The sequence below is a fragment of the Streptomyces albireticuli genome (genome assembly GCF_021228125.1).
In the GTDB taxonomy this organism is placed as follows: Bacteria; Actinomycetota; Actinomycetes; order Streptomycetales; family Streptomycetaceae; genus Streptomyces; species Streptomyces albireticuli.
On sequence record NZ_JAJQQS010000006.1, the window covers coordinates 110951 to 460521 of the forward strand.

The 349571-nt window shown below is 73.1% G+C and carries 299 protein-coding genes, 2 tRNA genes, 5 pseudogenes and 1 riboswitch (1 of these 307 cut by a window edge); of the genes and pseudogenes, 167 read left to right on the forward strand and 139 right to left on the reverse strand.

Annotated elements, in window-relative coordinates; translation table 11 throughout:
• Positions 1 to 549: the 5' portion of an ABC transporter ATP-binding protein gene (locus LUZ64_RS13470; RefSeq protein WP_095582329.1), read on the reverse strand. 588 nt of this gene lie to the left of the window's left edge; 549 of the gene's 1137 nt are visible here — the first part of the coding sequence; its start codon is at positions 547 to 549; its stop codon lies beyond the left edge, outside the window.
• A gap of 200 nt (positions 550 to 749) precedes the next feature.
• On the opposite strand from LUZ64_RS13470, the gene LUZ64_RS13475 reads away from it, so the two are divergent.
• Positions 750 to 822 (forward strand) — tRNA-Thr (locus LUZ64_RS13475).
• 60 nt (positions 823 to 882) lie between these two features.
• Here LUZ64_RS13475 and LUZ64_RS13480 read toward each other — a convergent pair.
• Complete coding sequence (locus LUZ64_RS13480) at positions 883 to 3051, reverse strand: MMPL family transporter (RefSeq protein WP_107426642.1); 2169 nt, start codon at positions 3049 to 3051, stop codon at positions 883 to 885.
• A 223-nt stretch (positions 3052 to 3274) separates the two neighbouring features.
• On the opposite strand from LUZ64_RS13480, the gene LUZ64_RS13485 reads away from it, so the two are divergent.
• Complete coding sequence (locus LUZ64_RS13485; protein WP_095582328.1) at positions 3275 to 4429, forward strand: aminopeptidase P family protein; 1155 nt, start codon at positions 3275 to 3277, stop codon at positions 4427 to 4429.
• Between the two features lie 216 nt (positions 4430 to 4645).
• Here LUZ64_RS13485 and LUZ64_RS13490 read toward each other — a convergent pair whose 3' ends face one another.
• A complete protein-coding gene (locus LUZ64_RS13490; protein WP_095581276.1) occupies positions 4646 to 5653 on the reverse strand; it encodes a zinc-binding dehydrogenase in 1008 nt (335 codons plus the stop codon).
• A gap of 113 nt (positions 5654 to 5766) precedes the next feature.
• Between LUZ64_RS13490 and LUZ64_RS13495 the strand changes: the two genes are divergently transcribed.
• Complete coding sequence (locus tag LUZ64_RS13495) at positions 5767 to 6540, forward strand: pentapeptide repeat-containing protein (protein WP_232390472.1); 774 nt, start codon at positions 5767 to 5769, stop codon at positions 6538 to 6540.
• A 155-nt stretch (positions 6541 to 6695) separates the two neighbouring features.
• Here the strand turns inward: LUZ64_RS13495 and LUZ64_RS13500 are convergent, their stop codons facing one another.
• The 4 genes from LUZ64_RS13500 to LUZ64_RS13515 form a co-directional block, all read right to left on the reverse strand.
• Positions 6696 to 7193, reverse strand: a complete 498-nt coding sequence (locus LUZ64_RS13500; protein WP_232390471.1) for a hypothetical protein — start codon at positions 7191 to 7193, stop codon at positions 6696 to 6698.
• A 293-nt stretch (positions 7194 to 7486) separates the two neighbouring features.
• Positions 7487 to 9034 carry a M4 family metallopeptidase gene (locus LUZ64_RS13505; protein ID WP_372472064.1) on the reverse strand — a complete coding sequence of 516 codons (1548 nt, stop codon included), beginning with the start codon at positions 9032 to 9034 and terminating at the stop codon, positions 7487 to 7489.
• Positions 9035 to 9598: 564 nt separating this feature from the next.
• Entirely contained in the window at positions 9599 to 10297 is a 699-nt protein-coding gene (locus LUZ64_RS13510) for a response regulator (protein ID WP_170116761.1), read from the reverse strand.
• Positions 10294 to 11499 (reverse strand): sensor histidine kinase, encoded by a 1206-nt coding sequence (locus LUZ64_RS13515; RefSeq protein WP_372472059.1) that lies wholly within the window; start codon positions 11497 to 11499, stop codon positions 10294 to 10296. The genes LUZ64_RS13510 and LUZ64_RS13515 overlap by 4 nt, the downstream gene beginning before the upstream one ends.
• 350 nt (positions 11500 to 11849) lie before the next feature.
• Here LUZ64_RS13515 and LUZ64_RS13520 point away from each other — a divergent pair, with 350 nt between their 5' ends.
• Both LUZ64_RS13520 and LUZ64_RS13525 read left to right on the forward strand, forming a co-directional pair.
• Positions 11850 to 12449 carry a GlcG/HbpS family heme-binding protein gene (locus tag LUZ64_RS13520; protein WP_095581717.1) on the forward strand — a complete coding sequence of 200 codons (600 nt, stop codon included), beginning with the start codon at positions 11850 to 11852 and terminating at the stop codon, positions 12447 to 12449.
• A 59-nt stretch (positions 12450 to 12508) separates the two neighbouring features.
• A complete protein-coding gene (locus tag LUZ64_RS13525) occupies positions 12509 to 13066 on the forward strand; it encodes a GNAT family N-acetyltransferase (protein ID WP_095581716.1) in 558 nt (185 codons plus the stop codon).
• Between the two features lie 105 nt (positions 13067 to 13171).
• Here the strand turns inward: LUZ64_RS13525 and LUZ64_RS13530 are convergent, their stop codons facing one another.
• From LUZ64_RS13530 to LUZ64_RS13540, 3 genes are all read right to left on the reverse strand, one after another.
• Positions 13172 to 13375, reverse strand: coding sequence for an antitoxin (locus tag LUZ64_RS13530; protein WP_095581715.1), 204 nt, complete (start codon positions 13373 to 13375; stop codon positions 13172 to 13174).
• A 245-nt stretch (positions 13376 to 13620) separates the two neighbouring features.
• On the reverse strand, positions 13621 to 13824 hold the full coding sequence (locus tag LUZ64_RS13535; RefSeq protein ID WP_095581714.1) for a hypothetical protein: 204 nt from the start codon (positions 13822 to 13824) through the stop codon (positions 13621 to 13623).
• 137 nt (positions 13825 to 13961) lie between these two features.
• Positions 13962 to 14168: a hypothetical protein gene (locus tag LUZ64_RS13540; RefSeq protein WP_095581713.1), complete on the reverse strand. Its 207-nt coding sequence runs from the start codon at positions 14166 to 14168 to the stop codon at positions 13962 to 13964.
• A 115-nt stretch (positions 14169 to 14283) separates the two neighbouring features.
• Between LUZ64_RS13540 and LUZ64_RS13545 the strand changes: the two genes are divergently transcribed.
• Positions 14284 to 15177: a helix-turn-helix domain-containing protein gene (locus LUZ64_RS13545; RefSeq protein WP_095581712.1), complete on the forward strand. Its 894-nt coding sequence runs from the start codon at positions 14284 to 14286 to the stop codon at positions 15175 to 15177.
• Positions 15178 to 15539: 362 nt separating this feature from the next.
• Complete coding sequence (locus LUZ64_RS13550) at positions 15540 to 16931, forward strand: hypothetical protein (RefSeq protein ID WP_232390470.1); 1392 nt, start codon at positions 15540 to 15542, stop codon at positions 16929 to 16931.
• Positions 16932 to 17471: 540 nt separating this feature from the next.
• On the opposite strand, the gene LUZ64_RS37495 is transcribed toward LUZ64_RS13550, so the two are convergent.
• Entirely contained in the window at positions 17472 to 18377 is a 906-nt protein-coding gene (locus tag LUZ64_RS37495; RefSeq protein ID WP_170116889.1) for a CAP domain-containing protein, read from the reverse strand.
• A gap of 1175 nt (positions 18378 to 19552) precedes the next feature.
• A complete protein-coding gene (locus tag LUZ64_RS13560) occupies positions 19553 to 20362 on the reverse strand; it encodes a TetR/AcrR family transcriptional regulator (RefSeq protein ID WP_095583729.1) in 810 nt (269 codons plus the stop codon).
• Between the two features lie 108 nt (positions 20363 to 20470).
• Between LUZ64_RS13560 and LUZ64_RS13565 the strand changes: the two genes are divergently transcribed.
• Entirely contained in the window at positions 20471 to 21592 is a 1122-nt protein-coding gene (locus tag LUZ64_RS13565) for a Gfo/Idh/MocA family protein (RefSeq protein WP_232390469.1), read from the forward strand.
• Positions 21593 to 21922: 330 nt separating this feature from the next.
• Here the strand turns inward: LUZ64_RS13565 and LUZ64_RS13570 are convergent, their stop codons facing one another.
• A complete protein-coding gene (locus LUZ64_RS13570; protein ID WP_095583514.1) occupies positions 21923 to 22663 on the reverse strand; it encodes a transcriptional regulator in 741 nt (246 codons plus the stop codon).
• Between the two features lie 438 nt (positions 22664 to 23101).
• On the opposite strand from LUZ64_RS13570, the gene LUZ64_RS13575 reads away from it, so the two are divergent.
• Positions 23102 to 23551, forward strand: coding sequence for a glycine-rich domain-containing protein (locus tag LUZ64_RS13575; protein ID WP_095583512.1), 450 nt, complete (start codon positions 23102 to 23104; stop codon positions 23549 to 23551).
• Positions 23552 to 23617: 66 nt separating this feature from the next.
• Positions 23618 to 24262, forward strand: coding sequence for a class I SAM-dependent methyltransferase (locus LUZ64_RS13580; protein ID WP_095583511.1), 645 nt, complete (start codon positions 23618 to 23620; stop codon positions 24260 to 24262).
• 74 nt (positions 24263 to 24336) lie between these two features.
• Here LUZ64_RS13580 and LUZ64_RS13585 read toward each other — a convergent pair whose 3' ends face one another.
• Together LUZ64_RS13585 and LUZ64_RS13590 are read right to left on the reverse strand one after the other, a co-directional pair.
• A complete protein-coding gene (locus tag LUZ64_RS13585) occupies positions 24337 to 25149 on the reverse strand; it encodes a hypothetical protein (protein ID WP_232390468.1) in 813 nt (270 codons plus the stop codon).
• A gap of 289 nt (positions 25150 to 25438) precedes the next feature.
• Positions 25439 to 26014, reverse strand: coding sequence for a TerD family protein (locus LUZ64_RS13590; RefSeq protein ID WP_087926791.1), 576 nt, complete (start codon positions 26012 to 26014; stop codon positions 25439 to 25441).
• Positions 26015 to 26188: 174 nt separating this feature from the next.
• Here LUZ64_RS13590 and arfB point away from each other — a divergent pair, with 174 nt between their 5' ends.
• Positions 26189 to 26626 (forward strand): alternative ribosome rescue aminoacyl-tRNA hydrolase ArfB, encoded by a 438-nt coding sequence (gene arfB / locus LUZ64_RS13595; protein ID WP_095583510.1) that lies wholly within the window; start codon positions 26189 to 26191, stop codon positions 26624 to 26626.
• 181 nt (positions 26627 to 26807) lie between these two features.
• Here the strand turns inward: arfB and LUZ64_RS13600 are convergent, their stop codons facing one another.
• Positions 26808 to 27359 (reverse strand): flavin reductase family protein, encoded by a 552-nt coding sequence (locus LUZ64_RS13600; RefSeq protein WP_095583513.1) that lies wholly within the window; start codon positions 27357 to 27359, stop codon positions 26808 to 26810.
• Between the two features lie 501 nt (positions 27360 to 27860).
• On the opposite strand from LUZ64_RS13600, the gene cdgB reads away from it, so the two are divergent.
• Positions 27861 to 29618, forward strand: coding sequence for a diguanylate cyclase CdgB (gene cdgB / locus LUZ64_RS13605; protein ID WP_095583509.1), 1758 nt, complete (start codon positions 27861 to 27863; stop codon positions 29616 to 29618).
• 198 nt (positions 29619 to 29816) lie between these two features.
• Positions 29817 to 30755, forward strand: a complete 939-nt coding sequence (locus tag LUZ64_RS13610; protein ID WP_095583508.1) for a CBM35 domain-containing protein — start codon at positions 29817 to 29819, stop codon at positions 30753 to 30755.
• A gap of 3 nt (positions 30756 to 30758) precedes the next feature.
• Here LUZ64_RS13610 and LUZ64_RS13615 read toward each other — a convergent pair whose 3' ends face one another.
• The 5 genes from LUZ64_RS13615 to LUZ64_RS13635 form a co-directional block, all read right to left on the reverse strand.
• A complete protein-coding gene (locus LUZ64_RS13615) occupies positions 30759 to 31610 on the reverse strand; it encodes a class II fructose-bisphosphate aldolase (RefSeq protein WP_232390467.1) in 852 nt (283 codons plus the stop codon).
• 234 nt (positions 31611 to 31844) lie between these two features.
• Entirely contained in the window at positions 31845 to 32807 is a 963-nt protein-coding gene (locus LUZ64_RS13620; RefSeq protein WP_095581445.1) for a 1-phosphofructokinase family hexose kinase, read from the reverse strand.
• Positions 32808 to 33034: 227 nt separating this feature from the next.
• Positions 33035 to 34246 carry an N-acetylglucosamine-6-phosphate deacetylase gene (gene nagA / locus LUZ64_RS13625; protein WP_095581446.1) on the reverse strand — a complete coding sequence of 404 codons (1212 nt, stop codon included), beginning with the start codon at positions 34244 to 34246 and terminating at the stop codon, positions 33035 to 33037.
• Positions 34246 to 35199 carry an ROK family protein gene (locus LUZ64_RS13630; protein ID WP_095581447.1) on the reverse strand — a complete coding sequence of 318 codons (954 nt, stop codon included), beginning with the start codon at positions 35197 to 35199 and terminating at the stop codon, positions 34246 to 34248. Before LUZ64_RS13630 ends, nagA begins: the two co-directional genes overlap by 1 nt.
• 33 nt (positions 35200 to 35232) lie before the next feature.
• On the reverse strand, positions 35233 to 36303 hold the full coding sequence (locus LUZ64_RS13635; RefSeq protein ID WP_232390466.1) for an SIS domain-containing protein: 1071 nt from the start codon (positions 36301 to 36303) through the stop codon (positions 35233 to 35235).
• 174 nt (positions 36304 to 36477) lie between these two features.
• On the opposite strand from LUZ64_RS13635, the gene LUZ64_RS13640 reads away from it, so the two are divergent.
• From LUZ64_RS13640 to otsB, 3 genes are all read left to right on the forward strand, one after another.
• Complete coding sequence (locus LUZ64_RS13640; protein WP_095581448.1) at positions 36478 to 37755, forward strand: ABC transporter substrate-binding protein; 1278 nt, start codon at positions 36478 to 36480, stop codon at positions 37753 to 37755.
• Between the two features lie 10 nt (positions 37756 to 37765).
• Positions 37766 to 38008 carry a DUF3263 domain-containing protein gene (locus LUZ64_RS13645; protein WP_232390465.1) on the forward strand — a complete coding sequence of 81 codons (243 nt, stop codon included), beginning with the start codon at positions 37766 to 37768 and terminating at the stop codon, positions 38006 to 38008.
• 202 nt (positions 38009 to 38210) lie between these two features.
• On the forward strand, positions 38211 to 39062 hold the full coding sequence (otsB, locus tag LUZ64_RS13650; protein WP_095583367.1) for a trehalose-phosphatase: 852 nt from the start codon (positions 38211 to 38213) through the stop codon (positions 39060 to 39062).
• Positions 39063 to 39258: 196 nt separating this feature from the next.
• On the opposite strand, the gene LUZ64_RS13655 is transcribed toward otsB, so the two are convergent.
• From LUZ64_RS13655 to LUZ64_RS13665, 3 genes are all read right to left on the reverse strand, one after another.
• The gene (locus LUZ64_RS13655; protein ID WP_143593378.1) at positions 39259 to 39558 is read right to left on the reverse strand and encodes a hypothetical protein; all 300 of its coding nucleotides are present in this window, start codon (positions 39556 to 39558) and stop codon (positions 39259 to 39261) included.
• 22 nt (positions 39559 to 39580) lie between these two features.
• Entirely contained in the window at positions 39581 to 41044 is a 1464-nt protein-coding gene (locus LUZ64_RS13660) for an alpha,alpha-trehalose-phosphate synthase (UDP-forming) (protein WP_095583369.1), read from the reverse strand.
• 221 nt (positions 41045 to 41265) lie between these two features.
• Positions 41266 to 42213 carry a glucosyl-3-phosphoglycerate synthase gene (locus tag LUZ64_RS13665; RefSeq protein ID WP_095583370.1) on the reverse strand — a complete coding sequence of 316 codons (948 nt, stop codon included), beginning with the start codon at positions 42211 to 42213 and terminating at the stop codon, positions 41266 to 41268.
• A 171-nt stretch (positions 42214 to 42384) separates the two neighbouring features.
• Positions 42385 to 42573: riboswitch (SAM riboswitch) on the forward strand.
• Positions 42574 to 42590: 17 nt separating this feature from the next.
• On the opposite strand from LUZ64_RS13665, the gene thrC reads away from it, so the two are divergent.
• The 4 genes from thrC to groL all read left to right on the forward strand — a co-directional run bounded on the left by thrC (position 42591) and on the right by groL (position 46952).
• On the forward strand, positions 42591 to 43865 hold the full coding sequence (gene thrC, locus LUZ64_RS13670) for a threonine synthase (protein WP_211305113.1): 1275 nt from the start codon (positions 42591 to 42593) through the stop codon (positions 43863 to 43865).
• A 170-nt stretch (positions 43866 to 44035) separates the two neighbouring features.
• Positions 44036 to 44311 carry a MoaD/ThiS family protein gene (locus LUZ64_RS13675; RefSeq protein WP_095583682.1) on the forward strand — a complete coding sequence of 92 codons (276 nt, stop codon included), beginning with the start codon at positions 44036 to 44038 and terminating at the stop codon, positions 44309 to 44311.
• A gap of 449 nt (positions 44312 to 44760) precedes the next feature.
• The gene (locus LUZ64_RS13680; RefSeq protein WP_003967346.1) at positions 44761 to 44967 is read left to right on the forward strand and encodes a cold-shock protein; all 207 of its coding nucleotides are present in this window, start codon (positions 44761 to 44763) and stop codon (positions 44965 to 44967) included.
• A gap of 362 nt (positions 44968 to 45329) precedes the next feature.
• On the forward strand, positions 45330 to 46952 hold the full coding sequence (groL, locus tag LUZ64_RS13685) for a chaperonin GroEL (protein ID WP_087926773.1): 1623 nt from the start codon (positions 45330 to 45332) through the stop codon (positions 46950 to 46952).
• A gap of 10 nt (positions 46953 to 46962) precedes the next feature.
• Here the strand turns inward: groL and LUZ64_RS13690 are convergent, their stop codons facing one another.
• The 3 genes from LUZ64_RS13690 to LUZ64_RS13700 all read right to left on the reverse strand — a co-directional run bounded on the left by LUZ64_RS13690 (position 46963) and on the right by LUZ64_RS13700 (position 50446).
• Positions 46963 to 48474 carry a PTS transporter subunit EIIC gene (locus LUZ64_RS13690; RefSeq protein ID WP_095583681.1) on the reverse strand — a complete coding sequence of 504 codons (1512 nt, stop codon included), beginning with the start codon at positions 48472 to 48474 and terminating at the stop codon, positions 46963 to 46965.
• A gap of 28 nt (positions 48475 to 48502) precedes the next feature.
• Positions 48503 to 49447, reverse strand: a complete 945-nt coding sequence (gene murQ / locus LUZ64_RS13695) for an N-acetylmuramic acid 6-phosphate etherase (RefSeq protein WP_095583680.1) — start codon at positions 49445 to 49447, stop codon at positions 48503 to 48505.
• Positions 49448 to 49516: 69 nt separating this feature from the next.
• A complete protein-coding gene (locus tag LUZ64_RS13700; RefSeq protein WP_095583679.1) occupies positions 49517 to 50446 on the reverse strand; it encodes a MurR/RpiR family transcriptional regulator in 930 nt (309 codons plus the stop codon).
• Positions 50447 to 50500: 54 nt separating this feature from the next.
• Between LUZ64_RS13700 and LUZ64_RS13705 the strand changes: the two genes are divergently transcribed.
• Together LUZ64_RS13705 and LUZ64_RS13710 are read left to right on the forward strand one after the other, a co-directional pair.
• Complete coding sequence (locus LUZ64_RS13705) at positions 50501 to 50869, forward strand: DUF8819 family protein (RefSeq protein WP_095583678.1); 369 nt, start codon at positions 50501 to 50503, stop codon at positions 50867 to 50869.
• 13 nt (positions 50870 to 50882) lie between these two features.
• Positions 50883 to 51149 (forward strand): DUF4031 domain-containing protein, encoded by a 267-nt coding sequence (locus tag LUZ64_RS13710; protein ID WP_087926768.1) that lies wholly within the window; start codon positions 50883 to 50885, stop codon positions 51147 to 51149.
• 43 nt (positions 51150 to 51192) lie between these two features.
• Here LUZ64_RS13710 and LUZ64_RS13715 read toward each other — a convergent pair whose 3' ends face one another.
• Positions 51193 to 51858 carry an HD domain-containing protein gene (locus LUZ64_RS13715; RefSeq protein WP_095583677.1) on the reverse strand — a complete coding sequence of 222 codons (666 nt, stop codon included), beginning with the start codon at positions 51856 to 51858 and terminating at the stop codon, positions 51193 to 51195.
• A gap of 65 nt (positions 51859 to 51923) precedes the next feature.
• Entirely contained in the window at positions 51924 to 53615 is a 1692-nt protein-coding gene (locus LUZ64_RS13720) for an alkaline phosphatase D family protein (protein ID WP_095583676.1), read from the reverse strand.
• Positions 53616 to 53812: 197 nt separating this feature from the next.
• Between LUZ64_RS13720 and LUZ64_RS13725 the strand changes: the two genes are divergently transcribed.
• Positions 53813 to 54514, forward strand: a complete 702-nt coding sequence (locus tag LUZ64_RS13725) for a copper homeostasis protein CutC (RefSeq protein WP_232390463.1) — start codon at positions 53813 to 53815, stop codon at positions 54512 to 54514.
• 586 nt (positions 54515 to 55100) lie between these two features.
• Here the strand turns inward: LUZ64_RS13725 and LUZ64_RS13730 are convergent.
• The 4 genes from LUZ64_RS13730 to LUZ64_RS13745 form a co-directional block, all read right to left on the reverse strand.
• Entirely contained in the window at positions 55101 to 57179 is a 2079-nt protein-coding gene (locus LUZ64_RS13730; RefSeq protein ID WP_095579694.1) for a HelD family protein, read from the reverse strand.
• Positions 57180 to 57361: 182 nt separating this feature from the next.
• Positions 57362 to 57643, reverse strand: a complete 282-nt coding sequence (locus LUZ64_RS13735) for a type II toxin-antitoxin system RelE family toxin (protein ID WP_095579695.1) — start codon at positions 57641 to 57643, stop codon at positions 57362 to 57364.
• Between the two features lie 93 nt (positions 57644 to 57736).
• Positions 57737 to 59389, reverse strand: coding sequence for a DNA repair helicase XPB (locus LUZ64_RS13740; protein ID WP_095579696.1), 1653 nt, complete (start codon positions 59387 to 59389; stop codon positions 57737 to 57739).
• A gap of 166 nt (positions 59390 to 59555) precedes the next feature.
• Positions 59556 to 62192, reverse strand: coding sequence for a helicase-associated domain-containing protein (locus LUZ64_RS13745; RefSeq protein WP_232390033.1), 2637 nt, complete (start codon positions 62190 to 62192; stop codon positions 59556 to 59558).
• 307 nt (positions 62193 to 62499) lie between these two features.
• Between LUZ64_RS13745 and LUZ64_RS13750 the strand changes: the two genes are divergently transcribed.
• Positions 62500 to 63399 carry a hypothetical protein gene (locus LUZ64_RS13750; protein ID WP_095580459.1) on the forward strand — a complete coding sequence of 300 codons (900 nt, stop codon included), beginning with the start codon at positions 62500 to 62502 and terminating at the stop codon, positions 63397 to 63399.
• Positions 63400 to 64077: 678 nt separating this feature from the next.
• Here LUZ64_RS13750 and LUZ64_RS13755 read toward each other — a convergent pair.
• From LUZ64_RS13755 to LUZ64_RS13765, 3 genes are read right to left on the reverse strand one after another with little or no spacing between them, the layout of a single operon-like run.
• Positions 64078 to 64944, reverse strand: coding sequence for an ABC transporter ATP-binding protein (locus tag LUZ64_RS13755; RefSeq protein WP_095580461.1), 867 nt, complete (start codon positions 64942 to 64944; stop codon positions 64078 to 64080).
• Complete coding sequence (locus LUZ64_RS13760) at positions 64941 to 66005, reverse strand: FecCD family ABC transporter permease (RefSeq protein ID WP_095580463.1); 1065 nt, start codon at positions 66003 to 66005, stop codon at positions 64941 to 64943. Before LUZ64_RS13760 ends, LUZ64_RS13755 begins: the two co-directional genes overlap by 4 nt.
• Positions 66002 to 67036 carry a FecCD family ABC transporter permease gene (locus tag LUZ64_RS13765; protein ID WP_095580465.1) on the reverse strand — a complete coding sequence of 345 codons (1035 nt, stop codon included), beginning with the start codon at positions 67034 to 67036 and terminating at the stop codon, positions 66002 to 66004. The genes LUZ64_RS13760 and LUZ64_RS13765 overlap by 4 nt, the downstream gene beginning before the upstream one ends.
• Positions 67037 to 67128: 92 nt before the next feature.
• Here LUZ64_RS13765 and LUZ64_RS13770 point away from each other — a divergent pair, with 92 nt between their 5' ends.
• Positions 67129 to 67788: an HAD family hydrolase gene (locus LUZ64_RS13770; RefSeq protein ID WP_095580467.1), complete on the forward strand. Its 660-nt coding sequence runs from the start codon at positions 67129 to 67131 to the stop codon at positions 67786 to 67788.
• Here LUZ64_RS13770 and LUZ64_RS13775 read toward each other — a convergent pair.
• Positions 67743 to 68003 (reverse strand): hypothetical protein, encoded by a 261-nt coding sequence (locus LUZ64_RS13775; protein ID WP_211304972.1) that lies wholly within the window; start codon positions 68001 to 68003, stop codon positions 67743 to 67745. The genes LUZ64_RS13770 and LUZ64_RS13775 overlap by 46 nt on opposite strands.
• Before the next feature lie 198 nt (positions 68004 to 68201).
• Between LUZ64_RS13775 and LUZ64_RS37500 the strand changes: the two genes are divergently transcribed.
• Entirely contained in the window at positions 68202 to 68585 is a 384-nt protein-coding gene (locus tag LUZ64_RS37500; protein ID WP_087926757.1) for a cold-shock protein, read from the forward strand.
• Positions 68586 to 68621: 36 nt separating this feature from the next.
• Here the strand turns inward: LUZ64_RS37500 and LUZ64_RS13785 are convergent, their stop codons facing one another.
• The 4 genes from LUZ64_RS13785 to LUZ64_RS13800 are packed head-to-tail and all read right to left on the reverse strand — an operon-like array spanning position 68622 to position 72274.
• Entirely contained in the window at positions 68622 to 69473 is an 852-nt protein-coding gene (locus LUZ64_RS13785; protein WP_095580471.1) for a 1,4-dihydroxy-6-naphtoate synthase, read from the reverse strand.
• The gene (locus tag LUZ64_RS13790; protein ID WP_095580473.1) at positions 69470 to 70255 is read right to left on the reverse strand and encodes a futalosine hydrolase; all 786 of its coding nucleotides are present in this window, start codon (positions 70253 to 70255) and stop codon (positions 69470 to 69472) included. Before LUZ64_RS13790 ends, LUZ64_RS13785 begins: the two co-directional genes overlap by 4 nt.
• A 31-nt stretch (positions 70256 to 70286) precedes the next feature.
• On the reverse strand, positions 70287 to 70766 hold the full coding sequence (locus tag LUZ64_RS13795; protein ID WP_143593068.1) for a DUF2771 domain-containing protein: 480 nt from the start codon (positions 70764 to 70766) through the stop codon (positions 70287 to 70289).
• 26 nt (positions 70767 to 70792) lie between these two features.
• Entirely contained in the window at positions 70793 to 72274 is a 1482-nt protein-coding gene (locus LUZ64_RS13800) for an MFS transporter (RefSeq protein ID WP_095580479.1), read from the reverse strand.
• Between the two features lie 351 nt (positions 72275 to 72625).
• On the opposite strand from LUZ64_RS13800, the gene LUZ64_RS13805 reads away from it, so the two are divergent.
• The 3 genes from LUZ64_RS13805 (at position 72626) to LUZ64_RS13815 (ending at position 78043) form a co-directional block, all read left to right on the forward strand.
• Entirely contained in the window at positions 72626 to 73534 is a 909-nt protein-coding gene (locus LUZ64_RS13805) for a DUF3027 domain-containing protein (RefSeq protein WP_095580477.1), read from the forward strand.
• A 322-nt stretch (positions 73535 to 73856) separates the two neighbouring features.
• Complete coding sequence (locus LUZ64_RS13810; RefSeq protein WP_232390034.1) at positions 73857 to 77501, forward strand: sacsin N-terminal ATP-binding-like domain-containing protein; 3645 nt, start codon at positions 73857 to 73859, stop codon at positions 77499 to 77501.
• Between the two features lie 350 nt (positions 77502 to 77851).
• Positions 77852 to 78043: a DUF1059 domain-containing protein gene (locus LUZ64_RS13815; protein ID WP_232390035.1), complete on the forward strand. Its 192-nt coding sequence runs from the start codon at positions 77852 to 77854 to the stop codon at positions 78041 to 78043.
• A 56-nt stretch (positions 78044 to 78099) separates the two neighbouring features.
• Here LUZ64_RS13815 and LUZ64_RS13820 read toward each other — a convergent pair whose 3' ends face one another.
• Both LUZ64_RS13820 and LUZ64_RS13825 read right to left on the reverse strand, forming a co-directional pair.
• On the reverse strand, positions 78100 to 80493 hold the full coding sequence (locus LUZ64_RS13820; protein WP_232390036.1) for an HAD-IC family P-type ATPase: 2394 nt from the start codon (positions 80491 to 80493) through the stop codon (positions 78100 to 78102).
• Between the two features lie 129 nt (positions 80494 to 80622).
• Positions 80623 to 80901 (reverse strand): DUF2530 domain-containing protein, encoded by a 279-nt coding sequence (locus tag LUZ64_RS13825; RefSeq protein WP_095580690.1) that lies wholly within the window; start codon positions 80899 to 80901, stop codon positions 80623 to 80625.
• Positions 80902 to 81127: 226 nt separating this feature from the next.
• Between LUZ64_RS13825 and LUZ64_RS13830 the strand changes: the two genes are divergently transcribed.
• The 4 genes from LUZ64_RS13830 to thpR all read left to right on the forward strand — a co-directional run bounded on the left by LUZ64_RS13830 (position 81128) and on the right by thpR (position 85436).
• Positions 81128 to 82597 (forward strand): NCS2 family permease, encoded by a 1470-nt coding sequence (locus tag LUZ64_RS13830; protein ID WP_095580688.1) that lies wholly within the window; start codon positions 81128 to 81130, stop codon positions 82595 to 82597.
• A 175-nt stretch (positions 82598 to 82772) separates the two neighbouring features.
• Entirely contained in the window at positions 82773 to 83210 is a 438-nt protein-coding gene (locus LUZ64_RS13835) for a MarR family winged helix-turn-helix transcriptional regulator (RefSeq protein ID WP_095580694.1), read from the forward strand.
• 29 nt (positions 83211 to 83239) lie between these two features.
• Positions 83240 to 84643: an MFS transporter gene (locus LUZ64_RS13840; protein WP_095580686.1), complete on the forward strand. Its 1404-nt coding sequence runs from the start codon at positions 83240 to 83242 to the stop codon at positions 84641 to 84643.
• A gap of 229 nt (positions 84644 to 84872) precedes the next feature.
• On the forward strand, positions 84873 to 85436 hold the full coding sequence (thpR, locus tag LUZ64_RS13845) for an RNA 2',3'-cyclic phosphodiesterase (RefSeq protein ID WP_095579183.1): 564 nt from the start codon (positions 84873 to 84875) through the stop codon (positions 85434 to 85436).
• Between the two features lie 602 nt (positions 85437 to 86038).
• Here thpR and LUZ64_RS13850 read toward each other — a convergent pair.
• The 3 genes from LUZ64_RS13850 to LUZ64_RS13860 form a co-directional block, all read right to left on the reverse strand.
• Entirely contained in the window at positions 86039 to 87025 is a 987-nt protein-coding gene (locus tag LUZ64_RS13850) for an aldo/keto reductase (RefSeq protein ID WP_095579182.1), read from the reverse strand.
• A gap of 138 nt (positions 87026 to 87163) precedes the next feature.
• Positions 87164 to 87856, reverse strand: coding sequence for a GDSL-type esterase/lipase family protein (locus LUZ64_RS13855; RefSeq protein ID WP_095579181.1), 693 nt, complete (start codon positions 87854 to 87856; stop codon positions 87164 to 87166).
• An 18-nt stretch (positions 87857 to 87874) separates the two neighbouring features.
• Complete coding sequence (locus LUZ64_RS13860; protein ID WP_095579180.1) at positions 87875 to 88264, reverse strand: VOC family protein; 390 nt, start codon at positions 88262 to 88264, stop codon at positions 87875 to 87877.
• Between the two features lie 305 nt (positions 88265 to 88569).
• Here LUZ64_RS13860 and LUZ64_RS13865 point away from each other — a divergent pair, with 305 nt between their 5' ends.
• Positions 88570 to 89205, forward strand: coding sequence for a hypothetical protein (locus LUZ64_RS13865; RefSeq protein ID WP_095579179.1), 636 nt, complete (start codon positions 88570 to 88572; stop codon positions 89203 to 89205).
• A gap of 276 nt (positions 89206 to 89481) precedes the next feature.
• On the opposite strand, the gene LUZ64_RS13870 is transcribed toward LUZ64_RS13865, so the two are convergent.
• From LUZ64_RS13870 to LUZ64_RS13885, 4 genes are all read right to left on the reverse strand, one after another.
• Positions 89482 to 89925, reverse strand: a complete 444-nt coding sequence (locus LUZ64_RS13870; RefSeq protein WP_095579178.1) for a lasso peptide biosynthesis B2 protein — start codon at positions 89923 to 89925, stop codon at positions 89482 to 89484.
• Positions 89922 to 90188 (reverse strand): lasso peptide biosynthesis PqqD family chaperone, encoded by a 267-nt coding sequence (locus LUZ64_RS13875; RefSeq protein ID WP_095579177.1) that lies wholly within the window; start codon positions 90186 to 90188, stop codon positions 89922 to 89924. The genes LUZ64_RS13870 and LUZ64_RS13875 overlap by 4 nt, the downstream gene beginning before the upstream one ends.
• Before the next feature lie 10 nt (positions 90189 to 90198).
• On the reverse strand, positions 90199 to 90303 hold the full coding sequence (locus LUZ64_RS13880; protein ID WP_107426567.1) for a lasso RiPP family leader peptide-containing protein: 105 nt from the start codon (positions 90301 to 90303) through the stop codon (positions 90199 to 90201).
• Between the two features lie 490 nt (positions 90304 to 90793).
• Positions 90794 to 91936 carry a serine hydrolase domain-containing protein gene (locus tag LUZ64_RS13885; RefSeq protein ID WP_232390037.1) on the reverse strand — a complete coding sequence of 381 codons (1143 nt, stop codon included), beginning with the start codon at positions 91934 to 91936 and terminating at the stop codon, positions 90794 to 90796.
• 143 nt (positions 91937 to 92079) lie between these two features.
• Between LUZ64_RS13885 and LUZ64_RS13890 the strand changes: the two genes are divergently transcribed.
• The 5 genes from LUZ64_RS13890 (at position 92080) to LUZ64_RS13910 (ending at position 97256) form a co-directional block, all read left to right on the forward strand.
• Positions 92080 to 93231 (forward strand): hypothetical protein, encoded by a 1152-nt coding sequence (locus LUZ64_RS13890; protein ID WP_232390038.1) that lies wholly within the window; start codon positions 92080 to 92082, stop codon positions 93229 to 93231.
• A gap of 111 nt (positions 93232 to 93342) precedes the next feature.
• A complete protein-coding gene (locus LUZ64_RS13895) occupies positions 93343 to 93903 on the forward strand; it encodes an RNA polymerase sigma factor (protein ID WP_095580269.1) in 561 nt (186 codons plus the stop codon).
• Positions 93900 to 94979: a hypothetical protein gene (locus tag LUZ64_RS13900; RefSeq protein ID WP_095580267.1), complete on the forward strand. Its 1080-nt coding sequence runs from the start codon at positions 93900 to 93902 to the stop codon at positions 94977 to 94979. Before LUZ64_RS13895 ends, LUZ64_RS13900 begins: the two co-directional genes overlap by 4 nt.
• 368 nt (positions 94980 to 95347) lie before the next feature.
• A complete protein-coding gene (locus LUZ64_RS13905) occupies positions 95348 to 96571 on the forward strand; it encodes a beta-ketoacyl-[acyl-carrier-protein] synthase family protein (protein ID WP_095580265.1) in 1224 nt (407 codons plus the stop codon).
• A 253-nt stretch (positions 96572 to 96824) separates the two neighbouring features.
• Positions 96825 to 97256, forward strand: a complete 432-nt coding sequence (locus tag LUZ64_RS13910; RefSeq protein ID WP_095580262.1) for a hypothetical protein — start codon at positions 96825 to 96827, stop codon at positions 97254 to 97256.
• Between the two features lie 21 nt (positions 97257 to 97277).
• Here LUZ64_RS13910 and LUZ64_RS13915 read toward each other — a convergent pair whose 3' ends face one another.
• Positions 97278 to 97532, reverse strand: coding sequence for a GntR family transcriptional regulator (locus LUZ64_RS13915; RefSeq protein WP_095580260.1), 255 nt, complete (start codon positions 97530 to 97532; stop codon positions 97278 to 97280).
• A gap of 246 nt (positions 97533 to 97778) precedes the next feature.
• On the opposite strand from LUZ64_RS13915, the gene LUZ64_RS13920 reads away from it, so the two are divergent.
• From LUZ64_RS13920 to LUZ64_RS13940, 5 genes are all read left to right on the forward strand, one after another.
• Positions 97779 to 98117: a hypothetical protein gene (locus tag LUZ64_RS13920; RefSeq protein ID WP_232390039.1), complete on the forward strand. Its 339-nt coding sequence runs from the start codon at positions 97779 to 97781 to the stop codon at positions 98115 to 98117.
• Positions 98118 to 98466: 349 nt separating this feature from the next.
• Positions 98467 to 99495 (forward strand): FkbO/Hyg5 family chorismatase, encoded by a 1029-nt coding sequence (locus LUZ64_RS13925; protein WP_095583454.1) that lies wholly within the window; start codon positions 98467 to 98469, stop codon positions 99493 to 99495.
• A complete protein-coding gene (locus tag LUZ64_RS13930) occupies positions 99492 to 100679 on the forward strand; it encodes a 3-deoxy-7-phosphoheptulonate synthase (RefSeq protein WP_095583455.1) in 1188 nt (395 codons plus the stop codon). Before LUZ64_RS13925 ends, LUZ64_RS13930 begins: the two co-directional genes overlap by 4 nt.
• Positions 100680 to 100747: 68 nt before the next feature.
• Positions 100748 to 101734: an LLM class flavin-dependent oxidoreductase gene (locus LUZ64_RS13935; RefSeq protein ID WP_170116866.1), complete on the forward strand. Its 987-nt coding sequence runs from the start codon at positions 100748 to 100750 to the stop codon at positions 101732 to 101734.
• Complete coding sequence (locus LUZ64_RS13940) at positions 101731 to 102939, forward strand: MFS transporter (protein ID WP_232390040.1); 1209 nt, start codon at positions 101731 to 101733, stop codon at positions 102937 to 102939. The genes LUZ64_RS13935 and LUZ64_RS13940 overlap by 4 nt, the downstream gene beginning before the upstream one ends.
• A gap of 204 nt (positions 102940 to 103143) precedes the next feature.
• Here the strand turns inward: LUZ64_RS13940 and serC are convergent, their stop codons facing one another.
• Positions 103144 to 104262: a phosphoserine transaminase gene (gene serC / locus LUZ64_RS13945; protein ID WP_095584954.1), complete on the reverse strand. Its 1119-nt coding sequence runs from the start codon at positions 104260 to 104262 to the stop codon at positions 103144 to 103146.
• A gap of 169 nt (positions 104263 to 104431) precedes the next feature.
• On the opposite strand from serC, the gene LUZ64_RS13950 reads away from it, so the two are divergent.
• From LUZ64_RS13950 to LUZ64_RS13995, 10 genes and pseudogenes are all read left to right on the forward strand, one after another.
• Positions 104432 to 106618 carry a serine/threonine-protein kinase gene (locus tag LUZ64_RS13950; RefSeq protein ID WP_170116959.1) on the forward strand — a complete coding sequence of 729 codons (2187 nt, stop codon included), beginning with the start codon at positions 104432 to 104434 and terminating at the stop codon, positions 106616 to 106618.
• 129 nt (positions 106619 to 106747) lie between these two features.
• Complete coding sequence (locus LUZ64_RS13955; protein ID WP_232390041.1) at positions 106748 to 109849, forward strand: FAD-binding and (Fe-S)-binding domain-containing protein; 3102 nt, start codon at positions 106748 to 106750, stop codon at positions 109847 to 109849.
• Positions 109850 to 109986: 137 nt separating this feature from the next.
• Positions 109987 to 110865: pseudogene (locus LUZ64_RS13960) on the forward strand (TIGR03084 family metal-binding protein); the annotation flags it as partial.
• A 287-nt stretch (positions 110866 to 111152) separates the two neighbouring features.
• A complete protein-coding gene (locus tag LUZ64_RS13965) occupies positions 111153 to 112898 on the forward strand; it encodes an acyclic terpene utilization AtuA family protein (protein WP_232390042.1) in 1746 nt (581 codons plus the stop codon).
• The gene (locus LUZ64_RS13970; protein WP_095581249.1) at positions 112895 to 114496 is read left to right on the forward strand and encodes an acyl-CoA carboxylase subunit beta; all 1602 of its coding nucleotides are present in this window, start codon (positions 112895 to 112897) and stop codon (positions 114494 to 114496) included. The genes LUZ64_RS13965 and LUZ64_RS13970 overlap by 4 nt, the downstream gene beginning before the upstream one ends.
• A gap of 26 nt (positions 114497 to 114522) precedes the next feature.
• A complete protein-coding gene (locus tag LUZ64_RS13975) occupies positions 114523 to 116604 on the forward strand; it encodes an ATP-binding protein (protein WP_232390043.1) in 2082 nt (693 codons plus the stop codon).
• A complete protein-coding gene (locus LUZ64_RS13980; protein WP_095583126.1) occupies positions 116601 to 117764 on the forward strand; it encodes an acyl-CoA dehydrogenase family protein in 1164 nt (387 codons plus the stop codon). The genes LUZ64_RS13975 and LUZ64_RS13980 overlap by 4 nt, the downstream gene beginning before the upstream one ends.
• A gap of 15 nt (positions 117765 to 117779) precedes the next feature.
• On the forward strand, positions 117780 to 118520 hold the full coding sequence (locus LUZ64_RS13985) for an enoyl-CoA hydratase family protein (protein ID WP_095583127.1): 741 nt from the start codon (positions 117780 to 117782) through the stop codon (positions 118518 to 118520).
• The gene (locus LUZ64_RS13990) at positions 118508 to 119116 is read left to right on the forward strand and encodes a TetR/AcrR family transcriptional regulator (RefSeq protein ID WP_095583128.1); all 609 of its coding nucleotides are present in this window, start codon (positions 118508 to 118510) and stop codon (positions 119114 to 119116) included. The genes LUZ64_RS13985 and LUZ64_RS13990 overlap by 13 nt, the downstream gene beginning before the upstream one ends.
• A 117-nt stretch (positions 119117 to 119233) precedes the next feature.
• Positions 119234 to 121048, forward strand: coding sequence for a phosphocholine-specific phospholipase C (locus tag LUZ64_RS13995; RefSeq protein WP_095583129.1), 1815 nt, complete (start codon positions 119234 to 119236; stop codon positions 121046 to 121048).
• 55 nt (positions 121049 to 121103) lie between these two features.
• Here the strand turns inward: LUZ64_RS13995 and LUZ64_RS14000 are convergent, their stop codons facing one another.
• Positions 121104 to 122207 (reverse strand): citrate synthase 2, encoded by a 1104-nt coding sequence (locus tag LUZ64_RS14000; RefSeq protein ID WP_095583130.1) that lies wholly within the window; start codon positions 122205 to 122207, stop codon positions 121104 to 121106.
• 480 nt (positions 122208 to 122687) lie between these two features.
• On the opposite strand from LUZ64_RS14000, the gene pdxH reads away from it, so the two are divergent.
• The gene (pdxH, locus tag LUZ64_RS14005; RefSeq protein ID WP_095583132.1) at positions 122688 to 123311 is read left to right on the forward strand and encodes a pyridoxamine 5'-phosphate oxidase; all 624 of its coding nucleotides are present in this window, start codon (positions 122688 to 122690) and stop codon (positions 123309 to 123311) included.
• A gap of 531 nt (positions 123312 to 123842) precedes the next feature.
• Positions 123843 to 125243 (forward strand): PAS domain-containing protein, encoded by a 1401-nt coding sequence (locus LUZ64_RS14010; protein ID WP_095583131.1) that lies wholly within the window; start codon positions 123843 to 123845, stop codon positions 125241 to 125243.
• A gap of 97 nt (positions 125244 to 125340) precedes the next feature.
• Here LUZ64_RS14010 and LUZ64_RS14015 read toward each other — a convergent pair whose 3' ends face one another.
• Positions 125341 to 126096: an SIS domain-containing protein gene (locus LUZ64_RS14015; protein WP_232390044.1), complete on the reverse strand. Its 756-nt coding sequence runs from the start codon at positions 126094 to 126096 to the stop codon at positions 125341 to 125343.
• Between the two features lie 197 nt (positions 126097 to 126293).
• Here LUZ64_RS14015 and LUZ64_RS14020 point away from each other — a divergent pair, with 197 nt between their 5' ends.
• From LUZ64_RS14020 to LUZ64_RS14030, 3 genes are all read left to right on the forward strand, one after another.
• Positions 126294 to 126986, forward strand: a complete 693-nt coding sequence (locus LUZ64_RS14020; protein WP_087926717.1) for an iron-dependent transcriptional repressor DtxR — start codon at positions 126294 to 126296, stop codon at positions 126984 to 126986.
• Positions 126987 to 127690: 704 nt separating this feature from the next.
• Complete coding sequence (locus LUZ64_RS14025; RefSeq protein WP_095578600.1) at positions 127691 to 128596, forward strand: alpha/beta fold hydrolase; 906 nt, start codon at positions 127691 to 127693, stop codon at positions 128594 to 128596.
• Positions 128597 to 129135: 539 nt separating this feature from the next.
• Entirely contained in the window at positions 129136 to 130569 is a 1434-nt protein-coding gene (locus tag LUZ64_RS14030; RefSeq protein ID WP_095581084.1) for an FAD-dependent monooxygenase, read from the forward strand.
• 223 nt (positions 130570 to 130792) lie between these two features.
• Here the strand turns inward: LUZ64_RS14030 and LUZ64_RS14035 are convergent, their stop codons facing one another.
• The gene (locus LUZ64_RS14035; RefSeq protein ID WP_095581627.1) at positions 130793 to 131470 is read right to left on the reverse strand and encodes a bifunctional DNA primase/polymerase; all 678 of its coding nucleotides are present in this window, start codon (positions 131468 to 131470) and stop codon (positions 130793 to 130795) included.
• A 320-nt stretch (positions 131471 to 131790) separates the two neighbouring features.
• On the opposite strand from LUZ64_RS14035, the gene LUZ64_RS14040 reads away from it, so the two are divergent.
• From LUZ64_RS14040 to purU, 6 genes are all read left to right on the forward strand, one after another.
• Positions 131791 to 133179 carry an NsdA family TPR-like regulatory protein gene (locus LUZ64_RS14040; RefSeq protein WP_095581628.1) on the forward strand — a complete coding sequence of 463 codons (1389 nt, stop codon included), beginning with the start codon at positions 131791 to 131793 and terminating at the stop codon, positions 133177 to 133179.
• Between the two features lie 764 nt (positions 133180 to 133943).
• Positions 133944 to 134900: a GlxA family transcriptional regulator gene (locus LUZ64_RS14045; protein ID WP_095581248.1), complete on the forward strand. Its 957-nt coding sequence runs from the start codon at positions 133944 to 133946 to the stop codon at positions 134898 to 134900.
• A gap of 109 nt (positions 134901 to 135009) precedes the next feature.
• Complete coding sequence (gene gap, locus LUZ64_RS14050) at positions 135010 to 136008, forward strand: type I glyceraldehyde-3-phosphate dehydrogenase (RefSeq protein WP_095581247.1); 999 nt, start codon at positions 135010 to 135012, stop codon at positions 136006 to 136008.
• Positions 136009 to 136236: 228 nt separating this feature from the next.
• On the forward strand, positions 136237 to 138132 hold the full coding sequence (locus tag LUZ64_RS14055; protein WP_232390045.1) for a hypothetical protein: 1896 nt from the start codon (positions 136237 to 136239) through the stop codon (positions 138130 to 138132).
• A gap of 125 nt (positions 138133 to 138257) precedes the next feature.
• Positions 138258 to 138704 (forward strand): SCO4402 family protein, encoded by a 447-nt coding sequence (locus tag LUZ64_RS14060; protein WP_232390089.1) that lies wholly within the window; start codon positions 138258 to 138260, stop codon positions 138702 to 138704.
• A gap of 57 nt (positions 138705 to 138761) precedes the next feature.
• A complete protein-coding gene (gene purU, locus LUZ64_RS14065) occupies positions 138762 to 139634 on the forward strand; it encodes a formyltetrahydrofolate deformylase (protein ID WP_095581622.1) in 873 nt (290 codons plus the stop codon).
• 96 nt (positions 139635 to 139730) lie between these two features.
• Here the strand turns inward: purU and LUZ64_RS14070 are convergent, their stop codons facing one another.
• Positions 139731 to 140978 (reverse strand): maleylpyruvate isomerase N-terminal domain-containing protein, encoded by a 1248-nt coding sequence (locus LUZ64_RS14070; RefSeq protein ID WP_232390046.1) that lies wholly within the window; start codon positions 140976 to 140978, stop codon positions 139731 to 139733.
• On the reverse strand, positions 140975 to 141538 hold the full coding sequence (locus LUZ64_RS14075; protein ID WP_095583827.1) for a sigma-70 family RNA polymerase sigma factor: 564 nt from the start codon (positions 141536 to 141538) through the stop codon (positions 140975 to 140977). Before LUZ64_RS14075 ends, LUZ64_RS14070 begins: the two co-directional genes overlap by 4 nt.
• Before the next feature lie 427 nt (positions 141539 to 141965).
• Between LUZ64_RS14075 and LUZ64_RS14080 the strand changes: the two genes are divergently transcribed.
• Entirely contained in the window at positions 141966 to 142349 is a 384-nt protein-coding gene (locus tag LUZ64_RS14080) for an STAS domain-containing protein (protein ID WP_095583826.1), read from the forward strand.
• Between the two features lie 48 nt (positions 142350 to 142397).
• On the opposite strand, the gene LUZ64_RS14085 is transcribed toward LUZ64_RS14080, so the two are convergent.
• A complete protein-coding gene (locus LUZ64_RS14085) occupies positions 142398 to 143549 on the reverse strand; it encodes a sensor histidine kinase (protein ID WP_232390047.1) in 1152 nt (383 codons plus the stop codon).
• Positions 143546 to 144211: a response regulator gene (locus LUZ64_RS14090; protein ID WP_095582393.1), complete on the reverse strand. Its 666-nt coding sequence runs from the start codon at positions 144209 to 144211 to the stop codon at positions 143546 to 143548. Before LUZ64_RS14090 ends, LUZ64_RS14085 begins: the two co-directional genes overlap by 4 nt.
• A 215-nt stretch (positions 144212 to 144426) precedes the next feature.
• Here LUZ64_RS14090 and LUZ64_RS14095 point away from each other — a divergent pair, with 215 nt between their 5' ends.
• On the forward strand, positions 144427 to 145278 hold the full coding sequence (locus tag LUZ64_RS14095) for a DUF4344 domain-containing metallopeptidase (RefSeq protein ID WP_232390048.1): 852 nt from the start codon (positions 144427 to 144429) through the stop codon (positions 145276 to 145278).
• A 201-nt stretch (positions 145279 to 145479) separates the two neighbouring features.
• Here the strand turns inward: LUZ64_RS14095 and LUZ64_RS14100 are convergent, their stop codons facing one another.
• Positions 145480 to 146673 (reverse strand): tetratricopeptide repeat protein, encoded by a 1194-nt coding sequence (locus tag LUZ64_RS14100; protein WP_232390049.1) that lies wholly within the window; start codon positions 146671 to 146673, stop codon positions 145480 to 145482.
• 89 nt (positions 146674 to 146762) lie between these two features.
• Between LUZ64_RS14100 and LUZ64_RS14105 the strand changes: the two genes are divergently transcribed.
• Together LUZ64_RS14105 and LUZ64_RS14110 are read left to right on the forward strand one after the other, a co-directional pair.
• Complete coding sequence (locus tag LUZ64_RS14105; RefSeq protein ID WP_232390050.1) at positions 146763 to 148103, forward strand: alpha/beta fold hydrolase; 1341 nt, start codon at positions 146763 to 146765, stop codon at positions 148101 to 148103.
• Between the two features lie 397 nt (positions 148104 to 148500).
• Positions 148501 to 149796 carry a M64 family metallopeptidase gene (locus LUZ64_RS14110; RefSeq protein ID WP_232390051.1) on the forward strand — a complete coding sequence of 432 codons (1296 nt, stop codon included), beginning with the start codon at positions 148501 to 148503 and terminating at the stop codon, positions 149794 to 149796.
• A 244-nt stretch (positions 149797 to 150040) separates the two neighbouring features.
• On the opposite strand, the gene LUZ64_RS14115 is transcribed toward LUZ64_RS14110, so the two are convergent.
• Positions 150041 to 150754 carry a TetR/AcrR family transcriptional regulator gene (locus LUZ64_RS14115; RefSeq protein WP_232390052.1) on the reverse strand — a complete coding sequence of 238 codons (714 nt, stop codon included), beginning with the start codon at positions 150752 to 150754 and terminating at the stop codon, positions 150041 to 150043.
• Between the two features lie 218 nt (positions 150755 to 150972).
• On the opposite strand from LUZ64_RS14115, the gene LUZ64_RS14120 reads away from it, so the two are divergent.
• Both LUZ64_RS14120 and LUZ64_RS14125 read left to right on the forward strand, forming a co-directional pair.
• Entirely contained in the window at positions 150973 to 152487 is a 1515-nt protein-coding gene (locus LUZ64_RS14120; protein WP_095580543.1) for an MFS transporter, read from the forward strand.
• A gap of 89 nt (positions 152488 to 152576) precedes the next feature.
• The gene (locus LUZ64_RS14125) at positions 152577 to 153041 is read left to right on the forward strand and encodes a VOC family protein (RefSeq protein ID WP_232390053.1); all 465 of its coding nucleotides are present in this window, start codon (positions 152577 to 152579) and stop codon (positions 153039 to 153041) included.
• 238 nt (positions 153042 to 153279) lie between these two features.
• Here the strand turns inward: LUZ64_RS14125 and LUZ64_RS14130 are convergent, their stop codons facing one another.
• Positions 153280 to 154455, reverse strand: coding sequence for a winged helix DNA-binding domain-containing protein (locus LUZ64_RS14130; protein WP_232390054.1), 1176 nt, complete (start codon positions 154453 to 154455; stop codon positions 153280 to 153282).
• Between the two features lie 155 nt (positions 154456 to 154610).
• Here LUZ64_RS14130 and LUZ64_RS14135 point away from each other — a divergent pair, with 155 nt between their 5' ends.
• Complete coding sequence (locus LUZ64_RS14135; protein ID WP_232390055.1) at positions 154611 to 155213, forward strand: GNAT family N-acetyltransferase; 603 nt, start codon at positions 154611 to 154613, stop codon at positions 155211 to 155213.
• 51 nt (positions 155214 to 155264) lie between these two features.
• On the opposite strand, the gene LUZ64_RS14140 is transcribed toward LUZ64_RS14135, so the two are convergent.
• From LUZ64_RS14140 to LUZ64_RS14150, 3 genes are all read right to left on the reverse strand, one after another.
• Positions 155265 to 155337: transfer RNA gene (locus tag LUZ64_RS14140), tRNA-Arg, on the reverse strand.
• Positions 155338 to 155431: 94 nt separating this feature from the next.
• Entirely contained in the window at positions 155432 to 156196 is a 765-nt protein-coding gene (locus LUZ64_RS14145; protein ID WP_095583581.1) for a hypothetical protein, read from the reverse strand.
• Between the two features lie 436 nt (positions 156197 to 156632).
• Positions 156633 to 157031: a thiol-disulfide oxidoreductase DCC family protein gene (locus LUZ64_RS14150; protein WP_095583580.1), complete on the reverse strand. Its 399-nt coding sequence runs from the start codon at positions 157029 to 157031 to the stop codon at positions 156633 to 156635.
• Positions 157032 to 157301: 270 nt separating this feature from the next.
• Between LUZ64_RS14150 and LUZ64_RS14155 the strand changes: the two genes are divergently transcribed.
• Complete coding sequence (locus LUZ64_RS14155; protein WP_095583579.1) at positions 157302 to 157634, forward strand: hypothetical protein; 333 nt, start codon at positions 157302 to 157304, stop codon at positions 157632 to 157634.
• A 158-nt stretch (positions 157635 to 157792) separates the two neighbouring features.
• Here LUZ64_RS14155 and LUZ64_RS14160 read toward each other — a convergent pair whose 3' ends face one another.
• Positions 157793 to 158347 (reverse strand): GntR family transcriptional regulator, encoded by a 555-nt coding sequence (locus tag LUZ64_RS14160; RefSeq protein WP_232390056.1) that lies wholly within the window; start codon positions 158345 to 158347, stop codon positions 157793 to 157795.
• Positions 158348 to 158512: 165 nt separating this feature from the next.
• On the opposite strand from LUZ64_RS14160, the gene LUZ64_RS14165 reads away from it, so the two are divergent.
• Positions 158513 to 159208, forward strand: a complete 696-nt coding sequence (locus tag LUZ64_RS14165) for a lipoprotein (RefSeq protein WP_095583578.1) — start codon at positions 158513 to 158515, stop codon at positions 159206 to 159208.
• Positions 159209 to 159702: 494 nt separating this feature from the next.
• The gene (locus LUZ64_RS14170; protein ID WP_095583577.1) at positions 159703 to 160131 is read left to right on the forward strand and encodes a hypothetical protein; all 429 of its coding nucleotides are present in this window, start codon (positions 159703 to 159705) and stop codon (positions 160129 to 160131) included.
• A 135-nt stretch (positions 160132 to 160266) separates the two neighbouring features.
• Here LUZ64_RS14170 and thrS read toward each other — a convergent pair whose 3' ends face one another.
• Positions 160267 to 161544, reverse strand: coding sequence for a threonine--tRNA ligase (gene thrS, locus LUZ64_RS14175; RefSeq protein WP_308251420.1), 1278 nt, complete (start codon positions 161542 to 161544; stop codon positions 160267 to 160269).
• 414 nt (positions 161545 to 161958) lie between these two features.
• On the opposite strand from thrS, the gene LUZ64_RS14180 reads away from it, so the two are divergent.
• Positions 161959 to 162336 carry a hypothetical protein gene (locus LUZ64_RS14180; protein WP_095583575.1) on the forward strand — a complete coding sequence of 126 codons (378 nt, stop codon included), beginning with the start codon at positions 161959 to 161961 and terminating at the stop codon, positions 162334 to 162336.
• A gap of 165 nt (positions 162337 to 162501) precedes the next feature.
• On the opposite strand, the gene LUZ64_RS14185 is transcribed toward LUZ64_RS14180, so the two are convergent.
• Positions 162502 to 163437, reverse strand: a complete 936-nt coding sequence (locus LUZ64_RS14185; RefSeq protein WP_095583574.1) for a UTRA domain-containing protein — start codon at positions 163435 to 163437, stop codon at positions 162502 to 162504.
• Positions 163434 to 164282, reverse strand: coding sequence for a helix-turn-helix domain-containing protein (locus LUZ64_RS14190; RefSeq protein WP_095583573.1), 849 nt, complete (start codon positions 164280 to 164282; stop codon positions 163434 to 163436). Before LUZ64_RS14190 ends, LUZ64_RS14185 begins: the two co-directional genes overlap by 4 nt.
• A 158-nt stretch (positions 164283 to 164440) precedes the next feature.
• On the opposite strand from LUZ64_RS14190, the gene LUZ64_RS14195 reads away from it, so the two are divergent.
• Positions 164441 to 164788 (forward strand): NUDIX hydrolase, encoded by a 348-nt coding sequence (locus LUZ64_RS14195; protein ID WP_095583572.1) that lies wholly within the window; start codon positions 164441 to 164443, stop codon positions 164786 to 164788.
• Positions 164785 to 165090 carry a DUF6255 family natural product biosynthesis protein gene (locus tag LUZ64_RS37735; protein WP_372471988.1) on the forward strand — a complete coding sequence of 102 codons (306 nt, stop codon included), beginning with the start codon at positions 164785 to 164787 and terminating at the stop codon, positions 165088 to 165090. The genes LUZ64_RS14195 and LUZ64_RS37735 overlap by 4 nt, the downstream gene beginning before the upstream one ends.
• Here LUZ64_RS37735 and LUZ64_RS14200 read toward each other — a convergent pair.
• Positions 165087 to 165749, reverse strand: coding sequence for a DUF4097 family beta strand repeat-containing protein (locus LUZ64_RS14200; protein ID WP_095583571.1), 663 nt, complete (start codon positions 165747 to 165749; stop codon positions 165087 to 165089). The genes LUZ64_RS37735 and LUZ64_RS14200 overlap by 4 nt on opposite strands.
• 223 nt (positions 165750 to 165972) lie before the next feature.
• On the opposite strand from LUZ64_RS14200, the gene LUZ64_RS14205 reads away from it, so the two are divergent.
• The gene (locus tag LUZ64_RS14205) at positions 165973 to 166728 is read left to right on the forward strand and encodes a GbsR/MarR family transcriptional regulator (protein WP_095583570.1); all 756 of its coding nucleotides are present in this window, start codon (positions 165973 to 165975) and stop codon (positions 166726 to 166728) included.
• Positions 166729 to 166897: 169 nt separating this feature from the next.
• Here the strand turns inward: LUZ64_RS14205 and LUZ64_RS14210 are convergent, their stop codons facing one another.
• Entirely contained in the window at positions 166898 to 167287 is a 390-nt protein-coding gene (locus LUZ64_RS14210; protein ID WP_095583569.1) for a cupin domain-containing protein, read from the reverse strand.
• 82 nt (positions 167288 to 167369) lie between these two features.
• Here LUZ64_RS14210 and LUZ64_RS14215 point away from each other — a divergent pair, with 82 nt between their 5' ends.
• Both LUZ64_RS14215 and LUZ64_RS14220 read left to right on the forward strand, forming a co-directional pair.
• Entirely contained in the window at positions 167370 to 168368 is a 999-nt protein-coding gene (locus tag LUZ64_RS14215) for a helix-turn-helix domain-containing protein (RefSeq protein WP_232390058.1), read from the forward strand.
• Positions 168369 to 168493: 125 nt separating this feature from the next.
• Positions 168494 to 169012 carry a DinB family protein gene (locus LUZ64_RS14220; protein WP_095583567.1) on the forward strand — a complete coding sequence of 173 codons (519 nt, stop codon included), beginning with the start codon at positions 168494 to 168496 and terminating at the stop codon, positions 169010 to 169012.
• 77 nt (positions 169013 to 169089) lie between these two features.
• On the opposite strand, the gene LUZ64_RS14225 is transcribed toward LUZ64_RS14220, so the two are convergent.
• The gene (locus tag LUZ64_RS14225) at positions 169090 to 169494 is read right to left on the reverse strand and encodes a VOC family protein (RefSeq protein ID WP_095583566.1); all 405 of its coding nucleotides are present in this window, start codon (positions 169492 to 169494) and stop codon (positions 169090 to 169092) included.
• A 270-nt stretch (positions 169495 to 169764) separates the two neighbouring features.
• Between LUZ64_RS14225 and LUZ64_RS14230 the strand changes: the two genes are divergently transcribed.
• The 4 genes from LUZ64_RS14230 to LUZ64_RS14245 all read left to right on the forward strand — a co-directional run bounded on the left by LUZ64_RS14230 (position 169765) and on the right by LUZ64_RS14245 (position 176899).
• Positions 169765 to 171321: a serine/threonine-protein kinase gene (locus tag LUZ64_RS14230; protein ID WP_095583565.1), complete on the forward strand. Its 1557-nt coding sequence runs from the start codon at positions 169765 to 169767 to the stop codon at positions 171319 to 171321.
• Between the two features lie 75 nt (positions 171322 to 171396).
• On the forward strand, positions 171397 to 173328 hold the full coding sequence (locus LUZ64_RS14235) for a serine/threonine-protein kinase (protein ID WP_095583564.1): 1932 nt from the start codon (positions 171397 to 171399) through the stop codon (positions 173326 to 173328).
• Positions 173329 to 173403: 75 nt separating this feature from the next.
• Entirely contained in the window at positions 173404 to 175032 is a 1629-nt protein-coding gene (locus LUZ64_RS14240; RefSeq protein WP_095583563.1) for a succinic semialdehyde dehydrogenase, read from the forward strand.
• A gap of 73 nt (positions 175033 to 175105) precedes the next feature.
• Positions 175106 to 176899 (forward strand): GMC oxidoreductase, encoded by a 1794-nt coding sequence (locus LUZ64_RS14245; protein WP_095583562.1) that lies wholly within the window; start codon positions 175106 to 175108, stop codon positions 176897 to 176899.
• A gap of 68 nt (positions 176900 to 176967) precedes the next feature.
• Here the strand turns inward: LUZ64_RS14245 and LUZ64_RS14250 are convergent, their stop codons facing one another.
• Together LUZ64_RS14250 and LUZ64_RS14255 are read right to left on the reverse strand one after the other, a co-directional pair.
• A complete protein-coding gene (locus LUZ64_RS14250; RefSeq protein ID WP_232390059.1) occupies positions 176968 to 177894 on the reverse strand; it encodes an LAETG motif-containing sortase-dependent surface protein in 927 nt (308 codons plus the stop codon).
• A 1051-nt stretch (positions 177895 to 178945) separates the two neighbouring features.
• Complete coding sequence (locus tag LUZ64_RS14255; protein ID WP_095583560.1) at positions 178946 to 179242, reverse strand: chorismate mutase; 297 nt, start codon at positions 179240 to 179242, stop codon at positions 178946 to 178948.
• A 328-nt stretch (positions 179243 to 179570) separates the two neighbouring features.
• Between LUZ64_RS14255 and guaA the strand changes: the two genes are divergently transcribed.
• From guaA to LUZ64_RS14275, 4 genes are all read left to right on the forward strand, one after another.
• Positions 179571 to 181166: a glutamine-hydrolyzing GMP synthase gene (guaA, locus tag LUZ64_RS14260; protein WP_095583559.1), complete on the forward strand. Its 1596-nt coding sequence runs from the start codon at positions 179571 to 179573 to the stop codon at positions 181164 to 181166.
• 147 nt (positions 181167 to 181313) lie between these two features.
• Positions 181314 to 182258 (forward strand): alpha/beta fold hydrolase, encoded by a 945-nt coding sequence (locus tag LUZ64_RS14265; RefSeq protein WP_095583558.1) that lies wholly within the window; start codon positions 181314 to 181316, stop codon positions 182256 to 182258.
• 199 nt (positions 182259 to 182457) lie between these two features.
• Positions 182458 to 183246 carry a class II aldolase/adducin family protein gene (locus LUZ64_RS14270; protein ID WP_095583557.1) on the forward strand — a complete coding sequence of 263 codons (789 nt, stop codon included), beginning with the start codon at positions 182458 to 182460 and terminating at the stop codon, positions 183244 to 183246.
• A gap of 328 nt (positions 183247 to 183574) precedes the next feature.
• Positions 183575 to 184606, forward strand: a complete 1032-nt coding sequence (locus tag LUZ64_RS14275; protein WP_170116880.1) for a L,D-transpeptidase — start codon at positions 183575 to 183577, stop codon at positions 184604 to 184606.
• A 65-nt stretch (positions 184607 to 184671) separates the two neighbouring features.
• On the opposite strand, the gene LUZ64_RS14280 is transcribed toward LUZ64_RS14275, so the two are convergent.
• Together LUZ64_RS14280 and LUZ64_RS14285 are read right to left on the reverse strand one after the other, a co-directional pair.
• Entirely contained in the window at positions 184672 to 184914 is a 243-nt protein-coding gene (locus tag LUZ64_RS14280; RefSeq protein WP_095583555.1) for a hypothetical protein, read from the reverse strand.
• A complete protein-coding gene (locus tag LUZ64_RS14285) occupies positions 184901 to 186217 on the reverse strand; it encodes a PspC domain-containing protein (protein WP_095583554.1) in 1317 nt (438 codons plus the stop codon). Before LUZ64_RS14285 ends, LUZ64_RS14280 begins: the two co-directional genes overlap by 14 nt.
• Positions 186218 to 186350: 133 nt before the next feature.
• Here LUZ64_RS14285 and LUZ64_RS14290 point away from each other — a divergent pair, with 133 nt between their 5' ends.
• From LUZ64_RS14290 to LUZ64_RS14305, 4 genes are all read left to right on the forward strand, one after another.
• Positions 186351 to 188120 carry a serine/threonine-protein kinase gene (locus LUZ64_RS14290; RefSeq protein ID WP_267897203.1) on the forward strand — a complete coding sequence of 590 codons (1770 nt, stop codon included), beginning with the start codon at positions 186351 to 186353 and terminating at the stop codon, positions 188118 to 188120.
• A 493-nt stretch (positions 188121 to 188613) separates the two neighbouring features.
• On the forward strand, positions 188614 to 189891 hold the full coding sequence (locus LUZ64_RS14295) for an ATP-binding protein (RefSeq protein WP_211305057.1): 1278 nt from the start codon (positions 188614 to 188616) through the stop codon (positions 189889 to 189891).
• The gene (locus tag LUZ64_RS14300) at positions 189888 to 190571 is read left to right on the forward strand and encodes a LuxR C-terminal-related transcriptional regulator (protein WP_095582108.1); all 684 of its coding nucleotides are present in this window, start codon (positions 189888 to 189890) and stop codon (positions 190569 to 190571) included. Before LUZ64_RS14295 ends, LUZ64_RS14300 begins: the two co-directional genes overlap by 4 nt.
• A gap of 132 nt (positions 190572 to 190703) precedes the next feature.
• Entirely contained in the window at positions 190704 to 191819 is a 1116-nt protein-coding gene (locus tag LUZ64_RS14305) for an alpha/beta hydrolase (RefSeq protein ID WP_095582107.1), read from the forward strand.
• Between the two features lie 200 nt (positions 191820 to 192019).
• On the opposite strand, the gene LUZ64_RS14310 is transcribed toward LUZ64_RS14305, so the two are convergent.
• Entirely contained in the window at positions 192020 to 193114 is a 1095-nt protein-coding gene (locus LUZ64_RS14310) for a C40 family peptidase (protein WP_232390060.1), read from the reverse strand.
• Positions 193115 to 193454: 340 nt separating this feature from the next.
• Here LUZ64_RS14310 and LUZ64_RS14315 point away from each other — a divergent pair, with 340 nt between their 5' ends.
• Together LUZ64_RS14315 and pcrA are read left to right on the forward strand one after the other, a co-directional pair.
• Entirely contained in the window at positions 193455 to 193808 is a 354-nt protein-coding gene (locus LUZ64_RS14315; RefSeq protein ID WP_095582105.1) for a hypothetical protein, read from the forward strand.
• Between the two features lie 259 nt (positions 193809 to 194067).
• Entirely contained in the window at positions 194068 to 196563 is a 2496-nt protein-coding gene (gene pcrA / locus LUZ64_RS14320; protein ID WP_095582104.1) for a DNA helicase PcrA, read from the forward strand.
• Between the two features lie 114 nt (positions 196564 to 196677).
• Here the strand turns inward: pcrA and LUZ64_RS14325 are convergent, their stop codons facing one another.
• The gene (locus tag LUZ64_RS14325) at positions 196678 to 198213 is read right to left on the reverse strand and encodes a M23 family metallopeptidase (RefSeq protein ID WP_095582112.1); all 1536 of its coding nucleotides are present in this window, start codon (positions 198211 to 198213) and stop codon (positions 196678 to 196680) included.
• Positions 198214 to 198515: 302 nt separating this feature from the next.
• The gene (locus LUZ64_RS14330) at positions 198516 to 199385 is read right to left on the reverse strand and encodes an esterase/lipase family protein (RefSeq protein WP_107426636.1); all 870 of its coding nucleotides are present in this window, start codon (positions 199383 to 199385) and stop codon (positions 198516 to 198518) included.
• A 388-nt stretch (positions 199386 to 199773) separates the two neighbouring features.
• Here LUZ64_RS14330 and icmB point away from each other — a divergent pair, with 388 nt between their 5' ends.
• The gene (gene icmB / locus LUZ64_RS14335) at positions 199774 to 200187 is read left to right on the forward strand and encodes a coenzyme B12-dependent isobutyryl CoA mutase small subunit (protein ID WP_095582103.1); all 414 of its coding nucleotides are present in this window, start codon (positions 199774 to 199776) and stop codon (positions 200185 to 200187) included.
• Between the two features lie 188 nt (positions 200188 to 200375).
• Here the strand turns inward: icmB and LUZ64_RS14340 are convergent, their stop codons facing one another.
• Both LUZ64_RS14340 and LUZ64_RS14345 read right to left on the reverse strand, forming a co-directional pair.
• A complete protein-coding gene (locus LUZ64_RS14340; RefSeq protein ID WP_232390061.1) occupies positions 200376 to 202082 on the reverse strand; it encodes a DUF5691 domain-containing protein in 1707 nt (568 codons plus the stop codon).
• 754 nt (positions 202083 to 202836) lie between these two features.
• Entirely contained in the window at positions 202837 to 203955 is a 1119-nt protein-coding gene (locus LUZ64_RS14345; protein WP_232390062.1) for an SWIM zinc finger family protein, read from the reverse strand.
• A 126-nt stretch (positions 203956 to 204081) separates the two neighbouring features.
• Between LUZ64_RS14345 and LUZ64_RS14350 the strand changes: the two genes are divergently transcribed.
• The 8 genes and pseudogenes from LUZ64_RS14350 to LUZ64_RS37745 all read left to right on the forward strand — a co-directional run bounded on the left by LUZ64_RS14350 (position 204082) and on the right by LUZ64_RS37745 (position 217051).
• Entirely contained in the window at positions 204082 to 205182 is a 1101-nt protein-coding gene (locus tag LUZ64_RS14350; RefSeq protein ID WP_095583431.1) for an ATP-binding protein, read from the forward strand.
• Positions 205183 to 205226: 44 nt separating this feature from the next.
• A pseudogene (locus tag LUZ64_RS14355) lies at positions 205227 to 207845 on the forward strand (DUF5682 family protein); the annotation flags it as partial.
• A 663-nt stretch (positions 207846 to 208508) separates the two neighbouring features.
• Positions 208509 to 209285 (forward strand): vWA domain-containing protein, encoded by a 777-nt coding sequence (locus tag LUZ64_RS14360; protein ID WP_232390090.1) that lies wholly within the window; start codon positions 208509 to 208511, stop codon positions 209283 to 209285.
• A 271-nt stretch (positions 209286 to 209556) separates the two neighbouring features.
• On the forward strand, positions 209557 to 210735 hold the full coding sequence (sucC, locus tag LUZ64_RS14365; RefSeq protein WP_095581738.1) for an ADP-forming succinate--CoA ligase subunit beta: 1179 nt from the start codon (positions 209557 to 209559) through the stop codon (positions 210733 to 210735).
• Positions 210736 to 210755: 20 nt separating this feature from the next.
• Positions 210756 to 211640, forward strand: a complete 885-nt coding sequence (gene sucD / locus LUZ64_RS14370) for a succinate--CoA ligase subunit alpha (protein ID WP_095581737.1) — start codon at positions 210756 to 210758, stop codon at positions 211638 to 211640.
• Between the two features lie 279 nt (positions 211641 to 211919).
• Positions 211920 to 212219: pseudogene (locus LUZ64_RS37740) on the forward strand (cell division protein PerM); the annotation flags it as partial.
• Between the two features lie 48 nt (positions 212220 to 212267).
• On the forward strand, positions 212268 to 216539 hold the full coding sequence (locus LUZ64_RS14375) for a cell division protein PerM (protein ID WP_372471990.1): 4272 nt from the start codon (positions 212268 to 212270) through the stop codon (positions 216537 to 216539).
• Positions 216455 to 217051: a hypothetical protein gene (locus LUZ64_RS37745; RefSeq protein ID WP_372471989.1), complete on the forward strand. Its 597-nt coding sequence runs from the start codon at positions 216455 to 216457 to the stop codon at positions 217049 to 217051. The genes LUZ64_RS14375 and LUZ64_RS37745 overlap by 85 nt, the downstream gene beginning before the upstream one ends.
• 42 nt (positions 217052 to 217093) lie before the next feature.
• Here LUZ64_RS37745 and LUZ64_RS14380 read toward each other — a convergent pair whose 3' ends face one another.
• Positions 217094 to 217927 (reverse strand): hypothetical protein, encoded by an 834-nt coding sequence (locus tag LUZ64_RS14380; RefSeq protein WP_232390063.1) that lies wholly within the window; start codon positions 217925 to 217927, stop codon positions 217094 to 217096.
• A gap of 36 nt (positions 217928 to 217963) precedes the next feature.
• On the opposite strand from LUZ64_RS14380, the gene LUZ64_RS14385 reads away from it, so the two are divergent.
• The 3 genes from LUZ64_RS14385 (at position 217964) to purH (ending at position 220721) form a co-directional block, all read left to right on the forward strand.
• Complete coding sequence (locus tag LUZ64_RS14385; protein ID WP_170116741.1) at positions 217964 to 218104, forward strand: hypothetical protein; 141 nt, start codon at positions 217964 to 217966, stop codon at positions 218102 to 218104.
• A 365-nt stretch (positions 218105 to 218469) separates the two neighbouring features.
• Positions 218470 to 219117, forward strand: a complete 648-nt coding sequence (gene purN, locus LUZ64_RS14390; RefSeq protein WP_095581250.1) for a phosphoribosylglycinamide formyltransferase — start codon at positions 218470 to 218472, stop codon at positions 219115 to 219117.
• 41 nt (positions 219118 to 219158) lie between these two features.
• The gene (gene purH / locus LUZ64_RS14395; protein WP_095581261.1) at positions 219159 to 220721 is read left to right on the forward strand and encodes a bifunctional phosphoribosylaminoimidazolecarboxamide formyltransferase/IMP cyclohydrolase; all 1563 of its coding nucleotides are present in this window, start codon (positions 219159 to 219161) and stop codon (positions 220719 to 220721) included.
• 113 nt (positions 220722 to 220834) lie between these two features.
• Here purH and LUZ64_RS14400 read toward each other — a convergent pair whose 3' ends face one another.
• Entirely contained in the window at positions 220835 to 221485 is a 651-nt protein-coding gene (locus LUZ64_RS14400) for an RDD family protein (protein WP_095581251.1), read from the reverse strand.
• Positions 221486 to 221688: 203 nt separating this feature from the next.
• Here LUZ64_RS14400 and LUZ64_RS14405 point away from each other — a divergent pair, with 203 nt between their 5' ends.
• The 13 genes from LUZ64_RS14405 to LUZ64_RS14465 all read left to right on the forward strand — a co-directional run bounded on the left by LUZ64_RS14405 (position 221689) and on the right by LUZ64_RS14465 (position 238360).
• A complete protein-coding gene (locus LUZ64_RS14405) occupies positions 221689 to 222558 on the forward strand; it encodes a bifunctional methylenetetrahydrofolate dehydrogenase/methenyltetrahydrofolate cyclohydrolase (protein ID WP_095581252.1) in 870 nt (289 codons plus the stop codon).
• Positions 222548 to 222964 carry a DUF3017 domain-containing protein gene (locus LUZ64_RS14410; RefSeq protein ID WP_095581253.1) on the forward strand — a complete coding sequence of 139 codons (417 nt, stop codon included), beginning with the start codon at positions 222548 to 222550 and terminating at the stop codon, positions 222962 to 222964. The genes LUZ64_RS14405 and LUZ64_RS14410 overlap by 11 nt, the downstream gene beginning before the upstream one ends.
• A gap of 157 nt (positions 222965 to 223121) precedes the next feature.
• Positions 223122 to 224339, forward strand: a complete 1218-nt coding sequence (locus LUZ64_RS14415; RefSeq protein WP_095581254.1) for an NADP-dependent isocitrate dehydrogenase — start codon at positions 223122 to 223124, stop codon at positions 224337 to 224339.
• A 518-nt stretch (positions 224340 to 224857) separates the two neighbouring features.
• A complete protein-coding gene (locus tag LUZ64_RS14420) occupies positions 224858 to 226024 on the forward strand; it encodes a helix-turn-helix domain-containing protein (protein WP_095581255.1) in 1167 nt (388 codons plus the stop codon).
• A 284-nt stretch (positions 226025 to 226308) separates the two neighbouring features.
• Positions 226309 to 227298: a malate dehydrogenase gene (locus LUZ64_RS14425; RefSeq protein WP_095581256.1), complete on the forward strand. Its 990-nt coding sequence runs from the start codon at positions 226309 to 226311 to the stop codon at positions 227296 to 227298.
• A gap of 333 nt (positions 227299 to 227631) precedes the next feature.
• Positions 227632 to 229224 (forward strand): AbeC-like domain-containing protein, encoded by a 1593-nt coding sequence (locus LUZ64_RS14430; RefSeq protein ID WP_095581257.1) that lies wholly within the window; start codon positions 227632 to 227634, stop codon positions 229222 to 229224.
• On the forward strand, positions 229224 to 229772 hold the full coding sequence (locus LUZ64_RS14435) for a hypothetical protein (RefSeq protein ID WP_095581258.1): 549 nt from the start codon (positions 229224 to 229226) through the stop codon (positions 229770 to 229772). The genes LUZ64_RS14430 and LUZ64_RS14435 overlap by 1 nt, the downstream gene beginning before the upstream one ends.
• 13 nt (positions 229773 to 229785) lie before the next feature.
• Positions 229786 to 230796, forward strand: a complete 1011-nt coding sequence (locus tag LUZ64_RS14440) for a serine/threonine kinase C-terminal domain-containing protein (RefSeq protein WP_095581259.1) — start codon at positions 229786 to 229788, stop codon at positions 230794 to 230796.
• Positions 230797 to 231046: 250 nt separating this feature from the next.
• Positions 231047 to 232549 (forward strand): aldehyde dehydrogenase family protein, encoded by a 1503-nt coding sequence (locus LUZ64_RS14445; RefSeq protein ID WP_095581260.1) that lies wholly within the window; start codon positions 231047 to 231049, stop codon positions 232547 to 232549.
• A gap of 106 nt (positions 232550 to 232655) precedes the next feature.
• On the forward strand, positions 232656 to 234227 hold the full coding sequence (locus tag LUZ64_RS14450) for a GMC family oxidoreductase (RefSeq protein WP_095583524.1): 1572 nt from the start codon (positions 232656 to 232658) through the stop codon (positions 234225 to 234227).
• The gene (locus tag LUZ64_RS14455) at positions 234224 to 235294 is read left to right on the forward strand and encodes a quaternary amine ABC transporter ATP-binding protein (protein ID WP_095583523.1); all 1071 of its coding nucleotides are present in this window, start codon (positions 234224 to 234226) and stop codon (positions 235292 to 235294) included. The genes LUZ64_RS14450 and LUZ64_RS14455 overlap by 4 nt, the downstream gene beginning before the upstream one ends.
• A 154-nt stretch (positions 235295 to 235448) precedes the next feature.
• Positions 235449 to 237395, forward strand: coding sequence for an ABC transporter permease (locus tag LUZ64_RS14460; RefSeq protein ID WP_095584952.1), 1947 nt, complete (start codon positions 235449 to 235451; stop codon positions 237393 to 237395).
• Positions 237392 to 238360 carry an ABC transporter substrate-binding protein gene (locus tag LUZ64_RS14465; RefSeq protein ID WP_232390064.1) on the forward strand — a complete coding sequence of 323 codons (969 nt, stop codon included), beginning with the start codon at positions 237392 to 237394 and terminating at the stop codon, positions 238358 to 238360. Before LUZ64_RS14460 ends, LUZ64_RS14465 begins: the two co-directional genes overlap by 4 nt.
• Before the next feature lie 373 nt (positions 238361 to 238733).
• Here LUZ64_RS14465 and LUZ64_RS14470 read toward each other — a convergent pair whose 3' ends face one another.
• Both LUZ64_RS14470 and LUZ64_RS14475 read right to left on the reverse strand, forming a co-directional pair.
• The gene (locus tag LUZ64_RS14470) at positions 238734 to 239477 is read right to left on the reverse strand and encodes an isocitrate lyase/PEP mutase family protein (protein ID WP_095584950.1); all 744 of its coding nucleotides are present in this window, start codon (positions 239475 to 239477) and stop codon (positions 238734 to 238736) included.
• A complete protein-coding gene (locus LUZ64_RS14475) occupies positions 239474 to 239965 on the reverse strand; it encodes a carboxymuconolactone decarboxylase family protein (protein WP_095584949.1) in 492 nt (163 codons plus the stop codon). Before LUZ64_RS14475 ends, LUZ64_RS14470 begins: the two co-directional genes overlap by 4 nt.
• Positions 239966 to 240012: 47 nt before the next feature.
• Between LUZ64_RS14475 and pdxR the strand changes: the two genes are divergently transcribed.
• The 3 genes from pdxR to LUZ64_RS14490 all read left to right on the forward strand — a co-directional run bounded on the left by pdxR (position 240013) and on the right by LUZ64_RS14490 (position 243295).
• The gene (gene pdxR, locus LUZ64_RS14480) at positions 240013 to 241473 is read left to right on the forward strand and encodes a MocR-like pyridoxine biosynthesis transcription factor PdxR (RefSeq protein WP_095584948.1); all 1461 of its coding nucleotides are present in this window, start codon (positions 240013 to 240015) and stop codon (positions 241471 to 241473) included.
• A 294-nt stretch (positions 241474 to 241767) separates the two neighbouring features.
• Positions 241768 to 242106 (forward strand): hypothetical protein, encoded by a 339-nt coding sequence (locus LUZ64_RS14485; RefSeq protein WP_095583133.1) that lies wholly within the window; start codon positions 241768 to 241770, stop codon positions 242104 to 242106.
• Between the two features lie 4 nt (positions 242107 to 242110).
• Entirely contained in the window at positions 242111 to 243295 is a 1185-nt protein-coding gene (locus LUZ64_RS14490; protein ID WP_095583134.1) for a glutathionylspermidine synthase family protein, read from the forward strand.
• 89 nt (positions 243296 to 243384) lie between these two features.
• Here LUZ64_RS14490 and LUZ64_RS14495 read toward each other — a convergent pair whose 3' ends face one another.
• Positions 243385 to 243735, reverse strand: a complete 351-nt coding sequence (locus LUZ64_RS14495) for a MerR family transcriptional regulator (RefSeq protein ID WP_095583135.1) — start codon at positions 243733 to 243735, stop codon at positions 243385 to 243387.
• Positions 243736 to 243795: 60 nt separating this feature from the next.
• On the opposite strand from LUZ64_RS14495, the gene LUZ64_RS14500 reads away from it, so the two are divergent.
• Positions 243796 to 244581 carry an alpha/beta fold hydrolase gene (locus LUZ64_RS14500; protein ID WP_095583147.1) on the forward strand — a complete coding sequence of 262 codons (786 nt, stop codon included), beginning with the start codon at positions 243796 to 243798 and terminating at the stop codon, positions 244579 to 244581.
• A gap of 12 nt (positions 244582 to 244593) precedes the next feature.
• Here LUZ64_RS14500 and LUZ64_RS14505 read toward each other — a convergent pair whose 3' ends face one another.
• Both LUZ64_RS14505 and LUZ64_RS14510 read right to left on the reverse strand, forming a co-directional pair.
• Entirely contained in the window at positions 244594 to 246147 is a 1554-nt protein-coding gene (locus tag LUZ64_RS14505; protein WP_095583136.1) for an ABC transporter substrate-binding protein, read from the reverse strand.
• A gap of 182 nt (positions 246148 to 246329) precedes the next feature.
• On the reverse strand, positions 246330 to 246626 hold the full coding sequence (locus LUZ64_RS14510; protein WP_143593360.1) for an SCO4848 family membrane protein: 297 nt from the start codon (positions 246624 to 246626) through the stop codon (positions 246330 to 246332).
• 205 nt (positions 246627 to 246831) lie between these two features.
• Here LUZ64_RS14510 and LUZ64_RS14515 point away from each other — a divergent pair, with 205 nt between their 5' ends.
• Positions 246832 to 247995 carry a D-alanyl-D-alanine carboxypeptidase family protein gene (locus LUZ64_RS14515; RefSeq protein WP_338120260.1) on the forward strand — a complete coding sequence of 388 codons (1164 nt, stop codon included), beginning with the start codon at positions 246832 to 246834 and terminating at the stop codon, positions 247993 to 247995.
• Between the two features lie 34 nt (positions 247996 to 248029).
• On the opposite strand, the gene LUZ64_RS14520 is transcribed toward LUZ64_RS14515, so the two are convergent.
• The 3 genes from LUZ64_RS14520 to trpS form a co-directional block, all read right to left on the reverse strand.
• Entirely contained in the window at positions 248030 to 248920 is an 891-nt protein-coding gene (locus tag LUZ64_RS14520; RefSeq protein ID WP_095583137.1) for a YihY/virulence factor BrkB family protein, read from the reverse strand.
• 92 nt (positions 248921 to 249012) lie between these two features.
• Entirely contained in the window at positions 249013 to 249609 is a 597-nt protein-coding gene (locus LUZ64_RS14525; RefSeq protein WP_095583138.1) for a 2'-5' RNA ligase family protein, read from the reverse strand.
• A gap of 130 nt (positions 249610 to 249739) precedes the next feature.
• Positions 249740 to 250753, reverse strand: coding sequence for a tryptophan--tRNA ligase (trpS, locus tag LUZ64_RS14530; RefSeq protein ID WP_095583139.1), 1014 nt, complete (start codon positions 250751 to 250753; stop codon positions 249740 to 249742).
• A gap of 75 nt (positions 250754 to 250828) precedes the next feature.
• On the opposite strand from trpS, the gene rocD reads away from it, so the two are divergent.
• Positions 250829 to 252058, forward strand: coding sequence for an ornithine--oxo-acid transaminase (gene rocD / locus LUZ64_RS14535; protein ID WP_211305104.1), 1230 nt, complete (start codon positions 250829 to 250831; stop codon positions 252056 to 252058).
• Positions 252059 to 252363: 305 nt separating this feature from the next.
• Here the strand turns inward: rocD and LUZ64_RS14540 are convergent, their stop codons facing one another.
• The 5 genes from LUZ64_RS14540 to LUZ64_RS14560 form a co-directional block, all read right to left on the reverse strand.
• Complete coding sequence (locus LUZ64_RS14540) at positions 252364 to 253131, reverse strand: succinate dehydrogenase iron-sulfur subunit (protein WP_087926630.1); 768 nt, start codon at positions 253129 to 253131, stop codon at positions 252364 to 252366.
• Complete coding sequence (gene sdhA / locus LUZ64_RS14545; protein WP_095583141.1) at positions 253131 to 254885, reverse strand: succinate dehydrogenase flavoprotein subunit; 1755 nt, start codon at positions 254883 to 254885, stop codon at positions 253131 to 253133. Before sdhA ends, LUZ64_RS14540 begins: the two co-directional genes overlap by 1 nt.
• Positions 254886 to 254905: 20 nt before the next feature.
• Complete coding sequence (locus tag LUZ64_RS14550; protein ID WP_095583142.1) at positions 254906 to 255376, reverse strand: succinate dehydrogenase hydrophobic membrane anchor subunit; 471 nt, start codon at positions 255374 to 255376, stop codon at positions 254906 to 254908.
• Positions 255377 to 255382: 6 nt separating this feature from the next.
• Positions 255383 to 255763, reverse strand: coding sequence for a succinate dehydrogenase, cytochrome b556 subunit (gene sdhC / locus LUZ64_RS14555; RefSeq protein WP_087926627.1), 381 nt, complete (start codon positions 255761 to 255763; stop codon positions 255383 to 255385).
• A 241-nt stretch (positions 255764 to 256004) separates the two neighbouring features.
• On the reverse strand, positions 256005 to 256571 hold the full coding sequence (locus LUZ64_RS14560) for a 2-oxo-4-hydroxy-4-carboxy-5-ureidoimidazoline decarboxylase (protein WP_095583150.1): 567 nt from the start codon (positions 256569 to 256571) through the stop codon (positions 256005 to 256007).
• 401 nt (positions 256572 to 256972) lie between these two features.
• Here LUZ64_RS14560 and LUZ64_RS14565 point away from each other — a divergent pair, with 401 nt between their 5' ends.
• The 8 genes from LUZ64_RS14565 (at position 256973) to LUZ64_RS14600 (ending at position 269138) form a co-directional block, all read left to right on the forward strand.
• The gene (locus LUZ64_RS14565; protein ID WP_095583143.1) at positions 256973 to 258667 is read left to right on the forward strand and encodes a beta-N-acetylhexosaminidase; all 1695 of its coding nucleotides are present in this window, start codon (positions 256973 to 256975) and stop codon (positions 258665 to 258667) included.
• A 149-nt stretch (positions 258668 to 258816) separates the two neighbouring features.
• Positions 258817 to 260910 (forward strand): glycosyltransferase, encoded by a 2094-nt coding sequence (locus LUZ64_RS14570; RefSeq protein ID WP_095583144.1) that lies wholly within the window; start codon positions 258817 to 258819, stop codon positions 260908 to 260910.
• Positions 260911 to 261588: 678 nt separating this feature from the next.
• On the forward strand, positions 261589 to 262251 hold the full coding sequence (locus LUZ64_RS14575) for an RNA polymerase sigma factor (protein ID WP_095583145.1): 663 nt from the start codon (positions 261589 to 261591) through the stop codon (positions 262249 to 262251).
• A 998-nt stretch (positions 262252 to 263249) separates the two neighbouring features.
• Positions 263250 to 264263 (forward strand): hypothetical protein, encoded by a 1014-nt coding sequence (locus LUZ64_RS14580; protein WP_095583146.1) that lies wholly within the window; start codon positions 263250 to 263252, stop codon positions 264261 to 264263.
• 676 nt (positions 264264 to 264939) lie between these two features.
• Positions 264940 to 266637, forward strand: coding sequence for an acyl-CoA mutase large subunit family protein (locus LUZ64_RS14585; protein ID WP_232390065.1), 1698 nt, complete (start codon positions 264940 to 264942; stop codon positions 266635 to 266637).
• Between the two features lie 282 nt (positions 266638 to 266919).
• Complete coding sequence (locus LUZ64_RS14590) at positions 266920 to 267138, forward strand: hypothetical protein (protein WP_095579093.1); 219 nt, start codon at positions 266920 to 266922, stop codon at positions 267136 to 267138.
• A 99-nt stretch (positions 267139 to 267237) separates the two neighbouring features.
• Complete coding sequence (locus LUZ64_RS14595; protein ID WP_232390066.1) at positions 267238 to 268530, forward strand: sensor histidine kinase; 1293 nt, start codon at positions 267238 to 267240, stop codon at positions 268528 to 268530.
• Complete coding sequence (locus LUZ64_RS14600) at positions 268494 to 269138, forward strand: LuxR C-terminal-related transcriptional regulator (RefSeq protein ID WP_095579095.1); 645 nt, start codon at positions 268494 to 268496, stop codon at positions 269136 to 269138. The genes LUZ64_RS14595 and LUZ64_RS14600 overlap by 37 nt, the downstream gene beginning before the upstream one ends.
• A gap of 22 nt (positions 269139 to 269160) precedes the next feature.
• Here LUZ64_RS14600 and LUZ64_RS14605 read toward each other — a convergent pair whose 3' ends face one another.
• Genes LUZ64_RS14605 through LUZ64_RS14615 form a run of 3 tightly spaced genes read right to left on the reverse strand, consistent with a single transcriptional unit; the run spans position 269161 to position 270420 of the window.
• Positions 269161 to 269352: a hypothetical protein gene (locus tag LUZ64_RS14605; protein ID WP_095579096.1), complete on the reverse strand. Its 192-nt coding sequence runs from the start codon at positions 269350 to 269352 to the stop codon at positions 269161 to 269163.
• Complete coding sequence (locus tag LUZ64_RS14610; protein ID WP_308251422.1) at positions 269327 to 269569, reverse strand: DUF397 domain-containing protein; 243 nt, start codon at positions 269567 to 269569, stop codon at positions 269327 to 269329. The genes LUZ64_RS14605 and LUZ64_RS14610 overlap by 26 nt, the downstream gene beginning before the upstream one ends.
• Positions 269566 to 270420: a helix-turn-helix domain-containing protein gene (locus LUZ64_RS14615; protein ID WP_095579097.1), complete on the reverse strand. Its 855-nt coding sequence runs from the start codon at positions 270418 to 270420 to the stop codon at positions 269566 to 269568. Before LUZ64_RS14615 ends, LUZ64_RS14610 begins: the two co-directional genes overlap by 4 nt.
• 288 nt (positions 270421 to 270708) lie before the next feature.
• On the opposite strand from LUZ64_RS14615, the gene LUZ64_RS14620 reads away from it, so the two are divergent.
• A complete protein-coding gene (locus tag LUZ64_RS14620) occupies positions 270709 to 271254 on the forward strand; it encodes an ATP-binding protein (protein ID WP_232390069.1) in 546 nt (181 codons plus the stop codon).
• 90 nt (positions 271255 to 271344) lie between these two features.
• Here LUZ64_RS14620 and LUZ64_RS14625 read toward each other — a convergent pair whose 3' ends face one another.
• The 9 genes from LUZ64_RS14625 to LUZ64_RS14665 form a co-directional block, all read right to left on the reverse strand.
• Positions 271345 to 272148 (reverse strand): thioesterase family protein, encoded by an 804-nt coding sequence (locus tag LUZ64_RS14625; protein WP_095578414.1) that lies wholly within the window; start codon positions 272146 to 272148, stop codon positions 271345 to 271347.
• Between the two features lie 55 nt (positions 272149 to 272203).
• Positions 272204 to 273118: a VOC family protein gene (locus LUZ64_RS14630; protein WP_232390070.1), complete on the reverse strand. Its 915-nt coding sequence runs from the start codon at positions 273116 to 273118 to the stop codon at positions 272204 to 272206.
• Between the two features lie 85 nt (positions 273119 to 273203).
• A complete protein-coding gene (locus LUZ64_RS14635) occupies positions 273204 to 274523 on the reverse strand; it encodes a hypothetical protein (RefSeq protein WP_095578415.1) in 1320 nt (439 codons plus the stop codon).
• On the reverse strand, positions 274520 to 275788 hold the full coding sequence (locus LUZ64_RS14640; protein WP_232390071.1) for an NAD(P)/FAD-dependent oxidoreductase: 1269 nt from the start codon (positions 275786 to 275788) through the stop codon (positions 274520 to 274522). The genes LUZ64_RS14635 and LUZ64_RS14640 overlap by 4 nt, the downstream gene beginning before the upstream one ends.
• Positions 275785 to 277152, reverse strand: coding sequence for a SidA/IucD/PvdA family monooxygenase (locus LUZ64_RS14645; protein ID WP_095578416.1), 1368 nt, complete (start codon positions 277150 to 277152; stop codon positions 275785 to 275787). The genes LUZ64_RS14640 and LUZ64_RS14645 overlap by 4 nt, the downstream gene beginning before the upstream one ends.
• Before the next feature lie 98 nt (positions 277153 to 277250).
• Positions 277251 to 277616 (reverse strand): aspartate 1-decarboxylase, encoded by a 366-nt coding sequence (gene panD, locus LUZ64_RS14650; RefSeq protein WP_095578417.1) that lies wholly within the window; start codon positions 277614 to 277616, stop codon positions 277251 to 277253.
• Between the two features lie 98 nt (positions 277617 to 277714).
• Complete coding sequence (locus tag LUZ64_RS14655; protein ID WP_095578418.1) at positions 277715 to 279277, reverse strand: class I tRNA ligase family protein; 1563 nt, start codon at positions 279275 to 279277, stop codon at positions 277715 to 277717.
• Complete coding sequence (locus LUZ64_RS14660) at positions 279270 to 279629, reverse strand: cupin domain-containing protein (RefSeq protein ID WP_095578419.1); 360 nt, start codon at positions 279627 to 279629, stop codon at positions 279270 to 279272. The genes LUZ64_RS14655 and LUZ64_RS14660 overlap by 8 nt, the downstream gene beginning before the upstream one ends.
• 1123 nt (positions 279630 to 280752) lie before the next feature.
• A complete protein-coding gene (locus tag LUZ64_RS14665) occupies positions 280753 to 282123 on the reverse strand; it encodes an MFS transporter (RefSeq protein WP_095583687.1) in 1371 nt (456 codons plus the stop codon).
• 71 nt (positions 282124 to 282194) lie between these two features.
• On the opposite strand from LUZ64_RS14665, the gene LUZ64_RS14670 reads away from it, so the two are divergent.
• Positions 282195 to 283166 carry a helix-turn-helix domain-containing protein gene (locus LUZ64_RS14670; protein WP_095583684.1) on the forward strand — a complete coding sequence of 324 codons (972 nt, stop codon included), beginning with the start codon at positions 282195 to 282197 and terminating at the stop codon, positions 283164 to 283166.
• 3 nt (positions 283167 to 283169) lie between these two features.
• Here the strand turns inward: LUZ64_RS14670 and LUZ64_RS14675 are convergent, their stop codons facing one another.
• The 3 genes from LUZ64_RS14675 to LUZ64_RS14685 all read right to left on the reverse strand — a co-directional run bounded on the left by LUZ64_RS14675 (position 283170) and on the right by LUZ64_RS14685 (position 285797).
• Positions 283170 to 283610: a GNAT family N-acetyltransferase gene (locus LUZ64_RS14675; protein ID WP_095583685.1), complete on the reverse strand. Its 441-nt coding sequence runs from the start codon at positions 283608 to 283610 to the stop codon at positions 283170 to 283172.
• A gap of 219 nt (positions 283611 to 283829) precedes the next feature.
• Positions 283830 to 285392: an alpha/beta hydrolase gene (locus LUZ64_RS14680; RefSeq protein WP_095583686.1), complete on the reverse strand. Its 1563-nt coding sequence runs from the start codon at positions 285390 to 285392 to the stop codon at positions 283830 to 283832.
• 261 nt (positions 285393 to 285653) lie between these two features.
• Complete coding sequence (locus tag LUZ64_RS14685) at positions 285654 to 285797, reverse strand: SCO1431 family membrane protein (RefSeq protein ID WP_107426684.1); 144 nt, start codon at positions 285795 to 285797, stop codon at positions 285654 to 285656.
• Between the two features lie 268 nt (positions 285798 to 286065).
• Here LUZ64_RS14685 and LUZ64_RS14690 point away from each other — a divergent pair, with 268 nt between their 5' ends.
• Positions 286066 to 287613, forward strand: coding sequence for an amidase (locus LUZ64_RS14690; RefSeq protein ID WP_232390072.1), 1548 nt, complete (start codon positions 286066 to 286068; stop codon positions 287611 to 287613).
• 147 nt (positions 287614 to 287760) lie between these two features.
• Here LUZ64_RS14690 and LUZ64_RS14695 read toward each other — a convergent pair whose 3' ends face one another.
• Together LUZ64_RS14695 and LUZ64_RS14700 are read right to left on the reverse strand one after the other, a co-directional pair.
• On the reverse strand, positions 287761 to 287925 hold the full coding sequence (locus LUZ64_RS14695) for a hypothetical protein (protein ID WP_170116689.1): 165 nt from the start codon (positions 287923 to 287925) through the stop codon (positions 287761 to 287763).
• 176 nt (positions 287926 to 288101) lie between these two features.
• Entirely contained in the window at positions 288102 to 288803 is a 702-nt protein-coding gene (locus tag LUZ64_RS14700) for a FadR/GntR family transcriptional regulator (protein WP_095579687.1), read from the reverse strand.
• Positions 288804 to 288941: 138 nt separating this feature from the next.
• Between LUZ64_RS14700 and LUZ64_RS14705 the strand changes: the two genes are divergently transcribed.
• Together LUZ64_RS14705 and LUZ64_RS14710 are read left to right on the forward strand one after the other, a co-directional pair.
• A complete protein-coding gene (locus LUZ64_RS14705; RefSeq protein ID WP_232390093.1) occupies positions 288942 to 289484 on the forward strand; it encodes a gluconokinase in 543 nt (180 codons plus the stop codon).
• Positions 289485 to 289519: 35 nt separating this feature from the next.
• A complete protein-coding gene (locus LUZ64_RS14710; RefSeq protein WP_095580625.1) occupies positions 289520 to 290917 on the forward strand; it encodes a GntT/GntP/DsdX family permease in 1398 nt (465 codons plus the stop codon).
• A 685-nt stretch (positions 290918 to 291602) separates the two neighbouring features.
• Here the strand turns inward: LUZ64_RS14710 and LUZ64_RS14715 are convergent.
• Positions 291603 to 293183 (reverse strand): FAD-dependent monooxygenase, encoded by a 1581-nt coding sequence (locus LUZ64_RS14715; RefSeq protein WP_232390073.1) that lies wholly within the window; start codon positions 293181 to 293183, stop codon positions 291603 to 291605.
• A 71-nt stretch (positions 293184 to 293254) separates the two neighbouring features.
• On the opposite strand from LUZ64_RS14715, the gene LUZ64_RS14720 reads away from it, so the two are divergent.
• Entirely contained in the window at positions 293255 to 294040 is a 786-nt protein-coding gene (locus LUZ64_RS14720; protein ID WP_095583113.1) for a TetR/AcrR family transcriptional regulator C-terminal domain-containing protein, read from the forward strand.
• Between the two features lie 88 nt (positions 294041 to 294128).
• Here the strand turns inward: LUZ64_RS14720 and LUZ64_RS14725 are convergent, their stop codons facing one another.
• From LUZ64_RS14725 to LUZ64_RS14735, 3 genes are read right to left on the reverse strand one after another with little or no spacing between them, the layout of a single operon-like run.
• Positions 294129 to 295385: an acyltransferase family protein gene (locus tag LUZ64_RS14725; RefSeq protein ID WP_232390074.1), complete on the reverse strand. Its 1257-nt coding sequence runs from the start codon at positions 295383 to 295385 to the stop codon at positions 294129 to 294131.
• Positions 295382 to 296992 (reverse strand): polysialyltransferase family glycosyltransferase, encoded by a 1611-nt coding sequence (locus LUZ64_RS14730; protein WP_232390075.1) that lies wholly within the window; start codon positions 296990 to 296992, stop codon positions 295382 to 295384. Before LUZ64_RS14730 ends, LUZ64_RS14725 begins: the two co-directional genes overlap by 4 nt.
• Positions 296993 to 297030: 38 nt before the next feature.
• Positions 297031 to 298137, reverse strand: coding sequence for a glycosyltransferase family 2 protein (locus LUZ64_RS14735; protein WP_095583695.1), 1107 nt, complete (start codon positions 298135 to 298137; stop codon positions 297031 to 297033).
• A 229-nt stretch (positions 298138 to 298366) separates the two neighbouring features.
• On the opposite strand from LUZ64_RS14735, the gene LUZ64_RS14740 reads away from it, so the two are divergent.
• The 12 genes and pseudogenes from LUZ64_RS14740 (at position 298367) to LUZ64_RS14790 (ending at position 312856) form a co-directional block, all read left to right on the forward strand.
• Entirely contained in the window at positions 298367 to 299791 is a 1425-nt protein-coding gene (locus LUZ64_RS14740) for a DUF6716 putative glycosyltransferase (RefSeq protein WP_338120262.1), read from the forward strand.
• A 233-nt stretch (positions 299792 to 300024) separates the two neighbouring features.
• Positions 300025 to 300460 (forward strand): annotated as a pseudogene (locus LUZ64_RS37750) (acylneuraminate cytidylyltransferase family protein); the annotation flags it as partial.
• A 497-nt stretch (positions 300461 to 300957) separates the two neighbouring features.
• Positions 300958 to 301683 (forward strand): annotated as a pseudogene (locus LUZ64_RS37755) (KdsC family phosphatase); the annotation flags it as partial.
• Positions 301684 to 301913: 230 nt separating this feature from the next.
• On the forward strand, positions 301914 to 302840 hold the full coding sequence (locus tag LUZ64_RS14750) for an N-acetylneuraminate synthase family protein (protein WP_095581277.1): 927 nt from the start codon (positions 301914 to 301916) through the stop codon (positions 302838 to 302840).
• 194 nt (positions 302841 to 303034) lie between these two features.
• Complete coding sequence (locus LUZ64_RS14755; RefSeq protein ID WP_232390095.1) at positions 303035 to 304327, forward strand: hypothetical protein; 1293 nt, start codon at positions 303035 to 303037, stop codon at positions 304325 to 304327.
• Between the two features lie 65 nt (positions 304328 to 304392).
• Positions 304393 to 305652, forward strand: a complete 1260-nt coding sequence (locus LUZ64_RS14760; protein ID WP_095584450.1) for an amidohydrolase — start codon at positions 304393 to 304395, stop codon at positions 305650 to 305652.
• Positions 305653 to 305818: 166 nt separating this feature from the next.
• Complete coding sequence (locus LUZ64_RS14765; protein WP_095584449.1) at positions 305819 to 306841, forward strand: BMP family lipoprotein; 1023 nt, start codon at positions 305819 to 305821, stop codon at positions 306839 to 306841.
• Between the two features lie 249 nt (positions 306842 to 307090).
• Complete coding sequence (locus tag LUZ64_RS14770; RefSeq protein ID WP_095584448.1) at positions 307091 to 308689, forward strand: ABC transporter ATP-binding protein; 1599 nt, start codon at positions 307091 to 307093, stop codon at positions 308687 to 308689.
• A 5-nt stretch (positions 308690 to 308694) separates the two neighbouring features.
• A complete protein-coding gene (locus tag LUZ64_RS14775) occupies positions 308695 to 309801 on the forward strand; it encodes an ABC transporter permease (RefSeq protein ID WP_095584452.1) in 1107 nt (368 codons plus the stop codon).
• Positions 309798 to 311084, forward strand: coding sequence for an ABC transporter permease (locus LUZ64_RS14780; protein WP_232390077.1), 1287 nt, complete (start codon positions 309798 to 309800; stop codon positions 311082 to 311084). The genes LUZ64_RS14775 and LUZ64_RS14780 overlap by 4 nt, the downstream gene beginning before the upstream one ends.
• Entirely contained in the window at positions 311081 to 311476 is a 396-nt protein-coding gene (locus LUZ64_RS14785; protein WP_095584447.1) for a cytidine deaminase, read from the forward strand. The genes LUZ64_RS14780 and LUZ64_RS14785 overlap by 4 nt, the downstream gene beginning before the upstream one ends.
• A 96-nt stretch (positions 311477 to 311572) precedes the next feature.
• Positions 311573 to 312856 carry a thymidine phosphorylase gene (locus tag LUZ64_RS14790; protein WP_095584446.1) on the forward strand — a complete coding sequence of 428 codons (1284 nt, stop codon included), beginning with the start codon at positions 311573 to 311575 and terminating at the stop codon, positions 312854 to 312856.
• Between the two features lie 66 nt (positions 312857 to 312922).
• On the opposite strand, the gene LUZ64_RS14795 is transcribed toward LUZ64_RS14790, so the two are convergent.
• The 3 genes from LUZ64_RS14795 to LUZ64_RS14805 form a co-directional block, all read right to left on the reverse strand.
• A complete protein-coding gene (locus LUZ64_RS14795) occupies positions 312923 to 313456 on the reverse strand; it encodes a GNAT family N-acetyltransferase (RefSeq protein ID WP_095584445.1) in 534 nt (177 codons plus the stop codon).
• A gap of 57 nt (positions 313457 to 313513) precedes the next feature.
• The gene (locus LUZ64_RS14800; RefSeq protein WP_095584444.1) at positions 313514 to 314707 is read right to left on the reverse strand and encodes a serine hydrolase domain-containing protein; all 1194 of its coding nucleotides are present in this window, start codon (positions 314705 to 314707) and stop codon (positions 313514 to 313516) included.
• Between the two features lie 415 nt (positions 314708 to 315122).
• Entirely contained in the window at positions 315123 to 316454 is a 1332-nt protein-coding gene (locus LUZ64_RS14805) for a helix-turn-helix domain-containing protein (RefSeq protein ID WP_095584443.1), read from the reverse strand.
• A 159-nt stretch (positions 316455 to 316613) separates the two neighbouring features.
• Between LUZ64_RS14805 and LUZ64_RS14810 the strand changes: the two genes are divergently transcribed.
• Positions 316614 to 317999 (forward strand): class I SAM-dependent methyltransferase, encoded by a 1386-nt coding sequence (locus LUZ64_RS14810; RefSeq protein ID WP_095584442.1) that lies wholly within the window; start codon positions 316614 to 316616, stop codon positions 317997 to 317999.
• Positions 318000 to 318005: 6 nt separating this feature from the next.
• Complete coding sequence (gene cyaB / locus LUZ64_RS14815; RefSeq protein ID WP_095584441.1) at positions 318006 to 318593, forward strand: class IV adenylate cyclase; 588 nt, start codon at positions 318006 to 318008, stop codon at positions 318591 to 318593.
• Here cyaB and LUZ64_RS37760 read toward each other — a convergent pair.
• Both LUZ64_RS37760 and LUZ64_RS14820 read right to left on the reverse strand, forming a co-directional pair.
• Positions 318518 to 318829, reverse strand: a complete 312-nt coding sequence (locus LUZ64_RS37760; protein WP_372471992.1) for a DUF6255 family natural product biosynthesis protein — start codon at positions 318827 to 318829, stop codon at positions 318518 to 318520. The genes cyaB and LUZ64_RS37760 overlap by 76 nt on opposite strands.
• A 23-nt stretch (positions 318830 to 318852) precedes the next feature.
• Entirely contained in the window at positions 318853 to 319419 is a 567-nt protein-coding gene (locus tag LUZ64_RS14820; protein ID WP_107426700.1) for an ATP-binding protein, read from the reverse strand.
• Positions 319420 to 319663: 244 nt separating this feature from the next.
• Here LUZ64_RS14820 and LUZ64_RS14825 point away from each other — a divergent pair, with 244 nt between their 5' ends.
• A complete protein-coding gene (locus LUZ64_RS14825; protein ID WP_095584451.1) occupies positions 319664 to 320542 on the forward strand; it encodes a helix-turn-helix domain-containing protein in 879 nt (292 codons plus the stop codon).
• Positions 320543 to 320550: 8 nt separating this feature from the next.
• Positions 320551 to 320760, forward strand: coding sequence for a DUF397 domain-containing protein (locus LUZ64_RS14830; protein ID WP_095584440.1), 210 nt, complete (start codon positions 320551 to 320553; stop codon positions 320758 to 320760).
• Here LUZ64_RS14830 and LUZ64_RS14835 read toward each other — a convergent pair.
• The gene (locus tag LUZ64_RS14835; RefSeq protein ID WP_095584439.1) at positions 320732 to 321706 is read right to left on the reverse strand and encodes a GNAT family N-acetyltransferase; all 975 of its coding nucleotides are present in this window, start codon (positions 321704 to 321706) and stop codon (positions 320732 to 320734) included. The two genes, LUZ64_RS14830 and LUZ64_RS14835, sit on opposite strands and share 29 nt — an antisense overlap.
• Before the next feature lie 193 nt (positions 321707 to 321899).
• Here LUZ64_RS14835 and LUZ64_RS14840 point away from each other — a divergent pair, with 193 nt between their 5' ends.
• The 3 genes from LUZ64_RS14840 to LUZ64_RS14850 all read left to right on the forward strand — a co-directional run bounded on the left by LUZ64_RS14840 (position 321900) and on the right by LUZ64_RS14850 (position 325091).
• Positions 321900 to 323372: an MFS transporter gene (locus tag LUZ64_RS14840; protein WP_211305159.1), complete on the forward strand. Its 1473-nt coding sequence runs from the start codon at positions 321900 to 321902 to the stop codon at positions 323370 to 323372.
• 237 nt (positions 323373 to 323609) lie between these two features.
• Positions 323610 to 324131 carry a redox-sensitive transcriptional activator SoxR gene (gene soxR / locus LUZ64_RS14845; protein WP_232390079.1) on the forward strand — a complete coding sequence of 174 codons (522 nt, stop codon included), beginning with the start codon at positions 323610 to 323612 and terminating at the stop codon, positions 324129 to 324131.
• A gap of 204 nt (positions 324132 to 324335) precedes the next feature.
• Positions 324336 to 325091 (forward strand): dienelactone hydrolase family protein, encoded by a 756-nt coding sequence (locus tag LUZ64_RS14850; protein ID WP_095582194.1) that lies wholly within the window; start codon positions 324336 to 324338, stop codon positions 325089 to 325091.
• 71 nt (positions 325092 to 325162) lie between these two features.
• Here the strand turns inward: LUZ64_RS14850 and LUZ64_RS14855 are convergent, their stop codons facing one another.
• Positions 325163 to 326467 (reverse strand): MFS transporter, encoded by a 1305-nt coding sequence (locus LUZ64_RS14855; protein WP_095582193.1) that lies wholly within the window; start codon positions 326465 to 326467, stop codon positions 325163 to 325165.
• A 62-nt stretch (positions 326468 to 326529) separates the two neighbouring features.
• Here LUZ64_RS14855 and LUZ64_RS14860 point away from each other — a divergent pair, with 62 nt between their 5' ends.
• A complete protein-coding gene (locus tag LUZ64_RS14860) occupies positions 326530 to 327540 on the forward strand; it encodes a LysR family transcriptional regulator (protein ID WP_095582195.1) in 1011 nt (336 codons plus the stop codon).
• A gap of 230 nt (positions 327541 to 327770) precedes the next feature.
• On the opposite strand, the gene LUZ64_RS14865 is transcribed toward LUZ64_RS14860, so the two are convergent.
• A complete protein-coding gene (locus LUZ64_RS14865; protein WP_232390097.1) occupies positions 327771 to 328451 on the reverse strand; it encodes an alpha/beta hydrolase in 681 nt (226 codons plus the stop codon).
• 541 nt (positions 328452 to 328992) lie between these two features.
• Here LUZ64_RS14865 and LUZ64_RS14870 point away from each other — a divergent pair.
• Both LUZ64_RS14870 and LUZ64_RS14875 read left to right on the forward strand, forming a co-directional pair.
• The gene (locus tag LUZ64_RS14870; RefSeq protein WP_095583047.1) at positions 328993 to 330129 is read left to right on the forward strand and encodes an adenosine deaminase; all 1137 of its coding nucleotides are present in this window, start codon (positions 328993 to 328995) and stop codon (positions 330127 to 330129) included.
• 164 nt (positions 330130 to 330293) lie between these two features.
• Positions 330294 to 330662, forward strand: a complete 369-nt coding sequence (locus tag LUZ64_RS14875) for an ATP-binding protein (RefSeq protein ID WP_087926575.1) — start codon at positions 330294 to 330296, stop codon at positions 330660 to 330662.
• A gap of 103 nt (positions 330663 to 330765) precedes the next feature.
• Here the strand turns inward: LUZ64_RS14875 and LUZ64_RS14880 are convergent, their stop codons facing one another.
• The 5 genes from LUZ64_RS14880 to afsQ1 all read right to left on the reverse strand — a co-directional run bounded on the left by LUZ64_RS14880 (position 330766) and on the right by afsQ1 (position 334950).
• The gene (locus LUZ64_RS14880) at positions 330766 to 330978 is read right to left on the reverse strand and encodes a PspC domain-containing protein (RefSeq protein ID WP_095583048.1); all 213 of its coding nucleotides are present in this window, start codon (positions 330976 to 330978) and stop codon (positions 330766 to 330768) included.
• 107 nt (positions 330979 to 331085) lie between these two features.
• The gene (locus LUZ64_RS14885) at positions 331086 to 331640 is read right to left on the reverse strand and encodes a VanZ family protein (protein ID WP_095583049.1); all 555 of its coding nucleotides are present in this window, start codon (positions 331638 to 331640) and stop codon (positions 331086 to 331088) included.
• Positions 331641 to 331974: 334 nt separating this feature from the next.
• Positions 331975 to 332655, reverse strand: a complete 681-nt coding sequence (locus LUZ64_RS14890; protein ID WP_232390080.1) for a hypothetical protein — start codon at positions 332653 to 332655, stop codon at positions 331975 to 331977.
• Positions 332652 to 334136 (reverse strand): ATP-binding protein, encoded by a 1485-nt coding sequence (locus LUZ64_RS14895; RefSeq protein ID WP_232390098.1) that lies wholly within the window; start codon positions 334134 to 334136, stop codon positions 332652 to 332654. The genes LUZ64_RS14890 and LUZ64_RS14895 overlap by 4 nt, the downstream gene beginning before the upstream one ends.
• A 136-nt stretch (positions 334137 to 334272) precedes the next feature.
• Entirely contained in the window at positions 334273 to 334950 is a 678-nt protein-coding gene (gene afsQ1, locus LUZ64_RS14900) for a two-component system response regulator AfsQ1 (RefSeq protein WP_199843863.1), read from the reverse strand.
• A gap of 196 nt (positions 334951 to 335146) precedes the next feature.
• Between afsQ1 and LUZ64_RS14905 the strand changes: the two genes are divergently transcribed.
• A complete protein-coding gene (locus LUZ64_RS14905; RefSeq protein WP_211305100.1) occupies positions 335147 to 335947 on the forward strand; it encodes a SigE family RNA polymerase sigma factor in 801 nt (266 codons plus the stop codon).
• A 343-nt stretch (positions 335948 to 336290) separates the two neighbouring features.
• On the opposite strand, the gene LUZ64_RS14910 is transcribed toward LUZ64_RS14905, so the two are convergent.
• Complete coding sequence (locus LUZ64_RS14910; RefSeq protein WP_095581322.1) at positions 336291 to 336947, reverse strand: uridine kinase family protein; 657 nt, start codon at positions 336945 to 336947, stop codon at positions 336291 to 336293.
• A 96-nt stretch (positions 336948 to 337043) separates the two neighbouring features.
• Between LUZ64_RS14910 and LUZ64_RS14915 the strand changes: the two genes are divergently transcribed.
• A complete protein-coding gene (locus LUZ64_RS14915; RefSeq protein ID WP_211305015.1) occupies positions 337044 to 337730 on the forward strand; it encodes a hypothetical protein in 687 nt (228 codons plus the stop codon).
• A gap of 562 nt (positions 337731 to 338292) precedes the next feature.
• On the opposite strand, the gene LUZ64_RS14920 is transcribed toward LUZ64_RS14915, so the two are convergent.
• From LUZ64_RS14920 to deoC, 3 genes are read right to left on the reverse strand one after another with little or no spacing between them, the layout of a single operon-like run.
• Positions 338293 to 339177 (reverse strand): aldehyde dehydrogenase family protein, encoded by an 885-nt coding sequence (locus LUZ64_RS14920; protein ID WP_095578532.1) that lies wholly within the window; start codon positions 339175 to 339177, stop codon positions 338293 to 338295.
• Positions 339170 to 340600, reverse strand: a complete 1431-nt coding sequence (locus LUZ64_RS14925) for an aldehyde dehydrogenase family protein (protein ID WP_095578533.1) — start codon at positions 340598 to 340600, stop codon at positions 339170 to 339172. Before LUZ64_RS14925 ends, LUZ64_RS14920 begins: the two co-directional genes overlap by 8 nt.
• 2 nt (positions 340601 to 340602) lie before the next feature.
• Positions 340603 to 341586: a deoxyribose-phosphate aldolase gene (gene deoC, locus LUZ64_RS14930; RefSeq protein ID WP_095578534.1), complete on the reverse strand. Its 984-nt coding sequence runs from the start codon at positions 341584 to 341586 to the stop codon at positions 340603 to 340605.
• 500 nt (positions 341587 to 342086) lie between these two features.
• On the opposite strand from deoC, the gene LUZ64_RS14935 reads away from it, so the two are divergent.
• Positions 342087 to 342734, forward strand: a complete 648-nt coding sequence (locus LUZ64_RS14935; RefSeq protein ID WP_095585303.1) for a PH domain-containing protein — start codon at positions 342087 to 342089, stop codon at positions 342732 to 342734.
• 112 nt (positions 342735 to 342846) lie between these two features.
• On the opposite strand, the gene LUZ64_RS14940 is transcribed toward LUZ64_RS14935, so the two are convergent.
• From LUZ64_RS14940 to LUZ64_RS14950, 3 genes are all read right to left on the reverse strand, one after another.
• Positions 342847 to 344514, reverse strand: coding sequence for a phospho-sugar mutase (locus tag LUZ64_RS14940; protein ID WP_095585302.1), 1668 nt, complete (start codon positions 344512 to 344514; stop codon positions 342847 to 342849).
• Positions 344515 to 344597: 83 nt separating this feature from the next.
• Positions 344598 to 345413: a purine-nucleoside phosphorylase gene (locus LUZ64_RS14945; RefSeq protein WP_095583114.1), complete on the reverse strand. Its 816-nt coding sequence runs from the start codon at positions 345411 to 345413 to the stop codon at positions 344598 to 344600.
• Between the two features lie 101 nt (positions 345414 to 345514).
• Positions 345515 to 345952 carry a gamma-glutamylcyclotransferase family protein gene (locus LUZ64_RS14950; RefSeq protein ID WP_058045957.1) on the reverse strand — a complete coding sequence of 146 codons (438 nt, stop codon included), beginning with the start codon at positions 345950 to 345952 and terminating at the stop codon, positions 345515 to 345517.
• Positions 345953 to 346118: 166 nt separating this feature from the next.
• Here LUZ64_RS14950 and LUZ64_RS14955 point away from each other — a divergent pair, with 166 nt between their 5' ends.
• Complete coding sequence (locus tag LUZ64_RS14955; protein WP_095583115.1) at positions 346119 to 347576, forward strand: NAD(P)H-quinone dehydrogenase; 1458 nt, start codon at positions 346119 to 346121, stop codon at positions 347574 to 347576.
• An 80-nt stretch (positions 347577 to 347656) separates the two neighbouring features.
• Positions 347657 to 348697 carry a DeoR/GlpR family DNA-binding transcription regulator gene (locus LUZ64_RS14960; protein ID WP_095583116.1) on the forward strand — a complete coding sequence of 347 codons (1041 nt, stop codon included), beginning with the start codon at positions 347657 to 347659 and terminating at the stop codon, positions 348695 to 348697.
• Positions 348698 to 348714: 17 nt separating this feature from the next.
• On the opposite strand, the gene LUZ64_RS14965 is transcribed toward LUZ64_RS14960, so the two are convergent.
• The gene (locus tag LUZ64_RS14965; RefSeq protein ID WP_170116851.1) at positions 348715 to 349311 is read right to left on the reverse strand and encodes a TetR/AcrR family transcriptional regulator; all 597 of its coding nucleotides are present in this window, start codon (positions 349309 to 349311) and stop codon (positions 348715 to 348717) included.
• Positions 349312 to 349445: 134 nt separating this feature from the next.
• Positions 349446 to 349571, reverse strand: a 126-nt coding sequence (locus LUZ64_RS37140; RefSeq protein WP_146166984.1) for a biotin/lipoyl-containing protein, incomplete at its 5' end; no start/stop codon positions are given.

Here is a 349571-nt window from a genome sequence, read left to right on the forward strand (position 1 = left end):
GCGCTGGAGCCCCGCGATCTGGGTGCGGGTCTGCACGCGCAGCTTGGCGTCGAGGTTCGACAGCGGCTCGTCCATCAGGAAGACCTGGGGCTCCCGGACGATGGCCCGGCCCATCGCGACACGCTGCCGCTGGCCGCCGGAGAGCGCCTTGGGCTTGCGGCCCAGGTACTCCGTGAGGTCCAGGATCCGCGCGGCGTCCTCGACCTTCTGCCGGATCTCCGTCTTGTTGACGCCCGCGATCTTCAGGGCGAAACCCATGTTCTCGGCGACGGTCATGTGCGGGTAGAGCGCGTAGTTCTGGAACACCATCGCGATGTCCCGGTCCTTCGGGGGCAGGTGCGTCACATCGCGGTCGCCGATGCGGATGGCGCCGCCGTTGACGTCCTCCAGCCCGGCGAGCATCCGCAGGGAGGTGGACTTGCCGCATCCGGAGGGCCCGACGAGGACCAGGAACTCGCCGTCCTCGATGGCGATGTCGAGCTGGTCGACTGCGGGCTTGTCGGCGCCCGGGTAGAGGCGGGTCGCCTTGTCGTACGTGACCGTGGCCATGGTGGTGTGTCCCTTCACCGGCAGGAACGTGCCGGACGATCCGAGTAGAGGGAGTGGTCCAGTCCATTTGGACGGGGTTGCGGGTGACGGTACCCGGGGCGGGGGCGGTTGTCAGCAGTGGACGGCCAGGGACGGCCATGGACGGGCGAAAAATTCATGGCTGGGCCACGGGCCGAGTCTGGGTAGACTGCATCGCACACGCCGACTTAGCTCAGCTGGTAGAGCACCGCTCTTGTAAAGCGAAGGTCGTCGGTTCGAACCCGACAGTCGGCTCACGCACAGAACCGCAGGTCCCGGACGGGACCTGCGGTTCTCGCGTTTCCGGGGGCCGCTCTAGCGGCGGGCCTCCTCGGCTTCGGCCCAGGTCGGGCTGCCCGGCCGGGCCGGCGGCGTCACCCGCGGCGCGTCCTGGTGGCCCGGCCACCATGCCTTGTGGCCCAGCAGGGACGTGATCGTCGGCACGAGCAGCATGGCCATGACGAAGGCCGTGAGCAGGATGCCGAAGGCGACCGCGAAGCCCATCTGCTGGAGCATGGAGTTGTCGGCCAGCATCAGGACGCCGAACGTGCCGGCGAGGATGACCGCCGCCGAGGCGATCGTCGGCGTCGAGCGGGCGACGGCCGTGCGGATGGCCTCGCGGGCCGGGACGCCGCGGCGGACCTCCTCGCGGAGCCGGGCGACCATGAGGATGTTGTAGTCGGTGCCGATGGCGACGACGAAGAGATAGACGATGACCGGCAGCATGAACAGCAGGCCGTTCTTGTGCTGGAGGTCCTGGAAGAGCCAGACCGTCGCGCCGAGGGTCGCCGTGAAGCCCAGGGCGACGGAGATCATCAGGTAGACGGGCGCGACGAGGCTGCGAAGCAGCAGGCCCAGGATGATCATGATGGCGAGGCCGGCGACGGGGAACACCAGCTTGTAGTCGTGGTTGACGGCCTTCTCCACGTCGGCGAGGACGGCCGAGGTGCCGCCGACCAGCGCCTTGGACCCCTCGGGGGCCGCCGCGTGCGCGGCGTCCCGCAGCGGGCCGCCGGCCAGCTCGATGGCCTTGTCTTCGGTGGGGCGGTACTTGAGGACGACGCTGTACTGCGCGACGGTGCCCTCGGGGTTCGTCGTGGTCAAGGTGGCGGAGCCGACGCCCTCGATGCCCTCCAGCTTGGTCTTGTACGTGTCCAGGGCGCCCTTGTCGAGCGGCGTGCCGGCCTTGGACTGGACGTACACCATCGCCGGGTCGGACTGTCCGGCGGAGAACCCGCGCTGGAGGTCCTTCATGGCCTGGACGGACTCCAGCTTCGAGGAGAGCGAGCTGTCGGTGTCGAACTCGGCCTTGAAGCTGAAGGTGCCCACGGCCAGGACGGCGAGGACGGCCGCGGACAGGGCGGCGATGACGCCGGGCCGGCGGGCGACCATGGAGCCGAGGCCGTCGGCGACACGGGTGCGGGGCCGCTTCTTCCACGCCTTGGAGGGCCAGAACGCCTTGGTGCCGAGGAGCGAGAAGACGGCGGGCACGAGCGTCAGCGCGGCGACCAGGGTCACGGCGACCGAGATGGCGAGCGAGGGGCCCATCGCCCGCATCATGCCCATGGTGGACAGCAGCAGGGCGAGGAAGGCGACGATGACGGCGCCGGCGGCGGAGGCGATGGTCTCGCCCACCCGGGCGACGGAGTTGACCAGCGCCTCCTTGGGCTGGGCCCCGGCGCGCAGCTCCTCGCGGTAGCGGAAGAGGAGGAAGAGGATGTAGTCCGTCCCGACGCCGAAGAGGACGACGATCAGGATCGCGGAGATGGAGCTGTCGGCCTTGAGGCCGCCGAGGTCGGCCGCGGTGCCGATCAGGCCGAGGGCGACCATGAAGACGACGCCGATGATGAGCACCGGCATCAGGGCGATGAGCGGGCTGCGGAAGATGACGAGCAGCAGGACGACGATGAGGACCAGCGTCGCCATCATGATCATGGCGTCGGTGTCGCCGGACGACTCCCTGGAGTCGAGCGCGGTCGCCGCCTGACCCGTGATGCCCATCTTCAACTGGGTGTCCTTGAGGAGCGGTTTGGCGTCCTCGCGGAGGTCCTTGACGGCGTTGGGCACGGTCTCGTCGGCGGGGTTCTTGCCCTTGTCGCTGTCGGCGACGATGTTGGCCAGGGCGATCTCACCGTTGGGGGACACGGCCTGGGGGCTGGTCGCCACCTTGGCTATGCCCTTGCGGTGCTTGTCCTGGAGGCCGGCCGCGATCTTGGCGACGTCGGTCTTGTCGGCGGGGGTGAGCTTGCCCCCGTCCGCGCGCTGGAAGACGGCGATGGCCGAGGGCTGTTCGGTCTTGGGGAAGGCGTTTTCCTGAAGTTTTCCTGCCTGTACGGACTCGTAATGCGAAGGGAGGAATTCCGTTTCATCCGTGGTCGACTTCAGGCCCGGGGCGAGCATGGCCAGGGCCACGGCGGCGATGAGCCACCCCGCAATGGTCAGCCAAGGTCGGTGGACGGCGAACCGACCGATCGCTCGGAACATGGTGCTCCTTCAACGTGTGATTCAGCGCCCGGCGGAAGAACGACTGGATAAGAGTTCGGTACGGGCGACAACACGCTAGGGCCGGAAGTTCCGTGGTCACAACGGAATCAGGGGGAAATCGGTCCTGGGTCGGGGGGCGTCTCATCCGGCCGGATGAGGGGCTCTCCACCGTGGGGTAGAGAAATGCTCCGCCGACCGCCTCCCTCCGGATTACTCTGCCTCCATGAGTGAGACAACTGCCGCCTCCGGCAAGCCGTCCGGCGGGTCCGCGGACCCCGCCGGCCCCGCTGTCTACGCCGCCCGGATGGAGCGCGCCGCCGTGTCGGCCGCCGACGCGGGCCTGGCCGGTGTGATCGTCACTCCGGGTCCCGACCTCGCCTGGATGACGGGCTACCGGCCGCACACCTCCGAGCGGTTGACGGCGCTTCTGCTCACCCGGGGCAAGCGGCCGCAGCTGATCGTGCCGGCGCTGGAGCGGCCCGACGCGGAACGCGCGCCGGGCGCCGGGGCGTTGACGGTCACCGGCTGGACGGACGGCCAGGATCCGTACGCCGCGCTGGCCCCGCTGCTCGACGAGCGCGGGCGCTACGGCGTCTCGGACAACGCCTGGGCGCTGCACCTGCTGGCGTTGCAGCGGAAGCGTCCGGAGGTGGTGTACGGCGCGTTCACCGAGGTGCTGCCGATGCTGCGGGCGGTCAAGGACGCGTACGAGGTGGACCGGCTGGCGGCGGCGGGCGCCGCGGCGGACGCCACGTACGAGGAGATCGTGAAGCTCCGGTTCGCCGGGCGGCGGGAGCGAGAGGTGGCCGCCGACCTCGCGCGGCTGCTGCGCGAGAACGGCCACGGCCAGGTCGACTTCACGGTGGTGGGCTCCGGCCCCAACGGCGCCAACCCGCACCATGACGCGGGCGACCGGGTCATCGAGACCGGCGACATGGTCGTGATGGACTTCGGCGGCCTGCTGGACGGCTACGGCTCGGACACCACGCGCACGGTCCATGTGGGTGAGCCGTCCGCCGAGGAGCGCAAGGTCCACGACGTGGTGCGCGAGGCGCAGCAGGCGGCGTTCGAAGCCGTGCGCCCCGGCGTGGCCTGCCAGGACATCGACCGGGTGGCACGGCGGGTGATCCGCTCGGCCGGTTACGGCGAATACTTCATCCACCGCACCGGGCACGGCATCGGGGTGACGACGCACGAGCCGCCGTATCTGGTGGAGGGCGAGCATTTGCCGCTCGTTCCCGGGATGTGTTTCTCGATCGAGCCGGGGATTTACCTGCCGGGGCGATTCGGTGTACGGATCGAGGACATTGTCACGTGCACGGATTCGGCGGGGCGGCGGCTCAACAATACGGATCGGGGGATGCGGGTCGTGGCTTGAGGCGGGGTGGGGATTACGGCCGGGTGCGGGTGGGCGCCTGCGGCGGGCCTTTCCCCAGCCCCGCCCCTTCCCGTAACCGGGGCTCCGCCCCGGACCCCGGTCCTCAAGCGCCGGACGGGCTGATTTTCAGCCCGTCCGGCGCTTGAGGACATTCGGGAAGGGGCGGGGTGGGGAAAGAGCCCCGCGCAGCGGCCCCCGCCCCCGCCCCATCCACCGTCACGGAATAAGCACAACCTTCCCCACCGTCCCGCGCGATTCCAACGCGCGATGCGCCTCCGCCGCCTCCGCCAAAGGAAAGCGCGTGATCAGCGGAGTGAACGAACCCGCCGCCGCCCGCCGCAACGCCTCCGCCCGGAGCCGCCGCATCCCCTCCGGGCCGCCGACCCGCTTCATCATCGGGTCGCCGAGGACGTCGTGCGAGGTGAGGGAGCGGGCCGCGAGTTCGGCCGGGGTGAGGACCGGATCGGGGGTCTCGCCGGTGGTGACGGCCGAGGCCCAGCCGTAGGCGACGTGCGTGCCGCCCGTGCCGAGGAGGCCGACGGCGGCGCGCGCGGCCGGGCCGCCCACGCCGTCGAAGACGACGGTGGCGCCGGCGTCGCCGAGGGCGGAGCGGGCCGCGTCGGCCCAGTCCGGCCGGGTGTAGTCGAGAGCCACGTCCGCGCCCAGGCCGCGCACCCGCTCCACCTTGGCGGGGCCGCCCGCGAGGCCCAGGACGCGGGCGCCCGCGCCCTTGGCGAGCTGGACGAGGAGGGCGCCGACGCCCCCGGCTGCGGCCAGCACCACGACGACGTCGTCGGCGGCCGGCTCCCGGAAGGAGAGGATGTCGAGGGCCATCCGGCCGGTGCCGACCATGGCGATGGCGTGGTCCTCGCGCAGCCCCTCGGGGATCTCGTGCAGGTTGCCGGCGTCGGTCACGGCCAGCTCGGCGTAGCCGCCGGGGACCATGCCGAGGTGGGCGACGACGCGGCGGCCCAGCCACGAGGGGTCGGTGCCCTCGCCGAGCGCGTCCACCGTGCCGGCCACCTCGCGGCCGGGGACGGTGGGCAGCTCGGGCGGCCCGTACGGCCCCTTCGTGGTGCCCTTGCGGAGCGCGGTGTCGATCAGGTGTACGCCCGCCGCCGTCACCGCCACCCGGACCTGTCCGGGGCCCGGCTCGGGGTCGGCGGTCCGCTCGTAGGTGAGGTTCTCGGCGGGGCCGAAGGCGTGGAGTCGGACGGCGTGCATGCGGTGCTCCCTCGGGGTGGGCCGGTGCGTACCTGAGGCACGCACACGAGTCTTCGACCTCGATCGCGCTTGAGGTCAAGGCCGTTGTCAGTGCCCTGTGCCACGGTGGATCCATGGCGATCGACGGCGAGGCGGGCACGGCGGGCGGGACACACGGCACGGCACGAGGCGCGGGGCGAGGCGGGGCGCGGGGCGCCGCCCCACACCGGAAGACGGCGCGCAAGGCGGCCCCGACGGCCAGGCTGCCAGATGTGAGGCTGCCTCCGCTACGCCCGTACGGGGGATCCGACCTGGAGCCCGAGGGGGATTACGACGGCCTGGAGTTCACCGAGGCGGATTTCGTGGGCCAGCGGGCCCGGGGCGCCCGTTTCATGGACTGCCGGATCCAGCGCTGCGCCCTGGACGAGGCGCGCCTCTCCCGGGTCCGCTTCGTGGACTGCGTCCTGGACGGCATCCGCGGGGTGGGCACGGACCTGGCGGAGGCGACCCTGCGGGACGTGGAGCTGACGGACGCCCGGCTCGGCGGGGTCCAGCTGCACGGCGGTGTCCTTGAGCGGGTCGTCGTGCGCGGCGGCAAGATCGACTATTTGAATCTGCGCAAGGCGAGCCTGAGGGACGTGACGTTCGAGGGCTGTGTGCTCTCGGAGGCGGATTTCGGAGGGGCGAGCCTGGAGCGGGTGGTCTTCCGCGACTGCGCGCTGCGCCGCGTGGACTTCACGGCCGCCCGGATGAAGGACGTCGATCTGCGGGAGGCCGCCGAGCTGGACGTCGAGCGGGGGATCGAACGGCTGTCGGGGGCGGTCATCAGCCCCGCGCAGCTGCTGGACCTGGCACCCGCGTTCGCCGCGCAGCTGGGGGTGCGGGTGGAGGCGGTGGCCGTGGGCTGAGGGGGCGGTGGGTCAGGGCTGGGGCCGGTCATAGGCGCCGGGGTGCCCGGGGGGGGGCTTTCCCCTGCCCGCCCCTTCCCGCCGCATCCGATGTGCGGCTCCGCCGCGTTGCGGGGGCGAGCCCCCGGACCCCCGTCCCGCGCTGCCGCGCGGTGTCACACCCGCGGGAAGCGGCTCTGGAGGTCCCAGACGACGGGGTTGTCGGCGAGGCCCTCGTGCATATCCGAGAGGTCGGCGATCAGGTCGTGCAGGAAGTCGCGGGCCTCGCGGCGCAGCGCCTTGTGGTTGAAGGTGAGCGCGGGCTCGTCCGCCGGCATCCAGTCGGCGGAGACCTCCACCCAGCCGAAGCGCCGTTCGAAGAGCATGCAGTCGGTGGACTCGGTGAAGTCCAGCTCGGCGAACTGCGGGGTGGACGCCCGGTTGCCCCGGGGATCGCGGTCGACCTGCTCGATCACGTCGCACAGCGCCCACGCGAAGTCCAGCACGGGCACCCATCCCCAGGCTGTGGACAGCTCGCGGTCGGTCTTCACGTCGGCGATGTAGACGTCGCCGCAGAAGAGGTCGTGGCGCAGCGTCCGTACGTCCGCGGTGCGGTAATCCGTCTGCGGGGGGTCGGGGAAGCGGCGCGAGAGCGAGTAGCCGAGGTCGATCACGACTCGATGGTGTCACGCCCGCCGGGTCCGCGCGTAAACGTGTACGAACGGGTCCGCGCCCCCCACCTGTGGAGGCGGTGGGGGGCGCGGGGTGCGGTGATCATGGGAGGGGGGTGTCACCGCACGGTGACCGGGTCGGGCGGGCGGGGTGTCACCGGGTGCCGACCACCCGGTGCCGGCCGTCCGGCGTCGGTCGTCCGGCACCGGTCACCCGGTGTCGAGCCGTCGCCGGCGGTGGGACGGGCCGTCCGGCGCCGGTCGCCCGGCGTCGGGGCCGTCCTTCGGTCAGGCGGTCACTTGACGTTGATCGCGGTCCAGGCCGCAGCGACCGTCTTGTACTCCGTGCTGGTGGCGCCGTAGAGGTCCGCGGTGGCCTTCAGGGTGCCGGCGCGGGCCGCCTTGTAGTTGGTGGTGGAGGTGAAGTACGTGGTCAGGGCCTTGTACCAGATCTTGGTGGCCTTGTCCCGACCGATGCCGGTGATCTTGGAGTTGTTGTAGGTGGGGCTGTTGTAGCTCACACCGTTGATCGTCTTCGCGCCGCTGCCCTCGGCCAGCAGGTAGAAGAAGTGGTTGGCCGGGCCCGACGAGTAGTGGACGTCGGTGTTGCCGAGGCCGGAGGACCAGTAGTCCTTCGACGCGCCGTCCTTGCTCGGCTTGTCCATGTAGCGCAGCGGGGTGCCGTCGCCGTTGATGTTGATCTCTTCGCCGATGAGGTAGTCACCGGTGTCGGAGGAGTTGTTGGCGAAGAACTCGGTGGCGGTGCCGAAGATGTCGGAGGTGGCCTCGTTCAGGCCGCCCGACTCGCCGCTGTAGTTCAGGTTGGCGGTCGCCGAGGTGACGCCGTGCGTCATCTCGTGGGCCGCGACGTCGAGGGCGGTCAGCGGGTTGGCGTTGTTCTCACCGTCGCCGTACGTCATGCAGAAGCACTCGTCGTCCCAGAAGGCGTTGACGTAGCCGTTGCCGTAGTGGACGCGCGAGTAGGCACCCTTGCCGTCGTTCTTGATGCCGCTGCGGCCGAGGACGTTCTTGTAGAAGTCCCAGGTCGTGGCCGCGCCGTAGTGGGCGTCCACGCCGGCGGTCTGACGGCCGCCGCCCCAGACGTCGTCGGCGTCGGTGAAGATCGTGCCGGTGCCGGACGAGCCCTGGTTGAGGTCGTACGTCTTGTGGCCGCCGCGGGCGCTGTCGTTGAGCTGGAAGGTCGTCCCGCTCTTCGTCGTGGTCAGGTTGACCTTGCCGCTGTAGGTGCTGGTGCCCGTGCCGGTGTGGACGCCCTCGCGCTGGAAGAGCTTCTTGCCGGTGGCCGCGTCGGTGATGACGTGCAGCTTGCTCGGGGTGCCGTCCTTCTGGACGCCGGTGACGACGGTCTCGTAGGCGAGGACGGGCTTGCCGCTCGCGGCCCAGACGACCTTGCGCGGGGACTGGGTGTCGGCCTTGGCCGTCTTCTCCTCGGCGGCGGCGCTCAGGGCGCTCTTCTTCGCCGCGGCGGGGGCGAGGGACGGCGTCGTGGTGGGCACGGCTATGTCGGCCTCGGTCGCCTTGTCGACGCTGCGCTTGCCGCTCTTGGCCTCGTGGACGACGAGGTCGCCGCCGAGGACGGGCAGGCCGTCGAAGGTGCGCTCGTAGCGCGTGTGCACGGTGCCGTCGGCGTCCTTGATGACGTCACGGACGACGAGCTTCTCCTTGCCGCTGAGACCGATCTTGGCGGCGGTGGAGGCCGCGTCGGTCTGCGCACCCTTGATCGCGGCGACCCGCTGGTCGGCCGAGAGCGTCAGCTGCTGGGCGCCGGTGGCGCGGTCGGCGGAGGCGCTCGCCGCGCCGCTCTGCACGCCGACGACGACCATCGCGGCGGAGGCGACCAGGGCGGCGGCACGCAGGGTGTTCTTGCGGGAGGTGGAGGTGATGCTTCTCAACTCTGACTCCTAAACAGGCGGGCCATGAATCCATGGCCCTGTATGGGGGGTTGGGGCAGCCGAGGTCATCGGCCGCCCGATGAAGCAAAGGTGAAGCCTGGGTGGTGCAGGAGTGGTGCAGGAGCGAATTGAGGAGAGAGTGCCACCGATTGGAAGACATTGACAGGGGCGCAACAAGGATTTGACCTGCCCTTCTCCGTTGAGCGGTGGATTGATTCCGCTATGCGGTGAACTGCACCCCGTTGGTCCGGACTTGGATTGTCACGTATGGGCGTTCCGCGATCAGGATTGGATGCGATTGCATACGGAGCAGCGAAATTGCATGCAAGCCGAAAGCGGGGAGCGAAGGGGCGTACCGGAACGAAGGGGGCGTCAGGAACCGCGCTGCCGAAGCTGTCAAGGGTGCGGCGCCGGTGTCGGGTCGGCGCAGTGCCGGTGTCGAGCCGGTGCCGAGCCGGTGTCGAGTCGGCGCGGCGCCGGTGGTGTCGTACCGGCTCAGGGCAGCAGGCGCTGCTCCTTCGCCACGGCGACCGCGCCCGAGCGGGTGTCGACCCCCAACTTGTCGTAGATACGGCCCAAATGGGTTTTCACAGTGGCCTCGCTGATGAACAACGCACGGGCGATCTCACGGTTCCCGAGGCCACGGGCGAGCTGCCCGAGGATGTCACGCTCGCGCTCCGTCAGGGAGGGCCGAACGGCCCCCCGCATCCGGGCCATCACCCTCCCCGCCACCGGCGGCGACAACGCCGTCCGCCCCTCGGCGGCGGCCTGGATGGCGGAGAAGAGCTCCTCGGGCCGCTCCGCCTTCAGCAGATAGCCCGTCGCGCCCGCCTCGATCGCGCGCGTGATGTCGGCGTCCGTGTCGTACGTCGTCAGCACCAGGACGTAAGGGCCCGCGGAACCGCCGCGTCCGGCCGCGTCGGCGACGATCCGCCGGGTCGCCTCGATACCGTCCATCCCGGCCCCGAGCTGGAGGTCCATCAGCACGACGGCGGGCCGCAGCCGCGCCGCCAGCGTCACGGCCTCCGCGCCGTCGCCCGCCTCCCCGACCACCTCGACACCGGGGGCGCTGGCCAGCAGCGCGCGCAGTCCGGCCCGTACGACGGCGTGGTCGTCGCAGAGCAGGACGCGTACCGGAGCGGAGGGTCCGGGCGCGGGGGGTTCCGGCACGGTGGATTCCGGCGGCGTGTTCATGACGTCTCCAAGGGCGAGGCGATCGGCACGGCCGCGGACAGGACGGTGCCCTCACCGGGCGCGGACTCCACCGTGAGCGTCCCGCCGAGCTGGCGCACCCGGGCCCGCATCGCGGGCAGCCCGTGCCCGCGCTCCCCGGCGGCCGGCGCGGGCGCGGCGGGATCGAACCCCCGCCCGTCGTCGGCGATGTCCAGGACCACCTGATCACCCAGATAGCTGAGGGTGACCGCCGCCGTGGTCGCGCCGGCGTGCTCCCGTACGTTCGCCAACGCGCCCTGCGCGATCCGCAGCAGCGCCGACCGCACCCGCTCCGGCAGCGGTACGGGCGTGCCGTCGACATGGAACCGCACCTCGGGGGCGGCACCGGTCTCCTCGCCACGCTCGCCGGCGAGCTCCCGGAGCGCGTCCTCCAGGCCCAGCCCGCCGTCGAACTGCGGCGGCGCCAGGTCGTGCACGAACCGCCGGGCCTCGGCCAGCCCGCGCGCCGCGACCTCCGCCGCCGTACGGACGTGGCGGCGCGCCGCGCCGGGGTCGGAGTCCCAGGTCCGCTCCGCCGCCTGCAACAGCATCCGCTGACTGGACAGCCCCTGCGCGAGCGTGTCGTGGATCTCCATCGACAGCCGCTGCCGCTCGGCGAGCGCGCCCTCGCGCCGCTCGGTCGCGGCCAGTTCGCGGCGGGTCCGCAGCAGGTCCTCGATCAGCGACCGCTGCCGCGCCGACTGCCGCTGGGTGCGGACGAGGACGGCCGTGGCGATCGCCGCGACGGCGGGCGGCGCGAGCACCAGATTGGGGTCGAAGCCGTCGGCGAGCCGCAGCTGGGCCACGACGACGAGCGTGGTGAGGAAGACGACCAGGGCCAGGGCGGCCCGGGTGGGCAGGGTGCGCAGGCCCGTGAAGAACAGCGGCACCGCGCACCAGGCGAAGCTCGGCGCGAGCACCACCAGCACCGCCCACACCGCGACGACCGCCCCCAGCCACAGCCGCTGCCGTGCCCGGCCGAGGGGACGCACGGCGCCCATGAGGTGCAGGAGAGCCAGTGTGACGCTGAGGGCGACGATCCAGGGGGTGCGGGGCTCGCCGGGGTGACGGATGAGGAAGCGGGCGAACGAGGCGCCCAGGAGGAGGAAGAAGGCGGCGTGCATCACCGCGCCGAAGCGACGTCCGTCGGGGTCGGCGGCGACGTCTGGATCGGGGTGGCGCACGGTGCTCCTCGCCGGAGGGATGGGGTCCAGACCGTTCTAACCCGCGCGGGCCGCGCCCGCATCATCCGATCGGTCGACCCCCGGGTCCGACGAGGGGCCACGCGGGAGCAGCCGGGACGCCGATGCCCGGGGGGCGGGCCGCGCCAAGGATGGAAGGGCGGGCCGGAGCCGCCCCGGGACGACCCGGGGCGGCCCGGCACGATCCGGTGGCCACGGCCACGGCCACGGCCACGGCACGTCGCTACGGCGACCGCCGGACCGCAGCCTCAGCGACAGCCCCGGAGCCGGCCACGGCCGGAACCACAGCCACAGCCATAGCCGGCGACAGCCGCAGTGACAGGGAGTCCGCCATGACGAACACGCCCACCGCCCACGACGTGACCACCGCCCAGCCCGCGAAGAAGCGGAAGCTGTCCACCCGCGCCCGGCTGATCACCGGCGGTGCCGCCGTGGCCGTGGCCGCCGCCGGTACGTTCGGGGCGGTGGCCGTCGCCGCCCCGGCCGCCCCGGCCGTAGCCAAGGCCGGCGCCCCCGCGCAGGGCAAGCACCTCACGCAGTCGACCCACCTGACGCTGGACGCGGCCACGAAGGCGGCACAGGGCGCCCTGGCCGCCGCGAAGAAGGAGGGCCAGAAGGTCTCCGTCGCCGTGGTGGACCGCAACGGCAACACCCTGGTGACCCTGCGCGGCGACGGCGCGGGCCCGCAGTCGTACGAGTCGGCCGTCCGGAAGGGCTTCACGGCCGTCTCCTGGAACGCCCCCACCTCCGAGCTGGTCAAGCGCCTCCAGAACGCCCCGAACCTCAAGGACATCCCGGGCACCCTGTTCCTCCCGGGTGGCGCGCCGGTGCAGGCGCAGGGCGGTCCCGTCGCGGGCATCGGCGTCGCGGGCGCGCCCAGCGGCGACCTGGACGAGAAGTTCGCCCAGGCGGGTGTCGCGGCGCTCGGTTAGTCTGCGCGGGACGCGGCGGGGGCCGAGCCCCCGTCCGGGCGCGGGCGCAAAGGGGAACAGTGCAGATCTTGACCTTCGCCGAGGAGGACGTACCGACGGAGCTGCGCGCCCGCGCCGACGCCCTGCGTGAGCAGGCGTGGCCGGGCGGTGGGCCGCACGACCCCGCGCTGCGGCCCGTCACCATGCTGCTGGTCTCCCCGGAGGGTGACGTACCGGCCGCGCTGGACATCCTCTCCAAGCGGATCACCCATGGCGGTCGGCCGTACCGCGCCGCCGGTCTGAGCGCCGTCGTCACGGACGTGGCGCACCAGGGCAAGGGGTACGGCCGGCGGCTCGTGGCCGCCGCTCGTGAGGCGATCGGGGAGAGCGGCGCGGACCTGGGCCTCTTCACCTGCGACCGCCCGCTGCGGCGCTTCTACGAGCGGGCCGGCTGGGACGTCCTGGAGGGCGCCGTCCTCGTCGGCGGCACCCCGGGCGATCCGTTCCCCAGCGACGGGCCCGGCTTCGACAAGGTCACGCTGGCCGGGTTCTTCACGGAGCGGGCGAAGCGCGACGCGGGTGCCTTCCGGCACAGCCGCGTCGAGCTGTATCCGGGCGAGACCGACCGGCTCTGGTGAAGCCGCCTCGCGCCGGGGCGCGCGGGCCCGGGTTGTTGCCGCGCGGGGGGCAGGGCTGCCGCGTGGGGCCAGGGCTACCACGCGGGGCCACGGCTGCCCTGCGGGCTAGGGCTGCGGAGGGCGCTGCTCGCCTCCGGGCTTCTCCTGCGTACCGAGCTGTTCGTTGATCTTCTGCTGGGCCGTGTCGACCTGGCTCTGGTACTTGTTCTGCGTCTTGGCGTCGAAGGCGTCACCGGCCTTCTCGACGCCTTGGCGGGCCTGATCCTCGTGTCCCTTGAGCAGACCCTTGAGCTTGTCGAGCATGGACATAACAGTCCTCCTCACGGAACGCTGACGCACCCAGCATCTCCGCATTCCGGCGGGACCGCACCTCCGGCGAACGGCGCGCGGGAGCCCCCGGACGGCGCGCGGGGCCCGGAGGGCGTGAGGGGTGTGTCAGCCGGTGCTCGTGTATCCGCAGTTCCAGCACTTGTACACACCGTTGCCCATCGACTGCATCATGTTCTGGCAGTTCGGGCAGGCCATCGCGAGCGGCGGTATCGCGAGCGGGCGTATCAGCCGCCCGTGCTCAGCCCTCTGGGGCAGTTCGGGCAGACTCCGCGGACGACCACCGGCGAGGTGGCGTCCCCGGGGCTCTCCGCCGCGACGACGACATGGAGCGCATGACCGCACTCCGGGCATCGCTCGTGCTCGTGGTCCCTGTCGCCGATCGCCGCGGCGAGGATCCGTTCGAGCGAGTCGCCGTTGCCGTCGTCCATGGTGCGCGTGTCCTGTCTCCACGGGTTCCCCTCCTTGGGTAACTGTGTACCCGCCCCGTCCCTGCCCAACTCCGCTGCTGAGCCCGTGGTTACGCGCCCGTACGGTCCCCCGTGCCGGGCGCGCGCCGCCTTTCTTGTCACGCGCGGTGGACGCTGCGCCAGTGGCTTCGGAGGAGGACGGTGTAGTCCGTGGCCTTGGTGTGCTCTCCCGCGAGCCAGGCGGTGTGCCGGGACACGCGGAGGTGGGTGCAGTCGGGGCAGGGGAGGTTGATGGGGCGGCGGTCTTCTTCCGTTGCGGCGGTGTTTGTGCCTGTCTCCGTGCCCGGGTTGGCCTGATCGATCACTTGTGGTTCCCCTCGCGGATTCCTTGCTGACTGTGTCCGTAGCGTTGCGGCGTGGGGATAGCCTCGGAAGGGGTGGTCTCATTACAACGGGCCTGCAAGGCAGGGGAGTTAGGCTGTGGCCAATGGTCGCGGAGCGGGCAAGTTCGGCCAAGGTAGGGCCGGGTGGCGCTTTTTCGGATCCGAGCTGAAGCGCTGGCGCGAGGCCGCTGGGTTGACTCAGCAGGAGCTGGCCTTACGGGTGTTCTGTTCAGGCTCATACATCGGGCAGTTCGAGACGGGCATTCGCAGACCTCAGCCCGAGGTGGCGCAGCGGATTGACGAGGAGCTCAAGTCCGACGGCTTTTTCGGGCGAATGTGCGATGAGTTGATCAACGGCTCGCTGAATGTCCACTACTTCACGGAATCGGCGTACAAGAAGGGCTTGTCCGAGTACTTTGCGGAAGCGGCATACCTGGAAGGCTTGGCCCACGCGATCCGAGAGTACGCGCCAGTGTTCGTGCCGGGGCTGCTCCAGACGGAGGCGTATGCGAGGGCTGTGTTCCTCGCGGGGTACCCGGGCCTGTCGGATGCGGAGATTGAGTCCCGGGTAGCCGCGCGGCTCGAGAGGCAAGGCATCCTGGAGGACCCAACAAAGCCTTTGTTGTGGGCGGTCATCGATGAGAACACCATCAGGCGCAAGGTAGGCGGAGCCTCCGTGATGAGTGAACAGCTCATGCATGTGGCTCGTCTGGCGCGCGCCCGACGGATCACCCTGCAGGTGCTGCCCTTCGAGGTGGCAGTCCCGGCATTGTCCGGATCGCTCAAACTCATGGCCTTCGCGGATGCCCCGGTGGTCGCATATTCCGAGGCTGCCCACTCCGGGGGACTGATGGATGATCCTGCCCGCGTGGCAGCCCTTGAACGGGCTTACGACCTGACCATGGCCACCGCGCTGCCGCCGGCGGCCTCCTTGGAGCTTGTCCAATCGGTAGCCGCGGGGTACGCGAGTGAGTGTGGGTGGACTTCCTGACGGCCCTGAAGCGCGTCTGAGTTCTTACGGCCCCGGCGGTTCCGGACATTGTGGCCCCACCCGACGCGGGCGGCAGGAGCCACGCGCGATGCCGTGAAGCCCTCCGGAGAGGTCCTGGGGCGCGCGGGCGGCGCACGTGGGGCGGCCGTGGTCGCTGAGGAAAACCCGGCGGGCGCCCCGCGTGGCAGAGAACAGCTTTAGGTGCATACGCCCTCTTTTATGGGAACCCGACCCCAGGCATTCTCCCTGGGGTGCCGCCACCGGCATGTGTGCCGGGCGCCCCGGCCCTGCCTCGCGTGGCGGTGCGCGGACGTTCGTCCGATCCGCGATCCGTGATCCGAGGAAAGGTCAGGAGGGTCCCCGTGCCCCAGCAGCCCGATCCCGTTCTCGATGCCGTCCCCGAACCCGCGCCCGCCCCGGAGGCCCCCGCGCCGGAGGCGCCCACGCTGCGCGTGCTGGCGAACGTCGCGGCGGCCCCGGTGGCGAGCACGCCCATCCCTCCGTACACCGACTGCTTACGGTTGAACGCCACGGGCGCGGTCCAGAGCTTCGTCGTTCCCGATGGCGTCACCGTGATCAACGCCCGTGTGTGGGGTGCGGGCGGCCAGAGCTGGCCCGACTACCGCCACTACGGCGGCGGTGGGGGGTTCGCGTCGGGTGACATCAGTGTGGTCCCGGGAGAGACGCTGAACGTGGTGGTCGGTCAGCCGGGAGGCTTCGGAGGGGGCGGCACCGGCCTGGGCGCCGGTGGCGGGCTGAGCGGGCTGTACAGCCCCCGGTCGCAGCGGCCGCTGCTCGTCGCGGGCGGTGGTGGTGGTTCCACCTCCTTCACGGACGGGAGCGGCGGGAACGGAGGGGCCGGTGGCGGCCACAGCGGAGCCGCGGGTGCGGGGTTCGTCCCCGGCAAGGGCGCTGTAGGGGCGACGGGCGGGGCCGGCGGTGCCGACAACCACGGCAACCGCGGGGGACGGGGAGGCGACCTCGGTTCTCCGGGCGGTGCCAACGCCCGCGGGGTGCCCGGCGGTGTCGTACCCATCACCGGCCTGGGCGGCGGCGGTGGCGCCGGCATCCAGGTCCCGAACGGTCAGTGGCGCGGCTCGGGAGGCGGGGCCGGCTACGCGGGGGGCGGCGGTGCCGCCTGTGACGCGGGCGCGGCTTCCGTGGGCGGCGGCGGGGGCGGAGGCAGCGGCTTCGCGGCCGGTCCGGGTGTGTCGGGCGGGGTGACGATCGCGGGTTCCGGCCGCTACGCGGCCAATAAGTCGGACCCGCTCTACCAAGCGGGGATCGGCGACGACTACCAGCCCGGTCAAGTGGTGCTGCAATGGCGGGTCCCGGCGATCACGGTGGTGCCGGGCGGGCCGCCGGACGTGACGCTGAGGCCCGGGGGCGAGACCGGGTATCCGGGCGTGAGGGTGCGCGCGGAGGAGGAAGCCACGGGTCTCCGCCGCACGGTTCGTGTGACCCTGCCCCCGGGGGAGGGACTTCAGTTCGTCGAGGAAGGCGCCCCGGGGTACACACTCACCGTGTGGGATGCCTCCGGCGGCCTGTCCTACTCGCTCGGGACCCTGTCCGCGGACGGGCAGACCCTCACCTTCACGGATGTCCTCCTGGGGCTGGCGGGCGCGGGTTCGATCTCCACCATGTGGGTGGCCGTGAAGTCCACCGGCAGCCCCCGCCACGCGGATACGCAGCTGGCCTTCCAGGTGGGGGACCGGTCCTCGAACTCCACGCCCATCCACATCGTGGACCGGTAGCCGACCGGCCCCGGCGCGGCGTGGACACGGTCCGCCCTGCGGCGGTGACGGGTGTCAGGAGGGCGCTCCGAAGTTCGGGGGCAGGTTCTCGCCATCGGAAGGGGGCGGGATCGGCAGAGTCGCCTGTGGTGATACCGCGTCACCTGATTCAGCGATTTCCCCGCATACGCCCTGAGTTGGAGTACGACGGCGTGCGGGAGCGGATCGCTGCGGTGATCCGGGAACTGTGGAGGTGGATGCGACGGCGCTGACCGGAGGCTACGCAAATTAGCCTCCGGCCCAAGCATCCTCCGAGGCCCTCGTTGCGGACAGGCGGGTCCGTGGCGGGGGCCACCCTTGTGCGGGCTACCGGTAACAACTGGCCGGGCCGGGAGCCCGTACACCCGGCCGACTGCGTGGCTAGGCGGACATGAGTTTAGCGCCCGTACCGTGCGGACGCACTGCTTTGGCGGCCGCAGTACGCCCGAACGAGTCGGGGCCCCGGTAGCCGCGGTGGGCGGGGAGGGGCACCTTGCCCGCTCCCCGGGCCTGCGCCTCGCGTCAGGAGGACGCGCCGAAGTTCTGCGTCCACCAAGGGCCGTTCGCGCTGAAGTTGATGCCTACGCCGATCTCCTTGAACGAGCAGTTGAGGATGTTGTCGCGGTGGCCCTGGCTCTTCATCCAGCCGTCCATCGCCGTGCGGGCGTCCTTGGGGCTCTTGAAGATGTTCTCGCCGTACGTGCTCCAGCGGTATCCGGCGGCCGTGATGCGGTCGCCGGGGCCCTTGCCCTCGGGGCTGGTGTGGGAGTAGTAGTCGCGGGCGGCCATGTCGTCGGAGTGGCCCTGCGCGGCCGCCGTGAGCTTCGCGTTGACGGTCACGGCCGAGCAGCCGTGCTTGGCGCGCTCGGCGTTGACCATGTCCACCACCTGCTGGACGTGCGAGCCGTTCTTGCCGCCGCCGGCGGCGGGAGCGGCCGCGGCCGGGGCCTTACGGGCGGGCTTGGCGCCGGTGGGGGTGTCGGCCTTGGAGGCCGAGCCGGTCGTGGTGGTCTCGGAGCTGGTGCCGGGCTGGGACTTCGAGTCGGTGCCCGCGTCGCTCCCGGCCTTGTTGTCGGACTTTCCGTCCGGCTTTCCCGGCTTGTCGGACGCCTTGTCGCCGGGCTTCTTGTCCGCTGCCTTGCTCGCGCTGGGAGCCGCGCTGCTCGGGGCGGCCGACGCGGGGGCCGACCCGTCGGGCGTCGGTATTCCGGGCTGTCCCGGGGCCCGGTCCGCGGCCTGGACGGAGGTGGACTCGGTGGCCCGGTCGGACTTGCCGCCTCCGCCGCCCAGCGACTGGGCCACGCCGTAGCCGCCGCCCGCGACGGCTATGAGGGCGACCGCTCCGGTCACCACGACCGCCCGGCGGGGCCGCTTGCCGCGGCGGCGGCGCGAGCGGTCGGGCGTCGAGGTCGTGGGCTCATGGTTCACGAGGATCACTTCCGGTTCCGGTTCGAATCTGCCGAGCATTGGGCCTGTCACTCAGGAGACGCGGGGGCCGGACGTGGATAACAGAAATCCCGGAAAGATTTTCGGGTGCCGGATGTACGGGGCTACGGGTGCGCTCGCCCTTGGGCTGCAACTTCGCACATAGATACGGGGATTGGTGTGCGTCCGGGACGCGTCCGCCCGCGATACGGTGGCCTGGATTCGCCGTCGGTTTCGTTGCGGAACGACGGCGGCCCCCGACGGTGTGCAACCACCGGCCGGGGGCCTTCACCGCGAGGGCCCAAGGAGTCCCCCGAGATGCTTCGGCATGTTATCGCCCCCGAGCGATTCTTTTCCCAAGTTCCGAACGACATCATTCGCCACCCACGCCTCTCGGCCGCCGCCGTCCGTCTGCTCACCTGGCAGTTGTCCCTTCCGGGTGACGCCGACACCCCCCTGTCGGAAACCGCGGCCCAGGCAGGCATCAAGAAGACCGCGTTCATCCGCGCCAAGCGGGAGCTGATGGCGGAGGGCTACGTCCACGAGTGGCGCCGTCAGAGCGCGCGCGGCCGGTGGACGACGACGCAGTTGGTGTCGAACGTTCCGCTGTCCGCCGAGGAGGCGCTGTCCTTACGGGACGGGTTCCGTCCGACCGGCGCCGTACCGGCCGTCGGTGAGCCGACACCCCCGTCCGTCGGCCGTCACCCACACAACACCGGGGAGAACACGGACAACCCTCCCTCCCAGCCCTCCCCGGAACCGGCTGCGGCGGACGGCGTTCCGCAACCTCTGGTCGAACGCGGGGGACTGGTGATCGCCTCCGTGTCCCACCGGGACCGCAGGCTGCGTCTCACCGGTAGTGACGTGCGGCAACTCGCCGCCCTCGCCGGGGAATGGCTCCTGCGCGGCGCCACGGTCAAGGACCTGCGTGAGGCCCTGACGGACGGGCTTCCCGATCGTGTGCACTCACCCGTGGCCCTGATCAGGAACCGTCTGATCCGCAAGATGCCGGACGCCCCGCCCCTCGGCGCCCGGCCCCTCGCCCCGCTGCCGCTACGGGACTGCGCCGGCGGCTGCGCGCGGGTGTTCCGGCCGGTGGCGGACGAGACCCGGTGCCGGGACTGCCGTCGGGAGGCGGCCGAGGAGCGGCAGGGCGCGGGCTCTCGTCCAGCGCTGCTTCAGCCTTGGGGCGCGGTCCCCGCGGTCTCCGTGGGCCCGTCCACCTCCGGCGCCTTCCCCGGCAACGGATCCGGCGCCTTCCCCGGCAACGGATCCGGCGCCTTCCCCGGCAACGGACTCCGCGACGAAACCGGCAACTGCCCTGTCACCGGCTCCGTCTGACGGGCCCGCAGCCCGTTCAGGACCACGCTGAGGTTCCGCTCCCACTGGCCGTCGCTCGCGCGGATGTCCAGCGTGCGGGCGCTCGTCGACGCCGCCGCGAGGAGGAACGGGACGTCCTGCCACGGCACGTCCGCCCGTACGGCCCCGGCCTCCTGCGCGCGTTCGACCAGGCGCCGGACGAGGTCCCGCAGGCCGGCCAGGCGCGGGGCTAGGGCGTCGCCGCACGCACCCCCCATGGCTTCGCTGATGCCGCAGCTCTCCGTCCGCAGGCCCACGTACGCGGTGGCGAACGTGGACAGGCCGTTCCACGGATCCGGGTCCTCCAGGGCCCGTTCGCCCACGGTCAGGATCTCGTCGAGCACCTCGTCCAGCACCGTGCGGAGCAGCGCCTCCAGGGATGGAACCCGCCGGTAGAACGTGCCGACCCCGACCCCCGCGCGGCGGGCGATCTCATGCGCCGTGACGCTCACGCCGACCTCCGCGACGGCCACCCGGGCCGCCGAGACGAGCCGTTCGGCGTTGCGGCGGGCGTCGGCGCGGGGGACGCGCCCGGAGGCGTCGACCAGCAGGGGCTCGGGCAGTCGGCCGGGCGTCCGCTCGGGCAAGGGGTCGAGCAAGTGGTCGGCGGTGTCGCCGGGTCGGGTCATGGAACGACCCTACCCAACATCTGGACCGATCTTGTCCGCTTAGCTAGGGTGACCCGGTACCCAAACGGACAAGACCTGTCCGCTTGTTGGGGGAGGGGGAAGAGGGGCATGGAAGCCAAGAAGATACGCGTGGGCATCATCGGTGCCAACGCGGAACGGGGCTGGGCGCTACGAGCGCACCTGCCCGCCCTGCGGTCGTTAGCGGACTTCGAGATCAGCGCCGTCGGCACCAGGAGCGCGGAGAGCGCCCGCGCGGCCGCCCACGTGTTCGGCGCCGCCCACGCGTTCGGGGACGCGCGGCAGCTCGCCGAACACCCCGACGTGGACGTGGTCGTCCTCACCGTCAAGGTGCCCGCCCACGCCGAACTGGTCCGGACGGCGCTCGCCGCCGGCAAGCACGTCTACTGCGAGTGGCCACTGGCCCGTACGACCGAGGAGGCCGAGGAGCTCGCGGAGGCGGCTCGCGGGGCGGGCGTCCACCACACGATCGGGCTCCAGGCGCGGTACGCCCCCGCGATCGGCCGTGCGCGTGAACTGATCGCCGACGGCTATGTGGGGCGGGTGACCTCCGCGACCGTCTACTCCGCCCTCGGCATGGGCGCGGCGGGACAGGTCCCGGCCTGGGCGGCCTACATCCTCGACCGGCGCAACGGCGCCGGGATCCTGGAGGTCGCGGGCGGGCACACCCTCGACGCCCTCCAGTACGTACTCGGCGACTTCGCCGAGCTGTCCGCCGGCCTGTCGGTGCGGACACCCGTCCGTACCGTCGCCGAGACCGGCGCCGCGGTGGAGGTGACCAGCCCCGACCACCTGCTCCTCAACGGGACGCTCGCCGACGGCGCGGTCGTGTCGGCCCATATCCACGGGGCGAAGGTCTCGGAGGCCCGCACCCGGGTGGAGATCTCCGGCACGCGCGGGGACCTGGCCCTCGTCTCCGCCGGGCCGAACGGCGCGGCGGGCATCCAGATAGGGGAACTGAGGCTGCTCGGCAGCCATGTCGTCGACAGCGCGCAGCGGGAGATGCCCGTACCTCGGCGGCACCGGTGGGCGGCGGGGATGCCGCTCGGGGCCGAGGGGTTCAACGTGGCGCAGATGTACGGCCGGATCGCGTCCGATCTACGGACGGGGGCGCGGACGACTCCGGGGTTCGAGGAGGGGGTGCGGGTGCATCGTCTGCTCGACGCGATCCGGGTGTCGGCGGGGACGGGGGTGCGGCGGGGGGTGGGGTGACGGTGCGGTGCGGGTGGGTGCCGCTGCGCGGGGCTTTTCCCCAGCCCCGCCCCTTCCCGAAACCGGGGGCTCCGCCCCCGGACCCCCGGTCCTCAAACTCCCCCAGCTACCGCTGGGAGGTGCCCCCAGACGGGCTGACAATCAGCCCGTCCGGCACGCTTCAGCCGCGAACTCAGACGTTGACGCCGAAGTCCGGAGCCTATCTGACCAGGGCGCATAGCACCGCTGGCGCGGTAGGGCCAAATGCCCTGGTCAGAGGGTGGCACCGTGCTGACTTCGTGCTGACCTGTAGGACTCCTCAATGTCCCACTCCGGTTGGCCGGCAGCGGGTCATCCTGCCGGAGATCGGTTGTACTCCGCCATGGTGGCCTTCGAAGTGGAGGCATCCTTGAACGTGAGCTCCCACGGGCCCGTGTTCACGTCGAAGTCCTTGCCGAAGCCGACCCACTTCCCGGTCATCTTCCGGCCGGTGGGTTCGACCAGCAGCTGAATCGCTCCGTGGTAGATCGCTCCGGCGTAGTAGCCGTCCTGGGCAGTCTCCTCTCGCCACGTCCCCGTGACGACGTTCCCTTCGACTGTCAGGTCGAGGGTGAGCGGTGAGTCAGGGTTGGAGGAGCCTTCCGGCAGGGATCGCGCGGTGAGTTTGTTGCCGTGCTGGATGATCACCACGTAGTGCTCGCCGCTGAAGTCGGATGCTCGGCCTGATGAGTGGAATTCGTACCGGGACAGCCAGATCCCCGACAGGGTGCCGTGATCGCTGTGCTTGGTCATAGGAAAAGCACCTCCCGGGGCTGCGATGGCTCCCACCTTTACCGCCTCTCCTTGCACCGGCCGTCCGTGCCCGTTGGTCGTGCCCGTGTCCGTCGCCCGAGCGTTCGGGACCGGTATGGCGAACCCTAGGGCCTCGATCGGCAGCCCTGTGACCCGCTCTAAGGACCGGACGTAGACCGGCCTGGGCATGCCGACCTTCCCGGCCTCCCATCGCTGCACGTTGCGCTTGGCGCAGTCGTTCGGCTCACCGCGTTCCTTCCCGTCTTCACGTATGGCGAGAGCCAGATCGTCTTGGGACATACGCAGGCTGATTCTGACGGCGCGAAGGATCGTGTTGGGTTCGGCCACGTCTTCGACAGTAGGACGCCGGGCGACAGTTGGTCACGGGTTTTGACCGATCAATGACGCCGGAATGACACCTTGACGGTCGCCGCGCGGACGTGAGCCGCGCCGGTACACCTATGGCACTGACGGGGGCAGCGGCCGAAGGGACGAGCTGATGAGCACACGACAAGCACCACCGCAACGTGCACAGTCTCGCCGTCCTTCGGCGCATGCGATGAGCCGGTTTGAGGGCTGGAAGGTCACCCACGACGAGGGTCATGGAGAAGGGAGGACTGCGTGGCGTACGCACGGGGCGGAGGGCAGGCCCCCAAGCTCCCGGTGCCTGGGAGACCCCAGTCGGCCGGGCCGGCAAGTGCAGTGCACCACCACTCCAACAGGAGAAGGAGACGCACGATGACAACAGCAGTCGAAACCCGGGACCCCCGGTCCCGGGTGGCTCCCGACGTCTGGGAGCGCGAAGTACGGCTGATCATGCGCGACCACGGGACGGATCGAGGACTCGCCGAGCGCACCTTCGGTCAGACGATCGCGTACCTCGTGACCTCCGTCGAGCGCCCCGACGTCCGCATGGGCCCGGCTCCGAGCGTCGATCTCGGCCTTCACTCGTTCGTGCTGGACACGATCAATTACACGGCCTTCTGCAACGCGGTCGCCGGACACTACATCCACCACGTCCCGCACCTCCCCCAGGAGAACGTGAGCCAGGCACCTTCGCTGAGGGAAACCGTCGAGACGATCAAGGCAGCCGGGTTCACCATCGACCACGAGCTCTGGAACGCCAGTGAAACTGACTGCTCGCAGTGCCACGCCGGGTGCACTGACAGCCCGGTCGGCGGGAAGTAACAGCGAGGTTTGTTAGACGGATGGCTCCCCCGGCTTGGGGGAGCCATCACGCGTGAAAGGAACGGCATGGAAGCAGTCACCACAGCGTGGGAACGCTACGCGGCCGGCCGAACGCCACGCAGGACCCACAACGCCGCTGGAGCCACCACGTGGTTGAACTGGACTCAGTACGCCGACCACGGCCCCGACGAGTCGGTGATAGGCAAGGTCCAGGGGCGTCGCGTACTGGAACTCGGGTGCGGTACCGGCTGCAACCTTGCTCACCTCTCGACGCTCGGCGCCGTGTGCGTCGGCATCGACATTGCTCCCACTCAATGCGAAAAGGCGGAAGCCCGGTGGGGCCACCTTCCCGGGCTCTCCTTCTGGACGGCAGAAGCAACGGAGTTCCTGGCCGCCCATCCCGACAGTTTCGACGTCGTTCTGTCCATCTTCGGGCCTGTCTGGTTCACCAACCCGATGACGCTCCTTCCGCTGGTGCGGCAGAGCCTCACCGCTGGCGGAGCGTTCGTGTTCTCGCACAAGCCACCGCAGCCTGACCCGCAGCCGGGGGAACCTCTCCGAGAAGCACGTGCAGTGTCGCGTTGGGACTATTCCCCCGGCGAGTGGACGGCCTTGTTGGCATCGGCCCGCTTCAAGAAGATCACGGCAGAGACCATCGATCCGCCGGATGGCAAGCACGAAGGGACGTTGGTCGTGCGGGCCGAGGCATAAGAGGAACGGGCCCACCCACCCGTCCGAGCAAACGAAGCAGCCCCGGCCTGACTGGCCGGGGCTGCTTCGATGGGTTAGAGCAAAGCGAGGAACGGATTTTCCTCCAGCCGTGCCGACCGCTTCACCGGCCTGGGCTCCAGGGCCTGTTGGGGAGTGGGGCGGTAGGCGTCCAAACGGACCACGGTCGCCGACTGCTGACTGTCGCTCTGGGTGGTGGCCGGCTGTCGGTCCGGGTGACGGGAATCGTCACCGCGGAGCGTGAAAACGGTGGCCGGTCGGCCGGTCTTCCCCGACCGATCGGCGGTGACGACGATTCCCGGCAGCGCCTTCACCTCGGCTGCCGTCGCCCCTACGAAGGGGAGGATCTGAGAGGACGTTGCCCGGCCGCCGTGCATCTCGATCCGGGCCCGGACCTTGTCGGCAAGGCTGAGCGGCTGACGCTTGCGACTGAGGGACACCATGTCCCTCACTCCCGTGATCCGGACCGCGTCCTGCACCGAGCGGCGGACGAGGGTGAACGCGGCGAACAGCATGCCGTCCGTGATGGTCTCGGAGCACTCGGAGGCTGCCAGGCAGGCCGCGACCCTGAGGGTCTGCTCTGCGGTCCGCTCGATGAACACAGCCTGTTCCCCGGGCAGGGTCTCGCCCAGGATCCGGGCGTACCGGCGGACGATCCGCCACAGCGGCCGGGCGTCCTCGGCGAGGGTGATCACCCGGGGGCGGGCCGTGGCCCAGGCGTAGGCGTTGGAGAGTTCCCCGCCGTCGATCTTCGGCAGGGTGATCCGGTCGTCGTCGAGCATGGGCACCGAGCCGAGGAGGAAGGGCAGGATGAACCATGCTGGCTGCTCACTGCTGGAGGTGAGCCGCTGGCTCGGACACAAGTCCATCCGCATTACCGCCGACACGTACGGGCACCTCGTACCGGAGTCCTGGGAACGCGCCCGGAAGGCCATGGAAGCCGCCATGCGGCCTCAGCTCACGGCCATCAAGGGCGGAAGCCCCGAGCGGGCCAGAAGAGATGGCACAGGCCGCCTGACGAGCCACTGACCCGCACATGAAGAAGACCCCCCAAGGGTTAGTTGGGGGGTCTTCGTGCTGACCAGGGTCATACGGTGCTGGTTCCGTGCTGACTCAGCACCGGTCAGCGCCGTGTTTCCGCAGGTCAGGTCACCAGTCTTAGACGTTGACGCCGAAGTCCTGCGCGATGCCGACCAGGCCCGAGGCGTAGCCCTGGCCCACGGCGCGGAACTTCCAGTCCGCGCCGTTGCGGTACAGCTCGCCGAAGACCATGGCGGTCTCGGTGGCGGCGTCCTCGCTGAGGTCGTAGCGGGCGATCTCGGCGCCGCCGGCCTGGTTGAGGATGCGGATGTAGGCGTTGCGGACCTGGCCGAAGTTCTGGCTGCGGGTCACGGCGTCGTAGATGGAGACCGGGAAGACGATCTTCTCGACGTCGGCCGGGAGAGCCGCCAGGTTGACGTTGATCTGCTCGTCGTCGCCCTCGCCGGCGCCCGTGACGTTGTCACCGGTGTGGACGATGGACTGGTCCGGCGTCGACTTGTTGTTGAAGAAGACGAAGTGGGCGTCGGAGTAGACCTTGCCCGTGGGGTTCACGGCGATCGCGCTCGCGTCGAGGTCGAAGTCCGTGCCCGTGGTGGTGCGGACGTCCCAGCCGAGGCCGACCGTGACGGCCGTCAGGCCCGGGGCCTCCTTGGTGAGGGAGACGTTGCCGCCCTTGGACAGGCTTACAGCCATGGGGATGGTCCCTTTCTGAGTGCGTCGCGGCCATGAGGCCACCGTCACCCTGACTAACGCCACAAGGGGGACCCAGGGTTCCACACTGCTTTACTTTCTTTGCCAATCCCTGATGTGCCGCGCCCGCGCACGGGGCGCAAAACGAGGTGACGCACCGCGTTCCGACGCGGGATCATGGGGACCATGTCCGGTCCCTACGTCATCCGCGGCTCGGTCTCCCTGCCGGAGGCCGAGCTCCAGTGGCGTTTCTCGCGCTCCTCCGGCCCCGGCGGCCAGCACGTCAACACCAGCGACAGCCAGGTCGAGCTCCGCTTCGACCTCGCGGCTACGAACGCCCTTCCCGACGTGTGGAAGGAGCGCGCGCTGGAGCGGCTCGCGAACCGGCTCGTCGGCGGGGTCGTGACCGTACGCGCGTCGGAGCACCGGTCCCAGTGGCGCAACCGCGAGACCGCGGCCGTCCGGCTGGCCTCGCTGCTCGCGGAGGCCACGGCGCCGCCGCCGCGGCCCCGCCGGGCGACGAAGATCCCCCGCGGGATCAACGAACGCCGGCTGCGGGAGAAGAAGCAGCGGGCCGATACGAAGCGGGGCAGGTCGGGGCGGGACTGGGGGTAGGGCGCGGGGTCCGCAGGGTTCGCGGGGTCTGCGGGTCCTGACTTCCGTCGGCTCCGTCTCGCGTCGGCTCCGTCTCGCGCCGGCTCCGTCTCGCGTCGGGCGCAGGCCGTTTCGAGCCGTTCCCGGACCCGTGCGGGCCCCTGCGGGCCCGAAGCCGACCCGGCTCGTCCGCGCCGAACCGTCAGCCCAGGCGGCGGTACTTCCCCCTGAAATACGTCAGCGGCCCGCCCTCCGTGCTCGGCGCCGTCGCCGTCAGCACCCGGCCGATCACCAGCGTGTGGTCCCCGGCGAGCACCCGCTGCTCCGTGCGGCACTCCAGCACCGCCAGCGCGCCCCGCACCAGCGGCGCGCCGACCGCCGCGCCCCGCTCGTACGGGATGTCCTCGAACAGCAGCCGGTCGCTGATGCGGCCCTTCATGGCGAAACGTCCGGCGATGTGCCGCTGGCTCTCGGAGAGCACCGAGACCGCCCACAGGGGCTGCCGTTCCAGGAGGTCGTCCATCCGGGAGTCGTTGCGAACGCTCACCATCACGAGCGGCGGCTCCAGCGACACGGACAGGAACGCGGTGGCCGTCATGCCGACGTCCTCGCCGCGGGGGCCGTGCTCCGGGTCGTGGGCGGTCACCAGCACCACACCCGCTGCGAGGCGGCCCAGGGCGGCACGGAAGTCATCGGCGCTCACCCCCTCAGCATGGGGTATGGCGGTCTCGTGGGGCGAAGTCGTCTGCAACACGCTGTGCACGCTAGCCGTCCGGCCAGGTCTGTCGCATCGGGCTTCAGGACCAGGCCGGTCCTAGGTCAAAGGGTGTCTAAAGGGTGCCGTAAGGGTGCTCGAAGAGTGACCGAAGCATGTCGTACGGCGTCCGAATCCGATCCGTCTCCCCGCTCGTTCGGCGCCCGTCGTGTGACCGCGCGCCCCCCGATGGCTCCGGAACGTCACGGGAGTCGTGGTCGGCAGGCATCCGAAAGGGCCCCGGACGGCGTCTGTACGGATGGTCGTTCAGGGAGGTTCTCGCGGATGGTCGCTCCGCTGACGGATTTGCGTTCACGAAGCATAAGAGCGCGCTCGAACGCCAGTAGTAGTACTTCATCACGCACTGTGACATGAGTCACAGAGGGCGGTAATTGTTGACCCTGTGTACCGAGTGGTCAGCTCGCTGTGATTCAGTGGCCGTGGTAAACGGACGACAAGAAGCTTTTGGAGTTGCTGTCGAGGTCTCGGGGGAGAGCGAAGATGGAGACCGAGTCGGAGCCGTATGTCCGCCTGGCCACCTTGCGGGGCCTGCATCAAGTGGTCGCCGATCTGAACACGGCGCGCAGCCTCGCGGACACCTTGCAGACCGTCGCGGACGGCATCATCACCGGGCTCGGCTACGAGCTCTCGGCCGTCAACCTCGTACGCCCGGACGGTGATCTGGTCGTGGCCGCCGTCGCCGGGAGCGCGGGCGCGGAGGCCCTGATGGCGGGCCGGGTCGGCTCGCGGGTGTCGTGGGAGCGGCGCCTGGCCATGGCCGACCAGTGGGGTTCGCTGCGCTTCATCCCGTACACCGAGGGCTGGGTCCTCGACAACGACGACGTGCCCCAGTGGCACACCGCCGGGCCCGCGCCGCGGTTCCCCGACGAATGGCACCCCATGGACCGCCTCTTCGCCCCGATGTACACGGCGGGCGCGGCCGGCGGCGAGCTCCTGGGCGTCATCTCGGTCGACCAGCCGCGCAACGGACGCCGCCCCGGCGCCTGGGGCCGGGAGGCGCTCCAGATGTACGCCTTCCAAGCGGCGATTGCGATCAGTAACGCTCGACTTCGCGCAAACATGCAGCGGGCACTGGTCCGTCTGGAGCGTGAGCAGCAGGCGCTGCGCGCAAGTGAGGAAAGCTTCCGCCAGGCCTTCGAGTACGCGCCGAGCGGCATGGCCATCGCCGAGATGGGCGGTGACCAGCACGGCAGGCTGCACCGCACCAACGACGCGCTGTGCCGGCTGCTGGGCCGGCCCGCGTCCCAGATGCGCCGCTACTCCTTCTCCGACCTCGTCCACCCGGAGGACGTCGGCACCCTGCTGCGCACCTCGGCCGAGGGCGGCCGGGCCGAGCTGCGGCTCGCGCGCCGGGACGGCACGTACGTCTGGGTGTCGCTGCGCAACTCGGTGGTCGCCGACGCCGCCGACGGGCCGCGCTACCTCCTGACCCACGTCGAGGACATCGAGGAGCGCAAGCGGCACGAGCTCCAGCTCGCCCACCGGGCCAGCCACGACTCGCTGACCGGCCTGCCCAACAGCGCGGAGCTGCGGGCCCGGCTCAGCAGCCGGCTGTGCGGCACGCCGCCCGGCGGCGAGCCCCCGGTGGCGGCGGTCGCGCCCTACGGCGGCCTGGACGGCCTCACCGAGGCCGAGGGCGGGCCCTTCGGGCAGTACGGGCAGCACGGCTTCGGCTCCGAGCCGGGGGCGGACTACCCGCCGGAGTACGCCAACGACTGCGCGCCGGACTGCGCGACCGGCGAGTTCGGCGCGGAGCACAGCGGGACGGCCTGCGGCGTGGGCACCTATCCCGGCCACGTCCACGCCGTCGCGCCGGACGAGGACGGCGAGGACGACGGGACGAAGGGGCTCGCGGTCCTCTTCTGCGACCTGGACGGCTTCAAGTCGATCAACGACCGGTTCGGGCACCACACGGGGGACGCGGTCCTCATCGAGGTCGCCCGGCGGCTCAGCAACGGCGTGCGCGACGGCGACACGGTCGCCCGGCTCGGCGGCGACGAGTTCGTGGTGCTGGCGGACGGCCTGGGCCAGGCCGACGCGGAGGACCTCGCGGTGCGGCTGCGCAACGCGATCGTCCCGCCGATAAGGGTCGACGGGCGGGCCGTGCGGGTCGGCGCGAGTTTCGGGATCGGCTGGGCAGGCTGTGGAATGTCCGCGGACGAGGTGCTGCACTCCGCCGACCAGCGGATGTACGTCGAAAAGCGGTCACGGGCCAAGGCGGGGCGGCGGGCGGGCTGAGGTCCGTACCAGGGCGTGGTATCGCCGTATCGGGGTAGGCTGCGCCGATGCGGCACCGCCGCCTACCGTGAATCGATCGTGAATTTTTGGCCATCCGGACCGTTTGAGCCTCCCGGGCCGCCCCGGCTCGGCAGCAGTGGTCCGTGACGCGTACGCACGTGGGCGTCGATGGGCATACCAGGTTGGGAGTGACAGGGGATGACGGCCGGTAATAACGGCGCGGGAACGCCGGAGAACGACGACCCGTTCGCGCACCTGTACCGCTCGGAAGGCGGCGACGGGAACAACGCCGACAGCGGCCCGGAAGAGCGCCGCCCCGGCGTCCCCCGCACCTCGTACCACCAGGTCCGCCCGGTCGGCTCCCGCCAGTACGGCCCGCAGCCCCCGCGCCAGCAGTCCCCGTCGCCGCACTACGCGGCCCCGGAGACGCTCCCGGGCGGCGCCCCCCGCCAGCCGATGCCCCCGGCCGCCCCGGGCGGCCACGTCGCGCGCCCGAAGCGGCGCGGGCTGCTGATCGCGGCGATCGCCGTCGTGGCGGTGGTCGCGGGCGGGATCGGCGTCGCGATGATGACCAACGGCAACAACGACAAGGGCAGCACGCAGGCGGGGGCCACGGGCGGCGGGGACGACAAGCCGGGCGAGGACGACGGCAAGAAGAACGACAAGCCGAAGGAGCCGGAGAAGAAGCAGACTCCGAGCAATCCTTCGGCGGTGGGCCTCCAGAAGCGGGACGCGGCCAGCCTGCGGCTGCTCGGCGGCGCCACCACCGCCACGGAGGTGGCGGGTGCCAAGTCCGAGGGCGGCGCCTACATCAAGGGCCTGGAAGCGTCCGGGGCGGGCGTCGAGTGGGAGGTCGCGGTCAAGAGCACCGGGGCGTACCGCCTGAACGTCACCTACGGCGTCCCCGGCAAGGACGGGGAGCTCTCGGTCGCCGTCAACGGCGAGACCAACAAGCTGCCCATACGCCTGGGCAACCACGGCGGGTCGAAGCCCGGCGAGTGGTCCACCAACTGGATGGGCAGCTGGACCCAGGTGGACCTCAAGGAAGGCAAGAACACCATCAAGGTCTTCTGCCAGACCGGCAACAAGTGCGAGGTGCACCTCGACCAGGTGTCGCTGACCCCCGGCGGAGCCTGACGGTCACCCGCCCGCCACCCGCAGGAACCCCTCCACCGCCCCCACCATCGCCTCCCGCGCAGGGACCAGATACCTGCGCGGGTCCGTCGTCGACGGGTGGGCCTCCAGGAAGGCGCGGACCGTGCCCGTGAAGGCCGTGTTCAGGGCCGTGCCTACGTTGATCTTGGTCATGCCCGCCGTCACCGCGCGGCGGAGCTCCTCGTCCGGGACGCCCGACGAGCCGTGCAGGACCAGGGGGACCGGGACGGCCTCGCGGAGGGCCGTGATCAGGGTGTGGTCGAGGGCGGCCGTGCGGGTGGTCATGGCGTGGGCGCTGCCGACCGCGACGGCCAGGGCGTCGACGCCCGTGTCGGCCACGTAGGCCGCCGCCTCCGCCGGGTCCGTGCGGACGCCCGGCGCGTGGGCGTCCAGCGGGGGCTCGCCCGCCTTGCCGCCGACGCGGCCCAGCTCCGCCTCCACCCAGATGCCGCGCGCGTGGCCCCAACGGACCGCCTCGGCCGTGGCCTTGACGTTCTCCCCGTAGCCGCGCTTCGACGCGTCGAACATGACCGAGCCGAAGCCGTGCGCGTGCGCCGCCCGCAGCAGGTCCGCCGACTCGACGTGGTCGAGGTGGAGCGCCAGCCGGGCCCGGGACGCGGCGGCCACGGCCGCCGTCGCGGCCGCGACGGGGCCCACGTCCCCGCCGTGGAACTTCACGGCGTTCTCCGAGATCTGAAGGATCGCCGGCGCGCCCGCGCGCTCCGCGCCGGCCGCGATCGCCTCCGCGTGCTCCAGGGTGATGACGTTGAAGGCGACGACCGCGCGCCCGGCCTCGCGGGCGGCGGTGACGAGCTCGGCGGTGCGTACCAGGGGCATGAGCGGCCTTCCGTGACGGGGACGGACCAAGGGCGGTTCATGGCTGCGGGCTGCGGGCTGCGGGCTGCGGGCTGCGGGCTGCGGGCTGCGGGCTGCGGGCTGCGGGCTGCGGGCTGCGGGCTGCGGGCTGCGGGCTGCGGGCTGCGGGCTGCGGTCGCGGGTCGCGTACCGCGTGACACCTCGTGCCGTCCCGGGACGTCTCGCCGCGTGTCCGGGGCGCGGCACGCCGTCACCTCACGCCGGGGCTACCTTCACCTGCGGCAGCAGCGCCTCGTACGCCGCCGCGTCGAACTCGCCGGCCGCCGGCGTACGTACCGTCGCCGCCGACAGGGCCACCGCGCGCGCGATCCGGTCCGGCCAGGGGAGGTTCTCCACCCAGCCCGACAGGAGGGCCGCGGAGGCGGAGTCGCCCGCGCCCGTCGGGTTGCCGGATATCCGGCGGGGCGGCGCCGCGCGCCACGCCCCGTCGGGGGTCACGGCCAGCATGCCCGCCGGGCCCAGCGTCGCCGCGACCGCGTGGGCGCCGCGCCGCCGGGTGTCCAGGGCCGCCCGCAGCGGCTCCGTGGAGCCCGTGAGCGCGGCCAGTTCCTCGGTGTTCGGCTTGACGACGTCCGGGCGCGCGGCCACCGCGCGGCGCAGCGGCTCGCCGCTCGTGTCCAGGAGCACGGGCACGCCCAGCGCCCGCGCCTTCCGCACCAGCAGGGCGTACGCGCCGACCGGCACCCCCGGCGGCAGGCTGCCGCACAGCGCCACGGCGCGGGCCTCCGGAAGAAGGCGGGCGTAGGTGTCGGCGAAGCCCGCCCACTCCTTGGGGGTGACGTCCGGGCCCGGCTCGTTCAGCTGGGTCGTGTCGCCCGTGGAGGCGTCCACGACGCCGACCGTACGGCGCGTACGCCCGCCGATAGGGACGAGCGCGTCGGTCAGCCGCCCCGCCGTACCCGCGACCCCGCCGATCGCCAGGCCCTCGCGCGGGGCGCTCTCGGCCAGCAGGCGGCGCACGGTGGTCCCCGTCGCGCCCCCGACGAACCCGGTGACGACCGTGTCGTGCCCCAGCGCCGCCAGCACCCGCGCCACGTTGAGCCCCTTGCCGCCCGCCCGCTCGGTGACCTCGGTGACGCGGTGCGAGCCGTGCGGCTCCAGACGTGGGACGTGATACGTCAGGTCGAGCGCGGTGTTGAGCGTGACCGTAAGGATCATCGGCGGCTCTCCCATGACCAGGCCGGCGTGACGGCGGTGTCGACGGCGGTGTTTCTCGGTGCCCTTGCGGGTGTGTCCGTGCGGGTGTGTCCGTACGGTGTCTGCGGTGTGCCGACTGCGTGTCGCCGTACGACGACCGCGCGAGCGATCATGCCAAAACAGCGGCGGCAGGCCCAGACCGTGGGCACCGCCGCCGCTGTTCGATGCCCCGTCAGAAGCGGGAGAAACTACCGCGCTTCGGGAGAGACCACCCATTCGCCCTTGCGCATCACACCCACCAGGTCGTACGACGCGTCGAGCACGACGAGGTCCGCGTCCTTGCCCGCTTCCAGCGAGCCGACCCGGTCGCCGACGCCCAGCAGCCGCGCCGGGGTCGCCGACAGGGCCCGTACCGCGTCCTCGACCGGCAGCCGGTCGACCGTCACCGCGCGCTTGAACGCCGTGTCGAGCGTCAGCGTCGAACCCGCGATCGAACCCGCCGTCGGGCCGTCGGCGATCCGCGCCACCCCGTCCTTGACCTCCACGCTCATGGGGCCGAGCGGATACATCCCGTCGCTCATCCCGGCCGCGCCCATCGCGTCCGTGATGAAGGCGACCCGGTCCGCGCCCGCGCGGGCGAACGCCAGCTCCAGGACCGCCGGGTGCAGATGCGTACCGTCGTTGATCAGCTCGACCGTCACCCGGTCGTCCTCCAGCAGCGCCGCGATCGGGCCCGGCGCGCGGTGCATCAGGGACGGCATCGCGTTGAAGAGGTGCGTCGCGACGGTCGCGCCCGCCTCGACCGCGTCGAGCGTGGCCTCGTACGTCGAGTCCGTGTGGCCGACGGCCGCGACGACGCCGAGGTCGGCGAGGAGGCGGACCGAGTCCAGGCCGCCGGGGAGCTCCGGCGCCAGCGTCATCATCCGGGCCGCGCCGCGTGCCGCCTCGACGAGCTTGCGCACGTCCGCCGGGTCCGGGTCCCGCAGGAGCTCCGGCTGGTGCGCGCCGCAGCGGTGCGGGGAGATGAACGGGCCCTCGAAGTGGATGCCCGCCAGGTCGCCCTGCTCGGTCAGCTCCGAGAGGACCGCCGCCTGCCGCGCCAGGTCGTCCAGGTCGCCGGTGACCGTCGACGCGACCATGGTCGTGGTGCCGTGCGCGCGGTGCGTGCGGATCGCGGTCAGGGCCTCCTCGGGGTCGCCCGCCGAGAAGGACGCGCCGCCGCCGCCGTGGACGTGCATGTCGACGAAGCCGGGGACGATCCAGTGGCCGGCGAGGTCGAGCGTGCGCTGTCCGTCGCGTGCGCCTTCCTGGGCCCCGCGCGCGCTTTCCCGCACCCCGCGTGCGCCTTCCTGGACCCCGCACCCGGCGACGCGGCCGCCCTCCACCGTGACGTGGCCCCCTTCCACGACACCGGTCGGCAGCACCACGCGGGCACCGGCGAGAACCGTTCGTTCGACCATCAGGCGGATACCTCCGTGGGAGTGGTGGGGTGGTGCGCGGCCAGCAGGTCCCAGGCGAGCAGACCCGCGCCCAGGCAGCCGGCGGTGTCCCCCAGCGCGGCGGGGACGATCAGGGGGAGTTTCTGGAATGTGACCCGCCGCTCGACGGCGGCGCGCAGGGGAGCGAACAACGTTTCCCCCGCTTCGGCCAGCCCACCACCGATGATCAGGGTCCTCGGATCGAGCAGGGTCAGCGCGGTGACCAGGCCGTCGGCGAGCGCGTCGACCGCCTCCTGCCAGACGGCCCGCGCCTTCGGGTCGCCCGACTCCACGGCCTTGGCGCAGTCCGCCGCGTCCGCCTCCGGGTCGCCGCTCGCCTCCGCCCAGGCGCGGGAGACCGCCGACGCGGACGCCAGCGTCTCCAGGCAGCCCCGGCCGCCGCAGCCGCACTCCGGGCCGCCCGGGCGTACGGAGATGTGGCCGATCTCGCCGGCGTACCCGTGGGCGCCCTTCTCGATGCGGCCGTCGATGCCTATCGCCCCGGCGATGCCCGTGCCCAGCGGTACGAACAGGAAGCGGTCGGCGCCCCGGCCCGCGCCCACCCGGCCCTCGGCGAGGCCGCCGGTGCGGACGTCGTGGCCGAGGGCGACGGGCGTCCCGTCGAGCCGCGCGCTCAGCAGGTCGCGCAGGGGGACGTCACGCCAGCCGAGGTTCGCCGCGTAGACCGCCGTGCCCGCCACGTCGTCGACGATGCCCGGCACGGCCACGCCGGCCGCCTCGGCGGGCCGGCCGTACCGCTCCCGGCCCAGCTCCCGCAGCTCGGCGGCGAAGTCCAGGATGCCGCCGACGACCGCCTCCGGGCCTCGCTCGCGGCGGGTGGGGCGGCGGGCTTCGTGGAGGATGCGGTGGTCGGGAGCGATGAGGGCGGCCTTGATGGCGGTGCCGCCTACGTCGAGGGCGAGGACGTGGTTCACGGGGACAGTGTCGCGTGCGGCGCCATGAAAGGTCTAGTCCACCTGGTGCTGTGCGTTGTCGGTGCCGCCGCGCGGGGCCTTGTCCCCTACCCGCCCCTTCCCGTAACCGGGGGCTCCGCCCCCGGGCCCCCTTTCCGCGCTCCGCGCGGTGGCCTCAAACGCCGGCCGGGCTGAATTCAAGATCACGCTCCGCGTCAGGTTCCTCGGCCGGTCCGGGTCCAGACCCCGCCCCTCCGCCACCGCGACAGCGAGCCGCTGCGCCCGGATCAGGTCCGCCATCGGATCCCGGCCCTCCGATGTGATCAGCGTGCCGCCCGTCGCCGTCACCTCCTCCGCCAGGCCCGCCGGGACCTCGCCGAAGATCCAGGTCACCCTGCCGGGGCCCGTGACCGACACCGGGCCGTGCCGGTACTCCATCGCCGGGTACGCCTCCGTCCAGGCGCCCGCCGCCTCGCGCATCTTCAGGGCCGCCTCCTGGGCCAGGCCGTACGTCCAGCCCGTGCCCAGGAACGTCCACTGCTCGGCCGCCAGGGCGGCGGGCGGGAGGGGGGAGACGGTCGTCGACTCGGCGTCCTTCGCCGCCTCCGCCACCGGCCGGGTGGCGGTCCAGCGGCCGTGGCGCTCCAGGCCCGCCCGCAGGAACGCCAGGGCGCTCGTCGCGAAGCGCGTCTGCACCACGGACTCCTCGTCCGCGAAGTCGAGGACCACGGCCTCGTCCGCGGCCGGTACGACCGGCGCCCCGGGAGTGGCGGTCACGGCGAGGACCTCCCACCGCTCGCGCACCTCGCCGATCAGGTCGAGCACCTCGGTCGTCGTCCCGGACCGGGTGATCGCCACGACCCTGTCGTACGTCCGCGACACCGGGAACTCCGACGCCGCGAACGCGTCCGTCTCGCCCTGACCCGCCGCCTCGCGCAGCGCCGCGTACGCCTGCGCCATGAACCACGACGTGCCGCACCCGGTCACGGCCACCCGCTCCCCGGGCCGTGGCAGACCCGGCGCGGCGGCGGCCGCCGCCGCGGCCCGGAGCCAGTGGGAGGGCTGGGTGAGGATCTCGGCCGAGGTGCGGCCGGAGGACGTGGCGGAAGCGGGAATGTCGGACATGTGCCGGTGCTCCTTACCAGGTGCGGAACGCGTCAGACCGTGGATAGCAGCCCGCCGCCACAGGGGGGAAGAGCGATACCGAAGCGAAACCGGAGTCGGCTAGACCGTAAGGTGGCGCGCGGGAGAGACTCACGCTCTCCAGCGACGGACGAACCACGAAGGCGGGAAGCGGTAGTGCAGCGGCGGCGGTTCTTGGGTCTGACGGCGGCGGGCGCCGCCACGGCGGCGTTGGCGCCCGCTCTGACGGCGTGCGGCAGCGAAGCGTCGGGCGCCACGACGCTGAAGCTGGTCGCGGCCGACTACGGCGACAAGCCGGGCAACAGCTCGAAGAAGTACTGGGACGCCCTCGCGCGCGAGTTCCACGAGAAGAACAGCAAGATCAAGGTCGACGTCGAGGTCTACAGCTGGAACGAGGTCGACAAGAAGGTCGCCGAGATGGTCGCGGCCGGCAAGGCCCCCGACCTCGCGCAGATCGGCGCCTACGCCGACTTCGCCGCCGCCGGCAAGCTCTACTCCGCCGAGCAGCTCCTCACCGTACCCACCCAGGCCGACCTCATCGCCTCGATCGCCAAGGCCGGCGAGGTGAACCGGGTGCAGTACGGTCTGCCCTTCGTCGGCTCCACCCGTCTGCTCTTCTGCAACAAGACCCTCTTCGCCCAGGCCGGCATAGCCAAGCCGCCGGAGAGCTGGGACGAGCTCAAGGCGGCGGCCACGAAGCTCCAGAGCGTCAAGGGCGTCAAGATGCCCTTCGGTCTGCCGCTCGGCCCCGAGGAGGCGCCCGCCGAGACGATGCTGTGGATGCTCAGCGGTGGCGGCGGTTACACCGACCACAACGGTTCGTACACCATCGATTCATCGGATAACGTCCGCACCTTCGAATGGCTGCGCGACGAGTTCGTCGGCAAGGGCCTCACCGGCTCCGGCGACCCCGCCCGCACCAACCGCCAGGACGTCTTCGACGCGTTCTGCCGGGGCGAGGTCGGCATGCTCCACGGCCACCCCACGCTGATGCAGCAGGCCACCGCCAAGGGCGTCAAGTACATGACGGCGCCGCTGCCGGGCGTCAAGGGCAAGGCGAAGTCCACCATGGGCGTCGCCGACTGGATGATGGCCTTCAAGCAGAACGGCAACCGCGAACAGATCGGCCTGTTCCTCGACTTCGTCTACAGCACCAAGAACGTCCTGGACTTCACCGGCCAGTACGATCTGCTGCCCGTGACGTCGAGCGCCTCCGCCCAGATGCTCGGCGACGCCAAGCACAAGGACCTGCGCCAGTTCCTGGAGCAGCTGGAGAACGCCACGTTCTACCCCGCGGACAAGACCTCCTGGGCCAAGGTCAGCAAGGACCTCAAGGAGAAGATCGGTTCCGTGGTCAAGAAGGGCGGCGACCCGGCCAGCGTGCTCAGCGAGATCAAGCGCGACGCCGACTCCCAGGAGATCGCGGCCCGCTAGGCTGACGAACGTGAGCGCGTACGAAGAGTCCGGCCTCTCCGAGCGGGACCGCGCCGTCCTCGCCCTGGAGCGCCGGACATGGCCCGGACCCGGGGCGAAGGAACGGGCCGTCCGCGAGCGGCTCGGCATCACCCCGACCCGCTACTACCAGCTTCTCAACGCTCTGCTCGACGACCCACGCGCCCTCGCTCACGATCCTGTCACCGTCAACCGGCTGCGGCGGGTGCGCGACGCCCGCCGCGAGCGAAGGTGAATTTCAGCCTGTCCGGCGTTTGAGGACACCGCGCGGCAGCTCGGAAAGGGGGCCCGGGGACCTCCCCGGTCGCGTGGAAGGGCGGGGCGGGGAAGGCTCCGCGCAGCGGCACCCACCGCATCCCCGTCCCCGCCGACACCCGGGCCCGGGGATCCGGGCGTCCGCCCCCGCCCCCGCGCCCCCGCCCGGTACTGTCACCCCCATGGGCAGTCACCCGCTCCCCACCCCCGTCACCCCCGCAGGCCGTGACGGGCTCGCCGCCCTGCTGGCGTGCCCGGACCGCGCGGTCGTCGCCCTCGACTTCGACGGCACCCTCGCCGAGATCGTGCCCGACCCCGAGCGGGCCCGCGCCCACCCCGGTGCCGTGCCCGCGCTCGCCCGGCTCGCGCCACGCCTCCGCTCCGTCGCCGTGATCACCGGCCGGCCCGCCGGGGTCGCCGTGCGGTACGGCGGCCTCGCCGGAGTGCCGGAGCTCGCGCACCTCGTCGTCCTCGGGCACTACGGCGCCGAGCGCTGGGACGCCGCGACCGGCACCGTCAGCGCGCCCGCCCCGCACCCCGGCGTCGCGGCCGTCCAGGCGGAGCTCCCCGGTGTCCTGGACGCTTCCGGGGCCTGGCGGGGCACCTGGGTCGAGGACAAGGGCCGCGCCATCGCCGTCCACACCCGCCGCGCCGCCGACCCGCAGGCCGCCTTCGACGCCCTGCGCGGCCCCCTTTCCGAGCTCGCCGCCCGGCACGGCCTGATCGTCGAGCCCGGGCGGCTCGTCCTGGAGCTGCGCCCGCCCGGTGTCGACAAGGGCGCCGCACTCGCCTCCTACGTCCGCGAGACCGGCGCCGCCGCCGTCCTCTACGCCGGGGACGACCTCGGCGACCTCGCCGCCTTCGCCGCCGTCGAGAAGCTGCGCTCCGAGGGGCTGCCCGGCGTGCTGGTGTGCAGTGGCAGCGCGGAGGTCGCCGAGCTGGCCGAGCGCGCCGATCTCGTCGTCGACGGGCCGGGCGGGGTGGTGGCGCTGCTGGACGCCCTCGCGGAGCGGGCCGGCGGCCCGCCGGGCTGAGGACCGGCCGATCAGCCGGACCAGGCGGATCAGCCGGATCAGGCGGATCAGGCGGATCAGGCGGATCAGGCGGATCAGGCGGATCAGGCGGATCAGGCGGATCAGCCGGATCAGGCGGACCAGGCGGACCAGGCGGACCAGGCGGACCAGGCGGAGAGGGTCAGTCGGATCAGGTCCCGGGGGTCCTCGGCGGCGATCAGTCGGAGTCGTCCTCCGGGGCGTCCCCCCGGTCGGCCTCCGCGCCGGCCCGGGGCTCCCGCTCCGGCCGCCTCCGCCAGTGCTCCAGCGTCGGGTCCAGCTCGGAGTCGTAGACCCCGCTGCCCCGGCAGTGTCTGCACTGGCCCGCCCGCACCGCCGACTCCCCGCCCCCGCCGAACGGATCGGGACCGGGGACGTGGAGCAGCGAACGCTGCACGAAGCCGGAGCCCGTGCACCACTGGCACGTCATGCACAGTTCGTCGGTGGGCTCGGGACCGGGATTGTCCTTGGGCTGCACCCGCCCAGCCTAGCCCCGGGGCCTAGCCGCCGAGGGCCCGTAGCTGATCGACGAACCAGCGCGCCGGCGGCAGCGCCGTCGCCGCCGCGGCCAGCCGCTTCGTGCGCTCCGCGCGCTCGGCCGGATCCATGAGCAGCGCCTCGTGCAGCGCGCGGGCGGTGGCCTCCACGTCGTACGGGTTGACCACGAGGGCGTCCTCGGCCAGCTCCGCCGCCGCGCCCGCCTCCCGGGAGAGGACCAGCGCGCAGCCGTGGTCGGAGACCACCGGGACCTCCTTGGCGACGAGGTTCATCCCGTCGCGGACGGGGTTCACCAGTGCCACGTCGGCCAGCCGGTACGCCGCCAGGGAGCGCGCGAAGTCGTCCTTCACATGCAGGACCACCGGCTCCCACCCCTCCGTGCCGAACGCGGAGTTGATCTCCCGGGCGACGCGCTCCACCGTGGCCGTGTAGTCGCGGTAGACCGCCAGGTCCTGCCGCGAGGGGTACGCGAAGGCGACGTGCACCACCTTGCCGCGCCACCGCGGGCGGTCCTCCAGCAGGCGGCGGTAGGCGAGCAGACCGCGCACGATGTTCTTGGACAGCTCGGTGCGGTCCACCCGCACGATCGCTCTGCGGCCCGGCCCGATCTGGGCCCGCAGCGCCGCCATCCGCTCCGCGACGTCCGGCTCGTGCGCGCGACGCCGCAGGAAGTCCGCGTCCGCGCCGAGCCCGTGCACCCCCAGCAGGGTCGTGCGCTCCTCGAAGCGGACCGCCGTGGCCCGCCCGTCCCCGTCGCGGAGCACCTCGGCGCCCAGCTCCTCCGCGCAGCACGCGGCGAACGCCTCGGCCCAGCGGTGGGTGAGGAAGGCCGCGCGGTCACCGCCCAGGATGCCGCGCAGCACCTGCCCGGCCACGTCGTCCGGCAGCATCCGGAAGTAGTCCGGCGGGGCCCACGGGGTGTGCGAGAAATGGCCGATGCGCAGGTCGGGGCGGCGCTCGCGGAGCAGGCCCGGCACCAGGGTCAGGTGGTAGTCCTGGACGAGCACGGCCGCGCCGGGCGCCGCCTCCTCGGCCAGGGCGTCGGCGAACGCCGTGTTGTACGCCTCGTACGCCGCCCACTGCGTGCGGAAGTCCGCGTCGAAAGTGGGCTCCAGGGGTGTCTGGTAGAGCAGGTGGTGCACGAACCACAGCACGGAGTTGGCGATGCCGTTGTAGGCGGCGGCGAAGGTGTCGGCCGGGATGTCCAGCATCCGCACCCGGTGGCCGCCGGTGTCCGCCGGGTCGAGCCGCCGGCCGGCCGCCCGGGCCGCCTCGCGGTCGCCCTCGCCCAGGGCCGCGCACACCCAGACCGCGCCCGCGTCCGTCCCTATGGCGCCGAGCCCGGAGACCAGGCCGCCGCCGCCGCGTCCGGCGACCAGGGTGCCGTCGTCCTGGCGGCGGTACGAGACCGGGCCGCGGTTGGAGGCGACGACGATCGGTGCGGGATGCACGGGCTGAGCGACCATGACGCGAGCTTTGCCGCGATGCGGAGCGTTCAAACGTTTGTCCCCGGCCACCGGGGCGGTAGCCGGGGCTCCGTCCCGGGCCGCGGGTGGCGTGTGCCGCTGCGCGGGGCCTTGTCCCCTACCCGCCCCTTCCCGTATCCGGGGGCTTCGCCCCCGGGCCCCCTTTTCCGCGCTTCGCGCGGTGTCCTCAAACGCCGGACGGGCTGAAATTCAGCCCCCGCCTACGCCACCCGCCGCCTCCGATACTCCGGTATCGACTCCATCGGCGGTCGCTCCTCCGTGTCCACCGCGTACGTCCGCGGCACGAACCCCTCCGCCGTCCGTTCGAACTGCGTCAGCGACGGCCGCACCAGATGGCCCCGCGCCAGCCGCAGCTGTGCCGTGCGGTAGATCGCCGCCGCCATCCGGCCCAGCGCCCGGCCGTCCTGGTGGCGGTGCTTGCGCACGCCCACGTCGACCTGGGCCAGGGCGTCCAGACCCACCGTGTGCAGCGCGTCCACCAGCAGCCCCAGCTCCACGCCGTAACCCACCGGGAACGGCAGCCGCTCCAGCAGGGAGCGGCGGGCCGCGTACTCGCCGCCCAGCGGCTGGACGAAGCCCGCCAGCTGCGGCCAGTGCAGGTTCAGCAGCGGGCGGGCCACCAGCTCGGTGACCCGGCCGCCCTGGCCCACGGCCTCGCCGAGCGGGCGGTCGTACATCGCCTTGACGAACTGCACCCCGGGGTCGGTCAGCAGCGGGCCGACGATGCCCGAGACGAAGTCCGCCGAGAAGTCCCGCAGGTCCGCGTCGACGAAGCAGACCACGTCACCGGTCGTCGCCAGCAGCGACCGCCACAGCACCTCGCCCTTGCCGGGCAGCGCGGGCAGGCCCGGCAGCACCGCGTCCCGGTGCACCACCCGGGCACCCGCCGCCGCGGCGACCTCGGCCGTCCGGTCCGTGGACCCCGAGTCCATCACCACCAGCTCGTCCACCAGCGGCATCGCGTCCGACATCAGCTCGGCGCGGATCGTGGTCACGATGGTGCCCACCGTGGCCTCTTCGTTCAGCGCCGGCAGCACCACGCTCACCGTGGTGCCCGCGCCGCGTTTCGCCGCGAGGAGCTGGTCGAGCGGGCGGTCGTCGGCGGACCAGGACCGCCGGGCCAGCCAGCGCTCCACCTCATCCAGCACGTGTTCGACTCCTCTTGTGTGACGCGGCGTTCGAGCTGCGTGTGATCCATCTCGCGGTACGGACGACTGTCTCAGGCGCCCATGCCTTCGGTTACAGTCTGAACAACGCGGAACGCCGTCGTATGTCGGGGTCGCCGCTCATAAACGCCTGGGCCTTGCCCGGTGCCATACCGCTCATCCAGAGGGGCAGAGGGATACGGCCCGTTGAAGCCCCGGCAACCCTCCAGCCGTTCTCGCCACCCGTCGCCCGACCACCACGCCTAGTGGTGCCCTTCGGGCGCAGGTTTTCACGCGAGGCTCCCGGCTCGGGAAGGTGCCAATTCCGTCTCGTGGCGACGTCCGCCGCGGGGAAGATGAGGAGAAAGGGCCTCGCCTCCATGGCTGTGCAGTCTGTTGAAAGCTCGACCACACCCGTAGCTCTCGGTCCCGCCGCCGCCCTCTCGTGCCGTGAGTGCGGAGAGCGCTTCGGCCTCGGTCCCATTTTCGCCTGTGCCGTCTGCTTCGGCCCGCTCGAGGTGGCCTACGAGCTGCCCGCCGGTGACCCCGAGGCGCTGCGCCGCCGCATCGAGGCCGGGCCGCGGAACATCTGGCGCTACGCCCCCCTGCTGCCCGTCCCCGCCGACGTCGCGGACAAGCCCGGCCTGAACCCCGGCTTCACCCAGCTGGTCAAGGCCGACAACCTCGCCCGCGAGCTCGGTTTCACCGGCGGTCTGTACGTCAAGGACGACTCCGGCAACCCCACGCACTCCTTCAAGGACCGTGTCGTCGCCATCGCCGTCGAGGCCGCCCGCGCCTTCGGCTTCACCACGCTCTCGTGCTCGTCGACCGGCAACCTCGCCGGAGCGGTCGGCGCCGCGGCCGCCCGCGCCGGCTTCAGGTCCTGCGTCTTCATCCCGCACGACCTGGAGGCCGGCAAGGTCGTCATGGCGGCGGTCTACGGCGGCGACCTCGTCGGCATCGAGGGCACGTACGACGACGTCAACCGCTTCTGCAGCGAGCTCATCGGCGACCCGCTGGGCGAGGGCTGGGGCTTCGTCAACGTCAACCTCCGGCCGTACTACGGCGAGGGGTCGAAGACGCTCGCCTACGAGATCTGCGAGCAGCTCGGCTGGCGGCTGCCGGACCAGATCGTCGTACCGGTCGCGTCGGGCTCCCAGCTGACGAAGATCGACAAGGGGCTCAAGGAGCTCGTCGCGCTCGGGCTGGTCGAGGACCGCCCGTACAAGATCTTCGGTGCGCAGGCGGAGGGCTGCTCGCCGGTTTCCAGGGCCTTCAAGGACGGGCAGGACGTGGTCCGGCCCGTGAAGCCGGACACGATCGCGAAGTCCCTCGCGATCGGCAACCCCGCCGACGGGCCGTACGTCCTGGACATCGCCCGGCGGACGGGCGGCGCCGTCGAGGACGTCACGGACCCGGAGATCGTGGACGCGATCCGGCTGCTGGCCCGTACGGAGGGGATCTTCGCGGAGACCGCGGGCGGGGTGACGGTGGGCGTCACGCGCAAGCTCGTGGAGCGCGGGCTGCTGGATCCGTCGCTGACGACGGTGGTGCTGAACACGGGGGACGGGCTGAAGACGCTCGACGCGGTGGCGGCGGGGCCCATGGTGACGATCCGGCCTTCGCTGGACGCGTTCCGGGACGCCGGGCTGTAGGGCCTTTCCCTCACCCCGCCCGTTCCCCCACCCCGCCCCTTCCCGCCGCGTCCGACCCTTCCCACCGCATCCGATGTGCGGCTCCGCCCGCGTGGCGGGGGCTTCGCCCCGGGCTCCCTTCCGGGCCGACAGGGGCTTCCCCGAACCTCTTCCCGTCGAAAGGCCGACCCATGAGCGTCAGCGTCCGTATCCCCACCATCCTGCGCACCTACACCGGTGGCCTCAGCGAGGTCTCCGCCGAGGGTGCCGTCCTCTCCGAGGTGATCGCCGACCTGGAGCGGAACCACGCCGGCATCGCGGCCCGTGTGCTCGACGACAGCGGCAAGCTGCGCCGCTTCGTGAACGTCTACGTCAACGACGACGACGTCCGCTTCGAGCAGGGCCTGGCGACGCCCACGCCCGACGGCGCCGGCGTCTCGATCATTCCGGCCGTCGCCGGCGGCTGACCCCGTCCGCGGGTCCGCCCGCTTTTTCGAAGGCTTCCTTCCGAATCGCCCCGTACCGCCAAGCGGACGGGGCGATTCCGCGTGTTGACCGCGATACAGTTGGGGCGTTCCCCCTCCGGCGTCAGTGCCGAACGCATATGAGAACCCGTCAAGTTGTGCGCGAACTGTGTGCACGAAATGCCGGGTTGCTTGTGCTATGCCCGGCCCGACTTGCCCTGGATTTCCCCTAGTTCGCCGCTTATCGACTCTCAGCCGCGCCGGGAATTCTCGTCCGAGTGACCTGTTGCAGAGGGCATCCGTGCAGATACATTCGGCCGCGGTCGACGCGTTCCGGCGCACACCAACTGGGTTCACCCTGCCGCTGGTGGGGGAGAGATCCGGAGGGTGAGGTCTGACCCGGGTCCGCGAAGTGCGGTCCTGCGCAAGGGCCAGTAATAGGGGAGTTAGGCATGGCTCAGGGCACCGTCAAGTGGTTCAACGCGGAGAAGGGGTACGGCTTCATCGCGGTCGACGGTGGTGCGGATGTTTTCGTCCACTACAGCGCGATCCAGATGGACGGATACCGCACCCTCGAGGAGGGTCAGCGAGTCGAGTTCGAGATCTCGCAGGGCCAGAAGGGGCCGCAGGCGGACATGGTCAAGCTCGCCGTCGGCTGATCTCGGCGCATCGACCACACCAGGCTCACGAAGCTCGCGCGTGGGGCCCGCACCCGTCACCGGGTGCGGGCCCCTCGTGTGTTCCATTGCTGGTGTGACCCCTCGGTCCCTTGGGTATCTCTCGCGAGTCCGCCCGGCGCGAGCCCCTCGTGTGTGTGGTCATCGACTACACACGCTTGCACTCGCAGGGGTCGAGTGCTAATCATTGGCGTTAGCACTCTCCGCGTGAGAGTGACAGATTTGGACCGTCGGTGAGGTCCGCAGGCCAGGTGGGGCAAGGAACCACCCGGCATGCAGGCCGTCCGTCGCGGGCGCCAGCGCGGTCCGGAGCAATCCACCCCGTCCTGGGAGGACCACTTCACATGGCCAAGATCATCGCGTTCGACGAGGAGGCACGGCGCGGTCTCGAGCGCGGGATGAACCAGCTCGCCGACGCCGTCAAGGTCACCCTCGGCCCCAAGGGCCGTAACGTCGTCCTCGAGAAGAAGTGGGGCGCCCCCACGATCACCAACGATGGTGTGTCCATCGCCAAGGAGATCGAGCTCGAGGACCCGTACGAGAAGATCGGCGCCGAGCTGGTCAAGGAGGTCGCGAAGAAGACGGACGACGTCGCCGGTGACGGCACGACGACCGCGACCGTCCTCGCCCAGGCGCTGGTCCGCGAGGGTCTGCGCAACGTGGCCGCCGGTGCCAACCCGATGGCCCTGAAGCGTGGCATCGAGAAGGCCGTCGAGGCCGTCTCCGCCGCCCTGCTCGAGCAGGCCAAGGACGTGGAGACCAAGGAGCAGATCGCCTCCACCGCCTCCATCTCCGCCGCCGACACCCAGATCGGCGAGCTCATCGCCGAGGCGATGGACAAGGTCGGCAAGGAAGGCGTCATCACCGTCGAGGAGTCCCAGACCTTCGGTCTGGAGCTGGAGCTCACCGAGGGTATGCGCTTCGACAAGGGCTACATCTCGGCGTACTTCGCCACCGACATGGAGCGTATGGAGGCGTCGCTCGACGACCCGTACATCCTGATCGTCAACTCGAAGATCGGCTCGGTCAAGGACCTGCTGCCGCTCCTCGAGAAGGTCATGCAGTCCGGCAAGCCGCTGCTGATCATCGCCGAGGACGTCGAGGGCGAGGCCCTGTCGACCCTGGTCGTCAACAAGATCCGTGGCACCTTCAAGTCCGTCGCCGTCAAGGCCCCGGGCTTCGGTGACCGCCGCAAGGCCATGCTCGGCGACATCGCCATCCTCACCGGTGGCACCGTCATCTCCGAGGAGGTCGGCCTCAAGCTGGAGAACGCCGGTCTCGACCTGCTCGGCCGCGCCCGCAAGGTCGTCATCACCAAGGACGAGACGACCATCGTCGACGGTGCCGGTGACAGCGACCAGGTCCAGGGCCGCGTCAACCAGATCCGCGCCGAGATCGAGAACAGCGACTCGGACTACGACCGCGAGAAGCTCCAGGAGCGCCTCGCGAAGCTGGCCGGCGGCGTGGCCGTCATCAAGGCCGGTGCCGCGACCGAGGTCGAGCTCAAGGAGCGCAAGCACCGCATCGAGGACGCCGTTCGCAACGCGAAGGCGGCCGTCGAGGAGGGCATCGTCGCCGGTGGTGGCGTGGCCCTGCTCCAGGCCTCCGCGGTCTTCGAGAAGCTCGAGCTCGAGGGTGACGAGGCGACCGGCGCCAAGGCCGTGAAGCTGGCCCTGGAGGCCCCGCTCAAGCAGATCGCCGTCAACGGTGGTCTCGAGGGTGGCGTCATCGTCGAGAAGGTGCGCAACCTCCCCGTCGGCCACGGCCTGAACGCCGCGACCGGTGAGTACGTCGACATGATCGCCGAGGGCATCATCGACCCGGCGAAGGTCACGCGCTCCGCGCTGCAGAACGCCGCGTCGATCGCCGCGCTGTTCCTCACCACCGAGGCCGTCATCGCCGACAAGCCGGAGAAGGCCGCCGCGGCCGCTCCGGGCGGCATGCCGGGCGGTGACATGGACTTCTGATCCGCGAGGATCAGTTTTCCTGAACGCTGTACGCCGAAGGCGGCACTCCCTGCGAAGGGGGTGCCGCCTTCGGCGCGTTCAGCTCCGCGACCCGCCCCTTCCCGAAGCCGAAGAAGTACGTCACCGCGAAGCCCGCCGCGTAGCCGACCAGCAGCCCCGTCCCGTAGACCGCCGCCGCCGGGCCCAGGCCGTGGCTGCCCTTGAGCAGCGGGAAGAGGGCCCAGCCGGAGGGGCCGATGGCGGTCGAGCCGACCACGTGGCCCCACTGGTTGAGCAGGCCCACGAAGCCCCCGCCGAACGCGCCGCCCACGCAGGCGGTGACGAACGGGCGGCCCAGCGGCAGCGAGACACCGTAGATCAACGGCTCCCCGATGCCCAGCAGGCCGGCCGGCAGCGCGGAGCGGATCGTCCCGCGCACCGAGCCGTTGCGCGGCAGCCGGGCGTAGACCGCGAGGGCCGCGCCGACCTGGCCCGCGCCCGCCATCGCCAGGATCGGCAGCAGGACGGTGTGGCTCTGCTGCTGGATCAGGGTCGTGTGGATGGGGATCAGCGCCTGGTGCAGGCCCAGCATCACCAGCGGCAGGAACAGCCCGCCCAGCACGAAGCCCGCCGCCGCGCCGCCCTCGCCCAGCAGCCGGTCGGCGAGGTGGCCGATGGCAGTGGAGACCTCTCCCGCGACGAACATCAGCCCGTAGAGGGTGACGAAGCCGGCCAGCAGCACCGTCAGCGTCGGGGTGACGAGGACGTCCAGGGCCTCCGGCACCCGGCTCCGGCACCACCGCTCGACGTACGCGGCGAGCACGGCCGCCGCCAGCGCGCCCAGCACCCCGCCCTGGCCGGGCGAGAGCCGCTCGCCGAGGACGTGCACCCGGTCGACGCCCGGGTAGACGACGATCGCCGCGACCGCGCCGCCCAGCACCGGGGTGCCGCCGAACTCCTTCGCCGCGTTGTAGCCGACGAACACCGCGATCAGCGACATGAAGCCGGACGCTACCGCGGCCAGGCCCGGGGCGAGGGCGGGCAGCCACCCGAGGTTGGCCAGCAGCCCGGCCAGGCCCGCGACGATGCCGCAGCCGATCAGGGCCGGGATCAGCGGGACGAAGACCGCGGCGATCCGGCGCAGCAGGAGCTTCACCGGGGTGGCGTTGCGGGCCTTGCGCGCGGTCCGGAGCGCGGCCCCCCGCTCGGCGAGCGCCGCGGCGGTGACGGGAGCGGTGGTGCCGGGCGTGGGCTCCTCGCCGGGGCCGGGCACGGTCGCGGCCAGCCGCGCGAGCTCGGGGGCCACCCGGGCGACCGTGCCCGGACCCAGGACGACCTGGTACGAGGAGCCGTCCTCGACCACGCCCAGCACCCCGGGCAGCGCCCGCAGCTCCGCGTCCCGGACCAGGGCGCGGTCCCGCAGCTCCAGACGCAGCCGGGTCATGCAGTTCGTGACGGACAGGACGTTCCCGGCGCCGCCGAGGAGTGGGAGCAGGGCTGCGGCGGTGGCGCGGTGCCGGTCCGCCGGTTCGTCTGGTGCCATGGTGCCTTGCCTGCGTGGGGCGCGGGGCTCAGCCCCGCGCGAGGTGGAGCGCCGCCCGCAGATGCCCGCCCGCCTCCTCCAGGAGCCGGGCGGCGGTGCGGCCGTCGACGCCGCCGAGGACGACGAGGACGGCGTTCTTCACCTCTCCTCCCGTCTCCTCCAGGGCGGCTTCGGTCTCGGCGTCGGAGGCGCCGGTCGCGAGCGCGACGATGCGCCGGGAGCGGGCGCGCAGCTTCTCGTTGGAGGCGCGGACGTCGACCATCAGATTTCCGTACGTCTTGCCGAGGCGGATCATCGTGATGGTCGAGAGCATGTTGAGGACGAGCTTCTGTGCGGTGCCCGCCTTCAGCCGGGTCGAGCCGGTGATCAGCTCGGGGCCGACCACGACCTCGACGGCGTGGTCGGCCGCCGCGCCCAGCGCGGAGCCCGCGTTGCAGGACAGCCCGATCGTCAGCGCGCCGGCCGCGCGGGCGTACTCGACGGCTCCGACGGCGTAGGGCGTGCGGCCGGACGCGGAGACGCCGACGACCGTGTCGGCCGGTCCGACGCCGAGCGCGGCCAGGTCGCCGGCGGCCAGCTCCCTGCTGTCCTCGGCGCCCTCCACGGCCGTGACCAGGGCGGGCGCGCCGCCCGCGATCAGCCCGACGACCTGGGCCGGATCGGTGTTGAACGTCGGCGGGCACTCGCTGGCGTCGAGGACGCCGAGCCGGCCGGCCGTGCCCGCGCCCGCGTAGACCAGGCGGCCGCCGCGGGCCATCCGGGCGGCGGTCGCGTCGATGGCGGCGGCTATCTCGGGGAGCCGGGCGGCGACGGCGGCGGAGACGGCCGCGTCCTCGGCGTTCATGAGCCGCGCGAGGTCCAGGGTCGGCAGCCGGTCGATGTCCGCGAGGTCCGGCCGGAACGCCTCGGTGGTGAGCGTGGCGAGCTCGGCGCGGAGGGCGGCGTGGGCCGCGGACGAAGCAGAGGGGGCCATGGGCGTTCGGCGCCTTTCCGTTGTTCGTCGGAGGGGGGTGTCCGTCGAATGCGTGTCCGCAGGTGGGGGTCAGGGGGCGTGCCGGTGGGCCAGCGCCTCGTAGGAGTCGGACAGGGCGGGCGCGGCGGTCTCGTACGTCCGCTGGGCGACCCCGATGAAAAGGCAGTCCACCACGAGGAGCTGGCTGGTGCGGCTCGACATGGCCGCCGGGCGCAGTTCGCTCTCCCGTGCGGAGGAGGTGGTGAGGACGTGGTCCGCGTACTGGGCGATCTCGCCCTGGGGGCGGCCGGTGATCGCGACGGTGGTCGCGCCGTGCTCGAAGGCGACCCGCAGCGGCTCGATGACGTCGGTGGTGCGGCCCGAGTGGGTGATGGCCACGGCCACGTCGCCGGCCCGCAGCTGGACGGCGTTGGTCACGGCCAGGTGGGGGTCGGCGGGGGCGTGCGCGAGCAGCCCGATGCGCAGGAGCTTCTGCACGAGGTCCTGGCCGACGAGGTTGGAGGCGCCGATGCCGTAGACGTCGACGCGGCGGGCGGTGGCGAGCGCGCCGACCGCGGCCTCCAGCTGGGCGGTGTCGAGCCCGGCGGCGGTGTCCGCCAGGCACTGGGCCTCCTCCTGGGCGAGCTTGGCGACGACCTCGGCGAGCGGGTCGTCCACGGCGATGTCGGCGGTGACGGCCGGGGCACGGCCCGCCGCCTGCTCGGCCGCGAGGGCGGCGAGGGCGAGGCGGAGGTCGCGGTAGCCGGGATAGCCGAGGATCCGGGCGGTGCGGACGACGGTGGCCTCACTCGTTCCGGTGCGTTCGGCCAGGCCGGTGACGGTGAGCGCGGCGGAGCCGGCCGGGTCGCCGGCGACGGCCTCGGCGACGCGCTGCATCGAGCGCGTCATGGAGGGGGCGAGCGTACGGACCTTTGCGGCGAGGGCGCCGGGCGGGGGCGGGGCGGAGGGCTGCGGCCCCGGGGGGACGGCTCCGAAAGTTTCTTTCAATTTGCTGCTCACCTTTTGAAAGGTATTTTCGGCCTGGTGAGCCGTCAACCCTCGCCGTCTTGGACAATGGACCGTATGGAGCTCGAACAGGCACTGCACACGGCGCGCGCCCTCGTCCTTGCCGATCTCGTCGCGGGTGAGGTGGCGGAGGCCGATGTGGTCTCCCTCGTGGAGGACGCGATCACCCACCGCCGGTGGTGGGTCGAGCAGTGGCCGGAGGGTGCCGCTTTCCTGGTGGGCCTCGTCGCCCAGGACGTGCAGGACGCCCTCCTGGAGCGGCACGGCCGCTGGCCGCTCTGCCCGGTCTGCACGGACTCCGGCGACCCGCATGCCCTGGAGGTCGAGCCCGAGCTGGGCGCCGACCCGCACTGGGCCTGCGCCAAGCAGGTCGTCCTGGTGGCGCCGGTGGGTTCGCTGGGCAAGGCGCTGCGGTGAGGCGGGCGCGCCGGTGACGCTGTACATCGACCCGCCCACCTGGCCCGGTCACGGCCGGATGTGGTCCCACCTGATCAGCGATGTGTCGTACGCGGAGCTGCATGCCTTCGCGGCGCGGCTGGGCGCGCCGCCGCGCGCCTTCGACCGCGATCACTACGACGTGCCGTCGACGTCCTACGGGCAGGCCGTGCGGATGGGCGCGCGGGAGGTGGGCAGCAAGGAGCTGGTGCGGCTGCTGGTGTCGGCGGGGCTGCGACGGCCGAAGTACGAGCGTCCCTGAGGGGGCGCCTCAGAGGTCCCTGGCCCTTTTCGTTTCCCGCGTCTCAGCCCTCGCCGAGCAACTCCAGCTCCGTGCTGAGGTTCCGGCGCGCGACCGGCTCCCACCTCGACCGCCCCAGCGGGGTGCGGAAGAGCGCCGGCAGGCCCAGGAGCTGCCGCAGCACGGCGGCCCGGCCCTCGCGGAAGGCCGCGTCGGGCACGAAGCCGTACTCCTCGCGGACGGCCGCCGCGTAGGCCGCGTACTCCTGCGGGGAGCCCGCCAGGACGGCGAGGTCCGCGTCGCAGAGCACCTCGCCGTCGCGGTCGCCCGGCGCCGGGTCGTGGCCGACGGTGAGCCGCACGAGCCGGGCGACCTCGGCGGTGCGCCGCGCGTCCAGGCCGAGCTCGGGCAGGGCGCGCTCGGCGAGGTGGGCGCTGCGCTCCTCGTTCTCGGAGCGGTCCGGGCGGTAGACGGCGTCGTGGAACCAGGCCGCGAAGCGGACGGTGTCGGCGTCGTCGGCGTGCGCCGAGAGCTCGTCGACGCGGTCCAGGACGGCCGTGAGGTGATCCACCGTGTGGTACCGGCGCTGCGGCTCGGACCAGCGGCGCAGCAGGTCCTCGGCGTACGGGTCCGGGTCGGGTCCGCCGGTCCCCGGCCGGGTCCGCGCGACGGTCTCCCGCCAACGGGCGCGCAGGGCCGGTGCGGACGGGTGCTCGTACACAGATCCCATGGGCCAATTGTGGGGTACGGGGCGGCGGCCGGGGCCGGGGTGTCCGGTCCCGGCCGCACGGGGTGTCAGGGACGTTCGAAGCCCGGCCGCCCGGCCGGTGAGACCAGGCTCGCGGCGGTGGAGACGGGGGCGCCGGGGCGGGTGACGTAGGGCAGGATCCGGAAGTCGGCCCGGGCCTGGGTGGGTGTGAGGGTGACCACGACATAGCCGCGGCGCTTGGCGTAGTACGCCATGTGGGGGTTGAGGGCGAGGAGTTCGGCCCAGTCGTCGGGCCGTTCGACCCCGTCGGCCCCGCTGGAGACGGACGTGCCGAGGATCTCGACGCCGCGCGTGGGCGAGGAGGGGTCGTCGAAGTCGTCCTTGATGTCCATGGCGAGATGGATGTGGGAGTCGCCGGAGAGGACCACGAGGTTGGTGAGGCCGGCGCCGCGGGCGGCGTCGAGGAGCCGCCGGCGGGTCGCCGGGTAGCCGTCCCAGGCGTCCATGGACAGGGGGGAGTTCTGGGCGCGCAGCCGTCGCCGGGAGAAGGCGACCTGCTGGGGGATGACGTTCCAGGTGGCCGTCGAGCCGCGGAAGCCGCTGTGCAGCCACTGTTCCTGCGCGGCGCCCAGGAGCGTGCGGGAGGGGTCCTCGGACGCGGGGCCGGGCAGCTTCCAGCCGTCGCCGTACGCCTGGTCCGAGCGGTACTGGCGGGTGTCCAGGATGTCGAACTGGGCGAGCCGCCCGTAGTGGAGCCGCCGGTAGAGCCGCATGTCCGGCCCGGCGGGGCGCTGGGCGAGGCGCAGGGGCATGTGTTCCCAGTACGCGCGGTAGGCCGCGGCGCGGCGCTGGAGGAACCCGGCCGCCGGGTCGTTGTCCTGGGAGACGTCCGCCGCGTAGTTGTTCTCGACCTCGTGGTCGTCCCAGGTGACGCACCAGGGGTGGGCGGCGTGGGCGGCCTGGAGGTCGGGGTCGGTCTTGCCCAGGGCGTAGCGCAGGCGGTAGTCCGACAGGGTGACGGTCTCGTGGGCGAAGACGGCCGGGAGCAGGGCGCCGTCGGGGAGCCGCCGGTCGCCCGCGCGGGCGTCGATGGCGTTCTCGTAGATGTAGTCGCCGAGGAAGAAGACGGCGTCGAGGTCCTCGCGGGCCAGGTGGCCGAGGGCGGTGTAGTAGCCCTCGTCGTACTGCTGGCACGAGGCCACGCCCAGGCGCAGCCGCTCGGGGGAGCTCCCGGCGGCGGGCGCGGTGCGGGTCCGGCCGACGGGGCTCAGGCGGGCGCCGGCGCGGAAGCGGTACCAGTACGTCCGGCCGGGGGCGAGCCCGCGGACGTCGGCGTGGACGCTGTACGCGTATCCGGCCTCGGCGACGGCCTGGCCCCGGCGGACGCCGGCGGAGAACCGCTCGTCCTCCGCGATCTCCCACGTCACCGGGACGGCCCCGGCGGGCGGCAGCCCGCCGCCCGGCTCCCAGGGGCGGGGCGCCAGCCGGGTCCACAGGACGACGCCGTCCGGCAGGGGGTCGCCCGAGGCGACGCCGAGGGTGAAGGGGCTGTCGCCGAGGTCCTTGTCGCGGATTCCGGCGGCGTGGGCGGGCCGGGCGGAGAAGGCCAGCACGGCGGCCGCGGCCGACATGGAGAGGAACCGGCGTCTGAGGTGCGGTGGCGGCGTGGCCGCCGCGGGTGGTACGGCGGCTACGGGTGATGCGGCGGGTGCGGGTGGTACGGCGGGTCCGTCCTCCGGACCGCCCTTGCCGCCTGATCTCTTCGTTCCGTCCGTCATGGCGTGCACTTCCCCCCAGGGATCGTCTGCCACATGCGGGTGAAGAGATACCCAGGAAACGCCCCTTCCCCTCCAGCAACCGGCGTATCGGCCGGTGTATGACTCATCGACGGTGCGGCCGTGATGCCACGGGGGCCTCCCAGGTCTTACGCTGTGCTATTGGACTAGACCTGTTGTCCTCGGAGGAAGGGTGTCACGTGAGGAACCGCGCAATCCTGGAGGTGATCGCGCTCGACGCCGAGGACGCGAGGGCGGCGGAGGCCGGTGGGGCCGACCGGCTCGAACTGGTCACCGACATGGCCGCGGACGGGCTTACGCCCTCCGTCGCGACCTTCGCGGCGGTGCGTGCCGCCGTCGACATCCCCGTACGGGTGATGCTGCGCGACACGGACGGCTTCTCGGCGGGGGGCGCGGCCGCGCTGGAACGGCTCTGCGGGTCCGCGCGGGCGCTGGCGGCGGAGGGCGCTGACGAGTTCGTCCTCGGCTTCCTCACGGACGACGGCCGCGCCGACCTCACGGCGGTGACCGCCCTCGCCGAGGCGATCGGGCCGCGGGCGCGCTGGACGTTCCACCGCGCGATCGACCGCGCGGCGGACCGCGACGCCCTGCGCAAGCAGCTCGCGGACCTGCCGGGCCTGGACACGTACCTGACGGCGGGCGCGCCGACGGGCGTCGAGGACGGCCTCCCCACGCTCCTCGCGGAGGCCGCCCGCGGCGACGAACCGGGCTACGAACCCCGCATCCTGGTCGGCGGCGGCCTCCAGCTGCGGCATGTGCCGGCGCTGCGTGACGCCGGGATCTCGGCGTTCCACGTCGGGGGTGCGGTGCGGCCGGACGGGTGGGGGTTCGGGGTGTCGGCGGCGGCGGTGGGGGTTTGGCGGGCGGCGCTGGGGCAGTAACGGGTGTTTCCCGCTGCGGGGCCCGTGCCGGGCGGTTCTTCTTGCCGGGTGCGGCGCCGTTTCCCCTGCCGGGGGGCTGTTCGTTGCCGGGTGCGGCGTCGTTGCCGCTGCGGGGCCCGGTACCGGGCGGTTCTTCTTCGCCGGGTGCAGCGTCGTTGCCGCTGCGCGGGGCGGGTCCGCTGCGCGGGGCTTTCAGGTCGGTGCCGGGCCGGAGGGGTGGTTGCCGGGCTGCTTCGCTTTACGCCCGGCAACCACCCCTCCGGCCCGTCCCCTCCTGCGGGTGGGTGGGGGAAAGACGCGGGGGCTGAGCCGCACTTGTCGGCTGACGGTGACCACGGCTGTTTTTCACCACCCACTCACGGGAGGTGGGGGGCCGCAGCGGGTCCTTTCGGGACGTAAAGCGAAGCAGTCCCGAAAGGACCCGCGGAGGCCCACCGCCGCACCGGTGAACGCCCCGCGCAGCGGGAACGCCCGCGCAGCGGGAAACGGCGCCGCACCCGGCAAGGGGCCCGGCAGGGGAACCGCGCCGCACCCGGCAACGGGCGCCGCAGCGGGAACGAACAGCCCCGCCGCGTAAGCGGAACCGCTACCCCAACTGCCCCGGCAACCCCTCCGCATGGATCACCGTCAGCCCCGACACCGCCCGCGTCAGCGCCACGTACAGACGGCGCAAGCCCGTGCGTTCGTCGGGTTCGCCCGCGACGACCTCCGACGGTTCGTCCAGGACCACGTAGTCGTACTCCAGGCCCTTGGCCAGGGTCGCCGGGACCAGGGTCAGACGGGCGTCCGCCGAGGTCTCCTCGCCGGGGGCGAGGAACGGCAGGCCGGCGGTGCGCAGGGCCTCCGCGAGCGGCGCGACGCGGGCGTCCGCGGCGATCAGGCCGGTCGAGCCCTCGCGCGTCAGCGCCTCGCGGCAGGCGGCGACGACCGCTTCGTCCCGCGCCGGAGCGGCCACCTCCCGCACCGAGAAGTCGCCGGCGGCCTCACGCACGGACGTGGCCTCCGTGAGGCCGGGCGCGATGGCCGGGAGCAGCCGGGACGCGTAGGCGATCACTTCGCGGGGCACGCGGAAGCCCTGGGTCAGCTCCTCGACGGAGGCGTCCGGCTTGCCCAAGTGGGTGAGGGCCTCGGCCCAGGTCGGCGTCGCCCACGGCGTCGTGCCCTGCGCGAGGTCGCCGAGGATCGTCGCGGAGCCCGTCGTGCAGCGGCGGCCGACCGCGCGGTACTGCATGGGGGAGAGGTCCTGGGCCTCGTCCAGGACGACGTGGCCGAGGGACGGCGTCCGGGCGACGAGGTCGGACGCCTCGTCGATCAGCACCGCGTCCGCCGCCGACCACTTGGCGGACCGCACGCCGCGGGCGGGCTTCGCCCAGAGGATCTCCGCCTGCTCGCCGGCCGTCAGGACGCCGTCGGCGTGCTCCGCGAGGAACTCCGCGTCGGACAGGAGGCGCAGCACCAGCTTCGCCGGATCGACCGCGGGCCAGAGGGACTTGACGGCCGCCTTCACGGCCGCGTTCCGCGCGACCGCGTCCTGCACCCGGTCGTCGGGCGCCTCGCCGGCCTCCTCCATCCGTACGAGCACGGCGTGCGCGATCCGCTGCGGCAGGGCCTCGCGGGCGGCGCCGTAACGGAAGTCGCGCCCGTCGCGGTAGCGACTAGTGTTACTGAGTAGCTCCCGGACCATCTCCTCGATCTCGTACGCGGGCACCCGCCAGCGCCGCGAGCCGCGGACGACGACGACCGCCTCGTCGGGCATCGTCACCCCGGAGCGCACGGCGCGCCGCAGCACCTCCGCCATGCGGGCGTCGCCCTTGAGACGGGCGGCGGCGGGGGCGTCCTCGCCGCGCACCTCCACATGGGCGACGAGGTCGTCGACCGTGGCCTGTGCCACGTTCAACTCTCCCAGCGCGGGGAGGACTTGCTCGATGTAGTGGAGGAAGGAGCGGTTCGGGCCGATGACGAGCGTGCCCGTGCGGGCGAGGCGCTCCCGGTGCGCGTAGAGCAGGTAGGCCACGCGGTGCAGGCCGACGGCGGTCTTCCCGGTGCCCGGGGCGCCCTGGACGCACACCGTGCCGCCGATGCCGGCGCGGACGATCTCGTCCTGTTCCGGCTGGATCGTCGCGACGATGTCCCGCATCGGGCCGACGCGCGGCCGCTCGATCTCCGTCTGCAGCAGCTTGCTGGCCTGCTCCTCGCCGGCCGCGTCGGTGAGGTCCTCGTCCTCGTAGGCGGTCAACTCGCCGCCGGTGTAGCCGAAACGGCGGCGCGTCCGTACGTCCATGGGCTCCTTCTTGGACGCCCGGTAGAACGGCTGCGAGACGGGCGCGCGCCAGTCGATGACCATGGGGTCGCCGTCCGCGTCGTGGACGTGGCGGCGGCCGATGTAAAAGCGCTCGCCCTCACCCCCCTCCGCCCGATCCGCCCCCGGCGCGTGCAGGTAGTCCAAGCGGCCGAAGAACAACGGGGTGTGCGCGAGATCAGCGAGCGCGGTGATGCGGTCCTCGATCTGCCGCTCCAGGACGGCGGCGTTCACCCAGTTCGCGGTGACGTCCTTGATGTCCAGGGCCTCGACGTCGGCGCGCATGGCGCGCAGCGCGGAACGGGAGGAGGAGAGGTGGGCGCGCTCACGCGCGAGGGGGTCGTTCGGGACTTGCTGGGCGGGCACGGCGGGGCCTCCGGGCGAACGGGCGGTTGCGGAAGGTGGTGCGGACCGCCGGTTTCCGTCCGGCCGGTGCCGTCCCGGCGCGAGGACGCGCAGGGGCGGCGGGAAGGGGGGAGTCTAGTCAGCCGCCAAGGGGCGTGCGAATGATTTTCCGCACGCCCCTCGGGATCCGCCCGCGCCCCGGGTCAGTCCTCGGCCAGGAGGATGTCCGCGTCGTCGAAGATCCTCAGGAGCACGAGGAGCAGGCGTCCTCGCGACACCATGTACTCGGCCACGATCTGCGAGGTGAGACGGATCTCCCTGTCCTGCTCGCCCACCCCCACGGTCCGTGAGAGTTCGGTGTACGGGTCGCGTGCGAGGATCTCGATCGCCTTGTCGAACGACGCCCTGCGCGCGGGGTCCAGCCGGTCGCGGTCACGTGCGGCCGGCTCGGTGTACAACACCTCGTAGATGTCCTGATGAGGCATGCTGCTCTCTCCTTGCCATGGCGCGACTCTCCGCCCAGCGTACCGACCGGGAATCGCGGGCGGGGGCCGGATCACCCCGCCCGGCCCGGTGGTTCAGGCCGCGTCCTCGCCGGTCAGCAGCGAGTCCGCGTCCACGATCCGGTACGCGTACCCCTGCTCCGCCAGGAAGCGCTGGCGGTGCGCCGCGAAGTCCTGGTCGACCGTGTCGCGGGCGACCACCGAGTAGAAGCGGGCCTCGTGGCCGTCCGCCTTCGGGCGGAGCACCCGGCCGAGCCGCTGCGCCTCCTCCTGGCGGGAGCCGAACGTGCCGGACACCTGGATGGCGACCGTCGCCTCCGGCAGGTCGATCGAGAAGTTCGCGACCTTCGAGACGACGAGGACCGAGATCTCTCCCTGCCGGAAGGCGTCGAAGAGCTTCTCCCGCTGCGCGTTGGTCGTCTCGCCCTTGATGACGGGCGCGCCGAGGTGCTCGCCGAGCTCGTCCAGCTGGTCGATGTACTGGCCGATGACGAGCGTCTGCTCGCCCCGGTGCTTGCGCACCAGCGCCTCCGTGACCTTCCGCTTGGTGGCGGTCGTCGCGCAGTAGCGGTACTTCTCCTCGGTCTCCGCCGTCGCGTAGGCGAGCCGCTCGTGGTCCGTGAGGTTGACGCGGACCTCGACGCAGTCGGCGGGCGCGATGTAGCCCTGCGCCTCGATCTCCTTCCACGGGGCGTCGAACCGCTTCGGGCCGATGAGCGAGAAGACGTCCGACTCACGGCCGTCCTCGCGCACCAGGGTGGCCGTCAGGCCGAGGCGGCGGCGCGCCTGGAGGTCGGCCGTGAACTTGAAGACCGGCGCCGGCAGCAGGTGCACCTCGTCGTAGACGACCAGGCCCCAGTCGCGGGAGTCGAACAGCTCCAGGTGCGGGTAGATGCCCTTCCGCTTGGTCGTGAGGACCTGGTACGTGGCGATGGTGACCGGGCGGATCTCCTTCTTCGTCCCGGAGTACTCGCCGATCTCGTCCTCGGTCAGGGACGTCCGCTTCACCAGCTCGTGCTTCCACTGCCGCGCCGAGACGGTGTTGGTGACGAGGATCAGCGTGGTCGCCTTGGCCTGCGCCATCGCGCCCGCGCCGACCAGCGTCTTGCCGGCGCCGCAGGGCAGCACGACGACGCCCGAGCCGCCGTGCCAGAAGCCCTCCACGGCCTGCCGCTGGTACGGGCGCAGCGTCCAGCCGTCCTCCTCCAGCTCGATCGGGTGCGCCTCGCCGTCGACGTAGCCCGCGAGGTCCTCGGCGGGCCAGCCGAGCTTGAGCAGCGTCTGCTTGATCTGCCCGCGCTCGGAGGGGTGCACGGCGACGGTGTCGGGGTCGATCCGGGCGCCGACCAGCGGCTGGATCTTCTTCGACCGGAGGATCTCCTCCAGCACCGGCCGGTCCGTGCTCTCCAGGACCAGCCCGTGCACGGGGTGCTTCAGCAGCTTGAGACGGCCGTAGCGGTCCATCGTCTCGGCGATGTCGACCAGCAGCGCGTGCGGCACGGGGTAACGGGAGTGGGTGACCAGCGCGTCGATGACCTGCTCGGCGTCGTGCCCGGCGGCGCGGGCGTTCCACAGGCCGAGCGGGGTCAGGCGGTACGTGTGGATGTGCTCCGGCGCCCGCTCCAGCTCCGCGAAGGGGGCGATGGCGCGGCGGCACGCGTCCGCCTGCTCGTGGTCCACCTCCAGAAGCAGCGTCTTGTCGCTCTGGACGATGAGAGGTCCGTTCACGCGCTGGGCCCTTTCCGCTAGCGGTCGGCCGGTACGGACGCCGGGGCGGCGCCGTAAGGCCAAACGTCCAGTGTGCCGCATGCGGGGGAAAGGCGGAGCGGGGGACGGCGGGGGCCCGCCGCGACGGCCGGTCCGGCCGGTCGCCGGGCGGGCCGGCCACGACGGGTCAGACCGTGTCGTCCACCAGCTCCGCCACGCCCGTGATCCGGTGCAGCGGGTACGTGCGGATCTCGTCCGCCGTGTGGTCGTACGCCGTGACGAAGCCGCCCTCCACCCGCACCGGGGCGATCACCCGCTGGCTCGCCGCGCCCTCCGCGTTCACGTAGCCGATCCAGACGGCCGCGCCCGTCAGTACCGCGGCCTGGACCGTCGCCAGGGTGTCGGCGGACGTGGTGCGGGGCAGGCCGCCGGAGGCGGGGGCCGGGGCGGTGGTGGGCTTGCGTTCGGCGGTCGAGGCCATGTCGCCCGCGCGGATCGCGCGGACCGCCGCGCCGAGCAGCGTCGTATCCGGGACGGGCGGGCCCTCCGGTACGGGGGCGGGCGCCGTGCGCGGCGGGGTGCGGTGGGCGTCCGCGCGGGTGACCACGACGTCGCCCTCCGCGGACTCCGCCGCCGGGGCGTAGCCCATGGCCCGCAGGCCGTCGAGGAGGGCGTCGGGCGTGACCTGCGCCGCCAGCACCGTCGGCGCCAGGCGGCGCGGCCGCAGCGGGGCGGAGCGCCGGTCGGCGAGGATCTCCGCCAGTACGGCCTCGTCGTCGCAGCGCACGTAGGAGGAGGCCGCGCCCACCCGGAGGTGGCCGTGGCGGCGGGCCACGTCGTCGATGAGGTACGAGAGAGGCTGCGGCACGGGCGTGCGCGAGTGCTCCGTGAGGAACGTCTTCAGGTCCGTCGCCGTCCGCCCCGCGTCCAGCGCGCGCCGTACGGAGCCGGGCGTGAAGCGGTAGACCGTCGCCCCGCCCTTGGACTCGACGTCGGCCAGCACCCCCAGCACCTGCGCGAGGGGGCGCCGCAGCGGGCCCGGGGCCACCGCCGTGAGGTCCGCCTGGAGCAGCACGTGGTCGAGCGGCTCGGGGAGCAGCGGCGCGAGGCGCGCGGCGGCCCGTACGGCCGCGGCCCCGAGCTCGGCCTCGCCGGCCGGGCGCCACGGCGCGGGCGCGGTCTCCGCCCCGCCGCCGGCCTCGGCCCCCAGCAGGGCCCGGCCGTGGTCCGTCAGCGCGCCGCGGTTGGTGACGCCCAGCATCTCGGCCTCGGTCAGGGTCCAGAGGGCCAGACGCGAGCGGAGGTCGTCGTGGGGCGCGTGCGGCGGTGTGCCGGGAGCGGCCGCGGTGGGCGGCCGGGTGGCCGGCGCGGCGGCCTGCGCGGCGCCCGCCTGACCGCCCGCGACCGTGCCGCGCGGCGGGCGCTCCCAGTGCAGCCGCCTCAGCAGCGTCTCCGGCGTGACCGACCCGCCCGGCGGCAGCGTCGCCAGCAGCGCCAGCACCCGGTGGCGCACCTCCGGTGCCGGGGCGCGGTCCAGGTCCGGGCCCAGCGCCGCGAGCGTACGGGCCTTGGCGTCCCGGCCGCCGACCGGGCCCGCCGTACGGGTCGCCGCCAGCCACGCCGTCGCCAGCCGCGTCCAGCGCTGCTCCGCCGGCAGCTGCAGCCAGTCGTCGTAGGCCGGTGTCGGGGCGTACCGCTCGTCGACGTCGCCGTCGGACGCCAGGAGCCCCGCCGCGTACGCCAGCTCGGCCCAGAACGCGGCCGCCTGCTCCGTCGTGTCCAGCGCGGCCGCCGTCCGCTTCAGGTCGCGCACGCTCAGCCCGCCCGCCCGCAGCACCAGGGGGCCGCCCGTCTCCCAGCCCTTCAGCAGGTCCTCGACGGTCGTCAGCGCCGTGAACGCCTGCCCGGCCGCCGTCGCGTCCACCACCCGCGGCGAGTGCTCGGTGACCGGCGCCAGCTCCGGGGCCACCGGCTCCGGGGACCGGTGCGCCCGTCCGGCGCGCAGGTGCAGCGCCACCTCACGGGGCAGCAGCACGCTCCCCGGCCCGGCCGGCAGCAGCAGCCCCCGGTCCAGCAGCCAGCGCAGGTGCGCCGCCGGCTCGGCCGTCACCGTGCCGTACGGCGGGCCCCACACCAGGCGGCCCAGCACCGCCGTCGCGTCCGCCGGCGCGGTGTCCAGCAGCGCCGACATCCGCGCGCGGTCCTCGAACAGCTCCGTCAGCGCCGCGACCGCCGTCACCGGGTCGTGCGTCGCGGGCAGCCCCGCCGCCGCGATGATCTGCTGCACCCGGCCCGGCGACATGCCCGCCGTGGCCTCGGCCGCGGACGGGCCCAGGCCCGTCGGGGACGGGTGCGCCGGGCTCGGCGCCAGCAGCTCCCGCACCGTGCGCACCAGGCGCAGCCGGTCCTCGCCGCCCCACACCAGCGCCTGCCCGCGCAGGACCGCCACGGCGCGGGGCAGCTCGGCCGCGATCGCCGGGTCCCCGGGCGCGTCACCGCCCATCAGGGCGTCCAGCGTGGCGTACGGGCACGGGTCTGGCGCGACGGCCAGCGCCTCCGCGACCTGGAGCGTGAACCGGTCCAGGCGGTCCAGCGCCCGGACGACGGAGGCGCGGGTGCCGGCCCGGGTCGCGAGCTGGGTGAGGTCGCCCGGGACGGGGTTGAGCAGGTCGGGGCGGGCGCGCAGGAGGGTGGCGAGGGAGTCGTCGGGGCGGCCGCGGAGCTCTTCGGCGAGTGTCCGGGCGGGGGCGGCGGAAGGGGCGTGGGCGGGTGCTCTTTCCGTGCGGGGTCCGCTCGTGTGCTTCTCCGGCCGCGACGTGGTCATTCTGCTTACGGTACCGGGTCGCTGCGCTGTGCTGGGCTGTTGTCCGTGCGGGTCCGCTGCGCGGGGCCTTCCCCTACCCGCCCCTTCCCGCAACCGGGGGCTTCGCCCCCGGCCCCCTTCCGCGCTGACGCGCGGTGTCCTCAAGCTCCCCCAGCTACCGCTGGGAGGTGCCCCCAGACGGGCTGAAAATCAGCCCGTCCGGCGGGATGCCCGCCTCGCGGTGAAGGTCTCCTGAATCCCTCCTTGGGGCCCGTGATGAGGCGGTACCTTCGGGGCAGGAACGCGGCTGGTGGTCTGAGGGGTTTCGGTGGGGATCGAGAGCGATCAGCTTGTTTACGACTATCTGAGCCGGGTCGGCGACATCGCCCAGCGGCAGTCGCTCACCTCCGGCGACCGGATGCGGCTCGTCTCGCGGCTGCGTACGGAGATCGAGCGGAGACGTTCCTCCGAGGGCGCCGACACGCCGAACGCCGTGCAGCGCATTCTCGCCGACCTCGGCAGCCCCGACGAGGCCGTGGCCGGGGCCGGGGCCGCCGGGAGCGACAGCGGCAAGGTGCCCGCGCCGCGCCGGGAGGGCGAGGCCGCCCGCGCCGCGGCCCCCGCGCCGCAATACTTTCCCGCGGCGGACGGGACGGGGCCGGCCGCCGAGGCGCCGGACTGGTGGCGGGTCGAGCCCGGACCCTTCCCGGGCGGCGCGTCCGCACCGATGCACGGGTTCACCGGCGGCATCGAGGTCCCCGAGATACTGAAGCCGCCACCGCACGCCGCCCCGCCGGGCGACCCGGGCGGGCGGGGTGAGGAGGACGAGGTGGCCGAGGAAGCCGAGGAGGACGGGCCACGCCGGCTCAGTCTGCTGCGCCGCCCCGACGGAGCGCCCGTCCCGCCGCTGCTCCTGATCGTCGCCCTGCTGCTGCTCGTCGGCGCCGCGCTGGGCAACTGGATCGTGCTCGCCGTCGGCTGGGGCCTGGCCTACCTCACCCGCAAGCTCTCCCACACCGAGTCGCAGTGGGCGGTCGTGGTCCTGCCGGGGCTCACCGTCGCGGCCGGTGTCGTCTGGCTGTGGGGGCGCACGGAAGGCCGCTGGGGCGAGCCCGTCCCGTCGGGCGGGCTCGGCCCGGCCCTGGCCGACACCTGGCCCTGGGTCATCCGCGTCGCCGCCGTGGCCTCCGCGCTCTATGTGACGTGGCGGGCCCGGCGCCCTGGTTGAACGGGCGATCCGGGTGGCCCGGTGTCCCTGCCGATCGGGTTTCCCCGGTGGCCGGTGGTCCGGTGTCCTCGTTGCTCGGGTGCTCCCGGTGATCGGTGGCCTGGTGTCCTCGTTGCTCGGGTGCTCCCGGTGATCGGTGGCCTGGTGTCTTCGTTGCTCGGGTGCTCCCGGTGGCCGGTGGCCTGGTGTCTTCGTTGCTCGGGTGCTCCCGGTGGCCGGTGGTCTGGTGTCTTCGTTGCTCGGGTGCTCCCGGTGGCCGGTGGCCTGGTGTCTTCGTTGCTCGGGTGCTCCCGGTGGCCGGTGGCCTGGTGTCTTCGTTGCTCGGGTGCTCCCGGTGGCCGGTGGCCTGGTGTCTTCGTTGCTCGGGTGCTCCCGGTGATCGGTGGCCTGGTGTCCTCGTTGCTCGGGTGCTCCCGGTGGCCGGTGACCCGGTGTCCCCGCCGCTCGGGCGTCCCCGGTGATCGGCGACCCGGCACCCCCGCCGATCCGGCATACCCGCCGATCGGGCGCCCCACGTGACCGGCCATCTCGGCCCGGCCGGACACGGCGCGTGACCCGGCGGGTCGGTATCCCGGACGCTCGCGGTCCGCACGGGACGTGGCGAGCGCCGCCCGCCCGCCCGTCCGTCCGGCCGGCCCGTCGTCGTGCGACCCGGCGCGCGGCGGTTCCGTGGCGGTCTCAGCCCGTGGCGCTCTCCGACTCCACCCGCTCCGCTCCCGCTTCCCGCTCCGCTCCCGCTTCCCGCCCCGCCCACGGCATCCCCGGCACCACCAGCGGCCCACCCGTTACCGGGTCCGGTACGACCACCGACTCCAGGCCGAAGACCTCCCGCACCAGCTCCGCCGTCACCACCTCCGACGGGGCGCCCTGGGCCACGATGCGGCCGGCCTTCATCGCCACCAGGTGGTCGGCGTAGCGCGCCGCCTGGTTGAGGTCGTGCAGGACGGCCACGACCGTGCGGTTCCGCTCGTGGTTGAGGCGGCGGCACAGGTCCAGGACCTCCACCTGGTGGGAGATGTCCAGGTACGTCGTCGGCTCGTCCAGGAGCAGCAGGTCCGTCTCCTGCGCCAGCGCCATCGCGATCCACACGCGCTGCCGCTGGCCGCCCGAGAGCTCGTCCACGGCGCGCTCGGCGAGCGCCGCCGTGTCCGTGCGCTCCATCGCGTCCGTGACGGCGCGCTCGTCCTCGTCCGACCACTGCTGCCACCAGCGCTGGTGCGGCTGGCGGCCGCGGGCGACCAGGTCCGCGACGGTGATGGCCTCGGGCGCTACGGGCGTCTGCGGCAGCAGCCCCAGCGAACGGGCGATGTCGCGGGTGGGGATGCGGGCCAGCTCGGTGCCGTCCAGGAGCACGGCGCCGCGCTGCGGCTTCAGCAGCCGGCCGAGGGCCCGCAGCAGCGTCGACTTGCCGCACGCGTTGGGGCCGACGACGACGGTGACCTCGCCGTCGGGGATGTCCACGTCGAGGCCGTCCACGACCACGCGCTCCTCGTAGGCGAGCGTCAGGTCGCGGGCGGTGAGCCGGGGGGTCGTCCGCTCGGTCACGCTCTTCCTCCGGTACGGCCCCTGATGATGAGCCAGATGAGATACGGGGCGCCGACGGCGGCGGTGAGCACGCCGACGGGGAGTTCGGTGGGTTCGAACAGCTTGCGGCCCAGCAGGTCCGCGAGGACGACGACGAGCGCGCCCGTCAGGGCCGAGCACAGCAGCGGGATCTGCGCGGTGCGCGTCACCCGGCGGGCCAGCTGGGGCGCGAGGAGCGCCACGAAGTCGACCGGGCCGGCCGCGCCCGTGGCGACGGAGGCCAGCAGCACGCCGAGGAAGGCGAGCCCCAGCCGGGTCCGGTTCAGCCTTACGCCGAGGGCCGTCGCGGTGTCGTCGTCCATCGACACCGTGCGCTGCGCCCGTGCCGCCCAGCCGACGAAGGGCACCAGCGCGAGCAGCGTCCAGGCCAGCGGGGCCGCCTCGGCCCAGCCGCGGCCGTTGAGCGAGCCGGTCATCCACACCTGTGCCTGCTGGGCGACCAGGTAGTCGCCCTTGGTCATGAACAGGTGGGACACGGAGCGCAGCGCGACCGCGAAGCCGATGCCGATGAGGACGAAACGGGTCGCGTGCAGACCGCCGCGCCAGGCGAAGGCGTAGACGAGGACGGCCGCGAGGAGCCCGCCGAGGACGGACACGTAGGGGAGGACGGCGTACGAGGTGACGCCGTAGGTCAGCGCGCCGACCGTCAGGGCGCTCGCGCCCTGGCTCACACCGATGACGTCGGGGCTGGCCAGCGGGTTGCGGGCGACGGTCTGGATCAGCGCGCCGGCCACCCCGAACGCGGCGCCCACCAGCAGTCCCACCGTCATCCGCGGCAGCCGCAGGGTGCCGACGACCAGCTCGGCGTCGGAGGGCAGCCCGAACACGGCCTTCAGGGCCTCGCCGGGCGCGACGAACGACTTGCCGACGCACAGGTACGCCAGGCAGGCGGCCGCGAGCAGGACGGTCAGCACGAGCGCGGTGGCGGTCGCCCGCCGGTGCACGAGGAAGGAGCCGCGCCCGGCGCGGACGAGGGCGTAGCCGGCGGGGCGGACGCCCGGCCGGGAGGTCAGGGCGCTCACGCGGCCACCGCCTTGCGGCGGCGGACCAGGGCGATGAGGAAGGGGACGCCGATCAGGGCCGTCATCACACCGGACGGCACCTCGCTCGGCGGGAAGATCACCCGGCCCGCGGTGTCGGCGAGCAGCAGGACGACCGGGCCGAGGAGCGCCGTCATCGGCAGCAGCCAGCGGTGGTCGCCGCCGATCAGGGCGCGGGCGATGTGCGGCACGGCGAGGCCGATGAAGGCGATCGGGCCCGCGGCGGCGACGCCGATGCCGGTGAGGACGGTGGCGCCGAGGCCGCCCACGATCCGTACGGCCGCGACGTTCTGCCCGAGGCCCTTGGCGACGTCCTCGCCGAGCGCCAGCGCGTCCAGACCACGCGCCACGGAGATCACCATCACGGCGCCGACCAGCAGGAACGGCCAGATCTGGGCGGCCAGGACGTGCTCGCCGCCGGCCAGCGAGCCGACCTGCCAGAAGCGGAACCGGTCCAGGACCGCGGCGTGGGTGGCGAGGACGGCGTGCACGACGGCGACGATCAGCGCGTTGATCGCGGCGCCCGCCAGGGCCAGCTTCACCGGCGAGGCGCCGCCCCGGCCGCGCGAGGCGACCGCGTAGACGGCGACGGACGCCAGCGCGGCGCCCGCGAACGCCCACCACACGAAGCCCGTCAGGGTCTCCACCCCGGCCAGGGTGATCGCCGTGACGACGCCCAGCGAGGCGCCCTGGCTGATGCCGAGGACGCCCGGGTCGCCGATGGGGTTGCGGGTAAGGCCCTGAAGAACCGTTCCTGCCAGGCCGAGCGCCGCGCCGACCATCAGGCCGATGAGGGTGCGCGGCAGCCGCATCTCGCGGACGACCAGGGCGTCCCGGCCCTGTCCGTCGTGCAGGAGGGCGTCGAGGACCTGGCCCGGGGCGACCGGCCGGGCGCCGATCGCGAGGCTGAGGACCACCGCGACCAGCAGGGCGACGGCCGCGGCCACCGTCCAGCCGATGCGGCGCCGGACCAGGGGCGATCCGGGTGTGCTGATCGGGACGGCGGCTGACATCGCTTCCACTTCGGGCTGTGCTGGTGTGCGGTGATAGGGCTGGGTTAGGTGAGGCTCAGTGTACGGGCGGGGCCTGACGGCAGAATGTGGGCATGACCTCGCACGCGCGCGCACCCAGGTTCACGGTCGGCTTCGATCTCGATCTGACCTTGATCGATTCCGTCCCCGGCATCAGGGCGTCGTACGAGTCGCTCGTCGCCGCCACCGGCACGTACATCGACGTCGACCTGGTGTGCGCCCGGCTGGGCCCGCCGCTGGAACAGGAACTGGCCAACTGGTTCCCCGCGGACGGCGTCGCCGGGGCCATGGAGCTCTACCGCTCGGTCTATCCCACGCTCGGCATCCACACCTCGCCCGCCATGCCGGGCGCGCGGGAGGCCCTCGCGGCGGTGCGGGAGCTCGGCGGCCGGTCGGTCGTCGTCACCGCGAAGTACGAGCGCAACGCCCGGCTCCACCTGGACCACCTCGGGCTCGACGCCGACGCGCTCGTGGGCGACCTGTGGGCGGAGGGCAAGGCGGTGGCGCTGCGCGAGCACGACGCGGCCGTCTACGTCGGGGACCACACCGGTGACGTGCGCGGCGCGCGTAAGGCGGGTGCGCTGTCGGTGGCGGTGGCGACCGGGCCGTGCGACGCGGACGAACTGCGCGCGGCCGGCGCGGACGTGGTCCTCGACGACCTCACGGCCTTCCCCGGCTGGCTGCGCGGCTACCGCGCGGAGACGGTCGGCGCGGCCACCGACTCCCGCGCCTGACGGCGCTGCGCGGCGATCGACCGCAGCACCCCGGCACCCGCGATCAGGAAACCCGCCCCCATCAGCATGCAGACGAAGTACGCTGCGGACGGCAGCGGATCGGCGCCCAGGAACAGCGGGGCGACCGTCGCCAGGGTGGCCACCGCGCCGACGAGGAAGACGATGGCGCCGATGCGTACCAGGAGATCCCCGTCGTGGGGAGTTTCGCTACTCACCTGACCAGGGTAGATCCCAAGGCGTCGGCGTGAAGGCCCCATCGCCGCACGGACGAGGACGTCTTGTCAGCGGGCCCGGGACCATTAGCCTTGGGGGGAGCGGGTCTTGCGACCCGCTGTAGTGCTATCAAGAGCTGTTTTTCCGTTGATTGCAGACGTTTTCCGTATTTCCGACGAGACACGAGGACGAGGACAGACGTGCCTACCGGCAAGGTCAAGTGGTTCAACAGTGAGAAGGGCTTCGGCTTTCTCTCCCGCGACGACGGCGGAGACGTCTTCGTGCACTCCTCGGTGCTCCCGGACGGGGTCGACGCCCTCAAGCCCGGCCAGCGCGTCGAGTTCGGCGTCGTGGCCGGCCAGCGCGGCGACCAGGCACTGACGGTGACGCTGCTCGAACCCGCCCCGTCGGTCGCCGCCGCCCAGCGCCGCAAGCCCGACGAGCTGGCGTCGATCGTCCAGGACCTCACCACGCTCCTGGAGAACGTCACCCAGCAGCTGGAGCGCGGCCGCTACCCCGACAAGGCACACGGCTCCAAGATCGCCGGCATGCTGCGCGCGGTCGCCGACCAGCTCGACGTCTGACCCTCCCCTCCCCGCCCGTCCCTCCGGGGAGCGGGGTCAGGGAAAGGCGAGCGCGTCCGGGCCGAGGGGCGGTACGAGCCCTTCGGCCGCGGCGCGGGTGAGCAGCCCGCGCACCGCCGCGTAGCCGGCCTCGCCCAGCCCGGCCGTGAATTCGTTGACGTACAGCCCGATGTGCTGGTCCGCCACCGCCGGGTCCATCTCCTGCGCGTGCTCCAGCACATACGGCCGCGACGCCCGCGGATCGTCCCAGGCCATCCGCACGGACGTACGCGCCGCCTCCGCCAGCTCCCGCAGCCGCTCCGCGCCCAGCGAGCGCTTCGCGATGATCGCGCCCAGCGGGATCGGCAGCCCGGTCGTGGACTCCCAGTGCTGCCCCATGTCGGCCAGGCAGTGCAGGCCGTAGTTCTGATACGTGAAGCGGGCCTCGTGGATCACCAGGCCGGCGTCCACCTTGCCGTCCCGGACCGCCGGCATGATCTCGTGGAACGGCAGCACGACCACCTCGCCGACCCCGCCCGGCACCTCCGCCGCCGCCCACAGCCGGAAGAGGAGGTACGCCGTCGAGCGCTCGCTCGGCACGGCCACCGTCTTCCCCGCCAGCCCCGCCGCGTCACCGGGCTCCCGGGTCAGCACCAGCGGGCCGCAGCCCCGGCCCAGCGCGCCGCCGCACGGCAGCAGCGCGTACTCCTCCAGCACCCACGGCAGCACCGCGTACGACACCTTGAGCACGTCGAACTCGCCGCGCTCGGCCATCCCGTTGGTGATGTCGATGTCGGCGAAGGTCACGTCGAGGGCGGGCGCGCCGGGGACCCGGCCGTGCGCCCACGCGTCGAAGACGAAGGTGTCGTTCGGGCACGGCGAATACGCGATGCGCAGCGGCTCGCTCATGTTCCGGCCTCGGCTTTCTCCGCGGCGTACGCGGCGAGTGCGGGGGAGACGGCGCGGAAGGCGCCGGTGAGCGCGGTGAGCGCGTCGCCGATCCGCCAGGCGGCGCGGTCGCGCGGGCCGACGGGGTTGGAGACGGCGCGCAGCTCCAGGGCGGGCACCCCGTGCGCCGCGGCGGCCTCGGCCACCCCGAAGCCCTCCATGGCCTCGGCCAGCGCGGCCGGGTGCCGGGTGGCGAGCTCCGCCGCGCGGGCGGCGGAACCGGTCACGGTCGACACGGTCAGCACCGTGCCCCGCCGCGCGCCGGTGGCCTCGGCCACGGCCCGCACCAGCGGCTCCGGCGGCCGGTGCGCCACCGTTCCGAAGCCCAGGTCGGTGACCGGGAGGAAGCCCTCGGGCGTCTCGGCGCCCAGATCCGCCACGACGATCGCGTCGGACACCACCAGGGAGCCCACCGGGGCGCCCTCGACGCCACGGCCGGCGCCCACGAAGCCGCCGCCGATGCCCGCCGAGACCACCAGGCCGTACGGGCTGCCGGCGAGCTCGGCCGCCACCAGCGCGGTCGCCGCGCCCGCGGCCGCCGCGGCGGGCCCGACACCGGCCGCCAGCACGTCCACGACCGGCGGGAACGCGCCCGGCGCGATGGGGACGGCGCGGAGCAGCGCGAAGCCCGGCAGGGGGATCTCCAGCGGCTCCGCGGCGGTGTCCCCGCGGGCGTCACCGGCCGCGCCGCGCACGACGGCGTCGCGCTCGGCGGCCACGGCGGTCACGACGAGTACGCGCATCAGCGGGGCGTCCTTACGGCAGGTGTGACGGTCAGCCCTTGTCCAGCTCGAGCTTGAAGTTCCACACGCCGTCCTTGGTGAGGACGGTGAGGATGGTGGAGTCCTCGACGCGGCGCAGCTGCTGGTTCACGAAGAGCTCGTCGCCGTTGAGGGTGGTGTAGGTCTGCTTGAGCTGGTTGCTCCGCTGGACCGGTCCCATGGGGCCGCTGGTCAGCGCGACCCAGCCCTTGTCGGCGATGTCGGGCTCGACGCCCACGCGGACCTTGTCACCGTGCTTGACCTTGATGGTCTTCGGCGTCTTGTCCTTGGTGCACTCCTCGAGTGCCTTCTCGCCGAGCTCCTTGCCTTCCTCGTAGCAAGCGGCCTCGGTCGTCACCGTGGTGGAGCCCACGGTGACCGTCGCCAGCGGCGTCGGCTTGTCGCAGGCGGAGAGAGCCAGGAGCCCGAAAGTCACGGCCCCGGCGGCGGCAGCGGCACGGCGGCGCTTGCCCCGAAAAAACGCAGCGGTCATGCGGGCAGGCTATCGGGCCCCTCCGCTCAGGCCACGCGCGGGTGCGGCGAGCCGCGCCGGGCCGCCGTCAGCAGCCCCCGTACGGCAGTGGCCGCGCCCAGCGCGAGCACCCCGGCGGCGACCGCCATGCCTAGCACCCCGTGGAGCGGGAGCAGGATCCCGATGGCCCCGCCGACCACCCAGGACATCTGGAGCAATGTCTCCGAACGGGCGAACGCGGACGTCCGGACCTCCTCCGGCACGTCCCGCTGGATCAGCGAGTCCAGCGACTGCTTGCTCAGGGCCTGCGCGATCCCGGCCGTGGCCGCGACGACGACCAGCATGAACGCGCTGAACAGCACCGCGCTGAGCACCGCGACCCCCAGCGTCACCGTCAGCACCAGCGCGATCGTCTTCTCCGGGCCGCGCGAGCGCAGCAGCGCCCCGATCGCCGTGCCCAGGGCGTTGCCGCCGCCCGCCGCCACCGCGACCACGCCCAGCGAGAAGGCCGGGCCCATCCCGCCGAGCGGGTGCACCCGCAGCAGGAACGCCAGGAAGAAGGTGAGGAAGCCCGACAGGACACGGATCGCGCTGTTCGCCTGGAGCGCGTGCAGCACCGAGCTGCCCACGGTGCGCAGACCGGGCCGGGGCTGCCGCTCCTTACGGATCCTGCGTTCCTTGCGGTCCCTCCGGCCCTCCCGGTCCCTCCTGGCCTCCCTGTCCCTCCTGGCCTCCTTGTCCCGGCGGGGCAGCCACCTTCCCTCCGGGGCGCGGAGGTGGTGGTGCCGGGGCTCGCCCGAGACCAGCCGGGCCCGTGCCTCGCCCTTCGCCGAGTCCACCTTGTGCGGGAGCGAGAAGGAGAGGAACGTTCCGAGGGCGAAGACGACGCAAGCCCCGTAAAGCGGATATTCCGGGCCGAAGTGGTGCAGTCCCGCGCCCAGCGGGGCCGCCAGCCCCGTGGCCGCCAGGCCGCCGAGGGTCACCCGGCTGTTCGCCTTCACCAAGGAGATCCGGGGCGGCAGCAGCCGTGGCACCACCGCCGACCGCACCACGCCGTACGCCTTCGACGCGACCAGCACGCCGAGCGCCGCCGGATACAGCTCCAGACCGCCCGTCGCCACCGCGCCCGACATCGTCAGCGCCAGCACCGCCCGGGTGAGCATCGAGCCCGCCATCGCCGCCCGCCGGCCGTGCGGGAGCCGGTCCAGGAGCGGCCCGATCACCGGCGCCAGCAGCGCGAAGGGCGCCATCGTCACCGCCAGGTACAGCGCCACCCGGCCGCGCGCCTGGTCCGTCGGCACGGAGAAGAACACGGTGGACGCCAGTGCGACCGTGATCATCATGTCGCCCGCGGAATTCACCGCGTGCAGCTCGATGAGCTTGCCCAGCCCGGACTCGCCCGCGCCGTGCGCGTGCGTCGCCCTGCGGACGCCCCGCGCCACCCACGCGAAGGGGCTGCGCAGGACGCGGCCGGCGCCCCGGGCCGTACGGCGGAGCGGACCGCCTTCGGCTGACCGGATGGCTCCCACCACGCCATACTGCCCCAACTGGCATCGCGGAGGGCACTTTCGGCGCATCCCCGGGAGCCACGGGTCACCCGCCGGGCCGTCCGCCGCGCGAGATGGCCGGGGGCTCGCCGAAGCCCGGGTATCCCCCGGGTGTCCTCGCGGGGTAGCGTGCGTAGCGCGCCACCGGTGGTCGTTCTTGGCCGCGCTCCGAGTCTCGATCCCGCAGAATGGGAGTGACTAGGTGCGCCCGAGGCCGTTCGGGCGCGGACGTCGACGCGGTCCTCCGGTCCGCTCCGTCCGCCGACCCGGCCGTTCGGCTGGCGCACTCGTGAGACGGCGTGGAAGAGAGAATCGATTCTTGTGAGTGCTGCGATGCGAAGCCGTACCCCGGACCGCCTGTGCGCCGAGGCGGTAGAACTCGCCCGGGCGGCGGCCGAGGACGCCGCGCTGCCGGGCATGGTCGGCGACCACGTGGAGGTCGCCGCCGACGGGGACCGCGTCGTCACCCACTACTTCGCCTGCCTCGACCCCGGCTACCGCGGCTGGCGCTGGGCCGTCACCGTCACCCGCGCCTCCCGCGCCAAGAACGTCACCCTCGACGAGACGGTCCTGCTGCCCGGCGCCGACGCCCTCCTGGCCCCCGAGTGGGTGCCCTGGAGCGAGCGGCTGCGCCCCGGCGACATGGGCCCCGGCGACCTGCTGCCCACCGAGGCCGACGACCTGCGCCTGGAGCCCGGCTGGACGGGTGAGGACGCCCCGCCGCCGAACTCCGCCCTCGCCGAGGAGATGGACCGGCTGGGCGAGGCCGAGGACGCCGACGTCACCGTCGGCTCGCCGGCCGCCCAGGCCGCCCCGCCCGCCCGCGGCTCGATCGCGGCCGTCGCGGAGGAGCTCGGCATGCGCCGCGCCCGGGTCCTCTCGCGCTACGGCCTCTACACCTCCGCCGACCGCTGGGACGAGTCCCACGGCGCGAAGACCCCGATGGCCCAGGCCGCCCCCGCGTCCTGCGTCAGCTGCGGCTTCCTCGTCCGCATCGGCGGCTCCCTCGGCCAGGCCTTCGGCGTCTGCGCCAATGAATTCGGCCCCGCGGACGGGCACGTCGTCTCCCTGTCGTACGGCTGCGGCGGCCACTCCGAGGCCGCGGTCATGCCGAAGCCGCCGCGGCCGTCGGAGCCGGTCATCGACGAGACGCGGGTGGATCCGCTGCCGTTGCGGCCGTCGTCGGCGGGGTCCGTGCCGGTGGAGGCGGACGGGGCGGGGGCTGAGCTCGGGCATTCCTGAGGGGGTGGCTCCGGCGGGGCGGGTGCGTGGGGTGGCCTGCGGGTGCGGTCTGCCGCTGCGCGGGGCCTTTCCCCACCCCGCCCCTTCCCGAATGTCCTCAAGCGCCGGACGGGCTGATTTCAGCCCGTCCGGCGCTTGAGGACACCGCGCGAAGCGCGGAAGGGGGCCCGGGGGCGGAGCCCCCGGTTACGGGAAGGGGCGGGTAGGGGACAAAGCCCCGCGCAGCGGCACCCCTCACCCGCGCGCCGCCACCCGCGCCCCCGCTGTCACCCCCGCCGTGGACAATCGGACCGTGATCCCACAGGCGACAGGAGACAACCACGTGAGCGCCGCCGACCCCTTCCGCACGGAACCCCTGCGGCACGCCGTACTCCAGGCCTGGGCGGCCGCCCCCACCCGCTTCCGGGAGGACGCCAACGCCGAGGAGGACCTCGTCCTCGGCGGCTACCGCGACCGCCTCGTCGTCGAGCTCGCCCAGAACGCCGCGGACGCGGCGTCCCGCGCGGGCGTCCCCGGCCGGCTCCGCCTGACGCTCCGCCACGCCACGCCGGACGGCCCGCCCGTACTGGCCGCCGCCAACACCGGCGCCCCCCTCGACGCCGCCGGCGTCGAGTCCCTGGCCACCCTGCGGGCCTCCGCGAAGCGGGAGGACGACGGCGAAGGCGCTGACGGCGGGAGCGTCGGCCGCTTCGGCGTCGGCTTCTCCGCCGTCCTCGCGGTCAGCGACGAACCAGCCGTGCTGAGCCGCACGGGCGGCGTCCGCTGGTCCCTGACGGAGGCCCGGGAGCTCACGGTCGCCGCGGCCGCCGCCTCGCCGGGGCTCGGCGAGGAGCTCCGCCGCCGCGCCGGACACGTCCCGCTGCTGCGCCTCCCGCTGCCCGCCGAGGGCACGGCTCCGGAGGGCTACGACACCGTGGTCGTCCTCCCGCTGCGCGACGTCGCCGCCGAGGACCTGACCGCCCGTCTGCTCGCCGGGATCGACGACGCGCTGCTGCTGGCCCTGCCGGGCCTCGCCGAGGTCGTCGTCGAAACCCCGGACGGCACCGTAAGAACGCTGACACGCCGCCAGGAGGGCCCGTACGTCCTCATCGACGACACGGCGCGCGCGACCGAGGGGGTGGACGCCGGGATGGGCGCCACGGCCCGCGGCGGCGCCGCGGACACCACCGGCTTCGGGGCGGAAGGGGCGACGCGCGCCGACGTCTCCGGCTTCGGGGCCTACGATGCCCCGCGCGCCGACGCCTCCGGCACCACCGGCCCGGGGGGCTACGGCACCACACACGCTTACGGCACCCCGCGCGCCGACGCGCCCGGTACCACCGGCCTCGGGGCTTACGGCACCGCACGCCCCGACGCCTCCGACCTCGGGGCCCACGACACCCCGCGCGCCGACGCCTCCGGCACCACCGTCCCGGACACCCGCGGCACCACGCCCCCGGCCCCCGCCGCCCCCGGCACCGCCCGATGGCGCGTCATCCGCGCCGGCGGCCCCCTGGACGCCGCGCTGCTCGCCGACCGTCCCGTCGAGGAGCGGCTGCGCCCGGTCTGGTCCCTGACGTGGGCCGTGCCGGTCGGTGAGGACGGCGCGCCCGTACGGCCGGTGACCGCGCCCGTGCTGCACGCCCCGACGCCCACGGACGAGCCGCTGGGCCTCCCCGCCCTCCTCATCGCCACGTTCCCGCTCGAACCCACCCGCCGTCACACCGCCCCCGGCCCGCTCACGGACTTCCTCACCGAGCGCGCCGCCGAGTCGTACGCCACGCTGCTGCGCGACTGGCACCCGGTCTCCACCGGAGTCCTCGACCTCGTACCGCAGCCGCTGGCGCGCGGCGTCGTGGACGCCGAGCTGCGCCGCCGGATCCTGGACCGGCTGCCGCGCGTCGCCTTCCTGCCGAGCGCGGCGACGGCGGACGGCGGCGAGGGCGAACCGCGTCCCGCACGCCCCGCGGCGGGCGGCGCCCGGCGCGGCCTCGGCCACGGCGGCGCGGCGGCCGCTCACGGGAGCGTCCCGAGCTCCCCGGGCGCCGCCCGCCCCTCCGCGGCCCCGCTCGACGCCGACGCCGACTGGGACGACCCCTTCGCCCCCGCCGCCCCCGCCGGCGAGCCCTACGCCCTGCGCCCCCTGGAGGCCGAGCTCGTCGAGGGCGCCGGTGCCGACACCGTCGCCGTCCTCGCCGAACTGTTCCCCGGCCTCCTGCCCGCCGGGCTCGAACGCCGCCCCGAACTCCGCGCGCTCGGCGTCGCCCGCGTCCCGCTCGGCGAGGTCGTCGACCGCCTCGCCGGCGTCACCCGCGACGCGGCCTGGTGGTGGCGGCTCTACGACAGCCTGGCCGGCGTCGACCCCGACCGGCTCACCGGACTGCCCGTCCCGCTCGCCGACGGCCGCACCGCCGTCGGCCCCCGGCAGGTCCTGCTCCCGCTGCCCGACGCCGGTGACTCCGAGCGCCTGACCCGCCTCGGGCTGAAGGTCGCGCACCCCGACGCCGCCCACCCGCTCCTGGAGAGGCTCGGCGCCACCCCCGCCGCGCCCCGCGCCGTCCTGACGACACCTCAGGTGCGGGCCGCCGTCGCCGCGTCCCTCGACGCGGACGAGATCTGGGACGAGGACGCGCTCGACGCCGACGCCCTCGCCGACGTCGTCCTCACCCTCGTCCGCGACGCGAACCTCGTCCCCGGCGACGAGCCGTGGCTCGGCGAGCTCGCCCTCCCCGACGAGGACGGCGAGCTCGCCCCGGCCGGTGAACTCGTCCTGCCCGGCAGCCCGTTCGCCCGCGTCATCCGTCCCGGCGAGCTCGCCGCCTGCGACGCCGCGCTCGCCGAACGCTGGGGCGAGCAGCCGCTGACCGCCGTCGGCGTACTGGCCACCTTCGCCCTCGTCCGCGCCACGGACGTCGTCCTCGACCCGGACGAGCTGGAGCCCCGCGACGGCGACTACGCCGAGCCCGACGACGCCGGCCTCCTCGACGCCGTCGACGTGTGGTGCGAGGACGTCCTCGACGGGCTGCCCGAGACCCCCGTGCCGCCCGTCGCCACCGAGCTCGTGGCCGTACGCGACCTCGACCTGGTCGACGACGACGCGTGGCCCGAGGCCCTCGCCATGCTGGCCCGCCCGCCGCTGCGCGACGCGCTGACCGCGCCCGTCCGCGTCCTGCTCCCGGACGGCACGACGGAGTCCGTGCGTCCGTACACCGCGTGGTGGCTGCGCGGTCACCCCGTCCTCGACGGCCGCCGCCCCGCCGGACTGCGGACCACGGGCGGCGACCCGCTGCTGGCCGGGCTGTACGAGGCGGTGGACGCGGCCGGGCTCGCCGACGACCAGGTGCTGCGTGCGCTGGGCGTACGCACCTCCGCCGCGGCCCTGCTCGACGAGCCCGGCGGCGCGGCGGAGCTCCTCTCCCGGCTCGCCGACCCGCACCGCCCGGTGGGCGAGGCCCAGCTGCACGCCCTGTACGGGGCGCTGGCCGCCCTCGACCCGGACGAGGTGACCCTCCCGGACGAACTGCGCGCCGTCGTCGACGGCGAGGTGCGCGTCGTGGACGCGGCCGACGCGCTGGTCGCCGACGCCCCCGACCTGCTGCCGCTGGCCGCCGGGCACCCCCTGCTCCCGGTGGCCCCGGCCCGGGCCGCGGATCTCGCGGAGCTGCTCCAGGTGCGGCGGGCCGGCGACGTCCTCGCCGTGCGGGTGCCGACCGGTGACGGCGAGGTCCGCGAGGTCCCGGAGGCGGTACGCGTCCTCCTGCCGGGCGCCCCCGCGACATATGTCGAGCACGAGGAACTGGTCGTCGGCGGCGTCGAGCTCTCCTGGCGTCACGACTCCGACGGCGTCCTCCACGCGACGACCCTGGAGGGCGTCGCGGCGGGGCTGGCGTGGGCGGCGGGGGCCTGGGCGCGGCGGTTCGAGGCGGCGGCGCTGCTGGAGGATCCGTCGCGGGCGGAGGAGCTGGCTCGGGCGCGGTGGTTCGACTAGGGGCCGGGTCGGGCCGGGCGGGGTGGGGTGCGGGTGCGGGTGCCGCTGCGCGGGGCCTTGTTCCCCACCCCGCCCCTTCCCGAACCGGGGCTCCGCCCCGGACCCCGGTCCTCAATCGCCGGACGGGCTGAAATGTTGCCCGGAACCGGGCAAATTCAGCCCGGTCGGCGTTTGAGGCCACCGCGCGGAGCGCGGAACCGGGGGCCCGGGGGCGGAGCCCCCGGTTTCGGGAAGGGGCGGGTAGGGGAAAAGCCCCGCGCAGCGGCAACCCGCACCCCACCGCACCCGCACCCGCACCCACCCCACCCACCCCCGGACCTACCCTGGAAACGCACCCCCAGGAGGCCCCCATGACCAGAAAAGTCGCCGACTGCCGCCGATTCCCCAGCGAAACCAACTGCACCCTCACCATCACCGGTGAGGAAGACGAAGTCCTCCAGGCCGCCACCGAGCACGCCGTCTCCGTCCACAAGCACCAGGACAGCCCCGAGCTCCGCGAGCAGATCCGCGAGTTCCTGGAGGACGAGAAGGCCCTGGCCTGAGGGAGACCAGGGACCGGGCCCGAGGGGCGGAACCCCGCGTACGCCAGGAACCCCGCCTACGCCGGAAACCTCCGCCCCACCCACCGCCACGTCCCCTCCAGCACCACCCCCGCCACCGCCGCGATCCCCACCGCCGCCCACGGCATCGTCGTCCCCACCAGCTTCAGCGCGAAGAACCGCTGGAGCCACGGCGTGCCCAGTACCACCAGGAACCCCAGGCCCATCGCCCCGACCAGGACGACGCGCCACCATGTGTACGGGCGGGCGATGATCGCGAGGACCCACATCGAGATCAGGAACAGGGTCAGCGTGGCCGCGCTGGTCTCCGCGTCCAGGGCGCCGGGCCCGGCGTAGTGGTGCCGGGCCAGCAGGTACGCCGCGAAGGTGGCCAGGCCGGCGATCACCCCGGCGGGCATGGAGTAGCGCATCACGCGCCGTACGAAGTGCGGTTTGGCGCGTTCCTTGTTCGGGGCGAGGGCGAGGAAGAAGGCCGGGACGCCGATGGTGAGCGTCGACAGCAGCGTCAGGTGGCGGGGCAGGAACGGATACGGCACCCGGGTGCAGACGACGAGGATCGCCAGCAGCACCGAGTAGACCGTCTTGGTGAGGAAGAGCGTGGCGACACGCGTGATGTTGCCGATGACCCGGCGTCCCTCGGCGACCACCGAGGGCAGCGTGGCGAAGCTGTTGTTCAGCAGGACGATCTGGGCGACGGCCCGGGTCGCCTCGGAGCCCGAGCCCATGGAGACGCCGATGTCCGCGTCCTTGAGGGCGAGGACGTCGTTGACGCCGTCGCCGGTCATCGCGACGGTGTGGCCGCGCGACTGGAGGGCCGCGACCATGTCGCGCTTCTGCTGCGGGGTGACGCGCCCGAACACCGCGCCGCGGTCCAGCACGTCGGCCATGCCGTCCCGCTCGGCGGGCAGCCGGCGCGCGTCCACGGGGGCGTCCGCGCCGGGCAGGCCCAGCTTGGCGGCGACGGCGCCGACGGAGACGGCGTTGTCACCGGAGATCACCTTCGCGGAGACGTTCTGCTCCGCGAAGTAGCGCAGCGTGTCCGCGGCGTCGGAGCGCAGCCGCTGCTCCAGGACGACCAGCGCGGTGGGCCGTACGGCCTCGGTGACGCGCGGGTCGTCGAGCTCGCGCTCGGCGCGGGCGAGGAGCAGGACGCGCATGCCCTGGGCGTTGAGCTCCTCGACGGCGGCCAGGGCGCCGTCGCCGGCCGGCAGCAGCACGTCGGGGGCGCCGAGCAGCCAGTTGCTGCTCTCCGCGTCGGGGCTGTTGAGGGCGGCGCCGCTGTACTTGCGGGCGGAGGAGAACGGCAGGGACTCGGTGCAGCGCCAGCCGGAGCCGTCGGGGTAGGCGTCGATGATGGCCTGGAGGCTGGCGTTGGGGCGCGGGTCGGAGTCGCCCAGGGCGCCGAGGACCTGGCGTACGTACGTCTCGTCCGCGCCGGTGTCCGGCAGGAGCCGCAGCTCGGTGACGTCCATGCCGCCCTCGGTGAGGGTGCCGGTCTTGTCGAGGCAGACGGTGTCGACGCGGGCCAGGCCCTCGATCGCGGGCAGCTCCTGCACCAGGCACTGCTTGCGGCCGAGGCGGATGACGCCGATGGCGAAGGCCACGGACGTCAGCAGCACCAGGCCCTCGGGGACCATCGGCACGATCCCGGCGACCATCCGCCGGACGGCCTCCCTCCAGTCGTCCCGCTCCACGACCAGCTGGCTGATGATCAGACCGATGGCGGTGGGGACCATCATCCACGTCACGTACTTGAGGATCTGGCTGATGCCGGTGCGCAGCTCGGAGTGGACGAGGGTGAAGCGGGACGCCTCCTCGGCGAGCTGGGCGGCGTACGCCTCGCGGCCGACCTTGGTGGCGGTGAAGGCGCCGCCGCCGGCGACGACGAAGGAGCCGGACATCACCTTGTCGCCGGGCCGCTTGAGCACCGGGTCGGCCTCGCCGGTGAGCAGCGACTCGTCGATCTCCAGGCCGTCGGCCTCCAGGACCTCGCCGTCGACGACGCACTTGTCGCCCGGCCCGAGCTCGATGAGGTCGCCGAGGACGATCCCGGCGGTGGGGACGGCGACGGGGGTGCCGTCGCGGCGCACGGTGGGCTTCGCCTCGCCGATGACGGCGAGGGAGTCGAGGGTCTTCTTGGCCCGCAGTTCCTGGACGATGCCGATCGCGGTGTTGGCGACGATCACGAAGCCGAAGAGGCCGTCCTGGAGCGGGCCGACGACCAGGATGATCAGGAAGAGGACGCCGATGATGGCGTTGAAGCGGGTGAAGACGTTCGCCCGGACGATCTCCGTGGTGGAGCGCGAGGAGCGTACGGGAACGTCGTTGACCTCGCCCCGCGCCACCCGCTCGGCGACCTCGGGCGCGGTCAGGCCGGGGTGCGGGGCCGGCGGTACGGATTCATCGGTCGCGGTCTGCGCCGGATCGCTCATGAGTCCGACGGTACGGGCGGTTCGGCAGATCTTCCCGCCGAACCGACCTTTCGGGCCTGGACCGGCCGGCGCCCCCACCACCGGGCGGGGCTACGGCGCGGACGGGCGGACCGGCGACCGGGGCACCGGTCAGTGCGCGGCGGCTTCCGGGGTCTCCCGCTGCGCGGCCGCGTGCCGGCGGATGGCGGCGTCGCGCTTACGGACGTACCAGACGCCGATCAGGCCGAGGCCGGCGCCGGCCAGGCAGGTCCACAGCCACCACAGGCGGTCGTGGTCCTCGAACCAGCCGTAGAAGGGCAGCTGCACCAGGAAGAGGACGAACCAGATGACGGTGCCGCCGGTGATGGTGGCGACGACATTGCCCTCCAGGGGCTCCGGCGCCTCGTGCCTGGGTGTCCACTTCGTCATGCCGCAAGCGTAGTCCGTGGCTTTCGCGAAGCCCCGGCGGGGCGGGGCGGATCCCTTGCCTCCGATCCCTTGCCCCATAGGGGTCTACGCGCGGAGATAGCAATTCACGCCTTGTTTATTCATACTGAATCGAACCGGATCTGACTGGTTGGTTTTGTTTGATCATCCAATCAAGATCCTTTTATTTCGTCTCGCCTTTCCCAGGCCCGTACGACTGAGGTCACGTATGCCCTCCTCGGCCACCTCTCCGGTCGACGCCCAGCAGCCGGCCCCCGTGCCGCCGCCCGGCAACCCCCTCGACCGGTACTTCCGGATCACCGAGCGGGGCTCCAGCGTCGCCCGCGAGCTGCGCGGTGGCCTGGCCACGTTCTTTGCGATGGCGTACATCATCGTGCTGAACCCGATCATCCTCGGGGCCGGTCAGGACAAGTTCGGGCACCAGCTCGACAACGCCCAGCTGGTGACGGCCACCGCCCTGATGGCCGGTCTCACCACCGTCCTGATGGGCGCGATCGGCAATGTGCCGATCGCCTGCGCCGCCGGCCTCGGCATCAACGCCGTCGTCTCCCTCCAGCTCGCGCCCAAGATGAGCTGGCCGGACGCGATGGGCATGGTGGTGCTGGCCGGTCTGGTGCTGATGCTGCTGGTCGCCTCCGGTCTGCGGCAGCGCGTCATGGACGCCATCCCCGGCGGCCTGCGGCGCGCCATCGCGATCGGCATCGGCCTGTTCATCTCGCTGATCGGCCTGGTGGACTCCGGCTTCGTCACCCGTAACCCCGACGCCGCGCACACCACCGTGCCGCTCGGCCTCGGCCAGGGCGGGCAGCTGCACGGCTGGCCGGTGCTGATCTTCGCGATCGGCCTCGCGCTGACCTTCATCCTGGTGGTGCGGAAGACCTCCGGCGCCATCCTCATCGGCATCGTCGTGATGACCTTCGTCGCGATCGTCATCAACACCCTGATCGAGATCCCCGACGGCAATTGGGGCCTGAGCGTCCCGCGGATGCCGGACAGCGTCGTCGGCGCGCCCGACTTCGGCCTCGTCGGTGACATCAGCCTCTTCGGCGGCTTCCACGAGGTGGGCCTGCTGACCGGCTGCCTCTTCGTCTTCACCGTGCTGCTCTCCGGCTTCTTCGACGCGATGGGCACGATCATCGGCGTCGGCGAGGAGGCCGGGCTGACCGACGAGAACGGCCAGCTGCCCAACATGGGCAAGATCCTGATGGTCGACGGCGTCGCCGTCGCGGCCGGCGGCCTCGGCTCCGCCTCCGCGAACACCTGCTTCGTCGAGTCCACGGCCGGTGTCGGCGAGGGCGCCCGTACGGGTCTCGCCAACCTGATGACCGGCGGCCTCTTCCTGCTGGCACTGGTCTTCACCCCGCTGGCCACCGTCGTCCCCTCGCAGGCGGCCACCCCCGCGCTGCTGGTCGTCGGCTTCCTGATCATGGCGGCCAACGTCAAGGAGATCGACTGGAGCGACTTCACGATCGCGGTGCCCGCGTTCCTGACGATCATCTCCATGCCGTTCACCTACTCGATCACCAACGGCATCGGCATCGGCGTCCTCGCCTTCATCCTGCTGCGGATCGCGGACAAGCGGGCGCGGGAGATCCCCTGGCTGCTCAACGTGGTCGGGCTCTGCTTCCTCGTCTACTTCCTGCTGGACCCGATCGAGCAGCTGCTCGGCGTGAAGTAGCGCCGCCGGGGGTGAGGCCGGGGTGCGCGTCGGTATGACGCGGCGATGCGGAAGCCACGCGTCCGCGTACAGTAGATGATCTTCTGGACGCCTCGGGAGGCGGCCGGGCACGGGGCCCGGCCGCCTTCTTTTGTCTCGCTTTATTTAGATCAGGTAATGAGTTAACCTAATGAACATGTCGGACCCGGACACCCAAGACAACACCGCCGCAGTGGACTCCCTGCGCTCCGGTGTCATGCGTCTGTCGCGTCGGCTCAAGCACCAGCGGGTCGACGAGTCGCTCAGCCCGACGGAGATGTCGGTGCTGGGCACCCTTGCCCGCTGCGGCACCGCCACCCCCGGCGAGCTGGCCCGCAAGGAGCACGTGCAGCCCCCGTCGATGACCCGCATCGTCGCCCTGCTCGAGGCCAAGGGCCTGGTCCGGCTGGAGCCGCACCCGGAGGACCGCCGCCAGAAGGTGGTCACCCAGACCGAGCGGGCCGAGGCCATGCTCGAGGAGAGCCGGCGCAAGCGAAACGTCTGGCTCACCGAACTGGTCGGACAGCTCGACGAGGACGAGTGGGCGACGCTCCGCGCCGCCGCGCCCGTGCTGGAGAAGCTCGCTCACCTGTAACACCCACACAAGGAGGAGGCGAACCCACTTTGAGTACGGGACCCGGAGCAGACTCCGCACCCGCACCGAACACCCCCGACGACGACACCCGCACCACCGCCCTCACCAAGAGCCTCACCAAGAGTCTCCCCACGAGCAAGGGCGGCACCTTCAGCTCGCTCCGGATCCGTAACTACCGGCTCTTCGCCACCGGCCAGGTGGTGTCCAACACCGGTACGTGGATGCAGCGCATCGCCCAGGACTGGCTGGTCCTCGGGCTCACCGGCTCCTCCGCGGCCGTGGGCATCACCACGGCCCTCCAGTTCCTGCCCCTGCTGCTGCTCGGGCTCTACGGCGGCGTCATCGCCGACCGCTACCCCAAGCGCCTGCTGCTGCTCGTCACCCAGGTCGCCATGGGGTTCACCGGCCTGGCGCTCGCGGTGCTCACCCTCTCCGGCCATGTCGAGGTCTGGCACGTCTATGTGACCGCCCTCGTCCTCGGCCTCGTCACCGTCGTCGACAACCCCGCCCGCCAGGCGTTCGTCGTCGAGATGGTCGGCCCGGACGACCTGCGCAACGCCGTCAGCCTGAACTCCGCCAACTTCCAGTCCGCCCGGCTCGTCGGCCCCGCCGTCGCCGGTGTCCTCATCACCGCCGTGGGCAGCGGCTGGGCCTTCCTGCTCAACGGCCTGTCCTTCGTCGCGCCCGTCGTCAGCCTGCTGCTGATGCGGGCCTCCGAGCTCCACAAGGTGGACCGGGCGCCCCGCGGCAAGGGACAGCTCCGCGAGGGCCTCCGCTATGTCGCGGGGCGCCCGGACCTCTTCTGGCCCGTCGTCCTCGTAGGCTTCATCGGCACCTTCGGGTTCAACTTCCCGATCTGGCTCACGGCCTACGTCAACGACGTCTTCCACGCCGGCGCCGGTACGTACGGCCTGCTCAACACCCTGATGGCGGCCGGCTCGCTGGTCGGCGCCCTGCTCGCCGCCCGGCGCGGCAACTCCCGGCTGCGGCTGCTGGTCGGGGCCGCGGTGCTGTTCGGCGTCCTGGAGATCACCGCCGCCCTGGCGCCCAGCTTCTGGGTCTTCGCGCTGCTGCTGGCACCGATCGGGATGTGCGGCCTGACGATCAACGTGACCGCCAACTCCAGCCTCCAGATGGCCACGGATCCCGCGATGCGGGGGCGGGTCATGAGCCTGTTCACGATGGTCTTCATGGGCGGCACGCCCATCGGGGCCCCGCTCGTCGGCTATGTCACCGACGCCTACGGCGCGCGCGTCGGCTTCCTCGCCGGCGGCGTCGTCTCCCTGCTGGCCGCGGCGGGCGTCGGGATGGCCCTGGCGCGGGTGGGCGGCCTGCGCCTGAAGATAGACCTGAGGCGCGGCCATACGCATGTGGCGTTCGTCCCCCGGCAGGAGGTGCGGGAGCCGGTGACGGCGGTGACGTCGGCGGCGTGAGCGTCCCGTGACGCGGCTCAAGCGCCGGGCGGGCTGGTGGCAGCCCGTCCGGCGCTTGAGGACATTCGGGAAGGGGCGGGGCGGGGTGGGGAAAACCTCCGCACCCGCCGACCCGCCGACCCGCCGACCCGTGCTCGCCGACCCGCCGACCCGTGCTCGCCGACCCGCCGACCCGTGCTCGCCGACCCGCCCACCCGCCCGTACCCGCGGGGCCCGCCAAACTGAACCCATGCGACTCTTCGCCGCCGTCATCCCGCCCCCGGACGCCGTCGCCGAGCTGGAAGCCGCCCTGGCGCCCCTCCACGGCCTCCCCGGCGCGGCCCACCTCCGCTGGACCGAGTCCACGAGCTGGCACTTCACCCTCGCCTTCCTCGGGGAGGTCGACGAGGCCCTGCTGCCCGGGCTCGAGGAGCGCCTGGCGCGCGCCGCGCACCGGCACCCGCCGCACACGCTGCGGTTCGCCTCGGCGGGCCGGTTCGGCGACAAGATCCTCTGGGTCGGTGCCGAGGGCGAGCTGACCACCCTGCGCGACCTCGCCCGCTCCACCGCCGCCGGCGCCCGCCGGGCCGGTGTCGAGGTGGACGGGAAGCACCCCTTCCGCGCCCACCTCACCCTGGCCCGCGCGGCGGGCCCGGTGCACCTGGGCCCGTACGCGGAGCACCTCGCGGACTTCACCGGCGCGCCCTGGACCGCCGACCGGCTCGCGCTCGTCCGCAGCGCCCTCCCGGCCTCCGGCGTGCCCGGCGAGCGCCCCCGCTATACGACGGTGGCCTCCTGGGGACTGGGTCGCTGAGCCCGGAGGCCGGGCGGTTACGCTCAAGGGGTGGACCCCAAGACCAGGAACCGGATCATGACCGGTGTGCTCGCCGTGATGCTCGTCGTCGTCGCCGTGGTGTCGGCCGTGAAGTGACGCGAGGGGCGGTCCGGCCGCGCGGCGGCGAGCACGCGGCCGCACCGCGACCGGGCGGCCCGGCGGCCGGCGGGCCCCGGGGACGGCCCGGCCCCGGCCGGCGCGTGAGACCCGCCCAAGCGACCCGGACGCGATCCCGCCACCGGGCGGATCCGGCCCGGCCACCGGGCGAGGCGGTCCCGGGCGTCGCGTGAGGCGCGCCCCGGGTGGAGGGCGTAGTTCCCGCCACCCGGACGGACCACCCGGTCCTTGCCACGGGACTCCCCGGCGGCTACGGGACTCCCCGGTGGCTACGGGACTCCCCGGCCCGGCTACGGGACTCCCCGGTGGCTACGGGACTCCCCGGCCCGGCTACGGGACTCCCCGGTGGCTACGGGACTCCCCGGCCCGGCCACGGGATTCCCCGGCCCGGCCACCGGACACCCTGGCCCAGCCACCGGACACCCCGCCGCCGGGCGAACCGGCGCCCGGCGCGAGCCCGCCCGCTACCAGGCGAACGCCTCCGGCGACGGCCCCGGCCCCGGGAAGATGCCGTCCAGTTCGGTCAGCAGTTCCTCCGTCAGCTTCAGCTCGACGGCGCGCAGCGCCGAGGACAGCTGCTCCCCGGTGCGCGGCCCGACGATCGGGCCGGTGACGCCCGGCCGGGTCAGCAGCCAGGCCAGCGCCACCTCGCCGGGCTCCAGCCCGTGCTTGTCGAGCAGGTCCTCGTACGCCTGGACCTGCTCCCGCACCTTGGTGTTCGCGAGCGCCTCGGCCGACCGGCCGGACGCGCCGCCGCCCTCCCGCTCCTTGCGGATGACTCCGCCGAGCAGCCCGCCGTGCAGCGGCGACCAGGGGATGACCCCCAGCCCGTACGCCTCGGCGGCCGGGACGACCTCCATCTCGGCCCGCCGCTCGGCGAGGTTGTACAGGCACTGCTCGCTGACCAGCCCGAGCGAGCCGCGCCGCCGGGCGGCCTCGTTGGCCTGCGCGATGTGCCAGCCGGCGTGGTTGGAGGAGCCCGCGTAGAGGATCTTGCCCTGCTGGACGAGGACGTCGATCGCCTGCCAGATCTCCTCCCACGGCGTGGTCCGGTCGACGTGGTGGAACTGGTAGAGGTCGATATGGTCGGTGCGCAGCCGCTGGAGGCTGGCGTCGACAGCGCGCCGGATGTTCGCGGCGGACAGGCGGTCGTGGTTCGGCCAGTCCGCGCCGTCCGGGCCCATGTTCCCGAACACCTTGGTGGCGAGGACGACCTTCTCGCGCCGCCCGCCGCCGCGCGCGAGCCAGCTGCCGATGATCTCCTCGGTGCGGCCCTTGTTCTCGCCCCAGCCGTAGACGTTCGCGGTGTCGAAGAAGTTGACGCCCGCGTCGAGCGCGGTGTCCATGATGGCGTGGCTGTCGGCCTCGTCCGTCTGAGGCCCGAAGTTCATCGTGCCGAGCACGATCCGGCTGACCTTGAGACCTGTGCGTCCGAGCTGCGTGTACTCCATAGCCGCTTAGCCAACGCCTTGGAGTGCGCTTGAGGCAAGGGTGGCCGCCCGCGACGGCGCGTCGGGGGGCGCGAGGGGCGCGCGCCGGGGCTCGGAGGGGCTCGGAGGCTGTGGGAGGGCCCGTGGGTGGGCCCGCGGTCAGCCGCGTACGACGGGTCCGTACGGACCGGCGACGTCCCACGCCTGGTGCATCGCGTCGGCGAAGGCGGCGGCCAGGCGGTGCTCGCCCTCGGCGTTGGGGTGGGTGCCGTCGTATGTGTCGCGGTCGATGTCCCAGCCCTCGGGCGGGGAGGCGAGCAGCAGCGGCGAGGACGCGGAGCCGAGCTCGGCGACGGCCTTGGCCAGCAGTTCGTTGAAGCGCTCGCACTGGGCGGCGAAGGGCGGGTCGTTGAGCGCCCGTACGTTGTGGATCACGGGCAGCAGCACGGCCCGGACGCGGGGGTTGGCCTCGCGGGCGGCGGCGAGGAAGCGGTGGACGTTCTCGGCGGTCTGCTCGGCGTCGGTGTAGAAGCCGAGGTCGATCAGGCCGAGGGAGATCAGCAGGGTGTCGGCCTTGCCCGCCCGCACCGCGTCCCCGATCAGCGGTGCCATGTGCAGCCAGCCCTCGCCCCAGCCGGCCAGGTGCGCCTGGGCGCGGGCCGGGAAGCCGGGATCCCCGTAGGCGAGCGAACCGGGCGCGTCGGCCGAGGGGTCGTACAGCTCGGTGCGCGGCCCGACGATCTTGTAGGGGCCGCCGTAGGAGGCGTTGAGGTGCTGCCACATGCGGTAACGCCATGTGTAGTCACCGGCGCTACCGATGGTCATCGAGTCGCCGACGAACATGATCCGCATACGGTCAGGCTATCGGCCTTACGGAGCGTTGTGCGGCCCGGCCGCCTGGAGGACGGACAGGACGTTCCCGGCGGGGTCCGTGAACCAGGCGATGGGCGGCCCCGCCTCCCGGAAGATCCCCTTTTCGTCCTGCTCGAACTGCTCGTACCGTTCGAAGCGGACCCCGCGCGAGGTGAGCTCGTCGACCGCGCGCTCGACGTCCTCCACGGGGAAGTTGAGGACGGTGAAGCCCGCGGGGGTGTGGTCGGGCTTGGAGTAGACGAGGATCTCGGTGCCGCCGGCGATGTGGAGGGTCAGGAGCCCGAACTCCTCGGTGACGCGGAGGCCGAGCGTCCGGTGGTAGAAGTCCTTGGCGCGCTCGATGTCGTCCACGGCGAAGCCGCTGAACGCCTTGGTGTTCGTGAACATGGTGTGGCTTCCTTCCTCGTGCTCCGCGGTGGTACGAGCGTCACCTGGCCGGGCACGAGAGGCAGCGTGTGTTCCGTGTGCCGGGTGCGTCAGGTGTGCTCGATGGGGCGAAAGTTGCTGGTCGGAGGCCCGGTTCGGCCGGGGGAACCGGGTTTGGGCCTCTTGGATGCGCTCACCCGTACGAGTGACCCCGTCCGGGTTTCGACGGGGAGCCGACGGGAGCACGTTCCTGAGCGGACGGTGTGTTCCGTCCCGCCCGCCGGGAACCCTCCGGACTCCGGAAGCCGAAGGAGAAGGACTGACCCATGATCTCGAAGTTATCGACGACGACCACCGCCGCGCGCCGCGCCACCGCCCGCCGTGCCACCGCCGCGCGCCGTGCCACCACCCGCCGGGTACTCACCGGTGCGGCCGCGGCCGGTGTCCTCGCGCTCACGCTCACCCCGGCGGGCCCGGGCGCGGCCGCGGTGGGAGGGCCGGGCGGGCCGGGAGGGGCTGAAAGGGAGGTGACGGGCGCGGGCGGCGGCAAGGCCGCCGTCGTCCTGCGCTGCCACGGCTCCCTCCGCATGGACGTCAGGCCCGACGGCGGTGCCTCGGGGGTGGGCCGGCTGACCTGCGACGCGCCCAGCCGCTCGCGGATCGAATCCGCGACCCTCACGATGAAGGGCCGGGCGACGGGCGGCAGTGGGCCGGACGTGGTGACCACGACGGACGATCACGTCGTCTACAACACGAACGAGGTCTCCGACCTCAAGGCGGACAGGACCTTCACCCGCGTCGACCCCGGCCGCACCGAGGCACGGCAGGCGGGCACGGGCACGGTCGTCCGCAACCTGTTCTCCCCGGCCCGGCAGGAGGGGAGCGGCAGCGGCCGGGTCTTCGTGGGCATCGCCGCGACGTCGTGGTTCATCGACGACGTGTCGTTCACGCTGGACCGGTGAGGGGCGTGAGGGGCGTGAGGGGCGCGATGCGCCGGACGGGTGACGCGCGGCGTGAGACGTGTCCGGCGTGCGGCGTGTGAGGTTTCCGGTGCGTCCGGCTGTCCGGCTGTCCGGCTGTCCGGCTGTCCGGCTGCCCGGCTGTCCGGCTGTCCGGCTGTCCGGCTGTCCGGCGCGCTGGACGGGTGAGGTCTTCGCCCTCCCTGAGGCGCTGGACCGCTGACGTGCGCGGCGCCCCGCCCCGCCCTGTCACGGCACGTCTCGCCTCGCGCCGCACGGTCAGGGCCGCTCCCGGCTCCCGCCCGCCCGGTCTCCGCTCGGGACGACCATGAGCCGGTGGTAGTAGCCGGGTGAGTGCGACTCGCCGATCGGCAGACCCGCCACCTCCACCCACGCGTGGGCGCGGAACGGTCCCGTACGCACCCCCGTGCACCAGTCGGGCCAGACCCCGCGCATCCGGCACAGGAGTGCCGTCGCTATGGAGCGCTGGAGGCAGCCCTCGCCCGCGCACCGGGTGCTCAGGGCGACGACCGCGCGCCGGGCGGCCAGGGCCTCCTCCGCGGTGGCGGGGGAGGCGCCGCGCCGGGCCAGCGTCAGGGCGCGGCGGATGCGGCGGGGCGGCAGCAGGACGAGCAGCCGGGCGGCGCCGACGGCCAGCAGGGCCGCCGGGCGGCGGCGGAGCGGCAGGGTCTCCCGGGCTTCCGGGACCGTCGGCCGGCTCACGCCGTCACCACCAGGCGGGCCTCGGACAGGGAGTTGATGAGCGCGGCCACGTCGCCGTTCGTCCGCTCCGTCGTCAGGCCCGGGTAGCGCTCGGCGAGGGAGTGCGCGACCTCCCGCGGGGTGGCGCCGTCGAGCAGGGCGCGCAGTACGGTCGCTCCCGTGCCGTTCAGCTGCCAGTAGCGGCCGGCGACTTCGTCGAGCAGCACCATTCCGTCCTCGGTGTCCGCGGCGGACACGTCGGGGTGCAGGCTGAGCACACTCATGGGACCCCTCTCAGGCGTTCTCCGCCGCGTCGGCCGTCGGCCGGCCTCGGGTGAGCTCCGAGAACTCGCCGAGCTCTTCGAGTGCGGGGGGCTCGTAGGTCTCCTGAGGGTCCATGGCGGTTCCCTTCGCGGGTGCGGCTTCGGCTGCGCGTTGCGTCGAGGCTGTCCGTGGTGGGGGCGGGTTACGCGGGGTGGGGGATCCGGCCACCCGAAGGAGTGGCGGGTTTTGTTCCCCAGCCCCGCCCCTTCCCGAAACCGGGGGCTCCGCCCCCGGGCCCCCGACCCCCCGGGCCCTTGGGCGCCCGGGGCCTTGGGCGCCCGGGGCCCCGGACCTCTGGACCTCTGGGCCCCCGGACCCTTGGCCGCGCTGACGCGCGGTGGCCTCAATCGCCGGCCGGGCTGATTCCGCCCCTGTCCGAGGCTGCCTTTCCCGCCCGGTTCCGGGCAACGATTCAGCCCGTCCGGCGTTTGAGGACCGGGGTCCGGGGCGGAGCCCCGGTTCGGGAAGGGGCGGGGCTGGGGAAAGGCCCCGCGCAGCGGCACCACCCCGCAACGGCCCCCCGCAACGGCACCACCCCGCAGCGGCACCCGCCCCCACCGTCACCTCACCCCGCCAAACACCCCCGCACAGCACCCACCAGCAACGGCCCCCGAGCATCCTCCCCACCCATCATCCGGTTCGTCACATACGCGAACCCGACCCCCAACTCGTCGTCCCCCAGCGCGAAATGCCCACCCGCCCCCTCGTTGCTGAAGCTACGCGCCCCCAGCAGCGGAACGCTCTCCGTCGCGACGTTGAAGCCGCTGCCCCAGTGGACGCCCATGTCGGGGAAGCCCGACCACGAGGGCCCCTCGGTTCGTACGCGCAGGGCGTCGGTGAGGGTCTCCCGGGTGAGCAGGCGCGGCGCGCCGTCGACGCCGGTCGCGGCCGCCGCGTAGAGCGTGGCCAGGCCGCGGGCGGACGAGACGGCGCCCGTGGCGGGGATCTCGGCGGCGAGGAGCGCGGGCGAGTTGCGGCCGCGCGGGTCGTCGAGGCCGGGGAACGCCAGCGCCCCGTCCATCGTGAGGATCCGTGCGAAGAGGGAGTCGGCCGGGAGGTCCGGGTACGTCCCGGGGGCCTCGGCGAGGCGGGCCAGGCCGGGGAGTTCGGCTTCGGGGACGCCGATCCAGGTGGTCAGCTTCAGCTCGTCGGCGACGGCCGCGCGGAAGTAGGCGCCGGGCGTGAGGCCCGTGATCCGGCGGATCAGCTCGCCGATCAGCCAGCCCATGGTGTGCCCGTGGTACTCGTGCGCGGTGCCGGGCTCCCAGTACGGTGCCTGCTCCTCCAGGGCGCGTACCACCGGCGTCCAGGCGAGGACCTCCTCGAAGGTCAGCGGCCGGTCGATGACGGGCAGGCCGGCGCGGTGGGCGAGGACCATGCGCGGGGTGATCCGCTCCTTGCCGTGGCGCGCGAACTCCGGCCAGTGGTCGGCGATCGGGGCGTCGAGGTCCAGGCGCCCCTCCTGCGCGAGGAGGTGGGCGCAGACGGCGACGATGCCCTTGGCGGCGGACATGACGGGGACGGCGGTGTCCCGTTCCCAGGGCCGGCCGGTGCGTTCGTCGGCGGTGCCGCCCCACAGGTCGACGACCTTGCGGCCGTCCACGAACACGGTGACGGCCGCGCCGAGGTCCCCGTGGTCGGTGAAGTTCCTGCCGAACGCGTCCGCGACGGCGCCGAACCCCTCGTCGGCCCACCCGTTGTACTCCACCGATCCCAGCCTTCCGTCCGTGCGTCGCGTCCTGTGTGACGCGCGCGGTCACGATACGTGTGAGGGGCAGCTTGTTCGAGCGATATTTCCCGGAGTTCCGGGTCCGGTCGGCCGGGGGGCCGGGTGATGGCAGTCTTGAGGCCATGCGCCAGCCCTTCCCCGCCACCGCACTCGGAACCGGCAGTGGAACCGCCCGCCGAACCACTCGCCGGGCCACCGGCCGAACCACCGGCCGAGCAGCCCGCCGGGCCGTCCTCGGACTCGCCGCGCTGAGCGCGTTCGGCGCGTTCGCCGCGGTCACCGTCCTGCCGGTGTCCGCCGTCGCGCGGGCGGCGGCGGACGGCGCGGGCGCCGTCGCCGAGGCGCCCAAGTCGTTCACGATCACGGACCCCCGGATAAGGGAGTCCAGCGGCCTGGCCGCCAGCCGCGCGCACCCGGGCGTGTACTGGACGCACAACGACAGCGACGACGGCCCGTACGTCTATGCCGTGGACGGCCGCACCGGCCGTACGGTCGCGACCGTCACCCTCGCCGGCATCGAGCCCCGGGACGTGGAGGGCATCTCGATCGGGCCGGACGGGAACGTCTACGTCGGTGACATCGGGGACAACTACGGCGGCCGCTGGCAGCAGGTGTGGATCTACCGCTTCCGCGAGCCGGAGAAGCTGGCCGACACCACCGTCACCCCCGTACGCCATACCGTGCGCTACGACGACGGCCCGCGCGACGCCGAGTCGCTGATGGTGCACCCCAAGACCGGCCGGGTGTACATCGTCAGCAAGAAGCAGTCCGGGAAGGGCGCGCTCTACGCCGGGCCGGAGAGGCTGTCCGCGTCCGGTGTGAACACCTTCCGGCGCGTCGCGGACATCGACGTGTGGGCCACGGACGGCGCGTTCTCGCCGGACGGCACACGCCTCGTCGTGCGGAGCTACTTCGACGCGCGCGAGTACCGCTGGCGCGACGGGCGGCCCGAGGAGGTCGGCCGCCCGGGCGTGCCGTTCCAGCGGCAGGGGGAGTCGGTCACCTTCGCGCTCGACGGGCGGACGCTGATGTACGGCTCGGAGGGCAGGCGGAGCTCGGTGCAGCCGGTCGGGCTGGACGGCGACCTGCTGCCGGACTCGGTGGCCAAGGCGGCGGACGACGCCAAGAACGGCGGCGGGGCGTCGTCGGACGGGAAGTCCGGTGACGGTGCGGACGACGGTGACCGCAACCGCAATCTCGCCGTGGGGGCGGGAACGTTCGCGGTGGCGACGCTGCTGGTGGTGGCGTTGCGGAGGCTGTTCCGGAAGAGGTAGCCGCCATCCGGCGCGCCCGTGCCCGGTTTTCCGGGTGCGAACGCTTTTGCGAGGTGGAGACAAGAAGGGGGTGTGGGCCACGGAGGGCGTGGCCCGTGGAAGGGGAGGTCCGTGGCGACGGACGAGGAACTGCTGGCGCGCTCGGGGACCGACGCGTCGGCCTTCGAACCGCTCGTGGAGCGGCATTCGAGGGCACTGCACGGCTACTTCGCGCGCCGGGCGCCCGGCGCGGCGGACGATCTGCTGGCCGAGGCGTGGCTGCGGGCCTACGCGGGGCGCGGCACCTACGACGCGGCCCGCGGGCCGGTCCGGGCGTGGCTCTTCGGCTTGGCCCGCAACGTACTGGCCGCGCACTGGCGCGGGCAGGAACGGCCCGCGGCCGCGGCCGCGCTCGCCGGCGAGGCGAGCAGCGACCCGTGGCACGCCGTCGACCGGAGGCTGGACGCGGCGGCGGTCGCGCCGCTGATGCGCCGGACCCTGGCCGAGCTGCCGGACGTGGAGCGGGAGCTGCTGCTCCTGGTCGCGTGGGAGCAGCTCAGCCCCACCGAGGCCGCGGCCGTCGTCGGCGTCCCCGCGGGCACGGCCAGGTCCCGGCTGCACCGGGCGCGCACCCGGCTGCGCGCGGTGCTCGTCCCCTCCGCCCCGATCCCCCTGACAGGAGACCTCGCATGACCGGGCAGCAGGACATGAACGACAGGGACCTCCTCGACTTCCCCGGCGCCCGGCGGCTGAAGGCCGCGGGCAAGGTCGCGCCGCCCTCGGCGGCCGCCGTCGCCGCGGCGCTGGCCGCGGTGCGGTCGGCGGCGGCCGGACAGACGGCCGGACAGACGGCCGGGCAGACGGCCGGGCAGACGGCCGGGCAGACGGCCGGGCAGACGGCCGGACAGGCGGAGGGGGACGGGTCGGTCGTCGCGCTGGAGCTCGAACGGGAGCCGGTGGCCGCGGCCTTCCCGGCCGCACCGGTCGTCCCCGTACGGACGTGGCGGCGGCGCCTGCCCGTGCTCGTCTCGGTGGCGGCGGTCGTCGCGATCGCGCTGGGCGTCGCGTTCCAGCCCTGGTCGGGCTCCGGGGGCGGCGTGCAGGTATCCCCGGCGGCGGAAGGTACGACGGAGCAGGCGGGGGCGGTGCCGTACTGGAAGGTGCGGATCCACCACTGGGGCCGGACCGTCGAGCGGTGGGAGGAGTCGTACGAGACCGTCTGGCTGAGCCGGGGCGACACCCGCGGGCAGTTCGGCGACGGTCCGGTGCGTGAGTACACCCCGGGGGCGACGTCGGGGACGGTCTATTCGGTCGGCCGCAATCTGATCATGTGGCGCGAGATCGGGACGCTGCCCACCGACCCGGCGGCGCTGCGGGCGCGGCTCGTAGGGAAGGCCACCGGGGAGGAGACCGAGGAGGGACTCTTCGACGGCGTCGAGGAACTGCTCGCCCGGTCACCCGCCGAACCGGAGCTGCGGGCCGCGCTGTTCAAGGTCCTCACCGGAATCCCCGGGGTGCGGGTGACGGAGCGGGTCAAGGACAGCACCGGGCGCGTCGGCACGGCCGTCGACATGGACGCCGACACCTGGCACAAGCGGCTGATCATCGACGCCGGGGCGTTCCACACGCTGGAGGCCGTGACCACGGCGCGGAACGACGGCCTGAAGTGGGGCACGCAGAAGCTCCGGGCCGGGGACGTTCTCCAGCGGACCACGTATCTCTCGATGGGGCCCGCGCGGGAGGCTCCGGAGCTGTCCCCGAAGGAGTAGCGGCCCCCTTCCCGTATTCGGCGGGGCCTCGCGACGCCCCTGCGCGGCCCGCCTCCGCCTCGGCCGTCCGCGGGCCGGTCCCGCACACGCTCGGCCTGTCCGGCGTTGGAGGACCGGGGCCCGAGGGGGGCGGAGCCCCCGGTTCCGGGAAGGGGCGGTGACAGGAGGAAAGCCCCCGCGCAGTGGCACCCCTCCCACCCCGCACCCCATCGAGTCCATAGCGGAACCCAACAATCTCCCCGCCCCCGACTCCGTTGATCAACTAGCGCCTGTTCCCGCCCTCCCCTTGGCACAGTGGACCCGAAGGCGGAAGCCCGCACTACCCGCCACCGCGGGTGAACTGTGTCATCACCACAAGGGGGACCCTCATGCCCGTCACCAACGAAACGGTCGTCGTCACCGGCCTCGGCGCCACCACCCCCCTCGGCGGCGACGTCGCCACCACCTGGCAGGCGATGCTCCGCGGCGAGAGCGGAATCCGCGCCGTCGAGGACGACTGGGCGGCGGAACTGCCCGTACGCATCGCGGGCCGCCTGCGCCAGGAGCCGGCCGGGCTCCTGGACCGCGTGCAGGCCCGGCGCATGGACCGGTGCGAACAGATCGCGCTGGTCGCCGCCCGCGAGGCGTGGGCCGACGCCGGGCGCCCCGGGGTGGAGCCGGAGCGGCTCGCCGTGGTCATCGGCACGGGCACCGGCGGCGTCCTGACGCTGCTGGGCCAGGACGACGTCCTGGAGGCGTCGGGCGTGCGGAAGGTGTCCCCGCACACCGTGCCGATGCTGATGGCCAACGGCCCGGCCGCCTGGGTCAGTATGGAACTCGGGGCCAGGGGCGGCGCCCACACCCCGGTGAGCGCCTGCGCGTCCGGCGCCGAGGCGATCGCCATGGGCCTGGACCTGATACGGCTCGGCCGCGCCGACGTCGTGGTCGCCGGCGGCACGGAGGCGTGCGTCCACCCGCTGCCCCTCGCCGGATTCGCCCAGGCCAAGGCCCACTCCACCCGCAACGACGACCCGGCGGGCGCCTCCCGCCCCTTCGACACCGGCCGCGACGGCCTCGTCATCGGCGAGGGCGCGGGCGTGGTCGTCCTCGAACGCGCCGGTTTCGCCGCCGCGCGCGGCGCCCGCCCGCACGCGGTCCTCGCGGGCGCGGGCGTCACCTCGGACGCGCACCACATCACGGCCGCCCACCCCGAGGGCCAGGTACGGGCGATGCGCCTCGCCCTGTCGACGGCCGGACTGACCCCGGCGGACATCGCCCACGTCCACGCCCACGCCACGTCCACCCAGCTCGGCGACCTGGTCGAGGCCCGCTCGGTGGCCGAGGCCATCGGCACCCACCCGTCGGTGACGGCCACCAAGTCGATGACCGGTCACCTCTTCGGCGCGGCGGGCGCGATCGGCGCGATCGCGGCGATCCTCGCCGTACGCGACGGCGCCGTCCCGGCCGTACGCAACCTCGTCGACCTCGACCCCCAGGTCGACCTGGACGTGGTCACCGGCACTCCGCGCCACGCCCCCGTACCAGCAGCCCTGGCCAACGCCTTCGGCTTCGGCGGGCACAACGCGTCGCTGGTGTTCACGGCGGCGGGCTGAGCCAATTCGGCCCGACGGCACCGGTCGGCCGGTGGCCGGGTGCGATCCGGGCCTGCCCGCCCGGTACGCACGGGCGCTGGACAGCCGGCCCCCGGAGCCGGGTCGGGGCCCGCCGCGCGGCGGAGTCGCGCAAGAGAGCGGCGGGAAGTGGCCGGGGTGGGGAAAGATCTGCCGGACACGCCCTGGAAGCCGGACGGTTCGCGGGAGGATAACGGTGTACTCGCCCCCACGGGACGCGGCCGAGGAACGTCGGATGCGTACCCGTCACGACCAGGCCGCCCGCGCCCTCGCCGTCACGCTCGGCCGTCAGGAGTACATTCGCCGCGCCCTGCCGGAGTTCCTCGGCGTCCCCGCCCCCGACGCCATCACCTGGACCACCGCCCACGGCGACCTGCACTGGGCCAACCTCACCGCCCCCGGCCTGCGGATCCTCGACTGGGAAGCGTGGGGCCGGGCGCCCCACGGCTACGACCAGGCCACCCTCTACGCCTACAGCCTGCTCCAACCGGCCACGGCCGCCCGCGTCCGTGCCGCGTTTCCCGAGCTGGACGCCCCTCACACCTGGACCGGGCAGGCCGTCATCGCCGCCGAGCTCCTCCAGACCCTCACCCGCGGCGACAACCACGACCTCGCCGGTCCTCTGCGCGCATGGGCCTGCCGGCTGCGCGCGCGGGCACCCCGCTGAGGTGTCGTAGGCGGACCCGCCTCAGTCCTGGGCGCCCTTGACGATCGCGGCGGCCTGTTCGGTGACGAACGACCCCATGCCCGGAGTCGTCACGATCAGCCCCTCGGTGCGGAGGGCCGCGGTGACCTTGCGCACCGTGATGCGGGCGACGCCGAACTCCTCCTCCAGGCGGATCTCGGAGATCCGGTGGTTCGGCGGGTACTCGCCGGTCGCGATGCGGCGACGGAGAACGTCCGCGATCTGTGTCCACTTGGGGAGGGTCGGATTGAATTCCACGTACGGGACTGTATGTATAGGCACTCAATCAAACATAGAAGCTAATGGTAATCACCGGTAGTGACTAGCTATAGACAGGTCAATACAGGAAACCTACTGTGGGAGGCCCCCGCGAACCCCTGTGGCCGTGCCGCCGACCCGGGGGCGGGGCCACCCGCTGACCTCTCAGGAGCTGTTGACGTGCGAAATCTCATCTCCGGCCTCCTCGTGCGCGTGAGGGCGCGTTTCGCTCGGCGCACACCCGCAATGAACTCCCGCACCACCCCCACCCCACCCCCCACCCCCCTCTACGTCGCCGCAGGCGCCCACGGCTTCAACCTCGCCCCCTGCGCCCCCGCCCTCTCCGATCCCTGCGACTGCCCCGAGTCCGTCCAAGTCCCGCTCACCCGCGCCCCGATCGGCGCTCTCGTCGTCGACACCGTCGCGGGCGGTTCCGGGCGGGTCGTCGAGGTGGAGGCCAGTGGGATGGTGCTCGTGCGGCATCCCAACGGGCTGATGTGGCGCAGTTGTACGCTCCGGCCGGCCGGGCCGGTCGAGAGGCTGAACCTGCTGGCGGCGGACGCCGTTCACGCGGACCGGGGGTAAGGGGCGCCGCGCGTCACGCGTCGAAAGACTAAGGGGAGTCCGGCTCCTCTTGTGGTTCAACTCACCCCGCCCGCCTGCGGATAAAAGTTGACCGTACACATACATCCGTGGGTACGGTCATACCGGCAGACGATCACGGGGGGGAGTGAGCCGGAGCCGGCCGCAGCGTGCTGCGCCGTGCCCAACTGTGCCCAAAACACGCTTTGTCGACGCGCAGGACCGATTCCGCGCGGCCGAAGCCCCACCGCCACGCACAGCCCACCGCACGGCTCACCCGTCTCGCATCCCCCCGCAGTGCACTGGCGTCTCCACCCCCCACCTCAGCGATGGCCCACCGAAGGGTTACGACATGTCTCAACGCGCCGGTTTACAGGCATATTTCACGTCACTCGACGGCATACCCCGGCCCGCGCCCGGGCGCCACGTCCTCGGTACGGTCGCGTTCGGCGAACGCACCGGCCTCTCCCTCACCGGGCAGGGGCACCCGGAGCTCGCCATTCCCATGTCCTCGCCGGGTTTCGACTCCTTCCGCGAGGTGTGGACCACCGGCACCGAGCCGGTCTCCGGCACCCGCGGCAACCTGGCCTTCGCCCACGACGGCGAATACCTCTTCATCTCCGGCGCCCTCCCGCCGCTCCCCGTGTACCGGAAGACGGTGCGCGAGGTGTACGAGGCGGCCTTCGCGCTGGTCAATGAGCTCGGATACCCGCACATCTTCCGGATGTGGAACTTCGTCGGCGACATCATCGGCCCCAACGCCGAAGGCATGGAGATCTACCAGGACTTCGTCGCCGGCCGCGCCGAGGCCTTCGCGTCGTACGGCGACGGCACCGGCCACATGCCGGCCGCCACCGGCATCGGCACCCGGGGCGAGGGCATCTCCTTCACCCTGCTCGCCTGCCGCGAGGGCCGCCCCCGGCACGTGGAGAACCAGCGGCAGACCCCCGCGTACCACTATCCCGAGCAGTACGGCCCGAAGCCGCCGAGCTTCGCCCGCGCCACCCGGCTCCACCCGGCCGGGGCCGGGCAGGGCGACGGCGCGCTGTTCGTCTCCGGCACGGCCAGCATCCTCGGCCACGAGACCGTCCACCGCGGCGACGTCGCCGCGCAGACCGACGTCGTGCTGGAGAACATCGCCGAGCTGATCGGCGGCCCCAACCTGGCCGCGGCCGGCCTCGACGGCGGCCACGAGCTCAAGGACCTCCGCCTGGTCAAGGCGTACGTACGCCACGAGGCCGACCTCCCGGTCGTACGCGAGCGCTGCCGGTCCGCCTTCGGCCCCGACACCGAGGTCATGTACATGAACGTGGCCGTGTGCCGCGACGACCTGCTGGTGGAGATCGAAGGACTCGTCCCCGGCCCGGAGTGGACCCGGTGAACGACTCGCTCGCCGTCGCGGGGGCCCCGGCCCCCGCGGTCTGGGACCTGTTACCCGCCGAGCAGCAGCCGCGGTGGAGCGCCCACCCCGACCTCCCCGGCGTACGCCGCGCCCTCCAGGACGCCCCCGCGCTCACCACCGCCGCCGACGTCCGCACCCTGCGCCGGCAGCTGGCCGAGGTGGCACTCGGCCGGGCCCGCCTGCTCCAGAGCGGCGACTGCGCCGAGGACATCCGCGAACGCGGCCCCGCCCACACCGCCGCCAAGGCCGAGCTGCTGGCCGGGCTCGCCGACCGGATGGCCCTGCGCACCGGCCGGCCCGTCGTACGCGTCGGCCGGATGGGCGGCCAGTTCGCCAAGCCGCGCAGCAGCCCCACCGAGACCCACGACGGCGTGGACCTCCCCGTCTTCCGCGGCCACCTCGTCAACTCCCCGGAACCCCACCCCGCGGCGCGCCGCCACGACCCCAACCGGATGCTCCAGGCCTACGAGGCGAGCGCGGCCGTGCTGCGCGCGCTCGACGACCGGCGCACCGACGCCTACGGGCCGTGGGCGTCCCACGAGGCCCTGGTGATGGACTACGAGAGCCCGCAGGTGCGCCGCGACCCGGAGACCGGCGCCCCCTACCTGGCCTCCACCCACTTCCCGTGGATCGGGGAACGCACCCGCCAGCTCGGCCTCGCCCACGTCGAGTTCCTCGCCTCCCTCGCCAACCCGGTCGCCTGCAAGATCGGCCCGTCCGCCTCCGCCGAACAGGTCGTACGCCTCTGCCGCGTCCTCGACCCGGACCGGCTCCCCGGCCGTCTCACGCTGATCCTGCGCACGGGCGTACGGACGCCCGCGTCGGCCGTCACCCCCGTCGTCGAGGCCGTACAGCGCGCGGGCCACCCCGTCGTCTGGCTCAGCGACCCCCTGCACGGCAACACCGTGCAGACCTCCACCGGCCTCAAGACCCGCCGCCTGGCCGACGCCGTCGGCGAGGCCGTCGCCTTCCGGCGCGTCCTCGAACAGCAGGGCCTGCACCCCGGCGGCCTCCACCTGGAGACCGCGGCGGCCGACGTCACCGAGTGCCTCGGCGGCCCCGTCGCCGACGAGCACGCGCTGTCCGGGCGCTACGAGTCGCTCTGCGACCCGCGTCTCAACCCGGCGCAGGCCCGTGAGCTGATCGACGCCGTCTTCTCCTGACCCCCGGCCGGATCCCGGACCGTACCGGGCCGGATCCCGGACCGTACCCCCTCTCAGATAGGAACACCGTGCCCCAGACGCCGACCGACCTCCGCATCGGTGTCGTCCTCCCCGGACGCGAATCCGTCGTCGAACGCAACGACTATCCCCGCCACCTCGGCGAACTGAGCCGGAAGATCGAACAGCTGGGGTACGACTCCATATGGGCCGGCGAGTCCCCGCTGGCCCGCTCCCGGATGAACCCGGTGCTCGCCCTGACGGCTGCGGCCACCACCACGGAGCGGGTCCAGCTGGGCACGGCGGTGCTGCTGCCGCTGCGCCCGCCCGTCCACCTGGCCCACGAACTCGCCTGCCTGGACCGGATCTCCGGCGGCCGCCTGATCGCCGGCCTCGGCTCCGGGTTCTCCTCGCCCGCCACCCAGGCCGAGTTCGCGGCGTACGGCATCCCGTTCGGCGAACGGGTCGGCCGTATGCGCGAGACCCTGGAGATCTGCCGCGCCCTCTGGCGCGCCGAGGGCGAGCCCGTCTCCTTCGACGGGAAGTACTACCGGCTGGAGGACGTGGCACTGCTGCCCGTACCCGACCAGCCGGCCGGGCCCCCGCTGTGGATGGCGCACTCCGGCGAGAAGATGCTGGAGCGCACCGGACGGATCTACGACGGGTGGATGCCCACCAGCACCACCGCCGCCGGCTACGCGAAGGGCTGGCAGCGGGTGCGGGAGGCCCGCGAGGCCGCCGGGCGGCCCGAGTCCGACGTCACCGGCGCCGTCTACCTCTCGGTCGCCGTGGACCGGACCCCGGAGAAGGCCGAGGAGACGCTGAAGGCGTACTTCGGCGCCTACTACCGCCTCGACCTGCCCACCATGCGCACCACCCAGGGCATCTTCGGCGGCACCCCCGAGCAGGTCGCCGAGTGGGTCGGCGGCTACATCGCGGCGGGCGCCCGCCACATCGTGCTGCGCCTGCCCACCCCCGACCTCCACGAGCCGAGCTACAGAGCCGCGCTGGACCGGACCGCGGAGGAGCTGCTGCCACTGCTGCGCGGCCTCGCATGAGCGCCGTCCAGCAGACCGGTACGGCCCGGCACTCCCGGGCCGGGCGGGGGCCCGGCGTCTGGCTCGCCGCCTGGCCCCTGACCGCCGTCTTCATGCTCTCCAACGCGCCGACCCCGATGTTCGTCCTGTGGCAGCAGCGCATCGGCTTCGGCACCGGTACCCTGACCGTCGTCTTCGCCTCGTACATCGGCGGGCTCCTGGTCGCCCTGCCGGTCGCGGGCGTCCTGTCGGACCGCTACGGCCGACGGACCGTCCTCGTCCCCGCCGTGCTGTCCGCCCTCCTCGCCTGCCTGCTGTACGCGACGGCCGGCAGCGTCGCCGCCCTGATCGCCGCGCGCCTGCTGACCGGCCTCGCGGTGGGCGGCGCGGTCGCGGCGGGCATGGCCGCGGTGTCCGACGTCGGCGGCCCCGACCGGCGCCGGCAGGCGTCCCTCGCCGGATCGGTGGCCATGGGCACCGGCCTGGCGTCGGGCCCGCTCCTGGCCGGCTGCGCCGCCCAGCTGCTCCCGGCCCCGACTGTGACGGTGTTCGTCGCCGAGGCCGCCCTGCTGCTGTCGGCCCTGCTGGTCATCCGCGGGCTGCCGCAGGTCCGCCGCGACGGCGCCGGCGGCTCGTGGCTCCGGCTGCCGTCCGTGCCCCGCCCCAACCGGCGGGACCTGCTGGCCGGCCTGGCCGCGTACATGCCCGGCATGACCGGGACGTCCTTCCTGCTCGCGCTCGGCCCGTCCATGCTGGCCGACCTCCTCGGCACGACCAACCGGATCGTGGCGGGCGGCTCGGCCTTCGTCATGTTCGGCGCGTCGACCGCCGTGCAGTTCTTCGTGAGCCGGTGGCGCCCCCACCGCCTCCTCGCCACGGCGACGGGCGCGACCGCGGCCGGCATGCTGCTGGTGATCCTCGCCGTGCGCGCCTCGTCCATTGGGCTGCTGCTCGCCGCGGCGGTACTGGCCGGTATCGGCCAGGGCATGGGCCAGCTGGGCGGGTTCTCCCTGCTGAACGCGCGGGTGCCGGGGCTTCGGCTGGCGGAGGCGAACGCGGCGTTGAGCGCGTGGGGTTATCTCTTCGCGGGGATCTTGCCGGTGGGTACGGGCTATTTGAGCGATGCGCGGGGGATCGGGTTCAGTGCGTCGCTGCTGGGGGCTGTGGTGGCGGGGGCGGCGCTTGTGGGGACGGGGTTTGTGGTGCGGCTGGGACGGCGGGGGTAGGGGGGCGGGGCGGGGGTGCCGCTGCGCGGGGCTTTTTCCCCTACCCGCCCCTTCCCGAATGTCCTCAAGCGCCGGACGGGCTGATTTTCAGCCCGTCCGGCGCTTGAGGACCGGGGTCCGGGGCGGAGCCCCGGTTCCGGGAAGGGGCGGGGTGGGGAAGAGGCCCGCCGCAGGCGCACCCCCGCCCCCACCCACCCGCACCGACTACAGCCGCTCGATCACGTAATCCACGCACACCGTCAGCGCCTCGACATCCGCCGGATCGATCGCCGGGAACATCGCCACCCGCAACTGATTCCGCCCCAGCTTCCGGTACGGCTCCGTGTCCACGATCCCGTTCGCCCGGAGCGCCGCCGCGACCGCCGCCGCGTCCACGTCCTCCGAGAAGTCGATCGTGCCGATGACCGCCGACCGCTTCGCCGGGTCGGTGACGAACGGCGTCGCGTACTTGGACGCCTCGGCCCACCCGTACAGCGTCCGCGCGGACGTCGCCGTGCGGCGGACCGCCCAGTCCAGGCCGCCCTGGCCGTTCATCCACTCCAGCTGCTCGTTGAGCAGGAAGAGGGTGGAGAGGGCGGGGGTGTTGTAGGTCTGGTTCTTCAGGGAGTTGTCGATCGCGGTCGGCAGCGAGAAGAACTCGGGGACGTGCCGCCCGGACGCGTGCACCCGGGCCGCGCGCTCCAGCGCCGCCGGGGAGAACGCCGCCAGCCACAGGCCGCCGTCGGCGGCGAAGGACTTCTGCGGGGCGAAGTAGTAGACGTCGGACTCGGTGATGTCCACCGGCAGCCCGCCCGCGCCCGACGTGGCGTCGACCAGGACCAGCGCCCCGGCGTCCGCGCCCTCGACGCGCCGCACCGGCGCGGCGACGCCGGTCGACGTCTCGTTGTGCGTAAGGGCGTAGACGTCCACGCCCGCCTCGGCACGCGGCTCCGGGTGGGTGCCCGGCTCCGAGGAGACGATGCTCGGCTCGGCCAGCCACGGGGCGAGCTTCGCGGCCTTGGCGAACTTGGAGGAGAACTCACCGAACGACAGGTGCTGCGACTTGTTCTCGATCAGACCGTGGGTCGCGATGTCCCAGAACGCGGTGGACCCGCCGTTCCCGAGGATCACCTCATAGCCCTCGGGCAGTGAGAAGAGGTCCCGGACGCCGTCGCGCACCTTGCCGACCAGGTTCTTCACCGGGGCCTGGCGGTGTGACGTGCCGAGCAGAGAGGTTCCGGTGGCAGCCAGGGCGCCGAGCGCCTCCGTACGCACCTTGGACGGGCCCGCGCCGAAGCGACCGTCGGCGGGCTTGATGTCAGCGGGAATCTGGATATCAGCCACGGGGGCAGCCTAATGCGTGGGGGCGCGTCGTGGATCTGCGTCCATCGGGTGAGATGCGTCGCCCGAGTCCGTACGCTCGATGTACCCGCCGTGTGCCGTTCCCGCTCGCCCTCCGCCGAGTTCCGGCGAGCGCCCGCGGCCCGCCGCGGACAGGCCGGACGAGGGGGAAGTGATCGCCGTGCGAGGTGTGTTGCTGGATGGCCGGTACCGACTGGGCGAGCGGATCGGCAGCGGGGGCATGGGGCAGGTGTGGTCCGCCGTCGACGAGCGCATGGACCGGCCCGTCGCGGTCAAGCTGCTCTCCACGGCGGTCGACGCCGGGGACCCGGTCCTCGTGGCCCGGTTCGAACGGGAGGCGCGTGCCGCGGGCCGGATCTCCAGCCCGTACGTCGTCACCGTCCACGACTACGGGGAGGCCGAGCTCGACGGCAGGCCCACGCTCTACCTCGTCATGGAACGGCTCCAGGGGCGGACGCTGGGCGCCGTCCTCGCCGGCGGGCGGCCACGGCCCGCGCAGGCGGTGACCTGGGGCATGCAGATCTGCGAGGCGATGGCCGCCGCGCACCGGGCCGGGCTCGTCCACCGCGACATCAAACCGGCGAACGTCATGGTGACCCCCGAAGGCACCGTCAAGGTCCTGGACTTCGGCATCGCCCGGTTCGTCGAGGAGACCGCCGCCCTCACGACGCTCACCGAGACCGGCCACGCCGTGGGCACCCCGGCGTACATGTCGCCGGAGCAGGCGCGGGGCTCCCGGGCCATCGGGGCGGCGTCCGACCTCTATTCGTTCGGCTGCCTGCTGTACGCCCTCCTGTGCGGCGAACCCCCGTTCTCCGGCGTCCCCCTCGTCCTGATGCGCCAGCACCTCGAAACGGTCCCCGACCCGCCGTCCCGGCGCCGCCCCGGCCTCTCCCGCCACCTCGACAGGCTCGTCCTGGACCTGCTGCGCAAGGACCCTGGGCAGCGGCCGGGCAGCGCGGGCGAGGTGACGCGGAGACTGCGGCTCGCCTCCGGCGGGGGTGGTGAGGGAGACAAGGGGAGTGGCAGCGACTCGGGAGGCGGCGGGGACGGGCCGGTGCCGAAGGCCCCCCGGCCGGCCGAGTCCTCGCGGGCGCCTGGCGGGGGAGGGCCTGCGTATGGGGCGCCTGGCGGGGGAGTGCCCGCGCACGGTGCCCCCGACGCGGGACGGCCCGCACGCGGGGCGCCCGCCCTTCCGCCCCGCCGCTGGACGCCTGCTCCGCCGCCCGGCAGCCGGGCGCCGTTCCTCCGCGGGGCGTCCTCTTCACCGCCTGAACGCCGGGCGCCGCTCCACCGGCGGTCATCCGCTTCGCCGCCTGCGGGCGGGTCACCCACGCCTCCGCCTGCCGGCGGGTCACCTGCCCCGGCGCCTGACGGCCGGTCGGCGGCTTCACCGCCTGCCGGCGGATCGCCGGTCCCGCCGCCGGGCCGTCGGTCGCCTGCTCCTTCGCCGGGCGGCCGGTCGTCCGCGTCTGCGCCGGGCGGCCGGTCGTCCGCGTCTGCGCCGGGCGGCCGGTCGTCCGCGTCTCCGCCGGACCGTCGGTCGTCCGCGTCTCCGCCCGCCCGCCGGTCGCCCGGTCCCTACGGGTCGTCCGACCCTCCTCCCGTCCGCCGGTCCTCGGATCCCCCCTTCTCGCCCGTTCCGCCTTCGCCCTCCTCCGCCTCCCCGCCGCCGTGGTTCCCTCCTCCGTCCTACGGCGGGGTGCGTCCGGCCGCCCCGTACTTCCCTTGGCGGCCGCCCGAGCCCGTTCCCCTTCCCGATCCCGTTTTCGTGGGCCCCAGCAGGGCGGCACCCTCCACGCGCCGCAAGGACTCGCGCCCCGTCGCCCTGGCCGGTCTCCTGACCGGGATGGTCACCGGATGGCTGCTCGACGCGATGACCACGTGGTCCCTCACCGCCGTGGTGGTGATCGCCTGCCTCGTCCCGGCCGTGGTGATGCCCCTCGCCGTGCTCGTGGGCCAGGGCTACGACGGGCTGGGACCCAAGAAGACGGCGGGCGCCGCGGCGATGCTGTGCGCGACGGCGTTCGTGTCGGGATTCGCCCTGCTCACCCCGCTGGTCTGGTGGCGCGGCACGCTCGTCGGGCTCGGCGTGGCCCTGGGGTGCGCCCTCCTCGTGGCGCTGAGCTCGGAGTACTTCAACGACAACGTCTCGCGCCTCGCGTCGTACGCCGTGCCCGCCGCGGGCCTGACGACCGGCTCCGTCTGCTTCGCCACGGTCTTCACGGCGGGCGGACGCGGAGGGGCGGCCTGGTGGTGGGGCACGCTCTGGGGGCTGGTCGTGTTCACCGCCGTCCAGGTGGTCCTCGCGGTCCTCATCCGGGCCACGGACGACTAGACGGGCGATCGGACGGACGACCGGAGGGCGACCGGACGAGCCGCGAATTCCGGCCCGTCCGGCGTTCGGGTGCGTGCATCCGAACGCCGGACGCATGCGGAACGGGGCGACGAGGGGAAAGGTTGACCCATGCCCCTCAGCGAAGGACCGGCCCCCTCCCTGGCCCCCGCCCTGCGGAAAGCCGTACGCGGCGACGTCGACTTCGGCGCCGCCGCCCGCGCCCTCGTCACCATGGACGCCTCCAACTACCGCCGCGTCCCCCTCGGCGTCGTCGCCCCGCGCGACGCCGACGACGTCGCGGCCGCGCTCGCCGTCTGCCGGGAGCACGGCGTCCCGGTCGTGCCCCGGGGCGGCGGGACGTCGATCGCCGGACAGGCCACGGGCACCGGCGTCGTGCTCGACCTCACCCGGCACATGGACGCGATCACGGCCCTCGACCCGGACGCCCGCACCGCCGTCGTCCAGCCCGGCGTCGTCCTCGACACGCTGCGGGCCGCCGCGGGCGCGTACGGGCTGACGTTCGGGCCCGATCCGTCCACGCACGGGCGGTGCACCCTCGGCGGGATGATCGGGAACAACGCGTGCGGGTCGCACTCCGTGGCCTGGGGGACCACCGCCGACAACGTCCACGCGCTCGACGTCCTCACATACGGCGGCGAACGCGCCCGCCTCGGGCAGGGCCTCGACGGTCTGCCCGCGCGGCTCGCCGACGGGCTCCGCGCCCTTGTCCAGGGCGACTTGGCGCTGCTGCGCACCGGGTTCCCGGACCTGCCCCGGCGCATCTCCGGCTACGCCCTCGACGCCCTCCTCCCCGAGCGGCGCACCGACGTGGCGCGGGCCTTCACCGGCAGCGAAGGGACGCTCGGCGTGGTCACGGAGGCCACCGTCCGCCTCGTCGAGGCGCCGCGCGCCCGGGCCCTGGCCGTGCTGGGTTACGCGGACGAGAGCGCCGCGGCCGACGCCGCCCCGCTCCTGCTCCCCTTCGGCCCGCTGACCGTCGAGGGCATGGCCGCCGATCTGGTGGGCGACCCGGTGGGCGACGCCGCCGGGCTGCCGGAGGGCGCGGCCTGGCTGTTCGTCGAGACCGGCGGCGCCTCCCCGGCGGAGGCCCGCGCCCGCGCCGAGGAGATCGCCCGGGCGGCGGCCCCCGAGACGGCCGGCCGCACAGTCGTCACCGACCCGGCCGGGCAGCGCGCCCTGTGGCGCGTACGCGACGACGCCGCCGGTACCGCCACCCGGCTCCCCGACGGCACCGAGGCGTGGCCCGGCTGGGAGGACTGCGCGGTCCCGCCGCGCCACCTCGGCGCGTACCTGCGGGAGTTCAGGGCGCTGCTGCGCCGCTACGGGCTGCGCGGCGCGCCCTACGGTCACTTCGGCGAAGGCTGCGTCCACGTACGGATCGACTTCGATCTGCTGGGCCGGGACGGCGTGTGCCGCTTCCGGGAGTTCTCGGCCGACGCCGCCGGACTCGTCGTCGCCCACGGTGGCTCGCTCTCCGGCGAGCACGGCGACGGGCAGGCGCGCGCCGAACTGCTGCCGGTGATGTACGGGCCGGAGGTCGTCGGCCTCTTCGCGCGCTTCAAGGACCTCTGGGACCCGGCGGGCGGCCTCAACCCCGGCGTCCTCGCCCGCCCGCGCCGCCTCGACGAGAACCTCCGCTTCGAGGTCCTGCCGAAGCGGCCGGTCCCGGTCGAGTTCGCCTATCCGGATGATGGAGGGGATTTCACAGGGGCGGTACGCCGCTGCGTGGGCGTCGCAAAGTGCCGGGAGACCACCGCGGAGGGTACGGGCGTGATGTGCCCCTCGTACCGCGTGACGCGCGAGGAGCGGCACTCCACGCGCGGCCGGGCCCGGCTGCTGCACGAGATGCTGGCCGGCGGGCGGGGCGGTGTGATCACGGACGGCTGGCGGTCGGAGGAGGTCCGGGAGGCGCTCGACCTGTGCCTTTCCTGCAAGGGGTGCCGGAGCGACTGCCCGGTGGGCGTGGACATGGCCACGTACAAGGCGGAGTTCCTCCACCACCACTACGCGGGGCGGGTGCGGCCCGCCGCGCACTACTCGATGGGCCGGCTGCCGGTGTGGCTCCGGGTGGCGTCCCCGGCGGCCCGGCTCCTCAACCGGCTGGCGCGGGTGGGGCCGCTCGCGGCGCTGGTGAAGCGGCTCGGGGGGATCGCCCCCGAACGGGAACTCCCCGAGCTGGCGGGGGAGACGTTCACGCGGTGGTGGGCGCGGCGGGGTGCCGTGCGGCGGGCTTCTCCCCGGCCCCGCCCCTTCCCGGAACCGGGGGCTTCGCCCCCGGGCCCCCTTTCCGCGCTCCGCGCGGTGTCCTCAAACGCCGGACGGGCTGTTTTTCAGCCCGTCCGGCAATTGAGGACCGGGGTCCGGGGCGGAGCTCCGGTTCGGGAAGGGGCGGGTAGGGGACAAAGCCCCGCGCAGCGGCACCCCGCCCCCACCCCCGCCCTCGCACCCGCATCCGCACCCCGCCCAGCCGCCCGCCCCACCGTCCTCCTCTGGCCCGACACCTTCACCACCTACCTCACCCCCGGCGTCGGCCGCGCCGCCGTCGCCGTCCTGGAAGACGCCGGCCTGCGCGTCCTCGTACCGCCGCGACGGCCCTGCTGCGGTCTCACCTGGATCTCCACCGGTCAGCTCGGCCGCGCCCGCGCCGTCCTGCGCCGCGCCCTCGACGTCATGGCCCCGGCCCTCGCCGCCGGGCTGCCTGTCGTCGTCCTGGAGCCCAGCTGCGCCGCCGCCCTTCGCACCGACCTCCCGGAGCTGCTGCCCGGCGACCCGAGGGCACGGCAACTCGCCTCGGCGGTACGGACCTTCGCCCAGGCGGTCGAGGAGTACGCCCCGGACTGGGAGCCGCCCCGGATCGGCCGTCCCGTCGTCGGGCAGACACACTGCCACCAGCACGCCGTCCTGGGTGACGCCGCCGAACGGCGGCTCCGTGCGCGCGCCGGGCTCGACGGCGCGCTGAGCGGCGGCTGCTGCGGGCTGGCGGGCAACTTCGGCTTCGAGCGCGGGCATTACGACGTGTCCGTGGCGTGCGCGGAGGAGCGGCTGCTGCCGTCCCTGCGGGCGGCTCCGCCGGGGGCGGAGGTGCTGGCCGACGGGTTCTCCTGCCGTACGCAGATGGCGCAGCTGGCCGCCGGTGACGGCGGGCCGCGCGCCCGGCATCTCGCGGAGGTGCTCGCGGAGGCGCTCGTCCGGAAGCCGCCGGTTCCGTAGAGCCCTGGCGAAAATAGATGCAAGCACGCTTGATTGTTTCTCCCGTGGGTGCCACGCTCTCCGTGCGGCGGGTCCGGCGACCGGGCCCGTACGTACCTGATGCTCCGTCAAGTTACCTTTCCCGAGGGGAGCGCGGCGTGGCCGACCCGGTGGAAGTGCTCGCCGATCTGCGTGCGGAGGGCGAAGACCTGGACCGCCTCGTGTCCGGCCTCCCGGACGGTCCGGCCGCCGTCGGGGCGCCGGGCGGGGCGCCGGGCGGGGCGCCGGGCGGCGGCGACGCCCGTACGGTCGCCCCGGCCGCCGGGGGCTGGGCCGCGCCGACCCCCGCGCCCGGGTGGACCGTCGCCCACCAGATCGCCCATCTGACCTGGACCGACGAGCGCGCCGTACAGTCCGCGACCGACCCCGAGGGCTTCGCCGAGGAGGTCCGGCGGGCCGCCGCCTCACCCGGCACGTTCGTCGACGAGGGCGCGGCGGGTCCGGCCGCGCTCGCCCCCGGCGTCCTGCTCGCCCGCTGGCGGGAGGGCCGAGCCACCCTGCTGCGGGTGCTCGCGGCCGTACCGCCGGGGGCGAGGCTGCCCTGGTACGGGACGTCGATGAGCGCCGCCTCGATGGCCACCGGGCGGCTCATGGAGACCTGGGCGCACGGCGAGGACATCGCGGACGCCCTCGGCGTACGCCGCCTGCCCACGGTCCGGCTGCGGCACGTGGCCCGCATCGGCGTACGGGCCCGCGACTACGCGTACGCGGCCCACGGGCTCACCCCGCCCGCCGAGGAGTTCCGCGTCGAGCTCCTCGCCCCCGACGGACGGACCCTGTGGACGTACGGGCCGAAGGACGCCGCCCAGCGCGTCACCGGCCCGGCGCTCGACTTCTGCCTCCTCGCGACCCGGCGCGCCCACCGCCACGACCTGGCCCTGCGCGCCCACGGCCCGGACGCGGACCGCTGGCTGGACATCGCCCAGGCCTTCGCGGGCCCCCCGGGAGCGGGCCGGAACCCCCGGCGCGCGGGGCGCCCGGAGAAGGCCGGCGACGGGTCGGACGGCTTCCCGCCCGGCGCGGGCCGGGGGCCGGGTGCCGGTGGTGGTCATGGCGACGGTGGTCCTGGTCCCGGCCCCGGCTCCGGCGGCGCGCCTGCCGGCACCCCGCCCGGCGCCGGCCGGGACCGTGCCGGCCCGCCGTCGGAGCGGCCGGCCTCCGCCGGGGGCCCGGCGCCGGGGGGCGGACGTCCGCCCGGCGCCGCTCCGGCCGACAGCGCCCCCGCCGACGGCGGCTGTCCCGGTCCCACCCCCGGAACCCCCTCATGACCGCCCCCTTACCCGCCCCCCGCCCCCGCGGCCCCCTCCGCGTAGGCAACTCCTCCGGCTTCTACGGCGACCGCTTCGGCGCCGTCCGCGAGATGCTCACCGGTGGCCCCCTCGACGTCCTCACCGGGGACTACCTCGCCGAGCTCACCATGCTCATCCTCGGCCGCGACCGCCTCGCCGACCCCCGCCGCGGCTACGCCCGGACCTACCTCGCCCAGCTGGAGGAGAGCCTCGGCCTCGCCGTCGAGCGCGGCGTCAAGCTCGTCACCAACGCGGGCGGCCTCGACCCCGCCGGGCTCGCCCGGGAGATCCGGGCCCTCGCCCGGCGGCTCGGCGTCGGCGTGCGGGTCGCGCACGTCGAGGGCGACGACCTCCTGGGCACGCGCGACTGGGGCGAGGGCGTGCTCACCGCCAACGCCTATCTGGGCGGTGCCGGGATCACGGCCTGTCTCCGGGCCGGCGCCGACGTCGTCGTCACCGGCCGTGTCACCGACGCCGCGCTCGTCACCGGCCCCGCCGCCGCGCACTTCGGCTGGCTCGCCGACGACCTCGACCCGCTCGCCGGGGCCGTCGTCGCCGGACACGTCCTGGAGTGCGGCACCCAGGCCACCGGCGGCAACTACTCCTTCTTCCGGGAGCTGCCGGACACCCGCGGCCCCGACGGCCGCCTCCTCCTCCCCGGCTTCCCCCTGGCCGAGATCCACGCCGACGGCTCCGCCGTCGTCACCAAACACCCCGGCACGGGCGGCGCCGTCACCACCGGCACCGTCACCGCCCAGCTCCTCTACGAGACCGCGGGCGCCCGCTACCCGGGCCCCGACGTCACCGCCCGCCTCGACACCGTCCGGCTCACCGACGCGGGCCCCGACCGGGTGCGGATCGACGGGGTGCGCGGCGAGGCCGCCCCCGCCACGCTCAAGGCCGGCCTCACCCGGGTGGGCGGCTGGCGCAACGAGGTCGTCTTCGTCCTCACCGGCCTCGACATCGACGCCAAGGCCCGCATGGTGCGCGAACAGCTCGGCGCCGCCCTCGCCCGGCGGCGCCCCGCCGAGGTCCGGTGGACCCTGGCCCGTACGGACCACGCCGACGCGCCCGTACAGGAGGAGGCGAGCGCCCTGCTGCGGCTCGTCGTCCGCGACCCCGACCCCGAGGCCGTCGGCCGCGCCCTCAGCGGCGCCGCGGTCGAACTCGCCCTGGCCGGCTACCCCGGCTTCCACGTCACCGCGCCGCCCGGCAAGGGCACCCCCTACGGCGTCTTCGAGGCCGCCTACGTCGACGCGTACAGCGTGCGCCAGGTCGCCGTGCTGCCCGACGGCACCCGGCTGCGCGTACCGCCCGGACCCGTCGCCGACCCCGGCGACCGGGAGCCGGACGCGGAGCCGCCGCTGCCCCCGCCGCTGCCGCCCGGCCCCACCCGCCGCGCCCCCCTCGGCCTCGTCGCCGGTGCCCGCAGCGGCGACAAGGGCGGATCCGCGAACATCGGCCTCTGGGCGCGCGGCGACGACGCCTGGCGGTGGCTCGCCCACGAGCTCACCGCCGACCGGGTCCGCGAACTCCTCCCGGAGACCGCCCGGTTCCCCGTCCGGCGGCACGTCCTGCCCAACCTGCGGGCGCTGAACTTCACCGTCGACGGCATCCTCGGCGAGGGCGTGGCCTCCGGGGCCCGCTTCGACCCGCAGGCCAAGGCCCTCGGCGAATGGCTGCGCTCGCGCCACCTGGAGATACCGGAGGCGCTGCTGTGACGGTGCTGTCGTCCCTGCTCGACCCCTCGGGCCCCGAGTACGCCGCCGCCCGCGACGCGATGCTCGCCCGGCTCGCCGAGATCGGCGCCGAGCACGCCAAGGCCCTCGCGGGCGGCGGCGAGAAGTACGTCGCCCGCCACCGCGCCCGCGGCAAGCTCCTCGCCCGCGAGCGCGTCGAGCTCCTCCTCGACCCCGACACGCCCTTCCTGGAGCTGTCCCCGCTCGCCGGCTGGGGCGGCGACCACACCGTCGGCGCCTCCCTCGTCACCGGCATCGGCGTCGTCGAAGGCGTGGAATGCCTCGTCAGCGCCAACGACCCGACCGTACGCGGCGGCGCCAGCAACCCCTGGACGCTGAAGAAGGCCCTCCGCGCCCACGAGATCGCCCGCGCCAACCGCCTCCCGGTCATCTCCCTCGTCGAATCCGGCGGCGCCGACCTCCCCAGCCAGAAGGAGATCTTCATCCCCGGCGGCGCGCTCTTCCGCGACCTCACCCGCCTCTCCGCCGCCGGCGTCCCCACGATCGCCGTCGTCTTCGGCAACTCCACCGCCGGCGGCGCGTACATACCCGGCATGTCCGACCACGTGATCATGGTCAAGGAGCGGGCGAAGGTCTTCCTGGGCGGGCCGCCGCTGGTCAAGATGGCCACCGGCGAGGACGCCGACGACGAATCGCTCGGCGGCGCCGAGATGCACGCCCGCGTCTCCGGGCTCGCCGATCACTTCGCCGTCGACGAGGCCGACGCCCTCCGGCAGGCCCGGCGGGTCGTCGCCCGGCTCAACGACCGTAAGGCGTACGGCCCTTCCGCTTCCGCCGCCGAACCTCCCCTTCACGACGAGGACGAGCTTCTCGGCATCGTCCCCGGTGATCTCAAAGTGCCCTTCGATCCCCGCGAAGTCATCGCCCGCATCGTCGACTCCTCCGATTTCGACGAGTTCAAGCCGCTCTACGGGCCCAGCCTCGTCACCGGGTGGGCCCGCCTGCACGGGTATCCCGTGGGCATCCTGGCCAATGCCCAGGGCGTCCTCTTCAGCGCCGAGTCCCAGAAGGCCGCCCAGTTCATCCAGCTGGCCAACCAGCGCGACATCCCGCTCCTCTTCCTCCACAACACCACCGGCTACATGGTGGGCCGCGAGTACGAACAGGGCGGCATCATCAAACACGGCTCCATGATGATCAACGCCGTGTCGAACTCCCGGGTGCCCCACCTGTCCGTGCTGATGGGCGCCTCCTACGGGGCCGGCCACTACGGCATGTGCGGCCGGGCCTACGACCCCCGGTTCCTCTTCTCCTGGCCCAGCGCCAAGTCCGCCGTCATGGGCCCGCAGCAGCTCGCCGGCGTCCTCTCCCTCGTCGCCCGGGCCTCCGCCGCCGCCAAGGGGCAGCCCTACGACGAGGACGCCGACGCCGGGCTGCGCGCCATGGTCGAGCGGCAGATCGAGGCCGAGTCGCTGCCCCTGTTCCTCTCCGGGCGGCTCTACGACGACGGTGTCATCGATCCGCGCGACACCCGGACGGTGCTGGGGATGTGCCTGTCCGTCGTCCACGGCGCGCCCTTCGAAGGTGCCCGAGGCGGGTTCGGCGTCTTCCGTATGTGACCTGCGAGCTGTGAGGTTGTGCCCTCGTGATCGGTTCTGTTCTTGTCGCCAACCGTGGCGAGATCGCCTGCCGCGTCTTCCGCACCTGCCGTGAGCTCGGCATCTCCACGGTCGCCGTGCACTCCGACCCCGACGCCTCCGCCCGCCATGTGCGCGAGGCCGACGCGGCGGTGCGGCTGCCGGGCGCCGCGCCCGCCGGCACGTACCTGCGCGGCGACCTCGTCGTGGCGGCCGCGCTCGCCGCCGGGGCCGACGCCGTCCACCCCGGGTACGGCTTCCTGTCCGAGAACGCGGACTTCGCCCGGGCCGTCCTCGACGCCGGGCTCGTGTGGATCGGGCCGCCGCCGTCCGTCATCGCGTCGATGGCCTCCAAGACGCGGGCCAAGTCGCTGATGGCCGGGGCCGGGGTGCCCGTGCTCGACGCCCTGGACCCCGGTGGCGTCGGCGCCGGCGATCTGCCCGTGCTCGTCAAGGCCGCCGCGGGCGGGGGTGGGCGGGGGATGCGTGTCGTGCGGTCCCTCGACGCGCTGGACGGCGCCCTCCTCTCCGCCCGTACCGAGGCGGCCGCGGCGTTCGGGGACGGCTCCGTGTTCGTCGAGCCGTACGTCGAGGGCGGGCGGCACGTCGAGGTGCAGGTCCTCGCCGACGGGCACGGCGCCGTGTGGGCGCTCGGCACCCGGGACTGCTCCCTGCAACGGCGGCACCAGAAGGTGATCGAGGAGGCGCCGGCTCCCGGGCTGTCCGAGGACGCGCTGTCGGAGCTGCACGGGTTCGCCGTGGCCGGTGCGCGGGCCGTGGGGTACGTGGGCGCCGGGACCGTCGAGTTCCTGGTGGGGAAGGACGGGCGGGCCTGGTTCCTGGAGATGAACACCCGGCTCCAGGTGGAGCATCCGGTGACGGAGCTCGTCCACGGCGTCGATCTGGTGGCGGCGCAGATCCGGGTCGCGGAGGGGGCGGCGCTGGGTCCGGTGCCTGTCGCGTCGGGGCACGCGGTGGAGGCGCGGCTCTGTGCCGAGGATCCGGCGCGGGGGTGGCGGCCCTCCTCCGGGCGGGTGTTCGAGCTGTCCGTGGGCGCGGAGCCGGACGGGGTGCGGCGCCGCGGCCTCCGGGGCAGGGGTCCGGGGCCGTATATTTACGGGCCCGGAACCCCGCACCGCGACGGAACCCCCTCAGCGGGCCCGCAAATACACGTCAGCGCCCCGGACCCCTGCCCCTGCGGCCCCGTCGCCTCCCGTCGTCCCCCGGCCGCCCCTTTTCTACGCGTCGACTCCGGCTTCTCCGCCGGTGATCTCGTCGGGGTGCACTACGACTCATTGCTCGCCAAGGTCGTTGTCTGGGCCCCCACACGCGGTGAAGCCGTTCGGCTGCTGGCCCGTTCGCTGGAGGCCGCTCGGGTTCATGGGCCCGTCACCAACCGGGAGTTGCTCGTCCGGTCGCTCCGGCATCCCGATTTCGTCGGCGGGTGCTACGACACCGGGTTCTACGAGCGGTATCTGGGCGACCTGACCGTTTCCCCGGATACCGCCTCCGTGCGGCTCGCCGCCCTCGCCGCCGCGCTCTCCGGTGCCGCCCGTAGTCCCTCGCCCTTCGGCGGGTGGCGGAACCTTCCCTCCCAGCCGCAGGTCAAGCGCTACCGCGTCGAGCCCGGGGGAGAGGAGATCGAGATCCGCTATCTGCTGGGGCGGGGTGGGCTGGAGGCCGAAGGGTTTCCCGGGGTGCGGCTGGTACGGGCCGGGGGTGAGGATGTCGTCCTCGAAGTGGGTGGGGTGCGGCGTGTTTTCGATGTGAGCGGATATGGAGCCGTCGTCTTCGTCGGGTCCTTCTCCCTGACCCTTCTGCCCCGCTTCCCCGAGCCCCGGCCCCTTATCGCCCCCGGCTCCCTCCTCGCCCCCATGCCCGGCACCGTCGTCCGGGTCGCCCCCGGGGTCGCCGTCGGCGCGTCCGTCAAGGCCGGGGAGCCGCTGCTGTGGCTGGAGGCCATGAAGATGGAACACCGCGTCGTCGCCCCCGCCTCCGGCACCCTCACCGCCCTGCACGCCGTCCCCGGCCGCCAGGTCGAGGTCGGCACCCTGCTCGCCGTCGTCGAATCCGAGGAGCACACGCCATGAGCAACGCCCTCATCGAGAGCCAGGAACACCGCGACCTCCGCGCCGCCGTCGCCGCCCTCGGCGCGCGCTACGGCCGTGAGTACACCACCGCCGTCGTCCGCGACGGCAAACAGCCCGACGAGCTCTGGGCCGAGGCCGGGAAGCTCGGCTACCTGGGCGTCAACCTGCCCGTCGAGTTCGGTGGCGGGGGAGCCGGGATCGCCGAACTCGCCCTCGTCCTGGAGGAGCTCGGCGCCGCCGGGTGCCCCCTGCTCATGATGGTCGTCTCGCCCGCCATCTGCGGCACCGTGATCTCCCGCTTCGGCACCCCCGCCCAGAAGGAGCGATGGCTCCCCGGACTCGCCTCCGGCACCCTCCGGATGGCCTTCGGGATCACCGAACCCGACGCCGGGTCCAACTCCCACCGGATCACCACCACCGGCCGGAGGGAGGGCGACGAGTGGGTGCTCAGCGGGCGGAAGGTGTTCGTCTCGGGTGTCGACATCGCCGATGCCACCTTGGTCGTGGGGCGTGCCGAAGACGCCCGGACCGGTGCCCTGAAGCCCTGCCTGTTCATCGTCGAGCGCCACGCCTCCGGGTTCCGGTGGAATCGCATCCCCATGGAACTCGCCGCCCCCGAGAAGCAGTTCGAGTTGGTTATGGATGATGTGCGGCTTCCCCCCGACGCTCTCGTCGGGTCCGAGGACGCCGGGCTGCTCCAGCTCTTCGCCGGGCTCAACCCCGAGCGGATCATGACCGCCGCCTTCGCCCTCGGCATGGGCCGCTACGCCCTCGGCCGCGCCGTCGACTACGCCCGTACCCGCCAGGTGTGGCGCGAGCCCATCGGTGCCCACCAGGCCCTCGCCCATCCCCTGGCCCAGTCGCACATCGAGATCGAGCTGGCCCGGCTCATGACCGCCAAGGCCGCCGCGCTCTACGACGCGGGCGACGACGCGGGCGCGGGCGAAGCCGCCAACATGGCCAAGTACGCCGCCGCCGAGGCCGCCGTGCGCGCCGTCGACCGGGCCGTCCACACCCTGGGCGGCAACGGCCTCACCACCGAGTACGGACTCGCCTCGCTCGTCACCGCGGCGAGGGTGGCGCGGATCGCCCCGGTCAGCCGCGAGATGATCCTCAATTATGTGTCGCACCGGACGCTGGGGCTTCCCAAGTCCTACTGATGTGGAGGGTTCTCGATGGTGGTCCGCCGCGTGCGCGAGCACGGCATCACCCGCTTGACGCTCGATTCGCCGCACAACCGCAACGCCCTCTCGGCCCGGCTCGTCGGGGAGCTGCGGGAGGCGCTCGCGACGGCGGCCGACGACCCGGGCACCCGCGCCGTCCTCCTCACCCACACCGGCAACACCTTCTGTGCCGGGGCCGATCTCGGTGAGGCCGGGTCGGACGAGACGGCGCCGCTCGGGCTCGTACGGCTGATGCGTGCCCTCGTCGAGCTGCCCAAGCCCGTGGTGGCCGCCGTCACCGGGCACGTACGGGCCGGCGGTCTGGGGCTGCTCGGGGCCTGTGACATCGCCGTGGCGGGGGAGGGCTCCTCGTTCGCCTTCACCGAGGCGCGGCTCGGGCTGGCCCCCGCCGTGATCTCCATGCCGCTGCTGCCCCGCGTCCAGCCGCGGGCCGCCGCCCGCTACTACCTGACCGGGGAGCGCTTCGACGCCGCCGAGGCCGCCCGGATCGGGCTGATCACCGTGGCCGGCGAGCCCGACGAGGTGCTGCCCGGGGTGCTGGACGGGCTGCGGGCCGCCTCCCCGCAGGGGCTCGCCGAGTCCAAGCGGCTGGTCACCGCGGAGGTGCTGCGCGCCTTCGACCGCGACACGGACGCCCTGGCCGGGCTGTCGGCGCGGCTGTTCGCCTCGGACGAGGCGCGCGAGGGCGTGACCGCCTTCCTGGAGCGGCGGGACCCCGTATGGGCACGGTGACCAAGGGGCCCCAGCAGGACCGCAGCCGCGCCACGCGGCTGCGCCTGCTGGAGGCGGCGATCGCCTGCCTGGCCGAGCACGGCTGGTCGGGGTCCACGGTGTCCCTGGTCGCCACCCGGGCGGGGGTGTCGCGGGGCGCCGCCCAGCACCACTTCCCCACCCGCGAGGACCTCTTCACGGCGGCCGTCGAATACGTCGCCGAGCAGCGCTCCGCCGCGTTGCGCGAGGCGCTCGACCCCGTCCGCGGTGTCGTCGGGCCGGCGCGGACCTATCTGGTGGTCAGGGAGCTGGTCGGGGTCTACACCGGCCCGCTGTTCCGGGCCGCCCTCCATCTGTGGGTGGCCGCGGCCGACGAGGAGCGGCTGCGGGCCGGGGTGACGGACCTGGAGGCGCGCGTCGGCCGGGAGACCCACCGGATGGCCGTGGAGCTGCTCGGCGCCGACGAGACGCGGCCGGGCGTCCGCGAGACCGTGCAGGGCCTGCTCGACATGGCGCGCGGGCTCGGGCTCGCGAACCTGCTGACGGACGACTCCGCCCGGCGGGAGCGGGTGGTCGACCACTGGGCAGGTCTCCTCGACGACGTGCTGCGGGGCTGACCCCTTCGTTCGTCCCGCGTGCGTCGTCTCGTCATCCTCCGTCCATTCCGTCGCACGCGGTACGCGGCTACCGTGCGGGGCGCCCGCCCCAGCCCCCGCATCCGGAGGAGCCGTATCGTGCCCAAATTGACACGTCGTCAGTTCGTGGGGTCCACCGCCGCCGTGGCGGCCGCCGGAGTGCTCGGGCCGGAGGCGGCCGGTCCCGCCGCCGCCTCCGGCCAGGGCCTCGACCAGGTCCGGCACATCGTCGTGCTCATGCAGGAGAACCGCAGCTTCGACCACTACCTCGGCACCCTGAGCGGAGTGCGGGGCTTCGACGACCGGCAGGGGCTCGTCTTCCCCGACGGCACCGGAGTGCTGCGCCAGCCCGACCCCGCCCGTAAGGACGGCGGCCGCATGCTGCCCTACCGGATGGACACCACCCGCTACAACGCCCAGAACGCCGACGGCCTCCCGCACGGCTGGAAGGACGGGCACGAGGCCATCAACCGCGGCGCCATGAACAAGTGGATATCCGCCAAGGGCGAGCGCTGCATGGGCTACTTCACCCGCGAGGACATCCCCTACCAGTACGCCCTCGCCGACGCCTTCACCGTCGCCGACCACTACTTCTGCTCCATGGCCGGGCCCACCGACCCCAACCGGCTCTACCTGTGGTCAGGCACCGCCGGGCCCGGCACCGACGGCACCACCGGGCCCTTCACCGACAACAGCGTCGTCACCGACAACCCCGTCGCCGACTGGACCACGTACGCGGAGCGCCTGGAGCGGGCCGGGGTGAGCTGGCGGGTCTACCACAATCCCGGCAAGGACCCCCGGTACGGCGACTACGACGACAACGGGCTCTCGTACTTCCGGCAGTTCCACGCCTTCCCGCACGACGACCCGCGCTACGTGAACGCCATGACGAAGTTCGACCTCACCGCCTTCGACCGGCACTGTAAGGACGGCACCCTGCCGGCCGTGTCCTGGCTGGTGGCGCCCTATCTGTTCTCCGAGCACCCGGCGGCCAGCCCCGACTACGGCGCGGACTGGGTGAACACCGCGCTCCAGTCGCTGTTCGCCAACCCCGAGGTGTGGAAGCACACCGTGTTCCTGGTGATGTACGACGAGAACGACGGGTACTTCGACCACGTCGTCCCGCCCTTCCCGGCGGCCGGCACCCCCGGCGAGTTCGTCGGCGGGCAGCCCATCGGGCTCGGCAACCGGGTGCCGCTATGGGTGATCTCGCCCTGGTCGCGCGGCGGATGGGTGAACTCGCAGGTCTTCGACCACACCTCGGTGCTGCGGTTCATGGAGCGGGTGACGGGCGTCCGCGAGCCGAACATCAGCGACTGGCGGCGGGCCGTCTGCGGCGACCTGACCAGCTGTTTCGACTTCGCCCGCCCGGACTTCTCGGTGCCCTCCCTGCCCGACACCAAGGAGCTCGTCCGCAAGGCCGACGCCGGTGCCAAGCTGCCGCCCGTCAAGCTCCCCGGGCAGGGGCAGCAGACCCTCCCCGTGCAGGAGCCGGGCGCGCGGCCGTACCGGATGCTGCCCTACGCGCCCGACGCCTCCGTCACCGTGGACCGGACGCGCGGCCGCGTGGTGTGCGCGATGACCAACACCGGTGGCGTGGCCTTCCACTTCACCGTCTTCCCCAACATCCGGCTGCCGTTCGCCGGGACCCCGTTCACGGTCGCGCCGGGCGCCCGCGCGGAGTACGTCTGGGAGACCGCCGGGACGGACGGGGCGTACGACTTCACCGTCTACGGCGCCGACGGCTTCCTGCGCCGCTTCAAGGGCACCGTGAAGGGGGCCGCCGTCGCCGAGCGGACCGCCCGCGAGCTGGCGGCTTCGACGACGGCCGGGCGCTACGACGTGACCGTCACCGGCGCGGACGGCTTCCTGCGGCGGGTGGCCGGCACCTGGTACGGGCCGGCGGCGGGCTGAGGGACCGTTTCTCCGTGCCCCGCTCGCGTCGGGAGCGGGGCACCACCGCGGGGGCTCAGCTCCCCGCGAGCTCGCCGAAGCCCGTGACCTCGCGCGGGTCGCGCGGGCCGGGGCCCACGTACCGCGCCGAGGGACGCACCAGACGACCGGTGCGCTTCTGCTCCAGGATGTGCGCGCTCCAGCCCGCCGTACGGGCGCACGTGAACATCGAGGTGAACATGTGCGCCGGGACCTCGGCGAAGTCCAGCACGATCGCCGCCCAGAACTCCACGTTGGTGGCCAGCACCCGGTCGGGGCGGCGGTTGTGGAGCTCCTCCAGGGCCGCCTTCTCCAGCGCCTCCGCGACCTCGAAGCGCGGCGCCGCCAGCTCCTTGGCCGTACGGCGCAGCACACGGGCGCGCGGGTCCTCGGCGCGGTAGACGCGGTGACCGAAGCCCATGAGGCGCTCGCCGCGGTCCAGGGCCCCCTTCACATAGGCCTTGGCGTCGCCCGTGCGCTCGATCTCCTCGATCATGCCGAGGACGCGGGACGGCGCGCCGCCGTGCAGCGGGCCGGACATCGCGCCGACGGCGCCGGAGAGCGCGGCGGCCACGTCGGCGCCCGTGGAGGCGATGACGCGGGCGGTGAACGTGGAGGCGTTCATGCCGTGCTCGGCGGCCGACGTCCAGTAGGCGTCGACGGCCTTGACGTGCTTGGGGTCGGGCTCGCCGCGCCAGCGCTTCATAAACCGCTCGACGACGGTCTCCGCCTTGTCGATCTCCCGCTGCGGGACCATCGGCAGGCCCTGGCCGCGCGCCGACTGGGCCACGTAGGACAGCGCCATGACGGCGGCGCGGGCCAGGTTGTCGCGGGCCGTGGCCTCGTCGATGTCGAGGAGGGGCTTCAGGCCCCACACCGGGGCGAGCATCGCGAGCGCGGACTGGACGTCGACGCGGATGTCACCCGAATGGACGGGGATCGGGAACGGCTCGGCGGGCGGCAGCCCGGGGTTGAACGAGCCGTCGACCAGCAGACCCCAGACGTTCCCGAAGGACACCTGGCCCACCAGGTCCTCGATGTCCACACCGCGGTAGCGGAGCGAGCCGCCTTCCTTGTCGGGTTCGGCGATCTCCGTCTCGAACGCGACGACTCCTTCGAGTCCGGGTACGAAGTCGGACATCAGGCGGCTCCTCGTGAGGTGTACGACAAGGTGGGCGCCGATCCGGTTACGCGGCCGCGGTGGCGGCTCGCGGTCCGTTTTCGGTCAACCCGGTAATGCCCCGTGCGGCTGTCCTTCACCCGGCGCCGGGCCCGGTCCTTCGCGGGCCGAGGCTTTTACGGGCCGCCGATCGGCTTCCGGACAGCGAGGCCGGACACGATAGTCGGTGAGGTGCGGGCGCCACAGCCACCCGCCCTGCGATTTTGGGGGGTCCCGCACACGCGGGGAAGGGTGATGTCCGGCACACCAGGGGTTTCGGCCGCCGGAGGATTACGGACGGCCGGTACCGGGCAAGCTGATCGGCCGCGTCCGTCCGGGGGGTCCGCGGAGATCCCTTGCCGTTCTGTCCGGACCTGACAGGATGGCCGCGTGACCCAAGCCGACGCGTTCGACGAGTTCTCCGCCGCCGGGTCCCCCGGCGATGTCCTCGACCCCGCCGTCATGCGCGAGCAGTACCGCACCGGCGGCCTCCTGGAGGAGGGCCTCGCCCCGGGCCCGTACGAGCAGTTCGCGCTGTGGTTCGCGCAGGCGTTCAGGAGCGGCCTGCCCGAGCCCAACGCGATGATCGTGTCGACCGCCGACACCACCGGCCGGCCCAGCTCGCGGACGGTCCTGCTCAAGGGGTACGACGAGCGCGGCTTCGTCTTCTACACCAACTACTCCTCGCGCAAGGGCACCGAACTCGCCGGGAACCCGCGGGTGTCGCTGCTCTTCCCGTGGTACCCGCTGGCCCGTCAGGTCGTCGTCGGCGGCACGGCCGAGCGGGTCACCCCGGCCGAGACGGCCGCCTACTTCCGGTCCCGGCCCCGGGGCTCGCAGCTCGGCGCGTGGGCGAGCGCCCAGTCGACGGTGGTCTCCTCGCGCGCCGACATCGACGCGGCGTACGACGCGGTGGCCGCCCGCTTCCCCGAGGGCGAGCCGGTGCCCGTGCCCGAGGGCTGGGGAGGCTTCCGGGTGACGGCGGAGACCGTGGAGTTCTGGCAGGGCCGGGAGAACCGGCTGCACGACCGGCTCCGCTACGTGCGGTCCGGTGACGGCTGGCGCGTGGAACGGCTCTGCCCGTAGCCGCCGCGGTGGTGCGCGAGCGCCGTGGGGCAACGGCCCGGCCGGAGGGCGTCCGAATTCGCCGTTGCGGCACTTCCGGTGTTTTCCGGCGCTTTTTCATGATTCCGGCGGCAATGCGGCGCCGATGAATTCCGGCGGCCCGGAACGCCCGGGAACGCAGACGGTCCGCGGGCCTGCTACCGCCGCGCCGCGGGAGCGGCGCAGCGGTGCCGAGCGGACGACTCGGCGGCCCACGGACCGGGTGACTGCTTGGGATTGGCCGGCATCCCCAGGACCGGAACGGCCCGGGTCCCCGGCGTTGCGCTTGGCGCGACGACGGGCGCTAGCCCGCAGTCACCTCACGCGTCCGGAAAGAAATCATGTCCCGAACCACCTCCCTTCTCGTGTGCACACCACGGTAGGCAGCCGTCCCGGCCGCGACAACCGAATTTCCTGTGGCATCGATTTCCGCGAAGTCCGTGTGGTGCCCATCACGGTCGAGTTGAATGCGGTCGTGCAGGACAAGCAGACGCGGCCGGCAGGGGGTTCCTCGTGACCGCACCACACCACTCCGGCCCGGCCCGCCCCGACGCGGCGGCCGGGCGGGGGCCCGGAGCGGGGGCGGCCGTCGACAGCGACGACTCGGACCTCCTCGCGGCCCTCCTGGACGGCATGGACGCCGCGCTGTGCGCCTTCGACGCCGACGGGACCGTCACCCACTGGAACCGCGAGGCCGAGCGGATACTCGGCTGGACGGCCGCGGAGGCCGTCGGGCGGCCGGGCCTGGCCGGCTGGGCGGTGCGCGCGGCGGACGCCGAGGAGGTCACCGCGCGGCTCTCCGCCGCGATGCGGGCCCAGGGCCGCCAGGTGCACGAGTTCGCCCTGCTCACCAAGGGCGGCGGCCGGGTCCTGGTGCGCACCCAGCTGTCGGCGGTGCCGGGCGCGGGCGGCGGTGCCGCCGGTGTCTACTGCGCCTTCAGCGAGGTGCACACCCAGATCGACCTGGAGCGCTCGATCGCCCTGAGCGAGGCCCTGTTCGGCGACGCCTCGTGGGGCGTGGTCCTCGTCGACGCGGATCTGCGCCCCGCCCTCGCCAACGCCCACGCGGCGCGCGCCCTGCGCACCGGGCGCACGGCGCTGCTGGGCCGCCCCCTGGGCGAGCTCCTGGAGCACGGCGTCGAGGAGGTCGAGGGCGCGCTCCAGCACGTCCTGGCCGCCGGCGCGCCGCCCGCCCCCACCGACCTGTGGGTGACGCTCCGGGACCAGGGCGGCGCCCCGCCGGAGCGCCGCTGCTGGCGCAGCGGCTTCCTGCGGCTGGCCTCGCCCCTCGCCGAGGAGCCCGTACCGCTCGGCGTGGCCTGGCTGTTCATGGACGTCACGGCGGCCCGGCTGGTCGAGCAGGAGAGCGCGCGGCTGCGCTTCCGGGGCAGTCAGCTGCACCGGGCGGGCCGGGCGGTCGCCGAGTGCGAGGACCCCGTCGAGGCCGCGTCCCTGTACCTGGACTTCGCCCTGGCCGGCTTCGCCGACCACGCCCTCGTCGACCTGCTGCCCGAGCCCGGTCCGGCCCCGGAGCCGCCGATCCGGCTGGTCCGCGCCGTGGCCACGCCCACCGGCACCCCGGGCCCGTCCCCGACGACGGTCCCCGGCGGCCTGCCCGTCCCCTACCCGGAGGGCCACCCGGCCCCGCAGGCGGTCGAGCGCTGTGGCTCGGTCCGCGCCGCCTCGGACTGCACGGAGAACTGGGCGACGTCCCGCAAATGGCCCGAAGGCACGGTCCACGCCCTCTCCACGCCCCTCCGCAGCCGTGGCCGCACCCTGGGCGCCGTCACGTTCCTGCGGGGGCCGTCCCGCCGCCCGTTCGACCGGGGGGACGCGACGTACGCGGAGGACGTGTCGACGCGGGTGGCGGCGGCGCTGGACCTGGCGGGGAAGTTCAGCCCGGCCGGCGATTGAGGCCACCGCGCGGAGCGCGGAAGGGGTCCGGGGGCGAAGCCCCCGGTTACGGGAAGGGGCGGGGTGGGGGAAAGGCCCGCCGGCAGGCGTCCCGCCGCTACTGCCGGAAGAAGATCCGGTCCCCGTAGTCGCTCATCACCCGCCCGTTCCACTCGTGCCCACCGTCCACGTTCCCCGACCGCAGCATCGGCGGATCGATCCCCCGCTCCGCCAGCGCCCCCACCGCCTCCGCCACCACCGCCTGCATCAGCGCGCTCGTCACCACCGTCGACGCCGGCCCGAAAGGCGCCCCGACCCCCTCCGCCCTGATCTCCGCGTCCCCGATGTCGATCTTGCTGTCGACGACCAGGTCGCAGTGGTCCTTCAGGAAGGTCCCCGACACGTGCCGGGACTTCGTGTGCTCGGCGTAGGCGAGCGAAGTGACGCCGACGACCTTCAGGCCCAGCGCGCGGGCGTTCATCGCCATCTCCACCGGGAGGGAGTTCCGCCCGGACAGCGAGATGACGATCAGCAGGTCGCCCGGCTGCGCCGGACTCGTGTCCAGGACCGCGCCGGCGAGCCCGTTCACCCGCTCCAGCGCGCTGCCGAGCGTGGCGGGCACGATGTCGAGGCCCATCACGCCGGGCACGGCGAGGAGGTTGATCAGGGCGAGCCCGCCCGCGCGGTAGACGACGTCCTGCGCGGGGAGCGAGGAGTGCCCGGCGCCGAAGACGAAGAGCCGGCCGCCGTCCGCCACCGTGTCGGCGATCAGCGCACCGGCCTCGGCGATCCGCCCGGCCTCCTCGTCGCGCACCCGCTGGAGCAGCCCGATCGCGGCGTCGAAGAACTGCCCGGCCAGCTTGTTCTCGCTCATCGCCGAGGGGCTCCTAACCTCAAGATCCGGTGGGGCGTACGGCCTGGCGTACGCTCGTGGCGCGGATCACGTTGCGGTCTGGACCTGGGCGCTGTCAATACGACGGCGGCCGTCAGGGGCGTACGCGGCACCGTTGTCGGTGATATGCGTCAGAATTGAGTCCAGGGGCCACGCGCACGACATATCAAGGGGCACGCATGTCCGGACTGATCGACACCACGGAGATGTATCTCCGCACCATTCTCGAGCTCGAGGAAGAAGGTGTGGTCCCCATGCGCGCCCGCATCGCCGAGCGGCTCGACCAGAGCGGCCCGACGGTGAGCCAGACCGTGGCGCGCATGGAGCGCGACGGCCTGGTGTCGGTCGCCGGGGACCGCCACCTGGAACTGACCGAGGAGGGCCGCCGCCTGGCGACCCGGGTGATGCGCAAGCACCGCCTCGCCGAGTGCCTGCTCGTCGATGTGATCGGCCTGGAGTGGGAGCAGGTGCACGCCGAGGCCTGCCGCTGGGAGCACGTGATGAGCGAGGCCGTGGAGCGGCGGGTGCTGGAGCTGCTGCGCCACCCCACCGAGTCGCCCTACGGCAACCCCATCCCGGGCCTGGAGGAGCTGGGCGAGAAGCCCGAGCCCGACCCGTTCCTCAACGACGGCATGGTCAGCCTGATGGACCTGGAGCCGGGCGCGGACGGCAAGACCGTCGTCGTCCGCCGCATCGGGGAGCCCATCCAGACGGATCCTCAGCTGATGTACACGCTGCGCCGGGCCGGTGTGCAGCCGGGCGCGGTGGTGAGCGTCACGGAGTCCGCCGGCGGGGTGCTGGTGGGCAGCAGCGGCGAGGCCGCGGAGCTGGAGGCGGACATCGCGATGCACGTCTTCGTCGCCAAGCGCTGACACCGCGTCGCGGAGCTTGTCACGGGGGTCGCCGGTGGGCGGCCCCCGTTTCGCGTTCCCGGGACCGGTATCCGGACGGGTCCGGAGCGGGTTCCCGGCCGCGCCGGTGCCGGACCGGAGCCGAACCGGAACCGGACCGGATGCGCCCAACTCCCTTGAATCCGGCCGGAGTCGGCGTATTCGGCACGGCGGGCCCCCGGGCGTGTCACCCTGACGCTGACACGGACGCGCGGCGCGCCGCCGCGGCTCGGGGAGGGGGCTGGTCGGTGTGGCGGGTGTGGCCGGTGCGGGTGCGCCCGTACGCCGGAGGCGGCCGCACGGGCGACGGCCGGGACGGGGCCGGCGGCGATGGCGGCGGCTGTGACGGGGGTGGCGGACGGTCATGGTGGGGCGAGCGCCCCGGGGCGGGGCCGGCGGTCATGGCGAGGGCCCCGGCGCCCTTGTGAGCTGCCGGGGCCCTGCCTCCCCATGTACCCCCACGGCGACCCGGAGCCCCGAGCTCCCAGGGTGCGCCCCGCGGACCTTTCTTCCCCGAGCGGTCCGCGCCCAGGTCGATTACTCCCCTGGGTGCCGCCGGTCAACCCTTCAGCAAGGTCACTCGAAAGAGGGGTGTTGCGTGGGGTGTTGCGTGCGACAGACGTGTATTCGAATCTATGTTCTATACGATGTAGCGGCCCGGGGGAGAAGTGGGGGTGCCAGGAATCATGGTGCGGCGTATCGACGTGAGCGGGAGCGGCGGAGTGCGGCTCGCGGCCTGGGAGTTCGCCGATCCGCCGAAGAACCGCTGCGAGGGCGGCCCGGCCGGCGCGGACAGTGGGGCCGGTCCGGGCGGCTTCGACGGCCAGGGCGCGGTGCTGCTGCTCCACGGCCTGCTGGGCCGGGCCGCGCACTGGGCGGACACCGCCCGCTGGCTCTCCACGCGCCACCGGGCGATCGCCCTGGACCAGCGGGGGCACGGCCGCAGCGAGCGCCCCGCCGAGGGCCCGTACACCCGTGAGGCGTATGTGGCGGACGCCCTGGCCGCCGTGGAACTGCTCGGGCTCGCGCCCGTCACCCTGATCGGCCACGCCATGGGCGCCCTCACCGCCTGGCAGCTCGCGGCCCGCCGCCCGGACCTGGTCCGGGCCCTGGTCGTCTGCGAGATGCGGGCCTCCGCGCTGGGCGCGGCCAGCCAGCGCGAGTGGAGCGACTGGTTCAAGTCCTGGCCGGTGCCCTTCGCGACCCTCGCGGACGTCCGCCGCTGGTTCGGCGAGGACGACCCGGCCCTGGAGCGCCCCCGCCCGGCCCGCGGTGACTACTACGCCGAGGTGATGGCCGAGCGCGCGGACGGCTGGCGCCCGGTCTTCTCCCGCCGCCAGATGCTGAACGCCCGGGAGACGTACGCTCACGACGCCCACTGGGAGGACCTCGCCCTCGTCGAATGCCCGACCCTCGTCGTCCGCGGCCTCGACGGCGAGCTGGGGCGGGCGGAGGCGCAGGAGATGGTGCGGGTGCTGCCGCGTGGCACGTATGCGGAGGTGCCGGAGGCGGGGCATCTGGTGCATTACGACGAGCCGGTGGGGTGGAGGCGGGTGGTGGAGCCGTTCCTGGAGTCGACGGGGCGGTTGTGACGGGCGGGGTGTGGCGGGGGCGTGTGGCGGGGTGCGGGTGGGGTTGCCGCTGCGCGGGGCTTGTCCCCTACCCGCCCCTTCCCACTGCATCCGATGTGCGGCTCCGCCGCGTGGCGGGGGCAAGCCCCCGGGCCCCCGTTCCGCGCTGCCGCGCGGTGGCCTCAAACGCCGGCCGGGCTGGATTTCGCTCCTGTCCGAGGTCGGCTCTCCGCTGCGCCAGGGGCGGGCTGCCCTGCTGGATTCCGGGCGGCAACTCAGCCCGTCCGGCGTTTGAGGACACCGCGCGTCAGCGCGGAAGGGGGCCCGGGGAGCTCCCCGGTTTCGGGAAGGGGCGGGGCTGGGGAAAGGCCGCCCGCAGGGCCCGCACCGCCGCGTCCGGCCCCGCGTCCCGTCCCCTCACCGGCCCGGCCTCACGCGCCCGCTGGCGGCGCGCCCGCGCCGCGCCCGCGCACGTTAATTCAACACCCGTTGACATACCCCCGCCCCCGGGTGTGCACTGGCAGTACGGCCACCCCCGCCGTCCGGCCAGAGGAGACGCCATGTCCTCCGTAAGCGCAGAACACGCGACCACCCCGGAAGCCCTCGTCGTCGGCGCCGGCCCCACCGGCCTCCTCCTCGCCGGCGACCTCGCCGCCGCCGGCGTCCACGTGGCCCTCGTGGAGCGGCGGGCCCAGGAGTCGAACCTCACCCGGGCGTTCGCCGTGCACGCCCGCACCCTGGAGGTCCTCGACGCCCGCGGCCGGGCCGAGGAACTGCTCGACACCGGTACGTTCCAGGACACCGTCCGCTTCTTCGGCCGGGCCCGGATCGACCTCTCGCGGCTGCCCACCCGCTTCCCCGGCGTCCTGCTGACCCCGCAGTACGAGATCGAGCGGATCCTGGAGAAGCGCGCCGTCGAGGCGGGCGCCCTGATCCTGCGCGGCACCGAGGTCGTCGGTCTGAGCCAGGACGCCGGCGGCGTCGACGTGGACGTCCGCACCGAGGCGGGGGAGCGGCGGCTCCGCGCCGCCTACGCCGTCGGCGCGGACGGCGTCCACAGCCGCGTCCGCGAGGCGCTGGGCATGCCCTTCCCGGGGAAGTCCGTCCTGCGCTCCGTCATGCTCGCCGACGTCCTCCTCGACACCCCGCCCGCCGCCCTGCCCGCCTTCGACGCGGGCCCCGCGGGCTTCGCGTTCGTCGTGCCCTTCGGCGACGGCTGGTACCGCGTCATCGCCTGGCGGCGCGGCTGCGAACTGCCCTCCGACGCCCCTGTGGACATGGCGGACCTGCGGGACCTCGTGCGCACGGTCCTCGGCACCGACCACGGGATGCGGGACCCCCGCTGGACCTCGCGCTTCCACAGCGACGAGCGCCAGGTGCCGCACTACCGCGACGGCCGGGTCTTCCTCGCCGGTGACGCCGCGCACGTCCACTCGCCCGCCGGCGGCATGGGCATGAACGCCGGCATCCAGGACGCGGCCAACCTGGGCTGGAAGCTCGCCGCCGTCCTCCGGGGCCGGGCGGACGACGCCCTCCTCGACAGCTACCACGACGAGCGGCACCCCGTCGGCAAGCTCGTCCTGCGCCTCAGCGGCGCCATCGTGCGGGCCGCTCTGCTGGGCTCGCCCGTCGCCCGCGGCCTGCGGGAGGCCGCCACCGTGGCCGCCGGGGCCCTGCCCGCCCTCACCCACCGGGGCGGTCTCCTGGTGTCGGGCATCGGCATCGACTACCCCGCGCCGCCCGGCGCCCACCCGTGGACCGGCCGGCGTGTCCCCGACCTGCCGCTGAGGGAGACCGCGGGCGGGCCCTCGCGCCTGTACGAGGCGCTGCGCGCCGGTTCGTACGTGCGCGTCCTTCCGCGCGCGGCGAGCGCACGGGAGGACGCGCGGGAGGAGGCGGGCGTCGTCACGGTGACCCGCGCCGACGCCCGCCGGGCGACCCTGCTCGTACGGCCGGACGGCCATGTGGCGGAAGCCTCGGGCACGACGGCCTGAGAGGGGATCCGGGCCGGGCGGGGGAACGAGAGGGCCCGGGAGACCGGGGACGGGCAGGGCCCCGGGGGCGAGGCGAGACGAGGCGAGGCGAGAGGCCGGAGGCGGGCCGGGGCCAGGGGGACGGGGAGACCCGAGAGGCCGGGGGCGGGCCGGGACCGGGAGGGCGAGGAGCCCCGAGAGGCCGGGGGCGGGCCCCCTCAGGCGTCCCCCGGCCCCGCGCGCGTCACCTGCGCCGCGCGTCCTGGGCGTCGCAGGCGCAGGCGTACGCCAGGGAGCTGACGAGCTCCTCCGCGTCGGGCAGCCAGCGGTTGGCGGCGGTGGGCTGGCGTGCCCACTGCACCGAGCCGCGCGAGCCCATCCGCGTCGGGGGCGCGACCACGTAGTCGCCCTCGCCGCGCGCGACCAGGTCGAGCAGGGAGGGCCGCCAGCCCAGCTTCCGGGCGAGCTCGGGGGCCTTCAGGGCGCCACCGGGCAGTACGAAGAACAGCATCCTGCCGTACGGGGTGGAGGTGACCGGCCCGAGCGCGGTCCCCATGCGCTCCATGCGGGCCAGCGCCAGACACCCGGCGCTCTCCGGCACCTCCAGGGCGTCGAAGGTGCGCCCGGTGGGCAGCAGGACCGAGGCGGCGGGCTGCTTGTCCCACATCCGGCGGGCGGCGACCGCGCTGCCCGTGGCCTGGGTCGCCCAGTCGGGCCGGGACGGATGCGCGCCGGGGGCCGGGCAGTCGAGCTCGCCGCACGAGCAGCGCTCACCGCCCTCCTCGGTCACCAGCCAGGTGCCGGCGAATACGTCCCAGTGCCGCTCCTCCGCATACCGAACAGCGGCGTCGAGCAGCTGCTCGCCGCGTTGTTGGGGGATGTGCGGTGCTCCTACTACTCCGATGGTCTCTTCCACGTCCATCACAACTCCCCATGTCACGAGGGGTTACGGCTCAGGCTCACGCTTGTGGGCGGTGGTCGGATATGCACATGGGGCGCACGGATGCATGTGCGGGGGCGCAGACGCGGGTTCGCCGTCGAGGGTGGGTAGCCACCTGCGAAGCGGCGAGGGCGATGCAGTCATTGTCTGGCCATTGCCGCCTTTACGTCATTACCGTCAAGTCCGCATTCTCCGGACATCCAGGGGGCAAAGATCACAGGGGAAGGCGCTCTCCGCTGTCTCAGCTTCTCCGCTTGGCGCGGCACGGGCCGCGAACGCTTAGCAGTATCAGGGGGTACAGCATGGCCGCACGGCCACTCGTGGCGCGGCAGCCCAACGAACGGTTGCAAGCGCTCATTCAGGAAGCCGCCTGTTCCAACGCCGGTCTGGCACGGCGCGTCAATATGTGCGGTGCCGAGCACGGCCTCGACCTGCGGTACGACAAAACGTCGGTAGCCCGCTGGCTGCGCGGCCAGCAGCCGCGTGGGCGGGCGCCCGCGATCATCGCCGAGGCGCTCGGCCGCAAGCTGGGCCGCACCGTCACCATCGACGAGATCGGCATGGCCAACGGCAAGAACCTCGCCTCCGGCGTCGGGCTCCAGTTCTCCCCGACCGTGCTCGGCGCGATCGAGCAGGTCTGCGAGCTGTGGCGCAGCGACGTCGGCCGCCGGGACTTCCTCAGCGGTACGTCCGTGGCGTCCTCCGCGCTCGTCGAGCCCAGCCGTGACTGGCTGATCACGGGAGCGGACGCGCAGGTCGCGCGGAACGCGGGCGCCCGCGTCGGCGCGTCCGACGTGGACGCCGTGAAGGCCACGACGGACGCCTTGGTGGAGCTCGACCACCGCTACGGCAGCGGGCACGTGCGGCCCGTGGTGGTCCATTACCTCAATAGTGTCGTCTCCGGGCTGCTCGCCGGCTCCTACCGGGAATCCGTCGGCCGCGAACTCTTCGCGGCCGTCGCCCGTTTGACGGAGCTCGCGGGTTACATGGCCGTCGACACGGGGCAGCCCGGGCTCGCCCAGCGCTATTACATCCAGGCGCTGCGGCTCGCCCAGGCGGCGGGCGACCGGGGCTACGGGGGGTACGTCCTCGCCGCGAGCATGAGCCACCTCGCGGCGTCGCTCGGCAACCCACGGGAGATCGCGCAGCTCGCGAAGGCCGCGCAGGAAGGGGCGCGGGGGCAGGTCACGCCGCGCGCCGAGGCGATGTTCTGCGCGGCGGAGGCACGGGGGCACGCGCTGCTCGGTGACGCCCGGTCCTTCCAGATCGTCGCGGGCCGGGCCCTCACCAAGCTCGAACAGGCCGGGAGCACGGCGGAGTCCGGTGACGACCCCACGTGGATCCGTCACTTCGACCACGCCTATCTCGCGGACGAGCTGGCGCACTGCCACCGCGACCTGGGCCAGCCGGAGCAGGCGCGCCGCCACGCGGAGGACGCCATCGCGGGCCACCCCGAAGGCCGCGTCCGCCGCCGCGCGATCGGTCTGCTGCTGCTGGCCACGGCGCAGGTGCAGCAGCGTGACGTGGACGAGGCGTGCTCGACGGGGACGCGGGCGCTGGAGTTGCTGGGGACGTTGAGGTCGAACCGGGGGGCGGAGTATCTGGACGACTTCCAGCAGAGGCTGGCGCCTTATCGGGAGGAGCCGGTGGTGCGGGAGTTCGGGGCGAGGTTGGAGGTGCAGGCGGCGTAGGGGGCAGCTGCTGCCCCTGCGGGCCGTCCGTGGGCGGGGCTGTGGGTCACCGTCGGCCGTCCATGGCTGTGGGTCACCGCCGGCTGCCCGTGGGCCGTGGCTGTGGGTCACCGCGGGGCGTCCGTGGGCCGGGGCCGGGTCGCTCCGGGGTGGTGGCAAGGCTGCTTCGCTTTACGCCTTGCCACCACCCCTGCGCGCCCCGCCCCCTCCGGTCACGAACGCGGCGCCCCGCGGCGTGGCCCCCGGGCAGCCGCCGACGGCGGGTACGCGGGCGGGGGCGCCGAGCTTGACGGTTCGGAGCGCCGGGCGGGCGGGGTGGGAGAGGTCCGCCGAAGGCGGCAACGGCGGGGCGGTCGCCGACGGCGAGCACGCCCTCGGGGCGCCGAGCTGACGGTTCGGGGCGCCGGGCGGGCGGGGTGGGGGAGCCTCCGCCGAAGGCGGCGACGGCGGGGCGGCCGGGTACGGCGGGGGCGGGGCAGGCTCCGCGCCGACGACGTGTCAGTCGCCGACGGCGAGCACGCCCTCGGGGCGCCGAGCTTGGCGGTTCGGGGCATCGGGCGGGCGGGGTGGGGGAGTCCCCGCCGAAGGCGGCAACGGTGCGGCGGCCGGGCACGGTGAGGCCACCGTGGCAACGGTGGTGAGGTCACCGCGGCAACGGTGCGGCGGCCGGGCGCGGCGAGGTCAGCGCGGCAACGGCGCGGCGGCCGGGCGCGGCCGGCACGGGCCGTGCGGCGCCGACGGGCGGGCCCCCGTAGCCTCTTACCGTGCCCGCACCCCACCCGCACCGCGTAGCCGTCCTCGTGCTCGAGGGTGCGAAGCCGCTCGATGTCGGCATTCCCGCGCAGGTCTTCACGACCCGCGCGAGCATGCCGTACGAAGTCCGGGTGTGCGGAGCGACACCCGGCCTCGTGACCGGCGGCGACGGCCTCGCGTACTACGTCGCCCACGGTCTCGACACACTCGCGTGGGCCGACATCGTCTTCGTCCCCGGCTACCGCTTCCCGGACCGCGAGGACCCGCCGCGGGCCGTCGTCGAGGCGCTGATCGCCGCCCACGACCGGGGCGCGCGGCTCGCCGCCATCTCGACGGGCGCCTTCGCGCTCGCCGCCACGGGCCTGCTCGACGGCAGGCGCGCCACGACGCACTGGCACTACACGCGGGCACTCGTGGCCAGGCACCCGCTCGTCCGGGTCGACGAGAACGTGCTGTTCGTCGACGAGGGCAGCGTGCTCACCTCGGCCGGCGCCGCCTCCGGCATCGACCTGTGCCTGCACATCCTGCGCGGCGATCTCGGCGTGGCCGCGTCCAACCATGCGGCCCGGCGTCTGGTCGCCGCCCCCTACCGCAGCGGCGGCCAGGCCCAGTACGTGCCGCGCAGCGTCCCCGAGCCGCTCGGCGAGCGGTTCGCCGCCACCCGCGAGTGGGCGCTGCACCGGCTCGGCGAGCCCCTCACCCTCGACATACTGGCGCGGCACGCCGGGGTCTCGCCGCGCACGGTCTCCCGGCGCTTCGTCGAGGAGACCGGCTGTACGCCGATGCAGTGGGTGATGCGCGCCCGCATCGACCTGGCCCGCGAACTGCTGGAGCGCTCGCAGCGCAGCGTCGAACAGATCGCCGCCGACGTCGGGCTCGGCACCGGAGCCAACCTGCGCCTCCACTTCCAGCGCATCCTCGGCACCACTCCGAGCGAGTACCGGCGCACTTTCACCCAGGGCGAGTGACCCGCCCGGCTCCGCATGGCGGGATCCTTTCGAACCATGGCTGTCCCGCCACTGTCAGCGGCGCGGGCCGGGGGGTGAGCCTGGGGGGCGAAGGGAAGGGATCTCACTCATGACTCGCATCGCCATCAACGGGTTCGGCCGTATCGGACGCAATGTGCTGCGCGCACTGCTGGAGCGCGACAGCGCCCTCGAGATCGTCGCCGTCAACGACCTGACGGAGCCCGCCACTCTCGCCCGGCTGCTCGCCTACGACAGCACGGCCGGGCGGCTCGGGCGCCCGGTGACCGTCGACGGGGACGCCCTCGTCGTCGACGGCCGTCGGATCACGGTGCTGGCCGAGCGCGAACCCGCACAGCTGCCGTGGGCCGAACTCGGCGTCGACATCGTCCTGGAGGCCACCGGCCGCTTCACCTCGGCCAAGGCCGCCCGCGCCCACCTCGACGCGGGCGCGAAGAAGGTACTCGTCAGCGCGCCGGCGGACGGCGCGGACGTCACGCTCGCGTTCGGGGTCAACACCGACGCCTACGACCCGGCCGTGCACACGATCGTCTCGAACGCCTCCTGCACCACCAACGCGCTCGCGCCGCTGGCCCAGGTGCTCGACGAACTCGCGGGCATCGAACACGGATTCATGACGACGGTGCACGCCTACACGCAGGAGCAGAACCTGCAGGACGGTCCGCACCGCGACGCCCGTCGCGCCCGGGCCGCCGGCGTCAACATCGTGCCGACCACGACCGGCGCCGCCAAGGCGATCGGCCTGGTGCTGCCGAACCTCGACGGCAAGCTGTCGGGCGACTCGATCCGCGTCCCCGTGCCGGTGGGCTCGATCGTCGAACTCAACACCACCGTCGCCCGCGACGTGACGCGCGACGATGTGCTGGCCGCGTACCGCGCCGCGGCGGAGGGGCCGCTCGCCGGCGTCCTCGAATACTCCGAGGACGCGCTCGTGTCGTCCGACATCGTCGGCAACCCGGCATCGTCGATCTTCGACTCGGCCCTCACGCGTGTCGACGGCCGCCACGTCAAGGTCGTCGCCTGGTACGACAACGAGTGGGGCTTCTCGAACCGTGTGATCGACACGCTCGAGCTCCTCGCCGCCCGCTGACCGGCACTTCCTTAGCGCGCTCTGGTCGATCGGTCGGGCCGACCAGAGCGCGCCCGGTCTCCGGAGGGCGGGGGAACGCCACGGCCGGATAGGGGTACGGGACCCGGCGGGGAACCCGGTACGGAACTGGTACGGAACCAGGACAGGAGCGCATGGCTCGGCGCCGAAGCGACCCGGTAGCGTGAGCCGACGCTTCTTCCGTAAGTCCCGTACAGCATAGGAGTCCCGGTGACGCAGAGCGGACAGGGAAACATCCCGCAGCCCCCTGCGGTCCCGGCGCCCGGCCCCGGCCAGTCGTGGGGCGGGCCGTGGGGTCCCGACGCGCAGCGCGCGCCCCTGCCGCCCGAGACGCCGCGTCCGGGGGACTCCGGTGACACCTTCGACGCCACGCAGTACTTGCCGCCCATCGGCGCCGGCCCGGTCCCGGGCGCGCCGCGGCCGCAGACCCCGTACGCGCGGGGTGCGGCGCCGGACGCGGGTGCCGCCACGCAGTACCTCCCGCCGGTGCCCGCGGTACCGCCCGCCCCGGCCGTGCCGCCCGCCCCGGCCGTCCCAGCCGCGCCGTACGCCCAGGACGACCCCGCCACGCAGTACCTGCCGCCCGTGAGCGCGGGGCCGGACGACGGGGGCGGTGCGGAGGGCCCGCAGTACCTGCCGGCGCCGGGCGAGAGCTCCGTGCCGGACGGGGGCGCGGCGACCCAGTACTTGCCGCCCGTACCCGGCGGAAACGGTTCGGCACCGGATGCCGGTGCCGCCACTCAGTACTTGCCGCCGGTCGGTGACGGTCCGGCCCCCGGGTCGGCGGGTGCCGCCACGCAGTATCTGCCGCCGGTGGGCGGCGGAAACGCTCCGTCGGCGGACGCCGGTGCGGCTACCCAGTACTTGCCGCCTGTACCCGGCGGAAACGGTCCGTCAGCGGACGCGGGTGCCGCCACCCAGTACCTTCCGCCGGTCGGCAACGGCAACGGCAACGGCAGCGTCCCCGTGCCGGACGCCGGTGCGGCGACCCAGTACTTGCCGCCCGTGCCCGGCGGGAACGCTCCGGCACCGGACGCCGGTGCGGCCACGCAGTACTTGCCGCCGGTCGGCGACGGCCCGGCCCCCGGGTCGGCGGGTGCCGCCACCCAGTACCTTCCGCCCGTCGGCAACGGCAGCGGCAACGCCCCCGCCCCCGGCGCGCCGACCCCGTTCCCGCCGCCGGCGGGCGGCCCCCGTACCCCGCCCCCCATATCCCCGATGTCCCCGGTCGGCGCCCTCGCCACCTCCGGGGAGCGGCCGCCGCCGGCCGAGTTCGACGGGCTGTTCCGGGCCTCCGCCGAGGCGGCGGCCCCCCGTACGCAGCAGCTGCCGCCCGTCCGCGAGCCGGTCCGGGAGCCCCGCCGGGCGCCCGCGCCGCCGCCTCCGCCCCCCGGCCACCACGGCGGCGGCCGGTCCGACGGGCCGGCGCCGCGCCGCAAGCTGCCCACCGCCGCGATCGTCGGCATGGTCGTGGCGGGCTGCGCCGTCTGCGGGCTCGCCGCCGGTGCCCTGCTCAGCGGTGGCGACGGCAAGGAGGACAAGGGCGGCAAGCAGAACGCCGCCGTGGAGTCCGCCACCCCCGCCGCGCCGGACGACGCGGAGAAGGACGGCAAGCGGAAGAAGCCCGAGCCGAGCGCGTCGGCCGCCGACCCGGCCGCCGCCCAGGCCAAGGCGCTGGACGCGCTGCTCAAGGACAGCAACAACAGCCGGGACGCCGTCATCAAGGCCGTCGACTCGATCAAGAGCTGCAAGGACCTCGGCAAGTCCGCCGCCGACCTCCGGGACGCGGCGAAGCAGCGCGACGGCCTGGTCACCCGGCTCCAGCAGACGCCCATCGACAAGCTGCCCGACAGCACCGAGCTGGCCGCGCAGCTGACGAAGGCGTGGCAGTCGTCGTCCTCGGCCGACACCTCGTACGCGAAGTGGGCCGACCAGGCGGGCGACAAGCGTGGCTGTGTGAAGGGCCACGCCCGCCCCACGGGTGACAGCGCCGCGGGCGACCGGGCGAGCGGTGACGCGACGGCCGCGAAGAAGAAGGCGGCCGACCTCTGGAACCCGACCGCGAAGAAGTACAAGCTGTCGCAGCACAAGTGGACCCAGTTGTGAGTCCCGGCCCGGTTACGGTCGGTGATCCCCAAGGGGGGTCATGACCCCCGCCGGGCGGGAACGTACGATCGATTGCTGTGCAGGGTTCAGAGAAGTCTTCCCGTCGCGGCCGCCGCTCGACCACCATGGACGGTATGCCGCTCAATGACATGCCGTGGTGGCGCTGGCGTACGAACGTACGCTCCGCGCTGCACATGCTCTCGGACCCGGTCTTCCAGCAGGAGTGCTGGCTGGCGGGCCGTGAGGGCTTCGGGGACGTGACCGACGCCGTGTACCGGCTGGTCGAGGACACCTGGCTGGACAACTGGTCGGCCGAGAAGTACATCGGCACGATCTTCCGGGACTCCGGCGAGGCCGCGCTGGTCGACGTCGCCGTGCTCCGGGTCCTGCGGATCATGCACCAGGTCGGGGCCGACGCCCCGGTCTCGGCGTATCTGGAGCACCACGGCTGGCCGGAGGCGGTGCGTGCCGCCCGCGAGGCACACGTTCGGCTGGCGGCGGGCGACGGCGACGACCCGGACGTCCCCCCGCGCTCGCTGGGGATACTGGCCGGGCTGACGGCCGTGCGCTGAGGCGGCCGGGGCCGTGCGGTCCCGAGGGGTCCCGCGGGTGTGCGACGCTATTGGGCTATGAACGCCTCGCAGCCCCCCGCCGCCGAACAGTACGTCCTCACCCTCTCCTGCCCGGACAAGCAGGGCATCGTGCACGCGGTGTCCAGCTACCTCTTCATGACCGGGTGCAACATCGAGGACAGCCAGCAGTTCGGCGATCACGACACCGGGCTCTTCTTCATGCGCGTGCACTTCGGCGCCGAGGCGCCGGTCACGCTGGAGAAGCTGCGGGCCAGCTTCGCGGCGATCGGCGACTCCTTCCAGATGGACTGGCAGATCCACCGCGCCGACGAGAAGATGCGCGTCATCCTGATGGTGTCCAAGTTCGGGCACTGCCTCAACGACCTCCTCTTCCGCTCCCGGATCGGCGCGCTGCCGGTCGAGATCGCGGCGGTCGTCTCCAACCACACCGACTTCGCCGAGCTCGTCGGCTCGTACGGGGTGCCCTTCCACCACATCCCGGTGACGAAGGAGACCAAGGCGGAGGCGGAGGCGAAGCTCCTGGAGCTCGTCCAGGCCGAGGACGTCGAGCTGGTCGTCCTCGCCCGCTATATGCAGGTGCTCTCCGACGACCTGTGCAAGGTGCTGTCCGGGCGGATCATCAACATCCACCACTCCTTCCTCCCGAGCTTCAAGGGCGCGCGCCCGTACCACCAGGCGCACGCCCGCGGTGTGAAGCTGATCGGTGCCACCGCGCACTATGTGACCGCCGACCTCGACGAGGGCCCGATCATCGAGCAGGAGGTCGAGCGCGTCGGCCACGAGGTCACGCCCGACCAGCTCGTCGCCGTGGGCCGCGACGTGGAGTGCCAGGCGCTCGCCCGCGCCGTGAAGTGGCACAGCGAGCACCGGGTGCTCCTCAACGGCCGCCGGACGGTCGTCTTCGCCTGACGGGCCTGACGGGCCTGACGGGCCTGACGGGTCCGCGGGGCTCGGGGACGTGCGGGGCGTGCGGGGCGTAGGGGCCGGGGCCCTTACGCCCGCGCCTCAGAGCCTCGACAGGGACGCCGTCGCGTAGAGCGCGTCGCGGATCGCCTGACGGTCGCCCGTCTGACCGGCGGCCGCCTCCTCCGGCGGTATGTGCCCGGCCGCCAGCCGGCAGAACTCGACGGCGTCGAGCGCGACGTGGGCAACCGTTTCCGCCGCCGAGGTGGTGGCCCCGGGGGAGTCCAGCGGGATGTACCAGTGGCCGCCGCCGCTGCCCTCTACCTCCAGATGGAGCGTGCGGCCCGGGGCGCCCGCCGGGACCAGGGCGTGCGGCGGCGGGGCGAGACCGGCCCGGCGGCGGCCCGCGATCGCGGCCGGCAGCAGCCGGGCCCCGAGGTCGACCATCCGGTGCAGATGGCCCGCGGACGGCGAGGCGTACGGATAGTCGATGGCGTCGGCGATGTCCACGGCGTGAACCCAGCACTCGAAGGCGCGATCGACGAAGGAATCGGCGAGCGGCAGGCTGACCGGGCCGTACGGAACGGGCCGGTCGGCCGCCTCGGCGCCGGCGAAGGACGCGGTCCTCGTCAGCGCGTGGCTCTGCTCGCGCCAGCCGCCGCGCACCGCGCCCGGTGCCTGCCCGGCGGGATCGCCGGCGGCCGTGGTCCAGAACGCCTCGGTGCGCTCGGTGGGCGTGGCGCCCTCCGCCACGAGCGGACCCAGCGGGTCCGGCAGGCCGAGGACGGCGGCGACCAGGCCGTCCACCGCGAGGAGATGGCCGATCACGGCGGCCGCGGTGGTGTCCCGCGCGACGGGCCGCTCGCCGTCGAACCATTTCAGCCGCACCGGCGCCCGCCACTCCGCTTCGCCGATGTCATGGAGCAGGGCGTCGAGCCGGGCGGTCTCGGCGTCGTACGGCGCGACCCAGTCGGGCACCGGGACCCGGGCCGGGCGGCGGCCCAGACAGGCGGAGAGCACCCGGGAGCGCAGCCTCGGGTCGAGATCCAGATTGTCCTCCGGGTGCAGCAGGGCTACCGCGTCCCGCAGCCGGACGGCCTCGTCGGCGCAGGTGGCGCAGTCGGTGAGGTGCTCCTCGACGGCGGCCGTCTCCTCGGCGGAGCAGGCGGCCAGCGCCCAGGCGCCGAGCAGGGACTTCAGCACCTTGTGGGTCGGGGCGGGCAGGGTCGGGGCGGGCGGGGCCGGGGCCGGCGGATCCGGGTGTTCCGCGCGCGGCGGGGCCGTGGGGCCGTCCGGGCCGTCCGGCGATTCCTGGGCCCGGGTGGCTTCCGGGCCGGCCGGGCCGCTCATCGCACACCTCCATGGGCGGGCGGCGAGACCACCCGGGGCGCGTGGTGCGCGGTGGACAGGAGCTGCAGACCGAGGCGGAGCCGGCGGCGGGCCTCGTCCTCGGTGACACCGAGGTCCGCGGCGGCCTGCCGGTAGTCCAGGCGGCGTAAGTAGGCGAGGTCCAGGGCCGCGCGCAGTGGCGCGGGCATGGACGTGACGATGTAGTCGGCGCGGGCGGCGGCGGACGCCTCGCGCACCCGCTCCTCGATCTCCTCGGGGGTGCTCTCGCCGTCGCTCTGCGACTGCCGCAGCCGCTCGACCGCCTGACGGTGGGTGAGGGTGGCGATCCAGGAGCGCAGGGAGCCCTGCCTCGGGTCGAAGGCGCCGGGGTTCTCCCAGACGTAGCCGAACACCTCGCGCGTGACGCGGTCGGCGGCCGTCTCGTCGCTCAGCACGCGGTGGGCGAGGGTGTGCACCAGGGAGGCGAAGCGGTCGTAGAGCTCGCCGAGTGCCGCGGCCTCACCGTGTGCGAGCCGCTGTTGCATCTTGCGGTCCCAGCGCGGTGGTGCCTCGGTCGCCATGGATGGTGCCCCCTCCTGCGTACTCGCTGCGCGTACTTCGTCCTGCGTACCACTTCTGGCGCCGGGGCGGCACGTCCTGTCGCGGAACGTGCTTGTGCCCAGCGTCACATACTCCCCGAATGTAGTCGCAGGGTCCGACAGCGCAGACATCTTTACGGCAAAGCCGACCCCACGACCGGCTGCGGATGGTATTGCCGCCGTCACTTACCGCACCACTGAGCGATCGTTATAGATCGTACGTGCGCGAATGTGCCGATGTGTTATGCGTGTGTGACCGTATCCAGGAGGATTCGGGGTTGGAGCTGGGCATAGGCTCGATGAGGGCCGGCTGACGCCGCGGCGTTTCACGGCAGAGCGGTCGGGCAGCCGCAACCCCAGGAAGGGTCCGTTCCGGGGAACGAGAACCGAGCGAAGGGGCTTCGAGCGCGTGACGTTGAAGGTGAAGGACGCCGCACACGGGGACTGGGCAGTCCTCCGTGTCTCCGGCGAGATGGACCTGGTGACGTCGCCGGTCGTCCGGCAACGCGTGCACGACGCGGTCGCCGAAGGCCGCCGCAGTCTGGTGCTCGACCTGGCCGAGGTGCAGTTCTGCGACTCCAGCGGGGTGGGGGTGCTCATCGCCGCCCGCCGGCTGATGCGCTCCTGTCAGGGGCGGCTGAGGCTGATCCTGCCCGCACAGGGCGCGGTGGACGGCTCGCACGTCAACAGGGTGCTCGGGGCGCTCGGGGTGCGCCGGCTCTTCGAGATCTACCCCGACCTGGACACGGCCACCCACGAGTCGCACGAGGGCACCAAGCCGCTGTCCGCCTGACCGCCGGGCCCCGATCCCTCCCCGTCCCCTCCCTGTCCCCCTCCCGCGTCACCCCGCGAGGGGAAACCCGGCCCGTACGACGAAACCGCCGTCCCGCGTCCCGTGCGCCTCCAGCGTCCCGCCCAGGCTCTGGGCCCGCTCGCGCAGCCCCACCAGGCCGTGGCCGCCGCCCGGCAGCCCGGGAACGGGCGTCGCCGCGTCCGCCGGCCCGTTGCGGATCTCCACCAGCAAGGTGCCGGCGCCTCCCCCGCCCTCCGCCCCGTCCTTCTCCGCCCCGTCCCCCTCCGGCCCGTCCCCCTCCGCCACCGTGACCCGCACCCACGCGCCCGGCGCGTGCTTGCGCGCGTTGGTCAGCGCCTCCTGCACCGTGCGGAACGCCGCCCGCTCCACGGCCTCCGGGCGCTCCACCGCCGGGTCGTAGCTGTTCTCGTACGTCACGTCGAGCGCGCTCACCTCGATCATCTTCGGCAGGTCCGCCAGCCGCGGCTGGGGCGAGAGCTCCTCGGTGTCGGCACCGGCCTTGCGCAGGATGCCGACCATGTGGCGCAGCTCCTCCAGGGTGCGCACCGACAGCTCCCGGATCTTCCGGGCACCCTCGCGCGCCCGCTCGTCCGGCGTGGCGATCTGGAGGGCGCCGGCCTGGAGGCTGATCAGGCTCACCTGATGGGCGACGACGTCGTGCATCTCGCGTGCGAGCCGGGCCCGCTCGGTGGCCAGCACCTGCTCGGAGAGCAGCCGGTCCTCACGGGCGCGGCTGCGGGTCAGCTCGTCGAGCCGGGCGGCCAGTTCACGGCGGGTGCGGGTCAGCAGGCCGACGGCGACGGGCGTGGCGGCCGTGACACAGGCGTCGACCAGCTGGAGCGCGACCTCCCGGCGGTCCGAGAGGGACAGGTCGGAGAGCGGGTACGGCACGAAGTGCGCGGCCGCGAGCAGCAGGGCAAGACCGATCAGCAGCCGCCGGTCGGTGCGCCGGGTGGCCACGGTGTAGAGGGCGATCATCGGCGCGAACCAGATGTAGCCGATGTAGATGCCGGGCAGCGTCACCAGGAAGACGGCGACGGGGAACCGCCTGCGCAGCAGCAGGGCCGCCGCGGCGAGCAGCGACACCCCCAGGTCCACCCCGATGCCCGGCCCGTTGACCAGCAGCGCGTCGACGACCGCGAGCAGGACGGGCACCAGCAGCGGCAGCGCGGCGGTCATGGGGTGCGCTCCCCGGGCGCGTCCGTGACCAGCCCGGCCCGGTCGGCGATGATCGCGGCCTGGACCCGGTTCAGACCGCCCAGCTTGCCGAGGACGGCCCGCACATGGTCCTTGACGGTGCTGGGCGCGAGCCCCATCCGCTCGGCGATCTGCGGATTGGCCAGCCCCGCGCCGAGGTGGGTGAGCACCTCGCGCTCGCGCGGGGTCAGCCCGGCCACCGCCGCGGCCGCCGTGGACTCGGCCTCGGCGGCGAGATAGCCCCCGATGACGGCCCGCGTCACCCCCGGGTCCAGGACGCTGCCGCCGACCGCGAGGGTCCGTACGGCCTGGACGAGCTGCTCCGGATCGGTGTCCTTCAGCAGGAAGCCGGTGGCGCCGGAGCGCAGCGCCGCGGCCAGGTACTCATTGGCGTCGAAGGTCGTCAGCATGGCCACGGCCGGCGGGTGCGGGAGCTCCCGCAGCGCGCGCAGCACGGTCAGGCCGTCGACGTCCGGCATCCGGATGTCCAGCAGCACCACGTCCGGCGCGCCGTCCCGCACGGTGGCCACGGCCTCGCCCCCGCCGCAGTCCGCGACGACCTCGATGTCCGGGGCCGTGCCCAGGATCATCCGCAGCCCGGACCGGACGAGCTGCTCGTCGTCCACCACCGCAACACGGATCACCGACCGCTCCCTACTTCCTGTACCGCCGGGGCCGCCTCTACCGGTTCCCTGGCAACCTTCCAGCTTGCCGTACCGACCGATGAAAGCAGCAGCACGGAACCCGGCGCTCCACCCGGCGGCCTGTCCACGGCCCGCCGACCCCCGCCGATCGGCGGGGGTGACCTTGGACCCACGACGGATTCCGCTCCGGCGCGCCACCCGGCAGAGTGCTGTCCATGCTGCATCATGCCGGGGCCCGTCCCCGCACGCCCGGCCGCGGGCGGCGCGCCAGCGTCGTCCTGGTGGCCGGGGCGTGTGTCGCCCTGGCGACGGCATGCGGCGGCACGCGGTCGCAGGCCGCCGCGTCCCCCACAAGCGGCGGCCTGTCCGTGTCCTACGAGGCCCCGGCCCGGGGCGGCGGCGCCGAGCGCGACTTCCTGCGCGAACACCGGCCCGCCGAGAAGGTCGCCGAGGACGTCGGCGGGGCGCTGCGCCTGCGGAAGGCGATCGCCATCGTCGGCCGGTCCTGCGAGAAGGGCGACGTCCCCGAGTACGACCCGGAGACCCGGCGCATCGTCCTCTGCTACTCCTACGTCGCCGAGGTCCGCTCCATGTTCGAGCGCGCCCACGACCCCGACCCGGCCGGCCGCACGGCCGGAGTGCTCACCGAGACGCTGTACCACGAGGTCGCCCACGCGCTCGTGGACACGCTGGGCCTGGCCCCCACGGGCCGCGAGGAGGACGTCGCCGACCAGTTCGCCGCGTACCGGCTGATCCCCCGGGGCCCGGAGGGCCGCGCGGCGGTCCTGGCCGCCGCAGACAACTACGCCCAGTACGCCCGCGAGTCCCGCCCCGAGGACGTCGACCTGGGCGCCGAACACCCGCCGGACGCGGCCCGGGCGGCGAACTACCGCTGCTATCTGTACGGGGCGTCGGAGGCGGAGGGCTCGGACGGGGACGCTTCGTCGGACGACGACCTCGTCGACGGGACGGTGCTGACGGAGGAGCGGGCGTCGCTGTGCGAGGGGGAGTACGGGGCGTTGCGGCGGGGGTGGGACGGGTTGCTGGGGCCTTATCGGAGGGGGTAGGGGGCGGGGGTTGCCGCTGCGCGGGGCCTTTCCCCTACCCGCCCCTTCCCGAATGTCCTCAAGCGCCGGACGGGCTGATTTCAGCCCGTCCGGCGCTTGAGGACACCGCGCGGAGCGCGGAAAGGGGGCCCGGGGGCGAAGCCTCCGGTTTCGGGAAGGGGCGGGTAGGGGACATAGCCCCGCGCAGCGGCACCCACCCGCTCAGTACGGAGGCGGAGGCGGCGCCGGCCCCAGCGTCGTCGTCCCCGGAGCCGCCCGGTGCCCCAGCCCCGTGCGGTACGCGTCCAACGCCGCCTCCACCCGCCCCGTACGCCGCAGCAGATCCCCCAGCAGGCGGCAGAGGTCCGCGAGGTCGCCCGCCGCGCCCGTGCGCTCCAGGAGGGACAGGGCCGAGCAGTAGTGCTCCTCCGCGGACTCGTGCTCGCCGCGCTCCTCCGCGATGAGGCCCAGCAGGCGGTGCGCGCCGCCCGCGTGGACGGCGCCGCGCTCGGCGCCCAGCGCCGAGGGCGCGAGCAGCGGGCTCAGCAGCTCGGCGGCCGCCGCGGCCTTGCCGCGCCGCCGCAGCACGTCCGCCAGTTCCACTTCCACCTGCGTGGTGAACAGCACCGCGCGCTTGGCGGCCAGCATGTCGCGGGCCGTGCGCAGCTCGCTCTCGGCGCCCTCCAGATCGCCGGCCTGGGAGCGCACGTAGCCGCGCATCCAGTGGCAGTGGGCCAGGTCGGTGCGGACGCCCAGCTTGCGGTACAGCTCCTGGGCGCGGGCGAGGGAGGCGTCGGCCTCCGCGATGCGGCCCTCGGCGATGAGGGTCCGGGCGACGCCGCGGTGCATTCCGGCCACCAGCGCCGGATCCCTCACCTGCGGTGCGAGCGACTGCGCGAGCTGCGCGGCGTGGACGGCGCGGGCGTGCGCTCCCATGTCCATGTACGGGGCGATGGAGGCCGTGTGGAGGTGCATCAGCGCCTCCGCGTCGTGCGTACCCGAGGCGGTCAGCGCCTCGACGGTGGTCTCCAGGAGATAGCAGGCGTAGCGCAGTTCGCCCGCCAGCAGATGGGCGGTGGCCCGGCCGCGCAGCGCCGGTACGCGCCGGGGCAGCGGCTCCTCGGCGAGCAGCCCTTCGGCGGTGGCGAAGTGGTCGCGGGCCTCGGCGAGTTCACCCGTCTCCAGGCCGCACTCGCCGAGCCCGAGGAGCGCCGTGAACTGCTCCTCCACCAGGCCCAGCCGGGCCGCGTCCTCCCGGGCCGCGCGGAACAGCCCGGCCGCGTCCTCCGCGGCGCCCGTGGACAGCGTGCGCCGGGCGGCGGCCAGCCGTTTCCGTACACCGGTCGCCGAGTGCGGGGGCCTGCCGGTGCCGGCGGGCCCGTCCGCCCGTATGCCGTGGGTGCTGTTCTCCGCCACTGCCGCCCCTCGGTAGGTTGCGCCGTGCGCATCGTCAAGCGATCGGTGTCCCGCAGGTGAAGAATCTGTTCGTACGTGAGGATGGAACCATGCCCCAGCCCGTCGGCGAAGCGGCCGTCGTAGCACCGCCGTACGCCCCGGCCACCGTCCGTCAGCCGGGGCTCGTCCTCACCGATCACCACTTCGACGTACCGCTCGACCACGCGGACCCCGACGGTGAGCGCATCCGGCTCTACGCACGCGAGGTCGTCGCGACCCGGCGCGCCGGGGAAGAACTCCCCTGGCTCGTCTACCTCCAGGGCGGCCCCGGCTTCCCCGCGGGCCGCCCCCTGGGCCGGGAGAACTGGCTCGACCGAGCCCTGGACGACTACCGCGTCCTCCTCCTCGACCAGCGGGGCACCGGCCGCTCCACGCCCGCCAACCGCCAGACGCTGCCGCTCCGCGGCACCCCGGCCCGGCAGGCCGACTATCTGGCCCACTTCCGGGCCGACTCCATCGTCCGCGACTGCGAGCACGTCCGGGCGCGGCTGACCGGCGGCCGGCCCTGGACCGTGCTCGGGCAGAGCTTCGGCGGCTTCTGCGCCGTCACCTACCTGTCGCTGGCACCGGAGGGGCTGGCGGAGGTGCTGATCACGGGCGGTCTGCCGTCCCTGGACGCCGACGCGGACACCGTCTACCGCGCGGCCTACCCGCGCATGGAGCGGAAGTCCCTCGCCCACTACGCCCGCTACCCCGGCGACGAGGACGCCGCCCGGCGCATAGCCGCCCATCTCGCCGACCACGAGGAGACCCTGCCGGACGGCACCCTGCTGACCGTGGGCGCCTTCCAGCAACTCGGCATCCTCCTCGGCACGGGGGACGGCTCGCACCGGCTGCACTACCTCCTGGAGGACGCCTTCGTGCCCACGGCCGCCGGGCCGCGGCTCTCCGACGCCTTCACCGAACAGGCCGCGGCGGTGCTCTCCCGCGCGCAGTGCCCGCTCTACGCAATCCTCCATGAGGCCATTTATGCCCAGGACGGGCGCGCGACGCACTGGTCCGCGGATCGCGTCCGCGCGGAATTCCCGCAGTTCGACCGGCATACGGACGAGGGGGCGCGTTTTCTCTTCACGGGCGAGACCGTGCACCCCTGGATGCTTCGCACGCACCCTTCCCTGCGCCCCCTGCGCCCTGTCGCGCAACTCCTCGCGGAGCGTGAGGGGTGGGGACCGCTGTACGACGCGGCCCGGCTGGCCCGGAACACGGTGCCGGTGGCGGCGGCGGTCTACCAGGACGATCTGTTCGTGGACACGGGGCATTCGCTGCGGACGGCCGAGGGGATCGGGGGGTTGCGGACGTGGGTGACGTCCGAGTTCGAGCATGACGGGGTTCGGGTGGGTGGGCGGGTGGTGCTGGATCGGTTGCTGGGGTTGGTGCGGGGGGAGTTGTGACGGGGGGTTGGCCGGGGTGAGGGGCGGGTGCGGCGTGGGGGTGCGGGCGGGTTGCCGCTGCGCGGGGCTCTGTCCCCTACCCGCCCCTTCCCGAACCGGGGCTCCGCCCCGGACCCCGGTCCTCAAACGCCGGACGGGCTGATTCGTTGCCCGGAACCGGGCGAATTCAGCCCGTCCGGCGCTTGAGGACACCGCGCGTCAGCGCGGAAGGGGGCCCGGGGGCTTGCCCCCGGTTTCGGGAAGGGGCGGGTAGGGGACAAGGCCCGCCGCAGGCGCACCACCCCGCCCGCACCCCCACGCCGCACCAACCCCACACCCCAACCCCGCCCCACCCATTGCCCCCCACCCCCCGACTCCCTACCTTGGGCCGCACCCACCGCCGCCCCCGGGAGTCCCCGTGCGCAGACGAATACCCCTCACCCTCGCCCTCACCGTCGCCGCAACCCTCATCACCGCGGCAACAGCCACAGCAACCCCCGCACCAACCCCCGCCCCCACCCAACGCCCCCAACCCGTCGAATACTTCACCGGCCCCGACGGCCACCCCCGACACACCACCGTCCCCGCGTCCCCCACCCCTCCCCACCCCCTCCGGCCGTCCGCCCCCGGTGACGGCGACGTGACGCCCGTCGTCGAGAACGGGCCCGTCGCCACCAAGCTCGACGTCGTCTTCGTCGGGGACGGGTACACCGGTGCCGAGCAAACCGACTTCCACGCGGACGTCCGCGCCAAGTGGGAGAAGATCGCGGCCGTCGAGCCGTACGCCTCCTACCGGCGGCTCTTCAACGTGTGGGCCGTCAGCGCCGTGTCGCGTCAGTCCGGTGTCTCCGGCGACCCCGTGCAGGGCGTCGTGAAGGACACCGCCCTGAAGTCCACGTTCTTCTGCGACGGCATCGAACGGCTGCTGTGCGTCGACACCGGCCGCGTCGAGTCGTACGCGGCGAGGGCACCCGCCGCCGATCTCGTCGTGGTGCTGTCCAACTCCGCCAAGTACGGCGGCGCGGGCTACAACGACGTCGTCTCGCAGGTGGGTTACGACGGCATCGCCACCGCCTCCTCCGACCACTCCAAGTCCGACCAGGTCGCCGTCCACGAGACCGGGCACTCGCTCGGCAAGCTCGCGGACGAGTACCAGTACGACGAGTACGGGACGTACACCGGCGCCGAGCCCTGGGAGGTCAACATCAGCAAGCTGCGCGCCGACGAGCAGGCCGCACAGCGGATGAAGTGGTACCGCTGGCTGGGCGAGACCTCGCCGGACGGTGGGGCGGTCGGTGCGTACGAAGGCGGCGGCTACTACCCCAAGGGCCTCTACCGCCCCACCGAGAACTCCGAGATGCGCACGCTCGGCCGTGAGTTCAACCTGCCGGGCCGCGAGGCGATGATCGCGGGCTTCCACCGGCACGCGAGCGTCCTGACCAGCGAGGTCGCGCCGGGCGCCGAGGTCGGCCGCGGCGACCGGATCGAGGTCCGGACGCCGGCCGCCACGACGGTCGTCCGGTGGTACGCCGACGGGCGCGAGGTCTTCCGCGCCCGCGGCCGGACGGCGGTCACCCCGCGCTTCCTCGGCATCCGCCCGGACGGCCGCGCGCACGTGGTGACGGCGACGGCCGTGGACACGACGGACGCGGTGCGCGACCCGGAACTGCGGCGGCGTCTGACGGGCTCGCTGAGCTGGCACGTGACGCGCTGAGCGGGTTCGTGACGCGCCGAGCCGGTACGTACGGCGCCGACGGGGGCGGGGCTGCTCGCTTCCGGCAGCACGTACGGCGCCGGCGCCGGCGGGGCTTCCGCTGACCCGGCGTCCGGCAGCGCGTGCCGCGTCGTGGGCGGGGCTTCCGCTGACCCCGCGTCTGACAGCGCGTGCCGCGCCGTGGGCGGGGCTTCCGCTGACCCGGCGTCCGACAGCGCGTACCGCGCCGTGGGCCGGGCTCACGCTACCCCGCGTCCAGCACCCCCGCCTCGCCCCCGTAGGCCCGCACCACCCGCCCGTACCCCCTGGCCAGTGCCGCCCCCGCCGCCTCCCGCACGCGGTCCGTCGGGTCGCCCGCCGCCAGCGACTCGTGCAGCGCCTCGAAGCCCAGCTCCCGCGCCGTGTTCGCCAGGGCCGCGAACGCCGCCAGCTCGGCCCGTACGGCCGGGTCGGCGGCGCGCGGGCCCGCCCGTTCGACGAGGAGTCCCTCCAGGAGCAGCCGGCGGTGGTGGGCGAGGGGGTGGTAGCTGCGGCGCAGGGCCGCGCTGTCGAGGAGGACCCGGGAGAAGACCCGGGCCTGGTCCATGGAGTCCTCCTCCAGGGCGATCTCGAAGGCTTCGACGTAGGCGCGGCCCAGCCGTTCGAGGAGCTGGGCGCCCGTGGCGGCGCCGGTCACGGCGGCCGTCACCTTCGGCTCGAAGTCGTCGCGGCGGCCGAAGAAGATGTCCTCCTTCGACGCGTAGTGCGTGAAGACGGTGGCCGGGGCCACCTCCGCCGCCGCTGCGATCCGGGTGAGCGTCACGGCGTCGAAACCGTCCTCGGCGAAGAGCCGGAAGGCCGCCTGGGCGATCGCGCGGCGGGTGCGCTCCCGCTTGCGCTCGCGCAGACCGGTCGTCGCGGGGGGTGAGGTCCGCGCGCGGGGCGCCGGTGCGGTGTCGGTGCGGGCGGCGGAAGTCATACCTCCAGAATAGCCGCCCGGCCAGCAGAATTAGAGGTGCTACATTTTTATAGCGCCTCTAATTCCGAGTACCGGAGGGTGCCGCCTCGCCGCGTCACCTTCCGCCGTCCCCGCAAGACGTCCCCCCAAGACGTCCCCCGGTAAGCCGTCCCCGTAAGCCGTCCCGTCCCCTCAAGCCGTGTCCGCAAGTCGTGCCCTCAGCGTGAGGACGTTCCGCCATGCGCACAGCCGACTCGTCGCAGCCGCCGGCCCGGAACCACCGCGAACCCGCAGCCGCCCCCGCCTCCGAAGCCGCTCCCGAAGCCGTACCCTCCTCCGCCCCCGGCCGGCCCCGGTCCGCCACCGCCGTCCTCGTCCTCGCCTGCGCCGCCCAGTTCATGGTCATCCTCGATGTGACGATCGTGAACGTGGCGCTCCCCGCCATGCGTGCCGAGTTACGCCTCGACGCCGCGGGCCAGCAGTGGATCGTCAACGCCTACACCCTCGGTTTCGCCGGCCTGCTGCTCCTCGGCGGCCGGACGGCCGATCTCGTCGGCACCCGCCGCGCCTTCCTGGCCGGCGTCGTCGGCTTCACCCTCGCCTCCCTGGCGGGCGGCCTCGCCACCGGGGGCGGTCCGCTCGTCGCGGCCCGCGCCGTCCAGGGCGCCGGCGCCGCGTTCCTCGCGCCCGCCACCCTCGCGCTGATCATGCGGACCTTCACCGAACCCGCCCCGAGGGCCCGCGCGATGGGCGCCTGGAGCGTCGTCACGGCGGCCGGCGGCGCGGTCGGGGCGGTGGTCGGCGGGGCGCTCACCGAGTACGCCGGATGGCGCTGGGTGCTCTTCGTCAACGTCCCCATAGGCGCCGCGCTGCTGACCGCGGCGCTCCTGTACGTACCGGCGGCGGGCGGCGGCCGGGGCGGGGCGCGCCGGCTCGACCTGCCCGGCGCCCTCACGGTCACGGCGGGCCTGACCGCCCTCGTCCACGGGACGATCGGCAGCGAGACGCACGGCTGGGGCTCCCCGCACGTCTGGGGCCCGGCCGGCGCGGGGGCGCTGCTGCTGGCCGGATTCGTCGTCATCGAGTCGCGGGTCGCCCAGCCGCTCGTACCCCTGGCGATCCTGCGCCACCGCGGCCTCGCCGTCGCCAACCCGCTGGTGATGGCGATGAGCGGGGCCGGGTTCTCGATGTGGTTCCTGCTCTCCCTGCACCTCCAGCAGAATCTGGGGCTCGGCGCGGTCGAGGCGGGTCTGTGCTTCGTGCCCGGGTCGCTCGCCATCATCGTGGGCGCGCGGACCGCGACCCGTCTCGTCGCCCGTACGGGGTCCCGCCCGCTGGTCGTCGCCGGGATGGCGCTGAGCACCGCCGGCTTCGTGTGGCTGTCGCGGATCGGCGGCGCGGGCGGCGGTTACGCCGACGAGGTGGCCGGGCCGTTCGTCCTCGCGTCCCTCGGCTTCGGGCTGTCCCTCATGCCCGCCATGGTCGCCGCCACCAGCGGCACGGACCCGGCCGAGGCCGGGCTTGCCGCCGGCCTCGTCAACACCTCCCGCCAGGTCGGCGGCGCGCTGGGCCTCGCCGTGCTCGCCACCGTCGCCTCGCACACCACGGCCGCCCGCCTGGCCCGGCGGCCCCACGAACTTCAGCAGGCGCTGACCGCCGGATACGGCCGGGCCCTGCTGACCGCCGCCGCGTTCACCGCGTGTGCGGCGCTGGGCGCCTTCGCCCTGCCCGGCGGGCGGGGGAGGACGCCGTGACACCACTCGCGCGCGACGAAGCGGTCGACGCGGCAGCCGAAGTATCAGCCGACGTATCAGTCGACATAGCATTCGAGGAAAGGGCCACCGTGCCCAACGAGTTGAACCACATCATCGTGCACGTCAAGGACCGCCGGGAGACAGGGGCGTTCCTGGCCTGGCTGGCGGGATCGTCCGAGGCGCCCCTCGACTGGGGTCCCTTCACACAGGTGACCTCCTCCAACGGGGTGGGCGTCGACTTCGCCGACGACCTCGTTCCGGCCGAGAACATCAACTTCAGCCACCTCGCCTTCCTCGTCACGGACGGGGAGTTCGACGCGGTCCTCGCCCGGATCGCGGAGCGTGAGCTGCCCTTCTGGGCCGACCCGCTGCTGGCGGAGGAAGGCAAGATCAACCACGACTACGGCGGGCGCGGCGTCTACGTCCGCGACCCGGGCGGCACCTGTGTCATCGAGTTCATCACGACGCCGTACGGGGAGCAGCCGTCGGAGCGGTCCCAGCGGGCGACACCGGAGGCGACGGCCGCGGCGCACGGCGGCGGAACGGGGGGCTGACGGCTCCGGGGGCTTGACGGTTTCCGGGGGCGACGGGTCTCGTCCCGCCCCGGACGCGGCCGCAGGTCCCTGCCGACCGCACGGGCCGACGGCGCCGTCGTCGGCGCCGGGAGCCCAGCCCGCCCTGGGAGCCCAGCCGGCCCCTGGGAGCCCCGCCCGCCCCGGGTGCGACCGGACGTCCCGCTCACCAAACGGACCGACGGCGTGCGGTGAGCGGGCCCGGCGGATCCCGCCCCGCTCACCGCACCAGTTCGCGCTCCAGCGGCGTCCGGAAGCGGGGCGTGACCCGGGCCTCGCCCATCCAGTCCGTCAGCCCGGCGGCCTCCGCGTTGATCGCGGAGGCCGCTTCGCGGCCCACGTCCGTCAGCGGCCGCCAGACGATCTGCCCGTTCGCGCGCTGGGCCCAGCCGCCCACGACCCGGCCGTCCCACCACACCGTCGGCCCGACGTTCCCGGCCCGGTCGAAGAGGGCGGGTACGAGGTCGGGCGACAGGTACCAGTCCCGGCCGCGCCAGCCCATCGGCGTGGGGTCCAGGCCGGGGAGCAGCGCGGCCCACGGTTCGGCGGGCGGCACGTCGTCCAGGTCGTCCGGCAGGGCGTACCCGGTGACGCCGCCCGTCAACTCCACCTCGGCCGCGCCCGCATCGGCCAGTGCCTTACGGGTGTCGCCGAGCGTCCAGCCCGTCCACCACTTCAGATCCGCCTCCGTCGCGGGCCCGAAGGAGCCGAGCCAGCGCCGGGCGATCTCCGCCTTCGCCTCCCGCACGTCCATCTCCGGGATCCGCGGCACGGGCGCCCACGGGTACAGGCTGCTGGTCCACGAGCCGCGCGGGCGGGCACGGCGCACGTGCCCGTCGGAGGCCAGCAGCCGCAGCAGCCGGCTGCCGACGCTCTGCCGCGACTCGTACGGCTTGCCCACCGAGACCGCGATCGTCTCCCGCAGGGCGGGCACGTCCTTGGCGAGCTCGGCCGTCGTCGCCTCACCGCGCGCGGCGAGCGCGTCCAGCACCTCCCGCTCCGTCCGCGCGAGCCGCCGCTCGTCCCACCCGCCTTCGGTGCCCTGCTGGAGGAACTTCACGAACTGGGCGCGCTCGCGCACCGCGATCGCGCGGGCGGTGGAGGATTCGACGTACGGGGCGAGGGCGGTGCTCACGGCGAAGATCGTGCGCCGCATGGACAGCAGCTTCACCAGCGTCACGTCCTCGTAGAGCGCCCGTTCCACCTCGGCGGGCGAGGGCTCCGCCAGCCGCGCGCACGCCGACAGGTACACGGTCGCGGCGTCCGTGGCGTGCAGCCCCACGAGCGCGTCGGCGACCTCCTCGACGGACGTGGCGCGGTGCGCGGGGGACAGGAGGTGCCGCCGCGCGAGGCGGGCACGGCGCTGGTCGTCGGAGACGCGGGGGCGGGCGGTCATGGGGTGAGCGTAGAAGGGATATAGGGCGGAATCTGTCCTCATGGGGGCGGCGTCCGGGCGATCCCGGCGGCCGGGGCCGGTGGTTCCCCGGCCGGTAGCGCCCCCAGTCGGTAATGAGGTGCGCGGGCGGAGGGGTGTCTGAGACGGTGCGCGCCATGGACGACACCACGAACACCACGGACACCACCGACGAGACGCGTACGATCGCCGCCCCCGCCCCTGCCCCTGCCCTCCGCCGCGCCGCCGCCCCGGACGCGGAGGCCGCGGCCGAGGTCTGGCTGCGCTCGTACGACGCGGCCCTGCCGACGGTCCGCCGTGCTCACTCGGACGACGAGGTGCGCGCCTTCTTCCGGCATGTGGTGATCCCGGAGCGGGAGACCTGGGTAGCGGAGGCGGAGAGCAGGGAGGGCGACGGCGGCATCGTAGGCGTGATGGTCCTGACCGAGGCTGAGTCCGAGTCCGAGTCCGAGTCCGAGGCTGAGTCCGAGGCCCGGACCGAGGGCGCCGCCGGCGCCGGTCACGTCGACCAGCTCTACCTCGCCCCGGCCTGGCGCGGCCGCGGCCTGGGCGACCGCTTCCTGTCCCTGGCCAAGGAGCGCTTCCCCGCGGGCCTGGAACTGTGGACCTTCCAGATCAACACTCCGGCCCACCGCTTCTACGAACGCCACGGCTTCACGGCGGCCGAGCGCACGGACGGCTCCGGAAACGAGGAACGGGAACCGGACGTCCGCTACGTCTGGCTTCCTCGATCCCGGTGAGGAAACACGACAGAGGCCCTCAGGATTTCTCCTGAGGGCCTCTGCACGCTGTGCACTCGGCAGGATTCGAACCTGCAACCTCTTGATCCGTAGTCAAGTGCTCTATCCGTTGAGCTACGAGTGCTCGGCGTTCCGGCGGACGGGCCACCGGTCGGCGTTGCGGAAGCAATATTACCCGACGTGCGAGGGTGGATTTCCCCGCCGGGAACCGCCGGTCCTCATCGTGTGACGCGCGCCATGAAACGCTCGCCGCCGTTCTCGCCGGGGACCCCGGGAACCCCGGAAGCCCCGGACGCCCGGCGGCGGCCGGCCAGGCTCCGGACCAGGTGGGCGCGCGAGCTGTACTGGAGGGCCATGCGCTCGACGCGTCGCGTCAGCGGGAAGAAGCCGTCGAAGCAGGGCACGACGTATTCGAAGTCGTAGAGGCTCCGCAGGGACGGGCTGTCGGTGATCTTCTTGAACGACACGGCCACCTCCCAGTCGAGCGAATAGCGCCCGAGGGCCTCCTTGCGGACGGCCCGCAGCATGTGTTCCGAGAGGCCGTTCCCCCGGAAGTCCCCGCGCACCCAGAGGCCGCCCGGGAAACCCAGCAATCCGGAGACCCTCGGCATTTCCTCGGGAAGTACGAGGTCCAGGGTGCCCGAGTGCTGGTCGCACGGTCCCTCGCAGAAGACCCGCATCGTCCGGATCAGTTCGCGCACATCGAGGGTGCGGAACGTCCGATAGGCGATGCAGCTCGCGATGCGGCCGTCCCGGTCCTCGGCGGCGATCCAGAAACTCGTGTCGGGGGAGAGGAGGCTGTGACGCGGATCAAAGGCCGGATTCACACCGTCCGCGTCGGCGGCGCTGCCGAGGTGGCCGAGGAATTCCGTGAAATCCGACTTCGGGACGAGGGTCAGGCCCAGGGCCTCCGCCCATTCCCCTTCCCGTTCCGGCGGCCGCTCTTCCGTCCGCTCTTCGGTTCGCGCTACTGCGGTACTCACCGCTCTTCCTCCCCGGGCCGCCGGGCCCTCCGGGCGGCACAGTTCATGATCCACTGCCGGTCGCCCGGACGATTCGCGACGCCCGGGAAAATGGCGCGATCTTGGCGCCGTACAACCTTGCCGGGCGCACGGCGGTCATGGTTCCGGAAACCGAACGGGGACTCAGGGAGAGGGATTTGGCTCGTGTGGTGTTCGGACTGCCGGAAGGAACCGGCGGTGCACAGACCGGGGCGCTGCGACGGCTGCGAGGGCGGCCGGACGGGCATCCCGCCCACCGGGGCGCACCCGGTGGACGACGCGCGGCCGGTGACGGGCGCGCGGCCGCCTGAGGGCACGTACGCGCCGGGTGCCGCCGGTGGCGTACGCGGGGGTGTGACGGACCGGCCGGCCGCGGGGGATCGCGGGGATCCGGCGGCCGGGCGACGGCCGCCGGACGTCAGGACCCCGCGGCCCCCGGCCGCCGCGCGGCGGGCAGGGCGCAGGCCGCCGTGCCGCCCGGCATCCTCTGCCGGTTGTCCGCCACCAGCCGGTAGACGCCGTGGGCGACCCAGCGCACCGGCGGCAGCCTCAGCACCGCGCCCAGGACGGCCCAGCCGCCGCCCGCGCTGAGCAGCAGCTTGGCGACGGCCTGGGCGCCGCCGTACACCGTTCCGGCCGGGGTGATCCACAGCAGCTCGTGCTCGGCCCGTTCCTGGGTGACACCCAGGGCGTCCAGCTCGGCGAACTGCCAGGCGGTGACGGAGCAGCGGGGCCGGACGTGCTTCTCGGCGGCGTTCACCGAGGTCGTGCAGAAGCCGCAGTCACCGTCGTAGACGAGCACAGGTTGGGTGCGCATGAGCCTCATGATGCCGGGCGGGGCGCGGGAGGGGACGGCCGGGGTCGCCCACGCCGATGGCAGGAACGGGCGGGAACGGGAGTTCCGAACTTCACCTATGCGGGTGAGCCCGGACCCCGGCCTCCCCTAAAGCGGTTTATCTGCCTTGTGTCACGCCAGATCTAGGGCGAGCGAGCGCACCACCCGCCCGGGCCGTGGAGGATCCGCCGGGGCGGTCCGAAGCGTCGGAGCAGCATCGGGCGGGCGTCGTCCCGCCGGGGGAGGACGTTCATGTACGCACTCACACGTCTGGGCCGGGTCGCGGTGGCGGCGGGAGCCGCGCTGGTGCTGGTCACCGGTCTCTCCACCAGCGCCCAGGCCGCCACGGGCCCGTTCGACTACGTGTCGGTGACCCACGGGGATCTCACGCTCGATGACCCGGACAACGACGTCTGCTTCCTTCTGCCCGGCGGTGCGCTGCGGGCGACCAACGGCACGAACACGAGGGCCACGCTCTACGCGGAGCCCGGAGACTGCGAGTCGCAGGTCGTCGGGACGCTCCAGCCGGGCATGGCGAGGAACTTCGAAGGCGGGACGCTTCCGCGCGCCGTGCAGTTCGGCTGAGGGGGGCGGCGGCGCGGTGCCGGAAGGGCGTCGTGCCGGGCGTTCTTGAAGGGCGCCCTTGAACGGCCGTAGGGCGGGCGCCGGTGGCTCCCGCCCCTTCGCGGTGTGCGGGACCGGGCGGCCTGAGGCCCGCAACCCGGCCGCGCCGTCCGCACGGGTCAGTCGAGCCGCATGCGGTACCGGAGCGTGCGATCCCTCGCGGTCATGGTCATCACACAGAACTCCATGGGCAGCCCGTCCCCGCCGAGGATCAGCCGCGACAGGACGAGTACGGGCTCGTGCCCGCCGAGCCGCAGCGCCTCGCGCTCCTCCTCCGTGGGCATGCGGGCGGTGACGGTCTCCTCCACCCGGGTGGCCACGTGGCCGAGTTCGGCGAGCAGGGTGACCGCGCCGCCGGGCACCTTCCTCGGCTCGGCGAGGGCCGTTCCGGCGGCGACGCGCGGCGGGTAGTACGAGTCCGCGAGCTCGACCGGCACGTCGTCGAGGAGGATCAGGCGGCGCCGTGAGACCGCCTGCCCGCCCGCTTCGAGCCCGAGGGCCCGGGCGATGGCGTCGGGCGGCACGACCGTCCCGGCGGAGAGGAGCCGCTGCCCGCCGCGGCGCCGGCTCTCACCGGCCTCCTCCGCCCAGGCGTCGGGCTTCCCCCGGCCGCGTGGGGTGAGGTACCTGGCGGAGTCGCTCTCCCAGGTCTGCCGCGGTGTCTGTTCCGGCACGATCGCATTCCTTCCGTCCGTCCGCACCATCATGAGCTTCCCGGACGATCCGGAGTAGGCCGCGTCCGAGGAGGCGCGAACGCGGAGCGGAAAATAACGATTTGTACGGGGTCGGCGCGTCGGGCTAATTTCCTTTCCGTTTACTTGATCGGCAGGGAAAGGTTCATGCGCAGAATCACAGGGGGACTGGTTTCCGCCGCGCTCATGGTCGGTGCGCTCACGGGCTGCGCTTCGGGCGACGGTGATGCCGGTAAGGCCGACAAGGCCGAGGCGTCCGGCAAGGCCGCGGGGAAGACGGAACCGTCGAAGCCCGCGGTGCCGTCCGCGACGGAGACCGCCGAGTCCGGGCGGGGCAGTGGCACCAGGGTCGGCGAGGCCGGCTCGGCGTGTGAACTCCCGGTCTCGTTCGAGACGGCCGAGGGCTGGAAGGCGAACACGATGTCGGAGGCCGAGAGCGACCTCCTCGGGGACATCACCCACCACAAGTCCCTCAAGGGCACCTGTGAGATCGACACCAAGGATCGCGCGATCAACAGGATGCTGGTGTGGACCGGGCCCGCGACGGACTCGTCCGCGCGGCATGTGCTCGACGTCTTCATGACCGAGGAGGGCAAGTACCTCGTCGAGAGCAAGTACCAGGACCTCAAGGTCGGCGGGCAGCCGGCGGTGGAGGTCGTGTACAAGCTGAACAGCCCCAAGCTGGGGGAGGACCGGGAGCAGCGGGCGCTCGCGCTGTCCACCCCGAAGGGCGTGGCCGTGATCCAGCTCCGTGGCTTCGACACGGAGGAGCACCGGCGGATTCTCCCGGTGTACGAGCTGGCGAAGAAGACCATGGCCGGGGCCTCTGCCACGGCGAATTAACGGCCGTCAGAATTTCGCGCGCGAATCCCGGGGGACGGCCTTCGTCGCCCCCCGGGGGAAGGTGTGGATTCAAGTTCTTCCGTAATTCGGCCCTTGCCGGTTCGTTTTCCGGGAGGAGAAACGGTTATGGCACGGGTTCGAGCCATGGCGCCGGGGGCTCGGGTGGGCGGTGGGGCCGGAGCCGCCGTCGCTCTGTGACCTGTGTTTCCTGTGGGCGTCGAGCCCCGGCGGGCGCGTGTCGTGGCGCGGCCGTGGCTCGTTCCGGTGGCCCCGGATCCGCTGGCCGGAAGCCTCCGATGTGCGCAATTCGGCTACGGGCGTACCTTTTTGGTGCGGCAAGGAGTGGAAAGTGCCGGAGGGATATCCGGGTTCTCTGACTTTCCGCTCGGGGTGTCGGGCGCGTAGCGACCCCAGTACCTGATCGCCGCGACATCCGTACCGCATCGTGCATCGAAGATGACAACTCTGGGCACTCGACCGTGAGGAGTTCTCCGATGGCCGTTTCCGACGCCGAACTGTTCCAGCAGTGGCAGCAGTTCCAGCAATGGCAGCAACTGCACCAGCAGCACCAGACGAGCGGACCCGACGCCCCGCACGAGAAGAAGAACGTGCTTCTCACCGCGAAGACCGTTCGGGGCAGCATCATCGGCATGGCGCAGGCGGAGATGAGCGCGAACCTCACCACCGCGGACGGTGGCGGTATCGGGGGCCAGCGGATCAGTTTCGTCGTCACCAGCACGAATCAGGAGTTCGGCACCGCCACGACCGACTCCAACGGTGACGCGAACCTCGACTCCGGTGCGAACATCAGCGACCCGCAGCTGATGGCGACGGCGGCGTTCTCCGGATACACGGCCGTCTATCACGGCAACACGGACTACAACCCGGCGAAGGCCAGGGGGAAGTTCATCGTCGGTCTGTGATCCCTGAAGTTCCGGCGGTGCGGTGCGGTGGGGGAAGCGGATCGGCTGCCGTGGACTCGCCCGCCGTGCCGCCGGTCGTCGTGCCGGCCCGGAGCCGGGGGTTCCCCGGCTCCGGGCCACCATGGGCGTGGCTCCCTACTGCCGGGCCTCCTCGTCCCACAGATCGGTGCGGTGCGCGGCTACGAGCGCGCCGACGGCGGCGAGGAACCCGTCGGCCGGTCGCGGGGCGAGGCGGCGGCCGTCACGCAGGCGTACGGCGAGGTGGCCGTCGGCCGCCTCCTTCGCGCCGATGACGGCCTGGTACGGCACGAGGCGCGCCTCGCGGACGCGCGCGCCCAGGGTGCCGCGTTCGGGGCCGGCGACCTCCGCCCGTAGACCCAGTTCGGCGCACCGGCGGGCGACGGCCTCGGCGTCGGGCACCTGGGCCTCGGAGACGGGCAGGAGGGCGAGCTGGGTGGGGGCCAGCCAGGCGGGGAAGGCGCCGCCGTGCCGCTCGATGAGATGGGCCACGGCCCGCTCCACACTGCCGATGACGCTGCGGTGGACCATGACGGGGCGGTGCTTGGCGCCGTCCGCGCCGATGTAGTGCAGGTCAAAGCGTTCGGGTTGGTGGAAGTCGATCTGGACGGTCGACAGGGTGGACTCCCGGCCCGCGCCGTCGGCGACCTGGACGTCGATCTTCGGCCCGTAGAACGCCGCCTCCCCCTCGGCCGCCTCGTACGGCAGGCCGGAGCGGTCGAGGACGTCGGTGAGGAGCGCCGCCGACCGCTCCCACATCCCGGGGGCGGCGACGTACTTCCCGCCGGGCCCCGGGAGGGAGAGCCGGTAGCGGGCCGGGGTGATCCCGAGCGCCTCGTACGCCCGCCGGATCATCTCCAGCGCGGCGGCCGCCTCGTCGGCGACCTGGTCCAGGGTGCAGAAGATGTGCGCGTCGTTGAGCTGGATGGCCCGTACGCGGGTCAGGCCGCCGAGTACGCCCGAGAGTTCGGACCGGTACATGCCGCCCAGTTCGGCCATGCGGAGCGGCAGTTCGCGGTAGCTGTGGGAGCGGGACCGGTAGATCACGGCGTGGTGCGGGCACAGGCTCGGACGCAGGACCACCTGCTCGGCGCCGAGGTCCATCGGCGGGAACATGTCGTCGCTGTAGTGCGACCAGTGCCCCGAGATCTCGTACAGCTCCCGCTTGCCCAGCACGGGCGAGTACACATGCCGGTAGCCCGCCTTCCGTTCCGCCTCCCGGATGTACTCCTCCAGCGCGTGACGTACGGCCGCGCCGTCCGGCAGCCAGTAGGGAAGCCCGGACCCGATCAGCGGATCGGTGTCGAACAGGCCGAGTTCGCGGCCGAGTTTGCGGTGGTCGTGGGCGGTGTCCCGCATGGCGGTCTCCTCGCGTACGTGGAGCGAGCGCCGCAAGCCGAAGCCCCGGGGCGCTCGCCCCGGGGCTTCGGACTGGACATCTGTCAGCGCGCCGGGACACTCTCCGGCGTCGTCGTCATGGTGTCGGCGCGCTTCATGGCGGGGACGGTAGCAGGGGGCGGGGCGGGGTGCACGGGGTTTTCCGGTGGGCGCGCGTCGGGCGATGCGTCTGGAACAATTACCGGAAAGCGAAAGGCGGTTGATTTATTCAGCTGATCGGATGGGCTGGATATACGCCTTTCAAGTTTGGAGATTAGTCCAGTATCAGGAAACCGGGTGGGGAGTTAATCTCGCCTCGACAGGCCCGGCGCCGAGTCTCCGAATTCTCTCCGCAGGGCACCCTCTTTCGGCCGCGTTCGTCATGCGCGCGCCGACCTCGACGCCGCACTCGTAGAAAGAGAGGAGAGCGAAATGAGCAACGACACTCCCACCGAGGCCCTCAACGTCCCGGCGGAGGACGGCTCGACGGCTGTCGCCGACGCGCCGGCACCGGCGGATGCGGTAAGGGCCGTCGTGCAGGCCAACGGGGTCCTCGTCCCCGCGCAGAGCCTCGGCGCGACGTCATCGACCAGGCTGTCCCTCGGCACCTACCAGGTCTGCTTCAACGTAGTGGTCACCCGCGGGACCTATCTCGCGACCGTCGGGCTTCCCGGCAACATCGGCACTCCGCCCACCGGTGAGATCACCGTCACGGGCCGGGCCGGCACCAACAACTGTCTGTTCCTTCAGACGTTCAACTCGGCGGGCGCGCTGGCGGACCGCAGCTTCCACGTGGTCGTGGTGCGGTAGAGCGACGACGAGGCCCGACAAAGGGGCGTCCGAAGCCATGGAAGGTGGCTTCGGACGCCCCTTCCGACTGTACCGGCACGGTTCATGGCATGGGCCGCACCGGTCACGTGGGTGTTCGCGTCAGGTCGTCGCGTACGAGGCGGTCGCCGAACGCCACGACGATCCCTACCGCGCCGTGAACTCGTACTGCAACTCGTAGAGATGCCCGGCCTTCGCCATGACCGCGACCTCGACCGGCCGTTCGTCGTCGCTGTACAGCGTCCTGAGCGTGCGGAGCACCGGCAGGCTGCTGGGCAGCCGCAAGGCGTTGAACTCCTCCTGGGTGGGGACCCGGGCCGACACCTTGTCCACGCTGAGCCGGGGCGGAAAGCCCAGCTCGGCGAGGAGGGTGGGAGTGCCGCCCTTGATCCTGCGACGTTCCGTGAGGGCCGTGCCCAGGGCGATCTCCAAGGGGTAGTAGCACTTGACGAGTTCGACGGGTTCGTCGTCGATCAGGAGTATCTGGCGTCGCAGCAGCGCGGTGCCGCCCTTGGCGATGTTCAGGGCCGCGGCCACGTCCGCCGCGGGCGTCACCTCGGCGACCTCCAGCAGCTTGCTGCGTGCTTCCCCGCCCAGCTTGGCCGCCTCGGTGAGCCAGCGGTACGGCGCGCCGGTCGCCGACGGGGCCATGTAGGCGGCGGGACGCATGGTGCGCTGACGACGCGGGCGTACGGTGACGGCGCTGCCGGGTCGCCCGATGACCAGGCGCTCCTCCTTGAGGAGTTGCAGCGCCTTCTGGATCGTGGCGTTCGAGGCGTCGAACTTCTCACGGAGCTGCGTGGTGGACGGCAGGTTGTCGCCAGGGGCCAGGTCACCGCTCATGATCTCGTCGCGCACCGCCGCCGCGATTTGCTCATGCGGCTCGCGGGGAGCGGTGAGGACGCCCTCCCTGAGCGCCTGTGTGAAGGCGGCGTACGCGGCGGGGTGGATGCGTAGTGTCGGGCCGGTGGGGCGTTTGGAGTCGCGTATGGAGACGGGGCCGGCGGATATGCCCTTGGGTAGGGCGATTTCCACGCAGGTGTCGACGGAACCGGAGCTATAGCTGCTCTTCTTGAACCTCACTGCGTCTCCTCGGCGATCCTTGCGATGAAGTCGCGGGACGCCTCAGGGTCCAGTGCCTGGGTGCGCAGGCGATCGAACGCGACGTCGTAGCGTGCGACCTGGTCATCCTCTTCAAGGTAGTGGGAGGTCGTGAGTGGCTCCACGGCCACGACAGGAGAGCCGACCTCGAAGTGGAAGACCGTATAGGCGCCGTCCAGCCCCGTGTGCATGCCTGCTTTGAACGGGATGACCTGGAGTTCCACGTTCGGCTGCCTGGAGACGGTGAGCAGGTGTTCAAGTTGCTGCCGGAGGACGGAAGGCCCGCCGAGCTCGCGCCGGAGAGACGCTTCGTCCAGCACGCATCGTAGGGCGAGTGAGGAGGACGTCAGGACCTCCTGTCGCTTCATGCGCAGCTCGGTGGACGCTCGTGCCTCACGCGCTGTTCTCAGTACGCTGATGCCTCCGATGGCGGCAGAGGCGTATTCGACCGTCTGCAGCACACCTGGGATGAGCAGCGCCCCGTAGAGGTCGATGCCTGTGGCGATCTGCTCCATTTCCAGGAAGTCGGCGAATCGGTCGCTGATGACGTCCTTGTACTGGACGTAGAGGCTCTGGTGGCGGCTGCTGTCGGCGAGCTTCGCGATCTCCCGGACCTCTTCGACACGTTCCGCGTCCGTCACCCCGTAGGCGGTGAAGAACCTCTCCGGATCGGTGCGCTGCCTGCCGTTCTCGACCTTGCTCAACGTCGGGCTGGAAACGCCCAGCAGCTTGGCGCCATCTGCGAGGTTGAGGCCGGATCTCACCCTCAAGGTCTTCAGCGCCGCGCCGAGCCTTCGACGCAACAGGGTGGGCGTGATGTCAGCCAAGCGATCACCTCCTTCGGGGCGACTCTAGCGAGAGCAACTGCACTGAGATGTGCGAGCGTTCACTCAATGGGGGCAATTAGAGGTGAAAGTTTCGCCGCTCCTCGTGCCGATCGGGAAGATGTGGCTGCTGTCGACGGAGCCCGGGGAGGCGCGAGGCGATGACATACAGGAACGGCGCGTTCGTGGTGGACACCCGCGAGGGACGGGTCGCGCAAGTGATCGGAAGCGCGGGCGGCCGCGTTCAACTGCGCAAACCCGGGGGCGGGCTGGAGTGGGAGGTCCCCTTCGCCGCGTTGCGGCTGGCCACTCGGGAGGAGCGGGAGGCCGCCGGGCTGCTGCCGCCCGGGAGCCGTCCGGCCTACGGCTGTACGGAGTGCGCCGAGCTCGACGCCGCGCGGCGGGCCGCGGCCGGTGGGGACGATGCCGTCAAGGCCGGGGACGCGCTCGTCGCCCAGCGGAGGCACTGGCGGTCGGCGCACATGGTGACCGGAGGGGTGGGGCGGTGACGGTCGTCAGGGCCGCGTGCACCCACCCCGTGGGGTGGACGCATACGAGAGGCGAGGCGCGGTGCCGCGCCTGCGGCGTCGTGCGGTTCACGGACTACGGGGCCGTACGCCCGCCGGGGTTGCCGGAGGCGGTCACTCCGGCCCCGGCGGGGGCCCGGTGCGCGGACCGGGCCGCCGCGTCGTGGATCTCGGAGGCCGCACGCCGTCGGCGGCGGCCGGGTCCCGCGGTGGCACCCGTCGCGGGGCTCGCGTGGGCGGTTCGCCGTGAGGGCCGTAGCGCTCATGGGGCGTACGTCCTCTAGAGGCTGCGGGCGGCGATGTCGCCGTAGGACGTGGTCGCGTGGATGTCCAGGCCGACGGTGCCGCCGGTGTTCAGGAGCGCGTTCTGGATGCGGCCGTAGGCGGTGCCCGCGTCCAGGGTGGCCGAGACTCCACGGGCTGCGCCGACCGAGATGTCGCCGTGCTCGGTGCGCAGTTCGACCGTACCGCGCACGGCCTCGGCGATGTGGAGGTCGCCCTTCTGGGTGCTGAGCCGCGCGGCGCCGCCCAGGCGGCCGACCGAGATGTCACCGGCGGCGAGGACGAGGTGGGCGCCGTCTGTCTCGTCGAGCTTGACCGAGCCGTGCGCGCTCTCGAAGGTGACGTCGCCGAGCCGGCCGACGCCCCGGAGCTCGGCGGTGGCGGCCTTCGCCTCGACGTGGGAACCGGCGGGCAGCTGGACGGTCACCTCGACGGAACCGGGGTTGCCGAGGGGCTTCGCCGCGGGGGCCGCGATCCGCAGGACGCCGTCGCCGTACTCGACCGTGGTCTGCTCCGCGGCCTTCACGTCGCGGCTCTTCGAGGCGTCCGCCGGCATGACCTCGACCGTGGTGTCGGCCCGGTCGGCGGCGATGAGGCGGATGCGTCCGGCGGGGATGTCGAGGACGGCGGAGACGGGGGCGGCGGTGGCGAACTTCTGCATCGTGCTCTCCTTGAGCTCGTCGTTTCTGATGACGCAAACGCTACGTTGCATTCCAAAGAGCTTCAACATGTTCGTTGCCTAGAATCTGCGTTTATGCAGGTCAATGGCCTTTAATCATTGCAACGAGTCTCAGAGGTAACGCAACGACAGCCGCGCGTGCGTTGCAATGAACGAAGTGTGAACGCTATGCTGGCGACATCGAGCGAGAACGAAGGAGATCGCGATGCCGGGAGGCAGACTCACCCAGCCCGAACGCCAGCAGATCGCGCTGGGGCTGGCCGACGGCCTCGCCTACGCGGAGATCGCCCGGCGTCTCGAACGGCCGACCTCGACGGTCACACGTGAGGTCATGCGCAACGGCGGCCCCACCGCCTACCGCGCAGACCTGGCGCACCGCGCCACCGAGCGCCGCGCCCACCGGCGCAGGCAGGCCGCGCCCCGCGGTGCGGAGGCGCCCCCGCAGGCGCACGGGCGCGACGCCGAGGCCGTGCGCGAGTACGAGGAGACGTTCACGACCGTCCTCATGCAATCGGGCCTGCCCAAGATGATGGCCCGGGTGCTGACCTGCCTCTACACCACGGACGAGGGCAGCCTCACCGCCGCCGAACTCGTCCAGCGACTCCAGGTCAGCCCGGCGTCCATCTCCAAGGCGATCACGTTCCTGGAGGGGCAGGGCCTCGTCCGCCGGGAGCGCAACGAACGCCGCCGCGAGCGCTACGTCGTCGACGACGACGTCTGGTACCAGGCGATGGTGGCCAGCGCCCGGTCCAACGCCCAGGTCATCGAGACCGCCCGGCAGGGCGTCGGCGTCCTCGGCGCCGACACCCCGGCCGCCGCCCGCCTGGAGAACATCGCCCGCTTCCTCGACTTCGTCAGCGAGACCATGACCCGCGCCGCGGAGCAGGCCCGCGACGTCCTCCACACGAAGGCCGCGACGCCTTCGGCCGGCACCGCCGAGCCCGGTCCGGATCGCGGATAACCGAGCCGCGGATAACCGAGCTGCGGATATCCGGATCGCGGATAGACAGCCTCAGGTGGACGGGAACGCGTGACGCCGGGCTTCCGGAGCACCCCCGTCGCCCCGGAAACCCGGCGTCACGCGCGTCCCACCGGGGGCAAGGGCTGCCCCGGCCGCGCACAGGCCCCTGTCAGGACAGGGCGTGCCCCGTCGTCGCGTCCACGTGCCCCGGCACCTCCTCGTGACGGTCCCCGACCGTCAGCGTCCCCGTCGGCTCGAACAGCAGGATCGTCGCGCCCCCGGGCGCGTACGGCTTGTGCTCCGTGCCGCGCGGGACCGTGAAGACCGAGCCCTTGGGGAGGGTGACGGAGCGCTCGTCGGGGTCCCGCACGGCGATGCGCAGCTCGCCTTCGAGGACGTGGAAGAACTCGTCGGTGTGCTCGTGCACATGCCAGATGTGCTCGCCCGCGACCTTGGCGACGCGGACGTCGTAGTCGTTGACGCGGGTCACGATGCGAGGGCTCCACAAGGCGTCGAAGGAGGCCAGAGCCTCTCGCAGGGCGATGGGTTCATTGCTCATGCGCCCATCCTCGGGACTGTCCGGCCGCTTCCGTGAGTGCTAGAAATCGCACATGGCGCAAGAATCCTCGCAGGCGAGCGGAATGAGCGGACCGAGCGAAGCAAAGGACGCGGTCCACGCGTCTCCGCTCCACCGCGTCGTCGTGATCGTCGACGAGAACTCCAACCCCTTCGAGCTCGGCTGTGCGACCGAGGTCTTCGGGCTCCGCAGACCGGAACTCGGCCGCGATCTCTACGACTTCACCCTCTGCGCCGCCGAACCGAACATCCTGATGCGGGACGGGTTCTTCACGCTCACCGGCGTCGCCGGGATCGAGGCGGCCGACACCGCCGACACCCTGATCGTCCCCAACCGGCCAGACACCGACGTACCGCGCCGCCCGGAGGTGCTGGACGCCATCCGTCGGGCGCACGCCCGGGGCGCCCGGCTCGTGGGGTTCTGCAGCGGCGCGTACACGCTGGCCGAGGCGGGCGTCATGGAGGGGCGGCGGGCCACCGCGCACTGGCAGTGGGCGGGCTCGTTCCGCAGCCGCTTCCCGGGCGTGATCCTCGAACCGGACGTGCTGTTCGTGGACGACGGCGACATCCTTACGGCCGCCGGGAGCGCCGCCGCGCTGGACCTCGGGCTGTACATCGTCCGCCGCGACCACGGGGCGGAGGTCGCCAACTCCGTCAGCCGGCGGCTGGTCTTCGCCGCGCACCGGGACGGCGGGCAGCGCCAGTTCGTGGAGCGGCCCGTACCCGACGTGCCGGACGAGTCGCTCGCCCCGCTGCTGGCCTGGGCCCAGGAGCGGCTCGGCGAGCCGCTGACCGTCGCCGGCCTCGCGGCGCGGGCCGCCGTCAGCCCCGCGACCCTGCACCGCCGCTTCCGCGCCGAACTCGGCACGACGCCGCTCGCCTGGCTCACGGGGGAGCGCGTCACCCTCGCCCGCCGCCTCATCGAACGCGGCGAGGAACGCCTCGACGTCGTCGCCCGGACCAGCGGCCTCGGCACGACGGCCAACCTACGGGCGCGCCTGCGGCGGGACACCGGCCTCAGCCCGTCGGCGTACCGGCGGCGCTTCGGCCCGGCGGCCGTGTGATCCGGAGGGCCGAAGGACGTGGCCGGACAGCCCGGGCCGGGACGACCCGAGGACCCCGGCCCGGAACCGCCCGACGGCCCCGCCCCATCGGTCGACTTAATCGGTCGACGCCCGGCGCCCCGGGCATGGATCATGCGCCGGTGACCCGAACCGACACACCCCCCGCCTGGGACGAACGCACCTCCCTGGCCACCTTCCTCGACTACGCCCGCGCCACCGCCCGCGCCAAGTGCGAGGGCGTGACCGCCGAGGACGCCCGCAAGGCCCCGCTGCCCGGCTCCCCGCTGATGACGTTGTGCGGGCTCGTCAACCACCTGCGGTGGGTCGAGTACTACTGGATCCAGGTCGTCTTTCTCGGCGAGGAGGACATCGCCCCGTGGGACGAGGACGACCCCGATTGGGAGATGCGCACGGCCGTCGACATCCCGCTGCCGGAGATCCTCGCCGCGTACGAGGCCCAGAGCTCCCGGTACCGCGAGCTCGTGGCCACCACGGACCTGGAGGCCAGGGCGGCACGGACCGTGCGGGACGGGCTGCACGTGACGCTGCGGTGGATCCTGACGCACCTGATCGAGGAGACGTCCCGGCACAACGGGCACCTGGACATCGTGCGGGAACTGGTGGACGGGCGGACCGGCTCGTAGGGCCACGAGGGCACCGGCTCGTAGCGCCGACGGCCCCATCGGCTCGTAGGCGTACGCCCGCCCCCGTGCCGTACGCGTCAGCCGCCGCGCACCGCGTGGCGCGGCTCGATCAGGTCCCAGCGGTTGCCGTACAGGTCCTGGAAGACGGCCACCGTGCCGTACGGCTCCCGCCGGGGCTCGCCCTCGAAGACGACGCCGGCCGCCCGCATCCGCGCGTGGTCGCGCGCGAAGTCGTCGGTGTTGAGGAACAGGCCGACGCGACCGCCCGTCTGGTTGCCAATCCGGGCCTCCTGGGCGGGGTTGGCCGCCCGGGCGAGGAGGAGGCCCGCCTCGCGGGCGCCGGGCGGGGAGACGACCACCCAGCGCTTGCGCTCGTCGATGCGGGTGTCCTCGACGAGCGTGAAGCCGAGGACGTTGACGTAGAAGTCGACGGCCTCGTCGTAATCGCGTACGACGATGGCCACGAGTCCGAGGTGATTCATCCGGTGATGATGCCTCACCGGCCCGAACGTGTGACCGGTCCGGCGAGGTCGTACGCGCCGGAATGTCATGTCACCCCCGGATGTCCCCGGATGTCCCCCGGATGCCCCCGGATGTCGCTCCGGCCGGCACCCGGCCGGCACGCCCGGCCCGGTCCCTGGAGACGGCCGTTCCGGAACGCGGCGGGGGCCACCGACGGAATTCCTTCTTCCGGCCCAGACCCGACCGGTACAGGCGGATAGGCCCAAGTGGCCCCGGGGCAAGATGTGCTCATGGGGACCTTCGCCGCGCACGATGGTCTGATCGCCGGCCGCTACCGCCTCCGTACGAGGATCGCCCGGGGCGGCATGGGCACCGTCTGGCGGGCCACCGACGAGCTCCTGGCCCGTGAGGTCGCCGTCAAGGAACTGCACCTCGACGGCGGGACGCAGGCCGGGACGGCCACGCGCGCGCAACTCGACCGCACCCTGCGCGAGGCCAGGGCCGCCGCCCTGATCAGCCATCCGAACGTCGTCGTCCTGCACGACGTCGTCGTGCAGGACGGACGCCCCTGGATCGTCATGGAGCTTGTCGAAGGCCGCACCCTGTCCGACGCGCTGGTGACGGACGGGCCGGTCGGCCTGCCCGAGGCGGCCCGGATCGGGCTCGCGCTGCTCGGCGCCGTCCGCGCCGCCCACGCGCGCGGTGTCCTGCACCGGGACATCAAGCCCGCCAACGTCCTGCTGGAGACCGGCACCGGACGCGTCGTCCTTACGGACTTCGGCGTCGCCCATGTGTCCGGTGCCACGACCCTTACGGAGTCGGGCGCGTTCGTCGGCTCCCCGGAGTTCACCGCGCCCGAGCGGATCGCGGGCGGCGAGACCGGCACCGCCTCCGACCTGTGGTCCGTGGGCGTGCTGTTGTGCGTGGCGCTCAGCGGGGAGTCGCCCTTCCGCCGGGACTCCCTCGGCGGCATCCTCCAGGCCGTCGTCCACGACGAGATCCGGCCACCCGCCGGGGCCGGCCCGCTGCTGCCGGTCGTACGCGGCCTCCTGGAGCGCGACCCCCGGCGCAGGATGGGCGCCGACGAGGCACAGCGGCTCCTCCGCGCGTACCTCGACCCGGTCTGCGAGCCCGGCGCGGGGCAGCGGGACTCGCCGTCGCCCTACGCCCTGTACGGGGTGGGCAGCCGTGCCCGCGTCGCCCTTACGGCGGCCGTCGCCGTCGTGGCCCTGGCCGGTGTGGGCGCCGGGCTGGCCGCCCTGCTGGCCGGCCGGGACGTCGGGGGCGCCCTCGCGCCGTCGGGGGCCGCGAGCGGCCCCCTGAGCCGCTCCCGGCCGACGCCCTCCGTGCTCCCGTCCCCGCCCCAGCCGCCCGTCTCCGCCCCCGTCAGGGCCCCCCTCGGCTATCGCGCGGTCCAGGACCCGGCCGGATTCGCCCTCGCGGTCCCCGACGGCTTCACCCGCTCCTTCGAACCCCCGCGGATCTTCTATTACTCGCCCGGCAAGGAGTTCCGCCTCGGCGTCCTCATCCAGGACCCGCAGCCGGGCGGCCCCGCCGGCGCCCTGCGCGCCGCCGCCGCCCAGGCGCCCGGCCGCTACCCCGGCTACCGCGAGGCGACCGTGACGGAGACCCGGCGGCGCGGAGTGCCCGCCGCGTCCTGGGAGTTCGTCTGGGACGGGCCGGACGGTAACCGCTCCCTGCGGACGTACGACATCTGCTGGGACGAAGCGGGCAAGACGTACGACGTGTGGGCCTCCGGGCCCGCCCGGCGGTCCGCCGAGGTGCGGCGGCACCTGGAGACGGCACTCGACACGTTCGTCCGCATCAGGCCGGTTTCGAGCCCGTGACGGCGCGCCGGAGCCCTTCCGCCGTGCCCTTGCCGGGCGGACGGGAGCCGCCCCGCCATCGGTGATGATGGGTGCATGACGAACGACGGGGGACGGGCCAGCGAGCCCACCAGCTACGATCTCCAGCCGCCGATACCGGTACCCGCCGCCCCCGGCGCCGCAGTGCCGGGCGCCCCGGCGGGCGTTCCGGCGGGCGTACCGATAGGCGTTCCGGCGGGCACACCGCCGTACGGCACACCGCCGCAGGGCGCGTACCCGCGGCACCCGGCACCCGCACCCGCACCGGCACCCGCACAGGCTCACGCCCACGCCCCGGCCCCGGGCATGCCCTCCCAGGCCATGCCGCCGCACATGTCACCCCAGCCGGCGCGGCCCCACGCCACGCCCCCTCAGGGCGCCCCGCCCCACGGCACCCCGCCGCCCGGCCCCTACGTCCCCACCGCGCTGCACAACCCCGCCACCGCCGCTCCCGCCGCCACCCCCGACCCCGGCACCGGCCGCCTCCTCGGCGGCCGTTACCGCCTCGTCTCCCGGCTCGGCCACGGCGGCATGGGCACCGTCTGGAAGGCCCGCGACGAGGTGGTCGACCGCGACGTGGCCGTCAAGGAACCGCGCGTCCCCGACCACCTGAGCGAGCAGCACCGCCAGAACGTCCACCTGCGCATGCAGCGCGAGGCCCGCGCCGCCGCGCGCATCGACCACCCCTCCGTCGTCACCGTGCACGACGTGGTCGTCGAGGACGGCCGCCCGTGGATCGTCATGGAGCTGGTGCGCGGGCGCTCGCTCGGCGACCAGCTCACCGAGGGCACCCTCGACCCGCGCGAGGCCGCCCGGATCGGCCTGGACGTCCTGAACGCGCTCACCGCCGCGCACGAGGCCGGGGTGCTGCACCGCGACGTGAAGCCCGACAACGTGCTCCTGGGGCGCAACGAACGCGTCGTCCTTACCGACTTCGGCATCGCGCAGATCGAGGGCGAGCAGGGTCTGACCGAGACGGGCGGCTTCGTCGGCTCGCCCGAGTACGTCGCGCCCGAGCGCGTCCTCGGCCGGCGGCCGGGCCCGGAGTCGGACCTCTGGTCGCTCGGCGTCGTGCTCTACGCGGCCGTGGAGGGCGTCTCCCCCTTCCGGCGCTCCAACACGCCCGCCACCCTCCAGACCATCCTGTCCGCCGAACCCCAGGTGCCCGCGCGCGGCGCGGGCGCGCTGGGCACCCTGATCATGCAGCTGCTGCGCAAGGACCCGGCGGCCCGCCCGACGGCCCCCGAGGTCCGGCAGGCACTGGAGTCCGTGGCCCGGCCGACGACCCCGCAGCCACTGGCCTACGCACCGGCCGCCGCGCCCGTCACCGGCAGCCGCTGGGTGCCGCCGGTGCTCCACGGCAACCGTAAGGCGCAATGGGGGCTCGGGGGAGGCGTGGTGGCCGTGGCCGCCGCCGCCACGCTCCTGATCGTCAACCCGTTCGCCGTCGGCCCGGCCGTACCGCTGCACTGGAAGGTCCGGGACGAGCCCGAGGCCGTCAAGGCGTCCCTCGCGGTCCCGGAGGACTACACCAAGAACGTCAACGCCGCCGAGGGCTGGGTCCAGTTCAGCGACCCCAGCGGCGTCTTCGTGATCACCTTCAGCCGGGAGACCCCGGAGATCCGGACCAAGAACGCCGGCCTGAGGGACCCCAAGGACATCGCCTCCGCCACCGACGAGGCCAAGCGGATCGCCGAGCGGTACCGCAGCGACGGCGGCCACCGGGACGCGCTCAACGACTCCAAGTCGACCACGTCGAAGGCGCCCTCCCACCAGGGCCTCCAGTCCGCCGGCGTCACCACCGTCTACCGCAAGTCCGGTGACAACGAGGACGCCCCCAAGCGCCTCCGCCGCGACCAGGTCTTCGTCAACGACGACAAGACCGCCGTGTGGACGCTGGAAGTGGGCATGCCCGAGAAGGGCGAAGGCCGTAAGGACGGCGACAAGCTCTTCGAGAACGTCGTCAAGTACCTGAAGATCCAGGAATAGTGAAGGGCGGGTAACCGTCGAAAACCAGTTACTACCGGGTACCCAAAGCGTGCCGGCCGACATACGCTCAGCCGCATGACCGACTCGCGGCACAGCGCAACAGCAACGACGGTGGCGGCGGAGACCGGCGGCAATCCCGTCGCCCCGGCGGGGGCGAGGACCGCCGCCGATGTCGTCACGCCCACCCTCGTCGCCCGTCTCACCCGGGGCGTCGTCGGCTCCGGCCGCACCCGCAACCACACGCCGTTCACCGGCGAGAAGCTCGCCGACCTCCCGGAGTCCACCCCGGCGGACGTCGCCCTCGCCTTCGAGCGCGCCCGGGAGGCACAGCGCGCCTGGGCCGAGGTGCCCGCGCGCGAGCGCGCCGCCGTGCTGCTGCGCTTCCACGACCTGGTCCTCGCCCGCCACACCGAGGTCGTCGACCTGATCCAGCTGGAGACCGGAAAGGCACGGCTGCACGCCCACGAGGAGGTGCAGTCCGTAGCCGTCGCCGCCCGCCACTACGGGCGCAAGGGCCCCGCGTATCTGCGCCCCAAGAGCCACACCGGTGTCATACCGACGCTCACCAAGGTGACCGAACTGCGCCAGCCGCGCGGCGTCGTCGGCCAGATAGCACCCTGGAACTACCCGTTCGAGCTGTCGGTCGGCGACGCGCTGCCCGCCTTCGTCGCGGGCAACGCCGTCGTGATGAAGCCCGACACCGAGACCGCGCTGACCGCCCTCTGGGCGCGCGAGCAGATGATCGAGGCCGGGCTGCCGAAGGAGGTCTGGCAGGTCGTCCTCGGCGAGGGCCCGGTCGTCGGCCCCGCCGTCGTCGCCCACGCCGACTACGTCTCCTTCACCGGCTCCACCCGCACCGGCCGCGAGGTCGCCCAGGGCGCCGCCGCCCGCCTGGTCGGCTGCTCCCTGGAGCTCGGCGGCAAGAACGCCATGCTCGTCCTGCACGACGCCGACGTCGAGAAGGCCGCCGCCGGGGCGATCCGCGGCGCCTATTCCTCCGCCGGCCAGCTGTGCATCTCCATCGAGCGGCTGTACGTCCACGAGTCGATCGCCGACGAGTTCACCGAGCGCTTCGTCGCCCGCACCCGCGCCATGCGGCTCGGCACCGGCCTCGCCTACGGCGCCGACATGGGCTCCCTCGTCTCCGAACGGCAGCTGGAGACCGTGACCCGGCACGTCGAGGAGGCCGTCGCCAAGGGCGCCACCGTGCTCGCGGGCGGCCGGCCCCGCCCCGACATCGGCCCGCTCTTCTACGAGCCGACCGTCCTCGAAGGCGTCGAGGCGCCCATGGCGGTGTGCACCGAGGAGACCTTCGGCCCGGTCGTGTCCGTCTACCGGTTCCGGGACGAGGACGAGGCCGTCGAGCGCGCCAACGCCACCCCGTACGGCCTGAACTCCAGCGTCTGGACCACGAACGCCCGCCGGGGCGCCGCGGTCGCCGCCCGGCTGCGCACCGGCACCGTGAACATCAACGAGGGCTACGCGGCCGCCTACGGCAGCGCCCAGTCCCCCATGGGCGGCATGGGCGACTCCGGCCTCGGCCGCCGGCACGGCTCCGAGGGCATCCTCAAGTACACCGAGGCCCAGACCGTCGCCCACCAGCGGATCCTCCCGATGGGCCCGGCCTTCGGGATGACGGACGAGAAGTACGCGGAGTTCATGACCCGCAGCCTGCGGGTCATGAAGGCACTGCGCCTGCGCTGAGCGCCGTGCCGCGAACGCTCCGGCGGGATCGCTCCGAGCGTGTTCCGGCGGGCTGTCCTGGCGGGAGGTGAAGATGTCAGCGTTTGACTACGACGTGATCGTCGTCGGCTCGGGCTTCGGTGGGGCGGTGTCCGCCCTGCGCCTGACCGAGAAGGGGTACGACGTCGGGGTGCTGGAGGCGGGCCGGCGCTTCACCAGGGACACGCTGCCCAGGAACTCCTGGGACCTGCGCAACTACCTGTGGGCGCCCGCCCTCGGCCTCTACGGCATCCAGCGCGTCCACCTGCTCGGCAAGGTGATGGTCCTGGCGGGCGCCGGCGTCGGCGGCGGCTCGCTCAACTACGCCAACACCCTCTACGTGCCGCCGAAGGCGTTCTTCGACGACCCGCAGTGGGCCGGCATCACCGACTGGCGGGAGGAGCTGCGGCCCTACTACGACCAGGCCCGCCGCATGCTGGGCGCCCGCCTCAACCCGACGATGACGCCCTCGGACGTCCATCTCAAGGCGGCGGCCGAGAAGATGGGCGTCGGCGACACCTTCCACATGGCACCGGTGGCGGTGTTCTTCGGCGACGGACAGGACGCCGACGGCACCGAGAGGGCCCGGCCCGGGGAGGACGCCCCCGACCCGTACTTCGGCGGCGCGGGACCCACGCGCAGGGCCTGCACCGAATGCGGCGAGTGCATGACCGGCTGCCGCCACGGCGCCAAGAACACCCTCAACGAGAACTACCTGCACCTCGCCGAACAGGCAGGCGCCGTCATCCACCCCATGACCACCGTCGTCGCCGTCACCGAGCACCGCGACGGCGGCTACCGCGTCGTCACCGTCCCCACCGACAAGCGGTACACCGCCGCCCGCGCCCGGCCGAGGATCCTGCGCGCCCGGTACGTGGTCGTCGCCGCCGGCACCTACGGCACACAGACGCTGCTGCACACCATGAAGGACAAGGGCCTGCTGCCCCGTATCCCGGACGTCCTGGGCCGGCTGACCCGCACCAACTCCGAGGCCCTGGTGGGCGCCCAGACCGACGACCGCCGCTACCGCAAGGCCCACGGCGAGCCCCGGGCCGACTTCACCCGCGGCGTCGCCATCACGTCCTCCATCCACCCCGACGCCGACACCCACATCGAACCCGTGCGGTACGGCAAGGGCTCCAACGCGATGGGCCTGCTGTCCGTGCTCCAGGTGCCCGTGGGCACCCGGGCGCCCCGGGTGCTCGCCTTCGCGGCCCGCTGCGCCCGCCACCCCGTGCAACTGCTGCGGTCGCTGTCCAACCGCCGCTGGTCCGAGCGGACCATCATCGGACTGGTCATGCAGTCGCTGGACAACTCCCTGACGACCTACCGTAAGGACAAAGGCATCGGCAAAGGGCTGCTCACCGCCCGGCAGGGGCACGGCGCGCCCAACCCGACGCAGATCCCGGAGGCGGCCGAGGCGGCCACCCTGCTGGCGAAGGAGATCAACGGCTTCGCGGGCAGCAACGTCGGCGAGCTGATGGGCACCCCGCTCACCGCGCACTTCATCGGCGGCTGCCCCATCGGCGCCGACCCCTCGCGGGGCGTCATCGACCCGTACCACCGGCTGTACGGGCACCCGGGGATCTCGGTCGTCGACGGTGCCGCCGTCTCCGCCAACCTCGGCGTCAACCCGTCCCTGACCATCACCGCCCAGGCGGAGCGCGCCATGTCGCTCTGGCCGAACAAGGGCGACGCCGACCCGCGGCCGGAGCAGGGCAGCCCGTACGCCCGCGTGGCGACGGTCGAGCCGCGGTACCCGACGGTCCCCAAGGAGGCCTTCGCGGCGCTGCGGCTGCCGTTCCTGCTGGTGCCGCCGGTGCCGCCCGCGCGGCGGCCTGACGCGTAGCGAGTAGGTAAGGCCCGCACTCCAGGAGCGCGGGCCTTACCTGCTCGACCTACTCGCCGAGGGGATCCTCAGGCGTTGTTCTTACGGCGCCGCGCGACGGCCACGGCCGCACCGCCCGCCACGACGGCGGCACCGGCGAGCCCGGCGATCACCGGGGTCGAGGACGACGAGCCGGTCTTGGCGAGCTGACCATCGACCGACGTGTTCGACAGACTGCCCTGCGCGGACGTGGAGCCGCCGCTGCCGCTCGTGGTGGTGCCGCCGCCCGTGGTGGTGGTACCGGTGGTGCCGGTGCTCGCAGAGGCGCTGGCGCTCGCGCTAGCGCTGGGGCTGGCACTGGAACTGGCCTTGACGGAGGAGCTGGGGCTGGGGCTGGCGGAGGACTTGGCCCCGTTGCTCTGACTCGCCGAGGGCGAGGGGCTGTTGGAGTGGTTGGTTTCGTCCAGCTTGGTGCCGACGGGCAGGATCTCGAAGGTCTTCGGGTTCTTGGCCGAGTTCTTGGTCTCCGTCTTCCCACACACGCCGTCCTGGCCCACGAAGATGCCGCCGTGGTACGTACTGGCGTTGCCGGCCTTCGCCTTGTCGTCGACCTTCAGCCGGAGCTTGACATCGAAGTGCTCACCAGGCGCGAGGTTGGCTACCCGGGCGAAGTAGGTGGAGTCGTCACGGCTGTTGGCGACCTTCTGCCACCCCTTCCCCTCCGCGGGATCGAACCACTCCAGCGTCACGAACTCGGTCGAGTCGGTGCTGGCCGGGTCGGAGACCGAGCTTCTCGCAATGTCTACGTGGAGGCAGGTCGACTCCAGCCGTTCCTTCTGGTCGGGCTTGGCGGCGGCCCGGAGGGTGAACGACCGCCAGCCGGACCCGGCGACGACCTTGCCGGGGTAATCCCTCAGTTCGGTGGTGGCCCGCGACGTTGCGTTCTTGTCGGCCTGCTTCTTGCAGTAGTCCGCCGAGGGCGGGTTCGTGTCGCCGGCCGCAGGGACCGGCAGCACGGCCACCTTCCCGGCCGCCGGGCCGGCGGAGGGGTCCTTAGCCTTCCCGGCCGAAGAGTCCTCGGACGTGGCAGGCGCCGTATCGCCGGACGAACCGGCGTTCACGGATCCCGCGGGCGCGGCCGGCGCCTCCTGCGCGGCGTGCGCGGCAGGGGCCGCGAGCAGCGTGGCGGGAGCGATCGCAGCCGTGACAGCGGCAGTCGCCAGAGCGCGGCGAAGCTTCATGGAGACCTCTGGGTTCCGAAGTAAAGGCCGTCGCGGTGGGGGGAGAGCGCGGTATGGCCGTGCTGGTTGGCACGTTCACCCGTCATCGTAGGACGCCCGTTGTGACACGAGATCACCCGGCGCGCACACGTGAGCGATTTCACAAGTGGGGCGGGGTGCGGCACGGCAGGAGCACGGCGAAGGGCCCCGGGCCGCCTCCGCGGGGGCGTGCGGGCGGCCACGGGGCCCTTGACTGCCGGCACCGAGTGTCAGGGCAGGGTCGGTGCCGCGGAGCGGCGCCGGGGGGAGCGCCGCGGGCTTGCGCGTGCTGGTCGTGCGGGGTGGTGCGGGGGCCGGTCCGGGGCGCTGTCCGTAGTGCGGTCCGGGTACGTACCGGCGCACGGCTCGAAGGAATGGTCGAACCAATGGCGGTGCGGGCCGGGGGCTCCGGGGCTCCCTTTGCATCGTGCGGGACGCACCGTGCCCGGCGCAACCGTTTCGACCGGATACGGTCGGTTCCAGGCGTCCCCGGAACCGACCGTCCTTCTGTGGCGGCCGGACTGCTGTCCCCTGCTGACCGGTCGCCGTGCCGCCGGAGTGAGGTCCCACGACGTACGTACGCGCACGTCTCACACTCCGGCGGATCCGCCCTGTCGTAGCCGGGCGCCCGGATGAACAGGGACGGAAACCACGCGTGGATCTCGGTGGGCCGCTCCTGGCTGGCGCGACACAGGGTCCAACGAAGCGGCCCGCGAGCCGGTCACGCGCCGTACGGGTGACGGGGCGGTACGGCGCGCGACGCCGGGCGCGGGCGGCCGGGGGCCCGGCCGCGACGGGGCGCGGGCTCTCAGATCCGGCCCCGGCACAGCTCCAGCAGCGTCATCGCGAGGGCCGTGCCCGGCTTGCCCAGCTGCTCGCTGTAGTGGTTGAGGATCTCCATCTCGCGGGACAGGTTCACCCGCGGGCCGCCGGACCCGATGCGCTCGCGCTGGATCACCGCCGAGACGGCCATCCGCTCCTGCACGAGGCCGATGATCCGGCCGTCGAGGTCGTCGATCCGCTGCCGCGCGCCGGTGATGACGTCCGCCGCCGCGTCGGTGCGGGCGCCGGTGTCGGCCTTCAGGGCGGTGCTCTGCGCGCTCATGTCTGATCCTCCAAAGGGGTGTGGCCCTCCGGAGCGGCAAGGTCCGGGAAAAACGACAGGCGCCCCGGGCCTTGTCGGCCCGGGGCGCCTGGGAAGTCGCTTGTCAGTTGCTCAAGCAGCACGACCATGGCAGCCGGACGGGCCGGTCGCCATAGGTAAAGACGTAGGTCAGGTGCTTGCGCATGGGGGACAGTATGGCCCCGGAGCGGCCCCGCGGCCAAGGCCGGGCGGGTCCGGGTTCGGATGGTGAGACAAAAGCAAGGCCCCGAGCCCCGGTAGAATCGACAAATAGAGACCCCCTCCTCACCACCGCCGGAAGGCCGCACCCGTGTCAGCAGCACCCCCCGCCGCCCACGACAACACCGCGGAGCCGGTGCTCGTTGTCGACTTCGGCGCGCAGTACGCCCAGCTCATCGCCCGCCGCGTCCGTGAGGCACGGGTCTACAGCGAGGTCGTCCCGTCCACCATGCCGGTGGCCGAGATGCTCGCGAAGAACCCCAAGGCGATCATCCTCTCCGGCGGCCCCTCGTCCGTCTACGAAGAGGGCGCCCCCACCGTGGACCGCTCCCTGTTCGAGGCCGGCGTCCCCGTCTTCGGCATGTGCTACGGCTTCCAGCTGATGGCCACCTCCCTCGGCGGCACCGTCGACAACTCCGGTGCCCGCGAGTACGGCCGTACGCCCCTGACCGTGTCCCGCCCGGGCTCGACCCTCTTCGAGGGCACGCCCGCCGAGCAGCCGGTGTGGATGTCGCACGGCGACGCCTGCTCCGCCGCCCCCGAGGGCTTCACGGTCACCGCGTCCACGGACGTCGTCCCCGTCGCCGCCTTCGAGAACGACGAGAAGAAGCTCTACGGCGTCCAGTACCACCCCGAGGTCATGCACTCCACGCACGGCCAGCAGGTCCTGGAGCACTTCCTCTACCGCGGCGCGGGCATCCAGCCCACCTGGACCACCGGCAACGTCATCGAGGAGCAGGTCGCCGCGATCCGCGCGCAGGTCGGCACCAAGCGCGCCATCTGCGGCCTGTCCGGCGGCGTCGACTCCGCCGTCGCCGCGGCCCTCGTCCAGAAGGCCATCGGCGACCAGCTCACCTGCGTCTATGTCGACCACGGCCTGATGCGCAAGGGCGAGACCGAGCAGGTCGAGAAGGACTTCGTCGCGGCCACCGGCGTCCAGCTGAAGGTCGTCGACGCCCAGGAGCGCTTCCTCTCCGCCCTCGCGGGCGTCTCCGACCCGGAGACCAAGCGCAAGATCATCGGCCGTGAGTTCATCCGCGTCTTCGAGCAGGCACAGGCCGAGATCGTGGCCGAGGCCGGCGCCGAGGGCGAGGACGTCGCGTTCCTCGTCCAGGGCACGCTCTACCCCGACGTGGTCGAGTCCGGTGGCGGCACCGGCACCGCCAACATCAAGTCCCACCACAACGTGGGCGGCCTCCCCGAGGACCTGGAGTTCGAGCTCGTCGAGCCGCTGCGCCAGCTCTTCAAGGACGAGGTCCGCATGGTCGGCGCCGAGCTGGGCCTGCCGGACGAGATCGTCCAGCGCCAGCCCTTCCCGGGCCCCGGCCTCGGCATCCGCATCGTCGGCGAGGTCAGCAAGGAGCGTCTGGACCTGCTCCGCGAGGCCGACGCCATCGCCCGCGAGGAGCTGTCCGCCGCCGGTCTCGACCGCGAGATCTGGCAGTGCCCGGTCGTCCTGCTCGCGGACGTCCGCAGCGTCGGCGTCCAGGGCGACGGTCGCACCTACGGCCACCCGATCGTCCTGCGCCCGGTCTCCTCCGAGGACGCCATGACGGCCGACTGGTCGCGCCTGCCCTACGACGTGCTGGGCAAGATCTCGACCCGCATCACCAACGAGGTCGACGACGTCAACCGCGTCGTCCTCGACATCACGAGCAAGCCCCCGGGCACCATCGAGTGGGAGTAGTCCCCACCCGCCCGACGGCACCCGCGCCGCCTTCCCGTCCGTGACGGGGAGGCGGCGCGGTCGTTTCCCCGGAGGACGGCCCCGGGAACCGGAACGGGGCCTGCGACACGTGGACATGGGACACGTGGACATGGGGGAGGGCGGGCCGTGCGGCGAACCGTCGACATCGCACCAGGCGTGCGGCTGTGGTCCGAGGCGCGGGGGCCCGCCGACGCGCCCCCGCTCCTGCTGATCATGGGTGCCGCGACGTCCGCCCTGGGCTGGCCCGAGGAGTTCGTCGACGCCCTGGCGGCCCGCCACCGGGTGATCCGCTACGACCACCGCGACACCGGCCGCTCCACCAGGGCGTACGAGTCGCGGCCGTACCGCGTCGCCGACCTCGCCGAGGACGCGCTCGGCGTCCTGGACGCCCACGGCGCCGCACGCGCGCACGTCGTCGGCCTGTCCCTGGGCGGGCTGCTGACCCAGCTGCTGCTCGCCGACCACCCCGAGCGGCTGCTGAGCGCCACCCTGCTCGGCACCTGCGCGCTCAGCGAGCACCCGCTGACCGGCCCCGACGGCACCGAGACCGCCGCCGCCGACCTGCCCGGCATCGACCCGCGCGTCCTGGAGATGTGGGCGTGCCCGGCCCCGGACCACGGCCCGGAGGCCGAGCTCGACCGGCGGGTGGCGCACTGGCGGCTGCTCAGCGGTGACGAGCTCCCCTTCCACGCCGAGGAGCTGCGCGAGCGGGAGCGGCGCGACATCGAGCACGCCGGCCGCCACGACGTCACCACCGCCCACGGCCGCGCCGACGCCTCGGGGCTGCTGCGCACGGCCGAACTGGCCCGGAACACCGTCCCCACGCTCGTCGTCGAGGCCACCGCCGAGCCCGTCTTCCCGCCGCCGCACGCCCGTCACCTCGCGCAGGTGATCGCGGGGGCCCGCCTCGTGGTGATGCCGGGGATAGGGCATGCGTTGCCGCGCGAGTGCATGCCGCCGCTGGCCGACGCGATCCTGGAACACACGGGCGCGTGCTTTTTCCCCAGCCCCGCCCCGAACCCCGGTCCTCAAGCGCCGGACGGGCTGAAAATCAGCCCGTCCGGCGCTTGAGGACACCGCGCGTCAGCGCGGAAAGGGGGCCCGGGGGCTTGCCCCCGGTTACGGGAAGGGGCGGGGCTGGGGAAAAGGCCCGCCGCAGGCGCACACACGGCCGTCGCACCCCTGTCGCCCACCCGTACCCGGAGGTAGCTTCCGTTGCGTACCGGAGCCGAGGACCCGTACCCCGGACGCGCAGCGAAGGAGCCGCCTCATGTCGCAGACGCCCGAGCCCGTTCCCACCGAACGACTGCTGTTCGCCATGCCGCCGAAGCACGAAAGCGTCGAGGACGAGCGGCGCCACCGCAAGGAGCGGCTCGCCGCCGCGCTGCGGCTCTTCGGCCGGTTCGGCTTCGAGGAGGGTGTCGCGGGGCACATCACCGCGCGGGACCCGGAGTTCACGGACTGCTTCTGGGTCAACCCCTTCGGGATGTCCTTCAAGCACATCACCGTGAGCGACCTGATCATGGTGAATCACCTGGGTCAGGTCGTCGAGGGCCGCCACCACGTCAACCAGGCGGCGTTCGCCATCCACGCGCAGGTCCACAAGGCCCGGCCGGACGTCGTGGCCGCCGCCCACAGCCACTCCGTCCACGGGCGGGCGCTGTCCTCGCTGGGGGAGCTCCTGGAGCCGATCACCCAGGACGTCTGCGCCTTCTACCAGGACCACGCGCTCTTCGACGACTACACCGGCGTCGTCGTGGACGAGGAGGAGGGGCGGCGCATCGCGACCGCGCTCGGCCCGCACAAGGCCGTGATCCTGCGCAACCACGGGCTGCTCACCGTGGGCGACTCGGTCGACGCGGCGGCGTGGTGGTTCATCACCATGGAACGTTCCTGCCAGGTCCAGCTCCTGGCGAAGGCCGCCGGGAAGCCGGTGCTCATCGACCCCGCGAGCGCGGAGCACACGCGCGAGCAGCTGGGAAACGACCTGGTCGCGTGGATCAACTACCAGCCGCTGTACCAGCAGATCACCCGGAGCGAGCCGGAGCTGCTGAACTGACGCCGGGAGCCCCGTCGGGGAGGTGGGCCGGCACTCCGGAAGTCCGGTGGGGAGGCGGATCGGCTACCCCGGGAGCCCGGCGGGCCGGTGGGGCGGCGCCCCCTCCTGTCGGCGGGGGTGGCTCGTCCTTTCGGGCCTCCTATATGGCCACATGCGCCGCCTAGGATGGATCGATGCCGAGGCATACCCGCCTCGGCATCGTCATGTCCCGGCCTTACGGTGCCCGGGCGTCACGGGCCGTCCCGCGTCGCCGGGCGCGCACCCGGCGACGCCCGCCCGGCACCGCCGCGGCCGGAAGAGACACCGAAGAAACACCGGTAGGAGAACCATGCGCCGCCTTTCCCGTTGCGTCGGGCTGTCCGCCGCCGTGGCCCTCACGGGCCTGGCCGTCACCGCGTGCGGGGGTGGTGCCGAGGCCGAGGAGCGGCCCGCCGCCAAGTCCTCCTCGTCCCCGTCCTCCGCCGCGCCGTCCCCCTCCGCCACGCCCGTGGTCGAGAAGCAGGCCCCGCCCGCGAAGACGCTGACCGGCGCCGCCCGGGTCGTACGGCCCGAGATAGCCCCGGCGAACGGCGAGAAGGTCGGCGTCGGCCAGCCCCTCGCCCTCGTCTTCAAGCAGCAGAAGGTCTCGCCCGAGCTGCGGGCCGGCATCGAGGGGCGGCTGAAGGTCTCCACCTCCCCGCAGGTGCCGGGCGCCTGGCACTGGAACGAGACGAAGGGCGACACCCGCGTCCACTTCCGGCCCGAGAAGTTCTGGCCCGCCGGCACGAAGGTGACCCTCGACGCGCGCCTGGCCGGGGTGCAGCTCGCCGACGGCACGGCCGCCGCCGGCGACCGCAAGGTCTCCTTCACCATCGGCGACTCCATGGTCAACACCGTGGACCTCAAGACGCGCAAGATGACGGTCGTGCGCAACGGCAAGACCCTGCGCACCATCGAGATCAGCGGCGGCGACGAGTCGAAGGGCTTCGGCACCCGCGAGGGCGTCAAGACGATCCTCGCCAAGGAGGGCCGGGTCGTCATGGACTCGCTCTCCATCGGCATCCCGCGCAACCACCCCGACGGGTTCTTCGGCTCGTACGACTACAGCATGCGCGAGACGATCAGCGGCGAGTACGTGCACGCGGCCCCGGACAACGCCGAGTCGTTCGGCAAGGAGAACGTCAGCCACGGCTGCATCGGCATGTCCACGGACAACGCCAAGTGGCTGTACGGGATGAGCCTCAAGGGCGACGTCGTGCGGGTGGTGGGCAGCACCAAGCCCAAGCCGATGGACCGCTTCGGCAACGGCTACGGCGACTGGAACATCGACTGGCAGGAGTGGCTGGCCGGCAGCGCTCTGGGCGTCCGCACGGGCGCCTGAGCCCCCGGCTCCGCACCGGCCCCTCGTCCGTACCGGCCCCCCGGCTCTCCGGCCGGGGGGCCCGCTCAGTCGAGGGGCCGGCGTCCGCCGGGTCCGTCCGGGTCGGCGCCCCGGGCGCGGGAACGGCGGATCACGAACGCCAGGAAGGACACCAGGCCCGCCAGGCAGAAGCCGGCGGCCAGGACCGGCAGCAGGGCGTAGGCCGGGAAGTGCCAGGAGCCGTGGGCCGCGGCGAGGTAGGCGGCGCAGCCGCCCAGCAGCACCAGCCCGACCACGAGCTTTCCCGGTTCGAAGTCATGCCGCCTCACGGGTCACCTCCACCTGTCCGATGCCGGCCTTGAGACGGAGCTCCAGGGTGCCCCGGGAGGGCTTACCGGGGGCGGCGTCCAGCGTCACGCTCCGCTTCTGCCCGGGCTGCACGTCGATGTTGTCGGTCGCCTCGCCGGGCAGCTGGATGTCTCCGACGCCGACGTCGATGGTGAGCTTCGCGGTGACGTCCGCCGGGAGCACCACCCTGAGCTGCCCGGCCCCGACCTCGGCGCCCGTACGGACCGGGGCGTCCTCCGGCCAGGCCAGACCCGTCAGGTCGAGCACGCCGACACCGCTGCCCACCCGGTACTCCCCGCGCACCGCCGCGGCGTCCGCCGGGCGCCACGTCGACCGCGTCCAGTCGGTGCTCACCGACTTCGGCAGGCCGGCGGCGCCCGTCAGCAGCGCCGCCGTCAGCACGGCCGCGACGACGGTGCCGCCGCCCGTACGCCCGTAGAGCGAGCTGACCGCGATGCCGAGCCCGAAGACGCCCAGGGCCGACGCCAGGCCGATCTCCAGGCAGGTGCCCAGCGGCTGGTGGTCCCAGGCCAGGCCGGTGCCCAGCGCGAACGCGAGGACGGCCAGCAGGAACGTCCAGCCGCCCAGCGGCCTGCCCGCCGCCTTCGCCGGGCGGCGGACCGCCGGGCGGCCCCTGTCGGGCCGGCTGTCCCACGGGCCGTCGTCCGGGCCCCACAGATAGCCGGTCTCCGCGCCCATCGGGCCCGTCGTGCCGTCCTTGACGATCGGGTCCCGCCACCACGACGGGCCGCCCGGGGCGGGCGGCGCCTGGGTCTCGGGCGGCGCCGGCGCCGACTTCGGCTTCTGCGGGTGCTTCTGCGCGGCGGGGACGTCCTCCTCCACCTCGGTCCGGTGCCGCGACCAGTACGCGGCGCCCGCCGTGGCGAGCGTCAGCAGCAGCCCGAAGGACATCACCGCGCTGTTGTTGAGCATCGACAGGAACAGGCCGCAGCCCACCAGCGCGCACAGCACCGCCGTCAGCGCCGGGCCCTCCACCCGGCCGGACAGCAGCCGCCGGCCCTCGTTCTCCTCCTCGCCCTCCAGCGGGATCAGCAGCCAGGCGAAGCCGTAGAAGATCAGGCCCAGCCCGCCGGTGACCGAGAGGACGCCCAGCACCACCCGGAAGACGACGGGGTCGAGGTCGAAGCAGCGGCCCGCGCCGCCGCACACGCCCGCGACCGCCTTGTGGTCACGGCTGCGCCGCAAGGGCGGCCGGACAACGGATGAGATGCCGTGAACCGCGCCCGCCGGTTGCGCGTCCTCGCTGGTGGGTGTGTCGGTCATACAGGACATGGTGTCAACCGGAACGCGCTTGCGGCACACCTGACGACCCTGGCCGTTCCCTGAGATATCCCCCGAGAAGGTGCCCGCTATCGTGGCGCATCGATCACTTACGGGGGAACCGGAGGGGTGCACGGTGACGGACTCGGTGTCCGGGTCAGCGGCGGCGGAGCCGTGGCCGGACCAGGGGCGGCTGATAGCCGGGCGCTATCGGCTCCTGGACCGGATAGGCCGCGGCGGGATGGGCACGGTCTGGCGCACCCAGGACGAGCTGCTCGACCGTCAGGTGGCGCTCAAGCAGCTGCACGTCTCGCCCTACCTGGACGAGGACGAGCTGGCCACGCTCCACGAGCGCACCCGCCGCGAGGCCCGCGCCGCCGCCCGGATCAACCACCCCAACGTGGTCGTCGTCCACGACGTCGTCGACGACCGGGGACTGCCCTGCATCGTCATGGAGTACGTGCCCTCCCGGACGCTCGGCGACGTCCTCCAGGACGGCACGATCACCCCCGAGGAGGCCGCCCGCATCGGGCGCGGGATGATCGCGGCCCTGCGCGCGGCGCACGCCGCCGGGGTGCTGCACCGCGACGTGAAGCCGGGCAACGTCCTCCTCGGCGCCGACGGCCGGGTCGTCCTCACCGACTTCGGCATCGCCCAGTCCAGCGGCACCTCGACCCTCACCAAGACCGGCGAGATGGTCGGCTCGATCGACTACATCGCGCCCGAGCGGGTCAAGGGCGGCAAGCCCGGCCCCGCCTCCGACCTCTGGGCGCTCGGCGCGACCCTCTACCAGGCCCTGGAGGGCCGCCCGCCGTTCCGCAAGGACACGGCCGTCGAGACGGCCTACGCGATCGCCATGGACCCCCTGGAGCCGCCGCGCCGGGCGGGCGCGCTCACCAGGCTCGTCGAGACCCTCCTCGCCAAGGAGCCCGACCTGCGGCCCCCGGCCGAGCTGGCCGAGCAGATCCTGCGCGAGCCGGCGGCGGAGGCGGAGACGGCGCTGATGCCGGTGGGGACGGCGGGAGCGGGTCCCGGGAGCGGGGGGAGCCGCGCGGAGACGGCGGTCACGGAGCCGCCGGTCGCGGAGCCCGCGGTGGAGCCCGTCACCGTGCCGGAGCCGGTGCCGGTCGCCGGTGCGGACGACCGTAAGGACGACGGGGACCATAAGGGCCACAGCGGTAGCCTCCGCGGTGGTGACCGTAAGGACGGCGGCGACCGTAAGGGCGACAGCGGCCGGGGCGAACGCCGCCCCAAGCGCGCGGCCCTGTGGGGCGTGGCCGTGGTCGCCGTCGTCGCGGTCGCCGGTCTGGCCGTCGGCACGGCCCTCTACCTCCGCGACGGCGGCCCCGAGGACACCACCGCCCGCGACGCGCCCGCGAAGGACGCTTCGAAGGACGCCGCGAAGCCGGACGCCTCCGCCGCACCGGCGGGCCCCTCGGCCTCCGCCGAGCCGCCCCCGCCCGTGCCCAAGGGCTACCACCTCGTCAAGGAGGAGAAGCTCGGCGTCTCCTTCCCGGTCCCGGACGGCTGGACCCGCCGCGCCAAGTCGGCCGTCGAGGTCGACTACATCGACCGGACCGGCCTGGTGAACCTCAAGGTCAACGTCCTGGACTTCGCGAGCCCCGACCACCTCCAGCACTGGAAGGAAGTCGAGTCCCAGATGCGGACCAAGGTCGACGGCTACCAGCGGGGGCGGATGCAGGAGACCACGTACCGGGGGGAGCCTGCGGCGGTCTGGGAGTTCGAGTTCAAGGGGCGCGCGCGGGATTTCCGGGCGATCGACCTGGGGTTCGGACGTGAGGGGGGCAACGAGTACGCGATCTATCTGTCGGGGCCGAAGGCGGACTGGGAGCGGCACCGGCCGGTGTTCGACGCGGTGCGGGACGGCTTTCGCCGTGAGCGGTAGGGGGTGACGGGGGGCTTTGTCCCCAGCCCCGCCCCTTCCCGCTGCGTCCGATGTGCGGCTCCGCCGCGTGGGCGGGGGCAAGCCCCCGGGCCCCCTTCCGCGCTCCGCGTGGTGGCCTCAAGCGCCGGCCGGGCTGGATGCGTCCCTGCCCGAAGTCTGCTCTCCGCAGGCCTGCCTGCCGCTGCGCCAGGGGCGGCTTTCTCGCCCGGTTCCGGGCGACAACTCAGCCCGTCCGGCGTTTGAGGACCGGGGTCCGGGGCGGAGCCCCGGTTCGGGAAGGGGCGGGGCTGGGGAAAGGCCGCCCGCAGGGCGCACCCGCCGCACGCCACGTCCCCCGCCGCACCAGACCCCGTACCAAGGCCGGCCCCGTACCAAGGCCGACCCCGTACCAAGGCCGGCCCCGAACCAGGGCCCCGAGCCAGGGCCCCGGACCCGGGTCCCCTCAGGGTCGACCCTGATGCCCCCACCGACGGCCGCATGTGACGATCGGACCATGACCACCGCCCCGCCGTCGCCACCCCGCGCCGACACCCCCCCACTGCGCAAGCTCTACCGCAGCGCCGAGGGCCGGATGCTCGGCGGCGTGGCCCGGGGCCTCGCCGGGCACCTGGGGGCGCCCGTCTCCTGGGTGCGGATCGTCTTCCTGGCGCTGCTGCTGGCCCAGGGCATGGGCGCGGTCCTCTACGCGGTGTTCTGGTTCGTCGTGCCGCTCGGCGTCGGCGGCGTCGAGGCGCCGCGCCCGGCGCCCGCCGAGACCCTGCCCGACGGGCGGCGGCGCCTGTTCGCCCGTAAGCCCGACCGGGGGCAGGTCGTCGCGCTCCTCGCGCTCGTCATCGGCGCCGCGATCTTCGTCGACAACCTCCACCTCGGCCAGGCCAACGCCTACATCTGGCCGCTGCTGCTCGTCGGCGCGGGCGTCGCCCTCGTGTGGCGCCAGGCGGACAACGCCCGCCGCGCCCACTGGATGGAGGTCAGCCGCCGCAAGCGCGTCCTGCCGCTCGCGCGCGGCGCCGCGGGCGTCGCCCTGGCCGGCGTCGGCGTCACCGGCATCGTCGTCCTCCAGGGCTCGGCGGAGCACCTCGGCACCGTCCTCCAGGCTTCGCTGGCCGTCCTCGTCGGCATCGCGCTGCTGGCGGGCCCCTCGCTCGTACGGATGACCCAGGACCTCTCCGCCGAACGCACCATGCGCATCCGCGCCCAGGAGCGGGCCGAGGTCGCCGCGCACGTCCACGACTCCGTCCTGCACACCCTCACCCTGATCCAGCGCAACGCCGAGGACCCCCGCGAGGTCGCCCGGCTCGCCCGCGCCCAGGAGCGCGAGCTGCGCGCCTGGCTCTACCGGCCGGAGGGCCGCGGCAAGGACGAGGCGGAGGAGCCCGCGACCCTCGCCGAGGCCGTCAAGGCCACGGCCGCCGAGGTCGAGGACCACCACGGGGTGCCGATCGAGGTCGTGGTCGTCGGCGACTGCCCCCTGGACGAGAAGCTGGCCGCACAGATGCAGGCCGCCCGTGAAGCCATGGTCAACGCCGCCAAGTACGGTGGCGAGGGCGGCGCCGTCCAGGTCTACGCCGAGGTCGAGGGGCGCACGGTGTTCCTCTCCGTGCGCGACCGCGGGCCCGGCTTCGACCTGGACGCCGTGCCGGACGACCGGATGGGCGTCCGCGAATCCATCATCGGCAGGATGCAGCGCAACGGCGGCACGGCGAGACTGCGCTCCGTGCCCGGTGGGGGAACCGAAGTGGAGCTGGAAATGGAGAGGGCGGCGGCATGACGACCGAAGAGACGACGGAGCGCCACGTACGGGTCGTGCTGGTGGACGACCACCGGATGTTCCGGACGGGTGTGCAGGCGGAGATCGGGGCCACCGACCGTACGGGCGTCGAGGTCGTCGGCGAGGCCGCCGACGTCGACCAGGCCGTCACCGTCATCACCGCGACCCGCCCCGAGGTCGTCCTGCTGGACGTCCACCTCCCCGGCGGCGGCGGCGTGGAGGTGCTGCGCCGCTGCGCCCCGCTGTCGGCCGACCCGGAGCGCCCGGTCCGCTTCCTCGCGCTGTCGGTGTCCGACGCCGCCGAGGACGTCATCGGGGTCATCCGCGGTGGCGCCCGCGGCTACGTCACCAAGACCATCACCGGCACCGACCTGGTCGACGCCGTCTTCCGGGTCAAGGACGGCGACGCCGTCTTCTCGCCCCGGCTGGCCGGCTTCGTCCTCGACGCCTTCGCCTCGACCGACGCCCCGCCGGTCGACGAGGACCTCGACCGCCTCACCCAGCGCGAGCGCGAGGTGCTGCGCCTGATCGCCCGCGGCTACGCCTACAAGGAGATCGCCAAGCAGCTGTTCATCTCCGTGAAGACGGTGGAGTCCCACGTCTCGGCGGTGCTCCGCAAGCTCCAGCTGTCCAACCGGCACGAGCTGACCCGCTGGGCGACGGCCCGCAGGCTGGTCTGACGCCCGGCCGCGCCCGAGCCCGTACCGACCGGGAACCGAGGAGGCCGTCAGGCCATCTAAAACGGACGAGAGGCTCTCACCTGCGCAGGGCCCAGGGCCCGTGCCGGGTCCGACACCCGAAACGAGAGCCTGATGAGCCTGACGGGGACACCCTTCTTCCTCACCACGATCGCCCTGGTCGTGGTGGCGCTCGTCCTGCCGCTGGCCCTGTGGAGCAGGGTCGGCGGGCCCAAGCCCGTACGGTTCGTGGCACGGCTGTGCATGCTGCTCTTCGCGCAGGTGACGGCCATCACGACGGTCTTCGTGATGGTCAACAACTCCAACGGCCTCTTCGACACCTGGGACGACCTGCTCGGCACCGGCGACCACGTCCGGACCGCGGTCGACCTCGGGCCGGACGGCACCGGCGGCAAGAACGCGGACGCCGAGCCCAAGGTGATCCAGAAGTTCACGCCCGCGTCGGACAAGCGGATGGGCCCCGGCGTCCAGGAGACCAAGCTCAAGGGCCGGATATCCGGTGTGGAGGGCGAGGTCTACGTCTGGCTGCCGCCGCAGTACGACGACCCCGCGTACAAGGACCGGAAGTTCCCCGTCGTCGAGGTGCTGCCGGGCTTCCCCGGCTCGGCGAAGGCGTGGTTCGGCACGCTGGAGGTCAACACCCAGCTGAAGCCGCTGATGGAGAAGGGCGAGGTCGCGCCGTTCATCGTGGTGGCGCCCCGCACCACGCTCCTCGGTGACGTCGACACCGGCTGCGCCAACATCCCGGGCAAGGTCAACGCGGACACCTGGCTGAGCGTCGACGTCCGCAAGATGGTCACGGACACCTTCCGGGCCGAGGAGAAGGCCGACGGCTGGGCCGTCGCCGGCTACTCGGCGGGCGCGCACTGCGCCGCGAAGCTCGCCGTCTCGCACCCCGACCGCTACCACGCGGGCGTCAGCCTCTCCGGCTACAACGACCCCGTCGGCGAGCCCGCCTCCCTGACGGCGAAGACGCCCGAGCTGCGCGAGGAGCACAACCCGCTGAAGATCCTCCAGCGCGCGAAGACGCCGCCGGCCGTGTCGCTGTTCGTCTCCGGCGCGGAGGGCGACGGCTACCAGGGGGGCCTGGCCCTCCAGCGGGCGGCGAAGCCGCCGACGACGGTGAAGGTGCACATGGTCCCGGCGGGGGCGGGAGGCCATGGGACGGCGGTGTGGAAGCGGCAGGTGCCGGATGTGTTCCGGTGGCTGACGCAGCAGGTGCGGCGCTGACTCGCTGACGGGGGCTCGCCGGGGGAGCTTTCCCCTGCCCGCCCCTTCCCGGAACCGGGGGAGAGGCCCGGGCCCCCGTCGCGCGCTGACGCGCGGTGCCCTCGATCGCCGGGCGGGCTGAGGCCGGCCCGCCGGGGGAGGCAGCCGGGGGCGCTCGAGGCCCGGGGGCCGGGGCGGAGCCCCGTGCGGACGGCCGCGTCTCACGCCGGTCGCGACGCCCCCACGAACGGCATCTCGCCGATCGAGGCGACCCGCACCGGCGCCCCCGGATGCGGCGCGTGGATCATGCGCCCGCTCCCGACGTAGATCCCCACATGGCTCACCCCGGAGTAGAAGAACACCAGGTCACCCGGGGCGAGAGCACCTCGCGAGATCCGCCGTCCGGCGTTGATCTGGGTGTACGTGGTGCGCGGCAGCGACACCCCCGCCGCCCGCCAGGCCGCCTGCGCCAGCCCGGAGCAGTCGAAGGCGGACGGTCCCGTCGCCCCCCAGACGTACGGCTTGCCGAGCGCGGAGTACGCGTAGGCCACGGCTTGCGCGGCCCGCCCGGTCGCGGCCTGCGCCGTACCGCCGGACGCGCCGCCGCCCGCCCCGAGCGCGGCGGGCACGGCGGCCGTGACACCGCCCACCTCGTTGACCGGGGCGGCCCCCGTCGCCGCGTCGCCGCGGGCCACCGCCGCGCGGTGCTCCTCCGGCAGCCGCTCCAGGATCTTCCGGGCCTCGGTCAGCTTCGACTCGACCGCCCGCTTGTGCCGGGCGAGCGTGGCCTTCTCCTTCCGGAGCTCCGCGAGGCGGCCCCCGGCGGTCGTCCGCACCTGCTCCACGTCCCGCAGCTCGTGCCGGTAGCGGGTGACGGCGATGCTCCGCCGGACGCCCGCGCGGTCGGTCATGGACGCCCGCTCCAGATATTGCTCGGGGGAGGAGGCCGTCAGCAGCCGCACGCTCGTCGGCAGGGAGCCCTCGCGGTACTGGGCGGTGGCGACGGACCCCAGGGCGTTGCGGGCGGTGTTGAGCCGCGCGGTCCGGCGGGCCGCCTCGTCCTGGAGGCCCTCCAGCGTGGACTCCGCCCGGTCGGCCTTCTCCTTGGCGCCGTTGTAGCGCTCGGTGGCGGCCTCGGCCTCCTGGTAGTACCGGTCGATCTGCGTCCGCAGCTGGGACGGCGTCGGGTGCGGCGCGGCCTGGGCGGAGCCGTCCAGGACGGTGGCGGTGGCCGCGCCCGCGAGGGCGAGACCGGCGGCGGTCCGCGCGGTGGCTCCGGTGAGCGGATGCTGCCTGGGCTTTCGGTGCGATGCCACGTCGGCCGTCACTTCCTTCCACACCTGCTGGTCGTGCGCATGTGCTGTCGTGCCGGCCCGTCCCGCACGGGGCGGACGGGCTTGAGGGACGGGTGCGGCGGCGGCCCGCCACGAGGGGGGAGAGCGCGGGCCACCGCCGTCTGGAGAGGGACGCTATTCCGGCCGGTCACGCCCCAGAACGCACATGACCGGTAATGCCTGGAATCGGCCGCACTACGACAGAGGGTGACCGTGCGCCCCCCGGGTGGTTGGATTCATATACGTCCTGCCTGACCGATGCGGCGATAGAGCCCCACCTCGCCTCCGGCGGCTGGTATGGGCCGGGCTAGGGTCGGTGCTCATGGACGTACTGATTCACGCCGTCGTCGGCCTCCACATCATCGGCATCGCGGCCCTGCTGGGCGGCTTCATGACCCAGATGAAGGCCATGGGCAAGGGCGAGGCGCGCATGGTCCCCGCGATGCTGCACGGCGCGCTGACCATGCTGGTCACCGGCGTGGCCCTGGTCGGCCTCAACCAGGTCGAGGGCAACACCCTCAACACCGTGAAGATCGGTGTGAAGCTGGCCCTGCTCGTCGTGATCCTCGGGCTCGTCTACGTGAAGCGGGACGACGAGAAGGTCGAGGCCGCGGCCTTCGGCACGGTGGGCGCGCTCACGGCGGTCAACGTGTTCGTCGCCGTTCTCTGGACGTAGCCCCGCGGGCCCGCGGCGGGCGTGACGCCGGGGCCCGGCGTCCCGGGCGTGACGTGGGCGTCAGCGGGTCCCCGACCGGGTGTGGACGCGGGCGTCAGCGGGTCCTGGACGGGCGTGACGCGGGCGTCAGCGGGGTCCCCGGCCGGGGTGTGGACGCGGGCGTCCGCGGGGCCCGGGCAGGCGTGACGTGGGCCTCATTCGAAGGGCGTTCGGGGAACGGGGACCGGCTGTCAGTGCGGCGGCCTAGACTCGGGAGGCGATGAGCAGCCTCTTTGACGACAGCTTCCTGGCGGACCTCGGCCCTGCGGACGAGGAGCACCCGCCTCCCCCGGAGGACGCGGCCCCCGAGCGGGTGCCGGACGACCTCTTCGGCGGCGCCTTCGACGCCCCCGTGCCCCGGGAGGCGTATTACCGCGACGGCGCGGCCCGCCCCGTCGTGGACCCCGCCGCCCTGCTGGAGGGGATGAACGACCAGCAGCGCGCCGCCGTCGTGCACACGGGCTCCCCGCTGCTGATCGTCGCCGGCGCCGGCTCCGGCAAGACCCGGGTGCTCACCCACCGCATCGCCCACCTGCTCGGCGCGCGCCACGTCCACCCCGGCCAGATCCTCGCGATCACGTTCACCAACAAGGCCGCGGGCGAGATGAAGGAGCGCGTCGAGGAGCTCGTCGGCCCGCGCGCCAACGCCATGTGGGTGATGACGTTCCACAGCGCGTGCGTACGGATCCTGCGCCGCGAGAGCAAGAAGCTGGGCTTCACCTCCTCCTTCTCGATCTACGACGCCGCCGACTCCAAGCGCCTCATGGCGCTCGTCTGCCGCGACCTGGACCTCGACCCCAAGAAGTTCCCGCCGAAGTCCTTCAGCGCCAAGATCTCCAACCTGAAGAACGAGCTGATCGACGAGGAGGACTTCTCGGCACGGGCGGCCGACGGTTTCGAGAAGACGCTCGCCCAGGCGTATGTGATGTACCAGTCGAGGCTCCGCGAGGCCAACGCCCTCGACTTCGACGACATCATCATGACCACGGTCCACCTCCTCCAGGCCTTCCCGGAGGTGGCCGAGCACTACCGCCGTCGCTTCCGCCACGTCCTGGTCGACGAGTACCAGGACACCAACCACGCGCAGTACACCCTGGTCCGCGAGCTGGTCGGCACGGCGGGCAGCGTCCCGGACCTCGACCCGGCCGAGCTGTGCGTCGTGGGCGACGCCGACCAGTCGATCTACGCCTTCCGCGGCGCCACCATCCGGAACATCCTCCAGTTCGAGGAGGACTATCCGGACGCCACCACCATCCTGCTGGAGCAGAACTACCGCTCCACGCAGACGATCCTCAGCGCCGCCAACGCCGTGATCGAGCGGAACCAGAACCGCCGCCCGAAGAACCTGTGGACCGAGGCCGGCGAGGGCGCGGGCATCACCGGCTACGTCGCGGACACCGAGCACGACGAAGCCCAGTTCGTCGCCGACGAGATCGACCGCCTCACGGACGCGGGCGACGCCAAGGCGGGCGACGTCGCCGTCTTCTACCGGACCAACGCCCAGTCGCGTGTCTTCGAAGAGATCTTCATCCGCGTCGGCCTGCCCTACAAGGTCGTCGGCGGCGTGCGCTTCTACGAGCGCAAGGAGGTCCGCGACGTCCTGGCCTATCTGCGCGTCCTCGCCAACCCCGAGGACACCGTGCCCCTGCGGCGCATCCTCAACGTCCCCAAGCGCGGCATCGGCGAGCGCGCCGAGGCCATGATCGACGCCCTGTCGCAGCGGGAGCGGATCAGCTTCCCGCAGGCGCTGCGCCGCGTCGACGAGGCGTACGGCATGGCGGCCCGCTCGACCAACGCCGTCAAGCGCTTCAACGTCCTCATGGAGGAGCTGCGCACGGTCGTGGAGTCGGGCGCCGGCCCGGCCACGGTCCTGGAGGCCGTCCTGGAACGCACGGGCTATCTCGCCGAGCTCCAGGCCTCCACCGACCCGCAGGACGAGACCCGCATCGAGAACCTCCAGGAGCTCGCCGCGGTGGCCCTGGAGTTCGAGCAGGAGCGCGAGGAGGAGAACCCCGGCACGCTCGCGGAATTCCTGGAGAAGGTCGCGCTGGTCGCCGACTCCGACCAGATCCCGGACGAGGACACCGAGGGCACCGGCGTCATCACGCTGATGACCCTGCACACCGCGAAGGGCCTGGAGTTCCCGGTCGTCTTCCTCACCGGCATGGAGGACGGCGTCTTCCCGCACATGCGCGCCCTCGGCCAGACCAAGGAGCTGGAGGAGGAGCGGCGGCTCGCCTACGTGGGCATCACCCGCGCCCGCGAGCGGCTCTATCTGACCCGGGCGAGCATGCGCAGCGCCTGGGGCCAGCCCTCGTACAACCCTCCGTCGCGGTTCCTGGAGGAGATCCCCGAGAAGTATGTGCAGTGGCGGCGCACCGGGCCCGCCACGCCCTCCGCGACCATGGGCACCGTCTCCTCGTCGTTCTCCTCCTCCCGCTCGGGCGGCGGCACCTCCACGGGCTTCGGCGGCGGCAAGGCGGGCCCTGGGGGCACCTCCCGGACGGAGTTCGGGGGAGGATTTGCCACGCGGCGCACGAAGGACCGCCCGGTGGTGGCGCTGGCCGTCGGCGACCGCGTCACGCACGACTCGTTCGGCCTGGGCACGGTCGTCGGGGTCAAGGGCAGCGGTGACAACGCCGAGGCGACGGTCGACTTCGGCGAGGAGAAGCCGAAGCGGCTGCTGCTGCGGTACGCCCCGGTGGAGAAGCTCTGACGGGCGGGCGGCGGGGCGGGCCCCGACCGTAAGGCCGGGGCTCGTGTCGGCCGGGACCCCGTTCGGGACCGTTGCCGTTCGGCGCCCGGTCCGTTCTTGCCGCCGGTTCCGGTTCTATACGGGGTCGAAGCCCTTGCCGCGCAGCCAGGGCAGCGGGTCGACGGCCGAGCCGCCGGGCCGGACCTCGAAGTGCAGGTGCGGGCCGGTGGAGTTGCCGGAGTTGCCCGAATAGGCGATGACGTCCCCGGCCTTGACCTGGCCGGAGCGGAGCTTGGTGCTGCTCAGGTGGCAGTACCAGGTCTCGACGCCCTCGGGCGACGTCACTATCGCCATGTTGCCGTAGGCGACGTTGTACTGCGTACGGACCGTGCCGTCGGTGGCCGCCATGACGGGCGTGCCGTAGCCGACGGGGAAGTCGATGCCGGTGTGCACCGACATCCAGTTGACGCCCGCCTGCCCGTAGTAGGCGCTCAGCCCGTGCTGGGCGACCGGCAGGGAGAACTTGGGGCGCTCGGCCTCCTTGCGGGCGGCCTCCTCGGCCTTCCGCTTCTTCTCCGCCTCCTGGCGCGCCTTGAGGTCGATGCGCTCCTGGGTGCGGTTGGCGCGGCTGGCGAAGTCGTCGGCGCCGTGGCTGAGGCCGGCGAGCTGGGTGTCCAGCTTGCTGTTGGCGAGCTTCGGGACGCCCGAGGTGTCCGGGGCGGCCGCCGCCTGCGGCTTCTTCGCGTCGTCACCGCCACCGGAGACGGACGCGGCGGCGATCCCGGCGACACCCATCACGGCGACCGAGGGCACGGCCACGGTGAGCAACGCCTTACGGCGCGGCCGGTAGCCGGTGCGGGCGGGCGCGCCCTTGCGGCGGCTGCGGGCCGGGCCCGGGACGTCCGCGCCGGGCGGGCAGGAACCGCCGGTGGCCGTCCCGTCCTCCGGAGCGCTCTGCTCCAGGAGGTCCATGGGCTCGATCACCGACATCGTGCGGGTCTCGGCGTCGGCGACGGACCGGGCGCCGGGCGGGGCCGGGGCCGCCCGGTCCAGGTCGACGCCGGAGAGGTCGACCATCAGGGTCGGGGTGTGCTGCGCCTCGGGCCGCTGCTCTTCCATGGCGTCCATGGCGGCGTAGGCGCTGGTGTCCCAGGTCTGGGTCTGCTGGGTGCTGACGTCGCCCCAGCCCGTGCCCGTGCCCTGGTCCCAGGCGGGGTACTGCCCGCCGGTGTCCCAGCTCTGGGCGTGGACGGCACCGGTGTCCCACTGCCCCGAGGTGTCGTACGCGCCGGTGGAACCGGAGGTGTCCCAGGAACCGGAGTCCCAGGAGCCGCTCTGCCACTGGCCCTGGTTCTGGCCGCCCTGGTTCTGGCCCGGGATCGCGGAGGTGCCCGGGTGGCCGGCCGAGGTGTCCCACTGGCCGGTGTGCTGCCCGGTGTGCTGGCCCGTGTCGTAGCCGCTGAAGTCCCAGATCTGGGTCTGGCCGGTGGCGGCGCCCCACTGGCCGGTGGTGTCCCATTGGCCCGACGCCCACTGGCCGGTGTCGTAGCCGTCGTACCCGGCATAGCCGGGCGGTGCGCTCTGCTGCTCGTACGACGCGTAGTGCCCGTAGGAAACATCCTGAGCGGGACCGGTCGGGCTGGAGCCCGCCGACGGGTGACGGTCGTTCACCACCACTTCTCTTTCGCCTCGGGAGCCGGAGAATTAGCGGCGACTGTACCCGGCGGTATGGGATGGCGACAATCTTCGTCACGTTTCGGGCGGGCGCGGCACGGGCATTTGGCCGCCTTTCGGTGGACTGAACCCCGAGAAACCGATTTGACGTTCGAAGCTTGTTCGGTTTTCGGCCGGTCGAAAGTCGAACGGCGTCCTGGGTAACCGACCGGCCGGTTCGCCGTACGGGGTTCCGGCCATGGTCCGGGTCGTACTTCGGGTCGGGGTTCGGTCGGGGTTCGGTCGGGGTTCGCCGCAGGTCAGGCGACGGAAGCGGCGCCCGAGGCGTCGGCGGCCGGTTCCTCCGCGGTCAGGGCCTGCCGGATTCCGGCCGCCACCGCCCAGTGGACGGGCAGGGCGAGATGACCTACGCCCGTCACCCGCACATTGCGCGCGAGGAGATCGGGATGGTCGATCCGGGCCGTCTCGACGGGCACCATCAATTGGTCCAAGTCGCTCCAGAAACTGATGAAACGGGTGGCGCAATCCGGGGCGGGACCGGCCAGTTCCCTGATCACGTCGGAGCCCGGCCGCATCTGGCGCACCAGCGGATGGACGGACATCGGCGGCGCCACCCGGGTGCCCCCGTGCGGGGTGCCCAGCGTGACCAATGTGCGCACCCGGGCGTCGCCGCCGAGCCGCTGGATGTAATAGCGCGCGATCAGGCCACCGAGGCTGTGCCCGACCACGTCGACGCCGGAACTCCCGGCGCGCGCGCAGAGATCCTCCACATGGCGGCCGAGCAACTGGGCCGCCGTCCTGACGTCGCAGGTCAGAGGTGAGTAGTTGAGGGATTCGACGTGCCGCCAGCCGTTCCGGCGCAGCGATCGGCGCAGCAGGACGAAAACCGAACGGTTGTCGATGAAGCCGTGAAGGAGGAGAACGGGCGTGTGACCGAGGTCTTTTGTCGGTTCCTCTGCGAGCTCGGGCGTGTCGGTTGGGCCGGACGGGGGAGCCGGGGTGGCGGGAAGCGCATGGGGCGGGCGTGCGCGGCGCTCCTGAGTGAGGCCCGTGGGGTAGAGCAGCACGTGGCCGGTGAGGATCACCAGCTCCAGCACGGTGGACCGGGCGCGCGCCGCCGAAGGGCGCAGCAGTGCGGAGAGGAGAGTGAGAAAGCGCAGTGCCCCCATGGCCGACCGACCTCCCGAACGGCACACAGAAGGCGGCTCCGTCCCCCCGCGCGCATTCATGGGAAGTCGCGGCGGTGCCTGCCGCACCCGCCGCCCCGTGCGGCTGCCGGCACGGCGTTGCGGCGACCTCGCCGCGGCTCCCTCGCGACCGCCTCCGGCCCGCCGCCCCGGTGACACGGGGGCCTCACGGCCCGTGACACGGCCCGTGGGACGCGGCAGTACGAGGACGGCGCGTAGCGAAAGTGTTGTCCCACGTGTGATTTCCCCCTCGCTCTCCTCCGCGAAACGGCGGGTTGCGGGATGCTGGAGATAACGTTCGTTCACGTCTCCGGCCCCTGGGCCGGGGAACCTCGCGGCCGGTTGCCGGCAGTCGTACATGGAGGCAGTGATGGGAGTGACCGGTCCGATCCGCGTGGTGGTGGCCAAGCCGGGGCTCGACGGCCATGACCGCGGCGCCAAGGTGATCGCCCGCGCGCTGCGCGACGCCGGCATGGAGGTCATCTACACCGGCCTGCACCAGACCCCGGAGCAGATCGTGGACACCGCGATCCAGGAGGACGCCGACGCGATCGGCCTGTCCATCCTCTCCGGGGCGCACAACACCCTCTTCGCCAAGGTCCTCGAACTGCTGCGGGAGCGGGACGCGGAGGACATCAAGGTCTTCGGCGGCGGGATCATCCCGGAGGCGGACATCGCCCCGCTCAAGGAGCAGGGCGTCGCGGCGATCTTCACCCCCGGCGCGACGACGGCGTCCATCGTGGAGTGGGTCAACGCGAACGTCCGCCAGCCCACGGACGCGTAGCGGCCGTTCCGGCTGGTCTTCCCCACCCTGCCCCTTCCCGCCGCATCCGATGTGCGGCTCCGCCGCGTGCGGGACTCCGCCCCGGGCCCCGGTCCTCAATCGTCGGGCGGGCCGGATTTCCAGCCTGTCCGGCGATTGAGGACACCGCGCCCCTTCCCGTAACCGGGGGCCCGGGGGCTCGCCCCCGGTCACGGGAAGGGGCGGGCAGGGGAAAGCTCCGCCGCGGCACCCTCCCCCGCGAGCTCCGCCCGCATCGTGGCGCGCAACCGCAACGTCCCCACCAGCCGCTGAAACGCCTCCGACCAGTACGCCGCCGCCCCAGGCGCCCCCGCCGGCTCCGGGGAGTTCTCCGGAAGCGCCGTGAGCACCTCCAGGCGGTCGGCCTGCGCCGGGTCCAGGCAGCGCTCGGCGAGGCCCATCACCCCGCTGAAGCTCCAGGGGTAGCTGCCCGCGTCCCGGGCGATGTCGAGGGCGTCGACGACCGCGGTGCCCAGCGGCTCCGCCCAGGGCACCGCGCACACGGCCAGCAGCCGGAAGGCGTCCGAGAGGCCCTGCGCGGAGACGAACTCCGCCACCCACTCCGCCCGCTCCCGGGGCTCCAGCGCGGAGAGCAGCTTCGCCGGATCCCGTCCCCAGCTCCCGGTGGGGGCATCCCCACCGGAAGCCGGGGGCGGCGCCGTGGCGGGCCCGAGCAGGGCCCGGGACCAGGCCGCGTCCCGCTGCCGGACGGCGGCCCGGCACCAGGCCGCGTGCAGATCCGGCCGCCAGCCGTCCGCGACGGGCAGCGCCACGATCTCCGCCGGGCTCAGACCGCCGAACCGCTCGCCCCACACGGCCGTCGGGGTCGCCCCCACGACCTGGGTCAGCCACCACGACCGCTCGCCGCGGCCGTTCGGCGGCCTGGGGGTGACGCCGTCGCGCTGCATCCCCTTGTCGCACTCGTGCGGAGCCTCGACGACGATCCGTACGGCGCCGTCCGTCCGCTCCAGGGCCACGCAGCTCCGCGCCCGCCCGGCCATCCGCGCGGCGAGCGCGGACCCGGGCAGCGCCGACAGCAGTTCGGCCGCCGTGGCCCGGACGTTGCGGCTGCGGTCGGACAGGGCGCGCTCCAGGAACGGCTCGTCGTCCGGGGAGAGTTCCGGGCGCAGCCCGTCGAGGAACATCAGCCGGTCCTCGGCACGCTCGGCCGCCCAGGTGCCCGCGAGCAGCTCCCGGCCGGCCGCCGGGTCCCGCCGTCGCAGGGCGGCGAGCGCGGCGACACGCTCGGCGAAGAGGCCCTCCTCCCAAAGGCGCTGCGTCGCGTCGCTGTCGCCGGTGCCGGTGCCGGTGCCGGTGCCTGCGCCCGTGCCTGCGCCCGCGTGGGCGGATCGGCGAAGAGGCGCTGAGCCGTCGGCGGGGCCCGCGCGCAGCGCGTATCTCCACTGGGGGTTCAGCCCGGCCAGCCACCGGGCCCGGGGCCCGCCGAAGGCGAGGGCCGCGGCCCGCAGGTCGCTACGGGCCCGCCCGGCTTCGAGCAGCGCGGGCAGCAACGGGGCCGGGGCGCGGTACCCGTGCCGCATCGCCGCGGCCAGCCACTGGGGCAGCAGCTCCGTGAGATCGGGCGCGGCCCCGCGCCGCCCGGCCCCGCCGCCCGGCGCGGCCCGGTCGGCCAGCAGCAGCGCCAGCCGCCGCCGCGCCGCGGCCGGTGGCTCCGGCCGCGGATCCTCCGGCGCGACCCCGGGCCGCTCCCGCACCACGGCGGGCCGCAACCCGGCCCGCCGCCGCACGGTGTGCAGGGCGGCGGCGTCCAGAAGGGCGGCGGCGCCGTCCTGACCGGGGCGAGGGGTGACGGGCGGTGTGCGGCGGCCGGTGCCCAGCAGGGCGGCGGAGAGGAGGTCGTCCCAGGTGACGGTCATAGGTTCGCCTTTCTGTCCACGTGAGGGTGGGGCGGGGGCGGGAACGCCGAGTGGGGGTGGCGGCTCGGCCGGGGCGCCGGAACCTCTGGCCGGGGGCGTGCCTTGGTGGGTTGAGGAGCGGGTCGGGTGCGGGTGGGGTGCGGGTGGGGTGCCGCTGCGCGGGGCCTTGTCCCCTACCCGCCCCTTCCCGACCCGGGGCTCCGCCCCGGACCCCGGTCCTCAAACGCCGGACGGGCTGAATCGGCGCCCGGGCCCCGGTTCCCAGGTGCCGGAACGGGCTGAGTTGTCGCCCGGAACCGGGAGCGAGGCCCGCCCTCGGCGTAGGGACAGTCGACGGCGAGCCGGGGCGATTTGAGCCTCGGTGTAGGGAAAGCCGGCGGCGAGTCGTGGCAATTTGATCCTCGGCATGGGGAAAGTTGGCGGCGAGCCGGGGCAATTTCAGCCCGTCCGGCGATTGAGGACACCGCGCGTCAGCGCGGCCGGGGGCCTGGGGGCGGAGCCCCCAGTTACGGGAAGGGGCGGGGAGGGGGAGAAGCCCGCCGCAGGCGAAGACCCGCAACCGACGGCCCCGAGGCGAGGTCCCGGAAGCGACACCCCCGCCCACACCCTCCGTCGCAGGCGAGGGCTCGCAGGCGAGGGCCCGCACGTCAAGGCCCGCACGTCAAGGCCCCGGACGACGGCCGCCCGCACGCAACGGCCCCCAAGCCAAGGCCCCGCAGACGACACCCCTCACAACGACACCCCTCAACCCCCCTCACAACGGCACCGCCTCCACCCCCACCCCCACCCCCCACACCCCCAACGGCGCCACCCCCCGGAACCCGCACTCCCCGAACACCGTCACCGCCTCGCCCCCCGACACCGCCGCCAACTGCCACACCCGCATCCGGTCACCACCGTGCCGCGCGTCCACCGGCACCCCCGACTCCCCCTCCTCGTCCACCAATTGCCAGTCGCCCGACGGCATCCGCACCGGTATGACCGGGCCGAGTACGACCGGCCAGCTTTCCAGCCACGGATCGTCCCGCAGCGCCTCCCCGTACGCGGCGAGGGCCGTTGCGACGTCACGGGCGGGAGGGGGGCCGGGGCTCGGGGTGGGGGTCGAATGGCGGGTGCCCAGCGCGGCCCGCAGTGGGCGCGCGGAAGGGTAGTAGGCCAGCTCGGCGTCGAGCGAGAAACCCACCGGGAAGGAGAGCTCCGGCGGCCGCCCCACCGGCCCGTACGACAGGAGCAGTGCCATGCGGCCCGTCCGCCCGCCGCGCAGCCAGACGCGGCGCGTGACCAGCCGGCCGTCGTCGGCGTCCTGCTGTGCCAGGACCAGCCAGTCGTCGCGGACCGGCGCCGAGGTCGCGAGCACCGTCGCCGTGTCCGCCGCGATGCCGACGCGCGCCCGGACCGTCGCGGCCAGCGCCTCCGGCAGCTCGCCGATCCGCAGACAGCCCTGATTGAGGGTGTGCAGCAGGGCGCACTCCTCCAGCAGCCGCGAGGCACGGTCCACCCCCGTGCCCGCCCCCGCCACCGCCGCCAACTCCCTTACGCGCGAGGCCAGGCCCGGCGCCTGGGCGTCGATCATGCGGGCCGCCGTCTCGTCCCACTGGTCGTACGCCGACGCCTCGGCGGACGCCAGGCCGCCGTGCAGCAGATCGGCCAGCCGGCGCTCCAACTCGGTGGCACCTGAGGCGATCCGGGCCGCGCGGCGCTCGGCGCGCCGCCGTGCCGCTTCCCCGCCGGCCGCCGCCGCGCCCCCGGCCGGACGGGCCGCCCCCGGCCGCGGTCCGGGCCTCGTCTGCCCCGCGTCCGCCTTGCGTGATGCGGCGTCAGGTGCCGTCGCGAGCACCGTCTCCGCCGTCCTGCGTTCCCCCTGCGGATTCATGTCGTCAAAGCTACGGGCCACCACTGACAATCGCCCTGACCTGCGGTTACCGCTCCCCGGGGCCGATTGTCAGTGGGGTGGTGCAGTGTGGAACGCGTACCCGGAAGCGCACGACGAGGGGGACTTGTGACCGTGCCCGGAATCGCCACCGAAGCCCTGCGGCCGCACGCGGAGGACACGTTCGCCGAGGAGCTGGCGGCCCTCGCCGCGGCCGACGACCGTGTCAGGCCAGCGCGTTGGAAGCTGTCCCCGTGGGCGGTCGCCACGTATCTGCTCGGCGGCACGCTTCCCGACGGCACGGTGATCACGCCGAAGTACGTGGGCCCGCGCCGCGTCGTCGAGGTCGCCGTCACCACGCTCGCCACCGACCGGGCGCTGCTGCTGCTCGGCGTGCCCGGCACCGCCAAGACATGGGTCTCCGAGCACCTGGCCGCCGCGGTCAGCGGTGACTCGACCCTGCTCGTCCAGGGCACGGCCGGCACCCCCGAGGAGGCGATCCGCTACGGGTGGAACTACGCCCGGCTGCTCGCCGACGGGCCCAGCCGCGAGGCGCTCGTGCCCAGCCCCGTCATGCGGGCGATGGCCGGCGGGATGACGGCCCGGGTCGAGGAGCTCACCCGCATCCCCGCCGACGTGCAGGACACCCTCATCACCGTCCTGTCCGAGAAGACGCTGCCCATACCCGAGTTGGGGCAGGAGGTGCAGGCCGTGCGCGGGTTCAATCTGATCGCCACGGCCAACGACCGGGACCGCGGGGTCAATGAACTGTCCAGCGCCCTGCGCCGCCGCTTCAACACCGTCGTGCTGCCCCTGCCCGCCACCTCCGAGGCCGAGGTCGACATCGTCTCCCGGCGCGTCGACCAGATAGGCCGCTCGCTCGACCTGCCCGCCCTTCCCGACGGCGCCGACGAGATCCGCCGCGTCGTCACCGTCTTCCGCGAGCTCCGCGACGGCGTCACCACCGACGGCCGCACCAAGCTCAAGTCGCCCTCGGGCACGCTCTCGACCGCCGAGGCGATCTCTGTCGTCACGGGCGGCCTGGCCCTGGCCGCGCACTTCGGCGACGGCGTGCTGCGCGCCGGGGACGTGGCCGCCGGAATCCTGGGCGCCGTCGTCCGCGACCCGGCCGCCGACCAGCTCGTCTGGCAGGAGTACTTGGAGGCGGTCGTCCGCGAGCGCGAAGGGTGGAAGGACTTCTACCGCGCCTGCCGAGAGGTGTCCGTATGACCTGGCCGAATGGGCGGACGGGGATGGCCAGGGGGATCGCCGGGATGGCTGGGACGGCTGGGGGCAACGGGGTGGTGGGGGTGGCTGTGGTGGCAGGGGCAGCCGGTGCGACTGGGGCAGTCAGGGCGGTCGGGGCGGTCGGGTCGGTCGGGGCGGCCAGGGCGGTCGGGGCGGCGGGGACGGCCCGGCCCGTCGTCCCGGCGCTGCTGGGGGTGCGTCACCACGGCCCCGGATCCGCGCGGGCCGTCCTGGCTGCGCTCGATCAATACCGGCCGGCCGCCGTGCTGATCGAGGGCCCGTCCGAGGCGGACCCGCTCGTCCACTTGGCGGCCGATCCGGGCATGCGGCCCCCGGTGGCCCTGCTCGCCCATGTGGCGGACGCCCCCGGGCGCGCTGTGTTCTGGCCGTTCGCCGGGTTCTCCCCTGAGTGGATCGCCCTGCGGTGGGCCCTGGACCACGGCGTGCCGGTGCGTTTCATCGACCTGCCCGCGGCGCACACGCTCGCGCTGCGTGACCCCGATAGGGAGCCGGGTCCGGGGTCGGGGCCGGAGTCAAGGCCGGGTCCGGAGGGATCCGGCACACGGTTCGCCCCGGCTGCCGACCCGCTGGCCGCCCTCGCGGCCGCCGCCGGCCACGACGACTCGGAGCTGTGGTGGGAGGACGTCGTCGAGCACCGCCGTGCCGCCGGCGCCCCAGGAGGCGACGCCCTCGCGTCCTTCGAGGCCCTCGCCGAGGCCATGACCGAGCTACGGGCCGGGTACGAAGGGGCGGTTCACGGACCCGGGGGAGAAAGGGACGGCGGCCGTAACGGCGAGGGCGGCCACGGCGAAGGCGGCCACGACGCCCGGGACGCCGTGCGCGAGGCGCACATGCGGCTGAAGTTGAGGGAAGCGCGCGGGGAGTTCGGTGACGGCGTCGCCGTCGTCTGCGGCGCCTGGCACGTACCGGCCCTCGCCGAGAAGCGCACCGTCGCCGCCGACCGCCGAGCGCTCAGAGGGCTGCCCAAGGTCAAGGCCGAGATCGGCTGGGTGCCCTGGACCCACCGGCGCCTCGCCCGCCGCAGCGGCTACGGCGCGGGCATCGACTCGCCCGGCTGGTACGCCCATCTCTTCCACGCCCCCGACCGGCCCGTCGAGCGCTGGCTCACCGAGGTCGCGCGCCTCCTGCGAGAGGAGGACTTCCCCGTCTCCTCCGCGCACGTCATCGAGGCCGTACGGCTCGCCGAGACCCTCGCCGCCCTGCGGGGCCGCCCGCTCGCCGGACTCACCGAGACCACCGACGCGGCCCGGGCCGTGATGTGCGACGGCTCCGACGTCCCCCTGGCGCTCGTAAGGGAACGCCTCGTCATCGGCGACGCCCTGGGCGGGATCCCGGACGAGGCCCCGGCCACACCTCTTCAGCGCGACCTCACCCGGCTCCAGCGCACCCTGCGCCTCAAACCCGAGGCCGCGGCACGGGACTGCGAGCTCGACCTGCGCAAGGACACCGACGCCGCCCGGAGCAGGCTCCTGCACCAGTTGCGCCTTCTCGGCATCGGCTGGGGAGAGCCGGCGCGTTCGCGAGGCGGCCTGGGCACCTTCCGCGAGACCTGGCGGCTCCGCTGGGAGCCCGAGCTGTCCGTACGGGTTGCCGAGGCGTCCGCCTGGGGCACGACGGTGGCGGGCGCCGCGACCGCGAAGGCGGAGTCCCGGGCCGTCGTGGCCCCGGCCCTCGCCGACCTCACGGCCCTCGCCGAGCGCTGCCTGCTCGCCGGACTGCCTGACGCCCTCCCCACCGTGATGCGCGTCCTCGCGGACCGCGCCGCGCTCGACGCGGACGTCGCCCATCTGGCCAAGGCCCTTCCCGCGCTCGTCCGCTCCGTCCGGTACGGCGACGTCCGCTGTACGGACGCCACGGCCCTCGGAGAGGTCGCGGCGGGCCTGGCGGAGCGCGTCTTCGTCGGCCTTCCCGCCGCGTGCGCGGGGCTCGACGCGGACGCGGCGGCCGAGATGCGGGGCCATCTGGACGCCGTCCACCAGGCGGTCGGCCTGCCGGCCGGGACCGGCCTGGCCCGTACGCCGGAGCCCCGGGACACGGCGGTACCGGCCCCGGACGCCCCCGGCCCGTCCCACGCGCCCGGGGAGGACGGCCCGGCCCCCGCCGTCGCCGACGGTGACCGGCGGGAGCGCTGGGCCGGGGTGCTGCGGGTGCTCGCCGAGCGGGACGGGCTGCCCGGCGGGATCCGGGGCAGGGCGGCGCGGCTGCTGCTCGACGACCGCCGGCTGACCGGGGACCGGGCCGCCCGTCTCATGGGCCTCGCCCTCTCGGCCGGCACCGAGCCCGCCGAGGCGGCCGCCTGGATCGAGGGCTTCCTCGGCGGCGGGAGCGCGGGCGGCCTCCTGCTCGTCCACGACGAGAGCCTGCTCGCCCTCGTCGACGGCTGGCTCGTCGGCGTACCGCCCGCCGCCTTCACGGCCGTCCTGCCGCTGCTGCGCCGCACCTTCTCCGCGTACGAGCCGGGGGTACGCCGCACGCTCGGCGAACTCGTCCGCCGGGGCGGCCCGGGCACCCCCGGCGGCCGTCCGCCCGCACCCGGCGCGCAGGACCCGGGCGGCTTCGGTCCCGGCCTCGACGAGGAGCGGGCGGCGACCGTACTGCCGACGCTGCACGCGCTTCTCGGCCTGCGCCTCGGCCCGGACCCGGTCCCCGTCCTGGACGTCGGCCTGGATTCGGACCCCGCCCCCGGTCCGGCCCCCGGCCCAGGCCGGGACGGCGGTTCCCGTGCTCGCCGCCGTCTGCGTGGCCACGGAAGGGACGGGGCGATGAGGACGACCGGCGTGACATCCGAGGTCGGCGGAACGGCCGCCGCCACCCCTCCCATCGGTTCCGCTCGGTCCATTGGTTCCACCGGCCGCACCTGTCCTATTGGTCCTACTGGTCTCACTGACCCCGACGCCGCCACCGAGCGGCTCCGCCGCTGGCGGCTGGCGCTCGGCGGCGAGGCGGACACCGGCGGCGGGGGAGGCGCCGGATCCGCGCTCGGCCGGGCGGACCTCGCCGTGGACCGGGCCCTGGAGGCCCTCTACGACGCCGGGCCGCCCACCGGATCACCCACACCCTCCACCGGAAAAACCCGGCGTGAAGGCGGTCTGGGGGAGTCCGCGCCGCGGCTCGCCCGCTGGCTGGGTGACATCCGGACGTACTTCCCGGCATCCGTCGTCCAGGTGATGCAGCGCGACGCCATCGACCGGCTCGGCCTGTCCACGCTGCTCCTGGAACCCGAGACGCTGGAGGCCGTCGAGGCGGACGTCCATCTCGTCGGCACCCTGCTCTCCCTCGCCAAGGCCATGCCCGAGTCCACCAAGGAGACCGCGCGCGCCGTCGTCCGCAAGGTCGTCGTGGAACTGGAGGAGCGCCTCACCCGGCGCACGCGCGCCACGCTGAACGGTGCTCTCGACCGCTCGGCCCGCGCCCGCCGGCCCCGGCACCACGACATCGACTGGGACCGCACCGTCCGGGCGAACCTCGGGAACTACCTGCCCGAGCACCGCACGGTCGTGCCGGAGCGCCTGATAGGCCACGGCCGCGCGGCCCGGTCGGTGCGCAAGGAGGTCGTCCTCTGCGTCGACCAGTCCGGCTCGATGGCGGCCTCGGTCGTCCACGCCTCCGTCTTCGGGGCCGTCCTCGCCTCCATGCGCTCCCTGGACACCCGGCTCGTCGTCTTCGACACCGCCGTCGCCGACCTCACCGACCGGCTGTCCGACCCGGTCGACGTGCTCTTCGGCACCCGGCTCGGCGGAGGCACCGACATCAACCGCGCCCTCGCCTACTGCCAGTCGCGCATCACCCGGCCGACGGAAACCGTCGTGGTCCTCATCAGTGATCTTTACGAGGGAGGGATCCGGAACGAGATGCTCAAGCGGGTCGCCGCCATGAAGGCGTCCGGCGTGGAGTTCGTGACACTGCTCGCGCTCTCCGACGAGGGCGCCCCCGCCTACGACCGGGACCACGCGGCCGCCCTGGCGGCCCTCGGCGCGCCCGCCTTCGCCTGCACACCCGACCTCTTCCCCGAGGTGATGGCGGCCGCGCTGGAGAGGAGACCCCTGCCGATACCGGCGGCCTGACGGCCCTCGGACGGCCCCTCGGCGCCCGGACGGGCTAGTCGCCCGGCTCCGGACGGGTGACGACCGGTAGCCGATCTGTGAGCGTAATCACGGCCAGAGTGTGACCTGCGATTTAGGGACCTCCCTCCCACGGGGATAACCTGCGAGACGGACATGCCGCGTCAACGGTGAACGTGTGCCGCCCTCGTCAAAGATCGCGTCCTCACGCTGCCCTGCGGCACGCCCGCGCAGACAACGAACCGCGATATCCATGGAAAAGGGACTGACGCGCGTGGACCTGTTCGAGTACCAGGCGAGGGACCTCTTCGCCAAGCACGGTGTACCGGTGCTGGCCGGTGAAGTCATCGACACGCCTGAGGCGGCGCGCGAGGCCACTGAGCGGCTGGGCGGCAAGTCGGTCGTCAAGGCGCAGGTGAAGGTCGGCGGCCGCGGCAAGGCCGGCGGCGTGAAGCTGGCCGCCACGCCGGACGAGGCCGTCGCCCGCGCGACGGACATCCTCGGCATGGACATCAAGGGCCACACGGTCCACAAGGTGATGATCGCCGAGACCGCTCCCGAGATCATCGAGGAGTACTACGTCTCGTACCTCCTCGACCGCACCAACCGCACCTTCCTGGCCATGGCCTCGGTCGCGGGCGGTATGGACATCGAGGAGGTCGCCGCGACGACCCCCGAGAAGCTCGCCAAGGTGCCGGTCGACTCCAACGAGGGCGTCACGATCGAGAAGGCCCGCGAGATCGTCGCCCAGGCGAAGTTCCCGGCCGAGGTCGCCGAGAAGGTCGCCGAGGTCATGGTGACCCTGTGGAAGACCTTCGTCGCCGAGGACGCGCTCCTCGTCGAGGTCAACCCCCTCGCCAAGGTCGCCAACGGCGATGTCATCGCCCTCGACGGCAAGGTCTCGCTCGACGAGAACGCCGACTTCCGCCAGCCGGAGCACGAGGCGCTCGAGGACAAGGCCGCGGCCAACCCCCTCGAGGCCGCCGCCAAGGCCAAGGGCCTCAACTACGTCAAGCTCGACGGTGAGGTCGGCATCATCGGCAACGGCGCGGGTCTCGTCATGAGCACCCTCGACGTCGTCGCCTACGCCGGTGAGAACCACGGCAACGTCAAGCCGGCCAACTTCCTCGACATCGGTGGCGGCGCCTCCGCCGAGGTCATGGCCAACGGTCTTGAGATCATCCTCGGCGACCCGGACGTCAAGTCCGTGTTCGTCAACGTCTTCGGTGGCATCACCGCCTGTGACGAGGTCGCCAACGGCATCGTCCAGGCCCTGGAGCTGCTCAAGAGCAAGGGCGAGGCCGTCACCAAGCCGCTCGTCGTGCGCCTCGACGGCAACAACGCGGAGCTGGGTCGCAAGATCCTGTCCGACGCCAACCACCCGCTCGTGCAGCGCGTGGACACCATGGACGGCGCGGCCGACAAGGCCGCCGAGCTGGCTGCGGCTAAGTAAAGGACGAGGACTCCACAACCATGGCTATCTTCCTCACCAAGGACAGCAAGGTCATCGTCCAGGGGATGACCGGCGCCACGGGCATGAAGCACACCAAGCTCATGCTGGCCGACGGCACCAACATCGTCGGTGGCGTGAACCCGCGCAAGGCCGGCACGTCCGTCGACTTCGACGGCACCGATGTCCCGGTCTTCGGCTCCGTCAAGGAGGCGATGGAGAAGACGGGCGCCGACGTGTCCGTCCTCTTCGTCCCGCCGGCCTTCGCCAAGGCCGCCGTCGTCGAGGCGATCGACGCCGAGATCCCGCTGGCCGTCGTCATCACCGAGGGCATCGCGGTGCACGACTCCGCCGCCTTCTGGGCGTACGCCTCGGCCAAGGGCAACAAGACCCGGATCATCGGCCCGAACTGCCCCGGTCTGATCACCCCGGGCCAGTCCAACGCCGGCATCATCCCGGGCGACATCACCAAGCCCGGCAAGATCGGTCTCGTGTCCAAGTCCGGCACGCTGACCTACCAGATGATGTACGAGCTCCGTGACATCGGCTTCACCTCGGCCGTCGGCATCGGTGGCGACCCGGTCATCGGCACCACGCACATCGACGCCCTGGCGGCCTTCGAGGCCGACCCGGAGACCGAGCTGATCGTCATGATCGGTGAGATCGGTGGCGACGCCGAGGAGCGCGCGGCCGACTTCATCAAGGCCAACGTCACCAAGCCGGTCGTCGGCTACGTGGCCGGCTTCACCGCGCCCGAGGGCAAGACCATGGGTCACGCCGGTGCGATCGTGTCCGGTTCCTCCGGCACCGCGCAGGCGAAGAAGGAGGCCCTCGAGGCCGCGGGCGTGAAGGTCGGCAAGACGCCGTCCGAGACGGCCCGCCTCGCGCGCGCCGCGCTCAGCGCCTGAGTCCTGGCCCGACCGCACGACCCCGGACCGCGGTGGTGACCGCGGCCCGGACCGTACGTTCGCGTGGCCCGTGGGCCCGCACCTCTCCCGAGGTGCGGGCCCACACCCGTTTCCGAACCGGGTCATAAGCGGACCCTGGGCGACACGACGGCCATTTGCCCGTTACCCGTACGAAAGCATTGTTGTTGGCAGCATGGCCCTGTGAGCCCTGTGACTCCGTATGCCGAGCACACCCCCTCGTTCCCCGCGCGCGGCCGCTCCGCCGTGCACGCGCCACCCATGACGGCGGGCACGGTGTTCCTCGGCGGGATGCTCGCCGCGGGGCTGGGGCTGGGCGCGCTCGCCGTGGCCGTACTGCTGCTCTGGATCTCCTCCCCCTACCCCGACAGCGGGCCCGCCGGCGCCCTGCGCATCGCCGCCGACCTGTGGTTGCTGGCGCACGGTGCCGAGCTCGTACGGACCGAGACGCTCTCCGGAGGGACCGCGCCGGTCGGGCTGACACCCCTGCTGACCTCGATCCTTCCGTGCTGGCTGCTCTACCGGGCGGCCCGGCACGCCCTGGAGCGGACCGGCGATCCGAGGGAGGCGGGGGGCGGCCGTGGTGCCGGTGGTGCCGCCGGGATCGATGTGATCGAAGCGCTGGACGGGTTCGGCGGGCGTGACGGGGCGGTCCGAGCTGACGGGACGAGTGAGTCTGACGGGGCTGGCAGGCATTGCGGGGGAGACGGGGGCGCGGGGGGCTCCGGCACGTCGGGGATCGACGATGGACTCGGACTCGGCGGCGGACCCGGACTCGGCGGCGGGCACGGCGACGCGCACGGACCCGGTGACGCGCATGGGCACGGTGGCGCGCACGGGCACGGTGACGCGCACGGGCATGGCGATGCGCACGGGCACGGCGATGCGCACGCCTACGATCCCGACGAACCGCTCCCGCCCCGCACCGTAGCCCTCGCCCTCCTCGGCGGCTACCTCCTCGTGGCCACCGCCGCCGTGCTCTACGCCTCCTCCGGTCCCCTGCGGGCCGCGCCGCTGAGCGCGCTGCTCCACCTGCCGCTGGTCGCCGGAGCGTCCATCGGCCTCGGGGTGTGGACGGCGCTCGGCCGTCCGGGCGGAACCCCGCCCGCGTTCGCCCGGGGCACGCTCCAGGCCCTGCCCAAGCGCGTCCGGGCCGCCTTCACCCGCCCCCGGCTGACCGCCGTTGCCCGCGTCGGCGCCGTCGGCACCGCGGCCCTGCTCGGTGCCGCCGCGCTGCTGCTCGCCGGTTCGCTCGCCGTGCACGCGAGCGACGCGCGGGAGTCGCTGCTCCAGATGACGGTGGCCTGGTCCGGCCGGGTCGCCGTGATCCTGCTGTGCGTGGCGCTGGCACCGAACGCCGTGGTCTGGACGGTGGCCTACGGGCTCGGCCCCGGCTTCACGGTCGGCGCGGGCAGCGTGATCGCCCCGCTGGGCGTGACCGACCATCCGATCCTGCCGCGGTTCCCGCTGTTCTCGGCCCTGCCGGCGGAGGGCGACCCCGGGCCGCTGCTCTACGCGGCCGCGATCGCCGTGCCGGTCGCGGCGGGCGTGGCCATCGCGTACGCCGCCGTGCCGAGCGGCGCGGTGCCGCTGGGCCGCTCGACGTTCCTGGGCACCGCCCTGACCGCGGCCGCCGGCGCCGCGGTCTGCGCCGTGGTGACGACGTTCCTGGCGTACGCGGCGTCCGGCGCCCTCGGCGACGGCGCGCTCGCGGTCTTCGGGCCGCCGTGGCGCCGGGTCGGGATGTCGGCCGTCACCTGGACGGCCGCGATCGGCGTCCCCGGCGCGCTGACGCTGCGCTGGCTGCGCCGCCGGGCGGTCCGCGCGGCGCGGCGGGAGGCCAGGTCGCGGCAGTACGGCGCGGCGGTACCGGCCTGGTCGCGGGGCCCGGTGGCCGCGCTGGGCCTCACGCCTCTGACGGCCCCCTCGGAGGCACCGGCACCGGCACCGGTGCCGACCGCCGAGCCGCGCGCCCCCCGCCGCTGGACCGGTGCCGCGGCCCTGCGCGGCCTGGCCGCGTGGCTGGGCTTCGGCGCTCACCCGGAGCCCGCGGCGGCGCCCGCGCCCGCGCCCGCGTCCGCGTCGGCGACGGAGGTCACCGTGGGCCTGGGCTCGGTCGCCGGCCCCGGGCCGGCCGAGGCGCCCGACTCCCCGGCGAAGGCCGGGGCACCGTTCTGGCGCCGGGCCGGACGGGGGACGCCGACCGGGCACGATGCCCCGGAAGAGACCCCGGACGAGTTGCGGGAGGAGGTACGGGCAGCGGAGGCCGCGGCGCCCGAGGACGCCTTCCCCCGGCGGGCACGGGTGGACGACGAGGCGACAGCGGCCGTCGCAGAGGCAGAGGTTGAGGCCGACGACGCGGAGGCGGCCAGGGAAGCGAGGTGGGCTGAGGCCGGCACGGCCTGGCTCCCCGGCGAGGCTGAGGGCGCGGCGGAGACGGGGGACGGCTTCCGGGAGCGGACGAGGTGGGCTGAGGCCGCGGCGCCCGGGACCCCCGGCGAGGCCGATGACACGGCGGAGGCCCGGGACGGCTTCCGGCAGCGGGCGGAGCGGCGCGAGGAGGAGGCGGCGGCCGGACACCCTGGCGACGCTGACGGCGCGGCGGCGGCCGAGGACGATTTCCGGCAGCAGGAGAGACGAGCGGCTGCCGACGGCACCCCGGACGAGGCCGACCTTTCGGAGGAGATCCGGGATGGTCACCGGGGTCGGGGGCGGTGGGATGCGGCGGATGCTGCGGTCGGGGTGTCCGGCGAGGGTGGCGGTGCGGGGGAGGGCCGGGACGGCTCGCGGCCACGGGCGAGGTGGGCCGCGGATGAGGCTGCGGCGGCCGGGGTCTCCGGTGAGGCCGACCGTGCGGAGGGGCTCAGGGGCGGTTACTGGCGGCGGGATGCGGCCGCCGGGGTGCCCGGTGAGGACGGCGGCGTGGAGGAGGTTCGAGATGGACTGCGGTCACGGGGGAGGTGGGCCGTGGACGAGGCCCTTCCGGAGGAGATCCGGGGTGGTCACCGGGGTCGGGGGTGGTGGGATGCGGCGGATGCTGGGGTCGGGGTGTCCGGCGAGGGTGGCGGTGCGGGGGAGGGCCGGGACGGCTTGCGATCACGGGCGCAGTGGGTCGCGGACGAGGGCGCGGATGAGGGGGCCGGGATTTCCGGTGAGGTCGGCCTTTCGGAGGAGTTCCGGGACGGTTACCGGCGCCGGGAGTGGCGGGATGTGGCGGATGTTGCGGTCGGGGTGTCCGGCGAGGGTGGTGGTGCGGGGGAGGGCCGGGACGGCTCGCGATCACGGGCGCAGTGGGTCGCGGACGAGGGCGCGGACGCGGGGGCCGGGATTTCCCGTGAGGCCGGCCTTTCGGAGGAGATCCGGGACGGTTACCGGGGTCGGGGGCGGTGGGATGCGGCGGATGCTGCGGTCGGGGTGTCCGGCGAGGGTGGCGGTGCGGGGGAGGGCCGGGGCGGCTTGCGATCACGGGCGCAGTGGGTCGCGGACGAGGGCGCGGACGCGGGGGCCGGGATTTCCGGTGAGGTCGGCCTTTCGGAGGAGTTCCGGGACGGTTACCGGCGCCGGGGGTGGTGGGATGTGGCGGATGCTGCGGTCGGGGCGTCCGGCGACGGTGGTGGCGCGGAGGAGGGCCGGGGCGGTGTCCGGCCACAGGCGTGGTGGGCCGAGGGTGAGACCGCGGACGCGGCGGCCGGGACCTCCGGTGAGGTCCACCGCGCGGAAGAGACCGGAGACGGCTTCCGGCCGCGGGGGGAGCGGGACGCAGCGGCCGGAGCCTCCGTCGAGGGCGGAGACCCGGAGTTCCCCGGGGACGCGTTCGACCAGCGAGAACGGCAGCGGGGACGGCGGTGGGGGACGACCGACGGCATGGCGGCCGAGGCTCCCGGCGAAGGCGGGGCTCCTGCGCCGGGTGGGTCTTCCGCGTCGGCCAGGGCTGCTGGTCAGGGTGGGTTCTCGGCCTCCGCATCGGCCAGGGCCGCTGGTCAGGGCAGGGCCTCTGCCTCGGCTGGAACCGCTGCTCAAGCCGGATCTTCTCCTCAAGCCGGATCTCCTCCTCGGGCCGGATCCCCTGCTCAGGCCGGATCCCCAGCAGCGGCCGGGTCCCCTGCTCGTTCCGTGAGCCCCGCTCAGTCCGGGCCCACCGCCCGGTCCCAGGGCCCGGAGCGCGGCGACCGCCCGGAAGCGGCCGGAACGGCCGGAGCGGCCGAAGGGGGCGTGGACGCCGGGAGCCCGGAGAAGTCCGCGGGCGCGCCCCGGTGGCGGAGCCGGTGGGGCGTCGCGGCTCGTAAGGCGGCGCAGGAAAACACGGGGAAGTCGCGGGAGACGGAGGAGGTCGGCGGGGCCCCACCCGCCGCAAGGGCGTTCCGCGGCCGCTGGCCCGGCATCGGCATCGGCGCGCTCCGTGGCGGCGCGGCGGGTGACGGCACGTCCCAGAGCGGACCGGCCGGCGCGGCGGCCCGTAACCGTCCGGCGGTCGACCGGCCCACCCGGCGGCTCCGGCCGCGCGGCGTGCCCCAGGATCCGGCGGCGCCCGTGCCGCCTGTCCCCGTCCTGGCCGAGGAACTGCCCGTACGCCCCTCGCTCGAGGCGTCCCCCCGGTACGGGCCTCCGGACGCCGCGAACCCGGCCACCGGGCCCGCCTCCCCGCCGGTTGCCAAGCGGTCGCGGGCCTGGTGGCGGGGCCGGGCGAAGAAGGGCCGGCACGCGGCCCCGTGCGCGGGCCGGGGTGCGTCACCGGCCGAGGGGAAGGCCGTGGGCGGCGCCGGGGTCTGGCACGACACGGGGGCCCGGCAGGTGCGGTGGGCCGCGCTCAAGGATTCGGGGGGCGGGCTCGTACCGGACTTCGAGCCGCGCGACCCGGCGGCGGGCCCGGCACAGGACTGAACTTCCCCCGGCCCCGCCGCAGCCCCCCCCGGCCCCGCCGCAGCCCCACCGGCCCCGCAGCCCACCGGCCCCGCAGCCCACCGGCCCCGCCGCAGCCCCGGCCCCGGCGCCCCCGGACACCCACGCCCGGCCCCCGGACGCCGCACGGGCCGGAAGCGACCGCCAAGGGCCGCCGGCCGCTGGCTGACGCGGGCCCGGCACCGGGCGCCGTTGACGCCGTCGAGGCGCACGGCACCGGCACCCCCGCCGAACCCCCAGCCCCGCCGCAGCCCCGACGCCCCGGACGCCCACGCCCCGGCCCCCGGACGCCGCACGGGCCGGAAGCGACCGCCAAGGACCGCCGGCCGACGCGGGCCCGGCGCCGGGCGCCGTCGACGCCGTCGAGGCGGCACCGACACCCCGCCGGGCGACCCGGGCGACCCGGTCGACCCGGGCGACCCGGGCGCCACCACCGTGCGGCGCCCGGAAGGGGGCCCGGGGGCTTGCCCCCGGTTACGGGAAGGGGCGGGTAGGGGAAAACCCCGCCGCCCGCCCCAACCCCGCCCCAGCCCGCCTCAGTCCCGCGTCCCCAGCAGCGGCCGCAGCTCCTTCGGCAGATGGTTCTCGCACGCCTGCCGCGACGTCTGCGTCAGCGCGTCGTCCACACACGTGTAGTAGTCGCTGTACACGATCTGGAAGAGGAACGTCGCCGCCACGATCGCCAGCGCCAGTCCGCCCGTCACCAGCCCGCTCACCGCCGCCGTCGTCTGCGGCCGGAAGGCGCCCGGAACACCCGGAACACCCGGAGCGCCCGGAACACCCGGCGTGCCGGACGTACCCGGGACGCCGGACGTACCCGGCGCCACCCCCGCGCCGTCCGGATCCGGCCGCCGCCCCGCGGACTTGGCGCGGAGGGAGCTGATGCCCCAGTAGAGGGAGAGGGCACCGAGCAGCAGGGCCACCTGGGGGATGCTGAAGAGGGCGAAGAAGAAGCCCCACATGCCCGCCAGCAGGGCGTAGCGGGCGCGCCGCTGGGCCGGGTCCGTCGGGTCCCAGCGCAGGCCGCTGCCTCCGCCCGGACTTCCGCCGGGGCCGCCTCCCCGACCGCCACCGCCCGGCGGGCGCGGCCCGCCGGGACCGCCGCCGAAGCCGCCGTCATGGCGCCCCGGCTGCCGGCTGCTCCACTGGCTGCCCCACACCGGGGGCTGCCCGCCGTCCTGCGACCCCGACCCCGGCCCCGCGCCGTCGTCGCCCTGGCCGTGATCCCCTTGGCCCGGCTGTCCCTCGCGCCCCTCGGGGCGCTCGCGCGGCTCCCAGGGGCGGTCCGGCCGCCCCTCCGGCGGGGGCGCGAAGGGGTTGTCGTCCCGCTGTTCGTCCGGGGACTGCGACGACGGGCGTTCGTGCGACATCCGGGCGTTCCTCATCGCCGGCCTCCCGCGGACTCCGTGGACACGGACCCCAAGGACGCGGACGCCATGGACACGGACGCCATGGGCACGGACCGCGTGGACACGGACCCCGTGGACACGGTGGGTCCCGAGGGCCCCGCGGACTCCATGGACGCGGTGGGCAGCGCGAGGTGGTGAGCCGCGTGGCGGCGTCGGTCCGGCATGTGGAGTGTGTCTTCCCCTTGTGTCGTCGTCCTGCACACGTCTCGTGTCGTCGTCCTGCGCACGGCGCGCCGACGTGTCCCGTACGCCAGAACGTGACCGCATGACGTACTGCACACCGAACGTACGGCGTCGCGCTCGGATTCCTCGCGCTTTGCCCGCGCTTTCCGTGCGCTGCTTCCAGACGCTACCTTCCGCGGCCGCCCCCGTCCCGTGGGGGCCGTTCCGCGTGCCGGTATCGTTGCTGGCGGTCGGCGGCTTCGTAGGGTCCCCCGTATTCGGGGAACCCTCGGTCTCGTACGACCATACAAACCGCATCACCCGCGAGAAAGGGCCCCGCTGTGGCCTCCCCGCCCCCCGAGCCTCCCGCGTCCCCGTCACCCGCACGGCTCGTCGTGCTGGTCTCCGGCTCGGGCACCAATCTGCAGGCCCTGCTCGACGCGATCGCCGCGGACCCGGACGGCTTCGGCGCCCGGATCGTCGCCGTGGGCGCCGACCGGGACGGCATCGCCGGGCTGGAGCGCGCCGAGCGCGCCGGGCTGCCCGTCTTCGTGTGCCGGGTGAAGGACCACGCGGACCGGGACGCCTGGGACCGGGCGCTGACCGAGGCGACCGCCGCGTACGCGCCGGACCTGGTCGTCTCGGCCGGTTTTATGAAGATCCTGGGCAAGGCGTTCCTGGACCGCTTCGGCGGCCGGGTGGTCAACACCCACCCCGCCCTGCTGCCCAGCTTCCCCGGCGCCCACGGCGTGCGCGACGCGCTCGCGTACGGCGCGAAGGTGACCGGCTGCACCGTCCACTTCGTCGACGACGGCGTCGACACCGGCCCGATCATCGCGCAGGGCGTGGTGGAGGTCCGGGACGAGGACGACGAATCCGCGCTGCATGAGCGGATCAAGGAAGTCGAGCGAGCGCTGCTCGTCGATGTCGTGGGGCGTCTGGCCCGCGACGGCTATCGCATAGAGGGACGAAAGGTAAGAATCCCGTGACCGTCGAAGCTACGACCTCCGAAGGTACGACCCCCGAGGGCGTGACCGCCGAAGGCACGAAGCGGCCCATCCGGCGCGCGCTGGTCAGCGTCTACGACAAGACGGGGCTGGCGGAGCTGGCCCGCGGTCTGCACGCGGCGGGCGTCCAGCTCGTCTCGACCGGCTCGACGGCCGGGCGGATCGCCGAGGCCGGTGTCCCGGTCACCAAGGTCGAGGAGCTGACCGGCTTCCCCGAGTGCCTGGACGGCCGGGTCAAGACCCTGCACCCGCGCGTGCACGCCGGCATCCTCGCCGACCGGCGCCTCGCCTCGCACCGCGAGCAGCTCACCGAGCTGGGCGTGGAGCCCTTCGACCTCGTGATCGTCAACCTCTACCCCTTCCGCGAGACCGTCGCGTCGGGCGCCTCCCCCGACGAGTGCGTCGAGCAGATCGACATCGGCGGCCCCTCGATGGTCCGCGCCGCCGCCAAGAACCACCCCTCCGTCGCCGTGGTCGTGAACCCCGACCGCTACGCCGACGTGCTGAAGGCCGCCGCCGACGGGGGCTTCGACCTCGGGCAGCGCAAGCGGCTCGCCGCCGAGGCGTTCCAGCACACGGCCGCCTACGACGTGGCCGTCGCCAACTGGTTCGCGGCCGACTACGCCGCCGACGAGAGCCCCTGGCCGGACTTCACCGCCGTCACCCACGCCCGTAAGCAGGTCCTGCGCTACGGCGAGAACCCGCACCAGGCCGCCGCGCTCTACACCGACGGCACGGGCAAGGGCCTCGCCTACGCCGAGCAGCTGCACGGCAAGGAGATGTCGTACAACAACTACGTCGACACCGAGGCCGCGCGCCGGGCGGCGTACGACCACACCGACCCCTGCGTCGCGATCATCAAGCACGCCAACCCGTGCGGCATCGCCATCGGTTCGGACGTCGCCGACGCGCACCGTAAGGCGCACGACTGCGACCCGCTGTCCGCGTTCGGCGGTGTGATCGCCGTCAACAGCCCCGTGTCGGTCGCCATGGCCGAGCAGGTCGCCGAGATCTTCACCGAGGTCATCGTCGCCCCGGCCTACGAGGACGGCGCCGTCGAGGTGCTCGCCCGCAAGAAGAACATCCGCGTGCTGCGCTGTGCCGACGCCCCCGCGGCGCACGGCGAGACCCGTCCCGTCGAGGGTGGTGTCCTGGTCCAGGTCAAGGACCGGCTCCAGGCCGAGGGCGACGACCCGGCCAACTGGACGCTCGCCACGGGCGAGGCGCTGTCCGCCGCCGAGCTCGCCGAGCTGGCCTTCGCCTGGCGCGCCTGCCGCGCGGTGAAGTCCAACGCGATCCTGCTGGCCAAGGGCGGCGCGACCGTCGGCGTCGGCATGGGTCAGGTCAACCGCGTGGACTCCGCGAAGCTGGCCGTCCAGCGCGCGGGCGAGGAGCGCGTCCAGGGTTCGTACGCGGCCTCGGACGCCTTCTTCCCCTTCCCGGACGGGCTGGAGGTGCTGACCGCCGCCGGCGTCAAGGCCGTGGTGCAGCCGGGCGGTTCGGTCCGTGACGAGCAGGTCGTGGAGGCCGCGAAGGCGGCGGGCGTGACGATGTACTTCACGGGGACGCGCCACTTCTTCCACTGAGCTCCGCCCGCCGTACGTACCGCCGTACCTCCCGCCGTACGTACGCGAAAGCCGCGCCCCGAAGGTTCGGGGCGCGGCCTCGGCGTGCGCGCGGCGAGTGCCGCGGCGGGTGCTCAGCGGGTGCGGATGACGACCGTGCCGATCATCTTGTCGGCCCACGTCTGCTTCTTCTCGTCCCACAGCGGCCACAGGTAGCCCAGGTTGAACGGGAGGCTGTCGATGATGTGGGCGAGGTTGCGCACGAAGGCCATGCCGAAGCCGGTCGGCTGGCCGTCGCGCTCGCGCACCACGGCGATGTTCATCATCTTCTTGCCGACCGTCTGGCCGGTCTTGCCCTGGCGGTAGAGCATCCACAGGCTGAGCCCGAAGCCGAGGAGGCCGCCGATGACGATCAGCACCATGCCCGTGCCCGCGGCCCCGGTGGAGGGCTCGCAGGAGCTGGCCACGGCGCCGGTGGTCTCGTCCACGCAGTCGGCGACGGACATCACCATCATGATGATGCCGACGATCAGGAAGGCGAACGGGATCAGGCCGAGCAGCAGGCCGTCGATCAGCGTCGCGGCCACGCGCGACCACCAGCCGGCCAGCGGCGGACGCTGCTGCATGACGGGCGCGCCCTGGGGATAGCCGCCCTGGGGGTAACCGCCCTGCGGATAGCCGTAGCCCGCCGCCTGCTGCGGGAACGGCGCGTAGGGCTGACCGGGCTGCTGGGGCTGCTGCGGGTACTGGGGGTACTGCGGGGGCTGCTGGGGCGGGTAGGTCACCTGGTGATCCTTCGAGCGGTCTCGGAGCGGGACGAGCCGGGACCGCGCGGGGCAGGTGGACGTGCGGGGACAGTGGCCGCCCGGCCCCCGACAGTCGCGGCTACTCCGATCATCGTGACATACGGCACTGACAGCGTCACACGTCGGCGAGCGGCCGTGACCTGACTGGAATGAGTGCCACCCCATCCGCGAGGATGGGGGGCATGACCGCCCAGATTCTCGATGGCAAGGCCACCGCCGCCGCGATCAAGTCCGAACTCACCACCCGCGTGGAGGCGCTGAAGGCCGAGGGCGTCACGCCCGGCCTGGGCACCCTCCTCGTCGGCGACGACCCCGGCAGCAAGTGGTACGTGGCCGGAAAGCACCGTGACTGCGCCCAGGTCGGCATCGCGTCGATCCAGCGCGAACTGCCCGACACCGCCACGCAGGAGGAGATCGAGGCAGTCGTCCGGGAGCTCAACGACAACCCTGACTGCACCGGATACATCGTCCAACTCCCGCTCCCCAAGGGCATCGACACCAACCGCGTGCTGGAGCTGATGGACCCGGCCAAGGACGCGGACGGCCTCCACCCGACCAACCTCGGCCGCCTCGTCCTCAACGAGACCGGCCCGCTGCCCTGCACCCCGCACGGCATCGTCGAGCTGCTGCGCCGCCACGACGTGGAGATCAACGGCGCGCACGTCGTGGTCGTCGGCCGCGGTATCACCGTCGGCCGTTCGATCGGCCTCCTGCTGACCCGCAAGTCCGAGAACGCCACGGTCACCCTCTGCCACACCGGCACCCGTGACCTCTCCGCGCAGCTGCGCCAGGCGGACATCATCGTCGCCGCGGCCGGCGTGCCGCACCTGATCAAGCCCGAGGATGTCAAGCCGGGCGCGGCCATCCTCGACGTCGGCGTCAGCCGCGACGAGAACGGCAAGATCGTCGGCGATGTCCACCCGGGCGCGGCCGAGGTGGCCGGCTGGGTCGCCCCCAACCCGGGTGGCGTGGGCCCGATGACCCGGGCGCTGCTGCTGGTCAACGTGGTGGAGGCCGCCGAGCGCGCCGCCGGAATCGGCAATGCGGGCTGAGTCCGGATCCGGCGGGCGGCAGCCCGGCAAGTCGCGCCGCTTCCAGCTCACGCGCGACACCGCCCGCCCCGAGGGGGGCGGGCGCGCCGCCCCGGGTGACGCGCCCGCCCCGGCCCGGCAGTGGCCGCTGCTGACGGTGCTGGGCGTGACGGGCGTGGGCCTGCTGGTGGTCTCCCTCGACGCGTTCCGGGTCGGGACGCTGCTGATCGGGCTGGCGATGGTCGGCGGCGCGGTGCTGCGGTGGGCACTGCCCTCGGTCGGCATGCTCGCGGTCCGGTCCCGGTTCACGGACATGATCACGTACGGCGGGCTGGGGGCGGCGATCCTGCTGCTCTCGCTGATGGCGCAGCCGCACCCGTGGCTGAAGATCCCGTTCCTGGAGGACGTGCTGCACTTCACGGTGTAGCGGTCGCGGCGTCGCGGCGGACGCGGGCGGGACGGCCGTGACGGTCCTTCCCCGGGGGCTTCGGCCCCCGGGGGGCGTCACGCGGCACACGGCCCGGAAGGGGTGCGGAGTCAGAGCCTCCGGTTACGGGAGGCGGCCGGGCGGGGAAAGGACCCCCATGGCCAAGATCAAGGTAGCCGAGCCCGTCGTCGAGCTCGACGGCGACGAGATGACCCGCATCATCTGGTCCTTCGTCAAGGACAGGCTGATCCTCCCGTACCTCGACATCGAGCTGAAGTACTTCGACCTGGGCATCGAGCACCGCGACGCCACCAGCGACCAGGTGACCGTCGAGGCGGCCAGGGCCGTCGGGGAGTACGGCGTCGGAGTGAAGTGCGCCACGATCACCCCGGACGAGGCGCGGGTCGAGGAGTTCGGCCTCAAGGCGATGTACCGCTCGCCCAACGGCACCATTCGCAACATCCTCGGCGGCGTGATCTTCCGCGAGCCGATCGTCATCGGGAACGTGCCCCGCCCGGTCCCCGGGTGGACGAAGCCGATCGTCGTCGGCCGCCACGCCTTCGGCGACCAGTACCGCGCCACCGACCTCAAGATTCCGGGCCCGGGCACCCTCACCATGACCTTCACCCCGAAGGACGGCTCGGAGCCCCTGGAGGTCGAGGTCCACGAGTTCCCGGGGCCCGGCGTCGCGCTGTCGATGTACAACCACGACGCGTCGATCCGCGACTTCGCGAGGGCCTCGTTCCGCTACGGCCTCTCCCGTGGCTATCCGGTGTACCTGTCCACCAAGAACACGATCCTCAAGAAGTACGACGGGCGCTTCAAGGACCTCTTCCAGGAGGTCTTCGACGCCGAGTTCCGGGCGGAGTTCGACGCGAAGGGCCTGACCTACGAGCACCGGCTCATCGACGACATGGTCGCCGCGGCGCTGAAGTGGGCGGGCGGCTACGTCTGGGCCTGCAAGAACTACGACGGGGACGTCCAGTCCGACACCGTCGCGCAGGGCTTCGGCTCGCTCGGCCTGATGACCTCCGTCCTGATGTCGGCGGACGGCAGGACCGCTCTCGCCGAGGCCGCGCACGGCACGGTCACCCGCCACTACCGCCGGCACCAGCAGGGCAAGGCGACCTCGACGAATCCGATCGCGTCGGTCTTCGCCTGGACCCGCGGTCTGGCGCACCGGGGGAGGCTCGACGGCACCCCCGAGGTCACCCGGTTCGCGGAGACCCTGGAGGAGGTGTGCGTCGAGACGGTCGAGGGCGGCCGGATGACCAAGGACCTGGCGCTGCTGATCTCCAAGGACGCCCCCTGGCTGACCACGGAGCAGTTCCTGGACGCGCTGGACGAGAACCTCAGGAGGAGGACGGGGCGCTGAGAGAGGGCGAGGGGACCGGAGCCGGGGATCAGGAGGAGGGTCTGTTTCCGGCCGATCCCGGCCGCGTTCGCGGGCTGCTCCCTTGGCACGGTGACCCGCACCGCCCGTCGGTGCGCGGTGCGGGCCACCGCTCTTGCGGGTGAGCGGCCGCGGTGGCCCGTCCTCCACCCCCGTGGGGGGACGGGCCACCGCCCACTCCAGAGGATCTTGACCCCGGCGGGCCGTTTCAAGATCCCCAGGCCCCCTGTAGCCCGGAGGTGACTGTTCCGGTACGAGGTCCCTGTCGTGTACCAGTTGTGCGGCGGATGCGACAAGGGCGCACACCGGGAAGGTCATTCGCCCCAAATGCCCCCGTGCGCCCCCCGCTGGGGAACTGTCGCGCCGAGTTGCGGCATCCCCCTGGGTAGCCAGCACCGAAGACTGTGGACGCGCGCCGCGGCGACGGGCCGCGACGCGACACGGCCGGCCCGGCGCACGGCGCGCGTCCGGCGTACGTACCGGGGGAGCAGGGGAGGACAATGCCTCGCTGGAGGGCGTTACCGGAGGAACTCGATCCGCAGGTGCGGGAGTTCACCGAACAGTTGCGCAGACTCGTCGAGCGCAGCGGGCTGAGCATCAGTGCCGTCGCGGACCGCACGGGGTACAGCAAGACGTCGTGGGAGCGCTATCTGAACGGCCGGCTGCTCTCGCCGCGCGGGGCCGCGGAGGCCCTGGCCGAGGTGACCGGCACCGACGTCGGCCATCTGAGCACCATGTGGGAGCTGGCCGAGCGGGCCTGGAGCCGCTCCGAGCTGCGGCACGACGTGACGCTGGAGGCGATGCGGGTCGCCCGGGCGCGGGCCGCGCTGGGCGAGTTCGGCCCGCCCCCGGCGGCGCGGGCGGGCGCGGGCGCCCGGGAGCAGGGAGCCCTGCGCTCGGAGCCGCTGTGCAGGGAGCCGCGGCCGCCGGACCCCCGCCCGCCGGACCGGCCGGACCGGCCGGACCGTCAAGGCCGTCAGGACCGTCAGGAAGGGGTCGCGGAGGGCGTACGGGCCGCCCCGCTCATGCCGCAGGCCCCGGCCGCCCAGGGGCAGGCTCCGCGCCCGCCCGTGCCCCGCGCGCCCGTACCGCCGGACTACCGGGCGAGCGCCATCCCGGCCCCGGCCCAGGGCCCGCCGCGCCGCCGGGTCGGCCTGTTCGTCACCGGTGTCGTCGGCGCCCTGCTCGTCGTCGCGGCGGCCGTCCTGCTGCTGGGCACGGGCGACCGCGGGGCGGACGGGGGCACGGCGGCGGTCACGCCGAGCGCGAGCACGGTGGCGAACCTGCCCGCCGGGGTGAAGTGCGCGGGCGCCGACTGCGCCGGCAAGGACCCGGAGGCCATGGGCTGCGGCGGCGCCCGCGCCACGACGGCCGGATCCGCGACGGTCGGCTCGTCCTACGTCGAGGTGCGCTACAGCGCCGTCTGCGGCGCCGCGTGGGGCCGCATAACGCGGGCGGCCGTCGGTGACGCCGTGCGGATAAGCGCCCGCGCCCAGGGCTCGGCCCCGGCGCGTACGGAGTCCGGGCGCGTCGTGCGCGACGCGGACGGCTACACCCCCATGGTGGCCGTCGCCGCTCCCGGCCAGGCGACGGCCTGCGCCACGCTGGCGGCGGGTACCCAGGGCTGCACGGTCCCGCGCACGGCGTCGCCGGGCACGGCCGGCTGAAACCGGCTGGAGCCCCCGCGTGTCCCCGTGCCCCCGCGTCATGGGCCCGTACGCCCGCCCCGCGGCCCGTACACGCCCGCCGAAGCGCCCTGACGCGTCGGCGGGCGTCCTCGTGTGGTCCCCCTCGCCGCCCGGCCGGCGACGCCACGGTGAGGCGTCCCACACGGGGGCGGCGGTTCAGGCGGTGCGCGGTCGGATAGCCTGACGCCGGATCTCTTGACACCGAGAGAGATCCTCACAAATGGGCAGGGACACCCAACCCCAGTTCGCAGCAGGAGATCGCCATGACCCGCACTCCCGTCAATGTCACCGTTACCGGCGCGGCCGGTCAGATCGGCTACGCGCTGCTCTTCCGCATCGCCTCCGGTCACCTCCTCGGCGCGGACGTGCCGGTCAAGCTGCGGCTGCTGGAGATCCCGCAGGGCCTGAAGGCCGCCGAGGGCACCGCCATGGAGCTCGACGACTGCGCCTTCCCGCTGCTCCGCGGCATCGAGATCACCGACGACCCGAACGTGGCGTTCGACGGTGCGAACGTGGCCCTCCTCGTGGGCGCCCGCCCCCGCACCAAGGGCATGGAGCGCGGTGACCTCCTGGAGGCCAACGGCGGCATCTTCAAGCCCCAGGGCAAGGCCATCAACGACCACGCCGCGGACGACATCAAGGTCCTCGTCGTCGGCAACCCGGCCAACACCAACGCCCTCATCGCCCAGGCCGCCGCCCCGGACGTGCCCGCCGAGCGCTTCACCGCGATGACCCGCCTGGACCACAACCGCGCCGTCTCGCAGCTCGCGAAGAAGGCCGGCGTGTCGGTCTCCGACGTCAAGCGTCTGACGATCTGGGGCAACCACTCCGCCACCCAGTACCCGGACATCTTCCACGCCGAGGTCGCCGGCAAGAACGCCGCCGAGGTCGTGAACGACGAGCAGTGGCTCGCCGACACCTTCATCCCGACCGTCGCCAAGCGCGGCGCCGCGATCATCGAGGCCCGTGGCGCCTCCTCGGCCGCCTCCGCCGCCAACGCCGCCATCGACCACGTCCACACCTGGGTCAACGGCACCGCCGCCGGCGACTGGACCTCCATGGGCATCCCGTCGGACGGCTCCTACGGCGTCCCCGAGGGCATCATCTCGTCCTTCCCCGTCACCACGAAGGACGGCAAGTACGAGATCGTCCAGGGCCTGGAGATCAACGACTTCTCCCGCGCCCGCATCGACGCCTCCGTCAAGGAGCTCGTCGAGGAGCGCGACGCGGTCCGCGGCCTGGGTCTCATCTGATCCACGTCCGATCCGGACCCGATCCACGGATCGTTCCAGGGGTGTGCCCCCGGCGGCTTCGGCCGCCGGGGGCACACCCCTTTTCGCGAGGGCGGTACGGGTCCGTCCCGGGGCGCGTGGCCGCCTTCGCGAGTGCGTGATCAGTAATTCTGACGACGGCGACCCGGACGGTATTCGCGCATCCGTCCGTGAGTACGCCCGTACGGGGTGAGATCCGGCCCGTCATTTGCGCCCCGACAGGGGTTGCGCGCGGGACTTCTGGCCTATTGTGAGTTCTCCGAAAATCCGTCAACTCATGCCTGATCGCAGGCGAGTTCGACGATCGGGGGACGTATGACAGCAACCACCCCACAGGACTCCCGTACAGAGGCCACCCGGCTGCTCTGTGCCGGGACCTATCTGGACATCGAGTTCCGCCGGCAGGTCGTCGAGGAGCTGGTGGAGCACGAGGAGAGGCCCATCGCGCCGTCGCTCGGCGTCGACGTCGTGCCGGTGCTCGCGCACGCGCTTCGCGCCCGCAGACAGGACGCGCTGACGGCGCTGATGCTCCTCGTGCTCTGGGCCGCCTTCATCGGCATCGAGGTGGGCACGGCCGACGAGGTCCCGCTGCCGAAGTGGTCGGGGATCTACGCGCTGGTGAGCTTCGCCCAGTGGTCCGCGGCGGCCTCCGCCGGACGGGGCTCGTCCGTCTACGTGGTCGACAAGCGCACCCTGCGCGAGGCGATGAAGGGGAACGTGCGCAAGCTCGTCCCCGCCGTCCCCGCGGTGCTCGCGATCGGCTACTGGCTGTACGCGCTGTACAGCCTGGCCACCGGCGGGAACAACTGGATCGGCATCGTCTTCCCGCTCCTGCTGGTCCTCCCCGTGTGGGCGCACCGCAGGCGCGTGGCGGACGTGATGGGCAACGAGCTCAGCCGCGAGGCGTTCCTCCTGGCGCCCCGGGCCGAGCCCACCACCGCCTACCACCAGCGGATCGCACGGGCCATCGACCGTGAGCAGTACGCGGGGATGGCCATCTACGACGCGGGCCGTCCCTTCATCGGGATGGGGAAGCCCTACGAGCCGTGGTCGTTCGCCCTGGAGCTCCGGCGGCGCGGGGACGCCGACGCGTCGGACGACGGGGCGCCCTTCACCGGCCGTACGGTCGTGGACCTGGTCCGGCCCCGCCTGGAGGCGCTGCGGCAGGGCGCCGCCGCGACCAGCAGGGACCGGCTGAAGGACCTGGAGATCGAGGAGTTCGTCTATCTGCCGGTCGGTCCGCCGCGCCCACGGCTCGACTACGCGGACACCACCGTGACGCGGCACGTCGCCGAGGCGGTGGACGAGGGCGGCGAGGCCCGCCGGTACTTCCTGCGGGTGCGGGTCGGCGCCTGGGACGAGCAGGTCGTGGTGTCCGTCCTGGTCAGGGTGCACACCCAGGGCGGCATGCTGGTCCTGGAGGTCGTGCCGCACATCCTGACGCCGATCCGGACGGAGTTCCGTTCGGTCGACGTGATCGCGGCGCGCGGCCAGGACGACCCGCTGCGCGACGGGCTGCGGGCGTTGCTCAGCGGCCCCGCGGCGGGGTTCGCGGCCGCCGTCTCCACGGTCCGCGCCGGTGTCTCCGGCTTCCGCACCTGGCTCGCCGAGCCGCAGCGCGCGCTGCCCGACGGCCCGGCGAAGTCCGTGCGGGAGCTGGGCGGCGCGGAGACGGTGTCGCTGTTCCAGGAGATGGACATCAGCCGTTACGTGAAGACGGTCCAGGACCGCATCGCGAGCGGTGTGCGGGACGCCCTGCGCTCGCAGGGTTACGAGACCGACCAGTTCGAGCAGCAGATCGTGCAGATCAGCGAGGGCGGCGTCTTCATCGGTTCGATGAGCGGCGGCGCGGTCGCCGCCGGCGCCGGCGCCAAGGCGAAGAACATGACCAAGGACGGGGGATCGTGATGGGTGACGACACTCAAGGAACACAGGGCGGCGGGAACGGAAGCGGCAAGGGCGGTGGCATCGTCATCGGCCGTATGACCGGCGGCGCCGCCGCCAGCGGTGAGAAGGCCCGCGCCGAGGACCGCTCGGAGCGCGTGGGCACGCCCGCCGCGCGGGACGCGGGCTTAACCCCCGTGCCCGTGCCGGCGGGGGCGCCCGGGGCCGGCGGTATCGCCGTCGGCGAGCAGAGCGGCGGCGCCCTGGCCGCCGGCCGGGAGGCCGAGGCGGTCGACGCCTCACGGGAGTTGCTGTCCCTGTCGCCCGAGCTCCTCACGGCCGTGCGCGAGCTGCGCGGTCAACTGCCGCTGCTCGCGCGGGCCGAGGGCGACGGCCTCGACGATGTCGACGGTGAGCTGGCCGGGCTGGAGGCGACGGCCGTCCGGGACGGCCGCGCCGAGCGCGGCCGGCTGGTGCGGCTCCGGGCGCTGCTGACCGGCGGCGCGACGGCGGCCGGCGGGCTGGCGTCGGCGCTGGCCGTCGTGCAGGCGATCACACAGCTCCTGGCGTGAGGGGGTGGCACGGATGAGCCGCTGGGACGCGGACCTCCAGCAGTGGGTGGAAGACGACCCGCCCCCGACGAACCCCTACGGCCCGGACGAGCCGGAGTTCCTGCTCGGCGAGGGCGGGCCGGACGAGCGGCGCGAGGGGCCCTCGCACGCGACGATCCTGGCCGGCGTGCTGGTCGGGGTGGTGTTCGCGGGCGGCATCGGCATCGGCGCCTGGGCGCTGTTCCGGGACGACGAGGAGGACTCGCCGGGTGGCGGCGTGCGGCCCGGCTGGAGCGCGCCGCCGACGCCCGGAGGCTCCGTCTACGGAGGCTCCTCGTACGGTTCCACTTACGGCTCCACCTCGGGCAGTTCGACCTACGGGGGGACCACGTACGGTTCCACGTCCGGGAGTTCCACCTACGGAAGTTCCACATCCGGTTCCACATCCGGTTCCACGTACGGTTCGACGTACGGGTCCACCTATGGGTCGACGTACGGCTCGACGTACGGCTCCACCTACGGATCGACGAGCTCGGGGAGCGGCACCGGCGGATCGACGTACACGCCCTCGGCCGCGTCGGGCGACTCCGGCGGCCGGGTGCCCTCGGGCTGGACCAAGGTCCAGGACGCGTCCGGCTTCACGCTGGCCGTGCCGCGCGGCTGGACCCGCAGCACCGAGGGCGCCAGCGTCTTCTACAAGAACGCGGGCGGCGACAGCCTGATCCAGGTCTTCGCGCTGAACGGCCCGGAGAAGACGCCGTACGAGGCCGTCGTCGCGACCGACAAGGCCGTCTCCGGCAACAAGGGCTACCGCAAGATCGGCCTGTGGAAGCTCGGCGACGGCGCGGCCGAGCTGGAGTACACGTACACCTCCGGCACGGCCGGGGCCCGGCACGTCGCGCTGCACGCCATGACCGCCGGGGACGGCAAGCAGTACGCGCTGCTGGTCGCCGGGCCGTCGGGGGAGTGGACGCCGCACGTGCGGATCTTCCGGACGGTGCTGGGCTCGTTCTGCCCGACCGGTTACTGCTCCGCCGGGAGGTGACAGGGGCAGGGCCGGGAACAGTCGCTACAGCCATCCATGGGAGCACATCCACCACAGCCATCCATAGGTGCGTACATGTGCCTACGTCAGCACACATCAGCTCACACTCACTGACTCAGAGTGACTCGGGTCACTCTTTGTGAAAACCGAGGCATATGTTTCCGCCTTCTGGTTAGGCGCGTCCCGTTGCCGGCCCGAGTCTCGCTCGACCGGCGACGGGACGTTTCGGATATCGGAAGGCAGAAGAGACATGTCGTCAGTCGAGACCATCCATGTGGACGGGGAGTGGCGCGGCGCCGCGTCCGGCGCGCAGCGCGAGGTCCTCGACCCCGCGGACGCCAAGACCCTCGCGGTGGTGTCCGAGGGCGGTGCCGACGACACGGACGCCGCCGTGACCGCCGCCCGCCGCGCCTTCGACACGGGCAGCTGGCCGCACACCCCGGTCGCCGAGCGCGCCGCGCTGCTGCGCCGGGTCGCCGACCTGCTCGTACGCGACCGTGAGGAGATCGCCCTCACCGAGAGCCGCGACACCGGAAAGACCCTCGCCGAGGGGCGCATCGACGTCGACTGCGTCGCCGACGCCTTCCGCTACTTCGCCGACCTGGTCGTCGCCGAGGGCGCCGGCCGTGTCGTCGACGCCGGATCGGCCACCGTGCACAGCGTCGTCGTCCACGAGCCGGTAGGCGTCTGCGCGCTGATCACCCCCTGGAACTACCCCCTCCTCCAGGCCAGCTGGAAGATCGCCCCGGCCCTCGCAGCGGGCAACACCTTCGTGATCAAGCCCAGCGAGGTCACCCCGCTGTCCACCGTGCTGCTGGTGAAGCTGCTGGCCGAGGCCGGTCTGCCGGCCGGTGTCGCCAACCTCGTCACCGGCGCCGGCGACCCCGTCGGCGCCCGGCTCTCCGAGCACCCCGGCGTGGACCTCGTCTCCTTCACCGGCGGCCTCACCTCCGGCGTCAAGGTCGCCCAGGCCGCCGCGCCGACCGTGAAGAAGGTCGCCCTCGAACTCGGCGGCAAGAACCCCAACGTGGTCTTCGCCGACGCCTGCGCCACCGACGAGGACTTCGACACCGCCGTCGACCAGGCGCTCAACGCCGCGTTCATCCACAGCGGCCAGGTCTGCTCGGCCGGCTCCCGGCTCATCGTCGAGGAGTCCGTCCGCGAGCGCTTCGTCGCCGAACTCGCCCGCCGCGCAGAGAAGATCAAGCTCGGCCGGGGCACCGAGGAAGGCGTCGAGTGCGGCCCGCTCGTCTCCGCCCAGCAGCTCGACAAGACCGAGGCGTATGTCGCCTCCGCGCTCGCCGAGGGCGCCGTGCTGCGCTGCGGCGGCTCCCAGCCCGAGCCGAACGAGGTCCGCCCGGCGGCCGGCTACTTCTACGCGCCGACCGTCCTCGACGGCTGCCACCGCGAGATGAAGGTCGTCCGCGAGGAGACCTTCGGCCCGATCCTCACCGTGGAGACCTTCCGCACCGAGGACGAGGCCGTGGCCCTCGCCAACGACACCGAGTACGGGCTCGCCGGCGCCGTCTGGACCAAGGACGCGGGCCGCGCCCGCCGGGTCGCCGGGCGGCTGCGCCACGGCACCGTCTGGATCAACGACTTCCACCCCTACCTGCCGCAGGCGGAGTGGGGCGGCTTCGGCAAGTCCGGCACCGGCCGTGAGCTCGGCCCCACCGGCCTGGCCGAATACCGCGAGGCCAAGCACGTCTACCAGAACCTCGCGCCCGAGCCGGTGCGCTGGTTCGCGGGCTGAGCCCCGCCCTCCGCGAACCGGGTGCGCGCCCGCCCCGCCGGTGAGCGCGCGCCCGCCCGCCCTTCCCGTACGCGAAGAACCTTCCTGCCCTCCGAGGAGTACCCCCATGCCCCCCGTTGAAGAGACCCGCGCCAAGATCACCGCCGACTACGTCGTCGTCGGCGGCGGCACCGCCGGTTCGGTGATCGCCTCCCGCCTCGCCGAGGACCCCGGCACCAGCGTCGTAGTCATCGAAGGCGGCCCGTCCGACATCGACCGCCCCGACGTGCTCACCCTGCGCCGCTGGCTCGGGCTGCTCGGCGGCGACCTCGACTACGACTACCCGACGACGGAGCAGCCGCGCGGCAACTCCCACATCCGGCACAGCCGGGCGCGCGTGCTCGGCGGCTGCTCCTCGCACAACACCCTGATCTCCTTCAAGCCGCTGCCCGGCGACTGGGACGAGTGGGCGACCGCCGGGGCCGAGGGCTGGGACGCGGAGTCGATGGACCCGTACTTCGCCCGGCTGCGCAACAACATCGTCGCCGTCGACGAGAAGGACCGGAACGCGATCGCCCGCGACTTCGTCGAGGCCGCGCAGGCCGCGATCGACGTGCCGCGCGTGGAGGGCTTCAACAAGGAGCCGTTCCACGAGGGCGTGGGCTTCTTCGACCTCGCCTACCACCCGGAGGACAACAAGCGCTCCTCCGCCTCCGTCGCCTACCTCCACCCCCACATCGAGGCCGGCGACCGCCCCAACCTCCGCATCATGCTGGAGACCTGGGCGTACAAGCTGGAGCTGGACGGCACCCGGGCCACCGGCGTTCGGGTCCGCACCAAGGAGGGCGAGGAGATCCTCGTCGAGGCGGGCCGCGAGGTCCTGCTGTGCGCCGGCGCCGTCGACACCCCCCGGCTGCTGCTGCACTCCGGCATCGGCCCCAAGGGCGACCTGGACGCCCTCGGCATCCCCGTCGTCCACGACCTGCCGGGCGTCGGCGAGAACCTCCTGGACCACCCCGAGTCGGTCATCGTCTGGGAGACCCACGGGCCCATCCCCGAGAACTCCGCGATGGACTCCGACGCGGGCCTGTTCGTCCAGCGCGACCCGGCGGCCAACGGTCCCGACCTGATGTTCCACTTCTACCAGATCCCGTTCACCGACAACCCCGAGCGCATCGGGTACGAGAAGCCCCCGCACGGCGTGTCGATGACCCCCAACATCCCCAAGCCGCACAGCCGCGGCCGGCTCTACCTCACCAGCGCCGACCCGGCCGTCAAGCCCGCCCTCGACTTCCGGTACTTCACCGACGAGGACGACTACGACGGCCGCACCCTCGTAGACGGCATCAAGATCGCCCGTGCGATAGCCAGGACGGAGCCGCTGGCCGGCTGGCTCAAGCGCGAGGTCTGCCCCGGCCCCCAGGTCACCTCGGACGAGGAGCTCAGCGCCTACGCCCGCCAGGTCGCCCACACCGTCTACCACCCCGCCGGCACCTGCCGGATGGGCGCCTTCGACGACGAACAGGCCGTCGTCGACCCGCAGCTGCGGGTCCGCGGCCTCGACGGCGTGCGCATCGCCGACGCGTCCGTCTTCCCGACGATGCCCGCGGTCAACCCGATGATCGGGGTGCTGATGGTGGGGGAGAAGTGCGCCGAGCTGCTTGTCTCGGCCCCGGCCACGGGCGGTGATACCAAGTGAGCGCGGCCGCGGCCTCAGCCGCCGGCGCCGCCCCCGTCTTCTCCGTCCGCAACCTGTGGAAGGTCTTCGGCCCGCACGCCGAACGGGTGCCCGGCGGTGAGCTCGCCGAGCTCGGCCCCGAGGCCCTCAGAGAGGAAGCCGGCTGTACGGTCGCCGTCCGCGACGTGTCCTTCGACGTCCGGCAGGGCGAGGTCTTCGTCGTCATGGGCCTCTCCGGCTCCGGCAAGTCCACGCTCGTCCGCTGTCTGACCCGGCTCATCGAGCCGACCTCCGGCACCATCGCCATCGACGGCGAGGACGTCTGCGGCATGGACAAGGGCGCCCTGCGCGAACTGCGCCGGCACCGCGCCGCCATGGTCTTCCAGCACTTCGGCCTCCTCCCGCACCGCACCGTCCTCGACAACGTCGCGTACGGCCTGGAGATCCAGGGCGTCGGCAAGGCCGAACGCCGCGAGAAGGCCCGCGAGATGGTGGAGAAGGTCGGCCTCGCCGGCCTGGAGGACCGCCGCCCCGGCCAGCTCTCGGGCGGCCAGCAGCAGCGCGTCGGCCTCGCCCGCGCCCTCGCCGCCGACCCCGAAGTACTGCTGTTCGACGAGCCGTTCAGCGCGCTCGACCCGCTGATCCGCCGCGATATGCAGGAGGAGGTCGACCGCCTGCACCGCGAGGAGGGTCGCACCATGGTCTTCATCACCCACGACCTGTCCGAGGCGCTGCGCATCGGCGACCGGATCGCGCTGATGCGCGACGGCCGGGTCGTCCAGTGCGGGACGCCCGAGGAGATCGTGGGCTCCCCGGCCGACGACTACGTCCGCGACTTCGTCCGGGACGTCCCCCGCGAGCAGGTCCTCACCGTCCGCCGCGCGATGCGGCCCGCGGCCGCCGGCGAGGCGGACACGGGCGAGGCCCTGCCCCCGACGACGACCGTCGCCGACGCGATCGGCACCGTGGTCCGTACGGGCACGCCCGCCCGCGTCGTGGACGGCGGCCGCTGCATCGGCGTCGTCGACCACCGCGGCCTGCTGGGCGTGGTGGCGGGACTGGACGGCGACGGGAAGGCGGCGGCATGAACGTACGCACCCCCGAAGGAACGAGGTGGACCGCATGAGCACCGCCACCTCCCCCGCCCGCCCCGCCTCCACCGCCAAGGCGAAGGCCCCCGCGGCCGGTAGCGCCGCGACCGGCCCCGCCGCCCGGCCCGCCGCCGACGCGGCACCCGCGGACATGCCGCCCGCGCCCACCGCGGGCGCGGGCCCGCTCCGGGCCCTGTGGGCCCGCCCCGCCGCCCGGAAGCTCCTCGTGCTCGCCGCCGCCGCGGCCGTCCTCGTCCCCCTGGCCGCCACGGCCTGGGGCAGCGGCACCTGGCCGCACGCGCTGACCGTCGACCTGACCGGCCCGCTCGGCCGCGCCAACGACTGGATCATCGACAACCGCGACCACCACTGGATCTTCCTCTACTTCTTCGGCCACATCAGCGGCGCGATCATCGGCGCCGTGCACGCCGTCTACACCGTGCTCCTCGCCCTCGGCTGGGCCGGTGTGACCGTCGGCGCCGGGCTGCTCGCCTGGCGGGTGGCCGGGGTCAGGGTCGCCGTCACCACGCTCGCGTCGTTCGCCGTGTGCGGACTGCTCGGCATGTGGGTGCCGACGATGCGGACGCTCGCGCTGATGATCGTCGCCGTCGCCGCGTCCGTGGTCGTCGGCGCGCTCCTCGGCCTCGCGGCCGGTCTGTCGGAGCGCACCTTCCGCGCGCTGCGGCCGGTCCTGGACACCATGCAGGCGCTGCCCGCCTTCGCCTACCTCATGCCCGTCGTGCTGGTCTTCGGCATCGGCGTGGCGCCCGCCGTCCTGGCGACCGTCGTCTACGCGGCCCCGCCGATGGCCCGGCTGACCGCGCTGGGCCTGCGGGCCACCGACAAGGGCGTGCTGGAGGCCGTGGAGTCCCTCGGCGCGACCCCCCGGCAGCGGCTGCTCACCGTGCGGCTGCCGCTGGCCCGCCGCGAGCTGCTGCTCGGCGTCAACCAGGCGATCATGATGGCCCTGTCGATGGCCGTCATCGCCTCCGTCATCGGCGCCGACGGCCTGGGCGACCGCGTCTACCAGGCCCTGTCGACCGTGGACGTCGGCAGCGCCCTCGCCGCGGGCATCCCCATCGTGCTGCTCGCGATCGTCCTCGACCGGACGACCGCCGCCGCCGGCGACGGGCGCGCCTCGCACGGCCCGTCCGGCCGCCTCGTCTGGCCGCTCGTCGCGGCGGCCACCGCCGCCGCGGCGGTCGCCGCCCGCCTCCTGGACGCCCGCAACTGGCCCGGCGACTGGACCCTGTCCATCGCCGCGCCCGTCAACGACGCCAAGGACTGGATGGTCGACCACCTCTACTCCGGCGTCCCCGGCGTCGGCGGCACCGCCGAATGGGCCGCCCACTACACCGGCTGGATCCTCGACCCGCTGCGCGACGGCCTCCAGGGCCTGCCCTGGTGGGGCGCCCTGCTGCTGGTCGCCGCCCTCGCCTGGCTCATCGGCACCTGGCGCACCGCCCTGACGGCCGTCCTCGCGCTCGCCGCGATCGGCGTGCTCGGCCGCTGGGAGGTCTCCATGGACACCCTCTCGCAGGTGATCGCCGCCGTCGCCGTCACGCTCGTCCTCGGCTTCGCGATCGCCGTGCCCGCCGCGCGCAGCCCGCGCGTCGACCGGCTGCTGCGCCCGGTCCTGGACGTCTTCCAGACCATGCCGCAGTTCGTCTACCTCATCCCCGTCGTCGCCCTCTTCGGCATCGGCCGGGCGCCGGCCGCCGCGGCCGCCGTCGTCTACGCGCTGCCGGCCGTGGTCCGGATCACCAGCCAGGGCCTGCGCCAGGTCAACCCCGGCGCGATGGAGTCCGCGCGCTCGCTCGGCGCCACCAGCGGCCAGCAGCTGCGCCACGTGCAGTTCCCGCTGGCCCGGCCGGAGCTGCTGCTCGCGGTCAACCAGGCCGTGGTGCTGGTGCTGTCCGTCGTCATCATCGGCGGTCTCGTCGGCGGCGGCGCGCTCGGCTACGAGGTCGTCTTCGGCCTCGCCCAGGGCGACCTCGCCACGGGCCTGGTGGCCGGCGCCGCGATCGTCTGCCTGGGGCTGACGCTCGACCGGGTCACCCAGCCGACGAAGGCGGAGAAGAAGGGAGCGGGCGCGTGAAGGCTCGTCAGTGGATCGTGGCGGCGGGCGCTCTCGCCCTGCTCGCCACCACCGGCTGCGGAGCGGCCGACATGACCAAGCAGGCGTCCCCGTACGCCGACGCGGCGGGTACGAAGACCGTCACCCTGTCCGTGCAGTCGTGGGTGGGCGCCCGCGCCAACGCGGCCGTCGCCAAGTACTTGCTGGAGCACGAGCTCGACTACCGCGTCGACACCGTTCAGGTGGACGAGGTGCCCGCCTGGGACGCCCTCAGCCAGGGCCGTGTCGACGCGATCCTGGAGGACTGGGGCCACCCGGACCAGGAGAAGCGGTACGTCGAGGACAAGAAGACGATCGCCCCCGGCGGCGACCTCGGCGTCACCGGCCACATCGGCTGGTTCGTGCCCAAGTACTTCGCGGACGCCCACCCGGACGTCCTCGACTGGAAGAACCTGAACAAGTACGCCTCGCAGCTGCGGACCGCCGAGAGCGGCGGCAAGGGGCAGCTGCTGGACGGCTCGCCGTCGTACGTCACCCACGACAAGGCGCTCGTGAACAACCTCGGCCTGGACTACAAGGTCGTCTTCGCGGGCTCCGAGGCGGCGCAGATCACCCAGATCCAGCAGTTCGCGAAGAAGAAGCAGCCCTTCCTCACCTACTGGTACGAGCCGCAGTGGCTGTTCAACGAGGTGCCGATGGTGGAGGTGAAGCTGCCGCCGTACACGGACGCCTGCGCGGAGAAGGGCGCGGCCGACCCGTCGACCGTGAACTGCGCCTACCCGACCTCGACGCTGAAGAAGTTCCTCAACGCGGACTTCACCCGCAAGGGCGGCAAGGCCGCGCGGTTCCTGAAGAACTTCCACTGGTCGAAGGACGACCAGAACGAGGTGGCGCAGATGATCGCGGAGGAGAAGCTGTCGGCGGAGGAGGCGGCGGAGCGGTGGGTGGAGCGGCATCCGGACGTGTGGAAGAGGTGGCTGCCGTAGGGGGGTGACCGGGGGTCTTTCCCCACCCCGCCCCTTCCCGTAACCGGGGGCGAGCCCCTGGCCCCCGGACGCGCTCCGCGCGGTGGCCTCAGGCTCCCCCCTGCTACCGCTGGGGGGGGGAGCCCTGGCCGGGCTGAAATCAGCCCGGCCGGCGCATGGGGGCCGGAGGCGGGGGCGGGCCCAGGGCCCGCGCGGCAGGGCCGGGCACTCCGCCCCGGCCCCTGCGCCCGGCCCCTGTGGACCGGCGGCCTGGCCGTGGACCGGCGGCCTGGCCGTGGACCGGCGGCCTGGCCGTGGGCCGGCAGCCTGGCCGTGGGCCGGTCCGGCTCGGGATCCCGGACCCGGTTCCGGCGCGGTCTCCTTCAGACCCGGCTCAGACCTCGCCCCACAGGCCCGCGGCCAGCCGTGCCGCCGTCTCCGCCACACCGGCCATCGCCCTGCCGTGCAGCCCGCCCCCGAACGTCACCCGTGCCGCGCCCAGCCGTCCGAGCTCGTGCGGTGACGGGCCGTCCGGCAGGGCGAGGGCGTTGACCGGGAGGCCCACGGCCTCGGCGAGGGCGGCCAGGAGGGGCGGCGGGGCCAGGATCGGGTAGAGGCAGTCGGCGCCGGCCGCCGCGTAGAGACGGCCGCGAGCGATCGCCGGTTCGGGGTCCGCGTCGCCCTTCAGGAAGGTGTCGACGCGGGCGTTGACGACGAGCGCGTCACCCGCCTCGGCCCGTACCGCCGCCAGGAAGTCGGCCTGCTCGCGCGAGTCCTTGAGCAGCCCGGAGGCACGGTCGCCGTCCTCCAGGTTGCAGCCGGCGGCGCCGGCCTCCAGGAGCCGCCCGACCAGTTCGCGGGGCGCGAGCCCGTACCCGTCCTCGACGTCCGCGGAGACGGGCACGTCCACGGCGCGGGCGATCCGGGCGACGGCCGCGAACATCTCGGCCGCCGGGGTCTCACCGTCCGCGTACCCCAGCGACGCCGCCACGCCCGCGCTCGGCGTCGCCAGGGCGGGGAAGCCGGCGTCCGCGAAGGCACGGGCGCTCGCGGCGTCCCAGGGGCCGGGCAGGACGAGCGGCCCGCCCCCGGGCGCGGGTGCGTGGTGCAGGGCCCGCAGGGCGGCCGCGGAGGTCACGCGTGGGCCTTGTAGGCACCAGGGAACAGGCGTGTGGTCACGCCGATCCGGTTCCAGGCGTTGATCGTGACGATCAGGGAGATCAGCCGGGCCAGCTCCGGCTCCTCGAAGCTGCGGGCGGCGCGCTCGTACACCGCGTCGGGCACGAAGCCGTCGGTGAGGACGGTGACGGCCTCGGTGAGCGCGAGGGCGGCCTGCTCCTTCTCGGTGTAGAGGCCGACGGCCTCCTCCCAGGCGCTGAGCAGGTAGATCCGCTCCTCGCTCTCGCCCATGCGACGGGCGTCCTTGGTGTGCATGTCGAGGCAGAAGGAGCAGTGGTTGAGCTGCGAGGCGCGGATCTTGACCAGTTCGATCAGCGTGGGGTCGAGGTCCTTACGGGCGGCGATCTCCAGCCCGATCATCGCCTTCTGGACGTCGGGGGCGACCTCGTGGAGGAGCATCCGGGGCGCGTGGGTGTGGGTGGGGTGGGAGGCGTTCGTCGTGGTCATGAGAGCAACCCTAGGGTTCGGATAGCCCAGCGGTATGGTCCACTCCCATGGAGAAAACGTGGGCCACTTCGGCGGGCGACGGCGAGGTTCCGCGCCGCGGGACCGGCGCCGACCTGCACCTGGACCTGTCCGGGCCGGGCGGGGTCCGGGCGGGTCTGATCAGGGCCCTGCGCGACGCCGTACGGTCCGGCCGGCTCGCCCCCGGCACCCGGTTGCCGTCCTCCCGCTCCCTCGCCGCCGACCTGGGCCTGGCCCGGAACACCGTCGCGGACGCTTACGGCGAGCTCGTCGCCGAGGGCTGGCTCACCGCCCGCCAGGGCTCGGGCACCCGGGTCGCGCCGCGGGCCGCGCCCCGCGCGCCCGAGCGCGGGTCCACACCTCCGCGCACGGCCCGGCGGCCCGCGTACGACCTGCGGCCCGGCACCGCCGACGTCTCGGCCTTCCCGCGCGCCGCCTGGCTCTCCGCCGCCCGGCGGGCCCTCGCGGCGGCCCCGAACGACGCCTTCGGCCATGTCGACGAGCGCGGCCGCGCCGAACTGCGGACCGCCCTGGCCGACTATCTGGCCCGGGCCCGCGGGGTACGGGCCGACCCGGAGCGGATCGTGGTGTGCGCGGGCTTCACCCAGGGTCTGTCGCTGCTCAGCCGGGTGCTGCGGCGGCGCGGCGTCCGCGAGATCGGCGTCGAGGAGTACGGGCTCTGGTTCCACCACGAGGCGCTGGAACGGGCCGGACTGCGCTGCTCCGAGCTGGCGATCGACCCGTGCGGCGCGGACGTCGCCGCCCTGGGGGAGCGCAGGGGCGTACGGGCGGTCCTGCTCACGCCCGCGCACCAGTTCCCCACGGGCGTGCCGCTCCACCCCGACCGGCGGGCCGCCGTCGTGGACTGGGCCGTGCGCACCGGCGGGACGATCCTGGAGGACGACTACGACGGGGAGTTCCGCTACGACCGCCAGCCCGTCGGCTGCCTCCAGGGCCTCGCGCCCGACCGCGTCGTGTACTTCGGCACGGCCAGCAAGTCGCTCGCCCCGGGGCTGCGGCTGTCGTGGATGGTGCTGCCCGAACACCTGGTGGGCGACGTACTGGCGCTGAAGCGGGCGGGGGAGTGGAGCTCGGGCGTCCTCGACCAGCTGACCCTCGCGGAACTCCTCACCAGCGGCGCGTACGACCGCCACGTCCGCGCGATGCGGCAGCGCTACCGGCGCCGCCGCGACCAACTGGTCGCCGAACTCGCCGCGCACGCCCCGCACATCCGCGTCACCGGCATCGCGGCCGGCCTCCACGCGGTCCTGGCCCTGCCACCGGGCACGGAACGGGCGACGCTCCAGGCGGCGGCGTGGCAGGGGCTGGCGCTACAGGGGCTGTCGCGGTTCCGGTTCGGCGGCGGGACGCAGGCTTCGGGCGCGGCCGGGGCCGGGGACGGCCTGATCGTGGGGTACGGGACGCCACCGGACCACGCCTTCGCGGGGGCGCTGGAGGCGCTGGTGCGGTCGCTGCCGCCGGGGGGTTGACGGGGGTGGGGTGCGGGTGGTGGCGCCTGCGGCGGGCTTTGTCCCCAGCCCCGCCCCTTCCCGAATGTCCTCAATCGCCGGACGGGCTGATTTTCAGCCCGTCCGGCGATTGAGGACCGGGGTCCGGGGCGGAGCCCCGGTTCGGGAAGGGGCGGGGCTGGGGACAAAGCCCCGCGCAGCGGCCCGCACCCACCCCGCCCCGTTCACCCCCACGCCCCGCACCCCACCGGCGCCCCCTATCGTGAACCCCGTTTCCGCGAGTACGCAGTCTCATCTGACGGGGGTCAGAACCACATGGCAGACAAGACAAAACGCCGGCTCCGCTCGTCCACGGTCATACTCGGCGGCATGGGCGCCCTCGCCGCCGCCCTGACCTCCTGCGGCTCGGAGCCCGACAAACGCTGCGTCGATCCCAAGAGCTACGACGCCGCCCGCGGTTACCGCGTCCTCGACTCCAAGGCGTGCAAGAGCAAGGGCGGCGGCGGAAGCGGGAGCAGCGGTGGCGGTTCGTCTTCCGCCCGCTGGTACTACGGCTCCGGGAAGTCCGGCGGCTACGCCGACAGCGGGACCTTCAGCAAGAGCCAGGCCGTCGACCGCGGCGGCTTCGGCTGCTCCTCGTCGAGCGGCGGCTGACCGCGTGGAGCGGCACCGCGTCACCCCGCGCCCCGGCTGGCAGGCCACGGTCGAGGAGCAGGGCGTCATCTATCCCCTCACCCGCCACCCGGACGGCTCCCTGCGCCCGTACTGGGACGAGAGCGCGTATTACTCCTTCCCGCTCGCCGAGGTCGAGGCGCTGGAGGAGACCGTGGCCGAGCTGCACGGGATGTGCCTGGCCGCCGCCGCGCACCTCGTCGAGCACGGTCGCCTCGCCGACCTCGGGATCACCGACCCCCGGCTGGCGGCCCTGATCACCGAGTCCTGGCACCGGCGCGCCGAACTCCCCACCGTCTACGGCCGCTTCGACCTGCGTTACGACGGCGAGGGCCCGGCCACCCTGCTGGAGTACAACGCCGACACCCCGACCTCACTGGTGGAGGCCGCGAGTGCCCAGTGGTTCTGGATGGAGGAACGTTTCCCCGGCCATGACCAGTGGAACTCCCTCCATGAGCGGCTCGTCGACGCCTGGCGGCGACAGGCGCACCTGCTGCCCCCGGGCGCGCCGCTGCACTTCGCGCACTCGGCCGGCGACGAGCTCGGCGAGGACCTGATGACGGTCGCGTACCTGCGCGAGACCGCCGAACAGGCCGGCCTCGCGACCCGGGCCGTCTCCATGGAGGACATCGGCTGGGACCGGATCTCCGGCCGCTTCGTCGACGAGCGCTACGGGTTCGTCCGGGCCTGCTTCAAGCTCTACCCCTGGGAGTGGCTGGCCACCGACCGCTTCGGCCCGCACGTCCTGGACACCCTCGACAACGGCGGCGGTACGGGCTCCACGCTGTGGATCGAGCCCGCCTGGAAGATGCTGCTGTCCAACAAGGCCCTGCTGGCCGTCCTCTGGGAGCTCTACCCCGGCCACCCCAACCTCGTGCCCGCCTACCTCGACGGCCCCCGCGAACTGGCCTCGACCACCGGCTGGGTCGCGAAGCCGCTGCTCGGCCGCGAGGGCGCGGGCGTCACGGTGCACCCCGCGGGCAGCGACCCCACGCCCCGGGACGAGCCCTGCTGCTACCAGGGGCTGGCCCCGCTGCCGGCCTTCGACGGGAACCACGTGGTGCTCGGCGCGTGGGTCGTCGGGGACGAGCCGGCCGGGCTGGGGATCCGGGAGTCGGCGGGGCTGGTCACGGACGGCTACGCGCGCTTCCTTCCGCACGTGATCGTCTGAGCCGCCGCGCGGTGTTCCCGAGCGCCGGACGGGCCGGTCTTCGGCCCGTCCGGCCGCTGGAGGACCGGGCTCCGGCGCTGGAGCCCCGGTCAGCCCGCCCGCATCGCCGACGACACCTCCAGCAGCGCCTCCCGCTTGCGCGCCAGTTCCGCCAGTTGTTCGTCGACGCGGGACAGCTGCTCGTCCACGACCTGGACGGAGTGCTCGCAGGCGAGGAGGCCCGGACCGCCCTGGGCGCAGGGCAGGAGGTCGCGGATGGCCTCGGTCGTGAGGCCGCCGGCGAGGAGTTCGCGGATGCGCGTCACGCGCTCGACCGCGGCCGTCCCGTAGCGCCGGTAGTCGTTGGCGTCCCGCTCCGAGGTGAGCAGGCCCTGTCCCTCGTAGTAGCGCAGGAGCCGGGGGCTCACCCCGGTACGACGTGACAGCTCGCCTATGCGCATATGCGGATTCCCCCCGGGGACTTGACCTTGACACTGATGTCATACGGCAACCTCTTGGCCATGACACAGATTCCCGCGCCCCTCGCCACCACCGTCCACGGCTCCGGCCCCGGCCTCCTCCTCGCGCACGGCGCGGGCGGCAGCATCGAGGGCAACTACCTGCCGATCATCCCGTCCCTGGCCGAGCGCCACACCGTGGTGGCCCCCGACTTCCCCGGTTCCGGCGGTACGCCCCGCTCGGCGGAGCCGCTGATGGTCGACGGCCTGTCCGACGCGCTGATCGCGGCGGCCGACGCGGCCGGCCTGGAGACGTTCACCCTGATCGGCTACTCGATGGGCACCCTGGTGTCCGTACGGACCGCGGCCCGCCACCCGGAGCGGGTGCGCGGCCTGGTGCTCACGGCGGGCCTGGCCAAGGCGGACAACCGCACGCTGGCCTCCCTGGACATCTGGCGCAAGCTCCTGGACGAGGGGGACCTGGAGACCTTCGCCCGCTTCATCGCCCTCTCCGGCTTCGGCGAGGACTTCTTCAACGCCGTGCCCGCCGAGGAGCTGGACACCTTCTACAAGGTGCTGGCCGCGGGCGTCCCCGCCGGCGCCGCGGAGCAGGCGGGCGTCGTGCAGACCTCGGACACCACGGGCGACCTGGCCGGGATCTCCGTGCCGACGCTGGTGATCGCGCCGCTCCAGGACACCCTGGTCGCGCCCGCGAACTCGCGCTTCCTGGCCGCGAACATCCCGGGAGCCGAGTACGCGGAGATCCTGACGGGCCACGTGCCCATGGCGGAGAAGCCCGCCGAGTGGGGCGGCCTGATCACCTCCTTCCTCGACCGGCACGGCCTCTGAGCCGCGGGGGTGTCAGATCCTGCCCAGCTGCCACAGCCGCAGGATCCCGGTGCCGTCCGACAAGTACTGCGTCCCGGAGATGCCGGAGTTGCCGAGGGTGTACTCCTTCTTCTGCCACAGCGGCAGCAGGGGCACGTCCTCGGCGACGATCCGCTGGATCTCACGGACCTCCTCGGCGACGCTGCCCCGCTGGGAGTTCCGCTGGGCGTCGCGGATGAGCTTCTCGACGCGGGCGCTGGAGTAGCCCGTGTGGAGGGCGGAGCCCGCGCCGACCAGCGGGGTGATGAAGGTGTCGGGGTCGGGGAAGTCCGCGACCCAGGTGAGGCAGTACGCGTCGTAGGCCCCGCGGGCGTAGCCCTCGATGAACTCCTTCCACTCCACGTGCCGCGTGGTCACCTCGAACAGCCCGGTGGCCTCCAGCTGCTTCTTCAGCAGGGCCGCCTCCTCGCCCGTGGCGGCGCCCTGGGAGTAGGCCAGCGTGAAGCGGACCGGCTGGGTGACGCCCGCCTGCCGCAGCAGGGTCCGGGCGCGCGCCGGGTCCGGCTCGGGGTAGGCGTCGAAGAAGGACGTGGCGTGGCCCGTGAGGCCCTGCGGGACGAGGGAGTACAGCGGCTCGACCGTACGGCGGTGGATGTCGCGCGCGAGCGCCGTCCGGTCGACGACGGCGGCGACGGCCCGGCGCACCGCGACGTCCTTCACGGGTGAGCCGTCGCGCAGGTTGAAGACCATCGAGCGGGACGTGGGCCCCGAGGTCTCCATCATCTTCACGCCGGCGTCCGACGGGGACTGCTCGGCGATCACGGTGGGCGGCAGCTGGCGTCCCACCACGTCGACGGAGCGCCGCTGCCAGGCCCGGGCCAGCGCCGCCGGATCGCGGAAGTACCGGACGGTCACGGGCTCGCCCTCGCGCCGCACGGCGCCCCGGTAAGCGCCGTTGGGCCGCAGCTCGGCCCGTGCCCCTTGCCGGTACTCCTTGAGGACGTACGGGCCGGAGCCGTCCACCGTGGCGCCCTCGTGGAGCCGGTCGGCGGGGTAGGTCCGGGAGTCGACGACCGCCCCGGCGCCGGTGGCTATCTTGAACGGGAACGTGGCGTCCGGCACCTTCAGCCGGAAGGTGACCGTCCGCCCGGCCGTCCGCACGCCGTCCAGCGTGTCCAGCAGCGGCCCCGGGCCCTGCGGCGACTTGATCCGGCGGATCCGGTCGAAGGAGAACTTCACGTCGTCCACGGTCAGGTCGTGACCGTTGGTGAACTTCAGGCCCTCGCGCAGCGTGCAGGTGAACGTGCGTAAGTCCTCGCCCTGGAAGCCGCAGCGCTCGGCCGCGTCCGGGACCGGGACGGAGGAGCCCGGTGTGAAGGTCAGTAACGACTGGTAGACGTTGCTGTGCAGCGCCCAGGAGCCCACGTCGTAGGTGCCCGCGGGGTCGAGCCCGGTGACGGCGTCCGTCATGCCCACCGTGATGGGCCCCCGGTCCTCGTCACCCGACGACATCAGCCCGCAGCCCGTGGCCGCCGAGACCAGCAGCCCTACGCCCAGTACACCCGCCCGAACCCGGACCCCACGCATCCCCGCGCCCCCTCCGCCCAGTGATGCGCATCACTCAAACATACGAATGCGCATACGTCCCGGGAATAGGCCAAGTGATCGTCACCCGGTCCGGGGAACCGCCGGGGCCGCCTCATCGCGCACGGCGGCCACGGGGTGCCCACAGGGCGGCGGCGCGGCGGCGGTGGGGCCCGCGCCCCCGTCTATGACGTGCGCCGCAACGCCCGTACGCCGCGCAACCCGATCAGCCCGACGGCCGTCCCCAGAAGAAACGAGGTGACCGCGAGCGCGAGGTGGACCCAGAAGTACGCGGTGGGGTCACCCGCGTCGTCGAAGGCGAGCCCGCTGCCGTCCTTCCACAGATTCTTCGCGAAGGTGATCCAGATGAACCAGCTCCACACCCCGAAGGCGAGCAGGAACCAGGACACCGGGCGGGAGAGGACGGCCGCGCGGCCGGACGGGCGAGGGGCCGGCGAGGCGTCCCCGGAAGAACTCAGCATGGGTTTCAGTATGCGTTCGGCCTCCCGCACTGGTCCTATCGGGTCCTCGGCACGGGTCCGTCCCGGTGAGGCAGCGACTAGGGGGTACGGGCGGCGGGGTACGTTCACGGACGTGCCGACGACGACATCACACCGCCCGCGGTCCGCCGCGGCGGGACGCTGCGGAGCCGCCCTCGCGGCGACCGCCTCGCTGCTCCTCCCGTTGATGACCGCCGCGCCCGCCCACGCCGACAATCCGGCCGACGGCAAGGGCGCCCCCAAGGTTCCGCCCGCTCAGATGTCCACGGTGGGCGGCGAGTTGCTGGGCAAACCCGGGCCGCAGGTGCGGCGCGGGCCGGGCGCCCCCCAGCTGCCCAAGGATCTCAGCGGCCGCTCCTGGCTGGTGGCCGACGCCGAGTCGGGGGAGATCCTCGCCGCGAACAACGCCCACTGGCGGCTGCCTCCGGCCTCCACCCTCAAGATGCTCTTCGCCGACACGGTGCTGCCTAAGCTGCCCCGCAACCAGACCCACAAGGTGGTGCCCTCGGACCTGGAGGGCATGGGGGCGGGCAGCAGCGCCGTGGGGGTCAAGGAGGGCTCCTCCTACTCCGTCCACGACCTGTGGCTGGGCGTCTTCCTGCGCTCCGGGAACGACGCGGTGCGGGTTCTGTCGGCCATGAACGGCGGCGTCCCGCGGACCGTCAAGGACATGCAGGCGCACGCGGAGGACCTCCAGGCGAAGGACACCCACGTCGTCACCCCCGACGGGTACGACGCCGACGGACAGGTCTCCAGCGCGTACGACCTGACCCTGTTCGCCCGCTCCGGCCTCCAGAAGGCGGACTTCCGGGAGTACTGCGCCACGGTCTCCGCGAAGTTCCCCGGCGAGGAGAAGCCCGGCAAGAAGCGGGACAGCTTCGCCATCGTGAACACCAACCGGCTGCTGACCGGCGAGGGCATGCCCAAGGGCGAGCCCTACAAGGGCATGGCCGGCGTGAAGAACGGCTCCACGACCAACGCGGGCAACACCTTCACCGGCGTGGCCCAGCACGACGGCCGCAAGCTCCTGGTCACGGTGATGAACCCGGAGACGGCCGAGCCCCACCGCGTCTACACCGAGGCCCGCGCGCTCCTCGACTGGGGCTTCGAGGCGGCCGGCCACGTCCAGCCCGTCGGCGTCCTGGTGCCCCCCAGGGGCGCCGCGGACAAGCCCGGCGACGGCCGCGCCGACCAGGCCACCCAGCACGCCCAGGCGTCCGTGGCGGGTGCCGGCGGCGGCATGTGGACGGCCGTCGGGATCGCGGGGGCGGCCCTGGTCGTCCTGGCGGCGGGCGGGTTCGTGGTGCACCGCAGGCACCCGCTGCCGGACCGGATGCGGCGGCGCGGCTGAGCGCGCGGGGACCCGCGCCGCGACCCGTGCGGTGTCACCGGTCGGCGGAGGAGCCGGATTCCGGCTCCTCCGCGGGCTCCTCGGCCGGCTTCGACGGCGTGGCCGTCCACGCCGCGCAGAACAGCGTCAGCTTCGCCGTGAAGTTGATCCACAGCAGCAGCGCGATCGGGGTGCCGAACGCCCCGTACATGCTCTTCGCGGCGACCCCCTGGAGATAGCCGCTGAGCAGCAGTTTCAGCAGCTCGAAGCCGACCGCGCCGATCAGCGCCCCGACCACGAGCCGGCGGCGCGGCGGCAGGACGCCGGGCAGCCGGGACAGGACGTAGAGCATCAGGAGGAAGTCGGCGAGGACGGCGATGCAGAAGCCCGCCGCCGTCAGCAGCCCGCCGACGCCGTCCAGGCCGGTCCGGTCGACGACCCAGCCGACGGCCGCGGTGGCGAACGCCGAGCAGCCGAAGGAGAGCAGGGCGACCCCGCCGAGGCCCAGCAGCACCGCCCCGTCCTTGAGCTTGAGGAGGACCGGGTTGCCGGGGCTCTCCTCCTTCTCCCAGACGGCGCGCAGACACTCGCGCAGGGAGCCGATCCAGCCGAGGCCGGTGAAGAGCAGCAGGGCGCCGGCGACGACCCCGACGGTGCCGGCGTTGTCGACGAGTCCGCTGAGGTCGAGCTGGCCGGAGATGCCCGGCACCTGCTCGGCGAGCTTCTGCTCCAGCTCGTGCATCTGCTGCTTGCTCAAGACCGCCGCACCGATCGCCGCACCCACCGTGACCAGCGGAAACAGCGAAAGGAAGCTGGTGAAGGTGATCGCGGCGGCCAGCCGGGTCCACTTCACCCGGTCCAGGGTCTCGTACGAGCGCCACAGGTGGGTGCGCATCAGCCGGGCGATCACGGGCCCGATCCCCGGCAGCCGGGTCAGCCATTCCATGGTCAACACCTACCATCCACGGGCCCTCGCGAGCGCCTACGGGCAGGTGTACGCCTACCCGGCGGGGCGCCGGGCACGCGGATGACCAGGGGCTACCGGGAGGCGGCGGGCGGGCGCGTGGCGCCCGGCTGGCGCGGGACGGCGGACGCGGCGTCGCCGTCCTCGCCGTCGGCGAAGGGGTACTCGCGCTCCAGCCGCCACACGCCGTCGGCGCCCTGCTCGTAGAGGGCGAAGCCGTTGATCGTCCAGGCGGCCTCGAACTCCGAGAGCTCCTCGAACGCCCGGTCCATGGCCTCCTCGGCGATGCCGTGGGCGATGGTGACGTGCGGGTGGTACGGGAACTGGAGCTCGCGGGCGACGGGCCCGGAGGCGTCCCGGACGCGCTTCTGGAGCCAGGCGCAGGAGGAGGCGCCCTCGACCACGTTGACGTAGACCACGGGCGAGAGCGGGCGGAAGGTGCCGGTCCCGGACAGGCGCATCCGGAACGGGCGGCCGAGCGCCGCGACCCCGGCGAGGTGCTCCTCGATGGCGGGCAGCGACGAGGCGTCCACCTCGGTGGGCGGCAGGAGGGTGACGTGCGTGGGGATGCCGTGCGCGTGCGGGTCGCCGAAGCCCTCGCGGCGCTTCTGGAGGAAGCTGCCGTAAGGCTCCGGGACCGCGATCGAAACGCCGAGCGTTACGGTCCCCACTGCGTTCTCCCTCCTGTGCGCCTGTAAGTCCCCGTGGCCAGTGTGACGGCTGTGCCACACCTGGTGCCAGGTCCGCTGGTCCCGTGCGCGCGGGGCCGTCGGTCCCGCGCGCCCGCGCCGGTACGTCCTGTCAGTGCTTGGCGGGCAGGAAGCCCACCTTCTCGTACGCCTGTGCGAGGGTCTCGGCGGCGACCGCGCGGGCCTTCTCGGCGCCCTTGGCGAGGACGGCGTCCAGCGTCTCCGGGTCGTCCAGGTACTCCTGCGTACGGGCGCGGAAGGGGGTCACCCAGTCCACCATGACCTCGGCGAGGTCGGTCTTGAGCGCACCGTAGCCCTTGCCCTCGTACTTCTGCTCCAGATCCGCGATTGTCGTGCCGGTCAGCGTGGCGTAGATGGTGAGCAGATTGCTGACGCCCGGCTTCTCCTCGGCGTCGAAGCGGATCACGGTGTCCGTGTCCGTGACGGCGCTCTTGATCTTCTTGGCGGAGACCTTGGGCTCGTCGAGGAGGTTGATCAGGCCCTTCGCGGTCGACGCCGACTTGCTCATCTTCGCCGAGGGGTCCTGGAGGTCGTAGATCTTCGCGGTCTCGCGCACGATGTGCGGCGCGGGGACCGTGAAGGTGTCGCCGAAGCGGGTGTTGAAGCGCTCGGCGAGGTCACGGGTGAGCTCGATGTGCTGACGCTGGTCCTCACCCACCGGAACCGCGTTCGCCTGGTAGAGCAGGATGTCGGCGACCTGGAGGATCGGATAGGTGAACAGGCCCACCGTGGTCTGGTTGGCGCCGTGCTTGGCCGACTTGTCCTTGAACTGCGTCATCCGCGACGCCTCGCCGAAGCCCGTCAGGCAGTTCATCACCCAGCCGAGCTGGGCGTGCTCGGGCACGTGGCTCTGCACGAAGAGGGTGCAGCGGTCCGGGTCCAGGCCCGCGGCCAGCAGCTGGGCCACGGCGGTGCGGGTGTTGGCGCGGAGCTCCGCCGGGTCCTGCGGCACGGTGATCGCGTGCAGGTCGACGACCATGTAGAAGGCGTCGTGGGTCTCCTGGAGCGCGACGTACTGCCGGACGGCACCGAGGTAGTTCCCGAGGTGGAACGAGCCTGCGGTGGGCTGGATACCTGAAAGAGCGCGCGGACGATCAAGGGCCATGCGCACATTCTCTCAGGTGCCGCGACGGACTCGGTCCGGCGGTGCGGGCGAGGTAGTAGAAAGCTCGGTAACAGCATGCCCGTACAGCGAACGGAGCACACGGTGACATCCACGGAACGCAGCATCGCCGCCGCCGAGGCCCACAGCGCCCACAACTACCATCCGTTGCCGGTCGTCGTCGCCTACGCGGAGGGCGCGTGGATGACCGATGTGGAGGGCCGTCGCTATCTCGACATGCTGGCCGGATACTCGGCGCTCAACTTCGGGCACGGCAACCGCCGGCTGATCAACGCCGCCAAGGCGCAGCTCGATCGGGTGACCCTCACCTCGCGCGCTTTCTACCACGACCGCTTCGCGGAGTTCTGCGCGGAGCTCGCCGCGCTGTGCGGCAAGGACATGGTGCTGCCGATGAACACCGGCGCGGAGGCCGTCGAGACGGCCGTCAAGACCGCCCGGAAGTGGGGCTACCGCGTCAAGGGCGTACCGGACGGCCGGGCGAAGATCATCGTGGCCGGAAACAACTTCCACGGCCGCACCACCACGATCATCAGCTTCTCGACGGACGAGGAGGCGCGCGCGGACTACGGCCCGTACACCCCGGGCTTCGAGATCGTCCCGTACGGCGACCTCGCCGCGCTGGAGGCCGCCGTGGACGAGGACACCGTGGCGGTGCTGCTGGAACCCATCCAGGGCGAGGCGGGGGTGCTCGTACCGCCGCCCGGCTATCTGCCGGGCGTACGGCGGCTGACGGCCGAGCGCGGGGTGCTGTTCATCGCCGACGAGATCCAGTCCGGCCTGGGCCGCACCGGCCGGACCTTCGCCTGCGACCACGAGGACGTCGTCCCCGACATGTACGTCCTCGGCAAGGCGCTCGGCGGCGGTGTGGTCCCCGTATCGGCCGTGGTGGCCTCCGCCGACGTCCTCGGGGTGTACCGCCCCGGCGAACACGGCTCGACGTTCGGCGGGAACCCGCTCGCGTGCGCGGTGGCCCTGGAGGTCGTGGCGATGCTGCGGTCCGGCGAGTTCCAGCAGCGGGCGACGGAGCTCGGCGAGCACCTGCACCAGGAGCTGGGCCTGCTGGTGGGCGGCGGCGCGGTGGAGGCGGTGCGCGGGCGCGGCCTGTGGGCCGGGGTCGACATCGCCCCGGCGAAGGGCACCGGGCGGCAGATCTCGGAGCGGCTGATGGACCGGCGGGTGCTGGTCAAGGACACGCACGGCTCGACGATCCGGATCGCGCCGCCGCTGGTGATCAGCAAGGAGGACCTGGACTGGGGGCTGGATCAGCTGCGGGCGGTGCTGGCCTGAGGGGTTCGAGGCCGGGGGTGGTGACGGGTGCGGGGTGATGCCGCCGCGCGGGGCCTTTTCCCCACCCCGCCCCTTCCCGAACCGGGGCTGACGCCCCGGACCCCGGTCCTCAAACGCCGGCCGGGCTGATTTCAGCCCGGCCGGCGTTTGAGGCCACCGCGCGGAGCGCGGAAAAGGGGGCCCGGGGGCTTGCCCCCGGTTTCGGGAAGGGGCGGGTAGGGGAAAAGCCCGCTCACAACGGCGAGGCCCCGCCCCCCCCCGTGAAGGGAGAGGCGGGGCCGCACCGTACAAACCCGACCGGCAGGTCAGAAGCGGCGCGTGATCAGCGCCCGCTTCACCTCCTGGATCGCCTTCGTGACCTCGATGCCACGCGGGCACGCGTCCGTGCAGTTGAACGTCGTGCGGCAGCGCCACACACCGTCCTTGTCGTTCAGGATCTCCAGCCGCTGCTCACCGGCCTCGTCACGCGAGTCGAAGATGAAGCGGTGGGCGTTGACGATGGCCGCCGGGCCGAAGTACTGGCCGTCGTTCCAGAACACCGGGCAGGACGACGTGCACGCGGCGCACAGGATGCACTTGGTGGTGTCGTCGAACCGCTCGCGGTCCTCGGCCGACTGCAGGCGCTCACGCGTCGGCTCGTTCCCCTTGGTGATGAGGAACGGCATGACGTCGCGGTACGCCTGGAAGAACGGCTCCATGTCGACCACGAGGTCCTTCAGGACCGTGAGGCCCTTGATGGGCTCGACCGTGATCGGCTTGGACGGGTTGATGTCCTTGATCAGCGTCTTGCACGCCAGGCGGTTCTTACCGTTGATGCGCATCGCGTCGGAGCCGCAGATGCCGTGCGCGCAGGAGCGCCGGAAGGTCAGCGTCCCGTCGTGGTCCCACTTGATCTTGTGGAGGCCGTCGAGGACCCGCTCCTTGGGGTCGATCTCCAGCTGGAAGTCCTGCCAGGTCGCCTGGTCCGAGATCTCCGGGTTGAACCGGCGGACCCGGAAGGTGACCGTGATCAGGTGCGCGGGGGCCTCGGACTCGGCCGAGGCCGCGCTCTTCTCGAGCGTCGGGGTGCTCATCAGTACTTACGCTCCATCGGCTGGTAGCGGGTCTGGACGACCGGCTTGTAGTCGAGGCGGATCGAGTCCGTGCCGTCCGCGTCGACCTCGCGGTACGCCATGGTGTGCCGCATGAAGTTGACGTCGTCGCGGTTGGGGTAGTCCTCGCGGTAGTGACCGCCGCGGGACTCCTTGCGCGCCAGCGCGGACACGGCCATGACCTCGGCCAGGTCGAGCAGGTTGCCCAGCTCGATGGCCTCCAGCAGGTCGGTGTTGAACCGCTTGCCCTTGTCCTGCACGGAGACGTTCTTGTAGCGCTCGCGCAGCTCGGCGATCTTCTCGACGGCCGTCTTGATCGTCTGCTCGGTGCGGAAGACCATGACGTTGGCGTCCATGGTCTCCTGGAGCTCCTTGCGGAGGTCGGCGACCCGCTCCTTGCCCGTGGAGTTGCGCAGCCGCTCGACCTGGTCGGCGACGAGCTGCGCCGGGTTCTCCGGCAGCTCGACGTAGTCGGCCTTGGCGGAGTACTCGGCGGCCGCGATGCCGGCCCGCTTGCCGAAGACGTTGATGTCCAGCAGCGAGTTGGTGCCGAGGCGGTTGGCGCCGTGCACGGAGACACAGGCGACCTCGCCGGCCGCGTACAGGCCGGGGACGACGGTGTCGTTGTCGGCCAGGACCTCACCCGCGACGTTGGTCGGGATGCCGCCCATGGCGTAGTGCGCGGTGGGCTGGATCGGGATCGGGTCCGTGTAGGGCTCGATGCCCAGGTACGTACGCGCGAACTCGGTGATGTCCGGGAGCTTGGCGTCGAGCTGCTCCGGCGGCAGGTGCGTGAGGTCGAGGTAGACGTGGTCGCCCTCGGGACCGCAGCCGCGGCCCTCGCGGATCTCCGTGTAGATGGAGCGCGAGACGACGTCACGGGACGCGAGGTCCTTCATGACCGGCGCGTACTTCTCCATGAAGCGCTCGCCGTCCTTGTTGCGGAGGATGCCGCCCTCACCACGGGCGCCCTCCGTCAGCAGGATGCCCATGCGCCAGATGCCCGTCGGGTGGAACTGGAAGAACTCCATGTCCTCCAGCGGCAGGCCGCGGCGGTAGCAGGCCGCCTGGCCGTCACCCGTGAGGGTGTGCGCGTTGGAGGTCACCTTGAAGAACTTGCCGGTGCCGCCGGAGGCGTAGATGACGGCCTTCGCCTGGAAGACGTGGATCTCGCCGGTGGCGAGCTCGTAGGCCACCACGCCGGCCGACTTCTTGACGCCGTCGACCTCGGTGATCAGCTGGTCCAGGACGTAGAACTCGTTGAAGAACTCCACGCCCTCCTTGACGCAGTTCTGGTACAGCGTCTGGAGGATCATGTGGCCGGTGCGGTCCGCGGCGTAGCAGGACCGGCGGACCGGGGCCTCGCCGTGGTTACGGCTGTGACCGCCGAAGCGGCGCTGGTCGATGGTGCCGTTCGGGGTGCGGTTGAACGGCAGGCCCATCTTCTCGAGGTCGAGGACCGCGTCGATGGCCTCCTTCGCCAGGATCTCGGCGGCGTCCTGGTCGACCAGGTAGTCGCCGCCCTTGATCGTGTCGAAGGTGTGCCACTCCCAGTTGTCCTCCTCCACGTTGGCCAGCGCGGCGGCCATGCCGCCCTGCGCGGCGCCCGTGTGGGAGCGGGTGGGGTAGAGCTTGGTCAGCACCGCGGTGCGGCTGCGCTTGGTCGACTCGATGGCCGCGCGCATGCCGGCGCCACCGGCGCCGACGATGACGGTGTCGTACTTGTGGATCTGCATGGTCTCGTCAGCCCCGGGCTCTAGCGGATGTTCGGGTCGAAGGTGAAGATCACCAGCGTGCCCAGCAGGACGGTGAACACCGTGGCCGCGTACAGCAGGTTCTTCAGCCAGAAGCGGGTCTTGGGCCGCTCCGCGTAGTCGTTGATGACCGTGCGCAGGCCGTTGGCGCCGTGCAGCATGGCGAGCCACAGCATGACCAGGTCCCAGGCCTGCCAGAACGGCGAGGCCCAGCGGCCCGCCACGAAGGCGAAGCCGATCTTGCTCACGCCGCCGTCGAGGACCAGCTGGATGAGCAGGTGGCCCAGGACCAGGACGACCAGGACGACGCCGGACAGCCGCATGAACAGCCAGCCGTACAGCTCGAAGTTGGTGCGGGTGCTCTTGGGCGTCTTCTTGGTGCGGGCCCGGGGCGGCGCGATGACCGGCGCCGGGTTGTCCACGTCGTACAGCGACACGGTCTCGGTCGCGGGGGTGGTGGTCTCAGCGGACATCTCGCGTCAGCTCCCGAACAGCGTGCGCAGCGTGTGCTGGAGCACGGGGTAGAAGGCGCCGGCCATCAGCACGAGCCAGATGGTGACAACGGACCACAGCATCTGCTTCTGGTAGCGGGCACCCTTGGACCAGAAGTCCACCGCGATGACACGCAGACCATTGAGGGCGTGGAAGAGGATGGCGGCGACGAGGCCGTACTCCATCACGTTGACGAGGGGCGTCTTGTACGTCGCGACGACCTCGTCGTACGCCTCGGGCGAGACGCGGACGAGGGCGGTGTCAAGGACGTGCACGAACAGGAAGAAGAAGATGAGGACGCCGGTGACTCGATGAGCCACCCAGGACCACATGCCTTCCCGGCCGCGGTACAGCGTTCCAGCCGGCACGGAAAACCCTCCGGGAGCGGGGATCAGAGCCTGCCGGCTTCACTGTCAGCGGGCCCGGCCGGGTACGGTCCACCGGCCCTGGCCATCGTAGCGACGCGTTGTCGGTTCGGGTTCACGGGGTCGTCAGGTGTGATCAAACAGGCACGTACGGACCAGTGGCATACCCGGCGATCAGGGCCTTCCGGGGGTGCGGGATGTCCGGTCTACCCCGTCTGTCCTGCGGTTTCGTGTGATGGGACCGTTATGTGACGTGCTGCTGCCAGGTGGCTCGGTGGGTGTCGCGGGGGGTGTCGCGGCTCCGTGCGCACGGGGTGTCGGAGGCCAGCCGGGCGAGCCGTCCCAGGGCCAGCCGGGTGAGCTCGGCGTGGGTGGTGGCGGCCTCCTCGTGCGGCGCGCGGGTGAGGCGGACGCGGAGCGCGGCGAGCAGATGGGTGACGGTCCCGTCGGGGGGCAGGCCGTCCAGGCAGGCCAGGAAAACATGGCCGAATCTGTGCTCATAGGCGGCCTGGGCCTGCCGGAGGACGGCGTGGACCGGCCGGTGGAGGTCTGTCCCCTCGGCGGGCAGGTGGGGACCGCTCTCGTCGGCGAGCGCCTCGGCCAGGCCGGCCGGGGGCAGGGCGTGGAAGGTCCGCTCCGCCGCGCCGAGCAGGGTGCGCAGATCGGGGTACGGGCGGTGGTCCGCGAGGTGGTGGGCCCACTGGCGGCTGCCGCAGCAGGCCAGGAGGGCGGCTTCGGCGGCGCCCGGCGACGCGGAGTTGAGGCGGTCGAGGCCGTGCCGGTCGAGGCTGTGCCGGTCGGGTCCGTGCAGCGTGGTCTCCTCGGGAGAGGGGGCGCGGCGGAGGCTCGGCGACCGGGCCCGGGCGGGGCCCGGATATGACTCGGCTGTGGTGCGGACGGGGTGGACGGCACGGGTGGGACGGCCCGGCCGAGGTGGCCGACGGCACCCGCGCGGCGTTCGCGGGGCACCCGTCCGTCATCCGTTCCGAGATCCGTTCCGTGCATCCGTGTGCCGCCCGCGGAACTGGGTCTTCCGGTCGAGGAGCTGAGCCGCTACGGTGACGACGATTCTCGGCCACGGTCCGATGCGCTGTCCGACGGACGCGCGAATTTCATTCGGACGAGGCCCGTTTCGGGCGCGTGGTGGACACCTAGTCAGGCAAAGGGCAATACCTTCAGCCCATATATGCCCTATATAGGAGGTTCTGCTCCATGGGACTGCCTGCCGGCCTCGCCAGGACCACCCGGTTCAACCGGTTCAACCGGCTCCACCGGATCGCACGGCTCGCCCGGATCGCCCGGGCCGCGGCCCCGCGCGGCGCCGTGGCCGCCGCCGCGCTGCTGGCCACCGTGACCCTCGTGGGCTGCCCGCGCGAATCCGCCACCCGGCCGGCCCAGGACGACTCCCGCTCGCCCGGGGCGTCCCAGCCGGTCACCCCGTCCAGCGCCCCGCCCTCCGCCACCTCCCGCGCGCCCGTCCCGGCGGGCGTCCCCCGTACCGTCCCCGGCCCGCGCTCCGCCACCTCCGTGCCCGGCCCCGGCTGGCGGCCCGCCGCCGGAGCCCGGGTCGTCACCGACCCCGAGGGCCCGCTCGCCGACGAGGCCCGGCTGCTGGCCGTCGAGCTCAAGATGACCGCCGCCGGGACCCCCGCCCGCCCCGGCGACATCGAGCTCGCCCTGCGCCCCGGCCAGAGCGGCGGCGACGAGGCGTACGAACTGACCGCCGACGACCACAAGGTCCTCGTCACCTCGGCGGGTGAGGCCGGAGTGTTCTACGGCACGCGCACCCTCGCACAGGCCGTGCGCTCCGGCGGCGGGCTCCCCGAAGGCGTCGTGCGCGACGCCCCCGACCGCGGCCAGCGCGGCCTCAACCTGGACATCGCCCGCAAGCACTTCACCGCCGAATGGATCGAGGCCCGGATCCGTGAGCTGGCGGACCTCAAGCTCAACCAGCTCGGCCTGCACTTCTCCGACGACCAGGGCTTCCGCATCGAGAGCGAGTCGCACCCCGAGATCGTCTCGCCCCAGCACCTCACCAAGGCCGAGGTCCGCCGCATCGTCGCCCTCGCCGACTCCCTGCACATCACCGTCGTCCCCGAGATCGACTCACCCGGCCACCTCGGCGCCGTCATCAAGGCCCACCCCGGCCTCCAGCTCAAGGACGCCTCCGGCACCGCCGCCCGGGGCGCGGTCGACATCGCGAACCCCGAGGCCGCCCGCATCGTCGACGACCTGCTGCGCGAGTACGCGCCGCTGTTCCCCGGGGCGTACTTCCACCTCGGCGCCGACGAGTACCGCGCGCTGATGGCCAAGGACCCCGAGGCCTCCTACCCGCGCCTGGCCCAGCTCGCCCGGCAGCGCTACGGCGACCGGGGCCGCGTCCAGGACCTCGCCACGGCCTGGCTCAACGACCGGGCGGGGGTGGTGCGCGGCCTCGGCAAGAAGCCCAAGGCGTGGAACGACGGGTTCTTCACCGGCGGCGTCGTGAGCGCCGACAAGGACATCGAGGTCGAATACTGGACGGGCAAGGAGCTCGGCGCCCGCGACCCGCAGGAGTACCTGAACGAGGGACGCCGCGTCGTCAACCTCAACGACGAGTACCTCTATTACGTCCTCGGCGAGCCCAACCAGTTCCGCTACCCCACCGGCGAGCGGATCTACCGGCAGTGGTCACCCGCCGTCCTGCGCGGCACCACGGCCGCCCCGCAGGACCTCACCGGCCCGGACCGCGTCACCGGCGGCAGGCTCGCCGTCTGGTGCGACTTCCCCGACGCCCAGACCCCGCAGCAGGTCGCCGACGGCATCCGGCTGCCGCTCGCCGCCGTCGCCCAGCGGCTGTGGGACCCCCGCCCGCCCACCATGCCCTGGAAGGAATTCTCGGCCCTCGCGGGGCGGGTGGCCCCCTGAGGGGCTTAGCGTTCGGGGTTGAACCATGCGAGCGCCCCCGTCGTCGCATATGCGGAAGGCAACACTCAGGTCATACTCGGGGTCGCTCACGCATCTCTCCACGGCGGGGTGCGCGCAGGCGTACCCCCCGCATCCGTAACGAGGGCCCGATGAAGATCGAATTCCTGCTTCACAACGCGTACGGCATCGGCGGCACCATCCGCTCCACCGTCAACCTCGCAGCCGCCCTCGCGGACCGGCACGAGGTGCGGATCGTCAGCGTCAACCGCCCCGTGGACGAGCCCGAGCTCACCCTCGACCCCCGGGTCCGGCTGACCCCGCTGGTCGACCTCCGCGAGGGTGCCGAGACCGACGAGTACGCCACGCCCCTCAACCAGCGGCCGAGCGAGATCTTCCGCGACGAGCGCATCGACAACGGCCGCATGGCCGCCACGGCCCTCACCGACGAACGCGTGGCCGCCCACCTCGCCGCCACCGACGCCGACGTCGTCATCGCCACCCGCCCCAAGCTCATCGGCTACCTCGCGAAGTACGGCTCCGACCGCTACCTCCGCCTCGGCCAGGAGCACCTCACCCACGAGGCGCACGTCCCCGAGCTGCACGCCGTGATGGACCCCGCGATCGCCGCGCTCGACGCCTTCGCCACCGTCTCCGAAGCGGACGCCGGGCACTACCGGGAGGCCCTCCCCGACGCCCGCGCCCGCATCCTCTCCATCCCCAACGCCGTCCCGGCCCCCGCCGCCGAACCCTCCGACGGCACCTCGAACACGATCGTCTCCGCCGGCCGGCTCGTCGCCGTCAAGCGCTACGACCGCCTGATCGCCGCCTTCGCGAAGATCGCCGGCGAGCGCCCCGACTGGAACCTGCGGATCTACGGCCGCGGCCCCGCCAAGGCCAAGCTCCGCAAGCAGATCGAGGAACTCGGCCTCTACGAGCGGATCACCCTCATGGGAGCCCGCTCGCCCATCGAGACCGAGTGGTCCAAGGGCGCGGTCGCCGCCGTCGCCTCCGACGCCGAGTCCTTCGGCATGACCATCGTCGAGGCCATGCACGCCGGCCTCCCGGTCGTCGCCACCGACTGCCCCTACGGCCCGCGCGAGATCCTCACCGACGGCACCGACGGCGTGCTCGTCCCGCTGGACGACGCGGACGCCGTCGACGCCTACGCCGCCGCGCTCCTGGAGATCACCGGCGACCCCGCCCTGCGCGACCGCCTCGGCAAGGCCGCCCGCGAGACCGCCCTCCGCTACGCCCCGGCCCGGATCGCCGACCGCTACGAGGAACTCTTCGAGGAACTGCGGCCCGGCTCCACGGCCCCCGCCCCCGAGAAGAAGAAGAAGGGCCTCCTGCGCGGCCTCTTCGGCGGCGGCCGCGCCAAGTCCGCCCCCACCGCCGCCGCACCGGGGCCCGAGACCGTCGCCCACCCCGAGGCCCGCTGCACCGTCGCCGCCGACGGCACCCTCACCGTCCGGCTGCGCGCCGACCAGCTCACCGCAGCCGACACCCACGTGCTGCTGCGGCAGCGGGGCGCCAAGGGCAAGGAGCGCGCCTCCGTCCAGGCCCCGCTCGCCGGCGGCCGCGAGCCCGGCGCCTGGGTCGAGGCGCGGTTCGGAACCGAGCCCCTGGCCGAGGGCCGCTGGGACACCTACGCCGAGCGCCCCGGCGACAAGACCCGCCGCCGGCTGACCGCCGCGCTCGTCGAGCAGAAGGCCCTGCTGAACCGCCCCCTCGCGGTGACGCCGGACGGCGCAGCCGCCCGCGTCCCGTACACCACCAGCGACGGCTTCCTCGCGGTGCGCGCCTGGCTGCGCCCCGAGCACGCCGAGGTCACCGAGGTGCGTGTCGGTGAGGAAGGCGTCACGCTCACCCTCACCGCCCACGGCACCGCCTTCGGTGAGGGCGCCGAGATCATCGCCCGGCTGCGCGGCGGCGACGGCTCGGTGGGCGACGTCCGCGCGCCCCTGACGGACGGTTCCGGCCGGCTGCCGTACGAGCCGATGGCACGGCGTGTGAAGCCGGAGGACGAGCAGGACCTGTGGGACCTGTGGGTGCGCCCGGCGGCCGGGGCGGCGCTGGTGCGCGCGGGCCGGATCGCGGGCGACTTCGCCGACCGCAAGGGCGTCGACACCTTCCCGGCGGCGAAGCGCGGGGAGGTGCGGCTGCGCCCGTACTTCACGGTGACCAACGATCTGACGATCACGGTCAAGGACGTGGAGCCGAAGGAGGGGGCGGGGGAGGCATGAGGGCGGGGGAGGCATGAGGGTGGCGGCGGTGTGAGCCTTACGGCCGCGTGAGCTTTACGAGGGCGTGAGTCTTACGGCCGCGTGAACCTTACGGGGTGGGTCCGGTGGCTCGGGCCTTACGGCGACCGTTTCGGCTCACGGCGACCTTCGGGCCCGACGAGCCGAGGTGAGGGCGCACGGCCGGGCGCGGACCGGATGCCGCGCGCCGGACGGAGGACGGCCGGGGCCGCCACCCCCCACAGGAGAGGCCCCGGCCGCCGTCCGGTGCGAACCCTGGTGGGGTCCGCATCTTGTACAGCGCCAAGGGCCGCGAATCCGTCACACTGTCATACCGCCGTGGTCGGGTCTCTTCTGGACGAGGCCGGGCACATGGCCGTAACGTGCGGGGTCCGCGCTCGTCGGAGCGTGTCTCTCTCGTCTGTTCTCGTCTGTCCCAGTGGCCGGGGAACCGGGGAAAACCGGCAATGACGACCACAGCCCCAGGGGGTCCGAAGATGTGTCCGTGCGGTCAGACGTCCCCACGGTGGGTGGCGGCGGCCGGTGTGCCGTCCCGCGCCGCCGGGTATCGGCCAGTCGAACCCGGCCCCGTAGCCGGTGACACCCGGGCGCAGAATCCTTACGGCGTCGGGCCCGCGGGCTGCTGAGTCGCGGATTCTCGGAGTGGGGCAGGATGAGGGCGTGCAGGGGGACGACGCTGAGCTGACGGCCGCGGTGCGCGCGGCGCAGAGCGGGGACGAGACGGCATTCCGTACGGTCTACCGTGCTGTGCACCCCCGCCTGCTCGGCTACGTCCGCACGCTCGTCGGCGACCCGGACGCGGAGGACGTGGCCTCCGAGGCGTGGCTCCAGATCGCGCGCGACCTGGAGCGGTTCACCGGTGACGCGGACCGGTTCCGCGGCTGGGCCGCGCGGATCGCGCGCAACCGCGCGCTCGACCACATACGGATGCGGGGCCGGCGCCCGGCCATCGGCGGCGACGAGAGCGAACTCGCGGCCCGGCCCGCCGACGCGGACACCGCGGGCGAGGCCCTGGAGTCCCTCGGCACGGACCGCACCCTCGCGCTCATAGCCCAGCTCCCTCAGGACCAGGCGGAGGCCGTCGTGCTGCGTGTCGTCGTCGGCCTCGACGCGAAGAGCGCGGCCGGCGTGCTCGGCAAGCGGCCGGGGGCGGTCCGCACCGCCGCCCACCGCGGCCTGCGGCGGCTGGCCGAGCTGGTCACGGCGGCCGACGCGCTCCCCGCGCAGCGGCGGCCCTCTTCGACGCCCCCGACGTCACACACCGGAGCGAATGCTTCTGCCGGTGTGACGCAATTGCGTGCGCGGACGCAGAAGGACATGTGATGGCGGACGACCACCGGTACGACTGGTTGGAAGACTGGCTGGACGACGACGCCGTGGAACGGCTCCTGAGCGCCCCGGCCGGCGCCGAGCGCACGGCGGACGCGCCGACCCCGCCGACTTCGGAGACCCGGCCGAGGCCGGGTACGCCCGCGGCGCCGGGCACGTCCGGGACCAAGGGCATGCGAGCGGACGCGGAAGCCCCGGGGACGCCGGGCGCGCGGTCGGGCTCGGACGTGTCGGACGGCTCGGGCGCGTGGATGGGCGCTGATGCCTCGGCGGGCTCGGGCGCGTGGATGGACGCCGACGCCTCGGCGGTTTCGGACGCGCGGTCGGACTTCGGCGTGCCTGCCGACGTGGGTATGCGTGTCGAGCCGGGCATGCCTGCCGACGTGGGCATGCCTGTCGACCCGGGTATGCCCGCGGGCCCGGGCACGCCCGACGGCCGCGGAGCGCCGGACGGCCCGGGCGCCGGGGTGACCTCGGGCAGGCGCCCGGCGCCGGGCGCGGTGCCGACTCCGGGCATGCCCGCGACCCCGCGTCCCCGGCCGGTTCCGCCGGAGGCGGCGGCCCTGCTCGCGGCTCTGCGTTCCCTGACCCCGCCCCCCGCGGCCCCCGGCCGCCCGCTGCCCGGCGAGGAAGCGGCGGTGGCGGCCTTCCGCGCCGCCCGCGCCGCGGCCGCGCCGAAGCCGGTGACAGGGGTCGGACACACGGCCGGAGCGGCCTCCTTCGGGGCCGCGCCGATGAGTTCGGCGGAGAGACCTACGCGCGTCGACGTGGCGGGGACGGACGCGTCCGGGGCCACGCCGACGCACGGTTCCGGCGCTGCCGGTGCGGTGACGCCTGGTGCTGGGTCGCTCGGGGCCGTGACGCCTGGTGCTGGGTCGCCCGGGTCTGTGACGCCTGGCGCTGGGTCGCCCGGGTCTGTGACGCCCCGGTCCGTGACGCCCGGGTCTGTGACGCCCGGGTCTGTGACGCCCGGGTCTGTGACGCCCGGGTCCGTGACGCCCGGCTCCGGCGCCGCGGGTTTCGAAGCCGTCGGATCCGGCACTGTCCGTTCCGGCGCCGTCCGTTCCGATTCCGTCCGTCCAGGCGCTGTCCGCTCCGACGTCGCGGACTCCGGCGACTCCGGTTCCGGCCCCGACGGTTCTGACGCTTCTGACGCTTCTGACGGTTCCGACATCTCCGGCGGCGACCACGCCCCCGTCGTCGCGATCGGCGTCGGCCGCCGGCGGCGGCTCGGCAGGCGCTGGCGGCCCGTCGAGGTCGGCGTGGCGATGGCGCTCGCCGGCTGCGCCCTCGGAGGCGTCGCGGTGGCCGCCGGTACGGGCGTCCTCCCGGCACCCTTCAAGCGGTCGAGCGGCGAACCGGCGGCGGGCGCGAGCGTGTCCGCCCTGGAGAACGGCGGCGCGGGCACCACGGAGCCCGGTGCCCCGGGATCCACCCCGTCGCGCGGCGAGGACGGCGGCCCGCGTGAGAGCGGCCGCCCGTCGGCCTCCGCCACGCCCGGCGCCGAGACGGGCGCCGGACACGGCGGCGGCAGGAACGCCGGGCCCGGCGCGTCCCCTTCGGAGACACCGCGCCACCACGACGGCGGCACCCGCGAGGACCGCGACGGCGACGGCCGTGACGGCGACCGGAACGACGACCGCGACGACCGTAAGGACGACGGCAAGGAAACCGACGCCGGTAAGAACGCCACCACCCTGGCCGCCCGCCTGTGCCGCGACTACCTGGCGGCCCAGCAGCGCCGCGGTGACGCTGTCGATGAGAACGACATCCGCACGCTGGAGCGTTCGGCGGGCGCCGGCGCGGCGGCGATCCGCAAGTACTGCGAGAAGCTCCTGGACGGCGGGGGCGGCCTGGGCGGGCTGCGGAACCTTCCGGCGAAGGGTGGCGTGACGGGTACGGCGTCCGGGCTCGGGGGTGCGCCGCAGGCGCCGGTGTTGCCGCTGCCGTTGCCGGTTCCGGGTGTGCCGGTGGGTGCGGGCGGTTCGGAGGCGCGGGGCACGTAGGGGTGGTGCCGCTGCGCGGGGCTTTGTCCCCGGCCCCGCCCCTTCCCGCTGCATCCGATGTGCGGCTCCGCCGCGTGGCGGGGGCAAGCCCCCGGGCCCCCTTTTCCGCGCTCCGCGCGGTGGGCCTCAAGTGCCGGCCAGGCTGAACTCGGCCCGGCCGGCACTTGAGGACCGGGGCCCGGGGAGCTCCCCGCCCCCCTCGGGCCTTCGGGCAGGACAGCCCGCCCCTGGTGCAGCGGAAGGTCAACCTCGGACAGGGCGCAATCCAGCCTGCGGAGAGCCGACCTCATGCAGGAGCGAAATCCAGCCCGGCCGGCGTTTGAGGCCACCGCGCGGCAGCGCGGAACCGGGGCCCGGGGCGGAGCCCCGGTTACGGGAAGGGGCGGGTAGGGGACAAAGCCCCGCGCAGCGGCACCCGCACCGCACCCCGCCGCCACACCCCCCGTGACATTTTCACGACGCCCGGCGCTGTAAGAAGTGAGCCGACTGGTCATCGGCCGCGCAAGAGCCGGAGTTCCCCCCATACCGTCGGCTCCTGCGCATCGGCGCGGGCGGGGCTCTTCCCCCGGCCCTGCCCGCGCCCCCCACACCCGCCCCGCATGTCGGGGCTGTCCCCGCCCCACCCCTCGGCGCATGCTGGTGAACACAGCCCCAGCGGAGCGGGAGGCGGTAGCCGATGGGCACCCAGGAGCCGAAGCCGGAACCGGACGCGGAACTGAAGCCGGAGGCGGAACCGAAGGCGAAGGCCGAGCCGAAGCACGCACGGGACACAGCGAGCGGCCGCGCCCCGCACCCCCCACGCCTGACCGAGTCCGGATTCCCCGTCGAGCCGGTCTACGGCCCCGACGCCCTCGCCGACTGGGACCCCGCCGACCGGCTGGGCGCCCCCGGCGCGTACCCCTTCACCCGCGGCGTCTACCCGACGATGTACACGGGCCGCCCCTGGACCATGCGCCAGTACGCCGGATTCGGCACCGCCGCCGAGTCCAACGCCCGTTACCGGCAGCTCATCGCCCACGGCGGTACGGGCCTGTCCGTCGCCTTCGACCTGCCCACGCAGATGGGCCACGACTCGGACACCGCGCTCGCGGGCGGCGAGGTCGGCAAGGTGGGCGTCGCCGTCGACTCGGTCGAGGACATGCGGGTGCTCTTCGGCGGAATCCCGCTCGGCGAGGTCTCCACGTCGATGACCATCAACGCCCCGGCCGCGCTGCTCCTGCTGATGTACCAACTGGTCGGCGAGGAGCAGGGCGTACCGGCGGAGGCGCTCACCGGGACCGTGCAGAACGACGTCCTCAAGGAGTACATCGCCCGCGGTACGTACATCTTCCCGCCCAAGCCGTCGCTGCGGCTGGTCGCGGACACCTTCCGATACTGCGCCGCCGAGCTCCCCCGGTGGAACACGATCTCGATCTCCGGCTACCACATGGCCGAGGCCGGGGCCTCGCCCGCGCAGGAGATCGCCTTCACCCTCGCGAACGGCGTCGAGTACGTCCGTACGGCCGTCGCGGCCGGCATGGACGTCGACGGGCTCGCGCCGCGCCTGTCGTTCTTCTTCGTGGCCCGTACGACGATCCTGGAGGAGGTCGCGAAGTTCCGGGCGGCGCGGCGGATCTGGGCGAGGGTGATGCGCGAGGAGTTCGGCGCCCGCGACCCCAGGTCGCTGATGCTGCGCTTCCACACCCAGACGGCGGGCGTCCAGCTCACCGCCCAGCAGCCCGAGGTCAATCTGGTGCGGGTGGCCGTCCAGGCGATGGCGGCCGTCCTCGGCGGCACCCAGTCCCTGCACACCAACGCCTTCGACGAGGCGATCGCCCTGCCGACGGACAAGGCGGCCCGGCTGGCCCTGCGCACCCAGCAGGTGCTGGCCTACGAGACGGACGTGACGGCGACGGTGGACCCGTTCGCGGGTTCGTACGCGGTGGAGTCGCTGACGGACGCGGTCGAGGAGGCCGCCCTGGACCTCATGAGGAGGGTCGCGGACCGGGGCGGTGCGGTGGCCGCCATCGAGGACGGCTTCCAGAAGTCCGAGATCGAGCGCAACGCGTACCGCATCGCCCAGGAGACCGACGGCGGCGAACGGGTGGTCGTCGGCGTCAACCGCTACCGGCTGGACGAGGAGGAGCCGTACGAACCCTTGCGCGTCGACCCGGCGATCGAGGCCCAGCAGGTGGCCCGGCTGGAGCGGCTGCGCGCGGAGCGCGACGGGCGGGCGGTGCGGGCGGCGCTGGCGGAGCTGCGGAAGGCGGCGGGCGGGACGGCCAACGTGCTGTACCCGATGAAGGACGCGCTGAGGGCGCGGGCGACGGTGGGGGAGGTGTGCGGGGTGCTGCGGGGGGTGTGGGGGACGTACGAGCCGACGGAGCGGTTCTGAGGGCGGGGGGTTGTGCGGGTGGGTTGTGCGGGTGCGGGTGCCGCTGCGCGGGGCTTTGTCCCCTACCCGCCCCTTCCCGAAACCGGGGAGCTCCCCGGGCCCCCGGTTCCGCGCTGCCGCGCGGTGTCCTCAATCGCCGGACGGGCTGAAATCAGCCCGTCCGGCGATTGAGGACCGGGGCCCGGGGCGGAGCCCCGGTTCGGGAAGGGGCGGGGCTGGGGAAAGGCCCCGCGCAGCGGCACCCTGACCCGCACGGATCCCCGCATGCGAGACACTGGTGGGATGTCCTCCCCCCGCCGCACCTGCCCCGTCTGCTCCCGCGAGATCGCCGTCGTCGGTGGCCGCTACGCCCGCCACGACCCGCCGGGCCGCCGCCCCGCGTTCTCGTACGAGCTCATCTCCTGCCCCGGTTCGCGCCGCTCGGCGCCGCTGCTGTCGACGGAGCCGAGGCTGTTCGACCCGGAGCAGCCGCCGATGGACGGGCAGCAGCAGCTCTTCTGAACAGGGGAGTTTTTCCCACCGACTCCGTGCGCCGGGCGCCCACATAATGACGACGCGGCCTGATCCGGGCCGTCGTTCATGGGGGAAGGTGCAGGTCAGATGGGTGGGATCGCGGTCGTGGAGACGACAGGCGGCGGTGTGTTCGCGGACGGGATGCGCGGCCTGGGGCGGTCGCTGAGGCTGTGGGGGCTGGGGATCAGGGCGACGGTGATGTCGCTCCTGGTCTCCCTGGTGTTGTTCTCGCTCCCCGGGGTGGGGCTGCTGCTGGTTCCGGCGGTCGTGGGCGGCGTCCGCCGGGTGGCCAACCGGCAGCGGGAGCTGGCCGGCGCGTGGTCGGGGAGGCCGATACCGGTCCCGTACGCGCCGAAGCCCGCCGACGAGGGGTTCCTGTCGCGCTGCCGGTGGATCGCCCATGACACCCAGACCTGGCGGGACTGGCTGTGGGTGACGCTCGACCCGATCGTGGGCGTGGCGCTGGCGTTCCTGCCGATCGGTCTGATCCTGAGCGGTTTCTGGGGCATGGGCCTGGCCTTCTTCGGGCCGGAGCTGTCGGCCGAGTGGGACGGGCTCTGGTTCGACTTCATCCCGGTCGAGGGACCGACGACGGCGATGCTGGCGGGCGTGCTGGGCCTCCTCCACCTGCCGCTCGCCCTGTGGCTGGCCCCGCGCACGGTCCGCGCCCACGGCGCCTGGACCCGCCGGCTGCTCGCCCCGAGCGAGACGGCGCGGATGGCCGACCGCATCGAGCACCTGTCCGTGACCCGCTCCGACGCGGTGGACACGCAGATGGCCGAGATCCGCCGTATCGAGCGCGACCTCCACGACGGGGCGCAGGCCCGGCTGGTCGCGATGGGCATGACCCTCGACGCGGCGGAGCACCTCCTCGACTCCAACCCGGAGGCCGTGCGTTCGCTGCTGATCGAGGCCCGCAAGTCCTCGTCCAAGGCCCTGGAGGAACTCCGCGACCTCGTCCGGGGCATCCACCCGCCCGTACTGGCCGACCGCGGCCTCGCCGACGCGGTACGCGCCCTGGCCATGGTCAGCCCGCTGACCGCCGAGGTCACCGTCGACCTGCCGGGCCGGCCGGAACTGCCGGTGGAGTCGGCCGTCTACTTCGCGGTGTCCGAGATCCTGGCCAACGCCGCCAAGCACTCCGGCGGTGACCGGGTCTGGCTGGACCTCCGTTACGATCACGGCATGCTGCGGGTCGGCATCACGGACGACGGCCGCGGCGGCGCGGACATCTCGCGCGGCACGGGGTTGCGGGGCATCGAGCGGCGGCTCGCCACGTTCGACGGCGTCCTGGCCGTCAGCAGCCCCCTCAACGGCCCGACCATGGTGACGATGGAGATCCCGTGCGTGTTGTCCTCGCCGAAGACCACTTCCTGCTGAGAGACGGCCTGATACGCCTGCTGGGCGCTTTCGGCCACGAGGTGGTGGCCGCGGTCGACAACGGCCCGGACCTGCTCGCCGCCCTGACCACCCACCGCCCGGACGTCGCCGTCGTCGACGTCCGCCTCCCCCCGACCTTCGCCGACGAGGGCCTCCGCGCGGCCCTCGCGGCCCGCCGCGACCTGCCCGCCCTCCCGGTCCTGCTCCTCTCCCAGTACGTGGAGCCGCTCTACGCCCGCGAACTCCTCGCGGACGGCGCGGGCGCGGTCGGCTACGTCCTCAAGGACCGGGTCTCCAACGGCGCCGAGTTCATGAGCACGATCCGCTGCGTGGCGGACGGCGGCACGGTCATGGACCCCGAGGTCGTCACGAAGCTGCTTTCCAGCAAGGACCGGGACCAGGGCGTGGGCAGCCTGACGCCGCGCGAGCGGGAGGTTCTGGCGGCGCTGGCGGAAGGCCGCTCCAACGCGGGTATCGCGGAGGCGCTGTTCATCACGGAGAAGGCCGTGGCCAAGCACATCGGGAACATCTTCCCGAAGCTGGGGCTGCACGCGTGTGACTCGGACAACCGGCGGGTGCTGGCGGTTCTGGCCTATTTGGAACGGTGACGCAGCCGCTGCCGCGCGGCTCTCAGAGCAGATGGTCCGCCTTCCCCGCCTTGATCTCGCGGATCAGATCGCGGAGGGCTTCCCGGGAGTCGGTGATGTAGTGGTCCTCGGCGCCGCGGACGGCGATGTAGGCGTTGCCGACGCTGTCAGTGCCTATGCGGAAGCAGTTCGCGGCCTCTCCGCAGATCTCATCGTCCCAGGTGATATCGGTCATCGGTGCTCCTGACGTCGTGGAGGCCCGCTTTGACGGTGCGTATGAGGCCCGAAAGGCGGTGGGGGGTGACGGTGAGGGTGACGGCGGGTGTTGCGCTCTCACGGAGTTGGACGAAAGTAGAGGAACAGCCGAGCTCGACACAGTTGTTGTTGTCGCCTCCGCCGGAGTACGAGGACTTCTGCCATGCGATGGATGAAGGCACTGCCAGGCCTTTCACAGGTCCCGCGCGACCTGGCGGATCAGGTCACGCGACCTGCCGGGTGGCAGTGATGCTGACCTGATCTTGTCGAGCACGAGACGGTATTTGGCTAGTTGCGGGTGATTGTTCACGAAGACGCAATCGTGGGCGGCGTCGATCTGCACGGTGTCCAGCTGCGGAACGGGCCCGTTCGCGTAAAGCATGGAGAAGCCGGTACCGCCGAAGCCTTCCACCTTGAACGGTACGACTCTGAGAGTCACGTTGGGACGCTCGGAAGCCGTCAGAATGTGGTGGAGCTGGGCCCGGGCGATCGCTGTTGTCCCCACCTTGGTGCGCAGCGCGGCCTCATGGATGATGACCTCGTACGGTAGCGATGGGTCCCGATCAAGCGCCTTCTGCCGATGCATGCGGAAGGCCAATCGCGACTCGACGTCGGGCGTGGGCAATTCGGGCACGGCATAGGCGAAGATAGCCAGCGCGGATTCCTCGGTCTGAAGCAACCCGGGGATGTGCAGTACCTCGAAGTGGCTTAGCCCGGTGGACCGGTATTCCAGTTCGGCTAGGTCGAGCAGGCGAAGTGACACGACTCCTCGGTACTCCTCCCACCATCCTTGGCCGCGCTGCTCGTAAGTGATCGCCGCCAGCGCGTCGATGAGGTCGCTGTCGACGCAGCTGTAGAACGCGGCGAGGCGCCGGAGGCGCTCCTCGCTGACGCCTAGACGGCCCGACTCGATGTGGCTGACCTTGCCCGGGTCTGTGCCGAGCAGCTTCGCTGTCTCGCGCGCGGTGATCCCGGCGGCCTCCCGCATTCTTCGTAGCTCGATACCTAGACGTTCTTGTCGGGCGGTGGCTGTGCTCCTCAGCGGCATGACTTCCTTCTCCGTCGTTCCTGCTGAGCGAGTGTGGCGCCCGCGCGCGGCCGTGGTCCACCTCCGTCCCCGTTGGAGGGAACTCCGTCAGGCAACGTTGCACCCCTGCATTGTTGCCCCTACCTTGTGTGAGGTACCTCTCACGCAAGGTGGTGGGGCGGCTTGCTGCTGCCCAACTGCCTTGCGGCGTCGCCGAGTCGGAAGCGCACCCCGAGGCCGGGGCCGAGCCACCGACGCGTCATGGCGGCGCGTACCCCACACCCAACTCCCTCACCACGGAGCTGCCGCATGCCCATGCACACCTCCACACCCCTCACCCCCGTCGAACCCCTCACCCTCTGCCCACTGATCACGCAGGACGTCGTACGTCACCCCGCCCCGGACGGGGCCCCCGCCCCCAGGGCCCGTCTCGCGTACAGCTTCACCGTCCCCGGAGAACCCCGCTCCCCGGCCGTCGCCCGCCACACCGTCCGTAACGCCCTCTACGGCCACGACCTGGCCGTATTCGTCGACCCAGCCCTCCAGGTCATCACCGAACTCGTCACCTGCGGAGCCCTGTTCGCCCCCGGACAGGACCTCTACTACTCCCTCCGCTGGCGCGAAGGCATCCTCCGCCTCACCACCTGGGACCCCCACAGCAGCCACACCGACCCCACCCACGCCGCACACTGCACCAGCAGCAGAAAGCGCCTCCTGCTCCTCCTTGCCTGCGTCGTACGCGAATGCCACGGAACCTGGGGCATCACCGACCCCACCCCCACCACCGAAGGCACCAAGGTCTGGGCCACCCTCCCCGAAACCGGGGCCAAGACCTACGGCAAGCGACGCTGCTGAAGCGGACCCAGCCCGTCCGGCGTCTGAGGACTTTCGGGAAGGGGCGGGGTGGGGAAGAACCCCCGCCCCCGACCCCCGCCCCCAACCCCGTCACCGCTCAGCGACAAGCAGCGTCTGCACCACCCGCCCGCAATCCCCCTCCGCGTCGTCCAGCCGACCCACCGCCAGCCCCGACCCCGACGGGCTCGCCGACGTGGCGGCGCTCAGGCAGAGCCATTCGCCGACCGGGTCGCGGTGCAGGGCGAGCGTGACGTCCGTGTTGATGACGAGGCGGCGCGTGTGGTCGAGTTCGAAGGCGACGGCCCAGTTGCTGTCGGCGAGGGTGAGGGCGCGGGTGAGCGGGGTGTCGGGCTCGCCCGCGACGAGGGGGACGCGCTGGCGGGCCCAGGCCACGCCCGGGCCGGGGGTGTCGAAGCCGCCGCCCTGGACGAAGCGCCACTCCATCGCCGAGACGTAGCCGTCGAGGTGGGCGCCGGTGATGCCGTGCGCGGGCTGCGGGCCGGGGAGCGGCGGCGGGGTCGGCTCCGGGCGGAGGGCGGGCGTGTCCTTCGGGCTCTCGGCGACGCGCCACGCCCGCGCGAGCATGACGGTCCGGCCGCCGGAGCTGATCTCGCCCTCGACCAGCTCCGTGCGCCGGCCCCCACGGACCGTGCGCACGTCGACCCGGAGCTCGCCGACCGGCACCGGGTGCGGTATCTCCAGCGTGACGCGCGCGACCCGGAAGCCCTCACGGGCCTCGTGCCGCTCCAGGGCGCGTCCGAGGAGGGCCGACGGGGGTCCGGCGTGCTGGGCGTCCGGGCTCCACGGGCCGGCCGTGGCGCTCGTACTCTCGTAACGACCGTCACCCACGCACCGGTAGAAGGACTCGGGCAGACCCACCGCGCCAGACGTCATCAACGCTCCTCAGCTGTCCCAACGGCCCGTCGGGCCACCGTCATTACGCACAGTCTCAGGCCCGGCGCCCGGCCTCGGCGGCGGGGTCCGGAAACCCCTCCCACACCTCCGCCGACACCCCGCTCGCGAGCGGCATCACCGTGCGGCCGCCCACGGTCCGCCCGGGGGGCCGTCCCGTGCCCGCGAGCGCGGCGACCTTCTCCGCCGACGGCGCCAGCAGGGCGAACGCGACGGGCTCGGCCGGGCCGTCGTGGGCGACCAGCAGCAGGTTCCCCACGAGCACCGGCCCGGGGCGGCCGTCCGGACCGGCCGGCAGCACCTCCGCCCTGGAACCAGCCCCGGCCTCCGTCCCGGCCTCCACCTCCAGCGCCGTCTCGTAGAACCGCACGGCGTCCGCGAACCGTTCCGCCGGGACGGCGCGGCGCGGGAACAGCCGCACCCCCGTGGCCACCGGCTCCGGCACGGCCGTTCCCGGGCGCGGGGCGGGCCGCTCGCCCGGCCGCGGACGGTGCTCGACCAGTTCCGCGAGCAGCCCGTCCGGATAGCGCACCCGGGCCCGTGACCCCGGCAGGATCGTCTCGACGGGTTCCAGCACGCTCGTGCCCGTACGCTCCAGCAGGGCGAGCTGGCCCGCCAGCGACGGCACGATCAGCGAGTACGCCGTCCGCCGCTGGACCGGCGTGAACGGCCGCTCACTGGCGATCAGCAGGAGGTTGCCCACCGCCGCCAGCTCCAGCCCGCCGAAGTCGGGGATCGGCATGCGCAGGTCGGCCGGGACGCCGAGGAGGCGCTCGTAGAACACGATCTGATCGTCCAGGTCGGCGAGGTCGATCAGCGATCTCGCCATCAGCCGCGGCCGGTCCAGGACCGACGAGTCCGGCCATGTCCGGAACCACCGGTCCGAGGCCGTCGGGGGAGACGCGGCCGCGCCTCCCGGCAGGGTGCTTCCCGTCACGGTGCTGTCGGGCATGCTCGTCTCTCCTTCTCGTCGTGACCGTGGCTTTCGTGGCCTCTGTGGCCTCTGTGGCCTCCGTGGCCCCCGTGGCTTCCGTGGCTCAGGCCGTCCACCACGCCTCCGCCCGCAGCCCCCACGCCGCGAACTCCTCCGTGACGGCGTCCCGCAGCGACCGCGCGTCGCCGAAGTGGTCCGGCATCCCCGTCACCGTCACGGTCAGCCGCTCCCCGGTACGCACCAGGCACAGCGACGCGCGCAGCCCGGCCCGCTCCGGCACGACGCCCGGCACGTTCATCGTGCGCAGGGCCGTGCGGTCCGCCCGTTGACCCGCGAACCGGGTGACGTGCTCCGGGAGTTCGCCGAAGTTGGACGCGACCACGTCCGTCGCCTGCGAACCGGGCGCCTTGAGCCGGGCGGCGTACCGGCCCGGCAGCAGGTGCCACAGCCGTTCCGGCACGAGCGTCGTGCTGTGCTCGCCCGACCCCGCCAGCGCGTCCTTGGTCTCCAGCCGGGTCCGCCGCAGGTCCGTGTGCTGCGGCTCGCCCGCCGGGACCTCCAGGGGGACGACGACCAGGGCGTTGGCCCGCTCGTCGCCCGGCCCCCGCCGCAGGTCCATCGGGATCCCGACCCGGAGCGGCGCGCGGCCGGCCCGGGGCACCCGGGCGCGTACGAGGTTGGCGGCGATCTCGACGAACAGGCTGTTCGCCGTGCCGCCGCGCGCCCTCGCCCGCTCCTCCCACGCCGCCGCGTCCAGGTCGAAGAACGCGGTCGTGAAGAAGCGCGGGGCCGAGCCGGCGGCCCGGAGCCCCGGCGCGGTGCGCAGGGCGGACACGAGGCGGCTCCGCTCCTCGCGGTCCGCGAGGGTACGGGCCGCCCAGCCCGCCAACTCCCGCGCCGCCGCTCCCGGGGCACCGCCCGCACGGCATGCCGGTACCGGCCCCTCCGCGCCGAGGGCGGTGAAGATCCCCAGCCCGTCGGAGCGGAAGTGCGGCACGGTGAGCGAGACGAGCGCCCCCGCCCCGTACGGCGCCGCCGCGAGCCGCCACAGCGTCGAGGAGCCCGCCGGGAGCGGCGCGCGTACCTGCTCGTCCAGCCAGTCCGGCACGGTGGCGTCGGTCAGCGCCGCCGCGTGGTGCCGCGGCGGCTCCGTGTTGGGCGCTGGGACCCAGACGCGGCGGCCGCCCGGGAACCCGGCCGGTACGGGCCTGCGGCTGAGCCTGCCGCGGTCCAGCCGGTGCCACTCCTCCCGCAGGGCCTCCGGGGACACCGGGGCCGGGAGCCGCCAGAGCACCTGCACGACGCGGGACGAGCCGAGGGACCGCTCCGCGCCGAGGAGCATCTCATCGGTGGGGTTGAGGCGGGCCGCCCCGGAGCGGGCCCGGATCCGGTCGAGGCGGGTCCGCGCCCCGCCCGGCGTCATGCGAGCACCTCGCGGACGAGCTCCGCCGCGTACCGCCCGGAGGCCGGTGCCTGCTTGAAGCCGCCGCCGTTCCAGCCGGTGGCGGTGACCAGCCCGTACGGGTCCGGCCAGGCCGTCACCGTGCCCACGTCGCCGGGCGCGAGGGCGTCGTGGGCGGTCACCCCGTCGACGAGGGCCGCGTCGGCCAGCCGCGGGTACCGGTGGCGCGCCACCGCCCGTACGCGCTCCTCCTCGGCGGCGGAGACTCCCCGGGTCACCGTCGGGAGGACGTCGAGCACCGGGGACGGCACCCCGGCCAGCACGGCCGTGCCGTCGTCCCACCGGCGCAGCCAGCCCCCGGTCGTGGTGTCGAGCACGGTCGGGAGCGGGCCGGGGACGTCCGGGCCGCCGCCTTCCGGGCCACCGCCTTCCCGGCCGCGCGGCGCGAACACGCAGAAGCTCACCGACCGGGTGCGCAGCGGCAGTTCCACGCCCGCGGTCCGTGCCAGCTCCGTGCTGTGGACCCCCGCGGCGAGCAGTACCGCGGGGGTGGTCAGAAGGCCGGCGGTGGTGCGGACGCCCGTCACGCGCGCACGCGCGGTGACGATCTCCAGTGCCCGTACCCCGCCGAGGAAGGTGACGGACCCGGCGTCGCGCAGCATCGCCTCGGCCGTCTCCCGCGCGGGCAGCCAGCCCGCGCGGGGCTCGTACACCCCGGTGAAGCCCTCGGGCGGGGTCAGACCGGGGAACGCGCGGGCGATCTGCCGGGCGTCGAGGAGCTCGGCCGTGTGGCCCGTGGCCCGGACCCGTTCGACGCCTTCCGCCGCGCGCGCGGAGTCGTCCGCGCCGAAGAGCGTGAGGCCGCCGGTCTCGCGCACGGCGGGCCAGCGGCCGTGGTGCCCGCGCCGCAGGTAGCGGTCCAGCCCCTCCGCCGCCCAGGAGTGGGCGGCGGAGAGGTCGAGCGCCCGGACCAGTCCGCCGGACGCGCCCGTCACGCCGCCCGCCGGCCCGCGCTCGTCGATGACGACGACCGACAGGCCGTGGGCGGAGAGGCGCTCGGCGGTGGCCAGGCCGATGATCCCGCCGCCGATGACGGCGACGTCGGCGACCGTGGCGTCGGCCCTGGCGTCGGCCCTCGCGTCGGCGTGACGACCGTCAGAGGCCCTGACGCCCGCGCCCCGGCCACCGGAGGAGGTGCCGTCAGGGGGCGAGCCGCCGGAGGGCGTGCCACCGGCGGCGGTGCCACCCGCGCCCCGGCCGCCGGCGGCACCGTCGGGCGTCGTCACCGGAGGGCCTCGTCCCGCAGCCGCTCGGTGAGGAGCCCGTCCGCCGCCGGCCGCCCGTCCCGCCCGGGGACGGCGTCCGGTTCGAGCATGAGGGACTCGACGATGTCGGTGGACCGGGCGGAGAGCACCGCCAGGGCCCCCGCGTCCCCCATTCCGTGGCTCGCCTCGCACAGGCCGTTGAGGTACAGGCGGAGCGGGCGCGGCCCGTAGGACTGCTTCACCGGCACCGAGTAGTCGCGCGCCACGGCCGGCAGCCCGTAGTCGTTCAGCGCGAGCCGGTCGGCCACCCCCTCCAGCAGGGGGTGGTAGTGCTCGTCGTCGGGGCCGAGGCCGAAGTCCCGGAAGCCCGTCGCCAGGATCACGACGTCGGCGTCGTAGGCGCTGAGCGTCCCGTGGTGGACGTCGCGCACCGTGAGCCGGTTGACGGCGCCGCCCGCGTGCGGGGTGACCTCGGCGACCTCCGAGAAGGTCATCATGCGCAGCCGGTCCGAGCCCATGAGCTCGTACTCGTGCTGCACGCTCGCCAGCCGGTCGATCACGTCCTGGTCGCACGCCGCGTAGTTGATCGAGCGCAGCTCCGCGCGGATCCGCTGCTTCGCCTCGCTCGGGAGCGGATAGAAGTAGTCGATGAACTCCGGGAGGAAGACCCGCCTGCTGTACGGGCTGGTGTCCTTCAGCCGGAACCCGATGCCGCGCTGGACGGACACGACCTGCCCGACGTCCGGCCGGTTGAGGAGGTCGAGCACGATCTCGATCGCGCTCTGGCTCCCGCCGACCACCGCCACCTTGAGGTCGCGGCCCTTCAGGCGGCGCATCGAGCTGAGGTACCGGGTCGCGTGGAAGACGGAGGACCCCAGGCTGCCCTGGAACACCGCGGGGATCCGCGGCGAGCGCCCGGTGCCGATGACGACCTTCTCGCCCAGGTACTCCCGGCCGCTGCCGGTCTCCAGCCGGAACACCTCTCCGGCGGCCGTGTCCACCACGGAGAGCCGCGTCGCCGACTGCCCGTAGTCCACCGAACCGCGGAACGCGTCGGCCACCCAGCGCAGATAGCCCGCGTACTCCCGGCGCAGCGGGAACTTGGTGTTGAGGTGGAGGTAGTCGGTCAGCCTGCCCTGCGAGGCGAGGTAGTTGACAAAGGTGTAGCGGCTGCCGGTGTCACGCGGCATGGTGAGGTCGCGGAAGGGGTTGTTCTGGATGTCCGCGCCGGCGATCAGCTGTTCGTCCTGCCACTGGAAGTCACCGGCCCGCTCGACGAACCGTGACCGGCCGGTCCAGCCGAGCTCCTCCAGGGTCACCGCGAGGGAGAGGTTCGCCGGGCCGAACCCGACGCCCAGCACGGAGTAGATCTGTTGATCCGTCATTGCTCACGCACCTTCGGCATATCGCGTACGTAAAACGTCGTGCGGAGGCCGTCCGGCCGGTCTTTCGACCGGCCTTCCGGCGGAAGGGCGCGCCGCGGTCACGCCGCCGTGTGGGTCTCGATGATCTTGTTGCTGTCGTCCACGTGGACGACGCGCGGCTTGTGGTTCTTCACCTCGTCCTCGGTCAGCTGGCCGTAGGCGATGATGATGACCTTGTCGGCGGGCTGGACGAGGCGCGCGGCGGCACCGTTGACGATGACCTCGTTGGCGCCCGGCGCGCCGAGGATCGTGTAGGTCTCGAACCGGGCGCCGTTGTTGACGTTGACGACGTGGACCAGCTCGTGGACGCCGATGTCGGCGGCGTCGAGCAGCTCGGGGGAGATCGTGATCGAGCCGACGTAGTTCAGGTTGCTGTCGGTGATCGAGGCGCGGTGGATCTTCGAACGCATGAAGGTGCGCAGCATTTCGGAAACCTTTTCTGTGGTGGCGTGTATGTGCGTACGGTGAAGTGGGTGAAGTGGCTGAAGTGAGAGATGGGGCGCGTGGGTTGTCGCCCCCCTGCTCAGACGACGAGCGCGCCGAACGCCCCGGCCGGCGGGACCGTGGCGTCCCGCAGCAGCGGTACGCCCACGGGTCCGGCGCCGAACGCCTCGCCCACGGCGGCGGCCAGGTCCGGGGTGACCGGCCAGGCCAGGGTGCGCAGCGTCCAGAGGAACAGCAGGGCGCCGGACACGTCGCTCGCGTCGTCGGTCCGCACCTGCCCGGCCCGCAGGGCGAGCGCCTCCAGGTGCAGCGCGAGCGCCTCGGCCGCCTTGCGGATGCTGAAGCCCTCCAGGTCGTAGGCGGCCTCGAAGCGCCGCACACTGGCCTCGATCGCGGTGGCCCACCACGCCGAGGGCGGGGCGTCGACGCTCCGGCCGGACAGCCGTTCGCCGAGCGTGTCGGCGATCGTGGCGAGCGGGGTGTCGAAGCGGTCCCGGAGGGTGTTGACGGCCACCTGCTCGCTGAACTCGGACTGCTGGAGCTCCGGGCTGCCCAGCGACAGGACGAACCGCGCCCGGTCCCGGCCGGCCTTCTCCAGGTATTCGCGCGCCCAGACCACGTCGCCCTTGCTGGTGGAGAACTTGCGGCCCTCCAGCAGGAAGTACTGGTTGGTGAGCGTGCGCGTGACCGGGAGCTCGACGGGGAGGCCGTGCCGGACGGCCAGCAGCTTGAGCGCGAGGTAGACGAACGCGTTGTAGAAGCCGTTGTCGATGCCGATGAACTGGACGAACTCGTCGCAGCCCGCCCGCCCCCGCGCCCGGACCCGCTGCGGCCAGTAGAGGTGGCCGACGTAGATCTCCGGCCAGGCGTTGACGGTCTGCGGCGGCGCGTCCGGACCGTCCCAGTCCACCGGGATGCCCCACGTGCCCGGGTAGGTGATCGGGATGTACGGCAGCCGGCCTTCGAGCGTCCGGGTGACGACCTTGTGGAGGTCGGGGCGGAGCTCGACGTCGGAGGAGCGGTACCAGTTGGTGAGCATCGACCGGTAGCGCTCCAGGTCGAGGACCCAGATGGAGACGGGCCGGGTCGGCAGCGCCGTGGCGGTGTCGCTCGGCAGCAGCGCGCCGGGGAGGTTGTAGAGGCCGCACGCCTCGCAGACGCCCGCCCGGGCGTGGGCGAGACAGGTCGGGCACCGGCCGGTCACGAACGCCTCGGCCCGGTACTCCCCGGTCCCGGCGTCGTACGGGAGGTCCACCTCGCGCCGGTCGAACGCGCCGTGCTTCCACAGGTGGGTGAAGAAGTCCCGGACGAACTCCGTGTAGTGCGCGTCGGGCCGTTCGAAGAGGTCGACCTCGACCCCCGCGAGGTCCAGGGACGTCCGGACGCTGTCGAGGGCCTCCTGGATGAGGGCCTCGGGGGTCACGCCCAGCCGCTGCGCCGTGGTGACCACGTACGTCTGGTTGTCGTCGGTGCTGCACGCGTACACGACGTCGTTGCCCAGGATCTTCTGGGAACGGGCGCACACGTCGCTGGCCAGCACCGGCCCGGACAGGTGGCCCAGGTGCAGGTCGCCGTTGGGGGTGGGCGGGGAGAAGCTGACGTTGACGCGGCGCGGGGCGGGGGAGCGGGTCGCTTCAGCCACGGGCCGGCTCTTCGCTCGCGGTGGGCTGGAGCCAGTAGACGCTGACGAAGGTCAGCGGCGCGTCGTCACTGGTGTTGGTGACGACGTGGGCGTTGCCGTGCGGGATGTAGATGACGTCGCCCTGGGTCACGGGTCGCAGTTCGTCACCGACCCGCACCGTGCCCGAACCGGCCGTGAAGATGAACGTCTCGTCCGTGGCGTGCGCGTGCTCCGTGCTCGACTCGTGCGGCCGGACGGTGCAGAAAGTGCTGTTCCAGGGCGGTGTGACGACGCCGTCCCAGGGATAGAGCTGGCGGACGTCGATGCCGTTCTTGCGTACGTGGCCGTCCTCGGCCTCGGTGCGTACGTACATGGCGAATCCCCTTTCCTCGAGCGGGTGACAGCGGAGGCTTTTCCTTCGGATTCCGCCGCTCATGAGTTCCTGTATGAGGGCATGGGGAAATCCGGTGGGGCCGCCGTGAGGTGAATCAGTGAAATGGCGGCGTGAATGGTCGGCGCGGCGCCCGGAATTCGGGCAGGGCTGCGCCGGGTGAGAGAAATCGGTCGCGGCGAACGGGAATCACGAGAAGTGATGTGCCGGCTCGATGCGTCGATTCAATGTTGGGTGAGGGTGAGGGTGAAGATGAGGGTGAGGCAAGGGCAGCGCCGGTTGGTCGCCGTGTCTTTCCGCCATGCCCAGCGCTCTACCGGGAGGGTCCGGCGGACAGAGCCGGACAGGGAGCGCTTCGTCGGGCGGTAAGAGAGGGAAGGGCGTTCCGGGAATCCGGTGCTCCGGGCCGAGAAGGGCCCATTTCACCGGCGCTGTACGGTGCTGCGGCGGAGACCGCGCCGCCGGCCGAGGTCACATCAGGTTGGGCCGCATGGTGAATACCCCCGTAGCTCGGGCGCCGGCGTGCGTCACCGACCGAAGTCGGTTCGTCACCGCCGTGCCCGTCCGTGTGTGAATCTCTTCTCCAAGGACGTCACCAATCCTCCATGAAGCAGTGGGATAGGTCAACCCTGGATATTCAAGAGGGCAATCCCTGAATAAATGCTGCGGTGACCTGCGGAAAGGTGTTGCGGAATGAAATGTTCCGCGATTCGGGTGCAGTGGGAAACTAGATAAATGTGGGCCGCGCCACATGTTCGCGCCATTGAAAGGTGGGTGGTGGGGGTGGGCTCTCGGTGGATGAATGCCGATCGGTAACTCCAGGGTTACTGATTGGTAGGTGCATGGATGTGGCGGGGTGAGGTGCGGCGAGATGCCTTGTGGGGCAAGGGAATTCGCGGGGCCCGGGGGCGGGGGAGCCATGAACGCGGGGTGGCGTGAGCGCGGGGTGGCGTGAGCGCGGGGTGGCGTGAACGCGGGGCGGCGTGAACGCGGGGCGGCGTGAACGCGGGGTCCCATGGGCTCGGGGCGCCATGGGACCCCGCGGGTCCGGTCGGTCCTGCTGGTCCTCTCGGTCGTCTCGCTCCTCTCGATCGTCTCGCTCCTCCTAGCCCTCCCGGACGGCGGTCGCGGCGGCGGTAGGGGTGGAGGTAGGGGCGCCGACGGTCGTGCCGGCCGCGCCGGTCGTCGTGCCGGGCAGGCCGGCCACCGGGCCGGTGGAGCCCGTGCCGCCCTCCGCGCCCTGGACCCGTACGGCCCGCAGGCTCGTCCAGATCAGGGTGAGGGTGGCGAGGCCCGCCGCGATGACCAGCAGCACGCTCGCCGGAATCGCGTCCTGGAACGCGGCCAGCAGGAACGGCGCCGCGAAACCGATGTACGAGAGCGCCTGGTAGACGGCCGTCAGCCCGGCCAGGTCCTTCGGGTGGGCCAGCCGCTGCACCTCCAGCAGCCCGCACACCTGGCAGCACCCGTAACCCGCGCCGAGCACCAGCGTCCCGGCCACGACCAGCACCGGCTGCGACCACTGGGCGGCCGCCGCGGCGACGAGCAGACCGGCCACCACGATCGCCATCGACATCGCGATCAGACGGGGCTTGCGCGGGTCGTCCACCCTGCGGGCCAGCGGCTGCACGAGGATGCCCGCGAAACCGGTGAGCGCGGTGACGCACGCGCTGAACACAAGGGCGCTGTCGCCGAGCTGGTCCTTGACCAGGCCGGGCAGATAGGCGAGCGCGACGGACGCGGAGCCGAACACCCAGGGCGCCAGAGGCATCACGACGCTACGGAACCGGGGCTCGCGGACCGCGGACACCTTCAGCTGCCGCAGCAGGCTGTCCTGCCGCTTGGTCACACAGGTCTCGGGCGTGCGCATGACCAGCGGGATCGAGACGAGCGTCAGGGCCAGGTGCGGCAGATAGGCCACCACCGTCGGCGACGGCGCCCACTGGGCGAGGGCGCCGGCCACCAGGGGGCCCATGGCGAAGCCCATGGTCATGGTGATCGTCGCCCGCCGGGGGCCGGGGTTCGCCTCGCGCGCGGACCCGGCGAGGGAGAGCTCCTTGATCCAGGCGGCGCCGGCGCTGAAGGCCGCGCCGCTGGCGATGCCGGAGACCACGCGGCCCGCGAAGAGCAGCCCCAGGGACTCCCCGCCCGCGATCAGCAGCACGCTGCCGAGGAGGGAGATGAACAGCGCCGGGAGGATCAGCCGGCGGCGGCCGTACCGGTCCGAGACCGGGCCGCCGAGCAGCAGCCCGGGGACCAGCCCGATGGCGTACAGACCGAACGTGGCCTGCACCGTCGCGGCGGACAGGCCGAGTTCGGAGCGGTAGAGCAGCAGCAGCGGCGCGAACTGGTTGGCGCCCCAGCCCACCGCCGCCACGGCGACCCCGGCGCGCAGCCAGGCCCACTTGTCTATGGCCGGCGGCGGCCCGGAACTCCCCGCGGGGGTGTCGCGGTAGGTCAACGCGTGCTTGGTCATGCCCACATGCTGGCGATTTCCCGCCCCTCGCCACGAGCGTCCGGAACGACAAGATGCGTACAGTTACGGACATGGCTTCTGTTGCGTTAGCCGTCACCGACGGCATGCCCTTGCTGGAACTTGCGGCCGCCTGCGCGATATTCGGCACGGAGCGGCCGGATCTCGTCGACACCTGGTACGACTTCACCGTCTGCGCCCCGGCCGGCGCGCAGGTCGGGGGGTGGTTCCACGCGGACACCCCGCACGGCCTCGACGCGCTCGCGGCCGCGGACACCGTCATCGTCCCGCCCTGCGACGACGTCGAGGTGCCCCCGCCCGCCGACCTGGTCGACGCGGTGCGAGCCGCGCACGACGGCGGCGCGCGGGTGGCGTCCATCTGCACCGGCGCGTTCACCCTGGCCGCCGCCGGCCTGCTCGACGGACGGCGCGCCACCACCCACTGGCTGCACGCGGACCTGCTGGCCGCGCGCTATCCCGGCGTCGAGGTCGACCCCCGGGTGCTGTACATCGACGAGGGCTCCGTCCTCACCTCGGCGGGCCGGGCCGCCGGGATCGACCTGTGCCTGCACCTGGTCCGTACGGATCACGGCACGGCCGTCGCCAACGCCGTGGCCCGCAGGCTCGTCGTCGCGCCGCACCGCTCCGGCGGCCAGGCGCAGTTCATCGCCGCCCCGGTGCAACCCGACAACGGGCCGGGCCTCGCCGAGGTGCTGGCCTGGGCGCTCGAACGGCTGGACCAGCCCCTGACCGTCACCGACCTGGCCCGCCGCGCCCACATGAGCTCCCGGAACCTGGGCCGGCACTTCACGGCGGTCACGGGCACCACACCGCTGCAGTGGCTCCTGACGCAGCGGCTGCACCGCGCGCAGGAGCTCCTGGAGAGCACCGACGACAGCGTGGACCACATCGCGGCCCGCGTCGGGATGGGCAGCGCGGCGACGCTGCGCCGCCACTTCAACCGCGCTTTCGGGGTGCCTCCGGACACGTACCGGCGCACGTTCCGCGCCGACCCGCGGCGGGAGGAGGTGGCGTACGCGGGCTGAGGGTCAGACCGGCAGCTCGATCTGGTACCGGAGGAAGCCCTTGTTGACGGCCACCTTCTCGTACAGGCTCCGCGCCGTCGCGTTCGTCTCGTGGGTCATCCAGTACACCCGGGAACAGCCGCGCTGCTTTGCCCAGTCGACCACGGCGGCGATCAGCGCCTCACCGACACCCTTACGGCGTGCCTCCGGCCCGGTGAACAGGTCCTGCAGATAGCAGACGTCCGGCCCGGAGGTGTTGGCGTGCACGAAGAAGTGCGTGATGCCGACGAGCTTCCCGTTCACCTTCGCGCCGAACGCGTGCATCCGCGTATCGGCCTGGAACTCGCCCCACGACTTGTCGTACATCGCCTGCGGCTCGTCGCGCTCGTAGAAGTCGATGTACGCGCGGAACAGGCCCTCCCAGGCGTCTCTGTCGTCCGGCGTGAGCTTGCTGATCTCAACCATGCTGCACCTCCAAGGTACTTGCGGCTACGGGGCGGTCGTCACCGATGGTCACGTACGACCGGAAGATCACCATCTAACGACGGGGCCTCGGGGCGGTAGGGGGTATGACGGGCATCACAGCGCCCCGCTTCTGGCGGGCAAGACCGGACGAGGGCCCTGTTTTCGGGACGGTACCCCAGATGACGTGCGCAAACGCCCTTCTACGGGGACCGGTCCGCGCTACGCGGGCTCGGCCTCGCACGTTTTGTCCTGGGTGGGGCGGGTGCCCTTGGTGAGGAAGGTGGTTACCGCCTCGTCGCCGCAGGCGTTGCCGTTGCGCAGATAGGAGCCGTGGCCGCCCGCGTCGACCGTGACGAGGCGGGCGCGGTCGCCGAATGCCTCGCGCATCTTCAGGGCGCCGCGGTGCGGCGTGGACGGGTCGCGCAGGTTCTGGATCATCAGGATGTTCGACGGGCCCTTCGGGGTGACGCGGGTGGGCTTCTCCGTCGCGCCGCCCTTCCAGAAGGCGCACGGGAAGATGCCGGCGGGCAGACCCGCGGTGAGCGGGTGGCGGACCCGGTCCACGGCGACGTTACGGGCGTAGGAGCCCACCGAGCGCGGCCAGTCCACGTCGTTGCAGATAGTTCCGATCATGACCGCCGCCTGGTCCTGCGGGACCGGGCCCGCGGGCAGCGGGTCGCGCACCGTCAGCGGGCCGGTCGTGTCCCTGGCCGCGACGATCAGCGCGGACACCGTCGCGAACGTGCCGTCCTCGCCCGTCCCCTCGCTGTCGAAGGCCTGAACGAGTGCCTGGCGGAGACGGTTCCCCGTCAAGGGGAAGTGGCCCGCGTCCTGGAACTCCCGGGGGCGCGCGTCCAGTTCCGCCGCCACCGCGAGGAACTCCCGCCGTACGTCCGCCGCGCTCCCGGCCACCCGGTGCGCCTTGTCCCGGGTGGGGTCCGCCGCCCACCGCGCGAAGTCCGGGAAGCGGTCTTCCGCGCCGAACGCCATGTTCGCCGCCCAGCCCCTCGCCACCCGCGACGGGTCCGGGTCACCGCTGCTGTCCAGAACCCAGCGATCCGTGTGCTCCGGGTACTTCTGGGCGTAGACGGCGGCCACGTACGTACCGTACGAGACCCCCCACGCCGACAGTTTCTCCTCGCCGAGCGCCTGCCGGAAGCGGTCGATGTCGCGGACCTCGTTGGCGGTCGAGAAGCTGCGCAGGAGGGCGCCGCCGTCGCGCGCGCACGCGTCCGCGACACGGCGGGCGCGTGCGACGTTCCCGGTGATGTCGCCGCCGGGGCCCGGCCAGGGGCGCAGGTGGGTCAGCTCGCGGTCGTCGGCCGTGAGCCGGCAGTCAGCCTTGGAGCTGCCGCCTACCCCGCGCGGGTCGAGGCTCACGATGTCGTACGCACCGCCGGTGCGTTCGCGCAGCTCGGCGCCCTTCTGTGCGAGCCGGTCGCGGCCGGAGCCGCCCGGTCCGCCCGGGATGACGAGGAGGGTGCCGCGGCGGGCCTCGGGGCGGTCGCTGCGCAGGCGGGCCACGGCGATGTCGACCTGGGGGCCGCCGGGGACGGTGTAGTCCAGCGGTACGGAGAGGGTGGCGCACTCGCGGGTGGGGGCGGGAGGTGTGCCTGTGCCGGCGTCGGTGTTCGCCCGCGGCTGGTCGCACGGCTTCCAGCCGAGGGTCGCCGGCTTCGGTTCCGGCGTCTGCGGCCGTGCTTGCGCGGGAGCCGTCAGGGCCGCGGCGCAGGCCGTCGTGGAGAGGGTGAGCAGGAGGGCCTTGCGGAAGAAAGATCGCATGGGGCAAGGGTGTTGGGTGTGGGCGTTGTTGCCCATCCGGGCAGCCGTTCCCTTAAAGGTGGGGGTAGCCCCAGGTCGTGGGGCGCGTCCCCGGGTCCGGAATCGGGGCCGGGGCCTGGTCTGGGGCCTGGTTCGGGGCCTGGTTCGGGTCCGGCTTCGGGCTCGTTTCGGTCGCCGTTTCGCCGTTTCGCCGTTTCGCCGTTTCGCCGTTTCCGGGATCCGGGTACGGAGCCCTGCGCCCTGCCCCCGGGGCCTCCCGGCTCAGATCAGCCCGAGCTGCGTGATCAGCATCGCGATCACCACGACCAGGGTCCAGCCCGCCACCTGCTCGACGAGCCGGTCCTTCTCGGACGGGTCGGAGGGGCCGCCCGTGCGGGCGCGGACGGCGGCCGTGGTGTCGCTCATGGTGCGTGTCCTCGGTTCGTTGATCAGGTGGTGCGCGTCGTGCGAGACCGGATCCGCCGTGTACGGGCCGCGCTCGCCCGTTGTGCGGGGCCTGTGCGCTCCGTGTGGCTTGTGCGGCCTCCCGGGCCGCCCGGTACTCCGTTCCACCGTGCGCGCGCCACCCCCGCCCGGTAAAGGGGGAGTGGCTCACGTCACGGCCGTATCCGTCAGCCTGTGCGAACAACTCCCGTTCCCCTACCGTGGATTGTCCACGGGGGAGGGGGATCAGGTGACGGGGTTCATAGCCGGAGGGCTCGGTGACCAGGCGAGGGCGCTGGCGGCCGGCGAGGTCTCCTCGCGGGAACTGGTCGCGCGGGCGCTCCGGCGGATCGTGGAGACACAGCCGACGCTCAACGCCTTCCGCCGGGTACGGGCCTCCTCGGCCGCCGAGGAGGCCGAGGCCGCCGACCTGCGGCTGGCGGCCGGGGAGCGGCTGCCGCTGCTGGGCGTACCGGTGGCGGTGAAGGACGACATGGACCTCGCGGGCGAGCCCACGGCCTTCGGCTGCGCCGGGGACTTCTCGCCGAAGACGGCCGACAGCGAGGCCGTGCGGCGGTTACGGGCCGCCGGCGCGGTGATCGTCGGCAAGACGAACACCCCGGAGATCGGCCAGTTCCCCTTCACGGAGGGTCTCGCCTTCGGGGTGACGCGCAACCCCTGGAGCCCCGGGCACACACCGGGCGGCTCCTCCGGCGGGTCGGCGGCGGCCGTCGCCGCGGGGGTGGTGGCCGCCGCGCTGGGTTCGGACGGCGCCGGCTCGCTCCGTATACCCGCGGCCTGGACGCACCTCGTGGGGATCAAGCCGCAGCGCGGGCGGGTCTCGACCTGGCCGGAGCCCGAGGCGTTCCAGGGCATCACCTGCCACGGCCCGCTGGCCCGTACGGTCGCCGACGCGGCCCTGCTGCTGCATGTGGCGAGCGGCTCGCACGCCGGTGACCTGCACCGGCCCGCCCCCGTCGACATGCTCGGGGCGGTCGGCCGGGAGCCCGGACGGCTGCGGATAGCCCTCTCGCTGCGGCCCGCCTTCGCCGCCACGCGCCACTGGCTGGACCCCGCCGCCCGGGCGGCGACGCTACGGATCGCGGAACGGCTGGAAGCCCTGGGGCACGAGGTGATCGAGGAGGAGCCCCGCTACGGCCTGATCGGGCTGACGTTCGTACCCCGCTCGATGGCCGGTATCCGGGAGTGGGCCGACCAGGCCCCCGACCAGGACCTTCTCGACGCCCGGACCAAGGTGAACGCCCGGCTCGGGCTGCTCCTGGGCGGGGGTGCGCTACGGGCGGCGCGCGCGGCGGAGCCGCTTCTGCGGCACCGCATCGGGGAGATCTTCGACCGCTTCGACGTGGTGCTGACGCCCAGCACGGCCGTACCGCCGCTGCGTACGGGCGAGATGGCGCACCTCTCCACGCGGCGGACGGACAGCGCGATGATCGCGGCGTGTCCGTATTCCTGGCCGTGGAACATCCTGGGCTGGCCGGGGGTGAGCGTGCCGGCCGGCTTCACGGACGGGGGGCTTCCACTCGGGGCGCAGTTGTTGGGGCCCGGGGGTGGGGAGCCGTTGCTGATCTCGCTGGCGGGGCAGTTGGAGGACGATCTGCGGTGGTTCGAGCGGTGGCCGCCGGGGTTCGGTCCGGGGGAGGGGGCGGCGGGTTCGGGTGCCGGTGCCGGTGCGGGTGCCGGTGCCGGTGCCGGTGCGCGGGGCTCTTCCCCAGTCCCGCCCCTTCCCGAAACCGGGGCTCCGCCCCGGACCCCGGTCCTCAAACGCCGGACGGGCTGAGTTGTCGCCCGGATCCGGGCGAGAAGCCGCCCCGGCGCGGCGGAAAGCCGGTCTGCGGAGAGCCGGCCTCGGGCAGGAGCGAAATCCAGCCCTGCTGGGGGCACCTCCCAGCGGTAGCTGGGGGAGATCGAGGCCACCGCGTCACTACTACCGCGGCGCCCCGTACGACAGAAGCAGCAGCACCCCCACCGTCACCACCGGCGCGATCATGATGAGCGCGAGCCCCGCCGGGTTGCGGTGGTTGTAGACCCAACGGCTCCCGTACCGGCGGCGGGTGAAGAGTGGGCGTTCTTCCTCGTCCTCATGGCGCATGTGGCCAGGCTACGTATGCGCGTTCGACGAAGCGATGATTTTGTCGCTTATCTGATGTGCCGTGTCGCACCCGTGTCGCAGCCGGTACGGTCCGCTGACGATTCCGCGACATCGGCCGAGACGGGAATCCGGCCCTCCGGGCGTGAGCCGGAACGGAGGGCGGGGGCGGGCGCCGACTACGGGGCCAGGATGTCCAGTTCCGCCATCGCCCCCGCCGTGATCTCGCGCGTCAGCGCCTCCGCCCGGGCCGCGTCCCGCTCGCGCACGGCCTCGGCGACGCGTACGTGCAGGGTGACCGCCGCCGGGTCCGGGTCGGTGAACATCACCTGGTGCTCGGTGCGGCCGGTCAGCACCTCGGCGACGACCTCGCCGAGGCGGGCGAACATCTCGTTGCCGGAGGCGCGCAGGATCACCCGGTGGAACGCGACGTCGTGCACCAGGTAACCGGCCAGCTGCTGGCCGCGTGAGGTGGCGACCATGCCGAGGGCGTGTTCCGTGAGCTCCGCGCACTGCTCGGGGGTGGCCAGGCGGGCGGCGAGGCCCGCCGCCACGGGTTCCACGGCCGAGCGCAGCACGGTCAGCGAACGCAGCTGGCGCGGCCGGTCGGCGCCGGCCAGCCGCCAGCGGATCACCTGCGGGTCGTAGACGTTCCACTCCTCGGTGGGGAGTACGGTCACGCCGACCCGGCGCCGGGACGAGACCAGCCGCATGGACTCCAGGACGCGGACCGCCTCACGGATGACGGTGCGCGAGACGTCGAACCGTTCCTCCAGCTCGTCCGTGCGCAGGACCGTGCCCGGTCCGTACTCGCCTGCCGTGATCGCGGGCCCGAGGGACTCCAGCACGCGCGCGTGCAGCCCCTGCCCCTGGTTCTCCATGGGGTCAGCCTACGTTTCCCCAGCTCCCTCAATTAAGTATGACTTTTAGGTCACGAAGTCTTGAATACGTCGTACCAATGAGCTTGAGTGAGCCGCATCGCCAATGGCGTCGAGGTCGACGAGGACAACGAGGTAGCGATGCAGGCCCCCCACGCCCCGAACACCCCCCACCCCCATGAGGCCGGCCCCCGCGTCGTGGCCGTCATGGGAGTTTCCGGCACGGGCAAGACCACCATCGGGCCGCTGGTGGCCCGGGCCCTCGGCGTCCCCTACGCCGAGGGCGACGACTTCCACCCGGCCGCCAACATCGCCAAGATGTCCTCGGGCACCCCGCTCGACGACGCCGACCGCGCCCCCTGGCTGGACGCCATCGGGGCCTGGGCGCACAGCCGCGCCGGGCTCGGCGGGGTCGTGAGCTGCTCCGCCCTCAAGCGCGCCTACCGCGACCGGCTCCGCGCCGCCGCCCCCGGCATCGTCTTCCTGCACCTCACCGGCGACCGCCCGCTGATCGCCGAGCGCATGGCGGCCCGCAAGGGCCACTTCATGACCGGCCGGCTCCTGGACTCGCAGTTCGCGACCCTGGAGCCGCTCGACGCGGACGAGGCGGGCGTCGCCGTGGACGTCACGCCCGGCCCCGAGGCCATCGCCGAACGGGCCACCGCCGCGCTGCGGCGCCTCTAGCAACCTCCCCCCGAATCCCCCCTTAGGAAGCCCCCGTGAGCACTCTCAGCGTCGAGATGCTGGCCGCGGCCCCCGCCGGACCGATCACCTCGGCGGGCCATGCCCAGCTGGGCATCGCGGTCCTCGTCGGCATCGCCGTCATCGTCCTCCTCATCACCCGCCTCAAGCTGCACGCCTTCCTGGCCCTGACCATCGGCTCGCTGGTGCTCGGCGCGGCCGCGGGCGCGCCCCTGGACAAGGGCATCGCCAGCTTCACGACCGGCCTCGGCTCGACCGTCGCGGGCGTCGGCGTCCTCATCGCGCTCGGCGCGATCCTCGGCAAGCTGCTCGCCGACTCCGGGGGCGCCGACCAGATCGTCGACACGATCCTCGCCAAGGCCGGGACGCGTTCCATGCCCTGGGCGATGGTGCTGATCGCGGGCGTCATCGGGCTCCCGCTCTTCTTCGAGGTCGGGATCGTGCTGCTGATCCCGGTGGTGCTGCTGGTCGCCAAGCGCGGCAACCACTCCCTGATGCGCATCGGCATCCCCGCCCTGGCCGGTCTCTCCGTGATGCACGGTCTGGTGCCGCCGCACCCCGGGCCGCTGGCCGCCATCGACGCCATCGGCGCCGATCTCGGCGTGACCCTGGCGCTCGGCGTCCTCGTCGCCGTCCCGACCGCCGTCATCGCCGGGCCGCTGTTCGCCCGTCTCGCCGCGCGCTGGGTCGACATCGCCCCGCCCGAGAAGCTGATCCCCCAGCGGCCCTCCGAGGAGCTGGAGCGCCGCCCGAGCTTCGCGGTCACCGTCGGCACCGTGCTGCTGCCCGTCGTGCTCATGCTCGTCAAGGCGCTCGTCGACGTCGTCGTGGACGACCCCAAGGACCATGTCCAGCGTGTGACCGACGTGATCGGCTCCCCGCTGATAGCACTGCTCTCCGCCGTCCTCGTCGGGCTGTTCACCCTCGGCCGGGCCGCCGGCTTCGGCCGTGACCGGCTCGCCACGACCGTGGAGAAGTCGCTGGTGCCGATCGCCGGCATCCTGCTGATCGTCGGCGCCGGCGGCGGCTTCAAGCAGACCCTCGTCGACATCGGCGTCGGTCGGATGATCATGGACATCTCCGAGGAGTGGTCGGTCTCGGCCCTGCTGCTGGCCTGGCTGATCGCCGTCGGCATCCGGCTCGCGACCGGCTCCGCGACCGTCGCCACGATCTCGGCGGCCGGGCTGGTGGCCCCGCTCGCGGCCGATATGAGCACGACGCATGCGGCGCTGCTGGTGCTGGCGGTGGGTGCGGGTTCGCTGTTCTTCAGCCACGTGAACGATGCGGGGTTCTGGATGGTGAAGGAGTACTTCGGGATGAGCGTGGGGCAGACGATCAAGACGTGGTCGCTGATGGAGACGGTGATCTCTGTGGTGTCGCTGGGGTTTGTGATGCTGCTGTCGCTGGTGCTTTAGCCGTTGGCCCTGGGGGTGGGCGGGTTTCGGGGCGGGTGAGGGGTGGGGTGCCGCTGCGCGGGGCCTTTCCCCTCCCCGCCCCTTCCCGTAACCGGGGGCTCCGCCCCCGGGCCCCCGGGTGGGTGGGCGACGCCCGGGCCTCCGGGTGGGCGACCCCGGGCCCCCGGTGAGCGACGCGCGCTCGGACCCCCGGGTGGGCGACGCTCGGGCCTCCGGGTGGGTGGGCGACGCCCGGGCCCCGGGTGGGCAACGCCCGGGCCCCCTGGGCGGGCGGCCCCGGGTCTCCGGGTGGGCGACCCCCGGGCCCCAGGTGAGCGACGCGCGCTCCGGCCCCCGGGTGGGCGACGCCCGGGCCTCCGGGTGGGCGACGGCCGGACCCCCGGGCGGGCGACCCCCGGACCCCTGGGCCCGGGGCGGTGGCCCTCCGGGCGGGCGACCCCCGGCGGTCGGGCCTCTGGCGATCGGCTCCCGGGCAGCGGTGTGCTCCAGGTGCCTGGGCGGGCCGGTAATCCCGAACCGGAACAGGTCGAGGTTCCTTCTGGGGCGGGCACCGTCCGGCCGGTCGGGAACAAGCCTGTCCGGAGCGGGGGCGCGCCGCGCGGTAGCGCGGAAGGGGGCCCGGGGGCTCGCCCCCGGTTCGGGAAGGGGCGGGTCGGGGAAAGGCCCCGCGGGTAACCCGGTCCCCTCAGCCCGCTACCGCCACCGCCCTCACATACGCCGCCACGTCCCCCACCTCGTCCGTCGCCAGCCCCACGTACCCGTCCGGCCGGATCAGGAAGAGCCCCGAGCCGTACGCCGTCTTCGCGTGGCCGCCCGTGTCGTGCAGGTCCGCGTCCGGGCCGCCCACGCGGTACGTGCGGAGCCACGGGGCGGCCGGGAGCGGCTGCCGGGGCGGCTCGCCCGTGAGGTCCAGCAGGGTGAAGTGCGGGCCCCGGAAGGCGTCGAAGAGCCGGACCTCCGCGCCGGAGGCGTCCACGCACGGCGCGTCCGGCGCCCGGTCGCCCGCCCGCAGGGCCCCCTCCGGGACGTCCCGCCGCGTCTCCCGGGTGAGCGGGCTCTCCCGGTAGTGCAGGCTCAGCTGGAGGGTCTCCGGGCCCCGGCGGTGCAGGCCGTCCTCCGAGTGCGCCCGGTCGTCGGCGTGCACGCTCGTGCTCAGCCCCAGCACATCGGCGGCCACCCGCACCCGCTCCGTGTCATAGCTGTCAAGCAGCGCGTCGGGCGCGCCGTGCCGCAGCACCGCGCCCAGCTTCCAGCCCAGGTTGTACGCGTCCTGGACGCTGGTGTTCAGCCCCTGGCCGCCCGCCGGGGAGTGGATGTGCGCCGCGTCCCCGGCGAGGAACACCCGCCCCGTGCGGAACCGCTCGGCCATCGCCGCCCGCGCCCGGTACACCGAGGCCCATGTCACCTCTCCCACCCGCAGCCCCGGCAGCCCCGTCCGCCGCTCCAGGAGGGCGAGCAGCGCCTCCGGTGTGGCGTCGCGGGTGACCTCCGGCTCGTACGTCACGTCCTCGAACCTGGCGATGACCTGGAACGTCTCCGCCCCCTCCAGCGACCGCACGGCCAGCAGCCCGCCCTCCGCCTTCGGCCACATGTGCCAGTGCCCGCGGTCGACGCCCTCCAGCACCGCGTCCGCGATCAGCACCGGGCGCGGATCGACCGGCTCCCCGGTGAAGGGGACGCCGAGCGCCTTGCGCACCGCGCTGCGCCCGCCGTCCGCCCCGACGAGATAGCCCGCTCGCACGGTCTCCTCCGAGCCGTCCGCACGCCGCAGCGTCGCCGTGACCCCGTCCCCGTCCTGACTGAACCCCGTCATCTCGGTGCTGAAGTCCACCGCGCCGCCCAGGTCTTCCAGCCGGCCGTACAGCACCTCCACCGTGCGCCACTGCGGCAGCATCAGCAGCTCGGGATACGGCGTGGCCGGCCCGGCCGCCGCCCGGTGGACGAGATCCCGCTCGCGGACCCGCTCCGGGCCCTCCCAGATCTGCACCAGCGGGCACGGCCCGCCCACCGCCCGGAGCGCGTCCACCGCGCCCAGATCGTCGAGCACCTCCAGGGTGCGGGGCTGGATGCCCACGCCGCGCGAGCCGGGGAATCCCCGCTCGGAGCGCTCCACGACCCGGTGGCGGATGCCGCGCCGGGCGAGGTCGATGGCAAGGACGAGGCCGGTGGGGCCGGCGCCGGCGATGAGCACCTCGACATCACCGGCGGCGCCCACGGTGCCGACTGTGCTCACGGCGTCCATGGCAGCAGGAACGACAGCGTTCATGAATCCCGCTCCTTAACGTTGTTAAGTTCGCTCTGCCCCCAGCGTGAACTGAACACCGTTAAGCTGTCAAGGTGGCAACTCGAATCGACCGTGCCCTGGTGGCGGACACCGCCCTGCGCCTGCTGAACGAAGTGGGCCTCGAAGGCCTGACCCTGCGCCGGATCGCCAAGGAGCTCGACGTCCAGGCCCCGGCGCTCTACTGGCACTTCAAGAACAAGCAGGAGCTGCTGGACGAGGTGGCGACGGAGATGTTCCGCCGCATGGCCGTCCCCATCGCGGAGGCCGAAGGGGCCACCTGGCAGGAGCACCTGGCCGCCGCCATCCGCGAAGTGCGCCGCTTCCTGCTCGGCTACCGCGACGGCGCCAAGGTCTTCAGCGGCACCCGCTACACCGACTCCGGCCACGCCACCCCGCTGGAGGAGATGCTCCGCTTCTGCGTCGACGCCGGATTCACCCCACGCGCCGCCGCCCGCGCCTGGTTCACCGTGACCACGTACACCGTCGGCTACGTCATAGAGGAGCAGTCCGTCTATCCCGTGCCCGGCGGGGGGCGCGACCCCATCTACGAGCCGGAGGCGCGCGCCCGCAGGCTCGCGGGGCACCCGCTCGCCACCGAGGCCGGCATGGAGTTCTTCGAGGACCTCGACGCGGGCTACGAGGACGGGCTGCGCGCCGTCATCGCCGGCATCGAGGTGACGTTGCTGCCCGGGCCGGAGAGCCGACCCGCCCCGGGGGCCGGGGGGAGCCGATCCGCCTCGGGGGCCGGGGAGAGCCGACCCGCCCCGGGGTCCGAGGAGAGCCGACCCGCCTCGGAGTCCGAAGAGTGCCGATCTGCCCCGGAGCTCGAAAAGGGCTGATCCGCCCGGGCCCGGAAAGGTCGGCCCCGGGCCCGGAAAGGGCTGACCCCAGGCCCGAAAGGCCCGCCCACCCCGGGACCCGCCCCCGCTACCCGCCCCGCGCCTCCGTCGACGCCCCCGCCAACGCCCCTCTCGGCGACCCCGCCGACGAACCCGCCGACGAACCCGTCTTCATCCCCGTCAACGACCGCCTCAGCAGCGGCGTCAGCCGCCGTTCCACCTGCCGGTGCAGCAGCCACGCCAGCCCCAGCATCAGCACGATCGTCAGCGGGAACGTCACGGCCGAGGGGATCCCCAGCCCCCGGTGCAGCCCGCCGATCACCACCCATCCCAGGTGCTCGTGCACCAGGTAGAAGGGGTACGTCAGCGCGCCCGCGACCGTCAGCCAGCGCCAGTTCGCCCAGCGCAGCTTCCCCGTGGCGATCAGCGCCACCGCCGCGTAGCCGACGGCGATCACGGCGACGATGACGTACTGCGAGCGGTACGAGAAGTACTGCGCGCCCGGCGGATGCCACAGCCCGGCCACCGCGTAGTGCTGCCCCACCAGGAAGCTCACCCCCACGATGCCCCAGGACAGGGCGTCGTGGCCGAAGCGGTGGATCAGATAGAGGCCGATGCCGCCGATGAAGTACGAGGAGTACTCCGGCATCACCACCACCCGCAGGAACTCCACGTGCGAGGCGGTGGTCACCACCGTCGCCAGGGTCCACACCGCGCAGAAGAGCACCACCCGGCGGCGGGTCGCGCCCGGCAGCACGACGAACAGCGCGAAGAGCGCGTAGAAACGCAGCTCAGCCCAGAGGGTCCAGCACACGCCCAGCACCCGCTGCGCCCCGACCGGTTGCTGAAGCATCGTCAGGTTCACCAGGGTGTCGCTGAAGGACACCGTCCGGTACGTCACCCAGGGCAGCGCGAAAGCCAGCGTGACGAGCGCGATCGCCGCCCAGTAGGCGGGGTAGAGGCGGGCCACGCGGGAGGCGAAGAAGGAGCGCAGCGGGCGCCCCCAGCCGCTCATGCAGATCACGAAGCCGCTGATGACGAAGAAGATCTCGACCCCGAGGCAGCCGTAGGCGAAGGCCCCGGACAGCGTGGGGAACTCCCTCCGCGGCGAGGCGCCCCACGCCTGGCCGATCTCGCCGCCCCGGCCGCCGTAGTGGTAAAGCGCCACCATCAGGGCGGCGATCAGCCGCAGCCCGTCCAGCGCGCGCAGCCGCCCGCCGGAGCCCTTCCCGTCGGCCCGCCCGCCGCCGCCCCCCTTGCGCGGGGCCCCGGACGGTACGAGCGGTGGGGCGGCCGTGAGGGACGAGGCAGACGGGGCGGCGCCGGGCACGGGAGGTGCGGTCATGTGGTCACCTTCGGTTTCGCCGGTGCCGTCGGCTTCACCGGCTGCTGCCCCTGCTTACTCTGCTTGCTCTGCTTTCCCGCGCTCCCCGCCAGCCGTCGCCGTACGGCGCGGGCCCGGCGGGCCACCTTCCGCACGGCCGGGTTGCGAGGGAGGAAGGCGAGGGGAGCGGGAAGCGCCCCGGGGAGCGCGAGGGCCGTGAGGCGCCGGCGCTTGAAGTAGCGGCGGGTGCGTTCGTCGAGGTGGGCCGCCAGATAGCGTTCGGCGGTCGGCCGCAGGGACGGCAGGACCTGTGGCTGCATCGCGAATCCGACGGCCGCGAGCAGCCCGGCGAGCTCCTCACCGGCCGGACCCCGCGCCTCCGACTCCCCGGCCACGTCCGTCACTTCGCCACCGGCCGCGGATACGCCCCGGTCGCCGTCCGCGTCGGCAGCCTTTCCAGCGGCCGCTCCGGTAGCCCGGTCGTCGGCTTGACCGACGGCCCGGCCGCCCGTTCCGTCGTCCGCGTCACCGTCCACCCCGCCGTCCACCCCGCCGTCCTCAAGACCGGGCAGCAACGCGTCCACGAGCGTCACCGGCACCCGGTTGCTGTTCTGGTACGGGCTGAGCCGCTCCAGCAGCAGGTCGGTCCCGGTCCGCGCGACCCGCAGCCCGTAGAAGGCGCGGGCCGTGAGCAACGCCGTCGAGAAGCAGCCCACGACCAGCGCAGGGCGGATCCGCTGGTAGACCACCTCGGCCAGCATCGGCGTGTCCAGCACCGTCAGGTCCGCGCCGAGCCGGCCGGCCTCCTCCTCCAGCGCCCGCGACCAGCGGGCCGGGGCCGCCGGGTGCGGCTTGAAGACCAGCGCGCGGTGGCCGCGCGCCACCGCGCCGCGCAGCATCCGCACGTGCAGCCGCTCCTCCTCCTCGGGCGTGAGGATGTCGAGCGCCGACAGGTACTGCCCGAGCAGCAGCGCGGCGCCCTCGGGTGCGGTGACCGGCGGCGTGGCGTCGGCGAGTTCGGCCAGCACCTTCGTGAACGCCTCGGTCGGTACGAGCTCCGCCGGCACCCCGAACTCGCTGAGCAGCAGCGGCCGCAGCCCCGGCACCAGGTCCAGGTGGAGCAGCCGCCGCACCCGGGTGCCGACCAGCGGATCGAGCTTGTTGCGCGTCGGTCCGTAGCTCATCAGCCCGTCGGCGTAGACCTCCAGAGGTGCGTCCGGGAAGCACAGGGCGACCGCGTGCGCCGGGCTGACCTGGAGGGACTCCACGATCAGCTCGACCGGCCCGGCGCCGAGCCCCCAGAGCAGCCGCAGGTGGCGCTCCCACAGGGGCGCGTCGTCCGGGCGGGGCGACCAGCCGCTCGGGTGGAAGGGCCGGATCGTCTCGTTCCACGAGAGGACCTCGTCGAAGCGGGTGCGCAGCGGTGCGAAACCGGGCGCCTCGTCGAGGGCGGGCGTGGTCTCCGGGACCGCGGCGGTGTTGGCGACGAGCAGCAGCCGGCGGTCGGCGGGGGAGAAGCACCCGGTGTCCAGGGCGGCGGCGAGCGTCGCGGCGCCGTAGAGCGTCGAGGCGAGGAAGATCTGGGTGCGGGTGCCGTCCCCGGCCATGGGGGTGCCGTCCCCAGTCATGTGGGTGCTGCTCCCGGTCACGCGGGTGCTGTCCACGGTCATCGGACGGCCCCGCTCTCGCGCCCGGCGTCCGGACGCCCGGTGTCCGGGCGCCCGGTGTCCGGGCGCGTGGTGTCCGAACACCCGGCATCCGAACCCCTGACGTTCGAACCCCCGGTGTGCGCGCGGACGGCGCTCCCGTGCCCGAGCGCGGGCCTGCGGCGGAGTCTGCGCAGCCGGGCCGCGCGGTCGTGATCCATGGAATTCAACGCGTCCTTGAGCGGTTCCGCCGGCATCCGCCGCAGCGCGGACGCACTCATCGAACGCAGTGTGCGCGCCACCGCGGGTTCGAATCTTTCGACGGAAGAGAGATGGTGGGAAATGATCGCGCAATAGGTGCGGACGGCCTTCGGAAGAAGAGCGTCCGCGTCCTTGTCCCGAGCGGTCTCCTCGATTACCTGATCGAATGCGCGAATGAAATCGAGTTGGCGTACGTCGCCGATCTGTGTGAGCGAGGTGGCCACTCCGCGCCGGTAGAAGACACCGAGCAGCCCGGCCACCGCGAACGTCCGCGCCTCGCGGTGCAACCGCCAGATCCACGGCCGGTCCTCGGCGGTGCGCAGACCGTCCGTGAAATGCAGCAGCCCCTCTTCGAGCAGCCGCCGGTGGTAGACGCCGGCCCACGCGTAGGGGTAGTCGACGGACGTGGATCGCTCGGCGGGCAGGATCGCGCTCCGCGGGTCGAGCACCACCCCGCGCCGGCCCTCCGGCGCCCGGTGCACGGTCCGTGCGCGGCCCGTGCACTGCACATGGTCGGTGCGGACGAAATCGACCGCCAACTCATCGATCACCGCGAGAAGTCGGCCGTAATGGCCGGGCGCCAGCCAGTCGTCGCCGTCGAGGAAGGTGACGTACTCGCCGCGCGCCGCGTCCAGCCCGGTGTTGCGGGCCGTGGCGAGACCGCCGTTCACGGCGTGCCGGAGGACCACGGCGCCCGGCAGTTCGCGCCCGGCGCGCTCCAGCAGCGCCGGAGTGCCGTCGGTCGAACAGTCGTCGACGAGAATGAATTCGAAATCCTCACGCGCGTTCGCACGCAGGCTTCTCAGCGTGTCGGGCGCGAAAGTCTGCACATTGAAGAACGGCACGATGACGGAGAGCTTGACCACTCCTGCGACCTTAGGCGGCCCGCCGCCATTCCCCCTGACGGAGGGTGGAAGGGCAGGTGAACGAAGCGCGGCGGAACAATGAACCGGGCGCTGCGCCGGGCCGATTCGCCGATCGTCGGTGAGCTGTTTACCGGTTGTTGTACTCATGTTGGGCAACGAAACGGAATGGATTCCTATCGTCGGCGACGTGCCCTCACGTACTGACCGTTCGTCGTCCTCGCCGCCGCGGATCGCCGTGCTCGCCGATTCCGACACCCGGTGGAAATGGGGCGCGCTCACGGCGCACCGCCTCGCCCCGGGCGCCGCTCTCGACGGCAGACTGCTGAGGGGGCGCGCGACCCCGACGGGCCGCCAGCTGGCCGAGGTCGGCGTACGGGCGGAGACCCTCCGCGAGGTCACGGCCGCCGAGTTCGTCGGCGACGCCGACCGGTCGCGGTACGACGTCCTCGTGCTGGCCTGCGTCGGCGGCGCCGTCCAAGCCGTGCTGCACGGCCTCGCCCACGCCTGGGGGGCCGCGCCCGTCCGGCCCGTCGTCGTCACCGGCTACGTCGGAGTCGTCTACGAGAAGCTCGCCGACGGTCTCCTCCTGCGCCACGGCGCGGACGTCGTCCTCGCCAACTCCCCTGAGGACGCGGACCGGTTCCGCGCCGTCTACGAAGGGGTGGGCGCCCCCGCCGGCTCCGTCACGGAATGGGCGCTGCCCTTTCTCGGCGACCCTGCTGAGGCAGGAGGGGGCAGGGAGGGGAGCAGAGCCGGAAGCGGTTCAGATAGCTCAGGTAGCCCAGGTGTCCCAAGTGGCTCAAGTGGCTCAAGTGATCGAACTGCTCCAAGTGGTCCGAGGGGTTCAAAGGACCTGAGCGATCAGAGTCGCCAACCCCACCCGTTCACCGTCGTGTTCGCCGCCCAGCCCTCCGTACCCGAACGCCGCGAGGACCGCGCGTACCTCCTGCGCCGCGCCGCCCAGCACGCCCGGCTGCACCCCGGCCGGGAGGTCCTCGTCAAGCTCCGCAGCAAGCCCGGTGAGCACACCACGCACATCGAGGAACTCCCGTACCAGAAACTCGCCGCCCGTCTTCCGGGTGGGCTACCACCCAACTGCCGTCTGGTGTACGGGCACATGGGCGAGGTCCTCGCCCGTACGGACCTGCTGGTGACGGTCAGCTCCACGGCCGCCCTGGAGTCCCTCCACCGCGGCATCCCCACCGCCGTCCTCACCGACCTCGGCATCCGCGAGGCCCTCGGCAACCACCACTTCCTCGGCTCCGGGTGTCTCGCCTCCTGGGACCAGCTCGACGCCGGGCGGCTCCCGGAGCCCGACCCGGGCTGGAGCGCCCGGCAGGGTGTCGCCGCCGACGGGCCGTACGCCCACGGCACCGCCTTCGCCACCGCGCGCCGGCGCGTGGCCGAACTCGCCGCACGCCCCGTCCTTCCCCCGCTCGCCCCCTACTACACGGTCGCCACCGCGCCCGGCTACCTCCCCGCCGTCCTCGCCCGCCACGGCCTCGACCCCACGGGCCGCCCTCTGCCCGGCCGGAGCCGGGAGACCGGTGAGCCCGGCGCCCTGCGACGGGCGGTCCGCGAGGCCGCGCGCGGCGCCTACCGCCACGGCGTCCAGCGCGTCGCCCCCGTCATCCGCCGCCTGGGGGAGCTGTGAGCAGCACCGCCGAACGCACCGAAGGAGCACCCATGGCCGCCCAGGCCACCTCGCCCGCCCCCACGGCCCCGGCCGTCCGGGCCGCCCGGCCCGGCTCCACGGCCCCGGCCGCCCCGGCTTCCCGGACGGCCCCCGTGGCCTCGGCCCGTCCGGATGCCCGTCCGGGTGCTCGCCCGGGTGCTCGCCCGGCCCCGGCTTCCCCGGCCGTCTCCTCGGAGCGCCCCACGGCCGTCCTGGCCGTCATCCCCGCCCGCGGCGGGTCGAAGGGCGTCCCCGCCAAGAACCTCGCCGCGGTCGGCGGCGTCCCCCTCGTCGCCCGCGCCGTGCGCGAGTGCCGCGCGGCCCGCCTCGTCGGCGACGTCGTCGTCACCACCGACGACCCCGGCATCGCCGCCACCGCACGCGGCGCGGGCGCCCTCGTCGTCCAGCGGCCGCCCGCGATCGCGGGCGACACCGCCACCAGCGAGGCGGCGGTGCTGCACGCGATGGACGCCTACGAGGCGATGTCCGGCGCCCGGGTCACCGCCGTGCTCCTGGTGCAGTGCACCAGCCCCTTCCTCACCAGCGAGGACATCGACGGCGTCGCCGCCGCGGTCGTCGAAGAGGGCGCCGACACGGCCTTGACGGTGGCCCCCTTCCACGGCTTCGTCTGGCGGGCGGAGGAGGACTTCGGGCCGGTGGGGGCGAGCGACGACCTCGCGGATGTCCGGGTGCGCGACCGCCCCGCGGGGGACGCCGTGCTGCCGGCGCAGCTGTCCCCCCGCCGGACCATGCCCTCGGCGGTGACGACGCTGGACCCGACGGCTCCGACGGCTCCGGCGGCTCCGGCGGCTCCGGCGGCTCCGGCGGCTCCGGTACGTCGGCCGACCCCGCCGCCCCCGGCAGCCTCCACGGCCCCAGCGGCTCCCGCGGCCCCGGCCACCCCGCCGACTTCCGGGCCTCGGGAGGCCCAGGTGGCCCCTGCCGCCCCTTCGGTTCCGCCGGCTCAGGCGACCCCGGTGCCCCCGGCGGCGACCTCTGCTGTCCCGGCAACCGCAGTGACCCCTGCCGCCCCGGCAACCGCAGCGGCCCCGGCCTCGGCCGCACAACCGCCCGGCGGTCGCGGACCCACCGATCACCCCGGAAACCCGGGAACCCATGGCTCTCAGGCCGCCCCGTCCCACCCAGGCGCCCACGGCGTCAACCACGACAAGTCCCACCGGCCCCGCCGCCAGGACCGCCCCCAGGACCTGCTGGAGACCGGCGCCGCCTACGCCATGCGGGCCGACGGCTTCCGGGCCGCCCGGCACCGGTTCTTCGGGCGGATCCGGCTCGTACGCACCGACGCCGCCCGCGTCCTGGAGGTCGACGACCCGCACGACCTCGCCCGTGCCCGCGCCCTCGCGCCCCTGTTCGACGGACCGGCCACCGGCGCCGTCCCCACCCGCGCCGACATCGACGCCGTAGTCATGGACTTCGACGGCACCCAGACCGACGACCGGGTCCTCATCGACGCCGACGGCCGCGAGATCGTCGCCGTGCACCGCGGCGACGGGCTCGGCGTCGCCGCCCTGCGCCGGGCCGGCCTCGCCCTGCTGATCCTCTCCACCGAGACCAACCCCGTCGTCGCCGCCCGCGGCCGCAAGCTCCAGGTGCCCGTACTGCACGGCGTCGACCGCAAGGACCTGGCGCTCAAGAGATGGTGCGAGGAACACGGCCTCGCACCCGACCGCGTCCTCTACGTCGGCAACGACGTCAACGACCTGCCCTGCTTCGACCTCGTCGGCTGGCCCGTCGCCGTCGCGAGCGCCCACGACGTCGTACGCGGCGCCGCCCGCTCCGTGACCTCCGCCCCCGGCGGCAACGGCGCCCTACGGGAGATCGCCTCCTGGCTGCTGGGCCCGTCTCTCTGAACCCGTGAGGCTCTTGAGGCTTCAGAGGCCCATAAGGCCCATAAGGCCCATGCGACCCATGAGGCTCATAAGGCCCATGCGACCCATGAGGCCGTGATGTCTCCAAGGCCCACTGAGCCCCTCCGAGACCCTGCCGCCGCCCGCTCCGACCGGACAGCCCCGCCCGCCGCCTTCCCCCCTCCACCCTCGCCCGTTCAGCCCCGCCCACCGCGACCTAAGGAACACCCCATATGAGCCCCGCCCTGCGCACCCGCCCCCTCGGCCGCAAGACCGCCGGACCCGGCCACCCCGTCTACATCACCGGTGAGATCGGCATCAACCACAACGGCGACCTCGACAAGGCCCTCGCACTCATCGACGCCGCCGCCGACGCCGGCTGCGACGCCGTGAAGTTCCAGAAGCGCACCCCCGAGATCTGCACCCCCCGTGACCAGTGGGACATCGAGCGCGACACGCCGTGGGGCCGGATGACCTACATCGACTACCGCCACCGGGTGGAATTCGGCGAGGACGAGTACCGCAGCATCGACGCGTACTGCCGGGAGCGCGGGATCGCCTGGTTCGCCTCGCCCTGGGACACCGAGGCCGTCGCCTTCCTGGAGAAGTTCGACGTCCCGGCCCACAAGGTCGCCTCCGCCTCGCTCACGGACGACGAGCTGCTGCGCACCCTGCGCGCCACCGGCCGCACCGTCATCCTGTCGACCGGCATGTCGACGCCCCAGCAGATCCGCCACGCCGTCGAGGTGCTCGGCAGCGAGAACATCCTGCTCTGTCACGCCACGTCCACGTACCCCGCCAAGGCCGCCGAGCTCAACCTCCGGGTGATCCACACCCTCCAGGCGGAGTACCCCAACGTCCCGATCGGCTACTCCGGCCACGAGACGGGTCTCCAGACCACCCTCGCCGCCGTCGCCCTCGGCGCCACCTTCGTCGAGCGGCACATCACCCTCGACCGCGCCATGTGGGGCTCCGACCAGGCCGCCTCCGTCGAGCCCGGCGGGCTCCAGCGGCTCGTCCGCGACATCCGGGTGGTCGAGGAGTCGCTGGGCGACGGCGTGAAGAAGGTCTACGAGAGCGAGCTCGGCCCGATGCGCAAGCTGCGCCGCGTCCCGGGCGTCGTCGCCCAGGCCGGCCACCGCGAACCCGCAACGGTGTGACGGGCACCCCCGTGGCACCGCCGGAAGGCCCACCACCACAGGACGGACCGTCGTCCGAAGCCCTGTCGCCGGAAACCCTGCCCTCTGAAGCCCCCTCGCCCGAGGCCCCGCCGCCCGAAGCCTCATCCCCTGAAGCCTCATCCCCCGAAGCCTCATCCCCCGAAGGCCCGTCGCCCGGAGCCGCCGCCCACTCCCTGGCGTTCGTCGAGAGCCCCGTCCAGCTCCTGAACGTCCTCGAATGGGCGTATGCCACCGGCCGTTCGGGCTCGCCCCCGCCGCATCAGGCCCCACCGCCACCCCCACCCGCCTACGGCTCCGCCCCGCCACCCCTGCGCGACGGCGTGCCCCGCCAACCGGACGGAGGACCGGACGGAGGACCGGACGGAGGACCGATCGGAGGACAGGACGGAGGTCCCGAAGCGGAACAGGGCAGGGAACCCACCACCCTCGACCCCCTCGACTCCCTCGACCCCCGCGACACCGGCCTCGTCATCGTCGTGCTCGCCCCGCACGACCCGATGACACGCGGTCAGCTCCGCCGGATGGCCGAACTCGCCCGCGACCACGGCCACCGGCTGCGCTGGGAGGAGGCCCGGGGTGGGCCGGGCGCGCCGTTGCGGACCGTCGCCGGGCTCGCGGGCCCGCTGCGCCGGGCGCGCCGCGTCGTGATCGGGGACCCGTTCTCGCGCTATGTGCAGCTGCTGCTGCCGCTCACCCGCGCCCGCGAGCTGGTGGTCGTCGACGACGGCACCGCCACCATGGAGTTCGTCTCCCAACTCGCCCGGGGGGAACGCCTCGTACGGTGGCACCGGCGGGGCAGTCGAGGGGCGCGCGATCTGGCTTTCGCGCCGGTCTCTGCTTCAACGCGCCGTCGGTTGACGCCGAACACCCGCCGGAGCGTGACGGTGTTCACCGCGATGCCGGTCGAGGCCCCGCCGGGAGTGGATGTCGTCCGCAACGACTTCGCCTGGACCCGTGCGGCCTTCGGCCCGCCGAGGCTCACCCGGGGCACCGATCTCGTCGGGACCTCGCTGGTCGAGACGGGTGTGGTGGACCCCGAGCGCTATCTGGCGGCGGTGGCCGGGCTGGCCCGGGCGTACGGCGCCACCCGCTACTTCGCCCACCGCCGTGAGAGCGCCGAGAAACTGCACCGGATCGGGGCAGGGCTGGGCCTGGAGGTCGTACGCCCCGAGCTGCCCCTGGAGCTGATCGCCCGCCGCGGCCCCATAGGGCGCACGGTCCTCAGCTTCCCCTCGACCGTGGTGCACACGCTGCCCCTGGCACTGGCCGGTACGGGTGTGACCGTCGCGGTCTGCGACATCGACCCGGTGTGGCTCACGGAGCGGGCCTCGCCCCGGGCGGAGGGCTTCCTCTCCGAGGTGACGGACACCGCCTCGGATGTGCGGCGGCTTCCGGCCATGCCTCTGAGTGCCCCCTCGGCCGTAAATACTGGTCATACCCCTCGAGCCACCCATCCATGCGGCTGAACTTTTCTTGATCTGGGGGCAGTTGCCGGGTCGGGGGCTTTACCCTTCAGTGCGTGAACCATCTGATGCCTTTGGACGCCGAACCCGACACCGCCGACGGTGAGCTCCCCGGAGAGCTCCCCTCCGTACTGCGCGCCGAACTCATCGCGTTCCGCCGGGACTTGCACATGCACCCCGAGCTCGGAAACCGTGAGTTCCGCACCACCGCGGCGGTCAAAGCGAGGCTGGAGAAGGCGGGGCTCACCCCCCGCACCCTCTCCACCGGCACCGGGCTCTTCTGTGACATCGGCCGGGACACCGCGCGGGAGACGGCCGGCCGGGTCGCCGGGCAGCACGGCATCGCGGCCCGGGGCATCCTCGCCCTCCGCGCGGACCTCGACGCGCTGCCCATCCCGGACACCAAGACGGTTCCGTACCGCTCGACCGTCCCCAGGATGGCCCACGCCTGCGGCCACGACGTGCACACCACCGTCGTCCTCGGCGCTGGCCTCGTTCTCGCCCGGCTGGCCGAGCAGGGCCTGCTGCCCCGCCCGGTCCGGCTGATCTTCCAGCCCGCCGAGGAGGTGCTGCCCGGCGGCGCGCTCGACGCCATCGAGGCGGGCGCGCTGGACGGCGTGGGCCGGATCCTCGCGGTGCACTGCGACCCCAAGGTCGAGGTCGGCCGCCTCGGGCTGAAGCACGGCCCGATCACCTCCGCGTGCGACCGGCTGGAGGTCTCCCTGGACGGCCCCGGCGGCCACACCGCGCGCCCCCACTTCACCACCGACCTGGTGACGGCCGCGGCCCGGGTGGCCACCGACGTGCCGGCGGTGCTGGCCCGCCGGGTCGACGCCCGCTCGGGGATGTCCGTCACCTGGGGCCGGATGGAGACCGGCCACGCCCCCAACGTCATCCCGCAGCACGCCGAGCTGTCCGGCACCGTCCGCTGCCTGGACCTGCACGCCTGGCGGGACGCGCCCGACCTGGTGCACGCCGCGATCGACGAGATCGCCGCGCTGCACGGCGCGAAGTCGGAGATCAACTACGTCCGGGGCGTCCCCCCGGTGGTCAACGACCCGGAGGTGACGGAGCTGCTCCGGAGCGCCATGACGGCACGTCGCGGACCGCACTCGGTCGAGGACACCGAGCAGAGCCTCGGCGGGGAGGACTTCTCCTGGTACCTGGAGCACGTGCCCGGCGCGATGGCCCGGCTCGGGGTGCGGCCGGTCGGCGACAACACCCGGCGTGACCTGCATTCCGGTGATTTCGATGTGGACGAGGGGGCCATCCAGGCCGGGGTGGAGCTCTTCACCGCGGCCGCCCTGCTGGACGCCCGGTCGGTGTAGCTGACACCTACACAGTCGGCGTCGCCAATCCGGACGCATTCGGGTCAAGGATGGTTCGCGACGATCCGATAACGGCTTCGAACTACCCCTTTTCTCTCCATCTACGCGCGTTACGATTCCCGCGAACCAGCGCCGACGGAGGCGCTTCGAGTGAAGGGGCCCCTTCGTGCGCCGGGTATCCACAATCACTGTCGCGGGTGTTGCCACCGCGGCCCTCGCATTCACCCTCACCGCTTGTGGTGAGTCCTCCACCAGCTCCGGTGGTGACAAGGGCGTCGGCCTGGCGTTCGATGTCGGCGGCCGTGACGACCACTCCTTCAACGAGTCCGCGGCCCGTGGTGTCGACAAGGCCAAGGCCGAGCTGGGCATGAAGGCCAAGCTGCTCACCGCCAAGAACGGTGAGACCGAGGCCGAGCGCGAGCAGCGGCTGAGCTCCCTCGCCGACGCGGGCCACAACCCCGTCATCGGCGTCGGCTTCAACTACTCGAAATCGATCGAGAAGGTCGCCAAGGAATACCCGAAGGTCACCTTCGGCGTTGTCGACTCCGTTGCCCCGGGCAAGAATGTCGTCAGCATGACCTTCGGTGAGCACGAGGGTTCCTACCTCGCCGGTGTCGCCGCCGCGCTGAAGTCCAAGACCCACAAGGTCGCCTTCATCGGCGGTGTGAACAACGCGCTGATCCAGAAATTCCAGGCCGGTTTCGAGCAGGGCGCAAAGGCCGCCGACCCGAAGGTCGAGGTCCGTTCGGACTACCTCTCCAACAGCGACAAGGGCTTCAACGACCCGGCCGCCGCCAAGGAGAAGGCCAAGGGCATGCTCGACTCGGACTTCGACGTGATCTACACCGCGGCCGGTCTCTCCGGTAACGGCTCGATCGAGGCCATCGCCGCCAAGAAGGGCGCCTGGGCGATCGGCGTCGACTCCGACCAGTACCAGCAGCCGGGTCTGGCGAAGTACAAGGACTCCATCCTCACCTCGGTCGTGAAGAACGTGGACGTCGCGGTCTTCGACCTCATCAAGAGCGTCAAGGACGGCAAGCCGCTCACCGGCCAGCGTCAGTACCTGCTGAAGGACGGCGGCGTGTCGCTGTCCACCTCGGGTGGCCACATCGACGACATCAAGGCCCAGATCGAGGAAGCCAAGAAGAAGATCGTGGACGGTCAGGTCAAGGTCAAGACCGCCCCGTGATCCCGGGCCGGCTCCGGCCGGCACCGGCCGGTCCCTGACCGGCCTCGCACGACCACGGGCCCGGTACGGGGGAAGCCTCCCCCGCCACCGGGCCCGTAACTGCGAGCCAACGCTACGCGCGTAGCACAGCGTTGACGCGTGTAGCGTCGCCCCCGCCCGATCCGGGCACGCCCCGTCCGGGCGCACAGCCGGTCCCCGCCCGGCTCGCCCCGGTCTTCCTCCCGCTCCCTTCCCCGAGGAGAGTGCGCCATCAAAGCGTCCAGCAGTACCGCCCCCGCAGTAGAACTCGCGGGCATCACCAAGCGGTTCCCGGGCGTCGTGGCCAACCACGACATCCACCTGACCGTCCGCCGCGGTTCCGTCCACGCCCTCTGCGGCGAGAACGGCGCCGGCAAGTCGACCCTGATGAAGATCCTCTACGGCATGCAGAAGCCGGACGAGGGCACCATCACGCTCGACGGTGAGCAGGTCACCCTGCACACCCCCGGCGACGCCATCGCGCGCGGCATCGGCATGGTGCACCAGCACTTCATGCTCGCCGACAACCTGACCGTCCTGGAGAACGTCGTCCTCGGCGCCGAGAAGCTCCACGGCATCGGCGGCAAGGCCCGCGCGAAGATCAAGGAGATCTCCGACGCCTACGGCCTCGGGGTCCGCCCCGACGCCCTGGTCGAGGACCTCGGTGTCGCCGACCGCCAGCGCGTGGAGATCCTCAAGGTCCTCTACCGCGGCGCCCGCACCCTGATCCTCGACGAGCCCACCGCCGTCCTGGTCCCGCAGGAGGTCGACGCGCTCTTCGACAACCTCCGCGAGCTCAAGGCCGAGGGCCTCACGGTCATCTTCATCTCGCACAAGCTCGGGGAGGTGCTCTCGGTCGCCGACGACATCACCGTCATCCGGCGCGGCACCACCGTCGGCACCGCGGTGCCGAGCGAGACCACCCCCAAGCAGCTCGCCGAGCTGATGGTCGGCAGCGAGCTGCCCTCGCCCGAGACCCGTGAGTCGACGGTCACCGACACGCCGATGCTCACGGTGGAAGACCTCAAGCTCTCCGCCACCGACCCGGACGGCGTCGTCCGCGCGGTGCTCGACGGCATCTCGCTCACCATCCACAAGGGCGAGGTCCTCGGCATCGCCGGTGTGGAGGGCAACGGCCAGGCCGAGCTCGTCGAGGCCATCATGGGCATGCGGGACCCCGACGCGGGCACCGTCACCCTCGACGGCACCGACATCAGCCACGCGCCGACCCGCAAGCGGCGTGAGGACGGCATCGGCTACATCCCCGAGGACCGCCACCGGCACGGCCTCCTCCTGGAGGCGCCGCTGTGGGAGAACCGTATCCTCGGCCACGTCACGGAGAAGCCCAACAGCAAGAAGGGCTTCCTCGACCCCAAGGCGGCGCGCGCCGACACCGAGCGCATCGTGCGGGAGTACGACGTCCGCACGCCCGGCATCGAGGTCACCGCGGCCTCCCTGTCCGGCGGCAACCAGCAGAAGCTGATCGTCGGCCGCGAGATGAGCCACCTGCCCAAGCTGCTGATCGCCGCGCACCCCACCCGGGGCGTGGACGTCGGCGCGCAGGCGCAGATCTGGGACCAGATCCGCGAGGCGCGCCATGAGGGCCTGGCGGTGCTGCTGATCTCCGCCGACCTGGACGAGCTGATCGGGCTCTCCGACAACCTGCGGGTGATGTTCCGCGGCCGCCTGGTCGCCGACGCCGACCCCGCCACCATCACCCCCGAGGAGTTGGGCTCGGCCATGACCGGCGCAGCCACCGGCCACCTCGAACACGTCGAGGCCGACGACCAGGAGCAGGACCAGGAGCAGGAAGGGGGCGACAAGGCGTGAACGCCCTGAAGAAGCTGGACAAGAACAAGCTGATCCTGGCCGTCGCCGCGCCCGTCCTGGCGATCGTGGCCGCCCTGGTGGTCACCTCGATCATCATCGTGGCCACCGGCAAGGACCCGATCCACGCCTACCAGGTCATGGTCGACTTCGGCTCGAAGGCCGATTCCCAGGTCTGGATCATCAACAAGGCGACCCCGTACTACCTGTCCGCGCTGGCCGTCGCCATCGGCTTCCGGATGAACCTCTTCAACATCGGCGTCGACGGCCAGTACCGCATCGCGGCCTTCTTCGCCGCGGTGGTCGGTGGCGCCCTGACGCTGCCGGGCATCATCCAGATCCCCGTGATCATCATCGTGGCGATGATCGTGGGCGCCATCTGGGCGGGCATCGCCGGTCTGCTGAAGACCACCCGGGGCGTCAGCGAGGTGATCAGCACGATCATGCTGAACGCCATCGGCGCCGCGGTGATCGCCTACTTCCTCCAGGACGGCCGCCTCGCGGAGAAGGAGGGCAACCTGATCCACACGCCCTACCTGCCCGACTCGGCGCACTTCTTCGAGATCGCGACCGCGACGAAGCCGATCTACGGTTTCGTGTTGATCGCCGCCCTCGCCGGCCTCGTCTACTGGTTCGTCCTGAACCGCTCCCGCTTCGGCTTCGACCTGCGCACCGTCGGTCAGTCCGAGTCGGCCGCCCAGGCCAGCGGCGTGAACGTCAAGCGCATGGTCGTCACGTCGATGCTGCTGTCCGGCGCCATGGCGGGCCTCGTCGGCATGCCGACCCTGCTCGGCGTCTCGTACAACTACGGCACCGACTTCCCCGCGGGCATCGGCTTCACCGGCATCGCCATCGCGCTGCTCGGCCGTAACCACCCCATCGGCATGGCGCTCGGCGCCCTCTTCTGGAGCTTCCTGGACCGCACCGGCACCCAGCTGGAGTTCGAGGGCTACGCCCAGGAGATGGTCGGCGTGATCCAGGGCGTCATCGTCCTCTGCGTGGTCATCGCCTACGAGATCGTCCGCCGTTACGGCCTCAAGGCCCAGCAGCGGAAGGTCGGCGAGGAGCTCGCCGCCCAGGCCCGTAAGAGCGACAAGGCGGAGGTATCCGCGTGAGTACGACCTTCACCGCCGCGGTCTCCGACGCGCTCAGCGGTAAGAACAAGCCCGGACGGCGCAAGCTGTCCTACCCCGTGGTCCTGATGATCATCGCGGGCGGTCTGCTGCTGCTCTCCGCCCTGCGCGAGATCACCAGCACCGGTGACCTGACCTCCTCCGGTCAGTTCGGCGGCGCCCTCGCCGCCGCCGTGCCGATCGGCCTCGCCGGCCTCGGCGGCCTGTGGGCCGAGCGCGCGGGCGTCGTCAACATCGGCCTCGAGGGCATGATGATGCTCGGCACCTTCTGCGCCGGCTGGATCGGCTGGCAGCACGGCCCCTGGGCCGCGGCGCTCGCCGGTGTCATCGGCGGCGCGATCGGCGGCCTGGTGCACGCCTTCGCCACCGTCACCTTCGGTGTCGACCACATCATCTCCGGTGTGGCCATCAACATCCTGGCCCTCGGTATGACGCAGTACCTCGCCAAGCTGTGGTTCGGCGCGGAGGGCAGCGCGGCCCAGCAGGCGGGCGGCAACGACAAGCAGTCGCCCGTCATGTCGGACATGCAGACCTTCTCCATCCCCGGCCTCTCCGACTGGCTCGGTGACATCGAGAAGCACCACTGGTTCTTCGTCTCCGACCTCGCCGGCATCCTCGAGGGCCTGGTCACCGACGTGTCCTGGCTGACGATCGTCGCGGGCCTGCTCTTCGTCGGCACGTTCTTCGTGCTGTGGCGCACCTCCTTCGGCCTCCGCCTGCGCTCCTGCGGCGAGAGCCCGGTGGCCGCCGAGTCCCTCGGCGTGAACGTCTACACGTACAAGTACGCGGCCGTGGTCGTCTCCGGCGCCATGGCGGGCCTCGGTGGCGCGTTCCTCGCCATCGGCACCCACATGTACTCCGACGGCCAGACCGGTGGCCGTGGCTACATCGGTCTCGCCACGATGATCTCCGGCAACTGGCGGCCGGGCGGCGTCGCGATGAGCGCGGGCCTGTTCGGCTTCATGGACAGCCTCCAGCTGCGCGCCGGCGGCCCCGTCGTCCACGCGCTGCTGCTGCTCCTCGCCGTGCTGCTGGTCGGCTTCGCCGCCTGGAAGGCGAAGACCGGCAAGGTGCGCGGCGCGATCGTCGCCGCGGCCTTCGCCGCCGCGCTGGTCGTCTGGTACGTGCTGACCGACACCGTGCCGCTGGAGCTCGTGAACGCCACCCCGTACGTGGTGACGCTCCTGGTCCTGTGCTTCTCCGCGCAGCGCCTGAGGATGCCCAAGGCCAACGGCAAGCCCTACCGGAAGGGTCAAGGAAAGTGACTTCTCCCTTCGACTGGGAGGCACTGCGGACGCAGGCCCGGGACGCGATGTCCCGGGCCTACGCCCCGTACTCCGATTTCCCCGTCGGCGCGGCGGCCCTCGTGGACGACGGTCGCGTCGTCACCGGCTGCAATGTCGAGAACGCGGCGTACGGGGTAGCCCTGTGCGCCGAATGCGGACTCGTTTCCGAGCTCTTCGCCACGGGTGGCGGCAGGCTGACCGCATTCACGTGTTGCGACCGCAACGGCAATGTCCTGATGCCGTGCGGCCGCTGCCGCCAGCTGCTCTGGGAGCACGGCGGCCCGGAACTGGCCGTCGACACGACGACGGGCGTCCGTCCGCTCGCGGAGTTGTTGCCGGATGCGTTTGGGCCTGCCGACCTGAATCGATAAAGATGTCCTCAAGCGCCGGAGGGGTTGTGGAAAACAACCCCTCCGGGTCACTTTCCGGCCCCGGGAAGACTGAGGACGCACGAACTTAAGGAAAATGTGCTGATGGACGCCATTTCCGTAATCCGCGCCAAGCGTGACCGCGCTCGTCTGTCCGACGAGCAGATCGACTGGGTCATCGACGCGTACACCCGCGGCGAGGTCGCCGACGAGCAGATGTCCTCGCTCGCCATGGCCATCCTGCTCAACGGCATGGACCGCGCGGAGATCGCCCGCTGGACCGCCGCCATGATCAAGTCCGGCGAGCGCATGGACTTCTCGTCCCTGCCCATGCCGACCTCGGACAAGCACTCCACCGGCGGCGTCGGCGACAAGATCACCCTCCCGCTGGCCCCGCTCGTCGCCGCCTGCGGCGCGGCCGTCCCGCAGCTCTCCGGCCGGGGTCTCGGCCACACGGGCGGCACGCTGGACAAGCTGGAGTCCATCCCCGGCTGGCGCGCGCTGCTCTCCAACGACGAGATGATGGACGTCCTGCGCAACGTCGGCTCCGTCATCTGCGCGGCGGGCGACGGCCTCGCCCCGGCGGACAAGAAGCTCTACGCGCTCCGCGACGTCACCGGCACGGTCGAGGCGATCCCGCTGATCGCCTCGTCCATCATGTCGAAGAAGATCGCCGAGGGCACGGGCTCCCTGGTCCTGGACGTGAAGGTCGGCTCCGGCGCCTTTATGAAGAACATCGAGGACGCCCGTGAGCTGGCCTCCACGATGGTCGGCCTCGGCACGGACCACGGCGTCAAGACCGTCGCCCTGCTGACCGACATGTCGACCCCGCTGGGCCTCACCGCGGGCAACGCCCTGGAGGTCCGCGAGTCGGTGGAGGTCCTGGCGGGCGGCGGCCCGGCGGACGTCGTCGAGCTGACCCTGGCCCTGGCCCGCGAGATGCTCACGGCGGCCGGCCTGCCCGACGCGGACCCGGAGAAGGCCCTGCGCGACGGCTCCGCCATGGACCACTGGCGCCGCATGATCCAGGCCCAGGGCGGCGACCCGGACGCGGCGCTGCCGGTCGCCCGGGAGCAGCACGTCGTGACGGCCTCGGCCTCCGGTGTCCTCACCAAGCTCGACGCGTACGCCGTCGGCGTCTCCGCCTGGCGCCTGGGCGCCGGCCGCGCGCGCAAGGAGGACCCGGTGCAGTTCGGCGCGGGCATCGAGATGCACGCCAAGCCGGGCGACAAGGTCACCGCGGGCCAGCCGCTGATGACGCTCCACACGGACACCCCGGAGAAGTACGACTACGCGCTGGCGGCGCTGGAGGGCGGCGTGGAGATCGCCCCCGAGGGCACGTCGTTCACCGCGAACCCGATCGTGCTGGACCGCATCGCCTGATTTCTGGCGGTGAAAGGACGGGCCCGGCGGAGTCTTCCGCCGGGCCCGTCCCGTGTTTCCGGGCCCCTACGCCTGGTACTCGGTGAGGTCGATGGCATGGATGGTCATCGGGAAGTCGTGCACGGGGTGGGTCGTCTCGCGCTCCGGCGCCATGCCGAGCTTGCGGGCGACGTTCTCGGACGCCTCGTCGCCGGTCCGGATGACGGCGACGACCCGGTCGAGGCCCCGGTCCTGTAGCGCGAACTCCAGGGTCGCGTGGGCGGCCTCGGACGCGTACCCCTGCCCCCAGAACTGGGCGCCGATCCGCCAGCCGATCGCCACGTCGGGCAGCTCCTCCGGGGAGAACTCCGACCAGGACAGGCCCGTACAGCCGATGAGCTCGCCCGACCCCAGCAGCTCGACGGCGAAGATCCCGAACCCCTCGTCGTCCCACTCCTCCTCCCAGCGCTCGATCGCCTCGGCGGTGGCGTCGGCGTCGATCACCGAGCCGTCGCCGACCCACCGCATGACCCGGGGGTCCGCGTTGATGTCCGCCAGGAAGGGGGCGTCGTCTTCGTGCCAGCGGCGGAGGAGGAGGCGAGGGGTGTGGATCTCGGTCATACGGGCCATCCTGCGTGACGGCGGGGGCCCGGCGGTAATCGGGGACGGCCGGTGGTGTCACTTCATCTTGCAGAGGACGTCGTCGAGGAGCTTGTCGGTGCGGGTGTCGCGGTCCTCCATGGCGAGGTTGGTGGAGCGCATCACGACGACGCCCTTCCTTCCCTTGTCGACGAAGCCGTTGGCGTTGAGGTGGCCGAGGGTGGTCCCGCCGTGGCCCCAGTAGTCGCCGCCGCAGCTCAGCGCGGTCTTGAAGACGCCGAGCCCGGCCTCCTGGACCAGGTTCCCGCGGTCGTCGGGCGCGGGCACGGTCCGCTGCATCTGCCGCAGCTGGGCGGGCTTGAGGAGCTTGCCGCCGAGCAGGGCCTGCCAGAAGCGCGTGAGGTCGTCCGAGGTGGTGACGAGGTCGCCCGCCGAACTGCCCCACGACATGCTCAGCTCGGTGCTGTCGAGCAGCGGGCCCCCGGGCTTGAACTGCTGGTAGGCGCGGGCGGAGGGCCGGGGGAGCCCCGTACGGTCGCCCGCGGAGTAGGTGTGCGTGAGGCCGAGCGGCTCGGTGATCCGGGTGCGGACCTCCTCGCTCCAGTGCCGGCCCGTCGCCTTCTCGACGATCATCCCGGCGAGGATGTAGCCGGTGTTGGAGTAGCTCCAGCCGTCGCCGGGCTCGAAGAGGGGCTTCTTGCGGAGGGCCATGTCGACGAGGTCGCGCGGTTCGTAGACGTCGAAGCGGTGCTTCTTGAACTCCTCCTCGCCGAGGACGGGCAGGCTCTCGTCGTAGTCGGGCAGGCCGCTGGTGTGCTGGAGCAGCTGCCGTACGGTGATCCGCTTGCCGTCGTTGCCGTTGGCGTCGACGACACCGGGCAGCCAGTGGTCGACGGTGTCGTTCAGCCGTACCTTGCCTTCGCCGACCAGTTGCAGCATCACGGTGGCGACGAAGGTCTTGGTGTTGCTGCCCATCCGGAAGTAGCCCTGGGCGGGCATGGGACGGTTCGTGCCGCGCTCTGCGGTGCCGGAGGTGACGTGGATCCGGCCGGTGCCGTTCGCGAGGGTGGCCTGGGCGCCGACGACGCCGTCCTTGCGGACGATGTCGTCGAGGCCGTGCTGGAGGTCGGCGCGGACGTGGGCGGGGGCGGTACGGGCTTCCGGCTGGGCGGCCCAGGCGGTGGAGAGCGGCATGGTCAGGGTGGCGGCGGCGACGGTGGTTGTGAAGACGCCGAGGGCGACTCTGCGGCGGGTGTTTCGTACGGGGGGCATGATGACGGCCTCACGTGGAAGGGGGCGCGCAACACCTCCGCTCGGGAGCGAAGTTGCGGTGCCGGGCGGCCGGGTCCGGGATGTCCGGCCGCTTCGTGATCATTGACCCACGTGGGGGAGGCGGGTGGCCATGACGGTGCCCACCGGGCCGAAGGTGGGGGCAGCGCCGTGGGGTTGGGGGGTTAGCCCCAGGGATGCGCCTGACCTACGGGGAGCTGGGACGCCGGAGCGGGGGCACTGGATGACGGGAACACGAGGCCCCTGTCGCGAACCGCTTGGCGTTGTCGGCACTGTTCATGCCGAGTTGACCTGCACGGTACTGCAGGCAGCGGTGTAGGCCACGGTCTGGATGAGCTTATTGCCGTGCCGCGGGACGTCATCGGCGAGGTTGCCGTTTGTGTTTGTGGCGCGATGGTCACAAGCGGGCGGTCTGCGCCTTTTCGAGGAGTTGGGCGACCCCGGGAACCTCCTTGTGCTTCTTGAAGGCGGGCATCATCCCGCTGATGAGCGCCGTGCAGCGCGGCGCCCCGATGCGCTGGGCCATGGCGAGTGCCGTGTGCGCGGCGTGCGCCGCCCGGTCGATCTCCCCGCCTCGCAGGTAGCCCTCGGCCTCATAGGCGAGGAAGACCGCGCGGGTCTTCTCCCGCGCGACCGGCAGCACCTCGGTCCCGTTCTGGATCAGCGCGTGGGCCTGGCGGGTGTGGCCGAGGTCGAGGAGGCACCGGCCGGTGTCGACGGCCAGGTCGGAACGGGACATCCAGGCGCACCACGCGGGCGCGGCCCCGGCACCGGCCGCGGTCTCGAAGTTCTTCTCCGCCGCTCCGAGCGAGCGGGTGCAGGCGTGTTCCTCGCCGAGGGCGGCGTGGGCGCGGGCCTTGCGCAGGTGGAGCACCGATCGGGCGGCCGGGTGCAGGGGCCGACGCAGGGCGCGGTCGAGGACGGCCACGGAGGTGGCGGGGTCGCGCAGCCATAGCGACTGGTAGGCGAGGTCGGAGAGCACTCCGGCGCCGAGATCGTGATCCTCGCAGGTGTGCGCGGAGTGGACGGCGGCGTGCCAGAACCGCGCGGCGGCGGCGTGCCGGCCGTGGTCGAAGCGGTGCCACCCCACGGTCTGGGCGAGGCCGGCGGCGAGCCGGTGAAGGCGCTTACCTACCTGTTCGCTGTAGCGGCCCTCGTCGACGAGGCTGGTGACGATCTTCAGCTGGTCGTCGAGAAGCGGGGCGGTGTACTGGCGCTGGGCGGTCGGCGCGGTGGTCAGGTTCCGGCTGATGGATTCCAGGGAGCCGACCAGGTCGGCGTCCACCGGCTTGCCCTGCCGCGCGGCGGCGAATGCGGCAGGGGTCGCGGTGGCCCACTCGTGGGCGAAGCCGGTCAGCGACGCGGCGGTGTATGCGACGAAGTTTCGGCGGTCCATGCGGGCTGCGAGGGCCTCTCTGAGCGCGGCAGGGGTGGAATGCGGGGCGAGCGTACGGGTCTCGTCGCCTCCGGGGAGCCAGTCCGGCCAGCCGAGCACACGAACGAGGCCCTGGCCGATGCCGAAGGCGTCGGCCAGGAGCATCTGGGAATCCGTGTCGGGCGTGGCGCGGCTGGTCTCCCATTTCCACACCCGTTGACGATCCACCCCGGAGCGCAGGCCCCGGCGGCGGGCGGCGGCCGCGATCTGTGCGGCCAGCTCGGGCTGTGACCAGCCGCGCATCTGGCGAGCGTAGGCGAGGGGGTGCCGGATCACTTGGTCCACGGCGGTCATCCCATCATCTGGCCATGGTCCGAGCCTACCGCCGGGGCGGGCGGGACTACACCGGGACTACGGCCAACGCATGGGCGATCAAGAGTAGTTGGGCTGTACTCGCAAAAGCCCCACCGACCGGGTGAGGGCAGTCGGTCAGGATTCGGGCAAGGAGTACAGGTGTCTACCTCGACGTTCTCAACCGCTCTCAAGACGGCGCCCGGCTACCTCGATGTCGCGGCCAACGCCCACGGAGAAGAGAAAGCGTTCCTCGCTCTGCGCGCCTTGGGTCGTATGCGGACTTCGAGGCCGCGCCTGGTGGAGATCGGGCCCGGGGGAGGGTCGGCGGTCGCCTTCCTGGCCTCGCGGCTGGCAGCGGGCGAGCACCGGGACAAGGATGTCCATCTCACTGTGATGGAGGTTCCTGGAGTGGTGTCGGAGTCGCTGGCACGCGCGATGGAGGAGTTCGGCCAGGTGGGCACGTGTGAACTTGTCACCGGCTTCGCCCAGGACCTCGCGGACATCGTCGGCGAGCCGGCGGATGTCGTCACCGCCTCGGCGTTGCTGCACGAGGTCTACTCCTACGGCGACGGCTACAGCGGGCTGCACGATGTGATCCGTACGATCCCCACAGTCTTGCGGCCCGGCGGCATGTTCGCCTACCGGGACGTATACGCGGTCAAGGCCCCGTCACTGCACGAGAGGGTTGTGCAGACCTACAGCGCGCTGTCGTGGGTGCGGTTCTTGCGGATGTTCCTCCCGCAGTACCTGCGCGAGGGCACCCACCCGTACCATCGCTCCGCCGACCTGGCGGTCTTCCGGCAGGACTCACGGATCGTCGCGGCCGAGGCGCTGGACGACACCACGAGCACGCTGGTCGAGGCCCCGGTGGGGATCTTCCGGGAGGTCCAGCGGCACTACATCACGCTGCGGGACCACATCTGGCGCTCCGGGGTGCTCGGGTTCGTCCCGCACCTGGAGGGCCCGCCGGCCTCCGACTGGATCGACGCCAAGCGCGGGCACAAGCGGGTCCATTACGCGCTGACGGACACCGACTGGTTGCCCACCTCGCAGAAGACGATGCTGCTCGCCCTGAGCGAGCGGTACACCGACCACTACACGGTGGACGGGGACATCTTCGACGAGTGCACGGACATCGCGCTGTCGGCGTTCCTGGAACTGGCCGAGCGCGGCGACGGGGAGTGCGCGCAGGTCTGGGAACGCTGGGTGACCCGGGAGGGCCGGGAGACGTACGCGTACATGACGCTCGACGCGCTGCTGGCGGCCTTCGCGGTCAGCTCCACCGAGGCCCAGCAGGACGAGCGGACGGTGCTCATGCCGGTAGCGGTGGCGGATGTGATCCAGCAGGACCGGGCCTATTACAACCGCTACCTGCGGCGTAATCTCCCCAATCCGCTGAAGGACGCGAAGCAACTGGTGCTGTTCTCGAACCTGCCGGTGGCCGGCGACTCCCGGTCGTTAGGAGAGGGAATGCACTGCCTTCAGCAGTGGTGCGGCAGGGCGAACCTTGCTCGGGTGTATTCGGCGATCAACTCAGGAAGGTGACCAGGGGTGGACAAGGTGATCGAGGTCGAGCGCAAGCGGCGGCTGCCGGACGGCGGGGAGGCGCTGGCGCGGCTGCTGGCTTCTCTGGGGTGGCGGGCGTCGGAGCCGGTCACGGAGACGGACGTCTACTACAGCCGCCCCGACGTGGACTACATGGTGACGGTGGAGTGCCTACGGGTGCGCTGTCGCGGTGACTTCACGGAGATCACGTACAAGCCGCCGACGACCGCGCGGACCCACGCCGACGGGGTGATCTCCAAGGAGGAGACGAACGTCCTCCTGGCCGCCGGTCAGGAGGAGCTCGCGAACCAGTTGCTGGAGAACATCGGCATGCGCCGCCTGGTGCGGGTGGCGAAGAACCGCACCGTCCATCGCCACGCCGGCCACATCGGTGCGGTGGTCGCGATCGACATCGTGGCCGGGGCGGGTGCCTTCGTGGAGACCGAGGTGACCGGCTCCGATCCGGCCGTAGCCGCCGAGCTCGTCGAGCGGATCGAGAAGCGGCTCGACTTGCTCGGTTACCCGATGGTTGAACTGCCGTACAGGGATCTTGTCCTCGCAGCCGGGGCGGGCGTGGCTTCGCGACGGCCGTGACGGGGCGAGCACCAGGAGACCGGCCCGAACCCGCGGGAGTCGACCACGGCCCGTGAGATGTTGAGGGCCGCCGCCCGGTCCGTAGCGTGGCGGTCCGGGGCGGGTGGGGTGACGGCGTGGGGCAGGCCGGACGGGCGTACCGCGCCGTAGTCCGTGAACCGGCGGACGCCGCAGGCGTTGCAGCGGGACTCGCCTCCGTGGTGTGTCCAGCCCCCACGGTGGGGGCAGTTGGCCATGACGCGTCCGACGGCGTAGGCGGTCACCGGGTCGCCGCCGGCAGGATGTGCGCGCTGCGGAAGTGCTGGCGTACGGCGATGGTGGCGTCGGTGATCTGCTCTTCGTCGCCGTCCGCGACGGCCTTCCGCCGGGCGTCCCGCAACGTGTCGCACTCCGTGCAGCCGAGCGGTGACTTACGGGGCCTGCCCAGCTCGAACCAGGTGGCCTTCCCCGGCCCGGGGCCGTGCGCGCAGACGCCCCACGCGTCGGCGCCGTTCGCGATCAGGTTGAGCCCGCGCCCGGACTCGTCCTCCGGTGACACCTTTTCCCGGCATACGGGCATCCCCGCCGCCCCGTCGTGCACGAGTACGCGCAGCTGACCGGTGTCCGTCCACTCCGCGAACAGCGCGACCGGGATGTCGCAGTCCTTCGCCCCGCACGCGTTGACCGCGTTGGTGACCGCCTCCGAGGTGAGCGCGACGGCGGTGTCCGTGAGGTCGGTCCGTCGTGACGCGAGCAGCAACGTTCGGACGATCTCGCGGGCGGCGCGCACCCATGCGGGATGCGGTGGGAAGACGAGGGAGCAGTCCGGGGTGGGGTGGGTGCGCATGGCGGCTCCTGGGTGGTGGGGTACCCGGTGGCGTCTCGCGGTGGCTTGGCCCGCGCCAACTCGTGTTGGAGCCGGTGCACTTCCGCGCCGCTCGTTCCGGGTGAGGGGTTCGACGGTAGGGAAACCCTTTTCCGTATCGCAAGGGTTGCTGGAGATGTTGGCCCTTGTGGGTGACGCGCGGTTGGATGGGTGGCCTCTTGGGGCCGGGCGTCGGCAGACTGCCGCCAGTGAGAAGGAGGTAGTGATGGCACCCAGGAAACAGCCCAGCGAGCGGCAGCGCCGACTGGGCGCGGAGCTGAGGAAGCTCCGTACGCGTTCGGGGATTTCCGGCGATCAGGCGGCGGCGATGCTGGACGCCGATCGAGCCCGTATCAGCAACATCGAAGCGGGCCGTCTCGATGTGTCACGGAACCGGCTGTACATGGTGCTGCGTGAGTACGATTGCCCGCCGGGCGCTTACTTCGACGGACTCATGGAGCTGGCCCAGGATTCAGGTAAGGGCTGGTGGGACGAGTACAGGGAGACCCAGGGGCGTCGAGCTCTCGATCTGGTGGAGCTGGAGTCCCGAGCCACCAGGGCGCGTGCGCACGAGCCTTCGGTCATTCCCGGGCTGCTGCAGACGGAGGGCTACGCACGCGGTGTCATCTCCAGCGTCGAAGGCGATCAACGGAACCTGGATCGCTGGGTGCGTTTCAGAATGGAGCGGCAGCGTGTGCTGGCCGAGCTGGAGACGTACCACGCCGTCATCCATGAGTCGGCCTTGCGTGTGCGGGTCGGCGACACGGGCACGATGCGGAAGCAACTCCTGAAGCTCATCGAGGTTTGTCGAATGCCTCACGTCACGGTGCAGATTTTTCCTTTTGATATGGGGCCGTACCCGTCCCACGCCCGTTCGTTCGTCCTCTTCAGTGGCACAACCCCCGAGCTGGACACTCTCTACCGGGAGCACCCGACCAGCGCGGACTTCATCGGGGATGGCGATCGCATCACCGAATACGCCAGTATGTTTGAGCGACTGGCCTCCCTGGCCCTTGCACCTATCGACCCGGCGGCTACTCCCGAGGCGCAGGGAGTGGGGGACTCGTTGAGTTTGCTCCAGCACGTCCTGTATGAACTGCGATAGGTAGCCAGATGTCTCAACTTGCTTGGTATAAGTCCTCATTCAGCACGGGATCGGAAAACGACTGCGTCGAGATCGCCCTCGCTCCCGGCGGCCTCATACGCCTCCGGGAGAGCGACGACCCTACTCGCGTCATCACCACCAACCCCGCCGCCCTCGCGCCCCTCCTCAGAACCGTCAAAGCCGACCGGCTCACTCTCCGAGTGGGCCCGCGTACGTAACCAGCGTCCGCTTGTTCACGAACCCCAGACTCTCGTAGATCCCCAGCGCGCCCGTCGGGTTGGCCGTGTCCACCACCAGCTCGGCACGGTCGTAGCCCTGATCGCGCGCGGCCCGCAGGGTGTGCGCCAGAAGGGCCCTTGCCGCGCCCTTCCCCCGGTACGCGCGCCGCGTCCCGAGATGGGCCACGGCGCAGGAACGGACCCCCGTGGCCGCGGTGTCGGCGTCGTACTCGTCGGCGAGGAGGTACGCGGCCACGTGGTCGCCGGCGTCGAGGAGGACGGCCGAGACGTCCGCGCGGAATGACCGGGAGCCCGTGTTCCAGGTGCGCCAGTCGGCCTCGTCGGCCTCGGCGAAGTCCCAGTGGTCGAGGAACGCCTCGTTGTGGGCGAGCCGGACGGCTTCGTCGTACGACCAGGCGAAGGGCGCCAGCCGCAGACCGGCCGGAGCGGCGGCTTCCGGCAGGGACGTGGCGGCGGTGCGCAGGTCGCGTGACATGGTGAACCAGTACCGGGAGGGGGCGAAGCCCGCCCGCTCGGCCAGCGCGGCCAGGCCGGCGTTGGTGGAGATTCCGTCGAGGTGCAGTTCACCGGGCACCTCGGCGGCACGCTCCGCGTGGAGGGCTCGTGCCCGGGCGCGCATCCAGTCGACCATCCGCGTGCCGAGCCCTCGGCGGCGGTACGCGGGGTCGACGGCGCCGGCGGTGTCGAAGCGGAGCACGCCGCGCACGGTTTCCGGTTCGTACACCAGGGCGTACGCCACCAGCCGGGTGCCCTGCCAGGCGCCGAGCGTGTCATGGGCGAGGTCCAGCTTGGGATCGGTGAACTCCTCGCGGATATCGGCCAGGTCGTGATGGATGCCGGTGCGGTCGGTGCGCTCGACTTCTTCCCGGAGGGCGGCCAGGGCGGCTATGTCCGCGGCTTCGAGCGGCCGAAATACGATATCCATGGACCGAAGGGTACATAGCGCACCGGCGGAAGGTCGGGAATTTACGCCTGGGCAGGGCGGAGGCCGGTGACCGGTCCCGCCCGCCGCCGGGCCGGTTCCGCCGAGCGCGGGAAGTCCCGCCGGATCGCTGACCGTGACGCACGGCGGGGGTCCGGCTTGACTTCATGAGCTCTTGAAGTTGTTCCGTATCGGGGTGGCAATACCGACTGACCCCATCGAAACCACTGAGGCCCCTGAGCCCACTGAGATCGCCGACCCCGCGTCCGCGCGGAACGGGCCGGCCGGCAGCTGGCGAGAGCTCTTCGGACCTGATCACCGGGCTACCGCCCTGCTGATCGCGGGTGTGATGCTCCTGGACGGCGCGAGCACCTGGGTGACCACCAGCCTGCTGCCGACGGCGGTCGAGGACATCGGCGGGGAGCGCCTCTACGCCTGGACCACGACCGTCTTCATGATCGCCTCGGTGATCAGCGCACTGCTGGTCGGCCGCGTCCTGGCGGTGCGCGGCGCGAGGGCCGGTTTCCGGATCGGTATCGCGGCGTTCGTGGCCGGTACGGGCATCGCTACGGTGACGCCGACGATGGAAGTCCTGCTGGCCGGACGGGTGTCGCAGGGGTTCGGGGCCGGTCTGCTGGCCGGGCTCAGCTACGTCGCCGTCCAGTCGGTACTGCCCGAGCGCCTGTGGGCGCGGGGCACCGGTCTGGTGTCGGCGACGATGGCGGCCGGGTTCTTCGTCGGGCCCGCGATCGGCGGGCTGTTCGCCCAGTTCGGCGCGTGGCGCCTGGCCTTCGCCACGGTGATGGTGCTGACGCTGCCGCTGTTCCCGCTCGTCTCGCGGGCCGTCCCGGCCGGCGGCCGGGCGCAGAGCGTCAGCCCGCTGCCGGTGGTGTCGTTGGTGCTGCTCACCGCGGCGGCGATACTGATCAGTACGGCCGGTGTCCTGTCCGGGCCCGGGCCTTCCGTCGCCGCCGCGTTCGTCCTGGTCGCGGTCTTCGTCCTGAGTGAGCGGCGCCCCGGTGCGCGGGCCCGCGTGCTGCCCGCGTCGGCCTATACGCGCCGGTCCGCGCTCCGGTGGCTCTACCTCACCCGGGTCCTCATCACGATCGCGGCCTCCGCCGAGGCGTTCATCTCGCTGTTCGGCCAGCGCCTCGGCGATCTGCCGCCGGTGGCGGCCGGGTTCCTCGGCACCACACTGCCCGTCGGCTGGGCCCTGACCCAGGTCTCGGTCTCCGGCGCCCGCCCGGCGGTGCTCGCCCGGCTGAGCCTGGCCGGGCCGTTCGTCCTGGCCGCCGGCCTGACCGCCACCGCTCTGCTCCAGCGCGAGGACGCCTCCCCGCTCACGGTGGCGGCCTGGGCCGCGGCCTACCTGGTGGCCGGCTCCGGGATCGGCATGGCGATGCCGCATCTGTCGACGGCGGTGATGGGCAGCACGACGGATCCGGACGAGGCGGCGAAGGCCTCCGCGGCCATGAACACCATCGGGCTGCTCGCCTTCTCCTTCGGCGCGGCCTCGGCCGGTGTCCTGGTCAACCTCGGGGCACCCTCGATGGCCCGCTCGGCGCACTACGTCCTGTTCGCCTTCGCCGCGGTCGCCGCCCTGGCGGGCGTCACCGCCTCCGTGCGGCGGCGGGGAGCCGCAGCCCTCGCCGGGCCGGACGAGCCGTGACCTGAGCGTCCGCGGGCTCCCTGATGACCTGAGCCGGCCTGACCTGAGCCGGCCTGACCTGAGCCGGCCTGACCTGAGCCGGCCTGACCTGAGCCGGCCTGACCTGAGCCGGCCTGGCCTCCCCTGGCATGGCATGGCGTGGCATGGCATGGCATGGCGTGGCCTGGGCCGTGTACATGCACACTTCCGGCCCCCTAAGACCTGAAGCAAACTTTAAGTCCGGATTACGGTTGATATATGGAAATGCCGCTTTACAACGCCAAGGAGCTCACCGTCGGTGAGCTCGCCGAACGCAGCGGTGTCACCACCAGCGCGCTGCGCTTCTACGAGTCGATGGGCCTGATCCACAGCCGCCGTACCCCCGGCAACCAGCGCCGCTACCCGCGGACGACGCTGCGGCAGGTGGCGCTCGTCCGGGTCGCGCAGAGCGTCGGGATCTCCCTGCGGGAGGTCCAGGAGGCACTGGCGCGCCTGCCCGAAGGGCGCGCGCCCACCCAGGACGACTGGGAGGAGCTGTCCCGGAGCTGGCGGGACGACCTCGACGCACGCATCGAGCAGCTCATACGGCTGCGGGACCGGCTCGACGACTGCATCGGCTGCGGTTGCCTGTCGCTGGACCGCTGCATGGTGGCCAACCCCGAGGACCAGCTCGGCCGGGCCGGGCCGGGGCCCCGCCGCCTGTTGGTCGACCGGTTCCTGGACCCGCCGGCCCACCCCCGTTCCCCCCACGACGACCCGCCACCCGGCGCACGGGAATAAGAGCCCCCCCACGACGACCCGCCACCCGGCGCACGGGAATGAGAGCCCCCCGCGACCCCGGCCGCCCGAAGGCTTCCCGCCCACGACGGCTCCGGCCGCGGACGGCGAGTGCGACGCGGGCCGCTGCGACGCGGGCCGCTGCGACGCGGGCCCCCGTGACGCGGCCCGCCTCCAACACTCCGACACCGACAAGGAGCAGCATCCATGCCCACCAGGACAGTTGAGATCTCCACCCCCGACGGCACGGCCGACGCCTTCGCCGCCTTCCCCGACGACGGCGAGCGCCACCCGGGCGTGCTGCTGTACGTGGACGCCATCGGGCTGCGGCCGGTGATCCACGAGATGGCCCGGAAGCTGGCCGACCAGGGCTACTACGTCCTGGCGCCCAACATCTTCTACCGCCGCGGCCCCGCCCCCGTGATCGACGTGCCCGACCTGAGCACCGCCGAGGCCCGCGATACGTTCTTCGCCCGCATCATGCCGCTCCTGGACGAGCTGACGGTCGAGCGCGCGGTCCGCGACGCCGGCGCCTACCTGGACTTCCTCACCACACAGCCCGAGGTCCGCCCCGGACCGGTCGGGACCGTCGGCTACTGCATGGGCGCCGTCCTGGCGCTGCGCGCCGCCGCCGCCCGCCCCGGCCAGGTGGCCGCCGCGGCCTGCTTCCACCCCGGCCCCCTCGTCACCGACACCCCCGACAGCCCGCACCTGCTCGCCCCGCGGCTGAACGCCGAACTCCTCTTCGGCCTGGCCGAGCACGACGACTCCATGCCGCCCGAGGCGGTCGCCCGGCTGAACAAGACGCTGGACGCCGACGGCGTCCGTTACGCCTCCGAGGTCTACCCGGACACCGTCCACGGCTTCACCATGGCCGACACGTCGGCCTTCAGTCCCTCCGGGCTCCAGCGCCACTGGGACCGCCTGCTGCCCTTCTTCGCCGGGGCCCTCAGCGCCGCATGACGTTCCGAACGGCGAAGGGCCCGCCCCACCAGGACAGGTGGTGGGGCGGGCCCTTCGGGTTCGGGGCGGCCTCAGGCCGAGGCCGGGATCCGGCGGCGCGCCACGAGCGCCATCCGCGTCGCGTACAGCGTGATCGACGCCGCGCCGATCATCGCCGCCATGCCCAGCACCACCGCGCCGTCCCACCCGGCGTAGTGGTACGCCACCGCGCCGAGCGTGCCACCGACGGAGCTGCCCAGGTAGTACGCCGTCTGGTACAGGGCCGACGCCTGGGCGCGGCCCGTCTTCGCGGCGCGGCTGACGGAGGACGAGGCGACCGCGTGGCCCGCGAAGAAGCCGGCGGTGATGAGGACGAGGCCCGCGAGGACCGCGGTCAGCGAGGTCGTCAGGGTCAGCAGCAGGCCCGCCGTGGTCGTGCTCACCGCCAGGTACAGCGCGCCCCGCCGGCCGAGGCGGCCGACGAGCTTTCCGGCCGCCGCGGAGGAGGCCGTACCGACCAGGTAGATCAGGAAGATCGAGCCGACGACACCCTGGGGGAGGGAGAACGGGGCCTCGGCCAGCCGGTAGCCGATCACCGTGTAGACCGCGCCGAAGACGGTCATGAACAGCGCGCCGATCATGTAGAGGCGGCGCAGCAGCGGGTCGGAGAGGTGGCCGGCGACCGTACGGGCGAGGTCGCGCGGGGAGACGGCCGTGGCGGTGAAGTGCCGGGCCTTGGGGATCAGGGCGCGGAAGGTCACCGCGCAGATCACGGCCAGGACGCCCACCGCGGCGAGCCCGGCCCGCCAGCCCCATGCCTGGGCGACCCAGCCGGCCAGGATGCGTCCGATCATGCCGCCGAGGCTGTTGCCCGCGACGAACAGGCCGATCGCGCCGACCAGCGCCTTCGCCCGGACCTCCTCCGAGAGGTACGCCATCGCCGAGGCGGGCAGGCCCGCGAGTGCGGCGCCCTGCACGGCGCGGAGCGCCACCAGCCAGCCCAGGCCGGGGGCCAGGGGCACGAGCAGGGACACGAAGGCGGCGACACACAGGGACGCGGTCATCATCGTCCGGCGGCCGAAGCGCTCGGACAGGGCGCTCAGGGGGACGACGGCGAGGGCGAGGGCGCCCGTGGCGGCGGAGACCGTCCAACTCGCCTGATCCGGCGTCACTCCGAGGTCGTCGGAGATCGCGGGAAGCAGGGCCTGCGTGGAGTAGAGCAGGGCGAAGGTGGCGACACCCGCCGCGAAGAGCGCGAAGCTCGTACGGCGGTAGCCGGGCCCGCCGGGCACCAGCTTGTTGTCATCGGCCGAGGAGGAAGGAGAGGTGAGGGACGACAGGGCAGAGGCACCCGAACGCATGGTGACGACGGATGCCCTGGTATCGGCAGGAGGCATGTCATGACCGTATGCACGTACCGCTCATGCGTCCAATGCACAAAAACGCGATAATCGATCCCATGCAGCATGACCGCAGGCCAGGGGCGTCTCTGTCACCAAGTGGCAACGAAAGCGTGACGCGGAATTTTGACAAGTCGGTAACACCTGACACTCCCGACATCAAGGCGGATTCGTGGGCGGCCACGCTCACCCCGCGCCTGGCGCAGTTCGTCGCCGTGGCCCGGCACGAGCACGTCACGCGTGCCGCGCAGCAGTTGCAGATGCCGCAGTCGACGCTGAGCCGGTCGATGGTCCGGATCGAGAAGGACCTGGGGGTGACGCTGTTCGCCCGGCACGGGCGCACGGTCTCGCTCACGGCGGCGGGGCGGGCGTTCCTGGCGTCCGTCGAGAAGGCGCTGTCGGACGTGGAGCGCGCCGCCGAGTCCGTACAGGCGGACGCCGACCCGACCAGCGGCAAGGTCGCCTTCGGCTTTCTGCACACCCTCGGCTCCGAGACCGTACCCGGTCTGATCCGCGCCTTCCGCGCCGACCACCCGCGCGTGCGGTTCCAACTGGTGCAGGGGTACGGCGAGGCGATGCTGGAGCGGCTGCGGTACGGCGACCTCGACCTGTGCCTGACGTCGCCGCTGCCCGACGCGCCGGACCTCGCGGCACGGCGGCTGGACGAGCAGAAGCTCCGTCTCGTCGTCCCCGAGGATCACCCGCTGGCGAGCCGCAAGCGCGTCCGGCTCGCGGAGGCCGCGACGGAGCTCTTCGTGACCCTGGAGCCGGGCTACGGCCTGCGCCGCATCACGGACGCGCTCTGCGCGGAGGCGGGCTTCACGCCGAAGGTGGCCTTCGAGGGCGAGGACCCGGAGACGCTGCGCGGCCTCGTCGCGGCCGGGCTGGGCGTAGGGCTGCTGCCGCCGCCGGCGGTGCCGCGGCCGGGGGTGGTGGAGCTTACGGTCACGGCGCCGCGGGCGTTCCGTGAGATCGGGGTGGCGTGGTTGGAGGGGCATCCTGACACGGCTCCGGTGGCGGCGTTCAAGAAGTTCTTGCTTTCGCGGCGGGGGCAGTTGCTGCCGCGGTAGCCGTGACGGCGGGTGTTTCCCCACCCTGCCCCTTCCCGGAACGGGGGCCCGGTGCCCCCGGGCTCCGGGCCGGGCCGGCCGCTGCGGGCCGGGGGGGGGGGGAGGGCCTTTTCCCCTACCCGCCCCTTCCCGTAACTGGGGGCTCCGCCCCCAGACCCCCTTTCCGCGCTGACGCGCGGTGGCCTCAAACTCCCCCAGCTACCGCTGGGAGGTGCCCCGGCCGGGCTGCATCAGTACCCCAACGACGTCCCGAACCCCGAAGCCAGCGGCATCCGCAGCCCCAGCGGCGGTGGCGCCGCCAGCGCGTCCGTCACCGGACGCGCGTAAGGGTGGCCGAAGAGCGAGCCGCGTACGAAGTCGACGGCCAGGGCCAGGACTTCGGAGCGGTGCTGGTGCAAGGTGTGGCCGTCCGAGTGGACTTCGAAGCGGCAGACATCGCGGTTGACCTTCTTCGCGCGCTCGGCGAGGCGGAAGGAGAGGTCCGGGTCAGTGCGCTCGTCGTTCGTGCCGTGGACCAGGAGCACCCGGCGGCCCGCGAGTTGACGTACGGGCTCGGTGTCGGCGGAAGGGGTGCTCGCGGGCAGCCAGGGGGCCAGGGCCAGGACGGACGTGACCGCCGGGTGGCCGGCCGCGTGGAGGGCGGCGCGGCCGCCCATGTCCGTGCCGACCAGGCAGACGGGCACGTCACCGTAGCGGCGCACGACCTCGTCTGCGGCCCACTCCGCGTCCCGCACCGGGTCCGCCGCGGCGCCGTTCCAGCCGCGGCGGCGGTAGCGCACGACATGGGTGACCAGGCCCTCCGGGCCGGCCACGCGGGCCAGCCGGCGGGCCAACGGCCGCTGGCCCAGGGCCGCGAGGGCCGACGGCCGGCGGGTGCCGGCCGGGTGGCCGCCCGGCAGCAGGAGGACCACGCCGTGCACCGAGCGGTCGGCCCCGAACGCCTTTCCCAGGCTCGCCCGCCCGCGATCGGCCGCACTCGCCCGGCCACCTCCCGGAGTGCCCGCCGGGCCACCGACCGGAGTGCTCGCCGGGCCTCCCGGAGCGTTCGCCGGGCCACCGACCGGAGTGCTCGCCGGGCCTCCCGGAGTGCCCACCGGGCCGCCTCCCGGAGTGCTCGCCGGGTCCCCCGGAGTGCTCGCCGGGTCCCCCGGAGCGCCCGCCGGGCCTCCCGGAGTGCTCGCCGGGCCTCCCGGAGTGCTCGCCGGGCCCCTTTCCGGAGCGCCCGCCGGGCCCCTTCCCGGAGTGCCCGCCGAGCCTCCCGACGTGCCCTCCGTGCCACTCCCCGGGCCGTTGCCCGGCCCGCTTCCCGGCCCGCCGGGGTCCCGCTGCGGCATCGCTGCTTGAGACATGGCAGAAACGATGGCAGAACGCCGCGTGGTGTCCACCCCGCCGATGGGTCACCTTTCCGTATCGTTCGCCGATATCTACGCGCGTAGGCGCTAGAGTGCCGAAATGACGAGCGAGACCACCTCTCAACCCACCCCCGAGCAGATCCGTCGCGCGCCCAAGGTGCTGCTGCACGACCACCTCGACGGCGGACTGCGCCCGGGCACGATCGTCGAACTGGCCCGCGAGACGGGCTACGGCAATCTGCCCGAGACCGACCCCGACAAGCTGGGCGTCTGGTTCCGTGAGGCCGCCGACTCCGGTTCGCTGGAGCGCTATCTGGAGACCTTCGCCCACACCTGCGCCGTGATGCAGACCCGTGAGGCGCTCTTCCGGGTCGCCGCCGAGTGCGCCGAGGACCTGGCCGAGGACGGCGTCGTCTACGCCGAGGTGCGTTACGCCCCCGAGCAGCACCTGGAGGGCGGGCTCACCCTCGAAGAGGTCGTCGAGGCCGTGAACGCCGGCTTCCGCGAGGGCGAACGCCGGGCCAGGGAGAACGGTCACCGCATCCGCGTCGGCGCGCTGCTCACCGCCATGCGGCACGCCGCCCGCGCGCTGGAGATCGCCGAACTCGCCAACCGTTACCGCGACTCCGGCGTGGCCGGCTTCGACATCGCGGGCGCCGAGGCGGGCTTCCCTCCCACCCGTCACCTCGACGCCTTCGAATATCTCAAGCGCGAGAACAACCACTTCACCATCCACGCGGGTGAGGCGTTCGGTCTGCCGTCCATCTGGCAGGCGCTCCAGTGGTGCGGCGCCGACCGGCTCGGCCACGGTGTGCGGATCACCGACGACATCGAGATCACCGAGGACGGCACCGTCAAGCTCGGCCGGCTCGCCTCGTACGTCCGGGACAAGCGCATCCCGCTGGAGATGTGCCCGACGTCCAACCTCCAGACCGGTGCCGCTTCCTCCTACGCGGAGCACCCGATCCACCTGCTGCGCAAGCTGCATTTCCGGGCGACGGTAAATACCGATAATCGTCTGATGAGCGGCACCAGCATGAGTGTGGAATTCGAGCACCTGGTGAAGACCTTCGGATACACGCTGGACGACATGCAGTGGTTTACCGTCAACGCGATGAAGTCCGCGTTCATCCCATTCGATGAACGTCTCGCGATGATCAATGACGTGGTGAAGCCGGGCTATGCCGAGCTCAAGTCGGAATGGCTGTTCCGGCAGACCGTGACGGAAACGGCCTGACCAGCAATTCTCTTTGCCGTCGCAACGGACGGTGAATCCACGGGGAATACCGTGACAACGGCCGGGACTTCGCGTCCCGGCCGTGTCATTGATTGCGGCTCCCCGGAACTCGTGACTAGGTTGCAGTGCCGCTCCACACATCCCCGTCGCGAGGACGAATTCAGATGAAGCAGGGAACCATCAAGACCCTCGGTGTCGCCGCGCTCGGTGTCGCCTTCTCCGCCGTGGCGGCGGGCAGCGCGTCGGCGGCGGCCCCCGTGGGCCCGGTCGAGTCGGTCACCACCACCACCGCGACCACGATGGGCGGGCTGCCCATCCAGCAGGCGGCGAAGATGTCCCCGGCGGGCGGCCCCGTGATCGCCGCCGCGGACCGGGCGGTCCAGTCCGGCATCCTGAAGTCCCCGTCCCAGGCCGTCGACAAGGCCGTGGCCCCCAGCCTGCCGCCGATGGACGCCAAGGGGAACGGCGGCCTGCTCGGCGGCCTGCCCCTCGGCATGCTGCCCTCGAACCTCACCCTGCCGGGCTCGAACTGACGCTCCTCCCGCACGCGACGACGGGCCGCGCACCCCGCTTACGGGGGTGCGCGGCCCGTCGCGTTCCGTACGGGAACGGGCAACGCGGGTGGTCAGCGGCGCGTCACCAGGACTGCGCCGACGTGGCGGCGGCCTTCTCGTTCGGCAGCAGCAGCCACAGGGCCAGGTACAGCAGGAACTGCGGACCGGGCAGCAGACACGAGACCAGGAAGATCACTCGCATCGTCCTGCGGGACGTCCCGTAACGCTGGGCGAGACCCGCGCAGACTCCGGCGATCATCCTGTGGTTGCGAGGCCGGACCAGCGGAGCGGACATGGGGACGACCCTTCGTTCGTGGGGCCGGCACCACCCTCGGCGGCGCCGTACGGGAGCGTTTCCCGATGACTCCACGCTACGTTCGCGAACCGGGGCCGAGCATCGCTCTAGGGTGCGATCCGGACCCTGGGGATCGTAGGGGTCAGACCCTGAGGGGCCTCCTCCGGAAGGCGGGCCGCCGGCCGTTCCCCGTCAGCCTTGCGGCGGAGCCGGGCCCGTACGGCGGGGACCACCGCCAGGTGCGTGAGCGCGACGCCCGTGACGTCCAGGAGCAGCGCGTCCACGTCCAGGACCTGGCCGAGCACCCCGCTCTGCACGACCTGGAGCCCCAGCGAGATCATCGCGGCCGTGAACACGGTCCGGGTCAGCGAGCCCAGCGACGAGGCCGCGACCCGTCCTCTCGCCCACGGCAGCAGCACCCCCAGCGGGGCCAGCGGCAGCACCCCGGAACCGATCGCCCGCACCGCCTCCCAGGGGCCGAGCGCCAGATCGGCGCGGAGGCTCGCGAACGGTTCCAGGTGCGCGGCGGTCACCCAGGGCGCCGTCAGCGGGCGCAGGGCCAGCCAGCCGACGGCCAGGAGATGGGCGACGAGCAGCACACACCCCGCGACGCGGTAGCGGTATCGGAGGGCGGGCGTACCGCCGTAACCATGACCCTGCACGTCCCCCAGGACGCGGGGTGCCCGTCGCGCGGTTCCGCCCGCCGGGGACGGAGAGCGGCGACGGCGCGTACGACGGAGCGTGACGGCGGTCAGGAAGGCGGACGGGCGCCGGGAGGACGCCCGTAACGAGGCCGGAGGGGTGAGGGTGAGGGACACCGGGCGGGCGCGGGTGACGGCGCGGGGTGGGGCGTACGGCCGGACAGCGATCCCACGCCGTCACAGTGGCTTTCGTCGCCGCTCGCCGCCCGCTGTCCGCCGCCCGCTGTTCGCCGCTCGCCGTCCGCCGTCCGCCGCCCGCCGTCCACCGCCCGCCGTCCTCGGCCGCCCCGCCCGGTCAGGTGACCGCGCTGCCCGGGATCTCCGCCGTGTCCGGGTGCGTGCGCATCCCCTCCGTGCAGGCGTAGCTCTTCGGCCGGGCCTCGCCCGGGCCGCCCAGGACGACCGTCCCCCTGCCGTCGGCCGCGGCCGTGCTCTCGTACGTGCACACCAGCTGGGCCAGGGCGACCTGCGGCAGCTCGTCCGGCTCCCGGCCCAGGCGCAGCGTGCCCGACGGGTCGCCGGACCGGGGCCCGCTCACCGTCAGACGCTGCGGCACGGCCGTCGTCAGCCCGGCCTCGGTCTCGCGCGCGGACGGCGTCCGGCGCAGCTCGTCGAGGAGCGCGCGGGCCACCACCACGGTGTCGCCCGGCTTGTCCGGCAGCGACACCTGGCGGGTGACGGGCACCAGCTGCGAGGCGCACGTCAGCTGTACGGTCACGGTGGCCAGACCGGCCGGCAGGCTGCGGTCGGGGTGCGCCACGCACGACGCCCGGGAGGGGGCGCCGCCGGCGTCCACGGGCACGGCGGTGCCGCGGATGCCGCAGCCGGACAGCGCGGGGAAGGCGCCGAGCAGCGCGAGGGCCACGGCGGCGGTCCTGATCCGCGACGCCGCCTTCGACGTCGCCTTGGACGCGGTCCCCGTCGTCCCGGCCGACGCCTTTACGGCGCCGGCGCCCGCGGTTCGTACCGTCCTCACTCCCCGCTCCCTTCCGCCCGGTCGCGCTCCCGCTCGCCGTCGGTCAGCTCCGACACGTCCCTGGGCAGGGTCAGCGTGAAGACCGCGCCGCCGTCCGGGGAGTTCGCGGCCGTGATCTCGCCGCCGTGGATGTGGGCGTTCTCCAGGGCGATGGACAGGCCCAGGCCGCTGCCCTCGGAGCGCGGCCGGGAGGCGCTCGCCTTGTAGAAGCGGTCGAAGACGTGCGGCAGGACGTCCTCGGGAATGCCCGGGCCGTGGTCGCGCACGTCGATCCGCAGCGAGCCGTCCACCGGCCGCACCGAGACCCGCACGGGCGAGCCGCCGTGCTTGAGGGCGTTGCCGATGAGGTTCGCGAGGATGACGTCCAGGCGGCGGGGGTCGAGCCGGGCCACGATGCCCCGCTCGGCGTCCAGCTCCACCGCGTCCAGCCAGGCGCGCGCGTCGATGCAGGCGGTGACCTGGTCGGCGACGTCCACGTCGTCGAGGACCAGCCGGGCCGTGCCCGCGTCGAAGCGGGTGACCTCCATCAGGTTCTCCACCAGGTCGTTGAGCCTGCGGGTCTCGCTGACGACCAGCTGCACCGCGGGCGCGATCATCGGGTCGAGGTTGTCCGCCTCGTCCTCCAGCACCTCGGTCACCGCGGTGATCGCCGTGAGCGGGGTGCGCAGCTCGTGCGACATGTCGGCGACGAACCGCCGGCTCGCCGCCTCCCGGGCGCTGAGCTCCTCGACCCGCTTCTCCAGCGACTCGGCCGTCCTGTTGAACGTCCGCGAGAGGTCGGCCAGCTCGTCGGTGCCCGACACCTGGAGCCGGGTGTCCAGCTTGCCCTCGCCGAGCCGCCGCGCCGCCTCGCCGAGCCGCTGCACGGGCCGCAGCACCGTGGACGCGGCCGCCTGCGCCAGCAGCGCGGAGCCGATCAGCGCGAGGGCGGTGGCGATGCCCAGTGACCAGGCCAGCGAGTTGAGGTCGGCCCGCTCGTTCTCCAGGGACTTCAGCAGATAGCCGGTCGGCCCGCCGCCGATCACCTTCGCGCCGCCCACCAGGTACGGCTTGCCGCCGAGCGTGATGCGCTGCCAGTACAGGTGGTAGGCGTAGCGGTTGGAGTCGTCGACCCGGCGCTCGCGGTTCACCGCGGCCTGGAGCGACTCCGGCACGACCTTGAGCGTGAACAGGTCGCGGTCGGACGGTGCCGCGCAGGCCGTCCGCCCGGACGTGCTGATCAGCAGCACCTCGTACTTCTGCGAGGTGGCCGCCATCCGGTCGGCGGCGGCCTGGAGCTCCTGGCAGGTCGGGTTCTGCGGCAGCGAACCGGTGTTGTCCTGGAGCGATTTGTGGAAGTCGTCGAGCGCCGCGTCCTGGGTACGGGTGAGCACCGCGTCCCGGTTGAGCCAGTACGCGATGGCGGACGCGGAGACCGCGGCGGCGAGCGCGACCAGCGCGAAGACGAGCATCAGCCGCAGCCGCAGGCTGATCCACCGCATGCTGAGCTTCAGCACGTTCCTGGCCGGAGGCCGTTCACCGGCCGGGGGCCGCTCGCGTTCACGGGCGGTGCCGGGCGTGGTGCCGGGCTCTTCTGTCACTGTGCGCTCTCTGTGCTGTTGTGGCGGGCGGGGGCGGTCACTGCGGGGCGTCCAGGCGGTAGCCGACGCCGCGGACGGTACGGATCAGGGTCGGGGACGACGGGACGTCCTCGACCTTGGCGCGCAGCCGCTGCACACAGGCGTCCACCAGGCGCGAGTCGCCCAGGTAGTCGTGCTCCCAGACCAGCCGCAGCAACTGCTGCCGGGACAGCGCCTGTCCCGGCCGCCGGCTGAGCTCCAGCAGCAGCCGCAGCTCGGTCGGCGTCAGCTGGAGGTCCTCACCGTTCTTGGTGACCGTCATCGCGGACCGGTCGATGACCAGCGAACCGAAGGACGCCGAATCGCTGGACTCCCGCTCGCCGCGGCGCAGCACCGCGCGGATCCGCGCGTCCAGCACGCGGCCCTGCACGGGCTTGACCACATAGTCGTCCGCGCCGGACTCCAGGCCCACCACGACGTCGATGTCGTCGTTGCGGGCGGTGAGCAGGATGATCGGCAGCTGGTCGGTGCGACGGATCCGCCGGCACACCTCGAAACCGTCGATACCGGGCAGCATGACATCCAGCACGATCAGGTCCGGCCGCTGCTCGCGCAGCATCTTCAGACCGTCCTCACCCGTCGCCGCGGTCACCACGCGGTGACCCTGGCGGGACAGGGAGAACTCGAGGGCCGTGCGGATGGCGTCGTCGTCCTCGATCAGCAACAGGAAAGGCACGCTGGCCATTCTGGACCAAGACCGGCGGGTGGTTCGACCGAAGAGGCCCGCCGCGGGGGTCCGGGGGCTGTTGCAGGGCTGTGACAGTCGGCGGACAACGCGATGAAACTGGCCCGGCAGGCTTTGGTTCACCGGGCAAGCACCAGGCCCGGGAACGCAAACGGACCGAGCTGGCTCCACCGACGGGGGGCGCGAGATGAACACACTGCACAGCACCACGACCAGCGCAGTCATTCGCACGCGCCTGCACGACGCCGGTCGGGGCCCGGAGAAGTCCGGTGCCGTGGGCGGGCGGGGGTGCGCCCGCGGCACCGGACGTGTACGGCCGCCGTACATGGTGGCGATCGACGCGATCACGTACGGGCAGCCCGCAGGGGTTCCGGGGGCCCCGGGCGCCTCGGACGCCTCGGGGGAGAACAAGGGCGCGTCCCGTACCGGCGGTGCCGCCGGGGCCGGGAAGACGGACCGGTCGGACGCCGAAGCGGCGTTCACCGCCTACGTCCAGGAGCGCCGGGCCTCCCTGTACGCGACCGCGTACCACCTGACGGGCGACCGGCACGAGGCTGAGGACCTGCTCCAGAGCGCGCTGTTCTCCACGTACCGCGCCTGGGACCGCATCAGCGACAAGGCCGCGGTCGGCGGGTACCTGCGCCGCACGATGACCAATCTGCACATCAGCGCCTGGCGCCGGCGCAAGCTCAACGAGTACCCGACCGAGGAGCTGCCGGAGACGGTCGGCGAGACGGACGCGATGCGCGGCACCGAGCTGCGCGCCGTGCTCTGGCAGGCGCTCGCCCGGCTGCCCGAGCTCCAGCGCACGATGCTCGTCCTGCGCTACTACGAGGGCCGGACGGACCCGGAGATCGCGGAGATCCTGGACATCAGCGTCGGCACGGTCAAGAGCAGCATCTGGCGCTCGCTGCGCCGGCTGCGGGACGACGAGGTCATCGGCTCCGGCCGGGGGGTCTCGGAGTCGTTCGGCGAGCTGGTGGCCTGAGCGGTCGGGGGACCGCGTCGGCCACGGAGGCCAAAGGGGGGCCTGGGGCGCTCGGGGGGAGCGTATGGGGGCCCAGGGGGGAGCGGGAGCGGGTCGGTAGCGGGCTGGGGGGCCCGGAACCGGCCCGCTCTCGCGTGTCCGGGATCACCCTCGGCGCTTGCGCGCGGGCGGACGCCTCGGACGGGGCCGGACCGTACGCCGGGATCACCCGGCCGCTTCCGTGCGGCAGGCCCGTGCGCCGGGGTTGCCCGGCCGCTTCCGTACGGCCGGGCGTCCTGGGCACGGGCAGGCCCGTACGCCGGGGTCCCGGCCGCGTTCGCGTGGCCGGGCCTCCCGGACGTGGTCAGACCCGTACGCCCTCGCGGCGGCCCGCGGCCGCGGCGGCTATCCGGCCCATGGCTGCCTCCTTGCCGCAGGCGTGGGCGCCGAGGGCCGTCTGACGGGCCACGATGCCGCGCTCGGCGCGCATCAGCCGCAGGCCGCGGCGGATCAGGGTCGGGACGGGCTTGCGGGCCTCGCGCAGGTCGCGCGCCAGGCGGCGGCGGAAGGTGGTGGCCGGCCGGCCGCGCAGGCACAGGGCGTCGGCGAGCACGCCCAGGTCGCGGCAGCGGTCGATGATGTCCGCGGCGAAGATCCCCTCGGCGATGAACAGCGGTGTGCGGCCGATGTCCAGGGCGGTCACGCCCGTCCGCGAGCTGGTCGAGATGTCGTACACCGGCACGTCCGTACGGGCGGTGCGGCACAGGTCGTCGATCGCGCGGAGGGCCGCCTCCGCGTCCCACGACAGGGGCGAGTCCCAGTCGGTGCCCGAGCCGTCCGCGAGGAGCGGGAGCGTGGGGTCCGTGCCCTCCTTGTAGAAGTCGTCGAGGTTGAGGACGGGCAGCCCGGTGCGGGCCGCGAGGGACGACTTTCCGGAACCGGACGGGCCGGTCAGCAGGATGACGCGCGCGGGGGTCAAGTGGGGAGTCACGGGAAACCAGTGTGAGGCATTGGGCCGCATGGGGGATCCCCCCGGGTCGCGGGGTGTGCGTGGAGTCACGGTTCGGCTACGGTGCGTTGTCGTTCGCTCCGGTCACTCACTACCCGGCAGGTGCCCATGGCCTCGCACGCACGACACGCTCGCCGCTCCGCTCCCGGCCGTCCCTCCGTTCTCTCGCGCGGCCTGGTGCGCGCCGGGCTGACCGTCTCCGCCGGGGCGGCGTTCGTCACGGGCGGGGCGGGGGCCGCGAGCGCCGCCATGCCCATCCAGCCGCCTCGGGCCGTCCTCGGGGACCTTGACGTGGGGGCGGGGCTGCGCGGGGCCGACATCGGGCTCCAGAAGGGGTCGGAGGGCGTCTTCAACACGATGCGCCACCTTCAGGCCAACCCGTTCGCCGAGACGAGCGCCGATCCGCTGGACAACTCGGTGAACACGCAGGTCGCGGACTTCAAACCGGTCAGTACGGCGCCGCTGGTGGAGCCGCTGACCAAGCGGGGCGGTCTGATCCAGAACCTGGCCTCCGTGGGGCCGCTGGCGCAGCTGTCGAAGGACGTGGTGCAGCCGCCGGCGCCGGGGGGTACGCCTCCGCCGCCGCTGGGGCCGGCGAAGCCGGCGTCTGTGGCGAAGCCGGGGTCTGTGGCCAAGCCGGCGTCTGTGGCCAAGCCCGCTCCGGCGAAGTCCGCTCCCGCGAAGTCCGCTTCCGCGAAGGGGGAGGCGGCGAAGGCTGGGCCGTTGGGGCTGCCGCTCGGGGAGTTGCCGGGGCCGCTGTCGAGCCTGGCGGCTCCGCCGCAGGCGGGGCGGTAGGGGGCTTTTTCCCCTACCCGCCCCTTCCCGGAACCGGGGCTCCGCCCCGGACCCCCGGCCGCGCTGTCGCGCGGTGTCCTCAAACGCCGGACGGGCTGGATATCGCTCCTGCCCGAGGCCGGCTTTCCGCCGTGACGGAGGCCGCTCGCCTTGGTCCCAGGAGGGCGGCTGTCCTGCCCGGTTCCGGACGGCGACTCAGCCTGTCCGGGGGCGGCTCCTGGGGGCACCCCCAGCGGTGGCCGGGGAAGCGTGAAGACCGGGGTCCGGGGCGGGGCGGCGTATCGGACGTGGCGGGGAGGGCGGGGCGGCGCATCGGACGCAGGGGGAGGGCGGGGCGGCGCATCGGACGTGGCGGGAAGGGTGGGGCCGCGTATCGGACGCGGCGGGAAGAAGCGGGGCCGGGGAAGGGCCCGCAGGACGCGCAGGACGCGCAGGACCCGCAGGACGTGCAGGACCCGCAGGACCCGCAGGACGTGCAGGACGCGCGAACGCCGGGCGAGCCGTCAGGGCCCGCCCGGCGTTCACGCGTCCGGGGTCCGGGGCGGAGCCCCGGGGGAAACGGTCAGTACGACGAACCGCCCGCGCCCAGCGACCCCGTCGGGTGCCAGACCGTCCGGGTCTCCAGGAACGCCGTCATGCGGTCCGTGCCCGGGTCCGCCGACCAGTCCGTGGCGCGCGGGCGCAGGACGCGCTTCAGGTTGTCCGCCGCCGCGATCTCCAGCTCCTTGGCGAAGCCGGCGTCCGCCCCCGCGAGGTCGATCGCGTTGACGTCCTGGTGCGCGGCCAGCGACGGCGCGATCTCGGCCGTACGGCCCGACAGGACGTTCACGACGCCGCCCGGGACGTCGGACGTGGCCAGCACCTCGCCCAGCGACAGGGCGGGCAGCGGGGCCTTCTCGGAGGCCACCACGACCACGGTGTTGCCGGTGGCGATCGCCGGGGCGATCACCGAGACCAGGCCGAGGAACGTCGACTCCTGCGGCGCGAGCACGGCGACGACGCCGGTCGGCTCGGTGGCGGAGACGTTGAAGAACGGGCCCGCGACCGGGTTCGTCGAGCCGGTGATCTGGCCGATCTTGTCGGTCCAGCCCGCGTACCAGACCCAGCGGTCGATCGCGGCGTCCACCTGCGCGGCGGCCTTGACCTTCGACAGGCCCTCCGCGTCCGCGACCTCCGCGACGAACTGGTCGCGGCGGCCCTCCAGCATCTCGGCGACGCGGTAGAGCACCTGGCCGCGGTTGTACGCGGTCGCGCCCGACCAGCCGCCGACGGCCTTGCGGGCCGCGACGACCGCGTCACGGGCGTCCTTGCGGGAGGACAGCGGGGCGTTGGCCAGCCAGTTGCCCTTGGAGTCGGTCACCTCGTACACCCGCCCGCTCTCGGACCGGGGGAACTTGCCCCCGACGAACAGCTTGTAGGTCTTGAAGACAGTCAAGCGCTCAGACATCGAGGTACGCCTCCAGGCCGTGGCGACCGCCCTCGCGGCCGAAACCCGACTCCTTGAAGCCGCCGAACGGCGAGGTCGGGTCGAACTTGTTGAACGTGTTGGCCCAGACGACGCCCGCGCGCAGCTTGCTCGCGACGGCCAGCATGCGCGAGCCCTTCTCCGTCCAGATGCCGGCGGAGAGGCCGTACTGAGAGTTGTTCGCCTTGGCGACCGCCTCGCCCGGGGTGCGGAACGACAGCACCGACAGGACCGGCCCGAAGATCTCCTCGCGGGCGATCCGGTGGGCCTGGGTGACGTTCGTGAACAGCGTCGGCGCGAACCAGTAGCCGTTCTCCGGCAGCTCGCACGCCGGGGCCCAGCGCTCGGCGCCCTCGGCCTCGCCGCTGTCGGCCAGCTCGGTGATCCGGGCCAGCTGCTCGGCGGAGTTGATCGCGCCGATGTCGGTGTTCTTGTCCAGCGGGTCGCCCAGGCGCAGCGTCGACAGACGGCGCTTGAGGGAGTCCAGCAGCTCGTCCTGGATCGACTCCTGGACCAGCAGGCGGGAGCCCGCGCAGCAGACCTGGCCCTGGTTGAAGAAGATGCCCTGGACGATGCCCTCGACGGCCTGGTCGATGGGCGCGTCGTCGAAGACGATGTTGGCGCCCTTGCCGCCCAGCTCCAGCGTGAGCTTCTTGTCGGAGCCCGCGACCGTACGGGCGATGGCCTTGCCGACCGCCGTGGAGCCGGTGAAGGCGACCTTGTTCACGCCCTCGTGCGCGACGAGCGCGGCGCCCGTGGTGCCGTCACCCGTGACGATGTTGACGACGCCCTTGGGCAGGCCCGCCTGGCGGCAGATGTCCGCGAAGAACAGCGCCGAGAGCGGGGTGGTCTCGGCCGGCTTCAGCACGACCGTGTTGCCCGTGGCCAGCGCCGGGGCGATCTTCCACGCCAGCATCAGGAGCGGGAAGTTCCAGGGGATGACCTGGCCCGCGACGCCCAGCGGGCGGGGGTTCGCGCCGTAGCCCGCGTGGTCGAGCTTGTCGGCCCAGCCCGCGTAGTAGAAGAAGTGCGCGGCGACCAGCGGGAGGTCCGCGTCGCGGGTCTCCTTGATCGGCTTGCCGTTGTCCAGCGTCTCCAGGACGGCCAGCTCGCGCGAGCGCTCCTGGATGATCCGCGCGATGCGGAAGAGGTACTTGGCGCGCTCGGCGCCCGGCAGCGCGGACCACTTCTCGAACGCCTTGCGGGCCGCCTTCACGGCGCGGTCCACGTCTTCGGCGGAGCCGTGCGCGACCTCGGAGAGAACCTCCTCGGAGGAGGGGCTTACGGTCTTGAAGACCTTGCCGCCGGTGGCCTCGGTGAACTCGCCGTCGATGAACAGGCCGTAGGACGACGCGATGTCGACGACCGAACGCGACTCGAGCGCGGGTGCGTAAGTGAAAGACATGATCAGTCCACCGTGACGTAGTCGGGACCGGAGTAGCGGCCGGTGCTCAGCTTCTGCCGCTGCATCAGCAGGTCGTTCAGGAGGCTGGAGGCGCCGAACCGGAACCAGTGGTTGTCCAGCCAGTCCTCGCCCACCGTCTCGTTGACCAGGACCAGGAACTTGATCGCGTCCTTGGTGGTGCGGATGCCGCCGGCCGGCTTCACACCGATCTGCACGCCGGTGAGCGCGCGGAAGTCCCGCACGGCCTCCAGCATCAGCAGGGTGTTCGACGGCGTGGCGTTGACCGCCACCTTGCCCGTCGAGGTCTTGATGAAGTCGGCGCCCGCGAGCATCCCGATCCAGGAGGCGCGGCGGATGTTGTCGTACGTCGACAGCTCGCCCGTCTCGAAGATCACCTTGAGGCGGGCCTTGTCGCCGCACTCCGTCTTGACGGCGCGGATCTCCTCGAACACGTCCATGTACCGGCCGGCCAGGAAGGCGCCGCGGTCGATGACCATGTCGATCTCGTCGGCCCCGGCCGCGATGGCGTCCCGGGTGTCCGCGAGCTTCACCGGCAGCGCGGCGCGGCCGGCGGGGAACGCGGTGGCGACGGACGCGACCTTCACGTCCGTGCCGGTCAGGGCCGCCTTCGCGGTGGCCACCATGTCGGGGTAGACGCAGACGGCGGCGGTGCGCGGCGTCGTCCGGTCGGTCGGGTCGGGGTTGACGGCCTTCGCGGCGAGCGCCCGGACCTTGCCGGGGGTGTCCGCGCCCTCCAGCGTCGTCAGGTCGATCATCGAGATCGCCAGGTCGATGGCGTACGCCTTCGCCGTGGTCTTGATCGAGCGGGTGCCGAGGGACGCGGCGCGGGCTTCCAGCCCGACCGCGTCGACGCCCGGGAGGCCGTGCAGGAAGCGGCGCAGCGCACTGTCGGAGGCGGTCACGTCCGCCAGCTCCGTCAGTCGCCCCGCGGCGTCATTGCCGTGTGCGGGAACTGTGGTGGGCATGGTCACCAGATGAGCATATCTACGCGCGTAGCGCGTGCCAACCCCTGAGCGGGGGGCTTTGCGGATGAGCGAGCCGGAGGGGCGGGGGTGGGTGGGGTTGGGGCCGGGGCGTGCGGTGGGTGTGCCGCTGCGCGGGGCCTTTCCCCAGCCCCGCCCCTTCCCGCTGCGTCCGATGTGCGGCTCCGCCGCGGGGCGGGGGCAAGCCCCCGGGCCCCCTTTTCCGCGCTCCGCGCGGTGGCCTCAAACGCCGGCCGGGCTGGATTGCCCCGGCCGGGCTGGATTGCCCCCCGGCCGGGCTGGGTTGCCCCGGCCGGGCTGAATCGTCGACGGACGGCGGGAGGGGGCGGGGTGGGGGTGGGCCCGGCAAGGGGCGTAAAGCGTGATTTGCGGGCCGTACGGCGGGCAACTTGGCCCGTAAATCATGCAGCCCCGTAGGGCCCACCCCCACCCCGCCCCCGACCCACCACCCGCCCGCACACACCGTGCGGCACAATCGGCGCATGACGAGCCCGGACGACTCCTCCGCCCCACGGTCCCCGCAGGAACCGGACGCCTACGCCGAGCGGTGCTACCGCTCGCCCTCCGGCATCGCCACCGGCGTACTGCTCCTCGGCCTCGCCGCCTGGCTGGGCGGCGACGCGATCGTGCGCGGCGCAGGCCGTACGCCCTGGCTCGCGCTGGCCGGACTCCTCTGCGCCGTCCCGCTGGTCATCGCCTTCACCATCCGGCCCGCCGTATGGGCGGGCGAGGACCGGCTCCTCGTCCGCAACCCCTTCCGCACCATCACCCTCCCCTGGAGCCGCGTGGACGGCGTACGCGCCGGCTACTCCAGCGAGGTGCTGGCCGGCGGCGCCAAGTACCAGCTCTGGTCGATCCCCGTCTCGCTGCGCAAGCGCAAGGCCGCCGCGCGGCGGCAGAACCAGGCGGTGGCCGAGGGCATCTCCGGGTCCGCCCTCACCGCCGCCGGTACCAACCCGGGCGGCAAAGCGCCTTCCGACCAAGTGATCGACGACCTCCGCGAACTCGCCGAGCGGAACGCCGGGCGGCCCGGTGCCCAGGGGGACGTGGCCGTGCGCTGGGCCTACGAGGTGATGGCGCCGGCCGCGGTGGGGTTCGTACTGCTGGTGGTGCTGTTCGTGACCGGCTGAGCCGTCTCCGGCGCCGCGTCGGCGCGCGGTGCCCCCGGAAGACGGAACGCCGGACGGGCCGGATCCTCTCCGGCCCGTCCGGCGTTTTCGCAGGGGCCTCGGCCCCCGCGAATCAGATCCCCGCCGCCCGCGACAGGTCCGACTTGATCGCCGCCAGGACCTCCGTCGCCCGCGCCCGGGCGTCCGTCAGCGCGATCGCCGACGCGACCGGGACCACGACCTCCAGGTAGCACTTGATCTTCGGCTCGGTACCGCTCGGGCGGACGATCACGCGCGCGCCCGACACCTCGCCCGCCGCGTCGCCGGCCAGGTGATACCGCAGGCCGTCCGTCGCCGGCAGCGCCTCGGAGCCCTTCGCCAGGTCCTCGGCCGAGGCGACCTGGAGCCCGGCCAGCACCGTCGGCGGCTGCTCGCGCAGGCGCCGCATCGCGTCCGAGATCAGCGACAGGTCCTGGACCCGCACCGAGAGCTGGTCCGTGGCGTGCAGGCCGTGCTCGACGGCCAGGTCGTCCAGGAGGTCCGTCAGCGTGCGGCCGGACTCCTTGAGCTCGGCGGCCAGCTCGGCCACCAGCAGGGCGGCCGTGATGCCGTCCTTGTCGCGCACGCCCTCGGGGTCGACGCAGTAGCCCAGCGCCTCCTCGTAGGCGTAGCGCAGGCCGTCCACGCGGGCCAGCCACTTGAAGCCCGTCAGGGTCTCCTCGTAGTCCGCGCCGGGCGCGGCCGCCGCGATGCGGGAGAGGAGCGACGAGGACACGATCGTCGTCGTGAAGGTGCCCTGGGCCTTCTTGTGGACCAGGTGCGTCGCCAGCAGCGCGCCCACCTCGTCGCCGCGCAGCATGCGCCAGCCCTCGACCGACTCCGGGTCGGGGACCGCGACGGCGCAGCGGTCCGCGTCCGGGTCGTTGGCGATGATGATGTCCGGCTGGGCCTCGCGGGCCGTGGCGAACGCCAGGTCCATCGCGCCCGGCTCCTCCGGGTTCGGGAAGGCGACCGTCGGGAAGTCCGGGTCCGGCTCGGCCTGCTCGGCGACCACGGTCGGCGCGGGGAAGCCGGCCCGCTCGAAGGCGGCGGTCAGGACGGTGCGGCCGACGCCGTGCATGGGCGTGTAGACGACGCGGACGTCCCGGGCGGAGCCGTTGGTCAGGACCGCGTCCGTGCGCTCCAGGTACGCCTCCACGATCGTCTCGCGGAGGGTCTCCCAGCCGGCGCTCGGGCGGGGCACGTCGGCCAGGCTCGCGATCGCCGCGATCTCGGCGGCGATCTCCGCGTCGGCCGGGGGCACGATCTGGGAGCCGTCGCCGAGGTAGACCTTGTAGCCGTTGTCGCGCGGCGGGTTGTGGCTGGCGGTGACCTCGATGCCCGCGACCGCGCCGAGGTGGCGGATCGCGAAGGCGAGGACCGGGGTGGGCAGCGGCTTGGGCAGCAGGGCCGCCTTCAGGCCGGCGCCGACCATGACGGCCGCGGTGTCGAGGGCGAAGTCGGCGCTCTTGTGGCGGGCGTCGTAGCCGATGACGACGGTGCCGCCGGTGTGGCCCTGCTTCTTCAGGTACGCGGCGAGGCCGGCGGCCGCGCGGATGACGACGGCGCGGTTCATGCGCATGGGGCCGGCGCCGAGCTCGCCGCGGAGGCCGGCGGTGCCGAACTGGAGGGTGCCGCCGAAGCGGACGCTCAGCTCGGTGGTGTCCCCGGCGTCGATGAGCCGGGAGAGCTCTTCGCGGGTCTCGGGGTCGGGGTCCTCGGCGAGCCACGTCTTGGCCTGGGCGATGAGGTCTCGCTCCACGGGTTCTCCTCCGGAGGGCTGGTGCTTGGTTTCGGGGGTGCTGTGCGGGTGCGTCGTGGGTCGGGGGCGGGGTGTGGATCGATTTACAGGCGGTCGAGGACCGACGCAAGGAGCTCGCCCATCGCCGTCGCGGAGTCGCGGCCGGCCTGGAGGACCTCTTCGTGGTTGAGCGGCTCGCCCGTCATGCCGGCGGCCAGGTTCGTGACCAGGGAGATGCCCAGGACCTCGGCGCCCGCCTCGCGGGCGGCGATGGCCTCCAGGGTGGTGGACATGCCGACCAGGTCCGCGCCGAGGGTGCGGATCATCTTGATCTCGGCCGGGGTCTCGTAGTGCGGGCCGGGGAACTGGACGTACACGCCCTCTTCGAGGGTCGGGTCCACCTCCTGGCAGAGCGCGCGCAGGCGGGGGGAGTACAGGTCGGTGAGGTCGACGAAGTTGGCGCCGACGATCGGCGAGGTCGCCGTGAGGTTGATGTGGTCGCTGATCAGCACCGGCTGACCGGGGCGCATGCCCTCGCGGAGGCCGCCGCAGCCGTTGGTCAGGACGACGGTCTTGCAGCCGGCGGCGACGGCGGTGCGGATGCCGTGGACGACGGCGGCGACGCCGCGGCCCTCGTAGTAGTGCGTGCGGCCGAGGAAGACCAGCGCGCGCTTGTCATTGACCTTGTAGGAGCGAACCGTGCCCGCGTGGCCCGCGACGGCGGCGGCGGTGAAGCCGGGGAGCTCGGTGACCGGGAATTCGACCTCGGGGGTGCCGAGCGCTTCGGTCGCCGGGAGCCAGCCGCTGCCCATGACCAGGGCGACGTCGTGGGTCTCGGCGCCCGTGAGCTCGCGCAGACGGGTGGCGGCGGCGTCGGCCGCGGCGTACGGGTCGACCTGGGGGGTAACAGATGCGTTCACGCGGACGAGGGTATCCGCTCTTCGCCTACGCGCGTAGATGTCGCCCGGCACGGTGTTCCGATTGTTGCTTTGTGTGTTGCGACGAGACGACGCCGTCACTCTCAGCAAGGACGCTTGCGGAGCTCCATCACATAGTCGTGCGGGGCGCCCGCGGACTCGGCCGCGTCGGCGATCTCGCCCAGGTAGCGGGCGGAGGGCAGGCCGCCCTCGTAGCCGTTCAGGACGTAGATCCACGCGGGCTCCTCGCCGTCCAGGGTGTGCACGCGCACCCGCATCCGGCGGTAGATGTCGAGTCCGACGCCCTCCCAACGGTCCATCGAGTCCTCGTCCATCGGAGCGATGTCGTAGAGGGCGACGAAGACCTGGGAGCGCGGGGCCTCGACGACGGTCGCCAGCGCGCCCTCCCAGCCCAGTTGCTCGCCGCCGAACGTCAGTCGCCAGTCGGAGAGCCAGCCCGTGCCGCGCAGGGGCGAGTGGGGTGCGCGGCGGGACATCAGCCGCGCGTCGAGGTTGCCGGCGTACGCGGCGTAGAGCGACATGGTTCCGAGGGTACGGGAGTGAGGCGGAACGGCATTTGGGATGGCAGGCTCGAAGGGAGGTTCGTCCGGAACCTCCTGCCGGTCCTCGCACGGATGGACGTACGCATTCAGGTACGTATTCACCGGGGGAGGCCCCGGGAGAAGTCGCTTTGATGGGTGCGGGACAATGGAGTACGTGACTCGGATCGTGATCATCGGTGGCGGACCCGGCGGCTATGAGGCGGCGCTCGTCGCCGCGCAGCTCGGCGCGGAGGTGACCGTCGTCGACTGCGACGGTCTGGGCGGGGCGTCGGTGCTCACCGACTGCGTGCCCTCTAAGACACTCATTGCGACGGCTGAGGTGATGACGACCTTCGACTCCTCGTACGAGGAGCTGGGGATCATCGTCGCCGACGACACGCCGCACGTGGAGCAGGCGGCGCGCGTCGTCGGCGTGGACCTGGGCAAGGTCAACAGGCGGGTGAAGCGGCTCGCCCTGGCGCAGTCGCACGACATCGCCGCCTCGGTCACCCGCGCGGGTGCCCGGGTGCTGCGCGGCCGGGGCCGGCTGGAGCCGAACCAGGCGCCGGACGGGTCGCGCAAGGTCGTGGTGCGCGCCGCGGACGGCACCGAGGAGACCCTCGTCGCCGACGCCGTGCTGATCGCCACGGGCGCGCACCCCCGGGAGATCCCGGACGCCCTGCCGGACGGCGAGCGCATCCTCAACTGGACGCAGGTCTACGACCTGGACGAGCTCCCCGAGGAGCTCATCGTGGTCGGCTCCGGTGTGACCGGTGCCGAGTTCGCCGGCGCGTACCAGGCGCTGGGGTCGAAGGTGACGCTGGTGTCGTCGCGGGACCGGGTGCTGCCGGGTGAGGACCCGGACGCCGCGGCCGTGCTGGAGGACGTCTTCCGGCGGCGCGGCATGAACGTCATGGCGCGGTCCCGGGCGCAGTCCGCGAAGCGGGTGGGCGACCGGGTGGAGGTCACCCTGGCCGACGGGCGCGTCATCAGCGGTACGCACTGCCTGATGGCGGTCGGCTCCATCCCCAACACGGCCGGGATCGGGCTGGAGGAGTCCGGGGTGCGGCTCAAGGAGTCCGGGCACGTCTGGACGGACCGGGTCTCGCGGACGAGCGCGCCGGGCGTCTACGCGGCCGGTGACTGCACGGGCGTGCTGGCGCTGGCGTCGGTCGCGGCCATGCAGGGCCGCATCGCGATGTACCACTTCCTGGGCGACGCGGTGGCCCCGCTGAATCTCAAGGCTGTATCCGCGAACGTATTTACGGATCCGGAGATTGCGACAGTCGGGTATACCCAGGCCGATGTCGACAGCGGCAAGATTGACGCCCGGATGGTGAAGCTTCCGCTGCTGCGGAATCCGCGCGCCAAGATGCAGGGCATTCGCGACGGCTTCGTGAAGATGTTCTGCCGGCCCGGCACGGGCATCGTGGTCGGTGGTGTGGTGGTCGCGCCGCGCGCCAGCGAGCTCATTCACCCCATCGCGATCGCGGTCGACAACAACCTGACCGTGGAGCAGATCGCCAACGCGTTCACCGTCTATCCCTCGCTGTCCGGTTCGCTCGCCGAGGTGGCGCGGCAGCTGCACACGAGGAAGACACAGCAGACGCAGCGTGAGGCTTAGGGCTCAGGAGTACGCCCATACCACTTCTTGCGTTCGGGAGCGGACAACTTCCGTTAATTGCTGCAACCTGCTGAAAACGGATGGTCGTTGGCGTTACTGTCGGTTTCGTGTTCGCTGCAGAACGTCGTCAATTGATCCTCGAAATGGTGCGCGCCAACGGAGCGGTTTCGCTCCGTGAGCTCGCCCGTGTCGTCCAGACCTCCGAAGTGACCGTACGGCGGGACGTGCGGGCATTGGAGGCAGAAGGACTGCTCGACCGCCGGCACGGCGGTGCGGTGCTGCCGGGCGGTTTCACCAGGGAGTCCGGCTTCCCGCAGAAATCCCATCTAGCGACCGCGGAAAAGACGGCCATCGCCGATCTGGCGGCGAGCTTCGTCGAAGAGGGCGAAGCCGTCGTCGTCGGCGCCGGCACCACCACGCAGGAGCTGGCCCGCCGGCTCGCGCGCGTGCCGGGTCTCACCGTGGTCACCAACTCCCTGCTCGTCGCGCAGGCGCTGGCGCACGCCAACCGGGTCGAGGTCGTCATGACCGGCGGCACGCTGCGCGGCTCCAACTACGCCCTGGTGGGCAGCGGTGCGGAGCAGTCCCTGCACGGTCTGCGCGTGACCAGAGCCTTCTTGTCCGGGAGCGGGCTGACCGCCGAGCGCGGGCTGTCCACGTCCAACATGCTCTCCGCGAGCGTGGACCGGGCGCTGGTGCAGGCCGCCGCGGAGGTGGTGGTGCTGGCGGACCATACGAAGCTGGGCACCGACACCATGTTCCAGACGGTGCCCACGGATGTGATCACGCGCCTGGTGACGGACGAGCCGCCGGCGCACGACGACCGCGCCGCCACGGAGCTCCAGGCCCTCGCGGACCAAGGCGTGCACATCTCGGTCGCCGGGCCCGGCGCGGGGTCGGGCTCGGCGCCGACGGGCGTCGCGGGCGGCGGGGAGGTGGGACCGCCGGCACGCCGCCGGGACGTTCCGCCGCTCCCGGGTCAGCGGCGTACGCATCCGCTGGGCGGGCAGCCGCCCGGCCCGGGGCAGGGCGGGCCGACGGGGCCGCAGCTGCGCAGCGCGGTGTCGCTGGGCGACCAGTCGACGGCGAGAGTGGCGGACCTGGCGCCGCGGCGCCGGTAGGCCCCGGAGCGGTGTCCTCAGTCGCCTGCGGGCACCGCCTTGAGGCCGCTCAGGGTCAGCATCAGCAGGCGGTCCGCCAGCTCCGGGTCGTCCGGGGACTGCTCGACCGCCAGGGAGATCGCGTTCGTCAGCTGCATCAGGTCCGTGATGCCCACGTCCGCGCGGACCGCCCCGGCCTGCTGGGCGCGGCCGAGCAGCCTGCTGCCCGCGTCGCGCATCGGCAGGCTGCACCGCGACAGCGCCGACGCCTCGTCGGTCTGCGCGGCCATCAGGGCCCGGGAGAGCCCGCGGTAGGTGCTGGCGTGCGCCACGATTGCGCGCAGCCAGTCCACCAGCGCCCGGCACGGCTCGGGGGACGCCAGGAGCTCGCGGGAGCGGGCGAGCAGTCCGTCGACCTCGCCCTGGAAGACGGCGCTCATCAGCGCCGTGCGGTTGGGGAAGTGGCGGTAGAGGGTCCCGATGCCGACGCCCGCCCGGCGGGCGATGTCCTCGAGGGAGGCGTCCGTGCCGTGCGCGGTGAAGGCGGTACGGGCCTCCGCGAGCAGTCGCTCGTAGTTGCGCCGCGCGTCCGCGCGCATGGGGCGTGGTGACGCCTGTGTGATCTCCGTGGCCATTGCCGTCGATCCTCCCTCTCGCTCCCCGCGAGTCAAGAATGCCACTGGCCCGGCCGCCCGCCGTCCGCCCGGCCAAGACCGCGGGCCCCGGCCGGTGCTCCGGCCGGGGCCCGCGGGCCGTGCTGAGGGGCGCGTCAGTCCTTGATCTCGCAGATGACGGCGCCGGAGGAGACGGAGGCACCGACCTCGGCGGTGATGCCCTTGACCGTGCCCGCGCGGTGCGCGTTCAGCGGCTGCTCCATCTTCATCGCTTCCAGGAC

What these genes read in the sequence shown, in the direction of transcription:
- LUZ64_RS13480 (WP_107426642.1), bottom strand. Translation starts at nt 3,051, where the DNA reads ATGTTCCGAGCGATCGGTCGGTTCGCCGTCCACCGACCTTGGCTGACC.
- LUZ64_RS13485 (WP_095582328.1), top strand. Translation starts at nt 3,275, where the DNA reads ATGAGTGAGACAACTGCCGCCTCCGGCAAGCCGTCCGGCGGGTCCGCG.
- LUZ64_RS13490 (WP_095581276.1), bottom strand. Translation starts at nt 5,653, where the DNA reads ATGCACGCCGTCCGACTCCACGCCTTCGGCCCCGCCGAGAACCTCACC.
- LUZ64_RS13495 (WP_232390472.1), top strand. Translation starts at nt 5,767, where the DNA reads ATGGCGATCGACGGCGAGGCGGGCACGGCGGGCGGGACACACGGCACG.
- LUZ64_RS13505 (WP_372472064.1), bottom strand. Translation starts at nt 9,034, where the DNA reads ATGGTCGTCGTCGGCGTGCAGAGCGGCGCGGCGAGCGCCTCCGCCGAC.
- LUZ64_RS13510 (WP_170116761.1), bottom strand. Translation starts at nt 10,297, where the DNA reads ATGAACACGCCGCCGGAATCCACCGTGCCGGAACCCCCCGCGCCCGGA.
- LUZ64_RS13520 (WP_095581717.1), top strand. Translation starts at nt 11,850, where the DNA reads ATGACGAACACGCCCACCGCCCACGACGTGACCACCGCCCAGCCCGCG.
- LUZ64_RS13530 (WP_095581715.1), bottom strand. Translation starts at nt 13,375, where the DNA reads ATGTCCATGCTCGACAAGCTCAAGGGTCTGCTCAAGGGACACGAGGAT.
- LUZ64_RS13535 (WP_095581714.1), bottom strand. Translation starts at nt 13,824, where the DNA reads ATGGACGACGGCAACGGCGACTCGCTCGAACGGATCCTCGCCGCGGCG.
- LUZ64_RS13560 (WP_095583729.1), bottom strand. Translation starts at nt 20,362, where the DNA reads ATGACCCGACCCGGCGACACCGCCGACCACTTGCTCGACCCCTTGCCC.
- LUZ64_RS13565 (WP_232390469.1), top strand. Translation starts at nt 20,471, where the DNA reads ATGGAAGCCAAGAAGATACGCGTGGGCATCATCGGTGCCAACGCGGAA.
- LUZ64_RS13570 (WP_095583514.1), bottom strand. Translation starts at nt 22,663, where the DNA reads ATGTCCCAAGACGATCTGGCTCTCGCCATACGTGAAGACGGGAAGGAA.
- LUZ64_RS13575 (WP_095583512.1), top strand. Translation starts at nt 23,102, where the DNA reads ATGACAACAGCAGTCGAAACCCGGGACCCCCGGTCCCGGGTGGCTCCC.
- LUZ64_RS13580 (WP_095583511.1), top strand. Translation starts at nt 23,618, where the DNA reads ATGGAAGCAGTCACCACAGCGTGGGAACGCTACGCGGCCGGCCGAACG.
- LUZ64_RS13585 (WP_232390468.1), bottom strand. Translation starts at nt 25,149, where the DNA reads ATGGACTTGTGTCCGAGCCAGCGGCTCACCTCCAGCAGTGAGCAGCCA.
- LUZ64_RS13590 (WP_087926791.1), bottom strand. Translation starts at nt 26,014, where the DNA reads ATGGCTGTAAGCCTGTCCAAGGGCGGCAACGTCTCCCTCACCAAGGAG.
- arfB (WP_095583510.1), top strand. Translation starts at nt 26,189, where the DNA reads ATGGGGACCATGTCCGGTCCCTACGTCATCCGCGGCTCGGTCTCCCTG.
- cdgB (WP_095583509.1), top strand. Translation starts at nt 27,861, where the DNA reads ATGGAGACCGAGTCGGAGCCGTATGTCCGCCTGGCCACCTTGCGGGGC.
- LUZ64_RS13610 (WP_095583508.1), top strand. Translation starts at nt 29,817, where the DNA reads ATGACGGCCGGTAATAACGGCGCGGGAACGCCGGAGAACGACGACCCG.
- LUZ64_RS13615 (WP_232390467.1), bottom strand. Translation starts at nt 31,610, where the DNA reads ATGCCCCTGGTACGCACCGCCGAGCTCGTCACCGCCGCCCGCGAGGCC.
- LUZ64_RS13620 (WP_095581445.1), bottom strand. Translation starts at nt 32,807, where the DNA reads ATGATCCTTACGGTCACGCTCAACACCGCGCTCGACCTGACGTATCAC.
- nagA (WP_095581446.1), bottom strand. Translation starts at nt 34,246, where the DNA reads ATGGTCGAACGAACGGTTCTCGCCGGTGCCCGCGTGGTGCTGCCGACC.
- LUZ64_RS13635 (WP_232390466.1), bottom strand. Translation starts at nt 36,303, where the DNA reads ATGTCCGACATTCCCGCTTCCGCCACGTCCTCCGGCCGCACCTCGGCC.
- otsB (WP_095583367.1), top strand. Translation starts at nt 38,211, where the DNA reads ATGGGCAGTCACCCGCTCCCCACCCCCGTCACCCCCGCAGGCCGTGAC.
- LUZ64_RS13660 (WP_095583369.1), bottom strand. Translation starts at nt 41,044, where the DNA reads ATGGTCGCTCAGCCCGTGCATCCCGCACCGATCGTCGTCGCCTCCAAC.
- thrC (WP_211305113.1), top strand. Translation starts at nt 42,591, where the DNA reads ATGGCTGTGCAGTCTGTTGAAAGCTCGACCACACCCGTAGCTCTCGGT.
- LUZ64_RS13675 (WP_095583682.1), top strand. Translation starts at nt 44,036, where the DNA reads ATGAGCGTCAGCGTCCGTATCCCCACCATCCTGCGCACCTACACCGGT.
- LUZ64_RS13680 (WP_003967346.1), top strand. Translation starts at nt 44,761, where the DNA reads ATGGCTCAGGGCACCGTCAAGTGGTTCAACGCGGAGAAGGGGTACGGC.
- groL (WP_087926773.1), top strand. Translation starts at nt 45,330, where the DNA reads ATGGCCAAGATCATCGCGTTCGACGAGGAGGCACGGCGCGGTCTCGAG.
- LUZ64_RS13690 (WP_095583681.1), bottom strand. Translation starts at nt 48,474, where the DNA reads ATGGCACCAGACGAACCGGCGGACCGGCACCGCGCCACCGCCGCAGCC.
- murQ (WP_095583680.1), bottom strand. Translation starts at nt 49,447, where the DNA reads ATGGCCCCCTCTGCTTCGTCCGCGGCCCACGCCGCCCTCCGCGCCGAG.
- LUZ64_RS13705 (WP_095583678.1), top strand. Translation starts at nt 50,501, where the DNA reads ATGGACCGTATGGAGCTCGAACAGGCACTGCACACGGCGCGCGCCCTC.
- LUZ64_RS13715 (WP_095583677.1), bottom strand. Translation starts at nt 51,858, where the DNA reads ATGGGATCTGTGTACGAGCACCCGTCCGCACCGGCCCTGCGCGCCCGT.
- LUZ64_RS13720 (WP_095583676.1), bottom strand. Translation starts at nt 53,615, where the DNA reads ATGACGGACGGAACGAAGAGATCAGGCGGCAAGGGCGGTCCGGAGGAC.
- LUZ64_RS13735 (WP_095579695.1), bottom strand. Translation starts at nt 57,643, where the DNA reads ATGCCTCATCAGGACATCTACGAGGTGTTGTACACCGAGCCGGCCGCA.
- LUZ64_RS13745 (WP_232390033.1), bottom strand. Translation starts at nt 62,192, where the DNA reads ATGACCACGTCGCGGCCGGAGAAGCACACGAGCGGACCCCGCACGGAA.
- LUZ64_RS13765 (WP_095580465.1), bottom strand. Translation starts at nt 67,036, where the DNA reads ATGTCAGCCGCCGTCCCGATCAGCACACCCGGATCGCCCCTGGTCCGG.
- LUZ64_RS13770 (WP_095580467.1), top strand. Translation starts at nt 67,129, where the DNA reads ATGACCTCGCACGCGCGCGCACCCAGGTTCACGGTCGGCTTCGATCTC.
- LUZ64_RS13785 (WP_095580471.1), bottom strand. Translation starts at nt 69,473, where the DNA reads ATGAGCGAGCCGCTGCGCATCGCGTATTCGCCGTGCCCGAACGACACC.
- LUZ64_RS13790 (WP_095580473.1), bottom strand. Translation starts at nt 70,255, where the DNA reads ATGCGCGTACTCGTCGTGACCGCCGTGGCCGCCGAGCGCGACGCCGTC.
- LUZ64_RS13795 (WP_143593068.1), bottom strand. Translation starts at nt 70,766, where the DNA reads ATGACCGCTGCGTTTTTTCGGGGCAAGCGCCGCCGTGCCGCTGCCGCC.
- LUZ64_RS13805 (WP_095580477.1), top strand. Translation starts at nt 72,626, where the DNA reads ATGCGAAGCCGTACCCCGGACCGCCTGTGCGCCGAGGCGGTAGAACTC.
- LUZ64_RS13815 (WP_232390035.1), top strand. Translation starts at nt 77,852, where the DNA reads ATGACCAGAAAAGTCGCCGACTGCCGCCGATTCCCCAGCGAAACCAAC.
- LUZ64_RS13820 (WP_232390036.1), bottom strand. Translation starts at nt 80,493, where the DNA reads ATGAGCGATCCGGCGCAGACCGCGACCGATGAATCCGTACCGCCGGCC.
- LUZ64_RS13825 (WP_095580690.1), bottom strand. Translation starts at nt 80,901, where the DNA reads ATGACGAAGTGGACACCCAGGCACGAGGCGCCGGAGCCCCTGGAGGGC.
- LUZ64_RS13830 (WP_095580688.1), top strand. Translation starts at nt 81,128, where the DNA reads ATGCCCTCCTCGGCCACCTCTCCGGTCGACGCCCAGCAGCCGGCCCCC.
- LUZ64_RS13835 (WP_095580694.1), top strand. Translation starts at nt 82,773, where the DNA reads ATGTCGGACCCGGACACCCAAGACAACACCGCCGCAGTGGACTCCCTG.
- thpR (WP_095579183.1), top strand. Translation starts at nt 84,873, where the DNA reads ATGCGACTCTTCGCCGCCGTCATCCCGCCCCCGGACGCCGTCGCCGAG.
- LUZ64_RS13850 (WP_095579182.1), bottom strand. Translation starts at nt 87,025, where the DNA reads ATGGAGTACACGCAGCTCGGACGCACAGGTCTCAAGGTCAGCCGGATC.
- LUZ64_RS13855 (WP_095579181.1), bottom strand. Translation starts at nt 87,856, where the DNA reads ATGCGGATCATGTTCGTCGGCGACTCGATGACCATCGGTAGCGCCGGT.
- LUZ64_RS13860 (WP_095579180.1), bottom strand. Translation starts at nt 88,264, where the DNA reads ATGTTCACGAACACCAAGGCGTTCAGCGGCTTCGCCGTGGACGACATC.
- LUZ64_RS13865 (WP_095579179.1), top strand. Translation starts at nt 88,570, where the DNA reads ATGATCTCGAAGTTATCGACGACGACCACCGCCGCGCGCCGCGCCACC.
- LUZ64_RS13875 (WP_095579177.1), bottom strand. Translation starts at nt 90,188, where the DNA reads ATGAGTGTGCTCAGCCTGCACCCCGACGTGTCCGCCGCGGACACCGAG.
- LUZ64_RS13880 (WP_107426567.1), bottom strand. Translation starts at nt 90,303, where the DNA reads ATGGACCCTCAGGAGACCTACGAGCCCCCCGCACTCGAAGAGCTCGGC.
- LUZ64_RS13890 (WP_232390038.1), top strand. Translation starts at nt 92,080, where the DNA reads ATGCGCCAGCCCTTCCCCGCCACCGCACTCGGAACCGGCAGTGGAACC.
- LUZ64_RS13900 (WP_095580267.1), top strand. Translation starts at nt 93,900, where the DNA reads ATGACCGGGCAGCAGGACATGAACGACAGGGACCTCCTCGACTTCCCC.
- LUZ64_RS13905 (WP_095580265.1), top strand. Translation starts at nt 95,348, where the DNA reads ATGCCCGTCACCAACGAAACGGTCGTCGTCACCGGCCTCGGCGCCACC.
- LUZ64_RS13910 (WP_095580262.1), top strand. Translation starts at nt 96,825, where the DNA reads ATGCGTACCCGTCACGACCAGGCCGCCCGCGCCCTCGCCGTCACGCTC.
- LUZ64_RS13920 (WP_232390039.1), top strand. Translation starts at nt 97,779, where the DNA reads ATGAACTCCCGCACCACCCCCACCCCACCCCCCACCCCCCTCTACGTC.
- LUZ64_RS13925 (WP_095583454.1), top strand. Translation starts at nt 98,467, where the DNA reads ATGTCTCAACGCGCCGGTTTACAGGCATATTTCACGTCACTCGACGGC.
- LUZ64_RS13940 (WP_232390040.1), top strand. Translation starts at nt 101,731, where the DNA reads ATGAGCGCCGTCCAGCAGACCGGTACGGCCCGGCACTCCCGGGCCGGG.
- LUZ64_RS13955 (WP_232390041.1), top strand. Translation starts at nt 106,748, where the DNA reads ATGCCCCTCAGCGAAGGACCGGCCCCCTCCCTGGCCCCCGCCCTGCGG.
- LUZ64_RS13965 (WP_232390042.1), top strand. Translation starts at nt 111,153, where the DNA reads ATGACCGCCCCCTTACCCGCCCCCCGCCCCCGCGGCCCCCTCCGCGTA.
- LUZ64_RS13980 (WP_095583126.1), top strand. Translation starts at nt 116,601, where the DNA reads ATGAGCAACGCCCTCATCGAGAGCCAGGAACACCGCGACCTCCGCGCC.
- LUZ64_RS13985 (WP_095583127.1), top strand. Translation starts at nt 117,780, where the DNA reads ATGGTGGTCCGCCGCGTGCGCGAGCACGGCATCACCCGCTTGACGCTC.
- LUZ64_RS13990 (WP_095583128.1), top strand. Translation starts at nt 118,508, where the DNA reads ATGGGCACGGTGACCAAGGGGCCCCAGCAGGACCGCAGCCGCGCCACG.
- LUZ64_RS14000 (WP_095583130.1), bottom strand. Translation starts at nt 122,207, where the DNA reads ATGTCCGACTTCGTACCCGGACTCGAAGGAGTCGTCGCGTTCGAGACG.
- pdxH (WP_095583132.1), top strand. Translation starts at nt 122,688, where the DNA reads ATGCGCGAGCAGTACCGCACCGGCGGCCTCCTGGAGGAGGGCCTCGCC.
- LUZ64_RS14015 (WP_232390044.1), bottom strand. Translation starts at nt 126,096, where the DNA reads ATGAGCGAGAACAAGCTGGCCGGGCAGTTCTTCGACGCCGCGATCGGG.
- LUZ64_RS14020 (WP_087926717.1), top strand. Translation starts at nt 126,294, where the DNA reads ATGTCCGGACTGATCGACACCACGGAGATGTATCTCCGCACCATTCTC.
- LUZ64_RS14025 (WP_095578600.1), top strand. Translation starts at nt 127,691, where the DNA reads ATGGTGCGGCGTATCGACGTGAGCGGGAGCGGCGGAGTGCGGCTCGCG.
- LUZ64_RS14030 (WP_095581084.1), top strand. Translation starts at nt 129,136, where the DNA reads ATGTCCTCCGTAAGCGCAGAACACGCGACCACCCCGGAAGCCCTCGTC.
- LUZ64_RS14035 (WP_095581627.1), bottom strand. Translation starts at nt 131,470, where the DNA reads ATGGACGTGGAAGAGACCATCGGAGTAGTAGGAGCACCGCACATCCCC.
- LUZ64_RS14040 (WP_095581628.1), top strand. Translation starts at nt 131,791, where the DNA reads ATGGCCGCACGGCCACTCGTGGCGCGGCAGCCCAACGAACGGTTGCAA.
- gap (WP_095581247.1), top strand. Translation starts at nt 135,010, where the DNA reads ATGACTCGCATCGCCATCAACGGGTTCGGCCGTATCGGACGCAATGTG.
- LUZ64_RS14060 (WP_232390089.1), top strand. Translation starts at nt 138,258, where the DNA reads ATGGACGGTATGCCGCTCAATGACATGCCGTGGTGGCGCTGGCGTACG.
- purU (WP_095581622.1), top strand. Translation starts at nt 138,762, where the DNA reads ATGAACGCCTCGCAGCCCCCCGCCGCCGAACAGTACGTCCTCACCCTC.
- LUZ64_RS14070 (WP_232390046.1), bottom strand. Translation starts at nt 140,978, where the DNA reads ATGAGCGGCCCGGCCGGCCCGGAAGCCACCCGGGCCCAGGAATCGCCG.
- LUZ64_RS14075 (WP_095583827.1), bottom strand. Translation starts at nt 141,538, where the DNA reads ATGGCGACCGAGGCACCACCGCGCTGGGACCGCAAGATGCAACAGCGG.
- LUZ64_RS14085 (WP_232390047.1), bottom strand. Translation starts at nt 143,549, where the DNA reads ATGACCGCCGCGCTGCCGCTGCTGGTGCCCGTCCTGCTCGCGGTCGTC.
- LUZ64_RS14095 (WP_232390048.1), top strand. Translation starts at nt 144,427, where the DNA reads ATGCTGCATCATGCCGGGGCCCGTCCCCGCACGCCCGGCCGCGGGCGG.
- LUZ64_RS14105 (WP_232390050.1), top strand. Translation starts at nt 146,763, where the DNA reads ATGCCCCAGCCCGTCGGCGAAGCGGCCGTCGTAGCACCGCCGTACGCC.
- LUZ64_RS14115 (WP_232390052.1), bottom strand. Translation starts at nt 150,754, where the DNA reads ATGACTTCCGCCGCCCGCACCGACACCGCACCGGCGCCCCGCGCGCGG.
- LUZ64_RS14120 (WP_095580543.1), top strand. Translation starts at nt 150,973, where the DNA reads ATGCGCACAGCCGACTCGTCGCAGCCGCCGGCCCGGAACCACCGCGAA.
- LUZ64_RS14130 (WP_232390054.1), bottom strand. Translation starts at nt 154,455, where the DNA reads ATGACCGCCCGCCCCCGCGTCTCCGACGACCAGCGCCGTGCCCGCCTC.
- LUZ64_RS14135 (WP_232390055.1), top strand. Translation starts at nt 154,611, where the DNA reads ATGGACGACACCACGAACACCACGGACACCACCGACGAGACGCGTACG.
- LUZ64_RS14150 (WP_095583580.1), bottom strand. Translation starts at nt 157,031, where the DNA reads ATGCGCACCCAACCTGTGCTCGTCTACGACGGTGACTGCGGCTTCTGC.
- LUZ64_RS14155 (WP_095583579.1), top strand. Translation starts at nt 157,302, where the DNA reads ATGTACGCACTCACACGTCTGGGCCGGGTCGCGGTGGCGGCGGGAGCC.
- LUZ64_RS14165 (WP_095583578.1), top strand. Translation starts at nt 158,513, where the DNA reads ATGCGCAGAATCACAGGGGGACTGGTTTCCGCCGCGCTCATGGTCGGT.
- LUZ64_RS14170 (WP_095583577.1), top strand. Translation starts at nt 159,703, where the DNA reads ATGGCCGTTTCCGACGCCGAACTGTTCCAGCAGTGGCAGCAGTTCCAG.
- LUZ64_RS14180 (WP_095583575.1), top strand. Translation starts at nt 161,959, where the DNA reads ATGAGCAACGACACTCCCACCGAGGCCCTCAACGTCCCGGCGGAGGAC.
- LUZ64_RS14195 (WP_095583572.1), top strand. Translation starts at nt 164,441, where the DNA reads ATGACATACAGGAACGGCGCGTTCGTGGTGGACACCCGCGAGGGACGG.
- LUZ64_RS14200 (WP_095583571.1), bottom strand. Translation starts at nt 165,749, where the DNA reads ATGCAGAAGTTCGCCACCGCCGCCCCCGTCTCCGCCGTCCTCGACATC.
- LUZ64_RS14205 (WP_095583570.1), top strand. Translation starts at nt 165,973, where the DNA reads ATGCCGGGAGGCAGACTCACCCAGCCCGAACGCCAGCAGATCGCGCTG.
- LUZ64_RS14210 (WP_095583569.1), bottom strand. Translation starts at nt 167,287, where the DNA reads ATGAGCAATGAACCCATCGCCCTGCGAGAGGCTCTGGCCTCCTTCGAC.
- LUZ64_RS14215 (WP_232390058.1), top strand. Translation starts at nt 167,370, where the DNA reads ATGAGCGGACCGAGCGAAGCAAAGGACGCGGTCCACGCGTCTCCGCTC.
- LUZ64_RS14220 (WP_095583567.1), top strand. Translation starts at nt 168,494, where the DNA reads ATGGATCATGCGCCGGTGACCCGAACCGACACACCCCCCGCCTGGGAC.
- LUZ64_RS14225 (WP_095583566.1), bottom strand. Translation starts at nt 169,494, where the DNA reads ATGAATCACCTCGGACTCGTGGCCATCGTCGTACGCGATTACGACGAG.
- LUZ64_RS14230 (WP_095583565.1), top strand. Translation starts at nt 169,765, where the DNA reads ATGGGGACCTTCGCCGCGCACGATGGTCTGATCGCCGGCCGCTACCGC.
- LUZ64_RS14235 (WP_095583564.1), top strand. Translation starts at nt 171,397, where the DNA reads ATGACGAACGACGGGGGACGGGCCAGCGAGCCCACCAGCTACGATCTC.
- LUZ64_RS14240 (WP_095583563.1), top strand. Translation starts at nt 173,404, where the DNA reads ATGACCGACTCGCGGCACAGCGCAACAGCAACGACGGTGGCGGCGGAG.
- LUZ64_RS14245 (WP_095583562.1), top strand. Translation starts at nt 175,106, where the DNA reads ATGTCAGCGTTTGACTACGACGTGATCGTCGTCGGCTCGGGCTTCGGT.
- LUZ64_RS14255 (WP_095583560.1), bottom strand. Translation starts at nt 179,242, where the DNA reads ATGAGCGCGCAGAGCACCGCCCTGAAGGCCGACACCGGCGCCCGCACC.
- LUZ64_RS14270 (WP_095583557.1), top strand. Translation starts at nt 182,458, where the DNA reads ATGTCGCAGACGCCCGAGCCCGTTCCCACCGAACGACTGCTGTTCGCC.
- LUZ64_RS14275 (WP_170116880.1), top strand. Translation starts at nt 183,575, where the DNA reads ATGCGCCGCCTTTCCCGTTGCGTCGGGCTGTCCGCCGCCGTGGCCCTC.
- LUZ64_RS14285 (WP_095583554.1), bottom strand. Translation starts at nt 186,217, where the DNA reads ATGACCGACACACCCACCAGCGAGGACGCGCAACCGGCGGGCGCGGTT.
- LUZ64_RS14295 (WP_211305057.1), top strand. Translation starts at nt 188,614, where the DNA reads ATGACCACCGCCCCGCCGTCGCCACCCCGCGCCGACACCCCCCCACTG.
- LUZ64_RS14300 (WP_095582108.1), top strand. Translation starts at nt 189,888, where the DNA reads ATGACGACCGAAGAGACGACGGAGCGCCACGTACGGGTCGTGCTGGTG.
- LUZ64_RS14305 (WP_095582107.1), top strand. Translation starts at nt 190,704, where the DNA reads ATGAGCCTGACGGGGACACCCTTCTTCCTCACCACGATCGCCCTGGTC.
- LUZ64_RS14315 (WP_095582105.1), top strand. Translation starts at nt 193,455, where the DNA reads ATGGACGTACTGATTCACGCCGTCGTCGGCCTCCACATCATCGGCATC.
- pcrA (WP_095582104.1), top strand. Translation starts at nt 194,068, where the DNA reads ATGAGCAGCCTCTTTGACGACAGCTTCCTGGCGGACCTCGGCCCTGCG.
- LUZ64_RS14330 (WP_107426636.1), bottom strand. Translation starts at nt 199,385, where the DNA reads ATGGGGGCACTGCGCTTTCTCACTCTCCTCTCCGCACTGCTGCGCCCT.
- icmB (WP_095582103.1), top strand. Translation starts at nt 199,774, where the DNA reads ATGGGAGTGACCGGTCCGATCCGCGTGGTGGTGGCCAAGCCGGGGCTC.
- LUZ64_RS14340 (WP_232390061.1), bottom strand. Translation starts at nt 202,082, where the DNA reads ATGACCGTCACCTGGGACGACCTCCTCTCCGCCGCCCTGCTGGGCACC.
- LUZ64_RS14345 (WP_232390062.1), bottom strand. Translation starts at nt 203,955, where the DNA reads ATGAATCCGCAGGGGGAACGCAGGACGGCGGAGACGGTGCTCGCGACG.
- LUZ64_RS14360 (WP_232390090.1), top strand. Translation starts at nt 208,509, where the DNA reads ATGCCCGAGTCCACCAAGGAGACCGCGCGCGCCGTCGTCCGCAAGGTC.
- sucD (WP_095581737.1), top strand. Translation starts at nt 210,756, where the DNA reads ATGGCTATCTTCCTCACCAAGGACAGCAAGGTCATCGTCCAGGGGATG.
- LUZ64_RS14380 (WP_232390063.1), bottom strand. Translation starts at nt 217,927, where the DNA reads ATGTCGCACGAACGCCCGTCGTCGCAGTCCCCGGACGAACAGCGGGAC.
- LUZ64_RS14405 (WP_095581252.1), top strand. Translation starts at nt 221,689, where the DNA reads ATGACCGCCCAGATTCTCGATGGCAAGGCCACCGCCGCCGCGATCAAG.
- LUZ64_RS14410 (WP_095581253.1), top strand. Translation starts at nt 222,548, where the DNA reads ATGCGGGCTGAGTCCGGATCCGGCGGGCGGCAGCCCGGCAAGTCGCGC.
- LUZ64_RS14415 (WP_095581254.1), top strand. Translation starts at nt 223,122, where the DNA reads ATGGCCAAGATCAAGGTAGCCGAGCCCGTCGTCGAGCTCGACGGCGAC.
- LUZ64_RS14420 (WP_095581255.1), top strand. Translation starts at nt 224,858, where the DNA reads ATGCCTCGCTGGAGGGCGTTACCGGAGGAACTCGATCCGCAGGTGCGG.
- LUZ64_RS14425 (WP_095581256.1), top strand. Translation starts at nt 226,309, where the DNA reads ATGACCCGCACTCCCGTCAATGTCACCGTTACCGGCGCGGCCGGTCAG.
- LUZ64_RS14430 (WP_095581257.1), top strand. Translation starts at nt 227,632, where the DNA reads ATGACAGCAACCACCCCACAGGACTCCCGTACAGAGGCCACCCGGCTG.
- LUZ64_RS14435 (WP_095581258.1), top strand. Translation starts at nt 229,224, where the DNA reads ATGGGTGACGACACTCAAGGAACACAGGGCGGCGGGAACGGAAGCGGC.
- LUZ64_RS14440 (WP_095581259.1), top strand. Translation starts at nt 229,786, where the DNA reads ATGAGCCGCTGGGACGCGGACCTCCAGCAGTGGGTGGAAGACGACCCG.
- LUZ64_RS14445 (WP_095581260.1), top strand. Translation starts at nt 231,047, where the DNA reads ATGTCGTCAGTCGAGACCATCCATGTGGACGGGGAGTGGCGCGGCGCC.
- LUZ64_RS14450 (WP_095583524.1), top strand. Translation starts at nt 232,656, where the DNA reads ATGCCCCCCGTTGAAGAGACCCGCGCCAAGATCACCGCCGACTACGTC.
- LUZ64_RS14460 (WP_095584952.1), top strand. Translation starts at nt 235,449, where the DNA reads ATGCCGCCCGCGCCCACCGCGGGCGCGGGCCCGCTCCGGGCCCTGTGG.
- LUZ64_RS14475 (WP_095584949.1), bottom strand. Translation starts at nt 239,965, where the DNA reads ATGACCACGACGAACGCCTCCCACCCCACCCACACCCACGCGCCCCGG.
- pdxR (WP_095584948.1), top strand. Translation starts at nt 240,013, where the DNA reads ATGGAGAAAACGTGGGCCACTTCGGCGGGCGACGGCGAGGTTCCGCGC.
- LUZ64_RS14485 (WP_095583133.1), top strand. Translation starts at nt 241,768, where the DNA reads ATGGCAGACAAGACAAAACGCCGGCTCCGCTCGTCCACGGTCATACTC.
- LUZ64_RS14495 (WP_095583135.1), bottom strand. Translation starts at nt 243,735, where the DNA reads ATGCGCATAGGCGAGCTGTCACGTCGTACCGGGGTGAGCCCCCGGCTC.
- LUZ64_RS14500 (WP_095583147.1), top strand. Translation starts at nt 243,796, where the DNA reads ATGACACAGATTCCCGCGCCCCTCGCCACCACCGTCCACGGCTCCGGC.
- LUZ64_RS14505 (WP_095583136.1), bottom strand. Translation starts at nt 246,147, where the DNA reads ATGCGTGGGGTCCGGGTTCGGGCGGGTGTACTGGGCGTAGGGCTGCTG.
- LUZ64_RS14510 (WP_143593360.1), bottom strand. Translation starts at nt 246,626, where the DNA reads ATGCTGAGTTCTTCCGGGGACGCCTCGCCGGCCCCTCGCCCGTCCGGC.
- LUZ64_RS14515 (WP_338120260.1), top strand. Translation starts at nt 246,832, where the DNA reads ATGACCGCCGCGCCCGCCCACGCCGACAATCCGGCCGACGGCAAGGGC.
- LUZ64_RS14520 (WP_095583137.1), bottom strand. Translation starts at nt 248,920, where the DNA reads ATGGAATGGCTGACCCGGCTGCCGGGGATCGGGCCCGTGATCGCCCGG.
- trpS (WP_095583139.1), bottom strand. Translation starts at nt 250,753, where the DNA reads ATGGCCCTTGATCGTCCGCGCGCTCTTTCAGGTATCCAGCCCACCGCA.
- rocD (WP_211305104.1), top strand. Translation starts at nt 250,829, where the DNA reads ATGCCCGTACAGCGAACGGAGCACACGGTGACATCCACGGAACGCAGC.
- LUZ64_RS14540 (WP_087926630.1), bottom strand. Translation starts at nt 253,131, where the DNA reads ATGAGCACCCCGACGCTCGAGAAGAGCGCGGCCTCGGCCGAGTCCGAG.
- sdhA (WP_095583141.1), bottom strand. Translation starts at nt 254,885, where the DNA reads ATGCAGATCCACAAGTACGACACCGTCATCGTCGGCGCCGGTGGCGCC.
- LUZ64_RS14550 (WP_095583142.1), bottom strand. Translation starts at nt 255,376, where the DNA reads ATGTCCGCTGAGACCACCACCCCCGCGACCGAGACCGTGTCGCTGTAC.
- LUZ64_RS14565 (WP_095583143.1), top strand. Translation starts at nt 256,973, where the DNA reads ATGGGACTGCCTGCCGGCCTCGCCAGGACCACCCGGTTCAACCGGTTC.
- LUZ64_RS14570 (WP_095583144.1), top strand. Translation starts at nt 258,817, where the DNA reads ATGAAGATCGAATTCCTGCTTCACAACGCGTACGGCATCGGCGGCACC.
- LUZ64_RS14585 (WP_232390065.1), top strand. Translation starts at nt 264,940, where the DNA reads ATGGGCACCCAGGAGCCGAAGCCGGAACCGGACGCGGAACTGAAGCCG.
- LUZ64_RS14590 (WP_095579093.1), top strand. Translation starts at nt 266,920, where the DNA reads ATGTCCTCCCCCCGCCGCACCTGCCCCGTCTGCTCCCGCGAGATCGCC.
- LUZ64_RS14595 (WP_232390066.1), top strand. Translation starts at nt 267,238, where the DNA reads ATGGGTGGGATCGCGGTCGTGGAGACGACAGGCGGCGGTGTGTTCGCG.
- LUZ64_RS14605 (WP_095579096.1), bottom strand. Translation starts at nt 269,352, where the DNA reads ATGACCGATATCACCTGGGACGATGAGATCTGCGGAGAGGCCGCGAAC.
- LUZ64_RS14615 (WP_095579097.1), bottom strand. Translation starts at nt 270,420, where the DNA reads ATGCCGCTGAGGAGCACAGCCACCGCCCGACAAGAACGTCTAGGTATC.
- LUZ64_RS14620 (WP_232390069.1), top strand. Translation starts at nt 270,709, where the DNA reads ATGCCCATGCACACCTCCACACCCCTCACCCCCGTCGAACCCCTCACC.
- LUZ64_RS14625 (WP_095578414.1), bottom strand. Translation starts at nt 272,148, where the DNA reads ATGACGTCTGGCGCGGTGGGTCTGCCCGAGTCCTTCTACCGGTGCGTG.
- LUZ64_RS14630 (WP_232390070.1), bottom strand. Translation starts at nt 273,118, where the DNA reads ATGCCCGACAGCACCGTGACGGGAAGCACCCTGCCGGGAGGCGCGGCC.
- LUZ64_RS14635 (WP_095578415.1), bottom strand. Translation starts at nt 274,523, where the DNA reads ATGACGCCGGGCGGGGCGCGGACCCGCCTCGACCGGATCCGGGCCCGC.
- LUZ64_RS14645 (WP_095578416.1), bottom strand. Translation starts at nt 277,152, where the DNA reads ATGACGGATCAACAGATCTACTCCGTGCTGGGCGTCGGGTTCGGCCCG.
- panD (WP_095578417.1), bottom strand. Translation starts at nt 277,616, where the DNA reads ATGCTGCGCACCTTCATGCGTTCGAAGATCCACCGCGCCTCGATCACC.
- LUZ64_RS14660 (WP_095578419.1), bottom strand. Translation starts at nt 279,629, where the DNA reads ATGTACGTACGCACCGAGGCCGAGGACGGCCACGTACGCAAGAACGGC.
- LUZ64_RS14665 (WP_095583687.1), bottom strand. Translation starts at nt 282,123, where the DNA reads ATGACCAAGCACGCGTTGACCTACCGCGACACCCCCGCGGGGAGTTCC.
- LUZ64_RS14670 (WP_095583684.1), top strand. Translation starts at nt 282,195, where the DNA reads ATGGCTTCTGTTGCGTTAGCCGTCACCGACGGCATGCCCTTGCTGGAA.
- LUZ64_RS14675 (WP_095583685.1), bottom strand. Translation starts at nt 283,610, where the DNA reads ATGGTTGAGATCAGCAAGCTCACGCCGGACGACAGAGACGCCTGGGAG.
- LUZ64_RS14680 (WP_095583686.1), bottom strand. Translation starts at nt 285,392, where the DNA reads ATGCGATCTTTCTTCCGCAAGGCCCTCCTGCTCACCCTCTCCACGACG.
- LUZ64_RS14685 (WP_107426684.1), bottom strand. Translation starts at nt 285,797, where the DNA reads ATGAGCGACACCACGGCCGCCGTCCGCGCCCGCACGGGCGGCCCCTCC.
- LUZ64_RS14695 (WP_170116689.1), bottom strand. Translation starts at nt 287,925, where the DNA reads ATGCGCCATGAGGACGAGGAAGAACGCCCACTCTTCACCCGCCGCCGG.
- LUZ64_RS14700 (WP_095579687.1), bottom strand. Translation starts at nt 288,803, where the DNA reads ATGGAGAACCAGGGGCAGGGGCTGCACGCGCGCGTGCTGGAGTCCCTC.
- LUZ64_RS14705 (WP_232390093.1), top strand. Translation starts at nt 288,942, where the DNA reads ATGCAGGCCCCCCACGCCCCGAACACCCCCCACCCCCATGAGGCCGGC.
- LUZ64_RS14715 (WP_232390073.1), bottom strand. Translation starts at nt 293,183, where the DNA reads ATGAACGCTGTCGTTCCTGCTGCCATGGACGCCGTGAGCACAGTCGGC.
- LUZ64_RS14725 (WP_232390074.1), bottom strand. Translation starts at nt 295,385, where the DNA reads ATGACCGCACCTCCCGTGCCCGGCGCCGCCCCGTCTGCCTCGTCCCTC.
- LUZ64_RS14730 (WP_232390075.1), bottom strand. Translation starts at nt 296,992, where the DNA reads ATGACTGGGGACGGCACCCCCATGGCCGGGGACGGCACCCGCACCCAG.
- LUZ64_RS14750 (WP_095581277.1), top strand. Translation starts at nt 301,914, where the DNA reads ATGAGCCCCGCCCTGCGCACCCGCCCCCTCGGCCGCAAGACCGCCGGA.
- LUZ64_RS14760 (WP_095584450.1), top strand. Translation starts at nt 304,393, where the DNA reads ATGCCTTTGGACGCCGAACCCGACACCGCCGACGGTGAGCTCCCCGGA.
- LUZ64_RS14795 (WP_095584445.1), bottom strand. Translation starts at nt 313,456, where the DNA reads ATGACCGAGATCCACACCCCTCGCCTCCTCCTCCGCCGCTGGCACGAA.
- LUZ64_RS14800 (WP_095584444.1), bottom strand. Translation starts at nt 314,707, where the DNA reads ATGCCCCCCGTACGAAACACCCGCCGCAGAGTCGCCCTCGGCGTCTTC.
- LUZ64_RS14805 (WP_095584443.1), bottom strand. Translation starts at nt 316,454, where the DNA reads ATGACCGCCGTGGACCAAGTGATCCGGCACCCCCTCGCCTACGCTCGC.
- LUZ64_RS37760 (WP_372471992.1), bottom strand. Translation starts at nt 318,829, where the DNA reads ATGGCCAACTGCCCCCACCGTGGGGGCTGGACACACCACGGAGGCGAG.
- LUZ64_RS14820 (WP_107426700.1), bottom strand. Translation starts at nt 319,419, where the DNA reads ATGCGCACCCACCCCACCCCGGACTGCTCCCTCGTCTTCCCACCGCAT.
- LUZ64_RS14825 (WP_095584451.1), top strand. Translation starts at nt 319,664, where the DNA reads ATGGCACCCAGGAAACAGCCCAGCGAGCGGCAGCGCCGACTGGGCGCG.
- LUZ64_RS14830 (WP_095584440.1), top strand. Translation starts at nt 320,551, where the DNA reads ATGTCTCAACTTGCTTGGTATAAGTCCTCATTCAGCACGGGATCGGAA.
- LUZ64_RS14835 (WP_095584439.1), bottom strand. Translation starts at nt 321,706, where the DNA reads ATGGATATCGTATTTCGGCCGCTCGAAGCCGCGGACATAGCCGCCCTG.
- soxR (WP_232390079.1), top strand. Translation starts at nt 323,610, where the DNA reads ATGGAAATGCCGCTTTACAACGCCAAGGAGCTCACCGTCGGTGAGCTC.
- LUZ64_RS14850 (WP_095582194.1), top strand. Translation starts at nt 324,336, where the DNA reads ATGCCCACCAGGACAGTTGAGATCTCCACCCCCGACGGCACGGCCGAC.
- LUZ64_RS14855 (WP_095582193.1), bottom strand. Translation starts at nt 326,467, where the DNA reads ATGCCTCCTGCCGATACCAGGGCATCCGTCGTCACCATGCGTTCGGGT.
- LUZ64_RS14860 (WP_095582195.1), top strand. Translation starts at nt 326,530, where the DNA reads ATGCAGCATGACCGCAGGCCAGGGGCGTCTCTGTCACCAAGTGGCAAC.
- LUZ64_RS14870 (WP_095583047.1), top strand. Translation starts at nt 328,993, where the DNA reads ATGACGAGCGAGACCACCTCTCAACCCACCCCCGAGCAGATCCGTCGC.
- LUZ64_RS14875 (WP_087926575.1), top strand. Translation starts at nt 330,294, where the DNA reads ATGAAGCAGGGAACCATCAAGACCCTCGGTGTCGCCGCGCTCGGTGTC.
- LUZ64_RS14880 (WP_095583048.1), bottom strand. Translation starts at nt 330,978, where the DNA reads ATGTCCGCTCCGCTGGTCCGGCCTCGCAACCACAGGATGATCGCCGGA.
- LUZ64_RS14895 (WP_232390098.1), bottom strand. Translation starts at nt 334,136, where the DNA reads ATGCGGTGGATCAGCCTGCGGCTGCGGCTGATGCTCGTCTTCGCGCTG.
- LUZ64_RS14905 (WP_211305100.1), top strand. Translation starts at nt 335,147, where the DNA reads ATGAACACACTGCACAGCACCACGACCAGCGCAGTCATTCGCACGCGC.
- LUZ64_RS14910 (WP_095581322.1), bottom strand. Translation starts at nt 336,947, where the DNA reads ATGCGGCCCAATGCCTCACACTGGTTTCCCGTGACTCCCCACTTGACC.
- LUZ64_RS14915 (WP_211305015.1), top strand. Translation starts at nt 337,044, where the DNA reads ATGGCCTCGCACGCACGACACGCTCGCCGCTCCGCTCCCGGCCGTCCC.
- LUZ64_RS14920 (WP_095578532.1), bottom strand. Translation starts at nt 339,177, where the DNA reads ATGTCTGAGCGCTTGACTGTCTTCAAGACCTACAAGCTGTTCGTCGGG.
- LUZ64_RS14925 (WP_095578533.1), bottom strand. Translation starts at nt 340,600, where the DNA reads ATGTCTTTCACTTACGCACCCGCGCTCGAGTCGCGTTCGGTCGTCGAC.
- deoC (WP_095578534.1), bottom strand. Translation starts at nt 341,586, where the DNA reads ATGCCCACCACAGTTCCCGCACACGGCAATGACGCCGCGGGGCGACTG.
- LUZ64_RS14935 (WP_095585303.1), top strand. Translation starts at nt 342,087, where the DNA reads ATGACGAGCCCGGACGACTCCTCCGCCCCACGGTCCCCGCAGGAACCG.
- LUZ64_RS14950 (WP_058045957.1), bottom strand. Translation starts at nt 345,952, where the DNA reads ATGTCGCTCTACGCCGCGTACGCCGGCAACCTCGACGCGCGGCTGATG.
- LUZ64_RS14955 (WP_095583115.1), top strand. Translation starts at nt 346,119, where the DNA reads ATGGAGTACGTGACTCGGATCGTGATCATCGGTGGCGGACCCGGCGGC.
- LUZ64_RS14960 (WP_095583116.1), top strand. Translation starts at nt 347,657, where the DNA reads ATGGTCGTTGGCGTTACTGTCGGTTTCGTGTTCGCTGCAGAACGTCGT.
- LUZ64_RS14965 (WP_170116851.1), bottom strand. Translation starts at nt 349,311, where the DNA reads ATGGCCACGGAGATCACACAGGCGTCACCACGCCCCATGCGCGCGGAC.